This window comes from Agarivorans albus (genome assembly GCF_019670105.1).
Lineage (GTDB): Bacteria > Pseudomonadota > Gammaproteobacteria > Enterobacterales > Celerinatantimonadaceae > Agarivorans > Agarivorans albus.
This window is the reverse complement of record NZ_AP023032.1, coordinates 4,157,672-4,545,000: the sequence shown is the minus strand read 5'-3', so window position 1 is coordinate 4,545,000 and position 387,329 is coordinate 4,157,672. Positions and strand designations below refer to the sequence as shown.

General features: G+C 45.1%; 332 protein-coding genes, 5 tRNA genes, 2 rRNA genes, 3 pseudogenes and 1 riboswitch (2 of these 343 running past the window's edge). Of the genes and pseudogenes, 196 read left to right on the top strand and 146 right to left on the bottom strand.

Annotated features, from left to right (window positions below; translation table 11 throughout):
• The 9 genes from K5620_RS20540 to K5620_RS20500 form a co-directional block, all read left to right on the top strand.
• A 23S ribosomal RNA gene (locus K5620_RS20540) occupies positions 1 to 2,391 on the top strand (it extends 499 nt beyond the left edge of the window).
• A 112-nt stretch (positions 2,392 to 2,503) separates the two neighbouring features.
• A 5S ribosomal RNA gene (gene rrf / locus K5620_RS20535) occupies positions 2,504 to 2,619 on the top strand.
• 916 nt (positions 2,620 to 3,535) lie between these two features.
• Positions 3,536 to 4,294: a flagellar basal body L-ring protein FlgH gene (locus tag K5620_RS20530; protein WP_016403089.1), complete on the top strand. Its 759-nt coding sequence runs from the start codon at positions 3,536 to 3,538 to the stop codon at positions 4,292 to 4,294.
• Positions 4,295 to 4,304: 10 nt separating this feature from the next.
• Complete coding sequence (locus tag K5620_RS20525; protein WP_215426465.1) at positions 4,305 to 5,516, top strand: flagellar assembly protein T N-terminal domain-containing protein; 1,212 nt, start codon at positions 4,305 to 4,307, stop codon at positions 5,514 to 5,516.
• Between the two features lie 21 nt (positions 5,517 to 5,537).
• On the top strand, positions 5,538 to 6,197 hold the full coding sequence (locus K5620_RS20520) for a hypothetical protein (RefSeq protein WP_016403091.1): 660 nt from the start codon (positions 5,538 to 5,540) through the stop codon (positions 6,195 to 6,197).
• Between the two features lie 166 nt (positions 6,198 to 6,363).
• On the top strand, positions 6,364 to 9,432 hold the full coding sequence (locus tag K5620_RS20515) for a S8 family serine peptidase (RefSeq protein ID WP_016403092.1): 3,069 nt from the start codon (positions 6,364 to 6,366) through the stop codon (positions 9,430 to 9,432).
• Between the two features lie 337 nt (positions 9,433 to 9,769).
• Positions 9,770 to 11,449 carry a flagellar assembly protein A gene (locus K5620_RS20510; RefSeq protein ID WP_016403094.1) on the top strand — a complete coding sequence of 560 codons (1,680 nt, stop codon included), beginning with the start codon at positions 9,770 to 9,772 and terminating at the stop codon, positions 11,447 to 11,449.
• Positions 11,450 to 11,506: 57 nt separating this feature from the next.
• Positions 11,507 to 12,484, top strand: a complete 978-nt coding sequence (locus K5620_RS20505; RefSeq protein ID WP_016403095.1) for a D-cysteine desulfhydrase family protein — start codon at positions 11,507 to 11,509, stop codon at positions 12,482 to 12,484.
• Positions 12,485 to 12,521: 37 nt separating this feature from the next.
• On the top strand, positions 12,522 to 12,752 hold the full coding sequence (locus K5620_RS20500; protein ID WP_016403096.1) for a DUF2789 domain-containing protein: 231 nt from the start codon (positions 12,522 to 12,524) through the stop codon (positions 12,750 to 12,752).
• On the opposite strand, the gene K5620_RS20495 is transcribed toward K5620_RS20500, so the two are convergent.
• The 3 genes from K5620_RS20495 to K5620_RS20485 are packed head-to-tail and all read right to left on the bottom strand — an operon-like array spanning position 12,749 to position 15,010.
• Positions 12,749 to 12,934, bottom strand: a complete 186-nt coding sequence (locus K5620_RS20495; protein WP_016403097.1) for a hypothetical protein — start codon at positions 12,932 to 12,934, stop codon at positions 12,749 to 12,751. The two genes, K5620_RS20500 and K5620_RS20495, sit on opposite strands and share 4 nt — an antisense overlap.
• A 22-nt stretch (positions 12,935 to 12,956) precedes the next feature.
• Positions 12,957 to 13,580 carry a response regulator gene (locus K5620_RS20490; protein WP_016403098.1) on the bottom strand — a complete coding sequence of 208 codons (624 nt, stop codon included), beginning with the start codon at positions 13,578 to 13,580 and terminating at the stop codon, positions 12,957 to 12,959.
• Positions 13,577 to 15,010 (bottom strand): cache domain-containing protein, encoded by a 1,434-nt coding sequence (locus K5620_RS20485; protein ID WP_016403099.1) that lies wholly within the window; start codon positions 15,008 to 15,010, stop codon positions 13,577 to 13,579. Before K5620_RS20485 ends, K5620_RS20490 begins: the two co-directional genes overlap by 4 nt.
• A gap of 246 nt (positions 15,011 to 15,256) precedes the next feature.
• Here K5620_RS20485 and dctP point away from each other — a divergent pair, with 246 nt between their 5' ends.
• From dctP to K5620_RS20470, 3 genes are all read left to right on the top strand, one after another.
• Entirely contained in the window at positions 15,257 to 16,330 is a 1,074-nt protein-coding gene (gene dctP / locus K5620_RS20480; RefSeq protein ID WP_016403100.1) for a TRAP transporter substrate-binding protein DctP, read from the top strand.
• 78 nt (positions 16,331 to 16,408) lie between these two features.
• Positions 16,409 to 16,909, top strand: coding sequence for a TRAP transporter small permease subunit (locus tag K5620_RS20475; protein WP_016403101.1), 501 nt, complete (start codon positions 16,409 to 16,411; stop codon positions 16,907 to 16,909).
• Between the two features lie 25 nt (positions 16,910 to 16,934).
• Positions 16,935 to 18,227, top strand: a complete 1,293-nt coding sequence (locus K5620_RS20470) for a TRAP transporter large permease (RefSeq protein ID WP_016403102.1) — start codon at positions 16,935 to 16,937, stop codon at positions 18,225 to 18,227.
• A gap of 61 nt (positions 18,228 to 18,288) precedes the next feature.
• Here K5620_RS20470 and K5620_RS20465 read toward each other — a convergent pair whose 3' ends face one another.
• The 10 genes from K5620_RS20465 to K5620_RS20420 form a co-directional block, all read right to left on the bottom strand.
• Complete coding sequence (locus tag K5620_RS20465) at positions 18,289 to 20,202, bottom strand: methyl-accepting chemotaxis protein (RefSeq protein WP_016403103.1); 1,914 nt, start codon at positions 20,200 to 20,202, stop codon at positions 18,289 to 18,291.
• Between the two features lie 135 nt (positions 20,203 to 20,337).
• Positions 20,338 to 22,026, bottom strand: coding sequence for an NAD-dependent malic enzyme (locus tag K5620_RS20460; RefSeq protein WP_040307499.1), 1,689 nt, complete (start codon positions 22,024 to 22,026; stop codon positions 20,338 to 20,340).
• A gap of 548 nt (positions 22,027 to 22,574) precedes the next feature.
• On the bottom strand, positions 22,575 to 23,192 hold the full coding sequence (gene torD / locus K5620_RS20455; protein ID WP_016403105.1) for a molecular chaperone TorD: 618 nt from the start codon (positions 23,190 to 23,192) through the stop codon (positions 22,575 to 22,577).
• Positions 23,193 to 25,661, bottom strand: coding sequence for a trimethylamine-N-oxide reductase TorA (gene torA, locus K5620_RS20450; protein ID WP_016403106.1), 2,469 nt, complete (start codon positions 25,659 to 25,661; stop codon positions 23,193 to 23,195). It lies immediately after the preceding gene.
• Positions 25,662 to 25,674: 13 nt separating this feature from the next.
• A complete protein-coding gene (torC, locus tag K5620_RS20445; RefSeq protein ID WP_016403107.1) occupies positions 25,675 to 26,856 on the bottom strand; it encodes a pentaheme c-type cytochrome TorC in 1,182 nt (393 codons plus the stop codon).
• 59 nt (positions 26,857 to 26,915) lie between these two features.
• Positions 26,916 to 27,086, bottom strand: a complete 171-nt coding sequence (gene torE / locus K5620_RS20440; RefSeq protein ID WP_016403108.1) for a trimethylamine N-oxide reductase system protein TorE — start codon at positions 27,084 to 27,086, stop codon at positions 26,916 to 26,918.
• 117 nt (positions 27,087 to 27,203) lie between these two features.
• Positions 27,204 to 27,818 carry a tRNA-uridine aminocarboxypropyltransferase gene (locus tag K5620_RS20435; RefSeq protein WP_040307489.1) on the bottom strand — a complete coding sequence of 205 codons (615 nt, stop codon included), beginning with the start codon at positions 27,816 to 27,818 and terminating at the stop codon, positions 27,204 to 27,206.
• A gap of 44 nt (positions 27,819 to 27,862) precedes the next feature.
• Entirely contained in the window at positions 27,863 to 28,660 is a 798-nt protein-coding gene (locus K5620_RS20430) for a LysR family transcriptional regulator (RefSeq protein ID WP_084681956.1), read from the bottom strand.
• Entirely contained in the window at positions 28,650 to 29,507 is an 858-nt protein-coding gene (locus tag K5620_RS20425) for a LysR family transcriptional regulator (protein ID WP_084681958.1), read from the bottom strand. The genes K5620_RS20430 and K5620_RS20425 overlap by 11 nt, the downstream gene beginning before the upstream one ends.
• A 49-nt stretch (positions 29,508 to 29,556) precedes the next feature.
• Entirely contained in the window at positions 29,557 to 29,940 is a 384-nt protein-coding gene (locus K5620_RS20420) for a hypothetical protein (protein ID WP_016403112.1), read from the bottom strand.
• Between the two features lie 286 nt (positions 29,941 to 30,226).
• On the opposite strand from K5620_RS20420, the gene K5620_RS20415 reads away from it, so the two are divergent.
• Complete coding sequence (locus K5620_RS20415; RefSeq protein WP_016403113.1) at positions 30,227 to 30,436, top strand: hypothetical protein; 210 nt, start codon at positions 30,227 to 30,229, stop codon at positions 30,434 to 30,436.
• Here K5620_RS20415 and menE read toward each other — a convergent pair.
• The 9 genes and pseudogenes from menE to K5620_RS20370 form a co-directional block, all read right to left on the bottom strand.
• Complete coding sequence (gene menE / locus K5620_RS20410) at positions 30,406 to 31,812, bottom strand: o-succinylbenzoate--CoA ligase (RefSeq protein ID WP_016403114.1); 1,407 nt, start codon at positions 31,810 to 31,812, stop codon at positions 30,406 to 30,408. The genes K5620_RS20415 and menE overlap by 31 nt on opposite strands.
• Positions 31,813 to 31,887: 75 nt before the next feature.
• Positions 31,888 to 32,451, bottom strand: coding sequence for a HupE/UreJ family protein (locus K5620_RS20405; protein ID WP_016403115.1), 564 nt, complete (start codon positions 32,449 to 32,451; stop codon positions 31,888 to 31,890).
• Between the two features lie 23 nt (positions 32,452 to 32,474).
• A pseudogene (ureG, locus tag K5620_RS20400) lies at positions 32,475 to 33,109 on the bottom strand (urease accessory protein UreG).
• 26 nt (positions 33,110 to 33,135) lie between these two features.
• The gene (locus tag K5620_RS20395) at positions 33,136 to 33,804 is read right to left on the bottom strand and encodes an urease accessory protein UreF (RefSeq protein WP_016403117.1); all 669 of its coding nucleotides are present in this window, start codon (positions 33,802 to 33,804) and stop codon (positions 33,136 to 33,138) included.
• Positions 33,804 to 34,250 (bottom strand): urease accessory protein UreE, encoded by a 447-nt coding sequence (ureE, locus tag K5620_RS20390; RefSeq protein ID WP_016403118.1) that lies wholly within the window; start codon positions 34,248 to 34,250, stop codon positions 33,804 to 33,806. Before ureE ends, K5620_RS20395 begins: the two co-directional genes overlap by 1 nt.
• Positions 34,251 to 34,261: 11 nt before the next feature.
• Complete coding sequence (gene ureC / locus K5620_RS20385; protein WP_016403119.1) at positions 34,262 to 35,968, bottom strand: urease subunit alpha; 1,707 nt, start codon at positions 35,966 to 35,968, stop codon at positions 34,262 to 34,264.
• A complete protein-coding gene (locus K5620_RS20380) occupies positions 35,965 to 36,288 on the bottom strand; it encodes an urease subunit beta (protein ID WP_016403120.1) in 324 nt (107 codons plus the stop codon). The genes ureC and K5620_RS20380 overlap by 4 nt, the downstream gene beginning before the upstream one ends.
• Before the next feature lie 22 nt (positions 36,289 to 36,310).
• Positions 36,311 to 36,613 carry an urease subunit gamma gene (gene ureA / locus K5620_RS20375; RefSeq protein WP_016403121.1) on the bottom strand — a complete coding sequence of 101 codons (303 nt, stop codon included), beginning with the start codon at positions 36,611 to 36,613 and terminating at the stop codon, positions 36,311 to 36,313.
• Positions 36,614 to 36,633: 20 nt separating this feature from the next.
• Positions 36,634 to 37,518, bottom strand: coding sequence for an urease accessory protein UreD (locus K5620_RS20370; RefSeq protein ID WP_016403122.1), 885 nt, complete (start codon positions 37,516 to 37,518; stop codon positions 36,634 to 36,636).
• Between the two features lie 449 nt (positions 37,519 to 37,967).
• Between K5620_RS20370 and urtA the strand changes: the two genes are divergently transcribed.
• The 5 genes from urtA to urtE all read left to right on the top strand — a co-directional run bounded on the left by urtA (position 37,968) and on the right by urtE (position 43,628).
• Positions 37,968 to 39,197 (top strand): urea ABC transporter substrate-binding protein, encoded by a 1,230-nt coding sequence (gene urtA, locus K5620_RS20365; RefSeq protein ID WP_246612339.1) that lies wholly within the window; start codon positions 37,968 to 37,970, stop codon positions 39,195 to 39,197.
• 156 nt (positions 39,198 to 39,353) lie between these two features.
• Positions 39,354 to 40,961 (top strand): urea ABC transporter permease subunit UrtB, encoded by a 1,608-nt coding sequence (gene urtB / locus K5620_RS20360; RefSeq protein ID WP_016403124.1) that lies wholly within the window; start codon positions 39,354 to 39,356, stop codon positions 40,959 to 40,961.
• 3 nt (positions 40,962 to 40,964) lie between these two features.
• A complete protein-coding gene (gene urtC, locus K5620_RS20355) occupies positions 40,965 to 42,170 on the top strand; it encodes an urea ABC transporter permease subunit UrtC (RefSeq protein ID WP_016403125.1) in 1,206 nt (401 codons plus the stop codon).
• Positions 42,163 to 42,921, top strand: coding sequence for an urea ABC transporter ATP-binding protein UrtD (gene urtD / locus K5620_RS20350; RefSeq protein ID WP_016403126.1), 759 nt, complete (start codon positions 42,163 to 42,165; stop codon positions 42,919 to 42,921). The genes urtC and urtD overlap by 8 nt, the downstream gene beginning before the upstream one ends.
• 11 nt (positions 42,922 to 42,932) lie before the next feature.
• A complete protein-coding gene (gene urtE, locus K5620_RS20345; protein WP_016403127.1) occupies positions 42,933 to 43,628 on the top strand; it encodes an urea ABC transporter ATP-binding subunit UrtE in 696 nt (231 codons plus the stop codon).
• Positions 43,629 to 43,741: 113 nt separating this feature from the next.
• Here urtE and K5620_RS20340 read toward each other — a convergent pair whose 3' ends face one another.
• From K5620_RS20340 to K5620_RS20300, 9 genes are all read right to left on the bottom strand, one after another.
• A complete protein-coding gene (locus tag K5620_RS20340; RefSeq protein WP_040307490.1) occupies positions 43,742 to 44,110 on the bottom strand; it encodes a hypothetical protein in 369 nt (122 codons plus the stop codon).
• Positions 44,111 to 44,199: 89 nt separating this feature from the next.
• Positions 44,200 to 44,532, bottom strand: coding sequence for an immunity protein Tsi6 family protein (locus K5620_RS20335; protein WP_040307491.1), 333 nt, complete (start codon positions 44,530 to 44,532; stop codon positions 44,200 to 44,202).
• 200 nt (positions 44,533 to 44,732) lie between these two features.
• The gene (locus tag K5620_RS20330; RefSeq protein WP_016403128.1) at positions 44,733 to 44,966 is read right to left on the bottom strand and encodes a hypothetical protein; all 234 of its coding nucleotides are present in this window, start codon (positions 44,964 to 44,966) and stop codon (positions 44,733 to 44,735) included.
• A gap of 146 nt (positions 44,967 to 45,112) precedes the next feature.
• Positions 45,113 to 45,925 (bottom strand): ion transporter, encoded by an 813-nt coding sequence (locus tag K5620_RS20325; protein WP_016403129.1) that lies wholly within the window; start codon positions 45,923 to 45,925, stop codon positions 45,113 to 45,115.
• A 69-nt stretch (positions 45,926 to 45,994) separates the two neighbouring features.
• Complete coding sequence (locus K5620_RS20320; protein ID WP_040307492.1) at positions 45,995 to 46,783, bottom strand: response regulator transcription factor; 789 nt, start codon at positions 46,781 to 46,783, stop codon at positions 45,995 to 45,997.
• A gap of 102 nt (positions 46,784 to 46,885) precedes the next feature.
• Positions 46,886 to 48,307 (bottom strand): hypothetical protein, encoded by a 1,422-nt coding sequence (locus K5620_RS20315; protein ID WP_016403132.1) that lies wholly within the window; start codon positions 48,305 to 48,307, stop codon positions 46,886 to 46,888.
• Positions 48,308 to 48,569: 262 nt separating this feature from the next.
• The gene (locus K5620_RS20310; protein WP_016403133.1) at positions 48,570 to 50,549 is read right to left on the bottom strand and encodes a hypothetical protein; all 1,980 of its coding nucleotides are present in this window, start codon (positions 50,547 to 50,549) and stop codon (positions 48,570 to 48,572) included.
• Positions 50,550 to 50,575: 26 nt separating this feature from the next.
• Positions 50,576 to 51,343, bottom strand: a complete 768-nt coding sequence (locus K5620_RS20305) for a hypothetical protein (protein ID WP_016403134.1) — start codon at positions 51,341 to 51,343, stop codon at positions 50,576 to 50,578.
• A gap of 223 nt (positions 51,344 to 51,566) precedes the next feature.
• On the bottom strand, positions 51,567 to 52,715 hold the full coding sequence (locus tag K5620_RS20300) for an HIT family protein (protein WP_016403135.1): 1,149 nt from the start codon (positions 52,713 to 52,715) through the stop codon (positions 51,567 to 51,569).
• A 323-nt stretch (positions 52,716 to 53,038) separates the two neighbouring features.
• Here K5620_RS20300 and trhA point away from each other — a divergent pair, with 323 nt between their 5' ends.
• On the top strand, positions 53,039 to 53,668 hold the full coding sequence (trhA, locus tag K5620_RS20295) for a PAQR family membrane homeostasis protein TrhA (RefSeq protein ID WP_016403136.1): 630 nt from the start codon (positions 53,039 to 53,041) through the stop codon (positions 53,666 to 53,668).
• A 23-nt stretch (positions 53,669 to 53,691) separates the two neighbouring features.
• Here the strand turns inward: trhA and K5620_RS20290 are convergent, their stop codons facing one another.
• The 5 genes from K5620_RS20290 to K5620_RS20270 all read right to left on the bottom strand — a co-directional run bounded on the left by K5620_RS20290 (position 53,692) and on the right by K5620_RS20270 (position 62,848).
• Entirely contained in the window at positions 53,692 to 54,102 is a 411-nt protein-coding gene (locus tag K5620_RS20290; RefSeq protein ID WP_016403137.1) for a hypothetical protein, read from the bottom strand.
• 173 nt (positions 54,103 to 54,275) lie between these two features.
• Positions 54,276 to 57,608, bottom strand: coding sequence for a hypothetical protein (locus K5620_RS20285; protein ID WP_016403138.1), 3,333 nt, complete (start codon positions 57,606 to 57,608; stop codon positions 54,276 to 54,278).
• A gap of 211 nt (positions 57,609 to 57,819) precedes the next feature.
• Positions 57,820 to 59,256, bottom strand: a complete 1,437-nt coding sequence (locus tag K5620_RS20280) for an MBL fold metallo-hydrolase RNA specificity domain-containing protein (RefSeq protein ID WP_016403139.1) — start codon at positions 59,254 to 59,256, stop codon at positions 57,820 to 57,822.
• A gap of 187 nt (positions 59,257 to 59,443) precedes the next feature.
• Positions 59,444 to 60,691: a methyl-accepting chemotaxis protein gene (locus tag K5620_RS20275; RefSeq protein WP_051147653.1), complete on the bottom strand. Its 1,248-nt coding sequence runs from the start codon at positions 60,689 to 60,691 to the stop codon at positions 59,444 to 59,446.
• 192 nt (positions 60,692 to 60,883) lie between these two features.
• On the bottom strand, positions 60,884 to 62,848 hold the full coding sequence (locus tag K5620_RS20270) for a bifunctional 2',3'-cyclic-nucleotide 2'-phosphodiesterase/3'-nucleotidase (RefSeq protein WP_040307493.1): 1,965 nt from the start codon (positions 62,846 to 62,848) through the stop codon (positions 60,884 to 60,886).
• A 147-nt stretch (positions 62,849 to 62,995) separates the two neighbouring features.
• Here K5620_RS20270 and K5620_RS20265 point away from each other — a divergent pair, with 147 nt between their 5' ends.
• Positions 62,996 to 64,189, top strand: coding sequence for a potassium/proton antiporter (locus K5620_RS20265; RefSeq protein WP_016403142.1), 1,194 nt, complete (start codon positions 62,996 to 62,998; stop codon positions 64,187 to 64,189).
• A gap of 27 nt (positions 64,190 to 64,216) precedes the next feature.
• Here the strand turns inward: K5620_RS20265 and K5620_RS20260 are convergent, their stop codons facing one another.
• Positions 64,217 to 65,155, bottom strand: a complete 939-nt coding sequence (locus K5620_RS20260; protein WP_016403143.1) for a LysR family transcriptional regulator — start codon at positions 65,153 to 65,155, stop codon at positions 64,217 to 64,219.
• A 94-nt stretch (positions 65,156 to 65,249) separates the two neighbouring features.
• On the opposite strand from K5620_RS20260, the gene K5620_RS20255 reads away from it, so the two are divergent.
• The 5 genes from K5620_RS20255 to K5620_RS20235 all read left to right on the top strand — a co-directional run bounded on the left by K5620_RS20255 (position 65,250) and on the right by K5620_RS20235 (position 70,377).
• Positions 65,250 to 66,419 (top strand): multidrug effflux MFS transporter, encoded by a 1,170-nt coding sequence (locus tag K5620_RS20255; RefSeq protein WP_040307504.1) that lies wholly within the window; start codon positions 65,250 to 65,252, stop codon positions 66,417 to 66,419.
• Positions 66,420 to 66,638: 219 nt separating this feature from the next.
• Positions 66,639 to 67,607, top strand: a complete 969-nt coding sequence (locus K5620_RS20250) for an ABC transporter substrate-binding protein (RefSeq protein WP_221077426.1) — start codon at positions 66,639 to 66,641, stop codon at positions 67,605 to 67,607.
• A 6-nt stretch (positions 67,608 to 67,613) separates the two neighbouring features.
• Complete coding sequence (locus K5620_RS20245) at positions 67,614 to 69,437, top strand: sensor domain-containing diguanylate cyclase (protein WP_016403146.1); 1,824 nt, start codon at positions 67,614 to 67,616, stop codon at positions 69,435 to 69,437.
• 179 nt (positions 69,438 to 69,616) lie between these two features.
• On the top strand, positions 69,617 to 69,763 hold the full coding sequence (locus tag K5620_RS20240) for a hypothetical protein (RefSeq protein ID WP_016403147.1): 147 nt from the start codon (positions 69,617 to 69,619) through the stop codon (positions 69,761 to 69,763).
• Between the two features lie 104 nt (positions 69,764 to 69,867).
• Complete coding sequence (locus K5620_RS20235; protein WP_215426467.1) at positions 69,868 to 70,377, top strand: hypothetical protein; 510 nt, start codon at positions 69,868 to 69,870, stop codon at positions 70,375 to 70,377.
• Positions 70,378 to 70,406: 29 nt separating this feature from the next.
• On the opposite strand, the gene K5620_RS20230 is transcribed toward K5620_RS20235, so the two are convergent.
• From K5620_RS20230 to K5620_RS20205, 6 genes are read right to left on the bottom strand one after another with little or no spacing between them, the layout of a single operon-like run.
• Positions 70,407 to 70,799 carry a hypothetical protein gene (locus K5620_RS20230; RefSeq protein ID WP_016403149.1) on the bottom strand — a complete coding sequence of 131 codons (393 nt, stop codon included), beginning with the start codon at positions 70,797 to 70,799 and terminating at the stop codon, positions 70,407 to 70,409.
• Positions 70,792 to 71,226 (bottom strand): YHS domain-containing (seleno)protein, encoded by a 435-nt coding sequence (locus tag K5620_RS20225; protein WP_016403150.1) that lies wholly within the window; start codon positions 71,224 to 71,226, stop codon positions 70,792 to 70,794. The genes K5620_RS20230 and K5620_RS20225 overlap by 8 nt, the downstream gene beginning before the upstream one ends.
• Positions 71,223 to 72,011: an NRDE family protein gene (locus K5620_RS20220; RefSeq protein ID WP_016403151.1), complete on the bottom strand. Its 789-nt coding sequence runs from the start codon at positions 72,009 to 72,011 to the stop codon at positions 71,223 to 71,225. Before K5620_RS20220 ends, K5620_RS20225 begins: the two co-directional genes overlap by 4 nt.
• On the bottom strand, positions 72,012 to 72,524 hold the full coding sequence (locus K5620_RS20215) for a DinB family protein (protein WP_016403152.1): 513 nt from the start codon (positions 72,522 to 72,524) through the stop codon (positions 72,012 to 72,014).
• Entirely contained in the window at positions 72,508 to 74,289 is a 1,782-nt protein-coding gene (locus K5620_RS20210; protein ID WP_016403153.1) for a bifunctional lysophospholipid acyltransferase family protein/GNAT family N-acetyltransferase, read from the bottom strand. The genes K5620_RS20215 and K5620_RS20210 overlap by 17 nt, the downstream gene beginning before the upstream one ends.
• A 10-nt stretch (positions 74,290 to 74,299) precedes the next feature.
• Positions 74,300 to 75,427 carry a D-alanine--D-alanine ligase gene (locus K5620_RS20205; protein ID WP_016403154.1) on the bottom strand — a complete coding sequence of 376 codons (1,128 nt, stop codon included), beginning with the start codon at positions 75,425 to 75,427 and terminating at the stop codon, positions 74,300 to 74,302.
• 184 nt (positions 75,428 to 75,611) lie between these two features.
• Between K5620_RS20205 and K5620_RS20200 the strand changes: the two genes are divergently transcribed.
• From K5620_RS20200 to K5620_RS20180, 5 genes are all read left to right on the top strand, one after another.
• Positions 75,612 to 77,039 (top strand): ATP-binding cassette domain-containing protein, encoded by a 1,428-nt coding sequence (locus tag K5620_RS20200; RefSeq protein WP_016403155.1) that lies wholly within the window; start codon positions 75,612 to 75,614, stop codon positions 77,037 to 77,039.
• A gap of 48 nt (positions 77,040 to 77,087) precedes the next feature.
• Positions 77,088 to 77,459: a DUF805 domain-containing protein gene (locus tag K5620_RS20195; protein WP_016403156.1), complete on the top strand. Its 372-nt coding sequence runs from the start codon at positions 77,088 to 77,090 to the stop codon at positions 77,457 to 77,459.
• Between the two features lie 27 nt (positions 77,460 to 77,486).
• Complete coding sequence (locus tag K5620_RS20190) at positions 77,487 to 78,290, top strand: CLCA_X family protein (protein WP_016403157.1); 804 nt, start codon at positions 77,487 to 77,489, stop codon at positions 78,288 to 78,290.
• Between the two features lie 157 nt (positions 78,291 to 78,447).
• Positions 78,448 to 79,488 (top strand): extracellular solute-binding protein, encoded by a 1,041-nt coding sequence (locus K5620_RS20185; RefSeq protein WP_016403158.1) that lies wholly within the window; start codon positions 78,448 to 78,450, stop codon positions 79,486 to 79,488.
• The gene (locus tag K5620_RS20180; protein WP_016403159.1) at positions 79,485 to 81,215 is read left to right on the top strand and encodes a diguanylate cyclase domain-containing protein; all 1,731 of its coding nucleotides are present in this window, start codon (positions 79,485 to 79,487) and stop codon (positions 81,213 to 81,215) included. Before K5620_RS20185 ends, K5620_RS20180 begins: the two co-directional genes overlap by 4 nt.
• Here the strand turns inward: K5620_RS20180 and K5620_RS20175 are convergent.
• From K5620_RS20175 to K5620_RS20135, 9 genes are all read right to left on the bottom strand, one after another.
• On the bottom strand, positions 81,212 to 81,673 hold the full coding sequence (locus K5620_RS20175) for a hypothetical protein (RefSeq protein WP_016403160.1): 462 nt from the start codon (positions 81,671 to 81,673) through the stop codon (positions 81,212 to 81,214). The genes K5620_RS20180 and K5620_RS20175 overlap by 4 nt on opposite strands.
• 106 nt (positions 81,674 to 81,779) lie before the next feature.
• Positions 81,780 to 82,958 (bottom strand): sugar ABC transporter permease, encoded by a 1,179-nt coding sequence (locus K5620_RS20170; RefSeq protein WP_016403161.1) that lies wholly within the window; start codon positions 82,956 to 82,958, stop codon positions 81,780 to 81,782.
• A gap of 5 nt (positions 82,959 to 82,963) precedes the next feature.
• Entirely contained in the window at positions 82,964 to 84,487 is a 1,524-nt protein-coding gene (locus K5620_RS20165) for a xylose ABC transporter ATP-binding protein (protein WP_221077425.1), read from the bottom strand.
• Positions 84,488 to 84,559: 72 nt separating this feature from the next.
• Positions 84,560 to 85,552 carry a D-xylose ABC transporter substrate-binding protein gene (gene xylF / locus K5620_RS20160; protein WP_016402013.1) on the bottom strand — a complete coding sequence of 331 codons (993 nt, stop codon included), beginning with the start codon at positions 85,550 to 85,552 and terminating at the stop codon, positions 84,560 to 84,562.
• Between the two features lie 416 nt (positions 85,553 to 85,968).
• Positions 85,969 to 86,889 (bottom strand): o-succinylbenzoate synthase, encoded by a 921-nt coding sequence (gene menC / locus K5620_RS20155; protein ID WP_016402012.1) that lies wholly within the window; start codon positions 86,887 to 86,889, stop codon positions 85,969 to 85,971.
• Between the two features lie 230 nt (positions 86,890 to 87,119).
• Positions 87,120 to 87,965: a 1,4-dihydroxy-2-naphthoyl-CoA synthase gene (gene menB / locus K5620_RS20150; protein ID WP_016402011.1), complete on the bottom strand. Its 846-nt coding sequence runs from the start codon at positions 87,963 to 87,965 to the stop codon at positions 87,120 to 87,122.
• Entirely contained in the window at positions 87,952 to 88,752 is an 801-nt protein-coding gene (menH, locus tag K5620_RS20145) for a 2-succinyl-6-hydroxy-2,4-cyclohexadiene-1-carboxylate synthase (protein WP_221077424.1), read from the bottom strand. Before menH ends, menB begins: the two co-directional genes overlap by 14 nt.
• On the bottom strand, positions 88,742 to 90,472 hold the full coding sequence (gene menD, locus K5620_RS20140; protein WP_016402009.1) for a 2-succinyl-5-enolpyruvyl-6-hydroxy-3-cyclohexene-1-carboxylic-acid synthase: 1,731 nt from the start codon (positions 90,470 to 90,472) through the stop codon (positions 88,742 to 88,744). The genes menH and menD overlap by 11 nt, the downstream gene beginning before the upstream one ends.
• A complete protein-coding gene (locus K5620_RS20135) occupies positions 90,465 to 91,787 on the bottom strand; it encodes an isochorismate synthase (RefSeq protein WP_016402008.1) in 1,323 nt (440 codons plus the stop codon). The genes menD and K5620_RS20135 overlap by 8 nt, the downstream gene beginning before the upstream one ends.
• 132 nt (positions 91,788 to 91,919) lie before the next feature.
• Between K5620_RS20135 and K5620_RS20130 the strand changes: the two genes are divergently transcribed.
• The 9 genes from K5620_RS20130 (at position 91,920) to thiH (ending at position 101,466) form a co-directional block, all read left to right on the top strand.
• Positions 91,920 to 92,816, top strand: a complete 897-nt coding sequence (locus tag K5620_RS20130) for a 1,4-dihydroxy-2-naphthoate polyprenyltransferase (protein WP_246612303.1) — start codon at positions 91,920 to 91,922, stop codon at positions 92,814 to 92,816.
• A 186-nt stretch (positions 92,817 to 93,002) separates the two neighbouring features.
• Positions 93,003 to 94,190 (top strand): outer membrane beta-barrel protein, encoded by a 1,188-nt coding sequence (locus K5620_RS20125; protein ID WP_016402006.1) that lies wholly within the window; start codon positions 93,003 to 93,005, stop codon positions 94,188 to 94,190.
• Between the two features lie 14 nt (positions 94,191 to 94,204).
• Positions 94,205 to 94,747: a polysaccharide biosynthesis/export family protein gene (locus tag K5620_RS20120; protein ID WP_016402005.1), complete on the top strand. Its 543-nt coding sequence runs from the start codon at positions 94,205 to 94,207 to the stop codon at positions 94,745 to 94,747.
• Between the two features lie 127 nt (positions 94,748 to 94,874).
• Positions 94,875 to 94,989, top strand: a riboswitch (TPP riboswitch).
• Between the two features lie 107 nt (positions 94,990 to 95,096).
• The gene (gene thiC, locus K5620_RS20115) at positions 95,097 to 97,034 is read left to right on the top strand and encodes a phosphomethylpyrimidine synthase ThiC (protein WP_016402004.1); all 1,938 of its coding nucleotides are present in this window, start codon (positions 95,097 to 95,099) and stop codon (positions 97,032 to 97,034) included.
• Positions 97,024 to 98,550: a thiamine phosphate synthase gene (gene thiE, locus K5620_RS20110; RefSeq protein ID WP_016402003.1), complete on the top strand. Its 1,527-nt coding sequence runs from the start codon at positions 97,024 to 97,026 to the stop codon at positions 98,548 to 98,550. Before thiC ends, thiE begins: the two co-directional genes overlap by 11 nt.
• Positions 98,551 to 98,576: 26 nt before the next feature.
• Entirely contained in the window at positions 98,577 to 99,362 is a 786-nt protein-coding gene (locus K5620_RS20105; RefSeq protein WP_016402002.1) for a HesA/MoeB/ThiF family protein, read from the top strand.
• Complete coding sequence (gene thiS, locus K5620_RS20100) at positions 99,359 to 99,562, top strand: sulfur carrier protein ThiS (protein WP_016402001.1); 204 nt, start codon at positions 99,359 to 99,361, stop codon at positions 99,560 to 99,562. The genes K5620_RS20105 and thiS overlap by 4 nt, the downstream gene beginning before the upstream one ends.
• An 11-nt stretch (positions 99,563 to 99,573) precedes the next feature.
• Complete coding sequence (locus K5620_RS20095) at positions 99,574 to 100,341, top strand: thiazole synthase (protein ID WP_016402000.1); 768 nt, start codon at positions 99,574 to 99,576, stop codon at positions 100,339 to 100,341.
• Between the two features lie 12 nt (positions 100,342 to 100,353).
• On the top strand, positions 100,354 to 101,466 hold the full coding sequence (thiH, locus tag K5620_RS20090; protein ID WP_016401999.1) for a 2-iminoacetate synthase ThiH: 1,113 nt from the start codon (positions 100,354 to 100,356) through the stop codon (positions 101,464 to 101,466).
• On the opposite strand, the gene K5620_RS20085 is transcribed toward thiH, so the two are convergent.
• Positions 101,463 to 102,203: a substrate-binding periplasmic protein gene (locus K5620_RS20085; protein ID WP_040307219.1), complete on the bottom strand. Its 741-nt coding sequence runs from the start codon at positions 102,201 to 102,203 to the stop codon at positions 101,463 to 101,465. The two genes, thiH and K5620_RS20085, sit on opposite strands and share 4 nt — an antisense overlap.
• A gap of 120 nt (positions 102,204 to 102,323) precedes the next feature.
• Between K5620_RS20085 and K5620_RS20080 the strand changes: the two genes are divergently transcribed.
• Entirely contained in the window at positions 102,324 to 102,860 is a 537-nt protein-coding gene (locus K5620_RS20080; RefSeq protein WP_016401997.1) for a putative ATP-dependent zinc protease, read from the top strand.
• Positions 102,861 to 102,866: 6 nt separating this feature from the next.
• Here the strand turns inward: K5620_RS20080 and K5620_RS20075 are convergent, their stop codons facing one another.
• A complete protein-coding gene (locus K5620_RS20075; RefSeq protein WP_016401996.1) occupies positions 102,867 to 103,712 on the bottom strand; it encodes a DNA ligase in 846 nt (281 codons plus the stop codon).
• Between the two features lie 214 nt (positions 103,713 to 103,926).
• Here K5620_RS20075 and K5620_RS20070 point away from each other — a divergent pair, with 214 nt between their 5' ends.
• Complete coding sequence (locus K5620_RS20070; protein ID WP_016401995.1) at positions 103,927 to 104,289, top strand: GFA family protein; 363 nt, start codon at positions 103,927 to 103,929, stop codon at positions 104,287 to 104,289.
• A 57-nt stretch (positions 104,290 to 104,346) separates the two neighbouring features.
• Here the strand turns inward: K5620_RS20070 and xylA are convergent, their stop codons facing one another.
• The 6 genes from xylA to xylB form a co-directional block, all read right to left on the bottom strand.
• Positions 104,347 to 105,669: a xylose isomerase gene (xylA, locus tag K5620_RS20065; protein ID WP_016401994.1), complete on the bottom strand. Its 1,323-nt coding sequence runs from the start codon at positions 105,667 to 105,669 to the stop codon at positions 104,347 to 104,349.
• Positions 105,670 to 106,042: 373 nt separating this feature from the next.
• Positions 106,043 to 106,792, bottom strand: coding sequence for a type 2 periplasmic-binding domain-containing protein (locus tag K5620_RS20060; RefSeq protein WP_016401992.1), 750 nt, complete (start codon positions 106,790 to 106,792; stop codon positions 106,043 to 106,045).
• A gap of 199 nt (positions 106,793 to 106,991) precedes the next feature.
• The gene (gene tkt, locus K5620_RS20055) at positions 106,992 to 108,995 is read right to left on the bottom strand and encodes a transketolase (RefSeq protein WP_016401991.1); all 2,004 of its coding nucleotides are present in this window, start codon (positions 108,993 to 108,995) and stop codon (positions 106,992 to 106,994) included.
• A 27-nt stretch (positions 108,996 to 109,022) separates the two neighbouring features.
• Positions 109,023 to 109,982, bottom strand: coding sequence for a transaldolase (tal, locus tag K5620_RS20050; protein ID WP_016401990.1), 960 nt, complete (start codon positions 109,980 to 109,982; stop codon positions 109,023 to 109,025).
• A 469-nt stretch (positions 109,983 to 110,451) separates the two neighbouring features.
• Positions 110,452 to 111,666 (bottom strand): XylR family transcriptional regulator, encoded by a 1,215-nt coding sequence (locus tag K5620_RS20045; protein WP_016401989.1) that lies wholly within the window; start codon positions 111,664 to 111,666, stop codon positions 110,452 to 110,454.
• Between the two features lie 134 nt (positions 111,667 to 111,800).
• Positions 111,801 to 113,252 (bottom strand): xylulokinase, encoded by a 1,452-nt coding sequence (gene xylB / locus K5620_RS20040; RefSeq protein WP_016401988.1) that lies wholly within the window; start codon positions 113,250 to 113,252, stop codon positions 111,801 to 111,803.
• 284 nt (positions 113,253 to 113,536) lie between these two features.
• Between xylB and K5620_RS20035 the strand changes: the two genes are divergently transcribed.
• Both K5620_RS20035 and K5620_RS20030 read left to right on the top strand, forming a co-directional pair.
• Positions 113,537 to 114,715, top strand: coding sequence for a XylR family transcriptional regulator (locus tag K5620_RS20035; protein WP_016401987.1), 1,179 nt, complete (start codon positions 113,537 to 113,539; stop codon positions 114,713 to 114,715).
• Positions 114,716 to 114,805: 90 nt separating this feature from the next.
• Positions 114,806 to 115,696, top strand: coding sequence for an aspartoacylase (locus K5620_RS20030; RefSeq protein WP_016401986.1), 891 nt, complete (start codon positions 114,806 to 114,808; stop codon positions 115,694 to 115,696).
• Positions 115,697 to 115,731: 35 nt separating this feature from the next.
• On the opposite strand, the gene K5620_RS20025 is transcribed toward K5620_RS20030, so the two are convergent.
• Positions 115,732 to 116,280 carry a TetR/AcrR family transcriptional regulator gene (locus tag K5620_RS20025; RefSeq protein WP_016401985.1) on the bottom strand — a complete coding sequence of 183 codons (549 nt, stop codon included), beginning with the start codon at positions 116,278 to 116,280 and terminating at the stop codon, positions 115,732 to 115,734.
• 139 nt (positions 116,281 to 116,419) lie between these two features.
• On the opposite strand from K5620_RS20025, the gene K5620_RS20020 reads away from it, so the two are divergent.
• From K5620_RS20020 to K5620_RS20005, 4 genes are all read left to right on the top strand, one after another.
• Positions 116,420 to 117,073 carry a hypothetical protein gene (locus K5620_RS20020; protein WP_016401984.1) on the top strand — a complete coding sequence of 218 codons (654 nt, stop codon included), beginning with the start codon at positions 116,420 to 116,422 and terminating at the stop codon, positions 117,071 to 117,073.
• Positions 117,015 to 117,629: an SDR family oxidoreductase gene (locus tag K5620_RS20015; RefSeq protein WP_221077423.1), complete on the top strand. Its 615-nt coding sequence runs from the start codon at positions 117,015 to 117,017 to the stop codon at positions 117,627 to 117,629. Before K5620_RS20020 ends, K5620_RS20015 begins: the two co-directional genes overlap by 59 nt.
• A 101-nt stretch (positions 117,630 to 117,730) precedes the next feature.
• Positions 117,731 to 118,045: a DUF1840 domain-containing protein gene (locus tag K5620_RS20010; RefSeq protein ID WP_040307216.1), complete on the top strand. Its 315-nt coding sequence runs from the start codon at positions 117,731 to 117,733 to the stop codon at positions 118,043 to 118,045.
• A gap of 340 nt (positions 118,046 to 118,385) precedes the next feature.
• Positions 118,386 to 119,330, top strand: coding sequence for a TerC/Alx family metal homeostasis membrane protein (locus K5620_RS20005; protein ID WP_016401980.1), 945 nt, complete (start codon positions 118,386 to 118,388; stop codon positions 119,328 to 119,330).
• Positions 119,331 to 119,384: 54 nt separating this feature from the next.
• On the opposite strand, the gene K5620_RS20000 is transcribed toward K5620_RS20005, so the two are convergent.
• The 8 genes from K5620_RS20000 to K5620_RS19965 all read right to left on the bottom strand — a co-directional run bounded on the left by K5620_RS20000 (position 119,385) and on the right by K5620_RS19965 (position 126,035).
• A complete protein-coding gene (locus K5620_RS20000; RefSeq protein ID WP_016401979.1) occupies positions 119,385 to 120,026 on the bottom strand; it encodes a PEP-CTERM sorting domain-containing protein in 642 nt (213 codons plus the stop codon).
• Positions 120,027 to 120,241: 215 nt separating this feature from the next.
• Entirely contained in the window at positions 120,242 to 121,213 is a 972-nt protein-coding gene (locus K5620_RS19995; RefSeq protein WP_016401978.1) for a magnesium transporter CorA family protein, read from the bottom strand.
• A gap of 42 nt (positions 121,214 to 121,255) precedes the next feature.
• A complete protein-coding gene (locus K5620_RS19990; protein WP_016401977.1) occupies positions 121,256 to 122,626 on the bottom strand; it encodes a magnesium transporter in 1,371 nt (456 codons plus the stop codon).
• Between the two features lie 69 nt (positions 122,627 to 122,695).
• Entirely contained in the window at positions 122,696 to 123,121 is a 426-nt protein-coding gene (locus K5620_RS19985; RefSeq protein WP_016401976.1) for an ATP-dependent zinc protease family protein, read from the bottom strand.
• Positions 123,114 to 123,668, bottom strand: a complete 555-nt coding sequence (locus tag K5620_RS19980) for a mechanosensitive ion channel domain-containing protein (protein WP_016401975.1) — start codon at positions 123,666 to 123,668, stop codon at positions 123,114 to 123,116. Before K5620_RS19980 ends, K5620_RS19985 begins: the two co-directional genes overlap by 8 nt.
• A 13-nt stretch (positions 123,669 to 123,681) precedes the next feature.
• Complete coding sequence (locus tag K5620_RS19975) at positions 123,682 to 124,704, bottom strand: succinylglutamate desuccinylase/aspartoacylase family protein (RefSeq protein WP_221075133.1); 1,023 nt, start codon at positions 124,702 to 124,704, stop codon at positions 123,682 to 123,684.
• A gap of 32 nt (positions 124,705 to 124,736) precedes the next feature.
• Positions 124,737 to 125,642, bottom strand: coding sequence for a 30S ribosomal protein S6--L-glutamate ligase (gene rimK, locus K5620_RS19970; RefSeq protein WP_016401972.1), 906 nt, complete (start codon positions 125,640 to 125,642; stop codon positions 124,737 to 124,739).
• A gap of 36 nt (positions 125,643 to 125,678) precedes the next feature.
• On the bottom strand, positions 125,679 to 126,035 hold the full coding sequence (locus K5620_RS19965; protein WP_016401971.1) for a MaoP family protein: 357 nt from the start codon (positions 126,033 to 126,035) through the stop codon (positions 125,679 to 125,681).
• Positions 126,036 to 126,188: 153 nt separating this feature from the next.
• Between K5620_RS19965 and K5620_RS19960 the strand changes: the two genes are divergently transcribed.
• The gene (locus K5620_RS19960; RefSeq protein WP_016401970.1) at positions 126,189 to 127,082 is read left to right on the top strand and encodes a LysR family transcriptional regulator; all 894 of its coding nucleotides are present in this window, start codon (positions 126,189 to 126,191) and stop codon (positions 127,080 to 127,082) included.
• Position 127,083: 1 nt separating this feature from the next.
• Here K5620_RS19960 and K5620_RS19955 read toward each other — a convergent pair whose 3' ends face one another.
• Complete coding sequence (locus K5620_RS19955; RefSeq protein ID WP_016401969.1) at positions 127,084 to 127,851, bottom strand: hypothetical protein; 768 nt, start codon at positions 127,849 to 127,851, stop codon at positions 127,084 to 127,086.
• Between the two features lie 102 nt (positions 127,852 to 127,953).
• Entirely contained in the window at positions 127,954 to 128,847 is an 894-nt protein-coding gene (locus K5620_RS19950) for a LysR family transcriptional regulator (RefSeq protein ID WP_016401968.1), read from the bottom strand.
• 234 nt (positions 128,848 to 129,081) lie between these two features.
• Here K5620_RS19950 and K5620_RS19945 point away from each other — a divergent pair, with 234 nt between their 5' ends.
• Complete coding sequence (locus tag K5620_RS19945) at positions 129,082 to 130,908, top strand: ABC transporter ATP-binding protein (protein WP_016401967.1); 1,827 nt, start codon at positions 129,082 to 129,084, stop codon at positions 130,906 to 130,908.
• 57 nt (positions 130,909 to 130,965) lie between these two features.
• Here K5620_RS19945 and K5620_RS19940 read toward each other — a convergent pair whose 3' ends face one another.
• Positions 130,966 to 131,604: a hypothetical protein gene (locus K5620_RS19940; protein WP_016401966.1), complete on the bottom strand. Its 639-nt coding sequence runs from the start codon at positions 131,602 to 131,604 to the stop codon at positions 130,966 to 130,968.
• A 137-nt stretch (positions 131,605 to 131,741) separates the two neighbouring features.
• Between K5620_RS19940 and K5620_RS19935 the strand changes: the two genes are divergently transcribed.
• Positions 131,742 to 132,998, top strand: a complete 1,257-nt coding sequence (locus K5620_RS19935; RefSeq protein WP_016401965.1) for a sensor domain-containing diguanylate cyclase — start codon at positions 131,742 to 131,744, stop codon at positions 132,996 to 132,998.
• Positions 132,999 to 133,002: 4 nt separating this feature from the next.
• Here K5620_RS19935 and yegD read toward each other — a convergent pair whose 3' ends face one another.
• From yegD to K5620_RS19915, 4 genes are all read right to left on the bottom strand, one after another.
• Positions 133,003 to 134,370, bottom strand: coding sequence for a molecular chaperone (gene yegD / locus K5620_RS19930; protein WP_040307215.1), 1,368 nt, complete (start codon positions 134,368 to 134,370; stop codon positions 133,003 to 133,005).
• A gap of 91 nt (positions 134,371 to 134,461) precedes the next feature.
• Positions 134,462 to 134,887, bottom strand: coding sequence for a hypothetical protein (locus K5620_RS19925; protein WP_016401963.1), 426 nt, complete (start codon positions 134,885 to 134,887; stop codon positions 134,462 to 134,464).
• A 70-nt stretch (positions 134,888 to 134,957) separates the two neighbouring features.
• Positions 134,958 to 135,857 (bottom strand): transglutaminase-like domain-containing protein, encoded by a 900-nt coding sequence (locus K5620_RS19920; protein ID WP_016401962.1) that lies wholly within the window; start codon positions 135,855 to 135,857, stop codon positions 134,958 to 134,960.
• A gap of 16 nt (positions 135,858 to 135,873) precedes the next feature.
• Positions 135,874 to 136,749: an AraC family transcriptional regulator gene (locus K5620_RS19915; protein ID WP_016401961.1), complete on the bottom strand. Its 876-nt coding sequence runs from the start codon at positions 136,747 to 136,749 to the stop codon at positions 135,874 to 135,876.
• Between the two features lie 465 nt (positions 136,750 to 137,214).
• Here K5620_RS19915 and K5620_RS19910 point away from each other — a divergent pair, with 465 nt between their 5' ends.
• Entirely contained in the window at positions 137,215 to 138,105 is an 891-nt protein-coding gene (locus K5620_RS19910) for a DMT family transporter (protein ID WP_016401960.1), read from the top strand.
• Positions 138,106 to 138,196: 91 nt separating this feature from the next.
• Positions 138,197 to 138,484 (top strand): DUF2498 family protein, encoded by a 288-nt coding sequence (locus tag K5620_RS19905; RefSeq protein ID WP_016401959.1) that lies wholly within the window; start codon positions 138,197 to 138,199, stop codon positions 138,482 to 138,484.
• Positions 138,485 to 138,573: 89 nt separating this feature from the next.
• On the opposite strand, the gene K5620_RS19900 is transcribed toward K5620_RS19905, so the two are convergent.
• A complete protein-coding gene (locus tag K5620_RS19900; RefSeq protein WP_016401958.1) occupies positions 138,574 to 140,214 on the bottom strand; it encodes a glycoside hydrolase family 13 protein in 1,641 nt (546 codons plus the stop codon).
• 464 nt (positions 140,215 to 140,678) lie between these two features.
• Between K5620_RS19900 and K5620_RS19895 the strand changes: the two genes are divergently transcribed.
• Entirely contained in the window at positions 140,679 to 143,003 is a 2,325-nt protein-coding gene (locus tag K5620_RS19895; protein ID WP_016401957.1) for a starch-binding protein, read from the top strand.
• Positions 143,004 to 143,071: 68 nt separating this feature from the next.
• Here K5620_RS19895 and K5620_RS19890 read toward each other — a convergent pair whose 3' ends face one another.
• The gene (locus K5620_RS19890; protein ID WP_016401956.1) at positions 143,072 to 144,754 is read right to left on the bottom strand and encodes an FAD-dependent oxidoreductase; all 1,683 of its coding nucleotides are present in this window, start codon (positions 144,752 to 144,754) and stop codon (positions 143,072 to 143,074) included.
• Positions 144,755 to 144,986: 232 nt separating this feature from the next.
• Between K5620_RS19890 and K5620_RS19885 the strand changes: the two genes are divergently transcribed.
• Genes K5620_RS19885 through K5620_RS19875 form a run of 3 tightly spaced genes read left to right on the top strand, consistent with a single transcriptional unit; the run spans position 144,987 to position 146,134 of the window.
• Entirely contained in the window at positions 144,987 to 145,283 is a 297-nt protein-coding gene (locus K5620_RS19885) for an ArsR/SmtB family transcription factor (protein ID WP_016401955.1), read from the top strand.
• 19 nt (positions 145,284 to 145,302) lie between these two features.
• A complete protein-coding gene (locus K5620_RS19880; protein WP_016401954.1) occupies positions 145,303 to 145,722 on the top strand; it encodes a YeeE/YedE family protein in 420 nt (139 codons plus the stop codon).
• Positions 145,715 to 146,134, top strand: coding sequence for a YeeE/YedE family protein (locus K5620_RS19875; RefSeq protein ID WP_016401953.1), 420 nt, complete (start codon positions 145,715 to 145,717; stop codon positions 146,132 to 146,134). Before K5620_RS19880 ends, K5620_RS19875 begins: the two co-directional genes overlap by 8 nt.
• A gap of 53 nt (positions 146,135 to 146,187) precedes the next feature.
• Here K5620_RS19875 and K5620_RS19870 read toward each other — a convergent pair whose 3' ends face one another.
• Positions 146,188 to 147,378: an ROK family transcriptional regulator gene (locus tag K5620_RS19870; RefSeq protein ID WP_016401952.1), complete on the bottom strand. Its 1,191-nt coding sequence runs from the start codon at positions 147,376 to 147,378 to the stop codon at positions 146,188 to 146,190.
• A gap of 552 nt (positions 147,379 to 147,930) precedes the next feature.
• On the opposite strand from K5620_RS19870, the gene K5620_RS19865 reads away from it, so the two are divergent.
• Positions 147,931 to 148,617, top strand: coding sequence for a substrate-binding periplasmic protein (locus K5620_RS19865; RefSeq protein WP_215426409.1), 687 nt, complete (start codon positions 147,931 to 147,933; stop codon positions 148,615 to 148,617).
• Between the two features lie 85 nt (positions 148,618 to 148,702).
• On the opposite strand, the gene K5620_RS19860 is transcribed toward K5620_RS19865, so the two are convergent.
• From K5620_RS19860 to rep, 4 genes are all read right to left on the bottom strand, one after another.
• Positions 148,703 to 151,774 carry an alpha-amylase family glycosyl hydrolase gene (locus K5620_RS19860; RefSeq protein ID WP_016401950.1) on the bottom strand — a complete coding sequence of 1,024 codons (3,072 nt, stop codon included), beginning with the start codon at positions 151,772 to 151,774 and terminating at the stop codon, positions 148,703 to 148,705.
• 75 nt (positions 151,775 to 151,849) lie between these two features.
• Entirely contained in the window at positions 151,850 to 154,855 is a 3,006-nt protein-coding gene (locus K5620_RS19855) for an alpha-amylase family glycosyl hydrolase (RefSeq protein ID WP_016401949.1), read from the bottom strand.
• 275 nt (positions 154,856 to 155,130) lie between these two features.
• Positions 155,131 to 156,231 (bottom strand): protein kinase family protein, encoded by a 1,101-nt coding sequence (locus tag K5620_RS19850; RefSeq protein WP_016401948.1) that lies wholly within the window; start codon positions 156,229 to 156,231, stop codon positions 155,131 to 155,133.
• Between the two features lie 196 nt (positions 156,232 to 156,427).
• Entirely contained in the window at positions 156,428 to 158,455 is a 2,028-nt protein-coding gene (gene rep, locus K5620_RS19845; RefSeq protein ID WP_016401947.1) for a DNA helicase Rep, read from the bottom strand.
• A gap of 179 nt (positions 158,456 to 158,634) precedes the next feature.
• Between rep and K5620_RS19840 the strand changes: the two genes are divergently transcribed.
• From K5620_RS19840 to K5620_RS19830, 3 genes are read left to right on the top strand one after another with little or no spacing between them, the layout of a single operon-like run.
• Positions 158,635 to 159,201, top strand: a complete 567-nt coding sequence (locus K5620_RS19840; RefSeq protein WP_194164145.1) for a TetR/AcrR family transcriptional regulator — start codon at positions 158,635 to 158,637, stop codon at positions 159,199 to 159,201.
• A 15-nt stretch (positions 159,202 to 159,216) separates the two neighbouring features.
• On the top strand, positions 159,217 to 160,338 hold the full coding sequence (locus K5620_RS19835; RefSeq protein ID WP_016401945.1) for an efflux RND transporter periplasmic adaptor subunit: 1,122 nt from the start codon (positions 159,217 to 159,219) through the stop codon (positions 160,336 to 160,338).
• A gap of 11 nt (positions 160,339 to 160,349) precedes the next feature.
• Positions 160,350 to 163,421 carry an efflux RND transporter permease subunit gene (locus tag K5620_RS19830; protein WP_016401944.1) on the top strand — a complete coding sequence of 1,024 codons (3,072 nt, stop codon included), beginning with the start codon at positions 160,350 to 160,352 and terminating at the stop codon, positions 163,419 to 163,421.
• A 69-nt stretch (positions 163,422 to 163,490) separates the two neighbouring features.
• Here K5620_RS19830 and K5620_RS19825 read toward each other — a convergent pair whose 3' ends face one another.
• A complete protein-coding gene (locus K5620_RS19825; RefSeq protein ID WP_016401943.1) occupies positions 163,491 to 165,125 on the bottom strand; it encodes a methyl-accepting chemotaxis protein in 1,635 nt (544 codons plus the stop codon).
• A 101-nt stretch (positions 165,126 to 165,226) separates the two neighbouring features.
• The gene (gene tcdA / locus K5620_RS19820; RefSeq protein ID WP_016401942.1) at positions 165,227 to 166,009 is read right to left on the bottom strand and encodes a tRNA cyclic N6-threonylcarbamoyladenosine(37) synthase TcdA; all 783 of its coding nucleotides are present in this window, start codon (positions 166,007 to 166,009) and stop codon (positions 165,227 to 165,229) included.
• 418 nt (positions 166,010 to 166,427) lie between these two features.
• On the opposite strand from tcdA, the gene K5620_RS19815 reads away from it, so the two are divergent.
• Entirely contained in the window at positions 166,428 to 166,955 is a 528-nt protein-coding gene (locus K5620_RS19815; RefSeq protein WP_016401941.1) for a DUF4136 domain-containing protein, read from the top strand.
• 42 nt (positions 166,956 to 166,997) lie between these two features.
• Here K5620_RS19815 and K5620_RS19810 read toward each other — a convergent pair whose 3' ends face one another.
• Positions 166,998 to 168,404 carry a sensor domain-containing diguanylate cyclase gene (locus K5620_RS19810; protein ID WP_051147620.1) on the bottom strand — a complete coding sequence of 469 codons (1,407 nt, stop codon included), beginning with the start codon at positions 168,402 to 168,404 and terminating at the stop codon, positions 166,998 to 167,000.
• Positions 168,405 to 168,576: 172 nt separating this feature from the next.
• Here K5620_RS19810 and K5620_RS19805 point away from each other — a divergent pair, with 172 nt between their 5' ends.
• Positions 168,577 to 169,611: an acyltransferase gene (locus K5620_RS19805; RefSeq protein WP_016401939.1), complete on the top strand. Its 1,035-nt coding sequence runs from the start codon at positions 168,577 to 168,579 to the stop codon at positions 169,609 to 169,611.
• A gap of 40 nt (positions 169,612 to 169,651) precedes the next feature.
• Here K5620_RS19805 and K5620_RS19800 read toward each other — a convergent pair whose 3' ends face one another.
• The gene (locus K5620_RS19800; RefSeq protein WP_016401938.1) at positions 169,652 to 170,935 is read right to left on the bottom strand and encodes a hypothetical protein; all 1,284 of its coding nucleotides are present in this window, start codon (positions 170,933 to 170,935) and stop codon (positions 169,652 to 169,654) included.
• A gap of 206 nt (positions 170,936 to 171,141) precedes the next feature.
• Here K5620_RS19800 and K5620_RS19795 point away from each other — a divergent pair, with 206 nt between their 5' ends.
• The gene (locus tag K5620_RS19795; RefSeq protein WP_040307229.1) at positions 171,142 to 172,239 is read left to right on the top strand and encodes a DNA alkylation repair protein; all 1,098 of its coding nucleotides are present in this window, start codon (positions 171,142 to 171,144) and stop codon (positions 172,237 to 172,239) included.
• Between the two features lie 71 nt (positions 172,240 to 172,310).
• On the opposite strand, the gene K5620_RS19790 is transcribed toward K5620_RS19795, so the two are convergent.
• Both K5620_RS19790 and K5620_RS19785 read right to left on the bottom strand, forming a co-directional pair.
• Entirely contained in the window at positions 172,311 to 175,664 is a 3,354-nt protein-coding gene (locus K5620_RS19790; RefSeq protein WP_016401936.1) for a DUF5060 domain-containing protein, read from the bottom strand.
• Positions 175,665 to 175,956: 292 nt separating this feature from the next.
• Positions 175,957 to 176,715 (bottom strand): substrate-binding periplasmic protein, encoded by a 759-nt coding sequence (locus K5620_RS19785; protein ID WP_016401935.1) that lies wholly within the window; start codon positions 176,713 to 176,715, stop codon positions 175,957 to 175,959.
• Positions 176,716 to 177,068: 353 nt separating this feature from the next.
• On the opposite strand from K5620_RS19785, the gene K5620_RS19780 reads away from it, so the two are divergent.
• Both K5620_RS19780 and K5620_RS19775 read left to right on the top strand, forming a co-directional pair.
• Positions 177,069 to 178,028 (top strand): choice-of-anchor A family protein, encoded by a 960-nt coding sequence (locus K5620_RS19780; protein WP_016401934.1) that lies wholly within the window; start codon positions 177,069 to 177,071, stop codon positions 178,026 to 178,028.
• A gap of 272 nt (positions 178,029 to 178,300) precedes the next feature.
• Complete coding sequence (locus K5620_RS19775) at positions 178,301 to 178,768, top strand: carbohydrate-binding protein (RefSeq protein ID WP_016401933.1); 468 nt, start codon at positions 178,301 to 178,303, stop codon at positions 178,766 to 178,768.
• A 70-nt stretch (positions 178,769 to 178,838) separates the two neighbouring features.
• Here K5620_RS19775 and K5620_RS19770 read toward each other — a convergent pair whose 3' ends face one another.
• The gene (locus K5620_RS19770) at positions 178,839 to 179,873 is read right to left on the bottom strand and encodes a carbohydrate-binding protein (protein WP_016401932.1); all 1,035 of its coding nucleotides are present in this window, start codon (positions 179,871 to 179,873) and stop codon (positions 178,839 to 178,841) included.
• A gap of 294 nt (positions 179,874 to 180,167) precedes the next feature.
• Between K5620_RS19770 and K5620_RS19765 the strand changes: the two genes are divergently transcribed.
• Complete coding sequence (locus K5620_RS19765) at positions 180,168 to 180,722, top strand: cytochrome P460 family protein (RefSeq protein ID WP_016401931.1); 555 nt, start codon at positions 180,168 to 180,170, stop codon at positions 180,720 to 180,722.
• A gap of 5 nt (positions 180,723 to 180,727) precedes the next feature.
• Here the strand turns inward: K5620_RS19765 and K5620_RS19760 are convergent, their stop codons facing one another.
• Entirely contained in the window at positions 180,728 to 182,638 is a 1,911-nt protein-coding gene (locus K5620_RS19760) for a sensor domain-containing diguanylate cyclase (protein WP_215426408.1), read from the bottom strand.
• A 337-nt stretch (positions 182,639 to 182,975) separates the two neighbouring features.
• On the opposite strand from K5620_RS19760, the gene K5620_RS19755 reads away from it, so the two are divergent.
• Positions 182,976 to 183,389 carry a glycine zipper 2TM domain-containing protein gene (locus K5620_RS19755; protein WP_016401929.1) on the top strand — a complete coding sequence of 138 codons (414 nt, stop codon included), beginning with the start codon at positions 182,976 to 182,978 and terminating at the stop codon, positions 183,387 to 183,389.
• Between the two features lie 1,272 nt (positions 183,390 to 184,661).
• Here the strand turns inward: K5620_RS19755 and ilvC are convergent.
• Entirely contained in the window at positions 184,662 to 186,143 is a 1,482-nt protein-coding gene (gene ilvC / locus K5620_RS19750; protein WP_016401927.1) for a ketol-acid reductoisomerase, read from the bottom strand.
• Between the two features lie 214 nt (positions 186,144 to 186,357).
• Here ilvC and ilvY point away from each other — a divergent pair, with 214 nt between their 5' ends.
• From ilvY to K5620_RS19700, 10 genes are all read left to right on the top strand, one after another.
• Positions 186,358 to 187,239, top strand: coding sequence for an HTH-type transcriptional activator IlvY (ilvY, locus tag K5620_RS19745; protein ID WP_016401926.1), 882 nt, complete (start codon positions 186,358 to 186,360; stop codon positions 187,237 to 187,239).
• 10 nt (positions 187,240 to 187,249) lie between these two features.
• Positions 187,250 to 187,723, top strand: coding sequence for a Cys-tRNA(Pro) deacylase (gene ybaK, locus K5620_RS19740; protein WP_016401925.1), 474 nt, complete (start codon positions 187,250 to 187,252; stop codon positions 187,721 to 187,723).
• 28 nt (positions 187,724 to 187,751) lie between these two features.
• Positions 187,752 to 188,489, top strand: coding sequence for a substrate-binding periplasmic protein (locus tag K5620_RS19735; RefSeq protein WP_040307211.1), 738 nt, complete (start codon positions 187,752 to 187,754; stop codon positions 188,487 to 188,489).
• A gap of 68 nt (positions 188,490 to 188,557) precedes the next feature.
• Positions 188,558 to 188,812 carry a ubiquinone biosynthesis accessory factor UbiK gene (ubiK, locus tag K5620_RS19730; RefSeq protein ID WP_016401923.1) on the top strand — a complete coding sequence of 85 codons (255 nt, stop codon included), beginning with the start codon at positions 188,558 to 188,560 and terminating at the stop codon, positions 188,810 to 188,812.
• Positions 188,813 to 189,270: 458 nt separating this feature from the next.
• The gene (locus K5620_RS19725) at positions 189,271 to 189,981 is read left to right on the top strand and encodes a hypothetical protein (protein ID WP_016401922.1); all 711 of its coding nucleotides are present in this window, start codon (positions 189,271 to 189,273) and stop codon (positions 189,979 to 189,981) included.
• Between the two features lie 76 nt (positions 189,982 to 190,057).
• Positions 190,058 to 190,609, top strand: coding sequence for a carbohydrate binding domain-containing protein (locus K5620_RS19720; RefSeq protein ID WP_016401921.1), 552 nt, complete (start codon positions 190,058 to 190,060; stop codon positions 190,607 to 190,609).
• Positions 190,610 to 190,650: 41 nt separating this feature from the next.
• Positions 190,651 to 191,160, top strand: coding sequence for a carbohydrate binding domain-containing protein (locus K5620_RS19715; protein ID WP_016401920.1), 510 nt, complete (start codon positions 190,651 to 190,653; stop codon positions 191,158 to 191,160).
• Positions 191,161 to 191,589: 429 nt separating this feature from the next.
• Positions 191,590 to 192,342, top strand: coding sequence for a hypothetical protein (locus K5620_RS19710; protein WP_016401919.1), 753 nt, complete (start codon positions 191,590 to 191,592; stop codon positions 192,340 to 192,342).
• A 63-nt stretch (positions 192,343 to 192,405) separates the two neighbouring features.
• Positions 192,406 to 192,945: a carbohydrate binding domain-containing protein gene (locus tag K5620_RS19705; protein ID WP_016401918.1), complete on the top strand. Its 540-nt coding sequence runs from the start codon at positions 192,406 to 192,408 to the stop codon at positions 192,943 to 192,945.
• A gap of 31 nt (positions 192,946 to 192,976) precedes the next feature.
• Positions 192,977 to 193,486, top strand: a complete 510-nt coding sequence (locus K5620_RS19700) for a carbohydrate binding domain-containing protein (protein ID WP_016401917.1) — start codon at positions 192,977 to 192,979, stop codon at positions 193,484 to 193,486.
• 157 nt (positions 193,487 to 193,643) lie between these two features.
• Here the strand turns inward: K5620_RS19700 and K5620_RS19695 are convergent, their stop codons facing one another.
• A complete protein-coding gene (locus tag K5620_RS19695; RefSeq protein ID WP_016401916.1) occupies positions 193,644 to 195,323 on the bottom strand; it encodes a PKD domain-containing protein in 1,680 nt (559 codons plus the stop codon).
• 468 nt (positions 195,324 to 195,791) lie between these two features.
• Here K5620_RS19695 and K5620_RS19690 point away from each other — a divergent pair, with 468 nt between their 5' ends.
• From K5620_RS19690 to K5620_RS19665, 6 genes are all read left to right on the top strand, one after another.
• A complete protein-coding gene (locus K5620_RS19690; RefSeq protein WP_016401915.1) occupies positions 195,792 to 197,873 on the top strand; it encodes a glycoside hydrolase family 52 protein in 2,082 nt (693 codons plus the stop codon).
• A gap of 111 nt (positions 197,874 to 197,984) precedes the next feature.
• Positions 197,985 to 199,088 (top strand): helix-turn-helix domain-containing protein, encoded by a 1,104-nt coding sequence (locus K5620_RS19685; protein ID WP_016401914.1) that lies wholly within the window; start codon positions 197,985 to 197,987, stop codon positions 199,086 to 199,088.
• 319 nt (positions 199,089 to 199,407) lie between these two features.
• Positions 199,408 to 200,511 (top strand): ABC transporter ATP-binding protein, encoded by a 1,104-nt coding sequence (locus K5620_RS19680; RefSeq protein WP_016401913.1) that lies wholly within the window; start codon positions 199,408 to 199,410, stop codon positions 200,509 to 200,511.
• A gap of 86 nt (positions 200,512 to 200,597) precedes the next feature.
• Positions 200,598 to 201,857 (top strand): ABC transporter substrate-binding protein, encoded by a 1,260-nt coding sequence (locus tag K5620_RS19675; protein ID WP_016401912.1) that lies wholly within the window; start codon positions 200,598 to 200,600, stop codon positions 201,855 to 201,857.
• A 54-nt stretch (positions 201,858 to 201,911) separates the two neighbouring features.
• Positions 201,912 to 202,904, top strand: a complete 993-nt coding sequence (locus K5620_RS19670) for a carbohydrate ABC transporter permease (RefSeq protein WP_152783200.1) — start codon at positions 201,912 to 201,914, stop codon at positions 202,902 to 202,904.
• Between the two features lie 9 nt (positions 202,905 to 202,913).
• Complete coding sequence (locus K5620_RS19665; RefSeq protein ID WP_016401909.1) at positions 202,914 to 203,744, top strand: carbohydrate ABC transporter permease; 831 nt, start codon at positions 202,914 to 202,916, stop codon at positions 203,742 to 203,744.
• Between the two features lie 64 nt (positions 203,745 to 203,808).
• Here the strand turns inward: K5620_RS19665 and K5620_RS19660 are convergent, their stop codons facing one another.
• Positions 203,809 to 204,138, bottom strand: a complete 330-nt coding sequence (locus K5620_RS19660) for a GlsB/YeaQ/YmgE family stress response membrane protein (protein WP_246612302.1) — start codon at positions 204,136 to 204,138, stop codon at positions 203,809 to 203,811.
• Between the two features lie 104 nt (positions 204,139 to 204,242).
• Here K5620_RS19660 and K5620_RS19655 point away from each other — a divergent pair, with 104 nt between their 5' ends.
• Both K5620_RS19655 and K5620_RS19650 read left to right on the top strand, forming a co-directional pair.
• Positions 204,243 to 204,854 (top strand): GNAT family N-acetyltransferase, encoded by a 612-nt coding sequence (locus K5620_RS19655; protein ID WP_016401907.1) that lies wholly within the window; start codon positions 204,243 to 204,245, stop codon positions 204,852 to 204,854.
• Positions 204,855 to 204,869: 15 nt separating this feature from the next.
• Entirely contained in the window at positions 204,870 to 205,496 is a 627-nt protein-coding gene (locus K5620_RS19650; protein ID WP_215426407.1) for a DUF1349 domain-containing protein, read from the top strand.
• 56 nt (positions 205,497 to 205,552) lie between these two features.
• Here K5620_RS19650 and K5620_RS19645 read toward each other — a convergent pair whose 3' ends face one another.
• Positions 205,553 to 206,566 (bottom strand): LacI family DNA-binding transcriptional regulator, encoded by a 1,014-nt coding sequence (locus K5620_RS19645; RefSeq protein WP_016401905.1) that lies wholly within the window; start codon positions 206,564 to 206,566, stop codon positions 205,553 to 205,555.
• 249 nt (positions 206,567 to 206,815) lie between these two features.
• Here K5620_RS19645 and K5620_RS19640 point away from each other — a divergent pair, with 249 nt between their 5' ends.
• The 4 genes from K5620_RS19640 to K5620_RS19625 all read left to right on the top strand — a co-directional run bounded on the left by K5620_RS19640 (position 206,816) and on the right by K5620_RS19625 (position 210,759).
• On the top strand, positions 206,816 to 208,162 hold the full coding sequence (locus K5620_RS19640; protein ID WP_152783206.1) for a class II 3-deoxy-7-phosphoheptulonate synthase: 1,347 nt from the start codon (positions 206,816 to 206,818) through the stop codon (positions 208,160 to 208,162).
• A 125-nt stretch (positions 208,163 to 208,287) separates the two neighbouring features.
• Entirely contained in the window at positions 208,288 to 209,181 is an 894-nt protein-coding gene (locus tag K5620_RS19635; RefSeq protein ID WP_016402356.1) for a DMT family transporter, read from the top strand.
• A gap of 193 nt (positions 209,182 to 209,374) precedes the next feature.
• Entirely contained in the window at positions 209,375 to 209,905 is a 531-nt protein-coding gene (locus K5620_RS19630) for a hypothetical protein (protein WP_016402355.1), read from the top strand.
• Between the two features lie 308 nt (positions 209,906 to 210,213).
• Positions 210,214 to 210,759 carry an arabinose efflux permease gene (locus tag K5620_RS19625; RefSeq protein WP_016402354.1) on the top strand — a complete coding sequence of 182 codons (546 nt, stop codon included), beginning with the start codon at positions 210,214 to 210,216 and terminating at the stop codon, positions 210,757 to 210,759.
• Here the strand turns inward: K5620_RS19625 and K5620_RS19620 are convergent.
• Positions 210,756 to 211,367, bottom strand: a complete 612-nt coding sequence (locus tag K5620_RS19620; protein ID WP_016402353.1) for a LysE/ArgO family amino acid transporter — start codon at positions 211,365 to 211,367, stop codon at positions 210,756 to 210,758. The genes K5620_RS19625 and K5620_RS19620 overlap by 4 nt on opposite strands.
• 91 nt (positions 211,368 to 211,458) lie before the next feature.
• On the opposite strand from K5620_RS19620, the gene K5620_RS19615 reads away from it, so the two are divergent.
• From K5620_RS19615 to K5620_RS19585, 7 genes are all read left to right on the top strand, one after another.
• The gene (locus tag K5620_RS19615) at positions 211,459 to 212,361 is read left to right on the top strand and encodes a LysR family transcriptional regulator ArgP (RefSeq protein ID WP_016402352.1); all 903 of its coding nucleotides are present in this window, start codon (positions 211,459 to 211,461) and stop codon (positions 212,359 to 212,361) included.
• A gap of 35 nt (positions 212,362 to 212,396) precedes the next feature.
• Positions 212,397 to 213,542 carry a glycerate kinase gene (locus K5620_RS19610; protein WP_016402351.1) on the top strand — a complete coding sequence of 382 codons (1,146 nt, stop codon included), beginning with the start codon at positions 212,397 to 212,399 and terminating at the stop codon, positions 213,540 to 213,542.
• Between the two features lie 51 nt (positions 213,543 to 213,593).
• The gene (locus K5620_RS19605; protein WP_016402350.1) at positions 213,594 to 215,573 is read left to right on the top strand and encodes a DNA topoisomerase III; all 1,980 of its coding nucleotides are present in this window, start codon (positions 213,594 to 213,596) and stop codon (positions 215,571 to 215,573) included.
• Between the two features lie 12 nt (positions 215,574 to 215,585).
• Positions 215,586 to 216,377, top strand: a complete 792-nt coding sequence (locus tag K5620_RS19600) for a pentapeptide repeat-containing protein (RefSeq protein WP_016402349.1) — start codon at positions 215,586 to 215,588, stop codon at positions 216,375 to 216,377.
• Between the two features lie 526 nt (positions 216,378 to 216,903).
• Complete coding sequence (locus K5620_RS19595; protein WP_016402347.1) at positions 216,904 to 217,890, top strand: TRAP transporter substrate-binding protein; 987 nt, start codon at positions 216,904 to 216,906, stop codon at positions 217,888 to 217,890.
• Positions 217,891 to 217,962: 72 nt separating this feature from the next.
• On the top strand, positions 217,963 to 218,481 hold the full coding sequence (locus tag K5620_RS19590) for a TRAP transporter small permease (RefSeq protein ID WP_016402346.1): 519 nt from the start codon (positions 217,963 to 217,965) through the stop codon (positions 218,479 to 218,481).
• A 20-nt stretch (positions 218,482 to 218,501) separates the two neighbouring features.
• Positions 218,502 to 219,785 carry a TRAP transporter large permease gene (locus K5620_RS19585; RefSeq protein ID WP_016402345.1) on the top strand — a complete coding sequence of 428 codons (1,284 nt, stop codon included), beginning with the start codon at positions 218,502 to 218,504 and terminating at the stop codon, positions 219,783 to 219,785.
• A 67-nt stretch (positions 219,786 to 219,852) separates the two neighbouring features.
• Here the strand turns inward: K5620_RS19585 and K5620_RS19580 are convergent, their stop codons facing one another.
• Positions 219,853 to 221,418 carry an AbgT family transporter gene (locus tag K5620_RS19580; RefSeq protein WP_016402344.1) on the bottom strand — a complete coding sequence of 522 codons (1,566 nt, stop codon included), beginning with the start codon at positions 221,416 to 221,418 and terminating at the stop codon, positions 219,853 to 219,855.
• 363 nt (positions 221,419 to 221,781) lie between these two features.
• Here K5620_RS19580 and K5620_RS19575 point away from each other — a divergent pair, with 363 nt between their 5' ends.
• Positions 221,782 to 222,201, top strand: coding sequence for a 2TM domain-containing protein (locus K5620_RS19575; RefSeq protein ID WP_016402343.1), 420 nt, complete (start codon positions 221,782 to 221,784; stop codon positions 222,199 to 222,201).
• A 202-nt stretch (positions 222,202 to 222,403) separates the two neighbouring features.
• Complete coding sequence (locus tag K5620_RS19570) at positions 222,404 to 223,534, top strand: GGDEF domain-containing protein (RefSeq protein ID WP_016402342.1); 1,131 nt, start codon at positions 222,404 to 222,406, stop codon at positions 223,532 to 223,534.
• A 3-nt stretch (positions 223,535 to 223,537) separates the two neighbouring features.
• Here the strand turns inward: K5620_RS19570 and K5620_RS19565 are convergent, their stop codons facing one another.
• Together K5620_RS19565 and K5620_RS19560 are read right to left on the bottom strand one after the other, a co-directional pair.
• Positions 223,538 to 224,905, bottom strand: coding sequence for an alpha/beta hydrolase (locus K5620_RS19565; RefSeq protein WP_016402341.1), 1,368 nt, complete (start codon positions 224,903 to 224,905; stop codon positions 223,538 to 223,540).
• 66 nt (positions 224,906 to 224,971) lie between these two features.
• On the bottom strand, positions 224,972 to 225,721 hold the full coding sequence (locus K5620_RS19560; protein ID WP_016402340.1) for a helix-turn-helix domain-containing protein: 750 nt from the start codon (positions 225,719 to 225,721) through the stop codon (positions 224,972 to 224,974).
• 113 nt (positions 225,722 to 225,834) lie between these two features.
• Here K5620_RS19560 and K5620_RS19555 point away from each other — a divergent pair, with 113 nt between their 5' ends.
• From K5620_RS19555 to K5620_RS19535, 5 genes are all read left to right on the top strand, one after another.
• Positions 225,835 to 226,140 (top strand): hypothetical protein, encoded by a 306-nt coding sequence (locus tag K5620_RS19555; protein ID WP_016402339.1) that lies wholly within the window; start codon positions 225,835 to 225,837, stop codon positions 226,138 to 226,140.
• Between the two features lie 35 nt (positions 226,141 to 226,175).
• Complete coding sequence (locus tag K5620_RS19550; protein WP_016402338.1) at positions 226,176 to 226,556, top strand: hypothetical protein; 381 nt, start codon at positions 226,176 to 226,178, stop codon at positions 226,554 to 226,556.
• 29 nt (positions 226,557 to 226,585) lie between these two features.
• Complete coding sequence (locus tag K5620_RS19545) at positions 226,586 to 227,392, top strand: DUF2145 domain-containing protein (RefSeq protein ID WP_016402337.1); 807 nt, start codon at positions 226,586 to 226,588, stop codon at positions 227,390 to 227,392.
• A 126-nt stretch (positions 227,393 to 227,518) separates the two neighbouring features.
• Entirely contained in the window at positions 227,519 to 227,968 is a 450-nt protein-coding gene (yiaA, locus tag K5620_RS19540; protein ID WP_040307316.1) for an inner membrane protein YiaA, read from the top strand.
• 148 nt (positions 227,969 to 228,116) lie between these two features.
• Positions 228,117 to 228,644, top strand: a complete 528-nt coding sequence (locus tag K5620_RS19535) for a DinB family protein (protein WP_016402334.1) — start codon at positions 228,117 to 228,119, stop codon at positions 228,642 to 228,644.
• Between the two features lie 62 nt (positions 228,645 to 228,706).
• On the opposite strand, the gene K5620_RS19530 is transcribed toward K5620_RS19535, so the two are convergent.
• Complete coding sequence (locus tag K5620_RS19530; RefSeq protein WP_016402333.1) at positions 228,707 to 230,926, bottom strand: glycoside hydrolase family 3 N-terminal domain-containing protein; 2,220 nt, start codon at positions 230,924 to 230,926, stop codon at positions 228,707 to 228,709.
• Between the two features lie 542 nt (positions 230,927 to 231,468).
• Here K5620_RS19530 and K5620_RS19525 point away from each other — a divergent pair.
• A complete protein-coding gene (locus K5620_RS19525; protein ID WP_016402332.1) occupies positions 231,469 to 232,830 on the top strand; it encodes a DUF4397 domain-containing protein in 1,362 nt (453 codons plus the stop codon).
• A 71-nt stretch (positions 232,831 to 232,901) separates the two neighbouring features.
• Here the strand turns inward: K5620_RS19525 and K5620_RS19520 are convergent, their stop codons facing one another.
• A complete protein-coding gene (locus tag K5620_RS19520) occupies positions 232,902 to 233,141 on the bottom strand; it encodes a hypothetical protein (protein ID WP_040307303.1) in 240 nt (79 codons plus the stop codon).
• 87 nt (positions 233,142 to 233,228) lie between these two features.
• Between K5620_RS19520 and K5620_RS19515 the strand changes: the two genes are divergently transcribed.
• The 5 genes from K5620_RS19515 to K5620_RS19495 all read left to right on the top strand — a co-directional run bounded on the left by K5620_RS19515 (position 233,229) and on the right by K5620_RS19495 (position 238,124).
• The gene (locus tag K5620_RS19515) at positions 233,229 to 233,771 is read left to right on the top strand and encodes a DUF1993 family protein (RefSeq protein WP_016402330.1); all 543 of its coding nucleotides are present in this window, start codon (positions 233,229 to 233,231) and stop codon (positions 233,769 to 233,771) included.
• A 157-nt stretch (positions 233,772 to 233,928) separates the two neighbouring features.
• Positions 233,929 to 234,366: a GNAT family N-acetyltransferase gene (locus K5620_RS19510; protein ID WP_016402329.1), complete on the top strand. Its 438-nt coding sequence runs from the start codon at positions 233,929 to 233,931 to the stop codon at positions 234,364 to 234,366.
• Positions 234,367 to 234,744: 378 nt separating this feature from the next.
• Positions 234,745 to 235,149, top strand: coding sequence for a GNAT family N-acetyltransferase (locus tag K5620_RS19505; protein WP_016402328.1), 405 nt, complete (start codon positions 234,745 to 234,747; stop codon positions 235,147 to 235,149).
• Between the two features lie 86 nt (positions 235,150 to 235,235).
• Positions 235,236 to 235,700 (top strand): GNAT family N-acetyltransferase, encoded by a 465-nt coding sequence (locus K5620_RS19500; protein WP_016402327.1) that lies wholly within the window; start codon positions 235,236 to 235,238, stop codon positions 235,698 to 235,700.
• Between the two features lie 174 nt (positions 235,701 to 235,874).
• The gene (locus K5620_RS19495; protein ID WP_016402326.1) at positions 235,875 to 238,124 is read left to right on the top strand and encodes a multiheme c-type cytochrome; all 2,250 of its coding nucleotides are present in this window, start codon (positions 235,875 to 235,877) and stop codon (positions 238,122 to 238,124) included.
• Between the two features lie 50 nt (positions 238,125 to 238,174).
• Here the strand turns inward: K5620_RS19495 and K5620_RS19490 are convergent, their stop codons facing one another.
• Positions 238,175 to 239,878 (bottom strand): hypothetical protein, encoded by a 1,704-nt coding sequence (locus K5620_RS19490; protein ID WP_016402325.1) that lies wholly within the window; start codon positions 239,876 to 239,878, stop codon positions 238,175 to 238,177.
• Between the two features lie 370 nt (positions 239,879 to 240,248).
• Here K5620_RS19490 and K5620_RS19485 point away from each other — a divergent pair, with 370 nt between their 5' ends.
• Positions 240,249 to 242,663 (top strand): TIM-barrel domain-containing protein, encoded by a 2,415-nt coding sequence (locus tag K5620_RS19485; RefSeq protein ID WP_016402324.1) that lies wholly within the window; start codon positions 240,249 to 240,251, stop codon positions 242,661 to 242,663.
• A gap of 50 nt (positions 242,664 to 242,713) precedes the next feature.
• Here K5620_RS19485 and K5620_RS19480 read toward each other — a convergent pair whose 3' ends face one another.
• Positions 242,714 to 243,307: a GNAT family N-acetyltransferase gene (locus K5620_RS19480; RefSeq protein ID WP_016402323.1), complete on the bottom strand. Its 594-nt coding sequence runs from the start codon at positions 243,305 to 243,307 to the stop codon at positions 242,714 to 242,716.
• 243 nt (positions 243,308 to 243,550) lie between these two features.
• Positions 243,551 to 245,179 (bottom strand): alpha-amylase family glycosyl hydrolase, encoded by a 1,629-nt coding sequence (locus tag K5620_RS19475; protein ID WP_016402322.1) that lies wholly within the window; start codon positions 245,177 to 245,179, stop codon positions 243,551 to 243,553.
• A gap of 267 nt (positions 245,180 to 245,446) precedes the next feature.
• Here K5620_RS19475 and rlmF point away from each other — a divergent pair, with 267 nt between their 5' ends.
• Together rlmF and K5620_RS19465 are read left to right on the top strand one after the other, a co-directional pair.
• Positions 245,447 to 246,406: a 23S rRNA (adenine(1618)-N(6))-methyltransferase RlmF gene (rlmF, locus tag K5620_RS19470; protein ID WP_221077422.1), complete on the top strand. Its 960-nt coding sequence runs from the start codon at positions 245,447 to 245,449 to the stop codon at positions 246,404 to 246,406.
• Positions 246,407 to 246,486: 80 nt separating this feature from the next.
• A complete protein-coding gene (locus tag K5620_RS19465) occupies positions 246,487 to 247,371 on the top strand; it encodes a PA4780 family RIO1-like protein kinase (protein ID WP_016402320.1) in 885 nt (294 codons plus the stop codon).
• A gap of 24 nt (positions 247,372 to 247,395) precedes the next feature.
• Here K5620_RS19465 and K5620_RS19460 read toward each other — a convergent pair whose 3' ends face one another.
• The 5 genes from K5620_RS19460 to ilvG all read right to left on the bottom strand — a co-directional run bounded on the left by K5620_RS19460 (position 247,396) and on the right by ilvG (position 253,685).
• Entirely contained in the window at positions 247,396 to 248,133 is a 738-nt protein-coding gene (locus tag K5620_RS19460) for a hypothetical protein (RefSeq protein ID WP_016402319.1), read from the bottom strand.
• A gap of 120 nt (positions 248,134 to 248,253) precedes the next feature.
• The gene (ilvA, locus tag K5620_RS19455) at positions 248,254 to 249,789 is read right to left on the bottom strand and encodes a threonine ammonia-lyase, biosynthetic (protein ID WP_016402318.1); all 1,536 of its coding nucleotides are present in this window, start codon (positions 249,787 to 249,789) and stop codon (positions 248,254 to 248,256) included.
• A gap of 80 nt (positions 249,790 to 249,869) precedes the next feature.
• The gene (ilvD, locus tag K5620_RS19450) at positions 249,870 to 251,717 is read right to left on the bottom strand and encodes a dihydroxy-acid dehydratase (protein WP_016402317.1); all 1,848 of its coding nucleotides are present in this window, start codon (positions 251,715 to 251,717) and stop codon (positions 249,870 to 249,872) included.
• A gap of 37 nt (positions 251,718 to 251,754) precedes the next feature.
• Positions 251,755 to 252,027, bottom strand: coding sequence for an acetolactate synthase 2 small subunit (gene ilvM / locus K5620_RS19445; protein ID WP_016402316.1), 273 nt, complete (start codon positions 252,025 to 252,027; stop codon positions 251,755 to 251,757).
• Complete coding sequence (gene ilvG / locus K5620_RS19440) at positions 252,027 to 253,685, bottom strand: acetolactate synthase 2 catalytic subunit (RefSeq protein WP_016402315.1); 1,659 nt, start codon at positions 253,683 to 253,685, stop codon at positions 252,027 to 252,029. Before ilvG ends, ilvM begins: the two co-directional genes overlap by 1 nt.
• A 507-nt stretch (positions 253,686 to 254,192) precedes the next feature.
• Here ilvG and K5620_RS19435 point away from each other — a divergent pair.
• Complete coding sequence (locus K5620_RS19435) at positions 254,193 to 254,639, top strand: DUF192 domain-containing protein (RefSeq protein WP_051147624.1); 447 nt, start codon at positions 254,193 to 254,195, stop codon at positions 254,637 to 254,639.
• Between the two features lie 68 nt (positions 254,640 to 254,707).
• A complete protein-coding gene (locus K5620_RS19430; RefSeq protein WP_016402313.1) occupies positions 254,708 to 255,268 on the top strand; it encodes a sugar O-acetyltransferase in 561 nt (186 codons plus the stop codon).
• Between the two features lie 27 nt (positions 255,269 to 255,295).
• Here K5620_RS19430 and ald (K5620_RS19425) read toward each other — a convergent pair whose 3' ends face one another.
• The 3 genes from ald (K5620_RS19425) to pdxR form a co-directional block, all read right to left on the bottom strand.
• Positions 255,296 to 256,417 carry an alanine dehydrogenase gene (gene ald, locus K5620_RS19425; RefSeq protein WP_016402312.1) on the bottom strand — a complete coding sequence of 374 codons (1,122 nt, stop codon included), beginning with the start codon at positions 256,415 to 256,417 and terminating at the stop codon, positions 255,296 to 255,298.
• Between the two features lie 40 nt (positions 256,418 to 256,457).
• The gene (locus tag K5620_RS19420; RefSeq protein ID WP_016402311.1) at positions 256,458 to 257,219 is read right to left on the bottom strand and encodes an SDR family NAD(P)-dependent oxidoreductase; all 762 of its coding nucleotides are present in this window, start codon (positions 257,217 to 257,219) and stop codon (positions 256,458 to 256,460) included.
• A 226-nt stretch (positions 257,220 to 257,445) separates the two neighbouring features.
• Complete coding sequence (gene pdxR, locus K5620_RS19415) at positions 257,446 to 258,942, bottom strand: MocR-like pyridoxine biosynthesis transcription factor PdxR (protein WP_016402310.1); 1,497 nt, start codon at positions 258,940 to 258,942, stop codon at positions 257,446 to 257,448.
• Here pdxR and K5620_RS19410 point away from each other — a divergent pair.
• Genes K5620_RS19410 through K5620_RS19395 form a run of 4 tightly spaced genes read left to right on the top strand, consistent with a single transcriptional unit; the run spans position 258,941 to position 261,985 of the window.
• Complete coding sequence (locus K5620_RS19410; protein WP_016402309.1) at positions 258,941 to 259,204, top strand: hypothetical protein; 264 nt, start codon at positions 258,941 to 258,943, stop codon at positions 259,202 to 259,204. The genes pdxR and K5620_RS19410 overlap by 2 nt on opposite strands.
• A complete protein-coding gene (gene tauA, locus K5620_RS19405; protein ID WP_040307302.1) occupies positions 259,149 to 260,156 on the top strand; it encodes a taurine ABC transporter substrate-binding protein in 1,008 nt (335 codons plus the stop codon). Before K5620_RS19410 ends, tauA begins: the two co-directional genes overlap by 56 nt.
• 32 nt (positions 260,157 to 260,188) lie before the next feature.
• On the top strand, positions 260,189 to 261,028 hold the full coding sequence (locus K5620_RS19400) for a taurine ABC transporter ATP-binding protein (protein ID WP_016402307.1): 840 nt from the start codon (positions 260,189 to 260,191) through the stop codon (positions 261,026 to 261,028).
• A gap of 9 nt (positions 261,029 to 261,037) precedes the next feature.
• Positions 261,038 to 261,985: an ABC transporter permease subunit gene (locus K5620_RS19395; RefSeq protein ID WP_016402306.1), complete on the top strand. Its 948-nt coding sequence runs from the start codon at positions 261,038 to 261,040 to the stop codon at positions 261,983 to 261,985.
• 78 nt (positions 261,986 to 262,063) lie between these two features.
• Here K5620_RS19395 and K5620_RS19390 read toward each other — a convergent pair whose 3' ends face one another.
• Together K5620_RS19390 and K5620_RS19385 are read right to left on the bottom strand one after the other, a co-directional pair.
• Positions 262,064 to 262,567: a hypothetical protein gene (locus K5620_RS19390; RefSeq protein WP_016402305.1), complete on the bottom strand. Its 504-nt coding sequence runs from the start codon at positions 262,565 to 262,567 to the stop codon at positions 262,064 to 262,066.
• A 163-nt stretch (positions 262,568 to 262,730) separates the two neighbouring features.
• Positions 262,731 to 263,468: a sulfite exporter TauE/SafE family protein gene (locus K5620_RS19385; RefSeq protein ID WP_221077421.1), complete on the bottom strand. Its 738-nt coding sequence runs from the start codon at positions 263,466 to 263,468 to the stop codon at positions 262,731 to 262,733.
• A 223-nt stretch (positions 263,469 to 263,691) separates the two neighbouring features.
• Here K5620_RS19385 and K5620_RS19380 point away from each other — a divergent pair, with 223 nt between their 5' ends.
• The 7 genes from K5620_RS19380 to recD all read left to right on the top strand — a co-directional run bounded on the left by K5620_RS19380 (position 263,692) and on the right by recD (position 277,313).
• Positions 263,692 to 265,062 carry an aminotransferase family protein gene (locus tag K5620_RS19380; RefSeq protein ID WP_016402302.1) on the top strand — a complete coding sequence of 457 codons (1,371 nt, stop codon included), beginning with the start codon at positions 263,692 to 263,694 and terminating at the stop codon, positions 265,060 to 265,062.
• 154 nt (positions 265,063 to 265,216) lie between these two features.
• Positions 265,217 to 265,630 (top strand): CBS domain-containing protein, encoded by a 414-nt coding sequence (locus K5620_RS19375; RefSeq protein WP_016402301.1) that lies wholly within the window; start codon positions 265,217 to 265,219, stop codon positions 265,628 to 265,630.
• Between the two features lie 81 nt (positions 265,631 to 265,711).
• Entirely contained in the window at positions 265,712 to 267,226 is a 1,515-nt protein-coding gene (locus tag K5620_RS19370; RefSeq protein ID WP_016402300.1) for a YifB family Mg chelatase-like AAA ATPase, read from the top strand.
• 462 nt (positions 267,227 to 267,688) lie between these two features.
• On the top strand, positions 267,689 to 268,084 hold the full coding sequence (locus K5620_RS19365; protein WP_016402299.1) for a hypothetical protein: 396 nt from the start codon (positions 267,689 to 267,691) through the stop codon (positions 268,082 to 268,084).
• A gap of 110 nt (positions 268,085 to 268,194) precedes the next feature.
• Positions 268,195 to 271,554 (top strand): exodeoxyribonuclease V subunit gamma, encoded by a 3,360-nt coding sequence (gene recC, locus K5620_RS19360; protein WP_016402298.1) that lies wholly within the window; start codon positions 268,195 to 268,197, stop codon positions 271,552 to 271,554.
• Positions 271,547 to 275,263 (top strand): exodeoxyribonuclease V subunit beta, encoded by a 3,717-nt coding sequence (recB, locus tag K5620_RS19355; protein ID WP_016402297.1) that lies wholly within the window; start codon positions 271,547 to 271,549, stop codon positions 275,261 to 275,263. Before recC ends, recB begins: the two co-directional genes overlap by 8 nt.
• Positions 275,253 to 277,313, top strand: a complete 2,061-nt coding sequence (recD, locus tag K5620_RS19350) for an exodeoxyribonuclease V subunit alpha (RefSeq protein ID WP_040307301.1) — start codon at positions 275,253 to 275,255, stop codon at positions 277,311 to 277,313. The genes recB and recD overlap by 11 nt, the downstream gene beginning before the upstream one ends.
• A gap of 43 nt (positions 277,314 to 277,356) precedes the next feature.
• Here recD and K5620_RS19345 read toward each other — a convergent pair whose 3' ends face one another.
• Entirely contained in the window at positions 277,357 to 277,785 is a 429-nt protein-coding gene (locus K5620_RS19345; protein WP_016402295.1) for a helix-turn-helix domain-containing protein, read from the bottom strand.
• A 98-nt stretch (positions 277,786 to 277,883) separates the two neighbouring features.
• Here K5620_RS19345 and K5620_RS19340 point away from each other — a divergent pair, with 98 nt between their 5' ends.
• On the top strand, positions 277,884 to 278,321 hold the full coding sequence (locus K5620_RS19340) for a PACE efflux transporter (protein ID WP_016402294.1): 438 nt from the start codon (positions 277,884 to 277,886) through the stop codon (positions 278,319 to 278,321).
• Here the strand turns inward: K5620_RS19340 and K5620_RS19335 are convergent.
• Positions 278,318 to 278,848: an NUDIX hydrolase gene (locus tag K5620_RS19335; RefSeq protein ID WP_016402293.1), complete on the bottom strand. Its 531-nt coding sequence runs from the start codon at positions 278,846 to 278,848 to the stop codon at positions 278,318 to 278,320. The genes K5620_RS19340 and K5620_RS19335 overlap by 4 nt on opposite strands.
• Before the next feature lie 153 nt (positions 278,849 to 279,001).
• On the opposite strand from K5620_RS19335, the gene K5620_RS19330 reads away from it, so the two are divergent.
• Positions 279,002 to 280,621 carry an HD domain-containing phosphohydrolase gene (locus tag K5620_RS19330; protein WP_016402292.1) on the top strand — a complete coding sequence of 540 codons (1,620 nt, stop codon included), beginning with the start codon at positions 279,002 to 279,004 and terminating at the stop codon, positions 280,619 to 280,621.
• A gap of 31 nt (positions 280,622 to 280,652) precedes the next feature.
• Here the strand turns inward: K5620_RS19330 and K5620_RS19325 are convergent, their stop codons facing one another.
• From K5620_RS19325 to K5620_RS19315, 3 genes are all read right to left on the bottom strand, one after another.
• Positions 280,653 to 281,867 carry a M24 family metallopeptidase gene (locus K5620_RS19325; protein WP_016402291.1) on the bottom strand — a complete coding sequence of 405 codons (1,215 nt, stop codon included), beginning with the start codon at positions 281,865 to 281,867 and terminating at the stop codon, positions 280,653 to 280,655.
• A 121-nt stretch (positions 281,868 to 281,988) separates the two neighbouring features.
• Entirely contained in the window at positions 281,989 to 283,152 is a 1,164-nt protein-coding gene (locus tag K5620_RS19320) for a GGDEF domain-containing protein (protein WP_016402290.1), read from the bottom strand.
• Between the two features lie 152 nt (positions 283,153 to 283,304).
• Positions 283,305 to 284,570 (bottom strand): esterase-like activity of phytase family protein, encoded by a 1,266-nt coding sequence (locus K5620_RS19315; RefSeq protein ID WP_016402289.1) that lies wholly within the window; start codon positions 284,568 to 284,570, stop codon positions 283,305 to 283,307.
• 233 nt (positions 284,571 to 284,803) lie between these two features.
• Between K5620_RS19315 and K5620_RS19310 the strand changes: the two genes are divergently transcribed.
• Positions 284,804 to 286,831 (top strand): methyl-accepting chemotaxis protein, encoded by a 2,028-nt coding sequence (locus tag K5620_RS19310; protein ID WP_016402288.1) that lies wholly within the window; start codon positions 284,804 to 284,806, stop codon positions 286,829 to 286,831.
• Between the two features lie 53 nt (positions 286,832 to 286,884).
• Positions 286,885 to 288,390 carry a Ppx/GppA phosphatase family protein gene (locus K5620_RS19305; protein WP_016402287.1) on the top strand — a complete coding sequence of 502 codons (1,506 nt, stop codon included), beginning with the start codon at positions 286,885 to 286,887 and terminating at the stop codon, positions 288,388 to 288,390.
• Positions 288,391 to 288,474: 84 nt separating this feature from the next.
• Here K5620_RS19305 and K5620_RS19300 read toward each other — a convergent pair whose 3' ends face one another.
• Positions 288,475 to 289,677, bottom strand: a complete 1,203-nt coding sequence (locus tag K5620_RS19300; RefSeq protein ID WP_016402286.1) for an ammonium transporter — start codon at positions 289,675 to 289,677, stop codon at positions 288,475 to 288,477.
• A gap of 434 nt (positions 289,678 to 290,111) precedes the next feature.
• On the opposite strand from K5620_RS19300, the gene K5620_RS19295 reads away from it, so the two are divergent.
• From K5620_RS19295 to K5620_RS19265, 7 genes and pseudogenes are all read left to right on the top strand, one after another.
• Positions 290,112 to 290,426 carry a putative signal transducing protein gene (locus K5620_RS19295; RefSeq protein ID WP_016402285.1) on the top strand — a complete coding sequence of 105 codons (315 nt, stop codon included), beginning with the start codon at positions 290,112 to 290,114 and terminating at the stop codon, positions 290,424 to 290,426.
• A 183-nt stretch (positions 290,427 to 290,609) separates the two neighbouring features.
• Positions 290,610 to 291,203: pseudogene (locus K5620_RS19290) on the top strand (flagellin); the annotation flags it as partial.
• A gap of 70 nt (positions 291,204 to 291,273) precedes the next feature.
• Entirely contained in the window at positions 291,274 to 291,519 is a 246-nt protein-coding gene (locus K5620_RS19285; protein ID WP_016402283.1) for a YecH family metal-binding protein, read from the top strand.
• Between the two features lie 341 nt (positions 291,520 to 291,860).
• Positions 291,861 to 293,480: a methyl-accepting chemotaxis protein gene (locus K5620_RS19280; protein ID WP_016402282.1), complete on the top strand. Its 1,620-nt coding sequence runs from the start codon at positions 291,861 to 291,863 to the stop codon at positions 293,478 to 293,480.
• Positions 293,481 to 293,512: 32 nt separating this feature from the next.
• The gene (locus K5620_RS19275) at positions 293,513 to 294,697 is read left to right on the top strand and encodes a hypothetical protein (protein WP_016402281.1); all 1,185 of its coding nucleotides are present in this window, start codon (positions 293,513 to 293,515) and stop codon (positions 294,695 to 294,697) included.
• A gap of 8 nt (positions 294,698 to 294,705) precedes the next feature.
• Complete coding sequence (locus K5620_RS19270; RefSeq protein ID WP_016402280.1) at positions 294,706 to 295,116, top strand: hypothetical protein; 411 nt, start codon at positions 294,706 to 294,708, stop codon at positions 295,114 to 295,116.
• Positions 295,117 to 295,206: 90 nt separating this feature from the next.
• Positions 295,207 to 295,797 carry a YhgN family NAAT transporter gene (locus K5620_RS19265; RefSeq protein WP_016402279.1) on the top strand — a complete coding sequence of 197 codons (591 nt, stop codon included), beginning with the start codon at positions 295,207 to 295,209 and terminating at the stop codon, positions 295,795 to 295,797.
• 105 nt (positions 295,798 to 295,902) lie between these two features.
• Here K5620_RS19265 and K5620_RS19260 read toward each other — a convergent pair whose 3' ends face one another.
• From K5620_RS19260 to rsmD, 3 genes are read right to left on the bottom strand one after another with little or no spacing between them, the layout of a single operon-like run.
• Positions 295,903 to 297,195 (bottom strand): BamA/TamA family outer membrane protein, encoded by a 1,293-nt coding sequence (locus K5620_RS19260; protein ID WP_040307300.1) that lies wholly within the window; start codon positions 297,193 to 297,195, stop codon positions 295,903 to 295,905.
• Entirely contained in the window at positions 297,192 to 297,458 is a 267-nt protein-coding gene (locus tag K5620_RS19255; RefSeq protein WP_016402277.1) for a DUF1145 domain-containing protein, read from the bottom strand. The genes K5620_RS19260 and K5620_RS19255 overlap by 4 nt, the downstream gene beginning before the upstream one ends.
• A gap of 11 nt (positions 297,459 to 297,469) precedes the next feature.
• Entirely contained in the window at positions 297,470 to 298,084 is a 615-nt protein-coding gene (rsmD, locus tag K5620_RS19250) for a 16S rRNA (guanine(966)-N(2))-methyltransferase RsmD (protein ID WP_040307299.1), read from the bottom strand.
• A 104-nt stretch (positions 298,085 to 298,188) separates the two neighbouring features.
• Between rsmD and ftsY the strand changes: the two genes are divergently transcribed.
• From ftsY to mauJ, 4 genes are all read left to right on the top strand, one after another.
• On the top strand, positions 298,189 to 299,658 hold the full coding sequence (ftsY, locus tag K5620_RS19245) for a signal recognition particle-docking protein FtsY (protein ID WP_016402275.1): 1,470 nt from the start codon (positions 298,189 to 298,191) through the stop codon (positions 299,656 to 299,658).
• Between the two features lie 35 nt (positions 299,659 to 299,693).
• Positions 299,694 to 300,371, top strand: coding sequence for a cell division ATP-binding protein FtsE (gene ftsE, locus K5620_RS19240; RefSeq protein WP_016402274.1), 678 nt, complete (start codon positions 299,694 to 299,696; stop codon positions 300,369 to 300,371).
• Positions 300,371 to 301,330, top strand: a complete 960-nt coding sequence (gene ftsX / locus K5620_RS19235; RefSeq protein WP_152783351.1) for a permease-like cell division protein FtsX — start codon at positions 300,371 to 300,373, stop codon at positions 301,328 to 301,330. Before ftsE ends, ftsX begins: the two co-directional genes overlap by 1 nt.
• 461 nt (positions 301,331 to 301,791) lie before the next feature.
• Positions 301,792 to 302,490, top strand: a complete 699-nt coding sequence (gene mauJ / locus K5620_RS19230; RefSeq protein WP_016402271.1) for a methylamine utilization protein MauJ — start codon at positions 301,792 to 301,794, stop codon at positions 302,488 to 302,490.
• Between the two features lie 97 nt (positions 302,491 to 302,587).
• Here mauJ and K5620_RS19225 read toward each other — a convergent pair whose 3' ends face one another.
• The 6 genes from K5620_RS19225 to cobA form a co-directional block, all read right to left on the bottom strand.
• The gene (locus K5620_RS19225; RefSeq protein ID WP_016402270.1) at positions 302,588 to 303,937 is read right to left on the bottom strand and encodes an MATE family efflux transporter; all 1,350 of its coding nucleotides are present in this window, start codon (positions 303,935 to 303,937) and stop codon (positions 302,588 to 302,590) included.
• 90 nt (positions 303,938 to 304,027) lie between these two features.
• Positions 304,028 to 305,830 (bottom strand): bifunctional protein-serine/threonine kinase/phosphatase, encoded by a 1,803-nt coding sequence (locus tag K5620_RS19220; RefSeq protein WP_016402269.1) that lies wholly within the window; start codon positions 305,828 to 305,830, stop codon positions 304,028 to 304,030.
• Between the two features lie 65 nt (positions 305,831 to 305,895).
• Positions 305,896 to 307,362 (bottom strand): NarK family nitrate/nitrite MFS transporter, encoded by a 1,467-nt coding sequence (locus tag K5620_RS19215; RefSeq protein WP_040307297.1) that lies wholly within the window; start codon positions 307,360 to 307,362, stop codon positions 305,896 to 305,898.
• An 85-nt stretch (positions 307,363 to 307,447) separates the two neighbouring features.
• On the bottom strand, positions 307,448 to 307,792 hold the full coding sequence (nirD, locus tag K5620_RS19210; protein ID WP_016402267.1) for a nitrite reductase small subunit NirD: 345 nt from the start codon (positions 307,790 to 307,792) through the stop codon (positions 307,448 to 307,450).
• Positions 307,793 to 307,803: 11 nt separating this feature from the next.
• Entirely contained in the window at positions 307,804 to 310,353 is a 2,550-nt protein-coding gene (gene nirB, locus K5620_RS19205; protein WP_016402266.1) for a nitrite reductase large subunit NirB, read from the bottom strand.
• Positions 310,354 to 310,363: 10 nt separating this feature from the next.
• A complete protein-coding gene (gene cobA, locus K5620_RS19200; RefSeq protein ID WP_040307295.1) occupies positions 310,364 to 311,212 on the bottom strand; it encodes a uroporphyrinogen-III C-methyltransferase in 849 nt (282 codons plus the stop codon).
• Between the two features lie 345 nt (positions 311,213 to 311,557).
• On the opposite strand from cobA, the gene rpoH reads away from it, so the two are divergent.
• Both rpoH and K5620_RS19190 read left to right on the top strand, forming a co-directional pair.
• Entirely contained in the window at positions 311,558 to 312,406 is an 849-nt protein-coding gene (gene rpoH / locus K5620_RS19195; protein ID WP_221077420.1) for an RNA polymerase sigma factor RpoH, read from the top strand.
• A gap of 98 nt (positions 312,407 to 312,504) precedes the next feature.
• Complete coding sequence (locus tag K5620_RS19190; protein ID WP_016402263.1) at positions 312,505 to 312,987, top strand: DUF4357 domain-containing protein; 483 nt, start codon at positions 312,505 to 312,507, stop codon at positions 312,985 to 312,987.
• Positions 312,988 to 313,242: 255 nt separating this feature from the next.
• Here the strand turns inward: K5620_RS19190 and ald (K5620_RS19185) are convergent, their stop codons facing one another.
• Positions 313,243 to 314,358: an alanine dehydrogenase gene (ald, locus tag K5620_RS19185; RefSeq protein WP_016402262.1), complete on the bottom strand. Its 1,116-nt coding sequence runs from the start codon at positions 314,356 to 314,358 to the stop codon at positions 313,243 to 313,245.
• 169 nt (positions 314,359 to 314,527) lie between these two features.
• On the opposite strand from ald (K5620_RS19185), the gene K5620_RS19180 reads away from it, so the two are divergent.
• On the top strand, positions 314,528 to 315,133 hold the full coding sequence (locus tag K5620_RS19180; protein ID WP_016402261.1) for a DUF4202 domain-containing protein: 606 nt from the start codon (positions 314,528 to 314,530) through the stop codon (positions 315,131 to 315,133).
• A gap of 71 nt (positions 315,134 to 315,204) precedes the next feature.
• Positions 315,205 to 316,212 carry a class II fructose-bisphosphatase gene (gene glpX / locus K5620_RS19175; protein ID WP_016402260.1) on the top strand — a complete coding sequence of 336 codons (1,008 nt, stop codon included), beginning with the start codon at positions 315,205 to 315,207 and terminating at the stop codon, positions 316,210 to 316,212.
• A 49-nt stretch (positions 316,213 to 316,261) separates the two neighbouring features.
• On the opposite strand, the gene K5620_RS19170 is transcribed toward glpX, so the two are convergent.
• Positions 316,262 to 316,636: an acetyl-CoA sensor PanZ family protein gene (locus tag K5620_RS19170; protein WP_016402259.1), complete on the bottom strand. Its 375-nt coding sequence runs from the start codon at positions 316,634 to 316,636 to the stop codon at positions 316,262 to 316,264.
• Between the two features lie 20 nt (positions 316,637 to 316,656).
• Positions 316,657 to 317,079 carry a hypothetical protein gene (locus tag K5620_RS19165; protein WP_016402258.1) on the bottom strand — a complete coding sequence of 141 codons (423 nt, stop codon included), beginning with the start codon at positions 317,077 to 317,079 and terminating at the stop codon, positions 316,657 to 316,659.
• Between the two features lie 360 nt (positions 317,080 to 317,439).
• On the opposite strand from K5620_RS19165, the gene K5620_RS19160 reads away from it, so the two are divergent.
• The 8 genes from K5620_RS19160 (at position 317,440) to K5620_RS19125 (ending at position 330,259) form a co-directional block, all read left to right on the top strand.
• Complete coding sequence (locus K5620_RS19160; protein ID WP_016402257.1) at positions 317,440 to 317,979, top strand: GspH/FimT family pseudopilin; 540 nt, start codon at positions 317,440 to 317,442, stop codon at positions 317,977 to 317,979.
• A complete protein-coding gene (gene pilV / locus K5620_RS19155; protein ID WP_016402256.1) occupies positions 317,954 to 318,460 on the top strand; it encodes a type IV pilus modification protein PilV in 507 nt (168 codons plus the stop codon). Before K5620_RS19160 ends, pilV begins: the two co-directional genes overlap by 26 nt.
• Positions 318,448 to 319,230: a PilW family protein gene (locus K5620_RS19150; protein WP_016402255.1), complete on the top strand. Its 783-nt coding sequence runs from the start codon at positions 318,448 to 318,450 to the stop codon at positions 319,228 to 319,230. The genes pilV and K5620_RS19150 overlap by 13 nt, the downstream gene beginning before the upstream one ends.
• Positions 319,231 to 319,232: 2 nt before the next feature.
• Positions 319,233 to 319,739 (top strand): pilus assembly PilX family protein, encoded by a 507-nt coding sequence (locus K5620_RS19145; RefSeq protein WP_016402254.1) that lies wholly within the window; start codon positions 319,233 to 319,235, stop codon positions 319,737 to 319,739.
• Entirely contained in the window at positions 319,736 to 320,131 is a 396-nt protein-coding gene (locus K5620_RS19140) for a type IV pilin protein (RefSeq protein ID WP_016402253.1), read from the top strand. The genes K5620_RS19145 and K5620_RS19140 overlap by 4 nt, the downstream gene beginning before the upstream one ends.
• Positions 320,131 to 324,912, top strand: coding sequence for a pilus assembly protein (locus K5620_RS19135; protein WP_221077419.1), 4,782 nt, complete (start codon positions 320,131 to 320,133; stop codon positions 324,910 to 324,912). Before K5620_RS19140 ends, K5620_RS19135 begins: the two co-directional genes overlap by 1 nt.
• A gap of 315 nt (positions 324,913 to 325,227) precedes the next feature.
• Entirely contained in the window at positions 325,228 to 329,910 is a 4,683-nt protein-coding gene (locus tag K5620_RS19130) for a pilus assembly protein (protein WP_040307582.1), read from the top strand.
• A 115-nt stretch (positions 329,911 to 330,025) separates the two neighbouring features.
• A complete protein-coding gene (locus K5620_RS19125; RefSeq protein ID WP_016403461.1) occupies positions 330,026 to 330,259 on the top strand; it encodes a hypothetical protein in 234 nt (77 codons plus the stop codon).
• Between the two features lie 49 nt (positions 330,260 to 330,308).
• On the opposite strand, the gene K5620_RS19120 is transcribed toward K5620_RS19125, so the two are convergent.
• The 3 genes from K5620_RS19120 to gpmM are packed head-to-tail and all read right to left on the bottom strand — an operon-like array spanning position 330,309 to position 333,812.
• Positions 330,309 to 331,097: a divergent polysaccharide deacetylase family protein gene (locus K5620_RS19120; RefSeq protein ID WP_051147664.1), complete on the bottom strand. Its 789-nt coding sequence runs from the start codon at positions 331,095 to 331,097 to the stop codon at positions 330,309 to 330,311.
• Positions 331,085 to 332,272 carry a murein hydrolase activator EnvC family protein gene (locus K5620_RS19115; RefSeq protein WP_016403463.1) on the bottom strand — a complete coding sequence of 396 codons (1,188 nt, stop codon included), beginning with the start codon at positions 332,270 to 332,272 and terminating at the stop codon, positions 331,085 to 331,087. The genes K5620_RS19120 and K5620_RS19115 overlap by 13 nt, the downstream gene beginning before the upstream one ends.
• Positions 332,273 to 332,279: 7 nt before the next feature.
• Complete coding sequence (gpmM, locus tag K5620_RS19110; RefSeq protein WP_016403464.1) at positions 332,280 to 333,812, bottom strand: 2,3-bisphosphoglycerate-independent phosphoglycerate mutase; 1,533 nt, start codon at positions 333,810 to 333,812, stop codon at positions 332,280 to 332,282.
• Positions 333,813 to 334,064: 252 nt separating this feature from the next.
• Between gpmM and K5620_RS19105 the strand changes: the two genes are divergently transcribed.
• The 3 genes from K5620_RS19105 to gpsA all read left to right on the top strand — a co-directional run bounded on the left by K5620_RS19105 (position 334,065) and on the right by gpsA (position 336,046).
• Positions 334,065 to 334,493, top strand: a complete 429-nt coding sequence (locus K5620_RS19105) for a rhodanese-like domain-containing protein (protein ID WP_016403465.1) — start codon at positions 334,065 to 334,067, stop codon at positions 334,491 to 334,493.
• A 69-nt stretch (positions 334,494 to 334,562) separates the two neighbouring features.
• Positions 334,563 to 335,039, top strand: a complete 477-nt coding sequence (secB, locus tag K5620_RS19100) for a protein-export chaperone SecB (RefSeq protein WP_016403466.1) — start codon at positions 334,563 to 334,565, stop codon at positions 335,037 to 335,039.
• Positions 335,039 to 336,046: an NAD(P)H-dependent glycerol-3-phosphate dehydrogenase gene (gpsA, locus tag K5620_RS19095; protein WP_016403467.1), complete on the top strand. Its 1,008-nt coding sequence runs from the start codon at positions 335,039 to 335,041 to the stop codon at positions 336,044 to 336,046. The genes secB and gpsA overlap by 1 nt, the downstream gene beginning before the upstream one ends.
• A gap of 74 nt (positions 336,047 to 336,120) precedes the next feature.
• On the opposite strand, the gene nfuA is transcribed toward gpsA, so the two are convergent.
• Both nfuA and K5620_RS19085 read right to left on the bottom strand, forming a co-directional pair.
• Positions 336,121 to 336,699 carry a Fe-S biogenesis protein NfuA gene (gene nfuA, locus K5620_RS19090; RefSeq protein ID WP_016403468.1) on the bottom strand — a complete coding sequence of 193 codons (579 nt, stop codon included), beginning with the start codon at positions 336,697 to 336,699 and terminating at the stop codon, positions 336,121 to 336,123.
• 78 nt (positions 336,700 to 336,777) lie between these two features.
• Positions 336,778 to 337,494 (bottom strand): ComF family protein, encoded by a 717-nt coding sequence (locus tag K5620_RS19085; protein ID WP_016403469.1) that lies wholly within the window; start codon positions 337,492 to 337,494, stop codon positions 336,778 to 336,780.
• Between the two features lie 32 nt (positions 337,495 to 337,526).
• Here K5620_RS19085 and bioH point away from each other — a divergent pair, with 32 nt between their 5' ends.
• The 3 genes from bioH (at position 337,527) to K5620_RS19070 (ending at position 339,523) form a co-directional block, all read left to right on the top strand.
• Complete coding sequence (gene bioH / locus K5620_RS19080) at positions 337,527 to 338,300, top strand: pimeloyl-ACP methyl ester esterase BioH (protein ID WP_016403470.1); 774 nt, start codon at positions 337,527 to 337,529, stop codon at positions 338,298 to 338,300.
• 67 nt (positions 338,301 to 338,367) lie between these two features.
• Positions 338,368 to 338,601: a hypothetical protein gene (locus tag K5620_RS19075; protein WP_016403471.1), complete on the top strand. Its 234-nt coding sequence runs from the start codon at positions 338,368 to 338,370 to the stop codon at positions 338,599 to 338,601.
• A gap of 1 nt (position 338,602) precedes the next feature.
• Positions 338,603 to 339,523, top strand: a complete 921-nt coding sequence (locus K5620_RS19070; RefSeq protein ID WP_016403472.1) for a putative metalloprotease CJM1_0395 family protein — start codon at positions 338,603 to 338,605, stop codon at positions 339,521 to 339,523.
• 19 nt (positions 339,524 to 339,542) lie between these two features.
• On the opposite strand, the gene K5620_RS19065 is transcribed toward K5620_RS19070, so the two are convergent.
• On the bottom strand, positions 339,543 to 341,834 hold the full coding sequence (locus K5620_RS19065) for a Tex family protein (protein ID WP_040307583.1): 2,292 nt from the start codon (positions 341,832 to 341,834) through the stop codon (positions 339,543 to 339,545).
• 277 nt (positions 341,835 to 342,111) lie between these two features.
• Between K5620_RS19065 and K5620_RS19060 the strand changes: the two genes are divergently transcribed.
• The 4 genes from K5620_RS19060 (at position 342,112) to metF (ending at position 347,371) form a co-directional block, all read left to right on the top strand.
• Positions 342,112 to 344,439 carry a glycoside hydrolase family 9 protein gene (locus K5620_RS19060; protein ID WP_016403474.1) on the top strand — a complete coding sequence of 776 codons (2,328 nt, stop codon included), beginning with the start codon at positions 342,112 to 342,114 and terminating at the stop codon, positions 344,437 to 344,439.
• 271 nt (positions 344,440 to 344,710) lie between these two features.
• Entirely contained in the window at positions 344,711 to 345,736 is a 1,026-nt protein-coding gene (locus tag K5620_RS19055) for a substrate-binding domain-containing protein (protein ID WP_016403475.1), read from the top strand.
• A gap of 66 nt (positions 345,737 to 345,802) precedes the next feature.
• Positions 345,803 to 346,282 (top strand): transcription elongation factor GreB, encoded by a 480-nt coding sequence (greB, locus tag K5620_RS19050; RefSeq protein ID WP_016403476.1) that lies wholly within the window; start codon positions 345,803 to 345,805, stop codon positions 346,280 to 346,282.
• A 186-nt stretch (positions 346,283 to 346,468) separates the two neighbouring features.
• Complete coding sequence (gene metF / locus K5620_RS19045) at positions 346,469 to 347,371, top strand: methylenetetrahydrofolate reductase (protein ID WP_016403477.1); 903 nt, start codon at positions 346,469 to 346,471, stop codon at positions 347,369 to 347,371.
• A 152-nt stretch (positions 347,372 to 347,523) separates the two neighbouring features.
• On the opposite strand, the pseudogene K5620_RS19040 reads toward metF, so the two are convergent.
• From K5620_RS19040 to ppc, 4 genes and pseudogenes are all read right to left on the bottom strand, one after another.
• Positions 347,524 to 347,953: pseudogene (locus K5620_RS19040) on the bottom strand (GNAT family N-acetyltransferase).
• Between the two features lie 458 nt (positions 347,954 to 348,411).
• Positions 348,412 to 348,921, bottom strand: a complete 510-nt coding sequence (locus K5620_RS19035; protein WP_215426480.1) for a hypothetical protein — start codon at positions 348,919 to 348,921, stop codon at positions 348,412 to 348,414.
• A gap of 388 nt (positions 348,922 to 349,309) precedes the next feature.
• On the bottom strand, positions 349,310 to 350,563 hold the full coding sequence (locus K5620_RS19030) for a hypothetical protein (protein ID WP_016403481.1): 1,254 nt from the start codon (positions 350,561 to 350,563) through the stop codon (positions 349,310 to 349,312).
• Between the two features lie 130 nt (positions 350,564 to 350,693).
• Positions 350,694 to 353,333 carry a phosphoenolpyruvate carboxylase gene (gene ppc / locus K5620_RS19025; protein ID WP_246612301.1) on the bottom strand — a complete coding sequence of 880 codons (2,640 nt, stop codon included), beginning with the start codon at positions 353,331 to 353,333 and terminating at the stop codon, positions 350,694 to 350,696.
• 414 nt (positions 353,334 to 353,747) lie between these two features.
• On the opposite strand from ppc, the gene argC reads away from it, so the two are divergent.
• The 5 genes from argC to argH all read left to right on the top strand — a co-directional run bounded on the left by argC (position 353,748) and on the right by argH (position 359,678).
• Positions 353,748 to 354,758, top strand: coding sequence for an N-acetyl-gamma-glutamyl-phosphate reductase (gene argC, locus K5620_RS19020; RefSeq protein ID WP_016403483.1), 1,011 nt, complete (start codon positions 353,748 to 353,750; stop codon positions 354,756 to 354,758).
• A gap of 9 nt (positions 354,759 to 354,767) precedes the next feature.
• Positions 354,768 to 355,544 (top strand): acetylglutamate kinase, encoded by a 777-nt coding sequence (gene argB / locus K5620_RS19015; RefSeq protein WP_016403484.1) that lies wholly within the window; start codon positions 354,768 to 354,770, stop codon positions 355,542 to 355,544.
• 9 nt (positions 355,545 to 355,553) lie between these two features.
• Positions 355,554 to 356,468, top strand: coding sequence for an ornithine carbamoyltransferase (locus K5620_RS19010; RefSeq protein WP_016403485.1), 915 nt, complete (start codon positions 355,554 to 355,556; stop codon positions 356,466 to 356,468).
• 42 nt (positions 356,469 to 356,510) lie between these two features.
• On the top strand, positions 356,511 to 357,716 hold the full coding sequence (locus K5620_RS19005) for an argininosuccinate synthase (protein WP_016403486.1): 1,206 nt from the start codon (positions 356,511 to 356,513) through the stop codon (positions 357,714 to 357,716).
• An 84-nt stretch (positions 357,717 to 357,800) separates the two neighbouring features.
• Entirely contained in the window at positions 357,801 to 359,678 is a 1,878-nt protein-coding gene (argH, locus tag K5620_RS19000; protein ID WP_016403487.1) for an argininosuccinate lyase, read from the top strand.
• A gap of 65 nt (positions 359,679 to 359,743) precedes the next feature.
• Here the strand turns inward: argH and K5620_RS18995 are convergent, their stop codons facing one another.
• The 4 genes from K5620_RS18995 to K5620_RS18980 all read right to left on the bottom strand — a co-directional run bounded on the left by K5620_RS18995 (position 359,744) and on the right by K5620_RS18980 (position 363,630).
• The gene (locus K5620_RS18995) at positions 359,744 to 360,637 is read right to left on the bottom strand and encodes an endonuclease/exonuclease/phosphatase family protein (protein ID WP_016403488.1); all 894 of its coding nucleotides are present in this window, start codon (positions 360,635 to 360,637) and stop codon (positions 359,744 to 359,746) included.
• A gap of 2 nt (positions 360,638 to 360,639) precedes the next feature.
• Positions 360,640 to 360,999, bottom strand: a complete 360-nt coding sequence (locus K5620_RS18990) for an MmcQ/YjbR family DNA-binding protein (protein WP_016403489.1) — start codon at positions 360,997 to 360,999, stop codon at positions 360,640 to 360,642.
• 251 nt (positions 361,000 to 361,250) lie between these two features.
• The gene (locus K5620_RS18985; RefSeq protein ID WP_016403490.1) at positions 361,251 to 361,748 is read right to left on the bottom strand and encodes a response regulator; all 498 of its coding nucleotides are present in this window, start codon (positions 361,746 to 361,748) and stop codon (positions 361,251 to 361,253) included.
• A gap of 19 nt (positions 361,749 to 361,767) precedes the next feature.
• A complete protein-coding gene (locus tag K5620_RS18980) occupies positions 361,768 to 363,630 on the bottom strand; it encodes an ATP-binding protein (protein WP_016403491.1) in 1,863 nt (620 codons plus the stop codon).
• A gap of 354 nt (positions 363,631 to 363,984) precedes the next feature.
• On the opposite strand from K5620_RS18980, the gene rpsJ reads away from it, so the two are divergent.
• The 29 genes from rpsJ to rpoC all read left to right on the top strand — a co-directional run.
• Positions 363,985 to 364,296, top strand: coding sequence for a 30S ribosomal protein S10 (gene rpsJ, locus K5620_RS18975; protein WP_014290685.1), 312 nt, complete (start codon positions 363,985 to 363,987; stop codon positions 364,294 to 364,296).
• 31 nt (positions 364,297 to 364,327) lie between these two features.
• Positions 364,328 to 364,963 (top strand): 50S ribosomal protein L3, encoded by a 636-nt coding sequence (gene rplC / locus K5620_RS18970; RefSeq protein WP_016403494.1) that lies wholly within the window; start codon positions 364,328 to 364,330, stop codon positions 364,961 to 364,963.
• A 15-nt stretch (positions 364,964 to 364,978) separates the two neighbouring features.
• On the top strand, positions 364,979 to 365,584 hold the full coding sequence (gene rplD, locus K5620_RS18965; protein ID WP_016403495.1) for a 50S ribosomal protein L4: 606 nt from the start codon (positions 364,979 to 364,981) through the stop codon (positions 365,582 to 365,584).
• Complete coding sequence (gene rplW, locus K5620_RS18960) at positions 365,581 to 365,883, top strand: 50S ribosomal protein L23 (protein ID WP_016403496.1); 303 nt, start codon at positions 365,581 to 365,583, stop codon at positions 365,881 to 365,883. The genes rplD and rplW overlap by 4 nt, the downstream gene beginning before the upstream one ends.
• A gap of 12 nt (positions 365,884 to 365,895) precedes the next feature.
• Positions 365,896 to 366,726, top strand: a complete 831-nt coding sequence (gene rplB, locus K5620_RS18955) for a 50S ribosomal protein L2 (RefSeq protein WP_016403497.1) — start codon at positions 365,896 to 365,898, stop codon at positions 366,724 to 366,726.
• A gap of 11 nt (positions 366,727 to 366,737) precedes the next feature.
• Positions 366,738 to 367,016 (top strand): 30S ribosomal protein S19, encoded by a 279-nt coding sequence (rpsS, locus tag K5620_RS18950; RefSeq protein ID WP_026959667.1) that lies wholly within the window; start codon positions 366,738 to 366,740, stop codon positions 367,014 to 367,016.
• A gap of 11 nt (positions 367,017 to 367,027) precedes the next feature.
• A complete protein-coding gene (gene rplV, locus K5620_RS18945) occupies positions 367,028 to 367,360 on the top strand; it encodes a 50S ribosomal protein L22 (protein WP_016403499.1) in 333 nt (110 codons plus the stop codon).
• A gap of 10 nt (positions 367,361 to 367,370) precedes the next feature.
• Positions 367,371 to 368,069, top strand: coding sequence for a 30S ribosomal protein S3 (rpsC, locus tag K5620_RS18940; RefSeq protein WP_016403500.1), 699 nt, complete (start codon positions 367,371 to 367,373; stop codon positions 368,067 to 368,069).
• An 11-nt stretch (positions 368,070 to 368,080) separates the two neighbouring features.
• Entirely contained in the window at positions 368,081 to 368,491 is a 411-nt protein-coding gene (gene rplP / locus K5620_RS18935; RefSeq protein WP_016403501.1) for a 50S ribosomal protein L16, read from the top strand.
• Positions 368,491 to 368,682, top strand: coding sequence for a 50S ribosomal protein L29 (rpmC, locus tag K5620_RS18930; RefSeq protein ID WP_016403502.1), 192 nt, complete (start codon positions 368,491 to 368,493; stop codon positions 368,680 to 368,682). Before rplP ends, rpmC begins: the two co-directional genes overlap by 1 nt.
• The gene (gene rpsQ, locus K5620_RS18925; protein ID WP_016403503.1) at positions 368,682 to 368,927 is read left to right on the top strand and encodes a 30S ribosomal protein S17; all 246 of its coding nucleotides are present in this window, start codon (positions 368,682 to 368,684) and stop codon (positions 368,925 to 368,927) included. The genes rpmC and rpsQ overlap by 1 nt, the downstream gene beginning before the upstream one ends.
• A 180-nt stretch (positions 368,928 to 369,107) precedes the next feature.
• The gene (locus K5620_RS18920; RefSeq protein ID WP_016403504.1) at positions 369,108 to 371,312 is read left to right on the top strand and encodes a GumC family protein; all 2,205 of its coding nucleotides are present in this window, start codon (positions 369,108 to 369,110) and stop codon (positions 371,310 to 371,312) included.
• A gap of 69 nt (positions 371,313 to 371,381) precedes the next feature.
• Positions 371,382 to 372,335 carry a type I pantothenate kinase gene (gene coaA, locus K5620_RS18915; protein WP_016403505.1) on the top strand — a complete coding sequence of 318 codons (954 nt, stop codon included), beginning with the start codon at positions 371,382 to 371,384 and terminating at the stop codon, positions 372,333 to 372,335.
• Positions 372,332 to 373,399 carry a UDP-N-acetylmuramate dehydrogenase gene (gene murB, locus K5620_RS18910; protein ID WP_016403506.1) on the top strand — a complete coding sequence of 356 codons (1,068 nt, stop codon included), beginning with the start codon at positions 372,332 to 372,334 and terminating at the stop codon, positions 373,397 to 373,399. Before coaA ends, murB begins: the two co-directional genes overlap by 4 nt.
• Complete coding sequence (gene birA / locus K5620_RS18905; protein WP_016403507.1) at positions 373,386 to 374,348, top strand: bifunctional biotin--[acetyl-CoA-carboxylase] ligase/biotin operon repressor BirA; 963 nt, start codon at positions 373,386 to 373,388, stop codon at positions 374,346 to 374,348. The genes murB and birA overlap by 14 nt, the downstream gene beginning before the upstream one ends.
• Before the next feature lie 111 nt (positions 374,349 to 374,459).
• Positions 374,460 to 374,535, top strand: a tRNA-Thr gene (locus K5620_RS18900).
• Positions 374,536 to 374,578: 43 nt separating this feature from the next.
• A tRNA-Tyr gene (locus K5620_RS18895) sits at positions 374,579 to 374,662 on the top strand.
• Positions 374,663 to 374,699: 37 nt separating this feature from the next.
• A tRNA-Gly gene (locus tag K5620_RS18890) sits at positions 374,700 to 374,774 on the top strand.
• 4 nt (positions 374,775 to 374,778) lie between these two features.
• Positions 374,779 to 374,854, top strand: a tRNA-Thr gene (locus K5620_RS18885).
• A gap of 94 nt (positions 374,855 to 374,948) precedes the next feature.
• Entirely contained in the window at positions 374,949 to 376,133 is a 1,185-nt protein-coding gene (gene tuf / locus K5620_RS18880; RefSeq protein ID WP_221077417.1) for an elongation factor Tu, read from the top strand.
• Positions 376,134 to 376,319: 186 nt separating this feature from the next.
• A tRNA-Trp gene (locus K5620_RS18875) sits at positions 376,320 to 376,395 on the top strand.
• Positions 376,396 to 376,449: 54 nt separating this feature from the next.
• Complete coding sequence (secE, locus tag K5620_RS18870) at positions 376,450 to 376,827, top strand: preprotein translocase subunit SecE (RefSeq protein WP_016404044.1); 378 nt, start codon at positions 376,450 to 376,452, stop codon at positions 376,825 to 376,827.
• Positions 376,827 to 377,372: a transcription termination/antitermination protein NusG gene (gene nusG / locus K5620_RS18865; protein ID WP_016404043.1), complete on the top strand. Its 546-nt coding sequence runs from the start codon at positions 376,827 to 376,829 to the stop codon at positions 377,370 to 377,372. The genes secE and nusG overlap by 1 nt, the downstream gene beginning before the upstream one ends.
• Before the next feature lie 124 nt (positions 377,373 to 377,496).
• On the top strand, positions 377,497 to 377,925 hold the full coding sequence (rplK, locus tag K5620_RS18860; protein ID WP_016404042.1) for a 50S ribosomal protein L11: 429 nt from the start codon (positions 377,497 to 377,499) through the stop codon (positions 377,923 to 377,925).
• A gap of 4 nt (positions 377,926 to 377,929) precedes the next feature.
• On the top strand, positions 377,930 to 378,631 hold the full coding sequence (gene rplA / locus K5620_RS18855; RefSeq protein ID WP_016404041.1) for a 50S ribosomal protein L1: 702 nt from the start codon (positions 377,930 to 377,932) through the stop codon (positions 378,629 to 378,631).
• 242 nt (positions 378,632 to 378,873) lie between these two features.
• On the top strand, positions 378,874 to 379,368 hold the full coding sequence (gene rplJ / locus K5620_RS18850; protein WP_016404040.1) for a 50S ribosomal protein L10: 495 nt from the start codon (positions 378,874 to 378,876) through the stop codon (positions 379,366 to 379,368).
• Positions 379,369 to 379,422: 54 nt separating this feature from the next.
• Positions 379,423 to 379,788 carry a 50S ribosomal protein L7/L12 gene (rplL, locus tag K5620_RS18845; RefSeq protein ID WP_016404039.1) on the top strand — a complete coding sequence of 122 codons (366 nt, stop codon included), beginning with the start codon at positions 379,423 to 379,425 and terminating at the stop codon, positions 379,786 to 379,788.
• Positions 379,789 to 380,013: 225 nt separating this feature from the next.
• Entirely contained in the window at positions 380,014 to 384,048 is a 4,035-nt protein-coding gene (rpoB, locus tag K5620_RS18840) for a DNA-directed RNA polymerase subunit beta (RefSeq protein WP_016404038.1), read from the top strand.
• A gap of 82 nt (positions 384,049 to 384,130) precedes the next feature.
• Positions 384,131 to 387,329 carry the 5' portion of a DNA-directed RNA polymerase subunit beta' gene (gene rpoC, locus K5620_RS18835; RefSeq protein ID WP_221077416.1) on the top strand. 1,007 nt of this gene lie beyond the right edge of the window, so 3,199 of the gene's 4,206 nt are visible here — the first part of the coding sequence; the start codon lies at positions 384,131 to 384,133; its stop codon lies beyond the right edge, outside the window.

Genomic DNA, 387,329 nt, shown 5'->3' with positions numbered 1-387,329 from the left:
CTGAAACCGTATACGTACAAGCAGTGGGAGCCCCTTCGTGGGGTGACTGCGTACCTTTTGTATAATGGGTCAACGACTTAATTTCAGTAGCAAGGTTAAGCGAATAGCGGAGCCGTAGGGAAACCGAGTGTTAACTGCGCGCATAGTTGCTGGGATTAGACCCGAAACCCGGTGATCTAGCCATGGGCAGGTTGAAGATTGGGTAACACCAATTGGAGGACCGAACCGACTAATGTTGAAAAATTAGCGGATGACTTGTGGCTGGGGGTGAAAGGCCAATCAAACCGGGAGATAGCTGGTTCTCCTCGAAAGCTATTTAGGTAGCGCCTCGAGCGAATACTGATGGGGGTAGAGCACTGTTAAGGCTAGGGGGTCATCCCGACTTACCAACCCTTTGCAAACTCCGAATACCATCAAGTACTACTCGGGAGACACACGGCGGGTGCTAACGTCCGTCGTGGAAAGGGAAACAACCCAGACCGTCAGCTAAGGTCCCAAAGTGTATGTTAAGTGGGAAACGATGTGGGAAGGCTTAGACAGCCAGGATGTTGGCTTAGAAGCAGCCATCATTTAAAGAAAGCGTAATAGCTCACTGGTCGAGTCGGCCTGCGCGGAAGATGTAACGGGGCTAAACATACCACCGAAGCTACGGGAGCATGCTTGCATGCTCGGTAGAGGAGCGTTCTGTAAGCCGTTGAAGGTGAATCGTAAGGTTTGCTGGAGGTATCAGAAGTGCGAATGTTGACATGAGTAACGATAAAGGGGGTGAAAAGCCCCCTCGCCGAAAGACCAAGGTTTCCTGTCCAATGTTAATCAGGGCAGGGTGAGTCGGCCCCTAAGGCGAGACTGAAAAGTGTAGTCGATGGGAAACAGGTTAATATTCCTGTACTTCGTATAATTGCGATGGGAGGACGGAGAAGGCTAGGCCAGCGTGGCGATGGTTGTCCACGTGAAAGGCAGTAGGCGGTAAACTTAGGCAAATCCGGGTTTACATTACGCTGAGAGTTGATGACGAGTGTCTACGGACACGAAGTGGTTGATGCCCTGCTTCCAGGAAAAGTCTCTAAGCTTCAGATTATACGAAACCGTACCCCAAACCGACACAGGTGGTTGGGTAGAGAATACCAAGGCGCTTGAGAGAACTCGGGTGAAGGAACTAGGCAAAATGGTACCGTAACTTCGGGAGAAGGTACGCTCTTGATGGTGATGGGACTTGCTCCCTAAGCTGCTGAGAGTCGCAGATACCAGTTGGCTGCAACTGTTTATTAAAAACACAGCACTGTGCTAAATCGAAAGATGACGTATACGGTGTGACGCCTGCCCGGTGCCGGAAGGTTAATTGATGTGGTTAGCGTTCGCGCGAAGCTATTGATCGAAGCCCCGGTAAACGGCGGCCGTAACTATAACGGTCCTAAGGTAGCGAAATTCCTTGTCGGGTAAGTTCCGACCTGCACGAATGGCGTAATGATGGCCAAGCTGTCTCCACCCGAGACTCAGTGAAATTGAAATTGCCGTGAAGATGCGGTGTACCCGCGGCTAGACGGAAAGACCCCGTGAACCTTTACTACAGCTTGACACTGAACATTGACCCTACATGTGTAGGATAGGTGGGAGGCTTTGAAGCGTTGTCGCTAGATGACGTGGAGCCGACCTTGAAATACCACCCTTGTAGTGTTGATGTTCTAACGTTGGTCCCTTATCGGGATTGCGGACAGTGTCTGGTGGGTAGTTTGACTGGGGCGGTCTCCTCCCAAAGAGTAACGGAGGAGCACGAAGGTTGGCTAAGTATGGTCGGACATCATACGGTTAGTGCAATGGCATAAGCCAGCTTAACTGCGAGACAGACACGTCGAGCAGGTACGAAAGTAGGTCATAGTGATCCGGTGGTTCTGTATGGAAGGGCCATCGCTCAACGGATAAAAGGTACTCCGGGGATAACAGGCTGATACCGCCCAAGAGTTCATATCGACGGCGGTGTTTGGCACCTCGATGTCGGCTCATCACATCCTGGGGCTGAAGTCGGTCCCAAGGGTATGGCTGTTCGCCATTTAAAGTGGTACGCGAGCTGGGTTTAGAACGTCGTGAGACAGTTCGGTCCCTATCTGCCGTGGGCGTTTGAGAATTGAGGGGAGCTGCTCCTAGTACGAGAGGACCGGAGTGGACGAACCGCTGGTGTTTGGGTTGTTATGCCAATAGCATTGCCCAGTAGCTACGTTCGGAACTGATAACCGCTGAAAGCATCTAAGCGGGAAGCAGGCCTCGAGATTAATTCTCACTAGGACTTTAAGTCCTCTGAAGGGCCGTTGGAGACTACAACGTTGATAGGCAAGGTGTGTAAGTGCTGTGAGGCATTGAGCTAACTTGTACTAATTACCCGTGAGGCTTAACCATACAACACCTAAAGGGTGTTGCTTATAGATACTTTATTTTTAGAAACCATGAATACTTGTTAGTGCTCATGAGATGTTTCAGCTTTTTCGAATGTTAAAGACAACAGTTTTTGCCTGGTGGCAATAGCGTTGTGGACCCACCTGACTCCATGCCGAACTCAGAAGTGAAACGCAACTGCGCCGATGATAGTGTGGGGCTTCCCCATGTGAAAGTAGGTCACCGCCAGGCTCTCATTATCGAAAAGGGCTTCCCGATTGGGAAGCCCTTTTTGTTTGTGTTTAGCGTGGCCTGCTTTCAAAAGTAGGGCGGAGGCGTTTAAAGACAAAACGCAGTTTTGTTCCGCCGAAGCACAAGCAGCTATGCTGCGCACCTGACCACCGCCAGGCTCCTATACTAAGCCCTCGTCTTACGACGAGGGCTTTTTTATTGCCTGCAGTTTAGTCTCTCAGGCATATCATCCCCTTCCCTATCTCCCATTTTTATTAAAGAGCGTTTTCATTATTGGCCGTGCTTAATGGTTGCAGTTCTAAAGGCTTATGAACGTGAAGTTGGTAAGTTGTTGGAAGGCTATCTCATAGCCAAGTGATCTAGCTTGATTGAGATGCAAAAGTTGAGTTCGTTGAAGCCGTATTTAACTAATTGTTTTGAGCGCTTTTTACTTTAAGGCTGGTTGGTTTCTAGAATTACGGTAAGAGTTACTAGGCAATCTTTGCCTAGAACGAAAATCAAAAAGGCAGCTTTTATCCGGCTTGAGGTAAGTTTTGCCGATTATTTGACTAAAACTTAGTTTTTCTGCTCAACCTAAGCTGTATCGGCTGCAGTGAATTAAAATTTATATCAATTTATATAAACATTATAAAATACTGAGTTTTATGAATTTAGTGGCATTTAATTTGCATTTTGTGTCGTACCTAGCTAAAAGCGGCAAAAACGACGGAATGTTGTCGGTTAGGTAAAGATTTTGTCAGCTAGATTATCGTAAGGATATGTTTCTACTGACGTTAGTGGCATTTGCTTTGCTATTTGTGGCCTAAGGCTTTCTTAGGTAACTAATTACAATAAACGAGATAAAAAGCTCGGGCCTAGGTTAAAGCAAGTGGAAAGAGAACGGTAAACGGAAACTAACGTAAGTAGGAATAGACCAATGATTACCAGAGTAGTGATGTTGTGCAATGTATTGTTGCTGTCAGCATGTTCGTCAATTGTAGATGGTGTAGAAGAAGTTGCGGAGAACGTTCAAGAGCGAGAAGACCGCAATCAACGTCAAGTCACAGTAAGCACCGATAGCCGTTCTCCGATCCCCGATGATCCTTTTTATGCACCTATTGAACCTAGCCCAGCTGCGGATCAAGTGATTATTACCGGCTCGATGTTTAACAGCAATACTTCACGCAGCTTATATAGTTATACCCCACCTTTTGCACTAGGCGACACCATTACAGTGCTTTTGGAGGAGGAAGCCACCGCGACTAAATCGGCCAGTTCAAACCTTGGTAAAGAGAACAGCTATAAGCTTGATCCGGTTACTGTGCCGGGCGGAAATCTAACGATTAACGGGCGTGTAGTCGAGCTAGAAATGAAGCAAAAACAAGATTTTGACGGATCTTCTGATGCTGATCAGCGACATCGTTTGTCAGGCAGAATTACCGTTTCGGTGGTCGACATCTTGAACAACGGCAATTTGGTTGTACGCGGTGAAAAGTGGCTAGTAATCAACAATGGTAAAGAGTACATGCGCTTTACCGGTATTGTGCGGCCGTTAGACGTTGGAGAAGATAACTCGATTGGCTCCTACCAGGTGGCCGATGCGCGTATCGAGTTTAGTGGCACTGGTGATCACGCCGACGTGCAAACTCAAGGCTGGTTATCTTCATTCCTAGGCGGAAGTATGTGGCCACTGTAGGGCGTTGATTATGTCTAAATTTTTACGAGTTTGCGTGTGTCTGCTGACGTTAATGGGCATTAATTTTCCCAGTTACGCTATTTGGTTAGAAGGTGAAGGCCAAGCCAAGATCGTCGACGGCCAAGTAGATAAAGCTCGTCAGCAGGCTATCCAAGACGCTTTGTTAACCTTAATGTATCGCGGTGGTGCCAGTGTAAAGTCACTGCAAGTGGTGAAGTCTGGCGTGTTGGAAACCGATGAACTAACGGTGCGTACTAATGGCGAAGTGTATGACATGAAGCTATTGGTTGAGACCATCATTGATGACCAAATGACTGTGAAGGTGGCCGCTGACATATTTCCTTTAAATACCTGCGAGAAAGATAGCTACGCTAAAACCCTGTTTGTAGGGCCTTTTCAATTGCAGAAGCGCGAACATGCCCAGCTTGGTGGGGTTTATAGAACACCTGAAGAAGTCTCGCAGCGCTTATTTCACCGGTTTAAATCAAAGAGTAAAAGGGTTGATGCCCGGCACTTAATGACTCGTCAAATAGCGTTTGATGGTCGCTATGCCAATGATATAGAGCCGCAAATGCTCAAAGTAGCACGCAGCCTATCTCAACAGTACGACGTGCAATATATTTTGTTTGGCAAGATCAATGACATGTCGAGCTACAACGAAACCACCACTAACCTACTCGGCATGAAAAACACCGTTAAGCTTCGCAACTTTCAAATAAAACTCTACGTGATTGACGGTATCAATGGTGAAACGGTACTCCGTAAAAATTACGGGTCTAATCGAGAATGGCCATTCGACGTGACGATGAAGTTGGACGTTACGGGTGAAACCTTTTGGTCCTCAGAGTATGGCAAGTTGATTGACTCCTACATCGACCAATCAGTTAGTGACGTTGAGGATGCACTCTATTGCCGCCAAAGTTTGGCAACGGTAGTTGGGCTGTATAACGGGCAAGTGGTAATCAACATTGGACAAACGAATGGTGTACGTAAAGGTGACAAGTTTGAGCTGGTTAGGCAGCAATACTTAATGCATTTAGATGGAGGGCTGCGCGGCCCGATATTTAACGCAGACCAAACTCAACTAACGGTAGTGTCGGTGCAGTCCGACCGCGCGGTACTAGCGACTGAGCGCTATTCCGACATGGCTAACATACAGATTCGCGACGTATTGGTGGCGGTTACTGATGATCCGTTCGCCCTTACTGAAAGCACGCAATAATCAATATTGAAGGAGAAGAATATGACAACTTCTTATAGCAACACCCCGCTCGCAACCAATAGTCTAGATTATAAACCTAAGTTGATTGAGGTGAATAATCAGCAAGCCAGTGAAGTAAAATCAGACACTAGTTTTACTCAAAAGCTACAAGATGCTTTAAGCCCCAAAAGCGATACTCAGCAAAACACTGAAGCGCTGGCGACGGCTACAAACACAGGCGACAAAGCCGAGGGTACGGTGGATGTTGGCATTATGGACGTGGCTCCCGCCGCTATGAACATAGGCATGGGGTTAGCCTCTGGTAATCCAGTTGCGGCAGGCTTAGCAGGCACTGATTTATTACAAAGCGTATTGCGTGCCGATATTGAAAAGCAATTTACGGAGTTAGGCCAAGGTATTGCTGCTGCTCTTGTTGCTGGCATGTCGGGTGATCCAAGTGCTACTCAAGTATTACCTACTGCCGAAGAGCTGGCCGAGCAAGCGGCTTTAGCAAGTGCTGATATTGTTGCCGAAGGTAGCCAGCAAATAGCTGCGGCAAGCCAAACTGGTAGCGCTGCAACCGGGGTTAGCCAAGAGGGCAAAAGTGTGCCAACTAAAGGGTCTATTCCAAAGGCTATGTTGCAGGGTGACAGCGCGGTTCAAAATGATGAGCTACTAAAGCGGGATAAGGCAAATACCTAAGTTTGCCAAGTAACTTTAGCATTGTGCGCTGTTACTGGATGGCTAATCACAACAATGTCGCATAGGTTTGGCAAAATTTTCACTTTCTTTACATAAGCCTAATATAATTGTGACTATATAGTGCGTAGTATATATACAGCGCTAAATAGTAGATGTAAGGGATTATATGAAAGCAATAGTAGCGGTATTACTTAGCATAGCTTTGTTTGCTTGTGGTGGTGGAGGTGGTGACTCAGGCTCGTCTGCAGGTTCACCGAGTTCGACCATTAGTGTAAGTCGCAGTGAAGCTGTTATAGGGCAGCTTATTCAGTTTGACGGCAGTGGCTCGAGTGATGACGGTACTATTGTTGATTATACTTGGGACTTTGGTGACGGTAGCGGCGCAAACGGAATCAATGTTTCTAAAAGCTATGCCAGCGAAGGCAACTATACGGTCCGTTTAACAGTTTTAGATAATGATAATTTAAGCTCGACCTCTAGCACTGTAATTCAGGTTACTAATGACGCTGCTTCCGCCTTAACTATTTTAAGCTCAGAAAGTGCCGGCATCCCTCCCCTAGATGTTAATTTTCAAGCAATCTCTACTGCAAGTGACTTAAGTAATGTGCAAGTTATTTGGGATTTTGGTGACGGCAATTCAAGCACTTCACTTGGCAGCGAAGCTGTGTCGCATATCTATAACGAAGAAGGCGTATTTATGGTGCGTGCTTCACGTGACTTTGAAGGCCAAGAGCAGGTAGCTGAAACTCGCGTTTTAGTGCTAGACGGTAAATCCTATCCGGTGAGTGGCACAGTAACTACAGCTGTGAATACGGTAGTTGATAGTGATGTTAATAATGCTGACAATGAATATATTGAAAATAACGAGTATGAAGAAGCGCAGATACTTCCGCCTATTGCCACGGTAAGTGGCTACTTAGCTAGCCATGCTACTGGTGAAGCTAAAGATCGCTTTGTAAATGAACCCGATGAACGTGATGTTTATCGGGTCGATTTACAAGCTAATCAACGTTTGTTTTTAGAAATTGCCGATTGGGAAACTAGCGGTAACGATTTTGATTTACGTCTGATAAATGCAGACACCATGTTTGAAGTTAGCTCTTCTTTAGGCATTAACAAAACCGAGTTGTTAAGTGTTGATCAAACTGGCAGTTATTATCTTGTTGTGGAAGCTTACACTGCCTTTAATTCGGGTCCATATAGAGGTAACTACACCTTACGCTTGATCGGTCAAAGCTCTGCTGTTTTGCCTGAGAGTAAGCATTTCAGTACCCAACAAGATTTTGTGGCCAAACAAATGGTGGTTATGCATCAGGCTGGGCGGGCAGCTTCGCTTAGCACTCAAGATTTAGGCCTGACTCAAGCACAATCGTCAGCAAACATGAGCCTTTACCAAAGCAATGACCAACAAGCAGTGGCCTTAAATAGTACCACTGGAGATGGCTTAGGTGCGCAGTTTAGTGATGAATATGCCGCCAAACGCAGTACTTTGCTGGAAATTAAGCGCCTTCATTACCAATTAGGCGGGGTGGAACAATCAGTTTCGCCTAACTATTTGTACCAGCCTTTTGCCTTGTCTAACGACCCTTTGGTTTCTCGCCAGTGGCACTACGAACAAATCAATTTAGATAATGCTTGGCAGCTCATGCAAAACAGCACCTTAAATGATGTGGTTGTAGCGGTTATTGATACCGGCATTTTTCAGAATCATCCCGATTTAAGGAATCAGTTAACTAGTGACGGTTACGACTTTATTTCCGATGCGTCTAATGCCTTAGATGGCGATGGTATTGATGCCAATCCCGAAGATCCTGGAGACTTGACTAGCCCGGGTGGCGGCTCTTCTTGGCACGGTACACATGTGGCGGGTACGGTGGCGGCACAAACCGATAATAGCCTCGGCGTCGCGGGCGTAGCGCCCAATACTAAAATTATGAATCTGCGTACGCTTGGCCGCTATGGCGGTAGTACTTGGGATATCTCACAAGCTATTTTATATGCGGCTGGCTTAAGCAATGCCTCAAATCGTGTGCCTAGCCAAACCGCAGATGTAATCAATATGAGCTTAGGTGGAAGTGGTTACGACAGCGCCTTTGATTCGGTAACCCAGCAAGCAATAGCCAGCGGTGTGATTGTTGTTGCTGCTGCCGGTAACGAGAGTACCTCGCAGTTTAGTTACCCAGCGGCATTTACCAATGTTATTGGTGTTAGTGCGGTAGACGCCGCAAAAGACCTCACTTCATATTCTAATTATGGCTCATATATTGATGTTGCTGCACCGGGTGGTGATGGCAGTGCCGACTTAAATGGTGATGGCTACGGAGATGGTGTTTATAGCACTTACGTGGCAGAAAATGGTAGCAGTAACTCTGCCAGCTACCAGTACTTAAACGGCACCAGTATGGCCGCGCCACATGTGGCAGGTGTTATCGGCTTGATGCGTCAACTTAATTCAGAGCTTACCACTGATGATGTGCTGAATTTGCTTGCTCAGGGTGAAATTACCGATGACATTGGAAGTGATGGCTTCGATCAGCTTTACGGTTATGGCTTAATTAATGCCGAAAAAGCAGTACGTTCGCAATTAGATACTGACCAGCCCGATAGAAGCGCCTTAAGTTTGAGCACTAATCAAGTGAGTCTTAGCTTTATCGAAGATAGTGCTGAAGTAAGTGTAGAGCTTATTGGCAGTGTGAGTTTGTCGGTGAACAGTGTCCAGAGCAATGCCAGTTGGTTAACGGTAAGCCCACACAATGTAGATGCAAACGGCGTCGGAGATTACTTACTTAGTGTAAACCGTAACGGTTTAAGCGACGGCAATTATGGCGCCAGTGTGGTGTTTAGCGTATCTAATGGTAGTGAGCTGAATCTCGGTGTTTCAATGAATGTGAGCAACGTTCAGGCCGGCGACAGCGGTTTAGTGTATGTACTGTTGTCTGACCCAGAAACAGGCTCTACCCATTATGAGCAATCGGTGAACATGAATAACGGTGAGTTTAGCTTTAGCTTCGCCGAGGTGCTTTCTGGTGAATATGAGTTAACAGTGGGCAGTGATCATGACAATGATTACCGTATTTGTGACGAAGGTGAGTTATGTGGGGCTTACCCAGTTCGTAACGACGTCACGCCAATTCTGGTTACTGAAGAAACCTCTGGTTTAAGTTTAAGTGTTGAGCCTATCACCACCGAAGACCTCACAAACCAGGTTTTAAACTATAAGCTGCTCAAGCAATAGTCTTTCCTTATAGGCCTTGCGCTCTAGTGCGCAAGGCCGCTGTTTATCGTTTTGTCAACTAGCCGGTGCTTATTTGTGTAATGCTGCATGGTGTTATAAACAAGCCTGCTCATTCATTATCATATTTGACATACAAATTACTGAATTTGTTTGTGCTTGAGCATTTTTGCGGTAGTGTGAGAATTCAAATTAGTAAATTCAGATCTAGTTCAATTAGTTGAAAACTAAAGCTTAGGCTAGTATTGGTTAACAACCTGCTGCAAGGCATAATGAGGTTGAAAGCGCTGTCTTAAGTAATCAATTATTTGGCAGCTAAGGATTAAGTTAAGGGGATTGAATGCTGGAGTTAAGCTGTTTACGTTTATCCCAAGATAAATTAGCGGCACTAATTGAGATAACACCTCAAGAATCACACGTAAGTGTTAGCGACGTGAAAGCTTTAATTCTTCGCTCTAATTTTGGTGATTACTTAGTTGATGAAGAGGCGATAGATGATGCCGTCGCTAAGTTTGCTGAATTACGTGAATCTCCAGACCTAATTGAGCAATGGGGGCAGACTTTTGTTAAGTTAGCCAACATTCGCAATGCCGAAGTCACTATCGATGTTTCTGAAGATAAAATGGTAGCGCGAGCCACCATTACTGCTGCTTATGGTGGTAATCCTATTTCTCAGGGTGATTTAGTTAGCGCCATGCAAGAAGCTGGCGTGGTGTTTGGTTTACAAAAAAAACGAGCCTTGGCCTTGTTAGCTGCGGCCAAACAAGCTGATCCCGGGGTGAAAATTAAGAAAGTGGTTGCCCTTGGCCGCCAATCTGTAGATGGCGAAGACAGCCGCTTTGAACGATTTGTCGCTACCCCTAAAGAACGTTTATTAAAACCTAAAGAAACCGAAGATGGTCGTGTAGACATGCGCGACTTAGGTAATTTGGAAACGGTAGAGCCTGATGTAGAGCTAATGCGTCGACATCCTCATACTCATGGTCAGGCGGGCAAAAATGTTTGTGGTGAGGAACTTCCCTTTAAGCAAGGGCATGAAGTGCCCTTCACTGTAGGCGAAGGCACCAAGATTGCCGTAAATGACGCGAATTTATTGCTGGCCGATAGAACCGGCTTACCGCTTGAGATAGAAAATGGCATGAAAGTCGACGATGTATTGTCGATTAAGAGTGTCGATGTAAGCTACGGACACGTTGATTTTGCCGGGAGCGTGTTGATTACTGGTAATGTTGGTGACGGCATGAAAGTAAAGGCCTCAGGCGACGTGCACATTAATGGCTTTGTAGAGTCAGCTAGTATTACCGCCGGTGGCGATGTGGTAGTTGGCAAAGGAGTGATTGGTCATCGTTTGATGGAAGGCGATGAAAATTACTCTTGCACCATTAATGCTAAGGGCGAGTTACACGCTACTTTTGTTCAGTATTCACATATTGATGCAGGTAAAGATGTCACTATTACCAGCCAACTTCTGCATAGTAAAATAGAAACCGATGGCAAAGTCACCGTGAGCGATGCCAGTGGCCTACGTGGCACTTTGGTTGGTGGCTCAATTGATGCCGGTGGAGAGATTAGCGCAGTGGTATTAGGCGCCACAGCGGGTACTGCCACGCAACTTACTATCTCTGGTGATTTTGATGATATTCAAGAAGAGCGACGTAGCCTAAACAATATCAAACACACCTTGCATGATAAGCTGAGCAAGGTACTCGATGCTCAAATGAAGTTGGGCTCAACTAAGCAAGAAGATCGCGAAGAGGGCATGGCCGACAAGCTCTCAGCTACTTTGCATCATACTCGTCAAGAGTTAGTGCAAATAGACTTTGCCCTCGATTACAACCAGCAGATGGAAGATCAGTTCTTCTCTAATGCGAGGCTTACGGTTAAAAAAGAGCTGCATCCCAATGTACGCTTAGACATAGTTGGTCATAAGCTATTTACTAACCGTGAATATGGGCCAACCGAAACTAAATATGAAGACGGGAAAATGACTTTCACGCCTTTAACCCCCGGAAAAAAATAGTTGCTCTTTTCCCTTTTAACGGCTTAAGTAAGGTTAATCTAACAAAAGGGAAATAGCATGAATTGGCAACATCAGCCCAGACAATCTTTAGGCTTCTTTCCCACGCCTGTTCATCCATTAAGCAACCTCTCCGCGCATCTTGCCGGTCCGCAAATCTATATAAAACGCGATGACTTAAGTGGCCTAGCCTTGGGTGGAAACAAAGTGCGTAAGCTGGAGTTTTTGTTAGGCGATGCCATGCAGCAGAAGGCCGATTGCATCATTACTGCAGGCGCAGCTCAATCCAATCACTGTCGTCAAACGGCCGCTGCTGCGGCTAAGCTTAATTTACCCTGTTATTTGTTGCTAGGTGGCAGTGCACCAACCCTCGCTCAAGGTAATGTGTTGTTAGACAAGCTTTTCGGCGCAACCATTATTTGGGCTGGCCAACAGCGTAAAGGCGAGGGCATTGAAGAGCTAGCACAGCAACTTATGCAAAAAGGTATGAATCCCTATGTTGTTCCTTACGGTGGCTCTGATGCCTTAGGCAGCTTGGGGTTTACAGCCGCATTGCATGAACTGCAACAGCAAATTGATGAACTGGATGAAATAGTATTTGCTTCTAGCTCAGGTGCAACCCATGCAGGTTTAATGTTGGCTAAGGCTGAGTTAGGTTTAGAGGTAAACTTGCGTGGCATTAATATCGACAAGCTAAATCATGGGCAGCAAAGCTTTAATCAAACTATTGCCGATTTAGCCAATAGTGCGGCTAAACAAGTTGCCTTGGATAAGAGTTTTACTGCTAGTGAGGTTTGTTTAGATGACAATTACCTCGGTGAAGGGTACGGCATCATTGGCGACGCAGAACGCGAAGCGATTATGCTACTGGCTGAAACCGAAGGCATTTTATTAGACCCAGTTTATACCGCTAAAGCGATGGCGGGTTTAATTTCTAGAGTGCGCCAAGGGGCTTATAGATCTGATCAAAACATATTGTTTTGGCACACCGGTGGAACACCCGCATTGTTCGCTTATGCTGACGACTTGTTATCTTAATGCCAACTAAATTTGATAAGAGAAAGGAGAGTAAGTGATGGAATCTGCTATTCACACCTTAAGTGATTTGTTCGCCCAGCTTGGTTTAGATCCTTCCATTAATGCCATCGCTGAGTTTGTGGCAGAGCATGCCCCGATACCGAGTGAAGTGCCATTACATCAAGCGGCTTTTTGGACACCCACTCAGGCAGCATTTTTATTAGAAGCAGTGCAGCAAGATGCTGACTGGGCAGAACTTGTAGACCAACTGGATGTAATGCTGCGCTAGTTGTATTTTTTGTGTTTTTCTAAACAACGTAAAGCCAGCTCTAGGGTGGTGCTAAAGTCACAAGCGAGAGTATTGCTGGCGCTTGCTTTACAAGACCCACTCACGAAGTGAACTTGCTGCTTTGGCTGCTGGGTAACTGGTGGCTCTTCAAACTGTGGCCTAATTTTTACGGATTGATTCAAGCTTGCCCCTTTAAGTGCTTAATTAACTCTCGCTACCATAGTGCTCTATGGCGTATTTAATCATGGCTGCACTGCTATCTAATTCCAGCTTTCTACGAATTTTTAAAGTATGGGTTTCTACGGTTCGAATGCTTATCGACAGGCTATCAGCGATTTTCTTATTGCCACAACCTGTGGCCAGTAAACGTAATACCTGCTGCTCGCGCTTGGTTAAACTCGCTTTGCTAGCACTAGGCTCGTTATCAAATAACAGCTTCGACACACCAGCACTAATGTAGCGTCCACCATTGGCGATTGCTTCCAATGCGCTAATCAGTTCACTAGACGCAATATCTTTGAGCAAGTAACCCTTAGCGCCATTACGCATGGCGTTTTGCACATATTCTTTATTGTCGTGCATGCTTAACATCACCACTTTGCTGTTAGGACTTTGCTCTGAAAGAGCCTCTAACAGCTGAATGCCATTTAATTTAGGCATATTAATGTCGGTTAATACTATGTCTGGGTTCAGTTGTTGCGCCATGGTAAGCGCTTGCTCGCCGTCAGCTGCTGTACCTACAACGGAAAAGCCAGGGTTAGCCTCTAGTCGCATTTTGAGGCCATCTTGTACTAAGGGGTGATCGTCCACCAATAGAATTGAGGTCATACCGTTTGCTCTTGAATTGTGGCGGGTATAGTTTTCTCTACTTCATATAGCGGTACTTTTATGGTGATCAGTGTCCCTTCTCCTAATTTGCTATCTACATCTACTTGACCATCGATGTGGGCAATCCGTTCAAAAATATTGCGTAAACCCAAACCGCTACTGGCCAGCTCTGGGCGCCGAGTAAGCTCTTTTATCGAATGGCGTCGTACCTTTTTACCCATTACAAAACCAGTGCCATTGTCCCTAATTTTCATCACCAACAGTTTGGCTTGCTGGCTTAGCACTATGTCTACTGTATCTGCTTGCGCATGTTTTTCGACATTTTGTAAGGCTTCTTGGGTAATCCGATAGAAGGTTGTTTCCACGGTAGATGGAAGGTTTAGATTATCAATGTCGCACTCTAAAAACACATCTATTCCTGTACGGTGTTCAAATTCCTGGCAAAAACCTCCCAATGCGGCGGCTAAACCTAAGTCATCCAGTACGCTGGGGCGGAGGTCTTTTGAAATCCGACGTATCTCACCAATCGCTTCGTTAATGGTGTGTAATCCTTGATTGAGGCTGTCACTGACCGAGCTAGGGGTGCTGTTACATTCTGTGGCGCTTTCTAAGCGATACTTAATGGAAACCAATAATTGGTTAATACCATCATGCAGTTCACGAGATACCCGTTGGCGTTCTTGCTCTTGTGAATCAATAATTCGTTGGGTGAGTTCTTTGAGCTTTTTGTCGGCCAGCTTGTGCTCCGAAATATTCAAAGATGCCCCCAAAAAGGCGATTAAAATTCCCGAAATGGTGGTAATTATGAATAACCAAATAAAAGTGCGATTAATGTTGTTTTGGGTTTGCGCTTCAAGTTTTGCCAGCTCTACATCTACATCGTCTAAGTACACGCCGGTGCCAAACATCCATTGCCATTTATCTAGCATCACTACGTAACCCAGTTTCTTAGTTCGCTTTCCGGTGCTAGGTTTTTCCCACAAATAGTTACTAAAACCGCCGCCTGCTTTGGCTTGTGCAATTAAGTCTTGAATGAGGTAGGTGCCCTCAGAATCCTTAAAGTCCCACAAATTTTGGCCCACTAATTCCGGCTGAATGGGGTGAACCAAGTTGACGCCTTTAAGGGTGTAAGCAAAGAAGTAACCGTCTTCGGCAAAGCGTAAACGGTTGAGCAATTCTCTTACCTGTTGTTTGGCTCTCTCATCATCGGCTGCTGCAGGTTCGTATATGTCACGAATGCTGGCAAAAGCTTGGTCAATGTGGTTTTGCAGCTCTAGGGTTTTGCTGCGCATGATGTTTTCTTTAATCAGCGCTAATTGTTGCTCAGTTAGGATGGAAGATTGCTTAAAAACCAAGGTGGCAATTAGTGCGGTAACACAAAGCAAAGGAACAATAGATAACAGGATAATTTTAAATTTGAGGGACCACATCTCGTGACGGCCTAACTAAGAGAATGTTAACTATATGTTAATCTATGCGATTTTTCAAAAATAGTGATCTAGCTCTCGCTTCTACCAAAGTCTAGCCTGTACGTGATCTTACGTAGAAAAAAACCGTGTATTGCCGGATAGGTTTTATTGTAACAACTCGCTAACATTAAAGGTGACCATTAAGCAGTTGGTTTACATTTAAAACATCTAACCAACAATGGAAAAAACAACGAAAGGGAGAACAACATGCTTAAGTCCCTCTGCAGTAAAACCCTGCTGGCTTCTGCGATTATTGCGTTTAGTTCGGCTGCCGTAGCTGCCGACAAAGTATACAAACTAAAATTGGCTGAAACCTGGGGCCCTAACTTCCCAGTTTTTGGTGATGCAGTAAAAAACATGGTGAAAATGGCCGATGAAATGTCTAACGGCCGTTTAAAGATCCGCGTTGACTCTTCAAACAAACACAAAGCACCTTTCGGTGTATTTGATTTGGTTAAAAGTGGCCAGTACGACTTAGGCCACACCGCGTCTTATTACTATAAAGGTAAGGTGCCAAACACTCTTTACTTCACTACCATGCCATTTGGTATGAATGCACCAGAGCAACACGCGTGGCTGCAGTATGGTGGCGGACAAGACTTGATGAATCAAGTATACGCTGAGCATAACCTGGTACCTTTCCCTGGCGGTAACACTGGGGTGCAAATGGGCGGTTGGTTCCGTAAAGAGATTAACTCAGTTGAAGACCTGCAAAACCTAAAAATGCGTATTCCAGGTTTTGCCGGCGAAGTATTAGCTAAGCTTGGCGCAACGCCAGTAAACATTCCGCCAGGTGAGTTATATACCGCACTTGAGCGTAATACTATCGACGCACTTGAGTGGGTTGGTCCTTCTCTAGATCTACGCATGGGCTTTCACAAAATCGCCCCTTACTACTACATGGGTTGGCACGAGCCAGCTACCGAGTTGATGTTTATTGCTAACAAGAAAAAACTCGAAAAAATGCCAGAAGATTTACAGGCAATTTTAGCGGTTGCAATGCGTAAAGCAGCTTACGATATGTTTATTCATTCCTATGCAGAAAGCGCTAAAAATTGGCAAACCATGTTGCAAGAATACCCGAATATTCAGGTTAAAACTTTCCCTGCAGAAGTGATCAAAGCACTTAAAAACGCTAATGATGACTTGTTAAAAGAGAAGGCTGCTGCAGATCCAATGGCCGCTAAGATCATTGAGTCACAACAGCAATACATGAAACAAGTTCGCGCCTACACAGCAATTTCAGAACAAGGTTACTTAAACAGTACTGAAGGTTTGTAGTAGAGAATGGAGCTGCAGCGTGGCTGTAGCTCCATCAGCTAAACCAAAAAAGCAATTACTTTGCTTGGGAGGCTAGGGATGTTGCGTTTGCAACGAGCGGTAGATGGATTTTCCAAGGGTATAGCAGGCCTCACCGCGGTGTTAATGCTGCTAATGTTAGTAAACATTTTTTATGACGTAGTCATGCGTTACTTTTTTCGCTCCAGTTCTATTGGTATGCAAGAGTTAGAATGGCACTTGTTTGCTGCCATGTTTTTATTAGGAATTGCATCTACGCTGCAGGCCGAAGGCCATGTGCGGGTAGATATTATCTACGACAAGTTAGCGGCGCGTAAACGCGCTTGGATTGACAGCCTAGGCGTCGTATTTTTCTTGTTCCCTTTTTGTGGCTTGATTGCTTGGTACGGTTACGACTTTGCCTTAGAAGCATACAACTTAGGAGAAACCAGCGGCGATCCGGGTGGCTTACCCTACCGCTGGATAATTAAATCAATGATTCCAATTTCGGCTATATGCCTCGCCATAAGTGGCTTTGGAATGTTACTCAAAAACCTCATTCAGCTGCGAAATAACGCCTAGCTCATAACAAGAAAAGGAAGTTGTCATGATTGGGATTGTCATGTTTTTCGTGGCCTTGCTAATGCTGCTCACTGGTTTTCCAGTCGCCTTTGTATTTGGCGGTGTGGCACTAGTATTTGGTATCTTTGCCGAAGGTATCGACTTATTTGCTTTTATGCCTTATCGCATAATGAGCATCATGCAAAACTCGGTACTAATGGCCGTGCCACTGTTCATTTTCATGGGCATTGTATTGCAGAAAACCCGCCTTGCTGAACAGCTGCTCGAAGCCATGGGCCAATTGTTTGGTCGAGTGCGAGGAGGTTTGGCTGTATCGACTATTTTGGTAGGCGCGCTACTTGCTGCATCTACCGGTGTGGTAGGTGCGTCTGTAGTGGCAATGGGGGTTATCTCCTTGCCGGTAATGCTCAAATATAAATACGATAAGCGCTTAGCCACCGGGGTTATTTGTGCCTCTGGTACGCTTGGACAAATTATTCCTCCCTCTATCATCTTGATCATTCTTGGTGATGTAATGGGCGTGCCAGTAGGCGATTTGTTTAAAGCTGCACTACTGCCTGGCGCAGTGTTGGTAGGTGCCTTCATCATCTATGTTCTAGGCGTATCGTTTATTCGCCCAGAAGCCGCTCCTGCTTTACCTAAAGATGAAGCTGCAGGTCATGGCGTGCAACCTTGTTGGAATGCCTTTAAAGCCATTGCTCCACCCTTAGCTCTAATGATTGCAGTACTTGGCTCGATTTTTTACGGTATTGCTACGCCAACCGAGTCTTCTGCTATTGGCGGCATTGGTGCAATTCTTTTATCGATTATTTATCGCCAGTTTTCTTGGAAGATTATCTACGAAGCGGCTATTGAAACGGTAAAAGTTACCTCGATGGTATTTGCTATCTTCATTGGTGCAACGGCCTTCTCTATGGTTTTCTCGTACACTGGTGGTGAAGAAGTTATTGAAGAAGTTATGACTAGCTTACCGGGTGAGAAATGGGGCTTCTTAATCTTAACCATGATTGTGATTTTGATTTTGGGCTTCTTTATCGACTTTGTTGAAATCTCATTTATTGTGGTGCCTATGTTGTACCCAGTAGCCGAGATTTTGGGCATCGATTTAACCTGGTTTGCGATTTTAATTGCGATGAACTTGCAGACTTCGTTCCTCACACCGCCCTTTGGGTTTAGTCTGTTCTATCTCAAAGGTGTTGCCCCGCCCGAGGTACAAACTACCGATATCTACAAAGGCGTAATGCCATTTATTATTTTGCAAATATTGGTATTAGCCTCGATATTGATGTTCCCAGACTTCTACGGCTTTGGCATGTAGTGCATAGTGAGTTAACAAAAAAGAGGCCCAAGGGCCTCTTTTTATTTGCGTAGAGTTTAGTTTAAAGCTTAAACGTACCCACCAAATCTGCCAGCTTGTCGGCGAGCTGTTTTAAGGACTCGCTAGCTTGAGAAAGCTCTGAAGCTGTATCGGTAGCCTGCTGCGTACTCAAGTTAATTTCTTCAACGTTGCCGTTTAGCTCACTAACGACTGAAGACTGCTCTTCGGTAGCCGTTGCCACTTGAATGTTCATGTCAGAAATCAAGGTTACTCGTTTAGAGATCTCTTGTAGGGCTGAATAAGCATGCCCGGCTTCTTCGGCGCCTTGGCTGCTCATTCCACTGCTTTGTTCAATGGCACTAACTGCTTGGCTGGCTTGTTCCTGCAAGTTGTTAATCATCTGCTGAATTTCATCGGTGGACTCGGCAGTTCTACCCGCTAAGTTACGCACTTCGTCTGCTACCACCGCAAAGCCGCGGCCTTGTTCACCGGCTCGTGCTGCTTCAATGGCTGCGTTAAGTGCAAGCAGGTTGGTTTGCTCTGAGATGCCTCTAATAACGTCTAAAATACCACCAATTGATTGACTGCTTTCGGCTAATGAAGAGACCACAGTAGCTACTTGTTGCATTTCTTCGGCTAAGCGCATGATGTTGTCGCGCGCTCGCAGCACCACTTGTTGGCCTTTATTAGACTCTTGTTCGGCATCTTGTGCTGCATCTGCCGCTTGAGACGCGTTACTGGCAATTTCGTTAACGGTGGAGCCCATTTGGTTAATTGCAGTGGCTACTTGAGTTACCCTATCTTGTTGATGTTGGGTATTTTCTAGGGTGCGTTGTGACTGATTGGCGACCGAGCGTGAGGCATCTCCTAGGTTTTCGCCAGTTTGCGCTACGGAGCTCACCGAGCGATGGATTTTTTCGATAAAACTGTTAAACCCTTTGGCGAGTTTGGCCATTTCATCGTTACTTTCGGTATCTAAACGTTGGCGTAAATCACCTTCTCCTTCACCTAAGTTTTGGAATACATCGGCCAGTTTAGCAATTGGTCGCGTAATAGTGCCTGCTAACCATACGGCGACTAACAAAAAGACGCCTATCACCAGTAAGGTGGTGACAATCATGTAGTAGCGTGAACGATTGAGTTCTTCAAATACTTCAGCTTTTGGCACTTGGGCAATTAAGTACCAGTCCATAGACTCGATGTAGCTAGAGCTTAGTAACAATTGCTGGCCTTGGTAGTTTACTTCTACCAAATTAAAGCCTTGTTTGTTGAGTAACGAGGAGGTGGCTTGACCAAATTCATCGGTGAGTTTGAGCTTGCCAACAAGCTCGTTGTTGCGATGCAGGCGAATCACACCCTCACCATCACTAAGGAATACAAAACCGCTTTTCTCAATCTTAAAACTGTCGAGAAAAACGATCATCTCTTCCATGGTTTTTGACACCCCCGACATAACATGGCCATTTAATTGTTGGTAGTTTAAAAACAGCTTGGTTTCTTCAGTTGAAGAGGTGTAAACACTTACCATGGTTTCTTGTCCAGATTCTCTAAACTTAAAAAACCAGCCATCACGCTCGGGGTAGAGTTGTCTTAAAAAGCCATTTTGATTCCAGTAATTGGCATTTTTACGGTTGGATACAGACGCATCAGCTAAGCCATATTGTTGCTTTAGGCGTGTAAGTAATTCTACTAATTGTGTTTCTGAGTCGGGTTTACTGGATTTCAGCACTCGCTCTTCAACAAAAGTATTGTTAGCTAGCTGCTCTGCTGCTTGCAACAGCACTGTTACTTCTTTATCAATTCTATTGCGAATTTGCTTGAGCAGAGCGGGTAGTTCTTTATCAACCATTCGGCGTTCGATGATGTTTTGCGCCTGATTCTGGCTGAATACCCCGATAATGCTGGTGGAAGCTAGTACTGCTAACACAATAGTGATCGTAAGCTTTTTACGAATAGTGAGTTGGTTGAAGAACATTACCTCTCCTTGCTTGCCAATGGGCAATCGCTAGTAACATAGGATGGAAACTTAAAATGATTACGCTGGCTAAGTTGCTGCCAGCGCATACGTTTAAAATCTGTAGCTTTGTGAAAACTATGAAGTTAAGTGTAGTTAAAAAGAAGTTCGTTTGTAGTGGCGATACTCAGGTTTCCAAAAGCTGGCTTCAATAGTTTGCATTAGCACTTCGTCGGTAGTGTTTACCGCTAAGCCTTGTTGCATGGCAGTTTTGGCTACCGCGTAAGCGATGTGCTTGCTAACTAGCTGAATTTCTTCAAGCGGTGGCAGTAACGCTCCCTCACCATCGTTAGCTAGTGGCGAGCATTCGGCTAAGGCGCGGCTGCTGGCGATGAGCATTTCGTCACTCACCCTAGTGGCCTGACAGGCTAGTACGCCTAAGCCTATACCTGGGAAAATATAGCTGTTGTTACACTGGGCGATAGGGAAGGTCTCTTCACCTAGCTTCACCGGCGAGAACGGACTACCAGTCGCGACCAAGGCTTCGCCATTGGTCCAACGCAGTATGTCTTCAGGTAAGGCTTCAACCCGGCTGGTGGGATTGGATAGTGGTAATACGATAGGTTTCTTGCAGTGCTGATGCATGCCTTCAATCACTTGCTGAGTAAACACGCCTGGTGCACCAGATACACCAATAAGTACTGTAGGCTTGCCATGCTCTACTACATCTAACAGCGACAAAGCATCGCTATTAAGTCCCCATTTTTGCTGAATATCGGCTGATTGCGCCAAAGCTTGTTGGAAGTCGAGTAGATTAGGCATGTTGTCTTGTAATAAGCCCCAACGGTCAACCATGAAGATTTGGCTGCGGGCTTGCGCTTCGCTAATGCCCTCTTCCACCATTGCTCGCACTATCGCCTCGGCAATACCGCACCCTGCTGAGCCGGAGCCAACAAAGGTAACACGCTGTTCTGCTAAGTTAGATCCAGCTGCCTTACAAGCTGCCAATAATGAGCCAACGGTTACTGCCGCTGTGCCTTGAATATCATCATTAAAACAGCAGAATTGATCTTTGTAACGCTGCAATAAAGGCATGGCATTTTTTTGGGCGAAATCTTCAAATTGAATCAGCGCATCTGGCCAGCGGACTTTAACCGCTTGCATGAATAATTCTACAAATTCGCTATATTCATCGCCGCTAATTCGTTGATGGCGCCAGCCCATATACATGGGGTCATTGAGTAGTTGCTGGTTGTCGGTGCCTACATCTAACACAATTGGCAGAGTATAAGCTGGGCTGATGCCGCCACAAGCCGTGTACAGTGATAGTTTACCAATAGGAATGCCCATGCCGCCGATGCCTTGGTCGCCTAAGCCTAGGATCCGCTCGCCGTCGGTCACTACAATGATTTTCACATTGTGGCGAGTGGCATTGTTTAGCAGCTCGTCGATACGGTGGCGGTTAGGGTAAGAAATAAATAAACCACGCGAGCGGCGGTAAATATTAGAGAACTGCTCACAGGCCGCACCCACGGTAGGCGTGTAGATAATCGGCATCATTTCGGTGATGTGATCTTCCACTAAACGGTAAAACAAGGTTTCGTTAGTATCTTGAATGTTGCGCAGGTAAATATGGCGGTCTAAGTCATTAGTAAAGCTTTGATATTGCAGATAAGCACGCTCAGTTTGTTCATCGATGCTCTCGATGGTCTCTGGCAGCAGCCCTTCTAAATTGAAGAAAATACGCTCTTCTTGGTTAAAGGCGCTGCCTTTATTTAATAAGGGGGTCTCAAGTAATGCTGGACCTGCGTAAGGAATATAGAGCGGGCGTTTCTTATCATCCATGGTAAAGCTCATCTGCTGCGGCTAAGAAGCGCTATTTTTTCACAGATTTGTGTTTAGGTCATGAACTATACCAATTGTACGAAGTAACTGTTCATTCTATCTAGTTAAAATACTCGATAACCGCGTTAGAATTTTTGATTGTAGAATAACTACTTATCGAAAAATCCTGCCTTATTCTCGAGTGTTTTTCCTGCGATATTTCTGATCACTTACTTAGTGTGATTGGTACTAAACTAAAGGAATGTAGATAGATTGTTGCTTTATGGGGCGTTAGAAATAGGCCAGCCGGCACCGCTAAAAGATAGGAGGGGCGTAACGCCTAACAGTTGAGGTATTACCGCCCAGGCATCTAGAAGCGACAACCGACTTAATTTAACTATAAAATAGTTTGCCTTTAATGCGAGATAAATGTTGTGAAAATGTTAACTTGGTGTCATTTGCTCGGCTAAGTGTATGAAATATCAACAGCGGGCAACAGGACTTACTATAGCTATAAAAAGAGTAATGGCTTTAAGTGAGCGACTAGCTAGATACTAGTCGCGTTTAACTTATAACTCGCTTAGTTCTAATTTTAAGTAGCCAACGAGTAATTCGGCGAAGCCTTGGTAAAAGCCGCCCTTGCTAACCTTGCGTAATGCATCAAGCCATAGTGGCAACCAACACAGCAGGTGCTGATTAATAAAATCAGCTTGTTGCTGAGCAGGCGCTTCGCGCAAAATTAAATTGCCAAGGTAATCGAGCTGAATCGCAAGATGATCCGCTGGCTCATTAAAATTAGGGTCAACTTGCAGGCCTTGGCTTACTAGCAAGGCGCGCATTTTTTCATGTGGCTCTTGAAACATCAGCTTGTTGGCCGACAGGTAAACCGAGGCATAAGGTGGTGCACCTACTTTGCTGTCACTCAAGAATTGCTGGCAAAAATCTGCTGCTAGTTCTAGCTCCGGGTGTTTAAAGGCGCTCAACTTTGCCAGATTATTTTTAATCATGGTAACTGCCGAGCTTAGCTCGGCCGTGTCTGCTAATTGCTTTAGCAACTGTGCTCCTTCACCAGAGGTATAAGAAGCAAGCTGTTGCTTATCAAGCTCTTTGGTAAAAACCGTTGCAAACCACCAATAGATGCTGGCACGGATTTCGTTCTCTTGGCTAACACTAGCGGCGATTGTCATCTACGACATCTCCTTAGGGCCGCCAAAGGAGCTTACCGCAGGTGCTTTACCGGTGAATTTCTCGTATTCAACCAAACAGGTATTTGCGCTGGTGGCTTGAGCTAATTGCGAGCTGCCTATATCCATGGTTAGGGTATTAGGATCGCCATAGGTATCTAATGCGCCAATGGTTTCATCCACAGGGCCATACCAAGCACCCTCTTGCAGGCGAGCAACACCTTTGGCGTAGTCTTCAGACACTACCGCGCCAGCCAGCAATTGCCCACGTTTGTTAAATACTCGAACTAAATCACCATCTTTAATGCCACGCTTCTTGGCATCTTCTGGGTTGATATACAGTGGCTCGCGGCCTTGCACCGCATAGGTCGCGCGAAACTCTTCTGAGTCACACATTTGTGAGTGCAGGCGTTTGTCGGGGTGACAAGACTGCAGCCAAATGGGGAATTCTTCAGAGCCTGGGCCGCCGTGCGAGCGTTCGGCTTTTTCGAACCACATTGGGTGGCCTTGGCAATCATCGTAGCCGTAGCGATCGATTTTGCGGCTAAATATCTCAATGAAGCCGGATGGCGTGCCTAAAGCGTTAATTTCAGGATCTTCTCTGAAGTCTGCTTGGCGGGTCCAGTTTTTGCCTTTGCCAAAGTCTACCCAGCCTTCTTTCCAAAAGGTCATGAAGTCTGGCATATCAAACTTAGCTTTGTTGGCCGCGGCGCACTCATCATAAAGTTGCTTCACCCATTCCATTTCGGATTTACCTTGGGTGTATTCTTTACTCTTACCAAAGCGTTGGGTAAGTAAGGTGAAAATCTCAAAATCGGTTTTAGATTGATACAGTGGGTCAACCAACTTGTGCATGGCAATAATGCCGCGGTTGCTGTAAGAACCGTACAGATCTAAATCGTTACGCTCCCATTGGGTACACGCTGGCAATACAATATCTGAGAAGCGGCAACTGGCGGTCCAAGTAAAATCTATCGAGACCACGGTTTCCAGCTTTTGGAAGGCCTTCTTCATGCGGTTGCGATCTTGGTGATGATGCCAAGGGTTACAGCCAGAGAACACCATCATCTTGATGTCGGGTAAGGTGATTTTGGCGCCATTAGCATTTATCACTTTGCCGGGTTCCATAATGGCATCAATCCAGCGCGCTACCGGAATGGTGCTGCTATAGCCTTTAAAGTCTTGGTTCATATGAACCCGTTCATTAGGTTTATCTGGATTACGTGGGAACGCACCAGGCGCTGCCGCACCGGTAGACGGTACGCCAATAGAGCTGTAGTGGTGAGCATAAGAAACCCCACCACCCGGTAAGCCAATTTGCCCTAACATGGCTGCGATAACCGCGCCCATCCAATAAGGCTGCTCGCCATGTTGCTGACGTTGAATACACCAGCCAAAAATAAGCTGGGTACGGTCGCTAGCCAATAAACGGGCAAATTCTCTAATTTCATCGGCTGGTACACCACAAATAGCTTCTGCCCATTCTGGTGTTTTTTCTACTTTGTCTTTAGATTCGCCAGTTACATAAGGAATAAAGTCTTCAAAACCCAAGGCATAGGTATTGAGGAATTCCTTGTCGTACAGCTCTTCGGTATAAAGCGTGTGGGCGATGGCCAGCATAAACGGGACATCGGCTTGTGGATTCACGTAACGCTGCTCACAATCGAGGTACTTTTGAGTTTTGGTGCGAACTGGGTCAACACTAATTACCCGAATTTGTTTGTTAGCAACTTTGTCTTTAAGTTGCTCTAAATATTCAAAGGATTCGTGAGTCTCACAGGCCCAACCTACCTGTAGGTTTTTCATCAAATCGGTGGCCCATAAGACAACCGTTTTACTGTTATCTAAAATTAAAGGCCAAGAAGTACCTTGCGCGTATACCTCGGTAGTACCAAGTACATAAGGCATAATGGTTTGCCCTGCACCGGTAGAGTAGTCGCCCACTTTATTCACCGAGAAGCCATGCATGGCTACTGCGCGTTGCATGTGGTTACCGCAGGAGTGAACTTGGCCGGTTTGACGCCAGCCAGTTTGGCCGGCATGCAAGGCCCAAGGGCCATAGTCTTTTTGTACGCGTTCTAGCTCTTGGTAGAACAGGTCTAGAGCTTCGTCCCAAGTGACGCGAATAAAGCGATTATCACCGCGCTGCGAGGTATCGCTTTTGTTGCGTTTTAGGTACCAATCGTAGCGCACCATTGGGTAGCGAATACGAGAAGGACTATACAAAATACCTTTAATGCCCTTGAGCATTTCGGTGGGGTATTTATCTGCTTCAAAGGGTTTTATTTCTTGCACTTTGCCTGCATACACGCGGGCACGAAACGCGCCCCAGTGTGAGCCTGAAACCTTCCAGCTTCCGGCTGTTTCAGCAGCGGCTGCATCGTTAGATACTGCCAATAAACTTGGGCCGATCAAAGTACTAGCGCTGGTGGCTAAAATGCCTTTGAGAAAACCGCGACGAGTAATTGCCATGTTAATCTCCTTGTTAGTGGCCAGCGTCAGAAAAATCTGATGAATGTTTTTGAAGGTATTTCAATACCAGCGCTTGAGTATCACCGTCTAAATTCACAAACGACAACATACCGTTAAACATACCTGGCCAGGTGTTGGTGTCGAAGTGATTTTCGGCAGGCTGGGTATGACATACACTACAGGCCGTATCATAAGTGGTTTTGGCAAACTGCCAGAGGGTATCGCGTGAGTCGGTCAGTGAACCGTTACGCATCCATAGCGTGATTGATACTTTCTGCCACGGCAAACCAGTTAGGTCATCTTCTTTGGTTTCGCCTTTTTGCATAATGCTGTCGTTTTGAGCCACTTCTTTGGTTAAGAAGCCATCGTTAATGTTCATGGCAAAGTCTTCAAACAGCACGCGACCAAAACCTTTGGTTTTACGCCAGCCGTCTATTTCTACCTGAATTGCATCGCCTTTAATGTCGAGAACTTTTACTGCAGTGGCTGCATTAAGTTGGCCAGCTTCTTCACTAAGTTCGGCGTTGGTGAACATTGGCAGTTGACGCACGCTGTAGTAAGTTTCGCCCTTTTTGTAGCCCGATGTTGCCATCTCTTCGAGTTTGGCTAGGGTGCCTTCGCCCGAATTCATGTTTTCTGGGAGTTCGTGGGCAATACCTTTGTGGCAATCGATACAGCTTTGGTCGCGCTCGGCGGCCATTTTCATTTGCACTTGGGCGCGCTCAGACATGGAGTCAAAGTCCATGCTGTTGTAGTTGTGACAGTTTTTACATTCTAAGGAGTTATTGGCTGTGAAACGGTCCCATTCGTGTTGGGCTAGTTCACCGCGTTTTTCTAAGAACTTCTCACGGGTATTAATGGTGCCAAATATTGCGCCGTATACTTCTTTAGACGCCTGCATTTTGCGAGCAATTTTGTCAGTCCAATTATGCGGTACGTGACAATCTGGACAAGTGGCACGTACACCTGAGTTGTTTTTCCAGTGCACCGTGTCTTGCAGTTCTACATAAACGTTGTCGGCCATTTCGTGGCAGCCAATACAGAACTCTTCGGTATTGGTGGCTTCTAGTGCGGTATTAAAGCCGCCCCAGAAAATGATACCAGCAACAAATCCGCCAATAGTCAAAAAACCAAAGCTTAAATGTACGCTTGGTTTGCTCACTATTGACCAAAATTTCTTCAGCATATTTTTCATGGTGGTGTCTCACATTGCTGCGAATTATTTAGTTATTAAACAAAGAAAGAGCAGAGTTATTAACCGTGTCCTGGCGGGCCCATCATTATCTGGAGCATCCAAACGATAAAGCCATAACCGCCTACGGTGACCACTGCCAAAATAGGAAAAAGCACAACGGCGATAAATAGAAATACCTTCCACTCATCCATTTTGCTGGGGCTGTCTTCCACCACATTATTCTTAGACATGCAAAAGCACTCCTACATTAATGTTATGTATATAAATTTAACTTAGTCTTGATATGTAAGTTTGACCAGTTTCACCGCTGTTTTTTGTGCTTATCTGTGTCACTGAGCAGCAGCAATTTAGTAGCGTTTTTTTACCGCCGCTGGCATTGCTGAAAGTTGCTGGTTTGCAAGGGCGCGTAGTATACCCACTAAAGGAGTAGGGTCAAACATTTCTAACTGATTTAGAGTGTATCCAACAGCCTCTATGGTGGATAAGCCTTTATCTATCGAGGTTTTTCGTATTTTATATTGCCCTTGCGGGGCGTGCTCGAAATGAAATTGTTCTAAACTTTGTAGCCAGGGATTGAGGTGCCATAATTTTTTGGCTTTTCGCCAGGTGCCATCAAGTAGCAATATTGTGGCGGGGGAGCTGTCTGCGGTGTAAGCCGCTTTTTGAGTATTGCTTAGCCGCTCTAAAGCTTGGCTAGTTTGACTAGGGTAAATCAGCAAAAATTGATGTGGAGCTTGTTCCACTTGCTGTTTTAAATCGGCAAAATCGTCGGCATTTTCACCCACTATTATCGTTGCATTATCCAGAGCTAAACACGCTAGATGAGCGGTGCTTTTAGCATGTTGTTGTTCGCTGGGGTGCTGCAAAATAATCACCGGATGACGATGTGAACAGCTGGGGATGTTTGCGCATAAGCAGTGACTTTGAGGGCGCAAGCAGCGCTGGCAACGAACTCGACTCATTGATCTCTTAGTTTAATAAAGGCGGGCTAATTATAAGCTATTGTTTAGGGTAATTCACAATACTCTGCCTGTTGTTGAAGTAGCCAGCTCTTAATGTCTTCTGGGCAGTGATGAGACAAGTGTAAGTAGGTCGGTAACTCTGCGATTAAATCAGACCAAGCTTTAAGTTGTCCTTCGGCGAGCCGGGATTCGACACTTATTTGTGGCAAAATTGCCCAGCCTAAAGCGGCTTCTAACGCATCCAGCAATAAGGTCTCTCCGATAAACAAATTACTTTGCTGCGGCTCGCGAATATCAAACAGCTTCAAGTGGCCATCAAAGCGTTGCTGATGATTAACCAACTTGGGGTGGGCTACTTTTATCAACTTGGCAGGGCGCCAACTAAGCACTTGAGTATTGTTCTGTTGGCTTTGCGCCGAAAAGCTAAAGTGAACATGTTGCTGACTATTACCGCTGAAATGCAAATCCAGTAAGGGATCAAAACGCTGTAATTGGTTGGCTAGTAAGGTAAGCCACGGGCTAGGAAACCAGGCTTGATAGCTAATGCTTAACTTGAGGCTCTTGCCTAACTGTAAATGGCGGCAGTGGCGCTGCAGTTCGTGGTAGCGGCTTACTATCAACTCAGCCTGCTCTATTAAGGCAAGCCCCGCAGAGCTAAGTGGAAAAGGTGCCGCGTGTTGGTTGAACAAGCAGCAGGCGAGTTGCTTTTCTAGTTGGTCAATCCGCTGTATTACCTGTATTTCGGTGCACTTAAGCTGCTCGGCACACTTTATTAAATTGCCATGTTTGGCGAGGCAAACAAAGGCTTCTAAGGCTGCTTGTTTGGCTTGTTCATCCATCATAGGCACTCAAACTTAACAGGTTTAAGCACTGCGCTACTTGGCTGTCGTGCTGGCTATTTAGCCAAAGGATTTCTATTTCTAACTTGGTTGGTGAGAAGTAATTACTTAGGTGTAATTCTATTAAGCTGCCATTACGAAAACTGGACTCCAACCAATGACGTGGAGCGATGGCCCAGCCCATTCCAAGTACTAGCAAATCGTGCAGCATTTCACGGTGACTGAGCTGCCAGCAGCTTACTCGATTAAGTTGTAACTCTAAGGGCAAATGGCTTAAACACAGTTGACGATGGCGCTGTAGCTGCTCGGCGCTGAGCTGCTGATGTTTGCTCAAACTATGGCGAGCAGCGCAGGCCAGAGCCAAACTTAAATTACAGTAGCGACGCGAATGAGTTTTAGGCGGCTTGTTTTGCTGCGCCACTCGCAGTGCTATGTCGATATTACCATTAACCAATTGCTGCTGGAGTTGGCGGCTACTTAATTGCACTAGTTTTAGTTGTTGCAGTGAGAGCTCGCTAATAAAGCGCGGGTAACATTGTAATAAGCTTTGGCTAGGTACAAATTCATCTAAACCAATCACGATTTGTTGAGGTTGTGGTTTATCTACCGGGCTTTGCAGAAAGTTATCTAGTTGCAGTTGTAGTTGCTTAGCGCGCTGGTAAAGCTGCTGGCCTTGTTCGTTTAAGCGGCTGTAGTCGGGGTCGAATAGCGTGCAGTTTAATGATTGCTCTAAGTCGGAGAAAATCTTTCTTCTACTACTAGAGCTGGTCATCTCTGGGTAATGGTGGCGTTGCTCATAGGCTTTAACAAACCGGCTGAGCAAGCCAATATCCGTGTGCTGCATTCTCATAGGCCATGATCTTAGTGTCTTTTAAGGCTAGCAGAGAATGGCTGAGCTGTTAGAACATGTAGCGAACACCTGCACTGGCTTCGAGCTTCACTTCAAGGTCGTCAATCACATACACAATCGGTTGTAGCTCGGCAAAGAAACGAAACTTATCAACCACAGTATGCGCGCCAAACACTGCACGAGCACCTAGCTTATGATGGTGGTGATCGCTCCATTTGCCGCCAAAGCCGTAATAAAAGTATTGTTGCTCAGGAAAACCAATGATTTTATCGCCACTTAAAGAGAAGTCGTTAAGTCCTAGGTTCACTCGAATATCGTTAAACTGAGCACTAATACCATTGTCGCTGCCTACCATTACCCCAAGCTCAGGATTAGCATTGCTCGAAAATGCCACTAAACAAAGTGCTCCAGCACCAAATACTGCAATTTTCATAGTTACCTCATTTATTGTTTGTCGAGCATTCTAGAGATAGCTCATCACAAGGTAAACCACTGGGCTGTTGCTTTTATCGACAGCCCTGCCCAGATATCGTGACAGGCTAAGCTAATTTGGCTAAATGCTGCGAAATAGTGCTTGTTGAGGGGGTAAATGCGTGCTAAATGTAAGGTAAGTGGTTGTTTCCAATTGTTGGTCGGCTACTTTATGAAGTTGTTGAGAGCGATTTTATTTGGCTCTTCAGCTTCTAAGCGCTAGCTATTTTTAGTCGTAAGGAGTGCTTATGAGAACAGAACAAGCGTTCGCCAATACCGGGTTGTTAAGCCGTTACTTAGCAGAAAGAGAACAATTCTTTAAAGGAGCATGCTGCTTTGTTCCTGATTCCCACTTAAGCCTTAAAGAGCAGCAACACAGTGCCTTACAACACGCCTATCAACAATCTTGGATTAGCATTTCCGAACTTCAACACTGGTCACAACAACTAGACTTGTGATTAGCCAAGGTGCTCAACTCGTTGCGCGAAGGTTTCAGCGAGTTGTGAGCTGGTAATTCAAAATAGGCGATCGGTAGTTTGATCGCCGCAAGCTGCTGACGTAAAAACAGATTCAGCTGCTGCTTACTAAGCTTTTGTTCTGCGTTAATAAACGCCACCGGACATTGGCCGTATTCTCTGTTTTGTTGTGCCACCACCACCGCTTGATTGATCATTGGGTGTTGTAATAATGCCAGCTCTATTTCTTCCGGTTGAATGTTTTCACCGGCACAAATAAACATGTTATTGCTACGCCCCAGAGTGTGTAAGTGCGCGCCTTCGATTAACCCTCTATCACCGCTGTTAAACCAGCCATCAGGTTCACAGGCTTTTAAAATTTCGCCATTTTTCCAGTAACCCAAGAACAAGGTTTTACCGCGTAGGTAAATCTCGCCTTGATGTATCTTGGCGCGGCGATGCGGCAAAATTTGATAAGCACTTTGGCCTAAGCGGTGATGGCGGGTAGCGATTTGCGAGCTCATTTCACTGCTGCCATAGGAGCTATAAACTTGAAAGCCGCGGCTAATGGCTTCTTCCAATAAACTGTCGTTACAAGCTGCGCCACCAATTAAGATGTGTTTGAGTTTAAGGCTATGCGCCCAAAATTTTGCTTGGGTGAGTAGCCGATAAAGTTGAGTTGGCACCAACGATACATGGGTGGTGTCGCTGCCCAGTAAATCAGGAAATACTCGCCCTTTGTTTTGTGCCACAACTATGCGCGCGCCAGCTAGTAGGCAGCGCCATACAATGGCCTGGCCGCCAATATGGTAAAGCGGTAAAGACAATAACCATTGGTCTTGGTGCTTGAGAGGAATCATCGCTTGCGAGCCCTGAGCACTGTAGTAGTGATTTCGCCAGCAGTGCACCACGGCTTTAGGCGGGCCACTGCTGCCAGAGGTAAACACCATACTCATTGGGGCTTCGCTATCGAGCTCAATACCGACAGAGTAGCTAAGCTCTTGGTGCGGGTTAAACTCTACTCGCTTAGCTTGCTGTAAGCTGCAATCTAAATCACTCCAATAAAACTGGCAGTTTACGGTGTCACTTAAAGCCTGTAATTGTGAGAGCGGGTGATGATGATTAAGCGGGCAAAAGATATAGGCTAGTTCCAAACTAGCTAGCTGCAACAACAGCATACGCAGTGGATCTTCGCCAAAGCAGCACACTCTAGAGCCTTGTGTCACGCCTTGCAGACGCAACTGTTCAGCCGTGGCTTTTACCATGACATAAAGCTGCTGATAGCTAAGCTGCTGTTGGCCAATGCTCAGGGCAATATGTTCTGGGCGAATTTGGCTTTGCAGTTGAAGTGCGTGGGTAGACAAAGAATGGGTGCTCATAGCAGCATTATGCCGCAAATTGTGAAGCTTGTCGCCGCTGGCAAATATCGCCAGCGACGCAGTTTTTTTGGGGGCTTATGCAACCAGTGCAGTTACACCAAAGGCACCAGCGAAACCGGCAATAGTACGTGTGATTTTTTGGCCGTAAGTCGACTTTTGCACAGCTTTACCTAGTAAGTAACCGCCGCTAATAAGGGCAATTGAGCTAGCAATAAAGCCTGCAAAGAATAGCTTCATGTCTGCGCCTGCAGGCACTTCGTTACCATGGGCTGCGCCGTGTAAGGCTGCCACTAAACATACTGCTAAACCAGCTAGGCTAGCTGCTTTTGGCAATACCTTAGCCACTAATACCGCCATAACCAGTAAAGAAATAGCCAAGCCTGTCTCTAACATTGGTGGTACAAAACCCATGCTGGCAACAACCGCTGCCACAATCAACGCAAACACACTTTGCGCCAAGCTCAACTTAAGTTTGCCAGTTTGGCTAGCTAATAAACCAATTAGGCTTAAGGCAATTAGGTGGTCTAAACCAGTAAGTGGATGTAACAAGCCTTCACTTAAGCCATGGTGGTGTCCTTCGTGGGCAAAGCTGGGCAAGCTAATGAGTAGGCCTGCAGCCAAAGTAAGTAGTTTTTTCATGGTAGGTTCCTTGTAATTTAAAACTAGTTGGGAGTAGCAGGGCTAGATTCTTCTAGCATGCCTTGCTCAATAATAAAGTTGATAATGGTTTGTAAGCCTTCGCTGGTTTTAAGGTTACTAAATACAAATGGGCGTTCGCCGCGCATTTTTTAGCGTCGCGATCCATGACTTCTAGCGAGGCACCAACATGTGGGGCTAAATCGGTTTTATTGATGATCAATAAGTCAGATTTAGTAATGCCTGGGCCACCTTTACGGGGAATTTTGTCACCAGCACTTACGTCGATTACGTAAAGGGTTAAGTCACTTAACTCGGGACTAAAAGTAGCACTTAGATTATCGCCGCCGCTTTCTACTAGCACTAAATCTAAACTTTGATGGCGGCGATTAAGCTCGGCAATCGCCGCTAAATTCATCGATGCATCTTCGCGAATGGCGGTGTGCGGGCAGCCGCCGGTTTCTACACCCAAAATGCGGTCTTCAGCGAGGGCGTCATTGCGCAGCAAAAATTGGGCATCTTCTTTGGTATAAATGTCGTTGGTCACAACCGCTAGGTTGAAACGGTCTTTTAGCTCGCGACATAGCGCTGTAAGTAAGGCTGTTTTGCCTGAGCCTACCGGGCCGCCGACACCTACACGTAAGGTTTGTTTTATGCTCATTATGGTTCCTCTTTTTTGTGGCTACGCTAAGAGCGAAACAGCCGACAATATTGGGTTTCGTGAAGGGCGCTAGCCAAGCTTAATGCTGGTAACGACCCGCTTATTTGATCAAAAGGTAAAGTTAAGCCCGACTCGCGTGCTGGTGGCAGCAGCGGCAGTAACTCGCTAAGTAGTTTTTGGCAGGCCGTTTGCCCAAGCGGTAGGGTTTTACCGGCTACCGCCAATTGGTTTTCTAACCAAGTCCATAGGTAGCCGTCGGCTAATTCATCAAGCGCTACTTGCCAATGCACACCAGCCAAAGCAAACATGCTTGTCCAGCTCATCGATTCTTGGCTGAGCGATGCGGTAAATGACTCATCGAGTTGGCTAAGCAAGGTACGTAAGGCGTTGCCCATTTGCACATCTTCTAGCTCCAACTCGAGGGTTTCTCGGCTGGCAATAAGTTCTAAATTTAGGCTCTCAAACTTAGCAAAGTCTTGCGCTTTGCAAGCTTGATAAAGTGCCGCCAGCATCGGAATATCGAGGCAGGCTAGCCCTGCCTCTAAACAACCGCTAATCCAGCTTTTTAGCTGCTGAGGATTATTCACCCAGCCGTTTTCTATTGCGTATTCCAAGCCTTGCGAATAAGCAAAACCACCTACCGGTAAGCTGGGGCTAACCAAACGCATTAGCTGAAGTTGCGCCATGCTAGTCATTAGTGGCTATGTCCTGGCAAGTGGCTGTGATAAGCACCGGTTTCTGGGTCAAATGGACCTTGGTGCTGTTCTACTCGTAGCCCATAAAGCTCTACTAAGTCTTGCAATACATGGTCTGGCTGAAAGCGTACCCAACCTTCACCAATTTGCAGTGGTGTATGGCGGTTACCTAAGTGGTAGCAGACCTTGGCGAACATTAGTGGATCATCGCTATAGGCGGTGGTTACCAACTCGTCGGCACTTTTAATCTCAACCACTTCGCCATTATCGGCTTCTAGCATTTGGCCATTTTGTAGCACTTGTCCACGCTCTAAGAAAAAGCCGATATCTTGCTTGGTTTCGGTTTGCGCTTTAATACGCGCTTTTTTACGTAACTCGTAACTCAAAACCACTTGGTGATGCACTGGGCCGTGGTAGTGATGGAGGGTTTGATACACCTTTAACATTCATTCTCTCCTTAAAATAAAAAGTAACGCTGAGCGAGTGGTAGCTCGGCAGCGGGTTCACATTCAAGCAATTGGCCATCGGCGCGCACTTCATAGGTTTGCGAATCCACTTCCATATGCGGTTGGTAGTGGTTGTGCACCATGTCTTGCTTTTTAATGCTGCGGGTATTTTTACACGCCACTAGGCGGCTAGTTAGGCCTAGGGTTTCATCAATTTTTGCATCTAAAGCCGCTTGGCTTACAAAGGTGACGCGGGTTTCGCTCATCGCCTTGCCGTAAGCGCCAAACATTGGGCGGTAATGCACCGGTTGTGGCGTGGGGATCGACGCATTAGGGTCGCCCATAGGTGCGGCTGCAATCGCGCCCCCTTTAATAATTAACGAGGGTTTAGCGCCAAAAAAGGCAGGCTTCCACAATACTAAATCTGCCAGTTTACCCACTTCAACCGAGCCTACTTCATGGGCAATACCATGGGTTATGGCCGGGTTAATGGTGTATTTGGCAATGTAGCGTTTGGCGCGGAAGTTATCGCAGCCAATTTCTTTATCTTCTGGCAATAAACCACGCTGCACTTTCATTTTGTGGGCGGTTTGCCAAGTACGGGTAATCACTTCGCCTACTCGGCCCATGGCTTGCGAATCTGAGGCGATCATCGAGAATGCGCCTAAATCGTGCAAGATGTCTTCGGCGGCGATGGTTTCTTTACGGATCCGCGAATCAGCAAAAGCAACATCTTCAGGAATAGCCGGATCAAGGTGGTGACATACCATTAGCATGTCTAAGTGCTCGTCTACGGTATTAATGGTGTAGGGGCGAGTTGGGTTAGTAGATGATGGCAACACATTATCTAAACCACAGGCAGTAATAATATCGGGTGCGTGGCCGCCACCTGCGCCTTCGGTGTGGTAGGTATGAATTACTCGGCCTTTAAAGGCGGCGATAGTATCTTCTACAAAACCTGATTCATTTAAGGTGTCGGTATGAATGGCCACTTGTACGTCGTAGTTTTCGGCAACGGTTAAACAGTTGTCGATAGACATCGGAGTGGTACCCCAATCTTCGTGCAGTTTTAAGCCCATGGCACCGGCCATTAGTTGTTCTTCTAAGGGACGCGGTAAGCTGGCGTTGCCCTTGCCCAAGAAGCCTAGGTTCATTGGGAAACAATCTGCCGACTGCAGCATTTTGCCTAAGTGAAAGGCGCCAGGGGTACATGTAGTTGCATTGGTTCCGGTTGCGGGTCCGGTGCCACCCCCTAACATGGTGGTAGTGCCCGACATTAAGGCTTCTTCAATTTGCTGCGGGCAAATATAGTGAATATGTGAGTCGACCCCGCCAGCAGTCACAATTTGGCCTTCACCTGCAATTACCTCGGTACCTGCACCAACCTCGATATCAATGTTGTCTTGAATATCGGGATTACCCGCTTTACCTATGGCTTGAATACGGCCGTCTTTAAGTGCAATGTCGGCCTTTACAATACCCCAGTGATCCAAAATAAGGGCGTTGGTAATCACGGTATCTGGCACCATGGCGCAGCTGGCTTGGCTTTGCCCCATGCCATCACGTATTACTTTACCACCACCAAATTTAACTTCGCTGCCATATTGGGCGTAGTCTTTTTCTACTTGAATGATTAGCTCGGTATCGCCAAGGCGTACTTTGTCACCCACGGTTGGGCCAAACATTTCGGCATAGGCGCGTTTATCCATTTTGCTCATGCTTGTTCCTCGTCACTTAGTTTGCCCATTACTTCCCCTCTAAAACCGTATACCTCGCGCTTGCCACTTAAGGCCACCAGTTCTACGCGGCGGCTTTGGCCTGGCTCAAAACGTACTGCGGTGCCGGCGGCAATATTAAGACGAAAACCTAAAGCGGCTTTACGGTCAAAATGCAGGGCGGGGTTAGTTTCGGCGAAGTGGTAATGTGAGCCTACTTGCACTGGGCGATCGCCGCTGTTGGCAACATCTACAGTTACAGTGGCTAAACCTTTGTTTAGCTCAATGTCACCATCATCAATGATTAGTTCTCCGGGTATCATTTGCTGTTCCTCTACAAGTAGCCTAAGGGATTGGGTTATGCACGGTGACCAGTTTGGTGCCATCGGGGAAGGTGGCTTCCACCTGTACTTCGTGGACCATTTCGGCAATGCCATCCATTACATCGTCACGGCTTAGCAAGGTGCGTCCCCAGCTCATTAGCTCGGCAACACTGCGCCCTTCGCGCGCGCCTTCTACGATGCTGGCCGAGAGATAAGCCACGGTTTCGGGGTAGTTAAGTTTTAGCCCTTTGTTTTTACGTCGCTCGGCGACCAAAAAGGCGGTGAACAGCAATAACTTGTCTTTCTCTCTTGGGGTTAATTCCATGTCTGCCTCGTAGTATTAAATTAAGTATTCCAAATTCGGGGGCGAACCGCTGGGTGACCAAGCGTAACCGGGCGAATAAGCGCCCAAGCCGCTTCAAACTCTTGCCTTACTTGTTCGGCGTTGTCCCCTAAATAGCGCAAAATGATAAGGCCGCGCACTAATGTGATGCCCACCTCTGCACACGCTAGTTGTTCGCGTAAATCTTCTAATAACTGCTTTTGGGCTAATTCGCTGAGTAAATCTACTGTGGCTAGCATGCAGGCGTATACGTGTTTGCCAGCCAATGCTGCTGGGTTAGCAGCAGTATTGGCGTTATCGATGCGAGTATTCTCAATCAGCAATGGGCGCTGTTCGCGATACACCTTGATGGATTGCATCAACTCGCCGTGGTCAAAGTCTTCGTCGCTGGCTTTGCGGCCTAAACAAGTAATTTCCCAAGCGATTAGTTGAGCATTACCTTGCAACATGAAGTGACTGTCTAAGCGGCCTTGCGCGCCATTAAATACAATGGTTTCTGGCGGCAGCCACTCTAAGCTGCTGTTGTCTTGTAAATGAAATCGCTGCTCTTGGCGTTGCTGCTGGCGTGCCAAGTTAGAGCGATACAATTTGCCTGATGCTGGGGTAGTAAGTACCACTTTACTGCCAGCCAAACATTCCACATTCATCAGCAGGTGATCACCCGCCACCAAGCCGCCGGGTGGGTGTAATAAATACACGTGGCAACAATCTGGTGCAGCCAGCTCTGGGTGAAAAGGGCGTTGTACCCGCAAGGGGCCTTGGCTTTGGTTTAAGGTTAAGCGAGTTTTATTAGCGATAGGGGCAAAGCCCAAATCAAGGGTGGCTACCCAACCTTGCTTAATGGGGGCGTGCGAATTGCTGCATGCGGTTTGCTCTTGCTGACTCACTGTTATCCTTCTTTCATGGCTGGAAGTGAATTTTCCTCTGCTTAATAGAGCAAGAACTAAACCAGTTTTATCGAGCTAACCTAAGAGCGGCTCCTATTCAAAATAGCGCAAAATCAGCAGCTTGGGGTGGATCATTTTGGTGCGCGATGGCCAAATTGGTGCGTTTGTTTGGTGTTTGTTTATTGTACGATCATTTTGGTGCGTTTATTTGAGGCAAACGCTCATGTTTTGTGCGTCGAATTACTAATGATATATAAATCATTTCATTAAGTTATTGTTTTTAATTGTTATTTTCTACTTGGCATAGTCGATGCTCTAGCTACCTTAGCATTGCATGAGGTACCGCATGCTCTAAAGGACTATAAAAAATAGGAAATATAGCAATGACACAACATAGCAAATGGAAGAAGATCGCAACGGTTGCAAGTGGTGTAGCACTTGCCTTCTCAATGAATGCAGCCCAAGCCGCAGAAACCATTAAAGTAGGCGTATTGCACTCGTTATCAGGCACCATGGCTATCAGTGAAACAACACTGAAAGACACAGTGCTTATGATGATTGAAGAGCAAAACAAAAAGGGTGGTTTATTAGGTAAGAAGCTAGAACCTGTAGTGGTTGACCCAGCATCTAACTGGCCTTTATTTGCCGAGAAAGCACGTGAGCTACTAGATAAAGAGCAAGTAGACGTTATCTTCGGTTGTTGGACTTCGGTATCTCGTAAATCAGTACTTCCTGTAATTGAAGAGCTAAACGGTATGCTTTTCTACCCAGTTCAGTACGAAGGTGAAGAAAGCTCTAAAAACGTATTCTACACTGGCGCTGCGCCAAACCAGCAAGCGATTCCAGCGGTTGATTACCTAATGGAAGAAGAAGGTGTAGAACGTTGGGTACTAGCCGGAACCGACTACGTATACCCACGTACAACTAACAAAATCTTAGAAGCTTACCTTAAGTCTAAAGGCGTAGCTGAAGCCGACATCATGATTAACTACACGCCATTTGGTCACTCTGATTGGCAAACAATCGTTTCTGATGTGAAGAAATTTGGTGGTGCAGGTAAGAAAACAGCGGTTGTTTCTACCATTAACGGTGACGCAAACGTTCCTTTCTACAAAGAGCTAGCTAACCAAGGTATTTCGGCAGAAGACATTCCAGTAGTTGCTTTCTCTGTAGGTGAAGAAGAGCTATCTGGTTTTGATACTGCTCCTCTAGTGGGTCACTTAGCAGCTTGGAACTACTTCCAAAGCGCAGACAGCGAAGCTAACGAAGAGTTTATTGCAGCTTGGAAAGCCTACACTGGCGACGACAAGCGCGTAACTAACGACCCAATGGAAGCAACTTACATTGGTTTCCAAATGTGGGCTGAAGCAGTTGAAAAAGCGGGTACTACAGACACCGATCCAGTGCGTGACGCAATGTACGGTATCACTGTTCCTAACTTAACTGGCGGTTACGCAGTAATGAACACTAACCACCACTTAACTAAGCCAGTGCTTATTGGTGAGATTCAAGCTGACGGTCAATTCGACACTGTATGGCAAACAAGCGGCGGCGTAATTGGTGATGCTTGGACAGACCACCTAACTGAATCAGCCACTATTGTTGCTGATTGGACTGCCCCAATTAAGTGTGGCAACTTCAACATCAAAACTGGCCAATGTTCTGGTCAAAACTACTAAGGAACTGTTGCGCTTTTGAGCTCAACAGCCCAAAAGACAAATAGAACCTAGGTACGCGTAAACAGCTAAGTGCCTACGGGCACTTTTTAAAAGGCGCGGCTGAGTAATATCGGTAGCGCCTTTTTTGTATTGAATCAATCAAGAGTAGGGATTGTTTTGAGCATATACATATCTCGCTTCGCACGCTTGTTGGCCGGTGTTTTACTCATGCTTTGGGTATTACCAGCTGCTGCAAGTGATTGGGAGCAGGCAGTGCAGGCCTTAACTGCAAAAAAAAATAGTCAAAAACAACAAGCTATTGAACAGCTAATTGCTAGCGGAGACAAACGTAACAGTTTGATCTTCGAAAGCTTATTAAGCGCCAATTTGTACTACCAAAAATCAGATAAAAAAGTGGTAGTAGCGGTAAAAGAAGGCAGCCTTTATAACTTAAGTTCTGTAGTTGATGGCGCTGATTTAGGTAGCGTTAAAAAATCTCTTATTAAGAAAATCTCGGTTAACAACAAAATCCGTCGTCAGCTGCGTAGTGGTTTAGCACTAATTGGTTTAAACGCCGATGAGTCTAGCGCTCGAATTGCCGCGATTCGTTCATTAATGAATACCGCTGACCAATCTCACACGCCGTTAATCGAGCAGCGCCTCGTTGCCGAGCAAGATGAAAAGGTAATTGCCAAACTTAAAGAAATGCAGGCGATTATTAATCTGCAATTTGGCGAAACTGCTGAGCGTTTGGCTGCGGCCGAGCTACTGGCTGGCCAATTAGACCCGGCCTCTCGTAACGTATTAGTTAAGCAGCAAGCTAGCGAGCAAGAGCCTCAAGTATTAGCCGCCATTGATAAAGCCATTGCCACTAATGATCAGCTGTTACAAATAAACAGCGTGGCCGAGAACATCTACTTTGGTTTGAGCTTAGGTGCAGTGCTGTTGTTGGCAGCGGTAGGCCTTGCGATTACCTTTGGTGTGATGGGCGTGATTAACATGGCCCACGGCGAAATGATCATGCTGGGTGCTTACACCACCTATGTGGTGCAGCAATTAATGCCAAATAATATTGAATGGTCGTTGCTGGTGGCAATTCCTGCCGCCTTTTTAGTGTCTGGTTTGGTAGGTGTATTAATTGAGCGTGGCGTGATTCGTTTCTTATACGGTCGCCCGCTAGAAACACTATTAGCCACTTTTGGTTTAAGCCTTATTTTACAGCAGGCGGTTCGCAGTATTTTTGGTCCGCTAAACCAAGCAGTAATTACGCCTCAATGGATGAGCGGCTCGCTAGAGATAAACGGCGTGTTGTCACTTACTTACAACCGTCTCTACATCATCATTTTCAGCTTTATGGTAGTGGCACTACTGTGGACAATTTTGCGTAAAACCTTCTTTGGTTTGCAAATGCGTGCGGTAACTCAGAATCGCCCAATGGCTAACTCTATGGGTATTCGTTCAAGCTGGGTAGACGCCATGACCTTTGGTTTAGGCTCTGGCATTGCCGGTATTGCTGGTGTGGCTTTAAGTCAGTTAACCAACGTGGGACCAAACTTGGGCCAAAACTACATTATCGATTCCTTCATGGTGGTGGTATTTGGCGGCGTGGGTAACCTATTTGGTACCGTGATTGGCGCACTTACTTTAGGTGTGGCGAACAAGCTAATGGAACCGTTTGCCGGTGCCGTATTAGCCAAAATCTTGGTTCTAGTGTTCATCATTCTATTTATTCAAAAACGTCCTCGAGGCTTGTTTGCCTTGAAAGGTCGTACGGTGGAGGACTAAAGCATGCCTAAGTCTGTATTAGTTCGATTTTTAGTAAAAGACAAAGTGGGCAACGCCATGTTGCTGGCTTTGTTATTGTCGGCGATTTTAGTGCCGTTAATGAGTTTGGCGCTTAGCCCCGAGAACCCTTTGCACTTAAGTTCTTACTGGGTAACCTTGTTGGGTAAATACCTGTGTTATGCCTTGCTCGCCATTGCAGTGGATTTAGTGTGGGGGTATTGCGGTATTTTAAGTTTGGGTCACGGTGCTTTTTTTGCACTGGGCGGCTACGCCATGGGCATGTACTTAATGCGCCAAATTGGCGACCGCGGTGTATACGCTAACCCAGAATTGCCAGACTTTATGGTATTCCTCGATTGGTCGGAATTACCTTGGTATTGGCTGGGTTTTGATATGTTCCCCTTTGCCATGTTGATGGTGTTTTTGGCACCGGGCATTTTGGCCTTTATCTTTGGTTACTTGGCCTTCCGTTCGCGAGTAACCGGTGTGTACTTGTCGATTATTACCCAAGCCCTTACTTATGCGCTGATGTTGGCGTTTTTCCGTAACGACATGGGTTTTGGTGGTAACAACGGCTTAACCGATTTTAAAGACATTCTAGGCTTTAGCTTGCAAGCAGATTCAACCCGAGCGGTGTTGTTTGCCTTAAGTGCACTAGCCTTAGCTGGCGCTTATGTATTGTGCCGCTGGATTGTGAACTCAAAACTTGGTCGAGTATTAATTGCCGTGCGCGACAGCGAAAGCCGTACCCGTTTTATCGGTTACCGCGTAGAGCGCTTTAAGCTATTTGTGTTTGTAGTTTCGGCCATGTTAGCTGGCGTAGCTGGCGCTTTGTATGTGCCGCAAGTGGGCATTATTAACCCTGGCGAATTTGCGCCGCTTAACTCCATCGAAAGCATTGTTTGGGTAGCCGTTGGTGGCCGAGGCACTTTGTTTGGTGCGGTATTTGGTGCGCTGCTGGTTAACTTTGGTAAATCTTGGTTTACCGGTGCATTCCCAGAGCTTTGGTTGTTCTTCTTAGGCGCTTTGTTTGTGGTAACGACTTTGTGGTTGCCAAAAGGCGTGGTGGGTTTGTATGGCAGTATCAAAGCTAAGTTGCAAGAAAGAGCAGCAACTAAGGTAAGCACTGCTGCTGTCACTGAGCCAACTCCAGCAACAGAGAAAAAAGCCGATAAAGCCGATCCAGCGGAGGGTGCAGTAAATGCGTAGTGTACATATTCCTCAAGACACCATCTTGTATGTAGATGGTGTAACCAAAAGCTTCGATGGTTTTAAAGCCTTAAATAGCTTGTCGTTAATTTTAGAGCCTGGCCAAATGCGCGCAATTATTGGCCCCAATGGTGCCGGTAAAACCACTATGATGGACGTAATTACTGGCAAGCTTCGTCCCGATGAAGGCACGGTATTTTTTAATAACGATATCGATTTAACCCAGCACGACGAAGCCGAAATTGCCAACATTGGCATTGGTCGTAAGTTTCAAAAACCCTCGGTAATCGAAAACCTAACGGTATTTGAAAACTTAGAGTTAGCCTTGGCCGGACGTCGTGGAGTGTTTGAATCTTTGATGCATAAATTGTCCTCTAGCGACAATAAACAAATTGGCGACACCTTGGCGCTGATTCGTTTAGCAGATAAGCAAGAATGGTTAGCTGGCTCTTTGTCGCATGGTCAAAAACAGTGGCTAGAGATTGGCATGTTAATTATGCAAGAGCCGCAGTTATTGCTCATTGATGAACCCGCCGCCGGAATGACCGATGAAGAAACCGCCCTCACCGCCGAGCTGTTTAAAGAGCTAGCTAAAAAGCACTCTTTAGTGGTGGTAGAGCACGACATGGATTTTGTAAAAGCACTAGATTGTCCAGTAACGGTATTGCACGAAGGTTCGGTATTGGCCCAAGGCACTCTTGAGCAAGTGCAGCAAAATCAGCAAGTCATCGAAGTTTACTTAGGGCGCTAGGAGGCGACGGAATGTTAGAACTTTCTAAAGTAGATAGTCATTACGGGGCTAGCCAAGCGCTTTACAATGTAGGCCTAAGTGCCGAGCCGGGCAAAATAAGCTGTGTACTCGGGCGCAACGGCGTGGGTAAAACCACGCTGCTAAAAGCGCTAGCGGGTCAGCAAAGCATTAGCGCCGGCAGCATTATGTTTAACGGTAAAGACATTAGCAAAATGTCGGCGGCGCAACGCGCCAAGCAAGGCATTGCGATTGTACCGCAAGGGCGTGAGATATTTGGTCAACTAACGGTGCTGGAAAATCTTAAAACTGGGTTCTCGGTATTGCCTAAATCGGAGCGTTTTATTCCCGACGAAATCTTTCGTTTGTTCCCGGTGCTAAAGCAAATGCTGGCGCGCCGTGGCGGCGATTTATCGGGTGGCCAGCAGCAGCAATTAGCGATAGCGCGCGCTTTAATCATGCGCCCTAAATTATTAATGCTAGACGAGCCTACCGAAGGGATTCAGCCCTCCATTATTAAAGACATCCAAAAGGTATTGGCACTACTGCGCGATCGCGGCGAAATGGCGATTGTATTAGTAGAACAGTATTTTGATTTTGCTGTAGCGCTTGCCGACAACTACACCGTACTAGATCGCGGCAATGTGGTATTGCAGGGCAGCAAAGACGAAGTAGATGAAGCCGATGTAAAACGTTGGATGAGTGTTTAGATCTTAACTCGCGTTAATGATATGGCCGCTCACTAGAGCGGCTTTTTTTGTGCTGGTTCACTTATCAAGGATTCATTTTGTAACCGTTAGCTGCTTAGCGTGTTTATTCTTTTTTAAGGATAAAACAGAAGCTGTATAGCTAAAGTTAAATATACGATGCCACAAGTAGTTATATATAGTGTGGCTATATAACCCTTTTTATCATATTTCTTTTCAGTGTATCGCCCCTGAGAGCCACCAACAAAAAAGCCTCTTCCTGACATTTTTAGATATACATTCACAGATAATAAAGTGAGTATGAATGTAATTACGGTTAACGCTATAAAGTTCGGCATTTTTCCATACTTGTCATCCGCTATATTGCCTAAAAAAAATTGCAAAAAAGATATCCCGAAGTTTATCAATAGTAATATCCAAGGCCCCTTTTCTCGGCGAGAAAAGATGTCAAAAAAGGTTGTGTCTTCCTCTTTATTACTACTCATTATCTAGTATTTCCTTGCGATGTTGGCCCTACGAGTGCTCTATATTTTTATCTTTGTATTAAGCGTCAAAATTATCTTTAACATATTTTCTATTCCTTAATGTTTCCGTGTTCATCTACTAACGGAACCTCTTTACCTTTATCCATATATGACGCTATAAAATAAGCCTTTGTTAAAGCTGTGCTATATACTTCGTCGTTAGGAGATATCTCTCTAACTGCTATATTCCCAATATTTATTTTGGACAATTTCTCCCCCGAAGACTCACCTGAAATACAATCATTTATATAGTTTAACTGATTCATAATATACTTATATAAATCTGAATTTTTGTAATTGCTATCTAAGCGATTGTTTGTAATAGCTATAGCTTCATCTATCCAAAGTTTTTTTTGTTCTTCCGTCATGAAATTATTGGCCATAGTATTTCCTTGAATCTAAATCGAATGCATCGGGATCTGTAGTAAACATTGAAGGTCTCCACCTTTCGTATTTAATAGCATTGTTTAAATATTGCAGGGTTTCGGAGAAGTATTAAAGGATATTATTCGTTCAAATGGCCACAAGCTAGCTCTTGATTATTAACTTGGTTATGCCGTCGCAAACTTTAGGCCATTAGCAGTTAATCGAGGTTCTTAACCTTAAGCCTTTCTTCATCATTCACTGCTTTTGCTCGCCGCTCACATGCGCCGGATTTGCAGTTTTGCAGGCAAAGCTTCCATAGCACGTGCTTGGCTTCTGGCTGTATATCGGCCAAGTCATTTATACAAATTGCTCCCTGAGCAAGCAATTGTTGTAGCTTATCTACCGAGAGGCTTAGCTGGATCCTTGGTGATGTTGAAGAGTGATGTTTCATGGTAATGTCCAAACACTTATTGCGAATAGTTATCATTAACTATCATTGAGTTTGGAGCAAGGTTTTGTTTGAGGTTTGTTCGCTTTCCCTTATTGGAACAAAAAAGCTTAAGGGCTTATCTGCCCTTAAGCTCGCTTATTACGCTACTATTTTTGCTGCCTAAGCAGCGCTTTTATCTCGCTTAGCTCTTGCTGTAATTCTCGCAGACTCGGCTCGTTGGTGCCTTCGGCGAGGCTTTTTTCTTCACGTACTTTAGCGTGTTCTTGTTCCATCACATTTACCACAATGCCAATCACCATGTTAAGAAAGGCAAACGCCGACAGGAAGATAAAGCTAAGGAAGTAAATCCAACTTAGGCTGTATACCTGCATGGTTTCGTACATTACGTCGGTCCAATCTTCGAAGGTCATCACCCGGAACAAGGTGAGCATGGAGATGGCAATGTCGCCCCACAATGTTGGGTTAATGGTTTCGAATAAGGTGCTGCCAATGGCGGCGTAGATGTAGAAGATGATGAACATTAGCAGCATTACGTAACCCAGCTGCGGCAGGGCTTTAACCAGCGAGGTAAGCAAGATACGCAGCTCGGGAATAATAGACACCATTCGCAGTACCCTAAATACCCGAATTAGGCGACCAACTACGGCTAGTTCAGAGTTTTCGATAGGGACTAGGCTTACCAATACAATTAGGGTATCGAAGACATTCCAGAAGTTATTAAAGAAGTGCTTTTTATTGGGCTCGGCAATAAAGCGAATGCTAATTTCGACCACAAAAAACAGGGTGATGAGGTAGTCGAGTATGATGGTGGCAGTAATAACTTTAGGCGGCAGTGAGTAGGTTTTTGCGCCAATAAGTAAGGCTGAAATTAAAATCACCGAAATTACAAACAACTCAAACAGCTTGTTACGTTTAAGGCGTTCAAATTGGGTTTGCAGGTTTTGGCTATTAGTGTTCAATGTTTGTTACTGCGGTGTTATGAAATGCTGTTAGCAATTTTGCCGCATACTGGTGGGCGAACTCAAGCACTAGATGAGGTGATTTCGTACTGCAAATAGCACCATCTCCATTGGGCTGTGTAATTCTAGCTGGGCCATTAAGCGATACTTGTGTGACTCAACGGTGCGCGGGCTTAAATTTAGCATTTTTCCAGCCTGTTTTGCCGAATAGCCTTGGGCCAATAATGATAGAACCTTAACCTGCTTTGGACTGAGCTTAAGAACCTTATGGTGATCGGCGGTGCGGGAAGGAGCATTTTCACTTACGCTACTTAGCACTTTGGCGTGTTGCCAGTGGCTAAGCCATAAGTTACCAATAAGTTTTAGCTGTTCAATATCTGTCGAGGGTTGTGAGCAATTACAGAGTGTTTTTTTAAACATGCTTGATGCCAAAGCACCCCAGCGCTCACCGTGTAGTGATAGCGGCACAATATAGTGCAAACACGCTCCTTCTTGATACAGCTTTTGCAGAACAAAATCATTGCTAGAAGCTAACTCTACTTCATTAAAAAGAACTGGCTCTTTGGCTTGCTCTACCTTCTTTAAGTAGTCTAGGTGTCTATCGTTGTCGTCTATGTAGTCATTAATAGTTGCAGGGTTTAACCAGTCAACTGCATGATGCAAGGTGTTTTCTGCATTCACTAATATCATTGAATTAGGGAACAAAGTAACGCGATCTAGCCCAAAAAACGTTAAGGCAGGGTCGGCTAAATGTTGCCAAACAGTGGTGAATTGGGCAGGACCTGTCTGCATTAGCTGCTCTGATTGCTCAAGCAATAATTCTTCGAAAGGAGTTCTAGGGTGCGTTGTTTGTGACATTCTGTCTATTGGTGCATTGTTGGGAATAATTGTTTTATCACTAAATAGTAGCAAATCTTCAGCTGATGAAGGTCTGCTGAGACCTTCATCAAAGAATACGTTTTAGTAACACAGTTCTACAGATTCAACTACCTGCATAGCTTGTTGTGGTCCGCAGCTTATGCTGTAAGTGCCATTTTCATGGAGAGTTGTTTCAATCCACAAACCGTCACTGTCATGCTGGGTAGCCACTTGCTCGCCTTGGTTAAAGCTATTTTTGTGGCGAGTCCAGCTATCAGCTTCGTAGTCATCGGTGTTTTCAAAATCAGTAGATATGAAGTTAAGCACGTCTAGTTCACTGCCATCAAGCTGGTCGATATTACCATATAAGCCAATCAATGAACTTAAACCGAGCGTTTCATAGTTGTTATATACATGGTAGGAATAGGTGGCCAAATCACCATTGCTATCGAATACTTTGGTATGGGCGGTTTGGTTGACTAAAGCTTGTTCAAAACCTCCGGTAAAGCAGTCAAGTTGTTCTGCTTGAGTATCTTGATATTGATTGACTACAGCATAGCGAGTAGGACGGTTTTGTTCGTAAAACTCGAGAGTGTTACATAGCAACATATTGTCTCGCTGACGAGATACATCGTGAACAATTTCATACTCTATCTGTTCATTGCTATGCATTTCCATGCTTGAGTAGCTCATCATTTGCCCTAAAACTTCAAGGTCTGGGCTCATTGCATTTACCATTCTAACGTTAGAGTTATCGTAGGCGACAAATTCTTCGCGGTACCAAGCTTGCGCTTCATTTTCGTCGTCAAACCATTTACCCAAGTAATACTCTACGTATACGTAGAAAGCATCGGGGTAGCTTTGGTAAAGGTCTGCTGTGTCCTCATAAGACTTTTGCAAGCCTGGCACGAGCTCTTGAGCGAAAGCATGTAACTCAGCGTTTTCTTCCGCGATATAGTCACTGTAAAGCTCTTCTACGGTGATGTTGTAGCGACGAGCTACCCGCCATTCTTGTTCCTCTAAACGCTTGGTTATATCTTCCTGCAAACTGTAATTGGCTTTTAGCTCTGCACAGGTAGTTGCTTCACCCCTCTCAACTAACTCAGCTTCAACGCTGTTCCATACTATGCTGGTTAGCGGTGTAGTCGCTTTGAGATCATCCTCACTGAGTATTGCGAAGGCAGGTGGGTAACTAAGTTGATAAGCTTCCTCTACTTCACCATAATCGCTATCAATCGCGCCTACTGGTACATCAATAATTATTGGGGCATAGTCTGCGCAATCTGCATCGCTACCAGTTAAAGCTAGGTCGTACTGGCCGTTCTCGTTGGTTAGTGCGCTAGGTTCGCCAGCATCAAATTGGCCGTTGAAGTTAATGTCGAGAAAGGCTGTTGCTCCGCTAATATAACCATCGATAGCGAGACCAGACAACTGGGTATTACTAGGAGTACTATCATCGCCTCCGCCACCACAAGCGAAGAGTACGGTGGTGGCGAGTAAACTAGTGAACAGTCGTGGGTACATATTAATCCCTCATCATGTAGAAAAAGTCCCTAAAAGCTAGTTCAAACTCTGTTTATAAATGCGAGCAAATAAACAGGCTTGGTTTATCACAGGTTAAGTGTTCTAAGGACACAAAAGGCTCTTGAGCGAGCCGACTTATCATTACAGAAATGAGTGCCTTGCTATACGGTAAATCTACTGCATTTCATGGAAGGGAAAGAGTATTTGAATGGTCTATCAAATGAAACTGCCGCTCTATAGAGCGGCAGAGTCAGTTTAGCTATTACTGAATTTCAATTTCACTATTGGCTTCTGCCTCATGGTCTTCTTTTTGCGCTAGCGCGGCTTGAGCTTTGGGCGCGTCTAGGCTTAGCTCGCTGCTGCGGTTGGCTAAGCGCTCTGGGGCCGATTCTGCTTTCATTTGCAGGTTAGAGCTGTTGTATTCATCTACTACTTTACGCTGCTCGTCGTTCATAGCAGCAGTGCCTGCGCGGTTGCCAATGCTGTGCATTAGTTCGTGATGAAGTTCGTCGGCTAAGTTCTCGTCACCGTGCATGGTCATAATATGGCGAGGGAACATTAAGTTAGTGCTACCAATGCCAGCAAAGGTAGAGCTAATGACTCGCGTTACAAACAAACGTGGCTGAATGGTTGAGGTGAACACGCTGGTTTCTAGGCTAGTGCTGTCGTTATACCCTTTACCAAAGGTGCGCGTATCTTCTTTTACCGTGCCTTTACACTTGAAGTAAACCAAGCTTGATTCAAACTGGATTTCGCTCCAAAACGGATGGCTTAAGTTGCTAAGCAAACGGCCAAAAATGGCACAAATGGTGGCAGCAACTAGCAAGGTAAGAATGGTAAAGAAGCTTTCAATGGTAGTTTGAACAAATGCTGGTCCGGTTTCATCATCCAGTAGCTCAAACACTACACCGTCGAAGAAGCTGGTATAAGTGGTTAGCGGAGTGAGTGCGTAAAACACTAATAAGCTGGCGATTAGCAGTAAAGCCTGAGCCAAACTGGTTGAAGCAATACGCATTTTTTTGCTTACTGGTTCGTCGTTTTTCTCAACAGTTTTTGGTTGAGTTTCTTGAATCAGTTCACCATCAAATTCGCCATTGTTAGGGTTTTGGCGAGCACTCAAAGGTTTATAAACACGGTTTGGCACCTTTTTGTAGCGACGACGCTCCATCACTTGGTGGGTAAACTCGTTGAATATATCCATTGGGCGAGCACCTACTTCGCTGGTGCGAGGCAGTTTGTCGGTGATCTCGGTCGTTGGGTTAGCTTGTTTGGCACGCAAGGCGGTTAAACCCAATACCAAGGCACAGCTAATTACAGAGAAGACAAAAATTAAGCCTAACCAGGTAGAGTTACTATAGCTGTTGTAGGCCAAATCTAGCATTTGGGTTGCCCAAGTCATGCCTTCGCTTAGCTCTGCTTCTATCTCTAAACCACGTAGTTGAGCGGCAATAACATCTTGGTACTGGCCTAGCTCGTAAGCAAAGAGTTTGCCTAGAAGCATGTTAACCAGTACTGGCACACTTACACATACCGCCACCATTTTAACAAAGCCAAAAGCGCTAACGGTTTCGATACCACGACCTAAGCTGCGGTTAAGTGGGCGGCCAGCTTTAAACCATACTAAGGCTACGTAGCAGAGTAAGGTAAAGGCAAAGAATGGCATCAAGATAGTGGCTTTATCGCCAGCTAAACCTACCGACGTTACAAAGCTTAAAATGGCAAAAGCAAATAGCGCCACTAAGGTTTGTACTAGTGCCCCAACAATGCGCTGCGCCAAGTTCTGAATTGGGTAAGGCACAAAAGTGATTTTGGGGAATAGGGTGTGCAGCATTCTGGCTACTAAACCCACGGGTTCTTTAAAGGTGTAGTTTTTACTGCCCACCAACATCGATTCAATTTGTTGTTGGTCGTAGGCTACGTCGCGTTGCTCACGCTTAGCACTGTCTTGCTCAGAGCTTGCATGGTTATAAGACAGTGAAGTAGGCGCTGAGCGTCCCACGTAAAAACGCATTACCTGCATTAAGCCACGCCCTAGTGTCCATAGGCCGTTGGCCATCAACACAAAGCCGATGATGGCGAAGGTCCATCCGGTAATTGGGTGGGTTTGTACTGCACTTGCTACGTTTAATAATGAGAGTAAACCTAGCAGCGCTGTGATGCCGCCTCGAATGGCACGCAGGGTGCCTTCAAAACGGAAGGGATTGCGGATCCCTAAGTCGAGTGAGCCATGTTCAAAAGACATGTTAGTTCCTTAAACGATATCTTGGTTTAAATAAGAGTTTGGTAGCCGTCGGCGTCGGTTTTAGGTTCTGCACTTGAAGAGCCAGAAATAGGGGACGGTGCCGCTTGGGTGGTATTGGCAAAGGCAGTGGTTAACTGTTGTCTTATGGTCTGGCCAAAGGCTAAGCGCATTTTGTTGCGTAAGCGACCCAGAGGAATGCCTACAAATAGTTTGCTGAGAATAAAGCCGACAATCGCGCCCATAAACGCCCAGCCATAACTTACGTTGTTATAGCGTGCTGCATCTGCAAAATTGGCAATTAAGTGAGGAGTGTCGAGCAATATATATGGCATTGATTGAAAGAATGACGCGATCCCGTAACGACTGATACCCGAACCCGCCCAAAACGCACACCAAGCAAACAGTAGTGCCAAAAAGCCAGTAATTAGCGGGCTCCATTTTTCTAATTTTGCGGCAAAGCCTTGTAGCGGAATAATGCGTTTGGCTGCCGTAAGAAGGTTTACTTGCGTGGTATAACCCAAGAAATCATTGGAGTGAAGGAAGTAGCCAAAACGAAAAGTTTTCTTGGTTTTTTTGTCTTCGCCCCACAGGGTTGAAATATGCTGAGTGGTTGGTGGAATATCAGGCTTAAAATCGACGCCCATTGTTTCCACTTTGCCATTGTTGTCTTCTAAATATATGTTGATTCCATCACTAAAGTGTTTAGAACCACCATAGGTTTTGGTTACTGAAATAATATTGAAGTCATAGTCATTTTTACCCACTCTAATGGTGGTTGGGTGAGATGTTTCCATTCTGTTCTCGCTACTGCAATTGGTCTAGTTAACTCAAAATATGGACGGTAAACGCCCACCAATGCAGATTTTGCGGGAAGAATATTACACTAACAATGCGCTTAAACTAAAGATTATTATAATATTTAAAAAAATATCATTGCTTTGATTTTCATGACTTTTTCTTGATCTTAGGGCTGTATTATTGAGCGCTGCATTAGTATTTATACAGTGAAAAATTTTGTTACTTATCTTTGGGTAGGCAAATGTGCTGACGCAACAACTCAGCCGAGTCGGCTGCATTGGCTTGGCAAACAAATAGGCCTATTTGCTCATAACCACCCATCATTTGAGTTTTAGGTAAAAACTCAAGATACAACCCACAGCCTGGCCCATTGTTGATGATCATATTGTAGGCAGGCGGAATACCCATTTGCTCCATGAGGTGCAGAATAGCTTGTATGGCTTGCTGCATGCCTTCCACCAATTGTTGCTGCTCTATGCTGTTGAGCTGATGCAAGTAGCGTTTGTCGCTGTCTTTCACAATTAGCAGCATGTCTAAAGGTCGCTTCATAAAGTACGGTACGATTAGCTGCAATTCACCATAGTCTTTTACCAGTAACTCGCTGGGGTTCTCTTCCAACATGTAGCGACTAAAGGATTTGTTGTGGCGTTTTCTAAAGCGCAAGTTATTGAAAAAGTGCTGCGGCAAAATGTTGCTATAGGCAATTTGCTGGTGGCCATGTACTAAAGAAGCACCAGCGGTAGCGCCAAAGTTTTTGATAATAGACACGTAGCCACTAACTACGTCTTGATTCACTTTGGTTTCAGAGCGCGCCATAAAGTCGGTGGGTTGGCATAACAGATTCTTTTCTAAGTTTGCTAAACGCTGAAAGCTAATCAGCGCATCGGAGAATGGTAGGTTATGCCAGTCTTTATCGTGTAACGAAGAAGTCCACTGCAATAGGTGAAAACCATAGGATGCACGGCCTTGGTGTTCTGGGTCTTGGTGGAGGAAGTAGTCGGCGTTTTCTAAAGGAATATCTTCGATAGGGTGAAAAATGGGGTAGAGGTTTTTGTTGATAAAAGTAAATCCCTCGCTGTGCTCGGTTATGTCGAGAATATCGGCGCTTTTCCCTTCACAAATAGGGCAATGCTCATCTTCTTTAACTGCAGTAGGTTGCGCTGTAGTGTGAACCCTTTTAGCGCGGGCAGAGTTATAAATCACTAAGTTACCGTTGCGTGGATCAATTTGACAAACGCCGTCTGGAGCAAACTGCTTTAGTTGTGGATCTTGGCTAATGTTTTCTAGTAAGTGATGAAATTGAAGCTGGTCAAGATCTTCACTTAAGGCAAGCGATTTTGCTAAGGCAAGAGGTAACTGTTTGCTCATTGACGATCCTTGTTTGCTTAATCCAAAAAGAAATAAGTAAGACTTGCACGGCTATTTGATTATAGGTGATGAACTTGCGACGCGCGGATTAATGCTGCTTGCTTGAAACAAAAACTGGCAGCGCTTGGTCTTTGCATGTAAATGGAAAGTAAAACACTAAAAGTGGAAGCCTTTCTGAGGCTTAACAAAGTGAGTTTAAGCCTTAAAAGCGCTGCTTTGGTTAAAGTGAACCAGCTTATAATAAAAGCATTACAATTTTTCAGTGTACAAGTGTACGCTGAAATAATAAGCTGGTCGGCGACTTGTTAAATTTAGGTAACAACATGCAGGCTGCAAAGCACTACAGCGCGAAAGAAGAATTACTGAATGTAGTTTCTCACCTCATTGGTTTGCTTATCTCAGTGGTGGGTTTGTTTATGTTACTGAGCAAAGCCGAAGGCCTAACTGAAGTGGTGGCTGTAAGTATTTATGGCGGGTCTTTAGTCTTGTTGTTTTTGGCCTCTTCTCTTTACCATGCGGTTAGCCATAGTGCCTGGAAAGCTGGCTTAAAGCTGTTTGATCACTCTGCGATTTATCTGTTAATAGCCGGCACTTATACACCAATATTACTGGTGTCTTTTGACGGTTGGTTATCGCTAATTTCGATGATTGTAATTTGGACGCTAGCGGCTTTTGGCGTGGGCTTTAAGTTGCTCACTGGCACCCGTTTTCCCAAAGTATCACTGAGTACTTATTTGGCGATGGGGTGGTTGTCTTTGGCGTTAGCTTATCCCATGTATCAGCATATTGCGGGCGAAGGTTTATGGCTATTAGCTGCCGGCGGAGTATTGTTTAGCGTGGGTGCGCTGTTTTATGTGGCCAAGCACAAACCATACACCCATGCTATCTGGCATGTTTTTGTAGTTGCAGGTTGTGCTTGCCATTTTGCTACGGTGTACGGCTATATCGTTTAGCGCTTAACTTAGTCAGCTCGATATTAATAATATGCCTCGCCTACCTTTTGGCGATAAACCACATGTTGCTCGCCATCGGGATCTTGGTACACAAATTCATCTTCACTAATCGAAATGATTTGGTCACACCATTGTGTACCAACTGGCAATATTTCTGGGTGTGATGTTCGGCTAATGGTTAAGCAAATCGTCGTACCCAAATCACCAGAAATCTCGTAACGGCCATCTATTCTAAAATCAGCAATGCTGTCGGGAAAGGTACCCCAGCTGATAATGGTGCCGTCGGCATTGTATTGGTCGTAACCCCAAATGGATTGGCCTTGATCTTCAGAGCTTCCCCACAAACCAATTAGCGAATCTGGATTTATTGCATCTTGGGCATGCAGTAAGCCGCTGGTTAATAAAAATGGCAGTAGGAAAATGGAAAGATTCATTGTGGTGCCAAACAGAGATAACTTACTTACTTTTTTATCACTTATCTATTGTGGTGGTCAAATGTAAATGTAGGTGCCTTTAATTATAAGTAAGGCCGAGATTAATTGAAGACTATTTAGTCAAATGGTTAGTTGGTACTGCAAATGGGCTTGCAGTACCAATTAGATACATACTAGTGTGAAAGGTAGTAAATTGCTAAATCTGTTATCAATTGAGTTCCATTTTCTAATGAATAAAATTTAGAGTTATGATTTATTGAACCTTTAATTTCTTTTACGCACCAAATTACTTTACCATTTGCAAGATCGAATGAGCATAAGTCATCACTTTCTCTAATCTCTGGGCGATAAGTGAACAAAATATTTTTATTTCCATCAGATTTCTTTTGCTCTGCAAACAGAGAGTAACTATAGGCACTTATATAGCTATGTTTAGCTTGCCCTGTAATCTCTAGGTCATTAGTTACTTGGTTAGTACTTAATGATACCCCTAAAATACGCATAGATTCTGTACCGTTATTGTAAATCACTGAGACCGTGTTTTCATTTGTATGCGGAGACTTAGAGAAAAACACCTCTTTAATACGCGAGTTTTTTAGAACCGTAGCTTGAGTATGTAAATCTACCTGAGTTACAAATTTATATTCGTTATCGGAAAAGTGCCATATTCCTACTTTATGATCAGTAAAGAGAGTTATATAGGTCTCATTCCCTAGACTCTTGAACTCTATTCTGTCAATTATCAAAGAAGATATATTTCTTTGCTCTACAGGTATAGTATTTCCAGCTAGATTGTATACTGTTATTCTGCCCGTTCCATCTGATGTGGCAATATGTCCTCTCTCTACGCTAGCAGCACTGACTCTGCTTATATTCTTCTCCCGCCACAATTCAGCACTTAATGAATCTGTGAGCAAACATGGTTGGCTATACTGGCATTGAAACAGAAATAATCCAGTCTCATGCTCGATTACCAAATCTAAAGAGTGTTCAGGAGTGATTTGAGTAATTGAAGCTAGTTGACCATTCTCTTCAGCAAAAAGCTGGGATTCAGATAAAGAATATATTCTTTCGCTATTCAATTTGGCGACTTTAGGAATATGCCCTAAGTTTGAGCTTGAAAAAATCCAGCTCTGGTTGTCGGCCCAAAGAATACTATGTTTATCTATATCTTGGAATATGACTTCTTCAACACCATCTTCGTCTATATCAATTACGTGTAGTAAAGAATTTCCGTAGTAATAGTTATGATCATCTTTTACTAATGTTGAGCATGTATAACTACTAGAATCATGCTCGCAAGTTATACCTCGGCTAACAATGTCAATATTTGAGAGGTTGTTTCTTTTTACTAAATAAGGACTAGAAAACCAAAATCCATCAAGTTCGACATCGCTTATAGTTAAGCCATTGTTTAGATTAATACGGGCTAAACTTATATTATCGGATAGCCAGTGTTTGTAAAGGACGTTTAATTCCTGGGCACCTCCATTATTGACTATACGGAAGTCATTTATCTGTTCAGCCTCTAGAGTTATGGTGTAGCTATTCTGCTCATCAAAAATGACAATGTCTCTATGATCTTGCACTACATATATAGGAGATTCATCTATCCGAGTTACTTTAACTGGCACCGTTGATGGATGGTTTATCGATATTTGTTCAAGAGTCGAAACTTCACCTGTAGTTAGATCCATTGTCTGATATAGACCATCTCCTGAATAAAACACCAACATAGAGCTTCCATTACCTTCAATGTCGGCAATTGTCATTTCTTCTGTACCAAATGCTTTTATAGAGGAAGGGAATTCAATTAACAGAGTTCGCTCAGAAAGTTCAAAATTGGTTTTGTAGATGCCCTTAGGAGATTGAATTATGAAGTTGTTGTCATGATAGCTTAGACCAATAATACCTTCTGGAATTATTCTTAAACTCTCTTTCTTTATTTGAAGACTTTTACTTTCTTCATTTAGACTGAAAGCTATTAAACTTCCTTCACTCGCTGTGATGATCTCTTTCTTTCCATCATCGTCTATATCAGCCAAGATCGAGGCGCTAATCAGTTTCCAATTTGGGCGATTTGAGACACCTGTAATACCTTTTCCTTTTACACTAGCTTGATGTGAAACTTTAGTAGAATGGTCTCTATTATTTGCATTAATTCCGAAGTTAAAAGTAGCGTCTAAGCCTAGAGGTGTCGTGAGCTCCCATTCAATCATTCCCGTTTCATTAATCGTCAATCCTACTGGGCCATAGTCAATACTATAGTTGAGCGGTCCATCGTTATTCGGAGAGTTGTTGGTGACGTTAAATTCAAAGAGATCTCCTGCTGGTATTTCTTCAGGAAAGTTTTCAATTGAAAAACTGGGCTTTCCCTGACGAATGTAAATGTTAACAGTTTTGAAGGAACTTAAAGAATAGTCCTTAGCGGTTACTTTTATCTGATAGTCGCCGGACTGATTTGCCTCAAAGCGAACTCGGTTATTTCCATCTTGAGTTAGTGAAACTGTTGCATCGTTCGGCTTATCCAACAATACATAGTCATAATCTAATAGATCACCATTTTCATCACGGCCATCTAAGATAATATCTAGAATTTCTTGTTTATTTACTTGATGTGACTCTGAGTCTTCATCGAAGGTCGGTGCGGTGTTTTTCTGATGGGGTCCTGATTTTAGTACAGACATGGAGGTTGTAATTTTACCTATCTCTTCATCTTTTATAGCTAAAGAAAATTCAACGACCCTTGCTTTAACTATAGCATCAATGGTTGATTCAAAACCCTCTACTTTAAAGCTTCTATCTTGGTTGAAATTTTTAGAACTGCTAATATCAACAAAATTAATTTCATTTAAGGCAATGCTTCCATTGAACTCTTCTATAGAGTTTTGATTGTAAAATAAGTTGAAATTGTTGTATCTAAGCTCTCTATTATTAAAGGTGTCGCTAATAGATAAATTAAATATGTGATGTTCTTCTGTGTCTTCAACTAAAATGTTAACATCACCATTGTAATTAAATTCTCCATCTTTACCTTCAAAAGAGATTTTCCAGTTTTTTAATTCTAATTTGAGATTTTCTGACCCATTTTCTAGTAGCTTTTCGGTAAGATATATAGAGCCATTAAAAATAATTGAGCCAGTCTTACAATTGTTGAATTTAAGTTGCCCCTTTATTGAAGTCTCATCAATGGTGGGATTTATGAGCTCGAAGTTACCACTATCTAAACAGAACTCTTCGCTGTCACTAATTAAACTGCCCAAGTCCAAGTCTAGTAACCCGCCAGTTGAAAAAATGCTGTTGGTGTTATCATTGCCTAAGCGGGAGGCGTTATCTATGATTTCCATAGTATCAAACAAAACTTTAGGAGCATCCTTCCTTGAAATGCTGATTTGAGTTCTTGGTTCTTCGGGAGGAGAATTATCCTCGGAACTTGTCCCTCCTCCTCCGCATGCTGATAGAAATATTAGAGTTGTAATTAGAAACGTACATCTAGGAAGTGCCATAAGAATCCATTCTTTTTAATACAAACTAGTTCTATTCGATGTTAGCTAATTTTCGTTTGAATAGTTCAGTTACTTATTCAAAGAATTAGTCATCGACTTCAATTGAATGGAATATAAACTGTTTCACCAAAAAAATCATGCGAAATAACTGAATTGGATATTAGAGTTCAGTTTGTAACACTGCATAAAATGTAACAACTAGTAAGGCCCTTTACGTCAACCAAACCAGTTCTGGCAAGGCGCTTAAATCCAACTTGTCACCTTGTTTGGCCGCAAGCATTACGGCGGGTTGAGCAAAAGAAGCTTGAATGGCTGCCAGTAGATCTTGTTGTACTTGCTGTTCTCCATGCACCAATATTAGTGGAGGAGCGTTATCGAATTGTTGGTACCAGTGGATCAATTCGGCTTGGTCGGCATGAGCGGAAAGCCCCCCAACGGTGTGCAGCTTGGCAGCAACTTTAACCGGTTTGCCGCGAATAGTGAGATAGTCGGCCCCATCTACTAGCATACGCCCAGGGGTGCTAATGGCTTGGTAGCCACAAATGATGACATCACATTCAGGGCGCCATAGGTTGTGCTCAAGGTGACAGCGGATCCGCCCGCCATTACACATGCCACTGCCAGCGATAATTATTAGGCCTTGGTTTATTTCATTAAGCTCCATGGATTGTTCGGTGCTTTGAATAAACTCGACATTAGATAGCAGTGGATGCTCACCGGGGTGCTGTTGAGTAAAACGCTTAAAATCGTCATCCATCACCGGGTAATTGTTGATATATACCTTGGTGGCTTCGATAGCCATGGGGCTATCTAAACAAATTCTCCAGCGCGAAAGGTCCCATTGCTTGGCGTAGAGATGAAATAAATAGAGTAGTTCTTGGGCGCGCCCTACCGAAAAAGCAGGCAATAGAATATTGCCCTGGCTACCGCTAATTGCTGCTGCAAATATTTGCTCCAGTTCATCGATGGTTTGCTGCCAGCTGCGGTGTAAGCGATTGCCATAGGTGCTTTCCATCAATACTAAATCGGCTGTTTTGATAATTTCAGGATCATCCAAAATAGGCATGCCTTCGCGGCCTAAGTCACCACTAAATACAATTTTTTTGCGGGTGCCTATTTCACTTATCCATAACTCAACAATGGCCGAGCCAAGAATATGTCCAGCATCGGAGAGCTGCAGGGTGAGTTGAGGAAGTACCTGGATGCTTTCGCCATAGTTGAGCGGTTTAAATTGCTGGATAGTTTGCTCTACGTCTTGTTCATCAAACAAGGCTTGCAGTGGCTCAAGGCCCTTTTTTAAACGCTTTTTGTTAAGCCGTTCGGTGTCACGCTGCTGCAGCATGGCGGCGTCTTTTAGCATAATGGCACAAAGCTCTGCCGAGGCTTTATGAGTATAAATAGGACCCTTAAAGCCAGACTTTACTAACTGCGGTATTCTGCCGGAATGGTCTATGTGAGCGTGGCTAAGAATAACCGCATCAATCTGTGAAGGCTCAAATCGGAACGCTTGGTAGTTGCGCATTGCATCGGCTTTGCTGCCTTGAATCAGCCCGCAATCTAATAGCACTTGTTTATCGTTTACCGTAAGCAAGTGGCAGGAGCCGGTAACTTCTTCCGCTGCACCAAGAAACTGTAAGGTCATGGTCATGATATCAGTCCCTCTTCAAACAAGGCCTAGGTAAAGTGTAGTTCAGCTGCGGATGTGAATGTGTGGCTTAGTTAACGGAGTTCTTAAGGCTTTCAAATAAATGGAATAAGCGTGAGATGGAGTGGTTTAGGTTTTGAAAGAAATAAAAAAGGCTGCCATGGCAGCCTTTGACGAGATGAAGCGCAATTTAGGCTTTAAGTGTTGATAGCTGAGTATCAAGTGCCTGCGCTACTTGCGATAATTCAGCGCTAATACTTTCGATATCGTGAGCCAAACTATTCTGTACGCCTGCAGCTTCGCCAATGCCATTAATATTGCGGTTAATATCTTCGCTTACATGGCTTTGTTGATGAGCGGCAGTGGCAACTTGGGCTGCGTTGTCGTTAATTACCGAAATGCTTTCTACCACTTTATGCAGCTGCTCGTAGCTGGCTTCGGTGTCTACCGCGGTGGTATTCACTTTTTCTCGGCTGGTGCTAATTAAGTCTACCGTAGCATTTACATCACTTTGTAGTGCTTGAATCAGTTGATTAATTTCTTCGGTAGAGCTTTGAGTTCTGCCAGCTAGGTTTCTTACTTCGTCTGCAACTACCGCGAAGCCTCGGCCTTGTTCTCCGGCGCGCGCTGCTTCAATTGCTGCGTTTAATGCCAGTAAGTTGGTTTGCTCGGCAATACCACGAATGGTCTCTAAGATGCTGTTAATGTCTTGGCTACGACCCGCTACTTGAGTGATTCGTTCGCTAATGCCTTCCATACTGCCAGAGATATCGCGAATTTGTTCAACAGAGCTTTGGAACTCTTGCTGAGTTTGGCTTAACTGTTTCTCAGCTTCTTGAGCGTTGGTTGCGGTGCCATTGGCCAGCTCTGCTACGTCGCTAGCAGTCGATGACATTTCATTTACTGCGGCTGCCACGCTGTCGGTGTCGTTGCGTTGTAAGCGGCTTGCTTCTCCCGCCGATTCGGCATTTTTAGCCAGAGTTTGTGAGCCATTGGTAAGTTGATTTGATTGCTGTTGTAGCTGATTTACCATTACCCGTAGTTTTTCGGTAAAGGCGTTAAATTGGGTTGCCATGGCTACCAGCTCTTGGTGCTTTTGCACGTCTAGCTTCATGGTTAAATCGCCATCATTTCCGGCAAGGTAACCGATCCGACGGGTGATTTGGCTTAAAGGCTCTAAGAAACCTTGCACCAGTTGCGACACAATAAACAGCGCAATGATAACCACAACGGCAGACACTAAGATCATGGTGCCGCGAGCTTCTGCTGCTGTTTCTGCAAACAGAGCTTGTAGTTCAGTTGCATTTAGCTGAGTGGCAGCAGCGGCTTGTTCGGCGCTAAGTGAAGCGCTACCAAACATCAACATGCTAGTAAGCACGCATATAAATAATAGGGTGATGCTAATAAGTAGTTTTAATTTAAACGACAGTGTTGCCATTATTGTCCTCCATGAACCCGTCTGTCGCTACAATCTCATACTTTTGAATCTGGCGCTCAACTTTCCTCACATATTATTGAACAACAAGTAAAATTTTTACTTTCATCGCATTTTGCATAGCCCTGATGGGGTTAAAAGTAATAGTTCCGCTGCTGGTTGAACAGCAGCGGAGTAAAACGGCAGAACCTATATCTAAGGCTGGCTTTGAAGATCTATTTGATAAAGGGCAAAGCCAACATCATCGACAGAAAGCTTTTGCATTGGATAAATGGCTTTTTCGGCGATAAACGCGGCAGCTTTGTCGCTGGGGGAGGTTTCAAAGAAAATGTTTAACTTGGCTTTAGTTTTTGATTCAAGAGGGCTAAAGCGCCAGTTGTTGTCGGCGCTAGGGCTAATTTGCCCTGTTTCCTTGCTTACTCGCTTAATGTAGTTGGCTAATACACTGCGGTTTTCGTCGGGTGCTTGAATCACCACTTTGTCTTCGCCGGTGCCGGCAAAGCCGCCGCTATAGGCGCGATAGTTGTTTGTTGCCATTAAAAACTCTTGGCTTGGGTCAATCGCTTTGCCAGCGTAATGAAGTTGTTTGATACGTTCAGACTCTGGGTTGAGTGGTTTGCAGTCTGCGTCAAAACGGGCGGCTTGGCTTACGTCAATTTGGTAAGTAACACCGTCGATGACATCAAAATTATAGGTTCTAAACTCGTCCCAATTGATTAACGCTTGCGGGGTGGCTTGGTTTGGGTCTATTTGGTTGAACTGCCCAGCCGAGCATTCTAGCCAGTCTTTAACTTCAGCACCGGTAACTTTTAATACCACCAGAGTATTGGGGTATAAATATAAATCGGCAGCATTTCTAAAGGTGAGTTCGCCGGCTTCTACTTCGGTATAGTTGCTAGGGTCGTTTTTACGTCCGCCTGCTTTAAAGGGGGCTGCGGCCGATAGCACCGGTAAATCGGCTAAATCGGGGTCACCTTGAATTAAGGTTTTTACGTAATCGGTTTGCGCTAAGTTAACAATTTGAATGGTGGGGTCGTCCTGAACTAAGGCTAAAAAGCTGTACATCACGTCGCTAGATTTACCCAAAGGCTGGTTGACAAAATCACGGGTGGCTTGGTGATCTTCGGCTACAGCGGCCACCATGGCTGAATCAGCCTTTGCCAGAGATTTTTTATTGGCGCTGTCAAAGATAGCTCGGTTGGTGGATTGGCTTTTAGTCACCTGCCAGCCTGCTTGGGTATGCTGTAGCTCTAAGTCGATAATGCCAACATGGCTGCCCCAACGCCCCGGCATTACTGCCGCCACCCCATTAATAGTGCCGCTTTGGTTATCTACACCTGGCAAGTTATCAAAGCCTTTTCCGGGGAACACCGTATGCGCATGACCAAAGGCAATGGCATCAATGTCTGCGACTTCAGATAAATAGTAAACCGAGTTTTCGGCCATGATCTTGTAAGGATCGGTAGATAGGCCTGAATGGGGAATGGCAACAATAATATCGGCGCCTTCGGCCTTCATTTTTGGCACCCACAGTTCGGCACTTTGCTTGATGTCTTGCGCGCTTACTTTGCCTTCTAAATTGGCTTTATCCCAAATCATAATTTGCGGGGGAACAAAACCAATGTAGCCAATTTTGAGGTTTTGGCTTTGACCGGCTGTATCTTTAAAGCTGTAGTCTTTTATTAGGTAAGGACTAAAGTAGTTTTGCTGGTTGTCGCTGCGGATTACGTTTGCATTGATGTAGGGAAAGGTCGCGCCTGCTAATGCTTTGTCTAAAAAGCCTAAGCCATAATTAAACTCATGATTACCTATATTGCCGACATCGTAATCGAGGCTGTTCATTGCCTGATAAACCGGATGAACTTGTTGGCCAGCTAACCCTCGGTCAGCAATATAGTCGCCCATTGGGCTGCCTTGTATCAGGTCGCCATTATCTACCAGCACGCTATTGTCCACTTCTGCTTGGGCTTGTTTAACGAGGGTAGCGGTACGCACTAAACCTATTTTGGCGGAGGGTTTATCCTTGTAATAGTCAAAGTCCATTATGTTAGCGTGAATGTCAGTGGTTTCGATGATTCTGAGCTTAATTGTGGAGTCGTGAGCGTAGCTATAGGTGCTTATAAATAGGCAGGTGAAAAGGAGTATTTTTAAACTATTCATGGTGGCTCCGCTTGGAAACAGTAAACAATAAAGTAAACCATAGCAGAGCGGCGCAAGGTGGCACTCTCAATAGCAAAATAAAGACGCTTTTCAACAATAATTCATGGTCTTAGCTATGATAAAATAGGCAAAAAATTCGGAGACGCTATGCCCTATCAGTGGATTTTACTTGGCCTTGCTAGTCTTATAGCTATTGGCATCTTATTACATCACCCTTCACGCACCTTAGGTATTCCTTCGCTGCTGATTTTTATGGGGGTGGGTTTATCCATTGGTAATGGCGAATTCAATTTTGTTTACGATAATCTGGCGGTTACTTCGCTGGTGGGATCTTTTGCCTTAAACATCATTGTATTTGTGGGCGGTATAAATACGCCTTTGCAAAGTATTAAGGTTGCTTATAAAGAAGGTGGGGTATTGTCTTCACTGGGGGTGGTGTTCACCTCGTTTATTTTTGCCGCTATTTTTTACCTAATATTTGATTATGACTTTGTCTATTGCTTGCTGTTTGCTGCGGTTGTGTCGTCCACTGATGCTGCAGCGGTATTCTCAATTTTAGAATCGAAAAAGCTCAAACTAAAAGAAAGTACCGATACGGTGTTGGAGTTTGAGTCAGCCACTAATGACCCGGTGGCGCTAATTATGGTGGTGATTCTTACCGCTTTGTCTTTGTCACCTGACAGCGGCGTATCGGCTATGGAAATTAGCCAAACTTTGGCGATTCAAGTCATTGGCGGATTGGCGATTGGCTTTATTGTGGGCAAGATATGTGTATTAGCCCTAAGTAAAATTAGCTTGCAAGAATATGGCTTAATTCCAGTATTTGTATTGGCCTGTTTTATCTTAGCGACTTATGGCAGTGAGTTAGCTGGCGGTAATGTGCTAATAGCTTGTTACGTGAGCGGTGTGGTAATTGGTAATGGCTTGAAGCGTGGTAAAGAAGTGAATAAGCACTTTTTTAATAGCTTGTCGTGGTTAGCCCAAGCAGTGATGTTTATTATTCTAGGGCTGCAAATCTTCCCGCAACAATTACTAGATGTATTGTGGGTGGCCATCGTCCCAAGCGCTATTTTGATGTTGGTGGCCCGCCCTCTTGCAGTGCAACTTTGTTATCTGCCATTTCGCCAAGCTACTTGGAAGAAGCGTTTGTTTATTTCATCCATTGGTTTAAAAGGGGCTACTCCGATTGTATTTGCATTGATCCCCGCTGCGGCCGGTGTAGAAGGCGCTTTAGAGATGATGCACATGGTGTTTTTTGTGGTGCTTTATTCGGTGTTTATTCAAGGTGCAGCTATCGAGCCGCTGGCGAAAAAACTTCAACTCAATCAAGGCGAATCATAGGCAAACCTAAGCGAATACTCGCTGGAACTAGGGCTTGGTGTTATGACAATGCTCGATAATCAGCTCTCGCAGCCAGCTGTGTGCGGGGTCGTTTTCTAGGTGTTGTGGCCAAGCGAGTAAGTAGCTAAACGGGGCCATGTAAATCGGCAAAGGCAGCAACTCTAGTTGGTGAGTTTTTATCACTTGCTGGGCGAAGCTGCGGGTGCAGGTAAACACCAAGTCGCTAGATTGACAAAGCAAGGCTGCGGCAAAAAAATCGGCGGTAAGAGTGCTGTTTTCAATATGCAGCCCTTGCTCTGCAAGTACCGAGTGCAATAACCAACGATCGCCAACTTCACATTCGCAGGTTAGGTGAGCTTGCTGCATGTAGCAGTCTAAATCCCATTGCTGGCTTAACACTGGGTGGTCTTTTCTCACTAAACAAACATGGTCGTCTCTAAATAACTCAAAGCTATGAATTTGAGCGGGCACTTGTTTAACTTGAAAGTGACTTGGCGCGCGTTCGTCGTTATCGCGAGCCACAATAGCTAAATCAAATTCCCCTTTTTGCAGACCTTCGATACTGCCTGGCTCTAGGCGGTGAGTATCCAGCTTTAGGCCGGGTGCTTGTTGCATCAATTTGCCAAAAAAACGTGGCAATAAGGTAGCAAAGCAGGTTTCATTAAGGCAGCAGCGAAAGTTACGTTGGCTAATCGCTGGCTCAAAGCCTTCTGCTTCAATCATTTCATTAGCGCTTTGCAGCCACTGCCGCAATTTAGGTTCTAGGCTGCGCACCCTTGGCGTTGGGCTTAAGCCATTGGCATGGCGAATAAATAAAGGATCGTTTAGCTGCTGACGCAATTTGGCCAATTGCTTACTCACTGCCGATTGGGTGAGGAATAGCTTATCTGCTGCTTTGGATACACTGCGTTCTTCAAGCAAGGTGAGTAAAACTCGCAGTAGATTAAGATCGTATTGCTGAGACATGATATTCCTGTGAGGACTATGAGTGAATCTAAACTATCATTATGATTCATAAAGTGCAGGACTTACAATGCCCACCTTGTTTTTGGAGCATGCTATGTCGAAGCCTTTACCCCTATTCATGTTAATGGTGCTGTTCTCACCCTTAGCGATTGATATCTTTTTACCCGCTATTCCACAAATGGCGCAGGCCTTTGATGTGCCTGTGGCGTGGATTGCTCAAACTATCCCGGTGTTTTTGTTTTCTTTTGGTATTGGCCAGTTGTTAGTGGGCCCATTGGCCGACCGCTATGGCCGTAGACCATTGGCTTTGGTAGGTGCGCTGTTATATTTGGCAAGCTCTGCCTTGGCGGCGATAGCCAGTAGTTATGAACTGTTAATGCTCGCGCGCTTAGCTCAAGGCATTGCGGCTAGCTGTTTGTCGGTGGCGGCGTTTGCCGGGGTGCGTGATGTATTTGGTGCCGAGCGCTCAAAAAATATATTTAGCTATTTAAACGGTGTGATTTGCATTGTCCCTGCATTGGCACCCGTGTTAGGTGGCGTGCTCACCCATTGGTGGTCATGGGCAGCAAACTTTTGGTTTATGGTGGCATTTGCGCTGGTGGTATTTTTGGCGCTGCTATTTGGTTTAAAAGAAACTAAACCTCAAGCTAACGTGTTTACTGGGCGCTTGTATTCTTTTAGTCGTTACTATTCGGTTATTACGGTAGCTAGCTTTCGTTTTTATTCCTTGTTGGTAATGTTGGGGATGGCGATGATTATTGGCTATGTTTCGCAGTCTGCTGGCCGTTTAATGGTGGATATGCAGCTATCTAGTGCCGACTATGCCTTGTGGTTTGGCTGCAACGCTGCCATTAACATTGTGGCTGCATTTTTGGCTCCTCAAGTAATTAAGCAGATCGGACAAACAGCAGGCCTTTGGCTTGGCGCAAGTTTAATGGCAGGCGCGGCCATTGCCTTAGTTCTAGGCCAGCAGGTATTGCATCCGCTGGCGTTTATGGCTCCGGTATTTGTCTCTAGCATTGGTTTTTGTCTGTTAATTGCAGTGGGAACTGGCAGCGCTTTAGCGCCTTTTGGTGACAAAGCGGGCACGGCTTCTGCTTTATTGGGCTTTGTACAAATGACCGGTTCTGCAAGTTTAGTGGGCATCTTAGGTGTAAGTGGTTTAGCCAATACGGAGCAACTTGCCTTGTTAATGGCGCTGCCATTTGCGGCCATGACGCTAGCCATTTGCAAAAGTGGCTTACGGTTTGAAACCAGTAATTAGCTAGTTGAATTAGCTGTAGTATTTATGAAAAAAGCGCCTAGTTGGCGCTTTTTTAGTTTTATTTTCACTTAAGCGGTTTTTTTAGCTAACTAGACGCGCTAAATCTGGCGGGTGGTTTATAGTTTTAAGTAAGTGAAATTAAGTCGCGTTGGTAGTTATCACGTGAAGATCCTACTACTTTTGTTGTTTATTTGCCCTTTAGCTTGGGGAAAAGCGTCGGTGGTTTTTATAAACCCCGGTAAAGCTGAAGAAAGCTTTTGGCAAGATGTAGATATGTTTGCTAATGCTGCCGCTAAGCGTTTAGCGCTTGATTACCGTACTTTTCACGGAGAGCGTAATCATTACTCAATGATTAAGCACATCGAATGGATGATCAACAATCAGCAGCTGCCCGATTACCTCATGCTGGTGAACGAGAAGCAAGCCTTGCCTCGAATGCTTAGCCTGCTAGAAGGGCAATCGGTTTATGTATTGGTGTTGCTTAATGATGTGAGTGTTGAACAGCAACAGCTTCGCAATAATAACCCCCATTGGCAAAATTACTTGCTGTCTTGCATCGTGCCTAACAACTTGTGGGCGGGTTACCAAACGGCCCAATCCATGTACTTAAATGCCGAACAAGTGACTGGTGAAGCGGTAATTATCTCGGGAGATAAAACTACTCCTGCTTCAGTAGAGCGCACAGCTGGCGCTGTCGATTTCTTTCAACACCAAGCAGGTATTGACTTAAAACAGGTTATTTATGGCCATTGGGATGAACAGCGTAGCTACCAACAAACTAAAGTTTTGCTGAAACGCTACCCCGATTTGAAATACCTGTGGACAGCTAACGATCACATGGCTTTTGGCAGTATTAAAGCGATTAAAGAATTAGGAAAGCAACCAGGTAGGGATGTGATTGTTGGCACCGTAAATACCTCACAACAAGCCTTGTTGTTGCGCGAGCAAGGTGAAATTAGCGCCTTGGCGGGTGGTCACTTTACCGCGGCGGGTTGGGGACTAAGTTTGATTCATCGACATATTCAAGGGCAAGCACTGCCAAGTAAAGTGAATGCCCCTTTGTTTGTAATGTTGCAGCCAGGGACAGAGGCCTTTGAAAAAGTAAAACAGAAGAAATGGGATGCAGTAATGTTTGAGAACATGCTGCTAGAAGCCGGCAATCCGCTTAGTTTTCAGTTTGCTCAGTAGGTTGTTATGAAAGGGGCTTTTAAACTTCGCACTCCTATTGCCAAACGCTTGGTCATATTAATTGTAAGCGCTAGCACCTTGTTTGCTTTGTTATCTGTGGCCGTGCAACTGGCTTTCAATTTTTCAGGCGCAGTTAAAAATGCTGAGCAGTGGGTTGATGAATATAACCAAGCAAACTTGAGCGCGATTGAGCGAGCAGTATGGGAAATTGATTACCAGCTGCTGGATGATTTGCTGCAAGGTTTTGTGCAGCAGCAATATGTGTCGTCGGTAAATTTTTCTACCGACGAAGGTATGGCTTCGGGCGTTGGTGAAGCTGATTTAAGCCAGAAGTTTTATGTTTATTCACTCGACCACCAAGGTACTGCGCTGGGCAAACTTACGGTTGGCCTAGACTTATCCTTGATCAAGCAAGATATAAAAGCCCAAGCCTTGGTTATACTGCTAACTAATGGCTTAAAAACCTTTTTAATGAGTTTGATTATTTTACTGCTTGTAGGGCGGATTGTGACTGGCGACTTACGGCGTTTAGCCGAGGCTGCAGACCAGATATTTACCGAAGAACAACAGATTGTTCAGTTGCCCAGTAAGCTACTAAAACGTAATGATGAAATTGGCTTAGTGGCCAGCTCTATGCAACAGCTACAACAACGTTTGCAACGTGGCTTAGATGCTCGTTTAGAAGCCGAGCAACAGTTGCACCAGCACCGGCAGGTGTTAGAAGAAACCGTTGAACAACGCACCTCGGTGCTTAATTGGCAAACCGAAGCTAATCAATTGCTGTCCGAGATCTCCCTGTCTTTTTTAAATCAAACATCCAGCAATTCAAAGGCATTGTTACAGCGAGCCACCTCCGCAATAGGCAGTTTGTTCCCGATAGAGCGGGTGGTGGTATTGGAGTTTGAGCGCCAGCAAGCGATTTATCGCGATGTATGGAGTGTGCCAGGGCATTTAGCGCCTATAGAGCCGGTGGACTTAAGCCAACTTAGTGAGCTAAAGCGGCGTTTGGTGAGTGTAGCGCCAATAGTAGTGAGTGATGTGGAGAAGCTTAAACGGCATGCTCCCGCCGAATATCAGCTACTCAAACAATACGGGATAAAGTCCTTTGTAGGTATTCCCTTAAGTGATGGTAATAAGGCCTTTGGTTTACTTAATTGTGTGAGCTTGAGTTATTGCGCGATTTGGGACGACTACCAAGTAGTATTGTTAAGTCAATTTGCCGCTGCCATTAGTGGTCTGTTAATTAACGAAAAAAACGATCAGGCGATGAACCGTTTGCAAAATGAGTTACTTCAGGTAAATGAGCGCTTGCAGGTATTAGCCGAAACCGACGAGCTAACAGGTTTGGTTAACCGTAGGCCGTTTAAGCGAGAATTAAATCGTGCTGTAACCAGTGCCAGAAGGCACAAAACCCAGTTGGCAGTGCTAATGGCCGACATCGATTATTTCAAAGCTTACAACGACCACTACGGGCATGTGCAAGGTGATGAAGCTTTAAAGCTGGTGGCTAAAGCCCTAACAGAGGTGGTAAAGCGAAGTGAAGATTGTGTTGCACGGGTCGGCGGTGAAGAGTTTGCCATTTTAGTCTCTGATGCTAATCAACAAGATCTGCCCAAAATGGCTGAGCAGGTGGTTAAAGAAGTTGCCAAACTACAAATTGAACATGCGGATTCGCAAGTAAGCGCGGTATTAACAATTAGTGTCGGTGGTATTTTGATTGAACCTGATGATGTTATTGACCCTACCAAGCTGTTAGAACTTGCCGATAGCTGTTTGTATAAGGCAAAACATCAGGGGCGTAATCAAGCAGTATTAGATCTGGATGTTTAAGTACTGCGTTAGTTCAAAAATATAAGCTTTTCTGGCAGTTACCGAGCCCTGGTTTGTTCCTAATCAAAGTTACAGAGGATCTTAATTTCTCCCAACAAAGCGGTGAAGTGGGTCGCATTTATTGGTGGTTGTTTTCTCCACAATGGTGATTGTACTGACCGCTTGCAGGGAGAAATACCATGAACCAAGGCATACTCAACGTTCTGGCTTTAAGCATTGTTCTCACTAAGTACTTAGGTATTGTTGTATTAGCTGGCATGGCGCTATGCTCTACCGCGCTGGCTGCAGAGTTGCTACTGGTATTCGCAGCTGAGGTCACAGAATAGCCAGATAATTTGCGCCAGCTTCATTCTTAATTGTTCATTTGTCAGTAAGTCGGTAATTATGTTTTATAATATAAACATGGCTAACAAGGATTGAGGACTTGAACATGAGCCATACAAGAATGCTTAAACTGGCGATAAGTGCCTATGTTGCTTGTGCTTTATTGGCATTTTTGGCGACCGCCTTCAGTGGCGGCTTTTCTGATAATCACATCATCCAGCGAGTGTGGATCTTTCCTTTACGGTTTGAGTTTGCCTTAGTGCTGCTGTTTCTTAGCTTGCTGGCTAGTTACTCCTTACTGCACGACAGTTTACATGGCCGCTTGTTACTTACCGGGATTGCGGTCGTGCATATCCTAAATATGATCTTTGCAACCAGTTTGGTGGAGTCTTCGATAGCGGCTTTGTTTAGCGCGGCCAGTATGATGAGCCTAGGTTTACTGGTGTATGTTGCTTGGACCAATCCACAAAACACTAAAGTGAAGCGCTTGCAGCAATATCAAATACAACGACGCCGCGCCAAAGAAGAGCAAGATAAGATTGATTATGCTTATTTAAACGCTGTGCCTCCAACCAATGAGCAGCATGCTGAGCACTTAGGCAAAGAGAGCCATTAGCCCTGAAACTACAAGATCAAGTTATTTGATTAAGCGGGTTCTTGTAGTTGTTGGCAATAGCTCCAAAGGTAGAGGCTACCAATAGCGAGGCCAGGCAGAATGGCTTCTAATAAATCGGGTGTTTGCTGCCAAGTATGTAACAAGACTGGAATCGCCAGCATAACTAACCAAGATACCGACATCGCCGACCAACGCACTCCTTGGCTATAACCCCAATAAGCCAGCATTGATTTAGCGATAAAGCTAATTAACCAGGTTGATACAAAAGCATAACTGCCCTGAACCAAGCCCGCTTTTAAGGCAACTTGGTTACCGTGTTCGCTATTCACAAAGGCAGCCCAAGCGCCATACACCAAGGCTGCCAGTAAGGCGATTTGCCAAGGGCTAAGCCGGTTAACTAGCTTGCGGTAGTTATTAATCATTAAGCACTGCTGGCCAGTTTTTGTCGGCACTAACAATGAAATCATCGCGATTAGCCGTCCATTTTTGCTGCACACTGGCGTTATAGTTTAAGTAAAGCTTGCCATCGAGCACGGTGAACTGCTCTGGTTCAATGCTGGCTGTTTTGCCTTTGGCTACCGCATAGGCGCAGTACCCACCATATTGTGGCGCAAACTTTTCTGGCTCGGCTTTAAACATAGCCAGGTTTTCTGCACTGCTAAAGCGCCACGTAGCACCTTGCCATTCGTATTCAAAACTCTCTTTGCCTTCTACTGGTTTGTTCTCAGTAAAATAAGCCACGCTATCGTAACCTTTGATGGCTAGGTTATTAAACCAAGACGTGTAGATAGGATCTGCAGCAAAGCTGTATCCGGAGACAAACAGTAAGGCTAGTATTAGCTTTTTCATAGGGTTACCTCGTCGATTAAATCAGAACGGATGATGGAAAGTTGGCGTTGTTGTTTCTCTAGTAAGCCGGCGTCTAAGGGCTGATTAGCTTGGCTAAGTTGCTGTCGCCACGCTTGTAGGCTAGCTTCTGGGTAGTAATCAAACTCGCTATCTAGGGCACTTAGGCGTACTTGGCAAATGCTTTTGCTGTGTGCTTCATCTCTGTCCATAAGCACTGAGTGGCTGCGGTTTTCTTGGCATTGCTGCAGGTGAATATCGCTAAGTACTCGTTCGGCAGAGCTAGGTTTATGTTCTAGCCATTGTTGGAAGCGGTGTTTTCGGCTAGCCAACACTTGTTGGGTATTTAAGGCTGATGAACTGAGCTGAATGGCCTTGTCGCTAAGATGATGATGGCTAAGCTGTTTACCATTCCAAGAAAAGTGCTGGCAATCATTAGCTGATATCATTAATAGATCAAAAGGGTTGAAGTGCTGGTAATCTTGCTTGGCTAAATGTTGCTCAAGGTGTTGGCTGCTGCCTAACGCCAAGGCTTGGGGAATAATTTGTCCACGAGTGGGCGCACCTGCATGCTGTGGATCTTGGTAACGATTTAATAGCGCTAATACAACTCCATGATTGTTAAAGCCAAACCACGTACCGCCAGCTTGCCCATCAACGGGGTAAACCAATACCGTATCACCCTTATGCTGTTGCTTTATGCCTGCTTCATGGCGATGACGGGCTTCATCGCGGTTCATGGTAATTACGGTTTGCTGGTCAAGACGCAATACACTAACAGTACACATTTAGTTGCCTTGTTGGCGCAGGTAACTCGCAGTGCTAGGTGCGATGCCCATGTTATTATCTACCGATAAGCCCAGCTCTTTTGCCACTAATTTGGCATAAGCAACATGGTGCACGGTATGGTTAATTAAGTAGCATAATTCGCGGCTTAAACTGCTATCAAACTGCATGCTCTGTTGCTGCTTTAAAGAAATCTCTGACTCCACCTTAATCGGGCGTTCATCAATGCTGGATTGTGGGTGAAGGAACCAGTTACACAGCTGATTAATCAGTTGTAAGGCTAGGCTTGGATCGTTTTCTATATCGCTATCTCGGTGGCGTGAATTGTAATCAATACTGCCTTTATCCAAACCATGCTGTAGAGCTAAGAAGTGATCTAGAATGTGTCGTACATGGCGACCAATGCCAGATTCACTGTGAACAGAGGGCTGGTTGTAGAGTGCTCCATCACTCGCTTCTACTAATTGTTGCACTTGCTGAAGTGCTTCTACGGTAGCGTCACGCAGCTGCTTCATTGTTTCTCCATTTATTTAAAAAGCGTTCACTACCAGTTTGACCGAGGTAACGACGTAAATATTTCTCAGGGGTTTTTCTTAAATCAACAATAATTAGTCCATCTAGCGACTGATTGAAGCTGTTGTTCACTGAAAAACAGACAAAGCGGCCATTTAACGCTAAGTAGTGACGCAGCAAAATGGGGATCGATTTACCCGGTTCACATTGACCCACCAGTTTATTAAGAATGGCAATGTTGCTAAGCGACGCGAGTACCTTGCTCGACCATACTTTGCCTTTCACCTTTAAAGGCACAATAGGCTTAACATCGTTTAGATAGCGCTGCTCAGCACGAAAAGCCGAAATCATCGAATCTGAGATAAAGGCTTGAGCCAGCTCGGAATGCTCTTGGGAAATGCTCACACAACCAAATAAAGTGTGATACTGCGGGTTTTCTGCCACGTAGTGACCAATGCCTTGCCACAGTAAATCGAGCGCTCGAGGATGGCGCTGGTATTTAGGCACCACAAAGGAGCGGCCCATTTCTAAACAATCGCCCATGCGTTTCAAATAAGCTTGGTCAAAATCGTATAGTGAGCGGCTATACAGAGCATTGATGCCGTGTTGCTCAACAATTTCGTTGGCATGACCAAGGCGGTAACCTCCTACCAAGCAATGGGCGTCGTTATCCCAAACAAATAAGTGCAAATAGTGAGGGTCGAACTGGTCGCTGTCTAAGTGTTTGCCAGTACCCTCTCCGGCAGCTCTGAAGGTGACTTCCCGTGCCAAGGCTATCTCATCCATAATCGGCCCTAAGCGTGGGTAGGGGGCGCAATACACACTAAAGTTACGGTGGCTGACTAATATGCAGTCTTCTAAAGTATCTAACTGCTTACGTAGTTCTTGGCGGCCATTAGGCAAACATTCAACTAAGTGCAGCGGCGGGTGCTTGGGCGCAGCTTTAGCTTTTTTATTGTTAGGTAAACTCAGTAAATCAGTCGCTACCCGCAAGTAATCGGTAACGGCTTGTTCATCACTTAAGTCTTGATAATCTTTAGGTGCAATAATTTCGCCAATTTGCATGGTAAATTCACGACCACGTTTGTTTATTAGCTCTCTTGGCAGAAGGGCAGTACGTAGGCGGCGATGCAATAAACCGGCGAGATAAAACAATTTGGAATTACGCCCAGTAACAAAACAAGGTAATACGTGAGCCTTATAACGTTTGGCTAAACGTCCAACCAAATTGTTCCATTGGCGATCTTCTATTTGACCCGTTTCAGTATTGATGGCTGACACCATGCCCGCGGGGTAAATCATTAATGCTCCACCCTTAGATAAGTGCTGGCAAGACATGCGAATGCCGCGAGCATTTTTCTTGGCGGCTTGCTCAGAGAGCACGTCTACGCCAATAAACAGATCTTGAAACTCTTCTATATTGGCTAACAGTTCATTTGTGAGCACTTTTAAGTCGGGGCGCACTTGTAGCAATAATTCGCTCATTGCTACGCCTTCTAAGCCGCCCAAAGGATGGTTAGCCACAATCAGTAGCGGACCTTCTTGCGGCACATTTTTAAGTGCTTCTGGATTGTTGGCGAGTAACGAGAAATCTAAACGGTGCATGGTATGACGCAAAAACTTTTGTGCTGTTTGGCTGTCATTTACAAAGTTAGGGGCAGCATCATAGTGCTTGGCCAAAGTGCTTAAGCCCAAGATCTTTTCTATTACTCTCGCTAACCACTGTGGGCGCATACTCAGCCTAAATGGATTATTTTTTTCCTGCATGGATTACTCCTTAATCCGTTTCTGGATAACAAGCAGTGAGTTCACGCTCATGTTTCCAGCGTACTAGCAGCTCTTTAAATTTAGGTGGTCGATAACCACGTTTGCGATTGGCAGCACCTAGTTCAAATAAGGTTTTGTATTGAAACAATAACGAGCGCATTGCTTCGCGAAAGGGAGTTTTACGATCCCAAATATGCAGCGATTCAGAGCTAGCGCTATTAATTTCGACAATCTCCAGATTGGTTCCTTGTTGTAAGTGGGTGATGTCGGCGAATTTAATGTCCATTCGTCCGTAATAGAACTCGGGTAAATCGGCCATCATCTGGTTAATCGCTTGGTTTAATTCTGGAGTGATTAAATCATTGGCATCGCGAAAAATAGCGCCGCGACAATGACTGGCCGAAAACACCAATTTATAGGGTTGGCCTTCATCGATTATGCTGTCTAGTTTGTCGTGATGACGACTTAAATACAGGTGTTGCAGTTCGCTAGCGCGAGGGTCCGCCTTAATCAGCTGTTTTAAGGTGGACTGGCCATCACCCACTACATAAGGCGTGTACTTTAATGCTAAAGAAATAATCTCACCTTGTGGCTGGTCGGGGTGGCGTACAAAGAACACGCCGGCCTCGGCTTCATAGCTGGCCAATTTTTGAATCAACATGGCAGCATTAAGCGGATAGTTTTCTAGACAATCTTGCAGCTCTTGGCGGTTATGCAGCAACTTTACTCCCGCACCACGGCAGCCAATATCGGGTTTGCCTACAATTGGAAACTCGAGGCCGCGTTGTTGCATTTGCTCTAATAAGTCTTCTACTTGGCGCGCCAATGGTGCGCCGGTGCGATTGACTTTCATCCAGGCAAGGACAGCGTCGTCACATGACCCCGTAGCTTGAGCCAGCAGTTCGCTTTTGCCTACACCGACCATGCCGGCTAAAGGGAGTTTAGGGTTTGCCAATAGCGGTAAAGTGAACGAGCGATGGCGAATGCCTAAGGCTATCCATTGAAATACCACTGGAATATACACTGCCCAAGTTGGCCAAAATTCAAAGAAAGAAGTGGTTTTTCCGTTCATATCTAGGGCCGGCATACCGGGGGATACGTAAGGCGAAGAGGGCTTGGTATTTGTTTGTTCAGTCACAGTGACGGCACTTCCTTTTGCTTTTTATCTGTACTAACAGACCTGCGTATTGCGATAAATAATTCAATCTCGGTTAGATTTAGTCTAGTTCAGCAAATTGATTAACCCAATACAGTGTATTAATGCTTCAGTCTAAGCGAGAATAGTTACCAATAAATGTAAGACTTTCGGATGGTTGCGCTGAATGATTATTGAAGATTTACACTTACTGGCTGGTCAGCATCAGTTGGCGATAAAACGCTGGGAGTTAAAAGCTGGCGAGCACTGGGCGATCTTTGGCCATAGTGGTAGCGGTAAATCTTTGTTGGGTGCTTGGTTGGTGGGAGATTTAGCAGCCGAGCGGGCCACCTTAAGCCAGCAACCACAGCGTATAGCTTTAGTCTCTTTAGAGCAGCAACAGGCTTTGCTTGAGCGCGAACTCGCCGACGATGACAGTGAGTTCACCGATAAAATAGATAGTGGGCACACAGTACTTGAGTTGCTTGAAGCTGGCTGTTCCGAGCCGCGTTTACTTGAGCGAGTGAGCCAGCAGTGCGATTTAACCCATTTACTTAAGCGCGGTTTTCGTTTGTTATCAACTGGCGAAACGCGTCGCTTGATGCTGGCTTTAGCACTGATTAAGCAACCACAATTGTTGATTTTAGACGAACCTTTTGCCGGCTTAGATCTCCGCCATCAACAGCAATTACTCGCCCTGCTTGAACAACTAGCCAAAGAGTGTCAGCTATTGATCATTAGCTCACGTGATGACGAGTTGCCAGCTTCAATTAGTCATGTAGCGGTGCTTGATGAACAAGGCCTAAGCCAGCAACTCACCATTGAGCAGTGGTTACAGCATCCCGAGCGCCAGCAAATGGAACAGCAAGCTGAGCAACAATCCTTGGCCATTGTGCAGGCTCTGCGTGAGTTTCAGCAAGTAGAACCAGTTACACCCCTATTCGCGATTACTCAAGGCTCGGTGAGTTATGCCGGTGAAACATTGTTTAGTGGCTTAAATTGGCAAATACACTACGGTGAGCATTGGCAGGTTCGTGGCCCCAATGGTTGTGGAAAAAGCAGCTTGTTGAATCTAATTTTTGGTGACCACCCACAGTGTTACAGTAATCAAATAGAGGTTATGGGATTTCGCCGTGGCAGCGGTGAAAGTATCTGGCAAGTTAAGCAGCATATTGGCATGGTCTCGGCGGCCTTACATTTACAATATCGGGTCAACTGTAGTGCCCTTGAGGTGGTGTTGTCGGGTCTGTACGACTCTATTGGCGTTTATCAACAAGCCAGTGAACTTGAGCTTGAACAAGCACGTTTATGGTTACAACTATTTGGTCTGGCTAACTTAGAAAAACACTACTTTAAAAGTTTGTCTTATGGGCAACAGCGTTTGTTGATTATTGCTCGCGCCTTGGTGAAAGGGCCGCAACTATTATTGCTGGACGAGCCCTGCCAAGGCCTAGATTTTTTACAACGTAATACGGTGTTAAAAGCCTTAGAATTAGTGGCAAAACACAATCTTAGTCAGCTAGTGTATGTTACTCACCATCAAGATGATGCCTTGCCTAGCATTAAGCACTTTATCGATTTTGCCGATGGCGCGGTGCATCTAAGTACGCTTTGAGCGCGGCACTATGCTGCAAATGAATCTCAAGTTCACAGGAGTAATAAGATGAGTTGGTATATAGCGGTTCTTAAAAAATATCTGGTGTTTAATGGGCGCGCTCGACGCAAAGAATATTGGATGTTTGTGCTTTTCAACAGCATCATCGGAGTGATATTAAGTTTTATTGACCAAGTTACCGGAACCGTTAATCTTGAATCTGGCTTAGGGGTATTGGGCAGTATTTACACCTTGGCGGTATTGCTACCTTCTCTGGCAGTGGCTGTGCGCAGGCTGCATGATACCGGGCGTAGTGGTTGGTGGTTGTTTATATTACTCCTGCCAATTATTGGCGTATTAGTGCTGTTATTTTTCTTTTTGTCTGACAGCGAAAGTGAAGCCAATGCTTATGGGGAAAACCCTAAAGCTCAAGCTGTTTAGCGTTTACTATGTGGTGTTGGCCAATAAATGCATGCAAATGAAACCACAGGTGTAGGGCTAAATCGCCAATACTATCGGCGTGGTCCTGATTACCGCCATGGTGATAGCGTGGACTTCGCCGACATTAAGCAAACTTTTGGCTTTGCTGGTTTAGCGATTGGCGCTTGGGTTAATAAACAAGAGAAACAACGCGCCGCAGAGCTAATTTTTGATGCTTTAGCCGATCTGGCGTTTTTGCTTAATCTACCTCCAGTTGCCTTAGGTTTAAGAGGCAGCTTAAGTTTGGCTTTTGGTACAGGTGGGCAAGCTAATGTGCAGGCTCACTATGCGCCAGCAAGTCAAACCCTCGCGCTTGCTAAAAACGCTGGTGCCGGGGCATTAGCTCATGAGTGGTGGCACGCATTTGATCACTATATGGCTGAAAAGTTGTTTTGCCAGCCGGCCAGGCGCAACGAGTTTGCCTCTACGCGTTGGTTAGCCGATGAGAAACAATATCCCCATCCCTTAAATCAGCTGCTTGATCAGGTGTTTGCTGCAGTGTTTTTAAGTGAGCAAGGGCAAAACCTACACCCCTATGTAAGCCGTTCAGTCGCTTTAGATAAACAGTTAGGGCAACGTTATTTTAGTTTACCTACAGAAATGATGGCGCGGGCGTTTGAAGCATGGATTCAAAGTCGTAACGATATCAAAAACAGCTATTTAGTCAGTGGCACCAAACAAACAGAATTGGCCAAACAGGGAGCCTATCCCGATGATCAGCATTTGTCGCAAATTGGTAGTTGTATTTTGCCGTACTTTGAAACATTAGGTCGAGCACTCGAGTCTAAATAGCAGGATCTAATGACCACCGCTTGATTTGTTTCATCTATGTGTGATGGTGCATAAGTTTTCTATTCACAAATAAAACAAGGATCGTATACTTATTGGTCTTGTTAATAAGTTATCTGGATGGTTAACAAGGTATACCTAGGGCATTAGGGAACAAGGAATGTTGCGACTTCTATCTATCGTTTTATTGGTTTTTACTGGGTTTAACTGCGCTTCTGCTGCTGAGCCGGTGGATTTACGTGTTTTGGCTTGGCCGGGTTATGCCGATGCAGATATGGTGGCGGCATTTGAAAAGCGTTATAAGGTTAAAGTTAAAGTTAGCTACATAACCAATGATGATGAAATGTGGCTGAGAATGGGCCATAAAAATGGCGAGAACTATGATGTTTTTGCGGTAAATACTGCCGAGTTACAGCGCTACATTGATGCCAAATTAGCTAGCCCGTTAGATCCACAAGCCATTGGCAACATGGCCAAACAACTGCCTCGTTTTACGTCTTTACAGGATATCCCTGGGGTTACTCGAGATGAGCAGGTATACGCAATCCCCTATACCTATTCTGAAATGGGCTTAATCTACAATAAAAACTATTTTGAACAGCCGCCTACTAGCTGGAATGTATTGTGGGATCCTCAGTATCAAGGGAAGATTCTTGCGTACAACGGCAGTGCCCATAACTACACATTAGCGGGCATGGTTCTAGGTGTAGAGAATCCTTTTCAGCAAACAAATCAGCAGCTAAAACTAAGCACCGAGCAGTTATTGGCTTTAAGACGTAATGTATTAACCTTTTATAGCTCTCCAGAAGAAGCCTCAGAGTTTTATAATCAAGAGTCGGTAGCTTTAGTATTTGCTAACTATGGGGCTCAGCAGCTCAAACAGTTGCAAGATGCTGGCGCAGACATTGGATATGTTATCCCGCAAGAGGGTGCCTTGGCTTGGTTAGATTGCTGGGCAATGTCGAGTGGTGTAAAAAACCAAGACTTAGCCCATAAGTGGATTGATTTCACCTTAGAGCCTTGGGTTAGCCAGTTGTTAACCGAGCGCCAAGGCTTAGCGAATACCATTGTGCAAGACACTCGCTCGCTACCAGAAGACAAGATCATTTGGCTCGAAGAAGTGGAAGACCATCAACGCCGCAGTGAGTTTTGGGAAAATATTCTTAGCGGCAAAACCTTGCAGATGATGAGCCTGCCATGATCAACTCCATTTCTCTTCGTTTTGGTCTTTGGTTTGCTGGCTTTGGTATTTTGGCGTCGGTGGTTACCGCCGCGGTTAGTTATCATGAAAGCCGTGGGTTGTTAGCCGAAAGTGCCGAGCGAGAGTTAGCCACAACCACTCAAATCCTTACCCGAGAATTTAGCAGTAGCATTGATGAAATTACCAAAGATGTATTGTTTTTAAGTTCTATTCCGCAAACGGCCGGTTACTTCGAGGCCGACAATAAGCTGGTACTTTCAGAGCAGCTAAAAGATATTTTTAAGCAAAAGTTAAGTTTAAATCCTTCTTATTTCCAAGTGCGTTTTATTGGTGCTGACAATTTTGGTCGCGAGTTGATTCGAGTCGATAGACTAAGTGATGGCTTGATAGCTATTCCCGCTGCAAGCTTGGAAGAAAAAGCGCATTATCCTTATGTTTTTCGTACCTTGCGTTTAAATGCCGGCGAGAGCTATTTGTCAGATGTAGATATTCACAATGAAAAAGGTGTCGAGCTGGGCCAGCATCAACCTACCTTAAAAATTGCTTCGCCAGTATATGTTGAGGGTAAAGCCCGCGGTTTGGTGGTGGTGAATGTAGGTTTGGAAAGTCTGTTTAGCCAAATGCAGGCCGATTTGCCCGAAGGTGTGGCTATTTATTTAGCCAACCAAAAAGGAGACTATTTAGTTAATCCAAATCCTGATAAACAGTTTGGTTTTCATTTTGGCCATCGCTATCTAATGCAACGTGACTTCCCTCAGATGGAAGTACTGTTTAATGATCTGCAGCCAAGAACCTTTGTGCTAGACCCCTCCGCGGTCTACAAATATGAGCGAGCGGTGTCTTTCACTCCCTTATTTTATGGACCTAAATCTAGTCCAAAAATGGCAGTGCTGGGCCTAGCAAGTCCACTGCCTAGTCTCAGCCATATTATGGACTCGTTAGCGGGCTCGATGATCAAAGTTTGTTTAGCGCTGAGTTTAGTTGGGCTACTTACCTCCCTGTTATTTGCTAAGGTTTTGTCCCAGCCTATTCGCAATATGATGGTAGCGGTAAACTCTTTTTCTAAAGGTAAATTGCCTGCTGCCCAGCTTTTACCTAGCGAGCGTAAAGATGAGATTGGTTTATTGGCCAATACCTTTAAAGCCATGTCGCGGCAAATTAATAAGCAAATTGTTGAGCTTAAAGACAATGAGATTAACCTGCGCCACATGGCTAGCCACGATAGCTTAACGGGTTTGCCTAACCGCAGTTTGTTTTTGGAGCAGCTACGAGGCTCGATTCACCGCGCTCAAACCGAACAAAATAGCCTAGCGGTGGTGTTTATCGATTTGGATAACTTTAAGCAGGTTAACGACAATTTAGGCCATGAAGCCGGCGACCTCTTGTTAAAGCAGGTTGCAACAGTATTGCGAGACTCTATCCGGTCTGGCGATTCGGTGGCCCGCTTTGCCGGTGATGAATTTATGCTGGCTCTAGAGTCAATTTCTGAGCCAGAAGAAGCCAACGATGTAGTGAATACTGTGCTGCGTCGTTTAGCCCAGGAAGTAAGCTTAGGGGTGCATATTCAGCCCGTTTACGCCAGCGTAGGGATTAGCATGTATCCTGCTGATGGCAATGACCCAGAACTATTGGTGCGAAATGCCGATGCGGCGATGTATCAAGCTAAGTCTAAAGGGCGCAACCAATTTAGCTACTACGCCTTAGATGTACCTTCGGCAATAGGCTAAGCCACCTTATCAAAATGACGCTGAATCATACTGGGTTTATTGTCTGTTAGCTCGAAGCTTTTGGCTGCCTCAAAGCCTTGTTGGCTCAGCCATTGAGTCGCGTTAGATACTTCAAGAAACACCTGTTTAGTATAGTGTTGTTCAGCAGGTAGCATCCGCTGGAGTTGGTATTGTTTGAGTGGTGAAAAACTAAATACTTGCGCCACGTGGCTCATTCCCGTTTGAATGCACCATTGCTGCAGTTCACTGATTGCCAGCTCTGCTTCTGGCACTGCTAATTCCCATTGTTCTAACAATACTAAATGTGCCCATGGCGCCGCTAGTGATTGCCCAATACGTTTAAAGTCCTCAGCAAAGTGTTCACTAACCGCTTGATTCCAGGCGCCTTGAGCGCTGGCTATTAGCAAGTTGTCGAGTAGGTAAAGCTGGTAGTCGCCGTGAAGTGGTTCGGTGCTCATAGAGATTTTGGCTAGTTAATAATGTTTAAGTTTAGCCAAGATTGTTAGCTAAGCCAGCCTTTTGCCTTGTAGGTTAGGGCTGGCTTTTATTAGGTAAATTATCAGTTTAAGCGCGCTTCTTACTGGCTACATCCATCCAAACCGCCAATAGCAAGATGCTACCTTTGATGATGGATTGCCAATATGTTGGTACATCCATCATGCTCATGCCGTTGTCTAAACTGGCCATAATAAATGCGCCCATCACTGCGCCAAATACTGTGCCCACCCCACCGGCTAAACTGGTACCGCCAATCACACATGCCGCAATGGCGTCTAACTCGGCAATGTTACCAGCAGATGGAGAACCCGCGCCTAAACGTGAAGCCAAAATTAAGCCCGCCACGCCCACCAATAAGCCATTAATAGCAAATACTGATAGCTTGGTGCGCTCAACGTTGATACCAGATAAACGGCTGGCTTCAAGATTGCCACCAATGGCGTAAATGCGGCGACCAAAGGCGGTTTTCTTGGCCATAAAGGCAGCGGCAAACATCAGCACAACCAGCAACAATACGGGAGTGGGAACACCGCGGTAGTCGTTTAATAGTAATACTGTGCCTAGGGCGAAGATGGCAATCAGGCCGAACTTGAATATATCGCCAGTGACGGGGTTATTGCTTAGTTTGTGCTCTGAGCGAGTTTTACGCAGTTTGCCTTGCCAAGCAAAGAAGACAGCTAACGCACCTACAGTGGTGATTAGTGAGAACATATCTGGCAAGTAGCTTTGGCCAATAATGCCCATATCTGGGGTTGTTGGAGCAACCGTGCTACCGCCAGTAATGCCGATTAAAATCCCCCTAAAGGCCAGTAAGCCGGCTAGCGTAACAATAAACGATGGTACTTTGCGGTAGGCTACCCACCAACCATTCCACAGGCCAAGTAAAAAGCCAGCACTTAAAGTAAGCACAATGGTGAGCGGTAAAGGTAATTGCCACCACACATCCATAATGGCGGCTGCGCCACCCAATAAGCCCATCATCGAGCCAACCGATAAATCAATCTCTGCCGAGATGATCACAAACACCATGCCAATCGCAAGTATGCCGGTAATCGCCGTTTGGCGTAGTAAGTTAGAAATATTACGTGGGGTAAGATAGCTGCCCTCGGTGGCGAAGTAGAAAAACAGCATAATTACCGCGATAGCTGCAAACATCACCAATACTTGTAACTTCATTTTCTTTAAATTGTTCATCAAGCCCACCTTCGTATTGGTGTCACTGATAGTTGTTTCTTGACTAGACATGTTTATTACTCCTCGGCCAACGCGCAGTCCATCACCATTTCTTGGCTCAGGTTTTGATTGTCTAGAAGGCCTTTCAATTTACCTTCATGCATCACTAATACTCGGTCACTAATGCCTAATACTTCCGGCAATTCGGAGGACACCATAATGATGCTGATCCCTTGTTTAACCAATTGATACATCAACTTATAAATTTCATACTTTGCCCCTACATCGATGCCTCTTGTGGGTTCATCAAGGATCAAAATACGCGGTTGTAATAATAAGAATTTGGCTAAAATAGCTTTTTGTTGGTTGCCTCCACTGAGGCTTTTTATGGCCAACTCTGGGGATGCTGTTTTTACTTTAAGGCGTTGAATGGATTGTTCTATGGCTGCTTGTTCAGCAGATTCATTGACGGTTTGGCCTAAGCCACTAAACATGTTTAAACCGGCTAGGGTAATGTTTTGACCCACTCCCATAATTGGCACAATGCCATGGCGTTTACGGTCTTCTGGCACCATGGCAATGCCGTGATTTAAAGCATCTCGATTGTGGCGAATTTTTATCGGTTTTCCATCTAGTTCCACAGGGCATTGGTAAATGCCTTCGTAAGAACCAAATAAACACTGCATAAGTTCGGTACGGCCCGAACCCACTAAACCAGCCACGCCCAAAATCTCACCCTTACGCAGACTAAAACTTACTTGGTCTACTTGTTTAAGATTGGACGACTTGCTCAATTGGGCGTTAACCGGCCCAACTTTGAGGATCGCGTCGCCAATAGGGTGCTCTTCACGGGGAAATAGCTGTTTAAGCTCACGGCCTACCATCATGCTAATAATGTCGTCGGTAGACATGTGTTTAGCATCTTGAGTTCCAATGTGCTCACCATCGCGAATGATGCAGATTCGGTCAGAAATTTCTTTCACTTCGGTGAGCTTGTGGGAGATGTAAACACAACTCACGCCTTCACTGCGTAGCTGTTTAACAATGTCTAACAGTACCCGAGTTTCGGATTCTGTTAGTGGCGCACTTGGTTCATCTAGCACTAATACTTCGGCTTCTTTAGATAAGGCCTTGGCAATTTCTACCAGTTGCTGTTGGCCAACCCCTAATTCCCGAATAGCTGTGTCGGGCGAAACATCAAGTTTTACCCGTTTAAGCAAGTCTTCGGTTTGCTTAAACATCGCACTGTGATCCAGTACCCCGTAACTGGTGATTTCGGCACCAAGAAAAATGTTTTCTAGAATAGACAGCTCTTTAACTAACGTGAGCTCTTGGTGAATGATGGCAATGCCTTTTGCCTCGCTATCGCGAATATTGCGCGAAACAAGCGGCTCGCCTTTATAAATGATTTGTCCTTCGTAACTACCATGGGGGTGAACGCCGGTTAGCACCTTCATTAAGGTGGACTTCCCAGAGCCGTTCTCGCCGCAAAGCGAGACAACTTCGCCACGTTCTAAATTGAAATTAACCCCATTAAGCGCAATCACTCCGGAGAATTTTTTAACGATGTCAGACATCATCAATAAGCTGCTTTGGCTCATCTTAACTCCTAATAAAAAGGGCGAGGCGTTGGCCCCACCCTTTTTTACTGCGTAGTGAATAGTGCTTTGTGGTTATTGATATACGTCTGCTTTGCTATGGAAGCCGTCGGCAATTACTGTTTGATCAATATTCGACTTATCTACAGGAATTGGCGTAAGTAGGTAAGAAGGTACATCTTTAGTACCGTTGTTTAAGCTAGAGTTGGACTCTGGCATCTGGCCGTTGCCCATTTGCACTGCCAGCTCTGCTGCAGTTGTAGCGAGCAGTTTAATTGGCTTGTAAATGGTCATGGTTTGGGTGCCCGCGACCACGCGGCGGCTGGCTGCTAAATCTGCGTCTTGACCAGAAATATGCACCTTACCAGCTAGACCTTGTGCGTCTAATGCTTGAATCGCACCACCTGCAGTAGAGTCGTTAGAGGCAACTACCACATCGATATTGTTGTCGTTAGCAGTTAAGGCATTTTCCATGATTTTTAGGGCATTCTCGGCTAACCAGCCATCAACCCATTGGTCACCCACCACTTTAATATCACCTTTGTCGATCAGTGGCTGCAGTATGTTCATCTGCCCTTGGCGGAATAACTTAGCGTTGTTATCAACCGGTGAGCCGCCCATTAGGAAGAAGTTTCCGTCGGCTTTACGCTCTATCAGTGCTTGAGCTTGTAGCTCGCCCACTTTTTCATTGTCGAAAGACAAGTAGAAATCGATATCGGCATTGTTGATCAAGCGATCGTAGGCTAATACCCGAATACCTTCGGATTTAGCTTCCGCAATCACGTTAGACAATACTTTGCCGTTGTAGGGAATAATGACTAATACGTCTACGCCACGAGAAATCATGTTCTCAATCTGAGAGATCTGGGCGGTTTCATTACTGTTGGACGATTGAACATATACTTTGGCACCAAGTTCCTCGGCTTTCTCAACAAAAAAGTCTCGGTCTTTTTGCCAGCGCTCTAAGCGAAGATCATCGATGGCCATACCAATTTTAACGGTTTTGGCAAATACTGGGGCGGAAACGGCTAACGCGACTGCGCACAATAGAGTGGTCAGTTTTTTCATGTTTTGGCTCCTTGCTTTATAGCTTGTTTTATATTTTTTAGCTAATTGTAGGGTGTAGAGGTAATCCCAAAAACTCATTCCTCGTGAACCAGATTAGGCTTATAAGATACACTCACCAATGATGCTTTTTCATACAGCTATAATGTTTATTCACATTAAGTGTCACTCTGTGATGGGTTTCAAGAAAACGTTTTCTCAAAGGTGCGGCTTTTTAAGAATTACTAAAAGTTGGCACTATAGTTGAGTCACACTTTTACTTATATTTTATTAATTTGATAATAAAATTAATAAAAGGGCGGTGGAAGAAAGTTTGAAATTTTTATAATAAGCTGCTGAATATAAAGATATTGTCATTTTTCACAAAGAGATTTAAGTGAAAGCTTTAGTTTCACTTAAAACGCAGGTAAAAGCTCATATTAGCTGTGATGTTGAAATTCGCCGATTAACTCAATTTGAGCCGCTTGCTCACTAAATGCCTTTAGCGTATCTAAACCCGGCGCTTGCTCTGGAGTATATTGTTTGGCCATGGCGTTGATCCACTGTAAACCAAATTCGCTTTCGTAAGCTGAGCTAAGCACACAACTTACTTGGTTAGCTTGTGCTTGGTCGATAATGCTGGCACAGGTTCGCCAAGGGCCTAATAAACTGGGTTTAATGACTAAGCAGCGCAAACCTTCGAAGTAATGATAGCGGTAGCTACTGTCTTGTAAGGTTTCATCTAAGCCAATGCCTACGCCTGTGCGTTGGGCTAACAACTCACACTGTTGGCTATTCATTAGCGGTTCTTCGATATAGTCGATGCGGCTAAGATCGATATTCTCTAAAACAAAAATCGCTTGGTTCCATATCCAGCCGCGGTTTGCATCTAAACGTAGCTGTAAATCAGGATAGCTGTGCTGCAGTTGCTGAATCAGTTCGAGATCTTGTTTGGGGGATTGGCGAGCCACTTTTAGCTTGGCTAGATTACCAGATTGAGAGTCCAGTACTTGTTGGCAGTAAGCCAAGTCGCCATTCAGTAGTGGGTAGCCAGAAACAATAGGAGTACTTGGCGGTAGCCCTGCCATCGCGCAGTCGATACCAAAGGCAACACTTGGATACAACTTACGCTGAACATGCCCTTGTAAATAGTCGGTAATTTGCTGCTCTGCTTGCGCTAATGTTTCTTCGCTAAAACCGGGCAGAGGGGCAATTTCTCCACGTCCCAAGCGGCCATCACGAAAGCGAATTTCGAGGTAAAGACCTTGGCGTTGCTTATGTTTTAGAGAACCAAGCTGTATGGGTTCAACAAATGCTTGGGTATAGCGACTTAAGGTAGCACTTTGCCAGTTACAGAGCATGCTGAGACCTCTCAAATACTAGAAGTGATGAAGCACTCATCACTCTGCAAATTTATCACTTTGTACGGAATGGCCGCAATAGCAAATATGCGATTTATTATTATGCTTTAGTGGGTGTTTTTAAGCTGGTTGAGTGGTGCAAGTGAGCTATTTGAGTGGATTAGGTTAAATGAAGAGTGGGGCAGAATACTCGCTAAAGCATACGAGGATTCTGCCCTTCACCATTGCCGTTAAGGATTACGTTTAAATTTACTAAACTCAGGCGGGCGTTTTTCGTTAAAGGCGTTACGGCCTTCTTGGCCTTCTTCTGTCATGTAGAACAGCATGGTGGCGTTGCCCGCGAGTTCTTGCAAGCCCGCTTGGCCATCACAATCAGCATTGAGTGCAGCTTTTAAACAGCGCAGGGCCATAGGGCTGTTTTGCAACATCTCACGACACCACTGCACGGTTTCTTTTTCTAGCTCTGCATAGGGCACTACGGTGTTCACTAAGCCCATATCAAGCGCTTCTTTTGCATCATACATTCGGCATAAAAACCAAATCTCACGCGCTTTCTTTTGGCCAACTATGCGCGCCATGTAACTGGCTCCCCAGCCACCATCAAAAGAGCCTACTTTAGGACCAGTTTGGCCAAATTTGGCGTTGTCGGCGGCAATGGTTAAGTCACACATCATGTGTAATACATGGCCACCACCTACAGCATAACCAGCTACCATGGCTACCACAGGTTTAGGGCAGGTACGAATTTGGCGTTGAAAATCTAATACATTTAGGTGATGGGTCCCTTGGTCATCTTTATAGCCGCCGTAATCACCACGTACCGATTGGTCGCCGCCAGAACAAAAAGCCAGTTCACCTTCGCCAGTAAGAATAATCACACCCACTTCTGGGTCGATGCGGGCGTCGTTTAGGGCATGCATCATTTCTTGAACCGTTAAAGGACGAAATGCGTTGCGAACTTGCGGGCGGTTAATGGTGATCTTGGCGATGCCGCAGGCGGACTTATGGTAGCGAATATCTTCGTATCCATTGTCGGCATCCTGCCAAGTTACTGCTGAGCTATCAATTTGGGTCATTCTCTTCTCTATCATTATTTAGGACACTGTACAGTTGTTCGAGAAACAGTGTCGGTTGTTCAAAATGGCAATTGTGCCCAGCGCCTTCAATGATGTGACATTTAAGGCGCGGGTAATCTTGTTGTAGCTGTTTGGCTAGTGCTTGGTATTTATTGTCTAGGCTTCCACCAATAAAATCTAGCGGCATTTTTAACTGACCAAGTTGCCGACTCAGATCTTGCTGCAAACCCAAGCTGGTTGCACGCAACGTTGCGGCAATGCCTTGTTGGTCTTGATGTTGGCGGCGTTGGATAAGCTGCTGCCGTTGCTGGCTAGTTAGGTTGGCAAATACCGTTTGTTGGTACCATTCGTTAATTAGCGTATCCAGAGGCTCAGTTAACCAGCGGTCTGCCCAACGGTTGTCGTGCACTAAGCGTTGTTGGCGTGCATCTTCATCACTTAAGCCAGTATTGGCAGATTCGATAACTAGTCGTTCAATACCTTTGGGGGCGAGTAAAGCATGTTGCAGCGCTAAGCGGCCTCCTAGGCTGTAACCCACTAAATGGTAATGGGCGATTTTAAGGCGCTTTAAGCATGCGGTGAGCTGGTGGCTAAAATCTTTAAAGGCATTGCGTGGTTTAAGCCTCTGCTGGGCGCTCATGCCATGGCCGGCAATGTCTACGGTTACACAATAGTAGTGCTGGCTAAGCGCTGCAATTTGCGCTTGCCAGTCGCTACCGCTACCTAGAAATCCATGCAAAAAAACTAAACAGGGATGTTGGCTTTGTCCGTAAACGCTAAAGTGCATCGTGGCTGGCTACCTGACTAATTAAAGATTGATAACGCGCACTGGCATCGCCTGGAGTAAAGCAGACTTCAATCAAGCTGGCTCCGGCTTGCTGCTGTGCACGCTCAAAAGCATGGTCGAATTGTTCGAAATTTACCACCTGTTGATAAGCTAAATTGAAGGTGGCTGCGGCGGCGGCAAAGTCGACCTGATGAGGCAACTGGTAATACTGTTTGCTTAGCTGTTGATCCTGCGAACAAGTTGATAGTGCTGGTAGCAGATTAAATATTTCACCGCCGTTATTGTTAAACAGCACTATCACCAGATTTTGCTGGCTATTAGCGGCAAGGCTTAAGGAGTTTAAGTCATGCAATAACGAGGTATCGCCAATCACCAAAGTACATGTTTGTTGCAGACCTTCGGCAACTCCTACGCTGGTGGCTAATAAACCATCAATGCCCGACGCTCCTCGGTTGGCAAAGTAATGCTCCGCTTGGCAAGGTTGGCCAAGTAGTTCAAACAAACGCACGACCATGCTATTGCCCATAAACAAGGCTGATTGCGGTTTTTGCTGTGCCGAAATTTGTGTGCATATTGCCAGCTCAGAGTAATCGAGTAAGGCAGTATTGACGTCCTCGCTAATGGCTTGTTGAGCTTGGGTCCATCGCTCTAAATACTGCTGGCTACTGGTGCTTGTCTTAACTGGATGAGCGTGTAGCCAAGCTTGGGCGCTGCATTGCCAGCGCTGCTGGATACCTTGGCCGGGGTTTACCCGTTGCGCTGATTGATCAATTAAATAGTACTTTGCTGAGCTCTTGGCCAGCCATTGGTTGAGGCGTTTCGACACCAGCTTGCCGCCAAACTGAATAATAAGTTCAGCTTGTACTTGTTCGGCAAATCGCGAGTTGGCGAGTAATAGCTCAGCGTGTTGAATCAGCCCTGTGCCTTCTTCAGCGGTTTGCCAATGGCTTTGGCAATCGACTACCACTGGCCAGCCTGCTTGCTGCGCCCAAGCGATAATGGCTTGGCTTTGCTCGGCTGTTTGCTGACCTATTATTACCAATGCTTTGGACTTTTCGAGTAGCTCTGGCCAATGCTGACTAACGACGGGCTGGGAGCTATTAGGGTGTTGTTGGTAATAGGGCGAGCCGCTGTTTATCCAAGCTTCAAGTTGCTTATAAAGCGCAGTTAAATCTTGTTTAGCTTGCTCAGGATAAAAGGGTTCACGGTAAGGGCAATTTATATGCACTGGGCCAGGCGTTTGTTGCTGCAGCGCTAAGGCATGACCCAGCTCGCTGAGCATATTGGCTAGTGAGGCATCAACACTGGGTTCGGCTAGTTGGCCGCTATATACCGGGTAGTTGGCAAACATCCCCTGCTGTTCGATGGCTTGATTAGCACCAACAGCCACAAGTTCCTGCGGTCGGTCGGCGCTAAGCACTAACAATGGAATGCTCGATTGCTTTGCCTCAACCACCGCCGGGTAAAGATTAGCAACCGCACTGCCCGAGGTGGTGATAATGGCTACAGTTTGCTGGCGAGCCTTACTTAAACCCAAAGCAAAAAAGCCTAAACCGCGTTCGTCAAAGTGGCAATGGCTAGTGGCTTTAGGGTGCTTAGCCACCGCTAAAGTTAATGGCGTAGAGCGAGAGCCGGGGGCGATACAAAAGTGCTCTATGCCGTGGCGAATGCAATCTTCTATTAAGCACTCAGCCCAGGCAATATTAATGTTTTTAATCAAGGAGTAGGTCCTTATCTACCAACTGCAATACCGTGGCGATTTTATGGTTAAGCTCTTGCCATTCTTGCTCGGCTTGTGAGCCTGCCACGATCCCTGCACCGGCAAAGGTACTTAAATGTTGTGGGGTAACTAAGGCGCTACGAATAGCCACCGAAAACTCGCTTTGTGCGCCGCTTAACCAGCCAACAGCACCAGCATACCAGCCTCGGGCATAGCCTTCGTTTTTTAGAATATATTGCACTGCAGAAGAACGTGGCAAGCCGCCTACTGCAGGGGTGGGATGCAAGGCCTGCAATAACGAGCGGTCATCTAAGGCAGGGCTAATACGGGCCTGAATCCGCCGTTTTAAGTGCTGTACTCTATCTAGTTTTAGCAATTCTAGATTATCTAAGGTGCGCACATGCAGGCTTAACTCTTTCAAACGGCGAGTTAAATCATCCACTACCAGTTGATTTTCTAGTTTATTTTTGGCGTCTTCTAGTAGCTGTTCGCCCAGCTGAGTATCTAGCTCGCTAGTTTCTCCACGGGGCGCGGTGCCGGCCAAGGCTTCACTGACCAATTGGCTGCCTTCACGAGAATACAAACGCTCGGGACTGCAGCCTAAAAAGCTAGTTACCCCATCAAACTGAAATAAAAAGCTGTAGCAGTTACGTTCTTTCTGTTGCCATTGTTGTAGCAAAGAAAAAGCGTTTATTTCGGCATTTAGTTGCAAATTGGTTTGCCGAGACAACACAACTTTGGCGGTGTGTTGTTGAAAATCTTCGCTGGTGACTTGCTTAACCAAGTGCTGCCATTGTTCGCGACTAGGTTGGTCTTGGCGAGATAGGGCTTTAAGTGGCGTGTGTTGCAGGGCTTGTACTGGTTTTAAGGCAGCAAAGGCCTTTTCGATGCGCTGATACTCTAGCTCTGGTTGATGTTCAAAATTAGCATTGATGAACAAGCGGGTATATTCGCCGTCACAACGTATTTCAAAGCGCGGTAGAATAAAGCGGCGATGTGGAAAGCTAGACCACAGAGCACTTTGGCGAGCAAAGGCAATGCCGCCATAAAAGCGCAGCTGGTTATTGCGTGGGTCTAATTGGTCACACACCGATTGCAGCTGTTCTAAGTCGAGCACCGATTTAGCCGCACCCACAAAGGCAACTTGTTGCTGGCGTTTGTTTTTCCAGTAACCGCGGGTGGTGTGTTGTTGCTGGTTAAGCCAGGCGAGAAGATCGAGCTTTGGCAGTTTTATACAAACCTGCTGAAAACCCTGCTGCGGCAAGAGCCTAAGCTGGTTTATGGCATTTTGAAACTGGCTAGCAGTGAGTCTCACCTTAACTATTCCTGCTCTATTACACCGTTTCAATGTAGCTGTTTTTGTTACAAGTTTATAGTCAGATTTGGCTCAGCCTTGATGCTGAGCAATAATAGGCGCTAAGTTCTTATCTTAATGTTGAATATTACTTTGAAATCATGGCTTCATGCGGCGCGTTTACGCACCTTGCCTTTAGCGAGCGCGTCGATCATTTTAGGTTCTGCACTGGCGTATTCTGAGGGAATCTTTGCTTGGCCAGTGTTGCTGCTGGCTTTGCTAACGGCCCTATTGCTGCAAATTCTTTCCAATTTAGCCAATGATTATGGCGATGCGGTAAGTGGTGTTGATGATGATACTCGAGTGGGCCCCGCTCGTGCGATTCAAGCTGGATTGTTGACTAAGCAGCAAATGTTTCGGGCGATTACGCTGGTTGCCCTGCTGGCAGTGTTAAGCGGCATTGCACTACTGGCGGTAAGTTTGGGCAGTAATCCGCAGGCTTGGTTAGGGTTTATCGCCTTGGGTGGGCTGTCGATTGTTGCGGCTATGGCCTACACCATGGGCTCTCGACCTTACGGTTATCGTGGTTTTGGTGATATTAGCGTGTTTTTGTTCTTTGGTTTGCTGGGCGTAATGGGCTCTTATTACTTGCATACTCAGAGCCTGAGTTGGCCAGTCATGATGATAGCGGCAGCTAATGGTTTGCTAGCGACAGCAGTGCTCAACATTAATAATTTGCGAGACTTTTCGCCTGATAAAGCTGCTGGAAAGCTCACCTTGGCGGTGCGCTTAGGCGAGCGTAATGCCCGTCGTTACCACTTGGTATTGGTGGCGCTGGCTTTAATGCTATTTGCCAGCTTTATTGTTTGGCAAAGTAGCGCTAATTTTGCTTGGCTGTGTTTGTTGCCTGCTTTAGTCTTAATGAAGGTAACCAAAACAGTGATGCTTGCGCGCCAGCATCAGTTATTGGACAAGCAATTGCAGCTCACCGCCAAGCTAAGTTTTTTCATCGCCTTGTTGTTTAGCCTTGGTTTGCAGTTTCAATACTAGGGGCTGCCGACTTTTCGCGGATTAGTTTTGTCCGCGAAAATCAGCTAGAAAGTTCAACAGCCGCTAAAGCCTTATCGCCAAATGACACACAATATTCACATTTAATCTACGCAAGGTGGATAAAAAGCGTTGAGCCTAGTCCTTGGCCTTTGCTAAGGTAACTACAGACGTTTTGGAGGATTATCGATGCGCAAGATAGGGATCATCTTGCTGCCAGCCCTAGCAATTGCAGGCCCTAGTTTGGCCAACATGCAGCCTGCCAAGTGGTATAGTGCAGACGGAGTAGGTGTTGTACCTAGTATTGAAGTATTAGGTTTATACGACAGCAACCTTACCAACAGTAATACGGACCAAATTTCTTCTTGGGGAACCATTGTCTCGCCAGCCATTGCTGCTATTTCTGAGCAAGAAAAAAGCACTTATTATGCGGCATATCGCTTGGTGTGGGGCGAGTACTTCGACAGCTCTGAAGACAACTTTTTAGACCACCACCTACGGGTAAATGGCGAATGGGAGTTTAGCGCTCGCCAACGTGCTAAATTGCGTTACGATTTTCGTCGCGACCACGACCAACGTGGTGAAGGTATTTCCTCTGGTGTCGGTGGCGTGATTGACGAACCCGTGCAATATAACCTGCATTGGCTGCATGGTTTATATGGCTTTGGTGCCAGAAGCGCTACCGCGCAGATCGAGCTAGAAGCCAATGCTCGTCAGCTGGATTACCAAAACTTTCGCGAAGTTACTCAGTATCGCGATCGCAATGCTTTTGACGGTAGCGCGCGCTTCTTTTATCGAATGTCGTCAGCCACCCGCTTATTGGCTGAGCTTAAAGCCGGAAAAAGTGACTATAAAACCATCGAACCAAATACGTCAAGTCGCGATTTTAACGACTTACTTGGCTTTGTTGGTGGAGATTGGGCGATAACCGGAAAAACGAAAGGTCGTGCCAAAATCGGTTGGCAACAGCGTGACTTTAAAGAAGGTGAACGTGAAAAGTTTAGCGATTTAAGTTGGTCGCTCGCAGCCGATTGGTCGCCTCGCACCTACTCTACTTTTAGTGTGGAAGGTGGTCGACAAGCCAAAGCTCCAGAGCAAGGCGGTGATGTTATCGACAATACCAACATCACCCTAGACTGGGAGCATTACTGGCAAGATCGCCTAGCTACAACCTTTACGGTTGGTTACGACAACAACGATTATGTGGGCGTAGAACGGCAAGATAAAATTTATGAAGGGCGGGTAGGCGTGAGCTATCAATTCCGTCGCTGGCTAGAAATTTCACTTTGGCAGCTATGGAGAGATAAAGATTCTACGCTTCAGGCCGTTACCTATGATAAGCAAGTTACCAGTCTTAAGTTGAGACTGAGTTTATGATCAAGGATTAAGTTATGCGAAAACACATTGCGCGCCTTAAAAAAGGACTAGTTTTACTAGTCGGCGTGCTGTGTTTTTCTTTGCATGCTGAAACGGTGAGCAACTACCGTTTAGCGGCAGGCGATAGCTTTAGAGTGAGTGTATACGGTGAGCCAGAACTCAGCTTGGAAACCCGTTTATCTGATGACGGGTTTATTCGTTACCCGTTTTTAGGTGAAATAAGAGTGCGTGGCCTTACCCTCACCGAGCTGCAGTTACAGATCCAAAATGGCCTAAAGGGTGACTATTTAGTTGACCCAATGGTGCAAGTGACCATGGTTGAATACCGGCCCTTTTTTATTAATGGTGAAGTGGCTCGCCCCGGCGCCTACCCTTATCAACCCGGCTTAACGGTAAATCGGGCTATAACTCTTGCTGGTGGTTTTACCGAGCGTGCCGGTAAAAGCAAAATTACCATACAAGCAGAAGGGGCTACTCCCGATGAGCGCGAGCGAGTAAGCCTTGAAGACCGGGTCTCTGCTGGTGATGTACTTAATATTCCGCAAAGTTTCTTCTAATCCCATTGTTGGCTTACGCCAAATGCCTATCTAAACCTGTTAGCCTAGTTTTAAGCAAAATAGCGAATATCATCATTGGCTTTCTTAATATCACTATTGTGGTTTGGCTTTTTCGGCCCTATACTCGGCTCTCTTGTCGGAGTGCCGAAAGGCTGAGACCACGGTTAGCTAAGCTACGTTGTGTGGGATCCGTATAACTTGATCAGGATAATGCCTGCGCAGGGAACAAGATAAGTAATCAATTCCTTCTGTTACTACTAGTGTAAAAATGCACTCTTGGTCTAACATTTGGTTACTTTTCCTACATCCGACAAGCCTCATTACTTAAATTTTTATTTAGAGGCCAGTCATGTCAAGACGCGAAACTCGAGCTGCAGCAGAACAATACATTAATAACCTGCAAGGCCAACCTTTTCCAAATTCAGAAAAAATCTATATTCAGGGAAGTCGTGACGATATCCAAGTAGCCATGCGCCAAATTAACCTGTCTGACAGTTTAGTTGGCGGCACCAAAGAAGAACCTACCTTTGAGCCTAACGAGCCGGTACGTGTTTACGACACTTCGGGTATCTACACCGACGAAAACGCAGAGTTAGATGTTCATAAAGGTTTGCCACAATTGCGTAAAGCTTGGATTGAAGAGCGTGGTGATACTGAAGAGTTAGCTGGTTTAAGCTCTAACTTCTCGCAGCAACGCTTGGCAGATGAAGGCCTTGATCATATTCGTTTCGAAAACCTACCAACGCCACGTAAAGCTAAATTAGGCAAAACCGTCACCCAGTTGCACTACGCTCGTCAAGGCATCGTTACCCCAGAGATGGAGTACATTGCTATTCGTGAAAACATGGGCCGCGACAAAATCCGTGAAGAGTTGTTAGCAGAGCAACAAAAAGGCCATTCCTTTGGTGCCTCATTGCCAGAGCACATCACTGGTGAGTTTGTTCGTGATGAAGTGGCACGAGGCCGCGCGATTATTCCGTCTAACATTAACCACGCTGAAGCCGAGCCAATGATTATTGGTCGTAACTTCTTGGTTAAGGTGAATGCCAACATTGGTAACTCAGCGGTAACTTCTTCGATTGAAGAAGAAGTTGAGAAGCTAGTATGGGCAAGCCGTTGGGGCGCCGATACGGTAATGGATTTATCTACTGGCCGTTATATTCACGAAACCCGCGAATGGGTGATTCGTAACTCTCCTGTGCCAATTGGTACTGTGCCTATCTACCAAGCCTTAGAAAAAGTAAACGGCGTTGCCGAAGACCTTACTTGGGAAGTGTTCCGTGACACGCTGATTGAGCAAGCGGAGCAAGGGGTGGATTACTTCACGATTCACGCAGGTGTATTGCTGCGTTACGTGCCAATGACCGCTAAGCGAGTTACTGGCATTGTATCGCGTGGTGGCTCAATTATGGCTAAGTGGTGTTTAGCCCACCATAGAGAAAGCTTCTTGTATGAGCGTTTTCGCGAGATTTGTGAAATTTGTGCCGCCTACGATGTATCACTGTCGCTAGGTGATGGCATGCGTCCTGGCTCGATTGCCGACGCCAACGATGAAGCACAATTTGCTGAGCTAGAAACCTTAGGTGAGCTAACCAAAGTGGCTTGGGAATACGATGTTCAAGTGATTATCGAAGGCCCTGGCCACGTGCCAATGCAAATGATTAAAGAGAACATGGAGAAGCAATTAGAAGAGTGTCATGAAGCACCGTTCTACACGCTTGGTCCATTAATCACCGACATCTCTCCTGGTTACGATCACTTTTCATCGGGCATTGGTGCTGCAATGATCGGTTGGTTTGGTTGTGCTATGTTGTGTTACGTAACCCCTAAAGAACACTTAGGTTTACCTAACAAAGAAGACGTGAAGCAAGGCATGATTGCTTACAAGATCGCTGCTCATGCGGCTGATTTAGCTAAAGGTCATACTGGCGCGCAAATTCGTGATAATGCGATGAGTAAAGCGCGTTTCGAGTTCCGCTGGGAAGACCAATTCAACCTAGCCTTAGACCCAGACACTGCGCGTGCCTATCACGATGAAGCCTTACCACAAGAGTCGGCCAAAGTGGCTCACTTCTGTTCAATGTGTGGACCTAAGTTCTGCTCAATGAAAATCTCTCAAGAAGTGCGTGATTATGCCAACGAGCTGGAAATCAAAATGATTGACGAGCCATTGGCCGATTTAGGTTTTGTGGCCGACGGTATGGCAGAAAAATCTGCTGAGTTTAGAAACAAAGGTGCCGAGATTTACCACTCGCCACTGCGCGCCGAGACCAGCGATGAAGTTTAAGCTGGAAACTGCTGAAGGTTTGCGCCCGCAAATTTGGACTATTGCAGGTAGCGATAGTTGTGCGGGGGCGGGCTTGCAAGCTGACTTGCTAACTGCCCATGATCTTGAGGTGGAGTGCGCAACTGCAGTAACAGCGATAACTGCGCAAAACATTAAGGGAGTGACGGCCATTCAGCCGTCTTCACCTGAACTGTTAGCGGCGCAGCTAGATGCGCTTGCGGCCACCAACCCCGCCAAAGTGATTAAGATTGGCATGTTGGGCAGTGCAGAATTAGTGCGTGTTGTGGCAGATAAAATTGCCACTTATAAGGCGACTTGGGCCGAGCCTCCGTTGGTGGTGTGTGACCCAGTGTTAGTAGCCAGTTCAGGGGCAAACCTAGCCTTGGACGATCTAATGCAAGCCTTACCGGCACTATTGGCACAAACCGATGTGCTAACACCTAATGCCTCAGAGCTAGCAACCTTAAGTGGCGTGGCGTTAAACAGTGTAGCCGAGCTAAAACAAGCTTGTGCAGCTTTGCTTAAGCAGGGCGTTAAAGCGGTGTGGGCCAAAGGTGGACACTTAGCGCTAACTCCCAAGATAGCTTTGGATTATTTCACCGACGGCCAGCGTGAAATTGTATTGTCGAGTGCCATGATTGATGCACCGCATACCCATGGTACCGGCTGTACTTTAGCCTCTGCCTTAGCTTCCGCCTTAGCCCATGATTTTTTCATGGAAGACGCTTTGGTTATTGCTAAAGCCTATGTTTATCAGGGCTTAAAGCAAGTTACTGGACGTGGCAATCTAGCCCATCTTGGGTGGCCTACAGAGCGGGTAAACTTCCCACGGGTTGAGTCGGCACAAACCGAGTTGGGTAAGCAATTTGGCTTAGGTGAGTCTTGGCCAGAGGCCGTGCCTTTTGCGCGCTGTGACACTAATAAGCTGGGTGTTTATCCTGTTGTAGACAGTGTTGAATGGATTGAGCGCTTGTTAAATATGGGCATTAAAACCATTCAGCTACGGATCAAAGATAAAACCGATGCTGAGGTTGAAGCTGATGTTAAACGGGCCATTGATTTGGGGCACCAACATCAAGCGCGTTTGTTTATTAATGACTATTGGCAACTGGCGGTTAAGCATGGTGCTTATGGTGTGCATTTAGGCCAAGAAGATTTAGAAGTGGCCGACTTGCAAAAAATTGCTGCCGCAGGTTTGCGTTTGGGCATTAGTACCCATGGTTATTTTGAATTGCTACGTGCTAGCCAGCTGCAACCGAGTTATATTGCACTTGGGCACATTTTCCCTACTACAACCAAGGATATGCCATCTAAGCCGCAAGGTTTAGCTAAACTCAGCCGTTATGCTCAGTTGATGCAAGATTACCCCTTGGTAGCCATTGGAGGCATCGACTTGCCTCGAGCGAAACAAGTTTGGCAATGTGGTGTGGGCAGTGTGGCAGTGGTACGGGCAATTACCGAAGCAGCCGATCCGGTTGCGGCAGTTGCTGAGCTAGAAGCCATTGTCAGCCAATAAATAGCCAGTCAGCATTAGGAAGCACTATGAGCCAAACCAGCAAGCAATCAACCTTAAGCGATCAAGAAGTTCTTCGTTATAGCCGTCATCTGTTACTTAAGGATGTTGGTGAGGCGGGGCAGCTCAAGTTAAAGAGTGCGCAGGTATTGCTGGTTGGTATGGGCGGATTGGGCGCACCTGCAGCCTTGTATTTGGCTGCGGCTGGTGTTGGCAAATTAGTGTTGGCAGATTTTGATGAAGTAGACAGCTCTAATTTACAGCGCCAAGTCTTGTACCGAGAAGACGATATTAAACAGCCTAAAGTCGTGGCGGCTAAGCAGCATTTGCAAGCTCTAAACTCAAACATTCAGGTGCGAACCGTTAACCGTAAAATGGATGAGATGTTGCTGGCCATGGAAGTGGCTCAAGCCGATGTAGTGCTTGATTGCAGTGACAACATCGCTACTCGTTATGCGGTAAACCAAGCTTGTGTTAAGGCCAAAGTGCCACTAGTTAGCGGAGCTGCGGTTGCCTTTGATGGACAGTTAATGGTGTTTGATTTTCGCCAGGCTGAACAAGGCTGCTATCACTGCCTATTTCCTAATGCTAGTGAACAGCAACTCAACTGCAGTAATGCCGGTATTCTTGGCCCAGTTGTAGGCACCATTGGTAGCTTGCAAGCTTTAGAAACGATTAAGTTGATAGCGGGCATTCCTTCTGCTCAACGCGGTCGTTTTTCCAGTTTTGATGCGCATAGCCTTGAATGGTTTCACCTTAAAGTGAACGCCGATGCAAACTGTCTGGTATGTGGAAAAGTTAAACAAACATCATGATAAATATTGAATTTAATGGTCAAGCACAGTCGCTTGATGCTGAGCTCAACATTGAGCAACTATTAGCATTACACCAGCAAGCACCCGAAGGCATTGCGGTGGTGCTTAATGGCAACATTGTGACTCGCAGCGAATGGGCAAGCACCAAGCTGGCAGACCAAGCCAAAGTAAGAGTATTTCGCGCCATTGCTGGCGGATAAGAGGAAGCCTTGTGTTAAAGATTGCAGATAAGAGTTTTACCAGCCGTTTGTTTACCGGCACTGGCAAATTTGCGACCCCACAGTTAATGAGCCAAAGTATTCAAGCCAGCGGTAGCCAGCTAGTTACTATGGCGATGAAACGTGTCGATGCGCAAGACCAGCAAGACGATATTCTGGTTCCGCTTATTCAAGCTGGTGTGAATCTATTGCCTAATACCTCGGGGGCACGTAACGCAGAAGAAGCGATATTTGCCGCCCAGTTAGCCCGAGAAGCTCTAGGCACTAATTGGCTCAAATTAGAAATTCATCCAGATCCTAAGTATTTAATGCCCGATCCTATCGAAACCTTAACCGCAGCAGAGAAGCTGGTAGAACAAGGTTTTGTGGTGTTGCCTTATGTACATGCCGACCCAGTATTATGCAAACGCCTTGAAGATGTTGGTTGTGCTGCGGTGATGCCCTTAGGCGCGCCTATTGGCACTAACAAAGGGCTACGTAGCCGCGATTTCTTAGAGATTATTATCGAGCAAGCCAATGTACCGGTAGTGGTTGATGCGGGTATTGGAGCGCCTTCCGATGCTGCTCTTGCTATGGAGTTAGGCGCAGATGCGGTGTTGGTTAATACTGCTATGGCTGTGGCTAAAGATCCGGTGGCAATGGCTAAAGCCTTTGCTCAAGCAGTTGAAGCTGGGCGTAGTGCCTACTTGGCAGGTTTGGGCGCAGAGTTGCGTCACGCCGAGGCATCGAGTCCCCTCACTGCATTTTTAGATACTTTGTAATTAGAGAAGCCCATGAGTTTTGCTGAGCATTTAGCCCGTTACGACAATACCGCTGTTCATATGGCAATAAACAGTAAAACCGCTGCTGATGTAGAGCGAGCGCTGGCCAAAGATAAGCTGGACCTTGATGACTTTCAGGCGCTTATTTCACCGGCTGCTGAAGCTTATATTGAGCTTATGGCACAGCGCAGTATGCGTTTAACTCAGCAGCGCTTTGGCAAAACTCAGCAATTCTATATCCCTTTATATCTCAGCAATATGTGCAGCAATGTTTGTGACTATTGTGGCTTTTCCATGGGCAACAAAATTCGTCGCGTCACCTTAGATATGGCGCAGTTAGACGCTGAGCTAGAAGCTATTAAGCAGCTTGGCTTTGACCACATTCTATTAGTTACCGGTGAGTCGGAACGTAAAGTGGGTATGGACTACTTTCGCGAAGTTCTGCCAAGAATTAAGGCGCGTTTTTCTCATGTTTCTATGGAAGTTCAGCCTCTTGAGCAAGACGAGTATGAGGAATTGATTAGCCTTGGCTTAGACGCAGTGATGGTTTATCAAGAAACGTATAATCGCCACCGTTATGCCGAGGTTCACCCTAAAGGTAAAAAACGCGATTTCGATTTTCGCCTTGCAACTCCAGAGCGTTTAGGAGAAGCCGGCATTCGAAAAATGGGCATTGGCGCATTAATTGGTTTGGATGAATGGCGCAGTGACTGTTTTTATGTAGCTGCTCATTTGCAATATTTAGAGCGCAAATATTGGCGGAGTAAGTTTTCAATTTCTTTTCCACGTTTGCGCCCTTGTGAAGGCGGCTTCCAGCCCAAATCGGTGATGACCGACAAACAATTAGTACAACTTATTTGTGCTTATCGTTTGTTTAACCCAGATGTTGAGCTGTCATTATCTACCCGTGAGTCTGAGCACTTCCGTAATCATGCTATTCCACTTGGCATTACCAGCATGAGTGCGTTTTCGAGCACTCAGCCTGGTGGTTATGCAGACGATAGCACCAAAGCGCTTGAACAGTTTGAAATTAGTGACGAACGCCGCCCAGAAGTAGTCGCCGATGCAGTAAAACAAGCTGGCTACCAAGTGGTGTGGAAAGACTGGGATCGGGTACTAGGCTAGTGCAAATATTTTGCTTCTAGCTGTTCTAGTGCCCCTTGCTCTAGTAGCAGCTTAAGTTGCTGATCAAAGCGCTCAACAAACTCAAGGTCTACTTGTTGTTTGCTAAAGGCTAGGTATACCGGTACTTGTCCCAAGGCAGGTTTAATCAGCTTGATACTGTCTGCTTGGCCCTCCTGCATGGCAACTAACTTAGCTTGGCGACTGTCGGTGGCAATCATGTCTAGTCGTCCGCGCAATAAGGATTTAACCAACCCTTCTACACTGTTGTGTTTCTCAACGTCGAATACTTGCTGACTTAGTGCATTATCAAAACTTGGTGAGATGCGGGCATTGCGAACTTTTCCTATACGGTAGTCATCTAGCTCGGCGTAGTCACCAGAGAACTGATTTCCTTGCCAAGAGCTATGAGCAATTAAATGCTGATCTAGCAGTAAAAACGCCGTATCAGGATAATAAAAATACGCTTCACGGTCGGGAGTTCGCATAGTGGGAATTAAGCCCTGGCTTTGGTGGCTTTTTACTTTAGCAAACGCGCGGGCCCAATTGCTTATTTCAAAGTTGGCTTCAACATCTAGTTTTTCAAAGCTTTGTTGAATCAATTCTACAATGATGCCTTCGGCCTTACCTTGAGCATTGAGCATTATATAAGGTGGAAAAACAAAGCTTTGTATATCGATGGCTTTTGCTTGGCACAGGCCAGAGCTGATGATTAGTAAGAAAACTGCGAGTCGTCTCATTTGAGTCCTCATCCTTGAGCTTGCCGCAAAGTATAAAGAATCATGCTAAGGTATGCGACTTTAAACAGCCGCTATTAACCCATTAGTGTGCTGTTTTCGTGACAATATAAGAGGTGGAATGTGTTAAAGAAATTACTAGTAGCCGTAACGCTAGTACTTGCTGTAGTAAGTAGCGCAATGGCCGAGAAGCAAACAGTTGGCGCCGCCGAGCATGTAAAAGTAGTAGAAGCCAACTTAAGGTTTTTAACTCGAATTGATACCGGAGCGGCTAGCACTTCTTTGCATGCGGAAGACATGCGAGTTATCGACGGTGAAAACATTGACCCTGCTGATTACAGCGAGGCCGAACAGAAGTCGGTTGTGCGACCACTTATGCGCAAGAACATTGGCAAATATTTACAATTTACCACCGAGAACGAACACGGTGAAAAGCACCAAGGTAAGGCCTTAATTACCGATGTTGCAGCGGTGCGTAATTCTCAAGGTCTAGAAATTCGCTACAAAGTTGCCTTGGCGATTGCCTGGCAAGGGCAGGCAAAAACCGTAGATGTTAACTTACGCGATCGCAGCAAAATGCATTACAAATTGCTGATTGGCCGTAACTGGCTAGAGGGTGATTACTTGGTCGACGTAGAGCTCAACAAAAACCTGAAATAGCCTCAATTATAAGGTTTGGTGAACCCTAACAAAGCGCGCAAAGCGGGGTTTACCATGTTCTGTGAGACCGTTATAACGATACTCAACCAAGCTGCCAATAGGTGGTGGATCGGCGCGTAATTGATCGCTTAAACCACTGCCTATTTTAAACTGCCGACCCTGTTGGTCTTGAACTACCAAGGCTCCAAGCATACCTCGGTATTTGCCTTTACCATCACTATACGCAATGACTTTAGCCTCGGCATCTTGGTAGCTTTTGTATTTAATGAGCGCATTGCTGCGTGTTGGAAGGTACATAGATTTAGGGTCGCGCAGCATTAATCCTTCACCACCCTCAGCACTGATCTTAGCCAACTGCTGCTCTAGTTTTGGTCGCCCTGGGTAGGCGCGATAAACTGGCACACGCATAAACTCGCTTGCACTGCTAAGGGTTTGCAAATGGCGGTAGCGCTGCTGATAAGGGCCAGGATAGTTGGGTAAATCAAACACCACAAATTGAACTTGTTGCCATTTGTTTAAGTTTACATCTTGTTGTTTGATTAGGCTGACTAAATCACTAAATTGGCCTCTGCCTAACCAAAGCTCTCCATCTACAGCAACCTCTGGTAGTTGCTCGCTTAAGGCGCTGGGAAGGTTAATCACGTGGCCGGCTCGACTAAATAATTGCTTACCGTCCCAATAGGCCCTTACGCCATCGTATTTTTCACATACCCAGTAATCTTGAAGGTCTAAGCCCTGTTGGTAATCACTAGCTAATACCAATGCTGGCGGTTGTGGTGTTTTTGCTAATAGCGGATACGAGCTAAAAAAAAGCATACATAGGCTAAGCTTGGTGCTAAACGAACGATCCATGTTCTACCTGTAATGAGTTAATTGTTATTAATGGTAGTGCAATTTAAGGTGGGTCGCTAGGGCTAGTTGTTATTTAGTCGGGCTTTATTGGCTAATTTGTTGCAGCGATGAGCCATTGAGAAGTGTTTTGTAAAAAGCCTTCAGCTCAGGGCTCGATTGTGACTACGCCCAAACAGTTCGGTTTATGTTTGCCCTTAGTAGCAAGGAGAAGAAAATGGCTCAACATTATCAAGGCCAGTGCCACTGCGGTGCGGTTAAATTTAGCCTACGCACCAGTCTAGAGTCTGCGCTGCGTTGTAATTGCAGTTTGTGTAGGCGTAAGGGAGCTGTGATGCTAACCGCGGAAGAAGACAGTTTTGAGCTGTTGCAAGGTGAGCAGGCCTTAAGCTTGTATCAGTGGAATACTCAAATAGCGAAGCATTACTTTTGTAAACACTGCGGAATTTATACTTTCCACAACCCTCGCTCTGCGCCAGAGCTTACTCGGGTAAATGCAGGTTGTTTGGAAGGCGTCGACCCATTGAGCTTAACGGTGAGTTTGGTAAAGGGCGCAGAGTTATCTACTGAACCAAAATAAAAAAAGCCGACGCTAAGCGTCGGCTAACTTAATACAAATAAGGAATTGTACTAGGTGTTACTTGCTAAAAATGTGTTTGTTAACAATGTTTTCTAGCTCTTCTTGACGACCTGATACGTGTTTAGGGTCAATGTTGTCGCCAATGGCTTGAGTTGCTAAAGACTCTAGGCTGTAATCGCCAGTCATAATGGCTTTACCTAGGTCACCGCTCCAACCAGCGTAGCGATCTGCAACGATGTTGCTGATTTCTTGGCTCTCAATTAGGCTAGCGGCTTTCTCAAGTGCTAATGCACAAGTGTCCATTCCGCCAATGTGGCCGTGGAAGAAGTCGGCTGGATCGATACTTTGACGACGTAGTTTAGTATCAAACATTAAACCACCATCTTTAAAGCCACCAGAGCGCAGAATGTCGTACATTACTGGCGTCCACTCTTCAACACTGTTAGGGAATTGGTCAGTATCCCAACCCAGTTGCGCATCACCGCGGTTAGCATCAATAGAACCAAATAGACCTAGTGAAATAGCTGTCGCAATTTCGTGGTGGAAAGAGTGACCCGCTAGAGTTGCGTGGTTAACTTCGATGTTTACTTTCACTTCGTCTTCTAGACCGAACTGCTTCAAGAAGCCGTATACAGTAGCTGTATCGTAGTCGTATTGATGCTTAGTAGGCTCAGCTGGCTTTGGCTCAATTAAGATTGTGCCGGTAAAGCCAATTTTGTGTTTGTGCTCTACAACCATTTGGAACAAGCGACCTAACTGCTCACGCTCTTGGCGTAGATCGGTATTTAGCAATGTTTCGTAACCTTCACGGCCGCCCCATAATACGTAGTTTTCACCACCTAGCATTTTGGTTGCGTTCATAGCAGTAAAGATTTGGCTCGCAGCGTAAGCAAATACTTCTGGGTTAGGGTTAGAGCCAGCGCCAGACATGTAACGTGCATTTGAGAATGCGTTTGCTGTACCCCAAAGAAGTTTCATGCCGGTTTCGTCTTGTTTCTGAGCAAGAACGTCCATCATTACTTTCATGTTTTCAGCGTACTCTTTAATAGAGTTACCTGCTGGAGCTACGTCTACGTCGTGGAACGAGTAGTAAGGCGTGCCTACTTTAGAGAAGAAGTCGAAGGCTACGTCAGCTTTCATCTTAGCCATTTCAAGCGCGTTGCCAGGCTTCTGCCAAGGACGGTCGAAAGTGCCAGTACCAAAGATATCAAAACCATCCCAGCAGAAGTTATGCCAGTAACAAGCACCAAAACGTAGGTGCTCTTCCATGGTTTTACCCATGATTACTTTTTTCGCGTCGTAGTGACGGAACGCTAGTGGGTTAGTGGACTCTGGTCCTTCGTATGCGATTTTTTCAAACTGGTCAAAATATTGAGCCATGGAACTACTCCTAAAAAAGAATGCGTTTTCATCGGAGAACCAATCTCCTTCTGTGAGCTTATTGTTAGCCTTGCTTAGCTTTCTCTCAATTATGAAAAATGCAGACTTTTTTCAGCTATTTACTTTTCGTGCGCTAACTCGCGTTTTAAACAGCGCTTTTTTAGGAATTTTCAAAAAATCTGCAATAACATTGCGGGTGTGTGAAATTTCGTAATGCTATTTAGTGGTGTTTTAAGCGGTAAACACTGGATGAAAAGCTATTCATCTTATCTTGTATGGCATGAAACCCATGTTTGCCTAGCGGTAAATGCTGGTATGAGTTAATTGCAGCAATTCGTTGCGAGTGTTTGATTTATTGAGTGTATAAGGGCACTTAATCAGTGTTGCGCTTTAGTCCCGACAACGAGTAAGTATTGTCTAAGTATTTGTTTTGCACTTCGCTAATTGCACGGTTGAGGTCTTGCATAAAGCCGGGATGTTTTTCCAAGTAAGCCTTAGAAATGTAGATACCAAAGGGGGCGGAACGCTGTACAACTTCAATATATTCACCACTTACTAGGTTGGGGTGAACATGGCTACTTTTAAATACATCGGCCGACAAAAATGCGGCGTCTATGCGTTTTAGGTCAAACAGTAGCTGCGCAAGTTTAGCGACATTTTTTTGCTTGCCAACCACCTTGAAGTGATGAGTATTAAGCCAGCGTAAGGTATTGGTTCCTTCAATTGAGGCTACTTTTACATCGGTTTTAAAGTTGTTGGCGTCTGGATCGAAATAGCTGTCATAGCGGAAAAACCAACTCCAATTGTTGTAAACAATGGGCTTAGAAAACTCGGCGATTGCATCGCGTTGGCTGTTCTGAGATGCAAAGAAAAAACCATCGGCCACGCCGTATTGCACATCGCTAAGCGCGCGTTTGTAGTTGGGTACCGGGGCCATTTTGTAGGGCTGTTCCAGCACTTGCATGATTTTGTCGACCAGAAAATTACCAGCAGCTGGTTGCTCGTCACTGGCATAAGTATAAGGAGGAAAATTTGGATAAACTAAACGTAAGGGATCCGCTTTTACTTGGCTAACAAGCAAGCTTACGATAAGCGTTATCATTACCCTTGAGAATAGCTGCAAAAACAGTCCTTTTTAGTTTCTTTCAAGCCCCAACAACAAGTATAGACAGCTGTTTAAGATCAGTGGTTTAGCTAGAGTAAATACTTTGGTTTGGTGAGTTGAGTCTTACTTTTTCGGCTTTGCTTGTCAATTAACATCATTTAAAGATGAAAAAAAAGGCGCTGAATCATCAGCGCCTTTAGCTCGATAGGTAAAAATCTTAGCTATTGAGCAAGCTTAAGCTTTGGTCTACTACGTTTTCTACAGTAAAGCCAAATAGTTTGAATAGCTCTCCAGCAGGCGCCGATTCGCCAAAGCTTGTCATACCTACAGTTACGCCATCTAGGCCAACGTATTTGCCCCAGAAGTCGGCTTGTAGTGCTTCAACTGCTACACGAGCACGAACAGCTTTTGGCAGTACTGCTTCACGGTAAGCAGCATCTTGCTTGTCGAAACGCTCGGTACAAGGCATAGATACAACACGAACTTGCTTACCTTGCTCGCTTAGCTTAGCTGCCGCTTCAACGGCCAGCTCTACTTCTGAGCCAGTGGCGATAAGAATAAGCTCTGGGGTGCCACTACAGTCTTTAAGAATGTAAGCACCGCGATTAATCAACTCCAGTTGCTCACCGCTACGTTTTTGTTGAGCAAGGTTTTGGCGAGAGAAGATTAATGAACTCGGGCCATCAATACGTTCTACTGCATTGATCCAAGCCGCTGCTGATTCAACTTGGTCACAAGGACGCCATGTTTCCATGTTTGGTGTTAAACGTAAGCTAGCCACTTGCTCAACCGGTTGGTGAGTAGGACCATCTTCGCCAAGACCAATAGAGTCGTGGGTGTAAACAAAAATAGAACGTTGCTTCATTAATGCTGCCATACGTACCGCGTTGCGGGCGTATTCCATAAACATTAAGAAGGTGGCCGAGTAAGGAACAAAACCGCCGTGCAAAGCAATACCATTTTGCATTGCCGACATACCAAACTCACGTACACCGTAGTGTAGGTAGTTACCTGAGGCATCTTCTGCGCTTACTGATTTAGAGCTAGCGTGGAAGGTTAGGTTTGATGGTGCAAGGTCGGCAGAACCACCTAGCAATTCAGGTAAGATTTTACCAATTACATCAAGGGTGTTTTTAGACGCCATGCGGCTAGCAATGTTTGCTGGCTCGTTTTGCAAGCGTTGCAATAAAGCTTGAGTTTCAGCTTTCCAGTTTTCTGGTAACTGACCTTCTACGCGACGTGCGTATTCAGCAGCTAGCTCTGGGTAGGCTTTTTTGTACGCGGCAAACTTGTCGTTCCAAGCGTTTTCTTGCTCGCTGCCTTTAGCTTTGTTATCCCAAGCTTGGTAAACATCTGCTGGGATTTCGAACGCGGCGTGTGGCCAGTTTAAGAATTCGCGAGCCGCTTTAATTTCTTCATCACCTAGTGGTGCACCGTGACAATCATGCGAGCCAGACTTATTTGGTGAACCAAAACCAATAATGGTTTTAGTACAAATTAGCGTAGGTTTAGTGATGTCGGCTTTAGCCGCGGCAATTGCTGCGTTAATTTGTTCAGGATCGTGACCATCAACATCGCGTACCACGTTCCAGCCGTAAGCTTCAAAACGTGCCGGCGTATCATCGCTAAACCAGCCTTCAACGTGGCCGTCAATAGAGATGCCATTGTCATCCCAAAACGCAATTAGCTTACCTAAACCTAGGGTGCCGGCCAATGAACATACTTCGTGAGAAATACCTTCCATCAAACAACCGTCGCCCATAAAGGCGTAAGTGAAGTGGTCAACAATATCGTGACCATCGCGGTTGAATTGTGCGGCTAACATTTTCTCTGCTAGCGCCATACCTACAGCATTAGCAATACCTTGGCCTAGTGGGCCGGTAGTGGTTTCTACACCCGGTGCGTAACCATATTCTGGGTGACCCGGCGTTTTAGAATGCAATTGGCGGAAGTTTTTAAGCTCTTCAATTGGCAGTGCGTAACCGCTTAGGTGAAGTAGCGAGTACAACAACATAGAGCCATGGCCGTTAGACAAAATAAAGCGGTCGCGGTTGCTCCAACTTGGGTTGCTTGGGTTATGTGCTAAATGGTCGCGCCATAGTACTTCGGCAATGTCTGCCATGCCCATAGGTGCGCCAGGGTGACCCGACTTAGCTTGTTGTACACCGTCCATGCTTAAAGCGCGGATTGCGTTAGCGTATTGTTGACGAGGGTGAGTCATCTTTTATTTCCTAATAATTAATAAATCTTAAGCTTCTAGCGCTTCAATTAGCATGTTGTCTAGCTTCACTTGGTCAACTGCAAAGGCACGAATACCTTCTGCCAGCTTTTCAGTAGCCATGGCATCTTCGTTATGCGCCCAGTAGAATTCTGCTTCGGTCATTGCAGCAGGACGGTTTTTGCTAACACCTTTATCTTGTAGGCGAACGTCTAGTTGCGCTTCGGTTTGGTCTAGCTCTTCAAGTAAGGCAGGGCCAATGGTTAGGCGGTCACAGCCAGCTAGCTCTACAATTTCGCCAATGTTACGGAAGCTAGCGCCCATCACTACAGTGTTGTAGCCGTGGTCTTTGTAGTAGCTGTAGATTTCTGATACCGAGATAACACCCGGATCTTTAGCGCCAGCAAAGTCTGCGTTAGCGTCTTTAGCTTTGTACCAATCAAGAATACGGCCAACAAAAGGTGAGATAAGGAATACGCCAGCTTCGGCACAAGCGCGGGCTTGGGCAAATGAGAACAACAACGTAAGGTTACAGTTAATGCCTTCCTTCTCTAGTTGCTCAGCGGCGCGAATACCTTGCCAAGTAGAGGCTAACTTAATCAATACACGTTCTTTGTTGATGCCGGCCGCTTCGTAAAGCTCAATTAAGCGGCGTGCTTTAGCAATGCTGGCTTCGGTGTCAAATGACAAGCGTGCGTCTACTTCCGTAGAAATGCGACCCGGTACTAACTCAAGTACCTTACAACCAATGGTTACTACCAGTTTGTCGGCAGCCATTTCGATTTGTTCGGCTTGGTCGTTTGATTGGGTTTTAGCCCAGTCGGCTACGTCTTTAAGTAGGCTTGAGTACTCAGGTAAACCTAAGGCCTTAACAATTAACGATGGGTTTGTGGTGGCATCTTCAGGTGAGAATTTGCGCATTGTGTCTAAGTCGCCGGTATCGGCAACAACCGTGGTGTATTGTTTTAGCTGTGTAAGTAGAGAACTCATAAGATGTATAGACCCTTGTAATGAAAACTAATTGTGCGGCTTGTTTGGCGAGCCTTCATTATTGGTTGAAGGTCATTGACCAAAGCTAAGCTTCATGTCCGTATTAAAGTGCCAGACTGGCAATTAAGCGCAATTACGCTTTTTTTAGCGCTAATGTTGAATTTTCGCAGCCCTGATCCAGATCACGCTTTATTAAGCATTTTGTTGAATTGGGCCACGCAAGCTTCATGTTGCTGTCACACTCCCTTGCATGGTGCGCTGATTTGTTGAAAAAAGAAACGCATCACCACCGCAGAGTTTTAATAACAGTGATGATGTTTTTTTGATCTTCACCAGATCTGTTGGGTTAAGTTTTTACCAAACCCTCAGCTCTTAGTTGTGCTACGGAATAGCGTAAATACTCAACAAGCTAGGCTATCACTGCGCTTACTCGCTTATAGTGGCAGCTAATTATGCCAGCTTGATGAAACTAAGCTTGCTCGATTAACTCTTCGGTATCTTCAATAAGTGGAGCTAGCTCTCGGTTTGTTACACCTTTTTGTTCGCGCAACATGCCTGGCGTCATGTTCCAGCGTTTCTTAATTGCGCAAGACAAATACTGCGGGCTACTAAAGCCCACCACTTTAGCTATCTCACTTAAGGTTTGCTCGGTATCCACCAATAGCTCTAGCGCCAAATTAAGCTGGGTGTCGAGCAAGTAAGCGTGCAGCGACATGCCTAGTTCTTCATGGAATTTGTTGTCGATTGCGCCACGAGAGCAGCCTAGTTCAGCCAGAATTTGTTTTACCTTGATATTGCCTTGGTTAATTCGAATAAGGCTTAACGCGCCCCGAACTAGGTTGTCTTTAAAATGGAAAAAGTCAGTAGAATCGCGGCCAATAACCCGTTCAGGTTGCACAAAGTGATGGCGTTTAACTAAGTTTTTGCCGTCCATTAGCGGCTGCAGTAGTGAGGCGGTCAAATACCCCATGGCACGGGTACCTTGGCGAACCGAAGTTAAAGTAGGCAAGCTTAAGGTGCAGTTCAGTTCGTCATCGTCTATCCCCATGATAGAGACTTCTTCGGGGATGTTTATTTTAGCCTGCTGGCAGGCGTAGCTTAGTTGGCGAGCGCGCACATCGTTGGCAGCAATGATCCCTACTGGCTTAGGTAGGCGGCTGAGCCAATCAACTAAACACTGTAAGTCACTGTCCCAGGTATCAATGTTGTCTTTAGCGCTAAACTGGCTATAGGCGCATTGGTTACGCTCACACCAATCACGCAGCAGCTGCTCGCGGTTGGCCGACCAGTCATTAAAGGGGCGGTTGGGGTAACCACAAAATGCTAAATGGGTATAACGGCGCATTTTTAAGAAACGTGCCGCCATATTGATGATCTGTTTATTGTCAGACATCACCACCGGATAATCTTGCATGGTATTCGCTACGGTTTCGCTACTGGCAATGCCCACTACTGGAATATTTCGAGACTTAATCGCATCGCGAATTTCTGGGTGGTCAAAGTCGGCAATTACGCCATCACCCTGCCACTTACTAAAATCGTCCACCGAAAATAGATTTTGTTCTCCAATGAACAAACTCCAAGGAGCGCCATTTTTCACAAATGACGATATACCGGTAATGATGCCTCGGTCGTAAGCCATGTTAGCGTTCAAAAGAAGCGCTACGCGATAGTTCTTTGCCATAGTATTTGTCTTCCGTATTACTACGTTCAATGGGCCGGGGTGAGCACATGTGATAAATGCGGATTTATCAGATGTGTTCACTTAGCTGGCAGAACAGCCATAGCAAGGCTATGGCTGTTCGTTGGGTTTATTGCTTAAAAAAGTGGTGCTAGTTTTGGGTAAAGCGCTTGGTAAGTTTCGCGGCGCTTAGCGTAAACAGCATGGCGCTCGGCATTCACTTGGTGAACTTCAACTAACTCTGGCACTGGGCAAATGGCGGCTAGATCTGGGTTCTCGGTTACCCCTAGTTGGGCTAAACGTGCAGCACCTAGTGCAGGGCCTACTTCGCCGCCTAAGCGGTAACTGACTGCTTGGCCAAATACGTCGGCCAGCATTTGACGCCAAAACTGACTGCGCGCACCACCGCCAATTAAGGTGATTTCTTCTGGTTTTAAGCCCGTTGCATGCAATGCGTCTAAGCCGTCGGCAAAGGCATAAGCCACGCCTTCTAGGACCGCACGGCATAAATCTAAGGGGCCAGTTGAATGGGTCATGCCAAAGAATACGCCCCTGGCTTCTGGGTTATTGTGCGGAGTACGCTCACCTGATAAGTAAGGTAAAAAGTACACTGGGTTATCACTTTCTGGCGCGGCTTCTACGGCGGCTAACATGCTAGGTACGTCTGCTTGGCCGGTTAAGTTAACTACCCAATCTAAACACGATGCGGCGCTAAGGATGACCGACATTTGATGCCAAGCACCCGGTAGTGCGTGACAGAAGCTATGTAAGGCTGATTCGGGGTTGCTTAGGTAACCGTCACTTACAGCAAAGTAAACACCAGAGGTGCCTAAAGACAACATCGCCTGGCCAGGCTTAGTAATGCCTACACCTACAGCGCCAGCTGCGTTATCGCCACCACCTGCTACTAATGGCACGGCGGGCATGCCCCAGCGCTCGGCGAGTTCTGCTTTAAGGTTACCGGTAACTTCGCTGCCTTCAAATAGCTCAGGCATGTGTTCACGGCTAAGGCCAGTGGCCGCTAGAATGTCATCACTCCAGTCGCGTTTGGCTACGTCTAACCACATGGTGCCGGCCGAATCTGACATATCAGAGGCAAAGTTGCCCGACAGCAAGTAACGCAAGTAATCTTTAGGCAGTAGTACTTTGTCTACCTTGGCAAAAATTTCCGGCTCGTTTTGCTTAACCCAAAGCAGTTTAGGCGCGGTAAAACCTGGCATCATCAGGTTGCCAACAATATCGCGAGAATTAGGCACTGCGCGCTCTATTTCTTCACACTGAGCTGCACTGCGGCCGTCGTTCCATAAAATGGCTGGGCGTAAAATTTCGCCTTGGGCATCCAGTAAGGTAGCGCCATGCATTTGGCCACTTAGGCCAATCGCTTTAACTTCCGCTAGCGAGTGCTGTTTGCTTAATGCGCTAAGTGCATCTTGAGTGGCTTGCCACCAGTCTTGCGGAGCTTGCTCAGACCACAACGGTGCAGGACGAGATACTGTTAAGCTTTCGGTGGCTTGGCTTAAAATGTCACCGTTTTCAGCCTGCAGCACAACTTTTACTCCAGAGGTGCCTAAATCAATACCGATATACATAGAAGTTCCTTATTGGACGCGAGCTGCTCGGCGAAACTACACTGTAATTAAGCGGCAGCAAAAGTGTTTTAAATATGAGCTCATCCTGCCGCGGATTGGAAACTTGGCTCAATTACGAAAATTACCAGAGGAATAGCGTTTTTCCATGGCGTGCCTGAGTTCACAGTTTCGTTTGAAATGTGCATGATCATAATCACATTACGATTTTTCACAGTAGCGTTCGGCTCTTTTTTTTTAGATATTAAATTAAATCTTGATTGGCACCGTGCTTTTAGGAGCCCCACATGTTTGATAAACGTTTCAAAATTACATTGTTATTTAATGCAAATAAGGTTTATGACCGTCAGATCATTAAAGGTATTGGCGATTACTTACAGGCATCACAATGTGATTGGGATATATTTCTAGAGGAAGATTTTCGCTGTCGGATCAGCAAACTACAACATTGGGTAGGCGACGGCATTATTGCCGACTTCGACGACCCTGAAATTGAAAAAGCCTTAACTGGCCTACGTGTGCCAGTAGTGGCTGTGGGCAGCTCTTACGAAAACCCAGAGCAATACCCCGATTTTCCTTACGTGGCCACCGATAACCGCGCTTTGGTTAATTCAGCCTACGAGCACCTAAAAGCCAAGGGTTTAGAGTACTTCGCTTACTACGGCATGCCACCTAATGAGGGCAACCGCTGGGCGATGGAGCGTGAAGCTATTTTCCAGCAACTGGTAGCAGGTGATGGTTACGAGTGCGCGGTTTACCGCGGCATGGAGACCACGCCAGAGTCTTGGCAGTATGCAATGAACCGTTTAGCGGATTGGATTCAATCTATGCCTAAGCCGGTAGGCATTGTTGCGGTATCTGATGCGCGAGCGCGCCACTTGCTGCAAGTGTGTGATCACTTGGGGATCATCGTGCCAGACAAAGTGTCAATTATTGGTATTGATGATGAAGACTTAACTCGCCATTTAAGCCGAGTATCTTTGAGTTCGGTGGCGCAAGGTTGTCGTAAAATGGGCTTCCAAGCGGCCAAGCTATTGCACCGCCAACTACAAGGGCAAGAATTACGTAAAGTGCGTGAGCTGGTTGGCCCAGAGCAAGTGGTTGAGCGCCAATCTACCGATTACAAAGCGCTAAAAGACCCTTACGTTATTCAAGCTATGCACTTCATTCGCCATAACGCCTGTAAAGGCATTAAGGTTGAGCAAGTATTAGATTATGTAAAAGTCTCGCGTTCAAACTTAGAAAAGCGCTTTAAAGATGATATTGGCCACTCGGTTCACCAAGAAATTCACTGTGCCAAGTTAGAACAAGCCATGAGTTTGTTGCGTAATACCGAGCTTTCCACCTCCGACATTGCGGAGCTATGTGGTTACCCTTCTTTGCAATACATGTATGCGGTATTTAAGAAAGACCTTGAGTTAACACCTAAGGCTTACCGTATTAGTAAACAAGAGCAAGAAGAATAGTCAGCAGCAACGGCGCTTTGGCTTGAGTCAAAGCGCATTTCCTTTTAAGCTCAAGGCTGTTTGCTGGTTGGTATAAAAGGAGAGCTGCACTTGTCGAAGATTAATAATGTTGCCATTGTAGGTGGCACCCACGGTAATGAATTTAGTGGGGTGTACTTAATAAATAAATGGCAGCAACATCCTCAGCTTATTGCCCGTCCTAGCCTCAAAGTAGAAACTGTATTTGCCAACCCTAAAGCGCATGGTGAAAATAAACGCTACATTGATGCTGATTTAAATCGCCAATTTAGCGCCAGTAACTTGGCTGATTTTAGTTTGGCCAATTATGAGCAATCACGCGCTAAAGCGTTGCACCAGCAGCTTGGGCCTAAATCGAAACCGAACATGGATTTGGTTATCGACTTGCACAATACCACCTCTAACATGGGACCTACCCTTATCTTGTTAGAGCAAACACCTTTCTACAAACAACTTGCCGCTTACGTCACTATGCAGATGCCAGAAGCCGTGGTGTTTCTCGATGAACCGGAAGAGGATATGAGTAATCACCGCTTCCTCGCAAGTTGTGGTAAATATGGCGTTTTAATTGAGGTAGGGCCGCAGCCGCAATCGGTGTTGCGCCAAGATGTGCTGGAGCAGATGGAGCAAATGACCGGGCATATTCTTGATTTTGTAGAGCTGTATAATCAACAAGATTTGCCTGAGCTACCCAAACAAGTTGAAGCCTTTTTGTATCTCGATAGCATTAAACTGCCGCTTAACGACAAGGGTGAACGACTAGCGATGGTGCACAGCAATGTGCAAGACAATGACTACCAGCCAATTAATACTGGTGACCCTATTTTTAGAACCTTTATGGGCGAAGACATTTGTTATCAAGGCGAGAAAACAGTATATCCAGCGTTTATTAACGAAGCGGCTTATTACGATAACGACTTAGCCATGTCCTTGCTGGATAAAGTGTATTTGGAGCTTGAGTAACACCGCTTAACAAGAGCGCTAATTTGGCGCTCTTGTTAGTTGCTTAACTGCGCACTCACCATCTTTATTATGTAGCTTTTCTCTAAGGGTTTTCCTGCCATTATTTGATGGTTTAGCAAACCCAGCATAAGCGTGTAAAGGCTATCTTTAGCTTCTTCTGATACATAGCTTGCCAGAAGCTCTAAGTAGTTCTGATTAGCCAGTTGCATGCATGCATCGCTGGCCACATTTTCCTCACCAATCACTTCAATATAGTCGGCAACAAGTTGCATTTCTTTGAAGAATCGCGGCGCCATTTGCCGAAATATAATGACAAAGTTTTCTAAGCGCTGTTCAAGCTTGGCCTGGGGCACTAATGGGGCATCAATTAGCGCCGATGCATCAACACTTACAATGGCTTCGGTGGCTGCAATAAAAAGCTGATCTTTGCTTTTGTAGTAGTGATAGACAGCGCTTTTGCTCATGCCTAGTTGTTCACACAGTTGGCGCATTCCAATATTTTTGTAGCCATATTCGAGAAATATCTCTGTGGCTTTTAGCGCAATCTCCTTGCGCTTTTCATCGTGATTTATCAGCTTTGGCATTTGATTCTCTAGCTCTTTGTTACGTCTAGCACTATAACATGGGTTATTTTTTTAGACCACTCGGACAAAATAAGACTTTACCTTTGCATCGATTGGTTTTATTTTAAAAAGACCGGTTGGTCTAAATAAGGTGAAGGTTATGAATATTGATTGGCAGCTACCCGAATTGAGAGCTGGCTTGAAGGGGAAAATTGACAGCTTTATTGGTCCTGGTGCTACTGATGCGGAGAAAGCTTTGCAACTGTATGTACCTTTTATATCGAGCGCAGCTCTGCTGTTGTGGGCATGGCACGGCGAGCTGGGATGGAGTGTAATTCAGTTTGTTGTGGCGGGTATTCTTGCGGTTGATATTGTTGGCGGCATCATTACTAATGCTACTTCTAGTGCTAAGCGCTGGTTTCATCGCGATGGACAAGGCTTTAAACAACATATGAGTTTTATAGCTTTGCATTTTGTGCAGCTAAGCCTATTCAGTTGGGCTTTTTTGCAGGTGGATGTGTGGTGGGTTTTGCTAACCGGTACTTATATGCTTGTCGCTTGTGCGTGGGTATTAAAAACGCCGCTGTATTTGCAGCGTCCGGTGGCCTTGATCTTGTATTCGTTTGCGCTAGTAATTGGCTTAGCTGTGTTTGATGCACCGCCGGGATTAGCGTGGTTTCTACCTTTGTTTTATCTCAAACTACTCATTAGCCATATATTGCGAGAAGAGCCTTATCGCCCTGACTTATTTGGATGTGGATTATCAAGCCAATTTGAATCTTCTGTTAGAAGCGGAACGAGCGGCGGTCAGTAAATTCATTTATGTCTCGGCTTTTAATGCTAAAAAGTATCCGCAAGTGCGTTTGTTGGCGGCAAAAGAGAAGTTCGCCAAGCGCTTATTAAGCTCTTCATTGCTGCAAGGCTGTGTGCTTAGGCCAAATGGATTTTTCTCCGATATGGCAGAACTGTATCGTATGGCAGCAAGCGGGAAAGTGTACATGTTTGGCAATGGCGAGGTGCGAGCTAATCCGATCCATGGCAAAGATCTAGCAAGATTTTGCATCGATGCAATAGCTCGGAGTGAATCAGAATTAGACGTAGGCGGACCTGAAGTATTGTCGATGAACCAGATGACTCAACTGGCATTTGAAGCGCAAAACAAGCCATCAAAATCGATTAAGCTTCCAGATTTTATCCGGCGCATTGCTCTTAGTATTGTTAAGCGACTCCCAGAGAAATGGGGCGGGCCAGCAGAGTTTTTTCTTACAGTGATGGGGCAAGATTCTATCGCGCCCGCTTTTGGACAATATACCCTAGGTAATTATTATCGTGATGAGCTAAGTGCGAAAACAAAACCACAAAGGGTTTAATTTTAGTGCGTTAAGCAACAATGTCGTTTTGCTTAAAGAAAGCGTTGGCGATTCGTTTTATGCTGCTAGCCTTGTGTTGATTTATTAATAGGTAAATACCCATGTTAATTACATTCAGATGTAAAGCTTACGCAAATGTCACCATGTTTGGCGATATTGGTTTAGCGCTGTTAAAAATGATGGGACACAGTGGCAGTGTGCCGGGAGCTATACGGGCCGAAGATGTGGCTGAAGCATTAAGCCAGTTAAAAGCTGAGCTAGAGCTTGCTGCACAAGCTCAGGCAGAACAATCTAACGCTGATGAGAACGACGCCGAATTGGAACCTGTGATTAGTTTAAATACTCGTGCTCAACCTTTAATTGAATTACTCAGCTCAGCGCTTAAAAAACAGTGTGACGTTATGTGGGATAGCTGATAGCTAAGTTTAGCGGCGCGAAAATGCTCCTATTTAGTGACCTGATGTGCTGTAAGTTAATGAAAAATAACTCTTAAATTATAGTCTTATTTTTAAGCAAAATAACTCTAGCGCGAGGCAAGTTTTAGGCGTAATATCGCGGCGTCTTGGGGAGTAGTTGATGAAAATTTGCATGTCGTCATCCCGTTAGGTGTCTTACCTATCCGGCATGCGAAGGTACCGAGAGGTATCTCGACGAGACCAACACAAAGGTGCTTAGCCAAAAGGTTAAGCGTGTTTGTTTGTGAAGGTCTAGGCATTATCCCATAAAGACTAGATCCTTTGCCCCTGAGGATCAGTAATGAACTCTATCACTTACTTTGTATTTGCACTCGCCACCTTGGCGTTGGTGCTAGTGGATGTTTGGCAAACTCGAAATGGCAATATCAGCCTTAAAAAAGCCGCTCTGTGGAGTGTGTTTTGGTTTGCCTTAGCTATGGTGTTTGCCCTTTCTATACTGTGGTGTTGGCAGTGGTATGCGCCAAACAGTAGTTATAGTCCGCAACAGGCGGCAATTGCTTTTAGCACTGGTTACTTATTAGAAAAGTCGCTAAGCGTAGATAATCTATTTGTATTCACTGTGATATTTTCCCAGTTCAAAGTACCCGCTGAGTTGCGCCCTCGTGCTTTGTTGTGGGGAGTGATTGGTGCACTGCTGTTACGCAGTGTGATGATTGCCGTTGGCAGCCAATTGTTAGCAAGCTTTCACTGGGTACTGTATGTATTTGCGGCCTTTTTAGTGTGGACAGGCATACAGCTAGCCCTGCCAGAAAAGTACTCCAATAACCAGGTTCAAACAAATAAGCTGCTGGCGAAGATATTGCCAGTGACCGACCAGTATCATGGCCATGCCTTTTGGGTGAAACGGGATAACAAATGCTGGTTTACTCCTATGGCCAGTGTGATTAGCGCCATTGCTATGATGGATGTGTTGTTTGCGTTGGACTCAATACCGGCTATTTTTGCGGTGACTCAAGAGCCATTTTTAGTATTAGCCGCTAACGTATTTGCCTTGTTGGGCCTACGTTCCTTGTTTTTTGTATTGCAGGGCATGATAGATAAGTTTGTATATTTACGCCCAGCATTGGCAGTAATCATGGTGTTTATTGGGGTGAAAATGGCTTTAGTTGAGACGGTATGGGCAATCCCTACAGCAGTGTCTTTGATTGTCGTTTTACTGGTGATGGCTAGTGCAGTATTGGCATCAATTCAGCGAAATAAGCGAGTAAGTGTTTCGTTAAACTAAATAACAAGAAACCCGCCTTGAAGCGGGTTTTTTGTTGGTGAATAGCGGTTATGTTTAGCGCTGTTTACGTCTAAACATTAGACCGGCAAAAGCTAAACCGAAAATAGCTAAAGTGCTAGGTTCTGGTACCGAAGTCACAGGAGAAAATGAGCTAACATCAAAGGCCACTTCGTTAATGTTACTTGAGTTACTGTGGACAGATAGATGTTCAATTCGGACGTAGCGGCCAACACCATCTAGCAAATCAAATACTTGACCAGTAGCTTGGTCAAAGTTGGCGGTGAAAGAGCCTAAATCAAGCGCGCTAGAAAACGCTGCGTTATCGTCAATTAACACTCTGAAATCTTTAACACCAAAGATGAAATTAGCATTCCATAGTGCAAAACGGTGAAGGTTATAAACTGCACCTAAGTCAAAATCGGTATAGCCTAAGGTATCGGTTGCGCCCCACCACTGGTGCGGTGCGGTATTGATAACCGATTGGCTACTTGGATTGTAGGTATCAAAGTCAGTTACACCACTTACAAAGGTAGAATTAAGGCCCGATTGATCAATCGTATTGTTAATATCTCCAGCAAAGCGAGTGCCCATATTAGTACTAACATCTACTGCCGAAAGAATCACGCCAGCTTGCGCCGATAGGTTGGTAAGTAATCCAAATACTAAACTACACAGTATTAACTTAGCTTTTTTCAATTTCTTTATCCCTTGTTTGGCTAAAAATCACATCTTTAGATGTGATTTCGTCAGCAATTTTTAAGCCAATAAAAAATTACTTTTATTTCATGGCTTTATGCCATTTGACATATGATTGAGAAAAAAGATGTAAAGGAATCTGACGTGCTACTTTTGGGGTAAGTTGATGATTTGGATGCACATAAGTAGATGGTAGCACTACGGCTTACGGCAGCCTAAAACCAGCGCTTCCATTTAAATATGGCAATTAGTGATACTGCAATTAGCAACATTGTGCCAAGCAAAATGAAGTAGCCATGTGGGTGATGAAGTTCGGGTATCACTTCAAAATTCATTCCGTAAATGCCGGCTAAAAAACTTAAAGGGACAAAGATGGCGGTAATTAAGGTTAATACCCGCATGGTGTTGTTAAGTTTGTGCGAACTTATCGACAAGTAACCATCCACTAAATCACCGCAAATGTCGTAATACATGCTGCTAAGGCTATGCAAACGTTCGAAGCGCTCGTGTAAGTCTTGCAGCACCGGTTGGTCTATCGCTATGTTGTTTACACTTTGTTCTTGCTCGAGGTGCAGTAGTTTTTTACTTAGGCTGAGGTGGTAACTAAAAATTCGGTTGAGTCGAAGAATGTCGGTTTTATAGCGAGTAATTGTGCTGAGCAATTGGTCGTCTCCGTGACTACTTAATTGCTCTTCTAATTCACTTAGTTGGTCTTCAAACTCTAGCAACTGGTTTAAATACAAGGTTGAGGCACTGTGCATTATCCGGCTGGCTAAACTTAATGGGTGCTGTAAGTATTTATGAAAGGGCTGTTGTAACAGGCTTTCTATGCCCTGCGACTGACCATCGTGCAGAGTAATGAGATAGTTTTTGCCTACAAACATGGCCAGCTGCATATGCTCAAATTTTAAATCACCAATACAGTGCTGAATGCCTCGATAAAGCATGAATATTTGTTCGTCAAACAGCTCTATTTTCGGTGGGTGGCGAGGACGAAAAGTATCGATTATTGCTAAAGGGTGGCACGTAAAGCGCTTAAGTAATTGCTCGGCCTTGGCATGGCTAAAGCTGCTCAAGTCAATATCAATCCAGATAGTGCCTGCTTCTTGTTCTAACCATGGACCAATTTGCTGCTCGTCGCTCTGTATCGGCGCTTCGCCTTTATGGCTTAACCAAGTTCTAATCATTGTGTGCCTTTTAGCTATTGAGTTGCATTTTTTGTGGGAGGTTTAGCCCATTAATAATAGTGAGGCTAGGCCAAGAAAAGCCACAAAACCTACGATGTCGGTCACGGTGGTTAAAATTACCGAACCGGCAACGGCTGGGTCAATCTTCATTTTTTTAAGTATAAATGGAATCATTGTGGCAGACGCTGCTGCGGCCAGGCTATTGAGAACAATGGCCACAAAGATAACTGCACCTAAAGCGGCAGATTTAAACCACAGGCTAACCACTAGAGCGATGACCAGACCCAAGACTAAGCCGTTGAATGCGGCAATCTTTAACTCTTTGTTAAGTAGAAGCTTTAGGTTACTTTGCTGTAAGTGATTAAGTGCTATACCGCGTAAGGCTACCGCCAAGGTTTGGCTGCCTGCAATACCGCCCATGCTGGCCACCACCGGCATTAATATCGCCAGTGCCACTAGTTGTTGGAGCGCTCCTTCAAATAAGCCAATTACCCATGAGGCTAAAAACGCTGTGGCTAAATTGGTGGTTAGCCAAATCGCGCGCATTTTGGCGGCGGTAGGCACAGGAGTAAACAGATCTTCTTCATCGGATGGTGTATCGATAATCGCAACATCTAAACTGCGCTCTTGTAGCCATTGCACTATGTTGGATAAGGCAATTGCACCGACAATTTTTCCGTCTTTTTGTACTGGGTTCCAAGCATGGCCTGGCACCATGTTCAGAGATAAGGATACATCGGCCAGCATTTGCTGGTGGTCAAATACCTCAATGTTCTGGCTAAGCTCGGTAAGTTTAGTAGTGTCGGCAGAGTTGGCGATGTCGGTCATGCTGCAAGCACCCTGAAACTGCCCTTGGGCATCCACCAAGTATACTGCCACATGCTTGTCGGTTTGGGCACTTAAGCGCTGCTTGATTCTTCCTACTGTTGAATTGGGGCGTGCACGTAGTATGTGAGTATCTACATAACGGCCAATTTGCTCATCATCGTAACTTAGCGCATCTTGCAGTTGTGCCGCGCTAAGCTCGTCTTGTTGCTCAAGATAAGCCTCCACCATCGATTCAGGAAGAAAATCGGCAAACTCAACAATTTCGGTATCGCTAATGGTTTGCTGTAGCGCGTTTAGCTGTGATTGATTAAATAGCTCGAAGAAGTGTTTAACGGTTTCATATTGCATGAGATGCAATATGTCCCAGTAACGCTCTGTCGCTAGCTGAGGCCAAATGTGTTGACGATAGTTGTCGGGTAAAGACTCAAGCAAATTAGCCAATACCGCATTGTCGTATTGGCTTATAAAGCTGAGTTCGGCAGCGGGCAGCTCTTGTTCAAGAACGTCCAAAACGCGGCGAAGCGCCGCATCATGATGACCATCAAAGGTTTGTTGGTTCGAGCTTGCTAGGTTTTCGCTGGTCATTGGCTAAGTCCTTGTGTTTACGGCTTATTAAGTGCTGGTATTCCTTATTTTGGCGCTGGTTAGTTAATGTTAACTGTTTACCAGAAAGCTTTGAGCAGGGTCTACCAACACTTTATCGCCCATGCCTTGTCGACCTAACAGCATTAAGTAGGTCATGTCTTGGCGGTTACTTAAGGTTATCTCAATGGGCCAAATGTGTTCGCCCAGCTGAAAACGCGTTTGTATAACGTAACGTTGCTCCACGTCACCATTAGATGACTTGATTTTCCTGGTGTCGTAAATAGGTGCACTACAACGGCAAACTTGTTCCAGGTTATAGATGTCTGGGTGCAAATCAAAGCTAATGTGCGGTTTGCCATTAACTTTAATTTGCTCCAGATTGTCTACATGTAAAGCCGAGGTTTTTGCCCCAGTATCAACTCTAACCGGTAAATCATTAATGCCTAAGTCTGGCAAGTTACAGGTTTCTAAGTTGCCAATTACCAGTTTATTCACCGCTTACTTCCTCTTCGTAACCTTGCGCTTTTGGTTTGGAATCTACAGCGCGAGTAGGTTGGTGCTCACCAATGACCACGGCTTTTTGAAAGACCATGGCATTTGGAAAGGTGAGCTTAGAGCCATTTTCGGCCAGCAAAATAACGTGGAACAAGGTGATTTCTTCTAAACGCCCTTCAACTGAGTTATCGCCATCTAGGATCTTAACTTGGTTACCAACCCGGTAAGGAAAAAAGAAAAACACAATAATACTGGCGGTGACATTGCTTAAAATCGACCACTGAGCAAACAAGGCTACGCCAATAACGGCAAATACCGAGGACAAAAATACCCCAAAATCATTAAAGCCTAGATCGCTAATCAGACTAACCACCAGTGCTAATATTAATACTAGAGCACTACGCAGCACCCAACTTACATAGTGGATCCGTGTTTTAGCAATATTGCGTGCTGCTCCGTAGTTAAGCACCAAAGTATTTACTTTGCTTTGCGCGACATAAAAAATCGCAAATGCTACAACGATTAGTAAAAAGGTATTAATACTCATTGTTTAGCTTCTCCTATTGAGGATGTTGAACAGCGTTGATAACAGGGTTTATGGACTCTTGCCAGTTCTCGATCTGTTCGGCAACTTCATCTTGTTCTGCCCCAAAATACGCAAGGTGATACATCGCATCGCCCTCCTGTACTAAGGGAATATTTTGCTTGCCGATCACAATGCCCGAGCGCTTTGCCTTCACTTTACTGATTAGCTCACCAAAAGGGCTATTTATTTCGGCCAGAATATCACCTGCTTCAACCAAGTCGCCTAGCTGGGTTGTTTCACTCACTATGCCGCTGGCAGATGCGCGTAACCACGCACTGTTATAGGCAATGTACGGTGAGGTTTTTTTAGTGCTACGGCGTTTTTTAACCATGCCTAAATGCGACAGTACTTTTAATATTCCTTTCACGCCGCTTTGAATCGATAACTCATCAAAACGCAGTGCTTCTCCAGCTTCGTAAAGCAGGATCTTGGTGTTGTTATCTACCGCCGCTTCGCGTAACGAGCCATCACGTAAATCGGCATTAAGCAACACCGGCACGCCAAAGGCCTCGGCCAATAACTTAGTTTCGGGGTCTTTCAGGTTAGCTCTAATTTGCGGCAAGTTAGAGCGATGAATCGCACCGGTGTGTAGATCTATCCCATAGTCACAATGAGCGACAATTTCAGTTAAGAAAATATGCGCCAAACGCCCGGCCAACGAGCCTTTTTCTGAGCCAGGAAAGCAGCGATTTAAGTCGCGCCTGTCTGGCATATAACGGCTTTGATTAAGCACCCCATAAATATTTACCATTGGCACAGCAATTAAGCAGCCTTTGGTGATTTTAAAGCTTGGCGATCGAGTTAAACGGCGAATTATCTCAATGCCATTTAGCTCATCGCCATGCACTGCCGCGCTTACAAATACCGTTGGGCCTGGTCGTTTGGCACGGGTAATTAGCACTGGAATCGAAATATTCGTGTCGGTATATAACTTGGCCACAGGGATTTCGATATGTTTTTGCTCTCCCGGTTTTATTTCTGTTCCAGCGATAATCATGTTTTTTGCCTCATTGTTTGACGCTTGGCTTTTTAGCCTTTTCCACGGGTTTTAGTGGCAAAAGGTTTCGCGTTTTTTTCTATAAATTCAAATACCATACCAGCCACATCTTTGCCGGTGGCGGTTTCTATGCCTTCTAAGCCAGGAGAGGAGTTTACTTCCATTACCACTGGCCCGTTGTTTGACTGCAAAATGTCTACACCACATAAGTTTAAGCCCATAGCTTTAGCAGCATTTACCGCCGTGGCGCGTTCTTCTTTACTTAAACGCACTAGCTGAGCTGCGCCGCCTCGGTGTAAGTTTGAGCGAAACTCGCCTTCTGCAGCTTGGCGTTTCATTGCTGCGACTACCTTGCCGCCTACGACTAAACAACGAATGTCGGCACCGCCAGCTTCTTTAATAAACTCCTGAACCAAGATATTGGCTTTTAAACCCATAAACGCTTCGATCACGCTTTCGGCTGCCTTGTTGGTTTCGGCTAACACTACGCCGATACCTTGGGTGCCTTCTAGCAGTTTAATCACAAGCGGAGCACCGCCCACGTTTTTGATTAGATCCTGAATTTTGTCAGGTTTGCTGGCAAAACCAGTGCGCGGCAAGCCAATGCCCTTACGCGACAATAACTGTAGCGAACGCAATTTGTCACGCGAGCGGCTAATCGCCACCGACTCGTTAACACAAAAGGTGCCCATCATTTCAAATTGACGTACCACCGCGGTGCCATAAAAGGTAATTGATGAGCCAATTCGCGGAATGACTGCATCGTACTTGGGTAGCACTTCACCGTTATACCGTACCGTTGGTTTGCTACTGGTTATGTCCATATAGCAGTGCAAGGTATCGATAATGTCTACTTGGTGCCCACGAGCTTCACCGGCTTCTTTTAAGCGGCGGGTGGAGTAGAGGTTTTCGCCTCGAGATAAAATTGCTATACGCATTGTTCAGTCCTAATGGTTAAAAGTTCAGCCTGTTTGCTAATCATCTTCAGTGATAAATGTTTCATCTTCATTTTCAAAATTGTCAGTAGTTGATTTACAACGACTGTGTAAGGTGTGAAAACGTCGACGAGTTTGTGCCAGCTTTTTGTACTTCATCCAGAGCTTCTCAAGCTTGCTTTCTGGCTCTAGCTGCTGGCTACATACCAATAAAAAACGCTGTTCTTGGTTGCCTTCTGGCAGTAATTCTCCGGCATCTATGGCGCGCATGGTTTCGCCGTATAAGCTTAGTAACTCCGCTTCAAGCAAAGTGAAATCGCCTGATTTACGAAAGCCATGTTTAAAGCGTTTGTCGTCATAAAAACGTTTGTTGCCAAAGCGAAAATCGATAATCATGAGGTCACTCCAACTGAGAATTAAGGCTGTTTAAGCAGCGGGATAAGTTGGCTGCAAGGTAGTGATTATTGGCGAAACAAGAAAACGAATTGTTTTTGTCGTAACAACAAAATTTGTTTGTTAACCTCAGCTTAGCTGGGGAGGCGTAAGTAAATGGATGTAAAAGTATTCCGAACGTTCTTGGAAGTGGCCAAAGAAAAGCATTTTGGGCGGGCTTCAGAGAATTTGTATATTACCCAAGCGGCAGTGAGCGCCCGAATTAAGCAGTTAGAAAGCTATTTCGATACCCAGCTTTTTATTCGAGACCGCAATGCCATCAAACTCACCAGCTCCGGTGAGCGTTTAATTACTTACGCGGAAAATATGGTGCGAACCTTAGAGCAATCTAAGGCAGAGTTATTACTTAGCAAAGCTCATGCAATTCAACTTGCTTTAGCGGGGACGCCGAATAGCTGGGATGCCTTTTTGCAACATGGCTTAAGTGTGGTTACCGAGGTGTTTACCGGTTATGCGTTTAGCGCAGAAACCATGGGGCGTGAGCAAATGCACCGCGCATTATTAGAGCGCACTTTAGATATTGGGGTGGGTTTTGACGCCCTAAAATCTGATGAACTGGCAAGCAGCCAAGTGGCCCAACTATCATTGTTATTGGTGTCCACCACACCGCAGTTGCAGCAGCAAGCGCTAGAAAAGGGCTATGTGTATGTAGATTGGGGCAGTCGCTTTGCCTCAGAACATGCGCTGCGCCATAGTAATACTGCTCCGCCTTTCTTGCGTACTTCTACTGGCCGTATCGCTCTAGATTTTATTCTAGAAAAAGGTGGTGCTTGTTACTTGCCTGAGTCGATGGTAGCTCCGTTTATCGATAGCCAGCAGTTATGTTTGGTTGAAGACGCCGAGCCTTGGCTACGGCCTGTGTATCTAAGTTATCGCAAAGACTCTGCTGCGCTTGAGCAAATCAAGCAGGTGGAAACACTGTTGGATAACAGTGAGCCCACCAGTCCGTTTGTGTTGCAACAAGCCGGAGATACTCCTCCTGCCGAGTAACTTAACTCTGCATAGGGGCGGTTAAGGTGAAGTCGATTAAGCTGTCTTTAGGCAGCTCGATGTCATTGCCTTGAGTTATGACCGAAGCTCCTACACCTACTTTAGCACCATTTTTAGCGCCATCGCTGCCGTTAATTAAACCACCAATAGCTGCCGCTCGAGCGGTTTTTCCCACAGTATCTCCTGCGGTATTACTGCCACTTGAACTTAATACATCGGTTTGAATGTCGTGCATTTGGTCGTTGATGCGAATATTGGTAAGGGTAATGCTCATACTGGCTGAACCTGCTAAACGACCCGCTTTTTTAACTTCACTTAATTGGCCATAAACGGTACTACCTCGTGGTGCTACTAAGGCATCTCCGGCCATTAGGTCGGCTTCTAACACCGCCGTAAATCGCTGGCCGGTTTCATGCTGGCGAGTATTTACGCCCTCGCTCATACGTACCGTAAGCATGGTACCTGCAGGCACGGTTACAGGCTCTTGGTTAGCCTCGGTATTTGCCGCTGCGCTAGTTTGGTTGGTTTCAGTAAAGCTACTAATGGTGGTGCCATCTTCCGGGGTATCACCAAAACTAATATTTTGCACCTGTTCAGTTGGCAGCTTTACTTCAATACCATGCATGTCTAAAACCAGCTCGTCAGCATTTTGCGACACAATGGCACCTTGGATGGAGCGGCCATCTTTTAGCTGTACCGTAGCGGCATGAGCTGAACTTGAAATAAGGCCAGCGAAGATAAGTGCGTAAAGGGAAGCTTTAATTTTCATTGAGTGTTTCCTGCAATGGACTGGTTAAGTTGAGCCCATTGTAGGTAAGCTTAAGTGGCTTAAAAATCCACCAAGGTGAAATCCATTGTTTCACCAAATGGACTAATTAAGGTTGTTTTGCCAAAAGGCCTGCACTTTGTCGATAAACACTGCGACTTTGGCGGGAAGAAATTGTCGCGAATGATAAATAGCGTAAATGTAACCACTAAGTTGTTGCGGCTGAGCATAGGCTTTAACTAAGCGCCCTTGTTTAATTAACTCTTTTGATAGAATATCCGGCACTAGTGCGATCCCCTTATCTTGCAAGCATAAATCTAAACCTAGGTCGGGGTTTTGAACGCTAAAAAATGGCGAGACAGGCTGTGATATTAGTTCGTTGTTATGTTCAAATCGCCAAGAATGAGTGGGCGCTTGTGACACTGAGTTAAAGATAATGCGGTGTTTATCTACGTCACTGGGTACTTGAAGTAGCCCATTTTTAGCAATGTAAGTGGGGCTGGCGTAGTAGTCATATTTTATGGTGGCTATTCGCCTCGCAATCAGTGAAGAGTCTTTAGGTTCATCCACATGAAACATAATGTCGTAGCGGGTTGAGGTTTGCTCTTCTTGGCGCCCTTCGCTGCTGTATGCTTCAAACTTAAGCTCTGGGTATTGGTTGATCATCTCAATCACTACCGGCCAAAAAATGCGTAACAGAGTATTGGGGATGAAGATGCTTAAGGTGCCGCTGGGGTGCTGGTTTTGTTGCTGGGTGTTTTGTTCTAGCTGTTTAGCTTGGTTTAGCAATTCTTCACAGCCTTTTAGGTAATTAATACCCACTTCAGTCAAACTTAAGCTGCGGGTTGTGCGGGCTAACAGCTTTACTCCAAGGTGTTTTTCTAGATTGGTGATACGTCGACTAATGGTTGATTTGGGGATGTTGGTAAAGTCTGCCGCCTTGGTAAAACTGCCTTGTTTTGCCAAGTTAACAAATAACTCCATGTCGTCTAAATTCATCGCTGCCTCCTTACCCTGCTAGTTGTTCCATTATATGCAACAGTGCGGTGAGTGCTTAGGTTTTTTATTAGCTTTGTGCATGCCTTCAGTAAATAAATATTTGGTGTAAGCCTTGGTGCGTAACGATTTGTCGTTTATTGGTCAGTAAGGCTGCGCATATTTGACAAAGTACGCTACAGTACAAATGCGAGTTAATTCGTTGTAACACCAAGATTTATTACAAGGAATGTCTAGATGTTTAGTTTTTTTGAAGGGCTCACCGTTCCATTTCCAAAACAAGAGCCTAAACAACCACCTAAAGGTTTATATCAATTCTGTCGTCACTATTGTGCTGGCATGGGTAAGCCTTTGTTATTTATGTCGGTGGTATCGGCCTTAATTGCTATTTGCGAAGTTGCTTTGTTTGGTTTTATGGGGCAATTGGTTGATTGGCTGGGCACTAAAGATCCCGCTACCTTTTTCAGCGAAGAGGCTGCAACCTTATGGATGATGGGGCTCACCTTGTTGGTGGTAATGCCGCTGCTGATCTTGCTGGATTCTCTGTTGATTCACCAAGCCTTGTTGGGCAATTTCCCAATGGCGATTCGCTGGTCGGCTCACCGTTATTTGCTGCGCCAGAGCGTGTCATTTTTTGCTAATGACTTTGCCGGACGAGTAGCCACTAAAGTTATGCAAACCTCACTAGCTGTGCGCGAAACAGTGATGAAGCTGCTCGACCTGATGGTGTACATCTTGGTTTATTTTGCCGCCATGGTGGTACTGGTGGCACAAGCCGATATTCGACTCATATGGCCGATGTTACTGTGGCTTTGTGCTTATATTGGGGTGCAGTTGTACTTTGTGCCTAAGCTAAAACGCATTTCTACCGAACAGGCTAATGCCCGCTCATTAATGAGTGGTCGAATTGTTGATAGCTACACCAACATCGCAACGGTAAAGCTGTTTTCGCATAGCCAACGTGAAGCCGATTATGCCCAAGAAGGGATGGACGCTTTTTTGGTTACCGTGCACAAACAAATGCGTTTGGTGACTGGCCTTAACTTTTCGGTGCAACTGTCTAATTACCTGCTTACCTTTGGTATTGCTGCTTTGTCTATTTACTTGTGGACCTTGGGCGATGTATCGGTGGGCGCTATTGCAGTAGCGATTGCCTTGGTATTACGCCTTAATGGTATGGCGCAATGGATTATGTGGGAAATTGGTTCTTTGTTTGAAAACATTGGCACCGTGGCCGATGGCATGACTACCTTAACTACCAAGCAAACTATTACCGATAAAAAGGATGCCAAGCCAATTAAGGTGACCGAAAGCCGCATTCATTATCGCGATATTCGCTTTCACTACGGTGAGCAAAGTGGCGTGATTGATAAGCTTAACTTGCAAATTAAAGCGGGTGAAAAGATTGGCCTAGTAGGGCGTTCGGGTGCCGGTAAAACCACCTTGGTTAATTTATTGCTGCGTTTTCATGATGTGGAAGGCGGCGCTATTTTGATCGACGATCAAGATATTAGCCAAGTGACCCAAGATAGCCTGCGAGCGCAAATTGGTATGGTGACGCAAGATACGTCGCTACTGCATCGCTCGGTGCGCGACAATATTTTGTATGGGCGTCCCGACGCAAGCGAAGAGCAAATGATTGAGGCTGCCAAGCAAGCTAAAGCCCATGAGTTTATTTTAAGCCTTAGCGATCAAGACGGTCGTACTGGTTACGACGCCCATGTAGGCGAGCGCGGAGTTAAGCTTTCGGGCGGTCAGCGCCAGCGAATTGCGATTACCCGGGTACTGCTAAAAGATGCGCCTATTTTAGTCTTAGACGAAGCGACTTCGGCGCTAGATTCTGAAGTAGAAGCGGCAATTCAAACCAGTTTGAATCAGTTGATGGAAGGTAAAACGGTGATCGCAATTGCGCACCGCTTATCAACGATTGCCGCCATGGACCGTTTAATTGTGCTAGATAAAGGCGAGATTGTAGAGCAAGGCAGCCATGCCGAGTTAATCAAAGGTGACGGTATTTATAGTCAGCTTTGGGCACATCAAACTGGTGGTTTCTTGGGTGACTAAGCCTGATTGCTAGTTTTGAAAAGCCAGCAGAGATGCTGGCTTTTTTGTTGTACAGAGTTATTTAGTGGCAGCTTTAGCCCGCTGGCGCTGACTAAATCGCTGTGGTGCCGGCTTTAAGTGCTCCAACAAATGTTGATTTTGAGCGGCGGTTTTCTCGACTAATTCTGCCGTTGTTTTTAAGCTAGAGGCCAGCTGGTTAAGTTGTCCGGTGGCGCTAAGCACTGCTCGGCTAGTTGGTGCCAGCACACTAAAGTAAATTGCTAACAAAGCGACAATAATGATTATCACCAAACTGATTAAGATGATCATTACCCAAAATTGCACTTCACTGGATAGCTTATCGGCTAAGTTCACAATGGGTTTGGTGCTTTGCGCGACGGTATCGGGCAGTTGCTTTAAGCTGCTATCTAGCTGTTGGCTTAGCTGCTCTACCGCGTTAAGGGTTTGCTGAAAGTGCTGTTGTTGCTCTGGGCTAAGTTCTGGATTGCTAGCAAGTTGATTAACGCTATCGGCGATGGCTCGCAAAGCTTGTGATGCCTGAGCGGCAGCTTTATCAATCCCTATCACTTCTACCTGTAACTGCATATTAAGTTGAGGAGAATCTGATTCAAGCATGGCTGAAGACTCATTGGCATTGGCCAGGGAGAGATTACTTAGGCCGAGTATTAACAAGCAGGCTGTTAACAGGGTTCTCATTGGTTTTCCTCAGGTTTATCGCAAAGCTAGTAGCAATGTAACAGTACTATTAATTAAGTGGTAGTTAGTCACCGGTAGTTGAGTTCATCCTTGTGCCTGACTACGCTTAAATTACCTTAATTAAAATATGGTTAAGTATGGGCAAAGTTTCTGACATTAGTGCTTATTACGGAATAGTGATCCACCGGGACTTTGTACCGCTGTTCGCTGACGAACGCTATGCTCAAATGTTCGGTTACGATAGCGCTGAAGATATTATGGCCTTGCCTTCTTTACTGGAACTGATTGCTGAAGATGATCGCGACGAAGCGATTAGCGCTTACGAGGCAGTAATGAGTGGCCAAGCGCGGCCAAAAGTAAGGGTCTACGAAAACTATAATCGAGACGGTGAGCAATTCTCGGTGTTAACTATTGATCACCTCACCGAGTGGCAGGGCAAACCTGCCTTGCAAATTACCCTAGTGGATTTTTCACCACAAATTGCCGCGGAGAAAAAGCTACAGCAAAGTGAGCAACGTTATCGTTTGTTAACAGAGTCTTCTTTGCAGGGGATTATGGTACACCGTTTTTTTGAACCGCTTTATTGCAACCAAGCGATGGCCAATATTCTGGGTTATGACAGTCCAGAAGCAGTGCTTAAGTTGGACAGCCTATTGTCTATTATCCCCGAAGAAAACCAACAACAAGCTATTCAGTTACATGAACGCTTGATTCAAGGTGAGGTGGATAGCAATAGTGTTGTCACTGAAAATGTTCGCCGTGATGGTACATCTGCTTGGTTGCACATTAGTGAAGCGGTGGTGAAGTGGAATGGCATACCTGCTGTGCAGTCGTTGATGATGGATGTGACGCAGCAACATCATGATCAGCGACGTTTAGAGTTTCAGGCAAATCATGATCCGCTCACTGGATTAATGAATCGGCGCTCCATGAGTGAGACCCTTACGGAAGAGTTTGCCATTAGCAAACGCTCGCTACAGCCCTTATGTTGTATCTTGTTAGACATTGATAACTTTAAACAAATTAATGATCGATTTGGTCATTCTGCCGGTGATGAAGCCTTACGGTTATTTGCCATAGAAAGCTTAAAGGTGCTGCGAAACGGTGATTATTTATGTCGCTGGGGCGGAGAGGAGTTTTTGTTATTGTTGCCTAATACAGTGCAAGAGCAGGCACTACTAATAGCCGATCGAGTCCGAGAGCATTTAGCCGAGCTTGAAGTGACTAAAGATGAGCATAAATTTAGCACCACCGTGAGTTTGGGGTTGGCTATGTTAACTAGCTATGATTCTAGCCCAGAAGCGCTGGTTGCTCGTGCCGACAGCGCTTTATATATTGCCAAAGAGCGCGGCAAAAACCGGGTGGAATTAGCGCCGCAAGTTTATGAGCTATAGGTATTTATTCAAAGATATGGTCGGCCCACAAGGTTAAGCCGCTGGTTACGCTACCAAAGTTATCCCCGCTAATTAAAGGTGCTTGATAGCGTTTGGCTAAAAAGTTTTTAACCATGGGTGAATTGGCGCTACCGCCAGTTAAGAATATCGCCTCGGGTTGGCAACCTGCTTGCGCGATAACATCGTCACTAAGTGCAGCAATACTGTTAAGCAGTCGTTCAGCTGCCTGCTGGTAAGCCTCTTGAGTGACGTTTACTTCTAGTTGCTCCAGTAAGTAAGACAAATCCACAGTGGTCGTACTCGCTTCGCTTAACGCAATTTTTGCTTGCTCTGCACAGGCACTTAGCTGGTAGGTTTGTCGCTCTGTGCTTAGGCGTAGCAAACCTTTAAGTGGGCTTAATTGCGGCTCTTTCAGTAAGCGCTGCAATAACAGGCGGGTATCTTTTTCGTAGAAACGGGTTTGCGCTGGGAAGTCATTAATTGCAGCTGCATCCCAAAAAGGCTTAATTGGCATTGGCTGGCCACTGGCCAAGTTAAGCTTGGCGCCTAGGCTGGGCATTAGGGTTTCAAAATTTAAAGCTATATCGAAGTCGTTACCGCCAATGCGCTCGCCGTTGTAACCTAGTACTAAGTCTTGATGATCTCGCTCGGCAAGGTAGTTTGGCCCCATAATTAGCATCGATACATCGCTGGTACCACCGCCAATATCTATCACTAATACACGTTGTTCTCGCTGTAATTGCTGTTGATAGCTTAAACCAGCTGCCATCGGCTCATACAAAAACTCTACCTGCTTAAAGCCAACAAAACGGGCTGCATTGCTAAGTATAGTGATGGCTTGTTGGTTGCTTACTTCGCTGTTTAAACCTTGGAAGTTAACTGGGCGACCGATTACCACCTTAGCCAGTTCGGCTTGACCACTTTGTTTCACTTGCTGGCTTATGTGCCACATCATGGCGGCGGCAATATCTTCAAACTGTTGCTGTTGACGCTCGCGAATACCGCTAGCACCCAAAAATGACTTGGGGGAGCGCACGTAATAACAATCGGCGGGGTCGACGAGGTATTCTTTTAGCGCTTGTTGGCCAAAGCTTAGGTGCTCGTCGTAACCGTCAAGTTTGAGTTCTTTTAAGGCGCGTAAACTGGCACTTAGCTGGTTACCACGTGCTTGCTGATAAGCCTGGGCCTTACCTTGAGCGTCTAATTGCTGATATAACCACGCACAAATCATCTCTGATTGGGGGGCAAATAAGGTAGAGGGCATATAATTGCCGTGCTCGGGAAGCCTGACTAATTGCGCTTGTTTACCTTGCATTACACCAACCGCACAGTTGGACGTTCCAAAATCGAAACCCGCAATTGAATGACTCATAACCAAGGCCTTATACCTGCAAAAAAGGTCGCGCAGAGTAGCAAAATTACCGTCCTGAGTATAGCGTTTCAGAGCTTCAGTTTTAGCGAATTTACCAGTTTAAATCGGCGTCAATAATAGTCAGTACGTAGTTTTCTTGATTGCTGTCGCTGCGCTGCAATTGCCAGTGCTCGTCATCGACTTGTTGATAAACCAGCTGTTCACCGTGGCCAGAATCAGCATATAGCTGTAGCTGCTTAAAACTACTTGAAGGGGGATTAGTGGCCTGGCTAAGGTCAAAGAAAGCCAGTATTTGTTTGCGTTCACCTGAGACGATTTGGCCTTGGAGCAATTGCTTGTCTACCGCCTCTATTTGCGAGCTTAGCTCACTGCTGAAGCTGAGATTGTAATTGCTTTGGTTATCTAGGGTGTAGCGGCTATAGAGGGAGTAATCTTCGCTCGTAAGTGGCTTATTGCTGTTACAAGCGTTAAGGCTAAACAACAGCACTAGGCTAAGAGCTTTGCGGTGGTGGAGCATTATTGCAGTTACTTTGTATTCTATTAATAGCGCGAAATATAGCTTAATAGTGTTGTTTGTCAATGAGAGTTTAGTCGGTCTCCACAATGCTGTTGTGTTGTTGCAACAAGTCTTCAATGCTTGGGGCAAGCTGCCATTGCCAGTTAGCGGGAAAAGCCAGCTCTTGGCCTTTCGATTGTGCTAAAGCTTGCTCGGCTAAGGACTTAGCGCTTAGCTCTGCCAGTGTATCTAGTAGCTGTAGTTCTTGCTTAGCTTGGCTGTATTCAAAATAGTGTTTGTTGAGTCCCCAACCGCTGTCCCAGGCAAGTAACTCGATTTTACTTAGGGCAAATATGTCGCGCAGTAAGTTGCCCTGCAGCAACGGCCAGCCAGTGATGCTCAAAATGCCAAACTGCTGGGCGCGCTCTGGTTCTCGTCGGCATAGTTGCCAGGCAGAGCCTGCGTAAATAAATTGCTCATTTGGCAGGTCTAGTGGATCAAACGTAATGTTCAATAGCGCTTGTTGCTTGGCATCAAGCTGGGCGTCTACTTTTATCCAACGTTGTTGCTGCTTGTGCCAATATTCACATATCCAATGGTCTTCGTAAGGGTGCATGCCGAGGTAGGCGGCAAAACCACAGCGCAAGCGCGCTGCAATACCTTGAGCGCGTAATAATGTGCAGAGCAACAAGGCGAAATCTCGGCAATTTCCGAGCATTCTTTGGTTAGCTGGTTTGTCCGCAAGCAGCGGCCCTTCGTTATTGCTTAAGCGCTTTAGCTTTTGCTGCACGCTGCGAGTTTGCATTTCATCTAGGCGCTGGGTGAAATCTGGGTCGAGTTGGTAGTGTTGTAACCAATAGGGATGAACTAAGTTGTTTTGCACGCACTTAACCAGTTCTGCGATATCTGCTTGGCAATCTGGCAGTTGCGGCAAATAGTTTTTGGGGTCACTAAACTCACTAAAACTGGCGTAATTAATTGAAGGGCTCATGGGTGCTTGCCTTTGGCTAGTTAATGGGCAATAGAAGGTCTGTTATTAGGGATTGCTCAGGGATGCTATCGGCTGTTTTATTGTGGTAGATCTCTAAGCAATTGGCGTCTCGAAGCTGATAGCTTGACTGCGGCAGCCAGTCGCGCAGCAGCACTTGATAGCTGTTGGGTATGCTGGCGTAACCTCCGTGGTGGCGCAGCTTGGCGAACTTACCGCCAGGCAAAGTTAGTTGTTGAATGCCCAGTTCGGCAAGTTGTGAAGTGCAGGGCAAGCGGGCGTGGTTTGTTTGCTCCATTGGCAAACTTAAGCACGCATCAAAACGCACTTGCTCCGGATGGGTAACTTTAGGATCATCGTAGGAGACACCAATCATAGTGCTTTGCTGAGTATCTAAACCCACTTTATTGCAAGCCCTAAATAGCTGTCGCCAGGCTTTGGGGGCAGCTAGTGTATAAGGACCTCGTTCTCGTGAACATAATACCGCTTGTGGCGCGAGATCTATTACCTCAACTTGGCTGACTGCTTGAGGGGTAAGCTTGTTAGATTGTTCTGGAGAAAGTGGAAGCCAGCCCTGATTTCTTACTTGAAGTGGTGTTTGCTCAAACTGTTGTTTAAACGCTTTGTTAAAGGATGCTTGGTTTTGATAGCCGCTTTGATTGGCGATATCGACTAAGCTTTGTTGACTAAACCTAAGGTGATTTAACGAACGCTCTAGCAACAAACGCTTGCGATAAGCATAAATGCTTTCACCCACATAGGCATGAAATAGCCGACAAAAATGAAAGCGCGAAACACAGGCTAAAGCAGCCAGCTGATCAATATCCAGCTGGCTATCAAGAGTTTGCTCTACTTGTCTTTTGACCGTATTGATTCGCTGTTGTTGGCTTGCCATATTTGACTCAATTATTTGACTTCAAATCAGTTTAGCCAGTTTGTGAGTTATTTTCTTTTCCATTCTTGCGCATTGCTTAAGCTAAATTCTTCAAGCACTTATAGATGCCTTACTAGGGTCTGTTGATCTTTGGTGTTGAAATTTTGTTCGAGATAAGCGGGCTTTAATCGCGGCGAGCACTTTGAAGCCTAGTGGGCTAAGCAAGAAGTGCTTAACAAAGAGTAAAGTTCGCTTATCCGATCCCTTCGGGCAGCATTTCTTAGTCATTTATTCAGCGTTAGCGAGTGATTATTAAGCCCACTTAACTGCACACTCACTGCCTTGACTAAATGGCTAATTAATTGCTGCAAAAACCATCAGCAAAGATCACCAGACCCTAGTCACAGACCTTGAAACTTTAAAGGCTTGTTCTAGCCAGTTATGCCGAATACACTGAGCCCCTTGGTCGGAAATAGTATAGTAATAATGAATTCACAAACTAAAGCCTATGCATTTGGCATAAGTGCAGTGTTAATGTGGTCTACGGTGGCCACTGCTTTTAAATTAGCACTGCAGTGGTTAAGCCCCATTCAATTGGTATTGCTGGCTTCAGTCACTTCAATTTTGCTGTTAAGTGGTGTGTTGTTATGGCAACGCAAACTGCCTTTAGCGTTAAGCTACGCTAAGCAGCGGCCCGGCTTCTTTTTGCTGGTAGGTGCTATAAATCCCTTCCTTTATTATTTAGTACTGTTCAAAGCCTATGACTTATTGCCGGCCCAGCAAGCTCAGTCACTTAATTATACCTGGGCAATTACCTTGGCTTTGCTGGCAGTCCCCTTTTTAAAGCAGCAGTTGCGTAAGCAAGATCTGCTTGCCATGGCCTTAGGCTATTTTGGGGTGTTGGTGATTGCAACGCGAGGTGATTTGCTCAGCATGCAATTTGACAGTGTGCTAGGCGTTCTGCTGGCACTGTTTAGCACCTTGTTGTGGGCAGGCTATTGGATTATTAATACCCGTAACTCTGGCGATCCGGTGGCGAGTTTGCTGGTGGCCTTCTGTTTTAGCCTGCCAATGGTACTAGCTTACTGTTGGTGGAGTGATGGCTTACCCAGCTTTAACGCTAAAGCTTGGTTAGGCGCGGCTTATGTAGGTTTGTTTGAAATGGGCATTGCCTTTGTATGCTGGGTATTAGCATTAAAATTTACTAACAACACCGCGCGTATTAGTAACCTTATTTTTATTTCCCCGTTTTTGTCGCTGTTTTTTATCAGCTATTTTTTGAACGAAGTGATAGAACCTGCAACATACTTGGGTTTAGTGTTAATTATTAGTGGCTTATTGATACAGCAATGGCGTGGTAAGAAAAAGGCAACTTAGTTGCTTGGCTTATTGCGTTTTATCTCAGTTTTTTAAGCTGAGAAAAGCGCCACAAGTTTTGATCTTGACGCTAGGGTAAGTGGCTACATCTGTGTATGCTAAAATTCATATTTACCCAATTACTCATGGTGTGATGACTAAACAAGCAATAAGCCAACAAGATTTGATTGATCTGGCCAATCAGCTACTGCGCGAGCACGAAGACTATATTCCTGGAATAGAAGTTCGCGAAGTATCACAACAGCGTGATGTGCTTACCTTTAAGGGTGAAGCCTTTTTAGACGATGACTTATTACCTACAAGTAATAGCCCAAAAGCTTTTAACTTGTACAAATGGCTGTGTCATCGCCTATCCGAGCAATACACCCTTAGCGAATAAGCTTGTAGCTACTTAGCGCATAGATTACCGCCTAGTAAGGCGCTAAGTATTGTTAAGGCAATCGCTTAGCTGGTTTTTTGTATCGCTAATTAATCCGCTAGCAAATAGATAATGGCTTGGTAGGGCGCTAAGTTAAGCTGAGCTAAATCTACTCCGACTTCCGATTCATCCTCCGGCTGAAGGTTATCCAGCACCACTTCTGCAAGCTTATAATCTAAACTCAAGGTTTGAGTCTGTTGGCTGACATTGGCAACAATTAGCAAGCTTTGCTCCTTATATTGGCGAATATAAGCGAATATATGAGGGTGCTCTTCCAATAATAATTGGTAGCTGCCATAGACCAAGGTATCGCCAAATTTGCTGGATTTTCGCAGTGCGATTAAGCGTTGGTAGTGATAAAACACCGAGTGTTGATTGGCAAGCGCATTAGCAACATTTATTTGCTGATAGTTAGGATTAAGCTTGAGCCACGGCTGCCCACAACTAAAGCCAGCGTTGTCAGAGTTATCCCACTGCATGGGAGTGCGGGCATTATCACGGGCGCTTTGATACACACCTTGCATAAATTGCTGATGACTTAAGCTTTGTTGCTCTACCACTTTTTCTTGGTAACTGTTTTTAATTTCTATGTCATCGTAATCACTTAGCTCGGCAAATTGTACGTTGGTCATGGCGATTTCTTCGCCTTGATAAATGTAAGGGGTGCCTTGCATGCCATGCAGCAGCGTAGCAAACAACTTGGCACTGGCTTCGCGGTATTCGCCATCATTACCCCAGCGACTAACAATGCGTGGTAAGTCGTGATTGTTCCAGAATAGGGCGTTCCAGCCATCGCCATCAAAGGCGGTTTGCCATTTGCTAAGCACCTTTTTTAAGGCAATTAAATCAAAATCTTGTACTTGCCACTTTCCATGTTCGGGGTGCCAGTCTAAGGCGGCGTGTTCGAACTGAAATACCATCGACAGCTCTTCGCGACGCGGATCGGAATACAACTTGGCTATCTCGGGTGTGGCTCCCCAAGTTTCGCCCACGGTCACCAGCTTTTTACCTTTGAAACAAGCTTGATGCATTTGCTGTAATAGCGGGTGTAAACGCGGACCATTCTCGGTAATACCTTGGTCAATTTGTTTGCCAATTAAATCAATCACATCTAAACGGAAGCCAGCCACGCCTTGCTCTACCCACCAAGAAATCATTTGATGAATTTCTTTTGCTACGGCTGGATTTTCCCAGTTGAGATCGGGCTGAGCATCGGCAAACAGGTGGAAGTAATACTGGCTAGTGACGGGATCATATTGCCAGGCAGGGCCACTAAAAATGGAGCGGATCTGATTAGTTTGGTCTCGCCAAATATAATAATCGCGGTAGGGGTTATCTCGGCTTTGTTTTGCTTGCTTAAACCAATGATGCTGGTCGGAGGTATGGTTAAGTACCAAGTCCATCATTATGCCGATGTTACGCTGTTTAGCTTGATGGATTAACTGGCGCATATCGTTCATGTCGCCAAAGCGCGGGTCTATGGCCTGGTAGTCGGCAATGTCGTAACCATTGTCTTTCATTGGAGAAAGATAAACAGGCGATAGCCAAATAAGATCAATGCCCAGCTTTTCCAGATAATCTAGCTTGCTAATAATACCTTTTAAATCGCCGTTGCCATCGCCGCTACTATCACAAAAACTACGCGGGTAAACCTGATAAACAACTGCCGAATGCCACCATTGTTGGTTCATGATTAAATTCTTTTACTGCTATGAATTAAGGTCATTGTAATAGCTCTTTGGTGCTTAGAGTAGTTAGTAATTACTGTCATGAAATTTTACAAACCCTACTGTTTATAGGCCTTTCAGGGCTGTTTTAGCAAAAGCTGGAACTTAAAGTTTGCAGTTAAATAATTTGTGTTTGGAGTTTCTTGGCTTAAATATCAGGGTATTTGTTCGAATTTTGATCGCTGTCAAACATCATTAACCAAAAACAAAGATCTTTGTGAGCTAATGCTCAATAAGTGAGCGCTTGTCTTCATCGTTCAAAAATTAAGCGTAGATTAAAAAAGCGGTAAATTAACTATGGATAGTTAAGGTTGTGTTTTACTTGTGGTTCTTTCCAGTGGTTAGTCTGCCCCTCATCGCAAAACACCAAAGAGTGGTGATGAGTTGAGTCTTAAAGAGACGCTCTAAGATTACATGGGAAAGTAACAATGAGAAAATTCAGCAAACTCGCCACTAGCGCTCTGCTAGCTGGTGCGGCGTTGGGCTATGCGTCCAGCGTCACGGCGGCACCAAGAACCGCCTTTGTACACCTCTTCGAATGGAAATGGGAAGACATTGCACAAGAGTGTGAAACCTTTCTAGGACCTAAAGGATTTGCCGCCGTGCAAGTCTCACCTCCAACTAAGTCTCACAACGCTGGCGCGTGGTGGAGCCGCTACCAACCGGTTAGCTATTCCTTTGAAGGACGCAGTGGTAGCCGCGGTCAGTTCCAAGATATGGTACAGCGTTGTAAAAACGTTGGGGTAGATATCTACGTAGATGCCGTAATTAACCACATGGCAGCCTACGATAGAAACTTCCCTGAAGTACCTTACGGACCAAATGACTTTAACTCTTGTACCAGTGATATCGATTACGGAAATCGCTGGCAGGTACAAAACTGTGATTTGGTGGGGCTAAATGACCTTAAAACTGGCTCAGAGTATGTTCGCCAAAAAATCGCAGATTATATGAATGATGCGATAAGTATGGGTGTAGCAGGTTTTCGTATTGATGCAGCCAAGCACATTCCGGCAGGTGATATTGCTGCGATTAAAGGCAAGTTAAACGGTAACCCTTACATCTTCCAAGAAGTGATTGGGGCTCCTGGAGAACCTGTTCGTCCAACCGAATATACTTACATTGGTGATGTTACTGAGTTTGAATTTGCCCGTAAGTTAGGCCCTGCTTTTCGTGATAGCAATATCGCGTGGTTACGTGATTTAGGCAACCAAATGGAGCTATCTAGCGCCGATGCGGTGACCTTTGTGACCAACCACGATGAAGAACGGCATAATCCAGGTGGCCCAATCTGGCATGGTGTTCAAGGTGACGGCTACTTCTTAGCGAACGTTTTTGCGCTAGCCTACCCTTATGGTTACCCAAAAATTATGTCTGGTTACTACTTCAACGGTGACTTTGATGCAGGTCCACCTAGTAGCGGCGTACATACTGGTAATGCCTGTGGTTTTGACGGTGGCAACTGGGTGTGTGAGCACAAGTGGCGCGGCATTGCTAACATGGTGGGCTTCCGTAACCATACTGCTGGTGAGTGGAGTATTACCAATTGGTGGCAGGGTGGTAACGACCAAATTGCCTTCGGGCGTGGCGGCTTAGGTTTTGTTGTTATCAACAAACGTTACGGTAGCTCAATTAATCAAAGCTTTGATACAGGCATGCCAGACGGGCAGTACTGTAACATTATCGAAGCTAACTTTGATGAAAGTACTGGTCAATGTAACGCTGCTGCTGATTCAAGTGGTCAGTCGGTGATTACGGTGAGTGGTGGTCAAGCTAACTTTACTGTGGGCGGCGACCAAGCTGCAGCAATTCATGTTGGTGCAAAAATTGGTGATGTTTGTACTGGTGCAGATTGCCCATGTACTTCTAACTGTGGAACTGACCCACAACCCGCTACGCCAGTGGCGGCTAGCTCTATTTGTACATCAGAAAACCTACCTACTCTGTACTACTGGGGAGCACAGCCTGCTGGCAGCCTTGCCAATGCAACTTGGCCTGGTGTCGCCATGCAGAAGAACGGCGATTTCTATTGTCATGATCTCGGTGTCACACTTACCAGCATCAATGCTATCTTCAGCAACAACGGTGCTAATAAAACGGCTGACTTAACTGCAGCGGGTGCCGGTTGTTACAAAGACGGTAGCTGGAGCAGTTTAGAGGCTTGTGGCTTTGAAATTAGCGGCTCGATTCCAGATCCTGTAGGTGGCACAGAAGTTTGCTACGACAACCAAGCTGGCTTTAGCAATCCAACACTTTACTACTGGTCTGTTTCCGCTGAAACCTCGGTTGCCAATGCGCAATGGCCAGGTGTGGCAATGGTGCAAAAAGGTGGCTACTACTGCCACGACTTTGGCACTAAGCTAAGCAGCTTAAACATTATCTTTAATGATAGCGGCGCTAATCAAACGGCAGACCTAAATACTACGGGTGATGTATTGTGTTATGCCCAAGGTAGCTGGGTAGCTGCAACGAACTGTGTTGGTGGAAACCCTGACAACGGCGGCGACGAAGTATGGTACTTCCGCGGTACGCCAAATGCTTGGGGAACAACTCAACTTGATTACGATAGTGCTAGTGGCTTGTACTACACCGTTCAAAGCTTTAATGGTGAAGAAGCACCAGCGCGCTTTAAGATAGATAGTGGTAACTGGACAGAAGCGTATCCAAATGCGGATTACCAAGTGTCTGATAACACTACTTATCGCATCAACTTCAATAGCGCTACCAAAGATATTACGGTAAACGCGCAGTAAATTGTTTTTATGCGTCTCAGCTTTTTGCCCGGTTTACACCGGGCTTTTTTGTACCTGTTGACTCGGTTTTATGCCTTGGCGGCTAACCAGGTTTTATAGCCACCGGTAAGGTTCTTAGCTTTAAAACCGTGATTAACCAATTGGCGATAAGCTACGTTGCCGCGCAAACCTACCATGCAATACACCAAGATCTCTTTATCTTTAGGCAGCTCGTTAATACGCTCTCTAAGTTGATCTACGGGAATATTAACCGCACCAGGAATTGCTCCTAGCTTTTCTAACTCTTCAGGATTTCGTACATCAAGCACTAGCTGCTCTGCGCTTGGTTGGTTGATTTCGTCGCTGTGGCAAAGGCGAGTATCTCCTTGAATGCTATTGGCTGCGACAAAACCAGCTTGATTGACGACATCTTTGGCACTGCCAAACGGAGGAGCATAAGTGAGCTCTAAATCTTGCAAGTCAAATACTGTAAGACCGGCGCGCTGGGCCACAGCGATTACGTCGATGCGTTTATCTACGCCATCTTTACCGACTGCTTGTGCGCCCAAAATTGCACCATTAGCTGGATTGAATAGTAGCTTTAAATTGATGGGATGCGCGCCAGGGTAGTAGCCCGCATGACTGGCTGCGTGTACATACACTTTTTCATAAGCTAAGCCTTTGCGCTGCAAGGTTTTCTCATTAAGACCTGTAGAGGCCACAGCTAAATCAAAGATTTTGCAAATGGCGGTACCTTGGCTGCGTTTATAATGCTCGCCTGCGCCAAAAATGTTGTTAGCCACCATGCGGCCTTGGCGGTTTGCCGGGCCTGCTAAAGGAATAAGTGCCGCATCACCAGTAACAAATTCTGGATCTTCAATGGCATCGCCCACTGCGTAGATATCGGGATCAGAGGTTTGTAGTTGGCTGTTTACCTGTATTCCACCTAGTTCGCCGATGTTTAAGTTAGCTTGGCGGGCTAAGCTGGTTTCTGGTTTTACACCAATGGCCATAATCAGTAATTCTGTTTCTAATAGGTCGCCATTGCTCAAACGCAGTTCTAAACCTTGTTCGTCAACACTGGCTAGCTCATCGGCGGCTTGTTGTTGGCTTGGAAACACGGCTTCTAACGCTACGCCAAGGCGTAAATCTACTCCATGGTGTTGCATCTCTTGGTGAAGAGGCGCGGCCATTTCGCTGTCTACCGGCGCCATCACTTGTTGTGATAACTCAACCAAACTGGTGTTAATGCCACGTTGAATAAGGGCTTCAGCCATTTCGATACCAATGAATCCACCGCCAACTACCGTGGCATGTTTTGGCTGATTATGTTCGATGCTAGCAATGATTTTATCCATATCAGGTATGTTACGCAGCGAGAAGGTGCGTGAGTTTTGAATACCAGGAATTGGCGGAACGATGGGTGAGGCGCCTGGGCTTAATACCAATTTGTCGTAACTTTCCTGGTAGTTTTCTTGAGTATTTAAATTGCGAATAGTGAGGGTTTTGTCTTGGCGGTTAATGCTTACCACTTCGTTCATTACTCGCACATCTACATTAAATCGTGCTTTAAAGCTCTCTGGAGTTTGCAGTAACAAAGCATCACGTTGCTCAATGTCGCCGCCAATATGGTAGGGCAAACCACAGTTAGCAAAAGAGATGTAGGGACCTCTTTCAAACATAATGATTTCTGCGTCTTCACTTAAACGTCTTGCACGTGCTGCAGCCGAGGCACCGCCTGCTACTCCGCCTATGATCAAAATCTTTGTCATGCTTGTCTCCAGTATTAAAAACTCTTTTCTGTTAGAGAATGAGCAAAAGCTTAATCAAGTTCTCTCACTAAGCTATTGATGTGGATCGTTAGTGACAGATTTGCTCATTAGTCATTGGTGATTAATTTATATTAGATAAATCTAAATTGCAATTATCTAATTAAGTTTTATTTAAATTAGATTTGACTAATTTAGTGATGCTCGTATAATTCAGCCTATCGAGGAGGTGTGTATGCAAAGTCATGAAGTGTTGCATGAGCAAGCTAGTGTGGTTAGCGACTATCTCAAAACCATTGCTCATCCAGATCGTTTAGTTGTGTTGTGTTTATTGTGCGATGGGGAAATGAGTGTAGGGGAGCTATTGGCTCACAGTAACAAGAGTCAATCTGCTTTTTCTCAGCACTTAAAAGTGCTGCGAGAACAAGGCTTGGTAGCAGTGCGTAAACAGGCGCAAACGGTGTTTTATTCCTTGGCTGACACTAGAGTGAAAAGCTTGTTAGCTAGTTTGCAGCAGCAATTTTGTAATTGATTAAATAGTGGAGAGATTAATGACCGAATTTAGCCCTGGGAGCGCCTTAGTTGGCGGAATGTTGTTAGGCCTGTCGGTATCATTGCTATTGCTGCTTAGTGGCCGTACAGGTGGTATTAGCGGCATATTAGGCGGGATTTTTGGTGCATCAAAGAGTGAATGGCCATGGCGAGTAGCGTTTATTGCTGCGATGGCTGCGAGTTTATTGTTTAACCCCTTGCTGGGTTTAAGCGAAGCCGCTTTACCTAACTATTCATTAACTTGGCTGCTGGCTGGTGGTTTTGCGGTTGGCGTTGGTACCCAGCTAGCAAATGGCTGTACCAGTGGCCACGGCATTTGCGGCATTGGCCGTTTTTCGCTGCGCTCTATTGTAGCCACTATGGTATTCATGCTTAGTGCTGCGGTTGTGGTTTGGTTAGCAGGAGGTGCTTATGTTTAAAGTAGTGGTTGGCTTAATCACCGGTTTATTATTTGGTTTGGGCATGAATGTATCGCAAATGGTTAACCCCTATAAAGTGCTTAACTTCTTAGATGTAAGCGGCAATTGGGATGCTAGCTTGGCCTTTGTTATAGGTGGTGCCTTATTGGTGTTTGTACCTTTTTATCATTTTCTGATTAAACCAAGAAGCCATGCGGTAAATGGCGAGCCTATTCAATGCTCTACGCTTAAAGCGATTAGCCCTAAACTGATCATTGGCTCGATTATCTTTGGTGTTGGTTGGGGAATGGTAGGAATTTGCCCTGGGCCTGCGGTGGCCAGTTTGCTGCGTGGAGAAGCTGCTATTTATTGGTTTTTGTTGAGCATGTTATTGGGGCATTACTTAAGCAAACGCCTATTCTCTCGCGCTTAAACGAAACGCAACTAACAGGGGAGCTTGCCGCTCCCTTTTTTCTGCTTAGTGGTTTAGTCGGTATGTTGCTGCATGATGGTTATCATGCCAAGGCCCGCCATATCTTCGTCCCAATTGTGTTTTTCCACCACGTTCTCAGCTTGGTGGTAAGGCAACAAGTTGTCGTGTAAGGTGCGCAGCATCGACTCTTTCATGTGTTCGTATGCGCGAATTCCCGGACCAGATATAACAATTTTTTGTGGGTTAAATAGTGCCATTATGTTGGCTAAACCCATGCCTAACACGGTACCCGCTTGGGAGAAAATCTGCGCCATTGCTGGATTGTCTTGCTCGGTCAGTTGGTTTAAGTCGAGCATCTGTTTTTCTGAAGGGTGCAGCATGTCGGTGGGTGGCAAGTTGTAAATGGCACTGGCGTCGCGGTAAATCGCGTAATCACCTACATAGGCCTCGATACAACCTCGACCGCCACAACGGCATTGCGGGCCATTTAAACTAAATTTGGTATGGCCAAATTCGGTAGTGGCAGCACTGGCATCTTGATAAAGCTCGCCGTTAACAATTAAGCCCATGCCAACCCCATAGCCTAATTGGATAGCAACTAGATTATCCAGTTTGCTGTATTTAGGCAGTTGAGTTAAGGCAACGGCGAGGCAATTAGCGTCGTTGGCAATAAACACCGGTAGCTGACTTTTGAGCTGCAGTTGCTCAACCAGTTCCAGCTGCTTACCCTTGATGGCCGGGCTCCACAATATGCCCTTACCTTGTGTTTCTATAACCCCTTGCACTGCTAAGCCAAGGCCGCGCAGTTTACTGCGTTTAACCTCATTATGCTGAATAAACTCTTCGATGGCTTTAGACAGGGCATCAACCAGTTGTTCTTGGTTTAGCGTGACCGTTAACATTGCTTGAGTCGCTTGCGCAACGATGGTGCCAGAGGTATCTCCCAGCATAAAGCGCACTTCGTTAATCGATAGCTTTATGGCTAGATAGAAGGCTGCTTGGTTATTCAGTTGTAGTTTTACTTTTGGCCTACCGCGTCCACCGCTGGGATCTAGCACTACATTCTGCTCAATAATTAAGCCTTGTTGAACCAGCTCAGAGGTGATTGAAGTGATGGTTGCGGGACTTAATTTGGTGTGGTCGCCAATTTCTACACGTGCCAGTTCACCATGGAGGCGCAGAGTTTGAATAATGTCTCGGCGATTGGCACTTCTAATTAGTTCGGTATCGGTGATTTTTTTCATACTGAATCGGCTAAGTAACTACTTCCATTTCAAAAATACGCGTTTTAAAGGGAATAAGAATCTCTTTCTTGGTGATTTGTTATTTCTGTCACGCTTATCTAAATTCCTTGTCAAAGGCTGAGTTAAGCGTCTCAAAGATGATAATGACAATATTGTAATTAAGGCGGAGCTTCAAGCAAAAAAATCCCGCCGTAAAAGGCGGGTCTTGGTAATTCATCCAGAAAGGAAAGGAAAATGCTACTAGTAATGCATTGACACATTACTAGGCCTGAAGAGAACGGCGTTCACTTCTACCTTGAACATATCAGCCCTACAGCTCACATTTGCTGAAAAAATGTTCAAGATGCTTAAAGCTTATTCGTTAAATTTGTTATAAGAAATTATGAAACTTGGTTGTTCTATTAACAGATTTTTTAAGCGTGTCTGCGGTCACGTTCTGAAAAAAAGCCCTTGAGCTTAAAAAAAAGCCCTTGAGCTTAAAAAAAAGCCATAGGTGCTTACTTAAACGACTAATATTTAAGAGCTACCAACTGGATTTTGAAGGATAATTGTTTGGTTAAGTGCATAGGATGGTGTTGCTTAGGATTGTTGCTAGCTGGCTCTGCGCTAAGCCAAGCGGATACTCTGCGTTTGGCTACTCATCACTTGCCTCCCTATCAAGTGGTGAATGGTGATGCTTTAAGTGGCTCAATGATTGATGTGATGCAATGCAGTTTAATTGAATTGGGGCAGCCTTATCAGGTTGACGTTAGGCCGATTAATCGTGCATTTAAGGAGCTGCAGGCGGGATTATTTGATGGTGTTTTTGTGTTAAACCGTACCGCAGAAAGAGACCAGCTTGCCATTGCCAGTGAGCCTTTGATTGTTACTTATCGCAGTCTTTTTAGTGTGCAAAAGATTGATACCGAAGTGCACAGCCCTGAAATGAAAGGGCTGAAAATAGGTGTATTGCATGGCTCGGCGATGCACCGTTGGTTATCCAAGCACGAATACCCCAATATTCATACCCGCTATGACTACCATATTTTGTTTGAATTATTGCAGTTAGAACGTATCGACGCGATAGTGGCGCCCCACGAAATTTATGCACATGAACAAAGCCACGGGCACGTTACTCGCAACATTGAAACTCGCCACCTAAGCCAAGCTAATCTATCGAGTTATTTCTCTGCCGAATGGCTAGAACAGCGGCCTGATTTTTTACAACGATTTAACGCTGCTTTAGATGTTTGTAGGTAGTTTGACTCGTTGTTTTACAAATAGTGTTGCAAGTAAAAAGCCCAAGTGAATCACTTGGGCTTTGAGTTATAAGGGCTAGTGTTATTTATTTAGCTTGAGTAAACATGGTAACTGCGGTGCCTTCTACCACGGTGCTACCAGATACGTTGCCAGCATTAACGGCTCCATTGGCATCGGCTACCTTAGTCCAGCTGCCTGCAGGTAAACTTACCGTTTGGTTATTACCACTGTTATATACAATAAACAGGTTATGGCTGTCGCTAGGATCGGTGATGTGGCCTGTTATCACCTGTCCACCAAATTGGTCCGGGCGGCTAACATTTAAGTACTGTGCAACTTCTTGGCTGGTATTCATGCGCAAGCCCGCATGTTTACGGCGCAACTCAATAAGTTGTTTAAAGTAGTTAAAGGTAGCGATGTTATCTGCTTTGTTGGACCAACGAATTGCATTGAAACTATCTGGTGCGTTGTAGGTATTATGCGTACCTCCATGAGCGCTATAGTTCCAAGCTGATGGGTTACTAATTTGCTGGTTATTGGTTTTGGTGCGCAGGAACTCGTCACCGGCATGTACAAAAGGTATGCCCTGGCTGGTAAGTATCATGCCCATGCCAAAATTAACCACTCGTTTAGGGTAGGTTAAATCGCTAGGGGGATTAAAGCTAATCACCTGATGCGAACTATTTTGCTGCACATTGCTTGAAGTACTTAAATAAACCTTATCCCAAAGGCCAAAGTTATCGTGGGCCGAAATGTAATTGATGCTTTGCTCTGGGTCGGCCGCGTAATTGCGGAACCAGGTGCTGTTACGACCATCATTTGGGTTGTAGGGCGAACCTTGAAAGCCATCGTAAATCGCCCAGCCAGATTCAGCAGCATCTACATTATTAAACATGTAACCAGTGCGAGTATCGTCATTTGAACCTTTTAATGATTCGCGGAAAGCGCCATTAAATACCCCAATGTTTTCATCGGCTAAGTGGTGAGTGGTACCGTAACGAACTCGCTGACCTTCTAGAGGATCTGTTGCGTAACCGTTCCAAGGTTCTCCATAAATCAATAGCTTACGGTCTGCAAAGGTATCGTTTAAGTGGCGACCCCATTTTTCAACTTCTTGATAAGAGAAAATACCAATTAAGTCGAAGCGGAAACCATCGATGCCGTATTCGTCTACCCAATACTCTAAGGAGTCTTGAATCATGCGGCTTACCATTGGCACATCAGCATTAATCGAGTTACCGGTGCCAGATAAGTCGCTGGCGGTATAGTATTGACCAGAAATATTCTCAAACATTTCATCATCATAGGTGTGGTTGTATACCACATCCATGATGACTCGAATTCCAGCTTTGTGGAACTCGTTCACCATGGTTTTGAACTCACGCGCTCGCTCTTCATAGTTAGTTGGAACGGCCGAGTAGCGATCTTCTGGAATGTTAAAGTTTCGAGGGTCATAGCCCCAGTTGTAACAAGGGTCGCTGTCTGGCAGGCCATCACAGGTGGCAAAGTCATACACTGGCAATAGCTGCACGTGGGTAACGCCTAGCTCTTTTAAGTGGTCAATACCGGTTTTTACACCATTAATGGTGGTGCCCGTTTCCACCATGCCTAAGAACTTACCGTTGTTACCAGCGCTTACACCCGAGCTTGGGTCGATAGTAAAGTCACGAACATGCACTTCGTAAATTACGGCATCTTCACGCTCAACTAAGCTTGGGCGTGCAGCCCAACCGCCAACAGGTTCGGTGCGCGACATGTCCATCACAATGTTAATGGCTTCGTAATCGCCAGTACCAGGTTGTGACATCTTCCCATATGGGTCGCGAACCTGAACGCCATTGATAAGGAAGGTATAAGGTTTTAAGTGCAAGTCGCCTGCAACGGTTACCTGGTAAACTTGGCTGTAACCGGCGAAGTCAGGCACTGCTTGCAGCGTGTGCTCAACCCCATCAACCACCACTTTTACATTGCTATGTTCTGGCGACCATATTGAAAAGGTGGTGCTGTCTGCGGAGTAAACCGCGCCTAAGGTTTCACTGTTGCTACCGCAGTTAGGCTCGCAGCCTTGTTTAACCGTGCTTACTGCTTTGGTGGTGGCGTTGAAACAGATTTGGTAAGTAGAGTTAGCGTCTACTAATACGTCTGCACTTGGGTAGTTTTCAGTCCAATCGCCAAAATGATCAATTTTGAAACGCGGATTGTTGCTGCCAAAGCTTTGCGTGGTGCAGTAGTTATTACCGTCGCTGCTGGTCATTAGGGTGGTTTGCCAGCCATTGGGGGTTCCACGGAAGTACCATGTATCGGCCGGTGCATCGCTAATGGTGTAGTCAAAGGTGCTTAAGGCAGAGTTGCCGCTGGCATCGATGGCAAATACCTTTAAGCTTAAATCTACCCCATCGCTCACTACATCACTGGCGGTAAAGCTGGCATCGTTACAGGGGCTGGAAGCTGCTGTTGGTGTAGTGCCGTCGGTGGTGCAGTAAATCAACGGTGAGCTGTCTTGATTATCACTCACACTCAAACTGATTTGCTGAGTTTCGGTGTAAGAGCCGGCTGCTGGGTTAGCAGTAACCACCGGTGCTTGAGTATCCGTAACGTCGTCTGGCGTGACCGTAATTGCCTTTGAGCCAGCGTTAAAGCAAATTTGGTAGCTGGCATTGCCGGTAACGGTGTAATCTGCGCTTGGATAAGCTTCGTTCCAGTCGCCGTAGTGGTCGATTTTGAAGCGAGGGTCATCGTTGGCAAAACTCTGAGTAGTACAGAAGTTGACGTTATCGGTGCTGGCCATTTCTGTTGTTGCCCAGCCATTAGAAGTGCCGCGGTAGAACCAGCTATCTTTTGGTGGCTCTACATCTCCGCAAGTAGCCACTTCTGTGGTGGTGATGTTTTTGCTGTCGCTAAAGAAGCGAATTTCGTAGTTTTTGTTGGCGTCTACCCGAACATCTGCGCTTGGGTAAGCTTCGTTCCAGTCGCCAAAGCGATCAATTTTAAAGCGTGGATCGTTAGCACCAAAGCTTTGACAAGTTCGGTATTCACTGCCCGAAACAAGTTCTAAAGCGCTAGTTGCCCAGCCGTTGCTGGTGCCTCGATAAAACCAATCAGCTTGAGCGGCAGAGCTTGCTGCCAATAAGCTGATGACTAATGCTGTCTTTTTCATGATATTAACTGTTCCATAGTTAATCCACCCAGCCATTCCGCACAGAGCAAAATGGCTAGGTGGGAATATTGAGATTTATAGTTTGTCTAAAATCACAAAGCTGTTTGCTGGCACCGTTACTGAGTGGCTGCCGCCGCTCACAGTAATGGTTTGCTCGTTGTAGCTGGCGGCGTTGGTATTTGGCGTTATTAAACGATAGCTACCATTCGCCATGTTATTAAAGGTGTAGCTAAAGCCACTGCCTTTAGTGAGAGCTACGTAAGCTACAGCTGCCCCATTATCACGAGCAAATGCAGCATGATCGCCATCTAGCAATAAGTCGATTTGCTGACCTTTTTGAATGGCTTCAGAAGAGCTGCGCAGGCTATTTAGCATTTTTAAGTGCTTATAAAGCGTTGGCTGGTTAGTTTTGGCGAAGTTAATTCCTTCTGAGCCCAGCATCCAACGTGCTACTACATCATCTTTTTCGGTGGTGGTAATGTAGTGTGGCCAGCTTGAATACAGCACCTCGGTGCCGTAAAACACCACCGGCAGACCGCGGAACAAGTAGATAAAGTTTAGATTATTGAGATATTGCGTTTCACTCAATACACCGTTAGCGCGGGTAACATCGTGGTTATCTACAAAGGTAGCTAGATAGGTTGGGTCGTAAATGCCAGAGGCATCGCCATCGGCACCGGCAATACGGGCGTAGCCATTGCCGTCGTCAAACCCTGCTTCCCCTCTAAAGGCTTTGCCCATCCAACCTGGGAAGTCCATGGAAGAACCATGTAAATCCAACATATGGAATTTTTTGCCTTGGCCGTTGTAGATTAGATCAACCGCCGACTTGCGATCGCCTGTCCATGCTTCGCCTGCCATGTAGAAGTTGTCGTTGCCTAAACTACGAGCATGAGCATCCATTTCTAGGGTGAATCGTTCCCAGAAATCGGCAGTCATATACGATACCGTATCAATACGGAAAGCATCTACGCCATGGTCGATAAAGCGCTTATACACATTGATTAGATGTTTAGTCGCGTTTTGGTCATCGTCACCATGTTCGTTAAAATCGAGCAAGTCGATCAACCAGGTATTCCCAGTACTGGCGTAGCTAAAGAAGCCATTTTTAGCGCCATCCATGTAAGGGTCATTGGTTTCCCAATTCCAGGTTTGACCATCCATTTTAATCTCTAGCGCTCGGTCGGCCCATTTACTCTTCGAGCCCACTACCGATTGACCCGGCTGACCGTGGTTTACCACGATGTCGAGCATGATCTTCATGCCGCGCGAATGCAATGCATCCACTAAGGCGTCAAAACCTGCCCAGCCATCATTGTCTTTACCTAAAGAGTGTAGGTGCGGATCGATTTTATCGAAGTCGTAACCCCAGTAACCGTGGAAGGCGGAAGCCTCGTAGTCGTCGTTGGCGTTAAAGCGGCGGCCTTCAGGCTGTTTAACCACTGGGGTAATCCAAATGGCGGTAAAGCCCATGTCTTGGATGTAATCGAGATTATCGATAATGCCTTGGAAATCACCACCGTGGTAGTAAGACAAAGGACCGGTTTTGCTGGTATTCGTGTTGTACTTATCAGCTTCACCATTTGGTAAGTACTCGTCACCCCAAATGTTGTTGTTGCTCGTATCACCATCTGCAAAACGGTCGGTCATGATGAAGTAAACATTTTCTTCACGGAAGTCGCCGCTGCTGGTGATGTTAGGGTCAATGGTGTAGTTAAAGGTGGTTACACCCTGATTACCACTGGCATCTACAGCCAATACTTTTAATACCAAATCAATCCCATCAACTAGGATATCTTCGGCGGTAAAGCTCTGTTGGTTGCATTGACTGAGTGTGGTAGTGGGTATGCTGCCGTCGGTGGTGCAATAAAGCTTAGGCGCTGGATCTTGGTTGTCGCTAACACTTAAGCTAATTTGTTGCGCGGTGGCGTAACGGCCGCCTGATGGAGAGGCGCTAACCACAGGGGCTTTTGTGTCTTCACCTTCAATCTCTGTTGTGGTGATTTGTTTGCTGCTGGCATCAAAACAAATATCGTAGGTGGTATCTGGATTAACCGTTACATCAGCGCTTGGATAATTTTCGGTCCAATCGCCAAAGTGATCCACTTTAAAGCGCGGGTTATTGCTGCCAAAACTTTGAGTGGTGCAATAGTTGTTGCCATCGCTGGTGGTCATTGCAGTGGTTTGCCAACCATTAGGTGTGCCGCGGAAGTACCAAGTATCTGCTGGGGCGTCGCTAATGGTGTAATCAAAACTACTCACTGCGGAGTTACCGCTTTCATCAACCGCAAGTACTTTTAGGCTTAAATCAACGCCGCTGGCCACGACATCGCTAGCAGTGAAGTTTGCATTGTTACATAGCGGTGAAGCTTGAGTAGGTATTGAGCCATCGGTAGTGCAGTAGATATTGGGCGCACTGTCTTGATTATCGCTAACAGTTAAGCTGATTTGCTGAGCTTGGGTGTAAGAACCCGCTGCAGGATTAGCGCTTACTGTAGGGGCTTGAGTATCTTCTGTGGTGGTTGGCGTTGCAGTGATTTGTTTTGAATCGGCGTTAAAACAAATCTGGTAGCTAGCATTGCCAGTTACTATAAAGTCTGCTGTTGGGTAAGCTTCGTTCCAATCGCCATAATGGTCGATTTTGAAACGTGGGTTATCGTTAGCAAAACTCTGGGTAGTACAAAAGTTTAGGTTATCGCTGCTGGTCATGGCTGTGGCAGTCCAACCATTGGAAGTACCGCGATAGAACCAGCTATCCTCTGGTGGCTCTATCTCTCCACAGCTTGCAACTTCTGTAGTGCTTATATTTTTGCTGTCGCTAAAAAAACTAATGTTATAGCTCTTGTTAGCATCAACCCGCACATCGGCGCTAGGGTAGGCTTCGTTCCAGTCGCCAAAGCGATCGATTTTAAAGCGTGGGTCATTGCTACCAAAACTTTGGCAAGTGGTGTATTCGGTTCCTGAAACTACCGCAAGGGGAGTGGATTGCCATTGGTTTGGCGTACCCCTAAAGTTCCATTCGGCTGCCACAGGCGCAGACAGCAACGTCGCCCCCGCGAGAGCGATTGTTAACTTGTTCATGGATCCTTTCCTTATACTGTTTTTCTTGCTGTATTTTTAACCACCCGGTTATGGCGAAAATTTTGTAAATTCGCTCAACGCTAGTGGTTTTTAATCATTGTTATAGTTGTTCGACCACAGCGCAGATCATTCTGCTGGCCATGGCTATAGCAATGTTAGAGAAAAAACATAAAGGAAGGATAAAAAATGTACAGAAATGTGAGCCTGTCATCACAAAGGCATCAAGATAAGTTGATGCCTTTGTAAATAAAGCTTAACGGTTTGAATTGTAGAATTTATTTCTGTTGGTACTGGGCCGCTAGTTGACGGTAATCTTGGTATTTTTTGATTAGGTCGACCTGCTCCAGCTCTGCGTTGTCAAACAACAGCGCGCCGTTGTTTTGAAGCTGTAAATAAACAGTGGCAGCCATGGTGATGACTTTGTCGATGCGCTTTAAGGTCATTGGGGTGCAGCTCTTGCCACTAATGTCGTCGGCAATGTCTAAACAGTGGGAGCGGAAGCTTTCTGCAATAAATAGATTTTTCAGTGAACGCTCGTTGTCTAACGCATATTCCCAGCGTTCAATAATTTCTGTTTGCCATTGGATAATTGCAGGCTGAGCATAGTTTTGTTTTAGCCAAATGAGCTTTTGGGTATAAACATCTAAGGCGGCTTCTTTTAGCTCACGATAAATCGCGAGTTGGTCGGCAGCGGTCATTACATCTTGATAGCGCAGCAGGTAACCAAATACATTGCGCGTTTCTAAGCGCTCTACTGCGTGAAAATCCGGTGCTGCTAAGCCATCACTATTAAAGTGCTCTAATGGATCGTAAGGATACATGTAACCAAAGTCGAACAAGTGGATTTGTCGGCCGTCGTAAATGATGTTGCCAGGAGATAAATCCCACTCCATTAAACCTGCTTGTTCTAAAGCAAATTGGGTGTCGAAGATCTGCCTAAAAATCTCACGACTAAAGCTACACAATGGTTTACCTTCAATCCAAGGTGACAACATAAAACCAAGGCGATAGTTGGCATACAAGGTGGTTACGATATGTTGGTAGGCTTTAGCTGTGCTTGGTTTGTCTTTAAGTGCTTGAATATCTCGGCGGCGTTGTACTTCGTTGAGAAAAGAGGTTTCACCATCCACATTGTGCACTAAGGCTTGAGCGCGACGTTTCTTGAGGTTGTAATGGCGACCATTAATACATAAATGATATACAACAGCGGTTAAACCACCTTCGAATACTTCTACTACGTAGGGAGAGTCTGCGTCTAGCGCAGCCAATTGTTCTGGCGGCAAGGGGCAGGCAGCGGCATCACCCACTATAATATTCTGCTCACCTTGTTGAAAATGCAGTTGAGCTTGTTGACGTTGTTCAACTAATGCATTCATCAGTACTCTCCATCCTTGATTACTTTTTTGTGAGTTTATTCTCATAAAACCTTGGAGTAAGGCGCTTTTATGGGATGAAAACCGTTTCGGTCACAAATATGTTGTGCCTTTAGAAGGTAATTAGCGCAGGATCACATTTAAGATCGTTGATCTTAAATATGACCAAATGATGTTAATTAACTAAGGATGGTGTAATTTAGCTGTTGTTTTTGTTGAGCGCGGCTCGCAACGCAGCAATGCCTTTGTTGCCTTTTTCTTGGCGTTCTTCAGCGGTTTCCTTTTTACGGCGTTGCTCCCACACTAAATCGTTTTGTGGCAGTTCGTATAAAAAACGGCTTGGTTCTGGTTTGATTAGCTCGCCAAACTGGCGACGCTCTTTAGTTAAGGTGAAGGTGAGTTCGCGCTGGGCCCGAGTAATCCCAACATAAGCAAGGCGACGTTCTTCTTCTACATTGTCTTCATCAATACTGCTTTGGTGCGGCAATAAACCTTCTTCCATGCCGATGAGGTAGACGTAAGGAAACTCCAAACCTTTTGAGGCGTGTAAGGTCATTAATTGAACCTGATCGCTTTCTTCGTCTTCTTCGCCACGTTCCATCATGTCGCGTAAAATCAGCCGATTCACCACTTGTGGCAAGGTCATTGGCTCATTGTCGTTATCACCTTCGAGCATGCCACTTACCCAGCGAAATAGCTCTGAGACATTCTTCATGCGCATTTCTGCAGCTTTAGGGCTGGGGCTGGTTTCGTAAAGGAAGTCTTCGTAGTGAATATCACGGATCATGTCGCGTACAGCTTGCTGAGCATCTCCTCGCTCAACACGCTCGGCTAATGCCAATAACCACTGACTAAACTCATTCACCGCATTAAGTGCTCGGGTGGGCAAAATGCTGGTCATAGCTATGTGGGTAGTTGCTGCAAACAAGCTGATTTGTTGCTCGTTGGCGTAGGTACCCACTTTTTCTAAGGTAGTTGGGCCAATTTCTCGACGTGGCGTATTGATGATACGCAGCAAGGCGTTGTCGTCGTCTTGGTTCACCAATACCCGTAGATAGGCCATGATGTCTTTGATTTCGGCGCGGGCAAAAAACGAGGTACCGCCACTAATTTTATAGGGAACACGGTTGTTCATTAAGGTTTTTTCGAGCAGCCGAGACTGGTGATTGCCGCGGTATAAAATGGCGTAATCTTGGTAATTGGCGTTATTCATAAAGCGGTGACCAATTAACTCGGCCACTACCCGCTCAGATTCTTGTTCTTCGGTTTTCGCAAAGAGAATCTTAAGCGGTTCACCGTAGGCTAACTCGGAGAACAGAGATTTCTCGAAAATATGCTCATTGTTTTCGATAAGAATGTTGGCGCACTTTAGTATCCGCTGGGTTGAGCGATAGTTTTGCTCCAGCATGATCACTTCTAAAGCGGGGAAATCTTTTTGCAGCTGCATCAAGTTTTTAGGCTGCGCACCACGCCAAGAGTAAATGCTCTGGTCATCGTCACCCACCACGGTGAAGCATGCGCGCTCCTGGGTAATTAATTTTACCAGCTGATACTGGCTGGTATTGGTATCTTGATACTCATCTACCAATAAATATTGAATGGTATCTTGCCAACGTTTACGTACTGCTGCGTCGTGCGTGAGCAATAGCGTAGGCATTAAAATTAGGTCATCAAAGTCTAGTGCGTTATAGGCGGTAAGCTGACGCTGATAGGCTTCGTACATGTGGGCAAACAATTGCTCTTGCTGGCTTTGGCCGGTTGCTCTTGCCACCGCTTGTGCCGGTAGCACCAGATCATTTTTCCAGTTAGAGATGCAGCTTAGTAGTTGCTTTAATAAGTCTTTGTCGCCTTCGAGTTGTTTTTCGGTGAGCTCTTTAAGCAAGGCCATTTGGTCTTGGTCATCAAATAACGAGAAGTTAGGTTTTAGCTTTAGGCTGCGGTATTCACGACGAATAATGTCTAAACCCAAGGTATGGAAGGTACATACCCGTAATCCCCGAGATTCTTTACGCCCCATGGTTTGGCCGACACGTTCTTTCATCTCGCGGGCGGCTTTGTTGGTGAAGGTTACCGCGGCAATGTTTTTTGCCTTATAGCCACAGTTTTGAATCAAATGAGCAATTTTGTTGGTAATAACCCGTGTTTTACCACTGCCTGCGCCTGCTAATACTAAGCAGGGGCCAGATACATAACTAACGGCTTTATCTTGTGCGGGATTTAACTTCACGGAGCTTTCCTTCTAAACGGGCCGTGCATTTTAGCCGATCAGAGAGGGCTGATCTACGCCGCTTTAACGCTTTCATATTCTTTAACAAAGGTAAGAATTCGTAAAATGAACAATTATTCATTGATTGTTTTTTGATGAGGAATATAATCGCGAAAAATACTGAACAAATGTTCATTTTTATGATTTCCGATAAACGCGTACGTATATTGATGGCAGCTGAGGCGCTGATTAACAAATCAGGGCTTGAGGCTGTGTCTATTCACCGCGTGGCCAAGCAGGCAAAAGTAGCGACCGGTACCATCTATTTGTATTTTAAAGATAAAGACGAGTTGATGGCGGAGCTTCATGAGCGTAATTTGCGTTTGTTTGCCGAGGCCTTTTTGGCAGATGTTAATACGGCACAGAGCTTACAAGAGTGCCACAGTCGTTTGTGGCTAAATGCACTACACTACCATCAAGAAAATGTGAATGTGCAACGCTTGTGGGTCCATTTAGAGACCTTGCCTAAGAATGCTCGTCACAAAGCGCTTATCCAGGAATTATTTAAACCGGTAAAACTTTTTTTTAGCCGTGGTGTCGAACAAGGCTGCTTTAAACCTTTACCAGGCGAAATGTTATACGCCTTGGCCTTTGGCCAAATACTCGAAATTTGTCGCTTTTCTCAACTTCGAGAAGCGAATTTTACAAAGCAAGACATGGATGCCGCGCTTTTAGCTAGCTGGGATGCTATTACCATACACCCTTAGTGATTGGAGTGGGAAATGAAAAAATGGATGGCAATCATGCTAGTCATAACAGTGATTCTGTTTGGTAGCGTGTTTGGTTTTTACCTATTCAAACAAAAGATGATTGCCGAATTTATGGCTAATCGTCCGGTGCCAGAAATGCCTGTGGAAGTGGCTACAGCTAATGCAGAAGACTGGCAGCCAGCAATTGAATCAATTGGATTTATTGAGCCCTACCAAGGTGTGAATATTAGTAGCTCAGTGGCTGGATTGGTGACTAAAATTCACTTTACTTCGGGTGACACAGTAAAAGCGGGTGAACTATTGGTGAGCCTAGAAGCTGACGTTGAAAAAGCCAACCTGGCTAGTGCTAAGGCCAAGCTTCCAGCGGTTAAGCGCCAAATGGAGCGCAATAAAACCTTGCTGGATCGTGGTTCGGTTTCGCAAACCCAGTTTGACGACTCGGAAGCAAACTACCTTGCCTTGGTCAGTGATATTGAAGCACTTAAAGCCACTATTGAGCGCCGTGATATTCGCGCTCCGTTTAACGGTGTAATGGGCATTCGCCAAATCAACCTTGGTCAATACTTGCAAGCGGGTGACGACATTGCTCGTTTAGAGAACCTCGATCATATGTTGCTGCGCTTTATTGTGCCGCAAAAAGACATATCGCTTATCAATGTTGGTACCGAGATTGAGCTTAACTCTGATGCTTATCCTGCGCAGTGGTTTAAAGGCAAAATCACTACCATTGAACCTACCGTTGACCCTCAAAGTGGTGTGATTCAGGTACAGGCTACCATTCCAAATGCTGAAGGGCTTTTACGGTCTGGCATGTACGCCAGTGTACGTATTTGGCAAGCGGTGCAGCCTAATCAAATTGTGGTGCCACAGCAGGCTATTTCGTTTTCCTTATACGGTGAATCTATTTACGTGCTAGAAAGTGAAACCGCAGACGACGGCAGCGAAACCTTAATTGCTAAGCAACGTTCAGTAACGGTGGGTGAACGTCGCGGCGATGTTGCTGTAATCGATAAAGGCGTGAACGCCGGCGAGCAAGTAGTGGTTTCTGGTCAAGTGCGTTTACGTAACGGGGCTGTGGTTCGTATTGTTGAAGATAGCTTCGTACAACGCGACCAAAACTTGCCAAAAGATTAGGAGCGTAGGTCATGAGATTTACCGATATTTTTATTCGGCGACCGATATTAGCGCTGTCTTTAAGTTTGCTGCTGCTGATTATTGGTATTCAATCAGTATTTAAGCTGCAAATTCGCGAGTATCCAGAGCTAACCAACACGGTTATTACAGTAAGCACCGCTTATTATGGTGCGCCTGCAGAAGTTATTCAGGGTTTTATTACCCAGCCATTACAGCAGTCAATTGCCGAGGCGGATAATTTAGATTTCTTGGAATCTAACTCTTCTATGGGCAGCAGTACCATTACTGCTTACATGAAAACAGGTGCCGACCCAGATGCTGCACTGTCGGAGATTATGGCTAAAGTAAACGCTGTACGTGCGCGGTTACCCAGTGAAGCCTTAGATCCCAACATTTCGCGCTCAACCGGTTCTAGTACTTCGATTATGTACATTGCCTTTAGCAGTGATGAGCTAAAAGCGGCGCAAATTGTGGATTATGTAAACCGTAACGTGCAGCCGCAAATGGTTACAGTAACGGGCGTTGCCAAGGCTAATGTTTACGGGCCTCAGTTGTCGATGCGTGTATGGTTAGACCCAGTAAAACTGGCGAACCATAAACTTACCGCTGCAGAAGTGGTTAACGCTCTGCAAAACAACAACTTTAGGTCGGCACCGGGTCAAGCTAAAAGCCGTTTCTTCCTCTACAACGTAGAAGCTGATACCGATCTTAAAACCCGTGCCGAGTTTGAGCAGTTGATTGTTGCGCGCAGCGAAAGTGGCATTGTGCGCTTAAACGATGTGGCTGAGCTGGAGCTGGATGCAGCACGTGAAACCGTGCGAGCGAAAGCTGATGCACAAACTGCGGTTGTGGTAGCCATTGACCCAACTCCTACTGCCAACCCGCTAACCGTTGCCAAGTTGATTACCGAAATGCTACCCGACTTGGAAGCTAACCTTCCAGATAGCATGGGTATGCAAGTACTTTATGATTCAACGGAATATATTGAATCGTCGATTAATGAAGTACTTACCACCATTGTGGAAGCCACCATTATTGTTGTGGTTGTGATTTTCTTGTTCATGGGTAACTTGCGCGCAGTACTCATTCCAGTTATCGCGATTCCGCTATCACTGATTGGTGTGTGTTTGGCCATGCAAGCCTTAGGCTTCTCGCTAAACCTATTAACCTTGCTGGCGATGGTACTGGCTATTGGTTTGGTGGTGGACGATGCCATTGTTGTGGTGGAAAATGTGGACCGGCATATTCGCCAAGGGATGAAACCCTTTGATGCTGCCATTGTTGGTACCCGCGAAATTGCCTTGCCGGTAATTTCGATGACTATTACCTTAGCAGCAGTGTACTCGCCGATTGCTATGGTTGAAGGTTTAACTGGCGTATTGTTTGCCGAGTTTGCCCTTACCCTTGCCGGTGCGGTTGTGGTATCGGGTTTTGTTGCCTTAACCTTATCGCCGGTGATGTGTTCGGTACTGCTTAAGCACAACCCTAATCCGGGCCGTTTTGAAGTAGGCGTTCACAAATTTCTAGATAGTTTAGACAGTGGCTACGACAAACTGGTTGGTGGGGTATTAAAGTACCGCCCAGTGGTGGTGATCTTCGCCATTATAGTGATGGGCTCTTTGTACCCGCTACTGAAGATTATTCCTACTGAACTTGCACCTGCCGAAGATAAAGGCGCTGCAATGATTATGGCGAATGGTCCGGCTGGGGCAAACATTGACTACATGGATCAATACACCACCGAAGTGGGTCGACGCGGCATGGCCTTAGACGATATTGCCAGCGCATTTACTTTAGCGGGTATACCTAGTGCGACCCAGGGTTTAGGCTTCTTGAACACCACTTTGTGGGAAGATCGCACCATGAGCCAAGATGAGCTGGTTAAAGCGATTCAAGCCGAAACCGCCGACATCGCTGGTGTATCGGTCGCTTCGTTCCCACTGCCGGTTTTACCCGGTGCCAGTGGTGGTTTCCCAGTGCAGTTTGTATTGCAAGGTACCGGTGATTACCGCACTTTGGTGAGCCTAGCGCAGGAGCTACAACAAGCTGCTATGCAAAGCGGTTACTTTGTCTTTACCGACTTAGACACCAAGTTCCAAACGGCAACCTTAGACATTAAAGTTAACCGTGATAAAGCTGGTGCCTATGGGGTGAAAATGGCAGACATTGCCAGCACACTAGGCACTTTAATGGGCGATGGTTATATCAACCATATTAACTATGATGGTCGCTCTTACGAGGTGATTCCTCAGGTTAAGCGCGAAGACCGTTTAAGCCCTGAGGCAATTGGTCAGTTCTATGTGAAAACCGTTGATGGTAGCCCGGTTCCTTTGGTTAACTTGATTGAATGGGACTTAACTGGCCAGCCAAGCTCGTTATTGCAAATGAACCAAACCAACTCGGTCACCTTAAACGGTGCCCTTATGCCTGGCCAAACCATGGGTGACGCGCTTAAGTTCCTAGAGCAAAAATCTGCTGAGATTTTACCTAAGGGTTATGGTTTTGAGTACAAAGGTGAATCTCGTCAGTTTGTGCAAGAAGGTTCGGCCTTGTATGCCACCTTTGGTTTAGCATTGGCGATTATCTTCTTGGTATTGGCAGCGCAGTTCGAAAGCATACGCGACCCAATTGTGATTATGGTGTCGGTACCGCTAGCGATTTGTGGTGCCTTGCTGATGATGGGCTGGGGCTTAGCCTCACTCAATATCTATACCCAGATTGGTATGATTACCTTAGTCGGTTTGATTACTAAACACGGTATTTTGATGTGTGAAGTGGCTAAAGAGCGTCAAATCTTGAAAGGTGAAGATAAGATCACCGCGATTCGTCATGCTGCCCGAATTCGTTTGCGTGCAATTTTGATGACCACCATCTCTATGGTTGCGGGCTTGGTACCATTGCTACTCGCTGTTGGTCCAGGTGCAGCAGCACGCTTTGATATTGGTATGGTTATTTGTGCGGGTCTATCTATTGGTACAATATTTACATTGTTTGTATTACCAGTGATTTACTCTTACCTAGGTGCAAACCATAAACCTGTTCCTAGTGTTGATCACTTGGTAGGTGATACGGTAGCCGACTAAGCCAATACTGCAGCTAGTAAAAAGCCCAAGCAATTGCTTGGGCTTTTTTATAATCGCGATACAAATGGCTTAATAAACAAAGCGTTTAAGTTGCTGATTAAAGTCATCGGCTAATTGATTAAGCTGAGCACTAATTTGATTAGACTCATCCACTTGCTGAGAGTTTTGCGCGGCAACATCGGCAATGCGCTCGATCAGTGAAGCAATCTCGCCAGCAACAGTGGTTTGCTCTTTTGCGGCAGAGGCAATGTGTAAGTTCATTTCATTAATGCTGCCAATAGAGGTAACAATTTCTGATAGCAGGCTTTCTGCTGTTTCTACTTGTTCTACAACTTCGTCGGTTCGGCTTTGGCTTTGCTCCATGGCTGTTACTGCATTGTTAGCGCCACCTTGAATCTTCTCGAGAATGTTTTGAATTTCGCTAGTACTTTGTTGGGTTTTTTGCGCCAAAGTTCTTACTTCATCAGCTACCACAGCAAAGCCTCGGCCTTGTTCACCGGCACGCGCTGCCTCAATCGCGGCATTTAACGCCAGCAAGTTAGTTTGTTCGGCAATGCCTTTAATCACATCCAATACTGCGCCAACATTATTGGTATCGGCGGCTAAATCTTTAACCACTTCTCCAGCATGGCTAATATCAGCAACTTGAGTATTGATGCTGGTGATAACCTGCTTCATCGCTTCGGCGCCATTGTGTGCGGTTAAGTCGGTATTGTGGGTGGTATCGGCGGTATTGGCTGCATTTGTTGATACTTCGTTGGCCGAGTGCGACATCTCCTGAATGGCAGTGGCCACTAAATCAGAGCTTTCACGTTGTTGGTGAGTTCCTTTCGCGAGATCTTCTGACATGTTGTTTAACATGTTAGATGAGTTATGCAGTTGTTCACCCGATTGGCTTAAATCAGACACGGTGCTGAGTAAAAACTGCTGCAATTTGCGGGTGGCATTGGCCAGCTTGCCTAACTCATCGCCACGCTCTAGCTGCACGGTAATATTGAGTTTGCCATTGGCTAGCACATCTATGTCTTCTACTAGAGAGTTAATGGGCGTAATGCATTGGCGCTCCATAAATAAGAAGCTAACAAGAATCACTAGTAGGCCACTAATACCAATGATGATGAAGCTGATATTACTCACCTTGTGGGCGCGCACAGTGTTTAGTTCGACCTGCTCGGCGGTTATCGATTTAAGTTGGTCGCTAAGCTGCGCCATGGATTTAGAGGGGGCCCTATCAATGCCTTTTACCGCTTTATCACCAACTTTAAAATCAAAGCCTGCTGCTTCATATTCGGCTTTGCCTTTAGCGTAAGCGGTGCCGAGTTGTTTATGTGAAGCTAAAAATTCTTCTGCAAGTTTTGCCAGTTCTGGGTAGTTGGCTTGTCTTAGCTCTGTGACCAGTTTGCCAACCTGTTGCTGAACCTCTTTTTGCTTATCTTGGAAGCGATCCCAATACTTTTTATTTTGCTCTGGGTCGTGACCACGCAGAAGCACGTTTTTCCATTCTTGGATCTGAGTTTTAAAGGCGATGTGGGACAGCAGAGCCACTTCTTCAAGATGTACTTCATTGTGGGTGAGTTTATCAAAGCTGTTTGCGGTTTCTCTTAGGTGCAGCGCAGTGTATATGGCTACCGCCATAAGCAGCACTAACGAAGCAACAAGAACCGACAGTATTTTGAAGCGTAGGCTGGTTTTATCCCAAGACATTTTTGCTCTCCTTTGCTATTGAATTAAGCATAGAACAGCAAGCTCAAAAAACGAGGTAATCCTTTATTTTTTTAAGGCTTAGTGAATATTTATTAGACGCTTTAGTTACTTTTAACGGCGAGTTTTTTCAGCACTCGAGACACGGCTGCAAAGGCAAAACTAGCGGTTAGGTGAGTGACCGCACCAAAGCCACTGCTGCAATCCATACGCATAGTACCGCCCGCATCGGGTTTAGCCATACAGGTTTCACCATCACTGCTTGGGTAAATGAGTTGCTCGGTAGAATATACGCAATCTACCCCAAACTTACGTTTTGGGTTTTTGCTGAAGTTGTAGAATCTACGCAGCTCGTTGCGGACTTTAGCTGCTAGAGGATCTTGAATGGTTTTGGCCAAATCTGTAATTTGGATTTGCGTAGGATCTATTTGCCCGCCTGCACCACCTACCGTTATGAGTTTGATTTTGTTGCGTTTACAGTAAGCAATTAAGGCTGATTTAGCTTTTACGCTATCAATGGCATCAATCACATAGTCAAAGTCTTTGGTGATGTATTCGCTAAGGTTATCTTTAGTGACAAAATCTTCAATTTCTAGGCATTGGCACTCTGGGTTGATCTGCAAAATACGCTGACGCATTACCCCGGTTTTTGACTGACCAACAGTGTTAGCAATAGCATGGATCTGACGATTGGTATTAGTGGTGCAGATGTCATCGAGATCTATCAGGGTGATTTTACCAATGCCACTTCTAGCTAAAGCTTCTGCTGCCCACGAGCCAACGCCACCAATGCCAATTACACATACATGAGATTGTTGGAAGGTGTTGAGCGCCGAGCGACCATAAAGGCGCGCAATGCCGCCAAAGCGTTGTTCAAATTGAGACATGATAAACCACTATAAAAATAACGGTGGCGATTATAGCAAAGCCTTGGTACTTGGTTAAGCATTAGGGTCTGTTGATCTTTTCTGATGGTTTTGGCAGCAATTTATTAGCCATTTAGGCAAGGCAGTGAGTGTGCAGTATAAGTGGGCTTAATAATCACTCGCTAACGCTGAATAAATGGCTAAGAAATGCTGCCCGAAGGGTTCGGATAAGCGAACTTTACTCTTTGTTAAGCGCTTCTTGCTTAGCCCACTAGGCTTCTAAGTGCTCGCCGCGATTAAAGCCCGCTTATCTCGAACAAAATTTCAACACCAAAGATCAACAGCTCCTAGTCACAGCAATAATGGGTGGGGTAAATTGGCGTACTTGTGTTAGATTTAAGGTATTGAAATTTGTGCTTATAAGCACTTGGAGTGAACTATGTTTCGAATTTTTGCAATTGCGTGTTTGTCTTTTATGGCCGCCGCATGCACGGTAAAACCAGCACTAGATTACAATGTTGATCAAGACTTCTCTCAATTCAAAGATTTTGCCTTTGTGCCAATGCCAGAAGATGCAGTGGCAACTATTGATGGTCAACGAATTGAACGTGAATTAACCGCCCAATTACAGGCTAAAGGTATACCAGCGGTAGCGGTTGAAGAAGCCGATATGCTGGTCGACTACCGGGTTGATATAGCAACGGAGTTAGAATCATACGGTGGTTCGTTCTCAGTGGGCGTAGGCCGCAAACACGGCGCAATTGGCGTAAGTTCACCTGATCGCTATAAAGAACGTAAGTACGGTAAGTTAGTTGTAGAGTTTTTTGACCCCGCAACTAATGCCTTGGTGTGGCGCTCAATTTCACAAAGCCAGCTGCGTGAGACCATGGGGCCAGAAAGTCGCGCTGAGTTCATCAATAAACAAGTAGCATTGATGTTAGAAAACTACCCACCAAAAGCTAAATAATAGATTCAACTACCCGCTAAATAGCTTATTTAGCGGGTAAGCTTATTCCGCCAATACACTTCTATTTCGGCCATTTTGCTTGGCGCGATACATTGCTTTATCGGCGCGATCGACCAATAGGCTGGCAAGGATCTCATGGGTTTTTATTTGGGCAATGCCACAGCTAATGCTCATGGTAAGTAAGTTGCCATCAATATCGAGTTCGCTTTGATTCACGCCTAAACGAATCTTTTCAGCTACTTCTAGTGCCGCTAACGCATCGCAGTTAGGCAGTAAAACAATGAATTCCTCACCGCCCCAACGGCATAATATGTCTGATTGGCGAATATATTGGCGGGTTATTTCGGCCACTTTTTTTAAGGCTTTATCACCGACTAAGTGGCCATACTTATCGTTTACTTGCTTAAAGTGGTCGATGTCGAAAATGATGATGGAGCAGGGACTATTGGCCCTATGTTGAATATCTATTACTTGCTCTAAGCGACCTTCAAAGGTTTGACGATTATAGATACCGGTTAATTTGTCGGTGGATGCCAGCGTTTCTAAGCGGCGTTGATAGCGGCCTAGGGTAAAGTTAGCCACAATTAACATGCAAACTGTAACTAACAGGCTAATGCTTAAGTTTATCCAAAGCGTGTGTTTTAGATCTTGAATCTCTGGAACATCTTGCTGTTCAACTATTAGGTACCAGTTAAACTCTGGGATATAGCGAGCATTCAAATAGTGTTGTTGACCGTCTTCGCTAAAGCGATAGCTGTTTTTGGCCGCGCTAAGCAACGAAGCTGCTTGAGAGGCTAAACCTTTACGCAAACTAATATTGCGGGGGCCTTGGAAGTTAGCGCCACTTAAGGTGACATTGCCTAAGGCATCGATGAAATAAACGCTGCGTTGATAACGTGTTTGGTAGACTTGAATAAGCTCTTTTACAAACTCGATGTTAAGTCCAACTCCGGTTACGCCAATCAACTTTTCTTCAAAATCGAATACTTTGTAGTTAACAAAGACCGTGGTTCTGCTTTGGTCTGCAGTGTCGTAATCGATGTTGATTTCGTACTCTTGGGAAGGCGGTAATTGGCTGACGCGATAAAACCAAGCATCATCTGGTTCATCACTGGATATGGTCTTAATGATGCCAGAGGGGTGATAGTAACGGCCACTGTGGCTAGAGACAAAAAAGCTAGTAATGGTTTGGTAGCGCTGTTGAATGTTATCCAGATAACGAATGATTGGCTGGGCGTCTTTTTCGCCGGAAATCGCCCAATCACGAACAAAAGTATCTTGTGCCATCAATGATGAAATAAAGATCGGTTGCAATAAGTCTCGTTGAATTTCCGAATAAACGGTATCGCTAGTTAAAGGCAGGTGATTCGATTCAATTTGGTCTCTTAGTGAGTTATGCGCAACTTGGTAGCTTAACCATGAGGTTAGCCAAAAGGCACACAACAGCATAAAAGATAAGCCGAAAACAAACTTTCGTTTGTCATTCCATGGGCTATAAATTGGCACCTGCACTCCTTGCAAACTGGCCTTTATTCAAGATCTTAGTGTAAAGTTAATGTAAGGCTTAGGCAACCAAACTGCTGTTGGTCTTCTCATTAATAATAAAAAGGTTAATATTGCTATGGCTAATAATCAAGTGGCTAAGCCGTCGCTGTTCTATATAGAGTGTTTACGCTTTATCGCTGCCATAGCAGTAGTGGGTATTCACGTACTTGGCCCTTATCGCGAATTGGTGCCCGAACTGGCTTGGCACGAGTGGCTTCCAGCCATTTCTCTTAATGCTATTAGCCGCTGGGCAGTGCCTATTTTTATCATGATTAGTGGCGCGTTGCTGATGTCGGATCAGCGGCCATTTAATGCAGCCCATTATTTACCAAGGCGACTTGCCAAGGTGCTATTGCCATTTTTGGCTTGGACGGTTATTTATGCCTTTGTTGGCGGTTATCAAGAAGGGGCTTGGTCTTGGGAGGCAACCGCGACTTTGTTGGAGCATTCGCCTAACGAGCATACTTGGTATCACCTATGGTTCTTTTACGACTTCATCCCTCTCTATTTTGTGATTCCCTTGCTTGCTCCCTTACTTTATAAGATGGAAAAACAACGTATTTTGCTGCTACTAGCGGCTTGGTTAGTGCTTACTTTAATGCACTGGCTTAAGGTAGAAACGCCACTTCGCCAAAACATTATTTTGTATAGCGGTTACCTAGTAATGGGCTGGTATTTGTTTAATAACGACCAGCAAGCCCACTTGAAGTTTTGGTTGGCAACCGGTGGAGCGATGCTGGCATTTAATGTATTAGGCAGTGCCTTTTATATTTGGCAGCAGGGGGAATACAGTAGCGTATTTATGGGCTATAAAAGCTTGAACACTGCGGTAATCGCCATGAGCTTATTTGTATTGATAAAAGCTTATGCTGAGCGGATACCGCAAAGAGTACGTCCTTTCATTAAAACAATTTCTAAGTACAGCTTTGGGATTTATTTAGTCCATCCTTTGTTTCTAATTCCGGTGCGTAATCCCGACTATGGTATTTATCAGTGGTTTGGGCACTCTAGCATTGCGCTCATTGTGATTAGCGCTGCTGCCTTGGGGCTCGCCTTTGTGCTGAGTTGGTTGCTGACTCGCTCGTCGCTAACCCGCTGGTTGGTGCCTTAATGTAAAAATAGAAGTCAGCCAGGGGCTGACTTCGCTCAGTTTACCGCTGCAATTCGAACCAGTCTTTTTGTTCTAATTTTTGTGTACTTTTCCGCATTAATGAACTTGGTGTCTGTGCTATCCATTGGTCTATTAGTTGGTGGTACTCACTTTCAAAATCTTGGTAAGTTAAGGCGCTTCCATCAGGGCGTTTTGCATAAGCATTGAAAGCATTTCTAAAGTCCGGGTTAGGTTGATTTATTCTGTCGTATTGATATTCAGGATATTCAGCGTAATCAACAATATGATACACACCGTTATCTGCAATATGTTTGAGCACGTTAATGATAAATCCCGGAGACGTTGCTTCTAAGTAGGATACTGCTATGTTGTAGTGGCCATAGGCCACCGCACCTAATGTACTTTCCCACTTATCGTCTAAGGGGTAACGTTGGTTGTGATTCGATGGGCTAGCAATATGGCCCATGGCATACTCAGCACTACCTTCTAAAAACCAACGATCTACTTGACTTAAGTAAGTTAGGTATTGGTGTTGTAGCGTATGCATCAGTTCGTGTGTAACTATGTAAGCTGAGCTAGGTCTTGAGTCGTTGGTTCTCGCTGTATAGCCTACTAAGTTTCCTGTTGCCCATAAGTTACTGTTATTAAAGGCAGTGTTTAAGCAAACCAACGATTTTCCGGGTAAGGTTTGCCCAAAGCTGGTGGAGAGCTCACTGGGCAAATAGTGTGCTTGGACTAAAGCAATTAAGTTGTTGATTTGTTCTGGGTTTAAATGGCGAATTTGTTGATATAGATAATGACGTTTGGAAGTGCCGGTAGTTAAGTCTTGATAAGATGTAGGGAGCTCATCGCCTGTAACTTGCATGAACAGTGTTTCTCCACCCCCTTCATTTAAGCGTTCATACAAGTAATCTGTAGCAACTAAGTATGTTTCTAAACTAAATGGGTAACGCTGCTGAAAAGCAATTAAATCAACCCCCATTTGCCTTTTCAGCTCCTGCAATCCAAATTCAGTCCAAGTGGCAAAGCGTTCAAATAGCTCTGTACTTGTCCCGCTATTACCAAATACCAATACGTTTTCTGTTTCATAGTAAGCATCGTAGTTTCGACAAACACTGCTGTCATACATTGAAATTGAGTTGGTTGGGTAAATAAAGCCGCTGGCTTTTTTTGATTTTTGTTCGCCAAATATCTCAGGAAATTCTGGTATTGGTTCTTCTACTTGATCCGATTGGGAGCTAGCCGAGCCACCGCCGCCACAAGCTATCACCGACAGAGATAGCAGCGCTATTGTAAGCATTTGCTTAGAGGGTAATAATTCCATTTAAAGCCTTCTAGTTTGAGATGAGTTATTTTTTGTTCAATGTATTCTTTTCTATCTTATATAAATACTTGGTGACGCCTTAATTGTGATTTGTGTCAATAGTGGTTTTGTTAATTAGTATTTAAATACTTACTGATTTATTGAAATCAACAAAGAATCGTTTATACCTGCTGAAGAATAATCTTGGAGAGAATAGAGTGGAACTAATGAAAACTGGTTTAGCCGAACCCGCAGTGCAGCGTATTGCTCAAGGTATAGAGGCAGTTTATCCGCAGTTTGACCGTGAGCGATTTGTTGATTTAGCTCTTGATGGTTTGGAGACCTTAGAGCTAAAGCAGCGGGTTATGCATTTGATTGCGGTGTTGCAACAAACCCTGCCAGCAGACTTCACCGAAACTTCTAAGATACTGGTTGCGCTTCCTAAGCATTGGGATCGTGGTGACCCAGACGACAGCTTACGTGGTTTTGCTATTTGGCCAGTAACCGATTTTGTGGCAGTGGCAGGAATAGAGCATCCTCAGCATGCCTTTAAGGCTTTGGCTGCATTAAGCCCATTATTTAGTGCGGAATTTGCGATTCGCCCATTTATTGAAAAGTATCCTGAGCAAAGTTGGGAGCAGCTACTTGCTTGGACAACCAGTGATGATGAACACTTGCGACGCTTAGCGAGCGAAGGTTGTAGGCCGCGCCTCCCTTGGGGAGCACAACTAAAAGAGTTGATCGCTGATCCTGCCCCAATTTTACCGATCCTCGAAGCGCTTAAAAATGATAGTAGCTTGTATGTTCGTCGTTCAGTGGCAAATAATCTAAATGACATCGCTAAAGACCATCCAGAGTTAGTTTTGGATCTTTGCCAAGTGTGGCAACAAGGTGCAAACGCCGATCTACAGTGGTTAATTAAACATGCTACGCGTAGTTTGGTAAAACAAGGTCATCCTAAAAGCTTTCCGTTGCTGGGTTATACCGCTGATCCTCAGCTAAAACTTGAAGAATTTGCGGTATTAGATCAGCAAGTGACAATGGGTGACTCGCTCACTTTTGCGTTAGCGCTGCGCGCTGAAAAAATGCAGCAAAAGTTTGTTTTAGATTACGCTGTGCACTTTATGAAAGCTAACGGTAAAACCGCCAGTAAAGTCTTTAAATTAAAGAACCTTAGCTTAAACAAAGGAGAGATGTTTGCGATAGAAAAGAGCCATTCTTTCAAAGCTATCTCTACTCGCAAATACTACCCTGGTGAGCACTTTGTGGCTTTGCATGTGAACGGGCAAGAAATTGACCGTTTAGCTTTTACATTAAAAGAGTAAATACTTACTGGAGCTCAGGCTAGCTGAGGTTGGCATGAAAAAGGGTTAGCTAAGCTAACCCTTGATGGCTTTTATTGTGCTGTTAGCTCAAGTAAACGCCAGCGCCCACGAGCATAATCTGGCTGCCCGTTGCTAGAGATTACTTCACCATTAGATGTGGAGTTGAACTCAATTTGAATCACATCTCCTTGAGTTAAAGAAATATTATTCCAAGTATGTTTAGTAGCCTGATAGTTATTGGCTGATTTAGGATTAGTGTACTCAGCTAATTGCTGGCCATTTACCACTAAGCGGTAGCTGCTTTCACCATCATTTTCAGTCAATGTAGTAATGGTAATATTGTAGTTTCCACTTTCGTTATTAAAGGTATAGCGGGCCGCTGCGTACTTGTCTTTGTAGGCACCTGCGTTTACCGCTAGCGCATTATTAGCATTGTCTTTGTAAGCAGGAACAAAACCGCTCACTTGTGAAATATCAAAGCTATTAATATCTAAGCTAATTTTGCTTGTTGGCGGCAGGTTGGGTGTATTGCCGCCTTGATCATCTTCGTTTAGCTCTCGGTTTGTAATAAGCACAACCCAGTCTTGGTTTGTTTGGCTAGGCGCAGTGCCAATGTTGAGTTTTGCACCACCGGTCAGGCTTAAACCTTTGCTTAATACACCACTGCGAGGGTTGTACCAATACACTTGGTAAACGTGGTTATTGTTTAGCTGAATATCGGTAGTTCCGCCGTTACGCAGGTTAATAATGTAGTTGTGTTGTAGGTCGGATAGTACCCAATCGTTAGTGGTTGAAGTCGCACCGTTGTCTACTTGAAGATCTTGCAGATTTAAGCCCAACTGCTGTTGCAATATATTGCTAAAGAAGTAGTTAACATGGCCTGTTTGTTGCCATAGTTGGTCAAACTCGCGTAAGTCTTCTACCGCTAAGTCATAGGCGTGGGTACCATCATTTTTTAAGTACCAAGAGAAACCCGCACCGCCCGACATAACACTTGCCCACATCCAGTAAATACGCTGACGAGAACTTACATCCTGATAAGGTTTAGGCGCATGGCTACCCGAGGCTTCGGTATACGTAACGTACCATTGCTTACCGGCAGCAGCGGATTTGTTTAGCCAACTAATTGTTTCGCCATATACCGAATTACGCGTGGCTGTAGCGCTCGCATTTTCGGGAATACTGCCATATTGAATGGTTGGCCCGCCGAAGCTAGCGTGACCTAACATATCATCGTAACGATCGTGTTGGCCTGGGTAGGTATGCAGGGTAATTCCATGATTATAAGGGTCGAGATTTTGAATATAATCCGAATACGATTTTAACGCTGCAATTGAAGTGGCATCTTGCTCTTCGCCTAGGTTCCATTGTACTGCAGGGTGGTGAGCAAAGCGTGATATTAACTCACGGTAATATAACTTACGCTCTAAACCTAGAGTGGCATTGTTTAGTAAGGTTTCGTTTTCAGTTTCTTGAGTCATCATATGCAGCATTAGACCTTGCTTGGTCATATGCGCAAATACACGCTCCCATTGGTCTAACTTACTTACGTCAAAGGTACGTTTGTTGTTGCCATTTTCTTGGTAAACCAACCAAGGATGAGCGTCACAACCGTCACCTTTCACCGTGTTAAGCATCATATAGGCGCTGTTTACCTTGCGTGAACCCAGGTAATTAACTAGGCCAATTAAGCCTTTGCCTTTGCCGCCAGCCCAACTAGGGTCACCGCTTTGCCAGTCACTTTCGTGCTCAGAAAATTGGTGCAAAATGCCCTTACAAGAGCCGCCACTGCCTTTTACGGTATTGTCAAAGTCAGCATAACCTAATAGGTTTTCTGGGCTACCTAAGCCGGCTTCAATGTAGATATTGCCTGTACCAGCAAAGCGTTGGTAACGTTCGCCGTCTAAGTGTTGCAATAAACCTTGGCTGCGTAAGTCTTGGCTATCGGCGGTAGACGCTGCAACGGAGAACTGTCCTTGTTGCCCATCAATATCAGCAATTGCCTGACCAGCATTGAGCTGATCGCTTACAGCGATGTTAGTACCTTTGCGGAAAGACACTTGGTAGTTCCAATCACCCGTGCTTGGTGGCATAAAGTAAGCGCGCCAAATATCACCTTGGCCAGCGCCAGAATCTGCTGCGTTACCGTTGGCTGCAAAGTGCCCAGGTACAACGAAGCGTTGATTGCCTTGGCTAAAGGTCACGTTAAAACGATGATTAGTGAAGGTAGCGTCGTTACTTTCATCAGCAAAATAGCCTTTACAGGTAAGCTCTACGCGATGCCATTGTTGGTTTTGGTCGCTAACTTCACAGGTTTTTGCTGTGGTAGTGGCGAGCGTTTCTGGCAGTTCTAAATTTTGAGCTTCGCCATTAGCTACAGTGCTATGACGAAATACGATGCGGTCTACTTTAAAAAACTTAGAACGCCCCGACAGAGTAAAGGTATATTCTTCACCTGCTTTCAGATTGTATATCGCATTGTGCTTAGCGTGGTTTTTATCTAAACGTTTACCTGATGCCCAAACAAACTGCTGATCGGCACCACCATAAAACTTAGTATCTGAGCTTAAAATGTCTTTAGTGGCATTACCTTCGCCAGCAACAGCTTCATAGTTACCATCTAGTCGCACATACCCGTCGTTGGCTACATCGCTGCGGTTGTCTATGGTCTCTCTTGCCACGTACATATGTAGGTGATAAGTGCCGGTTTGGGCAGCGGTAAAGGTATACTCTAAAGGTGAATTTACCGGGCCTGAAATATAGCTGTTGCCGTTAAATTCCAAGTAGCCGTTACCGGTGTAACCTGCGAGGTCAGATTTTTGTTGCCACTCGCCCAACTCTGACTGAGTATTTTCAGCCTCAATAACAATTAGGCCATTCAGCTCTTGGTATTGGGTGTTTACCGAAGGAGTACTGCCGCCGTTGTCACCGCCATTGTTGCCTCCGTTATCACCGCCATTGTCACCACCGTTACCATCCATTTCCCGGCATACTTCGCCGCCACATTGACAGTAACTTTGGTCGCTACGTGAATTTACACAGTCATTGGCAATGTTACCGTAGGTGTTTTTGCACTGGGCAGTAGTATCACATTCGTCGCCATATTCGGGTTCTGGCGGCGCAGTAGACTGAAGATCGGCACATATCCCGTCTTCACACATACAATAGCTTTGGTTACTGCGCGAGTTAACGCAGTCATATGCGGTTTCACCATAAAGGCTTTTACATTCAGAAGTTAAATTACATTCATCGCCTTTTACCGCTGTAAGTTGTATAGACGCAGGCCGAGCGCTGAAGCTATCTAACAATTGATTTAAGTTGATGCCTTGGCTGCCTGTTCCGGCGTTGGCAAATAAAGAAAAGACAAGGCATAAGAAGCCTACTAAATCCTTGGTCTTTCTCGCTTTGAGTTTATGTTGTTTCACTGGATTTTCCTTGTGTTTGTTTGATCAACAAAGTGCAAAGAAGGCTTATCTTTATCAGTGATAAACCAGTCGTCTGGTCTGTAACGTTTGTACTTAGCGTTGAGTATTTAAATTGATTAACTTTTTATAATGTTTTTTGTCAGCGAGGATTTGAGCAATTAATTATCAATATGTAAAGTTGTAATTAATTGTTTTAATTGATTTTTTTAATCAATTTTAATCTCATATTATTTAAGGGCTGAGAATCAGGGTTTAAGCTGTTGCTCATTAGCGACAGCTAACAGAGAAAGGACTATTTTAAAAAGCCATGGGTGATCATTGGATAACGATCGGCTATTTGTTGGTATTGGCCGTTGTTAACAATTGTTGCTAAACCACGATTAAATGATTCAAGCAGCTTAGCGGCGCCTTCTGTTTTACGTGATATGAGCAAATGCACGCTACTGCTCATTACGTCATTATTAGATATACACAAAACTGCCCGTTGTTGAGGACTTAAGTAACGGTCTATAAGGGTTGTTGCGGCGACTCTATCAATTAAAAATGCATCGATGCGTTTGGCAAACAGCTTTTTTAGGTTTTGTAAGTCTGAATTCACTTCTTCGATTTCATATAGGCCTTTGTCACCATTTAGCCAAAAATCTTCGGTATAGGTGTAACCTCGCACGGCGCCTACGACTTTGCCTTTTAAACTGGCTAGGCTGGTGAACTCCCCTGTTGAATTTAAGCTAACTAATACGCTTCCACCGTACCAAAGTGGCTCGGAGTGAAAGAAATGCTCTTGACGCTCAGATTTAATCGCCCAATAAGAAGTGGCTACATAACTACCTACTCGGCTGGAGTTTAATGCGCGTTGCCAGGGCAAATAACGAAAACTCACCTCTGTTTCTACGGCAGCAAACGAGGCTTTAACAATGGCATTTATTAAACCTTCATCATCGCGGTATTGAGAGGTGAAGGGTGGGTGCTCACCGCTGGCTATAGTGATGCTTTCAGCAGCGCTCTGGTTACTGACTATCAGTAGGCTTAAACAGAAAAGGGTACGGAACAAATAAATAATGGTTACTCTCTATTGGTAATAAACACAGCTGATTAAAAAGCTAAAGCGTATATTAAGCGTAGTTCTCGCCTAGCTTTAAGCAAGGTTTCCAGCTGAGTATCGTTGCTAGCTAGACTGCTTTTTCAATCTTGTCGAATTTTTTTACAACCAAACTCTTATTGTATTGTTTAATAATATATACACATGAATAAAGCCATGAAAATTATAGCTTTTACTTAGTTGGCCTAATTCCTGCTTTTAAGCTGTCAGTTTTAATAGTTTGTATTTCTAAGTGTTTGAAAAATATAAACTTGGTCAAATAGTTATCAGTTTTCGGTCGTTGCCGTAGTAGTAGGAAATGTTTTATGTATTTTGCAAAGTTAAGTCGATTTACGCTTGTGACCTTTTCATTGGCCTTGTCTGTTGCTTCTCAAGCCAGCGTATTAAGTGACTACAACTTAATTCTTACCGGTGATTACAACTACCAAGGTGGAGAAGTAGAAGGTCGCACTCTTCTTGGCGGCAATCTAAATGCTGCAGGTCATTCGCCTACTTTTGCAACCCGAGAAACCACGGTTATTAATAAAGACACCGTGACTGTTGTGGGTGACGTTAACGCTACCAATATTAACCTTAATGCTGGCAGCTTAAGTTATGGCGGCAGCTACAATGTAAATGGCAATGTTAACCTTAACGGTGGCGGCTCAGCAGTTCAAAGCATCAGCGCTAAGAATCAACTGGATATGCAGGCTATTTTTGCTGCCGTAGAAGCGGAACTAAGAGCAGACTCTGCTTACTTCGCTGGCTTAACGAGTAACGCAGTATTAAGTGGTAGCCATTTGTCCTACGCTGGTAGCGATAGCGTGGCGGTGTTTGATGTTGATTTTTCTAGTATCTTCGCCCAAAACAATTCTTTGTCTTTAGATGCTGGTTTAGCTGAAACCGTGATCATTAACGTATCTGGTAGCATTGTAGATATTGCTGGTGGGGTAAACCTTACTGGGAATGGCTTTGCCATTGATGCGGGTTTAGGCAACCTTGGCGCAGAGAATATTTTGTGGAACTTCTATGAAGCGGAATCAATCAACTTCAATAACTTAGCAACTGTAGGTTCGGTGCTAGCCTTAGATGCTGATATTACTGGTGGCGCTGTATTTGACGGAAGTGTCGCAGCCAAGAGTTATACAGGTGGTAGAGAGTTTCATAGCCATGGTTTTGATTGGACTCCCCCGCAAGTACCCGCAGTGGTAAGCGAAAGCTCAAGCTTTATGCTATTTATTTTAGGCTTAGCTTTAGTCATTGTGTCGCGTCGTCGTCGCATCTAAGTTACTCTCGCTTAAATCTGATTGAAAGCCTCAAGTTTACTTGGGGCTTTTTTGATCCCGCTAAGCTGTTCTGTTTTTTTATAAGCTTTAACTAAATTACCCACTAGTGTGAGCGTTCACATAATCTCTGTTAAATAAATTTAACTGATGAAATAAATGCGAGTAGTTTTGGCCTTAGGCCGAATTTTGAACATCCGCTTAGCGCAGTATCAAGCCATATCGATATTTGGTCGTAGAACATAATTTGATAGAGATAATGAGGGAGCAAATCAATGAGCGTATTACCTAAGCATATTAAAAATCTACTGCTGACATCAGCCCTGGTTGCTATGGCTAGCCTAAGCACAGCGGCTAATGCGGCGATTAAAGTAAAGGCCGAAAACTTTAGCCAACAGCAAGGGGTACAAACAGAACCTACGGCCGATGCCGATGGCGGAAACAATGTTGGTTATATTGAAAATGGTGACTGGGTGGAATACGCCATCGATGTTCCAGCAGCTGGCGAATACACGTTTTCTGCGCGAGTAGCCAGTGATACTAATGGTGGGCGCTTTGTTGTGCTTGCTAACAACGCCGAAAAAGCCACGGTAAAAGTAAAAGGAACAGGCGGCTGGCAAAACTGGGTTACCCTAGAAAATACCCTTAATTTAGAAGCTGGTGCGCAAACCTTACGCTTTAACTTTAAAGGTTCATCAGGCTATTTGTTTAACATTAACTGGTTTGAGTTAAGCGCTAAATAACTAGCAGCTAGGTAAATCAGTGATGATAGAGCCCCGCCTTAGAGCGAGGCTTTTTTGTGCTTACGATGTATTAATACAGCAATGTTGCTTGGTAAGCGCCGGTGAGGCTATTAAAGGTGATTCTGGTAGAGCCTGCACTGTTTACCTTTAGGTTGGCGCCATTTAAGTCGACAATACCATCGTTATTGTTGTCTCCAAAGTTACGTGACCAGTCATCATAGACGTCAAACTTAAAGTCGGTGGTACCATCAAAATACACCACTATAGACCATGTGTAGTCGTCGATTAAGGTCATTGGAATCGAATTCCAGCCGCTTGGTTGACCACGAAAATATACCTGTGGGTAACGCTGTAACAGCAGGCCCTGGCCAATTTGTTCCCCGGTATCAAACAGTCGATAATTTTTGCCGTAGTAGTTATCAATATGGATATTTTGTCCATCGTTATACTCTAAATAAAACTCAAGGTGTCGGTAGTATTCGATGTACTGTTGGCCATTCCATACTCCGCTAAGGCCATGTTCGTCGGCCACAATGTGACTTAAGCTTAGCGCTCGGCGGTAACTGGTTTTCCAGTTGTTGTCAGAGTAAACCATGGTCACTTTATCTTGCTCGCTACGTGATTTTGCGCGCGCTGTAACTGAGATTAAGCTACTGGCTCGGTAGGCGTCATCAAGTGCTATTGCTTGATGACTGAGGTTTGTTTGCAGGTAGTCGTTAAACTGGTAGTTCTGTTGCTGGTTGTTGTCCCAGTAGGTTTGCCCATTTACCTGATACTTAATGGCAAATTGGGTCGCGGCAACCGATCCGGCGAGTGGCAGCCTAAATGCAAAGTTTTCGTAGCCGCTATGGCTTGCTCCCACATAAAAGGCCGGGTGATCTAACCACTCTCCGTTGGATGATTGGTAATGCAGCCAAACCTGTTTATTGGGGCCAATGTTTTTTACCTCAATGGCGCCCTCTAATTCGGCGCTATCAAAGCCATTTTCGAAGTATGGGGTGAAGTGAGCATGCTTTAGTCTTACTTCTTCGGCGGCTTGCGCTGCGAAGCTGAAAACCGAGAGCAAAACCCAACCAGCTATCACTTTTAGTGATTTATTTTTCATATTGCCTTCCTTGGATTGTTTTTGAGATGAACTCGCCATTAATACTGCTGCGAGCACGTTGAATATAGCAATGGCTAACAGGCTTGCTGGTTAAATCATCATTAACTAACCATTTTTCTCGTACTTTGGTACGAATGCGCTGGTGAGGGTTTTATCTGGCCCCGTTGTTTTGGGGCTGCTTAATTTAGTCCTGTAAGTAAAACTTAAAGCTGATAATTACAGCTTCTTTGGTAGGTGTGGAATAGTAGCGCCATCGTTAAGCGTTGTGGTGTTGGTCACTGCCGAGGAATAAGCATGTTTAAATATTTAGTTAGTGGGCTGTTGGGTTTGAGTATTAGTTTTAGCGGAATGGCTAATGCCAATAGTTACGCATTAAACCAGGTGTACGCTGAGTTAGTTGGTACGCAGGGTGAGATTGCTTTTCCAGCTGATTTTCAGCGTAACCTGGTTCATTTAGGCACAACGGCGGTAATGAGTGAATCCATGCGTGTGCAAAATTTGAATGGTATTTATACCCAAGCCGCGGCTGTCGAAGCATATAACAGTACCGGAAAATGGCCCGACGGCACCTTATTTGTGAAAGACGTGAAGTTAGTCAGTAGTGAGCGTTTAACCACTGGTTTGGTATATCACCAGCAAGCCAACGATGTATTTTTTGTCATGATAAAAGACACGCAAGGCCGCTTTGCTAATAACCCTCATTGGGGTGAAGGTTGGGGATGGGCGATGTTTGACGCGACACCAACGGTAAACGTGAGCGAAAGTCGAGCTCAATGCCAAGCTTGTCATGCTCCACGTCGTGATAATGATTGGCTGTATACCGATCAATATCCTGCACTACTAAAATAGCAGGTTTATCGGTTGTTTTGGGCTTGTTCAGCAAGCTCTTGTGGAGCGGTAGTCACTCTATTTCGACCTTGGCTTTTAGCTTCATATAAGGCTAAATCTGCTCGATGCACTAAGTGGTTGGTGGCTTCGTCACAGAGGTATTGAGCTACGCCAAAACTGGCAGTGATTTGCTTATCAGGTAAAAACAATTTGGTTGCGATAGCGGCGCGTAGTTTTTCTGCCAATTTGTATGCGCCTTCAAGATCGGTAAGTGGGCAGATAACCAAAAACTCCTCGCCTCCCCAGCGGCCAACTTCATCTATTTGCCGAACCGTTTCTTTTAGGCTCGCCGCAACATCTATCAACACCTTGTCGCCAGCTTGGTGGCCATAAATGTCATTGATTTGTTTGAAGTGGTCTATATCGATGATGATTATGGCAAATTCTTCATCTGCTCGCTTATAGCGTTGAGCTTGTTGCTCTAACAGTTGATCGAGTTTTCTTCTGTTGTGGGTCTCGGTAAGGCTATCGGTGCTGCTTAAGGCTTCCATGGCTTTGTGCAAAGTAATGTCGTGAGAGATTTGAGTGAACGCGTAAATCTCACCGTGGCTATCTTTTCTTGGTGTTATCACGGTATCTATCCAAAGGGTTTTTCCTGAACTGGTTTGGTTTTTTAGCTCTCCCTGCCAAGGTTTGCCAGCTAATATGGTGTCCCAAAGGTCTCGATGTACTTTGGTTGAAGTACTAGGGTGGCGAATCGCCGCGTGAGTTTTGCCAATCATCGATTTTCTATCTACTTCAAAGGCTTTGGCTGCGGCGCTACTAAACTCGGTGATAACTCCTTTAGAGTTTGTGGTACTAGACATAATGTGTTGGTCTAACAGTTTGCGGCTAGCACGCAGCGCATGCAGAGTGTCAACCAGCTTGGTTTGCAAATTGGTAGGGTAGATGGAGACCAGCCAAGCCAAAGGTAAAGCTATCACCAATATAATCAACGTACTGGTTAACACCGCATAACGGCTGTTTTTATAGAGTTCTTCAAGCGCATGTTGTTTTGGTTGTTTAAGCACCCACAAACCCTGTTGGTTGTTAAAGCTGTCTTCTAAGTTCATACGATAGTTGTGTTTGGCTGCCATTAAGGCTGGGCTTAGTTCGCCAATTAGCTCTGGGTATACTTCGCTTAATGCTCCACGCTCGGGAAAATAAGCACTCCAAGATTTGCTAGGGTCGGGATGACTTAAAAGCTCACCTTGAGCGTCGATTAGGCTAACCAAAAAAACCGATGAATATTTTAAGGCTTCAATAAGTGGGCTGGCGTCAATATTCAAGATGATGATGCCACGAAACATCTGGTTTACGTAAACCGGCGTGGCTACACGCATAGTTGGTTGAAGAGGGCGCTGTAGTTCACCGTTTTCGAAATTTAGGTCTACATAAGAGTGCCAAATCTCGCCTTGCTGCAGCGCCTTGGTTTCTTGAAAGTAATAGCGCTGAGATTTGTCTTGTAATTGATCATCTAGCACCAGTTGAAAGTCGCGACTTTGCGGGGAATGATTAACTCTTACTTGCTCATGACCAAGCTGGTCGATATAACGCAGTTGCAATAGCTCTGGTCGCGCCTTGGCTAAGGCTATGAATAGCTGGCGCAGTTTAAGGCGGGGAAGCGTGGTTGCTTGGTTAGCCGTTAAAACTGCATCCAAGGCATCACTTGAGCTAATAGCGATTAAGGTATTTTCAAAGCTAGAGATAATATCTTCAATGGCTTCTCTGGTGTGCAAATCTTCCAGTTGCTCGCGCTCATCCAGCAGTGATGAGATGGCTAGTTTTTGGTAATGCCAGCCAACCAACGATGAGAAAAATGTTATTAACAAACTAAAGAGAACAAACACCAAAGCAATGCGTAGATGAATTGTTTTCCGTTTGGATAATAGTCGCACTAATGGTGTCTCGCTATTAAATAGCCTTACTTTAGGTATAACCAATAAACCCATAATTTCTATGTGTCATACAGAATTTGTGACAGTGATTACTGAGTTAGGGTCAACTAGGTTTTAGTAACAAAACGCGCACTTATAACGGCTAGGTAATCGCCGTGCAGCCAAATAGAACTTGCCTTTGTTTAAACAGAAAAAAGCGGCTAAATCACTAGGCTTATTGGCCGTAAAAACTAGCCTGCTATTGTTTTGAGCTTAGGTGAGCTAAATATGATTATTGTTTGCCTTTCTTGGTTTTTGGCTTGGGTATAATCGGCAAAAAAACGAGACTCTTAACATCATGAAAAACTTAATCTTATCGCTTTTTTGTAGCTTTGTTCTTGCAGGTTGTGCCTCTGAGCCGATTACCGTATTACGCACCTCTTACGGGGAAGTGATTAGCGAACAAACGGTTTCTAAAACTAAATCTAGCGGTTTAGCGACAGTTGGTGGTGCAGCCATTGGCGGTTTGTTAGGCAATCAAGTTGGCGGCGGGCGCGGTAAAACTGTGGCCACTGTTGCTGGCGCGGTAGCTGGGGGCGCTGCTGGGCACCAAGTATCAAAAACCGAAGAGTTGCATTATCAATATGTTGTTCATATGGACGACGGTGAAAAATTCATTTTGGAAACCAAAACTAAACGCCAGCCAATTGGCGCGAAAGTAGTGGTGGAGAATTTGTCGAACGGGCGAGAGCGGATTAATGTGCTGCCGTAACATTTCTTTTTGCTCGTCAAAGAAAAATGATGTCGCCGCAGGCGAAAGCTCTGTTTTTCAATTGTGACCCTAATTGCACATAAGAGTGTGTTGGTAGTGCTGGTTTCGCCTTGACGGCGATGTACTTTTCTTTGCGTGGCCAAAGAAAAGTACACAAAAGAAAGGCCACCCCGCATCTTCTTATTTCCTGCGTTGCGCATTCACAAGGGCGTTGAAGTAACTCGCTGCGCTCAAACAGACTTCAACTTTCTCCCTTGTTCATTTACGCTACTCGGCGAAGATGATGGGGATTGGTTCACTTGGTTACTTTCAAGGTTATATTTTGTGTGAGAGGCGTTTATTTAGTCATTAATTACAAGTTAAAAGACTATTTTTATTAATACTGTTCATGTGAACTTAAAGCATAACTCGGAGCTGCATTTTAGCTCCTTCATTATCCTTGAGTAGTTATATTGGTGGTTTTGTTATTTATTGGGAAGTTTGTAATAGGCGTTAAAAAAAATGATAACCTATTCTTCTTCAAATAGATCATTTTGAGGCTGTTAATGAACGTTAAGAAAGAACGATGTGAAGCCCTTAAATATATAGCTGAGAATCCTCAATGTTATTCGAAAACTTCCAAACTGAATGGTTATTTGATCGAAGATCTGTTTTCACATGGATTTGTTAGCGGATTTAAGTCGAATGAATTGGGACACGGGGATGAGCCAGTATTTGACCGCTTACAAATTTTACCTAAAGGCCAAGAGTTCTTAGAAAGCTTTAGTAACTTTTCAAAATTTAGCCGGTTTGTAAATAGTAATTGGACCATAGCGATATTCAGCGGACTTGTCGTCGCCGTATTGGGGTATTACTTAGTGGAATATCTCAAAAATCTTTGAAAGGTTTTTAGTTCCTTCATTATCGCTGAGTAGCGCAAGTGGCCAAGTGATGAAGTCGAAACCTGTTTGAGCGCAGCGAGTTTTTCGACGCACTTGGATACGAGCAACGGAGGGAGATGATAATGCAGGGCAAGTTTTCTTTTTGCTTCGTTTTTCTTTGCTCGTCAAAGAAAAATGACGTCGCCGCAGGCGAAAGCTCTGCTTTTAGATTGCAACTCTGGTTACACATCGTGGCGTATTGGTTGTGCGGGTTTCGCCTTGGCTGCAGATAGGCTGAACGCGAAAGCATTTTAGCTAATGCCAATCAATATAAAACAAAAAGCCCTGAGCATTGCTCAGGGCTTTTTAATTTCAACGCTTAGCCAGTCGTCACTGGCCAAAAGCGAGAAGATTAACCACCTACGGCGATTTTCTTCATGTCAGTCATGTAGCCGCGTAGTTTCTTACCTACAACTTCTACAGGATGATTACGTAGTGCTTCGTTTACTTCGATTAGGCGAGCGTTATCAACGCCGTTGCTTTGCTCTTCAAAGCCTTTACCGATGTACTCTAGGCTGATGTTGTTCACGGTGTCGCGCAATAGTGGCACAGCAGCGTGAGAGAATAGGTAACAACCGTATTCTGCAGTATCAGAGATAACTACGTTCATTTCGTATAAACGCTTACGTGCAATGGTGTTAGCAATTAGCGGAGTCTCGTGTAGTGACTCGTAGTAAGCACTTTCTTCGATGATGCCTGCAGCAACCATAGTTTCGAATGCTAGCTCAACACCGGCTTTAACTAGGGCAACTAAGATGATGCCTTTGTCGAAGAATTCTTGTTCAGTGATTTCTACGTCAGATACTGGTGCGTTTTCAAAACCGCTTTCGCCAGTTTCTTCGCGCCACTTAAGCAAGTTAACGTCGTCGTTCGCCCAGTCTTTCATCATGGTTGATGAGAACTCACCTTCAATGATGTCGTCCATGTGCTTTTCAAACAATGGGCGCATTAGGTCTTTAAGTTCGTCGGCTAGGTCGAAACATTTGATTTTAGCTGGGTTAGATAGGCGATCTACCATGTTGGTAATGCCACCGTGCTTAAGTGCTTCGGTTACTGTTTCCCAACCAAACTGGATAAGTTTAGCGGCGTAACCTGGCTCAATGCCTTCGGCAACCATTTTGTCGTAACCTAAGATAGCACCAGTTTGTAGCACACCACAAAGGATGGTTTGCTCACCCATAAGGTCAGATTTAACTTCAGCTACGAAAGAAGACTCTAGTACACCAGCGCGGTCACCACCGGTTGCAGAAGCGTAAGCTTTAGCAATAGCAAGGCCGTTACCTTGAGGGTCGTTTTCTGGGTGAACAGCGATTAGGGTTGGAACACCAAAACCACGTTTGTATTCTTCACGTACTTCAGTACCTGGACACTTAGGTGCAACCATTACTACGGTAATGTCTTCACGTACTTGCATGCCTTCTTCAACAATGTTGAAGCCGTGCGAGTATGCTAGGGTAGAACCTTGCTTCATAAGTGGCATTACAGTTTCAACAACGTTGCTGTGCTGCTTGTCTGGAGTTAGGTTAAGAACCATATCCGCTTGTGGGATAAGCTCTTCGTAAGTACCTACTTTAAAACCGTTGTCGGTAGCTTGAACAAAAGAAGCACGCTTCTCTTTAATAGCAGCATCGCGTAAAGCGTAAGAAATGTTTAGGCCAGAATCACGCATGTTTAGACCTTGGTTTAGGCCTTGAGCACCACAACCAACAACTACGATGTTCCAGTCTTTAATAAAGTTACAACCATCAGCAAATTCGCTGCGATCCATAAAACGACATTTACCTAATTGCTCTAGCTTTTGGCGTAGGCTTAGGGTGTTGAAATAATTAGCCATGTTCGACTCCGTAAAAATAGCGTTAATCAAATGATGATGGTTTTGTTGTGTTTACGAGATCCCGATGCACTTCTTTTATGAGCGCGTTTCTTTATACCTGTCTCGTGATGGGCTCAATATAAACCGAAAGGTGCATTGCGTAAAATGATGATTTTGGGATATTGTATTGCAGAAAGTGAAATAGTGATTTTATTAGTTAGCTAAGGAGTATGCCGTGGATGTTCGAAGCGTAGAGCTGTTTTTGCATTTAAGCCACAGCTTGCACTTTGCTAAAACTAGCCAGTCTATGCATGTGAGTGCGTCAACTTTAAGCCGTGTGATTCAGCGGCTTGAGGATGAGTTAGGCAGTGCCTTGTTTACTCGTGATAAACGTAGTGTGCACCTCACGCAAGCGGGGCAGCGCTTTCGTAGCTTTGCCGAAAATTGGTTAGAGCAATGGCGTATGTTGCAAATGGATTTATCTTTGCAGTCTAGCGAGTTGGCTGGTGAACTCACCTTATATTGTTCGGTTACTGCCAGTTATAGCCACTTGCCAGATATTCTAGATAAGTACCGTTTATCTTGCCCAAATGCCGACATTAAGTTGGCCACGGGTGATGTTGCTATGGCGGTAGATAAGGTAGCCAATGGTGAGGTCGATATTGCTATTGCGGCGCGGCCCGAGCAGCTACCCTTAAACATGGCTTTTGCCAGTATTAGTAAAATTCCTTTATCGATTATTGGCCCTACCGTGTCGTGCAATGTGCGTAAGTTGTTAGAGCGTAACCCTATTGCTTGGGATCAAGTCCCTTTTATTTTACCGGAGCATGGCCCAGCACGAGCACGTATTGATCATTGGTTTAAGGCAATGCGTATTACGCCTAATGTGTATGCCAAGGTTGCTGGTCATGAAGCGATTGTGAGCATGGTGGCCTTGGGCAGTGGAGTGGGGATTGCGCCAGAGGTAGTGGTAGATAACAGCCCAGTTCGAGAGCGTATTCAAAGTATTGCAGTAGGGGTAGAGCTTGAACCTTTTGATTTGGGGATCTGTATGTTATCAAGAAGGTTGCACGAGCCGCTGATGCAGCGATTTTGGCAAATAGCCGCACGAAACTAAGGTAGTAGCGATGACTCCCGCAGTACAACAACTTAAAAAAGCTAAACAAGATTTTCAGTTGCTGGAATACAAGAGTGACCCGCAGCAAGCCAATTTTGGCCAAGCTAGCGCTGAAAAATTGGGTTTAGCCGAAGAGCTGGTATTTAAAACCTTAGTGGCCTGTGACGACAGCAACCCCAAAAACATGGTGGTGGCGATAGTTCCGGTAAGCGGCCAACTTGATTTAAAGGCGCTGGCGAAAGCAGCTAGCATTAAGAAGATGCGCATGGCAGAAGTGCCAATTGCTGAGCGAACCACGGGTTACGTTAAAGGGGGCATTAGCCCCTTTGGTCAAAAAAAGCGATTGCCTACGTTTATTGATAGTAGTGCCGAGCAATTTGCTGAAGTAGTGGTAAGTGCTGGTAAGCGAGGACTGTCTTTGCAACTTAAAGCCAGTGTGTTGCAAACCGTGTTGGGTGCGCAGTTTGCTAAACTTAGCCAATAACAGGCGATATAACTATATAAGGGTTTGGATGCGGCTACTGTGTTGCTTACTACTGTTAGTGAATTGGAATGTGCTGGCCACAGATCTTGCACCTGCCAAGTTTTCGACCAGCTTGGTAAAGCCTTGGGGCTACAAAAGCACTGACTTACATGAACAGGGCCTGTTAGTTCAGTTTACACGTGCGCTTGCCAGCGAAGCTGAGCTTCCCTTTAATAATGTTATGCGGCCCTATCCAAGAGTGATTAAAGAAATTAAATCTGGCACCGCCGACTTTGCGGTAATGTTTGCTAGCCCTAAAGCTGAACAAATTGCCGTGGATTTAGGTCAAGTGGTTACAGTGAAAGTGGTTGCTATTGCCAATGCCGGAGAGCAGCCAATAAATAACATTAAACAGCTAAATGGCAAAAGGGTGGGGGTGATTCGTGGCGCTGCTTATGGCCCTGATATTGACGACAATCCCAATATTGAACGAGTTAGCTTTAATGATACTGCGCAAGGTATTCAGATGTTATTACTGGAGCGTATAGATGTAATGGTAGCCACCAATTACTCGATCAATCATTCTTTGCAAGAGCTCTACATCGAGCCAGAACGTATTACTCCGGTGTATCACCTTGCTACTCGTTACGGCAATTTGTACTGGTCGCGGGCGTCCAATCAAATGGAGCAAGCTAAGCGTTTGCAAACAGCACTTAATCGCCTGCGAGAGCAAGGCGTACTCGATGATATATTTGCTATAGATGCAGTGCTGGCTAAACAGAACTAATAGTCAGCTTGCTAGCTTGAGCCAATAAAACAGCTTCTATACAATGAGGCCAAATAAAGGAGATAACCATGATTAACCCGGCCAAAATTGAAGAGATAGCTAAGCAAGTTAGCGATATGGTGCCGCCAGGATTGAAAAATGCCGGCGATGAGTTTGAGCGTAAAGTAAAACAAGTGATTCAAGCAAAGTTGAGTCAACTTGATGTGGTTAATCGCGAAGACTTTGATGTGCAGACTCAGGTGTTATTACGTACTCGTGAAAAACTAACTGCATTGGAGCAAAAGGTCGCGGAAATGGAAGAAAAACTTAACGCTAAAGATTAAATAGCGATTTTTAAGTCTTTGATAAAGCAGAACTATTAATTCTGCTTTTTTGTTTCTTGATTTTGTTTTGGGCTTATGAAAATTCTTTCACACTATGAAAGTTGCGAAATATACCCTCTAGAATACTGTGATTTTTAGTAAATGCGTTGTGAATTTATATGCTTACTTTATTCAAGGTTTTTGATGATTAAATATCAAACATGTTAATGAAATCGCTTACATGAGTGAATTAAAGCTTTTTAAAAACAGCATGTTATGTTTTTAGTAATAGCTTTGCAATTTGATTCATTATTTTTAGTTATTTGTTGATGTAATCATCGATATTGAATTTTATGTCGTGTTAGCGCTTACATTGTGATCATTATCGTTTTTTTGGCTGCTGGCCAACCCTAGGATAATTTCCATAGGCAACAAGGAACACGGACCTACTGCCTTATCAAATTCACAGGGAGATGAGCATGAGCAAAAACGCAATTTTTAAAATCACGATGTTAGCTGGCGCAGTTGCATTAGCCGGTTGTACCGATTCAATTGAAGATCCAGTAGAGCCACCAGTAGAGCCACCAGAAGGTGATGTCTTAGTAGTTATCGATGATGGCGCTACAGCATCTGGCATGGGCGTACTTGTTGGTCACGCTCCTGCATACAGCAAAAATGCTTTAGCAAAAGATGAAACTTATACTGATGACGGTTTCTCTGTTGCCCCAGCTGCCAATGGTGATGAATATGTTTGGGAAGTAACCACAAACAGTTCTCACGGCGAGTCATACTTTATCGTTGGTGGAGATACGCCAATGGATATGACCGAATACGCGAACGGCGTACTGTTATTCGACATGTCAGTAACTAACGCAACCGCTACTGGTAGCACTAGCCACCAAATCGTAATGCAAACTAACGGCGGAGCAACCGACTACTTAGACCGTAACGTATTTTTCTTTGGCCAAGATCTACTAGCCACTGAAGAATCTGCAGGTTGGAAAACCTTTGCTGTTAAGCTGAGCTGTTTTGCTCCAGATGCAGCAGGTAACTTCGATATTACTAACGTTCACGAAATCTTTCGTTTAGACATTCGAAACGAAGCTGTGACCTATGAGCTAGGCACAGTGAAGTACGAAGCTGATGAAACAATGATCCCAGACGGCGCCGTTGAGTGGACTTGTAGTTAATCACAGCTAGACTGAGCGCGCACAGTAGCATTACCGTGCGCGTTTTATGGATATATGGCTCATAAGGAATATGAAAATGAAAGGTTTTTATGTTTTTTTTACTGCCCTTGCTAGTTGTTTTTTAGTGGCGTGTGCCAATACAGAAAACTCCGGGAGCGGCAGCGAAGATGATCAATTCGCAATTCCAATGATGGTCACCTATACCCTTAACAATGGTAAAGGCTGGGACAAAGTAAGTGCCGGTTTGCAAGGTTGGGGAGATGGTGTTGCTGATTTCAGTTTAGCGAATGAACAAGCCAATATTAGAGTTAAAAAGAAAGCGAGTAATCCTTGGCATATTCAAATAAAGCGTCCCGTGGCTTTATTAGAAGATATGAAATATGAATTAAGTGTTGAGGCTTCTGCCAGTGAGCCAAGCAATATGGTGATTGCTGTTCAACAAAATTACGGTGAGTACATTACTTATTTCTATCGTACGGAATTGGTTGGCACCGATAGCAAACTGTATACCTACGAATTCACCATGCCCAATGACGAGAGGAAGGGAACTTTTTCTATTATGTTTGGCGAGGCTGACCGTGGGGTGAGCTACAGCCTAAGTAATATCAAACTGAATTCCACCTACTAGTCATTTTTATTAGACAGCTTTTTACAGTACAGGAATAAATCATGACATTACTTAAATCCTTAGCATTAGCAGCCGGTTTGTTTACCGTTGCAACAGGTGTAACAGCAGCAAGCTTAGATATTAGCTTGGATAGTGGAAATCGATGGGACCAGGTTAATGCTGGTGACGACGGATGGGGTGATGGCTCTGGTGCTTTTAGTTTTAATGGTGAAACCGCTACGGTAACCGTTAATGATAAAGCCAGTAACCCTTGGCATATTCAACTTAAGCGCCCACGAGTGAAATTAGAGAAAGGCCAAACTTATAATATTACTGCTGAAGTAACCGCTACTGAGAAAAGCCCATTAACTATTATTGTGCAAAAAGACTCTGGCGATTATGCAACTTACTATGCGGAAGATTTATCGGTAAGCCCTAATGCTCAAACATTTGATTTAACTTTTAAAGCGCCTAAAAGTGATTCCAAAGCGGCCTTTGCATTTTTTGTAGGTGGCGGAAAACCTGGTGTAACTTATAGCTTTAAAAATATTCGCCTAAAGAGTGCGAATTAGTTTTTAACAAAACTGCGGGCACCTTGCTAATAATCCCAAAAGCAAACTCCGACAACTTAAGTAACAGCTTGATTAGCTACATGTTGTTACTTAGCTCGCATCTTTGTTTACTCCCCGCACCTTCTGCGGGGATTTTTTATGAAACAGTTTTAGTCACCTAATAACAAAGGCTTACGGTTTTATTTGCAGCCTAGTTTTATTGGTTATTGGTAAGGTTAACATCACTTCTATAAGTACTTGTTGAGTTTATTGCTCGACATTTTTTCGGATTATTTGACCCGCTTTGTATTATTTTATGATTCTTTATGAATCCCTTTTCATATAGCGTTTAGGCTGTTTTTTATTTTATTTTCCTCGTTAACATGGCTCCCGCTGGCTCAATTGGTGAATTCACTAATTGACCTTTAACAATTTCAAAGGGAAATGAATATGAGTAAAAAAACAGTTTTTAAAGTAGCTATGTTAGCGGGTGCTGTTGCACTGGCTGGTTGCACGGATGCTATTGAAGAAACACCAGTGGCGCCACCAGTAGACGAGACGCCGGTAGAGCCACCTGTAAGTGAAGCTTTAGTTATTCTTAATGATGGAACTGCAGCCACCAACTTCTCTGTTATGGTTGGCTCAAACTCAGATTCCTATAACCGCCAAGTATTGGCACGCGGTGAAGGCTACCCTAAAACGGATTCTTTACAGGTAACTGCAAAAGAGACTGGCGGCATTGCAACTTGGCAAGTTGATACTTTCTCGGCTGGCGAAGATGGCCCAGCTGAAGTGTACTTTATTGTGGGTAGCGCAGAGAACCAGCTAGATCTTAGCGAATACCAAAATGGGTTGTTGTTAATTGACCTGTCGGTATTGGTGGCTACCACTAGCGAAACTTCTCACCAGATCTTCATGCAAACCAATACTGATGCCGGCGAAGACTACAAAAATCGCCAAGCTTTTTACTTTAGCCAGGCGCAATTAGCCGACCTTGAAGCCGACGGTTGGACAACTGTAGCGGTACCTATGAGCTGTTTCTCGATACAGGACGCCACCGGTGCATTTGATATTACAAAAGTGAACGATTTAATGAGCTTTGATATTCGTGGTAACGAGAGCGTTAGCTACGAAATTGGAAAAGTGGCTTTTGAGAAAACAGTAACAGTGCCAGCTGGCGCGGTTGAGTGGTCTTGTGAGTAACTAATTGCTAGTTAACCACGCGAGCTAAAGTGCTAGCGTGGTTTAACAAAGAGGAATATGAAGATGAAAGGTTTTTATGTTTTTATTGCTGTTGTTAGCGCTGTTTTTTTAGCGGCTTGTGCAAGTACCACCTCGGAGCCAGAGGCACAAATTTCTCCGTCAATCATGGTGACTTACACCCTCAATGATGGCAAAGACTGGGAAAAAATAAGCGCAGGCCTGCAAGGTTGGGGAGATGGTGTTGCAGATTTTAGTCTCGCTAATGAACAGGCCAATGTTCGAATAAAGAAACAAGCCAGTAATCTTTGGCATATTCAGCTTAAACGCCCTTTGTATTTGTTTGAAGATACAAAGTACGAAATCTCTGTGGAGGCTTCGGCCAGTGAACCTAGCAACCTTAGTTTTACGGTACAGCAAGATGGCGGAGAGTACACAACTTACTTCCAACGCACTGAATTAGTTGGTGTAGAGAAAAAGCTATATAGCTATGAATTCACCATGCCTAACGATGAGAAACATGCAGCTTTTGCAATTATGTTTGGCGAAGGGCGACCGGGTGTGAGTTATAGCCTTAACAATATTAAGTTTAATTCAACTTATTAGAGCGTTGGGCACCCAACTTAAGGAACCAATTATGAATTTTCTAAAGCCTTTTATTTTAGCGTTTGGCTTAGTAACCGTGGCCACATCGGGCTACGCCGCAAGCCTAGACATTGCCTTAGATGGAGGTAAACGTTGGGAGCCAGTGAATGCCGGGACCGATGGTTGGGGCGATGGCTCTGGCCGTTTTAATTTTAGCGGCAATAGCGTCACTATTACCATAGAAGACAAAGCCAGTAACCCTTGGCAGATCCAATTAAAGCGTCCGAGAGTAAACCTGACAAAAGGGCAGGTTTATCAAATAGTGGCTGAAGTAAGCGCAAGCAAGCAAAGCCCACTGACTATTATGTTGCAAAAAGATTCGGGTGATTACGCAACATATTTTGCCGAAGATGTTGCAGTAAATAATACACCCAAACAAATTGATATTAGTTTTACCGCAGACCACTCTGATCCTAAAACGGCTTTTGCATTTTTTGTTGGAGGAGCAGAGCCGGGCGTGAGTTATACGTTTAAGAACATTCGTTTAACGAGTGTGAATTAAGTTTGAACAAGCTGTAGGCGCCTTGCTCATAATCCCATAGCAAACTCCGACAACAACCGCTGTTAGTGTGACTCTATCAGTGGTTCAGCCTACAACTTTGTTTCCTCCCCGCCTCCTTCCTGCGGGGAGTTTTTTCTATTAGCGTTTGGTCATTTTTCTAGTTAGAACTTACCGCTATGGTACGGGTAAAACTGTCTTGGTCGTTGGATTGATCCGTGACGGTTAAAGCCACTTGGTAACTGCCTTCAGCAAACACATGCGAAGGATTAGCCAAGTTTGAGCTGCTGCCATCGCCAAAGTCCCAATGCCAACTCACTACCGCACTGGTGCTGCGGCTATTGTCGCTAAACTGAATGCCTTCCTCATTTGCTTGATAGCGATAGTGGCTTAATACACCTTCATCAAACAGTTTTATCTTCACTGTTTTAAAGGCTTGATTCACATCATCAGCAGCATAACCTGCCGCTAGTGCTTGTTGCTTGATACAGTGGGCGGCGCTTTCAAGGCTTAAGTTTGGTTGCCAGCAATGTTTAGCAGCATTCACATAAACTTGGTAAGTTGGCGCAATTCCCCACTTATTTGCCAGAAGGTAGAAGGGGTAACTTAGCATGCCAATACGCAGGTAGTAGTTGTCTCCTGCATCCTCATAATCTAGATAACTGGCAATAGCACCACCTTCTGTTTCGATTTGATCTAACTGGCGGGTATAACCGGCTGATTCTTCACCATGAACCCATACATCATCACCGCCGCTAAAGGCATGTTTCACCATGACTCCAGATATGTCGGCAAAGGCTTCATGCACTGTTTGCGCATCTACGCTAATGTTCTGCTCAAATCCATCAAGCGGACTAATTCTATTTAACACCCCGTGGGCTACTTCATGGGCGATATGATCGAGAGTCGCTAAATTTAGAAACAGAGGAACTCCATCGCTAAAGTTGGCGTAAGCGCCATCCCAAAAAATATACTGGGAGGATTGGCTACCGTAATGCACTCTAATGCGCAATTTGTCTGCCAAAGGCGGTTCTTTGAGTTGCTCTAAGAATACCTTGTATACAACTGTGCCGTAGAACATGGCGTCATTAATGGCCGAGTAAGTCCATATGCCCTGATCATCGGCTAAGGGTTTGTGAGTATTAACCGGGTTGTCGCTGCACAAAAACTCATAGGCAGGGTAGGCTTGCTCGTTGGCTGTTAACGCCGCTTGCGCGCCATCGTGGGCACGAGGGTCGGTTTGATTTTGCATATCAACCACACTGACTATGCCATTATCAAAAATACATACTCCGCCTTGATGATCAATGCGTTGCACGGCAATGTGTGGGCGGTCGTCGCCATATTGCCATGGGGTTAAGTAGCTCCCCCCTGGTCCGGATAATTGTGCATTACCTTTAAAGTCGTGAAATTGAACAAGTGTGCCTTGCTCAGACAGACCTTGAGCATTAGCTGGGTGCAATACTAGCGCGCTGGTATTTGCTGGAATACTGCTTTGTGGTGGTAGTGCAATAGAATAGGGGTTATTGGCGCTGCTTTTAAACCATGCTTCACCGCTGGCTTGTCCATTTTCATCGGCCCAATAAACCCACACCGAATCTGCAGCTGCATTAGGATTTTCAGTTTGTTGGTTTAGCGTGATGGCTATAGTGCCAGTTAACAAACCTGCATCCGGGTGAGTATCAAGGATATAGGCATTGCCAATATTGTTTTGCGGCACTTGAGCCACAGGCTCTGGGGCCGCAGCTTCGCTTCCTCCACCGCCACAGGCAGCGAGTACTATGGCGCTTAGCAGGCTAACAGTAATTTTTATCGATAAGTATTTATTGAATAGGGGCATTGGCGCAGAATCCTTTTTAGCCTGTTGATGCGTCCGAGCAAGGTTGGGGTCTTCAATATACAGTACTGATAGAAATTTGATTATGGCTTCAGAGGCTTTATTGTAAGGCTTTGTCAGCTGTGCTTAGCAATCTCTAGCTACTATTTAGCATCTTATTCCTAGCTAAGGTGAAGTCGCTTGCGGCGTTTGTTTTGCCACATGCCTTTACGTTTTTTCAATCTGCTATTTCCTTATGTCATAAAGCCCCAGCTTTTTATGACAGAACTCAAATCTTGCCGCTTATTTCTTTGAATCACTTATCTAGCTTGGGTAGATTAAATCTCATGAAAGCGCTTACACTGTTTTGTAGCTCTGTTAGCGCTAACAGTTTTGACTAATCTTGGTCGCTAAAATGCGTGGATTTCGCTAATTATTTAAAGTAATTGGTGAGGTTTAGCTTGCCGGCGCCTTAATTCCTTGGGAGTTATTATGGAACAAAATCAGCAGTTTTTTCATGCACACCACTCGCCTATGGGCGCGTTAGCGAGTTTTACAGTAGGGGAGTTTGGCGAGCATGGAGGAATGGGGCTGGAGTTAGGAGCGCCTTTTGCCGGTAACGTATTTGTGGGTTATCAAGACGGTGAAGGTGTAGTTAACGCGTTTCCATTTTATAAAGGTGCCAACGATCAAAGTGAACGCTATGTGCAAAAGGATGATACTTCTAGCTTAACGGAACGCTTGTTTGACGATATCCAGCGTGATTATGCTTGGGCTAGCGATACGTTTGCCGCACCTGGTATTTCTTTTAAGGTGTTGAGTCCGTTTTTTGAAGTGCCTGATCCGAGCTTGGCAGAACACAAAAAGCTTAAACAAGCTAGCTGTCCTGCAGTATATGTTGAGCTGAGTTTTAATAATGCTTCCGATAAAGACTGGACCGGTTTTTTTGCCCTGCAAGGTGACGAATTACGCTGGAACAAACTATTAGATGGCGATGCCAATGGCATGGTAGGGGTAACCTGTCGTGACAGCATCGGTATTGCTACACAAACCCCGGGCGCACGTGCTTTTAGCCACTTTTCTGTGCAAAGTGCCTTGAGCAAAATGGGAAATAATGACTGCTTTATGTTAGGCCCCACTGCTGGGGTAATGATTGACGTGAAAGCCGGTGAAACAGTTACGCTGCGTTTAGCGCTAGGCTTTTACTTGGGCGGAAATGTTACTTTTAACCGCGCTATGCAATATTACTACACCCAGCATTTTACTGGCTTAACCGATGTGCTTGCTTACGGCCTAGAGCACTTTGACAGCTATGCAGCTATCGCTGAGGCGTCAGACAAGCAGCTACGTGCGAGCAAGCTAAATAGTCATCAGCAGTTTTTGTTAGCGCATGCTACCCGCAGTTATTACGGCTCTACTCAGTGGTTATTTGATGGCACCGAGCCAGTCTGGGTGGTTAATGAAGGCGAGTATTTGATGATGAATACCCTCGACCTAACCGTTGATATGCTGTTTTTTGAGATGCAGCAAAACCCGTGGACCGTGAAAAACACCTTAGAACAATTCCTTAAGCAATATAGTTTTTATGACGAGATCTTCGATCCGGCTAAGCCAGAGCAAAACTATAAGGGTGGTATCTCATTCACTCACGACATGGGTGTATCGAATAACTGGAGTCCAAAAGGCCACAGTTCTTATGAGGTCGCCGGTTTAGACCGTGTGTGCTTTAGTCACATGACCTATGAGCAGCTAACCAACTGGGTATTGTGTTGTGGGGTTTACATAAGCAAAACCAATGACCAAGATTTTGCCATTGAGCAGCGCGGTACTTTAATTGATTGTTTGCAGTCTTTGCTTAATCGTGACCACCCAGATGCTGAGCTGCGCGATGGCATTATGAGCTTTGAGTCAGCTCGCACTGAGCAAGGCGGCGAGATTACCACCTACGATTCACTCGATCACAGTTTAGGCCAAGCGCGTGGCAATATTTACCTAGCAGGTAAGAGTTGGGCAGCGTATTTAGCCATTGCTAAAGTGTTGCAAGATCTGGGTGAAAGCGAGCAAGCAGAGATTGCTCTCGCCGCCGCTAAACGTTGCGCCGATAAGTTAAGCAACAGCTTTGATACGCAACTCGGCTATATTCCTGCAGTGCTTGATGGGCATTCCACCAGTGCCATTATTCCAGCTATTGAAGCCATAGTTTACCCTTATGAGATGGGTTTGTTAGAGGCTGTGTCAGAACAAGGCCCTTATGGGGAATACATTAAAGTACTTAAAACTCATCTAAAATACATATTAAATGATGAGCATTGTTTATACCCTGATGGCGCATGGAAGCTCTCATCAACCGCCGATAACTCTTGGGTAAGTAAAATTTATTTAAACCAATACGTTGCGCGTAAAGTATTAAACATTGACCTAGCCAATAGCGTGGAAGCCGATGCTGCTCACCAACGTTGGCAAACACTAGGTGCAAGCAAACACGCATGTTGCGATCAGTTCAGTTCGGGTAAGCCAATAGGTAGTTTGTATTATCCGCGCTGTGTGACCAACATCCTATGGTTGAACGAATAATTAGTACCACTGCAAATATTCTTGGCTTAGCGCTAGCCGCTAAGCCAAGTTACAGGTACTAATACTCTTATACTGGTATTGGCCGCTAGTGTGGAGCAAAGGAGCCTTTTAATGCGTAAAGATAACGCTGTATTGTTATTATTGGATGTTAAACATCCCTATGACCGAGAGATATTGCAGGGCATTACGCATAACCCTAGTCCTATGGCTCGTTGGATGCAGCCTGAAGTAATGACTATTTCAGAAGCTAATTTGGTGAAACTTGATCGCTTTTGTGGGGTGATTGCCGATTTTGATAAACCCGGAGTGGCCGCCTTCTGTGAAAAACTTTCACTGCCCTTAGTGGCTATTTCTGGTTCTCGTTTAAGCCTTCCTTCTCAAACTCATTTAGCAAGAGTGAGCCCCGATAGCTTCGCCATTGTAGAACTCATCGTACAATCGTTCTTGGCTAAAGGTATTCGTCGTGTTGGCTTCTTTAGCGGGGTGCCAGCATTTACCGCACCTTGGGTAAAAGAGCGTAAATTTGCGCTAGCCAAAATTGCCCTTAAATATCGCCTCGAGTATGTAGAGTTAACGGTGCCTGAGTTAGTGACGCCAGAGAGCACGGTAGGTGTGGTAGCAGCTTCTGATACTCAGGCCAGGCAGTTTGCCAGCCTATGCAACGATCAAAACATCAGTGTACCCGAGCACTATTCGTTAATAGGTATTGATGCAGACCCTACTGAAAGCGCTTTATCACCCATTTCATTATGCTCTGCGGTATTGCCCATTCGACAAATTGGTGAACAAGCCTTAGCGGTGTTGCAAGAACAAATCGAAGGTAAGCCAGCACGTGAAGTTTTGGTACCCGCTACCGAGTTGGTGAGTGGCGCTTCTGCCGACAACGTTACCCAAACCGATCCCTTGATCACTAAGGCCTTATTCTTTTTAAACAGCAATTTTCACCGCCGGATCAAAGTGGAGCAAGTTGTCGACTATTGTGCGGTATCTCGCAAAACTCTTGAAACAAGATTCAAACAGGTTCTTGGTAAAACGGTACACCAGCAATTACACCAAGTACGTATGGAGTTTGCTAAGCAGCAGCTGACTTCAACCTCCTCTTCAGTGGACGCCATCGCCGATGCCGCGGGCTTCTCTAACCAGCACTATTTATATTATTTGTTTCGGCAGGAGATGGAGATGACACCCAATCAATACAGACAAAAGTTTGCGTGATACCCCTCTGACATAGTTTTTCACACTATGAAAGCCTTTCTTAAGACAAATAATTGAGTTTTTTTTGGTGGCTGTTTCCCGCCAGTTCTGCGGTTTTAGCCAGTAAATATTATGTTTTATAGTTTAATTGTTGCTATTTGTCATGATACTGGCTTTTTTTATGACAGGCCTCAAATCTTAACCTTTATTCGTTTGAAGACCTTTTCAGGCTTAGCTAAAGTTGATTCCAAGAAAGCGCTTACATGGGATTTGAAACGGAGCGAATCTGTTGGCTCATATTAACGCCTCTCCACATTAAAACTTATGGAAATGAAACATCATGGCAGCAGTTACATTTAATAATTTGAAAAAACGTTTTGGTAAAACGGAAGTAGTGAAAAGCTTCGACTTGCACATTAATGATGGCGAGTTTGTGGTTTTGCTTGGCCCTTCTGGTTGCGGTAAATCAACAACGCTAAGAATGCTGGCTGGCTTGGAAGATATTTCAGACGGTGAGATTTTCATCGCCGATGAATTAGTTAACGACCTACACCCAATGGAACGTAACATCGCCATGGTGTTCCAAAGCTATGCGCTATACCCACACATGAGCGTTGAGCAAAACATTGCCTTTGGTTTGAAAATGACCGGCGTAGCAAAAGATGAGATTGCTAAGCGTGTTAAATACGCGGCAGACATGTTGGAGCTAACACCATTGCTGCAACGTAAGCCAAAAGAGTTATCTGGTGGTCAGCGTCAGCGTGTGGCAATGGGCCGCGCAATGGTACGTACTCCAGAAGTATTCTTATTCGATGAGCCTTTATCTAACCTAGATGCCAAACTTCGTGGCTCTATGCGTGCTGAGATTAAAACCCTGCACGACAAGCTAGGCACAACTACTCTCTATGTAACCCACGACCAAGTAGAAGCTATGACCTTGGCCGATCGCATCGTGATTCTTAAAGACGGTTACATTGAGCAAGTAGGTACACCAAAACAAATCTTTGAAGAGCCCGCTAACAAGTTTGTGGCTTCATTCATTGGTGCACCAGAAATGAATATGATCCCAGCAACTATCAAGAAAGCTGGCACAGTATCAAGCTTGGTATTCTCTGACCAACACATCGACTTACCTGCGATGTACAGCGAAGACAACCAAGTATGTACCTTGGGCATTCGTCCAAGTGACCTGTATCTACATCAACGTTCTATTGAATCAGAAACAATTGGTAGCGTGAAAGCTGATGTTATCGGCGTCGAGCTTCTTGGTTCTACCTACCACGTGCAGTGTGAGCTGGATGGTGCACGTTTTATTGCTGAAGTGGCAATTGCTGATGATGTAAACGCTGATATGGACGATAAAGTGGAGTTGTTCTTCGATATCTCGCGGATCCACTTGTTTAACAATGAAACCGGAAAGGCAATCTTGCCAAAAATGAACTAGTTACTCCCAGCGCTTGTAAAAGCGTAGGCGCACTAGCCAATTGCGACATTGAATAATAATAAAGTTCATGTACTTAGGAGAATAGGATGTTTAATAAAAAGAAACTTGGAACAGTAGCGTTAGCCCTAGGCACCACGCTGGCGTTAACCGCAACGTCAGCATGGGCAAAAACTACCCTAACAGTTGCTTCATTCCCAAGCTTTGACCAAGCGGTAAACTCAGCAATTCCGCTATACAAAAAGCTTCACCCAGAAGTAGAAATTAAATTAGTTTCACTTGCATACGGTGACCACCACAATGCAATGACTACTGCTCTTGCGACTGGCGGTAACCTGCCTGACGTAATGGGTATTGAATATGGCTACATTGGCCGCTTTGCAGCTTCTGGTGGCTTAGAAGATCTGCGTGCCGCTCCTTACAGCGCAGAGCAATACGAAAAACTATTCTCTAAGTTCACTGTTCCACTAGCTACCGGTGGTAGTGGTACTTTGGCTGCTATCCCAGCCGATATTGGCCCGGGTGCATTGTTCTACCGTGAAGATATCTTAGAAAAAGCAGGTGTAACGAAAGCAGACCTAACTAAAGATTGGGACTCTTACATTGCAGCTGGTAAGAAAATTAAGGAAGCAACAGGTTCTTACCTTGTTTCAAGTGCGACAGATATCAAAGACATCGTAATTCGCAGTGGCTTAAAAGACGGCCAAGGCATCTACTTTGATGCAGATAACTCTATCACTGTTGAGTCAGACCGCTTTAAAGAAGCATTCCGTTTAGCGAAAGCGGTTCGTGAAGCAGGTATCGATGCTCAAGTAGGCGCATGGAGCTCTGAGTGGACCGAAGGTCTACGTCGCGGCACTATCGCTTCTCAAATGATGGGTGCTTGGTTAGGCGGTCACTTAAACGGTTGGATTGCACCAGAAAGTAAAGGCTTATGGCGCTCTTCTCACCTACCTGCAGGCGCATACGCTAGCTGGGGTGGTTCGTTCTACGGTATTCCTAAGAAAGCTAAAAACAAAGAAGCAGCTTGGGAATTCATTAAGTTCATGACTATGAACAAAGAAATGCAAATTGCTGCATTCCGTGACTTAGACGCTTTCCCTGCTCTTATTGAAGCTCAAAACGATGATTTTGTTAATCAGCCAATTGAGTACTTAGGCGGCCAAGTGGCTCGCGTAGAGTGGAAAGAAGCTGCTGACCGTATTCCAGCAATGGACGTACACAAGCATGATCCAGTTGCTGAGCAAATCATTAACGATGCTTTAGAAGCTGTACTAGAGCGTGACGCTGACATTGACACTGTGTTAGCTGACGCTGCGAAACAAATCAAACGTCGCGCTAGACGTTAATATTAACACTGAGGGAGCTCGCCTCCCTCTCTTTCTTTTTGTCGGGAGTTAAAGATGTCTTCTGTCGAGTCTGCCGTAAGACCACCAGTAGTTAAAATTAGAAAGCGGACCCTAAAGCAGCGACTAAATGCTAGTGGCTATAAGTGGGCTCCTTACGTATTTGTCAGTCCATTTTTTGTTATTTTTGCTGTGTTTGGGTTATTTCCCTTACTGTTTTCTTTATTTCTATCGTTTCATTACTGGGAGCCGGCAGCTGGTTTAGCCGCCATGGAATGGGTAGGTATCGAGAACTTTACCTTTACCTTAACCGATGATTGGTTCCAAACATCTGTTTACAACACGATTTGGATAGCCTTGGCTGCGGGTATTCCCCAGCACGTAGTAGCTATACCACTGGCTTATTTTTTACATACCAGCTTTAAACGCAGCCGTAACACGGTAGTGGGTATGTACTTCTTACCTTTCATTACCTCGTCGGTGGCGATTTCTTTGGTATTCACTACCTTGTTCTCGCGTGACTTCGGCATGATTAACATGCTGTTCACTTCGGCAGGTAACTGGACAGTTGGCGACATTCAACCTTTGGCTTGGTTATTCCCAACCGCCAATATTGACTGGAACCGTCCTGAATATACTAAAACGATGATTGCTTTCGTAGTGTTCTGGCGCTACGTGGGGTGGAACACGGTATTGTACTTATCTGCAATGCAAACCATTCCAAAAGATTTATACGAAGCGGCAACAGTAGATGGTGCTAAACGTTGGCAGCAATTCTGGTACATCACTGTACCTATGCTTAAGCCTATGATGTTCTTCGCAGTAACCTTAACCATTATTGGTAACCTGCAGTTATTTGAAGAACCATTCATTATTACTGGCGGTACCGGTGGTATTGAGCAAGCAGGTAAAACAGCTGCAATGCACATGTACATTACCGCGTTCGTAGAGGGTGACTTTGGTACTGCATCAGCAATCTCTTGGATTCTGTTTGCTCTGATTGCCTTCCTCACCTGGGGTAACAATAAATTGCTCGGTGAGAAGAAGTAGGACCGAATTATGAATAAATTAACTAAAAGCCATATCATTGCTTATTTCATCGTGGGGATGGGCTCAATCATCATGTTGGCCCCGTTCTACTTCATGTTTGTATTTGCAACGCATACCAACTCATCGATTTTGTCGGTGCCACCCCCAGTGTGGTTTGGTGGAGAGTTCATTAACAACGTAGGTATTTTGTTAGACGCATTGCCGTACTTTTGGCACAACATTGGTTTGAGTTTCTACGTAGCGTTAATTACTACCATATTGAACTTATTCTTCTGTTCGTTGGCGGGTTATGCATTTGCCATGTTTGAGTTCAAAGGCCGTAACTTAATGTTCATTTTGATTATGGGCACCATGTTATTACCTCCATTCTTGGGCATGATTCCAACCGCTTTGATTATGTCTAAGCTGGAATGGATGAACCAACCACGTGCGCTTTACATTCCAATGGCTTGTGGTGCAATGGGTATCTTTATGATGCGTCAGTTCATCTCAAGTGCGATTCCAAAAGAGCTTATTGAAGCGGCTCGTATGGATGGCTGTAACGAGTTTGCTATCTACTGGCGTGTAGTGGTTCCACTTATTACACCTGCCTTTGGTACGCTTGGTCTTATTACCTTTATTGGTCAGTGGAACAACTTCATGGGCCCATTGGTTGTAATGAACGACATGAAGATGTTTACCGTGCCGCTAGCACTACGTGCGCTGCAAGGTACTGGCCAGGTACCTTGGGGTGCAATTTGTGCCGGTGCCGCCATTGCGGTAGTGCCATTAATGATTTTGTTTGTGATGACTTCTCGTAAGTTGATCGACGGCCTAACAGCAGGTGCTGTGAAAGGTTAATCAAGTCTTAAATAATTAAAAAAGCCAGCTAATTAGCTGGCTTTTTTGTTTCATCTTTTGCGACTTATTTTTTCACAATACTCACGATGTAGAGCAATATAACTGCGCCCACTACAGCGGTAATCAGCGAACCCAGCATACTGGTACTGCCAAAGCCCAGTAAACCAAAGACAAAGCCTCCAATTACCGAACCCACAATACCCACTACAATATTGCCCACTACGCCAAAGCCGCCGCCTTTCATAATATTGCCAGCTAACCAACCCGCTACCGCGCCAATCAGTAACCAAATAATGATGCCCATAATGATCCTTAGTTTGTTGTGAAAGTTTGCTTGTTGCAGCCAACCATAGAGAGTAACGATGCTGCAATCACTACGCTTAAGTGTAGTCAAAACAACCGCGCCTGTAGTTTGATTTTTAATCACACTTTTTGCTTTCTATTCATCTGCTTGCGTATTAATCTGAGCTGTACTAAATAGCCAATTTGGAATGCGCGATGAGTCAACAGCCTTACTTAATCGAAACCGAGTTAGCCAGTGATGATGTATTGCTTAGCCCTTTGTTACCAAGTCATCGAGATGCCTTGCTCAGCGCTGAGGCCGATGGCAATTTGAGTGAGCTGTGGTATACCAGCGTGCCTAACGCCAGCAACATTGATGCGTATTTGGATAGTGCTTTGTTGCAAAAGCAGCAAGGTGTGGCTTTGCCCTTTGTAGTGCTGGATAAACACTCAAATAAATTGATTGGTGCAACCCGTTTTTGCAATGCCGATGTGGTGAATAAACGCTTGGAAATTGGCTATACCTGGTACGCTAAACGTTACCAGCGTTCGGTGGTAAATACTCAGTGTAAGTTGCTGCTGTTAGGCTACGCGTTTGAGCAGCTTGATTCGATTGCAGTAGAGTTTAGAACCCACTGGCATAACCAAGCATCGCGCGCGGCGATTGCCCGTTTAGGCGCGAAACAAGATGGCGTTTTGCGTAACCATAGTGTGGATGATCAAGGGTGTTATCGTGACACGGTGGTGTTTTCAATCACTAATCATGAGTGGCCCACGGTGAAGCGGAGCTTACAACACAAGCTAGCGCGCTATTCGCCAAGGGCCTAAGCCAGCAGGAGTGAAATGATGAAAGATTTTTCACAGGGGCAATGGATTAACCGCCCTAAGCAATTTGTTTTAGAAGAAACCCAGTTAGTGATCGAAACTGAAGCCAATACCGATTTCTGGCAGCGCTCCTATTATGGTTTTCGCAATGACAATGCGCCGGCACTATTGATTGAGCGAGCAGACAACTTTAGCCTGAGCGTGAAAGTAAGCTTCAATTATCAAGCTCAGTTTGACCAAGCTGGGGTGATTATTTACCTCAACGACGAGAACTGGTTTAAAGCTTCTATTGAGTATGAAACAGCTAACTTATCGCGGCTGGGATCGGTGGTCACTAACTTAGGTTATTCCGATTGGGCCACGACAGACATCGCAACTCCACAACACATTTGGTATCGCTTAAGTCGTCGCGGGCCAGACTTTTTAATTGAGTATGCTAAAGACGGTGTTAACTATCAGCAAATGCGGATTTTTCACTTGCATCAACTTGGGGCTACCTCAGCGGAGCAAAGCGATCCGCCGGCTGCTGCAAGCTGTTCGGTCAGGTTTGGCTTGTATGCATGTAGCCCGTTGAATTCTTCGTTTAAGGCTCAATTTGAACAACTGAGGTTGGGCGCGTGTATATGGCGAGCACACAAAACGTAGCCGCGGTTTGCCAATGAAACAGCCTTAGTTAAGCGCTAAGTCCTTCGCTAAAGACCTTAAGATTTTACTGGCGCTGTGCTTTGGCGTTGCACCAAGTGAGTTGGCAATAACACTTGTGCTTGCTCGGGTGCTTGCTCTTTCATTCGTTGCATCAATAAACTTACCGATTTTTCACCCAGTTCTAGGCAGTCTTGCGCAACAGTGGTAAGCGGCGGGTTATAAAACTCACTGTCTTCGTGGTTATCAAAGCCCACTACTGATATGTCTTCTGGCACTTTAATGTGGCGCTCATTTAGGGCGCGTAACACACCTAAGCACATCTCATCATTAGCCACCAGTAGCGCTGTAAAATCGTGGCCAGCATCGAGCAAATCTATCGTAGCTTGATAACCGCTACGAGCATTCCATTTACCATGAATGGTGTGTACCGGTTTAAGCCCGGCATTTTCTAAGGTGTTTAACCAACCTGTTTCACGCCAATGAGCCACACAGGTGTCTTCTGCACCGTTAATTAGGGCGATCTTGGTATGGCCTAAATCGATAAGGTGCTGCGCAGCGAGGCTAGCCCCGCCAACTTGATCATGAGATACCTGCAAGGCTTCGCTGGTTTTATCAAAGTCGATGAAGATGCAAGGGGGCAAATTGCCGCGTTCTAGAATCTGTTTGATCATCGTGTGGGTCACCGAGGTATTAATGATCAAACCATCAACCTGTTGACCAAGCAGTTCGTCGATAGCTTGGTTGCAAGCATCTGGATTTAGCTCATTCATGGTTGAGATTGATAAGGTGAAACCTTGCTTCGCTGCTTCTTTACGAATGCCTTCTGCAATTTTCGAAATAGCGTGTAAGGAGATATCAATTGAGACAAAACCCAGCGTGAGAGATTTTCTTCGAGCCAGCTGCTGAGCCATGCGATTTGGCAAGTAGCCAGAGTCGGCAATGGCTTTCTCAACTTTAATACGTGTCTTTTCAGCAACTTTGGGTGACTTTCTCACCACGCGAGCTACCGTTTGATGAGATACGCCTGCTACTTTGGCTACGTCTTTTAAGGTTGCTGATGCTTGTTTCATAGGTTTCATAGAAGTGGTTATCTTGTTGATCATGTTAACAAATGTGCAGTGCCCTCCCTATGGGCCAAAGCGTAGATTTGTATGAAAATGTGAGCTGTTTCAGTTGTTTTTTTTTGTTGTTATTTACGTTTTATTGTTGCGCTGAAGTAATAAAAAATTAAGCTCGCATAAAAAAACTAAAATTAGCGCTTTTCATGCGCTCTAGAATGCCTATTATGGGAGTTTTTAGAGCACTCTCGGGAACGCAACATGACGCAATGGACACCCTCAAGCTGGAGAGACAAACCAGTAAAACAATTACCTACTTACCCTGATCAAGAAAAGCTTCAACAAACCGAGAAGTATTTGGCTGATCAGCCGCCGCTAGTTTTTGCTGGTGAAGCACGCGCTTTACGTGAAGACTTAGCCAAAGTAGCCAAGGGTGAAGCATTTTTACTACAAGGTGGTGATTGTGCTGAGAGTTTTGATGAGTTCCGTACCAGTCATATTCGCGATACCTTTAAAGCGCTAATGCAAATGGCAGTGGTGTTAACCTTTGGTGGTCAAAAACCAGTGGTTAAAATTGGCCGTATTGCTGGCCAGTTTGCTAAGCCGCGTAGTGAAGACATGGAAACCATTAATGGTGAAAGCTGGCCTTCTTACCGTGGTGACATCATCAACGCCATCGACTTTAACGAGAAAAGTCGTGTGCCTGATCCGCAGCGTATGATCGAAGCTTACAACCAATCAACTTCAACCTTGAACTTGCTACGTGCCTTTGCTCAAGGTGGTTTAGCCGATTTAAACCAGGTTCATAAATGGAACTTGGACTTCATTAAGAAAAGCCCACTAGGTGAGCGTTACGAAGCATTAGCTGGCAGCATTGAAGAGTCACTGGCCTTTATGAGCGCCTGTGGTATTAACCCAGCTACTGCGCCTCAGTTGCGTGAAACCAACTTGTACACTTCGCACGAAGCTTTGTTGCTTCCTTACGAGCAAGCTTTAACACGTTGTGACAGCCTTACTGGTAAGTGGTACGACTGTTCGGCACACATGTTATGGATTGGCGATCGTACTCGTCAAATCGACCATGCTCACATCGAGTTCTTACGTGGCGTAGAAAATGCGATTGGCCTTAAAGCCGGCCCTACTACTGATCCAGAAGAGCTATTACGCATTATCGATATTATTAACCCGAACAACGAAGCGGGTCGTTTGAACTTAATCGTACGTATGGGCGCAGATAAAGTGGCAGACCACTTACCTGCGTTAATTCAAGCGGTTGAGCGCGAAGGTAAAAACGTGGTGTGGAGCTCAGATCCAATGCACGGCAATACCATTAAAGCGCCAAATGGTTACAAAACGCGCCGCGTAGATGACGTACTACGTGAAGTTCAGCAGTTCTTCCAAATTCATAAAGCCGAAGGCACTTACGCGGGTGGTGTTCACTTTGAAATGACTGGCCGTAACGTGACCGAATGTGTCGGTGGTGCTTTCCAGATCACTGAACATGATTTAGCCCAGCGTTACCACACCTACTGTGACCCACGCTTAAATGCAGACCAAGCTTTAGAGTTGGCATTCTTAATTGCTGACCATATTAAAGCCGCTCGCTAAGCTGTTTGCTTACTTGCTAAAAGCCACCCTTGGGTGGCTTTTTTTTGTTGTGAGCAATTATCGGGTCGCTTGTTATTTTAGTTTGTTGCACACTGCATTTTTGATTTAAGGATTAGGGAAGCTAAATGGAACTAGCCAGTGTTATTCGCTTGTTGTTGCTCTCGGCGATTTGGGGAAGTTCGTTTTTGTTTATGCGCATTGCTGCGCCAGTGCTTGGCCCCGCCATGCTGATAGAGTTGCGGGTGGGTTTTGCGGCATTGTTTTTATTGGTTGTAGGCTATTTCTTAAAAAAGAAACTGCAGCTTATGCAGCACTGGCGGCACTACTTCATCTTGGGCTTTTTCAACTCCGCCCTGCCATTTTTATTGCTGGCCTATGCCGCGCAAACCTTGTCGGCTTCTTTGCTGTCTATTCTTAATGCCACCGCCTCAATATGGGGGGCGATAATTTCTGCCTTATGGCTGCGCCAAGCGTTACCGATGAAAAAGGTCTGTGGCTTACTGATTGGTGTAGTGGGCGTGGCGATTTTGGTGGGGTTTGATAACGCCAGCCTTGAGCCTGGCGCTAAATTGGCTATTGCTGCGTCTATTGGCGCTGCCGTGTGTTATGGCATTGCCAGTAGTTATGCACACTCGGCTAAATCGGTTGAACCTTTTGCTAATGCGCATGGTGGCATGTGGGCGTCAACCATTTTGGTATTGCCCACCTTGTTGTTTTTTCCGGTCGTTGAAACGCCAAGCAGTAATTTGTTGTTGTCGGTAGTGTTTTTAGGTGTGGTCTGTAGCGGAGTGGCTTACTTGCTCTACTATCGCCTAATTAGTGATGTTGGTGCATCGTCGGCGTTAACGGTTACTTTCTTAATTCCTATTTTTGGCATTTTCTGGGGTAGTGTGATTTTGCAAGAAAGCATTGGTTGGAGCACAGTAGTTGGCACCATGGTTATTCTGTTGGGGACCGCCTTAGTCACCGGCTTTTCACCTCGACAAGTGTTTGCCGCGCGTAAATCAAAATTGCGCTAAGTAACAGACCCTAGTAATAAATCAAAGCACTAACCATACTTAAGCTCAAGCGAAGATAAGAAATGCAAATCGCTTAAAGTAGGTCTTAGTTGATAGGTTCTAAGTAACAAGGCAGCTAAGCAACTAAGCGGGCAGCTAGCAGAGGTGCTTGTTGTATCTTAGCGTGAGCTTCTTAGTGGTGAAGGGAAGGGTTATGGCTTGGTCAATCACACGTACGCAAGTGTTGGTTTCTATTGGATTGCTATTCAATGTGGTGGCTGCGCTAATGACCAATTTTTATATCGACCGAGTCAGCCAAGACGCCCACAAATTGGTACAGCAACAAACCGCCAACGATAATTTAATTCGACAAACTTGGTTGCAAATAGATGCCTTAGAACGCAAACGAGAGCTTATTTTAAGTTTACTCACCAGTGCTGCTCACAATCAGCAAACCATTCCGTCCCAAGTTCAAACTTTGCTGCAAAACGATTTAAAATATTGGTTAGATATGGCGTCGTTGCCTCCTCTTGATCTAGAGAATCTTCCACTCTTAGATGACCAGATCGCTAAAGCCCAAGATCAACAACGTAATCGAATTGATAATTGGTATTTGCAAAATCTCGATTTGATGGATGATTACACCGAGCAAATGGGCTGGATCTCTAGCCTACGTAACTTAGCCTTGTTTCTGCAAATTATTGGCTTGGCGCTAATTTTAGCCAGAGACTTAAGTAGGCATTGATACTAGGGTCTGTTGATCTTTGGTGTTGAAATTTTGTTCGAGATAAGCGGGCTTTAATCGAGGCGAGCACTTCAAGGCCTAGTGGGCTAAGCAAGAAGTGCTTAACAAAGAGTAAAGCCCGCTTATCCGAACCCTTCGGGCAGCATTTATTAGCTATTTATTCAGCGTTAGCGAGTGATTATTAAGCCCACTTAACTGCACACTCACTGCCTTGCCTAAATGGCTAATAAATTGCTGCAAAAGCCATCAGCAAAGATCAATAGACCCTAATAACACTAACTCGTTAATAGCAGTAAAGGAGTGACACCATGGCCGATGTAGGGCATCAAGAACAGCTAGATACTATCGATAAAATTAGCGTGAGCCTCTATCGTGTTGGTTGGTTATTACTGTGTTTTAGTTTTGCTGCTGCGGCCTATAAAGCCTTGGTGCTTGGTGTGATGTGGCAGCCCTTGTGGTTATTGGCTGCAGCCATTGCATTACAAGCCTTTAATTTACACTTATATAGCAAAGCTATTCGTTATTTGGTGCAAGGGGCTGCGTGGCTGGGGCTATGGTTAGCAATGGCATTTTACCTGTGGCACTGGCCAGTGCTTTCTTATGCCGCGCTGGCTTGTTTCTACTTGGTAGTAGGTGCCTTGGCATTTAAGGAGAGCTTTTGTTTTCAATTAGGCTGGCTACGTTGGTTAGGCGTCTTGTTAATTGTTGACTACCTATTGCGTTTTAGCCCTTGGTTAAACTTGCGTGGTTTGTTGTTATTGAGTATTGCAGCGTTGGCCATTTATATTGCTTACCAGAAGTGTCGCCAGCCAATGCACTACGACATTGGCAAGCGGGAGAACTATCAAATTTAGCCAAATACAAACTTGAGCAAGTAAATGGCTAAACCAAACATCATTAAACCAATTAAGCTGTCGATAACTTGCTGGGCGCGCGGCTTGGCTAACAAAGGGGCTAACTTGGCTCCCAGTAGCGCTAAACCAAAGAACCACAAAAATGAAGCACTCACTCCGCCAGCGACAAACATCGGTCGCTGTTCCACGCTAATGTTAGCGGCAAATCCACCCAAGATGACAATTGTATCGATGTAGACATGGGGGTTTAAAAAGGTAAAGGCGCAGCAGGCCAGAATAATCGCTTTTACTTCATGTTTAGCTTCACCTTGTTCTAAGCTGCTCTCGCCTCGCCAAGCGCGTTGTAAACACTGAAAGCCATACATCATCATAAAGCCAGCGCCTAGTATGCTAATGGTGTACAACAACCAAGGGTAGGCGCTAAACAGTTTGGCGCCGCCCCACACCCCTAAACACATAAAAAACACATCGGCCAAAGAGCAAAAGCTTGCCACTAACAAGTGATGGCGACGGCGAATGCCTTGGTTTAATACAAACGCATTTTGCATGCCGATGGGCATGATCAGAGTTGCCATTAAGCTAAGGCCGGTGAAGTAAGTCGCAATCATTAGTTAAGCTCGTCAAAAACAATGGCAGGACTATAACCATAAGATCTGCTTTAATATATCTAATAATTTTAATGCTAGATAAGTTTTGCTAATGAAGCTGAGTGATATTGATTATAAGTTGTTAAAAGCCTTGGACTCGGTGTTAAGTGAGCAGAGTTTTGAACGAGCCGCTCAACGTTTGCATCTTACTCAGTCGGCTATTTCTCAGCGAATTAAAGCGTTAGAGAGTCAAGTGGGCCAACCGTTGTTAATTCGCTCTCAGCCGCTTATGCCTACAGAGTTAGGCCAGCAACTGCTAGGGCATTATCAGCGCGTGGTACAGCTAGAAACCGAGCTAGTTAACCAGCTTAATGTAGATGAAACTCGGGTGCAGGCCTTGCCCTTGGCAGTTAATGCCGACAGCCTTGCTAGCTGGCTAATTCCGGCACTTACACCTACCCTGCAACAGCAACGAGTAGAGATGAATTTATACGTTGAAGATGAATCGCGCACCTGGCAACGCATGCGCAGTGGTGAGGTGCTGGCCTGTGTCACTAGTCATGCAACACCTGTTGCTGGCAGTGATAGTCATTTCTTGGGCTACATGGAATATTTGTGTGTGGCTACACCTGATTTTGTGCAGCGATTTTTTCCAAAGGGAGTGAACAGAGACAGTTTAAGCCATGCGCCAGGCATGTCGTTTGACCAGCACGATGATATGCATATTCAATTTTTGTTAGAGCATTTTTCTTTAAGCCCGGGGCAGTACCCTTGCCATACAGTACGCTCTTCTGAAGCCTTTATGGAACTGGCTTTAGCCAGTGGTGCCTATAGCCTTAACTCAAGATTGCAAGTGGCTAAACATCTGGGTGATGGAAGTTTAATTAACCTTACACCTAGCCTACAAGTTAGGGTGCCGTTGTACTGGCATCACTGGCAATTAGCAGGTAAGTTAATGAAACAACTGAGTGAGCAGATCCGCAGTTATACCCAAGATTGTCTGCCCCAGCAGTAACTTGCAGCCAGCCTATAGATTGAAAAGGAAAGCCGATGAAGATAGTAATTGCGCCCGATTCATTTAAAGAAAGCCTAAGCGCCATGGAAGCGGCCGAGATGATAGAACAAGGCTTCCAGCAAGTATTTCCCGATGCCGAATATTGCAAGGTGCCCTTGGCCGATGGTGGCGAAGGTACTGTGCAAGCCATGGTTGATGCCACCAATGGGCAAATCATGCCAGTGTTGGCCGCCGGGCCACGTGGTAATCAAGTTGAAGCTTTTTTTGGTGTATTAGGTGACAAGCAAACCGCGGTAATTGAAATGGCCGCAGCCTCAGGTTTGCACCTTGTTGAACCGGCCTTGCGAGATCCGCGTAAAACCTCTAGCTATGGAACTGGCGAGCTGATTAGCGCCGCCTTAGATGCTGGGGCAAGTAAGCTCATTATTGGTTTGGGTGGCAGTGCAACTAACGATGCTGGTGTTGGTATGTTGCAAGCCTTAGGCGCGCAGTTCTATGACAAATTCAACAAGCCCTTAAAACGTGGTGGTGCCGAGTTAATTGACTTAGAAAGCATTGATATCTCGGGCTTAGATCCTCGCTTAGCCGATGTAGACATTGAAGTAGCCTGTGATGTAGACAATCCACTGTGTGGCGAACACGGTGCTAGTGCGGTGTTTGGCCCACAAAAGGGCGCAAGCCCTGAGATGATTCGCCAGCTTGATGCCGCTTTAGGCCGCTTTTCATCGGTAGTATTTAGCCAATTTGGCATTGATATTATGCATGTTGCTGGCAGTGGCGCTGCTGGTGGTATGGGCGCGGCCTTATTAGCTTTCATGCAGGCAGAATTACGCCCCGGTGTGCAAATTGTTACCGAAGCTGTGGATTTGGCGGCTAGTTTAGAAGGGGCGGATTTATTGATAACCGGTGAAGGGCGAATTGATAGCCAAACCATTGCCGGTAAAACGCCCTATGGCGCAGCGCAAATAGCCATGCAATTTAAAGTGCCGGTGATTGCTTTAGCCGGGGCGATGTTGCCTGGTTATGAAGTGGTGCATGAACACGGTATTGATGCGGTATTTTCGGTAGTGCCGGGGCCTTGCGATCTTTCTCAAGCATTAAGCGAAGCTGAGCAAAACCTATTTGTATCTGCTAAAAATGTGGCTGCTACCCTCAAACTTAGCCAACAAATGCTTGGCTAAGTGTTAAAAGTGGCTACAATAACTGTATAAAATCACAGTTGTTGTAGTCCATTGCGTTTATATATTGCCGAAAAACCCAGCCTTGCCCGCGCCATCGCCGCGGTATTGCCTAAACCTCAACAAAAGCATAATGGCTATATTCAGCTGGCCAATGGCGATTGCGTTACTTGGTGCATTGGTCACTTGTTGGAGCAAGCCGAACCAGAACATTACGACGCCAAATTTAAGCAATGGCGCTTAGAACACTTACCTATTTTCCCCGACAAATGGCAGTGGAAAGCCAAATCTAAAACCGCTTCGCAGCTTAAAGCGATTAAAAGCTTAGTGAAACAAGCCAGCAGTATTGTACATGCCGGTGATCCAGACCGTGAAGGCCAATTGTTGGTAGATTTAGTGATTGAACACAGCAAAGCCAAAGTGACTCTTAAGCAGCAATGTCAGCGTTTGTTGATTAGTGATTTAAACCCAGCGGCAGTAAGTCGCGCCTTAAAACAGCTAAAATCCAATCAAGAGTTTTCTGCACTTTCTACCTCTGCATTGGCGCGCTCTCGCGCCGATTGGTTATATGGCATTAATCTAACTCGCGCTTATACCCTAAAAGGCCAGCAGCAAGGTTACTCAGGAGTTCTGTCGGTTGGGCGAGTACAAACCCCTATTTTGGGTTTAGTGGTACGGCGTGACCAAGAGATCGCCGAATTTGTTAGTCGCCCGTATTACCAAGTAGAAGCTCATCTGCACACCGAGCAAGCAGAAGCTTTTACCGCGCTGTGGCAACCTAGTGAAGCTTGCGAACCTTATCAAGATGAAGAAGGGCGGGTGCTTAGCCGGCCTCTGGCAGAGCATGTAGTTAAACGGGTGAATCAGCAAGCGGGCTTGGTGCAATCACTTAAACAGCAAGATAAACAACAAGCGCCACCGCTGCCTTACAATTTATCCAGTTTGCAAATTGATGCAGCCAAACGTTTTGCTTATAGCGCCAAACAGGTTTTGGATATATGTCAGGGTTTGTACGAGCGACATAACTTAATTACTTACCCTCGCTCCGATAGCCGTTATCTACCCAAGCAGCATCATGCTGAAGCGCCTAAGGTGGTAGCTGCTATTCAGGCTAATAGTCAGCACCTAGAAAAGGCCTGTGTAGACGCCGATTTAACTAAACGCAGCAAGGCTTGGAATGATGCTAAAGTTGAAGCCCACCATGCGATTATTCCTACCGAGAAGCGTTATGCAGTGGCGAAATTAGGTGAGGCTGAACGCAATGTGTATGAGCTGATTGCCCGCCAATATCTACTACAGTTTTATCCGCATTATCAGTACGCCCATACCGAGGCCAATATTGTTATTGCCGATGGGCACTTTAAAGCCACCGCTAACCAGATTAAAGAGCTAGGTTGGAAGGCATTGTTTCCGCAGAAAAAGTCGGCAGAAGACATGGCTACTCTGCCGCCGCTAAAGCAAGGGCAAGTGCTGCAGTGTGTGGATGCTAGAGTGCTAGATAAACAAACCCAGCCTCCAAAAGCCTTTACCGATGCCACCTTGCTAGCCGCTATGACCGGCATTGCTAAATACGTGCAAGATCCCAGCTTAAAAGCGGTGTTAAAAGATACCGATGGCTTAGGCACCGAAGCTACGCGAGCAGGCATTTTAGAGCTGTTATTCAAGCGTGGCTTTTTACTGCGCCAGGCTAAACAAATTCATGCCAGTGACAGTGGCAAGGCCTTAATCAATGCGCTCCCAGCGTTGTGCACTTGGCCAGACATGACCGCCCACTGGGAAACCCAACTTAATGCCATTAGTCAAAAAGCCCAAAGCTACCAAGGTTTTATGCAAGGCATGCAAGGTCAGCTGAGCCAATTGGTTGAGCAGAGTGCTAGTGTAAATGCGCAAGCTTTTGCTGGTTTGGCTAAACCTGCTAGCAACAAAGCTTATCGAAAAAAGCGAACCAACAATAAAGGCGGCAGCCGAAGCTATACCAAGCGCGCGGGAAGTTCAGCCAAAAAGACCTCACGCAAAGCTAAGCCTGCAGCATAAGGAAGCATCGCTATGACAGAGCCTACCACCCTGTTGGCAGCCAAACAGCCTGTCGAATATCTGTTCGAGCCAAGTGATAACGAGGGCTTAGTTGAGCATCGTCAATTCTGTGAATTAGACTGGAGTATGCTTGAGCAAACTAACCTTAGCTTTAGCCAGTGTATTTTTGTGGATTGCGATTTTAGTGAAGCTAATTTAACCGAGCTGAGTTTTGAACGTTGCCAGCTGCTTAATTGTAATTTTAGTGGGGCGGTTTTAACTGCGAGCCGATTTATTAACTGCGGCTTATACGACCGAAAACGCCAACGCGCTTGTGACTTTAGCGGTGCAGACCTTTGCCAAGCCGAATTTAAAGCCTGCGATATTTCTACTGCTAACTTTAGCCGAGCTGAGTTATTTGATGTGGTGATTGAGCATTGTCATGCGCAAGGCTGCCGCTTTGAGTTTGCCGACTTCTCCAAGGCCGTGAGCAGAAAAGTAGTATTTAGTGCTGCCAATCTTAGCCATAGCAACTTTAGTTTGAGCGATTTTGAAGGGGTTAACTTAGCTAAGTGCGATTTGCATGGCTGTAACTTGAGTGAAGCTGTGCTAAACCGAGTAAACCTTGAGGGCGCGAATCTTAGCGCTAGCATATTTTCGCCAAGCACTTACCAAGGTTTACAGTTGTTTCAAGCTGATTTACGTAATGCTGATATTGCCGGTATTGATATACGCCAGATAGATTTGTCTGGGGTAAAGATTTTTAGCTGGCAAATGGAGGCCTTAATAGAAAGCTTAGGGATGGTGGTGTATCCCGATAACTAGCCGACTAAATTTCTTTACATCATAAAGTAATACTAATCTGTGGCGTGGCTCTTAGTTTAGCTATTGCTCTTCTACTCCTTTCGTCTATTTGATGTGTTGTTCGCATTTACTTTATAAATATTTGCTATTCAGCTTGTCTAAAATCTAATCATTAGCAATATTGTATTACCAGGGGCTGTTGATCTTTGGTGTTGAAATTTTGTTCGAGATAAGCGGGCTTTAATCGCGGCGAGCACTTAGAAGCCTAGTGGGCTAAGCAAGAAGTGCTTAACAAAGAGTAAAGTTCGCTTATCCGAACCCATTGGGCAGCATTTCTTAGCCATTTATTCAGCGTTAGCGAGTGATTATTAAGCCCACTTAACTGCACACTCACTGCCTTGCCTAAATGGCTAATAAATTGCTGCAAAAACCATCAGCAAAGATCAACAGACCCTAGTGATTGGCGTTGCCAATCTATGCTGCTCGCTCAGCTGTTCCAAGGTTTGGATTGTGCGCGCGTGAATTATGGATGATTTGGAGACGGGACATGAAACAGCGTAACAAAGCGTTACTTTCGGCTAGTTTACTAAGTTTGGCACTAGGCTTAAGTGTTAGCGCACAGGCTACAGAGTGGAAAGGCTGGAATATTCACAAAGCGGGTTACCCAAACACCGTGGGCATGGATAAATTTGCTGAATTGGTCGAGCAGAAATCCAACGGCGATTTTAGTATTAAAATGTACCATGCTGGCGTATTAGGCAATCAACCCGACGCCATTGAACAAGTGCGCATTGGCGGCTTAGAAATTGGCAACTTTAGCCTTGGCCCTATTGGTCCGATAGTGAAAGAAGCTAATGTATTGTCGCTACCTTTTGTATTTGACGATGTCGCCCATATGCACAAAGCGATGGATGGCGCAGTAGGCGATCAAATTAATGCCGCTATGGAGAAAAAAGGCTTAATTAGCTTAGCTTGGTACGACGCAGGAGCGCGCTCGTTTTATAACTCCAAAAAACCGATTACTCAACCTGCAGATATTACCGGCATGAAAGTGCGGGTGATGAACAATGATTTGTATTCTGGCATGGTATCGGCGCTAGGTGGTAACCCTTCTCCAATTGCTTATGCAGAAGTATATCAGTCGCTTAAAACCGGTGTTGTTGATGGTGCCGAAAATGGATGGCCTGAATACGAATCGATGGGACATTTTGAAGTGGCCGGTTACTACTCGTTATCACAACATCTAATTATTCCCCAGTGCCTATGTGTAAATGCCAGTGCATTCCGACGTCTGCCAGAGGCGCAGCAGCAAATGTTAATAGAAGCAGCGCAAGAGTCTGCTCAAGTGCAGCGAAATTTGTGGGCGCAACGCGAAGCATTTAGCCGAGACAAGGTCGTTAAAGCCGGCGTTAAGCTAAACGAAATTAGCGAAAAAGAACCTTTCCAATTAGCGATGCAACCAGTGTATGACAAGTATTTGGGTGAGAACCCAGAGCTTAAACCTTTGGTTATGTTGATTAAAAACACTAAGTAATCGAGTTCTCGTCGCCACCTTTAATCAGTGATTTGATTGAGGGTGGTGCTTTTTTGTTATTTAGAGGTGCTTATGTTTGAGCAAGCTGATGCGCTTAAGCGCTCGCGCTACGATCGGTTTCTTGATTACTTAAGCCAGCTTAGCTTGTTAGTGGCGGGGATTGCTTTAGTGGTGCTTACACTAACTTTTGGCTGGTTGGTGTTTGGCCGATATGTGTTGAACTCCACGCCCACTTGGGTAGAGCAACTATCACTGTTGCTGGTGGTGTTGATTGCATTTTTAGGAGCCTCGGTAGGTATTCATAAAAACACTCACTTGGGCGTATCTTTTTTTTACGACCGCAGCCCCTTTTGGTTGCAGCAGTTATTCCAGCTAATTTCGCAACTTTCTCTGGCCATATTTGGCTGCGTAATGATGGTAAACAGTTACCAACTAATGCTGTTTAAGTGGGGTTCTGACATCCCCTTGCTGGGTGTGCCTGAAGGGATTAGAGCTATTCCCATTATGCTATGTGGCGGCTTGGTTTTGCTTTATTCAATTGGTCATCTTATTCATTTATTTCATCGGGTAAAAGCGGCCCTTATGCGCTAGCGGTACTAAAGGATTAGGTTATGGGTTTAGTTATTTTGATGGCTGTGTTTGTAATTGGGGTGATTATTGGCACGCCAGTGGCGTTTGCTTTAGGCATTGCTGCGGTCTCTGCTTTTGCTTACGAAGGATTACCGCTGCTAATTGCGTTTCAGCGGATTACTGCTGGCATTAGCGTGTTTTCCTTAATGGCTATCCCGTTTTTTATTTTTGCTGGCGAATTGATGTTTCATGGCGGTATTGCCATGCGCTTAGTGCGTTTTGCGTCTTCGGCGGTTGGAGCGGTGCGCGGCGGCTTAGGTGTAGTGAATGTTATGTCTTCAATGTTATTTGGCGGCATTTCGGGTTCGGCGGTGGCCGATATTTCTGCATTAGGCTCGATCCTCATTCCGGTAATGAAGAAAAAAGGTTACGACGAAGACTATGCAGTGAATGTAACGGTAACGTCTTCGATTGCCGGCATTATGATCCCGCCTAGCCACAATATGATTTTGTATGCAGTAGCAGCCGGCGGTGGTATTTCTATTTCCCAGCTGTTTCTAGCCGGCGTCGTGCCGGGCGTATTAATGTGTGTATGTTTAGCGATTACCGCTTACATCGTTGCAGTAAAACGCGGCTATTCAGCGGAAAAATTCCCCGGTTTTGTGGTGCTATTTACTCACTTTGTAGTGGCCTTACCGGGTTTGCTTACTGCAGTAATTATTGTGGGCGGGGTGTTATCGGGCGTATTCACTGTGACTGAATCTGGCGCCTTTGGCACTATTTACGCGCTGGTGGTTACAGTAGTGGTTTATCGTCAACTTACCTGGGACAAATTTAAAACGGCGGTGGTTAACTCGGTGAAAACCACCTCGATGGTGATGGTGTTAATCGCCTGTGCGGCAGCCTTTGCTTACATGCTTACTTACTTCCAAGTGCCGAGCAAAATGATTGATTTTCTTAGTGGTATTTCCGATAACCCGATTGTGATCATTTTGCTGATTAACCTGATGTTATTGCTGTTAGGTATGGTGATGGACATGGCAGCGTTGATATTAATTTGCACGCCAATATTTTTGCCTGTGGCGCAATCATTAGGTATCGACCCTTTGCAGTTTGGCATGATTTTAATGATGAACTTAGGGCTAGGTTTATGTACGCCACCAGTGGGTGCATGTTTATTTGTTGGCTGCGCGGTGGGTAAGGTACCGATGGAATCAGCAGTAAAATCGATATGGCCGTTTTACATCGCTATTTTAGTCGCCTTAGTGCTCACTACATTTATTCCGCAAGTCTCCTTAGCTTTGCCAATGTGGTTAGCGGGGTAAGGTTAAAGCAGCATAAAAAACGCGCCTATGGGCGCGTTTTTAGTTTCAAATAGTGAATTACTTACTGCTACAGAGGTGCTGGGTATACGTAGCTTGCGCCAAGACCCAGTGGTAAACCTAGTGCCCAATAAGCCAGTAGGAATATCGTCCAGAAAATGGCCAGAGCAATAGAATATGGCAGCATGGTAGCTACTAAAGTACCGATGCCGGTGCCTTTTACGTATTTCTGACAGTACACTACAACCAAGGGGAAGTAAGGCATTAATGGAGTGATGATGTTAGAGCTAGAATCACCAACGCGGTAAGCGGCCTGCACTAAGTCTGGTGAGATGTTCATTTGCATTAGCATTGGCACTAGAACTGGCGAAATTAATGCCCATTTAGCTGATGAAGAACCCACTGCTAAGTTAATTAACACCACCAACACAATCATGCCTACAATGGTTGCGGGCGCGCCCATACCAATGGCTTGCAGGAAGTTAGCACCTTTCACTGCCATAAGTACGCCAATGTTAGATTGGCCAAAGGCCCATACAAACATAGAGCAGAAGAAGGCCATAACAATGTAGTGGCCCATGGTTTCCATGGTTTTAGACATGGCAGCCACTACGTCATCAGAGTTTTTGAAGCTACCGTTTAAGTAGCCAAATACCACACCTGGAATCACAAAGAAGATGAAGATAAGTGGCACGATGATTTGCATCATTGGTGCGCTAAAGCTGGTGAGCGAGCCGTCTGCGTCACGCAAGCTAGAACCTTCTCCCCATGCGGCTGCAACCAATAAGCCGATTAAGGCTAACATTACTAAGCTTGCTACACGAAACGCGAAGGTTTCTTGCTTGCTGGTAGAATGCATGTCAGAAGCTACGTCTAAGTCGTCGGCTATCGGGCTATTTTTTTGTAGGCGAGGCTCAACGATTTTATCGGTGATGTACCAAATGGTAGCCACAATAGGTAAACAAGAAGCAGAAGCAAAGAACCAGTTATTTAGCGGGTTAACCATCATGTCTGGATCAGACAGCTGCGCCGAGCTTTGGGTAAAGCTTTGTAGTAAAGGATCTAAACCAGAGGGGATAAAGTTTGCACAAAAACCGCCAGATACACCGGCAAAGGCAGCGGTGATACCTGCAATAGGGTGGCGACCCATAGCGTGGAAAATTACCCCAGCTAACGGAATAACTACCACGTAACCTGCATCGGTAGCCACGCTAGAAATAACGCCAATCAATACTACTGCGGGAGTAATCATTTTGGCTGGCGTTACTTTTAACATCGCTTTTAAGGCTGCGTTAATGTAGCCGGAGCGCTCTGCAACGCCTACACCTAATACCGCTACGAGCACTACGCCCAATGGCGCAAAACCGGTGAAGATTTTAACCATGTTGGTCATCCAAGTGGTAAGCCACTCGGCGCTAAGCAGGTTGTTAATGACGATGGTTTCGCTACTGCGAGGATCAATTTCGCTGAAACTTAGATAAGATAGGCCGGCGGAAAGCAGCCATACAAAAAACATCAATCCAAGGAATAGCATTGCTGGATCAGGCAATTTATTACCTACACGCTCAATAGTGTCTAAGAAGCGTGCGATACCGCCCTTATTTGGGGCTGGCTCACTGGTAGTGGTAGAACTCATATATACCTCTAGGTTTTTCTAAACTCTCCGGTTTAGTTAGTTTCGTTGTGATTAATCACCTAAAGTGACCAAAAAATAAACTTATCAAACCAGCATAGTGAATGAGGCTTCCCTTTGCTTTGATTTGAGTTAATAAATCCTATTTTATACAAAATTGCAGTTTAATGCTTTGTTTAACTTGTTTTTGTCATTTTTTTGTCTTGGTTTGTCCTGCTGAGTGACTGTGGGCAGTCGCTATTTTTAGTGTCGCTTATCTTTGAATATAACCTTCTATCGGCGATTTAAACACTCGGTCGCAAAACATCGATAGCCACAAGTTGGCGCGTTATGTTTACTTAAAGTTACATGGGCTAGGACACCAACATGAACAATAGTTATTCGCCGCAACAGTTAGAACAAATTATTGCTTTGGCCTTACGCCAGCAACAAGACCAACAAAACTTTGTTAGTGAGTCTGAATTGTTTGATATTGCCGAGCAATCTGGATTGGATGCCGAACAAACCGAAGCTGCGCTCAAGGTGTGGCAACAACAGCAGCAACAGCGACGCGCGCAATGGAAAAAACTATTAGCCTTTAAAATCCATGCGGGGAGTTATATTTTGATTAGCTGCATGTTGTTTTTGATTGATTGGCTAACCGGAGGACCGTGGTGGTTTTTTTGGCCAATGTTAGGCATGGGCATTGGTTTATTTAGTCATGGCTTAGGCTTTTTAAAGGTATGGCGAAAACTTGCTCAACCCACTCAGGTAGCAGGATTATCGTTTAAAAGGTGTCGCTTTTAAGCGACGCTGCAGCGAAAAAATGAGGGTTTATAACCAAATTTGATATTTTTTCTCATTTATTGACTAGATTGTGTTCAGCCTAGTCGGTGTTTCAGTTAAGCTCCGGAATCAATTTACCAGTGGTAAGGTTTTACCAAATTTAAAGTTCAATTGTTGCTACAGTTTGAAGCAAGGGAAAAATTGAGCTATCGGAGTCAAGAGATTGTTAGAGAAACTCAAAAAGTCAGATTTGTTGCAGCCTTATAGCAAAGACAAATATCAACAGCAGCAAGAACTGGCATTACCACAAAGCTTACGCTTGGCTTATGTGGTTAGTGCAGTGTATTTAATTTTGGGGATTTCTCACCTTCTGGTTATAGATGAGCCGAGTCAGCGTTGGATTTTAGCGAGTATGGCGTTGGCCTCTAGCTTGCTTATTTATGTTAGTACTCGCTATTTACCCAAGATTATTAACCCAGCTACTACCGCAATGCATTTGGTTGTAGTGGCATTAATGCTGGCGAATTCGTTAACCCACATGGCACTCACTGAGGACATTATTCAAAGTAGTACCTTGATGTTAGTCGTTGTTGCAACCGGCGGCTTTATGATAGAGCGCACCCTGTTGTTACTGGCCCTGTTGGTGGCTGCCGCTGGCTGGTCTACCTTGGTTGTGCAGATGGACCAAGACACTAACACGGTAGTGCATTTTGCCTTTGGTTTGGGCATGAGCTCGATTGTCGCGCTGATTTTGTTTAGTCACCGTGTTGGTGTATTCAACCAATTGATAAATCAACGTAGACAGCTAAAACACATTGCCGAGGTTGATCAGCTAAGTTTGTGTTTACGTCGTCACGCCTTTGATGAAAAAGCTGAAGCCTTGTTAGCTCAAAGTGGCCAGCGCGCCTTTTCGGTTTTGTATTGCGATTTAGATTATTTTAAGTTGCTTAACGACAGTATGGGCCATGCGATGGGAGACCAAGCCTTACGCCGCTTTGGTGAATTACTGAATACCTTGGCGAAACCCCATCAACTCGTTGTAGGGCGTATGGGTGGCGAAGAGTTTGTATTGGCAGGTTGTATGAGCGAGGAGCAGGCCAGCAATTTAGCGCAACAAATAGTGCAACACCTGGAAGACCTGCATATTGCCCACCCAGAATCCTTAAGTTCTATGTACCTTACTTGTAGTGTGGGCGTTGCCAGCTCGGCAATCGACCATGACTTTTCATCCTTGTGTAAGTACGCCGATAAAGCCTTATACATTGCCAAGCGAAGTGGCCGCAATCAATATCAGTTGCACAATCATTACCAGCTTCCGGAAGGAATGAAAATGCCCGCAGACGTGCAGGCATAGTGCTTATTGCATGAACTGCTCAATGCTGCGAAGCATTTTCTGATAATAAGGGTTGTAGCTCAAACGCTGTAAATGTGGGTATTGCGCTAAGTTTTGCTCGGTTTTTTCACCTTTCACTACGCTCTTAGATTGTTTGCATTGCTGGTAGCTCGGTAAATCGGCTAAGTAATGGCTGCAATTGCGGTAGTGACCATTTTCCCCATAATGTGGGTTACTTGGGGCATTAATAGTGGCCGTATGCGCAACGTCTTTTACTGCTGAGCAAGAGGCGGTGGTGCAACTTGGAAACTCTACCATTACCTTACTGTTAAGCGCTTCTGGAATACTGCTTTGTTCCCCATAATAAACTAGATGATTGGCAGATTTAGCCGCGCCAGTTTGTTTGCTTTGCCATTGGCCTAATAGTTCTAGGGTAACAGCGGTGCTAATGGTTTGGTCGTGTTCGCTGGCAACAACTAGCAAGGGAATATCTGGCAGTGTATCGGCTTTAGCCAAGCGTTTGTTCATGCGTTTCATTAAGCCATGAACTTGAGCGCCAGCGTTGTAGGGAAAAGACTCGTACTTAGCAAAATCGATGTCACCTTCTTTATCTAACCACGTGCTTAACCAGCTAACATATTTTGCCATCCATGCTACGCCGCTGCTGGCTTGCGAGGCCGGAGACCACAACATCACACCTTTAATGGCTGGTTTATTGTCTGGTTGTTCCAAAAGATGGTTAAGAATTAGCGCTCCGCCGGTAGAGAACCCGCCTAGATAAACCTGCTGATAATCTTTTGCGGTGCGCTCAATGGCATAGTCAGCCGCTTGCTGCCATTGCTTATAAGTAACGTTGACCAAATCTGAAGGCGCGGTGCCATGGCCAGGAAGTAGTAGTGTTCTTACATCGTAACCTTGTTGGTAAAAATGCCAGGCTAAATCGTGAAAATGATATGGAGAATCGGTTAAACCGTGAATGAGCAACACGGCTTTGCTGTTATCGGTGTGGCTAAGTTCAAAGGGGGCAATAAGCTGTACCACTTTTGGCATGCCTAACCACTGTTGTTGCTTGGCGAGTAACTGATAGCTTTGGCTAGATAGCGGGCAGCTCATCATTGCCCGTGGGTTACGTTGAGCAATCAGGTTCTGGGCATAATCTAAATAGGCTTGGTAGCTTTGATCTTGAGAATAAGAAAAGGTAGCGGTTTTACTGGGAAGAGCTTGGCGATAGGGAGCTTGTTCAATGTATTGCTCAATTAACTGCTGCTGAGAGTTAATGTTTACACAGTTTTCTGTGAAGTCTTGTGCCATGCTCAACGAGCTAATGCCCAAGCTTACAACCCCTAGCAATAAACTAGCGGGTTTACGAAAAAGGTGGGTTAAACAAAGCATTACTCATCCTTAATATTGTGGTTCACTTATCGTGATAGATTAACAGTGTATGCCTAAGCTTTTGGCTTAACTAGCGTTTTTGTTGTCACGGGCGAGCTTTTCAAAGATTGAAATTTCCCATGGTCGCAGCGCTAACAACATGCCAGTATGGCGGCGTTTATCTAAGGGTAACGAGGCATCTTGTTGATTGAGCGTAGCGGCTTCTTTAGTTAGTTGATTAAGTTTGCGTAAAATAATCTCAATAGAGCTTTGTGAATAGTGGCCACGTAGGTAAAAGCGGAAGCTATCGTCGCCGTTAAAGCGTGAATTCATAAACTCGGCCAGTACAATTTGTTCCATGAACCGCTCTAGCGGGCCATTCGGCAGCCAGCGAAAATCCTGAGCGATAAGTAGCTTATAGGCATTGTTTGGTAGCAGCTGGATCATTTTAAGTTTATCCAAGCGCGCCATTAAACGAATGCACTCATGTTCGCTTAAGTCATAGCGCTGAATTATCTCATCGAAGGTCCAAGAATCTCTTACACATACCGCCACCAAAAACAGTTTATGGTCGTCGATAAGCTCTTGTTCTTGTTCACGTGTTAAGTGGGTAAGTTTCTCTTTTTCTTGGTCAGCCAGCAGAAATAAGTCAATCAGGTTAAGTTCAACAATGTGGCACATTTCCTCTAAACGCTCTAAAGAGAAACTATTGGTAGAGAACATACGCTTTACGTTGGCTTCACTCATATTTAAGCGCTGAGCAACGTCTTTATAGGTTAAACCTTGTTGGCGAAAAACTTGTTTAAGGGTGTCGCGGATCTGCTTTAACTGGCTCATGGTATACAAATACTATACTTAGTGTTTATTCATAATAAACATAATACAGCGCCGTTTACACTGAATTTCCTGGACTTTATGGTTAATGCGAACTTAACCAGCAGGGAATTATTATGAAATTATGGAAATCAGTTTTTATCACCTCTATCGCCCTTACTAGCTTGAATGCTGTAGCTGTTGGGTCTCTCGAAAACTTAAGTCAATCTGCAAAATATTCTGCACTGGCAGCTTCAGCTGGAGCAGCCGGTAGTGGTCAAGTTGCGGTTAGCGCGATAGCTACTCCGGTTATGTTGGTAAGTGGTGGAGTAGCAGAAGTAAGCCGCGGTGTGGCCAGTGGCACGCAACACATTGCTGAAGAAGCCAATGTGCCGGTGCCTTTTGAAATTGGCGACGAAGTTATTGTTGGCGCTGCCCACTAATCTGCTCTTAATTGTTACAACAAAGGAATTATCAAATGAAACTATGGAAATCACTTTTTATCACCTCTATCGCCCTTACTAGCTTAAATGTTGTCGCTACCGAGTCGGGCCAGAACTTTAATCAATCAGCCAAGCATTCGGCCTTAGCGGGTTCAACAGGGCTAAAAGGCAGTGGTCAAGTAGCCGTGAGTGCTGCCACAACGCCGGTAATGTTAGTTGGTGGCTTAAGTACAAATGTTGGTAGCCAAGTTGGTAAAAGTGCCGCAGAGAGTGGTCCCGTTGGTGCTTCCGTAGCGGTTCCTGCAGCATCGGTTGCGGTGGTAGGGAGCACTGCAACAGTGAGTGCGGCAGGTATAGCAGAGAAGGCAGGAGCGCCTGTACCTTTTGAAATCGGCGACATCATCGTTATTCAATAAGCCAAGATAATAAACATAGGGATATATTCATGAAAAATATAAAGAAATTTATTATTGCCACAGTTTTTACCGTAACGAGTGTTGGCAGTTACGCTGGCAGCGCGCCAGCTGAAGATGCCAAGCATCAGCCAGAAGCTATTGCTAAGTTTTCTAAAGAAGTAGAAAAGTATGCAGCTAAACATCGAGCCAACGTATTCATTATTGGCCGAGTAGGTCGCCCGCAGGAAGATTTACCCAAAGGCGTACAATTTACTCACACCGCCTTGGCCGTGTACTCGAACATTACACTCGACTCTGGCGAGACCACCAAAGGTTATGCAATTTATAACTTGTACCAAAACCAAGGGGATTTAGGCCACAGTAGCTTGGTCACCGATTATCCGGTGGACTTTTTCTGGGGAGCCCACAGCTTAAAAGCTGGCATTATTATTCCAAATAAAGAAGTACAAGCTGGCTTATTAGCGCTAGTAAACAATGGCGGTAATCATGTGGTACACAACCCAAATTACTCAGTATTGGCGAACCCATTTGACGGACAGTTTCAAAATTGTACTGAACACACCTTGGATATGTTGAATGCCAGCATATTTGATACCACTGACCGAGAAGAGCTGAAGTGGTTGGCTAAATCAGACTTTAACCCACAGCCGATTAAGGTAAACCGTTTTAAGCTATTTATGGGTGGTTTGTTTTTAGACGAAGTGACCACCAAAGATCACGATGGTACGCCGCAAACTGCCACTTTTACTAGCATTGCGCGCTACTTAGAAGAGAAGCAACTATTGGAGCACTCGGTAGTCCTTTATCAGCATGATGCTTATAAGCCTTTACTTTAATTGATTGACCAAGATCTTAATAAATTCAATATGAGAACGATTATGAACCAAGTAGAAAAAGAATTAGGTTATATTAATCAATTGGATAGTAATTCTGCACCGTTAAACTTTAGGAATAATAACGATATGAAATCGCAATCTTTACCAAAACCAACCTCCGCCTTTATTGGTGCCTCATGGGCCGCGTTGATGCTAGGTGCAGGCGCTTACCTTATCGGCTTGTGGAATGCCGACATGCAGCTAAACGAAAAAGGGTACTACTTTACCTTGTTGTTATTTGGACTGTTTTCATCGGTGTCTTTACAGAAATCGGTACGTGACAAGCTAGAAGGCATTAAAGTAACTGCGATTTACTACGGCCTAAGCTGGTTCTCATTAGCTGCAGCTGTTGCGCTATTAAGTATTGGCTTATTCAACGCAACGTTAGCCTTAAGTGAAAAGGGCTTCTATGCCATGGCTTACGCCTTATGCTTGTTTGCCGCCATTGCGGTACAAAAGAATACCCGCGACATGGCTTATTTTGCAGACGACGAACCAAGCAAAGCGCTTGAAGCTGAGTTAGAAGAGGAACACTAGTTTTGAGTGACTGTTTTTAGGCGCTGTTTATCAAACCTTGAATTTGATGAACAGCGCCTAAGTCAGCATTATAGGCTTATGGACAACATTCACTGCGAATCACGAGTAAAAGCTATTGTTTGCTTAGCTGCCATTTAAAGGAATAACAATGAGCACTGCTTTTGCGCTAATGGCGCAATACAATCAAGTAATGAATCGCCAACTATATGCTTGCGCTGCTCAACTTAACGAGCAGCAACTAAAGCAGGATAGAAAAGCGTTTTTTGGCTCTATCTTTGCCACGCTAAACCATATTTTAGTGGGCGACACCTTGTGGTTACAGCGCTTTGCTAAGCATCCCAAAGGATTTAGTAGTTTAGCGGACATAGCGGTATTACCTCGCCCGAAAGCCTTAAATGAGATTATCTATGAAGATTTCGCCAGCTTAGAGCAAGCTCGAGTTGCCATGGACATGGCGATAATAACTTTTGCAGAGCAACTAAGCCCCGAGTATTTACAGCAGGCATTAAGCTACACAAATAGCAAAGGTGAGGCACAGAAAAAGCCTTTTGAGTTGCTTGTGTTGCACTTTTTTAATCATCAAACCCATCACCGTGGTCAAGTCTCAACCTTGCTCAGTCAATGTGGAATCGACCTTGGTGTGACAGATTTACTATTGCAGATCCCAGATGCATAAAAGCCTCTCAAGCTAGCTTAAGAGGCTTTGTATTAGAAGGTTTTGCGTTAACTGGCTTTGATTTACGCTACTTTAAAGTCGGCTGAGAGTAAATCTTCTGCTTTAGACGAAGGCCCTACAAATACTTTAAATGCACCTGGCTCTACCACTTTTTGTAGTTGCGTGTTGATTAAGGCTAAATCAGCAAAGGGCACGCTAAATTCCACTCGTTGCGTTTCTCCAGGTGCTAACTCTACTCGCTCAAAACCACGTAGCTGTAACACTGGAACAGTAACCGAAGCAGCGCAGTCATGAATATATAACTGCGCAATTTCTACACCTGAGCGTTGGCTAATATTGCTGATGTTTACCGACACTTTTAATGCCTCTCCTTGGCTTAGATCCTTGTTAGCAGCTAAGCAAGGTGTACTAACGGCGAGGTCACTATAGCTAAACTCACTGTAGCTAATGCCTTCACCAAAACTAAATAGAGGCAATAAAGGCATATCAATATAACGTTCTTGATTGTCGGTGCGCTCCGATAAGCGGGCGTGCCAGCCTTCATATTTGTTGTAGTAAACCGGCGATTGACCCACATGTTGCGGGAAGCTAATGGTGAGTTTACCGCTAGGGTTTAGTTCGCCAAATAGCAGTTCGCTAAGCGCTTGGCCGCCTTTCGCGCCAGGGTTAAAGGCACAAACAATGGCATCGGCATGCTGTTTTACCCAGCCAATGGTAAGTGGTTTAGAGGCCATAAATACCACGATTAGCGGTTTACCAGTGGCTTTAAGGGCTTCTAGCATCGCTTGTTGCTGACCACTTAAATCTAGATCGGCGCGGTCGTGAAATTCGCCATGCTGGCTAAGTGTATCGCCAACACAGGCAACGATGATGTCGCTGTTGTTGGCAGCGTTTACTGCACTGCTTATTTCTCCAAACTCAGCTTCGGCTGGTGCTGCACCGCGTACGTAGCTTAGTTCGCAACGTCCTGCATCAGCAGCGGCTTGTAAACCTTGGCGTAAGGTTATGGCGTCTTTTTGGTGGTAGCTATCATCGGCTGCGCCCGCTTGCATAGAGCCAAATGACCAATCACCCAGCTGCGCCACCACATCATCGGCGTTAGCGCCACATAATAAAATCTTAGGTTTAGAAGCATCTGATAGCGGTAAAATGCCGTTATTTTGTAATAGGGTTAGCGATTGGCGGCTGGCTTCTAGTGCTGCTTGCCAGTGATCGGCATTACCTAATATTTGTTCTTTCTTACTTAGGTCGGTGTAGCGGAAGTCTTCAAACAAACCTAGTTCAAACTTGTATTTAAGGATACGCGATACTGCGTCGTCGATTAAGGCTATATCTAGTTCGCCATCTTTCACTAAGTCGATGGTATGTTGATAAAATGATGGCGTGGTCATGATCATGTCATTACCTGACTCAACCGCGATTTTTGCAGCATGGCGTAAGTCTTCTGCTACGCGTTGTTTGTCGTGTAGTGAACCAATGTTATCCCAATCGGTAACAATAAAGCCGTCCATTCCCCACTGGTTTTTAGGCACTTCGCGCAGTAACCAACTGTTGGCACTACAAGGTACGCCATCGATAGCTTGGTAACCCACCATTAATGTCGCAACGTTGGCTTCTTTGACCGCTTTTTCAAAGGGCGGTAGGAATAATGAAAGCAGCTTACGAGGAGAGACTTCGGCCTCATAAGCGTCACGACCACCGGTAGCTTCGCCATAGGCAACATAGTGTTTGGCACAAGCCAAGATGGTATCGTGTGAAGCTAAGTTATCACCTTGGTAACCATACACGGCAGCAGCGGCAAGCTCTCCAATTAACCATGGATCTTCACCAAAGGTTTCATTTATGCGGCCCCAGCGGCTATCACGGCCTACACATAATACTGGTGAAAAGGTCCAATGCAGGCCACAGGCGCGGGTTTCAATTGCGGTAATACGCGCCATGCTTTGGCTTAGTTGTTTACTCCAAGCACAAGACAAGGCTAATTGTGTTGGAAATACCGTGCCGTTGTTCTCAAAGCAATGGCCATGAATAGCATCAATACCAAAAATAAGCGGAATACCAAGGCGAGTTTTGGCGGCACGCTGTTGTAGCTCTTCAACCATTGTGCCGGTGCAGTGCAAATAACTGCCCACATTCCAGCTCTCAAGTTTGTCGAGGTTTTCTGGCATGTTGGCGGGCAATTGCAGCATTTGGCCCACTTTTTCTTCCACGCTCATTAGCGACAACAGGTTTTCTACTCGCTCGGCTACGCTGAGCGAAGGATTGGTATACGGCTGCGACATGCGGCTGTTCCTCTAGTTAACTTCAATTTGTTGGTTACTCAGAATTTTAGTGAGTGGTTTAGCGTCACAGCTTGCTGAGTATTCATTCTATGCTGCCTATAGTAGTTAAATTGGTGGCTTATTCACCTTAAAGTAAGCGGTTTCATGAAAGTTGCTTGAGCTTTTGAGGGCTAGCTAACATTCGAAGATATCCAGAGCAATATTTCATGAACCCAACAATAAATTAGATAAGTAAAAACTTAGTTTGCTTAGGCGGAATAAATCGAGGAAATGAGATTGATTGCTCAAGTATTTTGTTGAATCAAACAATAAAAATATAACATTTTTGTTACAAGTTTGTTTTGTGCTTTTTGAGAGGAGGGTTATTTTTAAATTTAATTATTTCAATGTTTTATGGTTTATTTTGTTTGCTTGTTTTTCATTCTGTCACATCTAAGTTCTTTGTCGCCGATAAACAATCTGCGGTTTTTCTTGTGATCTTATTTTATTTCCTTGGCGTTTCAATGGCTGATACCACTACAGAGATACTTAAGGAAAAGAACATGAAACTTGCCAAATCAGGTCTACTACTCAGCTCCGCTGTTTTACTCGCAGCCTGTGGTAGTGATGACGACCACGTTGAAACCCCAATGTCCTCAGTTCGCGTAACCCATGCAAGCGCCGACGCGCCAATGGTTGAAGTTAAAGCCAATGGCGAAACCTTTGCTGGACTGAGTATGGTGGATTACCGTCAAGGCAGTGCTTGGGTACCGGTAGCATCTGGCAGTTATGATATTAGCGTTGACGCCATTCTGCCTGGTGATAATGCTGAAGTGATAGCTGCAAACTTAGAGTTCTCTCCGGATATGCAATACGACATCATTGCGCTCAACTATGCGGCTTCAATTGAGCCAGTAGTGCTAAGCCGCAGCAGTGACGCGGTAGATGCAGCTAGCGTGCGCCTTGATGTATTACATGGTCACCCAGATGTGGGTGGGGTGGATATCTATTTAACCACAGCAGCTGATATTACGAGCGAAGCCGCGGCAATTACTAACTTAGAATTTAAAGTTGATAGCGCAGATTTACCGGTAACCGTTCCAGCAGATACCTACCGAATTCGCATTACTGGAACCGGCAGCAAAACCGTGGTTTTTGATAGCGGCGAAGTGGCGTTAGCTGGTGGCAGCGATTTAATGTTAACAGCCGTGCCAAATAGCGACATGGGCTCAGTATCGCCAGTCAATGTGTTGTTGGCCGATGGCAGTGCCGTATCGGTAGTGCGTGATATGGCAGAAACCAGCCATGTACGAGTGGTGCATGCAGTTGATGATGCACCGATGGTTGATGTATTGGCGAGCGGTGCTCCTGTAACTGGCTTTACCGGAATTGCTTTTAACGAAATACCATTTCGTAGCGGTGACTTACCAGCTGCTAGTTATGATCTGAGTGTTGCCGCTAGCGCAGACAACAGCTTAGTAGTTATTGATGCCCCAGGAGTGATGTTGGATGCGGGAGCCGAAACCAGTATCTATGCTGTAGGCAAATTAAACTCGATTACTGACAGTACCATTGAACCACTGGTAATTAGTGAAGATTTACGCTCGGTAGCGCTTTACTCTAAGGTTCGCGTAGTACATGCAAGCCCAACTGCAGGTGACTTAGGCCCAGTTGATATTCATGCTTCTGCCGATGGCAACTTTAGCGCAGACACCGTAGTGTTAGCTGGGATTAACTTTAAAGATAATGCGGTACTTAATGTCGCTGGCGGCACCTATACCTTCGCCGTTATTTTAGCTAGCGATACTACTTACAGCCCAGCAATTGAAACCATGGCCACTATTGAGAACGGCGGTGTTTACACAGCAGTAGCCACCGATGACTTTAGTGATTTAGTGCTAAATGTAGATACTATGGCACCATAACAACATAGTTGTTGAGTAACAAAAAAAGGGCCGTAAGGCCCTTTTCTGTTTTGGCTGGTATGGTAGCGCGACTATTTAACTCGGGTGATCGTTACTAAATGAGTATGCTGAGGTACTTCTATTAAAGCACCGCGTTTTAGTCTTTCTATCTGGTTTACGTGATGTTCGGAAAAGCCACGTTGTTGCCAGTTTTTCCCCACTAAGTCTGATTCACTGAGCGGATAAATATCTTGATGGCTTAAGCTATCGTGACGCGAAATAATCCAGATTCGCTGTTGCTCTACAGTGAGGCTTGTTAGTACGTTTTTCACCTTATTCCAAACCAACAATGCGAGTTTCACCTTGATTAATCATTTCTAAACCCGTTATAACATAGGCTTAGTTTAAGGACGAACAGCATGACAGATCCCAAACCCAATAAGCTTTATCAATTATCGGTACCACTGTTTTTACACTATTTAAATCAGCTCGATGAATTACTTAGTGATATGCAGTTATTTGCCGAGGAACAGGGCCTAAGCGAAGCACAATTATTGGCCGCCAAACTTGCCGACGACATGTTTCCATTGGGGCAACAAATTAGCACCGCCATTGGTTTTAGTCTGCGTTGTTGCTTACCTTTAGCGGGCCAAGATATCGAAAACTTTAGCCCAGAGCTTATTTCTTATCAGAGTTTGCAGCAGCAATTGCACAGCAGTGTAAGGTGTTTGCAGCAGTTAAAAGCTGAACAATTTGAGCAAAGTACCCCGAGTAATATTTCTACTCAGGCTGGGTTTGCTAAATTATCGCTAAGCCCAAGTGAATACCTGCAACAATATATGCTGCCAAATTTCTTTTTTCACTACACGATGAGCTATGCGATTTTACGTCAGCAGGGCATGCCTTTAAGTAAACAGAATTTTGATGGCTATCATCAATACCCTGCAGGTTTTAGCTTTTAAAACAGTCACTTCAAAAAATTATGAGTGATTTAGTAATTGACTAATGATTATTTCGTAAAGCGCAAGAAATACGCCTTAAAACCTTGTGTTAGCGTAATACAATCGGTAGATTATTTGAGATAAAGGCGCGCAAGAACAATCAGGGGGACATTCGTCAATGCATCCAGATTATTTTATAAGTACTAACCAAGCAGAGTTAGATATCTCGCTGATTCATAGTGTATTAACTAAGTCTTACTGGGCTAAAGGTATCCCTCGCGCTACGGTTGAACAATCCATCGATAATTCATTGTGTTTTGCTGTTTATAACTATCAAAAACAGCAAGTTGGTTTTGCTCGGGTGATTAGCGATTACAGCACCTTCGCCTATTTAGCCGATATTTTTGTCTTAGAAGAACACCAAGGTAAGGGTTTGGCTAAGGCACTAATGCATCGCATTATGGCCCATCCTAGGCTACAGGGGATTCGCCGCTTTAAGTTAGCGACCCAAGACGCACATGGCCTTTATCAGCAGTTTGGCTTTACCGAGTTAGCCCATCCAGAAATACATATGGAGCGTTGGCAGCCAAACTTCTATTTGCTTCCTCAAAGCTAACAAATCTTATGTTGAAGTCGCCTGTTGCCGCGACTTGCCTTCAATATCTACTTTACGCTGCTTTCTGCAGCGTTTTTGTTCCTTACTACAGCCTTTAAGCTATCGAAGCTAGTTGCATTAAACCGATGTTAAACGGCAGCAGGGTACCAATCTAAATCACATTTTTAGCATAAGTGAGTATCTGGTCTATCTTGCTTATCTTTCTCTTACATGCCCTAAAGCCTTACGTTGTAAGTGTTTAGAATGAATGTTACCAAATTGTTACAAATGCCGATGGCAAAGTTACCAAACGTTACCCTGAGGGGCTTGAGGCTTAGCTTATTGCTGACTAAATTTACGCCAATCAATGTGGGGTGGGTTAATGAGGGAAGGCTGAGCATGCAACAGGGATACTATGTTGGTACTAACAAAGAACAGCTCGATTTAGCACTTATTCATGAGGTGTTGGTGAGCTCTTACTGGGCGAAAGGGATTTCTAAAGGAGCGGTTAAAACGTCGATTGATAATTCCATGTGTTTTGCTGCTTTTGACCTTAAACAGCAGCAAGTAGCTTTTGCCAGAGTTGTCTCTGATTATTCCACCGTTGCTTATTTAGCCGACATCTTTGTATTGGAGGAGCATAGAGGTAAAGGCTTAGCCAAAGCCATGATGCACCGGATTATGGCTCACCCTAAATTACAAAACGTACGCCGATTCAAACTCGCAACTAAAGATGCACATGAGTTGTATCGTGGTTTTGGGTTTAACCAAATTTCAGATCCAAAGCTTTATATGGAACGCTAAACAGCAGCGCCTTACTGTTAATTGGATTGAATTTTAAGCCTATATATTCAATGCTAATGGCTTGTTGAGTTATTAGGAAATAGTCAGTGGATATACGCTTAAACGATGTAACAGGCGAGCAAGTAATCGCATTGCTAGAAGAGCACCACCAAGACATGTTGCTCCACTCTCCAATAGAGAGTGTTCATGCATTGGATGTGAGCGGTTTGCAGGCCGAGGGCGTGAAGTTTTGGTGTGCTTGGTTGGGAGATGAGCTAGCAGGGTGTGGCGCTTTAAAGCAACTTGACGCTAAGCATGCAGAGTTAAAATCTATGCGCACTGCTAGTAAACATTTGCGTAAAGGCGTGGCTGCTGGGTTACTAAAACATATTCTCAAAGACGCCCAAGAAAGTGGTTATCAGCAACTGAGTTTAGAGACTGGCTCTATGGCCGCGTTTGCTCCAGCGTGGGCTCTTTACCAGTCTTTTGGTTTTGAGTTTTGCGGCCCTTTTGCCAACTACCCGCTTGATCCATACAGCAAGTTTATGAGCAAAAGCTTGGCGTCCATCTAGCCTTAAGCCTCTTTAAGTTATTTGTGGTTTAGCCCTTCTCTGTGACGTCATTTGTTCAAGACTTGCTACACTTTTAGTTATACCTTGCTAGATATTTGATTTGATAAGTAATTTTAGCTTGGTACTAGCAAAGTTTGATGACTGGATAATCCATAGTTTTGGAGAAGGGTAGGCATGAGGCAGGGGCTGTTTGGGCTTGTATTTGTTTGGCTAGGTGTAAGCTTATGTATATCGGCGGCTGAATATGTCGGAACCAATAGCTGCATAGAGTGTCATCAAACGCAATATCAACAATGGCAGGGCTCTCATCATGACATGGCAATGCGCCATGCCGATGAGCAATCGATACTAGGCGACTTCGCCAATGCCAGCCTAGAGTTTGCAGGTAAAACCAACCGCTTCTTTCGTAAAGGCGCTGAATATTGGGTCAATATTGAGGGGCCTAACGGTGAATTTTCCGATTACCAAATAACTTACACCTTTGGCTTTGAACCGCTGCAGCAATACATGGTGGAATTTGCCGATGGTCGAGTGCAGCTCATTCCCTTTGCTTGGGACTCTAGAAGCACGCAACAAGGTGGCCAGCGTTGGTTTCATCTATATCCCAATCAACAAAAAACTGATGAATTTTATTGGACCAATGCTGGGCAAAATTGGAACTATATGTGTGCAGACTGTCATTCAACTAGTTTGCAAAAGGGCTACGACGGCAGCAGCAACACCTACAATACCACTTGGTTTGAAATCAACGTTGGCTGCGAAGCTTGCCACGGCCCCGCCAGCGACCACATCAAGTGGACTCAAAGTGACAATAAGCAAGCTGCACTAGCCAGTTTAGGCCAGTACAGTGGCTTTTCTCGTACTCTACAAGCGGCGGTGAGTGAATGGACCTACCAAGCTGGCGAATCTACTTTGAGTGCTGCCAGCCACCAACAAAGCCAGCAACTTAAAGTCTGCGCGCAGTGCCACAGCCGCCGTTTGCAAATAAGCGAAAGCAATGACCACGTGGCGGGATCTTTGCTCGAGCGCTATCAACCCAGCTTGATAAGCGCCGAGCTCTATCATGATGATGGCCAGATATACGATGAAGTGTATGTTTGGGGCTCATTTCAGCAGTCAAAAATGAAGCATGCTGGAGTAAGCTGCAGTAATTGCCATAATGTGCATTCTGGCCAATTAAAAATGGCAGAGCCAGCGCTATGTGCGCAGTGCCATGTAGCGGCTGAATATACTCCCGAAAAACATAGTTTTCACCCAGCGGATAGTGAGGCTGCAATGTGCAGCTCTTGTCATATGCCGGCAACGACTTACATGCAGGTAGACCCACGGCGAGACCATAGTTGGCAAGTTCCGCGCCCCGATCTGAGTCAGGCGATTGGCACCCCAAATGTGTGTACTTCTTGCCACCAAGATAAAGACAATAATTGGGCGCTTCAATGGCTGCGGCAATGGTTTCCTAAATCAAATTACTTAGATAATAATCATTTCTCTGAAGCATTTTTTGCTGCAGACCAAGGTTTACCCTCTGCCGAACAAGGCTTGGCTTACGTGGCGCAAAACCCCTTAGAAAGCAGCATTATTCGCGCCTCTGCTCTAGAGCGACTGGCGCAGTTTCCTGGCCGTAATAGTGTGATTGCCACTGCGCGAGCTGTTAGCAGCGAGTACGAGTTGATTCGTTTAGGGGCAGTAAGTAGTGCTCGGCATTACCCTATAGCAGAACGCTGGCGCTTATTGTCTCCTCTACTGGATGACTCAACCCTAGCAGTAAGAAGTGAGACTGCTGCTAGCTTGGTTAAAGGCTGGGCAAGTTTAACTAAGCAACAGCAACAGCAATTATGGCCAGCACTTAAGGAATACCAAGAGGTTCAGTTAGTCAATGCCGACCGTGCATTTGCACTGAACAATCTAGCCGGTGTTTACCTTGCTACTGGCGAGTTTAATGAGGCGGAAGCTAGCTATTTACAAGCAATTAAAATAGAGCCTTATTTTGCCAACAGCTACGTTAATTTAGCCGATTTATATCGCCATTTAGGCAATGAAACGGCCGCATTCAATGTACTCAAGCAAGGGCGTTTGGCTCAGCCTGCCAGTGCTGCGATCCCCTATAGCAGCGGTTTAAGCTTATTGAGGCAAAAAAAGGCGCAGCTAGCGGTGAGCTATTTTGCACAAGCCACAGAGCTAGAGCCAAGTAATGCTCATTATTGGTATGTTTACGGCTTATCCTTAGAAGCTTTTGATTTGGTCAAAGCGCAGCAAGTATTAAACAAAGCCTACGATACCGGACGCAATCCGCAGCATTTATTTGCCTTGTGCGAAATGAAGGTAAGGCATAAAGATAGAAAGGCACAGCTATGTATTTTGCAATTACAAGCGGTGGTACCTGCAGAAGTCGTGCAGCGTTTAAAGCGGCAATTAAATCAATAAGTTAGATGGTAAGGAAAAGGCGCTCTAAAGCGCCTTTTGGATGAAACTATCTAATTAGTTTTTCGAAATGTTGTGATGAAGCTTTTTTGGCCTTGCACAAATGCGCTAGATGTTAATACACCTTGGTCCCAGTTTTTGCCAGCGGCAACATACGTCCACTGCTCAATTTTAGGGCTTTGGCATAATTGTCCTTCAATGATTTCGTCGTCATCACACCAGCGAACAGAAGAGTTTAGTTGAGCAAGAGTTGCTTTGGTTTGTTGGCCCTCATTAACGCCAAACCACCAAAATGCCATGTTAGCTAGCTCTGCGTAAGACACGGTTTCATCCATATCTTCCAAGGTACATTCGCCACCTTGTTGAGTATGTAACTCTTTACCTACAACATGAATCTCACTTTCACCAAACTGGTAGTTAACTTGACCAGTTAAGCTACAGCCTGCGATGTTGGTTTCGGCTAACCAAGTACCTCTAAAATCGATATAGCGCTCGCCATTGTCTACGTTTGGATTAACCAAGTAGCTGTATGAGGTAGATGTGCTTTCTCTTAGTTGATTACCGGTACTGTCAAGAGTCACTTCAATGGTTTGATCTGTGTAAATCCCTGTAGCAGTGTCGTAGCTGGTGCTATAGGTTTGTTGCTTAAGCTCACCATCGTCTTCAAATTCGCTTTCGCCTAAAGTGCTTAAGTTTGCTTGGCTACAGTCTTGTTCGTTCATACACGCAAATAAGCCACCAAAATTAGCCACTTCTGCGTAGTCTATTGTTTCATCGTCAGAGTTAACTTGGCTTGGGTCTTTAACCACTAACTGGAAGCCAGGTTCAATCGCAAAGTCTTCGGCAGAGTATGTGTTTGAATCAGCATTAAAACACTCTGGAGTATTGTTGTTCACGGTGAATTCACCGCCGTTTAACTCACAGGCAATGAACTCTTTCGCCCACTGCGAGCTATAACGTTGATCAGAAGAGCCTGCTTTAAGCACCAAAGAGTCTTCGGCTAGATACAGCACCTCAGAGCTTATACCAAAGCTCGCATTTTTGAATGCCTCATCAGGAATTGTTCTATCCATGTGAACATTCTGAAATACCGTTGAGTTATCGCCGTATTGGCCGGTCATAACTACTTCAGATAAACGTAAGTACTCGCCACTTCCCTTACTAAACGCATCAATCACGTCACTGTCGCCGCGCTCAATGCCATCTAGTGACTCGCTTAAATGCGCTGCTGCTTCTTGTTCTGATACCCACTCGCTAGCGCTTACTTCTTCTAGCAACGCATCTGCAGAATCTAGGTTATTTAGTTTCACTTGCTTGAGCGCAATTAAGGTATTGCTGTCGGCTGCTGGCTTTGCAATATCTTCTGGAATAACAATGCTGCCAGTACTCGCATCATCTAATGATTGCAGTATTCGCGCTAAGTTCATTGCAGAACCAGTATCGGCGGTTACTTCAAAGGGAGAAACAACGCTACGATAAGAGCTGTTACCGATGAACATGCCGTTCTCGCCGCCCAAGTAAAATGACACTACATCGTCGGGCTTAACCTCAAAGGTACCTTCAGCGTTGGTGTAGCCACTTAATCCACTCGGCGCCGCTTTATAGAATAATCCTTCTACGGCGGCGTCAATAAAAGTGCCGCTTACTGGATCTGTACTTGGTGGGGTTTCATTGTCGTTGCCGCTTTCACTTCCACCGCAAGCGCTTAACACTAACGATACTAAGGCTGTGCTACCTAGTACTGCGAATTTGTTCATAATGCTTTCAATCCTTTACATTTTTATGACAGCTATTGCTGTTATTTTGAGAGAAGAATGTGTTTTATTTGGCTCTTAAAGTAAAACTATATTTTTATCAACAAGCTCTATAAAAGATGCTAGATATGTGAATTTGCAGAGTATTCAATCTGCTAGTTTTTCGCTGTTGAAATATTATGCTGTTTGGTGTGAATTGTTTTGGCTTGCCGAAGGCGTCAGTGATGAAGGTTGTCAAGGCTGTTATTGATGGTAATTAAAGTCCTTAATTTGCTAAGTCACATTTTTACAAGATGCTGATTAATTTAGTTATTAATGAATTTGTTTACTGGTAAGGTTTGCTAGTTATTAGGCCTTTATTGAAGGAACAAATATGAAGACGGGCTTACACCTTTCGGCGAAACTAGCTGCTGCTTTTGTGTTGTCGATAACTAGTGCTATTTCTCAGGCTGCAGAAGCAGTTTGGCAAAGTAAAGTGTTAGATGAGCACACTGTTATTCTCTCGGCTGGCGATGCCACACTTAGCCAGTTTGAGCCAAGCTTAATGTTAGCGGCTTCGAAAATCGAGACCCAGACTTTATCAGCTATTGTCGACCCCGCTTCCAGTCCTTGGTATAAAATCTCTCCTGAGCAAAACGGTCGCTGTTTATCTTTAAGCGACGCTGCGCATTCCAAACAAACACTTAGTCATTTATGTATCGAGTCGCTAAAGAGTGGTCGCTGGAAGTTAAGCTTAAGTGAAGGCGGTATTCAACAGATTTACGGTCTTGGTCAGCAGCACAATACTCAAGGCAATGCCGACGGCGATTGGATAGGGCGCAAGCGTATTCCGGGCAACCGCATGGGCAATGCCATGGTGTATCAAGGTGAGGGTGCGGTAGGCAATACCCAAATTCCGATTATGTATTTATTGGGCGAGGGCAAACAAAACTTAGCCTTGTTTTTTGATCACGTTCAGCCCTTGGTATTTGATTTCACAAAAGCGCCATATTCTATCCAAGGCAAGGGTAAGCGAGCGCGAATCATTCTGATTGCCGGTGAAAACCTAGCTGATTTACGCTCTCGTTACTTAACGTTGACTGGCAAGCCGCCGGTTCCGCCAAAGGCTATGTTTGGCTTGTGGTTGTCGGAATACGGTTTTGATAATTGGCAAGAACTAGACAGTAAACTCGCTAGCTTACATAAAGCACAATTTCCGCTTTCGGGTGTAGTGCTCGATCTGCAGTGGTTTGGCGGTATTAAACAAAACTCTAAACATACTCAAATGGGCTCACTTACTTGGGATGAGAAAAACTTCCCTAATCATCAGCAAAAAATAGCTGAATTAAAGCAGCGCGGTATCGGCGTAATGGCTATTGAAGAACCTTATATTGGTGGTGAGCTTAATGAGTACTATTCACTTGCTCACGCAGGCGCATTAGCCCGCAGTTGCGCGCCGCCTTGCATGGAGCCCGCTTATATAAAAGACAATCCATGGTGGGGTAAGGGCGGCATGCTGGATTTCTCCAGTGAGAAAGGAGCAGCCTTTTGGCATGACTATCGCCGTGAAGCACTAATTGATGACGGCGTGATTGCCCATTGGACCGATTTAGGTGAGCCCGAGCTCTACCACCGTAAAGCTTGGTATGCCGGGGTGAATATCGATGGCGAACTAAAACATGACCACCAAAGTGTACATAATTTGTATAACCTGTTGTGGAGTCGCAGTATTTATCAAGGTTATCAACGCAACCAGCGCCAGCAACGCCCGTTCATCATGAGCCGCTCTGGTACTGCTGGCAGCCAAGCTTATGGTGTGGCGATGTGGTCGGGCGATATAGGGGTTAATTTAGCTAACTTACGTAGCCACTTTAATGCGCAAATGCACATGAGTTTGTCGGGTATCGATTATTTTGGTTCAGACATTGGCGGCTTTCATGGTACCCCTTGGGATGAGCAATATACTCAATGGTTTGCCGCTGCATTATTTACCGATTTACCGGTAAGGCCGCACACCCAAAACCTGTGTAACTGCAAAGAAACCGCGCCAGATAGAATTGGCGATACCGCCAGCAACCTGTTTAATGTTAAGCAGCGTTATGCCTTAAATCCATACTATTACACCCTTGCACACAGAGCGTGGCGCGAAGGAAAAGCCGTTGTTGCCCCCTTAGTTTATGCTTATCAAGAAGACCAGCAAGCAAGAACGAATGGGTCGATGAAGTTGATTGGCGATGCATTATTGGTAGCCTTGGAAGCCAAAGATAAGGCTAAACAAAGCTCGGTTTATCTGCCCAAAGGACAATGGTTTGATTACCGCACCAAGCAAATGCTTAACAGTAGCGGTGAGCAGTTAAAGCAGCCTTTGTATATTGATGAAATATACCGCTTACCATTGTTTGTTAAAGCAGGCCATATAGTGCCGCGACAAGTTGAGGATGAAGCAACGGTAGATTTGCTGGTGGTGCTGGATGATAGTGGCCAAGCCAAAGGCCAGTTAATTGAAGATGACGGTGTAACCATCGCCTATCAACAGCAGCAGTTTCAACACACATTGTTTAATGTGCAAACTGTTAAGCACGGGCTAAGTATTCAAGTCAAACCCGCCAAAGGCAGCTTCACCGGTGCGCTTGAAAACAAAACATATCAGCTCGAGTTGGCTAACTTACCCAACAACAAGGCGATTAAAAGCATACACTTTAATGGCAAAGCGCTCTCTCAATGGCAGCAAGGATCCACTTTAAGATTTGGCGGGCAAGAACTAAAGGTGCAACAGGGAGGCGAGTGGCTGGTGGAGTTTATTGACTAGATAAAGCAAACGCACTGTGTGAATCAGTGCGTTTACATTATAGCGACCATTTAACCCTGGGCTGGACGTAACATAAACCAGTAAGGAAAGTTTTCGCTTTTCGATAGCACTTTAAAGCCGCGGCGCTCAAAAGTAAGCACTACTTTTTCGCTAGAGGCTACTACGTAACAGGCTTTGTTATCGGCATCGGCTAAATCGGTGACCTGCTTAATTAAGGCACCCGCTAAGCCTTTTCCTCCAGCTGAAGGAGCAACCCCTAAGCCCCATAACCAATAGCAATCTTGGTTTAGCGGGCCGCTTAGCATTTGTTCAGAAATATCTTTAGCTAGCTCAAGCTTGCCTTCGCCCATCATGCGAGCAACAATTGCCCAGGCTTCCACTTTTTGCATCACATCAGGCTGATGTTTCCCTGGTGGCACCATAATCACGCAGCCTTCGCGCTCAGCGGTGGTAAATACCGTACCTTGTTTCATTCCCCACTCGCCTAGGGCAAAGCGCCAATAACTATCGTGAGCGTAGTCGGCCATCTGATCATTGCGAAGCGCTGCTTGCATTGCTTCGTTATTAGCATAAGCATCGATGAACATCTTGCTTAATGCGGGAATATCCTCAAACTTAGCGGTAATTAAGGTCGGGCTAGACATCGTAAGATCCTTCTTATGAGTAATTCACTAGAGTGTTCAGGCTAGCTGAAACTATTGCGCGAGACAATAGCGTGATGTGTTCAGTAAGAAGCTAATTAACAATGTCCCTAGGCATGCCCTGGCGCATTGCTTATTTACACAGGCAATAAGCTAAGTGTAATTGCAGCCGCGCGAGCAATCATTAGCCGTTTATGGTTTAAAAGCTCCTTGGCATTAACAAGGAGCTTTGGCTAAAGGGAGGAGCTAGTATTGGTAAATACGAATTTCTTGAGCCGCAAGGCTTAGGTTGAGTTGGCCAGATGAGGTTGTGCTCACAGCGTTACTACCAAAGTTTGCCAATGGGCTTAACAGTGTTGAGGCTTGTCCAACTGGAATAACCGGCGTTTGCGCACTATCACTGTAGTTAAGCACCACTAATACATTTGAATCCGCTAGGCTTCGGCTATAAGCCAGTACTTCACCATCAAGCAGCACTTCTATATCTCCCTCGCGTAAAGCAGGAGTGTTTTTGCGTAACTGAATCAGTGTTTTGTAATGGTGGTAGATAGAGTTGCTATCTGCCATTTGGCTAGCAGCATTATAAGCCGCTGTATTGTGGGCATGCGCGCGGTAAGGTGTACCGGTGGTAAACCCGCCTTCTGCAGTCCAACTCATTGGTGCTCGCAGTAAGTAGTCACCACCACTATTGGCGGTGTGGCCCATGCCCACTTCTTCCCCGTAATAAACAAAAGGTTGTCCCGGTAGTGTAAGCAAGGTAGCAGCGGCTAAGCGGTATTTAGCCTCGTTTCCAGCAAACTGCTCAAATACTCGTGTACCAGCGAAATAGTCATGGTTTGCTAATAGCAGCCCCATGCTACTAAGCCTGCCCTGTTGTAGCCAATCCACTATGTATGTGCCTGAAGTCGAGCCGGCATTAACGCTGCGCATGATGTCCATATTCAAATAAAACGAAAACGCTGAGCCACAAAAATCTGATTGTGCGGCAGCTAGAGAATCACTTGAATCTTCGCAAATCATAAAACGATTGCTGTAGTCTTCCATCACCAACTGTTGAATACCGTACATAATGGCGGCATTTTCTGGTTGTCCAGACCACTGATTCGGACCATTTTCAACTAAGTGAGTCATGGCATCGAAGCGAAAACCGTCCATGCCAGCATTTAGCCAATAACGTAAGTTGTTGTAGTGGAAATCGACAACTTCTTGGTTTCCAAAGTTGTAGTCAGGCATATTGGATTGGAAGATACCGTAGTAGTATCCGTATGTACCTTGGTGCCAAGAAGGGTCTCCTGACCAGTTGGTCCAGCCAGGATTACTTGACTCCCACATATACCAATCGCGTTTGCCGCCAGCATTGTTATCTGAATCGATAAATACTGGATTGTCGCCTGAACTGTGATTGATGAGGTAGTCGGCAATTACACCAATGCCTCGAGCATGGGCTTGTGCTAAAAACTCATCAAAGTCTTCTCGGGTCCCGTAGTCGCTCTCGATGCTACGGTAATCTACTACCTCGTAACCGTGATCTTTATCAGAGCTTTCGCTAAAGGGCATTAACCAAATGCCTTCAACGCCTAAGTCTGCAATGTAATCCAGTTGGGAGGTAAGACCTTTAAAGTCTCCAATCCCATCGCCATCGGAGTCTTTGTAACTGCGTACAAATATCTCCATAAAAACTGCGCCTTTATACCAGTCTGCGGCTAATGCTGGTTGATCGTCCACGGCCACCGAGCTCATGTCCAAAAGGCTTTCAGCTTTGGCTTCTCCAACGGGGATTTCTTTTGGGGTGATAGCTTCAGAGCTAGAGTCACAGCCATTTAAGCTCGCCAAAATCGCAAGCGACAGCGCACTGCTTATCAAGTGTTTGTTCATTTTACTTTCCTTGTAACTTGCTTAACACAAAGCTTATGCAGCGCGACTTTAGCCGTGGTGATCTGATTATTGCCACCTTTTTTGCACAGCTTTATAAATAATCAATTAAGTACTAATTGATTATGATATTTTCTATTATATTGATTTATATATCACTTATTTAAGTCACACTTTTGTCAATAATGCTTTATTCAATGAGATGCAGCCTTTAGCCCCACTTCGCTTTATAATGCTATTTGTCTAGAACTTATTGGTTACAACAAGCGAATGCGCGCAAAAAAAACGACCTCTCCGGGAGAGAAAAGCCAACTTCACCCGCGTAACAAACACCGACAGCGTTACGATTTCCCGGCGCTTATTGCGTCATGTCCCGAGTTAAAACGCTTTGTGGCCCAAAACCAATATGGAGATGCTTCGGTAGATTTTTTTGACCCAGAAGCGGTGCGCTGTTTAAACAAGGCACTGTTACAGCATTTTTATGGGGTGCAAGGCTGGGAAATTCCAAAACACAACTTGTGTCCGCCCATTCCGGGGCGTGTCGATTACATTCATTACTTGGCCGATTTATTGGCTAATTCTTTAGGTGGCAGCCTATCTAAAAACAGCCCAGTGCGTTGTATTGATGTAGGAGTGGGAGCGAATTGTGTTTACCCTTTGGTTGGGGTTAGCGAATATGCTTGGTCATTTGTGGGCAGTGACATCGAAGCAGCATCTTTACAATCAGCAGAGCGTATTCTAGCGGCTAATCCGCATTTACAGGCAAATATCACGCTGCGTTTACAAGGTGATAAAAAAGCGATATTTAAAGGCATTGTGCAAGCGAACGAGCGTTTTGAGCTCAGCATGTGTAACCCGCCGTTTCACCGCTCGGCTGCAGATGCCCAAAAGGGCAGCCAAAGAAAACAAACTAATCTAAAGGCTAATGCTAAAAACAAATCAAAGCTAAACTTTGGTGGTCAAAGCAATGAGTTGTGGTGTCCCGGTGGAGAGTTGAGTTTTATTAAAAACATGGTGGCAGAGAGCCAGCAGTTTTCGCAACAAGTGTTGTGGTTTACCAGCTTAGTATCGAAAGAGGCAAACTTGAGGGCGATATACCAAGCGCTTAAACAAGCAAAAGTGAGTCAATATGAAACTATAAAGATGGGGCAAGGCAATAAGGTGAGTCGCTTTGTTGCGTGGTCTTATCATTCGCCAGCACAGCAGAAGCAATGGCTAGCCTCTTCGTAACATAGAGTTTGATTTGTGTTTTGCTAAGTGGCTTGGCAAATATGCCTATATAAACGATCGATTTTGAATAAATGAGATAAATGAAAACGCCTAAAAGAATCCAGCCTTTAGTTGATGACGGCTTAGTTGATGAAGTGAAAAGCCAGCTAATGAGCGGCAAAGAAGCGTCGGTTTACGTAGTGCGTTGTGGCGACGAGATCCGCTGCGCAAAAGTATATAAAGAGGCTAGCCAGCGCAGCTTTAAGCAAGCGGTGGTGTATCGCGAAGGGCGTAAAGTTCGCAATAGCCGCAGGGCTCGGGCGATGGAAAAAGGCTCGGGCTTTGGTCGTGAGCAACAAGAAAAAGTGTGGCAAAGCGCCGAAGTAGATGCTTTGTATAAGCTCGCGGCTGCTGGGGTGAGAGTGCCAGAGCCCTATGGCTGTTTTGATGGCGTATTGCTTATGGAGCTTGTCACCGATGATGAAGGCTACGTGGCACCGCGCTTAAACGACGTGATGATGAGTGAGGAACAAGCGCTTGAAGATCATCAGCTAGTCATCTCTTACATCGTGAAGATGTTATGTGTGGGGCTTATTCATGGCGATTTGTCGGAGTTTAATGTGTTGGTGGACGCCTATGGCCCCGTGATTATTGACTTGCCCCAAGCAGTAGATGCCGCCGCCAACAACAATGCTGAATGGATGCTGACTCGAGACATTAACAACATGCGCGACTACTACAGCCAATTCGCGCCAGCCTTGGCCAATACTGAATACGCCAAAGAGATGTGGAGTTTGTTTGAGAAAGGTGAGCTGACAGCCGACACCGAGCTTAGCGGCAAGTTTGTAGAACAAGATACCGTGGCCGATATTGCAGCTATTATGCAAGAAATAGATGCCGCCCGAGAAGAAGAGCTAGCCCGTAAAGAGAGACTAAAAGAAGCTCAACAAGGCGTTGATGAAACCAAGTTTAACTGGGCAGATTAGTGTTTCTACCCAGTTATTCAGGGTTTAAATATTTACCTGTGCGCTGGTTTGAAATTCTAGCAAGGTATTGGCTGGAATTTGTACCGCACCGCCGCGAGTAATGATGGCTAAACCAGCCCCTACTTTGGCACCGTCTTTTGCGCCATCACTACCATTAATTAACCCACCAATGGCTGCACCGCCAGCGGCTTTTTTCACGGTGTTTTTACCTTGGGCATCACCTAAGCCATTAAAAGCATTGGTTTGAATGGCAACGCGTTGGCCATTAACGGTGATGTCGGTTAAGGCAATTGTTAGGCTAGATTTTCCGGCCAAACGACCTGCTTGTTCACTCTGCAATACTTTGCCATAAACGGGGCTACCAGCTTTGGCGATAAGCTGGCCGTTAATTGCTAAGTCACTTTCTAAGCTTGCACTAAAGCGATGGCCAGAGGCATGTTCACGGGTGCTAATTGCACTGTCTAAGCTGATCATCAGCGGGGTGCCGGCAGGAATGCTGCTAACAGCCTGAGTGGTTTCGGCTGAGCTGGTATCGGTTTTAATGTCAGTATGAGTATTGGCAAAGGAAAGCTGCAGATCTTTCACATCGGCGGTGTTAAAGGTCATGGTATTGCCAGCCACTTCAAACTGAAGTTCTTGGCTATTTCGCTGCAGCAGTGTGCCTTCTAGAATGCTGCCATTGTTTAACGTGAGGGTGTCGGCAGAAAGGTTAAAACTAGCAAGCGTGATAAGTGCGGCGATTGCAGTAGATGATTTAGCCATAAACTAGAGTCTCCAGTGGTTTGCTGAAAAACAAAGTTTTTAGCAAACCTTCTGTAGTAATGCTTATGGCTGGATAACTTAGTTCAATATTTAGTGATTAATGAGCTATTAAGTCTATGCTCAGTCGTGTGCTAGGAAGAATTGATAAGCGGTGTTATCGCTTTCGTCACGATAATCAAAGCCTAACTGCTCTAAGTGTTTACTAAAGGCTTGTTGGTCGCTTTCTTGTAATTCAAACCCGGCTAATACCCGACCATAGGCTGAACCATGGTTGCGGTAATGGAACAAGGTTATATTCCAATGGGGGCCAAGGGTGCGCAAAAACTTAAGCAGTGCGCCAGGTTGTTCTGGGAACTCAAAACTGTAGAGCTTCTCATTGAGTTGGGTGCCAGGTCGACCACCAACCATATAACGCACGTGTTGCTTAGCAAGCTCATCGTCACTTAAGTTGGCCACTTGATAACCGCTGCTATCAAGCTTATCTAACAGCGCTGGTAGCTCCTTATCGCTATTGCTCACCTTAATGCCAACAAATATGCTGGCTTGTTGCTCGCTGGCATAACGATAGTTGAACTCGGTGATGACTCGCCCGCCCAAGTGTTCAACAAACTCTAAATAAGCGCCTTGGCGCTCTGGAATGCGTACCGCTAATACTGCTTCTTTTTTCTCACCAAGCTCGGTGCGCTCAGACACATAACGCAGGTTATGAAAGTTCATGTTAGCGCCAGATAGCACAGCAGCTAAGCGCTCACCTTCTAGTTTGTGCTGCTGAGCGTAGGCTTTTAAGCCAGCCAGAGCCAGTGCACCAGAAGGCTCAGAAATGGCGCGGGTATCTTCAAAAATGTCTTTTACTGCCGCGCATATTTCATCGGAGTTTACGGTAATCACATCGTCGAGGTATTGCTGGCACAGGCGAAAGGTTTCGCTGCCAATTAATTTAACCGCTACGCCGTCGGCAAATAAACCAACGCGTTCTAAGGGAGTGGGTTTCCCAGCAGCTAAGGCGGCTTTTAAACAAGCGGAATCTTCGGCTTCTACGCCTATCACTTTCACATGGGGCATTAGCTGTTTAATGTATACCGCCACACCAGCGGCAATACCACCACCACCTACCGGCACAAATACCGCATTTAGGTGCATGTCTTGTTCAAGTAGCTCTTTGCCGATGGTGCCTTGGCCGGCAATCACGTCTACATCATCGAAAGGAGGGATCAATGTGTAACCGTGTTCTTCAACCAGTTGTTTGCAGTATTGGTAGGCTTCATCAAAGCTATCGCCCACCAAACGCACATCAGCGCCCATGGCGCGTACCGAATCCACTTTAATATCGGGAGTGGTGGTGGGCATTACAATCACCGCGGCAATGTTAAGTCGCTGTGCCGACATAGCCACGCCTTGCGCGTGATTGCCAGCCGATGCTGCAACTACTCCGCGCTCACGCTGTTGCTGATTTAGTTGAGCAATTTTGTTGTAGGCGCCGCGTAATTTAAACGAATGCACACTTTGTCGGTCTTCGCGTTTCAGCAAAATATTATTGCCACTGCGCTGCGACAGCTTAGGCATACCCTGTAGTGGGGTAACTTGGGCTATTTCGTAGACTGGCGAAAGCAATATACGGCGAAGATATTCGTTAGCACTAGGCAAGTGTTGCATCATAAATTACCTATACATGTTGGCGACAACATAAAAAAATAAGCCCGGCGAACCGGGCTGTTTATTCAAGCAAGACGCGCGGTTTAATCTAGCTTGCTTTTATCGCGTACCGCACCTTTGTCGGCGCTGGTGGCGAAGTGGGCGTACATTTTCAGCGAGGTGCTTACTTCACGTACTCGACCAATTGGGCTCCAAGCATCGCTGCCTTTGGCTTCCATGGCGGCGCGGCGTTTAGCTAGTTCTTCATCACTCACTTCTAACACAATGCTACGCTGAGGAATGTTGATATCAATAATATCGCCTTGCTCAACTAAGCCAACCACACCGCCGCTCGCAGCTTCTGGTGAAATATGGCCAATGGATAAACCAGATGTACCGCCAGAGAAGCGGCCATCGGTAATCAAGGCACATTTCTTACCTAGCCCCATCGATTTTAAGTAAGAGGTTGGGTAAAGCATTTCTTGCATGCCTGGGCCGCCTTTAGGGCCTTCGTAGCGAATTAATACTACTTCGCCAGCTTGTACGGTGCCGTCTAAAATGCCGGCAACTGCGTCGTCTTGGCTTTCAAAAATACGGGCAGGGCCTTTAAACACTAGGTTATCGTCGTCTACGCCGGCAGTTTTAACAATACAGCCGTCTTGCGCTAGGTTACCTTTTAGTACTGCAAGGCCACCTTCTAAACTAAAGGCGTTTTCTAAACTGCGAATACAACCTTCGGCGCGGTCGTCGTCTAAGTCATCCCAGCGGCAATCTTGGCTAAAGGCTTTAGTGGTGCGAATGCCTGCAGGACCAGCACGGTAAAACTCTTTTACTGCTTGATCTTGGGTTTGCATGATGTCCCACTTGGCTAAGGTATCGGCCAAGGTTTCGCCCATTACATTCGGTTCGTTACGGTTTAGTAAACCTGCGCGGTCTAATTCACCCAAAATACCCATAATACCGCCTGCGCGGTGTACATCTTCCATGTGGTATTTGTTGGTAGATGGCGCCACTTTACATAGTTGAGGAACCTTACGAGAAAGCTCATCCATGTGGTCCATGTTGTAATCTACGCCAGCTTCCTGGGCTGCTGCCAAAAGGTGTAATACGGTATTAGTAGAACCCCCCATGGCGATATCTAGGGTCATGGCGTTTTCAAAGGATTTGTGTGTCGCGATAGAGCGCGGCAATACACTTTCGTCGTCTTGCTGGTAGTAACGGTTACACAAATCAACAATGCGCTTACCGGCATTTACAAACAGTTTTTCACGGTCCGCGTGAGTCGCTAGCATTGAACCATTACCTGGCTGGGCTAAACCTAGCGCTTCGGTTAAACAGTTCATTGAGTTTGCGGTAAACATACCAGAACAAGACCCACAGGTTGGGCAGGCACTACGTTCTACTTTGTCGCTGTCTTCATCGGATACGTTTTTGTCGGCACCCATTACCATCGCGTCAACTAAGTCGAGCTTAATGATTTGGTCGCTAAGTTTGGTTTTACCGGCTTCCATTGGGCCGCCAGAAACAAAGATAACTGGAATGTTTAAGCGCATCGACGCCATTAGCATTCCCGGGGTGATTTTGTCACAGTTAGAAATACACACCATGGCGTCGGCACAGTGGGCGTTTACCATGTACTCAACGGAGTCTGCAATTAGGTCGCGTGAAGGTAGGCTGTAAAGCATGCCGCCGTGGCCCATGGCAATACCATCATCTACAGCGATGGTATTAAATTCTTTAGCAACACCGCCTGCGTCTTCAATCGAGCGTGCAACCAATTGACCAAGATCTTTTAGATGAACGTGGCCCGGTACAAATTGGGTGAATGAGTTCACCACTGCGATAATTGGCTTGCCAAAATCTTCTTCTTTGGTTCCTGTTGCTCGCCAAAGGGCGCGCGCTCCAGCCATATTACGGCCTTCGGTGGTGGTGGCACTTCGCAGTTTAGGCATTGCGGTTTACTCCGTTAATCTGTGTTTGCTATTTGTTTTAGGCAATGGCCGCTTTTGGTGAAGCCACTGCTTGTAATTGGGTTAATTGCACTTGCTCAACGTCAAACAATTTCACTAATTGATTAGTAAGGTGCTCTATTGGACGCTCGCTCGTCACACTAAGTTCAATGCGGTATCCAGACTGCTCTTGGTCATTGAACTGCTCAATTTGCATAGATTGTACTAAAAAACCGCGGTGACGTGTCACTCGTAATACGCGTTCTAGTACATCTGCTTGCTGGCGAGTAGAAATGGTTAGTGAATGTTGCATTAGCAGTCCTCCATCATTTTGTCGTTGGCCACACCGGGTGGCACTAATGGCCATACGTTTTCTTCAGCATCAATTAATACATGCAGTAGGTAAGGGCCTTTGCTATCTAGCATCCGTTGCAAGGCTGCGTGTACATCAACTTTGTTGCTAATGGTTTCGCCGGGAATATCAAAAGCCGAGGCCATTTTTACAAAGTCGGGGTTGTCATCAAGAATCGTTTCACTAAAGCGGCCATCAAAAAACAAGTTTTGCCACTGGCGAACCATGCCTAAGCGGTTATTGTCGATTAACAGCATTTTTACCGGCAGCTTAGCGCGTTTAATGGTGGTGAGTTCTTGTACATTCATCATGAATGAACCATCACCAGAGACGTTAATTACGGTGTCGTTAGGGCGAGCAAACTGCGCGCCAATGGCTGCGGGTAAACCAAAGCCCATAGTGCCTAGGCCTGCACTTGATAAATGATTCTCTGGGCCATCAAACTGCATATGTTGGGCTACCCACATTTGGTGTTGGCCAACATCACAAGCTACCACGGTGTTTTTATCCACCATCTTGCTTAAGTCGCTAAGCATAGCTGGCGCAAAAATATGCCCGCCTGGGTGATCATAACGCCAAGCAAAATCATGTTTGCGTTGTGCCACTTTTTCTTGCCAGATATCAATCTCGGTTTGGCAATGCAGCTTAGGTAGGGTTAGCTTTAAGTCGCTGTCTAGTGCAACATCTGGGGTGCGGCGTTTACCAAATTCGCTGGCATCAGCATCTAGGTGGACCACTTTGGCATTTGGTGCAAATTCATCAAGCTTGCCGGTAACGCGGTCATCAAAGCGCGCGCCAATCACCACTAATAGGTCCGTTTCTTGAACACTTAGGTTGGCTGCTTTAGTGCCGTGCATACCTAACATGCCTAAATAGTAAGGTTGTTCTTCGGTGATCGCTCCAATCCCTTTTAGCGTGCTCACACTTGGGATTTTGCTGTAATTTAAAAACTCACGTAACTCAGTAACAGCATTGGCCATGCCTACACCACCGCCCACATATACAATAGGTTGTTTAGCGCTGGCGATGAGTTGTTTCGCTTGGCTAACTAATTCTGCAGCCGGTTCTACAGGAGCGCTGGCAGCAGCCAAGTAAGCGAGGCTTTCTTCAACTTCGGCTAATTGCACATCTTTAGGCACATCTATAAGCACTGGGCCTGGGCGGCCGCTGGTGGCAATCTCAAAAGCTTGTTCTATGGTGCGTTTAAGCTCTTTAACGTCGGTCACCATAAAGCTATGTTTGGTGACTGATAACGACATGCCTAATACGTCTACTTCTTGGAAGGCGTCGGTGCCGATTACTGGCTGGGCTACTTGCCCAGTAATCGCGATAAGTGGAATGGAGTCTAGCTGCGCTTCGGCAAGGCCAGTGACTAGGTTGGTTGCGCCAGGTCCAGAAGTGGCGATACACACACCAACTTTAATGCCCGAAGTTGACCCTGCGCGGGCATAACCCACCGCTGCCATTGCCGCACCTTGCTCGTGGCGAGTAAGCATGTGCTTTACACCACCGTCGTAGAGAGCGTCGTATAAAGGCATAATTGCCCCGCCAGGATAACCAAATACTTGTTCAACGCCCTGTTGTTTCAGAGTCGCTACAATTTGTTGCGCACCATTCATTACTACTTCCTTTCCACCGTTAACAAAAAACCCCCGAGCTTTGCAGCGCGGGGGTTTGATGTTGTGTGCTTGTTTCAGTTACAACAACGCATCCCCGCGAGGTGATAGAATAATCACCACAAGGACGACGCTAATAATTAGAGCAACTGAAAGAGACATATTTAAAACTTTCCTAAAGCATTGGCTAACAAGTATCACAGGATAAAATGTGATTCAAGTCCACTTTGGCTGCTAATTGTTCTGCCTGTGGTACGTTTAATAAACAATTTAAGGTTTCTTAATCTGTCTTTTCTTTTTTGGTTGGTTTTATGTTCTGTTTTATTTGTTTTGAGTGGTGATAAATTTTGCATATGCAGCAGATTGTTCATTGCTCATTTGGCTAAAATTATTGCACTTTTTTTCGTTGATTTGCGTTTAAGCAAGGTAAAGTGAAGGCTTGCTTAGAGAGTTGTGTATCTGACACGGTTTTACTGAGCGCCGTTTTAGTCATCTGGGAATCCTGTAACTTTGAATGTATCCGTTTATAAATACGCCCTATTAGTTTTACTGTTCGTCACAAAAAATGTGGGGGCTGCAACGCCAAGTGAGGAATTTCCAGCGGTAGCGGTGGAGGTAAATCAACAGCACTACACGGTGGAATATGCCTACAGTGACCAACAACGCGCTTTGGGTTTAATGCATCGTCTGAACTTGTGTAACGATTGCGGTATGTTGTTTAACTTTCAGCGCAGCAAACAAGCTCAAATGTGGATGAAAAATACTTTGATTCCTTTAGATGTCGCTTTTATCCGCAAAGATGGCTCTATTAGCGAAATCACTCAGATGCAGGCGAATGATGACAAACTAACTAAATCGCGCTTTCAAGTGATGTACGCTTGGGAGATGAATCAAGGCTGGTTTGCCAAAAATGCAATCCAAGTCGGAGATAAAGTAGTGATTAAACCTGTAGAATAACTTACTGAAAATAAAACATTTCGCTGCAGTTTTGTCCTAGTGGCGGCCAGTTTCTCGAAGAGGTAAGCATGACAGAAAAAGAAAAGATGTTAGCTGGAGAGTTGTATTTGGCCTTTGACGGAGAGTTGGTTGAAGAGCGTAACCAAGCTAAGTCTCTATGTTACGAACTCAATTTGTTACACCCCGAAGAAGACTTACGCGCTGAGGTTTTAGCCGAGCTGTTACCAAACAGTCTCGATCCTTGGATAGAGCCAGATTTTTTCTGTGACTACGGCTATAACATCACCACCGGTAAGAATTTTTACGCTAACCATAACTGCGTGATTCTTGATGGTGCGCCTGTCACCATCGGTGATGACGTGATGCTGGCTCCTGCTGTGAATATTTCTACTGCGACTCACCCATTAAACGTTAAGCAGCGCACCGAGGGTTTAGAGCGAGCTTTACCTGTAACCATTGGAGATCGCGTGTGGATTGGTATGGGCGCGAATATTTTACCTGGCGTAAGCATTGGTGATAACGTGGTGATTGCCGCTGGTGCCTTGGTTAACAAAGATGTGGCGGCTAATACAGTTGTAGCCGGCGTACCGGCTAAATACGTGAGAGATATTCCCGAGGACCAAGACTAGCTAACCTGAGTTAGCTAGTCGCTTTCTTTACGCGGCTTTAATTGCACTTAGTGCTTCGATGTATTGTTTTGCTTGGCTCTCGCCAACACTTTGGTTGGTGAGTTTGCCATGAATTACATTTAAGCCATTTAACAAGTGTGGGTTAGCTAATAATGCCTGTTTGTAACCTTGATTTGCGAGCTGCAATACAAAAGGTAAGGTGGCGTTATTGAGGGCAAATGTTGAGGTTCGCGCGACTGCGCCCGGCATGTTGGCAACACAATAGTGTACTACGTCATCAACAATGAAGGTGGGTTCTGCGTGAGTGGTTGCTACCGATGTTTCAAAACAGCCGCCTTGGTCAATGGCTACGTCAACAATGGCACTTCCAGGCTTCATACCGCTGATCATTGCTCTAGTGACTAACTTGGGAGCTGCAGCACCTGGAATTAATACGCCGCCAATCACTAAGTCGGCATCAGCAACGTATTTTTCTAGATTGTATTGGTTAGAGAATACTGTTTTAACGCGGCCAGAAAACTGAGCGTCAATTTGGCGTAGCGTATCAATGTTATTGTCTAACACGGCTACGTCAGCGTACATGCCCACCGCCATTTGGGCAGCATTTCGGCCTACTACGCCGCCGCCAATAATTACTACTTTTGCTGGCTCTACACCACTTACACCACCTAGCAGCATGCCACGTCCAAGGTTAGATTTTTCTAAACAATGAGCGCCAGCTTGAATTGCCATACGGCCTGCAACTTCAGACATAGGCGCTAATAGCGGCAATGCCCCGGTATTAGAGGTGACTGTTTCATAGGCAACACAGACTGCGCCGCTGTCAATCAGATCATCTGTTTGCGGGACATCAGGTGCGAGATGTAAATAAGTGAATAGTAGTTGGTCTTCTTTTAGCATTGCGCGTTCTTGAGCCAAAGGCTCTTTTACTTTTACGATCATCTCGCTGCCAGCAAACACGTCTTGTGCGCTGCCAACAATGTTTGCGCCAGCTTTTTGGTAGGCGGCATCGTCGATATTAATGCCTAAACCGGCACCAGCTTGAATGTTAACTTTATGGCCGCGGGCGGTAAGCTCTTGAACTGAGGCTGGCACTAAGCCAACGCGATATTCATGGTTTTTGATTTCTGAAGGTACGCCAATAATCATAATAATCTCCTAGCGATTTAAGTTTTAATTGAAAAAGTAATTAGTTAGCTTGTTTAACAACATTGAAATTGTTCCAAGCTTGCGAGCTGGGCATGACTTCTAAGCTATTGATGTTGATATGAGCAGGTTGCTCTACTAACCAATAAATAATGTTGGCAATGTCTTCTGGTTGCAGGGCATTGCTATTGCCGTAAAGCTGCTGATATTTTTCTTGGTCACCGCCAAAGCGCACCAAGCTAAATTCACTCTCTGATAAACCAGGCTCTAAGCTGGTAACCCGCACGCCGCTACCCACTAAGTCACAGCGCAGATTTCTAGAGAACTGGGCGACAAAGGCCTTTGAGGCGCCATATACATGACTGCCGGGGTAAGGCCAATTAGAGGCAATCGAGGCCAAGTTCACTACCGAAGCAACCGTTTGCTGAGTAAGAATGGGCAATAAGGCATGGGTAACATTAACCAGCCCGGTGACATTGGTATCAATCATGGTGTGCCAATCAGCAAGGCTGGCCTTATCACAAGGGTCGGTGCCTAGGGCTAATCCGGCATTGTTAATTAGCGCTGTTACTTGTTTAAAGTCTTCTGGCAATGCTGCTACTAACTGGGCTACTTGTTGGCTATCGCGCACATCAAGGCTGGCATAATGCACTTGGCATTGTTGGCCTAGCTCATCAGCCAGTTGGGCTAAACGCTCTATGCGCCTACCGGTTAAAATGAGTTTGTAACCGTGCTGAGCAAACAACTTAGCACTGGCAAGGCCAAACCCCGATGTAGCGCCAGTAATGAATACGCAATTGCTCATAAATAACTCCTTGTTAAACCAACTAAATTTATTGACGGCTGGTTAGAGTCATTGCCTCTAACAGCGGAATGAAATTAGATTAACCAAGGGAGGTTGTGGGCGAGTAGTGCCAGAAATATGAACCGAAGGGACCAGATTAAGTTTGGGGTTTTAGCTAAGCGTACGCAGCGGCCCTAGCGCTGAAGAATATCGGCACTAGAGCGCTTTGTTGCTCAGTATTATTGGTTTAGGCGTGTAAGGCTTCGCTAGGACTATGCTGTGAGAGTTGGCTAACTAAGTTACCTAATAGGGCGAGTCCGGCATTTATCTTTTCTTCTGCAATCGCCGAGAACCCCAAGCGGATGTAGTTTTTGGGAGCTTGTTGTTCGGCAAACAAAGTATCCCCCGATTCTACTAATATTCCTTGTTTAGCCGCTTGCGTCACCAGTTCACTACTGCATACATGCTTAGGCAGTTCTATCCAAAAACAAAAACTACCTGGCGTTGCGTTAATCACGCATTGATGAAGGTGGCGCTGTAAACCTTGTTGCATGAGTAGCCATTTTTGTTCATACACATGGCGCATTCTACGAACATGACTATCGTAATAACCTTGAGCAATAAACAGCGCTGCGGTGCGTTGGTTGTTGGCTGGAGGGTGGCGGTAAATAAGTCGACGCAGTGCGCGTAGCTCGGCAATTAGCTGCTTGTTTGCTACCAAATACCCAATGCGTAAACCTGGTGATAGCGATTTGGACAGGCTTCCGATGTAAATTACACGGCCATGTTGGTCAATACTTTTTAGTGCGGGCAATGGCTGCTCATGAAAATTAACTTCGCTTTCATAGTCGTCTTCTATCAATACAAAGTCGTCCGTAGCGGCTTGTTCGAGCAATTGTTTACGTCTCTCAATAGGCATGGTTACGGTAGTTGGGTATTGGTGGCTTGGCGTCACGCACACATAGTCACAGTCGCTAAGTTGCTGGCCAAGTATTAGACCTTGCTCATCAAGCTCTAATGGCTCTGGTTTAGAACCACATTGGGTGAATATGTGCCTTAAGTCTGCATAGCCGGGGTTTTCTACCCCTACTTTTACTCCCTGTCCTGCGAGCAAAGAAGCCAGTAGGTACAAAGAATTTTGGGTACCCATGGTAATTAGCACTTCGTCGTTACTGGCTGTAATGCCGCGTTTAGACAAAATCTGCTGGCGAATTTGCGTGACCAATTCTGGATCATCTACATCAACATAATCTTCGATCCAATGATGCACACTATTGCGGTTTTGGGCGATGCGAGAACATTCTCGCCATTGATAAATGGGGAAATGGCTTGGCTCAATTTGGCCATAAATGAAAGGATAAGCATAATTTATCCAATCTTTATCTTTGTTTAAGGTGCTAAATGATGCCGGGGCGCTGCGTAAGCGATGGGGCCAATTTGGCTGGTTTTGGTCCAGATGAGGGCGAGTTTGCACCAATTTGAGAGTTGGTTCTTGGTCCAATTCAGGGTTTACAAAAAAACCGCTGCGTTCTCTGGCAATTAAGTAACCATCGTCCACCATGCTTTCGTAAACCAATACCACTGTGTTACGCGACACTTTAAGCAGTTGCGCCATTTTGCGGCTGGAGGGCAGGGCCCTTGTACCAAAGTAGTCGTGCTGAATCAGCTCTACTAACTTTTCTCTAATCTGTTGTTGTAAGCCTCTACCTGCTTGTAACTCAATATTCATCATGCAGTCATTCATGCCCATATCCTTACAAAAAGTAGGTGAAGATTTTGCATATCTTCCATTCCCCATGTTTGGAAATAGCAATTTATTAGCCAACATGGCTTTTTATTTGTTGCTTTGCGCTGGACCAGCAATTCAAAAAAATTGGCCCTATAGCTCGTTTTTCGCACGCAGTAACTTAAAACAACACGCTAAGTGTCGGGTTCAACAAGGAGTTAACGATGAAACAATTGAAGATGAAAACTGCGATAGCAGCTTTGGCGGGACTAATGATTAGCACGGCGGTTACCGCAAAAGAGGTCACCATTGGATACCAAGGAATGTTCAATCCATGGAAGCACGCCATTAACGAGAAATTGGTAGAAAAAGAGACCGGCTACACTATCAAATGGCGTCGCTTTGATTCTGGCGCTAAAGCGATGACTGCGATGGCCTCTGGCGCTTTAGATTTAGCCTCGGCGGGCTCTAGCCCAATTGCCAGTGCGGTAAGCCGCGGCGTAGACATCGAATTGGTATGGATTCTAGAAAATATCGCCGATGCAGAAGCACTGGTAGTGCGTGATGGCTCGGGGATCAGTTCTCCAGCCGACTTAAAAGGAAAGCGCATCGCGGTACCGTTTGTATCCACTACGCACTTCCATGCCTTATTTGCACTTGAGCAATTTGGCTTAACCGAGAAAGACGTTCGCTTAATCAACATGCAGCCTAATTCTATAGCCGCAGCATGGCAGCGTGGAGACATCGACGGCGCGTTTATTTGGGATCCTGCACTGGGCAAAATTAAGCAAAGTGGCAAGGTGCTGATCACTTCGGCCACCCTAAGCGCTTGGGGTAAACCTACTTTTGATGGCTTAGTTGCGAACAAAGAATTTGCAGCTGCTAACCCTGATTTTGTGAGCAAAATGCTTAAAGTAGTGATTGATTTAGACGAAGACTACCGCAGCAACAAAGCAAGCTTTGATGCTAGCAACCCAATTGCCCAGTCTATTGCTAAAGTGAGTGGCGGCGACGTAAACACCGTAGCTGAGGTGCTCGACCTTTATGAGTTCCCCGATGTAACTACGCAACTATCTTGCAGCTGGTTAGGTTGTGGCGCAGAAGGCGGAGCCAGCCAATCACTTAAATCCACTTCAGAGTTCTTAAAAGAGCAGAAGAAGATCAACGACTTAATGCCAGATTACAGCAAGTTTGTTAACCCTGCTTATGCAGCGGCAGCCGCAGAAATGTAACTGGCTAACAGCCTAAACCAGGAGACTTAACAATGAATACTCTCGAAATTCATGACGTATCGGTAGTCTATCCTGCAGCTCAAGGTGGTGACCCAGTCACCGCCTTATCTGAGGTGAACTTGAACATTGAACAAGGCGATTTTGTGGTTGCCTTAGGTGCTTCAGGATGCGGAAAAACCACATTATTAAACTTGATTGCCGGGTTTATCGCGCCCACCAAAGGGTATCTCACTTTAGGCTCTAGCCCTATTGAGGGTTATCCCAGAGTAGCTTGTGGTTTAGATATTGGCGATGAAATTGTTGGCCCTGGTGCCGATCGCGGCGTGGTGTTCCAAAAACATGCGCTACTGCCGTGGTTAAACGTAATCGAAAACACCGAGTTTGGCTTAAAGCTGCAAGGTGTAGACAAACAAGAGCGCCGAGAGCGCGCGGCCAGTTACTTAAAACTGGTGGGCCTTGAAGATTTTCACCAACACAAGGTGTACCAATTATCTGGTGGTATGCAGCAGCGGGTTGGTATTGCCCGAGCGCTTACTAACAACCCTGAAATGCTGTTACTTGATGAACCCTTAGGTGCCTTGGATGCGCTTACTCGTGAATCCCTGCAAGAACTCTTGCTGGATGTATGGCGCGAAACCAACAAAATGATGTTTTTTATCACCCACAGTGTGGATGAAGCCTTGTTGTTAGCTACTCGCCTTATTGTGATGTCGCCGCGACCAGGGCGGATAACGCATGAATTTAAGATTGATTTTAACCAGCAGTTTTTAGACTGCCGAGACGCTAGAAAAGTGAAATCGAGTGAAGCCTTTATTGCCATGCGCGAGCAAGTGTTAGCAATTATTCATGGCGACGAAGCGGCGGCAGCCTAAGGACCAATTATGACGACCAATACCATGAGTGCCTCATCTCTAACTCCGCCCATTAGCCCCGATGAGAAGGCTGTTAGCGCGACAGCACATAAAAAAGAGCTGACTCCTTTTGCTAAAAAAGTTGTTAGTACCACCAAACAACTAACCGCGCAAAAAGCCGTTCAAAGTGGTGAATATTTTGGTACGCCTGGTGCTGGAGATAGCAAACTAATTGCACTGTGCTCTACCATATTTTTCTTGGGTTTATGGGCACTGGTAACCGAAGCTGGCATGATTAAACCGATGTTCTTACCATCGCCTTTTGATGTGCTAGCTCGCCTTTGGGACATTTTTATTGATGGCTTTGCTGGTGCAACCTTGTTTGAACACCTTGGTGCAAGTTTAGGCCGCATTTTTGGTGCGTTTGTTTTGGCCTGTGTAATTGGTATCCCGCTTGGTATCGCTATTGGCTGTAGCAGAGTGATGCGTGGCATATTTGACCCTATAATCGAATTTTATCGCCCGCTGCCTCCTTTAGCCTACCTGCCATTAGTGATTATTTGGCTGGGTATTGATGAAGAAAGCAAAGTGACTTTAATCTTTCTAGCCATGCTGGCGCCAATTGTATTGAGTGCCCGTGCGGGAGTGAGCTCGGTGCGGATTGAGCAAATTCAAGTAGCTTATTCAATGGGAGCAAGTCGCTGGCAGGTGGTCTCTCAAGTAATTACCAAAGGTGCGTTGCCCGACGTATTAACCGGTATGCGCATTGCTATTGGCTTTGGCTGGACAACCCTGGTAGCCGCAGAAATGGTGGCCGCGGAGCGAGGCATAGGATTTATGGTGCTAAATGCGTCTGAATTTTTGGTTACCGATGTGGTTATTGCCGGCATCGTGGTGATAGGCATAATCGCTTATTGCTTTGATTTGTTTATGCGGTTCTTAGAAAGCAAATTGGTACCTTGGAAAGGATGCAACTAAGCGCAACAAGTTCTACCTTTGCATGTTGTTTGCCCGGCTAATGTCGGGCTTTTTTAGTCGGTATATATTAGACAATCTTCAAGATTCTTGTTTTTCATAGCGTCTGTTAAAAAGCTGCTTTATATACTCAATTTTTAAGATACTGCTTGGGGGAAATGTCTCTTGGATTCTTTTAATTAGCTGTTTCTTCGCTCCTAGTACCACTACATCTTGACACTCAACGTCAATGTATATCGCACACCAATCTTTTTGAGTAGGGTAAAAAAACATACCAGCGTAAGCCAATTGCCATTGCTCCTTATCAGAAAGCATCAAGCTTTTGGCTGAATATTGCTCTGTCCAATTAGGTTCTTCAAAGTCTGCAAACATAGTTAAGTGAAAGTGGAGCTCATCTTCTGCATTACTCTTATCTAATGTGCTTAATACCTCTATGCCTTGAAAGCAGTTATCTTCATCTATAAGAAATTGTGGAGATACCAATAGGTAGTCCCAGCCATTAACAAACACTTTGTGAAAGCTATCCAAGCTCTTCGCTTGGCTTAGATCAAACCAACTATCAGGATCTTCGTTTTCATTTCCCACAATATAAGCTCCAATAAATAGCGATGTTTATATTAACCGGCATTTTCGCGGATGGACATTGGAGAGTGAAATATAGCTTCTGATAGGAAATTGGTAGCTTTACTTTTTAAGATGGTTCGGGTTATAGCTGCGGAAGAGGTAATGGAGTTTACAATTCATTCAATTAATAAACCCTATCTAATGAAGCGTTGATTCCCAGCAACGCCGCAGTAATCATCACGGGTAAGGCTATGTGCTTAAATGAACGTGGCGGCCAACGATTAAACAAGTATTGGCCTAAGCGCACCGCTAACATAGTGGGAATAAGTAGAATGGCTATATGGCTCAAAGACTGCCAGCTAAAAATTCCAGTTGCTAGCAATCCGCCCACCGATAGCAATTCACTCACGATAAAAAATAAGATCATGGTGGCACGTTGTTGCTGCGGGTTGAGCGGGCTAGAAAGCATGTAAGCGACTACCATTGGGCCACCTACCGAAGCACTCGCTGTGCCAGCTCCTGAGAGAAAGCCAAATAGCCCTGGGGCTAAAGGTTTATCCATGTGAGGTAGGCGCATATTGCAGGCGAGGAATAAAGAAAACAGCAATATGAACAAGCATATCGCTAGCTTGAGCAATTCTGCTGGCAACAAAAGGAGTAGTCCTAGACCTAAGGGAATACCTATTAAGGAGCCCGCAATTAACTTTTTGAGTATTGGGTAGTTGGCTTGTTGGCGGGCTTGTTTCCATAGGTTTACGCTACACAGTAAATCCAAGCTTAAGATAACTGGCACACTTTGCTGCGGCGTAAAAAACAGGTTCATGCCAATCACCGCAATGGCAGCAAAACCAAAACCACTAAAGCCTCTTACCAAGGCCGCCAACATCACTATGGGTACCATTACGGCCATGTTATCAAGCATTTAGTTATCTCTTAAACCCGAGTAAATGGCTAATATGGCAGGCTGTTACATTAAGGCTATAGGGCCAATTAGCAGTATATATAGCGCCACTTTGCACTGAGTTTTGCCCTCTAGTTTATCTGGCTCCATGGATTTGAATTGCTGGTCCTAAGCACCCGTTTTACCCTGAGTTAATGTCGTAAGCATGCTTTGCAATATTGAATTAGCTTAAGGGAGTAGAGGCATGTCGATAGAAAATACGGCGGTAATTGAGCAAGATCGTAAGCATGTTTGGCATCATCTTAATCAACACAGTGTGTTAAAAAGCCAAGACCCAATGGTTATGGTAAAAGGCGAAGGCTCACGAGTGTGGGACGCCAAGGGTAACAGTTACTTAGATGCCTCATCGGGCGGAGTATGGTGTGTTAACGTTGGTTACGGGCGCAGCTCCATCGCAGAGGCGGTGAGCAAACAACTTACAGAGCTTAACTTTTTTGCCAGTACTGCGGGTACCGTTCCAGCAGCTGAATTTGCCGAAAAGCTACTCGCCAAAATGCCCGGTATGAGCCGCGTTTATTATGCAAGCTCTGGTTCTGAAGCAAATGAAAAAGCCTTTAAAATTGTTCGCCAAATCGCTCATCTAAAATATGGCGGAAAGAAACACAAAATTTTGTACCGCGAGCGGGACTATCATGGTTCTACCATCGCTGCTTTAAGTGCAACGGGCCAAGAGGAGCGCCGTAAGCAATACGGCCCCTTTGCGCCGGGCTTTGTAGAGTTTCCACATTGTTGTGAATATCGTAGCCAATTTGGCGATGTTAGTGATTATGGGGTGAGAGCGGCTAAAGAGTTAGAAAAGGTCATTCTGCAAGAAGGGCCAGATACAGTAGGAGCGGTGATCTTAGAGCCCATTACCGCAGGCGGCGGAGTGATTACACCACCCGAAGGTTACTGGCCTACCATCATGGAGATTTGTAAGAAATATGACGTACTGCTGCACATCGACGAAGTGGTTTGTGGCCTAGGCAGAACCGGCGAATGGTTTGGTTACCAACACTATGGCATTAAGCCCGACATTGTCACGCTAGCCAAAGGTGTTGCCTCTAGTTACGCCGCCATTTCTTGCACGGTAACAACCGAAGAAGTATTTAATGAATTTATGGCTGATAGCAGTGACCGTGAAGCCTATTTTAGAGACATTAGCACCTTTGCCGGCTGTACTGCGGGGCCAGCTGCGGCATTAGAGAACTTACGCATTCTTGAGCAAGAAGAACTGGTGCATAACAGCAAGATGATGGGCGATTATTTGCTAGAAGGGCTAATAGGTTTGCAAGCCAAGCACCCTATCATTGGTGATGTACGAGGCAAAGGTTTGTTGTTAGGTATAGAGCTGGTTAGTGACCAAGACGCCAAAACGCCAGTGGATGAAAGTGTCGCGGTTAAGGTAGCGGGAATGTGTATGGCTAAGGGCCTAATTATTGGTAGAACTAACCGCTCATTTGCTAGCTTAAACAATACCTTGTGCTTGTGTCCGGTGCTAACTTTGAGCAAACAAGAAGCAGACTTTATTGTTACTACCATCGATGAAGTATTGGCCCAGCTCGAAGCCAGTTAAGCGCAAATATAGTGGGTTTGAAAGCAGCGTTATTCGCTGCTTTTTTTGCGCCCAAATCCCTACCTATCAATCTAATAGTTATAAGCCATTTCTTATCTGTCTTGGCTTGTATTACATTTGAGCTGTAATCTTAAAGGCCCTTGAAGGAGGTCTTATGCAACAGCTTAATGTTAGACACTACATGCGTGCTCAATTCTTGAGTTTTACCGAAGAGCAAAGCATTAACGAGGCCAGCGAATTGCTGACTAATTCACACCAGCTTGGTGCCCCAGTGGTTGACGCTAAAGGCGCATTGATTGGTTGGTTATCGGAGCTAGACTGCGTAACTCAAATGCTACAAGCCGGTTACTATTGCGACCAAAGTGCTTTGGTTAAAGACATCATGCGCAGTGAAGTACTTAGTGTTGGCCCAGATGAGAATGTTCTCGACTTGGCAAAAACCATGACGGATAACAAACCAAAAAGTTATCCAGTACTAGAAAACGGCAAACTGATTGGTTTAATCGAGCGCAAAGCGGTATTAGCGGCGCTTCATCAGCAACAGCAGCAGTGCTTTAGCGTACAGTAATAAACCTATTTTCAGTCACTTAATAACAACTTTGGCAAAAGCCTACTAGTATGTAAGTTGTTATTAAGCGCTGGAGAGCAAATGGGTTTAGCGATAGTTAAAACGTGTACCTTAGTGGGCATGGAAGCCTTAAATGTGACTGTAGAAGTGCATTTAGCCAATGGTTTGCCCGCTTTTAGCATTGTAGGTTTACCAGAAACCTCGGTTAAAGAAGCTAAAGATAGAGTTCGTAGCGCCATTCTCAATAGTGGCTTTTCCTTTCCTGCAAAACGCATTACCGTAAATCTAGCTCCTGCAGATGTTCCTAAAAGTGGAGGTCGCTTTGATCTGCCAATTGCTATTGGTATTTTAGCTGCTGCTGGTGATGTTCCTCTAGCGTGTTTGAATGACATGGCGTTTTGCGGTGAGCTGGCTTTATCGGGAGCAATTCGTCCAGTAAACGGAGCAATTGCCACCGCCTTATCAATAAGCCAGCAGGGTTTAACCTTGGTGACTAGTGAGCAAGATGCCGACGCAGCGGTAAGAGTGCCAGAGGCAAAAGTACATGGCAGCGTCAGCTTGCAGCAGTTAAGTGCAGGTCTTAATGGCCAAAGTGCTTTCAACTTGAAGGACTCTCAAGTTATTGAGCCGCAGTTTAACGAAAGCCTCTTAGATATGAGCGAAGTGCAAGGTCAACATCTAGCAAAACGTGCTTTAGAACTAGCTGCCGCCGGCGCGCATAATCTGTTAATGATGGGCCCTCCAGGTACCGGAAAAACTATGTTGGCGAGTCGTTTACCGGGCATATTACCCAGCTTAACCGAGCAACAAGCCATAGAGGTGGCGGCAATTAACTCGGTAAGCGCTCAGCAACGAGAGCTAGAGCAATGGTACATTCCGCCTTTTCGTAGCCCGCATCATAGTGCCTCAATGGTCGCGCTGGTGGGCGGTGGTTCAAACCCTAAGCCCGGCGAAATAACCTTAGCCCATCATGGTGTGCTTTTTTTGGACGAACTTCCAGAGTTTGCTCGTAGTACTTTAGATGCTTTGCGCCAGCCGCTTGAGTCGGGAGAGGTGCATATTTCTCGTGCTGCTTTGCAGGTGCGCTTTCCTTCACGTTTCCAGTTAGTGGCGGCGATGAACCCTTCACCTTGTGGCTACTATCAAGGTCAGCAGCTACGCAGTAATCCCGACCAAATTTTAAAATATCTTGGTAAGCTATCGGGGCCATTTTTAGACCGCTTTGATTTAAGTGTTGAGGTAGCTGAATTACCCAAAGGCAGCTTAACTCAGCATGCTCAGGGGGAGTCTAGTGCCCAGATAAAACAGCGGGTGATTAACGCGCGCAAGCTGCAGTTGGAGCGCAGCGGTAAGTTAAATAGCCAACTCTCTGGTAAAGAGCTTCACCAGCATGCCAGTTTAAGCCTTGAAAATAGTGAATTTTTAGAAAGCAGTATTAGCCAATTAGGTTTATCTGCTCGCGCATTTCATCGTGTTTGGCGCTTGGCTAGAACCATTGCCGATCTAAAGCAGCAAAAAGATATTCAACGCAATGACATTGTGGAAGCACTAAGCTATCGGGCAATGGATCGCTTACTTAAGCGTTTGTCTGCCTAGTGTTTATATTTTGTCGAGTTTCCTCTTCCTCTATTGATTAATAAATCACTCACCTGATTACGAATTATCTCAGTGTTCGCGGGGCTTCGCTGGCATTTTGTCTTAGCGTAAACAATTAGCTACAACAAAATGGCTCAATAATTGTATAGCTGTTAGTGTTCAAATTATTGACACTTTATTAGAATAACTTGAAGATAACGTTTTCATAAGCTTATGTTTTTCAAGTATAATATAGGATATAAACACAGAGTTATAGATAGCGCTCACTAGGAAGGGCGCCGCTTAGCGCTTGATTAGAGCAATAAAAAAAACATAAAAATAAAGGCAGTGAGGTCAGAAACATGACTTTCACCGAAAAAATGTCAAACAGGCGTTTACAAGGGTGAAGCTGCTACTTAAAGTGCACGTGAATAAGCCGTATGCAAAGAGCTTATCGCGCTTCAAAAGAAGGAAGGAAATACTATGATGAAATGGATGGTGATTGGCATTTCTCTATTGTTTGGTACTGCAAATGCGCAGGATGTTAGAATTTGGCTACAGTCGGGTAGCGAATCGCAATGGATGCAAATGCAAGATTTACAGATCCAAAACTCCGATGGCAGTTTACAACAACGCATTGTTGCCTTAGATAGCAAAGGAAAACCGCTGTTTATGCCACTGAGTGAGTTGGCGTTTATTCAAGCTGATAACAAATATTATTATGTTTCAAATGAGTACGTAGCGGTTACTCATAGCGGTGCTAAATTTAAACTTCCTAGCGGTGATGAAGCCGACAATATGTTTGTTGCCCGCAACGGTTACGGCGGTTACACCAGTTTCGACTATTCAGCGCTGCGTCGCATTATCTTCTCTAAGTAGCTAGCTGTTCAGCTAACTGCTGCCATCCAGTGAAAATCGTTTAAGCAACACTTTTTTAAGCGTTTTTTTCTGGCACAATAAAGGCTGCTTCGTTCAAGGGAACAGCCTTCTTGTTATATCTTTACCAAAGTAATCATTTAGATACCTTACAAATTTTATTGAGTAAGGTGATGGCCTTGCAAGCGCCAGAAAACCCATTTACTCAACAGCAGATCTTGGTACAAAGCCCTGGCATGGCGCAGTGGTTAAAATTGCAGCTAGCCGAACAACAAGGCATTGTGGCAAATGTGGCGTTTCCGCTGCCTGCTAGCTTTATTTGGCAAATGTTTCACTTAGTTCTGCAAGATGTTCCCGAGCAAAGTCCCTTTAATAAAGAAGCCATGAGTTGGCGATTAATGCGCTTGTTGCCACAACGTTTGCAAGAGCCAGCATTTAACGCCTTGAAGCACTATCTGTTGGGTGAGCAAGAAAGTGAGGACATTGACAGTCGTAAGCTTTGGCAACTGGCACAAAAAATTGCAGATATTTACGACCAATACTTGGTGTATCGCAGCGAATGGACCAGTGCATGGGAAGCGGGTGATGACTTAAACGAGGTGAGCGAAAGCCAGCCTTGGCAACCGATATTGTGGCGTGACTTGGTTGACGACACGGTAAGCTCTATGGATTCCCCTTATCACCGGGGCAACTTATATATCGACTTTGTTGAACAGTTGCGAGTGGCCAGTGCCGCGCCTGAAGGTTTGCCCGAGCAGGTGTTTATTTTTGGTATATCAGCCTTGCCGCCAGCCTATGTTGAAGCCTTAGACGCCTTAGCATTACATTGTGAAATTCATCTATTCCTTACCAATCCTTCAGAGCAATACTGGGGCGATGTTCGAGACGTTAGCACCCTGCTAAAACAACAACCCGATATCAGCCAAGTAGGAAATCCCTTATTGGCGTCTATGGGCAAGCTAGGTCGTGATTACATTGAATTATTGCACCCGCTAAATAAGCAAGAAACCGACATTTTTGCCAGTAATGTAAATGAGCAGCAGGCTCCAAGTTTATTGGCAATGGTTCAAGACGATATCTTAAAGCTGCAAGACCCCATTGATTATCAGAAGTTTGACAACAGTTTGCACAAGCGCCAGATTGAGCCTGATGATTGCAGTGTGCAATTGCATCTTTGCCATAGCCCTCGCCGAGAGCTAGAAATATTGCACGATCAACTCCTGGCGATGTTTGAGCAAAACCCAGAACTAAACCCCCGCGATATTATTGTAATGGTGCCCGATGTAAATCGTTATGGGCCAATGATTCAGGCAGTGTTTGGCAGCACCAGAGCTGAAACGCGCTTGCCTTTTGCTATTTCAGATCGCAGTGCCACTCAAGAAAATCCAGTTTTGTTAAGCTTTTTGGAGCTGTTGGCGCTACCACAAAAACGTAAGTCTGCAGCAGAGCTCTTAGCGTTATTGGAAGTACCGGCGATTATGCGTCGTTTTGAATTGGCAGAAGACGAACTTAAGTCGCTGCGCCAATGGGTGAGAGAAGCAGGGGTGCGTTGGGGGCTAGATGGCAGTGACCGCAGCCGCTGGCAGGCCCCAGAAGATGAAACTCACTCTTGGCTATTTGGCCTTAAGAGGATGCTGTTGGGTTATGCGATGCCCAGTGATGCGGGTTTACATCAAGGGGTGCTAGCCTATGATGAGGTGCAAGGGAAAATTGCCTTAGCAGTGGGCAAGTTAGCCGACTTTATAGACCAACTAATGTTGCTAGAGCAACAGTTGTTGAGTGCGGTTAACGCCGAGCAATGGCGACTGCGTTTGCAAGATCTTCTCAGCAATATTTACAGCTTTGATAGTGATGACGAAACCGAGCAATTACGCCTGCATAAGCTATTTGAAACCCTCGTAGAGCAATGTAGCAGTAGCGGTTTTATGGAGCTTATCAGCCCTGAACTTATTTTGGATTATTGTCGCAATCAGCTAAATGCCCAGCGTGGTAGTCAACGCTTTTTGGCGGGGCAAATTAACTTTTGTACCTTACTGCCAATGCGCGCCATACCATTTAAGGTGGTGTGTTTATTGGGCATGAATGACAGTGAGTATCCGCGCTCGGTGCCTAGCATGGGCTTTGACTTAATGGCACAAAACCCCGCCAAACGTGGCGACCGTAGCCGCCGAGATGACGACCGCTATTTGTTCTTAGAAGCATTGCTGGCCGCCCAAGATACTTTATATGTCTCTTATATTGCCCATAGTGCCAAAGATAACAGTGAACAAACGCCGTCGGTGTTGGTGGCTGAGCTATGTGATTACATTGGCCAAAGCTGCGTGCTACAAGGTGATGAACAACTAAATGTGGATCAATCAGCCAAGCGTTTATTAACGCACCTTAGTTGTGAGCATCCCTTGCAACCCTTCTCGAGTGAGTATTATCAAAGCCAAAGCCAAAGCGATAAGTTTAGTTATGCGCAGCGTTGGCTGCCGGCTGTAGCAGCCCAGCAACAAAGCAAAGCGCCCGAGCCGATAGAAGAAGCGCTGATCAATGAAGGTTACATAGCAGATATTGAAATGGACGAGTTGCTTGCCTTTAGTCGCTCGCCCATCGCTTATTTTTATCAGCGGCGCTTAAAAGTGAGTTTTCCGCGCTTAAGTGAGCAATTAGAAGAAACCGAACCCTTTTTAGTAGAAGGGTTAGCGGGTTTCTCTATGAAGCAATATTTACTCGAACAGCAACTAAACAACGCAGATAAAAAGCAGCAGTTTGCGCTATTGCATGCTGCTGGTAGCTTGCCACATGGTGGTTTTGGAGAGGTATCGTTTGAGCAGCAATGGCAAGATCTTGAACCCTTGGCTGATGCCCTATATCCCTTGCTCGCGGGAGGGCTAGTTAAGCGCCAGCAATTAGCGCTAGATCTAGAGTATTCGCTTGAGGATGGTTTGCAGCAGTGTCGTTTGTCGGCTTGGTTAAAGCACCAATATGGGCAAGGTTTAGTGAGTTATCGACCGGGCAGTATTCGGGGTAAAGATTTGCTTGCTGCTTGGCTGTGGCACTTAGTGTTTCACGCCAGTTTGCCAGAGCAAGCGCTTAGCTCTTATGTGCTTGGTCGTAAAGGGGCTTGGCAGCTTTCGCCATTAAGTGCCGAACAAGCAAAAGAGTATTTAGCGCTTTGGCTAAGCCACTTACAACAAGGTTTACACCAGCCGATATTGCTACCTATCGAAAGCGCTTGGCAGTGGATAAGCCAATGTAAAGACAAGAAAACCGGCAGTATTGAATACAGCGAGGCCAATCTAGATAAAGCAAGGCGCGCGGCACGCAATCAGTTTAACGGAGGGCCGTTTGCTCAGGCAGAAGGCGCAGATCCGTATATTCAAGCTCAGCTAAATGATTTAGAAGCCATTTGGCCGCAGTTCGAAGCCAGTGCTCAAGCATTGCTTGGCCCTTTGTTAGCTCATCTAGAGGAGTTTGCTGGTGCCTAATCTAAACCAAGCTACTCAGCAGAGCAGCACGACCAATAATAACTTAGATGTTTTCACCTTTCCCTTAAATGGCTCTAGGCTTATTGAAGCCAGTGCCGGTACGGGTAAAACCTACACCATTGGTGCTTTGGTGCTGCGTTTGTTGCTGGGGCATTATCGTCAACCAGAGCAAGCTTTTAGCCAAGCTGGAGAGCGCGTAGCGCTCACTATTGAGCAGATATTGGTGGTTACCTTTACCGAAGCGGCTACGCAGGAGCTGCGAGGGCGAATTCGCGAGAAAATTCATCAAGCACGGATTGCTTTTTTGCGAGGCCAAAGCGATGACTTCATTATTAGTCAGCTGCTAGATGAGGTTAACGACCACCCGCAGGCGGCGCAACGTTTGTTGCTGGCCGAGCAGAACATGGACCAGGCGGCGGTGTTTACCATTCATGGTTTTTGCCAACGCATGTTGAAGCAACATGCTTTCGAATCGGGCTTGCCCTTTGAGATGGAGTTTCTTACCAATGAAATTCATCTTCGTTTGCAAGCGGTGCAAGACTGTTGGCGTCAGCGCTTTTATCCCTTATCGGTGCCTTTAGTGGGGCGAATAGTGCAATGCTGGGCCAGCCCTTATGACTTACATCAAGAGCTGGGCGGCTTGCTAAATCAAAGCCATTTTGAGCTACAAGGTGTGCCTCAAGAGCAAGATTTAGAACGCTTTTTTGCGCAACAAATTAATCGCATTGATATCTTTAAACAGCTCTGGAAACCGGCTGTGGCAGAAATTGCCGAACTTATTGCAACTGCGCCATTAAATGGCAATAAGTTTCGTAAAGCTTCGGTTGAAAAATGGTTGGGCTTAATTAACCAATTTGCAGACGCCGCGACCGATAGTGACTTTTTAAGCAAACCATTGCGGGAGGCTTTGGCTAAGTTCACGCCAGAGAATTTAGCCAATGGCGTAAAAGCTAAAGGCACGCCTCCACAACACCCGGCGTTTAACGCGATAGAAACCTTGTTTGCAGAAGAACAAAACATCAAAAATTTGCTGTTAGCCCAGTTGTTGCCTCAAATACGTCAGCGTTTTAGTGAACTCAAGCAACAACAGCAGTTGTTAAGTTTTGATGATTTATTGGCGGGTTTGGCCAAGGCGCTAAATACCCCTCAGGGAGAGGCTCTAGCCAAGCAAATCGCCGAGCTTTACCCGGTTGCGATGATTGATGAGTTCCAAGATACCGACCCTCAGCAATATCAGATTTTTTCTCAGCTGTATATTGATAGGCCCGATACCGCATTAATGCTAATTGGTGATCCTAAGCAGGCGATTTATGGCTTTCGTGGCGCCGACATTTTCACTTATATGCAAGCGCGCAACAAGGTTACCGCGCGTTACAATCTGCCAACCAATTGGCGTTCCACTGGCGCGATGGTGACCGCATGCAATAAGTTGTTTGAGTGCCATTCGCGGCCATTTATTTTTGACGATGCCATTGAGTTCATCCCAGTGAATGCGGCTAAAGCAGAGCTGAGTGGTTTAGTTATAAACGGCGAGCCACAGGCAGCCATGCAGTTTTTGTATCAGCAAAACGCAGAATTTGTGCGCGGCGAAGATTATCTTGTTGGCCAAGCCTTACAGTGTGCACAGCAAATACAAGCTTTGTTAGAAGCCGGACAACAAGGGCGTGCAACTCTGGGCGATAGCGGTAAAACAGTGCAAGCGGGCGATATCGCGGTGTTAGTGCGCACTCGCCGTGAAGGCGAAAAAGTGGCCGCAGCATTGGCTAAACAAAACATTGCCAGTGTCAGCTTATCTAACCGCGATAGTGTGTTTGAAAGCCCCGAAGCCTATCAATTTTATTTGCAGTTATTAGCCTGCCAAGAACCGCATAATGACCGAAAACTGCGCGCAGCTTTAGCCTGTAAAATCTTAGGTTTAGGTTTAAGCGAGTTGGACCAGCTAAATACCGACGAGCGTAGCTGGCAACGCTATTCCCAAGAGTACAGCGAGTACCAACAGCTTTGGTATAAACAAGGCGTACTAGCAATGTTTTATTCTTGGATGAGCCAACGTGGCATTAGCGAACGCTGGATCAGCCAAAACGATAATTATGGTGAGCGCTTACTTACCAACTTGATGCATTTAGCTGAGCTACTGCAAAACCAGAGCGCCGAGTTAGATGGTGAAGCTGCGTTAATGCGCTGGTTTGCCGAACAACTACTCGAGCCCGATGGCAATGCCGACGACCAACAACTGCGCTTAGAAAGTGATGCGAACTTGGTGCAAATTGTCACTATTCACAAAAGTAAGGGCTTGGAATATCCGATTGTGATGTTGCCGTTTATTTTGGGTTATCGCGAAGCGAGCGAAGCGCTTTATCACGAAGGCGAGCGCTTTATTCTCGATTTAAATGGCAGTGAGCAAGCTATGGAGGCTGCCAGCCAAGAGCGTTTGGCCGAAGATTTGCGCTTGCTTTATGTAGCGGTGACTCGAGCGGTGTATTGCTGTTATTTAGGTGTGGCAGATTTGAAAAAAGGTAACGCGAAAAAAGGTGATACCGACGTGCATCAAAGCGCCCTAGGCTACTTGTTGCAACAAAATCAGCCACAACCTGCTGGCGCACTTAGCGCTATTTTGGACAATTTGGCTCAGCTTCCCTGCATGAGTTGGCAAACGGTGAGTGAGCAAACACTAGCGCCATATAGCCCACTAAACCAAGAGCAGCAAACTTTTGCTGCTAAGCAATTTACTACCCAGCTTAATCGAAACTGGTGGCTAACCAGTTATTCTGCGCTTAGTCGCCAGCAAGGTCATGGCGCTGGCTTTGATGCAAGTAGTGATATGGCATGGCTAGATGAAGCTGAAGGTTTAAGTGCTGAGCCAAGCCAAGTTGAACAGCCGCAAACGCTGACTATTTTTGATTTTCCTCGTGGCGCAGAGGCGGGTACTTTTTTGCACTTATTGTTTGAAGAAGTAGATTTTCAAGCCGATTTAGCGAGTATTCAACTGGCTATTGCGCCCTTACTGCAAGCCTCTAGTTATAATCAGTTGGACGCCCAAGGCGAGTTGTTATGGTTAGCACCACTGGCTGATATGTTCCAACAAGTGTGTGCTACGCCTTTGGATGATGCAGGGAGCACTGCTGCTTACAGTTTAAGCCAACTAAGCCCAGCACAACGCTTGGTCGAAATGGAGTTTTTCTTGCCAATTACAGACCTACAAGCCAATCAAGTTAATCAGCTAATTCAATATTTCGACCCATTAAGTCGCCAAGCTAAACCTTTGGATTTTGCCAGTGTGCAAGGCATGTTAAAGGGCTTTATCGATTTAGTGTATCAACATGATGGTCGTTATTACGTATTGGACTACAAGTCGAATTACCTAGGTGCAGAAGTAAGTGAGTACCAACAACAGGCAATGATGGATGCTATGGTTGAGCATCGCTACGATTTCCAATATCAGCTGTACAGTTTGGCTTTACACCGTTGGTTGGGGCAACGAATACCTGACTACGACTATGAGCAGCACTTTGGCGGGGTTTATTACTTATTTTTGCGTGGAATGGCCGGCGAGTTAGCTAGCCAAGTCGGTCAAAGTGAGCAGCGTAATGGCGTGTATTTTAGCCGACCAGATCCGCAATTTATTGAGTACCTTGATCAGCTATTTGCCGGGCAAGATCTTAATCAAACATTAGTGCAGCTAAATCATGTGGAGGCGAATGATGACTAGTTTACTCGCCAATGATACTAGCCTTCTAAACATTACTGGTTGGCTCCAACAGTTAAAACAGCAGGGACAAATCAGCGCCTTAGATTTTCACTTTGCTAAGTCGTTTGCAAGCAGCGAACAGGCAGATGTTTTGATGGTGGCAGCCGCGCTGGTAAGTAATGAATTACAAGCCGGCCATGTTTGTATCGATATGCCTAGCCTAGCCAAGCGTTGTGAACAATTGGGCGCTTGCCCACTTGCAGGCGCGCTTGAGCCTGAATTTTGGCAAGTGCAGCTTGGGTCTTCAGCGGCAGTAATGCAAGCTGAGTTATCCAGAGATGCTAAGCCATTGGTAATGCAGTATGGGCGCTTATATTTGTATCGATATTGGAACTATGAGCAGCAAATTGCCGATTACTTTGGTGAACACTCACTTACCCGTGATTACCCCTTAGCTCAAATACAACAGCAAGTGGAGCAATTGTTTAGCCCTAATTGGCAAATGCTATTACAGGCTAAAGCCGCTTATTCTGCGCAACAGATGGCTTTATATGCCCAGCAATATTTGGATGTAAATGACGCGAACTTGCTTAATAATGCAGAGTTCTTAAGCAAACTCGCTGGCATTGCACAAGTATCAGAACTGCAAAGCTTAGTCGCTAAAATTGCTAATGCTAGCAAGATAAATTGGCAGAAGCTGGCAGCCTTGCAAGCTTGTTATCAGCCTCGGCTAGTGATTAGTGGCGGGCCGGGCACTGGCAAAACCACCACCGTGACGCGCTTGCTCGCCTTATTACAAGATTTACAACTGAGTGCAGGAAAAGCGGCGTTAAACATTCAGTTGGTTGCACCAACCGGTAAAGCTGCCGCGCGCTTGAGTGAATCTATTATCGGCGCAAAACAGCAGCTTAATGCGAGCGAGCAAACTATCGCGACTATCCCTGAACAAGCTTCAACTATTCACCGCCTATTAGGTGTTATACCTGGGCGGGCGGAGTTTCGTCATCATGCCGACAATCCTTTAGCTTTAGACTTATTGGTGGTGGATGAAGCGTCGATGATTGATATGCCACTAATGGTGAAGCTACTAGCGGCCATGCCAAAACAGGCGCGAATTATATTGTTGGGTGATAAGGACCAACTGGCCTCGGTAGAGGCGGGGGCAGTACTGGGGGATTTATGTGCCTTTATTGAGCAGGGTTACAGCCAAACTTTGCTAGATAATTTGCAAGCCAGTAGCGGTTTTAACTTAAGTGCTTGGCAAGCTAAGCAGCCTTTACCTATAGCGGATAAGCTGTGTTTATTGCGTAAAAGCTATCGCTTTGATGCTCATTCTGGTATCGGTTTGTTGGCAGCTGCGGTAAACCAAGGCCAAGTTAAACAAACCATGGCGTTGCTGGAATCACGTCGCGAAGACTTACCCTATCAAACGCTCAATCAAGACAGTTATAAAGATTTGCTAGAGCAAAGTGCTAAGGCTTATCAGCCCTATTTAGAAGCGTTGCGCCAAGCTTTGCCGATGGAACAGGTATTTGCCAAGTTTCATCAGTTTCAGCTTTTAGTTGCACTTCGTAATGGTGATTTGGGTGTGACAGGGCTTAATCAACGCATTGAGAAGCGGCTGAACCAGCAAGGTTTTATTACGCTGCCAAAACATGCCGATAGCGTGTGGTATGCCGGTAGGCCAGTGATGATTGAGCAGAACGACCACGAGCAGCAACTATACAACGGCGATATTGGTATTTGTGCGCAAGATGAAAGTGGCCAGCTAATGGTGGCTTTTGAATCCGCCAATGGTTTGCGCTGGCTATTGCCTAGTCGCTTGCCTGCTCACCAAAGTGTTTACGCCATGACGGTACATAAAAGCCAAGGTAGCGAATTTAAACAGGTGTGTATGTTGCTGCCGCCAGCTACCCAAGCGTTGGTAAATCGAGAGTTGTTGTATACCGCAATCACCCGCGCAAAAAGTACCTTTAGCTTATATGCCGATGCTGAGAGCATCAGTGCTGCATGTCGGAATAAAACCCAGCGGCGCTCGGGCTTGGTAGAGCGCTTGGCTGTTGGTGAGTAAATCTGATACTTAGCGCTCCAATTCTTAAATATTTCACAATTGGCTAGTTTTTACGTTGTTGAATGTATTCCTTAAACAGCTTATGCACGCCGTGTAAAAACTCTATATCGTCGCGCCGCGCACCCAGCATATCGTCAACAAAGCGCAGGCTGCTGGCTGGAATTGGTGGCCCTTTCACTAAATCACGCTCATGTTGAGATAGCGGCAATAAGTACACCACACTCAGATCTAACGCTTTGGCAATTTTAAACAATTCAATCTGGCTAAAGTTAGCGTTGCCGTCTTTATCTAGCTTGTTGTAAAGGGCGCTTTTTGAAATGCCGCTTAGCTTGGCTAGTTGGTTACGGTTAAGTTTGCAATAGGCTAGTAATGACTCGATGCGGTCGATTTGCATAAAGCGATACTCGCGCTCGTTTATATCTTTAAATTCAAAACTGCCAGTGGCGATGCTGTCTAAATCAGAGTTGTCCATAACTTTTCCCTGTTTGCGGAAAATACGATGCATTCTGTTCCAGTATAGGGAATCGTATACCGATAAAATAGCCTTATTGAATCGAACTGGAGAAAAGCATGAGACAAACATCCGATAGAATTCGCCATGCCGTAGGTTTTGAGTTAGTTGGCCTATTGGGAGCTATGCCTTTGCTGGCTGTGCTATTTGGGGTAGACCCAATGCATTCTGGCGCGATGGGTTTGTTTTTTTCCGTTATCGCTACAGCGTGGAACTATTTTTACAATCGCTGGTTTGATAATTTTTTATTTAAACGCCAAGGGCATAGCGATAAAAGCCAAAAGCAGCGCATATTTCATGCCTTTGGTTTTGAGTTAGGTTTGTTAGTTATCACTATTCCAGTAATGGCTTGGTGGCTAAATGTTAGTTTGCTAGATGCGCTGATTATGGACGCAGCCATGATCATCTATTACTTGTTTTTTGCATACTTTTATAACCTGGCGTATGACAAGTTATTTCCAATTAACAAAGCCAGTAAACTGCTTACCAGCGTTTAGTCGAGTAAACCCGCAAGCTTAGCGCGGCTATAACAAGCAATGGTTTTGGCATCGTTGATGGTTCCATTAACGATGCCTTTTTCAAACTCTGCACTGCTCATTTCAAATACTTCAATAAACTCATCTTCGTCGCATTGACCTGCTTGATGCGAAAGCTGCTTGGCTAAAAACAAATACTGTATCTCGTCACAAAAGCCCGGCGCCGGATATAGTTTACCTAGGCTGTGCCATTGCTCGGCGACGAGATTAACTTCTTCCTGTAGCTCGCGTTTAGCACAGGCTAGTATTCCATCCTCGTTTTGTTCATCGGCCTCTATGGTGCCAGCAGGGAGTTCCACCAACCAGTCTTGAATGGCAGTGCGATACTGGCGCTCCATAATAATATTGCCCGCATCATTAATCGCTAGCACTACCACTGCACCAGGGTGGCGAAGTGTGGTGATGGTTTTTTGCTGTTGATTAGGCAGACGTTGTTGCTCGCGAGTTACCTCAAAACAATGCCATTTTAGTAGGCTTTGCTGTTGCATAGCGGGATCCTTTTAGCGCCAAAAAACTTAGCTTACTGCAGCGGCAATTAATTGTATTTGTAAAAAAACTGAAAAATTAAATATAAATTTATCAATTGCTGGTGGTTTGTATAAAAATTAACCATAGTTTAAAGAGTTGTAGGAGGGAATATTATGTCTCGCTTAAGTCTTTATCTTATTGCCAGTGCCTTATTTATTGGGGTCGTTATGGGCTTAACCAGCATGAGCTTGCTGAGCCAACATAACGCTGCGGTGAATCAGCTTTCCAGCAGTGTCGCTAAGCGCGCTGCCGCCGTTGCTGCCTTAATTAAGCATACCGAAACGCAACACCGCCAAGAGCTAGAATACTTTGCCGAACTTTCGATGGTGCTCAAAGCGTTAGATAGTGGCAACTATGAGGTTGTCGCGGAGTTGCTTAGTAAGCTAATGCAAAGTAAACCAACCGTGGTGCAAACGCGTTTGTTTAATCCCGAAGGGCAAGAGGTATTCAAGCTGGTGAATCGCGCAGGTGTGCCAGTGCGTTTAAGCAATATAGAGCTGCAGGACAAATCTCAGCGCTACTATTTTAAGCAATTAAGTAGCACTGCTATTGGCAATAGCTACTTGTCTCCGGTGGATTTAAACGTTGATTATGGGGTGATTGAGCGGCCTTATCGACCGGTGATGCGCATTGCGCAAAAGATAAGGCATTTAGATAGCGGCCAATATCTAGGTAGTTTGATGTTTAATTACGATGTGAAACAAGAGCTTAGACAGTTAGCTAGCTTGTTACCCGAGCAGCTAAGGTTTTACATTGTAGATGAGCGGCAACAGTTTTTGGCCCACCCAAATTCGGCGAGTTTATATTGTGCAGAGTTGAGTTGTGACGATCTTTTCATTGAATCTCAAGTTCAGCGCTTGGCCCACCAGCGGGTTTATTTCGACGATAGTTTAGCCGCAGAAATAAACCTAGATAGCCCCGTTCAGCCGGTAATGATGGGCGCACAACTTATTGTGGCTTACCAACATAATTATTTACCACATTTAACCCAGCCTATCTCTAATTTTGGCGTGTTAACAAGGAGCTACCAATGGTGGGTCGCTTTGCTTGTGGCGAGCTTGGTGTGCTTGGTTGGATGCTATTCCTACCAACATTTGCAAAACCGGATAGAAGAACGCCTGCAAAAAGCCAAAATGCATAAGGTGCTAGAAGGGGTAACCGAAATGTTAGAGCGCTTGCATGAGAATGACGACGCGGTAACCGGTAGCCATGTGCAACGGGTGGCCGATTATTCTCGGCTTATGGCGGAGCATGTTGGTTTAGATAAGCAGCTGGTTGAGGATATTCATCAATTTGCCTCTTTGCATGACATTGGCAAAATCTCTACTCCCGACGCGATTCTTGGCAAACCGGGCAAGCTTGATGCGCAAGAGTGGGAAGTGATGAAGCAACACGTGGACAATGGCTATCAACTATTAAGAGAATTTGAGTTAAGCCCAGTAGCTGAAAACATTGTACGTGGTCACCATGAGCGCTGGGATGGGCAAGGCTACCCGCAAAATATTGCCGGTGAAGAGATTCCGATTGAGGCAAGAATCGTTAGTTTAGTGGATTGTTTTGATGCCTTAATGTCGGAGCGGCCCTATAAACCGGCTTTTTCCTTTGAGAAGTCGAAGGAGATTATTAACGACTTGAGCGGGAAAGCTTTTGATCCCTACCTAGTCAAAATGTTTAATTTTTTGGAAGCTGATTTTCGTAACAGCCACCCTAGCCCGAAAACTAAAAGTGGCTAAGGTAAGCTGCTTGGTTTATTGGTAGCGCTATTTAAGCTGTTTGGTAGCCAAAAGGGTCATCAATGCTTGGGCTTGGTTGGGTGAACCAAACCGGCCCTGACTCGCCGATATAAAAATGATCTTCTAAGCGAACGCCAAAGTGTTCGGGTATCACCAACATTGGCTCGTTACTAAACACCATGCCAGGGGCTAACAGGGTTTCATCGCCTGCTACTAAATAAGGCCCTTCGTGAATATCTAGGCCACAACCGTGCCCTGTGCGATGCGGTAAGCCAGGTAAAGCATATTCTGGCCCATAGCCATCTGCTTCTAGCGATTGGCGAGCTGCAGCATCTACACTGGCGCAGCTAGCACCTAGTTGCGCCGCATTAAAAGCGGCCTGTTGCGCTTTATGTTCGCTTTGCCAAGCTTTACGTTGTTGTTCAGTGGCTTCACCGTAAGCGTAGCTGCGGGTTATGTCAGAGTTATAACCGTGCAATAGGCAGCCGGTATCAATGAGTACCCAATCGTTTTCTTGCAAGATTTGCGGCTCTTTTACGCCATGTGGAAATGAGCTTGCTAAGCCAAATAACACAATACAAAAAGACGATCCGCTAGCGCCTACCTTTTGGTGGGCTTGGTGGATAAACTCGGTCACTTCGCTAGTACTAATACCAGGGCGCAAAATTTTAGCCGCAGCTTTTTGTACCGCCAAGGTCATGCCTTTGGCTTGTTGCAATAAGGCAATTTCGGCGGCTGATTTTATGGCGCGGCAAGCTTGAGTGACTACATCACCATTTACAAAGTTTAAATTAGGGTTCGCTTTAATCAGGCCGTCTACTAAAAAGAACGCCGCACTAGGGTCGACTGCAATGGTGCCGCTTAGTTTTAAATCTAAACATAGTTTTGAAAATAACAGATAAGGGCTTTGGTGTTCATGCCAGCCATGGAAGGGGGCATCAATAAGCATGAAGTCGTTTAAAGAGTCTTGCTCAAAACACGGAGCAATATAGCGTAATTGACCATCGGCGGTTAATAGCGCTCCTACCATACGCTCGCTGGCACCCCACTTTAATCCAGTGAAATAATACAAGTTAGTACCGGCGTTTAAGTAAATAGCGCTTATGCCTTGTTGCTGCATTAACTCACATGCTCGTTGCTGGCGCTGTTGGTACTCGGCCTTACTAATTCCACTTGTGTCGCTACACATATTGCTTAATGTAGCCAACTGTTCGCTGGCTGAGCTGCCACCTACCCCTATGGTCATTATTTTTCCTTGTTGCATGATTAGCTAAGATAGTCGCGCTATCTAGGTTTTGCTAAAGAGTATGGCGAAATGCTTAGCGGGTAAAGTGGAATTGGTAAGCCAAAGTAGTGAAATATTTCAACTAACTGCTGGTGCTTTCATTTAGAGCGTACACCTTGACCTTGTTTCCGCCCTGGCGTTTGGCTTGGTACATTGCTTCATCGGCTTGTTTAATAAGTTTTGATAAATCTTGAGTTTTTAAGTTTGACGCTACGCCAAAGCTGGCACTCATGTAGAGCTTACCCTTGCTGGTTTTTAGCGCTTGCTGATTGAGTTGAATGCGGATCCGATTTGCTAGTGCATTAGCTTGCTGCGCGTTAGCTCCGTTCAGCGCTATTACAAACTCCTCGCCACCAAAACGGCCAAATAAATCGCCTACACGCAGGTTGTCTAGGGCTATCTCTGAAAAATGCATTAAGGCTAAGTCACCGTTGTCGTGGCCGTAGTCATCGTTAATGCTTTTAAAACGGTCTAAATCGATAAACACAACGCTAATTTCACCACCAGAAAACTGCGCGCGTTTGGTCATTTTTTCTAGTTGTTTTAAAAAGTAGCTGCGGCGCATAGCACCGGTGATATCGTAATTGGCGAGCTGTTCTAATTGAATGATTTGCCGCCAATGCAGTAAAAAGTAGAACACGTAAGTTTGCAGTGCGTTTCCGGCGAATATGGCTAACGAGAGCAAGGTAGGCACGCCAAGCAATAAACCCTGGTTTTGCGGCGTATGTTGCATGGTGATGTAAACCCTGAGCAGTAAACAAGTACCAAAGAATAAGTACAAGCCAATGACCAGCCACAAGGCATGATTGTGTTGCTGTCGCCAATAGCGAAAATACAGATAGGCGCAGTAGAAACAGCATAGTGCAAGGGTGCTGGAGAATAAGGTAATACGAGATTGGCTAGAAGGCTCAATCGAGATGAAATAAAACATCAGTGCGCAATACAATAACAGCGCTATCGACAGAAAGTTGCGGTTAAAGCGCTGTTTTAAGTAATGGTGATGACCCGCAACGATAAGCAGAAATGAGCCAGCAAATAAGGTATTTTGTAACAACAACTCCGTGGCCGAGGGCTGCCTGGAAAGCAGCACAACCAGCAAGGCACACACTTGAGTGTAGGAGGCCATAATCCAACAATCTAGCGCGGTTTTTTGCCCATGAAATACCCGAATAAGGGTGAGCACCACTGCCGACACCACGGTGACTAAAGTGGTTAAAATAAAATAGGTGAGTCCATCAACAACCATTAACGAGCGATTCCTTTCTGCTACACCCATAGTGTAGATGGCTGTTTTATTTATACAAATTGAATGTTCTGTAGAAGGTGCTGTTCGGCTAAAAAACCAGCATTAAACATAAGGAACCCAGAGCACTATAAAAATACTCTGGGTGCTTTGGCCTATCGGCCTTTTAATAGATATAAGGTATTGCGATCGATAGTTTGATTAGCCGGTAGGATCTTTTGGATAACATGCTCGCCTTTAGCCGCTACGGCAAAATCATCATCATTAAGCACCGCTAGCTGATTGTCGGCGCGCAGCCACAAACCTTCCAGTTTGTCGTGAGGGTAGGGGCTGGGCAAATCTACCAATAGATCATTCACCAAGGCTTTTGTTACTGGCTTAATCCCTTGTTGTGCGAGTTCTTGCCAGCTCATTTGCTCGAGGGTTTTCCCTGCAAAGGTTAATCCCAGATCGGCGTCTACGTCGCCACTTACATCGGTGGCTTGGCTTAAATCAATTTGATAAATACGTTTGTATTTCGCCTGCTTTTTGCCACTAGCACCAGCAAAACCGCCGTCACGTTCTATGACCAAAAACTGTTGCTGGTTTAAGGCGACAATTTCTGAGTTAGAAAGGTTATTTGCTTCTTGCTGGTAAAGGTATTGCTTAGTTTTACCACTAGCGATATCAAAGCTTACGATGCGAGTAAGGTTTTTGTTGTTGATAGCTTTTTTACTTGGGTTGTAAAGTGTCGACTGCATAATGCCAAACAATACTTTCTCGTCTGGGCTAATTGCCAAGCCTTCCATTCCGCGATTAGCACGACGATTCGCCAATACCGCTGGTAGCTTTCTGCCTCCAGTTCCGGTGCCAAAGGGATTAATACGCTCCAGTTCTACACCAGTGGCACTGTAATGAACAATATGCGGACCGTATTCATCACTCACCCAAAAGCTGCCATCTTTTAAGGCAACTAAGCCTTCGCTATCTAAACCAAAAGGATCAGCTTCTAGTACCGACTTGTCGTTAGCGTAGGCTACTTCACCGGTATCGCCCATGCCTTTGGGGTTTGGTAAGCCAGAAATTAGTTTGCCATTTGGGTCCTTCAACAAAATTTCTTTTACTTGGTTTACCTCACCATTGGTAAAACTAAATAAACCAATGCGTGGTGTGTACTCCGGTGTTGGAAAGATCTTGCCTTTGCCTTCTGGCCCTTGGTATTTGGCATTGGGGCCCCGATCGGTAAGGGCGTAAAAGTGATCGGCCAAATGCGGATGGGCGGTCATGGCAGAACCGTATCCACCATTGCGGATTTCGGTGCCATTTTCCATGCTTGTTAACACTTGATAGGGCAAAGCTGCTGAAGATGCTTCATCTTTAGCTAATATTTGCGGGCTAGTTAACAAGAGTAGAGAGAGGGGGAGAATCAGCCGTGGGCTCATGTTTGCTTCCTTGCTATGATGTTTTATAAAAAAATAATACAAACATCAGGTTAATCTTTTATTACGCATTTTTTTGCACGAACAATGAGCTAAAAAGCCAAAATTAATAATGGCTTACAGTTTTTTGATGTGCGGAACATCGCACAATAACGACTAAAAAAGATAATCAACAAAATCCTTACTAGTCTTACTAGTACGGGAATTAGCGAGCTTTTGGGAAAAGGTAGCAAGGCATGTTGGGAAAAAGTATCAATCAAATCTCGGTTGTTCATCGTTTATATATAGGGTTTGCCGTTCTCACTTTGGTGATAGCGATGGGCGGTGGTGCCGCTTTTTTGCTGGCTCAGCAAATCAATTCAAGTTTCAATACACTTACTGACAATAGTGCAAGAACCCAGTTGCTTGCAAACCAAGTAGGCAGCCAAGCGCTTCGAGCGGGTATCTTGCTGTTAAGTTTGGAAAATGCCAGCAACTTAGATGAACTGCAAAGCATTAATAGCCAAGCCGATGAATCACTAAATGATCTAGAAAGTCATGTGGCGGAGTTAGAAGCTCATGCCCAAAAGTTTAATATTAATGGGCTTTCACAGTATTTAAATGACGTTAGCAATGTAGAAAACACCTTGGCCTCGCAAGGTGGGCGATTAGCGCAATTACAAAATACTTACCTGCAGCAAGACGAAAAAGTACGTGATGATTTAAGTCAGTTTCTATTTCGCTTGTCTGATTTGAAAAGAATTGTGACCAAAGTGGCTAGCCCTGCAGCTGCTGAAGATTCATACATTGAAGACATTCTCACCATGGTCATGGACCGTTTTGGTTTGATGGAGTTCTTACTATCAAACATGGTGAATACTCGCGACCCGCAAAAAATCGCCGATTTGGTTAAGAAGATTCAATATAACAACCGTGTATTTAACGATGACTTTTCTTCATTAATTGATGAAGTTGAAGGCTTGGCTGATCCTCAAGTTGCGGACTTGGTTGCTGAGTTTAACCGCCAAGTGAATGACCCAAGCGGCATTGTAGAGCGCTATGTAGATAGCCAAGAAACCATTGCTAATATCGCTATCCAAACTGTAGAAATTAACCGTCAGCTTTCTGGTTTAGATTCTACCGTTACTAAGATTGTTGATTTAGCTAACCAGCAAAGTGAGGTGGCCAGCGAGCAGGGCCGAAGTTTAATTCTTAATGCGCGCTCAATCACCGCGATTGTTGTGCCTTTGGTGATTATTTTTGCTATTGCCGTTGCTTACTGGTTAGCGAGTTTGATTCGTAAACCTCTAGAGCATACCCAATCTCACATTCTACGATTGGCTGAGGGTGACTATAGCCAAAGCATGAATGGTAAATACTCTGGCGAATTTGCGGTGCTGGTGGCAGCCATTAACCGAATGATTGAACAAGCTCGTGAGGTGTTTAGCCAAATTCAAAGTGCAGCTCACCAACTTAGCGATGTATCGGTTAAAAATAACGAAGCTTCAAGCGTGGTAAAAACCAAGCTTGATAAGCAAACAGCTGAACTGAGTAGCGTAGCAACAGCCGTGACTGAAATGGAGTCGGCAATTAAAGAAGTGGCTTCAAACACCGAAAGTAGCCGCGAGTTGTCGATGTCTGTTGAGAACAACATTGATCAAGGCCAGCAGGTAATGAATCAAAATATCGAGATGATCGATAGTTTAGATGATGCCTTGCAGAGCACTTCTGGCCAAGTGGATAAGCTAGCAGACGCCAGTAAACAAATTGGTTCTATTATCGAAGTGATCGATGGTATTGCTGAGAAAACCAACCTGCTAGCCTTAAATGCGGCCATTGAAGCGGCCCGTGCCGGTGAGCAAGGTAGAGGTTTTGCGGTGGTTGCTGATGAAGTGCGCAGCCTAGCTAGCCAAACCACCAAAAGCACCGAGTCAGTGCGGGCAATGATTACTACCTTGCAACGCGAATCAACCCAAGTATTTGATGCAATGGCCGCTAGTCGCGAACAAATGAGCCAGTCAAAAGATCTGGCTGAGAAATCTCGTGAAGCGATCATGACAATTCGCACCGATATGAGCCAAATGCGCGAGATGACCGATCAAATTAGTGTGGCCGCACAAGAGCAACATCATGTTGCAAGCGAAGTAACGCGTAATGTGAATGTGATTGCCGAGGTAGCAGAGGATAATTTTGAGCAAATAGAGCGAGTTGCTCAATCTAGCCAAGCGCTACAACAACAGGTAAATGATATAGAAACTATGTTAAAACGTTTTATATTGAAGTAAATTAGAGAGCCTTTTGGCTCGGTCTTTTGCGAGTGATTCGCTGAGGTTAGTTTATGTTCAATTTATCGCGTTTGTTGAGTCCCAAAACTCAACAGTTGGCTGCTCTGGATTTAGGCAGCAATAGTTTTCATTTAATTATTGCTGACTGGGAAGACGGCGAACTTAAAGTTCGCGATAAAGTGAAAGAAATGGTGCGTTTGGGTTGGGGCTTGCAAGATGATGGCAGCCTCGACGCAGCCGCTTGGAATCGCGCTCAAGCATGTTTAGAGCGTTTTGGTGAGCGTCTTCGCGAGTTTAAACCTGGCAGCGTTAGAGTTGTTGGCACCAAAACCCTGCGTAGCATTATTGATTCCAATGTGTTCCTGCAAGCTGCCGAGCAACGCCTTGGCCATCCAGTTGAAGTTATCTCCGGTGAAGAAGAAGCCCGTTTAATCTACCTAGGTGTTGCTCACTATATGGCGCCAACCAATGGCCCGCGTATGGTCATCGACATTGGCGGTGGTAGCACCGAAGTCACCCTTGGTGAAGGCATGGATCTAAAGCTTAAAGAGAGCTTAGATATGGGCTGTGTATCTATCACTAAACGTTTCTTTAAAAATGGCCGAGTGACCAAAAACCGCTTATTAAAAGCCAGTGTCTATTGTTCGCAGCAATTGTTGCCTGTGGCCGATGATTTCTTAGAACATGCTTGGAATGAGTGTTTAGGTGCTTCTGGCACCATTAAAGCTGTGGCGAAAGTTTGCTTAGAAAACCAATTTTGTGATGGTGAAATTCAGCTCAAAGGCCTAGACGCTATTATTGAACGCTACCTAGAAGCAGGCGAATGTAACTTGCCGCTAAAAGGTCTTTCACTAGAACGTCAGCCAGTGTTTTTGGGAGGGGTTGTAGTCCTACAAGCCTTATTCCAAGCACTGAACATTGATACTATGCATGCCGCTGAATCGGCCTTACGCGAAGGTTTATTGTATGAGCTAAAAGGTCGTTTAGAACACAGTGATATTCGTCCAGCTAGCGTGCAAAAGCTAGCTGAGCGTTACCACGTAGACAGCCAGTTTAGTGGCCGAGTAGATAGCACTTGTCAGTTATTGTTAAACCAAGTGGCAGAAACCTGGTCGTTGGATGAAATAGAAACCACCAAGCTGTTAAATTGGGCTTCGCAACTATTTTTAGTGGGCCTAGATGTAGCACACAGTGATTATCATAAACACGGTGCCTATATCGTGGAGCATGTTGATCTTGCTGGCTTTTCTCGCATCGAGCAACAACAGTTGGCTGCCTTAGTTTTAGCGCATCGTAAGCGCATCCCTGTTAAGCAGTTTCCTATGGAAAACGTAGACTTGCTTAAGGCGTGTTTGATCATTCGTTTATCAGTCATTTTTAACCGTGGCAAACGTCGTCAAACACTGCCGGAACTGCAGTTTAGAGCTGCTGGGCAGCAAATGAGTTTACTGTTGGATCAAGCTTGGCTGCAGAATAATCCTTTAACCCGCGCAGATTTAGAAAATGAGCAGCAATACTTGAGCCAGATAGGTTATAAGCTAGATATTATTGAGCTATAAAAAGCAAAATGCAGTTCAATGGTGAGTTTCACCAGAACTGCATTTCAAGTATTGAAAGCCCGCACAGCTGTGCGGGCTTTTTTATTAGCGGTCTTTGTTGGTTGCGCTAATTTTGTGAATCGCTAAGTCAGCGCCATGGAATTCGTCTTCTTCAGAAAGACGCAAGCCTGCAACTTTATCTACAATGCCGTAAACAATCACACCACCGATTAGCGCTACAGCCACACCTGCAAGGCTACCGATGATCTGGCTGATTAGAGATACGCCACCTAAACCGCCTAGCGCTTGGCTACCGAAGATACCTGCGGCAACACCACCCCAAACACCACACAAGCCGTGAAGTGGCCAAACACCTAATACGTCGTCTAAGTCAGAGCGTTGTTGTAACCAAGTGAATACCCAAACAAATAATGCACCAGCTACGCCACCCGTTACTAAGGCGCCAATAGGATGCATTAAGTCTGAACCCGCACAAACAGCAACTAAGCCAGCTAAAGGACCATTGTGAACAAAACCTGGGTCATTACGGCCTACAACTAGCGCAACAATCGTTCCGCCAACCATTGCCATTAAGGTATTAACCGCTACTAAGCCGCTGATGCCGTCCATGGTTTGGGCCGACATAACGTTAAAGCCGAACCAGCCAACGGTAAGTACCCAAGCACCTAAAGCTAAGAATGGGATGTTAGAAGGTGCAAATGCCACGCCTGGCTTTCTGCCTTTACGTGCGCCAAGAACTTTAATCGCAACCAGTGCTAACCAACCGCCCATTGCGTGTACAACTACCGAGCCTGCAAAATCATGGAAGGCTGCGCCAAATTGCGCTTCTAACCAATCTTGGAAGCCGAAGTTACCGTTCCAAATAATGCCTTCGAAAATCGGGTATACCAAACCAACAATCAATGAAGAAGCAATTAAAAATGGATAGAACTTACCACGCTCCGCGATACCGCCTGAAACAATGGCTGGAATAGCGGCTGCAAAGGTAAGTAAGAAGAAAAACTTCACTAGCTCGTAGCCGTTTCCTTCAGCAAGTACTTCTGCACTATTAAAAAAGTGGCTACCGTAAGCTAAGTAGTAACCAATAACGAAGTAAGCCACACCAGAAAATGCGAAATCGGTGATAATTTTAACTAAGGCGTTTACTTGGTTTTTATGGCGAACTGTACCTACTTCTAAAAAGGCAAAGCCAGCGTGCATGGCTAGAACCATAATGGCACCTAGCAGAATGAATAAAGTGTTTGCGCTTTGCGACAATACGTCGATAGCGTCACTAATATTATCCATTAAAAAATCTCCCTAATTGTTTCTTTTAATATGGTTTGCGCCAAAAAGAAGCAATTTTCAGGCCTTTTGTTGAATAAATTTCTTAACTAAGCACTAAGTTGATGCAATGAAAGGGTTTTAACTTGATGATAACAATGGGGTTACATGTTTTGGCTCTAAAATGGTGCGTAATTTTATGTGATCCATATGGGTTATGTTCTAAATTGGTGCGGTATCGCTATATTTTGGTGCTGGGTAGTTGCGGCTCATCATCGAGTTAAGCGAGCCTTTTTAAGCTGAGGTTTAGTCAACAAAAAGCGTAAGGGCGCTGAGCTAAATTGCCCGCTCACTAGGTCTATTTAAAAAGGGTTAATGCCTAAGTTTTTGTGTTAGCAAGCAATACTACAAGCAACTCACCTATACTAAGTATTAGTAGTCGCTATTAAGGAGAATAAATGAGCCAATGGCATGAGTTTTATCGAGCCGCCAATTTTGTAGAAGCGCGATTGCTGCAAGGGATGTTAAGTAAAATGGGCATTGAGAGCCGAGTAGATGGTGAGTATGCCATGGCGGCAGCTGGTGAGCTCCCTATGGACGTTGTACAAGTCACATTAATGGTAGAGTTAGCCCAATGGGACAAAGCCAAGCAAGCGGTTAAGGACTACGAAGTAAATAGTGTTGCAGAGTGGACCTGCAATAAGTGCCAAGAAATTAATCCTGGAAGCTTCGATTATTGCTGGTCTTGCGAGCAAGAAAACAGCACAAAATAACGTGCAAAAAGATGCGATTTTTGGCACTTAGTGGTATGCTTAAAAAGTATACAGCTAGGATGGCTGCTCTAGTAAATGTTTTGTTGAGGATATCCAATGGCTATCAATCAGGTTTCAAGCTCCGTTTCTCCGTCCGATTTTTATATGGACCAAGCGAAGAAACGCCAAGAAGAACAAGATGAAAAACTTGCTTCTGGTAAGCGTATTAACACAGCGGCAGATGATCCTGCAGGCTTACAGATTTCTAATCGCTTAACCACTGGTATTAGCGAGCAAGAAGCTTACGCCAATATCTATCAAAACCAAGTTAGCCTCAACAATATCGAATCTGCTCAACTACAGGGCACAACCGAGCTATTGCAGCAGAACCAAGCGTTGGTTGTACAAAGTGGTAATGGTATTTATAACTCTGACGATATTGCCGCTTTGCAAGCTCAAGTTGATGCCAACACTGCCGCTATTCCCAACGCCACCGATCTTGGCGTAGATAATGTTGACCTTAACGATCCTGCCACAGCTCAAGCAGCGTTGCAGGGAGCCCAGCAAACTACCGATGCTAATCAAGCGGAACTAGGTGCTTCTAGTAATGCGGCAGAGTCTGCTTATCGCTCTACCCAAGCTGCCATCGAGGCACAAAGCGCAGCGCGTTCGCGCATATTAGATACCAACTATGCGCAATCAACTTCGCAACAAGCACAAAACGATGCCTTGTTGCAAAGCTCTATTCAGTCTTACCAACAACAATTGGCCTCCAAGAACATTGAGAAGCTTATCTAGCTTGTTCTAACGCAACAAACAAACGGCGTGGCACTGGTAAAGTGAACGCCGTTTTTTAATGGAGGTAATAATGAGTCAGTCGATTCACGGGCATCAAGTGATGCAGTTGATGTTAGAGCAAGGTGGTAGTTTCACTTCTGCGTCTCTAGAGGCGTTAATGAAAGAAACATTTGGTGAAGACAGTGAGTACCATACTTGTCGTCAAAAAGGCATGAACGCCCAGCAATTGATCGTGTTCTTAGCGGAACGTGGCAAGTTCATCGAAGCAAAACAAGGCTTTACCACTGCTGAATCAAAGATCTGTTCTCACAAATAAACCTGCCTTATATGGGCCATTTCAGGCCCTTTTCATATATAAACGACTATTAATTTAGTTATAGCTGATATTACTTGCTATTTATCACTCTTATAGTGTTTAATTCATCTTTCTTTGCTGTTTTCCCATCTTATCTGGAATAAACATCTATAATTTCTTATGCACCTAGGCTTTTAGTCGGAACGGAATAAGTAGTTTAATCTAATAAGATTTCTAACAATATTTAAACATATGTTTTAATTGATTTGGATTTACTTAACAACAGAGAAGTTATTTAAACATTCAGTTGATGGTGCCGATACATAAGTTATCGATACTTGTATTTACATGGAGTGGTATAAATGGATTTGGCTAGACGTCTAAAAATAAGCCATAAGGTTGGGATCTTGGCGGCTATTGCTGTTGTTGGGTTTGCAATCTACTTGATAAACAACATGCAAGTTCAGCAACAAAGCCAGTTCAATATTGAACAAATTAGAGACCAGTACTTCCCAGCATTAGACACCGCAACGGTTGCGCAAAACACCCTATATAACGTAGACCAATTGCTACAAACAGCAGTAACCACCGGTGAAGAAGAATCATTAGATGCAGCTGATGAGCAAAATCAGCTGTTAAACGATAAGCTAAATGAGCTAATTACAATTCTGCCTAGCGCCAGGCAAGACGTAGAGCAATTGCAAAGCCTGCAAAATAAATATTACGGCCAAGCTAGAGGCATTGCCATGAGCTTGGTGGATGGCAGTGCCGACTTTGCCACTTTACCTGCCAAAGCTGAGCGCTCCGCCGCGGTACTGCAAGAGCTGACTCAAGGTTTGGCAAGTTTGCGGGTAAACACCGAAAAAGCCTTTAACGAAACCATAGATGGCACTATTGCTAGTTCTCAGTCTGCGGTAACCACCGGTATTATTTTGGGCGTGGCCACCATTGTAGTGGTTATCTTCGTCGGCATTATGACCACTCGCAGTATTGTTAACTCGATTGCCCAAGTGACTTCATCATTGCGTGAAATCGCCGAAGGTGAAGGGGACCTTACCGTTCGTGTTGACTACGACGGTAAAGATGAAATAGCCACGCTGGTTCATTGGTTTAATCAGTTTATTAGCAAGATGCAAATCAGCATTGCTACAACCACCGAAACCGTGCAAGCCCTTCAAGATGTGTCTACTCGCTTAATGGAAACCAGTAAACATACTGCGAGTAGTATTGAGTCTCAAAATCACTCGGTAGATGCAGTAAGTGCGGCAATTCAAGAAATGACCGCTAGTGTGCACCATATTGCTGACTTTGCCTCGCAAGCTTCTCAAGAAGCGTCTTCTGCAAACAGTTCCGCGCAAGAAGGCAACCAAGTTGTAGAAAATACCATCTCAGTAATTAACGATTTAGCGGAAGAAGTGAACGGTACTGCACAAGCGATTAACCAGCTTGAATCTTATACAAGCAATGTAGGTGTGATTTTAGATGCGATTCGAGGCATTGCAGAGCAAACCAATTTGCTAGCCTTGAATGCTGCTATTGAAGCAGCACGCGCCGGTGAGCAAGGGCGGGGTTTTGCGGTAGTAGCCGATGAAGTTCGCACGCTTGCCTCACGCACCCAAGACTCTACTCAAGAAATTCAACAAGTATTAGAAGAGCTACAAAAAGGCTCTGGATCGGCTGTTGAAGCTATGAACCGGGGTATTGAACAAGCCGGTTTAAGTGTTGAGCAATCTGCTCAAGCGGGTAAATCACTAATGGATATCACCGGTAAGGTGGAATCAATTCATGCTGTGAACGAGCAAATTGCAGCAGCAACAGAAGAGCAAACTAAAACTTCAGATGTTATTCACAACAGCGTGAATGACATTCAACAAATATCTCTCGCGGTGGCAAAAAGCTCTAGCGAAATAGACAACGTTAGCGAGGATGTAAGGCAAGTAACTCAGCGATTAAGTGACGTTATTAGCCAATTTAAAGTGTAAATAAAAAAACTATAAAAGAAAGGAGATGCCCCATGGATTTAAGGGCGTGGCAGGCGTTACCAATATGCTTATTGAGTGGCGCAGTAATGGCAGACGAAGCTCTCGAGCAACGAGTAAATGATCTCGAGCAAGAGGTGCAGGTTCTAAGAGAACAAAATCAGGATAATGCCTTTGATAGAATCAGCTTTAACGGTTTCTACAGCGTGGGCATCAATCAAGCTAACAATAACCTAGGTTATGCCGGTTCTACCGACGAGTACGATTTTAATAATCTTACTTTGGTGGGCCTACAGGGTGACTTTGCTTTAGCCGACAGTACCAGTGTAACGGTGCAGTTAGTGGCACGTGGTGAAGATGACTTTAGCCCAGATGTTGAATGGGCTTACTTAAAGCATACCTTTGATAACTACATTACAGTGCGTGGCGGTAAACTTCGCTTACCTATGTATATGTATTCTGATTATCTAGAAGTGGGTTACGCTCAGCCGTGGGCTCGTCCACCAGAAGAAGTATATGGTTTTGTGCCATTTAACTCTTTTGTTGGTGTTGATGGTAGCTACGACTTTGAGTTTGATAACTCAACCCTAACGGTACAGGGCTTTTGGGGACAGTCGGAAGAAGATGGCACAAACTACGATGACATCTTAGGAGCTAACCTTACTTGGGCTATTGACGATTTCACCGTTCGGGCTGTTTACGGTGTAACTAAAATTACCGTTGACCCAAGCAATCAACCCGATGCCCAGGTATTGGCCGATAAAAACAAATCTGACTTCTTAGGTGCAGGTTTTAGCTACGATAACGGCTCCTTGCTTGTTGTGTCAGAGGTGACTCGTGCAACAGTAGAAGGTGAATACTCTGATGTTGACTCAGGCTACCTAACCTTGGGCTACCGCTTTGGTAAAGCCATGCCTTATGGCACGGTTGCTGGGATGAAAACTCAAGATGATGATGAGCGAGATGGCAAATTCGTTTGTGTTTCCGATTGTTTGAGTGGTTCGCCAGGTTTGCTACCAACGTCGTACATTTATGACGGCAAGCGTACCTCTTATTCTTTAGGCTTACGCTACGACTTACTGTCTAATCTAGCAGTGAAGTTTGACGCTACTTTAGTGAATGGCTTTGGTGATACCAATGGCTTGCTTGAAAGCAAAGTGGCTGGTGCAACCGAAGACAGCACTACAGTTTACAGTATCGTATTTGACGGCGTATTTTAGGAGGAGTCATGAAAAAACTATTATTGGCTCTGTCTTTGAGCGTATTTAGCCTTAGTAGCTTAGCTGCTCCGGTAGTGATAGCAAACCCTGCGGGCCCAGACGCTTTATCAAAAGCAGAAGTGAAAAAGCTGTTTTTAGGTAAGCTTAAAAAGCTACCTAATGGCACACCACCAGTGGTGATTGAATATAAAGAAGGCGACGCATTACGTGCTAGCTTTCACGATGCTGCAACCGGTAAAAGCGAAGCCCAGCTTCAAGCTTATTGGTCAAAGTTAATCTTCACTGGTAAAGCTAAGCCACCTAAAACGGCTGCTTCTCCGTCAGTTGCTGTATCAGAAGTTGCTGGCAATGCCGCTGCTGTAGCTTATGTTGACGAGGCGGATGTAACTGACGCAGTAAAAGTCGTTTATAAACCGTAAATAAAGCTAAGCTATAAAAGAGTCAGGGTGTTATGCTCTGGCTCTTTTTTATTTCTTAGACAAAATAGTCGTTATTTAGTGAGTTAGCCAATGGATATGTTATCAGCAGCAGTGATGTTGTTTTTGATTATGGATCCGCTAGGAAACCTTCCTGTGTTCCTTAGCATGGTCAAACATCTTGACCCCAAACGTCGGCGAATCGTTTTACTACGAGAGCTGGTGTTTGCCCTTACTGTTATGTTTGCCTTTTTGTTTGCTGGCGAGCAAATTCTAGGTTTCTTAAATCTTCGACAAGAAGCGGTAAGCCTTGCTGGCGGGATAATTTTATTCCTTATTGCCTTGAAGATGATCTTCCCTCAGCCCGGTGGTGTTGCTGGTCTTGCCGCGGGTGAAGAGCCCTTTTTAGTGCCGATGGCAATCCCAATGATTGCCGGCCCCTCGGTACTTGCATCGTTAATGCTGCTGGCAAATCAAGATGGCAGCCGGATGCTAGATTGGTCTTTGGCGCTACTTATTGCGTGGGGTATTAGCGTAGTGATCTTCTTATTTAGTGGGGTACTTTTAAAACTGCTGGGTGAGAAAGGTTTAAAAGCCATGGAGCGTTTAATGGGCATGTTGCTTATTATGCTTGCGGTGCAAATGTTCCTTGATGGAATAGCCGATTATTGGCAATCACTATAAGCAGAATGGCTAGCCTTGCGGATTCCAGCTTTAAACTGGTAATCCGCAAGTGTATTAAGCCTGTTGATCTCTAGAGCAAAATTAACCGCGACAGATTAACAGATCCTAGTAAGGGTGATTTATACCTAAACGAAAAATGCTGTCATCGCCGCTGGTAGCAAAATCACCGCGTAGTACAACACCTTCCATCATTACTCTAAGGCTCCCACCTATGCTGTATCTCATATCTTGGTGTAAGGTTGCCAAGTTGTATTCATCAGCCACTCGGCCAATTTCAACAAAGGCGACCCAGTACCAAGCAGGTACGTTAAACCAATTTACAACTGGCACTTTGGGAAGTGGGTTCCAGTTGGGTGTGAAGCGGTATTCTGCCGAATAATAGATCATCGAACGGTCGTGATAGCGGGCGGTTTCATAGCCCTTGAGCCTGTCCATTCCCCCTAAACGTGAACCAGCAAACCAGGCAGGGCGATGATATTGTTGTTCGCCATTGTTGTAAGAACTGAGGTTCCAAGTGGGGGTATCAGAGGTGGCAAAGCCAAATGCTAATACTTGGCTTTGTGCCCAAGAGGTTTTTGGCAAACTGATGTATTTAGAGCCCGAAAGCTCCCACATCGTCCACGAAGGTCGCTCACTATCGCCCCAATCACGGCTTACATTTACGCGCTGTCGGCTACCCGCTGTTGGGTTTTGATGATAATTGCGATTATCGTATTCGAGTTCTAAGGTAAGGCCCGCCGAGGTATTCGAATCTTGCAGTTGGTTATATTCACCAACGTCTTGTTTCCAATAAAAAGGTTCAAGCTGGATAATGGTGCGCCCGCTGTTGAGTGGGTTCCACTCTTTCGCGCCCGCTTCATAACCTTCCATTACTTCACCGCGGTTTACTCTAAAAGTGTGAACTGCTGAGCTTTTACCGTGGCCTAGAGGCAGTAAATAGCGAAATCTAAAGCGATACTCTTGGCCTTTGCTGTGGGTATAAACACGGTTTTCTTGGCTTGAATCATTGCTACCTGCTCGCTCTCCTGGGTAATCCGAATTACCGTTAATATACTGCGGGTCGCGAGTGAAATTGGTTTGATACAAAGTAGTATCAAAAAATATGCGATCGGCAAAAGGCATTTGATAGTCACCGCTATACAAAAAGCCCATCCAGCTATCGTTACTGGTTACAGTCGCCGTTGCCACCATGCTCGAGCTAGGCTGAATATGCCCTGCCGCACCTACGCCAATACCCACGCCCCACTGGAGGTTTTCGGTGTAATAGGCATAGGGTAATACTTGGGTCCAAGCTCCGCTGCGTCGATGTTTAGCATCATCAATGACCGTAACGCTCATCGCCCAACTAGGCAGACTTACAAAGCAAATGCTCGCCAATAGTAACTGGCGTGTAATCAAGAGTCTTTCCCAGTCATACGTTTGTGAATTTGCCACATAGCAAAAAAGCCAAAGAACAAAATTTGTAGGTTATCACCCTTCTTCAACACGCCAGCTTCAAGCAAAGTGCCGCGAATGGATAACAGTTGAACGCCGTGCAGCAATAACAAAAAGCCACCCACTAGCGGCAATATCCAATTGTATGGTGGAACAAAAATAATTGGGCTGAGTAGCATCGCTAACCACATGGCAGCCATAAACAGTTTGCCAATTTTAATAAACATAAATAAGGCTCTTAAGTTAGTTGGTATAAACGGTAGCTTACTTGGCCTGCTTGTTTTTCTTTTATGCAGTGCCAGTTTGCGGGTAATTGGGGCTCGTTGGCTTCGTTCTCAAATTCAAGATAAACCAGTGCGTCGGGTTTTAGCCAGCCATTGTCATTTAACATTGCGCAGCTAGGTGCTAGTAACTCGCAACGAAACGGCGGGTCAATAAATACAATGTCGTAGGCTTCGCTTGGTGTTTGCTTTAGCCATTGCAGGGCATCTTGATTAATTAACTTTGCTTGCTCGCTGCTAAGCTCTAATACTTGTAAATTGGCCTTAAGCTGCTTAGCGGCCTGCGCATCTTTCTCTACAAAGGTGGTAAAACTAGCAAAACGCGACAAGGCCTCAAAACCTAAGCTGCCACTTCCAGCAAAAAGATCTAAGCAATGACTGTTGTGCAAATAGGGGCTTAACCAGTTAAATACGGTTTCTTTAACTCGGTCGGTAGTTGGGCGTAAGCCTTGGCTATTCAGCACCTTGAGCTTGCGCCCGCGCCATTGACCAGCAATTATGCGTACCTGACCACTGCCATTATTAGATTTGTTACTTTGATTTGAATGTTTTCTTGAGGAAAGCCGTGCCATTTACTTAGACCATTGAGAAACTGTGATAATATCCGAGCAATATTGATTGGACGTTGGCATTGTAACAGCCAACGTCGTTTACTGGTAAAAAAGGTTTTGCAGTAATGGCAAAAAAGAAGGGCCTATTTTCTTGGTTTGGCCGAAAAAAAGATGACGAGCAACAACAATCAAGCGATCCCGCCGCAGAACAACAAGATACTCAGCAAGCTGAGTTAGACGCGCAAGCAGAGCGTGAAGCCCAAGCAGAACGCGAAGCTCAAGCTGAACGCGAAGCTCAAGCAGAACGCGAAGCTCAAGCAGAACGTGAAGCTCAAGCAGAACGCGAAGCTCAAGCAGAACGTGAAGCTCAAGCAGAACGTGAAGCTCAAGCAGAACGCGAAGCTCAAGCAGAACGCGAAGCCCAAGCAGAGCGCGAAGCCCAAGCCGAACGCGAAGCGCAAGCAGAACGCGAAGCTCAAGCAGAACGTGAAGCTCAAGCAGAACGTGAAGCTCAAGCAGAACGTGAAGCTCAAGCAGAACGTGAAGCTCAAGCAGAGCGTGAAGCCCAAGCTGAACGAGAAGCCCAAGCAGAACGTGAAGCCCAAGCAGCACAAGAGGCCGAGCTAGCCGCAGCGTCGCAAGCTGCTGAGCCAGTGAAAAAAATGGGCTTGTTTGCCCGTTTGCGTGCAGGCTTAAGGCGTACCCGTAAGAACTTTGGTTGGGGTTTCTTTTCTCTCTTTAAAGGGCGAAAGATCGACGATGAGCTGTTTGAAGAATTAGAAGAACAGTTATTGGTGGCGGATGTTGGCGTTGATACCACTTTAAAGATTATCGAAAACCTCACCAGTCACGTTAAACGTAGCGACCTACAAGATGGTGAAGCCCTATATCAGCAACTAAAACTCGATATGGCTAGCATGCTTAATCAAGTTGAAGCGCCTTTAGATTTAGATAGTAGTGATGGACCGTTTGTTATCTTAATGGTTGGGGTTAATGGTGTGGGTAAAACCACCACCATCGGTAAGCTTGCCAAGCAATATCAAAGTCAGGGTAAATCGGTGATGTTGGCCGCGGGTGATACCTTCCGCGCCGCTGCGGTAGAGCAGCTGCAAGTGTGGGGTGAGCGTAACGAGATCCCGGTAATTGCACAACACACTGGCGCTGACAGTGCTTCGGTAATTTTCGATGCTTTTCAAGCAGCTAAGTCACGAAATGTAGATGTATTGATTGCCGATACAGCAGGTCGCTTGCAAAATAAAGCGCACCTAATGGAAGAGTTGAAGAAAATTGTACGAGTAATGAAAAAGCTCGACGATGCCGCTCCTCATGAAATTATGTTAACTATTGATGCCAGCACTGGCCAAAATGCCATAAGCCAAGCTAACTTATTTAACCAAGCGGTGGGCTTAACGGGTTTAACACTTACCAAGTTAGATGGCACCGCTAAAGGTGGGGTGATTTTTGCCTTAGCCGACAAGTTTGCTTTGCCTATTCGTTATATTGGTGTGGGTGAAGGCATTGATGATTTACGCGAGTTTGAGTCACAACCCTTTGTTGATGCGCTATTTAGCAGCGAAGAGAGTGAAGAGGCGTAGTTTAACGCTGCCTAAACAGTAAAAAAGGTCTAGGAATGATCCGGTTTGAGCAAGTAAGTAAAATTTATCCAGGTAGTCAGCGAGCCTTACAAAAAGTTTCGTTTCAACTAGAACAGGGAAAAATGGCCTTTTTAACCGGCCACTCTGGCGCAGGAAAAAGTACCTTGCTCAAGCTTATCACCGCCATGGAGCGCCCCAGCGACGGTAAAGTATGGGTAAATGGCGACGATATTAGTCGCATTACTCATCGAAAGATCCCTTATCTTCGCCGTCAAATGGGCGTGATTTTTCAAGATCACAAACTGCTAATGGACCGCACGGTATTCGACAATGTTGCTCTTCCTTTAGTGATTGAAGGTTATAGTATGGGCAATATTAAACGCCGTGTTGCTGCAGCCCTCGATAAAGTGGGGCTGTTAGACAAAGCCAACTGCACCCCGGTTATTCTCTCTGGTGGTGAGCAGCAGCGAGTAGGCATTGCGCGCGCTGTAGTCAACAAACCTGCTATTTTGATCGCCGATGAGCCCACTGGTAACTTAGACCCTGCATTGTCCTTAGAGATTTTCCGCTTATTCGAAGAGTTTAACCGCGTGGGTGTTGCGGTGCTTATCGCAAGTCACGATTTAAGCCTAATCGCTAAAATGCACTATCAGCGACTTATTCTCCAAAATGGTCAGTTGCTTAACGCCTCTCAAGCAGAGGAGGTGCAGTAATGGCTGGCGCTAAACCGCAAGTGAAAGTCGCGTTTCCGGTACGCTTTATGATGTTTTGGGTACGCCATTTACAGCAATGTATTGCCAGCTTAGGCGAGCTTTGGCGCACCCCTGCTAGCTCAATGCTTACTTTAGCGGTAATCGGCGTTTGTTTGGCTTTGCCAGCAAGCTTTTATTTGGCCACTAAAAACGTGCAGCAGCTTACTGCCTACTGGAAAAGTGACGCTCAAATCAGTTTGTTTCTAAAACAAAATGTTACCGAACAACAGCGCGATTTATTGCAAAAAAATATATCCAGCATGCAGCAAGTGGCCGCGGTAGAGCTGGTTACCAAGCAACAGGGCTTGGCCGAGTTTCAAGCCAACAGCGGCTTTGAAGACGTACTTGCGTTACTACCAGAAAACCCCTTGCCCGATGTATTACTGGTGCTGCCAAGTGCCGAGTACAGCTCAGCTAGCGCTGCAAAAACCTTACTCGACAGTTTGCAAGAGCATAGCTTGGTTGAAGAAGGCCGCTTAGATGTTGAATGGCTACAACGTTTAGACACCATTGTAAGCATGCTGCAGCAAGCCGCTTGGCTGCTGATTATATTGTTGCTCACCGCGGTGGCCTTAATTGTAAGTAATACTCTGCGATTAAACATTCTCAATCGTCGTAACGAAATCGAAGTTATGAAATTGGTCGGCGCTACCGACGCCTTTATTCAACGGCCGTTTTTATATACCGGATTTTGGTTTGGCATTGTAGGCGGCTTAATGGCTTGGGTATTGTGTAATATTCTGCTTATCTGGACTGAATACGCCCTTCAGCAAATCGGTTTGTTGTACCAACAAGACATTTACCTTTCGGGTCTAAGTATTCAAGAGTTTGGCTGGTTAATCTTATTTGCAACTTTGCTGGGCTTAGGCGCATCGTGGTTCTCGGTAAATCGCCATATTAAGCAAATAGAGCCAAGCTAGTGCTGTGTGCAGGCAAGCAATACACTTGTCTGCTTTATTGCGTTTCGCCTCTCGGCGACATCATTTTCTTTGAACAGCCAAAGAAAACGAAGCAAAAGAAAGGCTGCCCCGCATTATCTTTTTTCCTCGTTACTCAGTGCCAAGCGCGCCTGTGCAACTCGCTACGCTCAAACAATGCTCGGCTTAATCGCTTAGCACTTGCGTGACTCGGCGATAATGAAGGGGGTAAGGAAACTAATATATACCTGTCCAACAATGAGTCTGCAATTTGTAGCTGACTCACTTTTGCGCCGAACGTTTTTAGATAGAGCTATCATTAGTAGCGGTGCGCTGCGTCTAATCGATATAAATTCTAATGAAAATCTGAAGCTTTTCCGTGCCTCATTTCTTATAAGTTTGTTTGACCTAAATGGTGTTTTACATCATGTTATCTTCACAAAAATCTACGCTACTGAACGCCAATGCCAATATCGATAAAAGATGGAATAGTAAACGAAAAGTGGGTTCTTCCATATGATGGAGAAAAGATCACTCTGGACATACAGAACACAGTTCACCCGCATACTTTGAAAATATCAAACCAAAATGGCTTTGATGGCAACAATCCATGGGACATATTTTTTAGAGTTCTAAATGAGATTGTTTGGTTTCACGGAGTTAAAGTTAGCAATATCCATGGCTTGTATAGTGAGTATTGTGCCTCCATGAACTTTGTTCCAAGTGATGATAGTTACGCGATACATATGAATCACTTCGAGCAGAGAGTGTTTACTGATGCCCAGCACCTTGCGTTAGGTTTTTTCCGAGAAGGTACCTCAAGTGGAAGCACCTATTACGAATTTTTATGTTACGCCAAGATTCTCGAAATACCATTTAAAAATGGTAAGACCAAGGGAACTTGGATAGAGCAACAAATTCCTACTTTAGAAAATGAGTTGGCAAGGGCACTGCGAGATAGAAAGCCTCTGTTTTTAAATGGGAAAAAACTCGAAGACTGGTTGCGGGAAGACGGTAGGAATGCACTCTCACATGCAAACATTCAGAGTAAGCAAACTGTTAGAGACCCAAATAGTTACAGGGACTGGGATGAGATCAAGTGGGGTAATACGGTGATGCGTGAGTTGGCTCTACGAGCTATTAGGACGCTCGGTGTCGAATAGCTGCATCTTTGTGCATGATTAAAAATTGAACCGTCTATCTTTGACTTAAACCTTCCGACTTAACGCGATTGTGTCCAAAAGTTAGTTACGACTCCTACTAGTCCGGCGCCAACTTACGCTTCCACTTATCGCTCTTCCAGCGGCGCCAGTTTATTTGGCTACGTAGGAACTCGTCTACCATGCCTGCAAGAAGCACCGCATATAAACCATAACCTAAATAAACCCCAGTAAAGTAGGCCAGTGGTACTGAGAATAGCCAAGTAACCGCAATGGCGTTACCGGTAACAAACACCGCGTCGCCACAACCGCGTAATACATTGCCGCTGATAATGTTTATTGCCCTTAGTGGTTCGTTAAGGCTGTGAATTAAACATACTACCACGCCTAGGGCGAGTACTTCAGGGTTACTGGTAAATAAACCCAGTAAGCTTTGGTGAAAGATAAAGATAATGCTGGCAACAATAGCCACCGCTATTAAGCCCCAGCGCATGCCTTGGCGCATTTGTTGGTGGCAACGCTCAAAGTGGCCAGCGCCTGCAAGTTGAGTCACTAACATGGTGTTAGCAATGCCAATGGCCACAAGCATCATGGTGCAATAAACGTAGATGTTCAGTGCGTAGATACGCACGGTGAGCGAGGTTTCGCCAAACTGGACAATCATTAAGTTCATGACCATCACAAAGCTTTGGTAAGAGAAGGGCTCGAGCGCTGAGGGTACGGCAATTTTTAGAATAGGTTTAAGGCTAAGAGCTGGCTGTTTAATCGCCTCGGCTAAGGGGAGCTTCACTTTTATTAGCAGCAATACCACTAACAAACTAAAGCTAAGGCTTAGCAACCAAGCAATTAAGCTGGCTAAGGCTACCCCGGTCACGCCCATTGGTGTTGCGCCAAACCAGCCCAATACCAACACGCCATTGCCAATAATATTGGTGACCAGCATGAGTGCCGCAGAAATGGTGTTCCAATGAGATTGACCATAGCTATTGCAGATGTTGGCTAGGGTCATACGTAAACCCATAAAGCCCACGCCCGCTCCAGCAAGTACCAAGTATTCGCTGGCTAATAGGCTCATGTCTGGGGGAAGACTCATCCATTGGCCAATGTTGCTGGCTTGGCTTACAAAGAATAGCCCGCAGAGTAGCCCTGCAAGTACACCGAGTATTATCAAGCCGGCTAGAATCAAATTAGCCCGTTGATAGTTTAGTTTGCCCATGTACTGCGACGCCAAACTTGCGCCAGCGATGCCAGTGGCTGAGAAAAACACAATGGCCATAGAGAACCAAGGCATTACCGCGCCTACAGAAGCAGCGGCTTGATCAGAGACTTGGCTAAGGAATAGCGCGTCAAATACCGGTACCGACATGTTCAGCATGAATTCGCCAAAAATAGGCAAGGCCATTCCAAACAGGCCTTTTTGTAGGGTTTTACTCTGGGTAGTAGACGACATGCTGACCACAAACTAGCAAGAAATTGCGCTTATACTAGGCACTTCCTAGTCACTAGGCCTTTATGTAAATCAACTTTATGTTTATGAAAGTTAATTTAACTGGCTGGCCCACTGCCATATCACCACTAGCAGCAAAAATAAGGTGGTTGATTGCCAAAACCGCACCGGATTACGCTCGATTAAGGGTTTGGCTTGATAGCTGGCTTTAAGTTTGGGATTGGCATGTTGTAAGTCATGAATCAGTTCCGACAAGCTCTGATAGCGCTGCTGTGGTTTAGGGTGGCAGCCTTGCTCTAAGGCAGCGTCTAACCAATCGGGCATGTCATTGCGGAAATGCTGAATGTTTTGATAGTGCCAGTCGCTGTAATTTCGCTGAGCAATTTGCTCACGGCTGGCTTGTTTGTAGGGCAACTTGCCTGAGAGCATTTCGTAGGCAATCACCGCAAACGAGAAAATGTCGCTACGATGGCGACCCGTTTCACCCACTAAATACTCTGGTGCGATGTATTGCACCGAGCCAACCGGTGTGGTGTTTTTCTCATCTTGCTCAAGTTGTTCGGCCGATTGCACTGTGCCAAAGTCGACCAGTTTCAGTTGGTCGTCGGCGGTGATAATAATGTTCTCGGGTTTAAGATCGCGGTGCACCATTTCGTAACGGCGTAAGGCTCGCAAGGCTTTAGCCAGTTTTTGCAGCATGCGTACTACTTGCTGAATGGGTGGGTGAGGGTGCTTATCCATCCATTGGCGAAGGGTAATGCCTGGAACGTATTCGGCGATTAAGTAACGAAAGCGGCGAGTACCAATAGGCTCGAAGGTGCGCATGATATAAGGATTACTAACCACGCGGCCAACCCACTCTTCGCGGGCAAAGCCGGCAAAGTATTCTTGGTCGTCGGCCATACTGGCATCGGGCGCTTTAAGAATACGCACTCGACCATTGCTATTACCTTGTTGATCTAGCTCTTCGACTAAATACACATGGCTACGTGGGCTGGTATGGAGGATCTCACTAACGCGGTATTGGTCGATTTTATTGCCAACTGACATTACCGGTGGAATAGGTAAATGCAGCAACTGTGCGCGGCTTTCATCCAGCTCGGCTTCAGGCACGTTATCAACGTTAACTAGCATGGCGCTAATATTGTCGTCGCTGCCTGCTAATTCCGCAGCATTAACAATGGCACTGGCTTGTTCTTCTAAGCTTGAAAACTTGGCTTGTAATAGCTTAACCAGTTGCTGTTCACTTAGTGCATCGTGCACACCATCACTGGTTAGCATGAAGATATCGCCAGTCTCTACAGTACGAGTGGAATAATCTAACTCTAGGCTAGAGTCCACTCCCATAGCACGAGTGAGGTGGTTTTTTTGTTTACCGCGAATTTGCACATGGTCGCGAGTTAGCTGGCGTAGTTTGCCCGCGCGAAAGCGATAGATGCGGCTGTCACCCACATGAAAAAGGTGGGCGACTCGCGATTTAATAATTAGTGTTGATAGGGTACAGGCGTAAGAGCCAGTTTGTTTACCCTGTTGGAATAACCAATTGTTCAGCGATTTGGCGACTTGAGCGGTAGATTTGTTTACCGACCAGCTTTCTGGGGTTGCGTAGTAGTCTTCAACAAATTGGGTAACCGAGATTTGAGCAGCCATTTTGGCATGTTCTGCACTGCTTAAACCGTCGGCCAGTACTGCTACAACACCTTTGTAGTATCGGGTCCATGGCTCGGGGATTTTAGCGACACATGCATCTTGGTTTTCTGGTTTAGGACCAGGAATGGAGGCGCCTCCAAAAGACGCCTCCAACTTGTTGCTAGCTTCAGAGGATGCTTTTTCGCTGTTACTAACTCGGTTACTGCTGGCTGGGGTGGCCGCTGCAGTTTGTTGTTCTTCTAACACTAAGATCGCTTCCTTGAGGTAAGCAGCGTGGCCAATTAAGGCGCACGCCGCTATACGGGGCTGGCTTAGCTAACGTTGATTAGCGTTACTTCGCCATCTGGGCCTACTTCAGCAATAGTGCCCTTCGGCTCTTCTAGAAGCAATAAGGCGATAAAACCTAACACCGCAGTGGCACCAATTACGTAGAAGAACGCTTGGTAGCTTACTAGGCTTAACACGGTTAAGTAGAATACTGCGCCTACGTTACCGTATGCACCTGTCATACCGGCAATTTGACCAGTTAAGCGACGCTTGATAAGCGGTACAGCGGCAAATACTGCGCCTTCACCAGCTTGTACAAAGAATGAACATGCCATGGCCATTGCTACTGCTAGGAATAGTGGCCAAGTTCCGTCAATTTGGCCCATGCCAAAGTAACCTAAGGCTAAACCAGCGGTTAATACTAATAGGGTTTTCTTACGGCCAAATCGATCCGAAATCCAACCGCCGCCAGGGCGAGAGGCTAAGTTCATAAAGGCATAAGCAGAGGCGAGTAAGCCCGCGTAAACCATATCTAGTTCGAATACTTCGCTAAAGAACAATGGCAACATAGATACTACCGCTAGCTCTGAACCAAAGGTTGCGAAGTACAATACGTTTAATACTGCTACTTGCTTAAATTTGTATTGTTCAATTTCTGGAACTGGCTTAACAAAGATGTTTTTGTTTACTTGGTAAGTTTTCCAAAAATCCAGAACGTATAAGGCTACTAGGCCTGCGTAACACGCGTATACCACTTCTTGGCTTAGCATTTTTACGCCAGCTGGAGACAGTTTCCATGCTAACAAAGCAAGGGTGGCATACATTGGAACCTTCATAATTAGCAGCAATACAAAGTCACCTTTGGTGGTTACTTCCATTGCGCCAACATTTTTTGGCTTAAAGTAGGTAGAGCCTTTAGGCGTATCGCTTACGTTTTTGTAGTAAATAACACTGAACACAAGGCTGATTAAACCGGTAAGGCCTACCGCATAACGCCAGCCGTCTTCACCGCCAAAAATAATCGCTAGCGTTGGAAGTGACATAGCTGCAGCTGCGCTACCAAAGTTACCCCAACCGCCGTAAATACCTTCTGCGGTGCCTAACTCTTTAGCAGGGAACCACTCCGATACCATACGAATACCCACTACAAAGCCGGCGCCAATAAAGCCCAATAAGAAACGAGCGATAGCGGCTTGCTCAAAGCTATTGGCAAAGGCAAACATGAAACAAGGAATAGAACATACTGCCAACAGGGTGGAGTAGGTAAGGCGTGGACCAAAGCGGTCGGTAAACATGCCAATAACAATACGCGCAGGAATGGTTAAGGCTACGTTTAGAATAAGTAGGGTTTTAATTTGGCTGGATGTTAAACCTAGGCTGGCAGCAATGCTGGCCATTAATGGTGCGTGGTTAAACCACACCAAAAAGGTAATAAAAAAAGCCATCCAGCTCATGTGTAGTATTTTCATTTTTCCGGTAAAGGAAAACAGGTTAAATTTTTCTGCACTCATCATAATGTCTCTAAAAAAGTTAAAGCGTTTCCTACCACGCCGCCGTAGCGGCGCGGTTTAGTATTATTTTTTTAAGTATTTTTTATTAAGCGGCGACTTTGATGCTGTCACCCTCTACCTTCACTTGGAAGGTAGGAATAGTGACGCTGTCGTCGTCTAGGCATTGGCCGGTTTTTAAACTAAAACGTTGCTTGTAAAGGGGAGATGCCACCATTAATTCGCCTTTGAAGTCTCCAATAATGCCTCGAGACAACATGTTTACTTTGCCAAATGGGCAGTAATTACTTATGGCGAATATTTGGTCACTAATTCCTTCCCAGAAAATGGCAACTTGTTTGCCTTTGACTAAGGCACAAACACCGGTTCCTGGGCTAAGCTGCGATTTGCGACAAACTTCGGTCCAAGTTTCTGTAGCTAATTCACTCATCATCACTCTCCTTGTTATGGTGCTTCTACAATTTCGATGGTTTGAATACGTTCTTCTTCGGTAGCTGGGCGACGTTGGCCACGCTCACGAACATATTGCAGGTTGTTGTCTGGCTCGTCGGCGTTAATAAACTGGCTGAAGCGTTGCAGTTTCTTCTCGTCATTAATCGTAGACTTCCACTCACACTGGTAGCTTTCTACTACGTGATTCATGTTTGCTTCGAGTTCTTCACAAATGTTGAGCTTGTCGTCGATAACCACTTCTTTTAGGTAATCTAGGCCGCCTTCAAGGTTTTCTAACCATACCGAGGTACGCTGTAAGCGGTCGGCAGTACGTACGTAGAACATCAATACGCGGTCGATGTAGCGCATTAGGGTTACGTCGTCTAAATCGGTAGCGAATAAGTCGGCGTGTCGAGGGCGCATACCACCATTACCACAAACATACAGACCCCAACCGCCCTCAGTTGCAATAACACCAATATCCTTGCTCTGTGCCTCAGCGCACTCACGAGTACACCCTGACACACCAAACTTAATTTTGTGTGGGGCGCGTAGGCCCTTGTAACGGTTTTCTAGCAGAATCGCCATGCCAACACTGTCTTGCACGCCGTAACGACACCAGGTTGAGCCTACACAAGACTTAACGGTACGTAATGCTTTACCGTAGGCGTGGCCGGTTTCAAATCCAGCATCAATTAATTTGCCCCAAATCTTCGGCAGTTCGTGCAGTTGCGCACCAAATAAATCAACCCGCTGGCCGCCGGTAATTTTGGTGTATAGGTCGAACTCTTTAGCCACTTCACCAATGGCAATTAGCTTGTCTGGAGTAATCTCACCGCCAGCTACTCGAGGTACTACTGAGTAGGTGCCGTCTTTTTGCATGTTGCCTAAGAAGATGTCGTTGGTATCTTGTAGGGCAATATGGTCATCGGTAAGAACATAGTCGTTCCAGAAGGTGGCTAAAATAGACCCCACTGCTGGTTTACAAATTTCACAGCCATGTCCGGTTCCGTGCTCTTTAAGCAACTGCTCAAAGGTTTTGATTTTCTTAACGCGTACAATGTCGGCTAGCTCGGCACGTGAGTAAGCAAAGTGCTCACAAATGTCGTTACTAACTTCAACACCTAGGTTTTCTAGTTCTGCGTTCATCACTTGAACGGCTAATGCGCTACAACCACCACAACCGGTTGCGGCACCCGTAGTGGCTTTAATATCAGCCATGCTGGTTGCGCCGTCACGTACTGCTTGGCAAATTTGCCCTTTAGTTACGTCGAAACATGAACAAATTTGTGCGCTGTCTGGCAGTGAATCTACACCCATCGCCGAAGCTGCACCTTCTTCTGATGAAGGTACCAGTAAGTATTCTGGTGCTACTGGTAATGGCATGTCGTTTAAGAACAATTGTAACCAGTTGCCGTAATCGTCGGCATCACCTACTAATACTGCGCCCAACAAACGGTCGCCAGCGGCGTTGGTAACAACTTTTTTGTACACTTGACGGGCTTCGTCGCTCAAGCTGTAACTTAAAGCGCCTTCGGTGTTAGCGTGTGCGTCACCAATACTGGCTACGTCTACACCCATCAACTTAAGCTTAGTGCTCATGTCGGCACCGGCAAATTCTTTAGCTTGCTCTCCGGCGATATGGTCGACGGCTACTTTAGCCATGCTGTAACCAGGGGCTACTAGGCCAAAAATTTTGCCTTCCCACAAGGCACATTCACCAATCGCGTAAATGTCTGGGTTAGACGTTTGACATTGATTGTTAATCACTATGCCGCCACGAGGACCAAGCTCTAGGCCGGTTTCGCGTGCTAATTGATCTTGTGGGCGAATACCCGCAGAGAACAAAATCATGTCGGTATCTAAACTGCTACCGTCTGCAAAGTTCATACGGTAGCGAGTGTTTTCACCTGCCACAATTTCTTTGGTATTTTTCTCGGTATGAACTTGTACGCCAAGCTCTTCAATTTTAGTGCGAAGAATTGCACCGCCACCGTCACACACTTGCACAGCCATTAGGCGAGGTGCAAATTCTACAACGTGAGTTTCCATACCAAGGTCTTTAAGTGCTTTAGCGGCTTCTAAGCCAAGTAAACCACCACCTACAACTACACCTACTTTTGAGTTTTCGCCTGACTTGGTCATGGCTTCTAAATCTTCAATGGTGCGGTATACCAAGATGTTTTCTTGTGCCGCTTGATCGTCTGGACGAGGAATTGGCGGAACAAATGGGTAAGAACCGGTAGCTAGCACCAGTTTGTCGTAGCTTTCGCGACGGCCACTAGCGGTAACTACAATCTTTTCTTCAGGCAATACTTCAACAACTTTGTCGTTTACAAAGTATTGAACGCCATGTTCGTCATAGTATTCAGGAGAGGTCATCATCAAGTCGTCTGCGGATTTACCCGAGAAGTAACTTGATAATTGCACGCGGTCGTATGCTAAGCGCGACTCTTCACTAAAAGTGGTTACTTGAACTTGGCCTAACTTGTCTTGCTGTATCAATTGGTCAATGAAGTGGTGACCAACCATGCCGTTACCAACAACGATGATACGTTCCATGTACTCTCTCCTATGCGCTTAGAGCGGCGCTATTTTCTAATTCAAATTGGTTCTGGTTCGCGTCTAACTTACTTAGCCAGTTGAGTTGCTCGCGCAGTGATACCACTTCACCGATTACAATTAATGTAGGGGATTGCAATTGGTGTTCACTGGCGAGCGTAGGTAACTGGTCTAATTGGCCGGTAACAACGCGTTGATCGCTTTGGCAGCCTTTTTCTATTAATGCGGCAGGTGTCTTTGCACTCTTTCCAAAACGTTGTAGCTGTTGGCTGATCTCAGGCAAGCTGCTCAGCCCCATGTAAAACACTAAGGTGTGGTCGAGTTGCGCTAGTTGGGCCCAATCGATGTCTAATTTGCCATCTTGTTTGTGGCCAGTAATAAAGCTACAACCAGTGGCTAGACCACGGTGAGTAAGCGGAATACCCGCGTAGCTAGTACAGCCAGATGCAGCAGTAATACCAGGAATAACCCGAGCTGGAACGTCATGTTCATGTAAAACACTGAGTTCTTCACTGCCGCGACCAAATACAAATGGGTCTCCACCTTTAAGGCGACAAATGCGTAAGCCTTGTTTAGCTTTGTCTACCATATAGAGGTTAAGTTGTTCTTGCGGGATGCAGTGATTGGCTTTGGCTTTACCTACGTAAATAGTTTTAGTGTTGCTAGGAATAAGCGCTAAGATTTCTTCGCTTACTAGGCGGTCATATAACACTAGGTCTGCTTGTTCTATGCTGCGTAGGGCCTTTAAGGTGAGCAGCTCCGGATCGCCAGGGCCAGCACCTACTAAGTCAACCATGCCTGTTTCAATAGGCTGCTTTTGACTCGTTTTAGGATGTTGGCTAATTCTTTGTATGCTCATATCACTGTCTCGCAATTACTTATGCCAGCTATGACGCAATCATGGTGCCAGTAGCAAAAAAAACACTAAAACTTGATTAAAATCATTTTTTATCAACGAGTTAGAGGTTTTTGGAATTTTTATTGAGCTCCAACTGTCTATACTCCTTAAGGGATAACTTGCACCTATTTGGTAAAATTGCGCACCTAGAAAGTGCTTAAAAATGTGAACTATCTCTGATTTAGTGCGTCATATATCTGGAAACAAGTGAGACTGCGCAAAGCCGCGCAGCCTGCTATATAGGGGGTTAGATCTTGCTAATTGGCTATGGTAGACTCGTTGACCGAGTAATATTTAGAGGTTGAAATGGATCAAGTAAATGCATCTATGGCGCTAGTCCCGCAAGGGAGCATTGAAGCCTACATTCAATCAGTTAATCGCGCTGATATGCTCACGCCTGAGCGTGAGAAAGAGCTTGCTACTCGTTTATACGACGAGGGTGATTTAACAGCAGCTCGCGAATTAGTTATGTCGCACCTACGTTTTGTAGTGCATGTAGCTAAAAATTACGCAGGTTATGGCTTGCCGCAAGCCGATTTAATTCAAGAGGGCAACGTAGGCTTAATGAAAGCCGTAAAACGTTTTGACCCTAAAGTGGGTGTTCGTTTGGTATCTTTTGCTGTGCATTGGATTAAAGCGGAGATTCATGAATACGTATTACGTAATTGGCGTATGGTGAAAATTGCTACCACTAAAGCACAACGTAAGTTGTTCTTTAATCTTCGTAAATCTAAAAAGCGTTTAGGCTGGTTTAGTAATGACGAAGTAAACATGGTGGCTGAGAATCTTGGTGTAAGTACCAAAGACGTATTGGAAATGGAATCTCGAATGAGTGCCCAAGACCAAGCCTTTGATTTAGCCGCCGATGATGATGAGCGTGAAGGCAGCTTTGCGCCGATTCAGTACTTGGAAGATAAGTCTTCTGATGTAGCCCAGTTTGTAGAGAAAGAAAACTGGGAAGTTGCTGCAGCTAATCGCTTACGAGCCGCTTTAAATACCCTAGACGAGCGAAATGCGCATATTGTGCAGCGCCGTTGGTTAGATGAAGATAAAGCGACTTTGCAAGAGTTGGCAGACCATTACCAAGTTTCTGCAGAGCGGATTAGGCAGCTAGAAAAAAATGCCATGAAGAAGCTCAAAGCAGCCATGGAATAAAAACTTATTAAAAACCTCGCCTAGCGAGGTTTTTTTATATTCAAATCTGCCGCTTGCCTGTGTTAAATTTGCACAAACTTTCTAATACATGGTCTGACATGGACGGTCCATTCGAACTTTCTAAAGTTAATTTTGTTATTGACGGTGATGGCCGCAAAACCGCTGCAATTTTACCTATTGAACTGTATCAGCAGCTATTGTCTTTACGTGAGCTGGTGGTTGAGAGCAGCCAGCACACCATATCTGCTGAGTATTCTTTCAGCGTTAAGCAAGCAGTTGCGCATGGTTACCCTACTGGCGCTAAAAACAAACCCGGCTTTACCGTAGTGAAAGGTTCTACTGCCAATGGTGGTGGGGCGGAGTCATTACGCCCAGCAGTATTGGCACTACGTGAGCAGTTACTTGAAGATACCGTTCTTTGCCGTCAAGGCGATGGTTATGAGTTTATGCGTGATTATCAATTTTCTAGCCCCAGCTCCGCTGCTTGCTTAATCGCTGGTAATGCTCGCAGTGGCTTAGATGCTTGGCTAGATAAATGGGGGCGCAGCCTTAAAGACCGCGGGTATGGTAAAAAGCGCTAAGGCTTAATAATTAATCTGAGCTCGGAACAATAAACCGGTTTCTAACGACTATTTTTACTTATTTCGGTGTTGAAGCCACTTGCAATAGGCTAGCTATTGACGCGCAGCTTCTCCTTGAACTAAGCAAAACTATCTCGCCAGAAACATGAAATTAGATTAAGTACTGGTTTGCGGAGTTATCGTCAGTTCCTTATCCCGAGCTCAGGTTAACTAGACAGATATAAAAAAGAGCGCCTAAGCGCTCTTTTTTGTGACTTAGGCCAGTAGCTCTAAAGGGTCGACCGTTTCAATGCCTAGGGCTTCGCCTACCTCGGCGCAAGTTAACTTGCCATGCATTACGTTTAAGCCATTGCGCAAGTGTTCATCATCTAGCAGTGCTTGCTTATATCCCTTGTTAGCGAGGGTGATGATGTAAGGCAAAGTTGCATTATTAAGTGCCATGGTAGAGGTACGAGCCACGCCACCTGGCATATTTGCAACACAGTAGTGCACCACATCATCCACGATATAAATAGGATCTTGATGGGTGGTAGCCTTTGAGGTTTCGGCACAACCGCCTTGATCGATAGCAACATCAACAATAGCGCTGCCAGCCTTCATGCGTTTAACCAAATCCTTAGTGATAAGCTTGGGCGCAGCGGCACCTGGTAACAATACACCACCAATCACTAAATCAGCCTCTAATACATGCTGCTCAATACTGCTGGTCGTCGAGTAAACAGTTTTAAGCTGGCCATGGTATTCAGCATCAACACTGCGAAGTACATCAATGCTGCGATCGAGTATGGTGACATCTGCACCCATTCCAACAGCCATTTGTGCAGCATTACGACCAACCATGCCGCCGCCAATAACGGTAACTTTGGCAGGTTCTACCCCTGGCACGCCACCCAGCAATACCCCGCGACCGCCTTTAGATTTTTCTAAGGCAAGTGCGCCTGCTTGAATCGCCATTCTGCCCGCTACCTCTGACATTGGTGCCAGCAAAGGAAGGCCGCCACGTGGGCTAGTTACTGTTTCATAAGCTACACAAACTGCGCTAGATTTTATTAAATCTTGAGTTTGTTCTGGGTCGGGAGCGAGGTGCAAGTAAGTGAACAATAGCTGGTCTTCACGCAACATTGCACGTTCAACCGCTTGTGGTTCTTTTACTTTCACAATCATTTCGGCTGCGGCAAATACTTCCGCGGCAGTGTTTGAAATATTCGCGCCGACCGCTTGGTAATCAGCATCACTGAAGCCAATACCGGCGCCAGCCTGAGTCTCAACAATGACTTGATGGCCATGTTGAATTAACTCATTCACACTGGCGGGTGTCATTCCCACACGATATTCGTGATTTTTTATTTCCTTAGGTACACCAATCAGCATAGCGATTAACTCCTTTTTAGATATATATGTTGGTCATATATGCCGCTCTAGTTATTAACATATAGTTAAATGCGCTGACAATGCAATTGTTTTTTGGTGTAACCGTCTGTGTTGTTTTTGGCTTTTCGGTAGGATATGTTGTGCCCTTGTTAAAGGATAAAACAAAGTTATGGGAAAACCGCAAATCATGCAGCAAAATATTCTGAATCAGGTTTTAAACGATATCGATCAATTTAACTTAAATGACCCAAATAAGGAGATAGATGAGTTAGGAACCGAGCATGCCAAAGAATTTTTGTACGGTAAGCGCATGTCTAATTGCTTACATGATTTTATGTTAGCACCTCCAGCTGAATTACAAATTGCTGCCCGAGCTCAGCACATTGGCCGTTGGCTATCACTACGAAGTGATTACCCAGAAGGTCGAGCTGGCTATTTAAAATGGCGCAGCGATTTAGGTAAAAAGCATGCTGAGTTGTGTGCAGAAATAATGCGTAAGCACAATTTGGACGAAACCCTCATTGATGCTACTGCCAGTTTATTACGTAAAGAAAAGCTAAAACGAAATCCGCTTACTCAAGCCCTTGAAGATGTTATTTGTTTAGTATTCTTAAAGTACTACTTTGTTGAATTTGCTAATAAACATGCTCAAGAGAAAGTGATTAGCATTGTGCAAAAAACCTGGGCAAAAATGTCTGAACAAGGCCAGCAAGCAGCACTTGCACTAGATTTGTCTGACGAAGCGCTAAGCTTGGTAAAGCAGGCCTTAGCTTAGCTTTTCAAGCTGAATAAAACATAATCTTGTGCTAGTATTCGTCACGATTTTTAGTTGATTAGGCGTATCTGATGAGAAGAGATCTGGCATTTCGTTTTTCCCGCGTGACCGAAGCCGCAGCTTTAGCTGGTTACAAGTGGTTGGGGCGTGGGGATAAAAATATTGCTGATAACGCAGCTGTTGAAGCCATGCGTATCATGCTCAATGACATCGACATTGATGGCGAAGTGGTTATTGGCGAAGGCGAGATTGATGATGCACCGATGCTTTACATTGGCGAGCATGTTGGTACCGGTGGCGAAGGTGTAGATATTGCGGTAGATCCTATTGAAGGCACCCGCATGACCGCAATGGGTCAAAACAATGCTGTTGCCGTGCTTGCCGTAGGCGAAAAAGGCGCATTCTTACGTGCACCAGATATGTACATGGAAAAGTTGGTAGTTGGACCGGAAGCCAAAGGTTGCATCGATTTAAACCAACCACTAGAGCACAACATTAAAATGGTTGCGTCGGTCTTGGGCAAAGAGCTGAGCGATATGACAGTGATTACCTTGGCTAAGCCTCGTCATGACCAAGTGATTGCTGAGATGCAAAAGCTAGGTGTTCGAGTATTTGCGATTCCTGATGGGGATGTAGCTGCATCGATTTTATCGTGTATGCCGCTTAGCGAAGTTGACATGATGTACTGTGTAGGCGGAGCGCCAGAAGGGGTGATTTCGGCGGCTGTAATTCGCGCTTTAGGCGGTGATATGCAAGGCCGTTTAATTCCACGTCACCAGGTAAAAGAAGATACCCCGGAAAATCGCGCAATTGGTGAAGAAGAAATTCGCCGCTGTGAAGCTGAAGATATTCAAGTAAACAGCGTATTGCAGTTGAATGACTTAGCCAAAAACGACAATGTGATATTTTCGGCGACGGGCATTACCAAGGGTGATTTACTGGAAGGTATTAATCGCCAAGGTAATATTGCCACCACCGAAACGCTATTGGTTCGTGGTAAAACGCGTACTATTCGTAAAATACAATCAACCCACTATTTAGATCGTAAAAACGACGATTTGAAGTCGATTATTTTGTAGTAATACGGGTAGAAAAAGAATAAAAACCAGAGCCATGGCTCTGGTTTTTTTATAGCTGAAAGGTGAATTGATTGTTTAAGCCAAGATGCTGATAAAAGGCCAGCACGGCTGGATCGTTGCTGTGCGGAAAAGTGAGCTGGCTTAGGCCCTTTTGAGCCACTAGCTGCAGAAGCTGCTGGAACATAAACAAGCCTATGCCACGGCGCTGGGTTATATCTCGCACGTGAAAGCGCTGCACTAACAACTGTTGTTTATTACAACTTACAACACAATATGCAACCACACGCTGATTAAACGTACAGCTGTAGAGTTGAGCCGCTTGCTGCCATTCTTGCCACTGCGAAGGCTCTAGATTACTGGATATTTTCGATAAATCACTGGCGTGCTGTTGCCAGTTTTCAATAGCTTGAAAAGATAAACGCATAAAACCTTTTGCTGTATAAATTAAGAAACTTGAGAGAGTGGTGTATCGGTAATTTGCTCTATATCGAGACTGTGCCAGCTTTTTAAGAAATGCTGAGCATCTTGGTGAATAAGCTTAATGGCATCTTTTAACTCTTCACTAAGGTAGTCTTTGTCTTGGTTAGCCAATTGATTAAGGGTATAGCTCAAGTCGTAAATGAGAGGCCCAAGGTCAAATAGATTATTGGGTTCGATATTTCGCTTATGGTTAGGTTGCGCTCGGCGCTTTCTCCAAGTGCTAAAAGCAACCAAAAACAAATGCAATAGTTGTTTTGATTCTCGGCAATCTAAACACGATTGTTGTACCCACCACGGCGCACTCCCCTTCATGAAACTGACACATTCGTTAACAACATTGTTTACATAGTTGTCATCAACGTAGCTAGGTACTGACTGAGGTTTCATAAAAAAAGTTGCGTGATTATTGGTGGATTTAGATTACACATTTTCATTGTTACACACCAATATTTTTATCTGGCTTTGTTGAGAAAAGTGTTGCCAACACTGTTCACTGGACAAAATTGTGTTGGGTATTTGAGACAGTATTTCATGCTGTCAACCCTGCATTACAGAAGTGGTAGTTCGAAGTATGATATCTGTCAACTATTGTCGCTCTGCTTATTGTGTATACAAGGTATGTTTGACAAAATGACTCGCTAATTTATTGATTTTTTTACTATATAGTCTCATCAATTTTTTACCTGTGGAGTGACTGGTTCGCTTTACATTATTTGCTGTGATTATTGCTGTTATGGATGATAAGCAATGCTTGGTATTTCCAAACAAGGCTATGTAGCCAAAGGCTTTACCCTACTTGAGCTAATGATCGCCGTGGCGATTCTGGTTATTGTAATGGTAGTGGCGGTGCCTTCGCTTCAAGGTTTTATGCAAGACAATAAGCAAAAAGTCACCCGAGACCTTTTAGCAAACAGCTTATTGGTGGCCCAACAGGAAGCTATTCGAAACAACCTCTCTACTTATGTTTGCCCTACCAGCAGCGGAACGACTTGCGCTAATGCATGGGGGGCTAACAAAGGCTGGTTGGTTTATCTTGATACTGCTCGAAATGGTGCTTTGACTGCCGAGTCTCAAATAATTGCTAGTTACCCCAGTCCTAAATCAGCTCAAATTAAGTATACCAATTCGTCAAGTGCGGGGCGCACCACTGCCCAGTTTTTCCCTACTGGGCATGCTTTGGCCGGAACTTTAAAGGTATGCGCCTCCTCGAATGATTATGAACATCAAGAAATTACTATTTCTCGTATGGGGAGGGTTACATATGCCGTCGCATCAACTTGCCTATAAACAACAAGGCTTTACCTTAATTGAACTGCTGATAGCAGTAGTTATTGTTGCTATTGGTTTACTTGGGCATGCCGCTTTACAGATCCAGTCAGTAAATACTGCTCACCAAGCCCGCTTTGCGCAAAGTGCAAATATTGCAATGCTTGATTTAGTTCAACGTATCAGTGCCTTGCCTGATGCTGTGGTTAATGATGAGTTTAACTTTTCCAACTTGTCAGATGGGCAGGCTCCAGCTGAAAAAGACTGTATTACTGAAGACTGTGATAGGGCGGCTTTTGCCGAGTATGAGTTATATGACTGGTTTAGCAGCTCCATAAGTTATATACCTGAGCTGCGTTTTTCGGTAAATCATGATAGCAATTTAGTTACAGTTAAAATGACTTGGGATGCTAGCTTGAGTGGTGCTGGAGCGGAAGACTGTTCCGCTGACTCTAGTGGAAATGCTCATCAATGTAGTGAGGTTGCCATATGGATAAGGTGATGCGCAAACAAGCGGGGTTTGGCTTAGTTGAGTTAATGATTGCCTTGGTATTGTCGCTCATTGTAGTTGGAGGGCTTTACGCAGCTTTAATCGGAGACCAAAAAAGTTACGAAGCTACCCGAGCTAACCATATACTTGTAAATAAAAACCGTATGACAGCTCAAACATTGCGCCTTTATATCCAACAAGCTGGATATCGTGCGATAACACAGCTAGAAACTAATCAGCCGCTGCTTGCTGTGACTACTGCAGATAGTAGTGGGTATACGTGGGTAGAAGGGCAATTGATCCAAGGCCTCAATAATCAAACGAGTTTTAATGGTGCTAAGGAACAAACCGACGTACTTAGTTTTCGTTTTTTTGGCGATAGCGGTATTTACCAATGCAACGGTGAAGAACTCTCGGCAAACACAGTGTTAACCATGAGCTTCTTTATTTCCACAAGCAATCAATTGATGTGTCGTGATAGCGAAAGCGTTAACGATACAGTTTTTGACGACAATGTGGATGATTTTCAAGTGTTATATGGACGCTTAGATCATAGCTCAGATGGCGATAGCTTTAAGTACTATACCGCTGATAACGTAACGAATTGGGAACAAATTAATAGAGTAAAGGTTGGTTTGCTCATTTCTCAGGAAGTAACTATGGGCAGTTTGACAAATGCTGCTACTTATAAAGTGCTTGATCAAAATATCGCTGCATTTAATGACAAAAAGTTACGTCAAGTCGTTAGTGAAACTGTCTTGCTTTTAAATACAGGGGTTTAATCGTGAATTGTTACGCTTATCGCCAACAAGGTATGGCGCTTATTATGTCTCTGATTATGGTTGTCATCATATCTATGATTGGGATTGCAATTGCGCAACAAGTTAGTAGTGGTAGAAAAAATGCCGCTGTGCACCAAGATCATTCTACTAGCTTTTTAAGGTCCATATCAGGTATTAACGAAGCAGAGTATCAGGTGAAACTTAATGCGTTAACCACTGATAAACTGGATCCGGACTCTGCGGATTCAATTGTAAAAACTGAGTTTGCAGACCGTGATTGGTGGCAAACAAATAGCAATTGGGATGATGCAGCACCAGTTTCTGACTCCCAAACTCTAGACGGTAATCCAAGCTACATTATCGAGCACGTGTATTTTGAGCCAGATGACTTGAATGTGAATACGAATAGTGGTCGCAATATTTATCGAATTACATCAAAAGCTGAAGGCCAAGGCGGAGCTGTTAGCTATTTACAATCTCACGTAGCGTTTAAAGGAACTAAGCCGTGAAACAATTAAAAGGATTTACCCTTGTTGAGGTAATGATTACGGTAGCAATTGTAGCTATTCTAGCGGGTATTGCTTATCCCAGTTACTTGAGTCATGTACAAACGACGCGCCGAGAAGAGGGAAAACGTACTCTTGTTGAAGCCGCTCAGTATATGGAAAGCTATTATGCCATGCACCTTTCTTACGTTGGGGCTGCAACCGGAACAACGCTTAGTATATATAACACTAGCTCTGATTTTGATGAAATTTATACCTTAAAAGTAAGTAGTGTTGATAAATCGAGCTATACCCTTGAAGCTAGCCCAAAAGGAGCTCAAGCAGGTGATAGTTGTGGAGAGTTAAGTATCACTAGTAAAGGAACTACTAGTGCTGGAACAACAGGGTGTTGGTAATGGATAAATTTTTTGTAAGGTGTAAGCGAAAACTACTACTAAGCTTTTTGCTCACTGCTGCGGCTTCGGTGCAAGTACAAGCAAATAATCTTAATTTGGCTTCTCAGCCTCTTTACGTTTCTAACAATATTGCACCAATGGTTATGTTAGTTATGGGCCGCGATCATACCTTGTATTATGAAGCTTATAACGATGCCTCTGATATTGATGGGGACGGTACTTTAGATACCACTTACAAACCGAATAAAATTAATTATGAAGGTTATTTTAATAGTAACCGTTGTTATAGCTACAACGACAGCAAGATTTTTGTACCCGAACAGTTAGTTAATAATCCTGGTATAGCCGATGGTGATGCCGATACGTTGGCACACAAAACTTGTTCTGGAGTAGGTGAATGGAGCGGGGATTTTCTTAATTACCTTACCATGTCGCGAATGGACATTCTGAGGAAAGTTCTTTACGGCGGCTACCGCCAAACTGATTCCGCATCTTTTGAAGCTGATGGTGAAACCATTAATAGTGAGACTATTTTAGAGCGGGTATTTATTCCGCAGGATGCTCATAGCTGGGGGAAAATGTATTCTTCAGTTGATGATAATGGCTTTGATATCACTAATTACACCCCTTTATCTCTCCCTTCTAGTGGCGCTAAGCACTTTTTTGGTACAGCTTCATTTGAAGATAAAGGTGTACCACTATTGAAGGTAAGGTTAAATGTCACTCCAAGTAATAATTGGCCGAAAGAAGAAACCGGTAATATTTGGGAGTGGGCTAGCACCGAACGACCGGTGCTAAGTAGCTCTGGCAGAACTATCAATAACACTTACCAGGTAAGGGTGAAGGTCTGTGTTGAAACTCTTCTGGAGGAAAACTGTAAAAAATATTCAGATGGAAACTATAAGCCTACCGGCTTACTGCATGAGTACGGTGAAAATGGGCAAATGGAATTTGGCCTAATAACAGGTAGTTACAATAATAATACATCGGGCGGGTTACTAAGAAAGGTTGTTGGTACATTTTCTGATGAAATCAATTCGGCAGATGGTACCTTTAGTGATCTTAACGGTATTGTTTCAACTATTAATAAACTCAGAATATATGGGTACCATTACACTGGTACTTATGAAAGTAATTATTTATACAACGCATTTTGTGGGTGGGAAACCAAAGAAGCCATTAAAGATGGACGCTGTGTATCGTGGGGAAATCCCATTGGCGAGATGCTTTTTGAAAGCTTACGCTATTTTAATAATGCTGGTAAAGCAACCCCAGCATATGACAACTATGTAGTAAAAACGGAAGAAACAAAAGACGCATCTAAGAACGAAATAACTATTACCAGTAAAAATGTTGATAGCGATGAGCTAGGTTTACCTAAACCTGCCTGGGATAAACCTTACTATAACAATGATGGTTCGCCTAAAAGACCTTACTGTGCGTTACCCTTTAATTTAGTTATTAGTGACATTAATCCATCCTACGACTCTGACCAAATCCCTGGTTCGTATTTTGAAGATACCGGCTATAGTGACGATACTGCTTCGCTAGCATCATTTAATCTAACGGATCTATTAACAGATATTTCAGACGGGCTTTCTGGTGACTATTTTATCGGTGAGTCTAATGTGACAGATACAAATGCAGATAGCAGTAACCAGTTAACTAAGTATGCTCCAACGGTAAAAAAAGTTGATTCTTTAGCCAAAATTCGCGGTTTGTCTCCTCAAGAGCCAACCAAAGAAGGTAGCTACTCTGTAGCTGGTGTGGCGTATTATGGTCATAAAACTGACCGATTTACAGATAAAACTAAAAAATACAATATTCAAACCAATGTTGTCGCTATTTCCTCCCCTTTACCGGAAGTGAATCTTGATCTGGGATCTGGTCAACTGATTAAAATTGTACCCTTTGCTAAGTCAGTAAGCGGCTCTGGTATTGATATAACAAAAGGTAAATTTCAGCCAACTAATACTATTGTGGATTATTATGTCGAGGAGTTTACCTCTACCAGTGGCACCTTTAGGATTAACTTTGAGGATGTAGAGCAGGGTGCGGATCATGATATGGACATGATCGTGCAATACAAGTATGAAGTAAAAGATCTTTGCCCTAAGCCGACAGACATTACCTGCACAACTAAGCAAAAGGGCGTTGAGTTAACTTTGATTTCAGAATACGCTGCCGGAGGTATCGATCAACATGCAGGGTATGTAATATCAGGTTCAACAAAAGATGGCATTTATTTAGACGTTAAAGATAAAAATGGCTCTAAATTACAACATAAAGTCGATGGGAAGTGGGTTGACAAGTTAGATGCAGATGGTAATCCCATTATTAAGGTTAACCCCTATTATCTTGATACACCTTTGGAAGATGATGAACCCTACCCAAATAATTCCAGACAAGATGAAGGTGATATTGATGATGATCAAGATAAAGCTGATTTAGGTTTAACCCGCACCCGACATTTTTTTCCTGGAAATAATACGGCTAATCTTTTGCCTTCACCACTTTGGTTTGCTGCTAAATGGGGGGGCTTTGATGACTCATTAGGAGCAACCAAAGGATCTGGTAAACCTGATTCAACAGAGAAGTGGGATGCAGATAGCGATGGTGTTCCCGACGCCTACTTCCCTGTAACAAACGCTGGTGAGCTTAAAGCTCAAATTGGTAAAGCGCTGCAGCGTACTAGTGATGGTACTAAATCCGCCAGCCAACCTGTGTTTAGTAGTACAGTGTTACGTACCGATTCTTTGCTTTACCAATCAGCATTTGAGGCCGGTACTTGGAGGGGGGATGTAAAGGCTTACCCTGTTGATTCAAGTAGTGATAGCGGCTTTAGCCTAACTGAAACCTGGAGTGTAGCGGAACAGCTAGATAACTTGTTAACAGTGGATAGCCGAAAAATCTATACCATGAATAATGAGGCAAACGGTGGAGATGGGGAAGTCATTGAGTTTATGCCTCCAGCTAGCCTAGATGATAGCCAGTTTAGTGATACTCAGTTGGCTTACCTTACTGGCGGAACCAATCAGCTCACGTATTTTCAAAATGTTATTAACTACTTAAGAGGTGACAGAGCTCATGAAAGTGAAGCAGATGGCGGAATGCGTGTTAGAAGCTCAAGATTAGGTGATGTTATTAATTCGGCTCCTTATTTAGTGAGTGATGCTACAGGGCATAGTGTAGAGAAACCTGTATTGGTATTTGGGGCTAATGACGGCATGGTTCATATAGTTGACGCTGTTACTGGTGAAGAGCTAATGGGGTACGTACCTAGTCACATATATGATGGTCTGCACGCTCTAACAAAGCAGGATTATAATCATAGATTTTATGTTGACGGTGAGTTAACAGGGTACACAGGTTATTCAAATAGCGGTGAGGCAATCACTACAGTTGTTGGAGCACTGGGGCATAGTTACAAAGGCTTATACGCGCTTGATGTTAGTGATATGTCATCGGTTGACGCAGACAACGTAAAGTGGGAAATATCCGCAAGCGGAAGCTTTAGTGAGCTCGGTTTTAGCCGCGCTCCACCTACTATTGCTAAATTACACAATGATAGTACCGGGGTAATATTCACTAGCGGCTATAACTCATCAGATCCCGTTGGGCGTATATATATCGCTGATTTAGATGATGGAAGCTTAATTAAGGAGTTAGTTGTTCCAGTTGACGCTGACGATGATCCCGAAGGCTTATCCCGCCCTAATGCTGTAGCTAATCCAGCAGTAATTGATCTAAATGGTGATGGTATCGCAGACCGAATTTATGCTGGAGATTTATATGGCAACATGTGGGTCTTTGATATTAGTGATGATAATGAAGCTGCTTGGAGTGTGAAAAGTACGCCATTATTTGTGGCTACAAGCCCCGACAAGAAAGATAACAAGTATATTGCTCAGTCGATAACTACTCGACCATCTGTCAATTTTCACCCTTATTCCTACGATCGGAAAAAACTAGTAGTGGCATTTGGTACCGGAAAATATGTCGAAATAGGTGATACTAATGTCGAAGATGCCGCAACTCAGAGTTTGTATGTTGTTACTGACGATTTGGCGTTATCTGGTGATTACGATACACATCAACGAGAAGAAGTGTCAGATGAACAGGTTTATCCAAATCTTTCTCGCAAATATATAACTGAAGAAGAAATAACTAGTAATCGAATCATTGATTCAAATCCTGTTGATTGGTCTTCTAAGCAGGGCTGGTATTTGGATTTGGTTAATACTCATGCATCTAATGTAGGACGTGAAAATTATGGTGAAAGGCAAGTCACTCAAGGCTTACTGTTAGGTAGTAAGTGGGTGGTAACTACATTATTACCAAGCGAAGATGAGTGTGATGCTGGCGGGAACGGCTGGTTTATGGACTTGGATATATATACTGGCACCACTACGGAAGGTGGAGAAAACGTTCACGTGGAAGGTGTTCTTTCATCGCCGAGTGTCATTATTACTTACTCTTCATCTAATCCAGACACTAACCCTGGCGATGGTGACACTAACCCTGGCGATGGTGACACTAACCCTGGCGATGGTGACACCAATCCTGGCGATGGTGACACCAATCCTGGCGATGGTGACACTAATCCTGGCGATGGCGATACTAATCCTGGTGATGGAGGCGGAACTACTCCAGATGACGATGAAAATGAAAACCTTGAACCAGAAATAACGACTTGTGCCACGTCTAGCACAGGTTCTAGGGCTTGTTTAGAGACTACAGATCCTACTGAAGGACGATTAAGTATGCGCGTGCTGCACTAAGCTAAGTTTTACGATAAATCTAAAAGGACTAACAAGGTTAGTCCTTTTTTTGTTGTCATCCCTAAACCACCGCCTTTGGCGGTGGTGATTGTTTTTCAAGTAGCAAGTTTTTGTTGATGTTATTTTCACAATGAAGTTATCTAAGTTATTAATATATAATGTTTATTCAGCCACTTCTAAATTAAATTGATGAATGGCTCACTAAAATTTAATAAATTAACGGTTAAAATTACATCAGGTTTTCTATGGCTGTCATTCATCTTGTGTTTTAAGTATTGGAATGGTGATCGCCTTTGTTGTTGGAAGCATTTTTTGATGAAGTTACCCCATTCTTTTTTAGGTTATAAGACCCAAACCTCAGACGCTAAAACTATCTTATCTAAACGAGCAGAATTGTACATTGCATGTTTTTTTGGGCTGGTTACTCCAGTATCAAATGCTGCTCAACTGGATCTCTCTAATGTTCCGTTGTATGTAGGAAGTGATGCCCCCCCGATGGTCATGATGGTAATGGGGAGAGATCACAGTTTGTTTTATGAGGCCTATAATGATGCCTCAGACCTTACTGGCGATGGGTTACCCAATACTAATTATTTACCTAACAAGGTTAACTATTATGGCTATTTTGATAGTAATCGCTGTTACAGCTATTCAAATGGTCTTTTTTTGCCTCAACAGGCTGTAAATAACCCCGGAATCGCAGACCCCGGCAGTACTAGTGAAGTTGCTCATAAAACATGTAGTGTGGGAATTGGTAACAGCCAAGAGGGAGGATCTTGGAGTGGGGATTTTCTCAACTACCTCACAATGACACGAATGGATATCTTAAGGGCGGTTTTATACGGAGGCTACCGCAGTACCGATACCCCTACAGAAACTATTTTGGAGCGCGCATTTGTTCCGAGAGACGCGCACAGCTGGGGGAAAAGCTATCGAAACTTAGAAACCAACGGCTACGATCTTAGCCAATATTCTAGTTTGAGTTTGCCTAAGTCAAATAAGCAACACTTTTTTGGTACCGCTACGTTTACCAAAGATAGTGTACCAGCATTAAGGGTACGTAAAGATCAGAGCTTATTGACATCCGACAATGAAGAGAATGGTATTTGGGTATGGGCTAGCTCTGAAAGACCAGTGTTAAATGGAAATAATTACGAAGAGTACAATGTAAGAGTTAAAGTGTGTTTGTCCGAAAGCGTAAAAGAGGAAAACTGCAAAAAGTATGCGGGTGAAGATAACCTCATTGGTTCTTATAAACCAACAGGGCTATTACATGATTACGGAGAAAATGGCAGTATTTTATTTGGTTTGCTGAGCGGCAGTTATGACAACAATTTAACTGGTGGGGTGTTGCGTAAAGTTATCAGCAATTTTTCTGATGAAGTAGACCCAAACACAGGTCAGTTTCCGTTTAAAGATACGTCTAATAAGGATCCTCTATTAGGCATAGTTAGCACGATTGATAAGCTTAACATTCACGGTTTTGAATATGGTAACTATAACAATCAAGGTAACCATACTTACGGAGCCTGTGGTTGGCAGGTAAAAAGAGCGATAAGAAACGGAGAATGTCCATCTTGGGGAAACCCTATTGGCGAGATGTTGTATGAGAGCTTGCGTTATTTTGCAGGAGCTAAGAGTCCAACAGCGGCTTTTAATAGCAAGCCTAGTATTATCGATGAAGGTTTAAAATTACCATCGCCAAAGTGGGATAACCCTTTTGAACCTGACGGGCTACCCGCTCGTCCTTATTGTTCCGCACCACACAGCCTTATTATTAGCGGCGACCCCTCTTACGATTCTGATTTATTGCCTGGCTCCAGTTTTGGTAATCCTTTCTCAGATAGTACATTCAGCTCTTTTAGCATTCAAAATTTGTTGAGTACTATTTCTAAGGACGAGAACATCGATGGTGGACGTTATTTCATCGGAGAATCAGTGGGTGTAGACGGGGAGGACGGAGCAGAGAACGCTAAAACTGTTGGCTCGCCTACAGCAAAAAAGGTTAAGTCATTAGCGAGTGTTAGAGGGTTATCTCCATTAGAACCAACCAAGGAGGGGAGTTATTCAGTAGCAGCAGCAGCATACTTTGGTCACAAGCTGGATTTATTTCCAGGTGAGGATAAGCAAGTTAATGTTAAAACCACTGTTGTTGCAATGGCGTCTCAAATTCCTGACATAACAGTAAAAATACCTTCTAGCGATACCGGGGAGGAACAAGACCAATATATTACAATCGTACCATTTGCAAAAACTGTTGGTGGAGAAGCATATGGAAATAGAGTCTTAGAAGCAGGCCCTTTTTTTCCGACAAACACCTTGGTTGATCTATATGTTCAGGAGATTAATGATAGTAAAGGTACTTTCAGAATCAACTTTGAAGATGTTGAGCAAGGTGCTGATCATGAAATGGATATGATTGTGCAGTATGATTATTCGGTTGAGAAACTTTGTCCATTTCCTGGGGACAGTTGTACGTCCAAGAGGTGGGGAGTAAAAGTAAGCGTAGACTCTGTATATGCGTCAGGCAGCCTGACTCAACATGCAGGGTATGTTATTTCTGGTGCAGTTGATGGTTATGGGAATAACGTTGATGGAATTTACCTTGATGTACGTGATCAGCCTAATCATAACGAAGGCTATGCTTACAACTACCTAGATACACCGTTGTTAACTGATAGACCGTATCCGAATAATGTACGTAAGGATGAGGAGGATGCAGGGAAAAAAGATGACCGAGCAACGCTTGAGTTCCAAAGGACGCGACATTTTTTCCCATCGAATGAACCCGCAAAAGTTATTCCTTCACCACTTTGGTATGCGGCTAAGTGGGGTGGGTTTAATGATAAGCTTCCTCCCGTTGGAACAGGTAAGCCAGATGCTGTAGGTAAGTGGGACTCAACAGGTAGTGGCCATCCGGATACATTTTTCCCCGTAACTAATGCCGGTCAACTAGGAGAGCAGTTGGGACAAGCATTGGCTAATATCTCCGCTGGTGAGCAATCAGGTACTCCGTTAGTTTTTAACAACAATTTTCTTAATATTTCCGGAACTTTTCTTTACCAGTCTAGCTTTGATGGCCAGTACTGGAGTGGTGACGTAAAAGCATTTGAAGCTAAATCAGGAGGCGATTTCAGCCCTAAAGCAGAGTGGAGTGCTGCAAATAGTATAGATTCAACCCATTTTCTTGATAGAGAGATATTTACCGTCAATTCCGAATTTAGCACTTTAGGAATGAATATTGTCGATTTTATCGCGCCATCTAGCTTAAACCCGAATAAAGATAGTATTAGTGGTGAATTAATCGATGCTTTGCTAAAAGGGAATATCAATGCAAATGGCGAAAAGGTATTGCCAGATTTGGAGTATCTTACTTCGGTTATCAATTACTTACGGGGTGACAGAACGAACGAAACACTTGAGGGGGATCTACAGATGCGAAAGCGTGGTTCTGCTCTTGGTGATATTGTTAACTCAACTCCTTACTATGTTGCTGAAGCTACTGGTCATGAAGTTGCGGTACCCGTTTTGGTTTTTGGGGCAAACGATGGGATGGTACATGTCATCAACGGAAAAACGGGTAAAGAATTAATGGCCTACATACCTAGTCAAGTGCATGGTCACCTTAATAGCCTTCCCATGCTCTCTTATACTCATAAGTATTTCGTTGATGGTGCGATTTCTGGCTATACTGATAAGTCGGCCTCAAAGCCAATAACAACGGTTGTTGGTAGTTTAGGTACTGGAGTTAAAGGTTTGTATGCCTTAGATGTATCTAACATGAATCAGCTAAACAAGAAATCTACAATAAAATGGGAAATAAGTGCTGATGGTAGCTACTCAAATTTGGGTTACAGTCAGGCAGCCCCAACTATTGCTAAGCTTTCTGTTAAAAGTGGAAAAGACAATCGTGTAGGAGTTATTTTTTCTGGTGGTTATAATTCTCCAGATGGAATAGCAAAATTATTTATTGCAGACCTAAAAGATGGTTCTCACATAAGAACTCTTTCCACTGGTGTCGGAGCTTCCGCTGACCCTACAGGTAAGAATAGGCCTAATGCATTAGGAGAACCAGCAGTTATTGATATAACCGGTGATGGTGTTGCTGATCGTATCTATGCTGGAGATCTATTCGGCAACATGTGGGTATTTGATATATCTGAAGATTCCAGCTTGAATTGGGGGGTGGCAACCCAAGGTAAAAAACCACTATTTACAGCAGAAAGCCCATCAAGAGGAAATGCACCAGTAAACTTTGCTTCTCAGGCTATTACCTCTCAACCTTCTGTTGGCAGGCATCCGAATGGACACCCTCAGCAATCTGGAGTGTTAGTAGCTTTTGGTACAGGTAAATATATTGAAAACCAAGATAAGGCAACTGATAACCAAGATACGCAAAGTGTATACGTTATATGGGACAAGAATGACAACCAAGCAATTGGTGGGCGAAATTACAATGGTGAGTACAGCGAGCTTCAAGCACAGAAAATTATTGAGGAAGATACACAAAATAGACAATTGACGGAAAATCAGGTTGATTGGAATCTTAAAAAAGGTTGGTATTTAGATTTGGTCAATACTCAAAACAATAACTCTGACAATAAAGGAGAGCGTCAAGTAACCAATAGTTTGCTTATTGGCAATAAACTGAGCTTTACCACTCTTATTCCAAATGATGACTCATGTTCCTCTGGGGGCAGTGGCTGGTATATGGAAGTGGATTTAAGATCTGGGGTGACTTGGAATAAGGGGACTGACGGAAATACTGACCCTGATAACGGTAATACGATTAATGATGATAGTTCCCATCAAAAGATTGAAGGAGGTATACCATCTGCGCCTATTGGGATTATCGACCCTGGCTTTGATGATGATGGTTTACCTTCAAAAGATGGAATTGTTCAAAAGAATTGCATCAGTTTAAGTAACGGTAAAACGATTTGTTATGATGACCCTCAAGTACCAACCGGTCGATTAAGCTTACGCCGCTTACACTAGTAAGCTGCAAAGCGTAATAAAAGCAACCCACTAGGGCAGCTTTTTTGTTCAAATAGACGTCGATTTATACTGGCGTGTTTTGCTACACTAGCCGCCCTTTTTTGGAGAGCCTGTTATGCAGTGTCGTTTAGGCTGCGGTGCTTGTTGCATTGCGCCATCAATTAGCTCATTAAATAAAGTAGCGGGTGAGCGATGTGTTCATTTAAATGCTGATAATTTATGCGCTATTTTTGGTAAAGCTGAGCGACCTAAGGTTTGCAGTGATTTTAAAGCTGCAGAGTGGCTGTGTGGAACTACCCAGCAACAAGCCATGGATAATCTCATCTACTTAGAAAGGCAAACCGCGTAATGTATCGCTTGGTATTGTGGCTTTGTGCTGCTTGCTTTAAATCAATTGCCTAGAGCTGTTTGTTGTGCACCGGCTGCACAATAGGCTCTTCTGAACCCACTAAACGAATGCTCGGTTCACTCTCGAGATCTGGTGCCAATAAAGCTAGGCGCTGGGCAACCCCAACCAGTTGCACATCTTCCGGCAAACTTAATTGATTAAGTAAATCCACCGAGTGTGGTCTGGGATGAGCGATGAGCACTGCATGACCATATTTACGAGCAAGGCTTAGGGCTTTTTGCCATTGGCGCTCGATTGCCACGGGATTGTCTTGGTGATCAAGAAATACATGGCGCTTTAAACTGGGTACTTGATATACCCGAGCTGTTTGCTGGGCAATGCTGGCTAGGTGGGTGCGGCTATCCACAAAAAATAGCTGCTGTTTAGCCAGTACTTGCATTAACCAGTGCATTTCTGTGGGAAGTTGGGTGAGTTGGCTACCCATGTGGTTGTTTAAGCCAGTGGCCTCTGGAAAGTCATTAATAGCTGCTTCTACTCGTTGCTTAAAAGCTGCTTCTTCTAAATTATCGGGCAAGCCATATGGCCCTAATGCAATGGTGCCACTGCCCTGCATCGGCAGGTGCAACATTATTTCGCGTTGCTGTTGCTGAGCTTGTTCGGCAATGTCTTTGGCATAAGGACTTGATGGAAGTACCGATAAGGTAATATTGGGGTGCAGATCTAGTAGTGCAAAGTCGCGGGCACTATTACCGACATCATCAATGATGATACTTAACTGCGCAGCCATAGCTGAGCTTGTCGCCAGCATACCTAGGCAAAGTAGAATTATTTTAACCATTTACGTGGGTCTTGGGTTTGCCCTTTATGGCGAATCTGGAAGAACAAGGCGTTGGTAGTTTGGCCGCCAGTATTGCCGGCGTAAGCCACGGTTTGACCGGCACTTACTCGCTCACCAATTTCTGCATTTAAGCTTTGGTTATAGCCGTAAAAGCTAAGGTATTGCTCGCCATGATCGATGGCAACAACTAGACCATAACCACGCAACCAATCAGCAAATACTACATTGCCAGAGGCCACTGCTTTTACGTTAGTACCAGGGTGGGAGTCAATCACTATGCCTTGCCAACGTGTTTGCCCCTGATTTTTACTATTGTAACTGTGAAGTACTCTGCCTTTGAGCGGCCAAGGCAGTTTGCCTTTTGCCTTGGCGAGGCCAGTGAGAGGCGTTTTATCTAAGTTTTGTTTAAGGGCAAGTTGTTGTTGCTGTTCTATTTGGTCACTAATCACTTGCTGTAAGTGCTGTTCATTAATTTGTAGCTGCTCTAAACGGCTTTGCTCAGTATTTTGCAGCTTATTAAGTTTAACGAGTTGTTGCTTACGTTGATTTTGTTGAGACTGCAGCTGGTCCAGTTTTTGTTTTTGCTGAGCGACCAAACCTTCTAGTTGCTTTTGTACTTCGGCTAGTTGGCTTTGAACTTTGCTTAATTCTAGTTGCTGGAAGCTGACTTGCTCTAAGGCCTTACTGCGGGCTTTAGCCAAATATTGGTAGTAGCTTAACATCCGCTCTAAATCTGCAGCATTTTGCTGGTTCAGCAGCATTTTCATGTAATCGCTATTACCTAAGCGATAAGCGCTGTTGATTTGTGCTTTAAGTGCTTGTTGCTGTTGAGTTAGCTTTTCTTCTAGAGCTTTTTCTTGCTGCTGAATATCTTGTTGTTCGATTTTTGAGTGGGAAAGCTGATTGTTAAGTTTGCGTAGTTGTTGGCTGGAGTCCGCGAGCGCTAACTCATATTGTCTTAACTGTTCTTGCGCCTTGCTTATATCATTTTTGCGCTTTTTAAGTTGCTGTTGTTGTTGCTTAAGCTGCTGTTGAACGTCGAGCAACTGTTGTTGTTCGTTGGCATGCAGTGGTGGGCAGAGCAATAGCAAAACGCCAGCAATAAGGCTGGCGTTAAACAGGCGAATAAGGCGCTTGCTAGCGCCTTGTTTCGAAGCTGAAATAGGCTCTTTCATCAAGCCATTATTTCAAATTCATCAATACCTTGCCAGTCATTTCTGCTGGAGTTTCCATGCCCATCAAGCTTAGCATTGTTGGTGCAATATCACTTAAACGACCGCCTTCAACTGGAGTTGCTTCACGACCGTAGTAGATGAAAGGTACAGGCAGGTTGGTATGAGCTGTGTGGATGCCACCCGTTTCTGGGTCAACCATTTGCTCGGCGTTACCGTGGTCGGCTGTGATTAAACATTCACCGCCAACTTTATCAAGTGCTTCAACCAAACGGCCAATGCTCTTATCTACTGCTTCACAGGCTTTAACTGCGGCATCGTATACGCCAGTGTGGCCAACCATATCGCCATTCGGGTAGTTACAAATGATTACGTCGTACTTGCCGCTTTCAATCGCTGCTACAAACTTGTCGGTTAGCATTTCCGAGTTCATTTCTGGTTGTAGGTCGTAAGTAGCTACTTTTGGAGAAGGGATAAGCTCGCGGTCTTCACCAACAAAAGCGTCTTCTTTACCGCCATTGAAGAAGAAAGTTACGTGGGCGTATTTTTCTGTCTCAGAAATACGTAGTTGCGTTTTGTTGTTCTTCTCAAGCCACTCACCCAGAGTATTCACTAAGTCTGTAGGGCCATAAGCACAAGGGGCCTTAATGTCCGCTGCATATTGGGTTAGTGTAACAAAGGCACATGCAGGCACTTTAGCGCGCTCAAATCCAGTGAAGTCTTGCTCAACAAAACAACGTGAAATTTCACGGGCACGGTCAGCACGGAAGTTCATGAACAATACCGCATCGCCATCGTTAATGCTGGCTGCGCTTTCGCCTACTACAGAGGCTTTAACAAACTCATCGTTTTCGTCACGCGCGTAAGCCGCTGCTAGCGCTTCAGTGGCGTTAGCGTAGCTGTATTCAGCTTTGCCTTCAGTAAGTAGTTGATAAGCTTCTTCTACACGTTCCCAACGGTTATCGCGGTCCATTGCGTAGTAACGGCCTACTAACGAAGCAATTCGACCTGAACCAATTTCTGCAAATTTTGCGTCAAACTTTTCAATTGAGCCTTGCGCGCTGCGTGGTGGAGTGTCACGTCCGTCTAAGAAAGCGTGTAAGTAAATTTCTTTTGCGCCTTGCTTAGCGGCCAATTCAATCGCAGCTAGCATGTGATCTTCGTGGCTGTGAACACCACCTGGAGAAAGCAGACCCATGATGTGAACGGCTTTACCGGCTGTTGCGGCTTTATCTACCGCACCTACCAATACTTCGTTAGTGAAAAAATCACCGTCTGTAATTGACTTACCAACACGGGTAAGTTCTTGGTATACAACGCGACCAGCACCGATGTTAGTGTGACCAACTTCTGAGTTACCCATTTGTCCGTCTGGTAAACCTACATCTAGGCCTGAACCTGAGATAAGGGTGCTAGCAGCAGTTTCCCAAAGGTTGTCTAATACTGGAGTGTTGGCGTTTGCTACAGCGTTATTGGCGCTGTCTTGGCGGTAGCCCCAGCCGTCCATAATAACTAGTGCTAAAGGCTTTTTGCTTGCAGACATTGCAATTTCCTCAATCGGTAAATGTTTAAGTGAAAAACGAATTAGTGAAATATTACTACATTTTTTGTCTGAGTCACCTGATTGAGCGCAAATCAACCGAGATTAGTTGTTTTTGCTCAGATTTGTTCTGGTGTATGAATCTTAGGTCAATTTGCGAGCTTTGGCGCGCTTGAGAGCTGCTATTCTTCTCGCTCAGGTGTATACTCTCGCCCCAATATCACTAACTATTTGCTTAACTGGAATTGTCATACTATGCAGCAAGTTGTCGAATTTGTCGGAAATAACCCTATCATTTCATTCGCTTGGGTAGGTTTGTTCGGTGCCGTTATCTACACTTTTATTCAACCAATGCTGTCGAAGGTTACCTCGGTAGGCAATCACGAAGCTACTTTGCTCATTAATAAAGAAGATGCAGTAGTGGTGGATGTTCGTACTAACGACGAGTACAAAAAAGGGTATATTGCGGGCGCACGTCACATTCCTTTAACCCAAATACAGGCTAATAACTTTAAGCCTATTGAAAATTTAAAGGGTAACCCCATTATCGTTGTATGTGAAACAGGGATGCGTTCAGGCTCAGCGGCTAACGCTCTGGTTAAAGGCGGTTTTGAGAAAGTGTATAACCTACGCGGCGGCATGACCGATTGGAAATCAGCAAACCTACCGATCACTAAGAAGTAAGATCGAGTTTTAATGGCTAGCGCTCTAGCGATTAAGCAATTTTAAATTAATGTATTAAAGGTAATTATCATGGCTGAAGCAGCAACCACTGAAGCACCACAAGTAGAATTTGCAATTCAACGTATTTACACAAAAGATATTTCTTTTGAAACGCCTAACTCTCCACAAATTTTTCAACAAGAGTGGAAACCAGAAGTTAAGGTTGACTTAGATACTACTAGCAACAAACTAGCTGACAACGTATTTGAAGTAGTATTAACACTTACTGTTACTGCTAAAGTTGGCGAGCAAACTGCGTTCTTATGTGAAGTTCACCAAGGTGGTATCTTCACTCTAGGTAACATGCCAGAGCCTCAACTTGCTCACGCAATTAACGCTTACTGCCCTAACATTCTTTTCCCTTACGCACGTGAAGCGGTATCTAACCTAGTTAACCGTGGTTCTTTCCCACAAATTAACTTAGCGCCAGTTAACTTTGATGCTTTGTTTGCTAACTACGTACAACAGCAAGCAGAACAACAGCAAGCGGCTAAAGCTGACGCTTAATGGTTAACTCAAAGGCTACTATGACCGTATTGGGCGCAGGCTCATACGGTACCGCGTTGGCAATTGCGATTGCTCGAAATGGACAACGTACCGTGTTATGGGGTCATGAGCCTGAGCACGTGGCTGCACTTGATGCAGCCCGTGAAAACCAAGACTTCTTGCCAGGGGTTGCTTTCCCCGAAAGCTTAGAGCTAGAAGCTGATTTAGGCACCGCGGTTGCGCAAAGTGACAACTTACTGGTGGTCGTGCCTAGCTTTGCTTTCGCTGATGTAATGCGTCAGATAAAGCCAATGTTAAGTGAACAATCACGAGTAGCTTGGGCAACCAAAGGTTTAGAAGCAAATACCGGACATTTGTTGTCTGAGGTTGCGGTTGATGCCTTAGGTGAACAGGTGTCGCTAGCGGTGATCTCTGGGCCTACTTTTGCTAAAGAACTAGCAGCAGGTTTACCTACCGCCATTTCTGCGTCATCTTCAGATGCTGAGTTTGTGCGCTATTTGGCGAAGGTTATGCACTGTGAGCGAAGCTTTAGGGTGTACACCAATAACGATATTATTGGCGTACAATTAGGGGGCGCAGTTAAAAACGTTATTGCGATTGGCGCTGGTTTAGCCGACGGTTTAGGTTTTGGTGCAAATGCACGTACTGCCTTAATTACCCGTGGTTTGCGCGAAATGGCGCGTTTGGGTAAGGCCTTAGGTGCTGATCCTGAAACCTTTAAAGGCATGGCTGGCTTGGGTGATTTAGTGCTTACCTGTACTGATAATCAAAGCCGTAATCGCCGTTTTGGCTTGGCACTAGGCGCCGGAAAATCCTTCGAGGAAGCGGAACGCGAAATTGGCCAAGTGGTAGAAGGTTACCGCAATACTAAAGAAGTCTATTTGTTAGCTGAAAGAGTTGGAGTTGAAATGCCAATTGTGGAGCAGGTTTATCAAGTGCTATACAAAGGGAAACAAGCTAAACAAGCTGCTATTGATTTGCTTGCGCGCGACCAGCGCGAAGAGTAGTGATAAGCGCCACAAGCTAGCAACAAAAAAGCCTATCAAATGATAGGCTTTTTTATATTTGTAGTTCGCTGAGCCTAGTAGTAAGAGTGCTCACCAGCTTGGTGCTCGGTAACATCTTTAACACCGGTTAGCTCACCAGGGAAGGCTTCAAGCAACTGCTTTTCAATACCTTCTTTTAGCGTAACATCTACCATGCTACAACCATTACAACCGCCGCCGAACTGCAGCACTACCACGCCTTCTTCGGTTAGCTCCATTACGCTAACTTTACCACCGTGTGAAGCTAAGTTAGGGTTAACTTGAGTTTCAATGGTGTATTCAACACGCTCAATGAGTGGAGCGTCATCATCTACTTTGCGCATCTTGGCATTTGGAGCTTTAAGCGTAAGTTGTGAACCCACTTTGTCGGTCACAAAGTCGATTTCGGCTTCTTCTAAAAACGGCGCGCTAGCGGTATCAACCATGGCTTTAAAGCCGTCGAATTGTAGCGCGGTATCATCTTCTTCAACCGACTCTGGTGGGCAATAAGATACGCCACACTCTGCGCTTGGTGTTCCAGGATTAACCACAAATACACGAATATGGGTGCCTTCAGGCTGTTGTTCTAGCAACTTAACAAAATGCTGTTGAGCTGTTTCTGAGATCGATACCATCTGCTTCCTCGATACCTGACTAAAATACTAAGGTTTATTGTACGGCTTTTTAAACAGCGCTGCTAGTGTTGCGAGTGCTTATCTTCGTTGAGAAGGTTTTGGGGTGCGTGCAATAGCCCAGATGTCGACTCGTTCAGCGCCGGCATCTTTAAGCTGTCTAGCTAGCACGTTAGCGGTGCTGCCGGTAGTTACAACATCATCAATGATTACCCAGTGTTTATAGCTAAACGTATCTTGGCAACTAAAGCTGGCCGCCAAGGCTTTTTGTCGCTGGCGGCGGGTAAGCCCTGCCTGGCTTGAACCATAATGTTTGCGTGTAAACGGCTTTTGCATTGGCTTTGCTGCGTGTTTTGCCAATTGCTTACATAAAACCTCACTTTGGTTAAAACCGCGTTGCCATTGCTTAAACCAATGCAAAGGTACCGGACAAAAAACATCTGGCAGCGTTGCTTGAGTGAGTTGAATGTGCTGCCAAATAAGTTGGCCTAAGGGCTTCGCCAAGTGTTGCTGTTTGGCATATTTGTAGGCTTTAATCACCGGCTCTATCGGCCATTGGTAGTCACTTAAACAGATTACTTGATCGTAAAAAGGAATGTTGCCTTGGCACTCGCCGCATATTCCTGGCTCAGCCAAGGGTAAATAACACGTCTCACAACGGTGTTGGTTCGGCGTTAACAGCAGAGCGCTGCAGCTGTCGCAACAAACCTGATTGAGCCTTTTACTTTGAAAACAAAAATCACAGTGTTTAGACAAAACTAAGCGGGAGTTTAAAGGCGCGTGAAATCTAGTTAACATGAGCATCCTTTTTGATGAGTAGTTAAGTGTAGATGAGCAAATTGCATTTTGAACGTCATGGCTCAGGCCCTGCGCTCATTCTTATTCATGGTTGGGGCTTAAATGGCGCTGTATGGCAGCCTGTTACCGAGCTATTAGCCGAGCATTTCAGCGTATATCTAGTGGACTTACCCGGTTTTGGTCACTCTCCTGCCATTGAGCCGCTTAGCTTAGATGGTATGGTGCAAGCCATTAGTGCTCAGGTGCCGGAGCGGGCCATTTGGCTAGGTTGGTCTTTAGGTGGTTTAGTGGCAAAGTATGCAGCTATTCACCAGCCACAGCAGGTTGCGGGTCTAATTACTGTGGCCAGCTCGGCCCACTTTATCGCTAAATCCGAGTGGCCGGGAATTCAAGCAAAAGTGCTCGATGGTTTTGCCAGTGGTTTACAGCAAGATTTTAAGAAAACCTTACAGCAATTTTTGGCCATCCAAGCCATGGGAAGCGATCAAGCTAAGCAAGATATCAAGCAGCTGCGAGAGCTACTAGCAAGCCGACCACTACCCCAGCTTAGCGCCTTAGAACAGGGCTTAGCGCTATTGCAAAGCCAAGATTTACGTGATGAGTTAGCGCAGATCTCAATGCCTTGGTTACAGCTATATGGTCGTAGTGATGCGTTGGTGCCAAAGGCCGCTATGCAGCAACATGCCGAGCTTCATCCCGAGGCTACTCAATACCTGTTTGCTAGTTCTTCGCATGCACCATTCATCTCTGAGAAGCAGCTATTTGCCGAAAAAGTACTCAGCTTTGCGCGCAGTATAGTGGTGTAAAAGTGAGCAATTTGCTAGAATTAGGGCTAACTATGATCGAGGCAGCAACTAACTAAGCGGAGGGCATATGCAAATTGGCGCGGCAAGTAGCGGTTTTCAAATTATTGCTAACGCAAATCAGCAAGTTAGCGAAAGTGCTCAAACCCTTGCTGAAGTAGCGGCAAAACGTGAACCACAGCAAAACGAAGTGGTTGATGCCATGGTGAGCCTTAGCCAAGCTGAGCTTTATGCTAAAGCTGGCGCAAAGGTGATACAAACCGAATCTAAAATGTTAGGCACTTTACTGGATGTAGAGGCCTAGTATGAATATCAATGTTAGCTTGCCTAATGTTTTCCCCAATACCTTAACTCCGCCTACGGATTCCGCCCGTCGCGACAATCAGTTGCGTCAGGTGATAGCTCAACCCAAAGAAGTCGCTAGTTTTGCTAAAGAGCCAGAGGTCGGCGCTGAGAAAGATCGCAGCAAGCCGCAAAGTACGGCTCAATACCCACAAGTTCAAGAACAGCAGCAAGCTAAAATAAACGAGCGTGAAGCGCAGCAAGGTCGCGAGCAACAAGGCGAGCAGCAGGGTAAACAAGACGAGCAAAAAGGCAGCCAAGACCAGTCCGGTTCTGAGCAACCCAGTGCCAGACAAAAAGGCCAAAATGAGCTTAGCGAAAGCGAGCAGAAGAAAGTTGATGAGCTAAGTGCGCGCGACCAAGAAGTACGCACCCATGAAGCGCAACACCAAGCGGTTGGTGGGCAATACGCCAGTGCCGCCTCTTTTGAGTTTGAACGTGGCCCAGATGGAAAGCAATATGCGGTAGGCGGTGAAGTGTCTATCGATGTGAGTGAAATCCCCGACGACCCACAAGCTACCATTGCTAAAATGGAGCAGGTGCAACGGGCGGCGCTAGCACCCGCAGAGCCTTCCTCGCAAGATCGGCAAGTGGCAGCTCAGGCTCAACAAAAAGCAGCCGAAGCACAACGCGAACTTAATCATGCGCAACCGCCAGGTTTGCTGGCATCAGACGAACAACCTTCAGCCTTTGGCACCATTGCTGTCGAAGGTGCCGAATTTGAACCTACACAGCAAGCGCGAGAGCAGCAAAATGCTCAAGCTTTGCAACAACGCTATCCAGATATCGCACAGCAAATGGCGCAGCGTAATCAAACCATTGAACAGCGCTATAGCAGTGCAGCGGCTTTTAAGCCGCAATCTCAACTAAGCTTACAAGCTTAATCTATTTCTCTGCTTAAATTTATTTCTTCGCTTTAGCAAAAGCATCTGCAAAGGCACTATTAATCGGCGCACTAGCTTGCGGCTTTTTGGCCGAATGAGGCTTATTGGGTGTTGGTTTTGTTTTGTTTGTAGATTGATTAGAACGGACGTCTTCATCTAAGCGCATGCTAAGGGCAATGCGTTTACGTTGTACTTCTACTTCCAGCACTTTTACCTTAACAATATCGCCGGCTTTAACCACTTGATGAGGATCTTTCACAAAGTGATTGGCTAAGCAGGAGATATGTACCAAACCGTCTTGATGCACGCCAACATCAACAAAGGCACCAAAGTTAGTTACGTTGGTCACAACGCCCTCTAACAGCATGGCTGGCTTTAGATCGCTAATGGTGTTTACACCCTCTTTAAAGGTGGCGGTTGCAAACTCAGGGCGAGGATCGCGACCAGGTTTTTTAAGCTCATCAATAATGTCGGTTACAGTGGGTAGACCAAATTTGTCGCTAATAAACTGTTTCGGGTCGAGTTTGTTTAAGCGCTCACCGTTGGCAATCAACTGGCTAACTTCACACTGGCTATGCTCAGCAATGGCCTGTACTACGGGATAAGCCTCGGGGTGAACCGCCGAACCATCTAAAGCATTTTTCGCTTGGTTAATCCGTAAAAAACCCGCGGCTTGTTCAAAGGCTTTAGGCCCTAAACGAGCCACTTTTTTAATTGCTGCGCGTGACTTAAACGCGCCGTGCTCGTCGCGGTAGGCCACAATGTTTTGCGCTATGGTGGTGTTTAAACCTGCCACAAAACTTAGCAGTGGTGCCGAAGCCATATTTACATCTACACCTACGGCATTTACACAGTCTTCAACTACGCTGTCTAATTGTTGTGATAGTTTGCTTTGGCTCACATCGTGTTGGTATTGGCCAACACCAATTGCTTTGGGCTCAATTTTCACTAACTCGGCTAAGGGATCTTGTAAGCGGCGAGCAATCGATACTGCACCGCGAATCGACACATCCAACTCTGGAAACTCTTGCGCTGCTAACTCAGAGGCGGAATACACCGAGGCCCCTGCTTCACTCACCATCACTTTTTGCAAACCTTGCGGTGGCAACATGCCAATGAGATCCGCGGCCAGTTTATCGGTTTCACGCGAGGCGGTGCCGTTACCCACACTAATCAACTTAACTTGGTGTTTAGTCACTAAACCCGCCAGCGTCTTTAGCGAGTCTTGCCATTGGTTTCGTGGCGCGTGAGGATAAATGGTGTCGTAGGCAACCAATTTACCGGTAGCGTCAACCACCGCTACTTTAACCCCAGTACGCAAGCCTGGATCTAGACCTAAGGTGGCTTTAGGCCCTGCAGGGGCTGCCATCAATAAATCATTTAAGTTACGCGAAAACACACTAATTGCTTCGTCTTCGCCACGTTCACGTAGCTGATTGAGCAATTCTGTTTCCAGTTGTAGTTTCAGTTTTACTCGCCAGGTCCATTGCACCACGGTCGCTATCCAACGGTCGCTAGCATGCCCTTTAGGGGCTAAAGCAAAATAGTCGCGGATCATTTGCTCGGCAGGGTGGTTTAGCCCATCCTCTTGCTCAACTTCTACGCTTAGGTTGAGTATGCCTTCATTGCGCCCTCGCAATATGGCTAAAGCGCGGTGAGAAGGTATTTTTCCTATGGCTTCGTGGTAGTCAAAATAGTCTTGGAATTTCTGACCATTTTGTTGCTGACCATCGATAACCTCTGCCTTTACCGCGGCATTTTGTTGTAAGAATAAACGAAGCTTAGCTAGCAGCGGGGCTTGTACGGCAAAGCGCTCCATCAGTATGAACTTGGCACCATCTAATGCCGCTTTGCTGTCGGCAAAACCTGCTTCGTTATTAATAAAATCTTCGGCTAAGCTTTCTGGGCTGGTATCTGGCTGGCTTAACAAAAGCTCTGCTAAAGGCTCTATGCCAGCTTCAATGGCTATTTGTCCTTTAGTGCGGCGTTTGGGTTTGTAAGGAAGATAGAGATCCTCTAGTTCTGTTTTACTGCTTGCTGCATTAATGGCTTGTTCTAATTGCGGAGTAAGTTTGTCTTGTTCGGCAATAGATTTAAGAATGGCGCTGCGACGTTGCTGCATCTCTCGCAAATAAATTAAGCGTTGCTCTAACAAGCGTAATTGCCCGTCATCTAATCCGCCGGTAACTTCTTTACGGTAGCGGGCAATAAAAGGAACCGTTGAACCTTCATCAAGAAGCTTAATGGCGGCACTCACTTGTTGAGCTTGTGCGTTGATATCTGAAGCAATTTGTTGTTCTAAATTTTGCATGGACTTATGTAATTTTAGAGGCGCTGCTTGCTGCAGCAAAAGAAAGTGCCCTCTATCTTATTCGCTTATTAACTGGCATCAAGCAGAAAAGTTAATATGTAGAATCTTAATAGCGTGAAAACTATTTCACAGCGTGACAAATTTTTCATAAGCACTTCATAGATACGTTTTGTTGCAGGCTCTTGGTCATAGTTATGTGAGCTAAGCCCATCAACAAAACCGACTTGCTGAATTAGAGTGAAGTTAGATTTTAATGCCTCAGTTCAAGGAGAGCGAAATGAGCGCGAGCGACAAGACTTTTATCAATTTTAGTTTAAGCCGTATTAGCCAAAGTATTGTATTGGCTAGTTTAATCAGTGCCCCAGCACTAGCGGCTAGCGATGAAATGCTTAGTAATACTGATTTTAGCAATGGAACCACCGGCTGGTGGTCAAGCGGTGCCGAGTTAGTAGCAAAAGACGGCGAAGCCTGTATGGACATTAAACGTGCCGGCTCTAACCCATGGGATGTAATTTTAGGCCAGCGCGGATTTGGTTTAGAAGAAGGCCAAGACTATGCTATCGACTTTGTGGCGCGCGCCAACAAAGACACGGCCTTTACTGCACTTATTCAGCATAATGGTGCGCCTTATACGCAATACTTTAATCAAGTATTAGAGATTGGTACTGAGCCAAAAGCCTTTAGCTTCAAGTTCACTCAAGATCAAAAGAGTGATGCTAAAACCGAGTTTCAGTTCCAGCTAGGAGCCCAAAAAGAAGCGGTACTGTGTTTTAGCGATATCTCGGTGAAAGGTAAGTCATTCGTAATCGTAAACAAAATTCCTAATATTCGTTTAAATCAGATTGGCTTCTATCCTAAATCAGAAAAAATTGCGGTGATTCGCAGCGAAGAACAACAGCCTCGCGTTTGGCGAGTGAAAGATGCCGAAGGCAATCACCTGCTTACCGGTAAAACCAAAATATTTGGGGTGAATGCTGCATCTGGCGAAACAGTGCATCAAGCGGATTTTTCTGCTTTAACCACCAAGCATGAAAACTTGGTGTTAGATGTGGATGGTCAAACTAGCCATCCTTTCAAAATCGCCGACGATATTTACAGTGAGCTGAAACATGATGCCTTAGCTTACTTCTACCAGAACCGAAGCGGTATCGAGATTAAGCCAGAGTTTGTACAACGTCCAAACTTGGCGCGCCCAGCAGGGCATGTGCCAGATGTAGTGAGCTGCTTTAACAAAACCGACGACAAAGGCAACAAGTGGCCAGGTTGTGATTTTGACATGGACCTCACCGGCGGTTGGTATGACGCGGGCGACCACGGTAAGTATGTGGTAAACGGCGGCATTAGTACCTGGACCTTAATGAACCTGTACGAGCGCTCGCAGTTTATTGAAGGCGCTAGCGAACCGTTTGCCGATGGCAAGCAACCGATGCCAGAAGCGGGTAATGGTGTTAACGATTTATTGGATGAAGCGCGCTGGAATATGGAATTCATGTTGGCCATGCAAATCCCAGAAGGTAGCAAAGTATCGGTGCCTTTGGGTAACCAACAAGAAAACATTCGTTCCCTTAAGCTAACCGAAATTGACGCCTCTGGTATGGCGTTCCATAAGGTAGCCGATGAAAAGTGGACCGGTATGCCATTACCGCCGCATAAAGATACTCAAAAGCGCCATGTTGGCCAATCAAGTACAGCAGCAACCTTAAACCTAGCTGCAACCGCAGCCCAGTGTGCGCGTATTTGGAAAGATATTGATGCAGATTTCTCTGCTCAGTGTTTAACTGCAGCAAACCGTGCTTGGCAAGCGGCCAATAAACGCCCAGAAGTATACGCTTACGATAACTTCACCGGCTCTGGCCCTTACGGGGATCTAGAACTAGCTGATGAGTTTTATTGGGCAGCGGCAGAGCTGTTTATTACTACAGGTGAATCTAAGTACTTAGAAGCAGCTAAAGCATCTCCTGCATTCTTAGCGGCGCCAGTGGGCGACGAAACGGCCAAAGGTGATTTGTTCTGGCAAGATTTAAGCTCGGCAGGCACCTTGAGCCTGGCTCTTGTTCCTAGCAAGTTAGATCAAGCAACTCGTGATAAAGCGCGTGCCAAGATTGTTGCTACGGCCGATGCATACAGCTCATTAATGACAAAAGAGGGCTACCACATTCCATACAGCGCAGAGCAGTATCCTTGGGGGTCTAACTCAAACTTAGTGAATCGCGGTATTTTCCTTACCTATGCAAGTGATTACAGCGGCGATAGTAAGTACATGCAAGCTTTGATACATGCCATGGATTACATCTTAGGGCGTAACCCGCTTGACCAGTCATACATTACTGGTTACGGCAGCAACCCGCTTAAAAATCCGCACCACCGTTTTTGGGCGCATCAAGCTGATGCTAATTCTCCAAAACCGGCACCAGGCGCATTATCGGGTGGACCAAATTCAATCAGCTTTAGCGACCCAGTTGCGGCAGGTATGAAGGGCGGCTGTGTTGGCCAAACTTGTTTTGCCGATGAAATTGGTGCGTGGACCTTGAACGAAATTACCATCAACTGGAATGCACCTTTGGTATGGGTGACTACAGTGTTGGATGAACACCGTCTCAAGTAAGTAAACCCATAACAATTAAGTATTTTAGGCCGACATTATGTCGGCCTTTATTGCTTCAAAAATTAAGTAATTACTGATACTTGGGTGTAAGCACCAGCAGATTATGTGATCTGTCACGGCGTTCTAACGCTCAATATCATTGAAAACAAGTTCTTGGCTAAGTAGACGGTTATAGTGAGACAGGGAGTTATATCTTTCTAGGTCGCTATCACTATTTAGCAACACCGGGAGAGATATAATGCGAACTAGTGTTAGTTGTCAGAGAATCAATGTGAAAGATAAAAATAAATTAGAGCAACGCTCAACTGTTTATGATGTCGCTGCGTTGGCTGGGGTTTCACCTAGCACTGTATCTCGGTTTATGAATCAAACCACTTATGTGTCTGATGCAAAACGTAAGCAAATTCAAGCTGCAATGATTGAGCTTGGCTATAAACCTGGCCAGCAAACCGGAGCCAGTGCTAGCAGCCGCACCATGACAATTGGTGTATTGGTGCAAGACCCAGACAGCCCGTTTTATTCATCTATTTTAAATGGAATTGAAGAAGTTCTGCTGGCTCAAGGTTACTCACATATTATTGTAACGGGGCACTGGAATAGCGAAGAAGAAATGGAGTCGATGCAACTGTTGTTATCGCGCTCGGTGGATGGAATTATCATCGTAACTGGCGGTTTGAGTGACGAACAGGTGGTCGAGTTTTCAAAGAAAAGACCCATCGTTGCTTTAGGCCGTGAGTTAGAAGCAGCCCGCTTACGTTCGATAAAAATTGAAAACTCAGTGGGCGCTTACATGGCCACCAATCATCTTATTCAACTGGGCCACCGCGAGATTGTGCATATTAAAGGTGCCGAGGGGCATCCCGACGCTCAGCAACGTTATGAAGGTTATTGCCAAGCTATGGAGCATGCAGGTTTGCCTGTGAAGCTGCAACTGGTTGAGCAGGGCGACTTTACCGAACAAGGCGGTTTTGATGCGGTGCAGCGTTTGTTAACCAACAAGCGTCAGTTTAGTGCTATTTTTGCTTCTAATGATTTAACCGCACATGGTGCAATGTTGGCTTTATATAAAGCCAAGCGACCAGTGCCAGAGCGGGTTTCGGTGATTGGATTTGATGATGTGCCTGGCTCGGCGTTTTTCATTCCGCCGCTAACTACAGTGCGTCAACCCATATTTGATACCGGTTATGCTGCCGCCTTAACCATTTTAGACATGCTAAATGGTGGTGCGAGCAACAACTTCCGTATTCCTCCGGTTGAACTGGTGAAACGAGAAACCACCCAAGCACATATCCTCTAGTTAAAGCTTGCGAGTTTACTGCCTAAGTCGTTTATAATCGGCTTAGGCAGACTTAACTACATAGCTATGAAAACCAATTTAATCACTCGCCCAGGCTGGCATAAACTCGATGAAGAATTAAAGTACTTGTGGAAGGTTAAACGCCCTCAAGTAACTCAAGCAGTATCCGAAGCCGCAGCACTGGGTGACCGCTCAGAAAACGCGGAATACAAAGAAGGTAAGCGAGAGCTTCGCCGCATCGATTCTCGACTAAGGTTCTTAACCAAACGCTTAGATGCCCTAGAAATTGTTGACCATCACCCTCAACAAAACGGCAAAGTATTTTTTGGCGCATGGGTCGAGCTGGAAAATGATGAAGGCGATATCGTGCGCTACCGCATTGTTGGCACCGATGAAATAGACCCAAAGCTGGGTTACATAACTATCGACTCACCCATGGCACGAGCGCTTATCGGTAAGCAAGTAGACGATGATGTGTTTGTAAAAACGCCCTCTGGCACTAAAGAGTGGTGGATTAATCTTATTCAATACACTCCTTTCGACTAGCGGAGCTAATTCTGTTAGCTAACTATTTGTCTTAATGCATATTTAACCAGCAGTTAGCGGCTAAAACCCCCATGTTGAAAATAATTCATCTAAAGCTATGTTTAAGATGAATAGCGTTGACTTAAATAATCTTCTCTTTAGTATCTAGCGGTATAGACGTCTAAGTGTCTTTAACGGAGAAGGTCAATGGGATTTCACAACGCGCAACAAATCGAAACACTCAATCAAAGCTTAAGTGAGCTTAACCGCGATATTAACGTGTCCTTTGAGTTCTTCCCGCCAACCACCGAGACCATGGAGCAAACTTTGTGGTCGTCTATCGAGCGTTTGCAAACCTTAAAGCCTAAGTTTGTATCAGTAACCTATGGCGCAAACTCGGGCACTCGAGACCGCACTCACAAGGTGATTAAAGCGATTAAAGACCGCACAGGCTTAGCAGCTGCACCGCATTTAACCTGCATCGACTCAACGCCCGATGAGCTGCGCCAAATTGCCCGCGATTACTGGAACAGTGGTATTAAAGACATTGTGGCATTGCGAGGTGATTTGCCAGAAGGCTCTGCCAAGCCGCAAATGTACGCCAGCGATTTGGTGGCTTTGTTAAAAGAAGAAGCTGATTTTGATATCTCGGTAGCGGCTTACCCAGAGATTCACCCAGAAGCAAAAAGTGCCCAAGCCGATTTACTGGCCTTAAAGCGTAAAATGGATGCCGGTGCCAACCGCGCCATTACCCAGTTCTTTTTCGATGTAGAAAGCTATCTGCGCTTTCGCGACCGCTGTGCGGCCATAGGCATTGAAGGGGAAATCGTACCCGGTATTTTGCCAGTATCTAACTACAATACCCTGAAAAAGTTTGCCTCTTTTGCCAATGTAAAAGTGCCAAAATGGCTACACAATCAGTTTGCTGGCTTAGAGAATGACCAAACTACTCGAAACCTAGTAGGCGCCAGTGTAGCGATTGAAATGGTCAAAGTATTATCGCGCGAAGGAGTGAAAGACTTTCACTTTTATACGCTTAACCGCTCGGAGTTATCTTACGCTATTTGCCACACTTTAGGTGTTCGCCCAGCGGAAGCAGTGCCTGCTTAGTAGTCAAAATCAATAAGTAATAAAAAGCCTAGTAACCTGGGCTTTGTTGTATCCGCAGTTGGTGGCCAATATTGTGGAGTAGATACGGAAACGCCCAAAGTTATTAGCTTTGGGCGTTTCTTATAGCAAAATTAGTTACGACAAACCGAGCTTTAAAGCGTCATGCGCAGAATTGGAAAAGGTTTGCCCATATCATCAAGTGGCGAACGTGAAATGACCTTAAATCCCATATGTTGGTAAAACCAACTGCTTGCGGTTTTTGTTCATTTACGTCTGCTTTCGTAGCGCCTAAGTGCTCAATAGCATATTGCAGTAGCGCTTTACTAACACCTCGCCCTCTCGCTTCATTTAAGATGAACAGCATTTCAACCTTTGAATCGTGGCTACCCACAAAACCCAAAATTGAACCACTCTCATTGTTTATACATCTTAAGGTAACAGCGGAAAAAGCCTGCTCAATGATAATGGGTTTAAGAACTCAATATCTTCTTCTGTTATAAAGTCATGTGTTGCTCGGACTGAGTTTTCCCAAACCATAAGCATTTCTGCATAGTTTTTAGGAAGCACATTTTTCACAATCATAGTGTTCTCTCTAAAATTGACTGAAATTCATGTGCAGCCGCGAGCGTGGATTTTAGTTCTAAGGTGTATTTAAATCTACAAACATCCTAAGGCGATTTGCTCGGTGTTTACGCTGAGGTACTAACTTGCCACGAAGTAAGTAAAATCAATGAACGTTTAAAGGGGTAACTGGTCTAGCGTAACGGGTTGGTGTTGCTTGTGATGTTTTCTACATGTTGATCTTTCTTAAATTTAGCCGCATTAACACCTAACAGATTGATTCAGCAGAGAAATGGGAGATGAAGTTTGTATGGTTAAAATCGCAGTATTTTTAGCCAAAATAAAAAGTAATCAGTTTATCAAAAATCTATTATCAAAGTGGCCCCTGCATTTAAAAGGCCACTATCGATAAGATTCTTGTGATTGATTCTGACAAAGCTAAATTAACAAACAGAGTAAATTGATTGATTTACTACTCGTTACTCCTCATCCTCAAAGCTTACAGGGTAAAATGTTGCGTTGCTGCCATTTCGCTTTCCAAAGGAAGATAGTTTAAACCCAAAGTAAGGGTCTTTACCTAGATCTTCAAATGTAACGTAAATCTTAGTTTTAGTTATTTTATATTTGGCTAAGTAGACATGCCGAGCTTTCATTTCTGGTATATTTACCATCACTGTAGCTTCAGTATGCCCACTCCAATTGGAAGCTTGGTCGAACCCGCTATACTCGTCCCATTTTGCCTTAATTTCGAAACTATGACTTTTAGGGCTCACTCGTACCCACATTGGTCCACCATTACCTTTGGTCAGTTCCCCATCAACGCTTACAATTTCTGCACTGGAAACCTGTCCTAAATGGCGTTCATTAATTGCCGAGAAAACTGCTGTCTCGGAATTCAGCAATTGCCCATCCGTTGTATCAAATGGTGATTGATTACTCGCACAACTGGTAAGTAGAGTAATAAACGAGAAAAAAATAATACGCGTCATATGAGATAGTCCGTTATCAACAATTATGAATAGCAATTAGTCGAAGAAAAGTAGTACCTTCGAAAAGCTAGTTTAAGTGATGGTCACTATAAAAATAAATCAATTCAATAAAATAGAGTTAATTTTCTAGTGTTGGTAACACTTTTAATTGGCAGTTGGGGGGGAGTATCTGTTTTCGCTATTCAAATCACAGCAATAGTAACACCAAACTAATAGTTACTTATCGCGAAGCAAACTAATTATGAAATAGGTAGAATTGCTAGTGTTCTGATTCTAGTTTTTTAACTCTATAGAGCCGAATTTATAATTGGCGTAACTTATAGACGGTTGAATTTTCAGTTTCTTCAATCATTTATTTATTCCCTCATATGTTTCCTACTAGCACATGCTACATCAACAGCGCATTGACCCCAGAGCATATCAGCCACATGATTAGGGCGTAGTACCAGTTGTTTTTAAGTATTTGGCTGGTGGTGAATTGGTAGCGGCCAATCATGGTTAGGCCTACGCCAGATAGCGGGCTACTGCCGGTGGATATTGCCCAAGAACTTAAGAATAGAAAACCAAGCTGACTAGGTTCTGGATTAAGCGGCAATAACAAAGGGCTGGCTAAAGAAATACTAATAACTGGATGAATACCAAACATGCAGGCCACGATCATCATAGCTAACACTATTGCAAAGGTTTGATGGTTAAAGCTTACGTTGTGCAGGCTTAAGGTTTCTGGGTAGGCCAGCAATAAGGCTTTAATACCCGCCGAGAATACCCCTGCAGCTAAAAACAGCACGTACTGGCTGCCAACATTAGATAAGCGATGGCTAACAAAGTTTCTGGCAATGAGCACTTTTGAGTTCCCTTTGGCAAAGCTTAAGGCTGCAATCGGTGCTAGGCAGGTAATCATCAAAATAATGCTGAAATCGGGGAAGGCGAAATGCAATGCAATCACGCTGGTGGCGAGCACAAAGGGAATGGTTAAGCTTTCTCGACGCAAGGGGTAACCAGCAAAACTGTCTTTCTCTCTTAGTGATACTTCGGCAGTGGTAAAGGCCAAAGCAATCAGTGCCATTAAAGCGCCCGGTAGCAGCACATCTAGCCATTGCATACCGGGGGCGTAAGTAATGGATACCGCAGTGGCAATAAAAAACGGAGACCACCAGGCAGCGGCACAAAAGCAGCGCATTAATACTTTTTGTTGGGCGTTAGTTAAAGCTTGCTGCTTGGCCAAGCGGTCGCCGACAATGAATACAATCGATAGATTGATGACCGCACCCAGCAGGTTCATGCCTAGGGCGGTTGAGGCAATGCTGCGTTTGCCAATAGGTAAAGGGTCTTGTTGATTCTCTGGATTGGCTAAGGCGAGAAAAGATACCGCGCTAAACATCGCCAGCAAGGGAAGGTTTATTGAGAGTATGTCGGAGGCACTTAGCAAGGTATTTTGCTTGGCTGCAATTAATAGCAATACGATGCCAATGCTTAACAAACAACCCGCCTGAATGCGAATAGCTTTGCTAAGTTGAGGTAAATACAGCAAGGCGGCAGCCCAGGTTACTGCGGTGGCTAAACCAATGCCAATTACGCCAAAGGCATACAGTAAGTAAAGCAGCAGCGAGGCAAGAAATAACCACCCTTTGTATTGTTGCATTGAAGACATCCTAGCTATCAATGAGCCAACGCTGCCAAGCAGCAAAAGTACCCTGTAAAGGCTATTAGCTTAGCCTAAGAACAAACAACCCCGCATAAAGCGGGGTTGCTACGGTTAAATAAGCGGGTATTTAACCGGTGTTACGCATACCCGCAGCGATACCGGCAATGCTTACCATTAAGGCTTGATCAACTACTGGGCAAAGTTCTTCGTTAGCGCGAGAACGATTTAGCAGCTCAACCTGTAATACATGCAAAGGATCGATGTAAGGGTTACGCAGATTAAGTGATTCAACCACCCAGGCTTGATTAGCCAATAGCTTGTTGTCTGGTGCTAGCGAAACAATGGCCGCTTTAGCGCCTTCTAACTTAACCCGAAGTTTTTCACCTAGCTCCTGTAATTCTGGCTCAACCAAGCGCTCGTCGTAGATTTTTGATAGCCAAGTATCGGCTTTCATAAATACCATTTCTAGCATTGCTAAGCGGTTATCGAAGAATGGCCACGCGCGCATTTCAGTTAGCAGCTCGCTTTTACCTTCTTTAATTAAACCTTCGAATGCCGCACCACTACCTAACCAAGCTGGCAGCAATAGGCGGTTTTGGCTCCATGAGAAAATCCATGGGATAGCACGTAAGCTTTCTACACCACCGTCTGAGCGACGCTTGGCTGGGCGGCTGCCCAATGGCAGTTTAGCTAGCTCGCGCTCTGGAGTTGCTGAGCGGAAGTAAGGTACAAACTCTTCTTCACCCCAAACAATGCCGCGGTAGGCATCACATGAAGTTTCGGCAATTTGGTCCATCACTTCGCGCCATTCGTCTTTTGGCTCCATTGGCGGAATCAAGTTCGCTTCTAATACTGCGCTGGCGTAGAGGTTTAGGCTATCCATGGCAACTTTAGGTAGGCCGAACTTAAAGCGGATCATTTCGCCCTGCTCAGTTACCCGTAAGCCACCTTTTAGTGAGCCTGGGGGTTGTGATAACAAGGCTGCGTGAGCTGGCGCACCACCACGACCAATTGTACCGCCACGACCGTGGAACAAGGTTAAGCTGATTTGATGGCCTTCACAGATAGATACCAGCGCTTCTTGAGCACGGTACTGCGCCCACGATGCCGCTAATACACCGGCATCTTTAGCTGAATCTGAGTAGCCAATCATCACATGTTGTTGGCCAGAGATGTAACCGCGGTACCAATCTACTGATAGCAGTTTGCTCATGGTAGCTGGTGCATTGTTCAAATCGTCTAGGGTTTCGAACAAAGGCGCAACCGGCAAGCGGAACGGACAACCTGCTTCTTGCAGTAGCAGTTGCACGGCTAATACATCTGAAGGCTCGCTCGCCATAGAAATAATGTAAATGCCTAATGCTTCGCGCTCTTGCTTGGCGATAATGGCGCAAGTGTCTAGTACTTCTTGTACCGATTCACTTGGCTCCCAATCACGTGGGAACAGCGGGCGTTTAGAGTTTAACTCTTGCAGTAAGAAGTGCTGCTTATCGGTTTCGTTCCAATGTGCATAGTCACCCATGCCTAAGTAACGAGTGATTTCTGAGAACACTTCTTCGTGGCGGCCACTGTCTTGGCGAATATCCAAACGTAGTAAGTTGATGCCAAAACAAGCAATACGACGCAGCAGATCTAGCAAGGTGCCGTCGGCGATGATGCCCATGCCACAATCTTGTAGCGAGTAGTAACAAAGCTCTAGTGGCTCACGTAGCTGCTCGGTATTGGTGATAATATCGCGCGCTTCGGTGTACTGGCCTTTTAGCTTGGCTGTAAGGTAGTCGTGAGTTTCTTGTAGCTCGCTGCGCAATACTTTTAATAAGGCGCGGTAAGGTTCGTTTTGATCACCAGTTTGCTCAAGCAGCGCTTCGTTAGCATCGCTCATCGACAATTCGCTAACCAAGGTTTGAATTTCTTTTAAGTAAAGGTCTACCGCTACCCAGCGGCTAGACAACAATACTTCTTCGGTTACTTTAGAAGTAACAAATGGGTTGCCGTCACGATCGCCGCCCATCCAAGATGAGAACACTACTGGCGCTGCATCTAAGGCCATGCGCATATCGAAGTGCTGGCCAAGTTTTTTGTCTAACTGGCGCACAAAGTCTGGCACAGCTTGCCATAGCGAGTTTTCAATTACCGCAAAACCCCATTTAGCTTCATCTACTGGAGTAGGGCGCTGCTGGCGAATTTCGTCGGTATGCCATGCTTGGTTGATTAGCTGCTCTAAGCGGCTAAGTAGTTGGCTGCGCTCTTGATCTGGTAAGTCGAGTTCTAACCAATCTAAACAGTTATTAATGGCAACGTGTTTGTTGATTAGGGTACGACGGGTCACCTCGGTTGGGTGCGCGGTAAGTACCAGCTCGATATTTAGCTGTGCCACTGCATGGTGGATCTCTGCTTCACTTAAGTTTTCTTGCTTTAGTTTATTGAAAACTTGGTCGATAGGATCTTGGGCACAGGTACTGCCTTCGCAGTTACGTGAAATGGTGTGGAATTGCTCGGCGATATTTGCCAAGTTTAGGAATTGGCTAAAGGCGCGGGTTACCGGCAATAGCTCGTCATCACTTAGGTTACGCAATAGCTCCAATAACTGCTCGCGCGCCTCATCATCGTTATTACGTGAGGCCTTAGCTAGCTGGCGTATGGTTTCTACTTTCTCTAGAAACGCTTCTCCCATATGGCTCTTGATCGTGTTACCAAGTAGTTGTCCGAGTAGACTCACATTTCCTCGTAACGAGGCGTTAATCTCCTGAGGCATATTCTGGCTCATTGTCTTTCCTTCACTGTTTGCGTTTGCTAGCGATTATTGAAATTTTTTTACTAAATCACCCTAGTCCTAGGGCAAAAACATACCTAAGACCGAGCATATAGTCAAAATACCTGTAATTAAATTACAAATAACGCTGTTTCCTTTGCTTAGGATCAAGCGGCTATTTATAGATTGTTACTCATATTTTAATAAGGGCAACTTTGTTTGGCTTACTTTTTAACCTATACGCGTAAATTTAACAATAAATAAAAATTCATTTTTATTGCATAAAGAATTGCCTGTGGTATTCTCCGTTTATATTAAAGACAGCTAGTTTTTTTTGAGCTGACAAGCGTGACATTTTGTTCATTTGGTCAGTAAAATGCAGCTCAATAAATAACACTATGCCATAAGATTTCAAGGGAACAAGAAACGATGTTAAAGGCAGCGATTGTTGGTGCAAGTGGATACACTGGAGCAGAGTTGGCAGGCTATGTAAGTCGCCATTCAAATATAGAACTTGCTGGGTTGTATGTTTCAGAGCGAAGTGTAGACGCAGGCAAGGCGTTATCTACTCTGCACGGCAAATTACGCGGTGTGGTTGACGCTCCAGTGCAACCGTTAATTGTGGCTGATATCGCCAAAAACTTTGCTGATATTGATATTGTTTTGTTAGCCACTGCTCACGAAGTAAGCCATGATTTAGCCGAAGCATTTTTAAATGCAGGTTGTCAGGTCTTCGATTTGTCTGGCGCCTTCCGTGTTCAAAGCGCAGAGTTTTACGAAAAATTCTACGGTTTTACTCATCAATTCCCCGAGTTATTAGAAAAAGCGGTATACGGTTTAGCTGAATGGAATGCCGAGAAAATTAAGCAAACGGATTTAGTCGCTGTAGCAGGTTGTTACCCAACTGCATCATTAACCGCGCTTAAGCCATTAGTTGAAGCTGGGTTGGTTGAGTCAAGCAACAAAGCGGTAATTAATGCTACTAGTGGCGTAAGTGGTGCAGGGCGCAAAGCCTCGTTAACTAGCTCATTCTGCGAAGTAAGCTTAGCGCCTTATGGGGTGTTTAATCACCGCCACCAACCAGAAATTGCTGCCCACTTAGGTCACCCAGTGATCTTCACTCCACATTTGGGTAACTTTAAACGCGGTATTTTAGCCACCATTAATGTGGTGCTAAAAGCAGGCACCACTGAAGAGCAAGTAAATGCGGCTTATCAGCAAGCGTATGCAGGCCAAAACATTGTGCGCATATTGGAAGGTGAGTGGCCTTCTATTGCCAAAGTAGAAAACACACCGTTTATTGATGTGGCTTGGCAACAACAAGGTGAAGACTTAATTGTGGTATCGGCTGAAGATAACCTATTAAAAGGTGCTGCTAGCCAAGCTATCCAGTGTTTGAATATTCGTAATGGCTTTGCCCTTACCGAGTCGCTGGTTTAGGAGCAGGCAATGAAACCATTAGTGATTAAGTTAGGCGGTGCCGTTTTAAATAACAGCCTAGCCTTAGACAATTTATTTGCTGCCTTACAACAAGTTGAGCAACCTATTGTATTAGTGCATGGCGGTGGCGTAGTAGTAGAAGATGTATTAGCTAAAACCGGCTTTGTATCGGAAAAGTTAGACGGCTTGCGCATAACACCTAAAGAGCAGATTCCTTACGTGGTGGGTGCCTTAGCGGGTACCAGCAATAAGTTGTTGTTAGCGCAAGCGCTAAAAGCTGGTTTGTCGGCTGTGGGCTTGTGTTTAAGTGATGCAGGCTCTTGTAAAGTAAGCCAAATGGATGCTCGTTTAGGCCATGTAGGCGAGGCATCTTTAGGCAACCCCGCTTTACTAAATAGCCTTATTGAGCTGGGCCACGTGCCGGTAATGAGCTCAATTGGTATTGGCGAAGATGGCGAGCTTTACAATGTGAATGCCGACCAAGCTGCATTAGCGGTGTGTAAATTGCTGCAGGGCCAATTGGTGTTATTATCCGATGTGGCTGGCGTACTCGACCAAGATAAACAGCTGGTGGCTGAGTTAAATAGCGCGCTGGCTGACAAATTGATTGCCGATGGGGTAATTACCGATGGCATGACGGTAAAAGTTAAAGCAGCTCTAGAGGCTGCCGAATTTTTGCAAACACCGGTTTCGCTAGCATCATGGAAAGATCCTGCGAAACTCGCCAGCTTGTTAGCTGGACAAACATATAAAGGTGAGTCGGTAGGGACTCAGGTTACCGTTTAAGGAAAGATGATGAGTGATTTTAAACACCTGTTAAGCTTGCAGGACCTAACTCAAGAACAAATTTTAGGGCTGCTTGAGCTGGCCGCTAAAATTAAAAAAACACCCGCAGATTATGGGCAAACCCTTGCGGGTAAAAGTGTTGTAACTTTGTTTGAAAAACCATCATTACGTACACGAGTAACTTTTGATATTGGCATTAACCGTTTAGGCGGCCATGCGGTGTATTTAGACCAGCAAAATGGCGCGATGGGCGAGCGTGAAAGTGTGAAAGATTTTGCCTCTAACATTACCCGTTGGGCTGATGCGATTGTAGCGCGAGTGTTTTCTCATAAAACCCTACAAACTTTGCGTGAGCATTCGTCGGTACCAATTATCAACTCACTGTGTGATTTGTACCACCCATGCCAAGGCTTGGCCGATTTCCAAACCATCGCTGAGCACTACTCAGATTTAAGTAAAGTTAAGCTGGCTTACTTAGGCGACGGCAACAACGTGACGCATTCATTATTGTTAGGTGGCGCTATCTTAGGCATGGAAGTGGCTGCAGTTTGCCCACTAGGCTCAAGCCCAGATGCGCAAGTTGTGCAAAAAGCTAATCAATTAGCCAAAGCGCATGGCGGCAAAATTGTAGTGACTAATACCGTTGAAGACATTAAAGGCTACGACGTAGTATATGGTGATACTTGGGTATCAATGGGCGACGATACGCCACTGCAATCAGTAAAAGATAAGTTTATGGCTTATCAAATTAACCAGAATTTGATGCAACAATGTGGTATTAACCACGTGCTGCACTGCCAACCTGCTCACCGCGAGTTGGAAATTACTTCGGAAGTGATGGACGGTCCTCAGTCTTTGATTTTTGATCAAGCCGAGAATCGTATGCATGCACAAAACGCCGTACTAGTAAGTTTATTAAGTTAGTGAATGTTCAGCTCTAGGCTGAGTTAAACAAGGAATTTTTAAATGTCAGATATCAAAAAAGTAGTATTAGCATACTCAGGCGGCCTAGATACTTCGGCCATCATTCCGTGGTTAAAAGAAACCTACAACAACTGTGAAATTGTTGCCTTTTGTGCCGATGTTGGCCAAGGCGAAGAAGAGCTAGTTGGCCTAGAAGAGAAAGCTTTAGCCTCTGGTGCATCTGAATGTTACATCGTTGACCTTAAAGAAGAGTTTGTAGCTGACTACATTTACCCAACCATTGCTACTGGTGCAGTATACGAAGGGACTTACTTGTTAGGTACCTCAATGGCGCGCCCTATTATTGCTAAAGCGCAAGTAGAAGTTGCCCGTAAAGTTGGCGCCGACGCGGTATGTCATGGTTGTACTGGTAAAGGTAATGACCAAATTCGCTTCGAAAGCTGTTTTGCAGCATTGGCTCCAGAACTAACAGTAATTGCGCCTTGGCGTGAGTGGGACATGGAAAGCCGTGAAGATTTGCTGGACTACTTAGCAGAGCACAACATCGCGACTACTGCTTCAGCAACCAAAATCTACAGCCGTGATGCTAACGCATGGCATATCTCGCACGAGGGTGGCGAGCTAGAAGACCCTTGGAACGAGCCAAGCAAAGGTGTTTGGACCTTAACCGTTGATCCAGTAGATGCGCCAAACGAGCCAGAATACGTAAGCCTTAAAGTTGAGCAAGGCCGTGTTGTTGCGGTTAACGATGAAGCATTAAGCCCTTACCAAGTAGTAATGAAGCTAAACGATATTGCTGCTGCTCATGGTGTTGGTCGTATTGATATTACTGAGAACCGTACTGTTGGTATGAAGTCTCGTGGTTGTTACGAAACTCCTGGCGGCACGGTGATTGTTGCTGCACTACGCGCAATTGAAGAATTAGTATTAGACAAAACTTCACGGGTATGGCGTGAGAAAGTGGGCCAAGAAATGGCACACTTGGTATACGACGGTCGTTGGTTTACGCCACTGTGTAAATCACTCATTGCTGCTTCAGAAGCTATGGCTGCTGATGCCAATGGCGATGTAGTGATTAAGCTTTATAAAGGCCAAGCAGTTGCGGTGCAAAAACGTTCGCCAAATAGCCTGTACTCGGAAGAGTTTGCAACCTTTGGTGAAGACCAAGTTTACGATCAAAAGCACGCTGAAGGCTTTATTCGTTTATACTCTCTAGCCAGCCGGATCCGCGCTTTAAATAGCAAGTAAGATTGGCAGAAGTAATAAGCAGGAATACTTAGACCTCAGAGGCAAGTTGCTCTGAGGTCTTTGCAATAATAAATGGAGAGTAAAATGGCATTGTGGGGTGGGCGTTTTAGCCAAGCTGCAGATACCAGATTTAAGCAGTTCAACGATTCTTTACGTTTTGATTACCGTTTAGCGGAACAAGACATAACGGGTTCTATTGCCTGGTCTAAGGCCTTATTAAGTGTTGGCGTTCTCACACAAGATGAGCAAAGCAAACTTGAAGACGCGTTATTAGATTTAGGTAAGCAAGTCGCCGAAAACCCACAGCAAATTTTGGGTAGCGATGCTGAAGATATTCACTCTTGGGTTGAGATTCAACTAATCCAACGGGTGGGTGATTTAGGTAAAAAGCTACATACCGGCCGCAGCCGTAATGACCAAGTTGCTACCGATTTAAAATTGTGGTGTAAAAGCCAAGGGGTTGAACTTCTTGAGCATTTAGACAAGCTGCAACAAAAACTGGTTAAATTTGCGCGCCAGCAGCAAGACACCGTTCTGCCAGGTTACACTCACTTACAACGTGCCCAACCGGTGACTTTTTCTCACTGGGCAATGGCCTATGTAGAAATGTTTGAACGTGATTACTCACGTTTGCAAGATGCGCTAAGCAGAGTAGATGTTTGCCCGCTTGGTTGTGGTGCGCTTGCTGGTACTGCTTACCCAATGGATCGCCAGCAAATTGCTAAAGATTTAGGCTTTCGCCGTGCAACACGTAACAGCTTAGATTCGGTATCGGATCGCGACCATGTGGTTGAGCTTATTTCTACTGCATCTATTAGCATGATTCACCTAAGCCGCATGGCTGAAGATTTAATCTTCTATAACTCTGGTGAGTCTGCCTTCCTTGATTTGTCAGACCAAGTGACTTCTGGCTCTTCATTAATGCCACAAAAGAAAAACCCCGATGCGCTAGAGCTTATTCGTGGTAAAGCCGGTCGAGTTTACGGCTCTTTGTCTGGCATTATGATGACCTTAAAAGCATTGCCTTTGGCTTACAACAAAGACATGCAGGAAGACAAAGAAGGCTTGTTCGACGCACTAGATACATGGGGCGACTGCTTAGCTATGGCTGAGTTAGTGCTTGATGATATGAATGTGCACGAAGAAACCACTACAGAAGCTGCCAAAGGTGGTTACTCTAATGCCACAGAGCTTGCCGACTATCTAGTGGCTAAAGGCATCCCATTCCGCGAGGCTCACCATATTGTGGGTATTGCGGTAGTGAAAGCCATTGAAAAAGGTGTGCCGCTAGAAGAGCTAAGCTTGGCTGAGTTTAAAGAGCTAGCACCAGAGATTGAAGACGACGTTTATCCAAACTTATCGCTAGAATCTACTCTTGCGAAGCGCCAAGCTCTTGGTGGTGTAGCGCCTGAGCAAGTTGAACATGCCTTAACAGAAGCCGAAGTACGTTTATCAAAACGTAACGTAAAAGGTTTGTATGTTCGTTCTGCCCGCATGACCGATTTAGACAACATCGAAGAGATGGTGAATTACTGGTCACAAGCTGGTGAAAACTTACCACGTCCTCGCCCTGAGCTAGTACAAGCAATTGGTGATTTCACGGTTAGCGAGCAAGCTGGCAAAGTTACCGGCTGTGCATCACTTTACCTTTACGACACAGGTTTAGCAGAGATTCGCTCATTGGGTGTAAACCCAGGCTCACAGCGTGTTGGCCAAGGTCGTGCAATGGTGCAGCACTTAATGAAGAAAGCCAAGAAAATGGAAATCGAGAAGGTATTTGTACTAACTCGAGTGCCAGAATTCTTCATGAAGTTAGGTTTTAGCCCAACCTCTAAAAACATGCTGCCAGAGAAAGTGATGAAAGATTGTGATATTTGTCCTCGTCAGCATGCCTGTGATGAAGTTGCTTTAGAGTTCATCATTGATAACAGCACACTTATTCATAAGCAAAACGTGGCTTAACAGTCATCGTTTTGTTGCTAAAGCCTCGCATCGCGAGGCTTTTTTATTGCCGTTTCTATTGTCGTTTAGTGTGCCGGAATTTGAATAAGGCTAATTACAGGGCGATGGTCAGATAAGCTATCTGGCCCGACTTGGTAGTCAATAAAGCTCAGGTCTTTAGAAAGAAAAATCCAATCTAAGCGTTTGCTTTTATAGCTGGCCAAGGCTTTGTTGCCCAGCTCAAATGCTCGGTAAGGACTATGCTGAAGAAAGTGGTTTACTTCATCTGGCTTGTCTAGCTGCCCCTCACTATTAAAGTCGCCCATAATAATGGTGTGACTTACCGTATCTTTTAGTTGTTTATTGAGTTGTTCAAGTTGTTGCTGGCGAATACTGGCGCGAGAAAAATCTAGGTGCACAGAAACCACATCAAGGTTCTGCTCAGAGTTAAGCCTTATACGTGCATGGGTAAAGCCTTTACTGGTAGTGGGCGGGCTAGGTGCAAAGTTAACCGCAAGCGCTTCACTAATAGGATATTTGGAAAGAATGGCGGTGCCATAGCTCGCCAACTTACTGCTGCTGTGAATGCTATGTGCATACCAGCGATAGCCAGCATGTTGAGCGAGGTAAGCAACATGGTCAAAGCCGCCAGACCAAGATGAACTTGCGTCTGCTTCTTGTAAAGCCACAATGTCGATATTTTGTTGTTGTAAGTAAGCGGCTATATCTAACAAATTCTTTTTGGTGGTATCGCCGTTCACCAGCAGCTGATTAAGTGCATGTTTACGCCCATGGGCAAGGTTTAGTGTAGCGACTTTAAGTTGTGGTAAAGCTGTGGTGCTCACCTCAGGATGTGGCCAGTAAGCGATTTTTAGAGGAACTGAGCTGGCAGTATTATTACCATTACTAGAGCATGCAGATAACCCCAGAATCAGGCCAATTAGCACTAGCTTAAAGGCTAACCTTAACGGCTGAGTCAAGATTAGCTTGTGCCTAGCAGTTGTTGCTGAGCCTGTTTGTTCATGCCTTTAACTACCAACTCAAACGAGTTATCAATTAAGCGCAAGGCTTCTTGTTCGGCGTCACTTCCATCAAAATAAAGAGTTAGCCAGTGGCGTTTATTCATATGGTAGCCACGGGTGATGGCGGGATAAATATCGGTCAGCGCATCGATTTGCTCGGGTTGGCATTTTAAGTTCATATTCATTACGCCGTCTTTCCAACCAACTAGAGCGAACATTTTCCCGCGAACTTTAAATACCGGCACATCAGGGGCAAAGGGCAAATCTTGGGTCACCTCAGGTTTGCCCATTAAATACGCTTTTAGTTGTTCGTAATCCATAACTTTGCCTAATACCAATCGTACTAAGTAACTGTTCATTCTATATGGTTAAAATACTGGATAACTGCGTTAGAATTTTTGATTGTAGAATAACTACTTATCGAAAAGTCCTGCCTTATTCTCGAGTATTTTTCCTGCGTTATTTTTAATCACTTACCTAGCGTGATAGGTATAACTCTAGAATCCTGCTTTTATAATAAAGCCATTAAACAAATTTATCTAAGCAGCAAGCAATCTCTACTGACATTTTGTTAATTACCTAGATCTAGGCGGTGTTGGTTCATATGACTAAAGATCCGCTCTCCGTCTAGTACTTGAGCAAAGGGCATAGGGTTGTCGCAATACTCAATAACAAAATCGGTTAGCTTCTCTTTAATGATGTTAAGCAGTTGCTCTTCTGACCATGGCTTAGCGAGATAATAATTTAGTCCACCTCGATTAATCGCTTCTATGGTGTCGTGAAGACCAGCCTGCCCAGTTAATAGGATTTTTTTAGCTGATTCACTGGTGCTAGCGTGGTTGAGGTCGATGAGAAAATCGATGCCTAACTCATCGGGCATAATGTGGTCGGCAAGTATTAAGGCTAGCTTGCCGCCTTGCGCCTCAAAGTCTTTAATTACTTGGCGTGCTTCCGCAACGCTTTCGGCGCCATCTATAGTAAATGGTGGGCTTAAAGGGGCTATATCGTTAAGAACGCTATCCAATACTTCGCGTTCATCATCAACACACAAAATCAGTAATTGTTCCATGGTGCGACTCCTCTAAGTCCTATTGTTGGTTTAATGGTAAGGTAATAATGAAACGGGTAAATTGTCCTAGCTCAGATTCCACTTCGATTCTGCCTAAATGTTGTGCAACTATTTGTTGGCAAACGGTTAAGCCTATACCAAGGCCAAAATTACCTTCTCGTTTGGTGGTGAAATTTAGCTGGAAAATCTTCTCAATAATCTCAGGCTTTATACCGGGGCCGGTGTCTTCTATAACAATTGAAATATAACTAGGTGAAGCTTCTACATATTGACTACTAATACTTAGCTTGCCACGACTCTCCATGGCATCTAAAGCGTTAGCGATGAGGTTAGTCCAAACTTGCTGTAAGGCGATTGGGTGACAACGATATACTGGCAGTAAACCGTAGTTACACTCTACTTCGAAGCCGCGTAATCGGTTTTCTAATATCACTAGCGTTTCGGCAATGCCTTCATTTAGGTCGGCTAGTACCGGTTGCTCCGGATCTTGCCCTGCGTAGTGTTTTAAGCCTTTAACTAGCTCTGCGATACGTGCCGCACAGACTTGAATATTACGTAAAAAATTACCAATTTGATGGAAGCTAGATAAGGCGTTTATTAACTCCACGTTATCGGAAGTACTTGCACACTGTAAATACTGTTGCCTAAGGTCTGGTCTATCTAAGCCTATGCTTACTGCCTTTCTGGCGGTTATGGCATCACCAAATAAGTCGATTGAGTTATTGCTACGCTGACGAATCTCGCTAGTAGACATGGGGGTTAGGGTAAAAGCGGCTTCGAGCAGCTGTTGTCCCAACGCTTGCTGTGCATCACTAAGCGGACTGTTAAGTACCTTAGGCAATTGCTTTGCAATAGTGTCACTGCCGCGGGTAATGGCGGCAACCGGATTATTTAGTTCGTGAGCAATGCCAGAGATGAGCTGACCGAGCACTGCCATCTTCTCCTTTTCGATGAGCTGTTCGTGGGCAGAATCTAAAGAGTTGAGCGTGCTTTGTAAGGTAAGTTTGGTATGAATGCTTTTTTGTAGGCGCCGATTAAAATGTCGCAATAACAAGTTGGTAAACAAAGGCAATAAGTGGCTGCTAGAATCCAATACCTTGGCAAACGTGACCCTATCTAACTTAATCACATCGGTTTGCATGGTGGTCACTGCGCTAGTAAAACCGAGTTCGCCAGTTACAAAGGACATGCCTCCTACTAATGAGCCAGCCTGCATGCGGGCAACTTCTAAGGTTTGTTGGTCTTGTTGTTTCTTTAAAACCACTTCTCCTTTGGCGATAAACCATAAAAACTGATTGGCCTTTCCTTCTTGGGTAAGTAAATGGTTGGCACTGTAAGTTCGGCACAAGTGGTCTTCATCGTTATCCTTAAAAAAGGCATACAGTGCCGAAATAACTTGGTCGGATAACTCTTGGTCGCTAAGTGCGGTGTAATCAAAAAAGTTAGCGCGAAACTGAGCTACATGCTCAGCCAATTGTTTTTCCAACCAACGTTGCTGCTGGTGATGTTCGGCAATTGGCCAATGCAATCTTAGCTGCTCAATCAACTCACTGTCAGAGTCTTCTGGAGACAGGATGTGCATTGGCGTGAACTGATTTACTAGCTCGCATAATTGTTTAGCGCTAGGTAGCTTGTCGGCATAAAACAGCACATTAGCTGTTTCTGTTGTTGGCAGACTAAGTAAATGCCTTAGGCTGGTTTTGTTTTCAGGGCTTTGCAGTAAGGCTATATCTACAACGACTAGCGCAAGTTGGTGCTCTGAGAGTTGTTGGGAATTAGGAAAGGTTTTAGTTTGCCAGTAGATCCAGGGAGCATCTTCATGCTCCAGCTGCTTTGGCCAAGGGTGTTGGCTAACAATCAGTAAGCTATGTTGGGTATTCATACTAGCTCTTTTAAATGCTTGTTATTGATTATTATAGGCTTACAACTATTAAGGTTTTGCGAGCTGCTTAAAGATTCCCGCTGTTGTGTGAAGGTGATTTGGTTAGCGATTGAACAAAATTTGTAGATTGGCTTGTTTTTTAACAGTGCTTGAGTATAATACCGCGGCTCACTAAATTAGTGGCTGAGTTGTTTCGGCAATTCATCAGTTAACTGGTTAAACAGTTAACTACTAACAGTGCTTCCGATTTGGAAGCAAACGTTACTCGTCGCATGCACTACCATCCCCAGATATTGGAATCGGATGTCGTTGGTGTGTGTTAGGTTCTTTTATTTTTTATTTGGAGCTCTGTCAATGCAGAACCAAAGAATTCGAATCCGCTTGAAAGCATTTGATCACCGTCTGATCGATCAATCTACTGCGGAAATCGTAGAAACTGCCAAACGCACTGGCGCTCAGGTTCGTGGTCCTATTCCACTACCTACTCGTAAAGAGCGTTACACCGTACTAGTATCTCCGCACGTTAACAAAGACGCGCGTGATCAGTATGAAATTCGCACCCACAAACGTCTTGTAGACATCGTTGAGCCAACTGATAAAACAGTTGACGCTTTGATGCGCCTTGACCTTGCTGCTGGTGTAGATGTGCAAATCAGCTTGGGCTAAGCCTGAGTCTGTTTAATAAGAGGTTTTTACAATGATTGGTCTAATCGGTCGTAAAGTTGGAATGACTCGCATCTTCACTGAAGATGGCGCTTCTATTCCAGTTACCGTAATCGAATGTGAGCCAAACCGCGTTACTCGTGTTATCACTGAGGACAGCGACGGTTACCGCGCTCTGCAAGTGACCACCGGCGCTAAAAAAGCAAGTCGTGTTAGCAAACCAGAAGCGGGTCAATTCGCTAAAGCTGGTGTTGACGCGGGTCGCGGCCTGTGGGAATTCCGTCTAGCAGACGGTGAAGGCGAAGAAGTTAACGTAGCTGATGAGCTAAAAGTTGACTTGTTCAATGAAGTTAAAAAAGTAGACGTTACTGGTACTTCTAAAGGTAAAGGTTTCCAAGGCGGTGTTAAACGCTGGAACTTCGCTACCCAAGATTTTACTCACGGTAACTCTTTGAGCCACCGTGCTCCTGGTTCTATTGGTCAAAACCAAAGCCCAGGTAAAGTATTCAAGGGCAAGAAGATGGCCGGACATATGGGTGCTGAGCGTGTAACTACGCAAAACCTAGATGTTGTACGTGTTGATGTTGAACGTAACCTAATTTTGGTTAAAGGTGCCGTACCTGGCGCTACCAATGGTGACGTGATCATTAAACCTGCTGTTAAAGCGTAACGTTAGGAGATAGTAATGGAATTGGTATTGAAAGACGCGCAAAGCGCTCTTGAAGTTTCCGAAACTACCTTCGGACGTGACTTTAACGAAGCGTTGATTCACCAGGTAGTAACTGCATATGCTGCAGGTTCTCGCCAGGGTTCACGCGCTCAGAAAACACGTTCTGAAGTATCAGGTGGTGGTAAGAAACCATGGCGTCAGAAAGGTACAGGCCGAGCTCGTGCCGGTACTATTCGTAGCCCAATTTGGCGTAGCGGCGGGGTAACCTTTGCAGCTAAGCCACAAGATCACAGCCAAAAAGTTAACAAGAAAATGTACCGCGGCGCAATCCGCAGCATCTTGTCTGAACTTGTTCGTCAAGAACGTTTGATTGTGGTTGAAAAATTTGCTGTTGAAGCGCCAAAAACTAAAGAATTAGTTGCTAAGTTGAAAGACTTCGACCTTAACGATGTATTAATCGTTACTCCTGAAGTTGACGAAAACTTATTCTTGGCCGCACGTAACCTATATAAAGTAGACGTACGTGACGTAGCTGGTATTGACCCAGTTAGCTTGATTGCTTTTGATAAAGTGTTGGTAACTGCTGATGCAGTTAAACAAATTGAGGAGTGGTTAGCATGATCAGCGAAGAACGTTTGTTGAAAGTTCTAGTAGCTCCACATATCTCTGAAAAGAGCACTATGTCTGCTGAAGCCGATAACACTATCGTATTCAAAGTAGTGAAAACCGCTACTAAAGCAGAAATCAAAGCTGCAGTTGAAAAACTATTCGAAGTTGAAGTGACTGGTGTTACTACCTTGAACCAAAAAGGTAAAACTAAGCGTCACGGAGCACGTTTTGGTCGCCGCAACGACGTGAAGAAAGCGTATGTAACCTTAGCTGAAGGTGCAGACATCGACTTCACCGGTGCCGCAGAGTAAGGAGTATCTTAAATGGCTATTGTAAAATGTAAGCCTACATCTGCTGGTCGTCGCCACGTTGTTAAAGTGGTTAACCAAGACCTGCACAAAGGCAAGCCTTACGCTCCTTTATTGGAAAGTAAGTCTAAGTCTGGTGGTCGTAACAACCGCGGTGTAATTACCGTTCGTCATATCGGTGGTGGTCATAAGCAACACTACCGCATGATCGACTTCAAACGTAATGACAAAGACGGCATCCCTGCGAAAGTAGAGCGTCTAGAATACGATCCAAACCGTAGCGCAAACATTGCACTTGTATTGTTTGCTGACGGTGAGCGTCGTTACATTTTAGCACCTAAAGGTGTTAAAGCAGGCACTCCGCTAATGACTGGTGTTGATGCACCAATCGAAGCAGGTAACTGTTTGCCAATGCGTAACATGCCAGTAGGTTCTACTGTGCACGCGATTGAAATGAAGCCTGGTAAAGGTGCCCAAATGGCACGTTCTGCTGGTGCTTACGCTCAAATCGTAGCGCGTGATGGTGCATACGTAACTCTACGTCTACGTAGCGGTGAAATGCGTAAAGTTTTATCTGATTGTCGCGCTACATTGGGCGAAGTTGGTAACGCTGAGCATATGCTACGTAAACTTGGTAAAGCTGGTGCAACGCGCTGGCGTGGTGTTCGTCCTACCGTTCGCGGTGTGGTAATGAACCCAGTTGATCACCCACACGGTGGTGGTGAAGGTCGTACTTCTGGTGGCCGTCATCCAGTTACTCCATGGGGTGTTCCAACCAAAGGTTACAAAACTCGTAAAAACAAGAGTACGGATCAATATATCGTACGCCGTCGTTCTAAGAAATAAGGGGAATCGCCATGCCACGTTCTCTCAAGAAGGGTCCATTCATTGACCTACACTTGTTGAAGAAGGTAGAGAAAGCGGTGGAAAGCGGGGACAAGAAACCATTGAAAACTTGGTCTCGTCGCTCAATGATCATTCCACAAATGATCGGTTTGACCATCGCTGTCCATAATGGTCGTCAGCACGTTCCAGTATTTGTTACCGATGAAATGATCGGTCATAAACTGGGTGAATTTGCGCCAACTCGTACTTATCGCGGCCACGCTGCTGATAAGAAAGCGAAGAAGAAGTAGGAGTCTAAATAATGGAAGCTTTAGCTAAACATCGTTTTGCTCGTGGTTCTGCGCAAAAAGCTCGCCTGGTTGCAGATCAAGTACGTGGTCTACCAGTTGAAAAAGCACTTGTTACGTTGCAATTCAGCAGCAAAAAAGCAGCAGGACTTGTTAAGAAAGTTCTAGAATCTGCCATTGCTAACGCTGAGCACAACGAAGGTGCTGATATTGATGAGTTGAAAATCACCAAAATCTTCGTAGATGATGGTCCAACTCTAAAGCGTATTCGTCCTCGTGCTAAAGGCCGAGCCGACCGTATTATCAAGCGTACCAGCCACATCACTGTGGTTGTGTCTGATAACTAGGAGATAAGCAATGGGTCAGAAAGTACATCCTAATGGTATTCGCCTAGGTATCGTAAAACCATGGAATTCAACCTGGTATGCCGATAAAGGTGAATACGCAGATAACCTTTACAGCGACCACAAAGTGCGTCAATTCTTAACTAAAGAATTGAAAAGCGCTTCTGTATCTCGCATTACTATTGAACGTCCTGCTAAGAGCATCCGTGTAACTATTCACACTGCTCGCCCAGGTGTTGTAATTGGTAAGAAAGGTGAAGATGTTGAAAAACTTCGCAAGAACGTAGCTAAATTAGCTGGCGTACCTGCGCAAATCAATATCTCAGAAGTTCGTAAGCCTGAGTTAGACGCTAAATTAGTAGCAGACTCTATCTCTAGCCAGCTAGAGCGTCGTGTTATGTTCCGTCGTGCTATGAAGCGCGCAGTACAAAACGCAATGCGCCTAGGCGCTAAAGGTATCAAGGTTCAAGTTAGTGGTCGTTTAGGCGGTGCAGAAATTGCTCGTGCTGAATGGTACCGTGAAGGTCGTGTACCTCTACACACTTTACGTGCTGATATCGATTACTCAACTTCAGAAGCGTTGACTACTTACGGTATCATCGGCGTTAAAGTTTGGATCTTTAAAGGCGAAGTACTTGGCGGAATGCCAGTGGCTGCAGCACCTGAAGCTCCTTCTAAGCCGAAGCGCGGTAACAAGCGCAACGCTAAATAGGAGAACCGGGAATGTTACAACCAAAACGTACTAAATTCCGTAAGCAACACACTGGTCGTAACCGTGGTTTAGGCAAAGGACAAAACGTGTCTTTTGGCGACTTCGGTCTTAAAGCGACCGGTCGTGGCCGTCTTACTGCTCGTCAGATCGAAGCAGCACGTCGTGCGATGACTCGTCACATTAAACGTCAAGGTAAAATCTGGATCCGTGTATTCCCAGACAAGCCGATTACTCAGAAGCCTCTTGAGGTTCGTATGGGTAAAGGTAAAGGTAACGTGGAATACTGGGTAGCCCAAATTCAGCCAGGCAAAGTTCTGTATGAAATGGACGGCGTTTCAGAAGGTCTTGCTCGCGAAGCTTTCGAGCTTGCTGCGCGTAAGTTACCTATTAGCACCACTTTTGTAACGCGGACGGTGATGTAATGACAGCGAACGAACTTAAAGATAAAAGTGTTGAAGAGCTTAAAGCTGAGCTACTAAACCTGCTTCGTGAGCAATTCAACTTGCGTATGCAAGCAAGTACTGGCCAATTGGCTCAAACTCACTTGCTTAAAAACGTACGTCGCGATATCGCGCGTGTGAAAACAATTCTGAATCAGAAGGCAGGTGCGTAATGAGCGATATCCGTACATTGCAAGGTAAAGTAGTTAGCGACAAAATGGACAAGTCTATTGTTGTTGCTATTGAGCGTCAGGTTAAACACCCTATCTACGGGAAATACACCAAACGCACTACTAAGCTACACGCTCATGATGAAGCTAATGTTGCCGCTCAAGGCGATGTAGTTACCATCAGAGAATGTGCTCCAATCTCTAAGACTAAGTCTTGGACTTTGGTAGACGTAGTAGTTAAAGCCTAAGCTTTAAAACTATGAAAAAGGCTCCCATTGGGAGCCTTTTTTCGTTTATTAATAACAATTATATTATTATTGTTTTTTGCAGCATGAAGCATTTTTTTCACCTGCAATTCCAATATTTCCTAATTGCATGTAGCCCGCTGAGCTGGCAGTATCAGTTAGTTATAGGAAGTACATTAGGTAATGGAGTCACCGTTTAGGTTCATGGAAGAGCAGAAGTCGTCACAAAATAGGGAGAGCAAAGAAGTCGATTTACGTCATCTCTTTGTTACTTTGTGGCAAGCAAAATTAAACATTATCTTGGTTGTGATGGTCACGTTGCTGCTAAGTATGTTGTATGTAAAAGCACTGCCTTCGTTATACCAAGCATCCTCTAAGCTAATGATCGGTTACAGCCAAACCAAAATGGTAGCTGTAGAAGATGTCTACAACTTCGATACCCAAGCTGAAGCATATTTTAATACTGAAACAGAAATTCTTCGTTCTGAGCGTATCGCATTAGCGGTTATTCATAAGTTAGATTTACAACATCACCCTGAATTCTTACGCAAACCAATTGCCCCTTGGCGTTATTGGTGGCAGGTCATTACCCTAGGCTATAGTTCCCAATTTAGTAGCACTAATTCACCAAGTGAAGCCCAGATATTAAGGGTATTTAAAAGTCGACTATCGGTAACGCCTTTACCTAAGAGTCGTTTAGTCGAAATCAAATTTAGAAGCTGGGACAAGTTACTGGCTCAGCAAGTCTCTATCGCGGTAGCAGAAGCCTATATTGAGTATCACCGAAGCTCTAGTGAAGCGGCCACTGATCAAACTATTGGCTGGTTATTGCAAGAGCTGAATCGCTTAAAGTCTGCCCTGCAGAGCTCAGAAGTTGAACTGCAGCTGTATCGCGAGCAAGAAAACCTAGTTGATCAGGAAGGTATCTTAGGGCTTATCGGTAAAGAGCTGCAGCAACTGACAACTCAGCAACTGGAAGCTCAGCGGATCAAAAGTGAGGCCAGTGCGCTATGGAATCTAGTAAGACGCACCGCCACTGGCGATTTAAATAAACTAACCTCCCTAAGTGAGATTCAACGTGATCCTATGGTGCAAAATATTAAGCGCCGACGGATTGAGCTGGAATTAGAACAAGCCGACTTAGCTAAGCGTTATGGACCTAAACACCCTAAGCGTGTGTCCTTGACGGGAGAGATCTCAAGGGTTGAATTAGAGCTACGCAGCCAAACCGATTTTATTATCTCAGGTATCGAGAAAAGCTATCAGTCTGCTGTTGCGCGCGAAGCCGCTTTATCAGAATCTTTACGATTAGCTAAGGTGAGATATCAAGACCTTAGCCGCAAGACAACGCGTTTTAACCAACTGACTCGCGAGATAGAAAGTAATACCCGACTTTACAACACTTTCCTTGAGAAGTTTAAGGAAGCCGAAGCCGCAGAAGGATTCAACCGGGGTTATGCTCAGTTGGTTGATAGCGCACGGATCCCTGAGTCTCCAATTAAACCAAAGAAAGCAATCATCGTGATACTAGCCGGCATGCTTGCCGGTATTTTGAGTGTGGTGTTTGTATTACTTAGACAGGCTATGTCACGTACGTTCTCAACGGTTGATGAGCTGGAAAATGCGCTAAGTGTTGAAGTGATAGCTGAAGTACCAAAAGTGAAGGTTCGCAGCAACAAATGGCTCAGACAAGGTGTTCACCCTTGGTTGGGTGAGCCACTGCGTTCTTTGCGAGCGCGTTTACAAATGCGGCCAAACCGCGGCCAAGTAGTGTTGTTTACCTCTGCTTTAGAAGGTGAGGGCAAAACCAGTTTAACCATCCAAACAGCCTCGGCCTGTAGTGATGTAGAAAAGGTATTGTTGATTGATGCTGACTTACGCCGTGCTTCGGTTTCTACCTACTTAAATTACTCGTTGTCACAACCGGGTTTAACCCACTTACTCGCGCGTACTCATTCTGTATCGCAATGTATTCACCGTGATAACCAGTTAGGTTTTGATGTTCTAACCGCAGGTTTGATTGACCGACACTCTACCTCTTTATTAGCCTCTAAAAAGTTCAAGCTGTTGCTTAAGGGCCTACGTCAGCACTACGATCGCATTGTTATTGAAACCGGCCCATTAATGCAGGTTAGTGATGCGGTTATGGTTGCACCTTCGGTAGACGCCACGTTGTTGGTTGTGCAGGCGGAACGAACTGATGGCAAATCAATAGAGAATGCTTTGAATAAGTTGGCGCGGATGGATTTAGAAATATCTGGCGTAGTATTTAATAAAGTCGCCCGCAACAAACGTGCTTACGATTACGACCTACCTTCTGTTCATTTGGTTGAACGCAGCCCTAAAGTAGTTCCCTTACGCGAAGACAAATTCCGCAAACAGGGTTAAATCCTGCCTTAAGCTGGAGAGTTATTTAGTTTTGGTATATGGTTGTGCCGCACTATATAGGAAGGGCCCATGCCAGCAACTTACACCACCGCGCCGCATGCGTTTAGTTATTTAGATTTTGAACGCGAAGCTTGGTCAACACTCCGTCAATCAGTACCTCTTACTCTTACCGAAGATGATCTTGAAAGCATTCGTGGTATTAACGAAGCGCTGTCCCTGCCTCAGGTTGTAGATATTTACCTGCCGTTATCTCGCTTGCTCAACTTATACGTTAAAGCGCGCCAAGACCGCCGAGAAGTATTAGCTAATTTTTTGGGTAGTGGAAAACATGTCCCTTATATTATTGGTGTTTCTGGTAGTGTCGCCGGAGGAAAAAGTACCACTTCGCGGATCTTACAGGCGCTGCTGCAACGTTGGCCGGAGCATCCTAAGGTTGATATTGTAACCACCGACGGTTTCTTATTGCCTAACGAAGAGCTTGAAGCGAGAGGCTTGATGCAGCGTAAAGGTTTCCCTGAAAGTTATGATCAAAAAGCCTTGGTCGATTTTGTGGCAGCGCTTAAATCTGGAGAGGAGAGTGTTTCGGCGCCCGTATATTCTCACCTTTCCTATAACATCGTAAAAGATAAGCAGATTAAAGTAGAACAGCCGGATATTGTTATTCTTGAAGGCTTAAACGTGTTGCAGTCTGCCCGCGATTATCCCAATCAACCTCGGCAGGTATTTGTTTCCGATTACCTAGACTTTTCAATATTTGTTGATGCCGAACCAGAGCTTCTTGAAACTTGGTATATCGAACGCTTTCAAAAGTTACGGGCTAGCGCTTTTACTCACCCCAACAACTATTTCCATCATTACGCTCGACTTGATGAAAATGAAGCCGCGGAGATTGCTAAGCAGATCTGGTCTTCAATTAACCACGTAAATTTGATTGAGAATATTCTTCCCACCCGAGAGCGCGCTGATTTGATTTTAGAAAAAAGTGCTAACCATGAAGTAAGTCGGGTTCGTTTAAGAAAATGAGTGTAGTTTCCTCGATACAAAGTGATGTTGATTTAAGCCCCTACAATACCTTTGCTTTAGCGGCTAAAGCTAAGCATTTTGTTGAATTAAAACATGCTGAAGACATCAAAGAGCTCATTGCCTGGGTGGGCTCTAAGCAACTACCGTGGATGGTGATTGGTGGAGGCTCTAACTTACTGCTGCTAGAAGACTTTAGCGGGCTAGTTATAGTAAATAAGTTACGCGGCATTGAAGTCAGTGATGACGCAGAGACCTACACCATTAAAGCAGCAGCGGGAGAAGATTGGCACCAGTTTGTGCAGTGGACTGTTAAACAAGGAATGCCTGGCTTAGAGAATTTAGCTCTGATTCCCGGAACAGTGGGTGCGTCTCCAGTACAAAACATTGGCGCTTATGGCATTGAGCTAGCCAATGTATGCAGTGAGGTTGAATTTTACTCTTTGCTGACTAACAGCATGCAAACTCTCAGCAGTAAACAGTGCAAATTTGCTTATCGAGACAGCATTTTCAAAGCTCAGCTAAAAGACCAAGTTGTTATCAGCAAGGTTACTTTTAAGCTTAGTAAGTCATGGCTAGCAAAGCGTGACTATGGTGGATTGCAGCAGCTAGCTGAAGATGTGTCTGCGCAGACAGTGTTTGAAGAGGTCTGCAGAATGCGCATCAGCAAACTTCCTGATCCGAAGGTATTAGGCAATGCTGGCAGCTTTTTTAAAAACCCTTTGGTTAGCCAACAGCATCTTTCAAGCTTGCTATCTCGTTACCCTGAGATGCCAAATTATCCAGCAAGCAAGGGACAAACTAAGTTAGCCGCGGGTTGGCTAATTGATAAACTAGGCCTAAAAGGTTATTCAATCGGCGGTGCAGCAGTGCATCAAGATCAAGCATTGGTATTGGTTAACAAAGCCAACGCAAAAGCTAGCGATTTACTCGCACTATGTCGCCACATTCGCCAGCAAGTATGGCAATCCTTTAATGTGTTACTGCAACCAGAAGTTCGTTTTATTACCCATTCTGGTGAGATCGAGCCAAGCACTGTATTAGGCAAGCCCGATGCTGCAGAGTAAACCTTATCAGCTGATAAACGCTCTCTCATTAGGTGAGTTTTGCTCTGGCGAAAGCTTAGCTAAGCAACTTGATGTTTCTCGAACCACGATTGCTAGTTATATCAAGCAGTACTCGGTTTTGGGTTTAGATATCTATAGTGTGAAAGGCAAAGGTTACCGCTTGGCTCAGCCGCTCTCTCTGCTAGATTCTAAAGTTTTAGAACTGGCTCTACCCAATAATATGCCCTTGGTATTCGATCAGGTTGATTCAACCAATGCTTGGTTAATGAGCAATATAGACTGCGTGGAGCATGGCCAAGTGGTTCTCGCTGAATACCAAAGTGCTGGTCGCGGCAGGAGAGGGCGAGCATGGCAAACGCCGTATGCTGGTCAACTTTGTATGTCTTTGTTGTGGCGTTTACAAGATGGCATTGAAGCCGCCATGGGCTTAAGCTTAGCTGTTGGGCTAGCGATTGTAGAAGCATTAGAAAAGGCTGGTTTTAAGGATTTAGGCTTAAAGTGGCCAAATGATATTTATCTTGGTGGTAAAAAGCTTGGTGGAGTATTAATTGAGCTTCAAGGCCACGCTAATAGCGAAGTTAGTTTGGTGGTTGGCTTAGGAGTGAATGTTAGAGTGGCTAGCCTTCAGGCAGAGCAAATTGACCAAGCTTTCGCTCAGTTAGAAACGAATGCTAAGCCCCCTTTAAACAGAACCGACCTAGCTATAGCTATTGTTGAATCTTTGAATCAGATGTTTGAGGTATTTCGGTTACAGGGCTTCGCTGCTCTACAGCAGCGTTGGAATCGCTACGATATTTTTGCAGAACAAGCGGTAAGCTTGCGGTTCTCCGAGGAGCGACAGTTAAAAGGCACGGCAAAAGGCGTAGATAAGCAAGGCCAATTACTGCTTGAAATAAACGGTCAACAACAAGCCTTTATGGCCGGTGAAGTATCGCTACGCGGCCAATAATTGAGCCTGCTGGCTGATTTTTGCGCGTTCACATCAATCCTTAGTTTTTTTTTCCATTTGGTTGTTGCATTTAATAAATGCATTACATAGAATGCGCAGCACTTAAGCGATGCCGATTTAGCTCAGTTGGTAGAGCAACTGACTTGTAATCAGTAGGTCGCCAGTTCGACTCCGGCAATCGGCACCATCTCTTAAGTGTAAGGCTTCACCTTGTTAAAAGGTGACAGTGTGGGGGGGTTCCCGAGTGGCCAAAGGGAGCAGATTGTAAATCTGCCGCGAAAGCTTCGATGGTTCGAATCCGTCCCCCCCCACCATTTATTTTGGTAGTAGGTCGTCTTCCAAAGGTTTGATGCGGGCATCGTATAATGGCTATTACCTCAGCCTTCCAAGCTGATGATGCGGGTTCGATTCCCGCTGCCCGCTCCACAGTGCTGATATAGCTCAGTTGGTAGAGCGCACCCTTGGTAAGGGTGAGGTCGGCAGTTCGAATCTGCCTATCAGCACCACATTCCTTTTTTAGTCTCCCTATTACTTTTTACCGGTCGGTAAGCGTAAACCAATGGTGCTTTGTACCAATGACCTTTATCCAGAGGGACTATTATGTCTAAAGAAAAATTTGAACGTTCAAAACCGCACGTAAACGTTGGTACAATTGGCCACGTTGACCACGGTAAAACAACTCTAACAGCAGCTATTACCAACGTACTTGCAAAAGTATACGGTGGTGAAGCTAAAGATTTCGCAGCAATCGATAACGCTCCAGAAGAGCGCGAGCGCGGTATCACCATTTCTACTTCACACGTAGAGTACGACACTCCAACTCGTCACTACGCACACGTAGACTGTCCTGGACACGCCGATTACGTTAAAAACATGATCACTGGTGCAGCACAGATGGACGGCGCTATCCTAGTAGTAGCATCTACAGATGGCCCAATGCCACAAACACGTGAGCACATCCTACTTTCTCGTCAGGTTGGTGTACCTTACATCATCGTATTCATGAACAAATGTGACATGGTAGACGACGAAGAGCTTCTAGAATTAGTAGAAATGGAAGTACGTGAACTTCTATCTGAATACGAATTCCCAGGTGATGACATTCCAGTAATCCAAGGTTCAGCGCTTAAAGCCCTAGAAGGCGAAGAAGCGTGGGAAGCAAAAATTGTAGAACTAGCAGAAGCGCTAGATACTTACATCCCAGAGCCAGAGCGTGACATCGACAAGCCATTCCTACTACCAATTGAAGATGTATTCTCAATTTCAGGTCGTGGTACGGTAGTAACAGGTCGTGTAGAGCGCGGTATCATCAAGGTTTCAGAAGAAATTGAAATCGTAGGTGTTAAAGAGACTACTAAGACAACTTGTACTGGTGTAGAAATGTTCCGCAAGCTTCTAGACGAAGGTCGTGCTGGTGAGAACTGTGGTATTCTTCTACGTGGTACTAAGCGTGACGAAGTACAGCGTGGTCAAGTATTGGCAGCACCTGGTTCAATTACTCCACACACCAAGTTCGAAGCTGAAGTATACGTACTAAGCAAAGACGAAGGTGGCCGTCACACGCCATTCTTCAAAGGCTACCGTCCACAGTTCTACTTCCGTACAACTGACGTAACTGGTTCTGTAGAGTTACCAGAAGGCGTAGAAATGGTAATGCCAGGCGACAACTTGAAATTTGTTGTAGAGCTAATTTGCCCAATCGCGATGGACGAAGGTTTACGCTTCGCAATCCGTGAAGGTGGCCGTACAGTAGGTGCGGGTGTTGTAGCTAAAATCTTCGAATAAGAAGAGTAGCACAGCAGAAAAAAGGTCGCTTAGGCGGCCTTTTTTGTTTTTGAAGGCAAGATCTTTAAGTTCTGCTCTGGTGTTATAAATACCCGGGCAATTTATTGTTTGCCTAGTCGCGTTTTTTCGACATTCAAGGGTTACAATCTTGAAACAAAGTGCCTATAATGTCGGGCTTCGTGCTATAGGGGTGTAGTTCCAATGGCAGAACGTCGGATTCCAAATCCGAATGTTGGGAGTTCGAATCTCTCCACCCCTGCCACTATCCCTATATGAAGGGATTTATGATTTTGTGGGATTATTTGTAGGTTGTTTGATGAGTACCAGTACTGAAAACCAAAGTGGGTCGTTAGATGGCCTAAAATGGGCATTAGCTGCTCTAATTTTAATCGCCGCTGTTGTAGGTAACTACCTATATACAGATATGTCGATCTTGGTGCGTGTAATCGGTGTTGTGATTGCCGTGATTGCTGCTTTAGGCATTGCATCGCAAACCAATAAAGGCAAGCAAGCCTTCGAATTTGCTAAAGAGTCGCGTATGGAAGTGCGTAAGGTTATCTGGCCTACTCGTCAAGAAGCCATTCAAACTACCATGATTGTATTAGCTGCTACTGCATTCATGTCACTAATTTTGTGGGGCCTAGATGCGATATTGGTTCGCCTAGTTGCCTTTGTAACAGGGGTAGGTATCTAATGACTGAAGAGCGCAAATTGCGTTGGTACGTGGTTCAGGCTTTTTCTGGCTATGAAGCTCGCGTATCTAAATCATTAAAAGAGTACATCCAAATCCATTCTATGGAAGATTCTTTTGGTGAGATTCTAGTACCGACTGAAGAAGTAGTTGAAATGCGCGCTGGTCAAAAACGTAAGAGTGAGCGCAAGTTCTTCCCTGGTTACGTTTTGGTTCAAATGGATCTAAACGATGAAAGCTGGCACTTAGTGAAAAGTGTGCCGCGGGTACTAGGCTTTATTGGTGGAACGGCAGAGCGCCCAGCTCCAATTTCTGATAAAGAAGCGAAAGCTATCTTGGATCGCTTGGATGAAACCAGTGATAAGCCAAGACCAAAAACTCTATTCGAACCAGGCGAAGTGGTTCGTGTTACCGATGGCCCATTCGCCGACTTCAACGGTACTATCGAAGAAGTGGATTACGAAAAGAGCCGTGTAAAAGTATCAGTATTGATTTTCGGCCGAGCTACGCCAGTAGAGCTAGAATTCGGACAAATCGAGAAAGGCTGATAAAAAATAAACAATCAGTTGTTTTTAGGGCAGGGGATCGACTATAATCCGCTGCCCTTTGTTCTATCGGGAAGCTAATCGCATGTGCGAAAGGCGTTTGAACCCAAAATAAGGTAAATTTAAAATGGCTAAAAAAGTCCAAGCTTATATTAAGCTTCAAGTTGCTGCGGGTGCCGCAAACCCGTCACCACCAGTTGGTCCTGCTCTAGGTCAACATGGTGTAAACATCATGGAATTCTGTAAAGCATTCAACGCGAAAACAGATTCAATTGAAAAAGGCGCGCCAGTACCAGTAGTAATTACTGTTTATTCTGACCGTTCTTTCACTTTTGAAACCAAAACTCCACCTGCTTCTTACTTATTGAAGAAAGCGGCTGGCATCAAGTCTGGTTCTGGTGTTCCAAACAAAGAAAAAGTTGGCAAAGTAACACGCGCTCAACTAGAAGAAATTGTTAATACTAAAGCAGTAGATATGACTGGTGCTGACGTAGACGCAATGGTTCGTTCAATTGAAGGTTCTGCCCGTTCTATGGGCTTGGTTGTAGAGGGCTAATACGATGGCAAAACTTTCTAAGCGCATGCGTGCGATCAACGAAAAAGTTGATTCAACAAAAGAATACTCAGTAAACGAAGCTGTTGCTCTTCTAAAAGAATTAGCGTCAGCTAAGTTCCTAGAAAGCGTAGATGCAGCGGTTAACCTTGGTGTTGACCCACGTAAATCTGACCAAAACGTTCGTGGTGCTACTGTACTACCACACGGTACTGGTCGTAACGTTCGTGTTGCTGTATTTACTCAAGGTGCTAACGCCGAAGCCGCTACTGAAGCTGGTGCTGACGTAGTTGGTATGGACGACTTGGCTGCTCAAGTTAAAGCAGGTGAGATGGACTTCGACGTAGTAATTGCTTCTCCAGATGCAATGCGCGTTGTTGGTCAACTAGGTCAAATCCTAGGTCCACGTGGTTTAATGCCTAACCCTAAAGTGGGTACAGTTACTCCTAACGTAGCTGATGCAGTTAAACTAGCTAAAGCGGGTCAGATTCGTTACCGCAACGACAAAAACGGTATTATCCATACTACTATTGGTAAAGCCGATTTTGATGCTGACAAGCTTAAAGAGAACCTTGAAGCATTGGTTGTTGCTCTTAAAAAAGCAAAACCTGCTCAATCTAAAGGTCAGTTCATCAAGAAAGTTAGCCTATCAACCACTATGGGTGCTGGTCTAACTGTTGATGTAGCTACTTTAGATACTCAAGCTTAATCATTTACAAAGCGCAAAATTTATACTATCATTTTGCGCTTTGTATTTATGGGTCAGGGCTTATGCCCTCATCCAAGACCGTAGGTGCTAGTTTCTAGCTTAATCTCCTACGTAGATGGTGAGGAAACCCAAGAATAAATTTTTTATTCTGGACAACCAAACCGTAAAGGCCTCTAAATCTAATGACTTAGAGGGAAGTAAACACCAGATTTATCTGGTATTGGAATCCAGGAGTAAAGCCAATGGCCTTAAGACTCGAAGACAAGAAGCAAATTGTTGCTGGCGTCAACGAAGCTGCCAAAGGTGCACTTTCTGCAGTAGTTGCTGATTCACGTGGCGTAACTGTAGATGCGATGACTTCACTTCGTGCTAAAGCACGTGAAGCTGGCGTATCTATGCAAGTGGTACGTAATACCCTTGCTCGTCGTGCAGTAGCTGGCACAGACCTAGAATGTCTTACTGAGTCATTCACTGGTCCTACTTTGATTGCCTTCTCTAATGAGCACCCAGGTGCTGCAGCGCGTCTATTTACAGACTTCGCTAAAGAGCAAGACAACTTTGAAGTACGTGCAGCAGCATTTGAAGGTGCATTAGCAGACGTAAACGTTCTTGCAAAACTACCAACTTACGAAGAAGCAATTGCCAAGTTAATGGCAACTATGAAAGAAGCTTCTGCAGGCAAGCTGGTTCGCACTCTGGCCGCACTACGCGATCAAAAAGAGTCAGAAGCAGCATAATTTGCTTGTTGCTACATTATTTTATAAATTTAATTGAATTTAGGAATTTGAGTCATGTCTATCACTAAAGACCAAATTATCGAAGCTGTTGCTGAAATGTCAGTAATGGACGTTGTTGAACTAATCGAAGCTATGGAAGAGAAGTTCGGCGTATCTGCTGCTGCAGCTGTTGCTGTTGCTGGTGACGCTGGTGCTGCTGCTGAAGAGCAATCAGAATTCGACGTAATTCTTACTGCTGCTGGCGCTAACAAAGTTGCTGCTATTAAAGCGGTACGTGGCGCTACAGGTCTAGGCCTGAAAGAAGCTAAAGGTCTTGTTGATTCAGCTCCTGCTGCAATCAAAGAAGGCGTTGAGAAAGAAGAAGCTGAAGCTCTTAAAGCTGCTCTTGAAGAAGCTGGTGCTTCTGTTGAGCTTAAGTAATCTACCTATAAGTAGATTGCAGCCTTTATAGGCTATGGCTGGTGGTTATTTAATCACCGGCCTTTTTGCGCTGTAGGACGCCGTCTTTTTTATCACCGTTTTAGATGGTGCGTCTAGCAAAAAACTTAGAGAAGGAATTCTCTTCGACAATGACAAACGGTATGTAAGAACTGTCCCAGATTTTGCGGACAGAGTGGGTCACTTATCAGCGAGCTGAGGAACCATATGGTTTACTCTTATACAGAGAAAAAACGCATTCGTAAGGACTTTGGAAAACGTCCTCAAGTAGTGGACACGCCTTACCTGCTTTCAATACAGCTTGACTCTTTTGAGAAATTCATAGAGATCGATCCTGAAGGCGAGTATGGGCTGGAAGCTGCATTCCGCAGTGTATTCCCGATTGCCAGTTATTCAGGATATTCAGAGCTACAATATGTTAGCTATCGTCTTGGCGAGCCGGTTTTTGACGTTAAAGAATGTCAAATTCGTGGAGTCACCTACTCTGCTCCCTTGCGCGTTAAATTGCGTTTAGTGTTGTTTGATCGTGAGGCTCCGGCTGGCACGGTTAAAGACATCAAAGAGCAAGAAGTATACATGGGTGAAATCCCATTGATGACAGGTAACGGTACCTTTGTAATTAATGGTACAGAGCGTGTTATCGTATCTCAGTTACACCGTAGTCCTGGTGTATTCTACGATCATGACCGTGGTAAAACACATTCATCAGGTAAAGTGTTATATAACGCGCGCGTTATTCCTTACCGTGGTTCATGGTTAGACTTCGAATTCGATCCTAAAGACAACTTGTTTGTTCGTATCGACCGTCGTCGTAAGCTTCCAGCATCTATTATTTTGCGCGCGTTAGAAATGACCACGCAAGAGATTCTAGAAACCTTCTTTGACTCTACTGCTTTCGAATTGAAAGACGGTAAGGTGATGATGGAGCTAGTACCAGCCCGTTTACGTGGTGACACTGTTTCTTTCGACGTTATGCTAAACGGCGAAGTATTGATTGAAGCAGGCCGTCGTGTAACAGCGCGCCATATTCGTCAACTGGAAAAATCAGGCGTTGAGCAAATCGAAGTGCCGGTTGAGTACCTTGCTGATAAAGTATTGGCTGAAGAGTATGTTGACGAAAGCACTGGTGAAGTTATTGCCGAGGCTAACAGCGAATTAAACCTAGAGTTAATTGCTGCGCTTTCGCAAGCAGGTCACTCGGTGATAAAAACGATTTATACCAATGACTTAGATCATGGTTCATTTATCTCTGATACCTTGCGTGTTGATTCTTCAACAAACCGCCTAGAGGCGTTAGTTGAAATCTACCGTATGATGCGTCCTGGTGAGCCACCAACAAAAGACGCAGCAGAAGCCTTGTTCGAGAACTTGTTCTTTAACGGCGACCGTTACGACTTGTCAACAGTAGGCCGTATGAAGTTCAACAGCCGTGTTGGCCGTGAAGACGGTTCAGTGGCTGGTGTACTTGATAAAGAAGACATCGTTAAGGTTATGCAAACGCTAATCGAAATTCGTAACGGCCGTGGTGAAGTTGATGATATCGACCACCTTGGTAACCGTCGTATTCGTAGCGTAGGCGAAATGGCTGAAAACCAATTCCGCGTTGGTCTAGTACGTGTAGAGCGTGCTGTTAAAGAGCGCCTAAGCTTAGGTGACCTTGATGCATTGATGCCACAAGACTTAATTAACGCTAAGCCAATCTCGGCTGCGGTTAAAGAGTTCTTTGGTTCAAGCCAATTGTCTCAGTTCATGGATCAAAACAACCCGCTTTCTGAAGTAACACACAAACGTCGTGTTTCTGCATTAGGCCCAGGTGGTTTAACTCGTGAACGTGCTGGCTTTGAAGTGCGAGATGTACACCCAACGCACTACGGTCGTTTATGTCCGATTGAAACGCCGGAAGGTCCAAACATTGGTTTGATTAACTCGTTGGCGGTTTACTCTCGCACTAATGAGTTTGGTTTCTTAGAAACCCCTTACCGCAAAGTAATTGAAGGCCAAATCACTGATGAAGTAGATTACTTATCAGCGATTGATGAAGGCACTTATGTGATCGCTCAGGCAAACGCTGAAGCCGACGCAAATGGTAAATTACTTGAAACAGATTTAGTACCTTGTCGCCACAAGGGTGAATCAACCTACATGCCTACTGACCAAATTCAGTACATGGACGTAAGTCCTCAGCAGATTATTTCTGTGGCGGCATCGTTGATTCCGTTCCTAGAACACGATGATGCAAACCGTGCATTGATGGGTTCTAACATGCAACGTCAAGCTGTACCAACACTGCGTGCTGATAAGCCGTTGGTAGGTACTGGTATTGAACGTGCTGTAGCGGTTGACTCTGGTGTAACTGTTGTATCGAAACGTGGCGGTACGGTTGACTACGCAGATGCTAGCCGCATCGTAGTTAAAGTAAATGAAGACGAGATGCTTCCTGGTGAGGCAGGTATCGACATTTACACGCTAACAAAGTACACCCGTTCTAACCAAAACACCTGTATCAACCAACGTCCGGTAGTTAAATCAGGCGAATTGGTAGCTAAAGGCGACGTACTAGCAGATGGTCCTTCAACTGACTTAGGTGAGTTGGCATTGGGTCAAAACATGCGCGTAGCGTTCATGCCTTGGAATGGTTACAACTTTGAGGATTCAATCGGTATTTCTGAGAACGTAGTTAAAGAAGATCGCTTTACTACTATTCACATTCAAGAGTTAAGCTGTATCGCTCGTGATACTAAGCTTGGCAGTGAAGAAATCTCAGCCGATATTCCAAACGTTGGTGAATCAGCGCTAAGCAAACTTGATGAGTCAGGTATTGTTTACGTTGGTGCTGAAGTTAAGCCAGGTGACATCTTAGTGGGTAAAGTAACCCCTAAAGGTGAAACACAATTAACACCTGAAGAGAAGCTATTGCGTGCCATCTTCGGTGAGAAAGCGTCTGATGTTAAAGATACATCACTACGTGTACCTAACTCTGTATTTGGTACCGTAATCGACGTTCAAGTCTTTACTCGCGATGGCGTAGAAAAAGACAAGCGTGCTCAAGAAATTGAGTCTATGCAGCTTAAAGAAGCGAAAAAAGATTTAACCGAAGAATTCAAGATCCTTGAAGACGGTATCTTTGCTCGTGCTAAATCTGTATTGATTGCAGCCGGTAAGTCAGAAGCTGACTTAGACCGCCAGCAACCAGCAGAGTGGCTAGAAGCGGCATTAAGCGATGAAGACGCGCAAACGCAGCTAGAACAAATTGCTGCGCAATACGACGAAATCAAAGCTGAATTCGACAAGCAGTTCGACATTAAGCGCCGTAAGATCACCCAAGGTGATGACTTAGCGCCTGGCGTACTGAAGATTGTTAAAGTTTACTTAGCAGTTAAGCGTCGTATTCAACCTGGTGACAAGATGGCTGGTCGTCACGGTAACAAAGGTGTAATTTCTACCATTGTTCCTCGTGAAGATATGCCTTATGACGAAACTGGTCGCCCAGTAGACATCTGCTTGAACCCACTAGGTGTACCATCGCGGATGAACATCGGTCAGATCCTTGAAACCCACTTAGGCCTAGCAGCTAAAGGTGTTGGTGAAAAAATTGATGAAATGCTGAAAGTTCAGCGTGAAATCGAAATGGATAAACTGCGTGACTTCATCCAGAAAGTGTACAACGTAGGTGATGACGCGCTTAAAGTTGACGTTGCTAGCTTCACTGATGAAGAAGTAATGACTTTAGCCAAGAACTTACGTGGCGGTGTGCCAATGGCTACCCCTGCATTTGATGGTGCTAAAGAAGCTGAAATTAAAGAGCTATTACGTTTAGCCGACTTACCTGATTCAGGTCAAATCGTGTTACGTGACGGCCGTACCGGTCAAGAATTTGAGCGCCCTGTAACTGTTGGTTACATGTACATGTTGAAACTTAACCACTTGGTTGATGACAAGATGCACGCTCGTTCTACTGGTTCTTACAGCTTGGTTACTCAGCAACCTCTAGGTGGTAAAGCACAGTTTGGTGGTCAGCGCTTCGGTGAGATGGAAGTATGGGCACTAGAAGCATACGGTGCTGCTTACACCCTACAGGAAATGCTAACGGTTAAATCTGATGACGTTAACGGTCGTACTAAGATGTACAAGAACATCGTTGATGGTAACCACCAGATGGAGCCAGGAATGCCTGAGTCGTTCAACGTGTTGCTCAAAGAGATTCGCTCTCTTGGTATCAACATTGAGTTGGATGAGCTGTAAGCACAGGACTTCACCTGAATTAAAAGCAAGGCGGGCGTTTCATTAGAAACGCCCCAGGTTTAACTCCAACCTGGAGAGAAACGTGAAAGATTTACTTAAGTTTCTTAAGCAACAAAGCAAGACCGAAGAGTTTGAAGGCATTAAAATTGGCCTAGCTTCACCAGACCAGATCCGCAGTTGGTCGTTTGGTGAGGTGAAGAAACCAGAGACGATTAACTATCGTACTTTTAAGCCTGAGCGTGACGGTTTATTCTGTGCCCGTATTTTTGGCCCAGTAAAAGATTACGAATGTTTGTGTGGTAAATACAAACGTTTGAAACACCGTGGTGTTATTTGTGAGAAGTGTGGCGTAGAAGTTACCCAATCTAAAGTTCGTCGTGATCGAATGGGTCATATCGAATTAGCTTCTCCTGTAGCGCACATCTGGTTCTTAAAATCATTACCATCGCGTATTGGTTTATTACTAGATATGACTTTACGTGATATTGAACGAGTGCTTTACTTCGAATCATTTGTTGTGACTGAGCCTGGCATGACCAGCTTAGAGCGCGGTCAAATGCTTACCGAAGAAACTTACTTGGATTCACTTGAAGAGTACGGTGACGAGTTTGAAGCTAAAATGGGCGCTGAAGCTGTATTAGCTTTATTGCGTCATTTAGAGCTTGACCAAGAAATCGAAGTAATGCGCGAAGAGTTACAAACTACTAACTCTGAAACTAAGCGTAAGAAGACCACTAAGCGTCTTAAGCTTATGGAAGCGTTCCGCGATTCAGGTAACAAACCTGAGTGGATGATTATGACCGTATTACCGGTTCTTCCACCAGATTTGCGCCCACTAGTACCACTAGATGGCGGCCGTTTTGCTACGTCTGATTTGAACGATTTATACCGTCGTGTAATCAACCGTAACAACCGTTTGAAGCGTCTATTAGACCTAGCTGCTCCAGACATTATTGTGCGTAACGAAAAGCGTATGCTGCAAGAAGCAGTTGATGCCTTGTTAGACAATGGTCGTCGTGGTCGTGCTATTACTGGTTCTAACAAGCGTCCGCTTAAATCTTTGGCCGATATGATCAAAGGTAAGCAAGGTCGTTTCCGTCAGAACTTGCTAGGTAAGCGTGTAGATTACTCAGGTCGTTCGGTAATTACCGTTGGTCCAACACTGCGTCTACACCAGTGTGGTCTTCCTAAGAAAATGGCACTTGAGCTATTCAAACCATTCATCTATGGCAAGCTAGAGCTGCGTGGTCTTGCGACTACAATTAAAGCTGCTAAGAAAATGGTTGAGCGCGAAGGCGGTGAAGTGTGGGATATTCTTGAAGAAGTTATCCGCGAACACCCAGTATTACTTAACCGTGCACCAACCTTGCACCGTTTGGGTATTCAAGCCTTTGAGCCTGTGCTAATTGAAGGTAAAGCAATTCAATTACACCCGCTAGTGTGTGCGGCTTATAACGCCGACTTCGATGGTGACCAAATGGCGGTACACGTACCGTTGACCTTAGAAGCACAGTTAGAAGCACGTTCGTTGATGATGTCGACCAACAACGTACTATCACCAGCTAACGGTGAGCCTATTATCGTTCCTTCGCAAGACGTTGTATTGGGTCTGTACTACATGACTCGTGAACGTGTTAACGCTGAAGGTGAAGGTATGTACCTTTCTGGCCCTAAAGAGGCTGAGAAGTTATACCGCGCTAAACAAGCCAGTATTCACGCACGTGTAAACGTACGTATTACTGAGGTTGTTGTAGCTGAAGACGGCTCTAAAATCGAAAAAACTGAGATTAAGCAAACTACCATTGGTCGTGCCATTTTATGGTTAATTGTACCTAAAGGTTTGCCATTTGATTTAGTTAACCAGTCAATGGGTAAGAAGCAAATCTCAGGATTGCTAAACACCTGTTACCGTAAACTAGGTCTTAAGCACTCAGTTATTTTTGCTGACCAATTAATGTACACCGGTTTCCATTACGCAACCTTGTCTGGTGCCTCTGTAGGTATTAACGACATGGTTATCCCTGATGCTAAGAAAGACATCGTGGAAGAAGCCAGTGACGAAGTAAGCGAAATTCAAGAGCAGTTCCTAGCTGGTTTGGTAACCGCAGGCGAGCGTTACAACAAAGTAATCGATATTTGGGCTTCGGCTAACGAAAAAGTATCGAAAGCGATGATGGACAACTTGTCTACTGAAACAGTTATCAACAAAGATGGCGAAGAAGAGAGTCAAGACTCATTCAACAGCATCTTTATGATGGCCGACTCTGGCGCACGTGGTAGTGCTGCACAGATTCGTCAGCTAGCTGGTATGCGTGGCTTGATGGCTAAACCGGATGGTTCGATTATCGAAACGCCGATTGTGGCTAACTTCCGTGAAGGTTTGAACGTACTTCAGTACTTCATCTCAACCCACGGTGCGCGTAAAGGTTTGGCCGATACCGCATTGAAGACTGCTAACTCTGGTTACTTAACACGTCGTCTAGTAGATGTTGCCCAGGATTTGGTTGTTACCGAAACTGACTGTGGTACCGAAGACGGTATTATCATGACGCCTCACATTGAGGGGGGTGATGTTGTTGAGCCATTACGTGAGCGTGTTCTTGGTCGTGTTCTAGTAGGCGATGTAATTAAGCCTGGTACTGAGAACGAAGTACTGCTTAAAGACAAAACACTACTTGACGAGAAACTGTGTGACCTTCTTGAAGAGAACTCAGTGGATACCGTTAAAGTACGCTCAGTAATTAGCTGTGCTAACGACTTTGGTGTTTGTGCTCTTTGTTATGGTCGTGACCTAGCTCGTGGCCACTTGGTTGGTCGCGGTGAAGCGGTTGGTGTAGTTGCAGCTCAATCAATTGGTGAGCCAGGTACTCAGCTTACCATGCGTACCTTCCACATTGGTGGTGCGGCATCGCGTGCGGCAGCAGAGAACAGCATTCAAGTTAAGAACGCAGGTACTATTAAGCTACACAACGCTAAAGTAGTAACTAACAGCGAAGGCAAGTTAGTTGTAACCTCTCGTTCTACTGAATTGACCATTATTGATGAAATGGGTCAAACCAAAGAAAGCCACAAGCTTCAATACGGTGCAATACTTGAAGTAGTAGACGGTGGTGCGGTTACCTCTGGCGACACAGTTGCTAACTGGGACCCACATACACACCCAATTATTACTGAAGTACCGGGTCGCGTTAAGTTCATCGACATGGTTGAAGGCGTAACTGTTAGCCGTCAAACTGATGAACTAACTGGTCTTTCTAGTATTCACGTTATGGACCCTAACG

Excerpts from the sequence above, each read along its gene's own strand:
- K5620_RS20530 (WP_016403089.1), top strand. The coding sequence starts at position 3,536 with ATGATTACCAGAGTAGTGATGTTGTGCAATGTATTGTTGCTGTCAGCA.
- K5620_RS20525 (WP_215426465.1), top strand. The coding sequence starts at position 4,305 with ATGTCTAAATTTTTACGAGTTTGCGTGTGTCTGCTGACGTTAATGGGC.
- K5620_RS20520 (WP_016403091.1), top strand. The coding sequence starts at position 5,538 with ATGACAACTTCTTATAGCAACACCCCGCTCGCAACCAATAGTCTAGAT.
- K5620_RS20515 (WP_016403092.1), top strand. The coding sequence starts at position 6,364 with ATGAAAGCAATAGTAGCGGTATTACTTAGCATAGCTTTGTTTGCTTGT.
- K5620_RS20510 (WP_016403094.1), top strand. The coding sequence starts at position 9,770 with ATGCTGGAGTTAAGCTGTTTACGTTTATCCCAAGATAAATTAGCGGCA.
- K5620_RS20505 (WP_016403095.1), top strand. The coding sequence starts at position 11,507 with ATGAATTGGCAACATCAGCCCAGACAATCTTTAGGCTTCTTTCCCACG.
- K5620_RS20500 (WP_016403096.1), top strand. The coding sequence starts at position 12,522 with ATGGAATCTGCTATTCACACCTTAAGTGATTTGTTCGCCCAGCTTGGT.
- K5620_RS20490 (WP_016403098.1), bottom strand. The coding sequence starts at position 13,580 with ATGACCTCAATTCTATTGGTGGACGATCACCCCTTAGTACAAGATGGC.
- K5620_RS20485 (WP_016403099.1), bottom strand. The coding sequence starts at position 15,010 with ATGTGGTCCCTCAAATTTAAAATTATCCTGTTATCTATTGTTCCTTTG.
- dctP (WP_016403100.1), top strand. The coding sequence starts at position 15,257 with ATGCTTAAGTCCCTCTGCAGTAAAACCCTGCTGGCTTCTGCGATTATT.
- K5620_RS20475 (WP_016403101.1), top strand. The coding sequence starts at position 16,409 with ATGTTGCGTTTGCAACGAGCGGTAGATGGATTTTCCAAGGGTATAGCA.
- K5620_RS20470 (WP_016403102.1), top strand. The coding sequence starts at position 16,935 with ATGATTGGGATTGTCATGTTTTTCGTGGCCTTGCTAATGCTGCTCACT.
- K5620_RS20465 (WP_016403103.1), bottom strand. The coding sequence starts at position 20,202 with ATGTTCTTCAACCAACTCACTATTCGTAAAAAGCTTACGATCACTATT.
- K5620_RS20460 (WP_040307499.1), bottom strand. The coding sequence starts at position 22,026 with ATGGATGATAAGAAACGCCCGCTCTATATTCCTTACGCAGGTCCAGCA.
- torD (WP_016403105.1), bottom strand. The coding sequence starts at position 23,192 with ATGACAATCGCCGCTAGTGTTAGCCAAGAGAACGAAATCCGTGCCAGC.
- torA (WP_016403106.1), bottom strand. The coding sequence starts at position 25,661 with ATGGCAATTACTCGTCGCGGTTTTCTCAAAGGCATTTTAGCCACCAGC.
- torC (WP_016403107.1), bottom strand. The coding sequence starts at position 26,856 with ATGAAAAATATGCTGAAGAAATTTTGGTCAATAGTGAGCAAACCAAGC.
- torE (WP_016403108.1), bottom strand. The coding sequence starts at position 27,086 with ATGTCTAAGAATAATGTGGTGGAAGACAGCCCCAGCAAAATGGATGAG.
- K5620_RS20435 (WP_040307489.1), bottom strand. The coding sequence starts at position 27,818 with ATGAGTCGAGTTCGTTGCCAGCGCTGCTTGCGCCCTCAAAGTCACTGC.
- K5620_RS20430 (WP_084681956.1), bottom strand. The coding sequence starts at position 28,660 with ATGATGGATGAACAAGCCAAACAAGCAGCCTTAGAAGCCTTTGTTTGC.
- K5620_RS20425 (WP_084681958.1), bottom strand. The coding sequence starts at position 29,507 with ATGAGAATGCAGCACACGGATATTGGCTTGCTCAGCCGGTTTGTTAAA.
- K5620_RS20420 (WP_016403112.1), bottom strand. The coding sequence starts at position 29,940 with ATGAAAATTGCAGTATTTGGTGCTGGAGCACTTTGTTTAGTGGCATTT.
- K5620_RS20415 (WP_016403113.1), top strand. The coding sequence starts at position 30,227 with ATGAGAACAGAACAAGCGTTCGCCAATACCGGGTTGTTAAGCCGTTAC.
- menE (WP_016403114.1), bottom strand. The coding sequence starts at position 31,812 with ATGAGCACCCATTCTTTGTCTACCCACGCACTTCAACTGCAAAGCCAA.
- K5620_RS20405 (WP_016403115.1), bottom strand. The coding sequence starts at position 32,451 with ATGAAAAAACTACTTACTTTGGCTGCAGGCCTACTCATTAGCTTGCCC.
- K5620_RS20395 (WP_016403117.1), bottom strand. The coding sequence starts at position 33,804 with ATGACTAGCATGGCGCAACTTCAGCTAATGCGTTTGGTTAGCCCCAGC.
- ureE (WP_016403118.1), bottom strand. The coding sequence starts at position 34,250 with ATGTTAAAGGTGTATCAAACCCTCCATCACTACCACGGCCCAGTGCAT.
- ureC (WP_016403119.1), bottom strand. The coding sequence starts at position 35,968 with ATGAGCAAAATGGATAAACGCGCCTATGCCGAAATGTTTGGCCCAACC.
- K5620_RS20380 (WP_016403120.1), bottom strand. The coding sequence starts at position 36,288 with ATGATACCCGGAGAACTAATCATTGATGATGGTGACATTGAGCTAAAC.
- ureA (WP_016403121.1), bottom strand. The coding sequence starts at position 36,613 with ATGGAATTAACCCCAAGAGAGAAAGACAAGTTATTGCTGTTCACCGCC.
- urtA (WP_246612339.1), top strand. The coding sequence starts at position 37,968 with ATGAATGCAGCCCAAGCCGCAGAAACCATTAAAGTAGGCGTATTGCAC.
- urtC (WP_016403125.1), top strand. The coding sequence starts at position 40,965 with ATGCCTAAGTCTGTATTAGTTCGATTTTTAGTAAAAGACAAAGTGGGC.
- urtD (WP_016403126.1), top strand. The coding sequence starts at position 42,163 with ATGCGTAGTGTACATATTCCTCAAGACACCATCTTGTATGTAGATGGT.
- urtE (WP_016403127.1), top strand. The coding sequence starts at position 42,933 with ATGTTAGAACTTTCTAAAGTAGATAGTCATTACGGGGCTAGCCAAGCG.
- K5620_RS20340 (WP_040307490.1), bottom strand. The coding sequence starts at position 44,110 with ATGAGTAGTAATAAAGAGGAAGACACAACCTTTTTTGACATCTTTTCT.
- K5620_RS20335 (WP_040307491.1), bottom strand. The coding sequence starts at position 44,532 with ATGGCCAATAATTTCATGACGGAAGAACAAAAAAAACTTTGGATAGAT.
- K5620_RS20330 (WP_016403128.1), bottom strand. The coding sequence starts at position 44,966 with ATGAAACATCACTCTTCAACATCACCAAGGATCCAGCTAAGCCTCTCG.
- K5620_RS20320 (WP_040307492.1), bottom strand. The coding sequence starts at position 46,783 with ATGTCACAAACAACGCACCCTAGAACTCCTTTCGAAGAATTATTGCTT.
- K5620_RS20315 (WP_016403132.1), bottom strand. The coding sequence starts at position 48,307 with ATGTACCCACGACTGTTCACTAGTTTACTCGCCACCACCGTACTCTTC.
- K5620_RS20310 (WP_016403133.1), bottom strand. The coding sequence starts at position 50,549 with ATGTCTTTTGAACATGGCTCACTCGACTTAGGGATCCGCAATCCCTTC.
- K5620_RS20305 (WP_016403134.1), bottom strand. The coding sequence starts at position 51,343 with ATGGAAACATCTCACCCAACCACCATTAGAGTGGGTAAAAATGACTAT.
- K5620_RS20300 (WP_016403135.1), bottom strand. The coding sequence starts at position 52,715 with ATGAGCAAACAGTTACCTCTTGCCTTAGCAAAATCGCTTGCCTTAAGT.
- trhA (WP_016403136.1), top strand. The coding sequence starts at position 53,039 with ATGCAGGCTGCAAAGCACTACAGCGCGAAAGAAGAATTACTGAATGTA.
- K5620_RS20290 (WP_016403137.1), bottom strand. The coding sequence starts at position 54,102 with ATGAATCTTTCCATTTTCCTACTGCCATTTTTATTAACCAGCGGCTTA.
- K5620_RS20285 (WP_016403138.1), bottom strand. The coding sequence starts at position 57,608 with ATGGCACTTCCTAGATGTACGTTTCTAATTACAACTCTAATATTTCTA.
- K5620_RS20280 (WP_016403139.1), bottom strand. The coding sequence starts at position 59,256 with ATGACCATGACCTTACAGTTTCTTGGTGCAGCGGAAGAAGTTACCGGC.
- K5620_RS20275 (WP_051147653.1), bottom strand. The coding sequence starts at position 60,691 with ATGGCAACACTGTCGTTTAAATTAAAACTACTTATTAGCATCACCCTA.
- K5620_RS20270 (WP_040307493.1), bottom strand. The coding sequence starts at position 62,848 with ATGAATAGTTTAAAAATACTCCTTTTCACCTGCCTATTTATAAGCACC.
- K5620_RS20265 (WP_016403142.1), top strand. The coding sequence starts at position 62,996 with ATGCCCTATCAGTGGATTTTACTTGGCCTTGCTAGTCTTATAGCTATT.
- K5620_RS20260 (WP_016403143.1), bottom strand. The coding sequence starts at position 65,155 with ATGTCTCAGCAATACGATCTTAATCTACTGCGAGTTTTACTCACCTTG.
- K5620_RS20255 (WP_040307504.1), top strand. The coding sequence starts at position 65,250 with ATGTCGAAGCCTTTACCCCTATTCATGTTAATGGTGCTGTTCTCACCC.
- K5620_RS20245 (WP_016403146.1), top strand. The coding sequence starts at position 67,614 with ATGAAAGGGGCTTTTAAACTTCGCACTCCTATTGCCAAACGCTTGGTC.
- K5620_RS20240 (WP_016403147.1), top strand. The coding sequence starts at position 69,617 with ATGAACCAAGGCATACTCAACGTTCTGGCTTTAAGCATTGTTCTCACT.
- K5620_RS20235 (WP_215426467.1), top strand. The coding sequence starts at position 69,868 with ATGAGCCATACAAGAATGCTTAAACTGGCGATAAGTGCCTATGTTGCT.
- K5620_RS20230 (WP_016403149.1), bottom strand. The coding sequence starts at position 70,799 with ATGATTAATAACTACCGCAAGCTAGTTAACCGGCTTAGCCCTTGGCAA.
- K5620_RS20225 (WP_016403150.1), bottom strand. The coding sequence starts at position 71,226 with ATGAAAAAGCTAATACTAGCCTTACTGTTTGTCTCCGGATACAGCTTT.
- K5620_RS20220 (WP_016403151.1), bottom strand. The coding sequence starts at position 72,011 with ATGTGTACTGTTAGTGTATTGCGTCTTGACCAGCAAACCGTAATTACC.
- K5620_RS20215 (WP_016403152.1), bottom strand. The coding sequence starts at position 72,524 with ATGAAGCAGCTGCGTGACGCTACCGTAGAAGCACTTCAGCAAGTGCAA.
- K5620_RS20210 (WP_016403153.1), bottom strand. The coding sequence starts at position 74,289 with ATGCAGGAAAAAAATAATCCATTTAGGCTGAGTATGCGCCCACAGTGG.
- K5620_RS20200 (WP_016403155.1), top strand. The coding sequence starts at position 75,612 with ATGATTATTGAAGATTTACACTTACTGGCTGGTCAGCATCAGTTGGCG.
- K5620_RS20195 (WP_016403156.1), top strand. The coding sequence starts at position 77,088 with ATGAGTTGGTATATAGCGGTTCTTAAAAAATATCTGGTGTTTAATGGG.
- K5620_RS20190 (WP_016403157.1), top strand. The coding sequence starts at position 77,487 with ATGCATGCAAATGAAACCACAGGTGTAGGGCTAAATCGCCAATACTAT.
- K5620_RS20185 (WP_016403158.1), top strand. The coding sequence starts at position 78,448 with ATGTTGCGACTTCTATCTATCGTTTTATTGGTTTTTACTGGGTTTAAC.
- K5620_RS20180 (WP_016403159.1), top strand. The coding sequence starts at position 79,485 with ATGATCAACTCCATTTCTCTTCGTTTTGGTCTTTGGTTTGCTGGCTTT.
- K5620_RS20175 (WP_016403160.1), bottom strand. The coding sequence starts at position 81,673 with ATGAGCACCGAACCACTTCACGGCGACTACCAGCTTTACCTACTCGAC.
- K5620_RS20170 (WP_016403161.1), bottom strand. The coding sequence starts at position 82,958 with ATGTCTAGTCAAGAAACAACTATCAGTGACACCAATACGAAGGTGGGC.
- K5620_RS20165 (WP_221077425.1), bottom strand. The coding sequence starts at position 84,487 with ATGAGCCAAAGCAGCTTATTGATGATGTCTGACATCGTTAAAAAATTC.
- xylF (WP_016402013.1), bottom strand. The coding sequence starts at position 85,552 with ATGAAAAAACTGACCACTCTATTGTGCGCAGTCGCGTTAGCCGTTTCC.
- menC (WP_016402012.1), bottom strand. The coding sequence starts at position 86,889 with ATGCTCTGTAACTGGCAAAGTGCTACCTTAAGTCGCTATACCCAAGCA.
- menB (WP_016402011.1), bottom strand. The coding sequence starts at position 87,965 with ATGACCCAAATTGATAGCTCAGCAGTAACTTGGCAGGATGCCGACAAT.
- menH (WP_221077424.1), bottom strand. The coding sequence starts at position 88,752 with ATGCACTTTAGCGTTTACGGACAAAGCCAACATCCCTGTTTAGTTTTT.
- K5620_RS20125 (WP_016402006.1), top strand. The coding sequence starts at position 93,003 with ATGCGCAAGATAGGGATCATCTTGCTGCCAGCCCTAGCAATTGCAGGC.
- K5620_RS20120 (WP_016402005.1), top strand. The coding sequence starts at position 94,205 with ATGCGAAAACACATTGCGCGCCTTAAAAAAGGACTAGTTTTACTAGTC.
- thiC (WP_016402004.1), top strand. The coding sequence starts at position 95,097 with ATGTCAAGACGCGAAACTCGAGCTGCAGCAGAACAATACATTAATAAC.
- thiE (WP_016402003.1), top strand. The coding sequence starts at position 97,024 with ATGAAGTTTAAGCTGGAAACTGCTGAAGGTTTGCGCCCGCAAATTTGG.
- K5620_RS20105 (WP_016402002.1), top strand. The coding sequence starts at position 98,577 with ATGAGCCAAACCAGCAAGCAATCAACCTTAAGCGATCAAGAAGTTCTT.
- thiS (WP_016402001.1), top strand. The coding sequence starts at position 99,359 with ATGATAAATATTGAATTTAATGGTCAAGCACAGTCGCTTGATGCTGAG.
- thiH (WP_016401999.1), top strand. The coding sequence starts at position 100,354 with ATGAGTTTTGCTGAGCATTTAGCCCGTTACGACAATACCGCTGTTCAT.
- K5620_RS20085 (WP_040307219.1), bottom strand. The coding sequence starts at position 102,203 with ATGAGACGACTCGCAGTTTTCTTACTAATCATCAGCTCTGGCCTGTGC.
- K5620_RS20075 (WP_016401996.1), bottom strand. The coding sequence starts at position 103,712 with ATGGATCGTTCGTTTAGCACCAAGCTTAGCCTATGTATGCTTTTTTTT.
- K5620_RS20070 (WP_016401995.1), top strand. The coding sequence starts at position 103,927 with ATGGCTCAACATTATCAAGGCCAGTGCCACTGCGGTGCGGTTAAATTT.
- xylA (WP_016401994.1), bottom strand. The coding sequence starts at position 105,669 with ATGGCTCAATATTTTGACCAGTTTGAAAAAATCGCATACGAAGGACCA.
- tkt (WP_016401991.1), bottom strand. The coding sequence starts at position 108,995 with ATGACTCACCCTCGTCAACAATACGCTAACGCAATCCGCGCTTTAAGC.
- tal (WP_016401990.1), bottom strand. The coding sequence starts at position 109,982 with ATGAGTTCTCTACTTACACAGCTAAAACAATACACCACGGTTGTTGCC.
- K5620_RS20045 (WP_016401989.1), bottom strand. The coding sequence starts at position 111,666 with ATGGCAAAGAACTATCGCGTAGCGCTTCTTTTGAACGCTAACATGGCT.
- xylB (WP_016401988.1), bottom strand. The coding sequence starts at position 113,252 with ATGTATATCGGTATTGATTTAGGCACCTCTGGAGTAAAAGTTGTGCTG.
- K5620_RS20035 (WP_016401987.1), top strand. The coding sequence starts at position 113,537 with ATGTTTGATAAACGTTTCAAAATTACATTGTTATTTAATGCAAATAAG.
- K5620_RS20025 (WP_016401985.1), bottom strand. The coding sequence starts at position 116,280 with ATGCCAAAGCTGATAAATCACGATGAAAAGCGCAAGGAGATTGCGCTA.
- K5620_RS20020 (WP_016401984.1), top strand. The coding sequence starts at position 116,420 with ATGAATATTGATTGGCAGCTACCCGAATTGAGAGCTGGCTTGAAGGGG.
- K5620_RS20010 (WP_040307216.1), top strand. The coding sequence starts at position 117,731 with ATGTTAATTACATTCAGATGTAAAGCTTACGCAAATGTCACCATGTTT.
- K5620_RS20005 (WP_016401980.1), top strand. The coding sequence starts at position 118,386 with ATGAACTCTATCACTTACTTTGTATTTGCACTCGCCACCTTGGCGTTG.
- K5620_RS19995 (WP_016401978.1), bottom strand. The coding sequence starts at position 121,213 with ATGATTAGAACTTGGTTAAGCCATAAAGGCGAAGCGCCGATACAGAGC.
- K5620_RS19990 (WP_016401977.1), bottom strand. The coding sequence starts at position 122,626 with ATGACCAGCGAAAACCTAGCAAGCTCGAACCAACAAACCTTTGATGGT.
- K5620_RS19980 (WP_016401975.1), bottom strand. The coding sequence starts at position 123,668 with ATGAGTATTAATACCTTTTTACTAATCGTTGTAGCATTTGCGATTTTT.
- K5620_RS19975 (WP_221075133.1), bottom strand. The coding sequence starts at position 124,704 with ATGATTATCGCTGGAACAGAAATAAAACCGGGAGAGCAAAAACATATC.
- rimK (WP_016401972.1), bottom strand. The coding sequence starts at position 125,642 with ATGCGTATAGCAATTTTATCTCGAGGCGAAAACCTCTACTCCACCCGC.
- K5620_RS19965 (WP_016401971.1), bottom strand. The coding sequence starts at position 126,035 with ATGATTATCGATTTTCGCTTTGGCAACAAACGTTTTTATGACGACAAA.
- K5620_RS19960 (WP_016401970.1), top strand. The coding sequence starts at position 126,189 with ATGGATGTAAAAGTATTCCGAACGTTCTTGGAAGTGGCCAAAGAAAAG.
- K5620_RS19955 (WP_016401969.1), bottom strand. The coding sequence starts at position 127,851 with ATGAAAATTAAAGCTTCCCTTTACGCACTTATCTTCGCTGGCCTTATT.
- K5620_RS19950 (WP_016401968.1), bottom strand. The coding sequence starts at position 128,847 with ATGAATTTAGACGACATGGAGTTATTTGTTAACTTGGCAAAACAAGGC.
- K5620_RS19945 (WP_016401967.1), top strand. The coding sequence starts at position 129,082 with ATGTTTAGTTTTTTTGAAGGGCTCACCGTTCCATTTCCAAAACAAGAG.
- K5620_RS19940 (WP_016401966.1), bottom strand. The coding sequence starts at position 131,604 with ATGAGAACCCTGTTAACAGCCTGCTTGTTAATACTCGGCCTAAGTAAT.
- K5620_RS19935 (WP_016401965.1), top strand. The coding sequence starts at position 131,742 with ATGGGCAAAGTTTCTGACATTAGTGCTTATTACGGAATAGTGATCCAC.
- yegD (WP_040307215.1), bottom strand. The coding sequence starts at position 134,370 with ATGAGTCATTCAATTGCGGGTTTCGATTTTGGAACGTCCAACTGTGCG.
- K5620_RS19925 (WP_016401963.1), bottom strand. The coding sequence starts at position 134,887 with ATGCTCCACCACCGCAAAGCTCTTAGCCTAGTGCTGTTGTTTAGCCTT.
- K5620_RS19920 (WP_016401962.1), bottom strand. The coding sequence starts at position 135,857 with ATGAGCCCTTCAATTAATTACGCCAGTTTTAGTGAGTTTAGTGACCCC.
- K5620_RS19915 (WP_016401961.1), bottom strand. The coding sequence starts at position 136,749 with ATGGCAAGCCAACAACAGCGAATCAATACGGTCAAAAGACAAGTAGAG.
- K5620_RS19910 (WP_016401960.1), top strand. The coding sequence starts at position 137,215 with ATGAATTCACAAACTAAAGCCTATGCATTTGGCATAAGTGCAGTGTTA.
- K5620_RS19900 (WP_016401958.1), bottom strand. The coding sequence starts at position 140,214 with ATGAACCAACAATGGTGGCATTCGGCAGTTGTTTATCAGGTTTACCCG.
- K5620_RS19895 (WP_016401957.1), top strand. The coding sequence starts at position 140,679 with ATGAGAAAATTCAGCAAACTCGCCACTAGCGCTCTGCTAGCTGGTGCG.
- K5620_RS19890 (WP_016401956.1), bottom strand. The coding sequence starts at position 144,754 with ATGACAAAGATTTTGATCATAGGCGGAGTAGCAGGCGGTGCCTCGGCT.
- K5620_RS19885 (WP_016401955.1), top strand. The coding sequence starts at position 144,987 with ATGCAAAGTCATGAAGTGTTGCATGAGCAAGCTAGTGTGGTTAGCGAC.
- K5620_RS19880 (WP_016401954.1), top strand. The coding sequence starts at position 145,303 with ATGACCGAATTTAGCCCTGGGAGCGCCTTAGTTGGCGGAATGTTGTTA.
- K5620_RS19875 (WP_016401953.1), top strand. The coding sequence starts at position 145,715 with ATGTTTAAAGTAGTGGTTGGCTTAATCACCGGTTTATTATTTGGTTTG.
- K5620_RS19870 (WP_016401952.1), bottom strand. The coding sequence starts at position 147,378 with ATGAAAAAAATCACCGATACCGAACTAATTAGAAGTGCCAATCGCCGA.
- K5620_RS19860 (WP_016401950.1), bottom strand. The coding sequence starts at position 151,774 with ATGAAAAAGACAGCATTAGTCATCAGCTTATTGGCAGCAAGCTCTGCC.
- K5620_RS19855 (WP_016401949.1), bottom strand. The coding sequence starts at position 154,855 with ATGAACAAGTTAACAATCGCTCTCGCGGGGGCGACGTTGCTGTCTGCG.
- K5620_RS19850 (WP_016401948.1), bottom strand. The coding sequence starts at position 156,231 with ATGAATGCATTAGTTGAACAACGTCAACAAGCTCAACTGCATTTTCAA.
- K5620_RS19840 (WP_194164145.1), top strand. The coding sequence starts at position 158,635 with ATGATTTCCGATAAACGCGTACGTATATTGATGGCAGCTGAGGCGCTG.
- K5620_RS19835 (WP_016401945.1), top strand. The coding sequence starts at position 159,217 with ATGAAAAAATGGATGGCAATCATGCTAGTCATAACAGTGATTCTGTTT.
- K5620_RS19830 (WP_016401944.1), top strand. The coding sequence starts at position 160,350 with ATGAGATTTACCGATATTTTTATTCGGCGACCGATATTAGCGCTGTCT.
- K5620_RS19825 (WP_016401943.1), bottom strand. The coding sequence starts at position 165,125 with ATGTCTTGGGATAAAACCAGCCTACGCTTCAAAATACTGTCGGTTCTT.
- tcdA (WP_016401942.1), bottom strand. The coding sequence starts at position 166,009 with ATGTCTCAATTTGAACAACGCTTTGGCGGCATTGCGCGCCTTTATGGT.
- K5620_RS19815 (WP_016401941.1), top strand. The coding sequence starts at position 166,428 with ATGTTTCGAATTTTTGCAATTGCGTGTTTGTCTTTTATGGCCGCCGCA.
- K5620_RS19810 (WP_051147620.1), bottom strand. The coding sequence starts at position 168,404 with ATGCTGTTGTGTGCCTTTTGGCTAACCTCATGGTTAAGCTACCAAGTT.
- K5620_RS19805 (WP_016401939.1), top strand. The coding sequence starts at position 168,577 with ATGGCTAATAATCAAGTGGCTAAGCCGTCGCTGTTCTATATAGAGTGT.
- K5620_RS19800 (WP_016401938.1), bottom strand. The coding sequence starts at position 170,935 with ATGGAATTATTACCCTCTAAGCAAATGCTTACAATAGCGCTGCTATCT.
- K5620_RS19795 (WP_040307229.1), top strand. The coding sequence starts at position 171,142 with ATGAAAACTGGTTTAGCCGAACCCGCAGTGCAGCGTATTGCTCAAGGT.
- K5620_RS19780 (WP_016401934.1), top strand. The coding sequence starts at position 177,069 with ATGTATTTTGCAAAGTTAAGTCGATTTACGCTTGTGACCTTTTCATTG.
- K5620_RS19775 (WP_016401933.1), top strand. The coding sequence starts at position 178,301 with ATGAGCGTATTACCTAAGCATATTAAAAATCTACTGCTGACATCAGCC.
- K5620_RS19770 (WP_016401932.1), bottom strand. The coding sequence starts at position 179,873 with ATGAAAAATAAATCACTAAAAGTGATAGCTGGTTGGGTTTTGCTCTCG.
- K5620_RS19765 (WP_016401931.1), top strand. The coding sequence starts at position 180,168 with ATGTTTAAATATTTAGTTAGTGGGCTGTTGGGTTTGAGTATTAGTTTT.
- K5620_RS19755 (WP_016401929.1), top strand. The coding sequence starts at position 182,976 with ATGAAAAACTTAATCTTATCGCTTTTTTGTAGCTTTGTTCTTGCAGGT.
- ilvC (WP_016401927.1), bottom strand. The coding sequence starts at position 186,143 with ATGGCTAATTATTTCAACACCCTAAGCCTACGCCAAAAGCTAGAGCAA.
- ybaK (WP_016401925.1), top strand. The coding sequence starts at position 187,250 with ATGACTCCCGCAGTACAACAACTTAAAAAAGCTAAACAAGATTTTCAG.
- K5620_RS19735 (WP_040307211.1), top strand. The coding sequence starts at position 187,752 with ATGCGGCTACTGTGTTGCTTACTACTGTTAGTGAATTGGAATGTGCTG.
- ubiK (WP_016401923.1), top strand. The coding sequence starts at position 188,558 with ATGATTAACCCGGCCAAAATTGAAGAGATAGCTAAGCAAGTTAGCGAT.
- K5620_RS19725 (WP_016401922.1), top strand. The coding sequence starts at position 189,271 with ATGAGCAAAAACGCAATTTTTAAAATCACGATGTTAGCTGGCGCAGTT.
- K5620_RS19720 (WP_016401921.1), top strand. The coding sequence starts at position 190,058 with ATGAAAGGTTTTTATGTTTTTTTTACTGCCCTTGCTAGTTGTTTTTTA.
- K5620_RS19715 (WP_016401920.1), top strand. The coding sequence starts at position 190,651 with ATGACATTACTTAAATCCTTAGCATTAGCAGCCGGTTTGTTTACCGTT.
- K5620_RS19710 (WP_016401919.1), top strand. The coding sequence starts at position 191,590 with ATGAGTAAAAAAACAGTTTTTAAAGTAGCTATGTTAGCGGGTGCTGTT.
- K5620_RS19705 (WP_016401918.1), top strand. The coding sequence starts at position 192,406 with ATGAAAGGTTTTTATGTTTTTATTGCTGTTGTTAGCGCTGTTTTTTTA.
- K5620_RS19700 (WP_016401917.1), top strand. The coding sequence starts at position 192,977 with ATGAATTTTCTAAAGCCTTTTATTTTAGCGTTTGGCTTAGTAACCGTG.
- K5620_RS19695 (WP_016401916.1), bottom strand. The coding sequence starts at position 195,323 with ATGCCCCTATTCAATAAATACTTATCGATAAAAATTACTGTTAGCCTG.
- K5620_RS19690 (WP_016401915.1), top strand. The coding sequence starts at position 195,792 with ATGGAACAAAATCAGCAGTTTTTTCATGCACACCACTCGCCTATGGGC.
- K5620_RS19685 (WP_016401914.1), top strand. The coding sequence starts at position 197,985 with ATGCGTAAAGATAACGCTGTATTGTTATTATTGGATGTTAAACATCCC.
- K5620_RS19680 (WP_016401913.1), top strand. The coding sequence starts at position 199,408 with ATGGCAGCAGTTACATTTAATAATTTGAAAAAACGTTTTGGTAAAACG.
- K5620_RS19675 (WP_016401912.1), top strand. The coding sequence starts at position 200,598 with ATGTTTAATAAAAAGAAACTTGGAACAGTAGCGTTAGCCCTAGGCACC.
- K5620_RS19670 (WP_152783200.1), top strand. The coding sequence starts at position 201,912 with ATGTCTTCTGTCGAGTCTGCCGTAAGACCACCAGTAGTTAAAATTAGA.
- K5620_RS19665 (WP_016401909.1), top strand. The coding sequence starts at position 202,914 with ATGAATAAATTAACTAAAAGCCATATCATTGCTTATTTCATCGTGGGG.
- K5620_RS19655 (WP_016401907.1), top strand. The coding sequence starts at position 204,243 with ATGAGTCAACAGCCTTACTTAATCGAAACCGAGTTAGCCAGTGATGAT.
- K5620_RS19650 (WP_215426407.1), top strand. The coding sequence starts at position 204,870 with ATGATGAAAGATTTTTCACAGGGGCAATGGATTAACCGCCCTAAGCAA.
- K5620_RS19645 (WP_016401905.1), bottom strand. The coding sequence starts at position 206,566 with ATGAAACAAGCATCAGCAACCTTAAAAGACGTAGCCAAAGTAGCAGGC.
- K5620_RS19640 (WP_152783206.1), top strand. The coding sequence starts at position 206,816 with ATGACGCAATGGACACCCTCAAGCTGGAGAGACAAACCAGTAAAACAA.
- K5620_RS19635 (WP_016402356.1), top strand. The coding sequence starts at position 208,288 with ATGGAACTAGCCAGTGTTATTCGCTTGTTGTTGCTCTCGGCGATTTGG.
- K5620_RS19630 (WP_016402355.1), top strand. The coding sequence starts at position 209,375 with ATGGCTTGGTCAATCACACGTACGCAAGTGTTGGTTTCTATTGGATTG.
- K5620_RS19625 (WP_016402354.1), top strand. The coding sequence starts at position 210,214 with ATGGCCGATGTAGGGCATCAAGAACAGCTAGATACTATCGATAAAATT.
- K5620_RS19620 (WP_016402353.1), bottom strand. The coding sequence starts at position 211,367 with ATGATTGCGACTTACTTCACCGGCCTTAGCTTAATGGCAACTCTGATC.
- K5620_RS19615 (WP_016402352.1), top strand. The coding sequence starts at position 211,459 with ATGAAGCTGAGTGATATTGATTATAAGTTGTTAAAAGCCTTGGACTCG.
- K5620_RS19610 (WP_016402351.1), top strand. The coding sequence starts at position 212,397 with ATGAAGATAGTAATTGCGCCCGATTCATTTAAAGAAAGCCTAAGCGCC.
- K5620_RS19600 (WP_016402349.1), top strand. The coding sequence starts at position 215,586 with ATGACAGAGCCTACCACCCTGTTGGCAGCCAAACAGCCTGTCGAATAT.
- K5620_RS19595 (WP_016402347.1), top strand. The coding sequence starts at position 216,904 with ATGAAACAGCGTAACAAAGCGTTACTTTCGGCTAGTTTACTAAGTTTG.
- K5620_RS19590 (WP_016402346.1), top strand. The coding sequence starts at position 217,963 with ATGTTTGAGCAAGCTGATGCGCTTAAGCGCTCGCGCTACGATCGGTTT.
- K5620_RS19585 (WP_016402345.1), top strand. The coding sequence starts at position 218,502 with ATGGGTTTAGTTATTTTGATGGCTGTGTTTGTAATTGGGGTGATTATT.
- K5620_RS19580 (WP_016402344.1), bottom strand. The coding sequence starts at position 221,418 with ATGAGTTCTACCACTACCAGTGAGCCAGCCCCAAATAAGGGCGGTATC.
- K5620_RS19575 (WP_016402343.1), top strand. The coding sequence starts at position 221,782 with ATGAACAATAGTTATTCGCCGCAACAGTTAGAACAAATTATTGCTTTG.
- K5620_RS19565 (WP_016402341.1), bottom strand. The coding sequence starts at position 224,905 with ATGCTTTGTTTAACCCACCTTTTTCGTAAACCCGCTAGTTTATTGCTA.
- K5620_RS19560 (WP_016402340.1), bottom strand. The coding sequence starts at position 225,721 with ATGAGCCAGTTAAAGCAGATCCGCGACACCCTTAAACAAGTTTTTCGC.
- K5620_RS19555 (WP_016402339.1), top strand. The coding sequence starts at position 225,835 with ATGAAATTATGGAAATCAGTTTTTATCACCTCTATCGCCCTTACTAGC.
- K5620_RS19550 (WP_016402338.1), top strand. The coding sequence starts at position 226,176 with ATGAAACTATGGAAATCACTTTTTATCACCTCTATCGCCCTTACTAGC.
- K5620_RS19545 (WP_016402337.1), top strand. The coding sequence starts at position 226,586 with ATGAAAAATATAAAGAAATTTATTATTGCCACAGTTTTTACCGTAACG.
- yiaA (WP_040307316.1), top strand. The coding sequence starts at position 227,519 with ATGAAATCGCAATCTTTACCAAAACCAACCTCCGCCTTTATTGGTGCC.
- K5620_RS19535 (WP_016402334.1), top strand. The coding sequence starts at position 228,117 with ATGAGCACTGCTTTTGCGCTAATGGCGCAATACAATCAAGTAATGAAT.
- K5620_RS19530 (WP_016402333.1), bottom strand. The coding sequence starts at position 230,926 with ATGTCGCAGCCGTATACCAATCCTTCGCTCAGCGTAGCCGAGCGAGTA.
- K5620_RS19525 (WP_016402332.1), top strand. The coding sequence starts at position 231,469 with ATGAAACTTGCCAAATCAGGTCTACTACTCAGCTCCGCTGTTTTACTC.
- K5620_RS19515 (WP_016402330.1), top strand. The coding sequence starts at position 233,229 with ATGACAGATCCCAAACCCAATAAGCTTTATCAATTATCGGTACCACTG.
- K5620_RS19510 (WP_016402329.1), top strand. The coding sequence starts at position 233,929 with ATGCATCCAGATTATTTTATAAGTACTAACCAAGCAGAGTTAGATATC.
- K5620_RS19505 (WP_016402328.1), top strand. The coding sequence starts at position 234,745 with ATGCAACAGGGATACTATGTTGGTACTAACAAAGAACAGCTCGATTTA.
- K5620_RS19495 (WP_016402326.1), top strand. The coding sequence starts at position 235,875 with ATGAGGCAGGGGCTGTTTGGGCTTGTATTTGTTTGGCTAGGTGTAAGC.
- K5620_RS19490 (WP_016402325.1), bottom strand. The coding sequence starts at position 239,878 with ATGAACAAATTCGCAGTACTAGGTAGCACAGCCTTAGTATCGTTAGTG.
- K5620_RS19485 (WP_016402324.1), top strand. The coding sequence starts at position 240,249 with ATGAAGACGGGCTTACACCTTTCGGCGAAACTAGCTGCTGCTTTTGTG.
- K5620_RS19480 (WP_016402323.1), bottom strand. The coding sequence starts at position 243,307 with ATGTCTAGCCCGACCTTAATTACCGCTAAGTTTGAGGATATTCCCGCA.
- K5620_RS19475 (WP_016402322.1), bottom strand. The coding sequence starts at position 245,179 with ATGAACAAACACTTGATAAGCAGTGCGCTGTCGCTTGCGATTTTGGCG.
- rlmF (WP_221077422.1), top strand. The coding sequence starts at position 245,447 with ATGCGCGCAAAAAAAACGACCTCTCCGGGAGAGAAAAGCCAACTTCAC.
- K5620_RS19465 (WP_016402320.1), top strand. The coding sequence starts at position 246,487 with ATGAAAACGCCTAAAAGAATCCAGCCTTTAGTTGATGACGGCTTAGTT.
- K5620_RS19460 (WP_016402319.1), bottom strand. The coding sequence starts at position 248,133 with ATGGCTAAATCATCTACTGCAATCGCCGCACTTATCACGCTTGCTAGT.
- ilvA (WP_016402318.1), bottom strand. The coding sequence starts at position 249,789 with ATGATGCAACACTTGCCTAGTGCTAACGAATATCTTCGCCGTATATTG.
- ilvD (WP_016402317.1), bottom strand. The coding sequence starts at position 251,717 with ATGCCTAAACTGCGAAGTGCCACCACCACCGAAGGCCGTAATATGGCT.
- ilvM (WP_016402316.1), bottom strand. The coding sequence starts at position 252,027 with ATGCAACATTCACTAACCATTTCTACTCGCCAGCAAGCAGATGTACTA.
- ilvG (WP_016402315.1), bottom strand. The coding sequence starts at position 253,685 with ATGAATGGTGCGCAACAAATTGTAGCGACTCTGAAACAACAGGGCGTT.
- K5620_RS19430 (WP_016402313.1), top strand. The coding sequence starts at position 254,708 with ATGACAGAAAAAGAAAAGATGTTAGCTGGAGAGTTGTATTTGGCCTTT.
- ald (WP_016402312.1), bottom strand. The coding sequence starts at position 256,417 with ATGATTATTGGCGTACCTTCAGAAATCAAAAACCATGAATATCGCGTT.
- K5620_RS19420 (WP_016402311.1), bottom strand. The coding sequence starts at position 257,219 with ATGAGCAATTGCGTATTCATTACTGGCGCTACATCGGGGTTTGGCCTT.
- K5620_RS19410 (WP_016402309.1), top strand. The coding sequence starts at position 258,941 with ATGCCCATATCCTTACAAAAAGTAGGTGAAGATTTTGCATATCTTCCA.
- pdxR (WP_016402310.1), bottom strand. The coding sequence starts at position 258,942 with ATGAATGACTGCATGATGAATATTGAGTTACAAGCAGGTAGAGGCTTA.
- tauA (WP_040307302.1), top strand. The coding sequence starts at position 259,149 with ATGAAACAATTGAAGATGAAAACTGCGATAGCAGCTTTGGCGGGACTA.
- K5620_RS19400 (WP_016402307.1), top strand. The coding sequence starts at position 260,189 with ATGAATACTCTCGAAATTCATGACGTATCGGTAGTCTATCCTGCAGCT.
- K5620_RS19395 (WP_016402306.1), top strand. The coding sequence starts at position 261,038 with ATGACGACCAATACCATGAGTGCCTCATCTCTAACTCCGCCCATTAGC.
- K5620_RS19385 (WP_221077421.1), bottom strand. The coding sequence starts at position 263,468 with ATGCTTGATAACATGGCCGTAATGGTACCCATAGTGATGTTGGCGGCC.
- K5620_RS19380 (WP_016402302.1), top strand. The coding sequence starts at position 263,692 with ATGTCGATAGAAAATACGGCGGTAATTGAGCAAGATCGTAAGCATGTT.
- K5620_RS19375 (WP_016402301.1), top strand. The coding sequence starts at position 265,217 with ATGCAACAGCTTAATGTTAGACACTACATGCGTGCTCAATTCTTGAGT.
- K5620_RS19370 (WP_016402300.1), top strand. The coding sequence starts at position 265,712 with ATGGGTTTAGCGATAGTTAAAACGTGTACCTTAGTGGGCATGGAAGCC.
- K5620_RS19365 (WP_016402299.1), top strand. The coding sequence starts at position 267,689 with ATGATGAAATGGATGGTGATTGGCATTTCTCTATTGTTTGGTACTGCA.
- recD (WP_040307301.1), top strand. The coding sequence starts at position 275,253 with ATGATGACTAGTTTACTCGCCAATGATACTAGCCTTCTAAACATTACT.
- K5620_RS19345 (WP_016402295.1), bottom strand. The coding sequence starts at position 277,785 with ATGGACAACTCTGATTTAGACAGCATCGCCACTGGCAGTTTTGAATTT.
- K5620_RS19340 (WP_016402294.1), top strand. The coding sequence starts at position 277,884 with ATGAGACAAACATCCGATAGAATTCGCCATGCCGTAGGTTTTGAGTTA.
- K5620_RS19335 (WP_016402293.1), bottom strand. The coding sequence starts at position 278,848 with ATGCAACAGCAAAGCCTACTAAAATGGCATTGTTTTGAGGTAACTCGC.
- K5620_RS19330 (WP_016402292.1), top strand. The coding sequence starts at position 279,002 with ATGTCTCGCTTAAGTCTTTATCTTATTGCCAGTGCCTTATTTATTGGG.
- K5620_RS19325 (WP_016402291.1), bottom strand. The coding sequence starts at position 281,867 with ATGACCATAGGGGTAGGTGGCAGCTCAGCCAGCGAACAGTTGGCTACA.
- K5620_RS19320 (WP_016402290.1), bottom strand. The coding sequence starts at position 283,152 with ATGGTTGTTGATGGACTCACCTATTTTATTTTAACCACTTTAGTCACC.
- K5620_RS19315 (WP_016402289.1), bottom strand. The coding sequence starts at position 284,570 with ATGAGCCCACGGCTGATTCTCCCCCTCTCTCTACTCTTGTTAACTAGC.
- K5620_RS19310 (WP_016402288.1), top strand. The coding sequence starts at position 284,804 with ATGTTGGGAAAAAGTATCAATCAAATCTCGGTTGTTCATCGTTTATAT.
- K5620_RS19305 (WP_016402287.1), top strand. The coding sequence starts at position 286,885 with ATGTTCAATTTATCGCGTTTGTTGAGTCCCAAAACTCAACAGTTGGCT.
- K5620_RS19300 (WP_016402286.1), bottom strand. The coding sequence starts at position 289,677 with ATGGATAATATTAGTGACGCTATCGACGTATTGTCGCAAAGCGCAAAC.
- K5620_RS19295 (WP_016402285.1), top strand. The coding sequence starts at position 290,112 with ATGAGCCAATGGCATGAGTTTTATCGAGCCGCCAATTTTGTAGAAGCG.
- K5620_RS19285 (WP_016402283.1), top strand. The coding sequence starts at position 291,274 with ATGAGTCAGTCGATTCACGGGCATCAAGTGATGCAGTTGATGTTAGAG.
- K5620_RS19280 (WP_016402282.1), top strand. The coding sequence starts at position 291,861 with ATGGATTTGGCTAGACGTCTAAAAATAAGCCATAAGGTTGGGATCTTG.
- K5620_RS19275 (WP_016402281.1), top strand. The coding sequence starts at position 293,513 with ATGGATTTAAGGGCGTGGCAGGCGTTACCAATATGCTTATTGAGTGGC.
- K5620_RS19270 (WP_016402280.1), top strand. The coding sequence starts at position 294,706 with ATGAAAAAACTATTATTGGCTCTGTCTTTGAGCGTATTTAGCCTTAGT.
- K5620_RS19265 (WP_016402279.1), top strand. The coding sequence starts at position 295,207 with ATGGATATGTTATCAGCAGCAGTGATGTTGTTTTTGATTATGGATCCG.
- K5620_RS19255 (WP_016402277.1), bottom strand. The coding sequence starts at position 297,458 with ATGTTTATTAAAATTGGCAAACTGTTTATGGCTGCCATGTGGTTAGCG.
- rsmD (WP_040307299.1), bottom strand. The coding sequence starts at position 298,084 with ATGGCACGGCTTTCCTCAAGAAAACATTCAAATCAAAGTAACAAATCT.
- ftsY (WP_016402275.1), top strand. The coding sequence starts at position 298,189 with ATGGCAAAAAAGAAGGGCCTATTTTCTTGGTTTGGCCGAAAAAAAGAT.
- ftsE (WP_016402274.1), top strand. The coding sequence starts at position 299,694 with ATGATCCGGTTTGAGCAAGTAAGTAAAATTTATCCAGGTAGTCAGCGA.
- ftsX (WP_152783351.1), top strand. The coding sequence starts at position 300,371 with ATGGCTGGCGCTAAACCGCAAGTGAAAGTCGCGTTTCCGGTACGCTTT.
- mauJ (WP_016402271.1), top strand. The coding sequence starts at position 301,792 with ATGCCAATATCGATAAAAGATGGAATAGTAAACGAAAAGTGGGTTCTT.
- K5620_RS19225 (WP_016402270.1), bottom strand. The coding sequence starts at position 303,937 with ATGTCGTCTACTACCCAGAGTAAAACCCTACAAAAAGGCCTGTTTGGA.
- K5620_RS19215 (WP_040307297.1), bottom strand. The coding sequence starts at position 307,362 with ATGAGTGCAGAAAAATTTAACCTGTTTTCCTTTACCGGAAAAATGAAA.
- nirD (WP_016402267.1), bottom strand. The coding sequence starts at position 307,792 with ATGATGAGTGAATTAGCTACAGAAACTTGGACCGAAGTTTGTCGCAAA.
- nirB (WP_016402266.1), bottom strand. The coding sequence starts at position 310,353 with ATGGAACGTATCATCGTTGTTGGTAACGGCATGGTTGGTCACCACTTC.
- cobA (WP_040307295.1), bottom strand. The coding sequence starts at position 311,212 with ATGAGCATACAAAGAATTAGCCAACATCCTAAAACGAGTCAAAAGCAG.
- rpoH (WP_221077420.1), top strand. The coding sequence starts at position 311,558 with ATGGATCAAGTAAATGCATCTATGGCGCTAGTCCCGCAAGGGAGCATT.
- K5620_RS19190 (WP_016402263.1), top strand. The coding sequence starts at position 312,505 with ATGGACGGTCCATTCGAACTTTCTAAAGTTAATTTTGTTATTGACGGT.
- ald (WP_016402262.1), bottom strand. The coding sequence starts at position 314,358 with ATGCTGATTGGTGTACCTAAGGAAATAAAAAATCACGAATATCGTGTG.
- K5620_RS19180 (WP_016402261.1), top strand. The coding sequence starts at position 314,528 with ATGGGAAAACCGCAAATCATGCAGCAAAATATTCTGAATCAGGTTTTA.
- glpX (WP_016402260.1), top strand. The coding sequence starts at position 315,205 with ATGAGAAGAGATCTGGCATTTCGTTTTTCCCGCGTGACCGAAGCCGCA.
- K5620_RS19170 (WP_016402259.1), bottom strand. The coding sequence starts at position 316,636 with ATGCGTTTATCTTTTCAAGCTATTGAAAACTGGCAACAGCACGCCAGT.
- K5620_RS19165 (WP_016402258.1), bottom strand. The coding sequence starts at position 317,079 with ATGAAACCTCAGTCAGTACCTAGCTACGTTGATGACAACTATGTAAAC.
- K5620_RS19160 (WP_016402257.1), top strand. The coding sequence starts at position 317,440 with ATGCTTGGTATTTCCAAACAAGGCTATGTAGCCAAAGGCTTTACCCTA.
- pilV (WP_016402256.1), top strand. The coding sequence starts at position 317,954 with ATGCCGTCGCATCAACTTGCCTATAAACAACAAGGCTTTACCTTAATT.
- K5620_RS19150 (WP_016402255.1), top strand. The coding sequence starts at position 318,448 with ATGGATAAGGTGATGCGCAAACAAGCGGGGTTTGGCTTAGTTGAGTTA.
- K5620_RS19135 (WP_221077419.1), top strand. The coding sequence starts at position 320,131 with ATGGATAAATTTTTTGTAAGGTGTAAGCGAAAACTACTACTAAGCTTT.
- K5620_RS19130 (WP_040307582.1), top strand. The coding sequence starts at position 325,228 with ATGAAGTTACCCCATTCTTTTTTAGGTTATAAGACCCAAACCTCAGAC.
- K5620_RS19125 (WP_016403461.1), top strand. The coding sequence starts at position 330,026 with ATGCAGTGTCGTTTAGGCTGCGGTGCTTGTTGCATTGCGCCATCAATT.
- K5620_RS19120 (WP_051147664.1), bottom strand. The coding sequence starts at position 331,097 with ATGGTTAAAATAATTCTACTTTGCCTAGGTATGCTGGCGACAAGCTCA.
- K5620_RS19115 (WP_016403463.1), bottom strand. The coding sequence starts at position 332,272 with ATGAAAGAGCCTATTTCAGCTTCGAAACAAGGCGCTAGCAAGCGCCTT.
- gpmM (WP_016403464.1), bottom strand. The coding sequence starts at position 333,812 with ATGTCTGCAAGCAAAAAGCCTTTAGCACTAGTTATTATGGACGGCTGG.
- K5620_RS19105 (WP_016403465.1), top strand. The coding sequence starts at position 334,065 with ATGCAGCAAGTTGTCGAATTTGTCGGAAATAACCCTATCATTTCATTC.
- secB (WP_016403466.1), top strand. The coding sequence starts at position 334,563 with ATGGCTGAAGCAGCAACCACTGAAGCACCACAAGTAGAATTTGCAATT.
- gpsA (WP_016403467.1), top strand. The coding sequence starts at position 335,039 with ATGGTTAACTCAAAGGCTACTATGACCGTATTGGGCGCAGGCTCATAC.
- nfuA (WP_016403468.1), bottom strand. The coding sequence starts at position 336,699 with ATGGTATCGATCTCAGAAACAGCTCAACAGCATTTTGTTAAGTTGCTA.
- K5620_RS19085 (WP_016403469.1), bottom strand. The coding sequence starts at position 337,494 with ATGTTAACTAGATTTCACGCGCCTTTAAACTCCCGCTTAGTTTTGTCT.
- bioH (WP_016403470.1), top strand. The coding sequence starts at position 337,527 with ATGAGCAAATTGCATTTTGAACGTCATGGCTCAGGCCCTGCGCTCATT.
- K5620_RS19075 (WP_016403471.1), top strand. The coding sequence starts at position 338,368 with ATGCAAATTGGCGCGGCAAGTAGCGGTTTTCAAATTATTGCTAACGCA.
- K5620_RS19070 (WP_016403472.1), top strand. The coding sequence starts at position 338,603 with ATGAATATCAATGTTAGCTTGCCTAATGTTTTCCCCAATACCTTAACT.
- K5620_RS19065 (WP_040307583.1), bottom strand. The coding sequence starts at position 341,834 with ATGCAAAATTTAGAACAACAAATTGCTTCAGATATCAACGCACAAGCT.
- K5620_RS19060 (WP_016403474.1), top strand. The coding sequence starts at position 342,112 with ATGAGCGCGAGCGACAAGACTTTTATCAATTTTAGTTTAAGCCGTATT.
- greB (WP_016403476.1), top strand. The coding sequence starts at position 345,803 with ATGAAAACCAATTTAATCACTCGCCCAGGCTGGCATAAACTCGATGAA.
- metF (WP_016403477.1), top strand. The coding sequence starts at position 346,469 with ATGGGATTTCACAACGCGCAACAAATCGAAACACTCAATCAAAGCTTA.
- K5620_RS19035 (WP_215426480.1), bottom strand. The coding sequence starts at position 348,921 with ATGACGCGTATTATTTTTTTCTCGTTTATTACTCTACTTACCAGTTGT.
- K5620_RS19030 (WP_016403481.1), bottom strand. The coding sequence starts at position 350,563 with ATGCAACAATACAAAGGGTGGTTATTTCTTGCCTCGCTGCTGCTTTAC.
- ppc (WP_246612301.1), bottom strand. The coding sequence starts at position 353,333 with ATGAGCCAGAATATGCCTCAGGAGATTAACGCCTCGTTACGAGGAAAT.
- argC (WP_016403483.1), top strand. The coding sequence starts at position 353,748 with ATGTTAAAGGCAGCGATTGTTGGTGCAAGTGGATACACTGGAGCAGAG.
- argB (WP_016403484.1), top strand. The coding sequence starts at position 354,768 with ATGAAACCATTAGTGATTAAGTTAGGCGGTGCCGTTTTAAATAACAGC.
- K5620_RS19010 (WP_016403485.1), top strand. The coding sequence starts at position 355,554 with ATGAGTGATTTTAAACACCTGTTAAGCTTGCAGGACCTAACTCAAGAA.
- K5620_RS19005 (WP_016403486.1), top strand. The coding sequence starts at position 356,511 with ATGTCAGATATCAAAAAAGTAGTATTAGCATACTCAGGCGGCCTAGAT.
- argH (WP_016403487.1), top strand. The coding sequence starts at position 357,801 with ATGGCATTGTGGGGTGGGCGTTTTAGCCAAGCTGCAGATACCAGATTT.
- K5620_RS18990 (WP_016403489.1), bottom strand. The coding sequence starts at position 360,999 with ATGGATTACGAACAACTAAAAGCGTATTTAATGGGCAAACCTGAGGTG.
- K5620_RS18985 (WP_016403490.1), bottom strand. The coding sequence starts at position 361,748 with ATGGAACAATTACTGATTTTGTGTGTTGATGATGAACGCGAAGTATTG.
- K5620_RS18980 (WP_016403491.1), bottom strand. The coding sequence starts at position 363,630 with ATGAATACCCAACATAGCTTACTGATTGTTAGCCAACACCCTTGGCCA.
- rpsJ (WP_014290685.1), top strand. The coding sequence starts at position 363,985 with ATGCAGAACCAAAGAATTCGAATCCGCTTGAAAGCATTTGATCACCGT.
- rplC (WP_016403494.1), top strand. The coding sequence starts at position 364,328 with ATGATTGGTCTAATCGGTCGTAAAGTTGGAATGACTCGCATCTTCACT.
- rplD (WP_016403495.1), top strand. The coding sequence starts at position 364,979 with ATGGAATTGGTATTGAAAGACGCGCAAAGCGCTCTTGAAGTTTCCGAA.
- rplW (WP_016403496.1), top strand. The coding sequence starts at position 365,581 with ATGATCAGCGAAGAACGTTTGTTGAAAGTTCTAGTAGCTCCACATATC.
- rplB (WP_016403497.1), top strand. The coding sequence starts at position 365,896 with ATGGCTATTGTAAAATGTAAGCCTACATCTGCTGGTCGTCGCCACGTT.
- rpsS (WP_026959667.1), top strand. The coding sequence starts at position 366,738 with ATGCCACGTTCTCTCAAGAAGGGTCCATTCATTGACCTACACTTGTTG.
- rplV (WP_016403499.1), top strand. The coding sequence starts at position 367,028 with ATGGAAGCTTTAGCTAAACATCGTTTTGCTCGTGGTTCTGCGCAAAAA.
- rpsC (WP_016403500.1), top strand. The coding sequence starts at position 367,371 with ATGGGTCAGAAAGTACATCCTAATGGTATTCGCCTAGGTATCGTAAAA.
- rplP (WP_016403501.1), top strand. The coding sequence starts at position 368,081 with ATGTTACAACCAAAACGTACTAAATTCCGTAAGCAACACACTGGTCGT.
- rpmC (WP_016403502.1), top strand. The coding sequence starts at position 368,491 with ATGACAGCGAACGAACTTAAAGATAAAAGTGTTGAAGAGCTTAAAGCT.
- rpsQ (WP_016403503.1), top strand. The coding sequence starts at position 368,682 with ATGAGCGATATCCGTACATTGCAAGGTAAAGTAGTTAGCGACAAAATG.
- K5620_RS18920 (WP_016403504.1), top strand. The coding sequence starts at position 369,108 with ATGGAGTCACCGTTTAGGTTCATGGAAGAGCAGAAGTCGTCACAAAAT.
- coaA (WP_016403505.1), top strand. The coding sequence starts at position 371,382 with ATGCCAGCAACTTACACCACCGCGCCGCATGCGTTTAGTTATTTAGAT.
- murB (WP_016403506.1), top strand. The coding sequence starts at position 372,332 with ATGAGTGTAGTTTCCTCGATACAAAGTGATGTTGATTTAAGCCCCTAC.
- birA (WP_016403507.1), top strand. The coding sequence starts at position 373,386 with ATGCTGCAGAGTAAACCTTATCAGCTGATAAACGCTCTCTCATTAGGT.
- tuf (WP_221077417.1), top strand. The coding sequence starts at position 374,949 with ATGTCTAAAGAAAAATTTGAACGTTCAAAACCGCACGTAAACGTTGGT.
- secE (WP_016404044.1), top strand. The coding sequence starts at position 376,450 with ATGAGTACCAGTACTGAAAACCAAAGTGGGTCGTTAGATGGCCTAAAA.
- nusG (WP_016404043.1), top strand. The coding sequence starts at position 376,827 with ATGACTGAAGAGCGCAAATTGCGTTGGTACGTGGTTCAGGCTTTTTCT.
- rplK (WP_016404042.1), top strand. The coding sequence starts at position 377,497 with ATGGCTAAAAAAGTCCAAGCTTATATTAAGCTTCAAGTTGCTGCGGGT.
- rplA (WP_016404041.1), top strand. The coding sequence starts at position 377,930 with ATGGCAAAACTTTCTAAGCGCATGCGTGCGATCAACGAAAAAGTTGAT.
- rplJ (WP_016404040.1), top strand. The coding sequence starts at position 378,874 with ATGGCCTTAAGACTCGAAGACAAGAAGCAAATTGTTGCTGGCGTCAAC.
- rplL (WP_016404039.1), top strand. The coding sequence starts at position 379,423 with ATGTCTATCACTAAAGACCAAATTATCGAAGCTGTTGCTGAAATGTCA.
- rpoB (WP_016404038.1), top strand. The coding sequence starts at position 380,014 with ATGGTTTACTCTTATACAGAGAAAAAACGCATTCGTAAGGACTTTGGA.